General features: G+C 67.0%; 454 protein-coding genes, 2 pseudogenes and 1 riboswitch (1 of these 457 only partly in view). Of the genes and pseudogenes, 178 read left to right on the forward strand and 278 right to left on the reverse strand.

Annotated elements, in window-relative coordinates; translation table 11 throughout:
* Positions 1-276 precede the first annotated feature (276 nt).
* The 4 genes from ACAG24_RS06500 to ACAG24_RS06515 form a co-directional block, all read right to left on the reverse strand.
* Complete coding sequence (locus tag ACAG24_RS06500) at positions 277-894, reverse strand: hypothetical protein (RefSeq protein ID WP_370472607.1); 618 nt, start codon at positions 892-894, stop codon at positions 277-279.
* 183 nt (positions 895-1077) lie between these two features.
* On the reverse strand, positions 1078-4509 hold the full coding sequence (locus ACAG24_RS06505) for an ATP-binding protein (protein WP_370472606.1): 3432 nt from the start codon (positions 4507-4509) through the stop codon (positions 1078-1080).
* A 12-nt stretch (positions 4510-4521) separates the two neighbouring features.
* Positions 4522-7536 (reverse strand): UPF0182 family protein, encoded by a 3015-nt coding sequence (locus ACAG24_RS06510; protein WP_370472605.1) that lies wholly within the window; start codon positions 7534-7536, stop codon positions 4522-4524.
* An 88-nt stretch (positions 7537-7624) separates the two neighbouring features.
* Complete coding sequence (locus tag ACAG24_RS06515; protein ID WP_370472604.1) at positions 7625-8647, reverse strand: YlbL family protein; 1023 nt, start codon at positions 8645-8647, stop codon at positions 7625-7627.
* Between the two features lie 89 nt (positions 8648-8736).
* Between ACAG24_RS06515 and ACAG24_RS06520 the strand changes: the two genes are divergently transcribed.
* From ACAG24_RS06520 to ACAG24_RS06530, 3 genes are read left to right on the forward strand one after another with little or no spacing between them, the layout of a single operon-like run.
* Positions 8737-10095: a zinc-dependent metalloprotease gene (locus ACAG24_RS06520; protein ID WP_370472603.1), complete on the forward strand. Its 1359-nt coding sequence runs from the start codon at positions 8737-8739 to the stop codon at positions 10093-10095.
* Between the two features lie 59 nt (positions 10096-10154).
* Positions 10155-10988 carry a bacteriocin biosynthesis cyclodehydratase domain-containing protein gene (locus tag ACAG24_RS06525; RefSeq protein WP_370472602.1) on the forward strand — a complete coding sequence of 278 codons (834 nt, stop codon included), beginning with the start codon at positions 10155-10157 and terminating at the stop codon, positions 10986-10988.
* Between the two features lie 42 nt (positions 10989-11030).
* Positions 11031-12368: a macrolide-binding ATPase MABP-1 gene (locus tag ACAG24_RS06530; protein ID WP_370472601.1), complete on the forward strand. Its 1338-nt coding sequence runs from the start codon at positions 11031-11033 to the stop codon at positions 12366-12368.
* A gap of 26 nt (positions 12369-12394) precedes the next feature.
* Here ACAG24_RS06530 and ACAG24_RS06535 read toward each other — a convergent pair whose 3' ends face one another.
* Positions 12395-12679 carry a WhiB family transcriptional regulator gene (locus tag ACAG24_RS06535; RefSeq protein ID WP_370472600.1) on the reverse strand — a complete coding sequence of 95 codons (285 nt, stop codon included), beginning with the start codon at positions 12677-12679 and terminating at the stop codon, positions 12395-12397.
* 424 nt (positions 12680-13103) lie between these two features.
* Positions 13104-15227 carry an ATP-dependent DNA helicase UvrD2 gene (locus ACAG24_RS06540; protein WP_445206181.1) on the reverse strand — a complete coding sequence of 708 codons (2124 nt, stop codon included), beginning with the start codon at positions 15225-15227 and terminating at the stop codon, positions 13104-13106.
* 70 nt (positions 15228-15297) lie between these two features.
* Here ACAG24_RS06540 and mrx1 point away from each other — a divergent pair, with 70 nt between their 5' ends.
* Positions 15298-15549, forward strand: coding sequence for a mycoredoxin Mrx1 (mrx1, locus tag ACAG24_RS06545; RefSeq protein WP_370472598.1), 252 nt, complete (start codon positions 15298-15300; stop codon positions 15547-15549).
* Here mrx1 and ACAG24_RS06550 read toward each other — a convergent pair.
* Positions 15546-15812, reverse strand: a complete 267-nt coding sequence (locus tag ACAG24_RS06550; protein WP_370472597.1) for a helix-turn-helix domain-containing protein — start codon at positions 15810-15812, stop codon at positions 15546-15548. The two genes, mrx1 and ACAG24_RS06550, sit on opposite strands and share 4 nt — an antisense overlap.
* A 101-nt stretch (positions 15813-15913) precedes the next feature.
* On the opposite strand from ACAG24_RS06550, the gene map (ACAG24_RS06555) reads away from it, so the two are divergent.
* Complete coding sequence (gene map, locus ACAG24_RS06555; RefSeq protein ID WP_370472596.1) at positions 15914-16687, forward strand: type I methionyl aminopeptidase; 774 nt, start codon at positions 15914-15916, stop codon at positions 16685-16687.
* Here map (ACAG24_RS06555) and nudC read toward each other — a convergent pair.
* Entirely contained in the window at positions 16684-17610 is a 927-nt protein-coding gene (gene nudC, locus ACAG24_RS06560) for an NAD(+) diphosphatase (RefSeq protein WP_370472595.1), read from the reverse strand. The genes map (ACAG24_RS06555) and nudC overlap by 4 nt on opposite strands.
* Positions 17611-17652: 42 nt before the next feature.
* Entirely contained in the window at positions 17653-18732 is a 1080-nt protein-coding gene (locus tag ACAG24_RS06565; protein WP_370472594.1) for a potassium channel family protein, read from the reverse strand.
* A 46-nt stretch (positions 18733-18778) separates the two neighbouring features.
* Here ACAG24_RS06565 and ACAG24_RS06570 point away from each other — a divergent pair, with 46 nt between their 5' ends.
* Complete coding sequence (locus ACAG24_RS06570; protein WP_370472593.1) at positions 18779-19183, forward strand: DoxX family protein; 405 nt, start codon at positions 18779-18781, stop codon at positions 19181-19183.
* On the opposite strand, the gene ACAG24_RS06575 is transcribed toward ACAG24_RS06570, so the two are convergent.
* Together ACAG24_RS06575 and ACAG24_RS06580 are read right to left on the reverse strand one after the other, a co-directional pair.
* Positions 19180-22452 (reverse strand): ATP-dependent helicase, encoded by a 3273-nt coding sequence (locus ACAG24_RS06575; protein ID WP_370472592.1) that lies wholly within the window; start codon positions 22450-22452, stop codon positions 19180-19182. The genes ACAG24_RS06570 and ACAG24_RS06575 overlap by 4 nt on opposite strands.
* On the reverse strand, positions 22449-25565 hold the full coding sequence (locus tag ACAG24_RS06580; RefSeq protein WP_370472591.1) for an ATP-dependent helicase: 3117 nt from the start codon (positions 25563-25565) through the stop codon (positions 22449-22451). The genes ACAG24_RS06575 and ACAG24_RS06580 overlap by 4 nt, the downstream gene beginning before the upstream one ends.
* Before the next feature lie 77 nt (positions 25566-25642).
* Between ACAG24_RS06580 and ACAG24_RS06585 the strand changes: the two genes are divergently transcribed.
* Positions 25643-26425: an alpha/beta fold hydrolase gene (locus ACAG24_RS06585; RefSeq protein WP_370472590.1), complete on the forward strand. Its 783-nt coding sequence runs from the start codon at positions 25643-25645 to the stop codon at positions 26423-26425.
* 2 nt (positions 26426-26427) lie between these two features.
* Entirely contained in the window at positions 26428-26724 is a 297-nt protein-coding gene (locus ACAG24_RS06590) for an MGMT family protein (protein ID WP_370472589.1), read from the forward strand.
* Between the two features lie 82 nt (positions 26725-26806).
* On the opposite strand, the gene ACAG24_RS06595 is transcribed toward ACAG24_RS06590, so the two are convergent.
* From ACAG24_RS06595 to ACAG24_RS06605, 3 genes are all read right to left on the reverse strand, one after another.
* Positions 26807-27661, reverse strand: coding sequence for a TIGR02569 family protein (locus tag ACAG24_RS06595; protein WP_370472588.1), 855 nt, complete (start codon positions 27659-27661; stop codon positions 26807-26809).
* 36 nt (positions 27662-27697) lie between these two features.
* Complete coding sequence (gene moeZ, locus ACAG24_RS06600) at positions 27698-28876, reverse strand: adenylyltransferase/sulfurtransferase MoeZ (protein ID WP_370472587.1); 1179 nt, start codon at positions 28874-28876, stop codon at positions 27698-27700.
* Positions 28877-28989: 113 nt separating this feature from the next.
* Positions 28990-30021, reverse strand: coding sequence for a DUF3152 domain-containing protein (locus ACAG24_RS06605; protein ID WP_370472586.1), 1032 nt, complete (start codon positions 30019-30021; stop codon positions 28990-28992).
* 191 nt (positions 30022-30212) lie between these two features.
* Here ACAG24_RS06605 and fasR point away from each other — a divergent pair, with 191 nt between their 5' ends.
* Complete coding sequence (fasR, locus tag ACAG24_RS06610; RefSeq protein WP_370472585.1) at positions 30213-30887, forward strand: HTH-type transcriptional activator FasR; 675 nt, start codon at positions 30213-30215, stop codon at positions 30885-30887.
* 79 nt (positions 30888-30966) lie between these two features.
* Here the strand turns inward: fasR and ACAG24_RS06615 are convergent, their stop codons facing one another.
* Entirely contained in the window at positions 30967-31224 is a 258-nt protein-coding gene (locus tag ACAG24_RS06615; protein ID WP_370472584.1) for a DUF3107 domain-containing protein, read from the reverse strand.
* A gap of 257 nt (positions 31225-31481) precedes the next feature.
* Here ACAG24_RS06615 and ACAG24_RS06620 point away from each other — a divergent pair, with 257 nt between their 5' ends.
* Entirely contained in the window at positions 31482-32327 is an 846-nt protein-coding gene (locus tag ACAG24_RS06620; protein ID WP_370472583.1) for an MmpS family transport accessory protein, read from the forward strand.
* Between the two features lie 8 nt (positions 32328-32335).
* On the opposite strand, the gene ACAG24_RS06625 is transcribed toward ACAG24_RS06620, so the two are convergent.
* A complete protein-coding gene (locus ACAG24_RS06625; protein ID WP_370472582.1) occupies positions 32336-33049 on the reverse strand; it encodes a ferritin-like fold-containing protein in 714 nt (237 codons plus the stop codon).
* A gap of 256 nt (positions 33050-33305) precedes the next feature.
* Here ACAG24_RS06625 and ACAG24_RS06630 point away from each other — a divergent pair, with 256 nt between their 5' ends.
* Positions 33306-34805, forward strand: a complete 1500-nt coding sequence (locus ACAG24_RS06630) for a DEAD/DEAH box helicase (protein WP_370472581.1) — start codon at positions 33306-33308, stop codon at positions 34803-34805.
* 9 nt (positions 34806-34814) lie between these two features.
* The gene (locus ACAG24_RS06635) at positions 34815-36026 is read left to right on the forward strand and encodes an Rv3212 family protein (RefSeq protein ID WP_370472580.1); all 1212 of its coding nucleotides are present in this window, start codon (positions 34815-34817) and stop codon (positions 36024-36026) included.
* Here ACAG24_RS06635 and ACAG24_RS06640 read toward each other — a convergent pair.
* Positions 36023-36817 (reverse strand): ParA family protein, encoded by a 795-nt coding sequence (locus ACAG24_RS06640; RefSeq protein WP_445206172.1) that lies wholly within the window; start codon positions 36815-36817, stop codon positions 36023-36025. The genes ACAG24_RS06635 and ACAG24_RS06640 overlap by 4 nt on opposite strands.
* A gap of 102 nt (positions 36818-36919) precedes the next feature.
* Between ACAG24_RS06640 and ACAG24_RS06645 the strand changes: the two genes are divergently transcribed.
* The 3 genes from ACAG24_RS06645 to ACAG24_RS06655 are packed head-to-tail and all read left to right on the forward strand — an operon-like array spanning position 36920 to position 39122.
* Complete coding sequence (locus tag ACAG24_RS06645) at positions 36920-37531, forward strand: acid phosphatase (RefSeq protein WP_370472578.1); 612 nt, start codon at positions 36920-36922, stop codon at positions 37529-37531.
* Positions 37528-38625, forward strand: a complete 1098-nt coding sequence (locus tag ACAG24_RS06650; protein WP_370472577.1) for an isochorismate synthase — start codon at positions 37528-37530, stop codon at positions 38623-38625. Before ACAG24_RS06645 ends, ACAG24_RS06650 begins: the two co-directional genes overlap by 4 nt.
* Positions 38622-39122 carry a GNAT family N-acetyltransferase gene (locus ACAG24_RS06655; RefSeq protein ID WP_370472576.1) on the forward strand — a complete coding sequence of 167 codons (501 nt, stop codon included), beginning with the start codon at positions 38622-38624 and terminating at the stop codon, positions 39120-39122. The genes ACAG24_RS06650 and ACAG24_RS06655 overlap by 4 nt, the downstream gene beginning before the upstream one ends.
* Here ACAG24_RS06655 and ACAG24_RS06660 read toward each other — a convergent pair.
* Both ACAG24_RS06660 and aroQ read right to left on the reverse strand, forming a co-directional pair.
* Positions 39056-39499, reverse strand: coding sequence for a hypothetical protein (locus tag ACAG24_RS06660; protein WP_370472575.1), 444 nt, complete (start codon positions 39497-39499; stop codon positions 39056-39058). The genes ACAG24_RS06655 and ACAG24_RS06660 overlap by 67 nt on opposite strands.
* Positions 39496-39939 (reverse strand): type II 3-dehydroquinate dehydratase, encoded by a 444-nt coding sequence (gene aroQ / locus ACAG24_RS06665; RefSeq protein WP_370472574.1) that lies wholly within the window; start codon positions 39937-39939, stop codon positions 39496-39498. The genes ACAG24_RS06660 and aroQ overlap by 4 nt, the downstream gene beginning before the upstream one ends.
* Before the next feature lie 67 nt (positions 39940-40006).
* Here aroQ and ACAG24_RS06670 point away from each other — a divergent pair, with 67 nt between their 5' ends.
* Entirely contained in the window at positions 40007-40963 is a 957-nt protein-coding gene (locus ACAG24_RS06670) for a diacylglycerol/lipid kinase family protein (RefSeq protein ID WP_370472573.1), read from the forward strand.
* A gap of 277 nt (positions 40964-41240) precedes the next feature.
* Positions 41241-41495, forward strand: coding sequence for a transcriptional regulator WhiB1 (gene whiB1 / locus ACAG24_RS06675; RefSeq protein WP_003929142.1), 255 nt, complete (start codon positions 41241-41243; stop codon positions 41493-41495).
* 106 nt (positions 41496-41601) lie between these two features.
* On the opposite strand, the gene ACAG24_RS06680 is transcribed toward whiB1, so the two are convergent.
* Entirely contained in the window at positions 41602-43092 is a 1491-nt protein-coding gene (locus tag ACAG24_RS06680) for a two-component system sensor histidine kinase PdtaS (RefSeq protein ID WP_370472572.1), read from the reverse strand.
* Positions 43093-43130: 38 nt separating this feature from the next.
* On the reverse strand, positions 43131-43346 hold the full coding sequence (locus ACAG24_RS06685; RefSeq protein ID WP_024448589.1) for a biotin/lipoyl-binding carrier protein: 216 nt from the start codon (positions 43344-43346) through the stop codon (positions 43131-43133).
* A gap of 173 nt (positions 43347-43519) precedes the next feature.
* Between ACAG24_RS06685 and ACAG24_RS06690 the strand changes: the two genes are divergently transcribed.
* Positions 43520-43615 carry a 50S ribosomal protein bL37 gene (locus ACAG24_RS06690; protein WP_006245863.1) on the forward strand — a complete coding sequence of 32 codons (96 nt, stop codon included), beginning with the start codon at positions 43520-43522 and terminating at the stop codon, positions 43613-43615.
* A gap of 69 nt (positions 43616-43684) precedes the next feature.
* Here the strand turns inward: ACAG24_RS06690 and rsrA are convergent, their stop codons facing one another.
* The gene (gene rsrA / locus ACAG24_RS06695) at positions 43685-43996 is read right to left on the reverse strand and encodes a mycothiol system anti-sigma-R factor (protein WP_370472571.1); all 312 of its coding nucleotides are present in this window, start codon (positions 43994-43996) and stop codon (positions 43685-43687) included.
* A complete protein-coding gene (locus tag ACAG24_RS06700) occupies positions 43993-44658 on the reverse strand; it encodes a sigma-70 family RNA polymerase sigma factor (RefSeq protein WP_370472665.1) in 666 nt (221 codons plus the stop codon). Before ACAG24_RS06700 ends, rsrA begins: the two co-directional genes overlap by 4 nt.
* 196 nt (positions 44659-44854) lie before the next feature.
* Between ACAG24_RS06700 and ACAG24_RS06705 the strand changes: the two genes are divergently transcribed.
* Together ACAG24_RS06705 and ACAG24_RS06710 are read left to right on the forward strand one after the other, a co-directional pair.
* Positions 44855-45376, forward strand: coding sequence for a YbaK/EbsC family protein (locus ACAG24_RS06705; protein WP_370472570.1), 522 nt, complete (start codon positions 44855-44857; stop codon positions 45374-45376).
* A gap of 9 nt (positions 45377-45385) precedes the next feature.
* Positions 45386-46231, forward strand: a complete 846-nt coding sequence (locus ACAG24_RS06710) for an SDR family oxidoreductase (RefSeq protein ID WP_370472569.1) — start codon at positions 45386-45388, stop codon at positions 46229-46231.
* Between the two features lie 71 nt (positions 46232-46302).
* On the opposite strand, the gene ACAG24_RS06715 is transcribed toward ACAG24_RS06710, so the two are convergent.
* Entirely contained in the window at positions 46303-47841 is a 1539-nt protein-coding gene (locus ACAG24_RS06715) for an aldehyde dehydrogenase family protein (RefSeq protein WP_370472568.1), read from the reverse strand.
* Positions 47842-48049: 208 nt separating this feature from the next.
* Here ACAG24_RS06715 and ACAG24_RS06720 point away from each other — a divergent pair, with 208 nt between their 5' ends.
* Positions 48050-48832: a class I SAM-dependent methyltransferase gene (locus ACAG24_RS06720; RefSeq protein WP_370472567.1), complete on the forward strand. Its 783-nt coding sequence runs from the start codon at positions 48050-48052 to the stop codon at positions 48830-48832.
* Here the strand turns inward: ACAG24_RS06720 and ACAG24_RS06725 are convergent.
* The gene (locus tag ACAG24_RS06725) at positions 48820-50328 is read right to left on the reverse strand and encodes a DUF7782 domain-containing protein (protein WP_370472566.1); all 1509 of its coding nucleotides are present in this window, start codon (positions 50326-50328) and stop codon (positions 48820-48822) included. The genes ACAG24_RS06720 and ACAG24_RS06725 overlap by 13 nt on opposite strands.
* Positions 50325-51080, reverse strand: a complete 756-nt coding sequence (locus ACAG24_RS06730) for an SOS response-associated peptidase (RefSeq protein ID WP_370472565.1) — start codon at positions 51078-51080, stop codon at positions 50325-50327. The genes ACAG24_RS06725 and ACAG24_RS06730 overlap by 4 nt, the downstream gene beginning before the upstream one ends.
* 36 nt (positions 51081-51116) lie before the next feature.
* On the opposite strand from ACAG24_RS06730, the gene aroA reads away from it, so the two are divergent.
* The 4 genes from aroA to ACAG24_RS06750 all read left to right on the forward strand — a co-directional run bounded on the left by aroA (position 51117) and on the right by ACAG24_RS06750 (position 55762).
* Positions 51117-52421 carry a 3-phosphoshikimate 1-carboxyvinyltransferase gene (gene aroA, locus ACAG24_RS06735; RefSeq protein WP_370472564.1) on the forward strand — a complete coding sequence of 435 codons (1305 nt, stop codon included), beginning with the start codon at positions 51117-51119 and terminating at the stop codon, positions 52419-52421.
* On the forward strand, positions 52418-53398 hold the full coding sequence (gene rsgA, locus ACAG24_RS06740; RefSeq protein WP_370472563.1) for a ribosome small subunit-dependent GTPase A: 981 nt from the start codon (positions 52418-52420) through the stop codon (positions 53396-53398). The genes aroA and rsgA overlap by 4 nt, the downstream gene beginning before the upstream one ends.
* A gap of 94 nt (positions 53399-53492) precedes the next feature.
* Complete coding sequence (locus ACAG24_RS06745) at positions 53493-54353, forward strand: aldo/keto reductase (protein ID WP_370472562.1); 861 nt, start codon at positions 53493-53495, stop codon at positions 54351-54353.
* Positions 54354-54496: 143 nt separating this feature from the next.
* Positions 54497-55762: an oxidoreductase gene (locus tag ACAG24_RS06750; protein ID WP_370472561.1), complete on the forward strand. Its 1266-nt coding sequence runs from the start codon at positions 54497-54499 to the stop codon at positions 55760-55762.
* Between the two features lie 54 nt (positions 55763-55816).
* Here ACAG24_RS06750 and ACAG24_RS06755 read toward each other — a convergent pair whose 3' ends face one another.
* The 6 genes from ACAG24_RS06755 to ACAG24_RS06780 all read right to left on the reverse strand — a co-directional run bounded on the left by ACAG24_RS06755 (position 55817) and on the right by ACAG24_RS06780 (position 62952).
* Positions 55817-57073, reverse strand: a complete 1257-nt coding sequence (locus tag ACAG24_RS06755) for a fatty acid desaturase family protein (protein WP_370472560.1) — start codon at positions 57071-57073, stop codon at positions 55817-55819.
* A 70-nt stretch (positions 57074-57143) separates the two neighbouring features.
* Entirely contained in the window at positions 57144-58295 is a 1152-nt protein-coding gene (locus tag ACAG24_RS06760; RefSeq protein WP_370472559.1) for a ferredoxin reductase, read from the reverse strand.
* Positions 58296-58392: 97 nt separating this feature from the next.
* Positions 58393-58890 (reverse strand): DUF6912 family protein, encoded by a 498-nt coding sequence (locus ACAG24_RS06765; protein WP_374150765.1) that lies wholly within the window; start codon positions 58888-58890, stop codon positions 58393-58395.
* Positions 58891-58919: 29 nt separating this feature from the next.
* Positions 58920-59753 carry a polyphosphate kinase 2 gene (ppk2, locus tag ACAG24_RS06770; RefSeq protein WP_370472558.1) on the reverse strand — a complete coding sequence of 278 codons (834 nt, stop codon included), beginning with the start codon at positions 59751-59753 and terminating at the stop codon, positions 58920-58922.
* Positions 59754-61484: a BCCT family transporter gene (locus ACAG24_RS06775; protein WP_370472557.1), complete on the reverse strand. Its 1731-nt coding sequence runs from the start codon at positions 61482-61484 to the stop codon at positions 59754-59756. It abuts the gene before it with no gap.
* A 58-nt stretch (positions 61485-61542) separates the two neighbouring features.
* The gene (locus tag ACAG24_RS06780) at positions 61543-62952 is read right to left on the reverse strand and encodes a WS/DGAT/MGAT family O-acyltransferase (RefSeq protein WP_370472556.1); all 1410 of its coding nucleotides are present in this window, start codon (positions 62950-62952) and stop codon (positions 61543-61545) included.
* A gap of 161 nt (positions 62953-63113) precedes the next feature.
* Between ACAG24_RS06780 and ACAG24_RS06785 the strand changes: the two genes are divergently transcribed.
* Positions 63114-63671: an Rv3235 family protein gene (locus ACAG24_RS06785; RefSeq protein WP_370472555.1), complete on the forward strand. Its 558-nt coding sequence runs from the start codon at positions 63114-63116 to the stop codon at positions 63669-63671.
* Position 63672: 1 nt separating this feature from the next.
* Here ACAG24_RS06785 and secA read toward each other — a convergent pair whose 3' ends face one another.
* The 10 genes from secA to ACAG24_RS06835 all read right to left on the reverse strand — a co-directional run bounded on the left by secA (position 63673) and on the right by ACAG24_RS06835 (position 75300).
* Entirely contained in the window at positions 63673-66468 is a 2796-nt protein-coding gene (gene secA, locus ACAG24_RS06790; protein WP_370472554.1) for a preprotein translocase subunit SecA, read from the reverse strand.
* Positions 66469-66629: 161 nt separating this feature from the next.
* On the reverse strand, positions 66630-67313 hold the full coding sequence (gene hpf / locus ACAG24_RS06795; RefSeq protein WP_445206173.1) for a ribosome hibernation-promoting factor, HPF/YfiA family: 684 nt from the start codon (positions 67311-67313) through the stop codon (positions 66630-66632).
* A 289-nt stretch (positions 67314-67602) separates the two neighbouring features.
* Positions 67603-68226: a ComF family protein gene (locus ACAG24_RS06800; RefSeq protein WP_370472552.1), complete on the reverse strand. Its 624-nt coding sequence runs from the start codon at positions 68224-68226 to the stop codon at positions 67603-67605.
* A 2-nt stretch (positions 68227-68228) separates the two neighbouring features.
* Positions 68229-69131: a type IV toxin-antitoxin system AbiEi family antitoxin gene (locus ACAG24_RS06805; RefSeq protein ID WP_370472551.1), complete on the reverse strand. Its 903-nt coding sequence runs from the start codon at positions 69129-69131 to the stop codon at positions 68229-68231.
* Between the two features lie 120 nt (positions 69132-69251).
* Positions 69252-69677 carry a QcrA and Rieske domain-containing protein gene (locus ACAG24_RS06810; protein ID WP_370472550.1) on the reverse strand — a complete coding sequence of 142 codons (426 nt, stop codon included), beginning with the start codon at positions 69675-69677 and terminating at the stop codon, positions 69252-69254.
* Between the two features lie 59 nt (positions 69678-69736).
* On the reverse strand, positions 69737-71494 hold the full coding sequence (gene lpqB / locus ACAG24_RS06815) for an MtrAB system accessory lipoprotein LpqB (protein ID WP_445206174.1): 1758 nt from the start codon (positions 71492-71494) through the stop codon (positions 69737-69739).
* Positions 71491-73137: an MtrAB system histidine kinase MtrB gene (gene mtrB, locus ACAG24_RS06820; RefSeq protein WP_370472549.1), complete on the reverse strand. Its 1647-nt coding sequence runs from the start codon at positions 73135-73137 to the stop codon at positions 71491-71493. The genes lpqB and mtrB overlap by 4 nt, the downstream gene beginning before the upstream one ends.
* A gap of 10 nt (positions 73138-73147) precedes the next feature.
* On the reverse strand, positions 73148-73834 hold the full coding sequence (gene mtrA / locus ACAG24_RS06825; RefSeq protein ID WP_024448556.1) for a two-component system response regulator MtrA: 687 nt from the start codon (positions 73832-73834) through the stop codon (positions 73148-73150).
* Between the two features lie 87 nt (positions 73835-73921).
* Positions 73922-74584 (reverse strand): hypothetical protein, encoded by a 663-nt coding sequence (locus ACAG24_RS06830; protein ID WP_370472548.1) that lies wholly within the window; start codon positions 74582-74584, stop codon positions 73922-73924.
* An 83-nt stretch (positions 74585-74667) separates the two neighbouring features.
* A complete protein-coding gene (locus ACAG24_RS06835) occupies positions 74668-75300 on the reverse strand; it encodes a dTMP kinase (protein WP_370472547.1) in 633 nt (210 codons plus the stop codon).
* A 121-nt stretch (positions 75301-75421) separates the two neighbouring features.
* On the opposite strand from ACAG24_RS06835, the gene ACAG24_RS06840 reads away from it, so the two are divergent.
* Entirely contained in the window at positions 75422-77782 is a 2361-nt protein-coding gene (locus tag ACAG24_RS06840) for an alpha/beta hydrolase fold domain-containing protein (protein WP_370472546.1), read from the forward strand.
* Here ACAG24_RS06840 and ACAG24_RS06845 read toward each other — a convergent pair.
* From ACAG24_RS06845 to ACAG24_RS06880, 8 genes are all read right to left on the reverse strand, one after another.
* On the reverse strand, positions 77779-78234 hold the full coding sequence (locus ACAG24_RS06845) for a hypothetical protein (protein WP_374150772.1): 456 nt from the start codon (positions 78232-78234) through the stop codon (positions 77779-77781). The genes ACAG24_RS06840 and ACAG24_RS06845 overlap by 4 nt on opposite strands.
* On the reverse strand, positions 78206-78688 hold the full coding sequence (locus ACAG24_RS06850) for a hypothetical protein (protein WP_370472544.1): 483 nt from the start codon (positions 78686-78688) through the stop codon (positions 78206-78208). The genes ACAG24_RS06845 and ACAG24_RS06850 overlap by 29 nt, the downstream gene beginning before the upstream one ends.
* A gap of 1 nt (position 78689) precedes the next feature.
* The gene (gene ahcY, locus ACAG24_RS06855; RefSeq protein WP_370472543.1) at positions 78690-80150 is read right to left on the reverse strand and encodes an adenosylhomocysteinase; all 1461 of its coding nucleotides are present in this window, start codon (positions 80148-80150) and stop codon (positions 78690-78692) included.
* A gap of 179 nt (positions 80151-80329) precedes the next feature.
* On the reverse strand, positions 80330-80998 hold the full coding sequence (alkX, locus tag ACAG24_RS06860) for a TetR family transcriptional regulator AlkX (protein ID WP_370472542.1): 669 nt from the start codon (positions 80996-80998) through the stop codon (positions 80330-80332).
* Positions 80999-81095: 97 nt separating this feature from the next.
* Positions 81096-81278 carry a rubredoxin gene (locus ACAG24_RS06865; protein ID WP_370472541.1) on the reverse strand — a complete coding sequence of 61 codons (183 nt, stop codon included), beginning with the start codon at positions 81276-81278 and terminating at the stop codon, positions 81096-81098.
* Positions 81275-81448: a rubredoxin gene (locus ACAG24_RS06870; protein ID WP_370472540.1), complete on the reverse strand. Its 174-nt coding sequence runs from the start codon at positions 81446-81448 to the stop codon at positions 81275-81277. The genes ACAG24_RS06865 and ACAG24_RS06870 overlap by 4 nt, the downstream gene beginning before the upstream one ends.
* Complete coding sequence (locus ACAG24_RS06875) at positions 81445-82650, reverse strand: alkane 1-monooxygenase (RefSeq protein WP_370472662.1); 1206 nt, start codon at positions 82648-82650, stop codon at positions 81445-81447. The genes ACAG24_RS06870 and ACAG24_RS06875 overlap by 4 nt, the downstream gene beginning before the upstream one ends.
* 268 nt (positions 82651-82918) lie before the next feature.
* Positions 82919-84400, reverse strand: coding sequence for an APC family permease (locus ACAG24_RS06880; RefSeq protein ID WP_370472661.1), 1482 nt, complete (start codon positions 84398-84400; stop codon positions 82919-82921).
* 67 nt (positions 84401-84467) lie between these two features.
* Between ACAG24_RS06880 and ACAG24_RS06885 the strand changes: the two genes are divergently transcribed.
* Positions 84468-85823 carry an FAD-dependent oxidoreductase gene (locus ACAG24_RS06885; RefSeq protein WP_370472539.1) on the forward strand — a complete coding sequence of 452 codons (1356 nt, stop codon included), beginning with the start codon at positions 84468-84470 and terminating at the stop codon, positions 85821-85823.
* Here ACAG24_RS06885 and manA read toward each other — a convergent pair.
* The 4 genes from manA to ACAG24_RS06905 all read right to left on the reverse strand — a co-directional run bounded on the left by manA (position 85768) and on the right by ACAG24_RS06905 (position 90081).
* A complete protein-coding gene (manA, locus tag ACAG24_RS06890; protein WP_370472538.1) occupies positions 85768-86994 on the reverse strand; it encodes a mannose-6-phosphate isomerase, class I in 1227 nt (408 codons plus the stop codon). The two genes, ACAG24_RS06885 and manA, sit on opposite strands and share 56 nt — an antisense overlap.
* A 5-nt stretch (positions 86995-86999) precedes the next feature.
* Positions 87000-88124 carry a TobH protein gene (locus tag ACAG24_RS06895; RefSeq protein ID WP_370472537.1) on the reverse strand — a complete coding sequence of 375 codons (1125 nt, stop codon included), beginning with the start codon at positions 88122-88124 and terminating at the stop codon, positions 87000-87002.
* Complete coding sequence (locus ACAG24_RS06900; RefSeq protein ID WP_370472536.1) at positions 88121-89506, reverse strand: phosphomannomutase/phosphoglucomutase; 1386 nt, start codon at positions 89504-89506, stop codon at positions 88121-88123. Before ACAG24_RS06900 ends, ACAG24_RS06895 begins: the two co-directional genes overlap by 4 nt.
* Before the next feature lie 146 nt (positions 89507-89652).
* Complete coding sequence (locus tag ACAG24_RS06905) at positions 89653-90081, reverse strand: DUF3499 domain-containing protein (protein ID WP_370472535.1); 429 nt, start codon at positions 90079-90081, stop codon at positions 89653-89655.
* 129 nt (positions 90082-90210) lie between these two features.
* On the opposite strand from ACAG24_RS06905, the gene ACAG24_RS06910 reads away from it, so the two are divergent.
* Positions 90211-90633 (forward strand): metallopeptidase family protein, encoded by a 423-nt coding sequence (locus tag ACAG24_RS06910; protein WP_370472660.1) that lies wholly within the window; start codon positions 90211-90213, stop codon positions 90631-90633.
* 18 nt (positions 90634-90651) lie between these two features.
* Here the strand turns inward: ACAG24_RS06910 and ACAG24_RS06915 are convergent, their stop codons facing one another.
* Positions 90652-91053 (reverse strand): WhiB family transcriptional regulator, encoded by a 402-nt coding sequence (locus ACAG24_RS06915; protein ID WP_370472534.1) that lies wholly within the window; start codon positions 91051-91053, stop codon positions 90652-90654.
* A 335-nt stretch (positions 91054-91388) separates the two neighbouring features.
* Between ACAG24_RS06915 and cofD the strand changes: the two genes are divergently transcribed.
* The 4 genes and pseudogenes from cofD to ACAG24_RS06935 all read left to right on the forward strand — a co-directional run bounded on the left by cofD (position 91389) and on the right by ACAG24_RS06935 (position 95194).
* On the forward strand, positions 91389-92342 hold the full coding sequence (gene cofD, locus ACAG24_RS06920) for a 2-phospho-L-lactate transferase (RefSeq protein WP_370472659.1): 954 nt from the start codon (positions 91389-91391) through the stop codon (positions 92340-92342).
* Positions 92339-93679, forward strand: coding sequence for a coenzyme F420-0:L-glutamate ligase (locus ACAG24_RS06925; RefSeq protein ID WP_370472533.1), 1341 nt, complete (start codon positions 92339-92341; stop codon positions 93677-93679). The genes cofD and ACAG24_RS06925 overlap by 4 nt, the downstream gene beginning before the upstream one ends.
* A complete protein-coding gene (locus tag ACAG24_RS06930) occupies positions 93676-94215 on the forward strand; it encodes an NUDIX hydrolase (protein WP_370472532.1) in 540 nt (179 codons plus the stop codon). Before ACAG24_RS06925 ends, ACAG24_RS06930 begins: the two co-directional genes overlap by 4 nt.
* Before the next feature lie 110 nt (positions 94216-94325).
* A pseudogene (locus ACAG24_RS06935) lies at positions 94326-95194 on the forward strand (endonuclease domain-containing protein).
* Between the two features lie 55 nt (positions 95195-95249).
* Here the strand turns inward: ACAG24_RS06935 and manB are convergent.
* Genes manB through rfbD form a run of 3 tightly spaced genes read right to left on the reverse strand, consistent with a single transcriptional unit; the run spans position 95250 to position 98105 of the window.
* A complete protein-coding gene (gene manB / locus ACAG24_RS06940) occupies positions 95250-96329 on the reverse strand; it encodes a mannose-1-phosphate guanylyltransferase ManB (protein WP_370472531.1) in 1080 nt (359 codons plus the stop codon).
* Complete coding sequence (locus ACAG24_RS06945) at positions 96329-97210, reverse strand: glycosyltransferase family 2 protein (RefSeq protein ID WP_370472530.1); 882 nt, start codon at positions 97208-97210, stop codon at positions 96329-96331. The genes manB and ACAG24_RS06945 overlap by 1 nt, the downstream gene beginning before the upstream one ends.
* 31 nt (positions 97211-97241) lie before the next feature.
* A complete protein-coding gene (gene rfbD / locus ACAG24_RS06950; RefSeq protein WP_370472529.1) occupies positions 97242-98105 on the reverse strand; it encodes a dTDP-4-dehydrorhamnose reductase in 864 nt (287 codons plus the stop codon).
* Positions 98106-98171: 66 nt separating this feature from the next.
* On the opposite strand from rfbD, the gene ACAG24_RS06955 reads away from it, so the two are divergent.
* The 5 genes from ACAG24_RS06955 (at position 98172) to ACAG24_RS06975 (ending at position 102186) form a co-directional block, all read left to right on the forward strand.
* Positions 98172-99653 carry an LCP family protein gene (locus ACAG24_RS06955; protein WP_370472528.1) on the forward strand — a complete coding sequence of 494 codons (1482 nt, stop codon included), beginning with the start codon at positions 98172-98174 and terminating at the stop codon, positions 99651-99653.
* A gap of 1 nt (position 99654) precedes the next feature.
* On the forward strand, positions 99655-100368 hold the full coding sequence (locus ACAG24_RS06960; protein ID WP_370472527.1) for a TIGR03089 family protein: 714 nt from the start codon (positions 99655-99657) through the stop codon (positions 100366-100368).
* Between the two features lie 109 nt (positions 100369-100477).
* Positions 100478-100804, forward strand: coding sequence for a hypothetical protein (locus ACAG24_RS06965; RefSeq protein WP_370472526.1), 327 nt, complete (start codon positions 100478-100480; stop codon positions 100802-100804).
* 246 nt (positions 100805-101050) lie between these two features.
* Complete coding sequence (locus ACAG24_RS06970) at positions 101051-101380, forward strand: hypothetical protein (RefSeq protein ID WP_370472525.1); 330 nt, start codon at positions 101051-101053, stop codon at positions 101378-101380.
* A gap of 14 nt (positions 101381-101394) precedes the next feature.
* Entirely contained in the window at positions 101395-102186 is a 792-nt protein-coding gene (locus tag ACAG24_RS06975) for a biotin--[acetyl-CoA-carboxylase] ligase (RefSeq protein ID WP_370472524.1), read from the forward strand.
* Here the strand turns inward: ACAG24_RS06975 and ACAG24_RS06980 are convergent.
* Positions 102183-102518 (reverse strand): hypothetical protein, encoded by a 336-nt coding sequence (locus ACAG24_RS06980; RefSeq protein ID WP_370472523.1) that lies wholly within the window; start codon positions 102516-102518, stop codon positions 102183-102185. The two genes, ACAG24_RS06975 and ACAG24_RS06980, sit on opposite strands and share 4 nt — an antisense overlap.
* 127 nt (positions 102519-102645) lie before the next feature.
* Positions 102646-103815, reverse strand: a complete 1170-nt coding sequence (locus ACAG24_RS06985; protein ID WP_370472522.1) for an acyl-CoA dehydrogenase — start codon at positions 103813-103815, stop codon at positions 102646-102648.
* A gap of 135 nt (positions 103816-103950) precedes the next feature.
* Here ACAG24_RS06985 and ACAG24_RS06990 point away from each other — a divergent pair, with 135 nt between their 5' ends.
* The 3 genes from ACAG24_RS06990 (at position 103951) to ACAG24_RS07000 (ending at position 106055) form a co-directional block, all read left to right on the forward strand.
* A complete protein-coding gene (locus ACAG24_RS06990) occupies positions 103951-104142 on the forward strand; it encodes a hypothetical protein (protein ID WP_370472521.1) in 192 nt (63 codons plus the stop codon).
* Positions 104143-104447: 305 nt separating this feature from the next.
* Positions 104448-105548 (forward strand): type III polyketide synthase, encoded by a 1101-nt coding sequence (locus tag ACAG24_RS06995; RefSeq protein ID WP_370472520.1) that lies wholly within the window; start codon positions 104448-104450, stop codon positions 105546-105548.
* A gap of 9 nt (positions 105549-105557) precedes the next feature.
* Positions 105558-106055, forward strand: coding sequence for an isoprenylcysteine carboxyl methyltransferase family protein (locus ACAG24_RS07000; protein ID WP_370472519.1), 498 nt, complete (start codon positions 105558-105560; stop codon positions 106053-106055).
* 28 nt (positions 106056-106083) lie between these two features.
* On the opposite strand, the gene ACAG24_RS07005 is transcribed toward ACAG24_RS07000, so the two are convergent.
* From ACAG24_RS07005 to ACAG24_RS07020, 4 genes are all read right to left on the reverse strand, one after another.
* Entirely contained in the window at positions 106084-106785 is a 702-nt protein-coding gene (locus ACAG24_RS07005; protein WP_370472518.1) for a GAF domain-containing protein, read from the reverse strand.
* 114 nt (positions 106786-106899) lie between these two features.
* Complete coding sequence (locus tag ACAG24_RS07010) at positions 106900-108228, reverse strand: UDP-glucose dehydrogenase family protein (protein WP_370472517.1); 1329 nt, start codon at positions 108226-108228, stop codon at positions 106900-106902.
* A gap of 85 nt (positions 108229-108313) precedes the next feature.
* The gene (gene purE, locus ACAG24_RS07015; RefSeq protein ID WP_370472516.1) at positions 108314-108814 is read right to left on the reverse strand and encodes a 5-(carboxyamino)imidazole ribonucleotide mutase; all 501 of its coding nucleotides are present in this window, start codon (positions 108812-108814) and stop codon (positions 108314-108316) included.
* Entirely contained in the window at positions 108811-110019 is a 1209-nt protein-coding gene (locus tag ACAG24_RS07020; protein WP_370472515.1) for a 5-(carboxyamino)imidazole ribonucleotide synthase, read from the reverse strand. The genes purE and ACAG24_RS07020 overlap by 4 nt, the downstream gene beginning before the upstream one ends.
* 85 nt (positions 110020-110104) lie before the next feature.
* Between ACAG24_RS07020 and ACAG24_RS07025 the strand changes: the two genes are divergently transcribed.
* Both ACAG24_RS07025 and ACAG24_RS07030 read left to right on the forward strand, forming a co-directional pair.
* Complete coding sequence (locus ACAG24_RS07025; protein ID WP_370472514.1) at positions 110105-110797, forward strand: GtrA family protein; 693 nt, start codon at positions 110105-110107, stop codon at positions 110795-110797.
* Between the two features lie 78 nt (positions 110798-110875).
* The gene (locus ACAG24_RS07030; protein ID WP_370472513.1) at positions 110876-111208 is read left to right on the forward strand and encodes a chromosome condensation protein CrcB; all 333 of its coding nucleotides are present in this window, start codon (positions 110876-110878) and stop codon (positions 111206-111208) included.
* A gap of 375 nt (positions 111209-111583) precedes the next feature.
* Here the strand turns inward: ACAG24_RS07030 and ACAG24_RS07035 are convergent, their stop codons facing one another.
* The 6 genes from ACAG24_RS07035 to ACAG24_RS07060 form a co-directional block, all read right to left on the reverse strand.
* Positions 111584-112153: a YdcF family protein gene (locus ACAG24_RS07035; protein ID WP_370472512.1), complete on the reverse strand. Its 570-nt coding sequence runs from the start codon at positions 112151-112153 to the stop codon at positions 111584-111586.
* A gap of 38 nt (positions 112154-112191) precedes the next feature.
* Positions 112192-112710, reverse strand: a complete 519-nt coding sequence (locus ACAG24_RS07040) for a PH domain-containing protein (protein ID WP_370472511.1) — start codon at positions 112708-112710, stop codon at positions 112192-112194.
* Positions 112711-113002: 292 nt separating this feature from the next.
* On the reverse strand, positions 113003-114397 hold the full coding sequence (locus tag ACAG24_RS07045) for an NAD(P)/FAD-dependent oxidoreductase (protein ID WP_370472510.1): 1395 nt from the start codon (positions 114395-114397) through the stop codon (positions 113003-113005).
* A gap of 7 nt (positions 114398-114404) precedes the next feature.
* A complete protein-coding gene (locus tag ACAG24_RS07050; protein WP_370472509.1) occupies positions 114405-115052 on the reverse strand; it encodes an undecaprenyl diphosphate synthase family protein in 648 nt (215 codons plus the stop codon).
* Between the two features lie 388 nt (positions 115053-115440).
* Positions 115441-116943 (reverse strand): sugar transferase, encoded by a 1503-nt coding sequence (locus tag ACAG24_RS07055; RefSeq protein ID WP_370472508.1) that lies wholly within the window; start codon positions 116941-116943, stop codon positions 115441-115443.
* A 664-nt stretch (positions 116944-117607) separates the two neighbouring features.
* Positions 117608-118714 carry a glycosyltransferase family 4 protein gene (locus ACAG24_RS07060; RefSeq protein ID WP_370472507.1) on the reverse strand — a complete coding sequence of 369 codons (1107 nt, stop codon included), beginning with the start codon at positions 118712-118714 and terminating at the stop codon, positions 117608-117610.
* A 398-nt stretch (positions 118715-119112) separates the two neighbouring features.
* On the opposite strand from ACAG24_RS07060, the gene ACAG24_RS07065 reads away from it, so the two are divergent.
* The gene (locus tag ACAG24_RS07065; RefSeq protein WP_370472506.1) at positions 119113-119766 is read left to right on the forward strand and encodes a class I SAM-dependent methyltransferase; all 654 of its coding nucleotides are present in this window, start codon (positions 119113-119115) and stop codon (positions 119764-119766) included.
* A 116-nt stretch (positions 119767-119882) separates the two neighbouring features.
* Here the strand turns inward: ACAG24_RS07065 and ACAG24_RS07070 are convergent, their stop codons facing one another.
* Positions 119883-120704 (reverse strand): FkbM family methyltransferase, encoded by an 822-nt coding sequence (locus tag ACAG24_RS07070; RefSeq protein ID WP_370472505.1) that lies wholly within the window; start codon positions 120702-120704, stop codon positions 119883-119885.
* A 140-nt stretch (positions 120705-120844) separates the two neighbouring features.
* The gene (locus ACAG24_RS07075) at positions 120845-121582 is read right to left on the reverse strand and encodes a class I SAM-dependent methyltransferase (protein WP_370472504.1); all 738 of its coding nucleotides are present in this window, start codon (positions 121580-121582) and stop codon (positions 120845-120847) included.
* A 165-nt stretch (positions 121583-121747) separates the two neighbouring features.
* Here ACAG24_RS07075 and ACAG24_RS07080 point away from each other — a divergent pair, with 165 nt between their 5' ends.
* Both ACAG24_RS07080 and ACAG24_RS07085 read left to right on the forward strand, forming a co-directional pair.
* Positions 121748-122290, forward strand: coding sequence for an arsenate reductase/protein-tyrosine-phosphatase family protein (locus ACAG24_RS07080; protein ID WP_370472658.1), 543 nt, complete (start codon positions 121748-121750; stop codon positions 122288-122290).
* 139 nt (positions 122291-122429) lie between these two features.
* On the forward strand, positions 122430-123257 hold the full coding sequence (locus ACAG24_RS07085) for a class I SAM-dependent methyltransferase (protein WP_370472503.1): 828 nt from the start codon (positions 122430-122432) through the stop codon (positions 123255-123257).
* Between the two features lie 48 nt (positions 123258-123305).
* Here the strand turns inward: ACAG24_RS07085 and ACAG24_RS07090 are convergent, their stop codons facing one another.
* Together ACAG24_RS07090 and ACAG24_RS07095 are read right to left on the reverse strand one after the other, a co-directional pair.
* Entirely contained in the window at positions 123306-124127 is an 822-nt protein-coding gene (locus ACAG24_RS07090; protein ID WP_370472502.1) for a glycosyltransferase, read from the reverse strand.
* A gap of 290 nt (positions 124128-124417) precedes the next feature.
* Positions 124418-125434, reverse strand: a complete 1017-nt coding sequence (locus tag ACAG24_RS07095; RefSeq protein ID WP_370472501.1) for an NAD-dependent epimerase/dehydratase family protein — start codon at positions 125432-125434, stop codon at positions 124418-124420.
* A gap of 424 nt (positions 125435-125858) precedes the next feature.
* On the opposite strand from ACAG24_RS07095, the gene ACAG24_RS07100 reads away from it, so the two are divergent.
* Positions 125859-126989: a glycosyltransferase family 4 protein gene (locus ACAG24_RS07100; protein WP_370472500.1), complete on the forward strand. Its 1131-nt coding sequence runs from the start codon at positions 125859-125861 to the stop codon at positions 126987-126989.
* A 22-nt stretch (positions 126990-127011) separates the two neighbouring features.
* Here ACAG24_RS07100 and ACAG24_RS07105 read toward each other — a convergent pair whose 3' ends face one another.
* From ACAG24_RS07105 to ACAG24_RS07130, 6 genes are all read right to left on the reverse strand, one after another.
* The gene (locus tag ACAG24_RS07105) at positions 127012-128511 is read right to left on the reverse strand and encodes a lipopolysaccharide biosynthesis protein (protein WP_370472499.1); all 1500 of its coding nucleotides are present in this window, start codon (positions 128509-128511) and stop codon (positions 127012-127014) included.
* Positions 128512-128546: 35 nt separating this feature from the next.
* Positions 128547-129656 carry a glycosyltransferase gene (locus ACAG24_RS07110; protein WP_370472498.1) on the reverse strand — a complete coding sequence of 370 codons (1110 nt, stop codon included), beginning with the start codon at positions 129654-129656 and terminating at the stop codon, positions 128547-128549.
* Positions 129656-130969, reverse strand: coding sequence for an O-antigen ligase family protein (locus ACAG24_RS07115; RefSeq protein ID WP_370472497.1), 1314 nt, complete (start codon positions 130967-130969; stop codon positions 129656-129658). The genes ACAG24_RS07110 and ACAG24_RS07115 overlap by 1 nt, the downstream gene beginning before the upstream one ends.
* Positions 130970-131152: 183 nt before the next feature.
* The gene (locus tag ACAG24_RS07120; protein WP_445206175.1) at positions 131153-132664 is read right to left on the reverse strand and encodes a polysaccharide biosynthesis tyrosine autokinase; all 1512 of its coding nucleotides are present in this window, start codon (positions 132662-132664) and stop codon (positions 131153-131155) included.
* Positions 132665-133005: 341 nt separating this feature from the next.
* Positions 133006-134838 (reverse strand): DUF4012 domain-containing protein, encoded by a 1833-nt coding sequence (locus ACAG24_RS07125; RefSeq protein ID WP_370472496.1) that lies wholly within the window; start codon positions 134836-134838, stop codon positions 133006-133008.
* Positions 134839-134922: 84 nt separating this feature from the next.
* On the reverse strand, positions 134923-135351 hold the full coding sequence (locus ACAG24_RS07130) for a hypothetical protein (protein ID WP_370472495.1): 429 nt from the start codon (positions 135349-135351) through the stop codon (positions 134923-134925).
* Between the two features lie 472 nt (positions 135352-135823).
* Between ACAG24_RS07130 and ACAG24_RS07135 the strand changes: the two genes are divergently transcribed.
* The 6 genes from ACAG24_RS07135 to ACAG24_RS07160 all read left to right on the forward strand — a co-directional run bounded on the left by ACAG24_RS07135 (position 135824) and on the right by ACAG24_RS07160 (position 141606).
* Positions 135824-137464, forward strand: a complete 1641-nt coding sequence (locus tag ACAG24_RS07135; protein WP_370472494.1) for an acyl-CoA carboxylase subunit beta — start codon at positions 135824-135826, stop codon at positions 137462-137464.
* Positions 137465-137490: 26 nt separating this feature from the next.
* The gene (locus ACAG24_RS07140) at positions 137491-137772 is read left to right on the forward strand and encodes an acyl-CoA carboxylase epsilon subunit (protein WP_370472493.1); all 282 of its coding nucleotides are present in this window, start codon (positions 137491-137493) and stop codon (positions 137770-137772) included.
* A 247-nt stretch (positions 137773-138019) separates the two neighbouring features.
* The gene (locus tag ACAG24_RS07145) at positions 138020-139333 is read left to right on the forward strand and encodes a DUF1800 domain-containing protein (protein WP_370472492.1); all 1314 of its coding nucleotides are present in this window, start codon (positions 138020-138022) and stop codon (positions 139331-139333) included.
* An 11-nt stretch (positions 139334-139344) separates the two neighbouring features.
* Positions 139345-140559 carry a DUF1501 domain-containing protein gene (locus ACAG24_RS07150; protein WP_370472656.1) on the forward strand — a complete coding sequence of 405 codons (1215 nt, stop codon included), beginning with the start codon at positions 139345-139347 and terminating at the stop codon, positions 140557-140559.
* Between the two features lie 91 nt (positions 140560-140650).
* A complete protein-coding gene (locus ACAG24_RS07155; protein ID WP_370472491.1) occupies positions 140651-140971 on the forward strand; it encodes a carboxyl transferase domain-containing protein in 321 nt (106 codons plus the stop codon).
* Positions 140968-141606 (forward strand): Maf family protein, encoded by a 639-nt coding sequence (locus ACAG24_RS07160; protein ID WP_370472490.1) that lies wholly within the window; start codon positions 140968-140970, stop codon positions 141604-141606. Before ACAG24_RS07155 ends, ACAG24_RS07160 begins: the two co-directional genes overlap by 4 nt.
* Here ACAG24_RS07160 and ACAG24_RS07165 read toward each other — a convergent pair.
* Together ACAG24_RS07165 and ACAG24_RS07170 are read right to left on the reverse strand one after the other, a co-directional pair.
* Positions 141603-141959 carry a hypothetical protein gene (locus ACAG24_RS07165; RefSeq protein ID WP_370472489.1) on the reverse strand — a complete coding sequence of 119 codons (357 nt, stop codon included), beginning with the start codon at positions 141957-141959 and terminating at the stop codon, positions 141603-141605. The genes ACAG24_RS07160 and ACAG24_RS07165 overlap by 4 nt on opposite strands.
* A gap of 82 nt (positions 141960-142041) precedes the next feature.
* Positions 142042-142398 (reverse strand): hypothetical protein, encoded by a 357-nt coding sequence (locus tag ACAG24_RS07170; RefSeq protein WP_370472655.1) that lies wholly within the window; start codon positions 142396-142398, stop codon positions 142042-142044.
* Between the two features lie 335 nt (positions 142399-142733).
* Here ACAG24_RS07170 and ACAG24_RS07175 point away from each other — a divergent pair, with 335 nt between their 5' ends.
* The 7 genes from ACAG24_RS07175 (at position 142734) to ACAG24_RS07205 (ending at position 149184) form a co-directional block, all read left to right on the forward strand.
* Positions 142734-143981, forward strand: coding sequence for an acyltransferase family protein (locus ACAG24_RS07175; RefSeq protein WP_374150766.1), 1248 nt, complete (start codon positions 142734-142736; stop codon positions 143979-143981).
* Positions 143982-144003: 22 nt separating this feature from the next.
* A complete protein-coding gene (locus ACAG24_RS07180) occupies positions 144004-144891 on the forward strand; it encodes a sulfurtransferase (protein ID WP_370472487.1) in 888 nt (295 codons plus the stop codon).
* A 2-nt stretch (positions 144892-144893) separates the two neighbouring features.
* Positions 144894-145298 (forward strand): SufE family protein, encoded by a 405-nt coding sequence (locus ACAG24_RS07185; RefSeq protein WP_370472654.1) that lies wholly within the window; start codon positions 144894-144896, stop codon positions 145296-145298.
* Between the two features lie 194 nt (positions 145299-145492).
* A complete protein-coding gene (locus tag ACAG24_RS07190; protein WP_370472486.1) occupies positions 145493-145681 on the forward strand; it encodes a hypothetical protein in 189 nt (62 codons plus the stop codon).
* Between the two features lie 66 nt (positions 145682-145747).
* Positions 145748-146845, forward strand: a complete 1098-nt coding sequence (locus ACAG24_RS07195) for a GGDEF domain-containing protein (protein ID WP_370472485.1) — start codon at positions 145748-145750, stop codon at positions 146843-146845.
* Between the two features lie 115 nt (positions 146846-146960).
* Positions 146961-148763 carry an acetyl/propionyl/methylcrotonyl-CoA carboxylase subunit alpha gene (locus tag ACAG24_RS07200; RefSeq protein ID WP_370472484.1) on the forward strand — a complete coding sequence of 601 codons (1803 nt, stop codon included), beginning with the start codon at positions 146961-146963 and terminating at the stop codon, positions 148761-148763.
* Between the two features lie 103 nt (positions 148764-148866).
* A complete protein-coding gene (locus ACAG24_RS07205) occupies positions 148867-149184 on the forward strand; it encodes a GNAT family N-acetyltransferase (RefSeq protein ID WP_370472483.1) in 318 nt (105 codons plus the stop codon).
* Here ACAG24_RS07205 and ACAG24_RS07210 read toward each other — a convergent pair.
* Complete coding sequence (locus tag ACAG24_RS07210) at positions 149181-149729, reverse strand: nucleotidyltransferase family protein (protein WP_370472482.1); 549 nt, start codon at positions 149727-149729, stop codon at positions 149181-149183. The genes ACAG24_RS07205 and ACAG24_RS07210 overlap by 4 nt on opposite strands.
* Positions 149730-149972: 243 nt before the next feature.
* On the opposite strand from ACAG24_RS07210, the gene ACAG24_RS07215 reads away from it, so the two are divergent.
* Positions 149973-150410: an STAS domain-containing protein gene (locus tag ACAG24_RS07215; RefSeq protein WP_370472481.1), complete on the forward strand. Its 438-nt coding sequence runs from the start codon at positions 149973-149975 to the stop codon at positions 150408-150410.
* Here ACAG24_RS07215 and ACAG24_RS07220 read toward each other — a convergent pair.
* Both ACAG24_RS07220 and ACAG24_RS07225 read right to left on the reverse strand, forming a co-directional pair.
* A complete protein-coding gene (locus ACAG24_RS07220; protein WP_370472480.1) occupies positions 150381-151106 on the reverse strand; it encodes an RNA polymerase sigma factor SigF in 726 nt (241 codons plus the stop codon). The two genes, ACAG24_RS07215 and ACAG24_RS07220, sit on opposite strands and share 30 nt — an antisense overlap.
* A 62-nt stretch (positions 151107-151168) precedes the next feature.
* Complete coding sequence (locus ACAG24_RS07225; RefSeq protein ID WP_370472479.1) at positions 151169-151603, reverse strand: ATP-binding protein; 435 nt, start codon at positions 151601-151603, stop codon at positions 151169-151171.
* Positions 151604-151724: 121 nt separating this feature from the next.
* On the opposite strand from ACAG24_RS07225, the gene ACAG24_RS07230 reads away from it, so the two are divergent.
* Both ACAG24_RS07230 and mbp1 read left to right on the forward strand, forming a co-directional pair.
* Positions 151725-151853, forward strand: a complete 129-nt coding sequence (locus ACAG24_RS07230; RefSeq protein WP_370472478.1) for a hypothetical protein — start codon at positions 151725-151727, stop codon at positions 151851-151853.
* Between the two features lie 249 nt (positions 151854-152102).
* The gene (mbp1, locus tag ACAG24_RS07235; RefSeq protein WP_370472477.1) at positions 152103-152339 is read left to right on the forward strand and encodes a microaggregate-binding protein 1; all 237 of its coding nucleotides are present in this window, start codon (positions 152103-152105) and stop codon (positions 152337-152339) included.
* Between the two features lie 77 nt (positions 152340-152416).
* Here mbp1 and usfY read toward each other — a convergent pair whose 3' ends face one another.
* Both usfY and ACAG24_RS07245 read right to left on the reverse strand, forming a co-directional pair.
* Positions 152417-152725: a protein UsfY gene (usfY, locus tag ACAG24_RS07240; protein WP_370472476.1), complete on the reverse strand. Its 309-nt coding sequence runs from the start codon at positions 152723-152725 to the stop codon at positions 152417-152419.
* A 33-nt stretch (positions 152726-152758) separates the two neighbouring features.
* Positions 152759-153136, reverse strand: coding sequence for a hypothetical protein (locus tag ACAG24_RS07245; protein WP_370472475.1), 378 nt, complete (start codon positions 153134-153136; stop codon positions 152759-152761).
* A 111-nt stretch (positions 153137-153247) separates the two neighbouring features.
* On the opposite strand from ACAG24_RS07245, the gene ACAG24_RS07250 reads away from it, so the two are divergent.
* Positions 153248-153811 carry a restriction endonuclease gene (locus ACAG24_RS07250; RefSeq protein WP_370472474.1) on the forward strand — a complete coding sequence of 188 codons (564 nt, stop codon included), beginning with the start codon at positions 153248-153250 and terminating at the stop codon, positions 153809-153811.
* On the opposite strand, the gene lat is transcribed toward ACAG24_RS07250, so the two are convergent.
* The gene (gene lat, locus ACAG24_RS07255; protein WP_370472473.1) at positions 153789-155138 is read right to left on the reverse strand and encodes an L-lysine 6-transaminase; all 1350 of its coding nucleotides are present in this window, start codon (positions 155136-155138) and stop codon (positions 153789-153791) included. The genes ACAG24_RS07250 and lat overlap by 23 nt on opposite strands.
* A 49-nt stretch (positions 155139-155187) precedes the next feature.
* Positions 155188-155667 carry an Lrp/AsnC family transcriptional regulator gene (locus ACAG24_RS07260; RefSeq protein ID WP_370472472.1) on the reverse strand — a complete coding sequence of 160 codons (480 nt, stop codon included), beginning with the start codon at positions 155665-155667 and terminating at the stop codon, positions 155188-155190.
* A gap of 172 nt (positions 155668-155839) precedes the next feature.
* Between ACAG24_RS07260 and amaB the strand changes: the two genes are divergently transcribed.
* Positions 155840-157393: an L-piperidine-6-carboxylate dehydrogenase gene (gene amaB, locus ACAG24_RS07265; RefSeq protein ID WP_370472471.1), complete on the forward strand. Its 1554-nt coding sequence runs from the start codon at positions 155840-155842 to the stop codon at positions 157391-157393.
* A gap of 108 nt (positions 157394-157501) precedes the next feature.
* The gene (locus ACAG24_RS07270; protein ID WP_370472470.1) at positions 157502-158311 is read left to right on the forward strand and encodes an SDR family NAD(P)-dependent oxidoreductase; all 810 of its coding nucleotides are present in this window, start codon (positions 157502-157504) and stop codon (positions 158309-158311) included.
* Between the two features lie 113 nt (positions 158312-158424).
* On the opposite strand, the gene ACAG24_RS07275 is transcribed toward ACAG24_RS07270, so the two are convergent.
* Complete coding sequence (locus tag ACAG24_RS07275) at positions 158425-159801, reverse strand: cytochrome P450 (RefSeq protein WP_370472469.1); 1377 nt, start codon at positions 159799-159801, stop codon at positions 158425-158427.
* 48 nt (positions 159802-159849) lie between these two features.
* Between ACAG24_RS07275 and ACAG24_RS07280 the strand changes: the two genes are divergently transcribed.
* Positions 159850-160497 (forward strand): TetR/AcrR family transcriptional regulator, encoded by a 648-nt coding sequence (locus ACAG24_RS07280; RefSeq protein ID WP_370472468.1) that lies wholly within the window; start codon positions 159850-159852, stop codon positions 160495-160497.
* 1 nt (position 160498) lies between these two features.
* Here ACAG24_RS07280 and ACAG24_RS07285 read toward each other — a convergent pair whose 3' ends face one another.
* The gene (locus tag ACAG24_RS07285) at positions 160499-160807 is read right to left on the reverse strand and encodes a heme-binding protein (protein ID WP_370472467.1); all 309 of its coding nucleotides are present in this window, start codon (positions 160805-160807) and stop codon (positions 160499-160501) included.
* Positions 160808-161193: 386 nt separating this feature from the next.
* Between ACAG24_RS07285 and ACAG24_RS07290 the strand changes: the two genes are divergently transcribed.
* Together ACAG24_RS07290 and nei2 are read left to right on the forward strand one after the other, a co-directional pair.
* Positions 161194-165738 (forward strand): ATP-dependent helicase, encoded by a 4545-nt coding sequence (locus tag ACAG24_RS07290; RefSeq protein WP_370472466.1) that lies wholly within the window; start codon positions 161194-161196, stop codon positions 165736-165738.
* On the forward strand, positions 165738-166490 hold the full coding sequence (nei2, locus tag ACAG24_RS07295) for an endonuclease VIII Nei2 (RefSeq protein ID WP_370472465.1): 753 nt from the start codon (positions 165738-165740) through the stop codon (positions 166488-166490). The genes ACAG24_RS07290 and nei2 overlap by 1 nt, the downstream gene beginning before the upstream one ends.
* 187 nt (positions 166491-166677) lie before the next feature.
* Here nei2 and ACAG24_RS07300 read toward each other — a convergent pair whose 3' ends face one another.
* The 3 genes from ACAG24_RS07300 to ACAG24_RS07310 form a co-directional block, all read right to left on the reverse strand.
* A complete protein-coding gene (locus ACAG24_RS07300) occupies positions 166678-167103 on the reverse strand; it encodes an MTB12 C-terminal domain-containing protein (protein ID WP_370472464.1) in 426 nt (141 codons plus the stop codon).
* 139 nt (positions 167104-167242) lie between these two features.
* Positions 167243-168373 (reverse strand): fatty acid desaturase family protein, encoded by a 1131-nt coding sequence (locus tag ACAG24_RS07305; protein ID WP_370472463.1) that lies wholly within the window; start codon positions 168371-168373, stop codon positions 167243-167245.
* Between the two features lie 28 nt (positions 168374-168401).
* Positions 168402-169460 (reverse strand): ferredoxin reductase, encoded by a 1059-nt coding sequence (locus ACAG24_RS07310; RefSeq protein WP_370472462.1) that lies wholly within the window; start codon positions 169458-169460, stop codon positions 168402-168404.
* A gap of 69 nt (positions 169461-169529) precedes the next feature.
* On the opposite strand from ACAG24_RS07310, the gene ACAG24_RS07315 reads away from it, so the two are divergent.
* Complete coding sequence (locus ACAG24_RS07315) at positions 169530-170213, forward strand: TetR family transcriptional regulator (protein ID WP_370472461.1); 684 nt, start codon at positions 169530-169532, stop codon at positions 170211-170213.
* A 9-nt stretch (positions 170214-170222) separates the two neighbouring features.
* Entirely contained in the window at positions 170223-171002 is a 780-nt protein-coding gene (locus ACAG24_RS07320) for an enoyl-CoA hydratase/isomerase family protein (protein ID WP_370472460.1), read from the forward strand.
* On the opposite strand, the gene ACAG24_RS07325 is transcribed toward ACAG24_RS07320, so the two are convergent.
* The 6 genes from ACAG24_RS07325 to ACAG24_RS07350 all read right to left on the reverse strand — a co-directional run bounded on the left by ACAG24_RS07325 (position 170999) and on the right by ACAG24_RS07350 (position 177959).
* A complete protein-coding gene (locus ACAG24_RS07325) occupies positions 170999-172144 on the reverse strand; it encodes an aromatic ring-hydroxylating oxygenase subunit alpha (protein WP_370472459.1) in 1146 nt (381 codons plus the stop codon). The two genes, ACAG24_RS07320 and ACAG24_RS07325, sit on opposite strands and share 4 nt — an antisense overlap.
* Before the next feature lie 41 nt (positions 172145-172185).
* Positions 172186-172956, reverse strand: a complete 771-nt coding sequence (locus ACAG24_RS07330; RefSeq protein WP_370472458.1) for an SDR family NAD(P)-dependent oxidoreductase — start codon at positions 172954-172956, stop codon at positions 172186-172188.
* Positions 172956-173282, reverse strand: coding sequence for an RNA-binding protein (locus tag ACAG24_RS07335; protein ID WP_370472457.1), 327 nt, complete (start codon positions 173280-173282; stop codon positions 172956-172958). Before ACAG24_RS07335 ends, ACAG24_RS07330 begins: the two co-directional genes overlap by 1 nt.
* A 476-nt stretch (positions 173283-173758) precedes the next feature.
* A complete protein-coding gene (locus ACAG24_RS07340) occupies positions 173759-174625 on the reverse strand; it encodes a pseudouridine synthase (RefSeq protein ID WP_370472456.1) in 867 nt (288 codons plus the stop codon).
* On the reverse strand, positions 174622-176397 hold the full coding sequence (gene glpD, locus ACAG24_RS07345) for a glycerol-3-phosphate dehydrogenase (protein WP_445206176.1): 1776 nt from the start codon (positions 176395-176397) through the stop codon (positions 174622-174624). The genes ACAG24_RS07340 and glpD overlap by 4 nt, the downstream gene beginning before the upstream one ends.
* A 146-nt stretch (positions 176398-176543) precedes the next feature.
* Positions 176544-177959: an NAD(P)H-quinone dehydrogenase gene (locus ACAG24_RS07350; protein WP_370472455.1), complete on the reverse strand. Its 1416-nt coding sequence runs from the start codon at positions 177957-177959 to the stop codon at positions 176544-176546.
* 71 nt (positions 177960-178030) lie between these two features.
* Here ACAG24_RS07350 and ACAG24_RS07355 point away from each other — a divergent pair, with 71 nt between their 5' ends.
* Complete coding sequence (locus ACAG24_RS07355; RefSeq protein ID WP_024448930.1) at positions 178031-178504, forward strand: gamma-glutamylcyclotransferase family protein; 474 nt, start codon at positions 178031-178033, stop codon at positions 178502-178504.
* Between the two features lie 72 nt (positions 178505-178576).
* Here the strand turns inward: ACAG24_RS07355 and ACAG24_RS07360 are convergent, their stop codons facing one another.
* Together ACAG24_RS07360 and ACAG24_RS07365 are read right to left on the reverse strand one after the other, a co-directional pair.
* On the reverse strand, positions 178577-179464 hold the full coding sequence (locus tag ACAG24_RS07360; RefSeq protein ID WP_370472454.1) for a type IV toxin-antitoxin system AbiEi family antitoxin: 888 nt from the start codon (positions 179462-179464) through the stop codon (positions 178577-178579).
* A 125-nt stretch (positions 179465-179589) separates the two neighbouring features.
* Positions 179590-182472, reverse strand: a complete 2883-nt coding sequence (locus ACAG24_RS07365) for an MMPL/RND family transporter (protein WP_370472652.1) — start codon at positions 182470-182472, stop codon at positions 179590-179592.
* Positions 182473-182709: 237 nt separating this feature from the next.
* Between ACAG24_RS07365 and ACAG24_RS07370 the strand changes: the two genes are divergently transcribed.
* A complete protein-coding gene (locus tag ACAG24_RS07370; RefSeq protein WP_370472453.1) occupies positions 182710-183282 on the forward strand; it encodes a TetR/AcrR family transcriptional regulator in 573 nt (190 codons plus the stop codon).
* 81 nt (positions 183283-183363) lie between these two features.
* Here the strand turns inward: ACAG24_RS07370 and ACAG24_RS07375 are convergent, their stop codons facing one another.
* Positions 183364-184539 carry a M20 family metallopeptidase gene (locus ACAG24_RS07375; protein ID WP_370472452.1) on the reverse strand — a complete coding sequence of 392 codons (1176 nt, stop codon included), beginning with the start codon at positions 184537-184539 and terminating at the stop codon, positions 183364-183366.
* Entirely contained in the window at positions 184536-185714 is a 1179-nt protein-coding gene (locus ACAG24_RS07380) for a M20 family metallopeptidase (protein ID WP_370472451.1), read from the reverse strand. Before ACAG24_RS07380 ends, ACAG24_RS07375 begins: the two co-directional genes overlap by 4 nt.
* A 45-nt stretch (positions 185715-185759) precedes the next feature.
* Here ACAG24_RS07380 and ACAG24_RS07385 point away from each other — a divergent pair, with 45 nt between their 5' ends.
* The gene (locus tag ACAG24_RS07385) at positions 185760-186554 is read left to right on the forward strand and encodes a purine-nucleoside phosphorylase (RefSeq protein WP_370472450.1); all 795 of its coding nucleotides are present in this window, start codon (positions 185760-185762) and stop codon (positions 186552-186554) included.
* Here the strand turns inward: ACAG24_RS07385 and ACAG24_RS07390 are convergent.
* Positions 186500-187624, reverse strand: coding sequence for an AbrB family protein (locus tag ACAG24_RS07390; protein WP_370472449.1), 1125 nt, complete (start codon positions 187622-187624; stop codon positions 186500-186502). The genes ACAG24_RS07385 and ACAG24_RS07390 overlap by 55 nt on opposite strands.
* A gap of 90 nt (positions 187625-187714) precedes the next feature.
* On the opposite strand from ACAG24_RS07390, the gene ACAG24_RS07395 reads away from it, so the two are divergent.
* Entirely contained in the window at positions 187715-188164 is a 450-nt protein-coding gene (locus ACAG24_RS07395; protein WP_370472651.1) for a MarR family winged helix-turn-helix transcriptional regulator, read from the forward strand.
* Positions 188165-188168: 4 nt separating this feature from the next.
* Positions 188169-189823 (forward strand): annotated as a pseudogene (locus ACAG24_RS07400) (phospho-sugar mutase).
* Here ACAG24_RS07400 and upp read toward each other — a convergent pair.
* On the reverse strand, positions 189722-190345 hold the full coding sequence (gene upp, locus ACAG24_RS07405; RefSeq protein ID WP_370472448.1) for a uracil phosphoribosyltransferase: 624 nt from the start codon (positions 190343-190345) through the stop codon (positions 189722-189724). The pseudogene ACAG24_RS07400 and the gene upp overlap by 102 nt on opposite strands.
* Positions 190346-190395: 50 nt before the next feature.
* Here upp and ACAG24_RS07410 point away from each other — a divergent pair, with 50 nt between their 5' ends.
* Both ACAG24_RS07410 and ACAG24_RS07415 read left to right on the forward strand, forming a co-directional pair.
* Positions 190396-190698 carry an ESX-1 secretion-associated protein gene (locus ACAG24_RS07410; protein WP_370472447.1) on the forward strand — a complete coding sequence of 101 codons (303 nt, stop codon included), beginning with the start codon at positions 190396-190398 and terminating at the stop codon, positions 190696-190698.
* On the forward strand, positions 190698-191786 hold the full coding sequence (locus ACAG24_RS07415) for a C40 family peptidase (RefSeq protein ID WP_370472446.1): 1089 nt from the start codon (positions 190698-190700) through the stop codon (positions 191784-191786). Before ACAG24_RS07410 ends, ACAG24_RS07415 begins: the two co-directional genes overlap by 1 nt.
* 4 nt (positions 191787-191790) lie before the next feature.
* Here ACAG24_RS07415 and ACAG24_RS07420 read toward each other — a convergent pair whose 3' ends face one another.
* Positions 191791-192660 (reverse strand): LLM class F420-dependent oxidoreductase, encoded by an 870-nt coding sequence (locus ACAG24_RS07420; protein ID WP_370472650.1) that lies wholly within the window; start codon positions 192658-192660, stop codon positions 191791-191793.
* Positions 192661-192795: 135 nt separating this feature from the next.
* Here ACAG24_RS07420 and satS point away from each other — a divergent pair, with 135 nt between their 5' ends.
* On the forward strand, positions 192796-194046 hold the full coding sequence (satS, locus tag ACAG24_RS07425) for a protein export chaperone SatS (protein ID WP_370472445.1): 1251 nt from the start codon (positions 192796-192798) through the stop codon (positions 194044-194046).
* A 109-nt stretch (positions 194047-194155) separates the two neighbouring features.
* Here satS and ACAG24_RS07430 read toward each other — a convergent pair whose 3' ends face one another.
* From ACAG24_RS07430 to ACAG24_RS07440, 3 genes are read right to left on the reverse strand one after another with little or no spacing between them, the layout of a single operon-like run.
* Positions 194156-195244: an adenosine deaminase gene (locus ACAG24_RS07430; RefSeq protein ID WP_370472444.1), complete on the reverse strand. Its 1089-nt coding sequence runs from the start codon at positions 195242-195244 to the stop codon at positions 194156-194158.
* 10 nt (positions 195245-195254) lie between these two features.
* The gene (locus ACAG24_RS07435; protein ID WP_370472443.1) at positions 195255-196547 is read right to left on the reverse strand and encodes a thymidine phosphorylase; all 1293 of its coding nucleotides are present in this window, start codon (positions 196545-196547) and stop codon (positions 195255-195257) included.
* Complete coding sequence (locus ACAG24_RS07440) at positions 196544-196963, reverse strand: cytidine deaminase (RefSeq protein WP_370472442.1); 420 nt, start codon at positions 196961-196963, stop codon at positions 196544-196546. Before ACAG24_RS07440 ends, ACAG24_RS07435 begins: the two co-directional genes overlap by 4 nt.
* Positions 196964-197180: 217 nt before the next feature.
* On the opposite strand from ACAG24_RS07440, the gene sdhC reads away from it, so the two are divergent.
* From sdhC to ACAG24_RS07465, 5 genes are all read left to right on the forward strand, one after another.
* Positions 197181-197609, forward strand: coding sequence for a succinate dehydrogenase, cytochrome b556 subunit (gene sdhC / locus ACAG24_RS07445; protein WP_370472441.1), 429 nt, complete (start codon positions 197181-197183; stop codon positions 197607-197609).
* The gene (locus ACAG24_RS07450; RefSeq protein WP_370472440.1) at positions 197609-198082 is read left to right on the forward strand and encodes a succinate dehydrogenase hydrophobic membrane anchor subunit; all 474 of its coding nucleotides are present in this window, start codon (positions 197609-197611) and stop codon (positions 198080-198082) included. Before sdhC ends, ACAG24_RS07450 begins: the two co-directional genes overlap by 1 nt.
* A gap of 14 nt (positions 198083-198096) precedes the next feature.
* On the forward strand, positions 198097-199851 hold the full coding sequence (sdhA, locus tag ACAG24_RS07455) for a succinate dehydrogenase flavoprotein subunit (protein WP_370472439.1): 1755 nt from the start codon (positions 198097-198099) through the stop codon (positions 199849-199851).
* A 36-nt stretch (positions 199852-199887) separates the two neighbouring features.
* Positions 199888-200670 carry a succinate dehydrogenase iron-sulfur subunit gene (locus tag ACAG24_RS07460; RefSeq protein WP_370472438.1) on the forward strand — a complete coding sequence of 261 codons (783 nt, stop codon included), beginning with the start codon at positions 199888-199890 and terminating at the stop codon, positions 200668-200670.
* Positions 200671-200742: 72 nt separating this feature from the next.
* Entirely contained in the window at positions 200743-201648 is a 906-nt protein-coding gene (locus tag ACAG24_RS07465) for an alpha/beta hydrolase (protein ID WP_370472437.1), read from the forward strand.
* On the opposite strand, the gene ACAG24_RS07470 is transcribed toward ACAG24_RS07465, so the two are convergent.
* Positions 201645-202511 (reverse strand): alpha/beta fold hydrolase, encoded by an 867-nt coding sequence (locus ACAG24_RS07470; protein ID WP_370472436.1) that lies wholly within the window; start codon positions 202509-202511, stop codon positions 201645-201647. The two genes, ACAG24_RS07465 and ACAG24_RS07470, sit on opposite strands and share 4 nt — an antisense overlap.
* Positions 202512-202596: 85 nt before the next feature.
* Here ACAG24_RS07470 and ACAG24_RS07475 point away from each other — a divergent pair, with 85 nt between their 5' ends.
* On the forward strand, positions 202597-203085 hold the full coding sequence (locus ACAG24_RS07475) for a CGNR zinc finger domain-containing protein (RefSeq protein ID WP_370472435.1): 489 nt from the start codon (positions 202597-202599) through the stop codon (positions 203083-203085).
* On the opposite strand, the gene ACAG24_RS07480 is transcribed toward ACAG24_RS07475, so the two are convergent.
* Positions 203074-204210 carry an AI-2E family transporter gene (locus ACAG24_RS07480; protein WP_370472434.1) on the reverse strand — a complete coding sequence of 379 codons (1137 nt, stop codon included), beginning with the start codon at positions 204208-204210 and terminating at the stop codon, positions 203074-203076. The genes ACAG24_RS07475 and ACAG24_RS07480 overlap by 12 nt on opposite strands.
* A 74-nt stretch (positions 204211-204284) precedes the next feature.
* Here ACAG24_RS07480 and ACAG24_RS07485 point away from each other — a divergent pair, with 74 nt between their 5' ends.
* Genes ACAG24_RS07485 through ACAG24_RS07495 form a run of 3 tightly spaced genes read left to right on the forward strand, consistent with a single transcriptional unit; the run spans position 204285 to position 206498 of the window.
* Positions 204285-204860, forward strand: coding sequence for a carboxymuconolactone decarboxylase family protein (locus tag ACAG24_RS07485; RefSeq protein WP_370472433.1), 576 nt, complete (start codon positions 204285-204287; stop codon positions 204858-204860).
* Between the two features lie 40 nt (positions 204861-204900).
* Complete coding sequence (locus tag ACAG24_RS07490; RefSeq protein ID WP_370472432.1) at positions 204901-205866, forward strand: LLM class flavin-dependent oxidoreductase; 966 nt, start codon at positions 204901-204903, stop codon at positions 205864-205866.
* A gap of 35 nt (positions 205867-205901) precedes the next feature.
* Positions 205902-206498 carry a TetR/AcrR family transcriptional regulator gene (locus ACAG24_RS07495; protein WP_370472431.1) on the forward strand — a complete coding sequence of 199 codons (597 nt, stop codon included), beginning with the start codon at positions 205902-205904 and terminating at the stop codon, positions 206496-206498.
* Here ACAG24_RS07495 and ACAG24_RS07500 read toward each other — a convergent pair.
* Complete coding sequence (locus tag ACAG24_RS07500) at positions 206448-207455, reverse strand: NAD-dependent epimerase/dehydratase family protein (protein WP_370472430.1); 1008 nt, start codon at positions 207453-207455, stop codon at positions 206448-206450. The two genes, ACAG24_RS07495 and ACAG24_RS07500, sit on opposite strands and share 51 nt — an antisense overlap.
* A 39-nt stretch (positions 207456-207494) precedes the next feature.
* On the opposite strand from ACAG24_RS07500, the gene ACAG24_RS07505 reads away from it, so the two are divergent.
* Positions 207495-208682 (forward strand): NADH:flavin oxidoreductase, encoded by a 1188-nt coding sequence (locus ACAG24_RS07505; RefSeq protein WP_370472429.1) that lies wholly within the window; start codon positions 207495-207497, stop codon positions 208680-208682.
* Here the strand turns inward: ACAG24_RS07505 and ACAG24_RS07510 are convergent.
* Positions 208660-209556 carry a sigma-70 family RNA polymerase sigma factor gene (locus ACAG24_RS07510; RefSeq protein WP_370472428.1) on the reverse strand — a complete coding sequence of 299 codons (897 nt, stop codon included), beginning with the start codon at positions 209554-209556 and terminating at the stop codon, positions 208660-208662. The two genes, ACAG24_RS07505 and ACAG24_RS07510, sit on opposite strands and share 23 nt — an antisense overlap.
* A gap of 124 nt (positions 209557-209680) precedes the next feature.
* Between ACAG24_RS07510 and ACAG24_RS07515 the strand changes: the two genes are divergently transcribed.
* Positions 209681-211192, forward strand: coding sequence for an APC family permease (locus tag ACAG24_RS07515; protein ID WP_370472427.1), 1512 nt, complete (start codon positions 209681-209683; stop codon positions 211190-211192).
* 15 nt (positions 211193-211207) lie between these two features.
* Positions 211208-212071 carry a universal stress protein gene (locus tag ACAG24_RS07520; protein WP_370472426.1) on the forward strand — a complete coding sequence of 288 codons (864 nt, stop codon included), beginning with the start codon at positions 211208-211210 and terminating at the stop codon, positions 212069-212071.
* A 79-nt stretch (positions 212072-212150) separates the two neighbouring features.
* Here ACAG24_RS07520 and ACAG24_RS07525 read toward each other — a convergent pair whose 3' ends face one another.
* Positions 212151-213644 (reverse strand): gamma-aminobutyraldehyde dehydrogenase, encoded by a 1494-nt coding sequence (locus tag ACAG24_RS07525; RefSeq protein WP_370472425.1) that lies wholly within the window; start codon positions 213642-213644, stop codon positions 212151-212153.
* Positions 213645-213766: 122 nt separating this feature from the next.
* Here ACAG24_RS07525 and ACAG24_RS07530 point away from each other — a divergent pair, with 122 nt between their 5' ends.
* Complete coding sequence (locus ACAG24_RS07530; RefSeq protein ID WP_024448966.1) at positions 213767-214288, forward strand: Lrp/AsnC family transcriptional regulator; 522 nt, start codon at positions 213767-213769, stop codon at positions 214286-214288.
* Positions 214285-215673: an aspartate aminotransferase family protein gene (locus ACAG24_RS07535; RefSeq protein ID WP_370472424.1), complete on the forward strand. Its 1389-nt coding sequence runs from the start codon at positions 214285-214287 to the stop codon at positions 215671-215673. Before ACAG24_RS07530 ends, ACAG24_RS07535 begins: the two co-directional genes overlap by 4 nt.
* Positions 215674-215676: 3 nt before the next feature.
* Here ACAG24_RS07535 and ACAG24_RS07540 read toward each other — a convergent pair whose 3' ends face one another.
* Entirely contained in the window at positions 215677-216423 is a 747-nt protein-coding gene (locus tag ACAG24_RS07540) for an SDR family oxidoreductase (protein WP_370472423.1), read from the reverse strand.
* 118 nt (positions 216424-216541) lie between these two features.
* Here ACAG24_RS07540 and ACAG24_RS07545 point away from each other — a divergent pair, with 118 nt between their 5' ends.
* Positions 216542-217564 carry an SMP-30/gluconolactonase/LRE family protein gene (locus tag ACAG24_RS07545; protein WP_370472422.1) on the forward strand — a complete coding sequence of 341 codons (1023 nt, stop codon included), beginning with the start codon at positions 216542-216544 and terminating at the stop codon, positions 217562-217564.
* Between the two features lie 72 nt (positions 217565-217636).
* Here ACAG24_RS07545 and ACAG24_RS07550 read toward each other — a convergent pair whose 3' ends face one another.
* Positions 217637-218461 (reverse strand): alpha/beta fold hydrolase, encoded by an 825-nt coding sequence (locus ACAG24_RS07550; protein ID WP_370472421.1) that lies wholly within the window; start codon positions 218459-218461, stop codon positions 217637-217639.
* A gap of 179 nt (positions 218462-218640) precedes the next feature.
* Here ACAG24_RS07550 and ACAG24_RS07555 point away from each other — a divergent pair, with 179 nt between their 5' ends.
* Positions 218641-218940 (forward strand): hypothetical protein, encoded by a 300-nt coding sequence (locus ACAG24_RS07555; protein ID WP_370472420.1) that lies wholly within the window; start codon positions 218641-218643, stop codon positions 218938-218940.
* A gap of 59 nt (positions 218941-218999) precedes the next feature.
* On the opposite strand, the gene ACAG24_RS07560 is transcribed toward ACAG24_RS07555, so the two are convergent.
* Positions 219000-219827 carry a helix-turn-helix transcriptional regulator gene (locus ACAG24_RS07560; RefSeq protein WP_370472419.1) on the reverse strand — a complete coding sequence of 276 codons (828 nt, stop codon included), beginning with the start codon at positions 219825-219827 and terminating at the stop codon, positions 219000-219002.
* Between the two features lie 61 nt (positions 219828-219888).
* Here ACAG24_RS07560 and ACAG24_RS07565 point away from each other — a divergent pair, with 61 nt between their 5' ends.
* Together ACAG24_RS07565 and ACAG24_RS07570 are read left to right on the forward strand one after the other, a co-directional pair.
* Entirely contained in the window at positions 219889-221586 is a 1698-nt protein-coding gene (locus ACAG24_RS07565; RefSeq protein ID WP_370472418.1) for an AMP-binding protein, read from the forward strand.
* Complete coding sequence (locus ACAG24_RS07570; RefSeq protein ID WP_370472417.1) at positions 221586-223223, forward strand: AMP-binding protein; 1638 nt, start codon at positions 221586-221588, stop codon at positions 223221-223223. The genes ACAG24_RS07565 and ACAG24_RS07570 overlap by 1 nt, the downstream gene beginning before the upstream one ends.
* 333 nt (positions 223224-223556) lie before the next feature.
* On the opposite strand, the gene ACAG24_RS07575 is transcribed toward ACAG24_RS07570, so the two are convergent.
* The gene (locus ACAG24_RS07575; protein WP_370472416.1) at positions 223557-224741 is read right to left on the reverse strand and encodes a metallophosphoesterase; all 1185 of its coding nucleotides are present in this window, start codon (positions 224739-224741) and stop codon (positions 223557-223559) included.
* 221 nt (positions 224742-224962) lie between these two features.
* Between ACAG24_RS07575 and ACAG24_RS07580 the strand changes: the two genes are divergently transcribed.
* Positions 224963-226186, forward strand: coding sequence for a D-alanyl-D-alanine carboxypeptidase family protein (locus tag ACAG24_RS07580; protein ID WP_370472415.1), 1224 nt, complete (start codon positions 224963-224965; stop codon positions 226184-226186).
* Here ACAG24_RS07580 and yhjD read toward each other — a convergent pair.
* The 3 genes from yhjD to ACAG24_RS07595 are packed head-to-tail and all read right to left on the reverse strand — an operon-like array spanning position 226183 to position 228730.
* Complete coding sequence (yhjD, locus tag ACAG24_RS07585) at positions 226183-227223, reverse strand: inner membrane protein YhjD (protein WP_370472414.1); 1041 nt, start codon at positions 227221-227223, stop codon at positions 226183-226185. The genes ACAG24_RS07580 and yhjD overlap by 4 nt on opposite strands.
* A gap of 30 nt (positions 227224-227253) precedes the next feature.
* Entirely contained in the window at positions 227254-228276 is a 1023-nt protein-coding gene (trpS, locus tag ACAG24_RS07590; RefSeq protein ID WP_370472413.1) for a tryptophan--tRNA ligase, read from the reverse strand.
* 34 nt (positions 228277-228310) lie between these two features.
* Positions 228311-228730 carry a MarR family winged helix-turn-helix transcriptional regulator gene (locus ACAG24_RS07595; RefSeq protein WP_370472412.1) on the reverse strand — a complete coding sequence of 140 codons (420 nt, stop codon included), beginning with the start codon at positions 228728-228730 and terminating at the stop codon, positions 228311-228313.
* A 45-nt stretch (positions 228731-228775) separates the two neighbouring features.
* Between ACAG24_RS07595 and ACAG24_RS07600 the strand changes: the two genes are divergently transcribed.
* Positions 228776-229384, forward strand: a complete 609-nt coding sequence (locus tag ACAG24_RS07600) for a TIGR03086 family metal-binding protein (protein ID WP_370472411.1) — start codon at positions 228776-228778, stop codon at positions 229382-229384.
* Positions 229385-229472: 88 nt separating this feature from the next.
* Here the strand turns inward: ACAG24_RS07600 and ACAG24_RS07605 are convergent, their stop codons facing one another.
* On the reverse strand, positions 229473-230285 hold the full coding sequence (locus ACAG24_RS07605; RefSeq protein WP_370472410.1) for an exodeoxyribonuclease III: 813 nt from the start codon (positions 230283-230285) through the stop codon (positions 229473-229475).
* A 70-nt stretch (positions 230286-230355) separates the two neighbouring features.
* Between ACAG24_RS07605 and ephH the strand changes: the two genes are divergently transcribed.
* The 5 genes from ephH (at position 230356) to ACAG24_RS07630 (ending at position 234947) form a co-directional block, all read left to right on the forward strand.
* Entirely contained in the window at positions 230356-231189 is an 834-nt protein-coding gene (gene ephH / locus ACAG24_RS07610) for an epoxide hydrolase EphH (RefSeq protein WP_370472409.1), read from the forward strand.
* Between the two features lie 52 nt (positions 231190-231241).
* A riboswitch (SAM riboswitch) is annotated at positions 231242-231361 on the forward strand.
* A 42-nt stretch (positions 231362-231403) separates the two neighbouring features.
* Positions 231404-232744 (forward strand): bifunctional o-acetylhomoserine/o-acetylserine sulfhydrylase, encoded by a 1341-nt coding sequence (locus ACAG24_RS07615; protein WP_370472408.1) that lies wholly within the window; start codon positions 231404-231406, stop codon positions 232742-232744.
* Positions 232745-232755: 11 nt separating this feature from the next.
* The gene (metX, locus tag ACAG24_RS07620) at positions 232756-233883 is read left to right on the forward strand and encodes a homoserine O-acetyltransferase MetX (protein WP_445206177.1); all 1128 of its coding nucleotides are present in this window, start codon (positions 232756-232758) and stop codon (positions 233881-233883) included.
* The gene (locus ACAG24_RS07625; RefSeq protein ID WP_370472407.1) at positions 233880-234611 is read left to right on the forward strand and encodes a class I SAM-dependent methyltransferase; all 732 of its coding nucleotides are present in this window, start codon (positions 233880-233882) and stop codon (positions 234609-234611) included. Before metX ends, ACAG24_RS07625 begins: the two co-directional genes overlap by 4 nt.
* 48 nt (positions 234612-234659) lie before the next feature.
* Complete coding sequence (locus tag ACAG24_RS07630; protein WP_370472406.1) at positions 234660-234947, forward strand: YiaA/YiaB family inner membrane protein; 288 nt, start codon at positions 234660-234662, stop codon at positions 234945-234947.
* On the opposite strand, the gene ACAG24_RS07635 is transcribed toward ACAG24_RS07630, so the two are convergent.
* On the reverse strand, positions 234944-235231 hold the full coding sequence (locus ACAG24_RS07635) for a DUF3017 domain-containing protein (protein ID WP_370472405.1): 288 nt from the start codon (positions 235229-235231) through the stop codon (positions 234944-234946). The genes ACAG24_RS07630 and ACAG24_RS07635 overlap by 4 nt on opposite strands.
* Complete coding sequence (locus ACAG24_RS07640) at positions 235228-236082, reverse strand: bifunctional methylenetetrahydrofolate dehydrogenase/methenyltetrahydrofolate cyclohydrolase (protein ID WP_370472404.1); 855 nt, start codon at positions 236080-236082, stop codon at positions 235228-235230. Before ACAG24_RS07640 ends, ACAG24_RS07635 begins: the two co-directional genes overlap by 4 nt.
* 27 nt (positions 236083-236109) lie before the next feature.
* Between ACAG24_RS07640 and ACAG24_RS07645 the strand changes: the two genes are divergently transcribed.
* Positions 236110-237315, forward strand: a complete 1206-nt coding sequence (locus ACAG24_RS07645) for an NADH:flavin oxidoreductase (protein WP_370472403.1) — start codon at positions 236110-236112, stop codon at positions 237313-237315.
* On the opposite strand, the gene ACAG24_RS07650 is transcribed toward ACAG24_RS07645, so the two are convergent.
* Entirely contained in the window at positions 237299-237862 is a 564-nt protein-coding gene (locus ACAG24_RS07650; RefSeq protein ID WP_370472402.1) for a TetR/AcrR family transcriptional regulator, read from the reverse strand. The two genes, ACAG24_RS07645 and ACAG24_RS07650, sit on opposite strands and share 17 nt — an antisense overlap.
* 48 nt (positions 237863-237910) lie before the next feature.
* Between ACAG24_RS07650 and ACAG24_RS07655 the strand changes: the two genes are divergently transcribed.
* Both ACAG24_RS07655 and ACAG24_RS07660 read left to right on the forward strand, forming a co-directional pair.
* Positions 237911-238306 carry a nuclear transport factor 2 family protein gene (locus tag ACAG24_RS07655; RefSeq protein ID WP_370472401.1) on the forward strand — a complete coding sequence of 132 codons (396 nt, stop codon included), beginning with the start codon at positions 237911-237913 and terminating at the stop codon, positions 238304-238306.
* A gap of 54 nt (positions 238307-238360) precedes the next feature.
* The gene (locus ACAG24_RS07660) at positions 238361-240964 is read left to right on the forward strand and encodes an FHA domain-containing protein (protein WP_370472400.1); all 2604 of its coding nucleotides are present in this window, start codon (positions 238361-238363) and stop codon (positions 240962-240964) included.
* Here ACAG24_RS07660 and ACAG24_RS07665 read toward each other — a convergent pair.
* A complete protein-coding gene (locus ACAG24_RS07665; RefSeq protein WP_370472399.1) occupies positions 240961-241194 on the reverse strand; it encodes a hypothetical protein in 234 nt (77 codons plus the stop codon). The genes ACAG24_RS07660 and ACAG24_RS07665 overlap by 4 nt on opposite strands.
* Positions 241195-241296: 102 nt before the next feature.
* Between ACAG24_RS07665 and ACAG24_RS07670 the strand changes: the two genes are divergently transcribed.
* Complete coding sequence (locus tag ACAG24_RS07670; RefSeq protein ID WP_370472398.1) at positions 241297-241860, forward strand: TetR-like C-terminal domain-containing protein; 564 nt, start codon at positions 241297-241299, stop codon at positions 241858-241860.
* Positions 241861-241863: 3 nt separating this feature from the next.
* Here ACAG24_RS07670 and ACAG24_RS07675 read toward each other — a convergent pair whose 3' ends face one another.
* The 5 genes from ACAG24_RS07675 to ACAG24_RS07695 are packed head-to-tail and all read right to left on the reverse strand — an operon-like array spanning position 241864 to position 246284.
* Positions 241864-242415 (reverse strand): pentapeptide repeat-containing protein, encoded by a 552-nt coding sequence (locus ACAG24_RS07675; protein WP_370472397.1) that lies wholly within the window; start codon positions 242413-242415, stop codon positions 241864-241866.
* 4 nt (positions 242416-242419) lie between these two features.
* Positions 242420-242989 (reverse strand): GTP-binding protein, encoded by a 570-nt coding sequence (locus ACAG24_RS07680; protein ID WP_370472396.1) that lies wholly within the window; start codon positions 242987-242989, stop codon positions 242420-242422.
* Positions 242970-243347: a DUF742 domain-containing protein gene (locus ACAG24_RS07685; RefSeq protein ID WP_370472395.1), complete on the reverse strand. Its 378-nt coding sequence runs from the start codon at positions 243345-243347 to the stop codon at positions 242970-242972. The genes ACAG24_RS07680 and ACAG24_RS07685 overlap by 20 nt, the downstream gene beginning before the upstream one ends.
* Positions 243348-243354: 7 nt before the next feature.
* On the reverse strand, positions 243355-243774 hold the full coding sequence (locus tag ACAG24_RS07690) for a roadblock/LC7 domain-containing protein (protein ID WP_370472394.1): 420 nt from the start codon (positions 243772-243774) through the stop codon (positions 243355-243357).
* The gene (locus tag ACAG24_RS07695) at positions 243771-246284 is read right to left on the reverse strand and encodes an ATP-binding protein (protein ID WP_370472393.1); all 2514 of its coding nucleotides are present in this window, start codon (positions 246282-246284) and stop codon (positions 243771-243773) included. The genes ACAG24_RS07690 and ACAG24_RS07695 overlap by 4 nt, the downstream gene beginning before the upstream one ends.
* A gap of 327 nt (positions 246285-246611) precedes the next feature.
* Between ACAG24_RS07695 and ACAG24_RS07700 the strand changes: the two genes are divergently transcribed.
* On the forward strand, positions 246612-246767 hold the full coding sequence (locus ACAG24_RS07700; protein ID WP_370472392.1) for a hypothetical protein: 156 nt from the start codon (positions 246612-246614) through the stop codon (positions 246765-246767).
* A 31-nt stretch (positions 246768-246798) separates the two neighbouring features.
* On the forward strand, positions 246799-247263 hold the full coding sequence (locus ACAG24_RS07705; RefSeq protein ID WP_370472391.1) for a tRNA (cytidine(34)-2'-O)-methyltransferase: 465 nt from the start codon (positions 246799-246801) through the stop codon (positions 247261-247263).
* Here ACAG24_RS07705 and ACAG24_RS07710 read toward each other — a convergent pair whose 3' ends face one another.
* The 4 genes from ACAG24_RS07710 to ACAG24_RS07725 all read right to left on the reverse strand — a co-directional run bounded on the left by ACAG24_RS07710 (position 247264) and on the right by ACAG24_RS07725 (position 253592).
* Positions 247264-247923 (reverse strand): nitroreductase family protein, encoded by a 660-nt coding sequence (locus ACAG24_RS07710; protein WP_370472390.1) that lies wholly within the window; start codon positions 247921-247923, stop codon positions 247264-247266.
* A 204-nt stretch (positions 247924-248127) separates the two neighbouring features.
* A complete protein-coding gene (locus ACAG24_RS07715; RefSeq protein WP_370472389.1) occupies positions 248128-251424 on the reverse strand; it encodes an error-prone DNA polymerase in 3297 nt (1098 codons plus the stop codon).
* A gap of 31 nt (positions 251425-251455) precedes the next feature.
* Complete coding sequence (locus tag ACAG24_RS07720) at positions 251456-252466, reverse strand: GGDEF domain-containing protein (protein ID WP_374150767.1); 1011 nt, start codon at positions 252464-252466, stop codon at positions 251456-251458.
* Positions 252467-252722: 256 nt separating this feature from the next.
* Positions 252723-253592 (reverse strand): MaoC family dehydratase, encoded by an 870-nt coding sequence (locus ACAG24_RS07725; protein ID WP_370472387.1) that lies wholly within the window; start codon positions 253590-253592, stop codon positions 252723-252725.
* A gap of 69 nt (positions 253593-253661) precedes the next feature.
* Here ACAG24_RS07725 and ACAG24_RS07730 point away from each other — a divergent pair, with 69 nt between their 5' ends.
* Entirely contained in the window at positions 253662-255659 is a 1998-nt protein-coding gene (locus ACAG24_RS07730) for an SDR family oxidoreductase (RefSeq protein ID WP_370472386.1), read from the forward strand.
* Complete coding sequence (locus ACAG24_RS07735) at positions 255656-256690, forward strand: nucleoside hydrolase (protein WP_370472385.1); 1035 nt, start codon at positions 255656-255658, stop codon at positions 256688-256690. The genes ACAG24_RS07730 and ACAG24_RS07735 overlap by 4 nt, the downstream gene beginning before the upstream one ends.
* On the opposite strand, the gene ACAG24_RS07740 is transcribed toward ACAG24_RS07735, so the two are convergent.
* Positions 256681-258246, reverse strand: coding sequence for a DNA polymerase Y family protein (locus ACAG24_RS07740; RefSeq protein WP_370472384.1), 1566 nt, complete (start codon positions 258244-258246; stop codon positions 256681-256683). The two genes, ACAG24_RS07735 and ACAG24_RS07740, sit on opposite strands and share 10 nt — an antisense overlap.
* Position 258247: 1 nt before the next feature.
* Positions 258248-258946, reverse strand: coding sequence for a DnaE2-dependent mutagenesis accessory factor ImuA' (gene imuA' / locus ACAG24_RS07745; protein WP_370472383.1), 699 nt, complete (start codon positions 258944-258946; stop codon positions 258248-258250).
* Between the two features lie 168 nt (positions 258947-259114).
* On the opposite strand from imuA', the gene ACAG24_RS07750 reads away from it, so the two are divergent.
* The 6 genes from ACAG24_RS07750 to ACAG24_RS07775 are packed head-to-tail and all read left to right on the forward strand — an operon-like array spanning position 259115 to position 264848.
* Positions 259115-260107 (forward strand): alpha/beta hydrolase, encoded by a 993-nt coding sequence (locus ACAG24_RS07750; RefSeq protein ID WP_370472382.1) that lies wholly within the window; start codon positions 259115-259117, stop codon positions 260105-260107.
* Positions 260108-260109: 2 nt separating this feature from the next.
* On the forward strand, positions 260110-260928 hold the full coding sequence (locus ACAG24_RS07755; protein WP_370472648.1) for an SDR family NAD(P)-dependent oxidoreductase: 819 nt from the start codon (positions 260110-260112) through the stop codon (positions 260926-260928).
* Positions 260929-260937: 9 nt separating this feature from the next.
* Positions 260938-261858 carry a ferritin-like domain-containing protein gene (locus tag ACAG24_RS07760; protein ID WP_370472381.1) on the forward strand — a complete coding sequence of 307 codons (921 nt, stop codon included), beginning with the start codon at positions 260938-260940 and terminating at the stop codon, positions 261856-261858.
* Between the two features lie 3 nt (positions 261859-261861).
* Positions 261862-263364 (forward strand): flavin-containing monooxygenase, encoded by a 1503-nt coding sequence (locus tag ACAG24_RS07765; RefSeq protein ID WP_370472380.1) that lies wholly within the window; start codon positions 261862-261864, stop codon positions 263362-263364.
* A gap of 11 nt (positions 263365-263375) precedes the next feature.
* Entirely contained in the window at positions 263376-264275 is a 900-nt protein-coding gene (locus ACAG24_RS07770; RefSeq protein ID WP_370472379.1) for a MerR family transcriptional regulator, read from the forward strand.
* A 9-nt stretch (positions 264276-264284) separates the two neighbouring features.
* A complete protein-coding gene (locus tag ACAG24_RS07775) occupies positions 264285-264848 on the forward strand; it encodes a TenA family protein (protein ID WP_370472378.1) in 564 nt (187 codons plus the stop codon).
* A 10-nt stretch (positions 264849-264858) separates the two neighbouring features.
* Here the strand turns inward: ACAG24_RS07775 and ACAG24_RS07780 are convergent, their stop codons facing one another.
* The 3 genes from ACAG24_RS07780 to ACAG24_RS07790 all read right to left on the reverse strand — a co-directional run bounded on the left by ACAG24_RS07780 (position 264859) and on the right by ACAG24_RS07790 (position 268334).
* The gene (locus ACAG24_RS07780; RefSeq protein WP_370472377.1) at positions 264859-265782 is read right to left on the reverse strand and encodes an alpha/beta hydrolase; all 924 of its coding nucleotides are present in this window, start codon (positions 265780-265782) and stop codon (positions 264859-264861) included.
* A gap of 128 nt (positions 265783-265910) precedes the next feature.
* A complete protein-coding gene (gene guaA / locus ACAG24_RS07785; RefSeq protein WP_370472376.1) occupies positions 265911-267470 on the reverse strand; it encodes a glutamine-hydrolyzing GMP synthase in 1560 nt (519 codons plus the stop codon).
* A 180-nt stretch (positions 267471-267650) separates the two neighbouring features.
* The gene (locus ACAG24_RS07790; protein WP_370472375.1) at positions 267651-268334 is read right to left on the reverse strand and encodes a DNA-binding response regulator; all 684 of its coding nucleotides are present in this window, start codon (positions 268332-268334) and stop codon (positions 267651-267653) included.
* Between the two features lie 302 nt (positions 268335-268636).
* On the opposite strand from ACAG24_RS07790, the gene ACAG24_RS07795 reads away from it, so the two are divergent.
* Positions 268637-270823, forward strand: coding sequence for a sensor histidine kinase (locus tag ACAG24_RS07795; protein WP_370472374.1), 2187 nt, complete (start codon positions 268637-268639; stop codon positions 270821-270823).
* Here the strand turns inward: ACAG24_RS07795 and ACAG24_RS07800 are convergent.
* Complete coding sequence (locus ACAG24_RS07800) at positions 270789-271424, reverse strand: hypothetical protein (RefSeq protein WP_370472373.1); 636 nt, start codon at positions 271422-271424, stop codon at positions 270789-270791. The two genes, ACAG24_RS07795 and ACAG24_RS07800, sit on opposite strands and share 35 nt — an antisense overlap.
* Entirely contained in the window at positions 271424-273160 is a 1737-nt protein-coding gene (locus ACAG24_RS07805; protein WP_370472372.1) for a GMC oxidoreductase, read from the reverse strand. Before ACAG24_RS07805 ends, ACAG24_RS07800 begins: the two co-directional genes overlap by 1 nt.
* 85 nt (positions 273161-273245) lie before the next feature.
* Between ACAG24_RS07805 and ACAG24_RS07810 the strand changes: the two genes are divergently transcribed.
* Entirely contained in the window at positions 273246-273848 is a 603-nt protein-coding gene (locus ACAG24_RS07810; protein WP_370472371.1) for a TetR/AcrR family transcriptional regulator, read from the forward strand.
* Between the two features lie 13 nt (positions 273849-273861).
* On the opposite strand, the gene ACAG24_RS07815 is transcribed toward ACAG24_RS07810, so the two are convergent.
* Positions 273862-275010, reverse strand: coding sequence for a GuaB3 family IMP dehydrogenase-related protein (locus ACAG24_RS07815; protein WP_445206178.1), 1149 nt, complete (start codon positions 275008-275010; stop codon positions 273862-273864).
* Between the two features lie 30 nt (positions 275011-275040).
* Complete coding sequence (gene guaB / locus ACAG24_RS07820; RefSeq protein ID WP_370472370.1) at positions 275041-276594, reverse strand: IMP dehydrogenase; 1554 nt, start codon at positions 276592-276594, stop codon at positions 275041-275043.
* Positions 276595-276718: 124 nt separating this feature from the next.
* Here guaB and ACAG24_RS07825 point away from each other — a divergent pair, with 124 nt between their 5' ends.
* Positions 276719-277123 (forward strand): DUF5319 domain-containing protein, encoded by a 405-nt coding sequence (locus tag ACAG24_RS07825; RefSeq protein WP_014814404.1) that lies wholly within the window; start codon positions 276719-276721, stop codon positions 277121-277123.
* Between the two features lie 22 nt (positions 277124-277145).
* Here ACAG24_RS07825 and ACAG24_RS07830 read toward each other — a convergent pair whose 3' ends face one another.
* The 3 genes from ACAG24_RS07830 to ACAG24_RS07840 all read right to left on the reverse strand — a co-directional run bounded on the left by ACAG24_RS07830 (position 277146) and on the right by ACAG24_RS07840 (position 279832).
* Complete coding sequence (locus ACAG24_RS07830) at positions 277146-278321, reverse strand: anti-sigma-D factor RsdA (protein ID WP_370472369.1); 1176 nt, start codon at positions 278319-278321, stop codon at positions 277146-277148.
* A complete protein-coding gene (locus tag ACAG24_RS07835; protein ID WP_370472368.1) occupies positions 278314-278898 on the reverse strand; it encodes a sigma-70 family RNA polymerase sigma factor in 585 nt (194 codons plus the stop codon). Before ACAG24_RS07835 ends, ACAG24_RS07830 begins: the two co-directional genes overlap by 8 nt.
* 133 nt (positions 278899-279031) lie before the next feature.
* A complete protein-coding gene (locus ACAG24_RS07840; protein WP_370472367.1) occupies positions 279032-279832 on the reverse strand; it encodes a serine/threonine-protein kinase in 801 nt (266 codons plus the stop codon).
* A 391-nt stretch (positions 279833-280223) separates the two neighbouring features.
* Between ACAG24_RS07840 and ACAG24_RS07845 the strand changes: the two genes are divergently transcribed.
* Positions 280224-280514 carry a WhiB family transcriptional regulator gene (locus tag ACAG24_RS07845; RefSeq protein WP_270720040.1) on the forward strand — a complete coding sequence of 97 codons (291 nt, stop codon included), beginning with the start codon at positions 280224-280226 and terminating at the stop codon, positions 280512-280514.
* A 22-nt stretch (positions 280515-280536) separates the two neighbouring features.
* Here ACAG24_RS07845 and ACAG24_RS07850 read toward each other — a convergent pair whose 3' ends face one another.
* Positions 280537-281469, reverse strand: a complete 933-nt coding sequence (locus ACAG24_RS07850) for a DUF4349 domain-containing protein (protein ID WP_370472366.1) — start codon at positions 281467-281469, stop codon at positions 280537-280539.
* Between the two features lie 198 nt (positions 281470-281667).
* On the opposite strand from ACAG24_RS07850, the gene ACAG24_RS07855 reads away from it, so the two are divergent.
* The 3 genes from ACAG24_RS07855 to ACAG24_RS07865 are packed head-to-tail and all read left to right on the forward strand — an operon-like array spanning position 281668 to position 283547.
* On the forward strand, positions 281668-282501 hold the full coding sequence (locus ACAG24_RS07855; RefSeq protein ID WP_370472365.1) for a nitrile hydratase subunit beta: 834 nt from the start codon (positions 281668-281670) through the stop codon (positions 282499-282501).
* 51 nt (positions 282502-282552) lie between these two features.
* Entirely contained in the window at positions 282553-283206 is a 654-nt protein-coding gene (gene scnC / locus ACAG24_RS07860; RefSeq protein WP_370472646.1) for a thiocyanate hydrolase subunit gamma, read from the forward strand.
* A 59-nt stretch (positions 283207-283265) separates the two neighbouring features.
* The gene (locus ACAG24_RS07865) at positions 283266-283547 is read left to right on the forward strand and encodes a thiocyanate hydrolase (RefSeq protein WP_370472645.1); all 282 of its coding nucleotides are present in this window, start codon (positions 283266-283268) and stop codon (positions 283545-283547) included.
* On the opposite strand, the gene ACAG24_RS07870 is transcribed toward ACAG24_RS07865, so the two are convergent.
* Positions 283515-284585, reverse strand: a complete 1071-nt coding sequence (locus tag ACAG24_RS07870) for a 3-deoxy-7-phosphoheptulonate synthase (RefSeq protein WP_370472364.1) — start codon at positions 284583-284585, stop codon at positions 283515-283517. The genes ACAG24_RS07865 and ACAG24_RS07870 overlap by 33 nt on opposite strands.
* Positions 284586-284847: 262 nt before the next feature.
* On the opposite strand from ACAG24_RS07870, the gene ACAG24_RS07875 reads away from it, so the two are divergent.
* The gene (locus ACAG24_RS07875) at positions 284848-285342 is read left to right on the forward strand and encodes a hypothetical protein (protein ID WP_370472363.1); all 495 of its coding nucleotides are present in this window, start codon (positions 284848-284850) and stop codon (positions 285340-285342) included.
* 74 nt (positions 285343-285416) lie between these two features.
* Here the strand turns inward: ACAG24_RS07875 and groL are convergent, their stop codons facing one another.
* Positions 285417-287048 (reverse strand): chaperonin GroEL, encoded by a 1632-nt coding sequence (gene groL, locus ACAG24_RS07880; RefSeq protein WP_370472362.1) that lies wholly within the window; start codon positions 287046-287048, stop codon positions 285417-285419.
* Between the two features lie 91 nt (positions 287049-287139).
* The gene (groES, locus tag ACAG24_RS07885) at positions 287140-287442 is read right to left on the reverse strand and encodes a co-chaperone GroES (RefSeq protein ID WP_003929249.1); all 303 of its coding nucleotides are present in this window, start codon (positions 287440-287442) and stop codon (positions 287140-287142) included.
* 224 nt (positions 287443-287666) lie between these two features.
* Here groES and ACAG24_RS07890 point away from each other — a divergent pair, with 224 nt between their 5' ends.
* A complete protein-coding gene (locus tag ACAG24_RS07890; RefSeq protein ID WP_370472361.1) occupies positions 287667-289193 on the forward strand; it encodes an HNH endonuclease signature motif containing protein in 1527 nt (508 codons plus the stop codon).
* Here the strand turns inward: ACAG24_RS07890 and tsaD are convergent.
* Genes tsaD through ACAG24_RS07930 form a run of 8 tightly spaced genes read right to left on the reverse strand, consistent with a single transcriptional unit; the run spans position 289190 to position 296834 of the window.
* Positions 289190-290212 carry a tRNA (adenosine(37)-N6)-threonylcarbamoyltransferase complex transferase subunit TsaD gene (gene tsaD / locus ACAG24_RS07895; protein WP_370472360.1) on the reverse strand — a complete coding sequence of 341 codons (1023 nt, stop codon included), beginning with the start codon at positions 290210-290212 and terminating at the stop codon, positions 289190-289192. The genes ACAG24_RS07890 and tsaD overlap by 4 nt on opposite strands.
* Positions 290209-290670, reverse strand: a complete 462-nt coding sequence (gene rimI, locus ACAG24_RS07900; RefSeq protein WP_370472359.1) for a ribosomal protein S18-alanine N-acetyltransferase — start codon at positions 290668-290670, stop codon at positions 290209-290211. Before rimI ends, tsaD begins: the two co-directional genes overlap by 4 nt.
* Positions 290667-291302 carry a tRNA (adenosine(37)-N6)-threonylcarbamoyltransferase complex dimerization subunit type 1 TsaB gene (gene tsaB, locus ACAG24_RS07905; protein WP_370472358.1) on the reverse strand — a complete coding sequence of 212 codons (636 nt, stop codon included), beginning with the start codon at positions 291300-291302 and terminating at the stop codon, positions 290667-290669. The genes rimI and tsaB overlap by 4 nt, the downstream gene beginning before the upstream one ends.
* Positions 291299-291772 (reverse strand): tRNA (adenosine(37)-N6)-threonylcarbamoyltransferase complex ATPase subunit type 1 TsaE, encoded by a 474-nt coding sequence (gene tsaE / locus ACAG24_RS07910; protein WP_370472357.1) that lies wholly within the window; start codon positions 291770-291772, stop codon positions 291299-291301. Before tsaE ends, tsaB begins: the two co-directional genes overlap by 4 nt.
* The gene (locus ACAG24_RS07915; protein WP_370472356.1) at positions 291765-292856 is read right to left on the reverse strand and encodes an alpha/beta fold hydrolase; all 1092 of its coding nucleotides are present in this window, start codon (positions 292854-292856) and stop codon (positions 291765-291767) included. The genes tsaE and ACAG24_RS07915 overlap by 8 nt, the downstream gene beginning before the upstream one ends.
* Entirely contained in the window at positions 292853-293974 is a 1122-nt protein-coding gene (gene alr, locus ACAG24_RS07920) for an alanine racemase (protein WP_370472355.1), read from the reverse strand. Before alr ends, ACAG24_RS07915 begins: the two co-directional genes overlap by 4 nt.
* A 36-nt stretch (positions 293975-294010) precedes the next feature.
* Positions 294011-295417 (reverse strand): glutamate decarboxylase, encoded by a 1407-nt coding sequence (gene gad, locus ACAG24_RS07925; protein ID WP_370472354.1) that lies wholly within the window; start codon positions 295415-295417, stop codon positions 294011-294013.
* Between the two features lie 10 nt (positions 295418-295427).
* Positions 295428-296834, reverse strand: a complete 1407-nt coding sequence (locus ACAG24_RS07930) for an NAD(P)H-hydrate dehydratase (RefSeq protein WP_370472353.1) — start codon at positions 296832-296834, stop codon at positions 295428-295430.
* A 31-nt stretch (positions 296835-296865) separates the two neighbouring features.
* Between ACAG24_RS07930 and ACAG24_RS07935 the strand changes: the two genes are divergently transcribed.
* A complete protein-coding gene (locus ACAG24_RS07935) occupies positions 296866-297228 on the forward strand; it encodes a nuclear transport factor 2 family protein (RefSeq protein WP_370472352.1) in 363 nt (120 codons plus the stop codon).
* On the opposite strand, the gene ACAG24_RS07940 is transcribed toward ACAG24_RS07935, so the two are convergent.
* From ACAG24_RS07940 to glmS, 3 genes are all read right to left on the reverse strand, one after another.
* Positions 297229-297606 (reverse strand): STAS domain-containing protein, encoded by a 378-nt coding sequence (locus ACAG24_RS07940; RefSeq protein WP_374150768.1) that lies wholly within the window; start codon positions 297604-297606, stop codon positions 297229-297231. It abuts the gene before it with no gap.
* Between the two features lie 146 nt (positions 297607-297752).
* Positions 297753-298568, reverse strand: a complete 816-nt coding sequence (locus ACAG24_RS07945) for an alpha/beta fold hydrolase (protein ID WP_370472350.1) — start codon at positions 298566-298568, stop codon at positions 297753-297755.
* 67 nt (positions 298569-298635) lie between these two features.
* Positions 298636-300501, reverse strand: coding sequence for a glutamine--fructose-6-phosphate transaminase (isomerizing) (gene glmS, locus ACAG24_RS07950; protein WP_370472644.1), 1866 nt, complete (start codon positions 300499-300501; stop codon positions 298636-298638).
* Positions 300502-300557: 56 nt separating this feature from the next.
* Here glmS and ACAG24_RS07955 point away from each other — a divergent pair, with 56 nt between their 5' ends.
* The 3 genes from ACAG24_RS07955 (at position 300558) to ACAG24_RS07965 (ending at position 302921) form a co-directional block, all read left to right on the forward strand.
* Positions 300558-301403, forward strand: coding sequence for a dienelactone hydrolase family protein (locus ACAG24_RS07955; RefSeq protein WP_370472349.1), 846 nt, complete (start codon positions 300558-300560; stop codon positions 301401-301403).
* 61 nt (positions 301404-301464) lie between these two features.
* Positions 301465-302502, forward strand: a complete 1038-nt coding sequence (locus tag ACAG24_RS07960; RefSeq protein ID WP_370472348.1) for an LLM class F420-dependent oxidoreductase — start codon at positions 301465-301467, stop codon at positions 302500-302502.
* Positions 302499-302921: a PPOX class F420-dependent oxidoreductase gene (locus tag ACAG24_RS07965; protein WP_370472347.1), complete on the forward strand. Its 423-nt coding sequence runs from the start codon at positions 302499-302501 to the stop codon at positions 302919-302921. The genes ACAG24_RS07960 and ACAG24_RS07965 overlap by 4 nt, the downstream gene beginning before the upstream one ends.
* Positions 302922-302925: 4 nt before the next feature.
* Here ACAG24_RS07965 and ACAG24_RS07970 read toward each other — a convergent pair whose 3' ends face one another.
* Positions 302926-304101, reverse strand: a complete 1176-nt coding sequence (locus ACAG24_RS07970; RefSeq protein WP_370472346.1) for an NAD(P)/FAD-dependent oxidoreductase — start codon at positions 304099-304101, stop codon at positions 302926-302928.
* Positions 304102-304163: 62 nt separating this feature from the next.
* Positions 304164-304739, reverse strand: coding sequence for a TetR/AcrR family transcriptional regulator (locus ACAG24_RS07975; protein ID WP_370472345.1), 576 nt, complete (start codon positions 304737-304739; stop codon positions 304164-304166).
* A 43-nt stretch (positions 304740-304782) separates the two neighbouring features.
* Between ACAG24_RS07975 and ACAG24_RS07980 the strand changes: the two genes are divergently transcribed.
* Positions 304783-305925 (forward strand): acyl-CoA dehydrogenase family protein, encoded by a 1143-nt coding sequence (locus tag ACAG24_RS07980; RefSeq protein ID WP_370472344.1) that lies wholly within the window; start codon positions 304783-304785, stop codon positions 305923-305925.
* Here the strand turns inward: ACAG24_RS07980 and ACAG24_RS07985 are convergent.
* The 13 genes from ACAG24_RS07985 to ACAG24_RS08045 form a co-directional block, all read right to left on the reverse strand.
* Complete coding sequence (locus tag ACAG24_RS07985) at positions 305900-306514, reverse strand: diacylglycerol-binding protein (RefSeq protein ID WP_370472343.1); 615 nt, start codon at positions 306512-306514, stop codon at positions 305900-305902. The genes ACAG24_RS07980 and ACAG24_RS07985 overlap by 26 nt on opposite strands.
* A gap of 11 nt (positions 306515-306525) precedes the next feature.
* Positions 306526-307917, reverse strand: a complete 1392-nt coding sequence (locus ACAG24_RS07990; protein ID WP_370472342.1) for a hypothetical protein — start codon at positions 307915-307917, stop codon at positions 306526-306528.
* A 5-nt stretch (positions 307918-307922) separates the two neighbouring features.
* On the reverse strand, positions 307923-308213 hold the full coding sequence (locus tag ACAG24_RS07995; RefSeq protein WP_370472341.1) for a DUF7162 family protein: 291 nt from the start codon (positions 308211-308213) through the stop codon (positions 307923-307925).
* A gap of 53 nt (positions 308214-308266) precedes the next feature.
* Positions 308267-309604, reverse strand: coding sequence for a phosphoglucosamine mutase (gene glmM, locus ACAG24_RS08000; protein ID WP_370472340.1), 1338 nt, complete (start codon positions 309602-309604; stop codon positions 308267-308269).
* A 132-nt stretch (positions 309605-309736) separates the two neighbouring features.
* Positions 309737-310207: a hypothetical protein gene (locus ACAG24_RS08005; RefSeq protein ID WP_370472339.1), complete on the reverse strand. Its 471-nt coding sequence runs from the start codon at positions 310205-310207 to the stop codon at positions 309737-309739.
* A 303-nt stretch (positions 310208-310510) separates the two neighbouring features.
* A complete protein-coding gene (gene rpsI / locus ACAG24_RS08010) occupies positions 310511-311011 on the reverse strand; it encodes a 30S ribosomal protein S9 (RefSeq protein ID WP_370472338.1) in 501 nt (166 codons plus the stop codon).
* Positions 311008-311451: a 50S ribosomal protein L13 gene (gene rplM, locus ACAG24_RS08015; RefSeq protein WP_370472337.1), complete on the reverse strand. Its 444-nt coding sequence runs from the start codon at positions 311449-311451 to the stop codon at positions 311008-311010. Before rplM ends, rpsI begins: the two co-directional genes overlap by 4 nt.
* Before the next feature lie 170 nt (positions 311452-311621).
* Positions 311622-312758: a GAF domain-containing protein gene (locus ACAG24_RS08020; protein WP_370472336.1), complete on the reverse strand. Its 1137-nt coding sequence runs from the start codon at positions 312756-312758 to the stop codon at positions 311622-311624.
* Between the two features lie 139 nt (positions 312759-312897).
* Complete coding sequence (locus tag ACAG24_RS08025; RefSeq protein WP_370472335.1) at positions 312898-313257, reverse strand: glycerol dehydratase reactivase beta/small subunit family protein; 360 nt, start codon at positions 313255-313257, stop codon at positions 312898-312900.
* Positions 313241-315130, reverse strand: a complete 1890-nt coding sequence (locus ACAG24_RS08030; protein ID WP_370472334.1) for a diol dehydratase reactivase subunit alpha — start codon at positions 315128-315130, stop codon at positions 313241-313243. Before ACAG24_RS08030 ends, ACAG24_RS08025 begins: the two co-directional genes overlap by 17 nt.
* 2 nt (positions 315131-315132) lie before the next feature.
* Complete coding sequence (locus tag ACAG24_RS08035) at positions 315133-315705, reverse strand: propanediol/glycerol family dehydratase medium subunit (protein WP_370472333.1); 573 nt, start codon at positions 315703-315705, stop codon at positions 315133-315135.
* Positions 315706-315707: 2 nt separating this feature from the next.
* The gene (locus tag ACAG24_RS08040) at positions 315708-317429 is read right to left on the reverse strand and encodes a propanediol/glycerol family dehydratase large subunit (protein WP_370472332.1); all 1722 of its coding nucleotides are present in this window, start codon (positions 317427-317429) and stop codon (positions 315708-315710) included.
* Between the two features lie 14 nt (positions 317430-317443).
* A complete protein-coding gene (locus ACAG24_RS08045; protein WP_370472331.1) occupies positions 317444-317887 on the reverse strand; it encodes a diol dehydratase small subunit in 444 nt (147 codons plus the stop codon).
* 64 nt (positions 317888-317951) lie between these two features.
* Between ACAG24_RS08045 and ACAG24_RS08050 the strand changes: the two genes are divergently transcribed.
* From ACAG24_RS08050 to cobA, 3 genes are all read left to right on the forward strand, one after another.
* Positions 317952-318665: a (2Fe-2S)-binding protein gene (locus ACAG24_RS08050; protein ID WP_370472330.1), complete on the forward strand. Its 714-nt coding sequence runs from the start codon at positions 317952-317954 to the stop codon at positions 318663-318665.
* 91 nt (positions 318666-318756) lie between these two features.
* A complete protein-coding gene (locus ACAG24_RS08055) occupies positions 318757-319506 on the forward strand; it encodes a LuxR C-terminal-related transcriptional regulator (protein ID WP_370472329.1) in 750 nt (249 codons plus the stop codon).
* On the forward strand, positions 319506-320654 hold the full coding sequence (cobA, locus tag ACAG24_RS08060; RefSeq protein ID WP_370472328.1) for a uroporphyrinogen-III C-methyltransferase: 1149 nt from the start codon (positions 319506-319508) through the stop codon (positions 320652-320654). The genes ACAG24_RS08055 and cobA overlap by 1 nt, the downstream gene beginning before the upstream one ends.
* On the opposite strand, the gene ACAG24_RS08065 is transcribed toward cobA, so the two are convergent.
* Entirely contained in the window at positions 320579-321289 is a 711-nt protein-coding gene (locus ACAG24_RS08065; RefSeq protein WP_370472327.1) for an MIP/aquaporin family protein, read from the reverse strand. The genes cobA and ACAG24_RS08065 overlap by 76 nt on opposite strands.
* A gap of 153 nt (positions 321290-321442) precedes the next feature.
* Between ACAG24_RS08065 and ACAG24_RS08070 the strand changes: the two genes are divergently transcribed.
* A complete protein-coding gene (locus ACAG24_RS08070) occupies positions 321443-321844 on the forward strand; it encodes a GlcG/HbpS family heme-binding protein (RefSeq protein WP_370472326.1) in 402 nt (133 codons plus the stop codon).
* Here the strand turns inward: ACAG24_RS08070 and glpK are convergent.
* Positions 321841-323358: a glycerol kinase GlpK gene (gene glpK, locus ACAG24_RS08075; RefSeq protein WP_370472325.1), complete on the reverse strand. Its 1518-nt coding sequence runs from the start codon at positions 323356-323358 to the stop codon at positions 321841-321843. The genes ACAG24_RS08070 and glpK overlap by 4 nt on opposite strands.
* Positions 323359-323504: 146 nt before the next feature.
* Complete coding sequence (gene adh / locus ACAG24_RS08080; RefSeq protein ID WP_370472324.1) at positions 323505-325028, reverse strand: aldehyde dehydrogenase; 1524 nt, start codon at positions 325026-325028, stop codon at positions 323505-323507.
* Positions 325029-325165: 137 nt separating this feature from the next.
* Between adh and ACAG24_RS08085 the strand changes: the two genes are divergently transcribed.
* A complete protein-coding gene (locus tag ACAG24_RS08085) occupies positions 325166-325705 on the forward strand; it encodes a TetR/AcrR family transcriptional regulator (protein ID WP_370472323.1) in 540 nt (179 codons plus the stop codon).
* Here the strand turns inward: ACAG24_RS08085 and ACAG24_RS08090 are convergent.
* Together ACAG24_RS08090 and ACAG24_RS08095 are read right to left on the reverse strand one after the other, a co-directional pair.
* Entirely contained in the window at positions 325677-326594 is a 918-nt protein-coding gene (locus ACAG24_RS08090; RefSeq protein WP_370472322.1) for an alpha/beta hydrolase, read from the reverse strand. The two genes, ACAG24_RS08085 and ACAG24_RS08090, sit on opposite strands and share 29 nt — an antisense overlap.
* Before the next feature lie 78 nt (positions 326595-326672).
* Positions 326673-327260 carry a TetR/AcrR family transcriptional regulator gene (locus ACAG24_RS08095; RefSeq protein WP_370472321.1) on the reverse strand — a complete coding sequence of 196 codons (588 nt, stop codon included), beginning with the start codon at positions 327258-327260 and terminating at the stop codon, positions 326673-326675.
* A 76-nt stretch (positions 327261-327336) separates the two neighbouring features.
* On the opposite strand from ACAG24_RS08095, the gene ACAG24_RS08100 reads away from it, so the two are divergent.
* Positions 327337-327555, forward strand: coding sequence for a hypothetical protein (locus tag ACAG24_RS08100; RefSeq protein ID WP_370472320.1), 219 nt, complete (start codon positions 327337-327339; stop codon positions 327553-327555).
* Here ACAG24_RS08100 and ACAG24_RS08105 read toward each other — a convergent pair.
* The 5 genes from ACAG24_RS08105 to eccCa all read right to left on the reverse strand — a co-directional run bounded on the left by ACAG24_RS08105 (position 327540) and on the right by eccCa (position 334268).
* Entirely contained in the window at positions 327540-328844 is a 1305-nt protein-coding gene (locus tag ACAG24_RS08105; RefSeq protein WP_370472319.1) for a helix-turn-helix domain-containing protein, read from the reverse strand. The two genes, ACAG24_RS08100 and ACAG24_RS08105, sit on opposite strands and share 16 nt — an antisense overlap.
* Before the next feature lie 171 nt (positions 328845-329015).
* Positions 329016-329312, reverse strand: a complete 297-nt coding sequence (locus ACAG24_RS08110; RefSeq protein ID WP_370472318.1) for a WXG100 family type VII secretion target — start codon at positions 329310-329312, stop codon at positions 329016-329018.
* Between the two features lie 9 nt (positions 329313-329321).
* Entirely contained in the window at positions 329322-329654 is a 333-nt protein-coding gene (locus ACAG24_RS08115) for a WXG100 family type VII secretion target (protein WP_370472317.1), read from the reverse strand.
* Between the two features lie 79 nt (positions 329655-329733).
* On the reverse strand, positions 329734-330855 hold the full coding sequence (locus ACAG24_RS08120; RefSeq protein WP_370472316.1) for a type VII secretion-associated protein: 1122 nt from the start codon (positions 330853-330855) through the stop codon (positions 329734-329736).
* Positions 330852-334268, reverse strand: coding sequence for a type VII secretion protein EccCa (eccCa, locus tag ACAG24_RS08125; protein ID WP_370472315.1), 3417 nt, complete (start codon positions 334266-334268; stop codon positions 330852-330854). Before eccCa ends, ACAG24_RS08120 begins: the two co-directional genes overlap by 4 nt.
* Positions 334269-334362: 94 nt before the next feature.
* Between eccCa and eccD the strand changes: the two genes are divergently transcribed.
* A complete protein-coding gene (eccD, locus tag ACAG24_RS08130) occupies positions 334363-335673 on the forward strand; it encodes a type VII secretion integral membrane protein EccD (RefSeq protein WP_370472314.1) in 1311 nt (436 codons plus the stop codon).
* On the forward strand, positions 335670-337016 hold the full coding sequence (mycP, locus tag ACAG24_RS08135) for a type VII secretion-associated serine protease mycosin (RefSeq protein WP_370472313.1): 1347 nt from the start codon (positions 335670-335672) through the stop codon (positions 337014-337016). Before eccD ends, mycP begins: the two co-directional genes overlap by 4 nt.
* On the opposite strand, the gene eccB is transcribed toward mycP, so the two are convergent.
* Positions 336952-338259: a type VII secretion protein EccB gene (eccB, locus tag ACAG24_RS08140; protein ID WP_370472312.1), complete on the reverse strand. Its 1308-nt coding sequence runs from the start codon at positions 338257-338259 to the stop codon at positions 336952-336954. The genes mycP and eccB overlap by 65 nt on opposite strands.
* 57 nt (positions 338260-338316) lie before the next feature.
* Positions 338317-338868, reverse strand: coding sequence for a CGNR zinc finger domain-containing protein (locus ACAG24_RS08145; protein ID WP_370472643.1), 552 nt, complete (start codon positions 338866-338868; stop codon positions 338317-338319).
* Between the two features lie 89 nt (positions 338869-338957).
* Between ACAG24_RS08145 and ACAG24_RS08150 the strand changes: the two genes are divergently transcribed.
* From ACAG24_RS08150 to ACAG24_RS08165, 4 genes are all read left to right on the forward strand, one after another.
* Positions 338958-339983, forward strand: a complete 1026-nt coding sequence (locus ACAG24_RS08150; protein ID WP_370472642.1) for an EamA family transporter — start codon at positions 338958-338960, stop codon at positions 339981-339983.
* A 19-nt stretch (positions 339984-340002) separates the two neighbouring features.
* Positions 340003-340665 carry a cutinase family protein gene (locus ACAG24_RS08155; protein WP_370472311.1) on the forward strand — a complete coding sequence of 221 codons (663 nt, stop codon included), beginning with the start codon at positions 340003-340005 and terminating at the stop codon, positions 340663-340665.
* Positions 340666-340749: 84 nt separating this feature from the next.
* Positions 340750-341358 (forward strand): cutinase family protein, encoded by a 609-nt coding sequence (locus ACAG24_RS08160; RefSeq protein WP_370472641.1) that lies wholly within the window; start codon positions 340750-340752, stop codon positions 341356-341358.
* Positions 341359-341386: 28 nt separating this feature from the next.
* On the forward strand, positions 341387-342046 hold the full coding sequence (locus ACAG24_RS08165) for a cutinase family protein (protein WP_370472310.1): 660 nt from the start codon (positions 341387-341389) through the stop codon (positions 342044-342046).
* On the opposite strand, the gene truA is transcribed toward ACAG24_RS08165, so the two are convergent.
* From truA to infA, 8 genes are all read right to left on the reverse strand, one after another.
* Positions 342043-342954 (reverse strand): tRNA pseudouridine(38-40) synthase TruA, encoded by a 912-nt coding sequence (truA, locus tag ACAG24_RS08170; RefSeq protein WP_370472309.1) that lies wholly within the window; start codon positions 342952-342954, stop codon positions 342043-342045. The genes ACAG24_RS08165 and truA overlap by 4 nt on opposite strands.
* Positions 342955-342961: 7 nt before the next feature.
* Positions 342962-343600, reverse strand: a complete 639-nt coding sequence (gene rplQ, locus ACAG24_RS08175; RefSeq protein WP_370472308.1) for a 50S ribosomal protein L17 — start codon at positions 343598-343600, stop codon at positions 342962-342964.
* Positions 343601-343684: 84 nt separating this feature from the next.
* Complete coding sequence (locus tag ACAG24_RS08180; RefSeq protein WP_370472640.1) at positions 343685-344767, reverse strand: DNA-directed RNA polymerase subunit alpha; 1083 nt, start codon at positions 344765-344767, stop codon at positions 343685-343687.
* 43 nt (positions 344768-344810) lie between these two features.
* Positions 344811-345416, reverse strand: coding sequence for a 30S ribosomal protein S4 (gene rpsD, locus ACAG24_RS08185; protein WP_370472307.1), 606 nt, complete (start codon positions 345414-345416; stop codon positions 344811-344813).
* Between the two features lie 14 nt (positions 345417-345430).
* Complete coding sequence (gene rpsK / locus ACAG24_RS08190; RefSeq protein ID WP_260757419.1) at positions 345431-345841, reverse strand: 30S ribosomal protein S11; 411 nt, start codon at positions 345839-345841, stop codon at positions 345431-345433.
* Between the two features lie 6 nt (positions 345842-345847).
* Positions 345848-346222, reverse strand: coding sequence for a 30S ribosomal protein S13 (gene rpsM, locus ACAG24_RS08195; protein WP_024446246.1), 375 nt, complete (start codon positions 346220-346222; stop codon positions 345848-345850).
* Positions 346223-346378: 156 nt separating this feature from the next.
* Positions 346379-346492, reverse strand: a complete 114-nt coding sequence (gene rpmJ, locus ACAG24_RS08200; RefSeq protein ID WP_003879483.1) for a 50S ribosomal protein L36 — start codon at positions 346490-346492, stop codon at positions 346379-346381.
* A gap of 47 nt (positions 346493-346539) precedes the next feature.
* On the reverse strand, positions 346540-346761 hold the full coding sequence (infA, locus tag ACAG24_RS08205; RefSeq protein ID WP_003418601.1) for a translation initiation factor IF-1: 222 nt from the start codon (positions 346759-346761) through the stop codon (positions 346540-346542).
* A gap of 428 nt (positions 346762-347189) precedes the next feature.
* On the opposite strand from infA, the gene ACAG24_RS08210 reads away from it, so the two are divergent.
* From ACAG24_RS08210 to mmsB, 10 genes are all read left to right on the forward strand, one after another.
* Positions 347190-348854 carry an NAD(P)/FAD-dependent oxidoreductase gene (locus ACAG24_RS08210; RefSeq protein WP_370472306.1) on the forward strand — a complete coding sequence of 555 codons (1665 nt, stop codon included), beginning with the start codon at positions 347190-347192 and terminating at the stop codon, positions 348852-348854.
* 3 nt (positions 348855-348857) lie between these two features.
* Complete coding sequence (locus tag ACAG24_RS08215) at positions 348858-350309, forward strand: ATP-binding protein (RefSeq protein WP_370472639.1); 1452 nt, start codon at positions 348858-348860, stop codon at positions 350307-350309.
* A gap of 12 nt (positions 350310-350321) precedes the next feature.
* Entirely contained in the window at positions 350322-351785 is a 1464-nt protein-coding gene (locus tag ACAG24_RS08220; protein WP_370472305.1) for an ATP-binding protein, read from the forward strand.
* Complete coding sequence (locus tag ACAG24_RS08225) at positions 351778-352626, forward strand: LLM class F420-dependent oxidoreductase (protein WP_370472304.1); 849 nt, start codon at positions 351778-351780, stop codon at positions 352624-352626. Before ACAG24_RS08220 ends, ACAG24_RS08225 begins: the two co-directional genes overlap by 8 nt.
* Positions 352627-352639: 13 nt before the next feature.
* Positions 352640-353503, forward strand: a complete 864-nt coding sequence (locus ACAG24_RS08230; RefSeq protein WP_370472303.1) for an LLM class F420-dependent oxidoreductase — start codon at positions 352640-352642, stop codon at positions 353501-353503.
* 51 nt (positions 353504-353554) lie between these two features.
* Positions 353555-354562, forward strand: a complete 1008-nt coding sequence (gene rfbB, locus ACAG24_RS08235; protein WP_370472302.1) for a dTDP-glucose 4,6-dehydratase — start codon at positions 353555-353557, stop codon at positions 354560-354562.
* Complete coding sequence (locus ACAG24_RS08240) at positions 354559-355170, forward strand: dTDP-4-dehydrorhamnose 3,5-epimerase family protein (RefSeq protein ID WP_370472301.1); 612 nt, start codon at positions 354559-354561, stop codon at positions 355168-355170. Before rfbB ends, ACAG24_RS08240 begins: the two co-directional genes overlap by 4 nt.
* Positions 355171-355268: 98 nt before the next feature.
* Entirely contained in the window at positions 355269-356789 is a 1521-nt protein-coding gene (locus tag ACAG24_RS08245; RefSeq protein WP_370472300.1) for a CoA-acylating methylmalonate-semialdehyde dehydrogenase, read from the forward strand.
* Positions 356790-356793: 4 nt separating this feature from the next.
* Positions 356794-357951: an acyl-CoA dehydrogenase family protein gene (locus ACAG24_RS08250; protein ID WP_370472299.1), complete on the forward strand. Its 1158-nt coding sequence runs from the start codon at positions 356794-356796 to the stop codon at positions 357949-357951.
* A complete protein-coding gene (gene mmsB / locus ACAG24_RS08255) occupies positions 357893-358840 on the forward strand; it encodes a 3-hydroxyisobutyrate dehydrogenase (RefSeq protein ID WP_508506426.1) in 948 nt (315 codons plus the stop codon). Before ACAG24_RS08250 ends, mmsB begins: the two co-directional genes overlap by 59 nt.
* Positions 358841-358861: 21 nt before the next feature.
* Here mmsB and ACAG24_RS08260 read toward each other — a convergent pair whose 3' ends face one another.
* The 7 genes from ACAG24_RS08260 to ACAG24_RS08290 all read right to left on the reverse strand — a co-directional run bounded on the left by ACAG24_RS08260 (position 358862) and on the right by ACAG24_RS08290 (position 366288).
* Entirely contained in the window at positions 358862-360073 is a 1212-nt protein-coding gene (locus ACAG24_RS08260; RefSeq protein ID WP_370472297.1) for a hypothetical protein, read from the reverse strand.
* A 19-nt stretch (positions 360074-360092) separates the two neighbouring features.
* Positions 360093-361109: an NAD(P)/FAD-dependent oxidoreductase gene (locus tag ACAG24_RS08265; protein WP_370472296.1), complete on the reverse strand. Its 1017-nt coding sequence runs from the start codon at positions 361107-361109 to the stop codon at positions 360093-360095.
* Positions 361106-361615: an isoprenylcysteine carboxyl methyltransferase family protein gene (locus ACAG24_RS08270; RefSeq protein ID WP_370472295.1), complete on the reverse strand. Its 510-nt coding sequence runs from the start codon at positions 361613-361615 to the stop codon at positions 361106-361108. The genes ACAG24_RS08265 and ACAG24_RS08270 overlap by 4 nt, the downstream gene beginning before the upstream one ends.
* Positions 361616-361617: 2 nt before the next feature.
* A complete protein-coding gene (locus tag ACAG24_RS08275) occupies positions 361618-362670 on the reverse strand; it encodes a type III polyketide synthase (protein ID WP_370472294.1) in 1053 nt (350 codons plus the stop codon).
* Positions 362667-364790 carry an MMPL family transporter gene (locus ACAG24_RS08280; RefSeq protein WP_370472638.1) on the reverse strand — a complete coding sequence of 708 codons (2124 nt, stop codon included), beginning with the start codon at positions 364788-364790 and terminating at the stop codon, positions 362667-362669. The genes ACAG24_RS08275 and ACAG24_RS08280 overlap by 4 nt, the downstream gene beginning before the upstream one ends.
* A gap of 136 nt (positions 364791-364926) precedes the next feature.
* Complete coding sequence (locus ACAG24_RS08285; protein ID WP_370472293.1) at positions 364927-365490, reverse strand: TetR/AcrR family transcriptional regulator; 564 nt, start codon at positions 365488-365490, stop codon at positions 364927-364929.
* A gap of 36 nt (positions 365491-365526) precedes the next feature.
* Entirely contained in the window at positions 365527-366288 is a 762-nt protein-coding gene (locus ACAG24_RS08290) for an HAD family hydrolase (protein WP_370472292.1), read from the reverse strand.
* Positions 366289-366357: 69 nt separating this feature from the next.
* Here ACAG24_RS08290 and ACAG24_RS08295 point away from each other — a divergent pair, with 69 nt between their 5' ends.
* Both ACAG24_RS08295 and ACAG24_RS08300 read left to right on the forward strand, forming a co-directional pair.
* A complete protein-coding gene (locus ACAG24_RS08295) occupies positions 366358-366990 on the forward strand; it encodes a response regulator (RefSeq protein WP_370472291.1) in 633 nt (210 codons plus the stop codon).
* A complete protein-coding gene (locus ACAG24_RS08300; RefSeq protein WP_370472290.1) occupies positions 366987-368201 on the forward strand; it encodes a GAF domain-containing sensor histidine kinase in 1215 nt (404 codons plus the stop codon). The genes ACAG24_RS08295 and ACAG24_RS08300 overlap by 4 nt, the downstream gene beginning before the upstream one ends.
* On the opposite strand, the gene ACAG24_RS08305 is transcribed toward ACAG24_RS08300, so the two are convergent.
* The 6 genes from ACAG24_RS08305 to secY form a co-directional block, all read right to left on the reverse strand.
* Complete coding sequence (locus tag ACAG24_RS08305) at positions 368198-368695, reverse strand: MarR family transcriptional regulator (RefSeq protein ID WP_370472289.1); 498 nt, start codon at positions 368693-368695, stop codon at positions 368198-368200. The two genes, ACAG24_RS08300 and ACAG24_RS08305, sit on opposite strands and share 4 nt — an antisense overlap.
* A 6-nt stretch (positions 368696-368701) precedes the next feature.
* Positions 368702-369412, reverse strand: a complete 711-nt coding sequence (locus ACAG24_RS08310) for an anti-sigma factor family protein (RefSeq protein ID WP_370472288.1) — start codon at positions 369410-369412, stop codon at positions 368702-368704.
* Positions 369409-369900, reverse strand: coding sequence for a sigma-70 family RNA polymerase sigma factor (locus ACAG24_RS08315; RefSeq protein ID WP_445206182.1), 492 nt, complete (start codon positions 369898-369900; stop codon positions 369409-369411). The genes ACAG24_RS08310 and ACAG24_RS08315 overlap by 4 nt, the downstream gene beginning before the upstream one ends.
* Before the next feature lie 78 nt (positions 369901-369978).
* A complete protein-coding gene (gene map / locus ACAG24_RS08320; protein ID WP_370472286.1) occupies positions 369979-370779 on the reverse strand; it encodes a type I methionyl aminopeptidase in 801 nt (266 codons plus the stop codon).
* Entirely contained in the window at positions 370780-371325 is a 546-nt protein-coding gene (locus tag ACAG24_RS08325; RefSeq protein WP_370472285.1) for an adenylate kinase, read from the reverse strand.
* 16 nt (positions 371326-371341) lie between these two features.
* Positions 371342-372679: a preprotein translocase subunit SecY gene (gene secY / locus ACAG24_RS08330; RefSeq protein WP_370472284.1), complete on the reverse strand. Its 1338-nt coding sequence runs from the start codon at positions 372677-372679 to the stop codon at positions 371342-371344.
* A gap of 248 nt (positions 372680-372927) precedes the next feature.
* Here secY and ACAG24_RS08335 point away from each other — a divergent pair, with 248 nt between their 5' ends.
* From ACAG24_RS08335 to ACAG24_RS08365, 7 genes are all read left to right on the forward strand, one after another.
* Entirely contained in the window at positions 372928-373854 is a 927-nt protein-coding gene (locus ACAG24_RS08335; RefSeq protein WP_370472283.1) for a class I SAM-dependent methyltransferase, read from the forward strand.
* A gap of 10 nt (positions 373855-373864) precedes the next feature.
* Positions 373865-374794 carry an SAM-dependent methyltransferase gene (locus tag ACAG24_RS08340; protein WP_370472282.1) on the forward strand — a complete coding sequence of 310 codons (930 nt, stop codon included), beginning with the start codon at positions 373865-373867 and terminating at the stop codon, positions 374792-374794.
* The gene (locus tag ACAG24_RS08345) at positions 374781-375680 is read left to right on the forward strand and encodes a class I SAM-dependent methyltransferase (protein WP_370472281.1); all 900 of its coding nucleotides are present in this window, start codon (positions 374781-374783) and stop codon (positions 375678-375680) included. Before ACAG24_RS08340 ends, ACAG24_RS08345 begins: the two co-directional genes overlap by 14 nt.
* A gap of 21 nt (positions 375681-375701) precedes the next feature.
* Positions 375702-376619 (forward strand): class I SAM-dependent methyltransferase, encoded by a 918-nt coding sequence (locus ACAG24_RS08350; RefSeq protein WP_370472280.1) that lies wholly within the window; start codon positions 375702-375704, stop codon positions 376617-376619.
* A 120-nt stretch (positions 376620-376739) separates the two neighbouring features.
* Complete coding sequence (locus ACAG24_RS08355; protein WP_370472279.1) at positions 376740-378344, forward strand: SLC13 family permease; 1605 nt, start codon at positions 376740-376742, stop codon at positions 378342-378344.
* A complete protein-coding gene (locus tag ACAG24_RS08360) occupies positions 378341-379393 on the forward strand; it encodes a tartrate dehydrogenase (RefSeq protein WP_370472278.1) in 1053 nt (350 codons plus the stop codon). Before ACAG24_RS08355 ends, ACAG24_RS08360 begins: the two co-directional genes overlap by 4 nt.
* Before the next feature lie 39 nt (positions 379394-379432).
* On the forward strand, positions 379433-380275 hold the full coding sequence (locus ACAG24_RS08365; protein WP_370472277.1) for an alpha/beta fold hydrolase: 843 nt from the start codon (positions 379433-379435) through the stop codon (positions 380273-380275).
* Here the strand turns inward: ACAG24_RS08365 and sppA are convergent.
* The 25 genes from sppA to ACAG24_RS08490 all read right to left on the reverse strand — a co-directional run bounded on the left by sppA (position 380241) and on the right by ACAG24_RS08490 (position 396708).
* The gene (sppA, locus tag ACAG24_RS08370; RefSeq protein ID WP_370472276.1) at positions 380241-382013 is read right to left on the reverse strand and encodes a signal peptide peptidase SppA; all 1773 of its coding nucleotides are present in this window, start codon (positions 382011-382013) and stop codon (positions 380241-380243) included. The genes ACAG24_RS08365 and sppA overlap by 35 nt on opposite strands.
* A gap of 31 nt (positions 382014-382044) precedes the next feature.
* A complete protein-coding gene (locus ACAG24_RS08375) occupies positions 382045-382272 on the reverse strand; it encodes a DUF732 domain-containing protein (RefSeq protein ID WP_370472275.1) in 228 nt (75 codons plus the stop codon).
* Between the two features lie 239 nt (positions 382273-382511).
* Positions 382512-382955 carry a 50S ribosomal protein L15 gene (rplO, locus tag ACAG24_RS08380; protein ID WP_370472274.1) on the reverse strand — a complete coding sequence of 148 codons (444 nt, stop codon included), beginning with the start codon at positions 382953-382955 and terminating at the stop codon, positions 382512-382514.
* A gap of 2 nt (positions 382956-382957) precedes the next feature.
* Positions 382958-383137 (reverse strand): 50S ribosomal protein L30, encoded by a 180-nt coding sequence (gene rpmD, locus ACAG24_RS08385; protein ID WP_003929541.1) that lies wholly within the window; start codon positions 383135-383137, stop codon positions 382958-382960.
* A gap of 3 nt (positions 383138-383140) precedes the next feature.
* Positions 383141-383809: a 30S ribosomal protein S5 gene (gene rpsE, locus ACAG24_RS08390; RefSeq protein ID WP_024446213.1), complete on the reverse strand. Its 669-nt coding sequence runs from the start codon at positions 383807-383809 to the stop codon at positions 383141-383143.
* Positions 383810-383834: 25 nt separating this feature from the next.
* On the reverse strand, positions 383835-384242 hold the full coding sequence (rplR, locus tag ACAG24_RS08395) for a 50S ribosomal protein L18 (protein WP_370472273.1): 408 nt from the start codon (positions 384240-384242) through the stop codon (positions 383835-383837).
* A gap of 3 nt (positions 384243-384245) precedes the next feature.
* Positions 384246-384785: a 50S ribosomal protein L6 gene (gene rplF / locus ACAG24_RS08400; protein ID WP_370472272.1), complete on the reverse strand. Its 540-nt coding sequence runs from the start codon at positions 384783-384785 to the stop codon at positions 384246-384248.
* 14 nt (positions 384786-384799) lie between these two features.
* Complete coding sequence (rpsH, locus tag ACAG24_RS08405) at positions 384800-385198, reverse strand: 30S ribosomal protein S8 (protein ID WP_024446210.1); 399 nt, start codon at positions 385196-385198, stop codon at positions 384800-384802.
* Positions 385199-385282: 84 nt separating this feature from the next.
* Positions 385283-385468: a type Z 30S ribosomal protein S14 gene (locus tag ACAG24_RS08410; RefSeq protein WP_011778599.1), complete on the reverse strand. Its 186-nt coding sequence runs from the start codon at positions 385466-385468 to the stop codon at positions 385283-385285.
* Between the two features lie 4 nt (positions 385469-385472).
* The gene (gene rplE / locus ACAG24_RS08415) at positions 385473-386036 is read right to left on the reverse strand and encodes a 50S ribosomal protein L5 (RefSeq protein ID WP_370472271.1); all 564 of its coding nucleotides are present in this window, start codon (positions 386034-386036) and stop codon (positions 385473-385475) included.
* Positions 386036-386356: a 50S ribosomal protein L24 gene (gene rplX, locus ACAG24_RS08420; RefSeq protein WP_370472270.1), complete on the reverse strand. Its 321-nt coding sequence runs from the start codon at positions 386354-386356 to the stop codon at positions 386036-386038. The genes rplE and rplX overlap by 1 nt, the downstream gene beginning before the upstream one ends.
* Positions 386357-386725, reverse strand: coding sequence for a 50S ribosomal protein L14 (rplN, locus tag ACAG24_RS08425; protein WP_003892852.1), 369 nt, complete (start codon positions 386723-386725; stop codon positions 386357-386359).
* A gap of 224 nt (positions 386726-386949) precedes the next feature.
* Positions 386950-389301 carry an arylsulfatase gene (locus tag ACAG24_RS08430; RefSeq protein ID WP_370472269.1) on the reverse strand — a complete coding sequence of 784 codons (2352 nt, stop codon included), beginning with the start codon at positions 389299-389301 and terminating at the stop codon, positions 386950-386952.
* A gap of 228 nt (positions 389302-389529) precedes the next feature.
* On the reverse strand, positions 389530-389835 hold the full coding sequence (gene rpsQ, locus ACAG24_RS08435; protein WP_370472268.1) for a 30S ribosomal protein S17: 306 nt from the start codon (positions 389833-389835) through the stop codon (positions 389530-389532).
* Positions 389835-390068, reverse strand: a complete 234-nt coding sequence (gene rpmC, locus ACAG24_RS08440; RefSeq protein ID WP_270720646.1) for a 50S ribosomal protein L29 — start codon at positions 390066-390068, stop codon at positions 389835-389837. Before rpmC ends, rpsQ begins: the two co-directional genes overlap by 1 nt.
* Complete coding sequence (gene rplP / locus ACAG24_RS08445; RefSeq protein WP_024446200.1) at positions 390068-390484, reverse strand: 50S ribosomal protein L16; 417 nt, start codon at positions 390482-390484, stop codon at positions 390068-390070. The genes rpmC and rplP overlap by 1 nt, the downstream gene beginning before the upstream one ends.
* 3 nt (positions 390485-390487) lie before the next feature.
* The gene (gene rpsC / locus ACAG24_RS08450; RefSeq protein WP_370472267.1) at positions 390488-391333 is read right to left on the reverse strand and encodes a 30S ribosomal protein S3; all 846 of its coding nucleotides are present in this window, start codon (positions 391331-391333) and stop codon (positions 390488-390490) included.
* Positions 391333-391779, reverse strand: coding sequence for a 50S ribosomal protein L22 (gene rplV / locus ACAG24_RS08455; RefSeq protein WP_370472266.1), 447 nt, complete (start codon positions 391777-391779; stop codon positions 391333-391335). Before rplV ends, rpsC begins: the two co-directional genes overlap by 1 nt.
* A complete protein-coding gene (gene rpsS / locus ACAG24_RS08460; protein ID WP_010908582.1) occupies positions 391779-392060 on the reverse strand; it encodes a 30S ribosomal protein S19 in 282 nt (93 codons plus the stop codon). Before rpsS ends, rplV begins: the two co-directional genes overlap by 1 nt.
* Before the next feature lie 11 nt (positions 392061-392071).
* Positions 392072-392908: a 50S ribosomal protein L2 gene (gene rplB / locus ACAG24_RS08465; RefSeq protein WP_370472265.1), complete on the reverse strand. Its 837-nt coding sequence runs from the start codon at positions 392906-392908 to the stop codon at positions 392072-392074.
* 35 nt (positions 392909-392943) lie between these two features.
* Entirely contained in the window at positions 392944-393246 is a 303-nt protein-coding gene (gene rplW / locus ACAG24_RS08470; RefSeq protein WP_370472264.1) for a 50S ribosomal protein L23, read from the reverse strand.
* Positions 393246-393893 carry a 50S ribosomal protein L4 gene (rplD, locus tag ACAG24_RS08475; protein WP_370472263.1) on the reverse strand — a complete coding sequence of 216 codons (648 nt, stop codon included), beginning with the start codon at positions 393891-393893 and terminating at the stop codon, positions 393246-393248. The genes rplW and rplD overlap by 1 nt, the downstream gene beginning before the upstream one ends.
* Positions 393893-394546, reverse strand: coding sequence for a 50S ribosomal protein L3 (gene rplC / locus ACAG24_RS08480; protein ID WP_370472262.1), 654 nt, complete (start codon positions 394544-394546; stop codon positions 393893-393895). Before rplC ends, rplD begins: the two co-directional genes overlap by 1 nt.
* A 23-nt stretch (positions 394547-394569) precedes the next feature.
* Complete coding sequence (gene rpsJ, locus ACAG24_RS08485) at positions 394570-394875, reverse strand: 30S ribosomal protein S10 (protein ID WP_003883485.1); 306 nt, start codon at positions 394873-394875, stop codon at positions 394570-394572.
* Between the two features lie 270 nt (positions 394876-395145).
* The gene (locus ACAG24_RS08490; protein ID WP_370472261.1) at positions 395146-396708 is read right to left on the reverse strand and encodes a carboxylesterase/lipase family protein; all 1563 of its coding nucleotides are present in this window, start codon (positions 396706-396708) and stop codon (positions 395146-395148) included.
* A 117-nt stretch (positions 396709-396825) separates the two neighbouring features.
* Here ACAG24_RS08490 and ACAG24_RS08495 point away from each other — a divergent pair, with 117 nt between their 5' ends.
* The gene (locus ACAG24_RS08495) at positions 396826-398076 is read left to right on the forward strand and encodes a cytochrome P450 (RefSeq protein ID WP_370472260.1); all 1251 of its coding nucleotides are present in this window, start codon (positions 396826-396828) and stop codon (positions 398074-398076) included.
* Here the strand turns inward: ACAG24_RS08495 and ACAG24_RS08500 are convergent.
* Positions 398042-398683 (reverse strand): TetR/AcrR family transcriptional regulator, encoded by a 642-nt coding sequence (locus tag ACAG24_RS08500; RefSeq protein ID WP_370472259.1) that lies wholly within the window; start codon positions 398681-398683, stop codon positions 398042-398044. The two genes, ACAG24_RS08495 and ACAG24_RS08500, sit on opposite strands and share 35 nt — an antisense overlap.
* Before the next feature lie 89 nt (positions 398684-398772).
* Here ACAG24_RS08500 and ACAG24_RS08505 point away from each other — a divergent pair, with 89 nt between their 5' ends.
* The gene (locus tag ACAG24_RS08505) at positions 398773-400341 is read left to right on the forward strand and encodes an MFS transporter (RefSeq protein WP_370472258.1); all 1569 of its coding nucleotides are present in this window, start codon (positions 398773-398775) and stop codon (positions 400339-400341) included.
* On the opposite strand, the gene mftG is transcribed toward ACAG24_RS08505, so the two are convergent.
* The 7 genes from mftG to mftA all read right to left on the reverse strand — a co-directional run bounded on the left by mftG (position 400338) and on the right by mftA (position 406801).
* Positions 400338-401744 (reverse strand): mycofactocin dehydrogenase MftG, encoded by a 1407-nt coding sequence (mftG, locus tag ACAG24_RS08510; protein WP_370472257.1) that lies wholly within the window; start codon positions 401742-401744, stop codon positions 400338-400340. The two genes, ACAG24_RS08505 and mftG, sit on opposite strands and share 4 nt — an antisense overlap.
* Positions 401745-403157 (reverse strand): mycofactocin biosynthesis glycosyltransferase MftF, encoded by a 1413-nt coding sequence (mftF, locus tag ACAG24_RS08515; protein WP_370472256.1) that lies wholly within the window; start codon positions 403155-403157, stop codon positions 401745-401747.
* Positions 403154-403897, reverse strand: coding sequence for a mycofactocin biosynthesis peptidyl-dipeptidase MftE (gene mftE / locus ACAG24_RS08520; RefSeq protein WP_370472255.1), 744 nt, complete (start codon positions 403895-403897; stop codon positions 403154-403156). Before mftE ends, mftF begins: the two co-directional genes overlap by 4 nt.
* Positions 403898-404020: 123 nt before the next feature.
* The gene (mftD, locus tag ACAG24_RS08525) at positions 404021-405196 is read right to left on the reverse strand and encodes a pre-mycofactocin synthase MftD (RefSeq protein ID WP_370472254.1); all 1176 of its coding nucleotides are present in this window, start codon (positions 405194-405196) and stop codon (positions 404021-404023) included.
* A 2-nt stretch (positions 405197-405198) separates the two neighbouring features.
* Positions 405199-406419: a mycofactocin radical SAM maturase gene (mftC, locus tag ACAG24_RS08530; protein ID WP_445206179.1), complete on the reverse strand. Its 1221-nt coding sequence runs from the start codon at positions 406417-406419 to the stop codon at positions 405199-405201.
* Entirely contained in the window at positions 406416-406709 is a 294-nt protein-coding gene (mftB, locus tag ACAG24_RS08535; RefSeq protein ID WP_370472253.1) for a mycofactocin biosynthesis chaperone MftB, read from the reverse strand. Before mftB ends, mftC begins: the two co-directional genes overlap by 4 nt.
* 2 nt (positions 406710-406711) lie before the next feature.
* Complete coding sequence (mftA, locus tag ACAG24_RS08540) at positions 406712-406801, reverse strand: mycofactocin precursor MftA (RefSeq protein WP_370472252.1); 90 nt, start codon at positions 406799-406801, stop codon at positions 406712-406714.
* 76 nt (positions 406802-406877) lie between these two features.
* Between mftA and mftR the strand changes: the two genes are divergently transcribed.
* Genes mftR through ACAG24_RS08555 form a run of 3 tightly spaced genes read left to right on the forward strand, consistent with a single transcriptional unit; the run spans position 406878 to position 409268 of the window.
* A complete protein-coding gene (gene mftR, locus ACAG24_RS08545; RefSeq protein ID WP_370472251.1) occupies positions 406878-407507 on the forward strand; it encodes a mycofactocin system transcriptional regulator MftR in 630 nt (209 codons plus the stop codon).
* A gap of 4 nt (positions 407508-407511) precedes the next feature.
* The gene (locus ACAG24_RS08550) at positions 407512-408027 is read left to right on the forward strand and encodes an RNA polymerase sigma factor (protein ID WP_370472250.1); all 516 of its coding nucleotides are present in this window, start codon (positions 407512-407514) and stop codon (positions 408025-408027) included.
* Entirely contained in the window at positions 408024-409268 is a 1245-nt protein-coding gene (locus tag ACAG24_RS08555) for a VOC family protein (RefSeq protein ID WP_370472249.1), read from the forward strand. The genes ACAG24_RS08550 and ACAG24_RS08555 overlap by 4 nt, the downstream gene beginning before the upstream one ends.
* Here the strand turns inward: ACAG24_RS08555 and ACAG24_RS08560 are convergent.
* Both ACAG24_RS08560 and ACAG24_RS08565 read right to left on the reverse strand, forming a co-directional pair.
* A complete protein-coding gene (locus ACAG24_RS08560) occupies positions 409250-410413 on the reverse strand; it encodes a cytochrome P450 (protein ID WP_370472248.1) in 1164 nt (387 codons plus the stop codon). The two genes, ACAG24_RS08555 and ACAG24_RS08560, sit on opposite strands and share 19 nt — an antisense overlap.
* The gene (locus tag ACAG24_RS08565; RefSeq protein WP_370472636.1) at positions 410400-411812 is read right to left on the reverse strand and encodes an ABC1 kinase family protein; all 1413 of its coding nucleotides are present in this window, start codon (positions 411810-411812) and stop codon (positions 410400-410402) included. Before ACAG24_RS08565 ends, ACAG24_RS08560 begins: the two co-directional genes overlap by 14 nt.
* Before the next feature lie 74 nt (positions 411813-411886).
* Here ACAG24_RS08565 and ACAG24_RS08570 point away from each other — a divergent pair, with 74 nt between their 5' ends.
* A complete protein-coding gene (locus ACAG24_RS08570) occupies positions 411887-412486 on the forward strand; it encodes a TetR/AcrR family transcriptional regulator (protein ID WP_370472247.1) in 600 nt (199 codons plus the stop codon).
* On the opposite strand, the gene ACAG24_RS08575 is transcribed toward ACAG24_RS08570, so the two are convergent.
* Positions 412483-413979, reverse strand: a complete 1497-nt coding sequence (locus ACAG24_RS08575) for an HNH endonuclease signature motif containing protein (RefSeq protein WP_370472246.1) — start codon at positions 413977-413979, stop codon at positions 412483-412485. The two genes, ACAG24_RS08570 and ACAG24_RS08575, sit on opposite strands and share 4 nt — an antisense overlap.
* A 149-nt stretch (positions 413980-414128) precedes the next feature.
* Between ACAG24_RS08575 and ACAG24_RS08580 the strand changes: the two genes are divergently transcribed.
* A complete protein-coding gene (locus ACAG24_RS08580) occupies positions 414129-414431 on the forward strand; it encodes a hypothetical protein (protein WP_370472245.1) in 303 nt (100 codons plus the stop codon).
* On the opposite strand, the gene ACAG24_RS08585 is transcribed toward ACAG24_RS08580, so the two are convergent.
* Entirely contained in the window at positions 414432-415634 is a 1203-nt protein-coding gene (locus ACAG24_RS08585; protein ID WP_370472244.1) for an NAD(P)/FAD-dependent oxidoreductase, read from the reverse strand.
* Positions 415635-415690: 56 nt separating this feature from the next.
* Entirely contained in the window at positions 415691-416137 is a 447-nt protein-coding gene (locus ACAG24_RS08590; protein ID WP_370472635.1) for an Rv2324 family transcriptional regulator, read from the reverse strand.
* Positions 416138-416257: 120 nt separating this feature from the next.
* Here ACAG24_RS08590 and ddaH point away from each other — a divergent pair, with 120 nt between their 5' ends.
* Positions 416258-417103 (forward strand): dimethylargininase, encoded by an 846-nt coding sequence (ddaH, locus tag ACAG24_RS08595; protein ID WP_370472634.1) that lies wholly within the window; start codon positions 416258-416260, stop codon positions 417101-417103.
* A 5-nt stretch (positions 417104-417108) separates the two neighbouring features.
* Positions 417109-418308 (forward strand): ornithine--oxo-acid transaminase, encoded by a 1200-nt coding sequence (gene rocD, locus ACAG24_RS08600; protein WP_370472243.1) that lies wholly within the window; start codon positions 417109-417111, stop codon positions 418306-418308.
* On the opposite strand, the gene ACAG24_RS08605 is transcribed toward rocD, so the two are convergent.
* The 11 genes from ACAG24_RS08605 to ACAG24_RS08655 all read right to left on the reverse strand — a co-directional run bounded on the left by ACAG24_RS08605 (position 418305) and on the right by ACAG24_RS08655 (position 428126).
* Positions 418305-419162, reverse strand: coding sequence for a mycofactocin-coupled SDR family oxidoreductase (locus ACAG24_RS08605; protein ID WP_370472242.1), 858 nt, complete (start codon positions 419160-419162; stop codon positions 418305-418307). The genes rocD and ACAG24_RS08605 overlap by 4 nt on opposite strands.
* Positions 419163-419204: 42 nt before the next feature.
* Entirely contained in the window at positions 419205-420032 is an 828-nt protein-coding gene (locus ACAG24_RS08610) for an SHOCT domain-containing protein (protein ID WP_370472241.1), read from the reverse strand.
* A gap of 27 nt (positions 420033-420059) precedes the next feature.
* Positions 420060-420905: a cutinase family protein gene (locus ACAG24_RS08615; RefSeq protein ID WP_374150771.1), complete on the reverse strand. Its 846-nt coding sequence runs from the start codon at positions 420903-420905 to the stop codon at positions 420060-420062.
* Between the two features lie 94 nt (positions 420906-420999).
* The gene (locus tag ACAG24_RS08620; protein ID WP_370472239.1) at positions 421000-421686 is read right to left on the reverse strand and encodes a hypothetical protein; all 687 of its coding nucleotides are present in this window, start codon (positions 421684-421686) and stop codon (positions 421000-421002) included.
* Positions 421687-421817: 131 nt separating this feature from the next.
* On the reverse strand, positions 421818-423008 hold the full coding sequence (gene tuf / locus ACAG24_RS08625) for an elongation factor Tu (protein ID WP_370472238.1): 1191 nt from the start codon (positions 423006-423008) through the stop codon (positions 421818-421820).
* An 88-nt stretch (positions 423009-423096) separates the two neighbouring features.
* Positions 423097-425148: an elongation factor G gene (gene fusA, locus ACAG24_RS08630; protein ID WP_370472633.1), complete on the reverse strand. Its 2052-nt coding sequence runs from the start codon at positions 425146-425148 to the stop codon at positions 423097-423099.
* A 129-nt stretch (positions 425149-425277) separates the two neighbouring features.
* Positions 425278-425748, reverse strand: coding sequence for a 30S ribosomal protein S7 (gene rpsG / locus ACAG24_RS08635; RefSeq protein ID WP_011558402.1), 471 nt, complete (start codon positions 425746-425748; stop codon positions 425278-425280).
* A complete protein-coding gene (gene rpsL / locus ACAG24_RS08640; protein ID WP_003929602.1) occupies positions 425748-426122 on the reverse strand; it encodes a 30S ribosomal protein S12 in 375 nt (124 codons plus the stop codon). Before rpsL ends, rpsG begins: the two co-directional genes overlap by 1 nt.
* A 273-nt stretch (positions 426123-426395) precedes the next feature.
* Positions 426396-426974, reverse strand: coding sequence for a TetR/AcrR family transcriptional regulator (locus ACAG24_RS08645; RefSeq protein WP_370472237.1), 579 nt, complete (start codon positions 426972-426974; stop codon positions 426396-426398).
* A 59-nt stretch (positions 426975-427033) separates the two neighbouring features.
* Positions 427034-427570, reverse strand: coding sequence for a DUF3558 domain-containing protein (locus tag ACAG24_RS08650; protein ID WP_370472236.1), 537 nt, complete (start codon positions 427568-427570; stop codon positions 427034-427036).
* A 1-nt stretch (position 427571) separates the two neighbouring features.
* Positions 427572-428126 carry a DUF3558 domain-containing protein gene (locus tag ACAG24_RS08655; RefSeq protein ID WP_370472235.1) on the reverse strand — a complete coding sequence of 185 codons (555 nt, stop codon included), beginning with the start codon at positions 428124-428126 and terminating at the stop codon, positions 427572-427574.
* A gap of 130 nt (positions 428127-428256) precedes the next feature.
* Between ACAG24_RS08655 and ACAG24_RS08660 the strand changes: the two genes are divergently transcribed.
* Together ACAG24_RS08660 and ACAG24_RS08665 are read left to right on the forward strand one after the other, a co-directional pair.
* Positions 428257-428571, forward strand: coding sequence for a DUF3060 domain-containing protein (locus tag ACAG24_RS08660; protein ID WP_370472632.1), 315 nt, complete (start codon positions 428257-428259; stop codon positions 428569-428571).
* A gap of 2 nt (positions 428572-428573) precedes the next feature.
* Positions 428574-428972 (forward strand): DUF3060 domain-containing protein, encoded by a 399-nt coding sequence (locus ACAG24_RS08665; RefSeq protein WP_370472234.1) that lies wholly within the window; start codon positions 428574-428576, stop codon positions 428970-428972.
* Here ACAG24_RS08665 and ACAG24_RS08670 read toward each other — a convergent pair.
* Genes ACAG24_RS08670 through ACAG24_RS08690 form a run of 5 tightly spaced genes read right to left on the reverse strand, consistent with a single transcriptional unit; the run spans position 428969 to position 433626 of the window.
* A complete protein-coding gene (locus ACAG24_RS08670; RefSeq protein WP_370472233.1) occupies positions 428969-429745 on the reverse strand; it encodes a crotonase/enoyl-CoA hydratase family protein in 777 nt (258 codons plus the stop codon). The genes ACAG24_RS08665 and ACAG24_RS08670 overlap by 4 nt on opposite strands.
* Positions 429742-430455 carry a PaaX family transcriptional regulator C-terminal domain-containing protein gene (locus ACAG24_RS08675; RefSeq protein ID WP_370472232.1) on the reverse strand — a complete coding sequence of 238 codons (714 nt, stop codon included), beginning with the start codon at positions 430453-430455 and terminating at the stop codon, positions 429742-429744. The genes ACAG24_RS08670 and ACAG24_RS08675 overlap by 4 nt, the downstream gene beginning before the upstream one ends.
* Positions 430456-430466: 11 nt before the next feature.
* Entirely contained in the window at positions 430467-431405 is a 939-nt protein-coding gene (locus ACAG24_RS08680; RefSeq protein WP_370472231.1) for a crotonase/enoyl-CoA hydratase family protein, read from the reverse strand.
* Positions 431405-433033: an acyl-CoA dehydrogenase family protein gene (locus ACAG24_RS08685; protein ID WP_370472230.1), complete on the reverse strand. Its 1629-nt coding sequence runs from the start codon at positions 433031-433033 to the stop codon at positions 431405-431407. The genes ACAG24_RS08680 and ACAG24_RS08685 overlap by 1 nt, the downstream gene beginning before the upstream one ends.
* A 50-nt stretch (positions 433034-433083) precedes the next feature.
* A complete protein-coding gene (locus ACAG24_RS08690) occupies positions 433084-433626 on the reverse strand; it encodes a hypothetical protein (RefSeq protein WP_370472229.1) in 543 nt (180 codons plus the stop codon).
* Positions 433627-433782: 156 nt separating this feature from the next.
* On the opposite strand from ACAG24_RS08690, the gene ACAG24_RS08695 reads away from it, so the two are divergent.
* Genes ACAG24_RS08695 through purU form a run of 3 tightly spaced genes read left to right on the forward strand, consistent with a single transcriptional unit; the run spans position 433783 to position 437409 of the window.
* Positions 433783-434829, forward strand: coding sequence for a class I SAM-dependent methyltransferase (locus ACAG24_RS08695; protein ID WP_370472228.1), 1047 nt, complete (start codon positions 433783-433785; stop codon positions 434827-434829).
* Positions 434802-436517, forward strand: coding sequence for a glycosyltransferase (locus ACAG24_RS08700; RefSeq protein ID WP_370472227.1), 1716 nt, complete (start codon positions 434802-434804; stop codon positions 436515-436517). The genes ACAG24_RS08695 and ACAG24_RS08700 overlap by 28 nt, the downstream gene beginning before the upstream one ends.
* Before the next feature lie 4 nt (positions 436518-436521).
* On the forward strand, positions 436522-437409 hold the full coding sequence (purU, locus tag ACAG24_RS08705) for a formyltetrahydrofolate deformylase (protein ID WP_370472226.1): 888 nt from the start codon (positions 436522-436524) through the stop codon (positions 437407-437409).
* Positions 437410-437507: 98 nt separating this feature from the next.
* Here purU and ACAG24_RS08710 read toward each other — a convergent pair whose 3' ends face one another.
* Positions 437508-439772, reverse strand: a complete 2265-nt coding sequence (locus tag ACAG24_RS08710) for a PGRS repeat-containing protein (RefSeq protein WP_370472631.1) — start codon at positions 439770-439772, stop codon at positions 437508-437510.
* A 757-nt stretch (positions 439773-440529) separates the two neighbouring features.
* Here ACAG24_RS08710 and ACAG24_RS08715 point away from each other — a divergent pair.
* Complete coding sequence (locus tag ACAG24_RS08715) at positions 440530-441372, forward strand: FkbM family methyltransferase (protein WP_370472225.1); 843 nt, start codon at positions 440530-440532, stop codon at positions 441370-441372.
* A 1-nt stretch (position 441373) separates the two neighbouring features.
* Here ACAG24_RS08715 and ACAG24_RS08720 read toward each other — a convergent pair whose 3' ends face one another.
* The 12 genes from ACAG24_RS08720 to ACAG24_RS08775 form a co-directional block, all read right to left on the reverse strand.
* A complete protein-coding gene (locus ACAG24_RS08720; protein WP_370472224.1) occupies positions 441374-442126 on the reverse strand; it encodes a deoxyribonuclease IV in 753 nt (250 codons plus the stop codon).
* 38 nt (positions 442127-442164) lie between these two features.
* Positions 442165-443064 (reverse strand): phytanoyl-CoA dioxygenase family protein, encoded by a 900-nt coding sequence (locus ACAG24_RS08725; protein ID WP_370472223.1) that lies wholly within the window; start codon positions 443062-443064, stop codon positions 442165-442167.
* A 133-nt stretch (positions 443065-443197) separates the two neighbouring features.
* Positions 443198-447148, reverse strand: a complete 3951-nt coding sequence (locus ACAG24_RS08730) for a DNA-directed RNA polymerase subunit beta' (RefSeq protein WP_370472222.1) — start codon at positions 447146-447148, stop codon at positions 443198-443200.
* Between the two features lie 39 nt (positions 447149-447187).
* Positions 447188-450688, reverse strand: coding sequence for a DNA-directed RNA polymerase subunit beta (gene rpoB / locus ACAG24_RS08735; protein ID WP_370472221.1), 3501 nt, complete (start codon positions 450686-450688; stop codon positions 447188-447190).
* Positions 450689-450959: 271 nt separating this feature from the next.
* Positions 450960-452708, reverse strand: coding sequence for a hypothetical protein (locus ACAG24_RS08740; protein ID WP_370472220.1), 1749 nt, complete (start codon positions 452706-452708; stop codon positions 450960-450962).
* An 86-nt stretch (positions 452709-452794) separates the two neighbouring features.
* Complete coding sequence (locus tag ACAG24_RS08745) at positions 452795-454453, reverse strand: alpha/beta hydrolase (protein WP_370472219.1); 1659 nt, start codon at positions 454451-454453, stop codon at positions 452795-452797.
* A 380-nt stretch (positions 454454-454833) separates the two neighbouring features.
* The gene (locus ACAG24_RS08750; RefSeq protein WP_370472218.1) at positions 454834-455907 is read right to left on the reverse strand and encodes an ABC transporter ATP-binding protein; all 1074 of its coding nucleotides are present in this window, start codon (positions 455905-455907) and stop codon (positions 454834-454836) included.
* 215 nt (positions 455908-456122) lie between these two features.
* The gene (rplL, locus tag ACAG24_RS08755) at positions 456123-456515 is read right to left on the reverse strand and encodes a 50S ribosomal protein L7/L12 (protein ID WP_024444677.1); all 393 of its coding nucleotides are present in this window, start codon (positions 456513-456515) and stop codon (positions 456123-456125) included.
* Between the two features lie 37 nt (positions 456516-456552).
* Positions 456553-457083 carry a 50S ribosomal protein L10 gene (gene rplJ / locus ACAG24_RS08760; protein WP_370472217.1) on the reverse strand — a complete coding sequence of 177 codons (531 nt, stop codon included), beginning with the start codon at positions 457081-457083 and terminating at the stop codon, positions 456553-456555.
* A gap of 324 nt (positions 457084-457407) precedes the next feature.
* Complete coding sequence (locus ACAG24_RS08765; RefSeq protein WP_370472216.1) at positions 457408-458313, reverse strand: ROK family protein; 906 nt, start codon at positions 458311-458313, stop codon at positions 457408-457410.
* Positions 458313-458912: a DUF7158 domain-containing protein gene (locus ACAG24_RS08770; RefSeq protein WP_370472215.1), complete on the reverse strand. Its 600-nt coding sequence runs from the start codon at positions 458910-458912 to the stop codon at positions 458313-458315. Before ACAG24_RS08770 ends, ACAG24_RS08765 begins: the two co-directional genes overlap by 1 nt.
* A protein-coding gene (locus tag ACAG24_RS08775) for a glycoside hydrolase family 38 N-terminal domain-containing protein (protein ID WP_370472214.1) crosses the window boundary here: on the reverse strand, positions 458909-461373 show its 3' portion. It continues 1645 nt past the right edge of the window; 2465 of the gene's 4110 nt are visible here — the last part of the coding sequence; its start codon lies off the right edge, out of view; its stop codon occupies positions 458909-458911. The genes ACAG24_RS08770 and ACAG24_RS08775 overlap by 4 nt, the downstream gene beginning before the upstream one ends.

Consider the following 461373-nt stretch of genomic DNA (forward strand, 5'->3'; position numbering starts at 1 on the left):
GAAAGCGGCCGATCCCCGCCACCATCTGCCTGGCGCGACGGCGCACCAACGTTCTCTACGCCCTCATCCGTGACAACCGGACCTGGCAACCTGATTCACCCCCGGTCACCGCCGCGGCTTGACTTCTTCATTGAGAGTCCTTTCTCGGATTCCTGGTGTCGGCGTGAAGCATCGCCGCTCAGGCTTGGCGGCGCCTTGTGTGGGCGACCCAAGAAAAATCCAAGCGGACGCTACCGCGTGATGATCGGTAACGCGCGGCAGGTCAGGACATGTCGGTCACACCAGTTCAGGCACCCGCAGATGCGCCAGCACCAGGTCGAAATGACACCTGTCGAGCACCTGAACACCATCACGCACCGAGGCCGCCTCCAGGTCGTCCATCGCTTGACGGTTTCCCCGCATCGCATCAGCGCTGTCGAAAGTCACCGACACCACACCGAAGCCCGAGTCACGATCGGCCAGCAGGCTGGCGCTGCTGAACCCGTCCAGCTCTGCCAGCGTCGGGAGGGTGGCCAGCCGGAAGCCGTCGATCGCGCGGTCGGCTTCGTTGACGTCGACGCGGGCCCAGGTGACCCGCACGCAGGCACCTGGCGCCGAGCGGTGGTCGCGGTGCAGCGCGGCGATTTCCCACTCGTCGACAGTGGGGCTGCCGCCGAGAATCTGCGCCGCGTGGTCGCGGTAGGTATTGGTGTCGGGGCGGCTCGCAGTCATCGCCTCCTCGGACTCCCATGCCGTGGTGGTGATGCACCGGCCACTGAGCCTGTCGACCAAGAGTGACAGGCCGATGTAGCCATCCAGACCCGTCAGTGCGGGCCAGACCGTGTCGTGGATGTAGGCGATACCTGCGTCTATCGCCGAGGACCGTGCATGGATGGTGGAACTGCGCGCATACATATCTGCCTCCGTCGAACGCGGCAGCGTCCCAGCGGCGCCGCCGGACCTCTCGATCGTCCTCCTGCGACTGGGCCGGGGCAATGGCCGATATGGCGCACTCGATTGCGACGAGCGCGCGCCGAATGCCAGCGATCGCGGCGTGTCGGCGCGCAGACCCGCGCGCTCGCGGTGCGAGGGGGCCGGTCAAATCAGGGTGCGCGCCGCCGCGGCCACGCCCATCATTTCGACCTCGGCGGCTCCGGCCGCCAGCGCCGAAGCCGCCGCGGCCCGTTCGGCGGTGGGTTCGGCCAGCTGCAGCTCGAGGAGCCGGCAGCGCAACAGCGCCGGCACTCCCGCTGTCCGCTCGGCGAGGCTGCGCGCCGTCGCCAGATCGTCGAGTGCGCGTGTGCGGTCACCCCGCAGCGCATGCAGCCGCGCCGTCGCCAACGCGACGGGCCCTGCCAACCCGACCTGACCGATCACGGCGATCCGGTCGCGGAACGGAGCCAGAACCTCCAGCAGCGGGTCGACGAAGTCGGGCAGATCATGGTCGGCGGCGAGGTGAGCCAGCAGCGTGTGATGACCCAGCGTCGTCCAGATGTGGGCACGATCGGGGTTGCCCGCCCAATTACGCAGCGTGGCAAGCGCCTCAGCTCGCGCCGCCGAACCCTCCAGCAGAGTCAGCACGGCGGTCCGCACGACGCCGACCATGCCCATGCCGCCGGTTTCCTCGTTGGCGCGCAGGCTGTTCCAGCTCGCATCGACGGGGCCGCCCCTCTCCCGCAGCAGCGTCGCCGTGGCCAGCAGCCCACTTCCGGCCTCGTAGAGTTCGGTCTGCTCGTGCACATGGGCGGCGATTCCGTGGTGGCGTTCGGCCTCGGCGAAGTCGCCCACCCAGACCGCCAGCACCGCCTCCATCCACCGCAGCTGCGCACGCAGCACCGGCAGCTGCAGCTCCTCGCTGCCGGCGATCCCGGCCTGAACATGCCGGCGCGCGCCGTCGACGTCCCCGAGATTCATCGCCGCCATCGTCGCGACGGAATTCGCGATCACAGCATCCTCCCGAGACCTGCTGTGTCGCAACGAATCCAGGCGCTGCACCCACGACAGCGTCGCCGCACTCAGCGTGGAGACGCCCGAGAACGTGATGAGGCGGCCGATCAAGACATCCGCGATTACGTCGGGGTCACCCGTCCCGTCCGCGAGACGTTCGGCCCGGTCCAACAACTGGGGCGCGATCGCCGGGTCGGGGTGGTAGCAGTGCCCCACCGCGAGTGCAGGCAGGACCCGCGCCGCCGACGCCGGGTCCCTGTCCGATTGTGCAGCAGCCCTTTCGAGCAACCCCAGCAGCTCGCCGGGGTCGTGACCCGGCGCCAGCCAGGGCCATCCTCCGCTGGCACGCAGCAGCGCGCTCGCCACCCGGCCCGCCGACGCGACACGACCCGTACGCAGGGCCTCCCCCAGATAGCGCTGGACACTGTCGAGGACCAACTGTCCACGGCCCGCGCGCGAGTGGGCTTCCAGCAATTCCACGGTGAGCGCGTCGCGCTCCCCATCGTCGCGTGCCGATGCGGGCTGGCTGTCGTAGGCGTCCAACGCGGCCTGCCACCATCGCGCAGCGATGTCCGAACTCCACTGCGCCGTAGCATGTTCGGCCGCGAGACGGCAGGCCTGCACCACGTGTGCCGATTCGACGAGGGGTTGGGCCGCCACAAGGTGTTGCGCTCGCCGCGTCGGCGCGTCCTGCGCCGTGCTGTCGACCAGCACTTCGGCGACCTTGGCGTGAATCCGCTGACGACGCAACGCAGGCATGCTCGCCAGCAGCTGCTCCCGGAGCAGCCCGTGGGCGAACTCGTAACCGCCACCCGCGTGCGCCGCGATGATAATGCGCTCGTCGGCGGCTTCGTCCAGATAATCGGCGAGCGTGTCGAGGTCCAGTCTCGTGGCAGCAGCAAGCACCGGGACCGCGCCCGCGTCGATCTCGTCGCCGATGACCGCCGCGGCGCGCAGCACCTGCACCACCGCCGGGTCCAGCGCGGCCAGCCGACGATCGAGCACGGAGCGCACGGCGTGGGGAATCTCGTTGCACCTGCGCTCTTCTCGTGGCAGCCGAGCGTATTCGGAGACGAAGAACGGGTTACCGCCGGTCCGGTGGGCCAGTTCTGCGGCCTCGGCCGGGGTGACGGACTCTTCGGCGACCTCGTTGGCCAGGGTGGCGACGTCGTCGGACGACAGCGCGGGAACCTCGATGTGCCGGTTGTCCTCGCCACGGGCGACCGTGCTCAGCAGCCGCGCGACTTCGGGCGTGTACTCGCCGTCGCGGACGGTGACGATCACCAGCACGCGATGGTCTCGCAGCGAGCCGCAGATGTAGGACAGGCAACTCGCCGACGCGGTGTCCGACCACTGGACGTCGTCGACTACCACCGCCAGCAGCTTCGGCGACGCTTCGAGCAACGCTTGAATGCGTTCGTAGACAAGGAATCTCGCGGTATCGGGGTCGGCGTGCGGTGGAACCTCCAGCACCTGGTCGGCATCGGCACCGAGAGCCCTCACGAGATGCCGCATCGGCCACCACGGCGGGGTGCCGCGTTCATCAGGGCAGTTCACCCACACGACGTCCCCGTCGTTCTCGGCGACCAGGGCGGCGATCTCCTCGGCGAGCCGGGTCTTGCCGATCCCCGGCGGGCCGGACAGGACCAACCAGCGGGCGGCGCCTGCCGTCACACGGGTGAGAAGGTCTGCCGCTCTTGCCAGTTCGCGTTGCCTGCCGACGAGCGGTGCTCGATGCGGTGCTGCGTCGACGGCCACCGCCGGTGTGGGCACGGGGTTCGGCTCGGGCACCGTGGCTGCGCCCGTCCATTCCGGTGACCGCGGCCATCCCGCGAGCTCGGGAGCCTGCCGAAGGACAGCGGTCTGCAGATCGCGCAGCTCGGCGCCCGGCGTGAGCCCCAACTCTTCGTCCAGCATCCGCGCGTGACGGGTGTAGGTGTCCAACGCTTCGGCGGCCCGGCCCGACTGGTAGAGCGCCAGCATGTGCAGCCGGCACCCCCGATCAGCCAGCGGATCGAGCTCACGCAGGCGGGAGACCTCGGGTAGCGCAGCCGCCGCCTTCCCGAGAGCCAGCAGCGAGATCACCTTGTTGGCAAGACATTCGGTGCGCATCTCGGCCAGCCGCGCGGCATCCTCTCGTGCCCAGTCGACGTCCCCCATGTCCTCCAGCAGGCCGCCCCGCACCAGGCTCAAGGCAGCGTCTGCCTCGCGGAGCGCCTCGTCCCACCTCTCGCCGTCCACGGCTGCGGCCGCACGGGCACAACCGGCAACGAACACCGCGACATCCACGTCGTCGGGGGTGACGTCGAGGTAGTAGCCGGGCGGTTGACGCACGATCGGCGACGCCATCTGAGATTGACCACGCAGGGCGCGACGCAGGTTCGAGATGTAGACCTGCAGGCTCGCTGTCGCACTGGCCGGGACGTCGTCACCCCACACCGCATCGATCAGCCGATCGGTGGACACCACCCGACCCTGCGCCAGCAGCAGGGCGGCCAATACCGCTCGCTGCTTGCGCGGGCCGATGTCGACCGGCACCTGCCCGTGGACCACCTGCAGCGGTCCGAGCAACCGATAACGCATCGGCGTCGGTGACTAGCCGGTGGACTGGTACTTGGTCACTGCGTCGTCGAGGCGTTGCAGCGCTTCACCGTACTCCGCGAAATTGCCGCTCTCCTGGGCACCCTGGAGTGCATCCAACGCCGCGTTGACATCCTGCAGCGCAGCGGCCTTCGCCGCCGACAGCTGCGTCGGACCGGTCGGTGGAACCGCCGCCGGGACCTCCGGCTGCGCAGGTGGCGCCTGCCCCGGCCGGTTCGGCGGCTGCGCCGCCTGCGGCTGGTTGGCGGGCGGGCGCTGCTGCGGGGCCTGACCCGCCGGCGCGTCCGTAGCCGCCGGACCGGTCGCCGTCGCATCCGCACCCGGACCGAACAAATCCGTCAGCGCGTCGCGCACCGTCGGACCGTAACCGATCTGGTCGTTGTACATCATCGCCACGCGGATAAGGCGGGGATAGGTGGATGCGGCATCGGTGTTGCCCGGCGACGCATAGATCGGTGCGACGTACAGCAATCCGCCGTCGCCCATCGGAAGCGTCAGCAGGTTGCCCCACCGGATTCGGTTCTGGCCGTCGCGACCGATCTGACCCAGCTCGGTCGAGATCGCAGTGTCGGTGCTGATCGCGTTGAACGCCAGCTTCGGACCGTTGACCTGTCCCGGAACGGTCAGAACGGTGATTCGACCGTACGTTTCGGGATCCGAGCTGGCGCTGATGTAGGCCGCCAGGAAGTCGCGCCGGAACCTGTTCATCGCACTCGTCAGCTGGAACGAGGTCGAGTCGTTGTTCTCCGCCAGGTCCTTGGCGACGATGTAGTAGGGCGGCTGGAAGCTGCTGGCCGTCGGGTTCGGATCCAGCGGCACGTCCCAGAAGTCCGACGTCGAGAAGAACGTCACCGGGTCGTCGACGTGGTACTTGGCCAGCAGAGCGCGCTGCACTTTGAACAGGTCCTCGGGGTAGCGCAGATGGTCCTGCAGTTCCGGCGTGATGTCGCTCTTGGGCTTGACGGTGTCCGGAAAGACCTTCATCCACGCCTGCAACACCGGGTCCTGCTCGTCCTGGGCGTACAGCGTCACGGTGCCGTCATACGCGTCGACCGTGGCTTTGACCGAGTTGCGGATGTAGGAGACCTGCTTGTCGAGTTGCAGCCGGTTCTGCGCGACCTCGTTGGAGTCGGTGGTGACCGAGGACAACACCGACAACTCCGAATACGGATAGTTGTCCAGCGTGGTGTAACCGTCGACGATCCAGACGATGCGCTCGTTGACGATGGCCGGATACACCGTCGTGTCGGTAGTCAGCCATGGCGCCACCGCCTCGACGCGCTCGGCTGGGTCACGGTTGAACAGGATCTTGCTGCTGTCACCGATCACGTTGGAGAAGAGGAAGTTCCGCTCGGCGTACTTGGCGGCGAAAACGCTGCGGGTCAGCAGATTGCCGATCGGCACCCCACCGCTACCGGTGTAGGTGTAGTTGCGGGTGTCGGTGTTGGTCTCGTAGTCGTACTCGCGCGGGGCGCCGTTCTCGCCCACGATCGCGTAGTCGTCGGCGGCGCCGGCGATCACAGGCCCGTAATAGATGCGCGGCTGCGCCAGCGGCGCAGGCCCGGGTGAGACCACCTCACCGTTGGCGCCCACCACGCTCGCGAGGAACTCGGGGTATCCGCCGTTCTGGTTGGGGTCGTTGGCGATCCCGCGCACCGTGTTGGCTGGCGAGGCGATGAACCCGTTGCCGTGGGTGAACACGGTGTGCCGGTTGATCCAGTCGCGCTGGTTGTCGATCAGGCGGTCCGGGTTGAGCTCACGGGCGGCGACCACGTAGTCGCGCAGGTTGCCCTGCGCGTCGCGGTAGCGGTCCATGTTGAGCCGCTCGGGGAAGAAGTAGAAGTTCTTGCCCTGCTGGAACTGCGTGAACGCCGGGCTGACGATGTTGGGGTCCAGCACGCGGATGTTCGACGTCGTCGCCCGATCCGCTGCGACCTGCTGTGCGGTAGCCGTGGCATTGCCTGGATAGTCGCGGTAGGTGACCGCCTCCTCGGTGAGCCCGTAGGCCTGCCGGGTAGCCGCGATACTGCGGCTGATGTATTCGCTTTCCTTCTGCGCAGCGTTCGGACGCACGCTGATCTGCTCGACCACCAGCGGCCAGCCCGCGCCGATCACCAGCGACGACAACAGCAGCAGCACAACGCCGATCGCCGGGATCCGCAGGTCGCGCAGCACGATCGCCGAGAACACGGCAACCGCGCAGATCACCGCGATCGCCATCAGGATCAGCTTGGCGGGTAGCACCGCGTTGATGTCGGTGTAGCCGGCACCGGTGAAGGGCTTACCGCCGCGGGTGTGGCTGAGCAGCTCGTAACGGTCCAGCCAGTACGCAACGGCCTTGAGCAGCATCAGAATTCCGACGAGCGTGATCAGCTGGATGCGGGCGGCACGGCTCAGCGCGCCACTGCGACCGGCGAGTCGAATGCCGCCGAACAGGTAGTGGCCCAACAGGTTCGCGATGAACGCCAGGAATGTGGCGGCGAACAGATACGACAGGATGAGCCGGTAGAACGGCAGGTCGAACGCATAGAAGCCGAGGTCGATACCGAACTGCGGGTCCGTCACCCCGAAACTGCTGCCGTTGAGGAACAGCTGCACCTGCTGCCAGTAGCTCTGCGCGACGAACCCGGCGAGCACGCCGATGAATGCCGGCACCCCGATGCCCACGAGACGCAGCCGCGCCATGACCGCCGTGCGGTACCGCGCGATCGGGTCGTTCGGACCCGCCGTCGGGACGAACACCGGCCGGGTGCGATAGGCCAGCGCCAGCGCGGCGAAGACCACCGCACCGAGCAGGATCGCGACGACGAAGAAGATCACCGTCCGCGTGACGATCTGCGTCGTGAACACCGACCGGTAGCCGAGCTCGCCGAACCACAGCCAGTCGACATAGGTGTCGATCAACCGTGGTCCCAACAGCAGCAGCACCACGGCGGTCAAGGCGACCGCGATCAGAACCCGGCTTCGTTGCGTCAGCTTCGGCATTCTCGCCGCGGGCCGCATACCCACTCGACTACTCCACTCTCAGAAATTCCCAGCAGATTTACAGGTGCGATGACTCAGCCATAACTTTACGCATCCGACCAGCGCCGCCCACTCAGCAGCGGGGCGGTTCGCCACCAGCGGAAAGCGTCCTCAGCCCGTCGATCGCGTGTTCCAGCGTGTCGACCTTGAGCAGCTCGATCCCGTCAGCATCGGCGGTCGTGGCCTCCGCGCAGTTCTCCGCGGGCACCAGGAACACCGTCGCACCGGCTTCCCGGGCCGCCACGATCTTGTGGGTGATGCCGCCGATCGAGCCGACGACACCGTCTCCGGTGATCGTGCCGGTGCCCGCGACGAACTTGCCACCGTTGATATCGCCGGTGGTCAGCTTGTCGACGACGGCCAGGCTGAACATCAGGCCCGCCGACGGGCCGCCGATGTTGGCGAGGTTGAACTCGATGGTGAACGGAGCCCAGGGCGCGTCGAGGACGTTGACCCCGAGCAGGCCTTGATCCTTGTCGGGATGCTTGCCGAGCGTGATCTCGGTGGTGCCCGCCGGCTCGTTCTTGCGGCGGTAGTCGACGATGATCTTCTCGCCGGGTTTGGTCGGCTTGAGCAACTCCTGGAATTCCTCCAGGGTCGCGACCGGCTTGTTGTTGACCGCGTCGATCGCATCGCCGGCCTGCAGCTTGCCCTTCGAGGCACCGTCCTCGTCGATGCTCTCCACCGTGACGGCCATCGGATACTCCAGATAGTGCAGGGCGGCGTACTCGGCGCTGTCCTCGGACTGGCGGAAGTCGGCGGTGTTGGCCTCGTCGATCTCTTCTCGCGTCTTGTCCGGCGGGTACACCAGCTCTCGCGGGATCAGCTGGTCGCGGCCCGAGGCCCAGAAGATCAACGCCTGCCCCAAGGTCAGCCCGTCACGCTGGGACACCGTCGTCATGTTCAGATGCCCGGACGTCTTGTGCAGGTCGGCGCCTTCGATGTCGACGACCTCTTTGCCTTGGACCTCACCCAGCGTGTCGAACGTCGGCCCGGGCCCCAGAGCCACGTACGGCACGGTCACCGCGGACAGCAGCAGCCCGAAGATCAGGATCGGCGCCAGCGCGACGATCAGGGTCGACATCCGCCTGTTCACGCCGCCCACAGTAGAGGTCAATATCGGGTTCACTCTCAGCGTGACCCGCGCAGGCGCACGCCGCGCCCATGGTGAGTACGGTTGTGGGCATGGCTGACCTGCCCTTCGGCTTCTCCGCCGGGGACGACCCCGACCGTGACAAGCCCAAGAAAGACCAGGATCCGTTCGGTATGGGCATGCCGGGCGGTGAGTTCGACATGTCGCAGCTCGGCCAGATCTTCTCCAGGCTCGGCGAGATGTTCAGCGGGGCAGGCACGTCGATGGCCGGAGGCTCGTCCGGTGGTCCGGTCAACTACGACCTGGCGCGCCAACTCGCCTCGAGTTCGATCGGCTTTGTCGCCCCAATCCCGCAGCAGACCGCGGCGGCGATCTCCGACGCCGTGCGCCTGGCCGAGACGTGGCTCGACGGTGTGACCCCGCTTCCGGCGGGCACCTCTCGGACGGCGGCCTGGACGCCCTCGGACTGGATCGACAACACCATGGACACGTGGAAGCGGCTCTGCGATCCGGTGGCCGAGCAGATCTCGAACGTGTGGGCGCAGGCCCTGCCCGAGGAGGCCAAAGCCATGGCCGGACCGCTGCTGGCGATGATGTCCCAGATGGGCGGCATGGCGTTCGGCTCCCAGCTCGGCCAGGCGCTCGGCACGCTGTCCAAGGAGGTGCTCACCTCTACCGACATCGGACTTCCTCTGGGCCCCAAGGGCGTTGCGGCGCTCATGCCCGAAGCCGTGGAATCCCTCGCCGAGGGACTCGAGCAGCCGCGCAGTGAGATCGTCACATTCCTGGCGGCCCGCGAAGCCGCCCACCACCGCCTGTTCAGCCATGTGCCGTGGCTGTCGAGCCAGCTGCTCAGCGCTGTGGAAGCGTTCGCCAAAGGCACCAAGATCGACATGTCGGGCATCGAAGAGTTCGCCCGCGGCTTCAACCCCGCGTCGCTGACCGATCCGTCCGAGATGGAGCAGTTGCTCAACCAGGGCATCTTCGAGCCCAAGGCCACCCCGGAGCAGACCGCGGCGTTGGAGCGGCTCGAGACGATGCTGGCGCTGATCGAAGGCTGGGTGCACACCGTCGTCTCCGACGCGCTCGGCGAGCGCATCCCCGGCACCGCGGCGCTGAGCGAGATGCTGCGCAGGCGGCGCGCCACCGGTGGACCCGCGGAGCAGACCTTCGCGACGCTGGTGGGGCTCGAACTGCGTCCCCGCAAGATGCGCGAAGCCGCCGACCTGTGGGCGAAGCTGACCGAGGCGGTCGGCGCCGACGCCCGTGACGGAGTCTGGCAGCACCCCGACCTGCTGCCGAGCGCGGCAGACCTCGACGAACCGGCAGGTTTCATCGACAGGATGATCGGCGGCGACACCAGCGGTATCGAGGAAGCGCTCGCCGACTTGGAGCGCGACATCCAGCGCGGCAGCGACAGCGAAGACGGGGACGACAAGCCCACGGCATAGCCGCCTGGGCCCTGTGGATAACTCACTGCGGCGTCGGTGCGTCGTGACAGGGTCGACCCATGACGCGATACGCGCTCAGCCCCAGCACCCCGGTGCTGTCACGGCCCGACGGCACCGTCCAGGTCGGGTGGGATCCGCGACGTGCCGTCGTCGTCCGTCCGCCTGAAGGACTGTCCCGCAGCGTCCTCGTCGAACTCCTTCGCACCCTCCAAACCGCCGCGACCACCTCGGAACTGCAGACGTTGGCCGCCGGCCACGGCGTCGACGCCACCGTCGTCGACGGCCTCGTCACTCACCTGGTCGGCAACGGCGTCCTCACGTCCGCCCCGCGCGGCCACGTCCCGTCGATCTCGGTGCGTGTGCACGGCGACGGCCCACTGACCGATCTGCTGATCGCGTCACTGCGCTGCACCAACATGCGGATCAGCCACAGCACGCGGACGAACGCGTCCACCGGACGCGCCGATCTTGTGGTGCTCACCGACTACCTGGTGGCCGATCCGCGACTCGTTCGCGACCTGCACGACGCCGGAGTGCCTCACCTTCCCGTCCGCGTGCGCGACGGCACCGGCCTGGTCGGTCCGCTCGTCATTCCGGGTGTGACCAGTTGCCTGCGGTGCGGCGATCTGCACCGCAGCGATCGGGATGCGGCATGGCCCGCGGTCGCGGCGCAGCTGTGCCGCACCATCGGCAGCGCGGACCGGGCCACGTTGCTGGCCACCGCGGCGCTCTCACTCCGCGAGATCGAACTGATCGGCCGCGGAGTTCGTGCCGACGCCACCGGATCCGCGGCACGATCCCCGTCGACGCTGGACACCACACTCGAATTCGACGTGGCCAACGGTTCGATCGAGGCCCGCCGCTGGTCCCGCCACCCCGACTGCACATGTTGAGAACGCGGGTTCCCAACTGGTTGGTGGAAGTTCATCGAAGTCATGGATGATGGACCCGTGAGTGAGATCAAGCGGGGGCGGGCAGCGAGGAACGCGAAGTTGGCGTCGCTGCCCGTCGGCATGGCGGGTCGTGCCGCGCTCGGCTTCGGAAAGCGGCTGACCGGCAAGTCGAAAGACGAGGTCAACGCCGAACTGCTGGACAAGGCTGCCCAACAGTTGTTCACCGTCCTCGGCGAACTCAAAGGCGGCGCGATGAAGGTCGGCCAGGCCCTGTCGGTCATGGAAGCCGCGATCCCAGAGCAGTACGGCAAGCCCTATCGCGAGGCGCTGACCAAGCTACAGCGCGAGGCTCCCCCGCTGCCCGCTCCGAGGGTGCATCGCGTCCTCGACCAGCAGCTCGGCACGAAGTGGCGAGAACGGTTCCAATCCTTCGACGACAAGTCGGTGGCATCGGCGAGCATCGGCCAGGTCCACAAGGCTGTGTGGGCCGACGGCCGAGAGGTCGCCGTCAAGATCCAGTACCCCGGCGCTGACGAGGCGCTGCGCGCAGACCTCAAGACGATGCAGCGCATGGTCAGCGTGCTCAAGCAGCTTTCCCCGGGCGCCGACGTCCAGGGCGTCGTGGACGAACTCATCGAGCGCACCGAGATGGAGCTCGACTACCGGCTCGAAGCCGACAACCAGCGGGCGTTCGCCAAGGCCTACGAGGGCGACCCGCACTTCGTCGTTCCCCACGTGGTTGCCAGTGCCCCGAAGGTCGTCATCCAGGAATGGATCGAAGGCATCCCGCTGTCGCAGATCATCCGCGAGGGTGACCAGGCCACGCGCGACCTGATGGCCACCAGGCTGTTCGAATTCTGCGACGACGCACCGACCCGGCTCGAAATGGTGCACGGCGACGCGCATCCCGGGAACTTCATGCTGCTGCCCGGCGACAAGATGGGTGTCATCGACTTCGGCGCCGTGGCACCTATGCCCGGCGGCTGGCCCATCGAGCTCGGCCAGATCCTGCGCTACGCCGTCGACAAGGATTACGACAAGCTGCTGCCCACCATGGAAAAGGTCGGCTTCATCCAGAAGGGCCAGAAGGTCTCAGTGCGCGAGATCGACGACATGCTCAAGCAGTACGTCGAACCGCTGGAGGTGCCGGTGTTCCACTACACCCGCAGGTGGCTGCAGAAGATGACCGCGCTCGAACTCGACAAGGCACCCGGACAGATCAAGACCGCCAGGCAGATGGACATCCCGCCAAAGCTGGTCATCCCGATGCGGGTCCTCGCGTCGATCGTTGCGATCTCGTGCCAGCTCGACGCCCACGTCGACACCCGGCGCATCGCGATGGAGAAGGTGCCGGGGTTCGCCAACCCCGACCAGGCCTAGCGGCAGACCCCGCCGCTGCGTGAAAGTCACGCAGCGACAGGGTCTTTCGCGTCCTTACGCGGCCGACCACGCGGCCGCTTCCTGGCGATGACCGTGCCTCGGTCGAGGATCTCGCCGCCCCACACGCCCCACGGCTCTTGACGCTCCAGCGCGGCGTTCAGGCATTCCCGCCGGAGGGGGCAGTCCGCACACAGCGCCTTGGCGCGTTCGAGATCACGCGGATCCTCGGCGAACCACAGGTCGGGTTCCTCGACATGACACGGCACCATCACCTTCGTCGGCGTCGTCATCTCGCATGTCGGCGAAGACATGTCCGGTCCTCTGCTTCCTGGTCGTTGAATCTTCTGGGTTGGTTTCTGAACTCTTTTCGGTGGACCTGCGACCTGGAAAAACAGAAAGGCCACGGATCCGTGATCGCGGGTCCGTGGCCTTGGTGGCGGTTGGGGAAGTACCTAGATGTATCCCCTCACGGACGCGGCAACCGTGCCGGCGGCGGCACGACGCTTGCGCGGCGCGGCGGCGGCAGCTGCTTCGGCAGTGGGATGTGCGGGATGCCCATGGATCTGGGCATGGAGGGTCCTCACGCCGGCAGCGGTTACGCCGGAGATCATTTCGTTGCTGTTCATGTCGGACACCCTCCTTTCGAGACATGGCATTCGTCTGTGTGTCTTCGAGGCTAGACGCTAGCAGCCAGAAGCCACAACATATTTTTGACCAGCACTTTTGGCGTAATCTTTACGATTTTTGGCGGCCTTTGACGAGCGCGAGGACGTCGGGGCCGTACTGCTCGAGCTTGCGAGCGCCGATTCCCGGGATCGCGACGAGCGCGGCATCGTCGGCCGGCATCGACTCGGCAATCGCGATCAGGGTGTTGTCGGAGAACACCACGAAGGCGGGCACGCTCATCTCCTTCGAGACGCGCAACCGCCAGTCCTTCAGCTCGGCGAGCAGTTCCTCGTCGATGTCGGACGGGCAGGTCTCACAGCGGCGCAACATGATCGACGGCGGCGAGTTCAACGCCGCGTTGCAGACACGACACCGCGGCTGAGGCCCGCGCTGTCTGCGCGGCTTGCTCGGGCCGTCATCCCGCTGAGACTGCGGTGCGATGCCGTTGAGGAACCGCGACGGGCGCCTGCCCTGACGGCCCCCCGGATTGCGGGCCAGCGCCCAGCTCAGTGTCAGATGCACGCGCGCCCTGGTGACTCCGACATAGAGCAGCCGGCGCTCCTCCTCGACCGGCTCGCTGTCAGGGCCGTGCGAGAGGGCGTGGGAGATCGGGAGGGTGCCGTCGGCCAGCCCGACGAGATACACCGCGTCCCACTCCAATCCCTTCGCCGCGTGCAGCGATGCCAACGTGACGCCCTGCACGACGGGTGGGTGACGGGCGTCGGCGCGCTGGCGCAACTCGGTGAGCAGGGCGCGCAGATCCAGGTGCGGACGCTGCGCGACTTCGTCGTCGACGAGTTCGGCGAGTGCGACGAGCGCCTCCCAGCGGTCCCTGGCGCGGGTGCCCGGGGGCGGCTCGGCCGTCAGCCCGAGCGGTTCGAGGGTGGTGCGCACGATCTCGAGCAGCGAGCCCACTGTGTCCCCCTCCGCGCGCTCGGCGACGCGCTGCAGCGCCAGCAGCGCCTGACGGACCTCCTGGCGACTGAAGAACCCTTCGCCACCGCGCACCTGGAACGGGATGCCGGCCTCGGTCAGCGCCTCTTCGTAAACCTCCGACTGCGCGTTGATGCGATAGAGCACCGCGACTTCCGAAGCAGCAGTACCGGATTCGATGAGTTTCTGGATGCTCTTGGCGACGGCCGCGGCCTCGGCGACCTCGTCGGGGTACTCCTTGAACACCGGATTGGGCCCCGGCGGGCGCTGCCCCACCAGATGCAGCTTGCTGCCCGCCATGCGGCCGCGCGCCGCGGCGATGACGCGGTTGGCCAATGACACCACCTGCGGCGTGGATCGGTAATCGCGCTCCAGCCGGACCACCGCGGCATCGGGGAACCGGCGAGAGAAGTCCAGCAGGTAGCGCGGCGAGGCACCGGTGAACGAGTAGATGGTCTGGTTCGCGTCACCGACGACGGTCAAGTCGTCACGGCCGCCGAGCCAGGCGTCGAGGACGCGCTGCTGCAACGGTGTGACGTCCTGGTACTCGTCGACGACGAAGCAGCGGTACCGATCGCGGAACTCCTGGGCGACCGCAGCGTCGTTCTCGATCGCCGCGGCCGTGTGCAGGAGCAGGTCGTCGAAATCGAGCAGCGTCAGTCCCTCGCGGCGGGTTTTGAGCGCCTCGTAGTTGGCGTAGACGGTGGCGATCTTGGCGGCGTCGAACGGAATGTCGCGGCCGACGTCGGCGACTGTCGCGGCGTACTGCTCGGGACTGATCAACGAGGCCTTTGCCCATTCGATTTCGCCGGCGAGGTCGCGGACGTTGTCGGTGCCGGTGGGTAGCCCTCCGCGGTTGGCGGCTTGCGCGACGACGGCGAACTTGCTGTCCATGAGCTGCCAATCGGTGCTGCCGACCACTCGCGGCCAGAAGTAGGCCAGCTGACGTCGTGCAGCGGCATGGAATGTCTGAGCCTGCACCGAGCCGGTGCCCGCACCCTCGTCGAGCGCGCGCAGCCGGCCCCGCATCTCACCCGCCGCGCGCTGGGTGAAGGTGACCGCGAGCACCTGGCTCGGGGCCACGTGCCCCGCCGCGACCAGATGCGCGATGCGGCGGGTGATGGTGCGCGTTTTTCCGGTGCCGGCACCGGCGAGCACACAGACCGGGCCGCGGGGTGCGAGCACCGCGTCGCGCTGCTCCTCGTCGAGGTCGCCCAGCAGCCGGTCGCGGGAGGCCGTGGGGGACATGGCGACCATCATGTCAGCGGGCCCTGACACGCGCGGACCTCCGGCCGGGCATGTCGGGGACGTCGGCTACGTTGAAAGTCCTATGAGCACTGACAGCGCTGCCCTGACCATGTACACCACGACGTGGTGCGGCTACTGTTCGCGCCTCAAGATGGCCCTCAAGTCCGAGGGCATCGCCTGGACCGAGGTCGACATCGAGGCCGATCCCGCTGCGGCGGAGTTCGTCGGCTCGGTCAACAACGGCAACCATGTGGTGCCGACGGTGAAGTTCGCCGACGGATCGACGCTGACCAACCCGAGCATCAAGCAGGTCAAGGCGAAGCTCGCGAGCTAGATCGCGATCTGCTCGTCGGCCTCGCCGCGCCACACCTCGACGGCCTGTTGCAGCGGAAGTCCCAGCGCGTCGCACAGCCCGACGACCGTCCCGAAGCCGGGGCTCGGCAGCCTGCCCACCTCGATCTTGCGCAACGTCTCCGGTGAGATGCCCGCCGCGCGGGCGATGTCGTCGGCGGGGCGGCCGGCCCGGGCCGTCCGAATCAATGCTCCGAGGCGCTGTCCGGCCCGGATCTGCTCGGGACTCAACGGGACGCGGACCATGGGCACAGCCTAACCGAGACCGGTATTAATGTACCGGAGCTGGTATTGTCGGCGCGGTATAAAAATACCGAGATGACTGGACCTGATGAGGCTGCCCCGACATGATCGAACTCAAGACCGCCAAGGAAATCGACAGCATGGCCGTCACGGGTGAGTTCGTGGCGCGGACGCTGGCCACCGTGGCGAGCGAAGCCGAGCCCGGCGTGAACCTCATGGAGCTCGAGCACCGCGCCAGGGGGCTGATCGCCGAACGCGGCGCGGTGTCGTGCTATTGGGACTACTCACCGTCGTTCGGCCGTGGCCCCTTCCAGAACGTCATCTGCCTGTCGGTCAACGACGGTGTGCTGCACGGACTTCCGCGCTCATATGTACTCCGCGACGGCGATGTGCTCACGATGGACTTCGCGGTGACAATCGACGGCTGGGCTGCCGATTCGGCCGTCACGGTGGTTGTCGGTGACAGAAAGGATCCCGCCGACACCGCCCTGGTCGAGTCCACCCGACGGGCCCTGGCGGCAGGCATCGCTGCCGCGCTTCCCGGCAATCACCTCGGCGACATCTCCGCGGCTATCGGCGCTGTCGCCGCCGCCGACGGCTACGCCGTCAACACCGACTTCGGCGGGCACGGCATCGGCAGGACCATGCACGAAGATCCCCACGTCCCCAACCGCGGAAAACCGGGACGCGGACTGCTGTTGCAGCCGGGGATGACCCTGGCTCTGGAGCCTTGGTGGGGGCGCGGGACGAACAAGTTGGTCGTCGACGAGGACGGCTGGACCCTACGCTCAGCGGACGGCTCCAACACCGCGCACTCGGAGCACACCATCGCGGTGACCGAGGACGGTCCGCGGGTGCTCACCGCCCTCCCTGCCTAGTCCAGGGCCGCCCACGACTCGATGATCTCCCGCGCGATCGAGATTGAGCCGGGGAGAAGCAGCCGGGAGTCGCTCGACGAACCCCAGTCACCCACCTCGAGTGCCTCGCGGATCTCGGCGCGGGTGAACCAGTGCGCCTCCTCGATCTCGCCGTCGTTGAACGCGAACGGCTGCTCGGGGTCACCGAGCGCATGGAAGCCCACCATCAGCGAGCGCGGGAACGGCCATGGCTGAGATCCGAGGTACTCGACATCGGTGACCGTCAGCCCGATCTCCTCGGCGATCTCACGCACCACGCACGACTCGAACGACTCCCCTGCCTCGACGAATCCGGCCAGGATCGAGAACCGCCGCTGCGGCCACACCGCCTGGCGGGCCAGCACCGCCCGGTCGTGGCCGTCGTGCACCAGGCAGATGACTGCCGGGTCGATGCGAGGAAACTCCTCGCGGCCGGTGACGGGGTTGATGCGCGCCCAACCGCTCTTGACGGGTTTGGTCGGCGCGCCGTCGACGGGGCTGAACCGGGCGCTGGCGTGCCAGTTCAGCAGCGCGGTCGCCGTCGCGACGAGCTGGGCGCTGACGTCGTCGAAGATGTCACCGGTGCCGCGCAGATCGAGCACTTCGGTTTTGACGGTGGGGTCCTCAGGCGGCTCGAGGTCCGAACGTAGGCCCCATACGTGGCGACCGTCGTCGAGCTTGCCGAGGAACACGGCGTCCTCGGGTGGGCTGTCTCCGGCGGAGCCTGCTTTGTTGAGCACCACGCTGCCGTCGGCGATCAACACCTGGTTGCGCCGGTCCACCCTCAGCAACAGCGCATCGCCCCAGCCGGCGACGGCTGCGTCGATGTCGGTGCGCAGCGTGTCAGCGCGGTCGGCGCCGACGCGGGACAACAGCGGGATGTTGCGCAGCCGAAACGGCGTCATCGCTGTTCTCTGCTCTTCATCCATGGCTCTTCGCGCATGCGCTCATCGCTCCTCATCCGCGCTACGGATGAACAGCAGCCGGTCCCCCAGCTCGAGCGCGTCGACCTCAGGATCGTCCACCCTGATCAGCTTGTCGTTACGCACCACACCGAGGACGATGTCGCTCTGATGCCGCGGCGAACCGCCCGCCTCCTTGGGCGTGACCTCCCGTTCGGCGATCGCAAATCCTCGATCGGGGGTCAGCAGGTCCTCCATCATCTCAACCACGCTCGGTGTCTGCACGGCGATACCGAGCAGCCGACCCGCGGTCTCGGAGGTGACGACGGTGGAGTCCGCACCGGATTGCTCGAGCAGGTGCTGGTTTTCGGCCTCGCGGACGGCGGCGATGATCTTGGCCTTGGGAGCGAGTTCTCGCGCGGTGAGCGTGACAAGCACGGCGGTGTCGTCGCGGTTGGTGGCCACGATGATCGACTTGGCGTGCTGCGCGCCGGCGAGCCGGAGCACCTCGGAATCGGTCGCGCTGCCGCGGACCGTGACCAGCCCGGCGCTCTTGGCCCGCTCAAGGGAAGCGGCGTCCTCGTCCACCACGACGATGTCGGCGGGGGCGACCTCGTCGCCGACCATCGCCGCCGCGGCAGTCCGGCCCTTGGTGCCGTAGCCCACGATGATGATGTGGTTGCGCAATCTGTTCCTCCAGCGCTGGATTTGATAGACCTGCCGCGATTGCGTGGTGAGGGTTTCGACGGTCGTCCCGATGAGCACGATCAGGAACGCCACCCGCAGCGGCGTGATCACCAGGACATTGACGAGCCTGGCCGTGGGCGTGATCGGCGTGATATCGCCATAACCCGTCGTCGACAACGAAACCGTCGCGTAGTACAGGCAGTCGAGGAACGACAGCTGGTTTTCCTGCGAGTCGCGATAGCCGTCCCGGTCGATGTAGACGATCAGCACCGCCGCGAACAATGCCGCCAGCGCGTAAATGACGCGCACCGTGATGCGACGCGCCGGGCTGACGGTCTCGGTGGGGATCTGGACGCGATCGGTGATCGCGTGGACCGGCATGTCGGTGAGAGACTGGTCGAATCGGCGCAACCGGCGGCGCAGGCGTCCTTTAGCCATGAGGCCCGGTCAGGTTGTGAGGCAGCCGCACCAGCACAATGTACTCATGTCCTCCTCCTCATCTGCACTGCAGCAGATTTCCAAGTCCTCGCGTGGCGCCAAGATGGGCGCCTGGCTCGTCGGGATGGGGGTGTTGCATTTCGCCGCCCCCAAGCCGTTCGACACCATCGTTCCGGAGGAGTTGCCAGGCACCCAGCGCTTCTACACCTACGCCTCCGGTGTCGCCGAGATCGGTGTCGGGGCCCTGCTGATCGCGCCGCAGACTCGCCGCGTCGGAGCACTGTCGGCCATTGCGCTGTTCGTGGGTGTGCTGCCGGGGAACGTGAACATGGTGCGGCTGTGGTCCAGGGATCCCGTGAAACCGCTGCCCATGCGGATCGCCGCCTATGCCCGCCTTCCGTTGCAGATCCCGATGATCACGCAGGCCTGGAAGGTCTACAAGGAGAGCTAGGCGGCCTCCCCCCGCGCGTGATCGTTCAGCAGCGCGATCAGGTCGTCCTCGTCGGGCAGCAGGTGCGGCACCACGGTCTCGCCGGAACGCACATAGTGGAACACCGCCCGCACCGACGACACCGGGCACTGGTGTAGCCGGGCCCACGCCAGCCTGTACACGGCCAGCTGAACAGCGTTGTGCTGCAATTCTTCTGGAGTGGACGGCGCGTCGCCCGTCTTCCAGTCCACCACCGTGACCGTGCCGTCCTCGCCGGCGAAGACCGCATCGATGCGACCTCGCACCACGCGGCCCGCGATCACCATGTCGAAGGGCACCTCGACATCGACCGGGGTGCGAGCGGCCCACTGCGACACCGCGAATGCGGCCTGCAGCTCCTCCAGCTCTCCCCGGTCCTGCCGATCGGCGTCGACTGCACCGGGCAGATCGTCGAGATCGAAGAGCTTCTCCGCCTGGAAATACCGCTGCACCCAATCGTGAAAAGCTGTTCCCAGCAACGCCTGTGAGTCCGGCCGGCGAGGGAGCCGCCGCTGCAGGCGCTGCGCGACCCCCTCCGGGTCCTTACCCAATTCGACCATCGCGCTCACGGACAGCTGCACGGGCAGCGACGGAGCGGGCCGCTGGGCGGCCAGTTCGCGTTCCGCAAGTAAGGCGTCGACGTCCTCGGCCCAGCCGTGCACATCGGCCCGCGGTACCGGCGGGACCTCCCCGGCCATCGCGGTGGCGACGAGTTGCGCGCCGCGGTCGGTGGGTGCGCGGCGTCCGCCCATCGGGTCCACCGGCCAGACGGCCTCGATCTCACGGTCCCGCAGTGGATTGGGTTCACCGTCGGCGGGTGCGTCGGCCCAGACGTCTACCATTCCGCAGGGAGTGCCCGCGGCCGTCGACGCGGCGATGACGTCCTTCAGCTCGCACAGGAAGTCGGACGGGCCGCGAGGCTTGGACTCCGTGGCACCCCAGTGATGTCCCGACACGAGCAGCGTGTGCTCAGCGCGGGTGATCGCCACATACAGCAACCGCCGCTCCTCGTCGGTGCGCCGCTGCTCGAGGCTTCGCTTGTGATCGGAGATCTTGTCGGACAGCCCTTTCCGATCACTGACGTCCGAGGTGTCGAGAACGGGGACACCGTGTGCGGACACCGTGGCGCAGTCGCCGCGCAGCAACGGCGGCAGGTCGGCGGCATCGGTGAGCCATGTTCGCGGCGAGGCCGTGGACGGGAACACCCGCCCCGACAGGTGCGGCACGGCGACGATCTGCCACTCCAGCCCCTTCGCCGCATGCACGGTCAGGATCTGGACGCGGTCGGCGGACACGGTGACTTCGGCAGGCGCAAGGCCGTTCTCCACCTGCTCCGCAATGTCCAGGTAGGCCAACAGGCCCGATACTGTCGCCGACCCACGCGATGAGAAGTCGGCGACCACGTCACCGAAGGTATCGAGGTGCTCGGTGCCCGACCATCCCGCCGAAATATGTTGAGCGGCACGAACTTCGGCGTCGACACCGAGGACGCGTCGTATCTCGGCGATGAGGTCGGGCAGCGGGCTGTCGAGGTGGGCGCGCAGTGCGGTCAGCTCCCGCCCCAGCGCGACGATCCTGGCGTGACCGGTGGCGGAGTACGCCGCCGCCTCTCCGGGGTCACAGATCGCGTCGGCCAGGCACGCGGTGTCGGCGTCGGGGCTTAGCGCGGCCACGATGTCCGCCGTCGCCGACGATGCATCCGCTGGCCCCGCGTCGACCAGCGCTGCGGCCCGTCGCCACAACGCGGCGACATCGCGGGCGCCGAGCCTCCAGCGTGGGCCGGTCAGCACCCGTACGGCGGCCGCACCGGCAGTCGGGTCGGCCGACAGCCGCAACATCGCCACCACGTCGGCGACCTCGGGAACGGCGAGCAGACCCGCGAGCCCGACCACCTCGACAGGGACACCGCGCCGGTTCAAGGCTTCGGCCATCGGCGCGGCGTCGGCGTTGCGTCGCACCAGGACCGCCGCAGTGGGTGCCCCACCCGGCGCGCTGCCGCCCGCGTGCCACCGGCGCGCGACCTGGTCGGCGACCCAGTCACGCTCGGCCTCGACGTCGGAGAGCAGCGCGCAGTGCACAGCACCCGGTTCGGCGCCGGGCCGCGACTGCAGCGACCGCACCGACACCGAACGCCGTCGGGCATCGACGGAGACCTCGTTCGCCAGATGCAGCACCTCCGGCGGATTACGCCAGCTGGTGCGCAGTTCCAGCGTCGGCGCCGGCGTCCCGTCCGAACGCGGGAAGTCGGTGGTGAATCGCGGCAGGTTGGTCGCGGACGCGCCGCGCCAGCCGTAGATCGACTGGATGGGGTCACCGACCGCGGTCAGCGCCAGTTCGTCGTCGGCCCCGCCGCCGAACAGAGCCGAGAGAGCCACACGTTGTGCATGCCCGGTGTCCTGGTACTCGTCAAGGAGGACGACCCGGTAGCGCTGCCGCAATTGCTCACCGACAGAGGGGAATTGCGACGCAAGTCGCGCGGCCGAGGCCATCTGCATGCCGAAATCCATCACGCGTTCCTCGCGCATCCTGCGGTGCAGCTCGTCGATCAGCGGGACCAGCATCGTGCGCTCGGTCTGGGTGGCCAGCATGCGCAACAGCCACTGGCTGGGGCCGCGATCTCGCTGATATCTGCCCGCGGGCAGGTGATGAACCAGCCGGTCGAGTTCGACATGGGTGTCGTTCAGTTGCGCCGTGTCGACGAGATGCTCGGAGAGCTGTCCGGCCAGACGCAACACCATCCCGGTGATAGAGGCAGGCGACTTGTCGGTGTCCAGCGCCGCCGGGTGCTCGCAGACCACACGGAAGGCCAACTGCCACAGCTCAGTTTCGGTGAGCAGCCGGGTGTCGGGTTCGACGGGAAGCATCAGCCCGTACTCGCGCAGCAGGTTCCCCGCGAAGGCGTGATAGGTGCCGACGGTGACAGGGTCTTCGGTGAAACCGGCGCCGGCGGCGGCGGGCACCAGCAACCCCGTGCCGGCGAGCCGCGCCAGCCGCGCCCGCACCCGCCGCAAAAGCTGCCCCGCGGCCTTACGGGTGAACGTCAAACCCAGCACCTCTCCGGGGGACGCGTAGCCGTTGGCGACCAGCCATACCACGCGTGCGGCCATCGTCTCGGTCTTGCCTGCGCCGGCACCGGCGATGACGACGAGCGGTCCCGGCGGCGCGGCGATCACGGCCGCCTGCTCGTCGGTCGGCTCGAAAAGCCCGAGGGCCCGGGACAACTCCGCGGGACTGTAACGGGGTGCGGTCACGCTTTACTCCTGGAATTCTGGGCCGGGCACATCGGGCGTACAGGGCAGTGAGCACATCCGTCGTTGACCCGTGCGACGAAATCGGGGCCCTGCGTCGCGCAGGCTGCCTGCTTCACCCGCGATTGCCAATCGGAACGACCATCCGGTGTCAGTGCGTCCTGATGGCGTTCGGCGGCGCCGCCACCGGTGGATTTGCCGAGGTAGACGAGCCGCCCACCGCCCGGCTGGTCGCCCTCGGCGATCAAACCTGCGGCGACCGCCAGCTGATACATCGCCAGCTGCGCGTGGTTCTGGGCGTCGTCCTTGGTGACAGGACTCTTGCCGGTCTTGATGTCCACGACGACGAGCCGGCCCTCGTTGTCGCGCTCGAGCCGGTCGAGCCGCCCCCGGATCCGCACAGCGGGACCCTCGGCGTCGGCGTCGCCGATCTCGCCGTCGACGTCGACCTCGGTGCCGACCTCGGTCAACTCGGACCGGGTGTCGGTACGCCATCTCAGGAACGTCGACAGCATGTCAAGGTGCCGGATCAGCTCGTTGTCCGAATACCACTGAGCATCGAAAGGCAATTCCTCCCAGACCTTCTCGAGCTCATTGACGAGCTGGGACTCGGACTTGCCCGACTCCGACACGAGCGCGTGCACCAGCGATCCCAGCGCCGAACGGACGTCGCGGCCCCGCGCGCCCCCGTGCCGCTCCAGCAGCCAGCGCAGCGGGCAGTCCGACAGCATCTGCAACGTCGACGGAGACAAGCTGACCACATGGTCGTCGCCCTCCCACAGGGGCTCCTCGGTCGACAGTTCCCGCGAGGCGTACCACGATCCGGGATCCGCCCCGTGTACACCCGCAGCGGCCAACCTCGCCAACTGAGTTGCCGCACATGATTTTTCGATGTCGTCGACGGTGCCGGGTTCCGCGCACACAACGGCGCGCAGCCGTCCGACCAGCGCTGCCGGCGCCAGCAGCCGCGGGGCCCTGATCGGTGCGGCGGATTCAGACATCGGCTCGGTGGAGAGCGCGGCAAGCTCATGGCAGAACGACGACGGCAGCATCGCGTCGTCACCGGAATCGCTGTCGACCGCCGTCACGAGCAACCGGCTGCGCGCCCGGCCCATCGCCGCGATCAGGAGGCGCCGCTCCTCGGCGAGCAGCGGCGCCCGGCTCGACACTCGTTGGCCCGCTTGGACGACACCGTCGATGACATCGACGAGATGCTGGGTGCCCAGTACGCCTCCGCGCGGGGAAACATTGGGCCACAGCCCTTCCTGGAGTCCGGCGATCACGACGAACTCCCATTCCCGGTTCAGGGCCGAATGCGCGCTCACCAGCGAGACACCGGTACGGGCCCGGTCGTCGCCGCGGGCGGGAGGCAGGGACAGCGATCCGATGTGGTCGACGAGGCCGCGTATGGACGTTCCCGCCGTGCGGGCGACGTACTGCTCTGCGACGTCGAACAGGGCGGTGACGGCATCGAGGTCCCGTTCTGCCTGTGCCGCCGCGGGGCCACTGCGCTCGCTGGCCGAAAGCCACCGCCGCTGCAATCCCGAACGGTGCCATGCCTGCCACAGCGTGTGCCGCGGGTCGCTGCCCTGGTCGGCGCTGCGACGGGCGGCGGTCAGCACCGAGCGGACCCGTCGCAGCGCGCGAGCCTGCTCGTCGGGCAGGGTCACGGGTTCCCCGTTCAACGCGTTCACCAGGAGCTCGCCGAAGCAATCGGATGCCCCGGGAGCCGCCCGGCGCAGCGCGCGACGCAGTTGACGCAGCGACACCGGGTCGATCCGCCCGATCGGACCCGTCACCAGGGCCAGCGCGCGGTCGTTGTCGAGGCCGTCGGCCGTGGCTTCCAGGACCGTGAGCAGCGCCCGCACGGCCGGTTGATCGGCCAGCGGCGCCTCGGTGTGCGGCTGGTCCACGGGGACACCAGCGGTGGCCAGCGCACGCGCCAGCGTCGCGCCCATGCGGGGAACTGAGCGGACGATCACGGCCATCTGGTCCCAGGGCACGCCGTCGACGAGGCGCGCACGGCGCAGCGCGTCGGCGATCAGAGCCGACTCCGCGTGTGGCGACGCGGCGATGTGCACCGTCAGCGCGCCCGAAGCTTCGGTGCCGGCGAACTCACGCACTGCGTCAGTACCAGGAAGCCGCCGCGTGACGGCGGTGATCGCGTCGGCCAGCGGCGCCGCGCAACGATGGGATCGGGTGAGCGTCAACGTGTGGCCGTCACCGCGCAGCAACGCCGGGTCGGCGCCACGGTAACCGAACACCGTCTGGTGCGGATCTCCTGCGATGACGGTGAGTTCGGTACCGGCGGAAAGGATCTCGACCAGCCGCGCGGTTTGCGGATCGAGGTGCTGGGCGTCGTCGACGAGCAGCAGCTGGATACGTGCCCGTTCGGCGGCCAGCAGGTCGGTGTCCATGGCAAAGGCCTCCAGGGCCGCGCCGACCAGCTCCGCGGCGCCGAGCGCCGGAACGGTGGCTTGCGGGGCGGCCATGCCGACGGCGGAACGGAGGAGCATGACCTGCTCGTAGGCTTGGGCGAACCGGCCGGCCGCCTGCCACTCCGGGCGGCCGCTGAGGCGCCCGATGCGTTGCAGCGCAAGCGGATCGACACCGCGCTCACTGCAGCGGGCCATCAGGTCACGCAGTTCGGTGGCGAACCCGACGGTGCTCAGCGCCGGTCGCAGCCGCTCGGGCCACCGGACAGGCGACGCGTCGCCGTCCTCGAGGTCGCCGGCGAGCAGCTCCCGGATGATCCCGTCCTGTTCTGCGCTGGTGATCAACCGTGGTTGGGGACTTTCGTTACGCTGCGCGGCGAGCCGCAACACCGCGAATGCATACGAGTGCACGGTGCGCACGAGAGGTTCACGCACCGCGTCACGCCCACCCGCACCCAACAGCCTCGACGTGATGGATGCCCGGGCGTGAGCGCTCAGCCGCGCCGAACCCGTCAGCAGCAGAATCGATTCCGGATCGCAACCGGCCGCGATGTGAGCCACCGCGGTGTCCACGAGCAGGGTGCTCTTGCCCGTGCCCGGCCCGCCCAGCACCCGGACGGTGCCACGCGTGCCCCGGCGACCCAAGGCGTCGAGTGTCAGTTCGGTATGCGGCGCGGACATGCAGGCATACCATCACGAGGGTCCGACAAATCCCCCTCGCATGGTCTGCGCCGTGCGCGCCTGGCACGATCGGCAAGGTGACCGACCCGTTGTGCACCTATCGATTCGGACCGACCGGACCCGCCGAGGTTCTGGCCGTCCATGGACTGACCGGACACGGCAATCGCTGGGAGACACTGTTCACCCAGCATCTGCCCGACGTCACGGCCATCGCCCCCGATCTCCTCGGGCACGGGCGATCCTCGTGGGATGCCCCGTGGACGATCGAGGCCAACGTCGCGGCGCTGACCGCACTCCTCGAGGCCGAAGGCGGCGACCCCGTGGTCGTGGTGGGCCACTCCTTCGGCGGTGCGATCGCGCTGAACCTCGCTGCGGCGCGGCCGGATCTGATCACGGGCCTGGTGCTGCTCGATCCGGCCGTGGCCCTGGACGGGCGGTGGATGCGCGAGGTGGCCGACGACATGTACAGCTCTCCCGACTACACCGACCGCGCCGAAGCCCGCCAGGAGAAGATCGGCGGTTCGTGGGGCGAAGTGGCCGACGACGAGCTCGAACGCGAACTCGACGAGCACCTCGTCGACACTGCGGGCGGCCGCGTCGGGTGGCGCATCAGCATTCCGGCCATGCTGTCCTATTGGAGCGAGCTGACCCGCCCCGTCCCCGTGCCGCGCGACGGAACCCCCACCACGCTGGTGCGGGCCGCGCGCACCGACCCGCCTTACGCGAGCGACGAGCTGATCGCCGCTCTGGATGCCGGCCTTGGACCGAATTTCACGCTGCTGGAGTGGGATTGCGACCACATGGTCCCGCTGGCGAAACCGGCCGAGACCGCGGCGGTGATCCGGGACCGGCTGGCCTGACGATGGCGGCGATCACCGAGGAGCAGGTGGAGACGGTGCGAGCCCTGGTAAGGGCCATCCCGTCCGGCCGCGTGTCCACCTACGGTGACATCGCAGACGCCGCAGGGCTTCCCAGTCCGCGAATCGTCGCGTGGATCATGCGGACCGACTCGTCGGATCTGGCCTGGCATCGGGTGATCCGGGCGTCGGGGCGGCCCGCACCGCACCTGGAGACCCGTCAGCTGGAGCGGTTGCGCGCCGAAGGAGTATTGGCCGATGACGGCCGAGTGTCGCTGAAGCAGTACCGCCACACGTTCTGAGTTCGCCGACCGTGAAGCCAGGGCTGTGGCAGCAGGCCAAACCACAGCCCGGAATGATATTTCGCGGGCGAAGCCGCGGGAATCACAACGCGAGCCGCACCAGTGCCGCCGTGCGCGCCAGGCCGGGGAACGCGGCGGCCGTCGACCTCGGGTGTAGTGCATGCACACTGAGACGGAACATCAACGCCCGCAACAGCATCTGCGGCCATTCCGGCAACGCCGACCAACGCTCGATCAACGCGTCGTCGGCCTCACCCCAGGCCAGAGCATCCACCACGACGACGCCGGCCGCCCACGCGGGCGGACGCCAGTACGGCGTGATGTCGGTGATCCCCGGTGCCGCGGTGCCCGCGAAAAGCGCTGTGCCGTAGAGGTCGCCGTGCACCAGCTGGCTGGGGCTCTTGGTCGGACGACGCAGGGCGGCGAGCTGGTTGATCAGCTCGATCGACTTCTGGCCGTCCGACGTGCCCGGCCCCACTCTCGCGCCGGGCGGCAGGGAATGCAGCGGGCGCTCCTCCCACGCCGCCCGGTCGGCGGCGATGAACACGTCGACGTCGCCCCACGGTGCGATCGGCGGCTGAGTCAGGAAACGGGGACGTTCCAGCTTCGCCGTCGCCTCGTGCAACCGCACTGCCGCGGAGACGACTTCGTCATGCCGCGGTTCCGGCGTTCCCGCGACGTAGGTGTCGGCCCGCCAACCGGCCACGACGTAGCGCCCGTCGGTCGAACGGACGGGGCGGGCCAGCCGCACGCCGTCGACGAACAACGTCTCCCGGATCTTCGCCGACCATGCCGCGCGGGCATGATCGGCGACCATCGACAACACGACCTCGCCGCAGCGCCAGCCGCCCTCCCAGCTGGAACCCAGTGGCGCCGGCTGCACCCCGGACAGCCCGAAAGCTGCAAGTACATGCTCTGGCGGGCGCTCTGCGGTCACCGCAACAGCGTAAGCGCCGCGACGGCCAACCCAGCGTTAGTACATGACCATGTCGGGTTCGAGTTGCTTGCCCCAGGCCACGATTCCGCCCTGCACGTGCAGCGCGTCGGAGAATCCGGCCTTCTTCACGATGGCGAGCACCTCGGCCGAGCGGACACCGGTCTTGCAGTAGAACACCGGCGTCTGGTCCACCTTCAGCTTGGACAGCGCCTCGCCCGTCTCGAACGAACCCTTCGGGATCAGCTCGGCACCCTGAATGTGGTTGATGTCCCACTCGACCGGCTCGCGAACATCGATCAGCGCCAGCGACTTACCGGAGTCCAGCAGCTCCCGCAGCTCGCGCGGCGTGATCGTGGATTCGGCGGCCGCCTCCGCGGCCTCGTCGGAGACGACGCCACAGAATTCCTCGTAGTCGATGAGCTCGGTGATCTTCGGCGTCGACGGATCCTTGCGGATCTTGATCGTCCGGTAGGTCATGTCGAGCGCGTCGTAGACCATGAGACGGCCCAGCAGCGGCTCGCCGATTCCGGTGAGCAGTTTGATGGCCTCGGTGCCCATCACCGATGCGATGGACGCGCACAGGATGCCCAACACGCCGCCCTCGGCGCATGAGGGCACCATCCCGGGCGGCGGCGGCTCCGGGTAGAGATCGCGGTAGTTCAGGCCCAGTCCGTCGGGGGCGTCCTCCCAGAACACCGAAACCTGGCCCTCGAAGCGGTAGATCGAGCCCCACACGTACGGTTTGCCCGCCAGCACGGCCGCATCGTTGACGAGGTAGCGCGTCGCGAAGTTGTCCGTGCCGTCCAGGATGAGGTCGTACTGCGCGAACAGGTCGACCGCGTTGTCCGGTTCGAGGCGGAACTCGTGGAGGTTGACCGTGACGAGAGGATTGACCTCCAGGATGGAGTCCTTGGCGCTCTGCGCCTTGGACCGACCGATGTCGGACTGGCCGTGGATGATCTGGCGCTGCAGGTTGGACTCATCGACGACGTCGAACTCGACGATGCCGATGGTGCCGACACCTGCGGCCGCCAGGTAGAGCAGCGTGGGCGATCCCAGACCGCCGGCCCCGATGACGAGGACCCTGGCGTTCTTCAGCCGTTTCTGCCCGTCCAGGCCGAGGTCGGGAATGATGAGGTGGCGGCTGTAGCGCGCGACCTCCTCGCGAGTCAGTTCAGCCGCTGGCTCTACCAGCGGCGGCAACGGTGAGGACACCGACTTCTCCTTGGTTGGCTGTACGACCCATCTCAGCAGGTACGGGATTCAACAGCAACGAGGCCCCATCGCTTCCCGCCCGCTCGGGCGAGAACTCGCTTGCGGCGCCGACGTCACGCGATCGGATACGGCCAGGGGTTGAACCGGCAGGTCAGACCATCGGCGGTCACCGTGCCGGGGTCGAACTTCGCCGCATCGTTGTTGCTGGTGGAGAAGGTCTGCTGCATCATGATCGGCGCCAGCGCACCGTTTTCGGCGCATTGCTCGTGGCGCGCGTAGCCCATCGCGTGGCCGACCTCGTGGTTGATCACATATTGCCGGTAGGACCCGATGTCGCCCTGGAACGGCACCGCTCCGCGCACCCACCGCGCCTCGTTGATGAATACCCGCGGCTGCCCCTGGAAGGCGGGGTTGTAGCAGGACGCTTCCAGTGGGATGTCGTACCCGCACCCGTCGCGAATGGTCATCGGCGAGGTGAGCGACACCCGGAAGTCCGGCACCACCCCTGACGCGGCGTCGACCCGAGTGAACGCGAACTCGGGGTTGTGCGTCCAGCTCTTCGGGTTGGCCAGCGTCTCGCTGACCATCCGCGCGAAACCTTCGTCACCGCCGAAAGTCGTGGTGTCGACGCCGTCTTCGACCTCCACGGTGTAGGTGAAGACCTTGGTGGTGCCCTGGCCGACCTGGGGTGTCGCGCCGGGGACGACGTGCCAGGTGCGGGCGCCCGCCTCGGTGAAGGGCCCGCCCTGCGGCAGGATCCCCGTGGGCAGGCTGGCGTCGAATTCGGTCAGCCCCTTGGGTGGGGCGCCGACGATGGCGGTGCTCGCCATGCCGATCGTCGGCGGCCCCTGAACGGGCCCTTCCTCTTCCACGGCCTGGGGAGCGCTCGTGCCGGTGACAGTCTGGTAGACGACGACCGCGGTGAGAACGACCAGCAGCGGCAGCGCATAGGCGCGCCACCCGTATGTCGAGATGAAACGGCCGATCCAGGACTGCTTGCGCAAGCGCGCATGCTCGTCGCGGTTGGCCCGCGGCCTACCCGGCTGCTCGGCCAGCGGGTCGCGCTGCGCGCGAAGCGGCTCCCGCCACTCGTCGCGCAACACCGGCACGCGACCGCCCCCGCGACGCCCTGGGTCGTAGGTCACCGAAACAGAATGACACAGGTCAACGGACTTGCTGGTCCGGCGCGCCACCGAGGGCGCGTGCCCATCCGCCCCTCCCGGACGCAGAGGCGACCGACCCGCTGTCCTGAGGCGTAGGGTCGGCCAACGGTAGTACTGTCATTCGCAGCCATTTCAGGACGCCGGTCGCGCCGGCTGGATATTTCGAGGTTTTGATGAGCGAACTCGCCAGGTCGGCGCAGCGACGAGGAGGCCAGCCGGCCAACGGCACCGGCGCCCCCGTCGCGGTGCGGCGCGGCAACCGCCTGCCGCGCGATGAGCGCCGTGGGCAACTGCTTGTCGCAGCCAGCGAGGTGTTCGTCGACCGCGGCTACCACGCCGCGGGCATGGACGAGATCGCCGACCGCGCAGGAGTCAGCAAACCGGTTCTGTACCAACACTTCTCGTCGAAGGTCGAGCTGTACCTGGCAGTGCTGCAGCGCCACGTGGACAACCTGGTCTCCGGCGTGCGCCAGGCGTTGCGGACCACCACCGACAACCGCCAGCGCGTGCGCGCCGCGGTGCAGGCCTTCTTCGACTTCATCGAGCACGACAGCCAGGGCTACCGGCTGATCTTCGAGAACGATTACGTGACCGAACCCCAGGTGGCTGCGCAGGTCAAGGTCGCCACCGAATCGTGCACCGACGCGGTGTTCGATCTCATCAGCCACGACTCCGGTCTTGAGCCGCACCGGGCCCGGATGATCGCTGTCGGGTTGGTCAGCATCAGCGTCGACTCCGCGCGGTACTGGCTCAACAACGAGCGTCCGATCGAGAAAGACGACGCCGTCGAAGGCACCGTCCAGTTCATCTGGGGCGGGCTGTCACACGTCCCCATGACGCGCTCCTAAAGCATCAGACCGTAAGCGGCGCTCCCGCAAGGGTTTTCGCATCAAGCGTTTCCCGCGGGAAGCGCGCTCCCGGCAGGCCCTACTGGCTCTTGGTGACTTCCGCGCCGACGGCATTGACACCGAAGCCGACGCGGCGCGAGTCTGCGGCCCCGATCTCGACATAGGCGATGCGTGCGGACTGGACGAGGAAACGCCTGCCCTTCTCGTCGGTGAGACCGAGCACGGCCGGATCGCCGCTCAACGCATCGGTGACCAACTTCTCCACCTCGGCCGGGGTCTGCGCGCTGGCGAAGTTCAGCTCGCGCGGGCTGTCGGTGACACCGATCTTGACCTCCACGGTGAGAACCCTTCTGTTCGTGTGCTCGTCTACCTCAAGGAGGCTAGTGGACGTCGGCCGGCTGAGGGGCCGCTGGGCAGCCCCGTACGCGAGGAGCGAAACCGCGCCGCCGCGGCACGTCGGCCCCGGCCCATAACAACAGGGCGATCGAACCGAGTCCCGACCGTGACCGCGAGGCAGGCGCGTCAGCCCCATACGTCACTTCTGCCTCAGTAGCATCGGCCACGAAAACGGATAGAGCTGACTGGGAAAGTGGCATGAACAGGCCTTACACCGCACAATCGCCGTATTCTCTGACCCCGACAGAGCGCATCCGCAGCCCACACGGCAGCGGACGCCGCAGCGGCAGATACGGCAGCTACGGAACTGCGACCGACGATTCGGACCGCTACGACGACCTGGACACCGACGCGCTGCCGCCGTACCACTCCGACGGCTACAACGACTACAACGACGACCACGACGACGACTACGACGACGCCGAGAGTTACGACGAGTACCTCGACGAGGCCCGGCTCGACCGGCGGTGGATGTGGATCGCCGGCGTCGCGGGGGCGATCCTGTTCGTCGCGGTGATCACCGCGAGCATGATCCTCGGCGGCGGCGACAGCGGATCGGTGTCGGCGACCGTCGCGTCACCCCTGCCGACGTCGAGTGCGCCGGAACCATCGGCCGCGCCGTCCCCGCGCGCGGCGGCACCCGCAGCTCCGTCGCTTCCGGCCGAGACCGTCACCACCGTCAGCCCAACGGCCGAGACCCCGGCGCCTGCACCCGCCGCGCCGTCACCGCTGCTGCCCGCGCCCCAGGCAGCGCCGCCGCCCGTGGCCGCCGCGCCCGGCACCGTCACCTACCGGATCACCGGCAACCGCGCGCTGCTCGACCTCGTAACCGTGATCTACACCGATGCCCAAGGCGCGCTGCAAACCGATGTGAACGCGGCGCTGCCGTGGTCGAAGACGATTGTGTTGAACCCGGGCGTCACCTTGAGCTCGGTGACCGCGACCAGCGTGTCAGGTCAGCTCAACTGCGCCATCGTCGACGCCAACGGCTCGCTGATCGCCGCGCAGAACAACAACTCGATCATCACCAACTGCACGCGCTAGACCCGCCGTCACGCCAGACCGAGCTCCTGCATGCGGGTGCTGTGGGTGTGCTGGAGCCGGTCGAAGAAGCCCGTCATCTGCGACAGGCCGCCGCCTGCCATCACCAGGTCGACGAGTTCGTCGTGGTCGGCCATGACGAACTGGGCCTGCGTGATCGCCTCGCCGAGCAACCGCCGAGACCACAGCGCCAACCGGTGGCGCTGGCGGTCGCTGGCCGTCACAGCGGCCCGGACCTCGGCGACGACGAACTGGGAATGCCCCGTCTCCGAGAGCACCGCCCGCACCACATCGGCGACCTCGTCGGGCATCACGTCGGCGATCTCCAGATAGAAGTCGGCGGCCAGGGCGTCCCCGACATACGTCTTGACCAGCGCTTCGAGCCAGGTGCTCGGGGTGGTCAGCCGGTGGTAGTTCTCGAGCGCGGACGCATACTTGGTCATCGCGGGGACGACATCGACGCCACGGCGCTCCAGGGCGTCGCGCAGCACCTCGTAGTGGTTCATCTCCGCGGCGGCCATGCTCGCCATGTTGATCCGGCCACTGAGGTTCGGCGCCATCCTGGCCTCTTCGGTGAGCCGGTAAAAGGCGGCCACCTCGCCGTAGGCGAGCAGTGCGAAGAGCTCGTTGATGCCGGAATGTTCGAGAGACACACGCGGCGAATCCGAGCCGTTCGGCTCGCCCGCAGAAGCAGAGGTGGCGGCCGCGCGCGGCGTCGAAGTCATGCCCCAACTCTAAACGCCGCATGCGTCAATGCCGCTTCTGAGCAGTCGACCGGCTACCATGGGGATGGTGTCGGCGCACGTGCCGACGGATCTACCCAGGTCACGCCGGCATTTACTGCCGCAGACACCTTGGAAATGTGCGTGCATGCAGGCGGCCCGCCCCCTCAGCGCAGGGCCCGGCGAAGGTTCACTTCACAACTCATGTGCGCGTGACAACACATGAGGATTGACACGTGAAAGGCTTCGTCTACCAAGCATGACTCCCGTAACCCCGCATCCCACACCGACATTCGCCGAACTCGGCGTCCGCGACGAGATCGTCCGAGCCCTCGCCGAGAACGGCATCGAACACGCCTTCGCGATCCAGGAGTTGACGCTGCCTCTGGCGCTGGCCGGCGACGACCTCATCGGGCAGGCCCGCACCGGTATGGGAAAGACCTTCGCGTTCGGCGTCCCGCTGCTGCACCGCATCAGCACCGACACCGATCGTCCCCTGACCGGCATTCCGCGCGCTCTGGTCGTCGTTCCGACCCGCGAGCTGTGCATCCAGGTGCACGGTGACCTCATCGCGGCGTCGAAGTACCTCCAGGCTGACGACTCCCGCAAGCTGACCGTCACCGCCATCTACGGCGGCCGCCCCTACGAGCCCCAGATCGAGGCGCTGCAGAAGGGCGTCGACGTCGTCGTCGGCACCCCCGGCCGTCTCCTCGACCTCGCGCAACAGGGCCACCTCCAGCTCGGCGGTCTGTCGACGCTCGTGCTCGACGAAGCCGACGAGATGCTCGACCTGGGCTTCCTGCCCGACATCGAGCGCATCCTCAAGCAGATCCCCGACAAGCGGCAGGCCATGCTGTTCTCGGCGACCATGCCGGACCCGATCATCACGCTGGCGCGCACGTTCATGACGCAGCCGACCCACATCCGCGCCGAGGCCCCGCATTCGGCGGCCACCCACGACACCACCGAACAGTTCGCCTACCGCGCCCACGCGCTCGACAAGGTCGAGATGGTCAGCCGCATCCTGCAGGCCGAAGGCCGCGGCGCGACCATGATCTTCACGCGCACCAAGCGCACCGCACAGAAGGTCGCCGACGAGCTCGGTGAGCGCGGCTTCAAGGTGGGTGCCGTTCACGGTGACCTCGGGCAGGGCGCACGCGAGAAGGCGCTCAAGGCGTTCCGTACCGGACAGGTCGACGTCCTGGTCGCGACCGACGTCGCCGCGCGCGGCATCGACATCGACGACATCACCCACGTGATCAACTTCCAGATCCCCGAGGACGAGCAGTCCTACGTGCACCGCATCGGCCGCACCGGCCGCGCAGGCAAGACGGGCATTGCCGTCACCCTCGTGGACTGGGACGAGCTGCCCCGCTGGGCGATGATCGACAAGGCGCTCGGCCTCGAGACCCCCGAGCCTGCCGAAACGTACTCCAGCTCGCCGCACCTCTACGAAGAGCTCAACATCCCGACCGATGCCGGCGGCTCGATCGGCAGGCCCAAGCGCACCGCGGACAAGGAGCCGCCCGAACCGCGGGAGCCGCGCGAACGTCCCGCGCGCAATCGCAACCGGCGCCGCACGCGCGGCGGCAAGGCGGTCACCGGGCATCCCGAAGGATCTCCTGAAGCCTCGGCGTCCGACGACACCGGCGCAGCTGCCCCCGACGCCGGCGACGGCGAGGCCCGACCGGCACGCAGGCGCCGCCGCCGTCGGCCCAGCAAGGCGCCGGCCGCGGGTACGGCCGCAGGCACCAACTAACCGACTGCATTGGTCAAACCCGAACGCCGCACTCGGGCGGACCTCATCGCGGCGGCAGCGATCGCGGGTGTCGTCATCCTCGTCGCGGCCGCCGTGTGGTGGACCAGCGACGCCAGAGCGACGATCAGCAAGCCGGCCGCCGAACCGGTGCCGAGCCTCAAACCTGCTGTCGCCGTTCCGGATTCGCTGACGCAGCGGTGGACTGCACCCAGCGGGAAAACCACGCAGCCGCTGGTTGTCTCCGGCGCCGTCGTCACCGGGGACGGCAGGGGCATGGAGGGTCGCGACCCCGCTACCGGCACCACGCTGTGGAGCTACGCCCGCGATCTCGAGCTGTGCGGCGTCACCTGGGTCTACAACTACGCCGTCGCCGTCTATCCCGACGTGCGCGGCTGCGGTCAGGTCAGCACGGTCGACGCGAAAACCGGAATGCGCGGGCCGTCGCGCACCAGCTATTCCGACCGTGACGTCACGCTCTCCGGGGACGGCTCGACCGTGCTGTCGGCCGGGGAGACGCGGCTGGAGATGTGGCGTTCGGACATGGTGCGGATGCTGAGCTACGGCGCACTCGATGCGCCGATCAAACCCGGTGTTCCGGCAACGCCGCTGTGCCGTTTCGTCTCTGCGGGTGCGAGCTCCAGCTCGGTGTCGGTTCTGGAGGCGTGCAACAACCAGGATCTGCGCCTGACGCTGTTGCGCCCGTCCGACGAAGAAGACACTCCGGAGGTCAAGTACGCCCAGCAGAAGGGCGTCGCCGACGGCTCAGGCGCCCGCGTCGTGGCGGTCACCGATTCCTACACCGCGCTGTATGTGCCCACCCCGAGGCCGCGCCTCGACGTCATCGACGACACGGGCGCGACCATCGACACCACGATCGTCGACGGTGCGCCCTCCCCCGATGCCACGGCGTCACGGGCCGGTGACCTCATCACGTGGTGGACAGGGAAGGTGCTGATGGTGTTCTCCGCCGACAACCTCCAGTACAAGTACACCGTCGCGCCCTCAGGCGACGACGCCCCGATCGGACCGGCGACCGTGATGGCGGGCAAGTTGCTCGTGCCCGTCACCACCGGCTACGACGTCTTCGATCCGCAGACCGGCGCGGGCGACAAACACATCCCGCTGCAACGCCCAGCCGCCGACGGCCCCGTCGTACCCGCGGTGGCCGGGGAAACGCTGCTGGAGCAGCGGGGCGACGAACTGGTCGCGCTGGGGCCTTAGACCTCGGGCGTGAACGTCGCCAGCGCTTTGCCGGTCTTCCAGTGCTTCAGCAGCGCCGAAGCGAACTCCCGGTAGGCCACCGCGCCCTTGTTCTTGCGGCCGGTGAGCACCGATGCACCTGAGGCGCTGGCCTCGGCAAAGCGCACGGTGCGAGGGATCGGCGGGGCCAGCACGGGGAGGTTGTAGCGGTCGACCACGTCGAACAGCACGTCCCTGCTGTGGGTGGTGCGGGAGTCGTACAGCGTCGGCAGCGCACCGAGCATCGTCAGATTCGGGTTGGTGATTGCCTGCACGTCCGACACCGTGCGAAGGAACTGGCCCACGCCCCGGTGTGCCAGCGTCTCGCATTGCAGCGGTACGACGACCTCGTCGGCAGCGGTCAGCCCGTTGAGCGTCAGCACCCCGAGCGAGGGCGGACAGTCGATGATCACGACGTCGAAGTCGGCGCTCACCTTGTCCAGCGCCCGCTTGAGCGCATGTTCGCGACCGGCTCGCATCAACAGCATCGCCTCGGCCCCGGCAAGGTCGATGTTGGCCGGCAGCAACGTCATACCCTCGGGCGTCTGCACCAGGGCGGCGTCGGGTTCCACATCGCCGAGGAGGACCTCGTGTACCGAGACCGGCAGCTTGTCGGGATCGTGCCCCAACGAGAAGGTCAGCGAGCCCTGCGGGTCGAGGTCGACGAGCAACACCTTCTTGCCCTGCTCGGTCATCGCCGCACCCAACGACGCCACCGTCGTCGTCTTGGCGACCCCGCCTTTCTGATTGGCGACCGCCAATACCCGCGTCACATTTCCCATTCTGAAGCCCGTTCTGCCATCGTGTTGTCCTCCCCTGTCCATCTTCGCCCGCGGACGCCGCCGAAACCGGGGCGTACGGCAGAATCGAACGTTGTGGGCCTCCTGCAGCACCGACTGATCCTGCTCCGCCACGGCGAAACCGAGTGGTCGAAATCGGGCAAGCATACGAGCCGTACCGAACTCGAGCTCACCGAGCATGGCCGTGTTCAGGCCGAAGCCGCCGCAGACACGCTGAAGCAGATGGAACTGGTCGACCCGTACGTGATCAGCAGCCCGCGCATGCGCGCCGCCACCACCGCCGAGCTGGCGGGCCTGACCGTCGACGAGGTCAGCCCGTTGATCAGCGAGTGGGATTACGGCGACTACGAAGGCACCACTACCGAGGAGATCCGCAAAGCCGTGCCCAACTGGCTGGTGTGGACCCACGGCTGCCCCGGCGGTGAGACGTCCGCGCAGGTCTGCGAGCGCGCCGATCGCGCCATCGACGTGGCACTGGAGCACATGCAGTCCCGCGACGTGGTGTTCGTCGGGCACGGTCACTTCTCCCGGGCGGTGATAACCCGGTGGATCGAGCAGCCGGTCTACGAGGGAATCCGCTTCGCGATGCCTGCCGCGTCAGTCGCGGTCTGCGGCTTCGAACACGGCGTGCGTCAACTCAGTGCGCTGGCACAGACCGGCCATCCCAACCCAGCGGTATCGACGTGACCCGCGAACCGACGTTCGTAGTGGACGGCCCCGACGGCGTGATCGTCGGCGAGGGTGTGCACACGGCCTTCCCCCATATCGCCGATGCTCGCGCCGCACTCGCGTCGCACAGCACACCAATCATCGTGGGCGCGTTGCCTTTCGATCTCACCCAACCCGCCGCCCTGATCCGGCCGCAGTCGGTGCGGTTCACCGGCAAGCTGCCGGAATGGCCGCAGCGCGACTTGCCCGCCGTCGAGATCACCGCGACGACACCGGACGCCGACGAGCACCGGCGCCGCATCGAGACAGCACTGGCGCGGCTGCGCGATCCGGACGACGCGCTGCACAAAGTCGTCCTGGCCCGTGCGCTGCGGCTGACCGCCGACGGGCGACTGGACGCGCGGACCCTGCTGCGCAGGCTCGCGGCCAAGGACACCCAGGCCACCAAATACCTGGTGGATCTGTCGGCCGCCGGCGACGGCAACTCCGGCACCGTCCTGGTCGGTGCGAGCCCGGAGCTTCTGGTGGCCCGGCAGGGTCAGCAGGTGCTCTGCCGCCCGTTCGCGGGGTCGGCTCCGCGCCTGGCGGACCCCGACGCCGACGCGGCCAACGGCGCCGCCCTTGCCGCGTCGCAGAAGAACCGGCACGAGCATCAGCTTGTCGTCGACGCGTTGCGTGCCGCGCTCGAACCTCTGTGTACAGATCTGCAGGTTGCCGACCGCCCGCAGCTCACCAAGACCGCTGCCGTCTGGCATCTCTACACCCCGATCTCCGGGAATCTTCGCGAAAAGTCAACCAGCGCATTGGATCTGGCGGTCGCACTGCATCCGACACCGGCGGTGGGCGGCTCGCCGACCGACCAGGCCGTCGCGCTGATCGACGACATCGAAGGCGATCGCGGGTTCTACGCGGGCACCGTGGGCTGGTGCGATCAGCGGGGCGACGGCCGCTGGGTGGTGTCGATCCGGTGTGCGCAGCTCTCCGCGGACCGCCGCACCGCCACGGCCCATTCCGGTGGCGGCATCGTGGCCGAGTCCGATCCGTGCGAGGAAGTCGACGAGACGACGACGAAGTTCCGGACCATCCTGTCGGCGCTGGGAGTCCAGGCGTGAGCGAACTCATTCGCCCCGTTCGACGCGGCGACGAAGCCGAACTGACGGCCATGATCCACGAGCTCGCAGCCTTCGAACACGCCTCCGACGAATGCACTGTCACCGAAAGTCACATGGGCGAAGCACTTTTCGGGCCGGCACCCACCGTGTACGGCCACCTCGTCGAAGTCGACGGACAGGCCGCCGCGGCGGCGCTGTGGTTCCGCAACTTCTCGACGTGGGACGGGGTGGCGGGCATCTACCTGGAAGATCTGTTCGTACGCCCGCAGTTCCGCAGACGGGGCCTGGCACGCAAGCTGCTCGCGACGCTGGCCCGTGAGTGCGTCGAGCGTGGCTACTCGCGTCTGAGCTGGGCCGTCCTGGACTGGAACGTCAACGCGATCGCCCTGTACGACGCCGTCGGCGGAAAACAGCAGGACGAATGGATCACCTATCGGGTGTCGGGGCCAGACCTGTCTGACCTGGCGTCCGAACTCGCACCGGAATCGGGCGCCTGAGTCAGCCAGTGCAGCCCTGACGGGCTGAACAGCAGGGCGAGCACCGCAATCGCCGTCGCGGCCACCACCAGGGCGATGCCCAGCCAACCCGAGCCGTAGACGTACCACGCGACGCCGAGCAGCACCAGATTCGCGAACACCGTGATACCGCGGCCCCATCGGCGCCCGGTCCACAGCGCCCAGCCCGCGGCGGCCACACCCGAACCCATGATCGCGAACCAACCCGCGGTGCCGTAGCCGCTGATCGCGATCTCGTGATGGCCTGCCGCTTCCCGCACGACGAGCGCGACAGCCATCGCGATCAACAGGAGCCCCTCCAGCCCGGCGATCCCGCCCGCGATGCGCACCGGGCGGGGCGGCAGCGGATATGAGGTCACTGTGCAAGCCTGTCGGCCAGGTATCGCACCGCCATCTCATAGCCCAGGGGGCCCGCGCCGGCCACCACCATGTCCGCGACCGCCGACACATACGAGTGATGCCGAAACTGTTCGCGGGCGTGGATATTGCTCAGATGCACCTCGGCGACCGGAAGGCTCACCGACCGCAGCGCGTCGGCGATCGCGACCGAGGTGTGGCTGTAGGCGGCGGGATTGATCACGATGCCCGCGCAGTCGGTGCGCGCCGCCTGGATCGCGTCGACGAGTTCGCCCTCGTGATTGCTCTGCACCGCGCGAACCTTCAAGCCCAGTTCCGCCGCGACCTCGGCCACCCGCGCATCGATCTCGGCAAGGGTCGTGGAGCCGTACACCTCGGGCTGCCGAGTGCCGAGCAGGTTCAGGTTCGGCCCGTTGACGATGAGCAGTCGGCGTTCGGTCACCGTTGTACGGTACCGATGCCTGCGCCTCGAAGCGGGCAAGCCGCAGGGCCGGTTAGGCTCAGGCCCCGTGCGCGCCGTGCTGATCGTCAACCCGAATGCGACCTCGACGACGCCGGCAGGGCGTGACCTCCTGGCCCACGCGCTGGAGAGTCGGGTGCAGCTGAGCGTGGTCCACACCGATCACCGCGGCCACGCCATCGAGATCGCCCAGGAGGCCACGCGCAGCGGCGTCGACGTGCTGATCGTGCACGGCGGCGACGGCACGGTGAACGAGGTCGTCAACGGCGTGCTCGGCGAAGGCGGACCCGGCGGCGGCGGACCGGCGGTCGGGGTGGTGCCCGGCGGGTCGGCCAACGTGTTCGCCCGTGCGCTCGGAATCAGTCCGGACCCGATCGAGGCGACCAATCAGCTCGTGGATCTGCTCAGCGACTACCGGCGGGGCCGGACGTGGCGGCGGATCGGCCTGATGAACTGCGGGGAGCGCTGGGGTGTCTTCACCGCCGGCATGGGGGTCGACGGGGACGTCGTGGCCGCGGTGGAGGAGCAGCGCGCCAGAGGACGCAAGGTCACCGCGTCGCGCTATGTGCGGGTGGCGATCCGGGAGGTGCTGGCCAGTGCACGCCGGGAGCCGCGGTTGACGCTGCATCTGCCCGGCCAGGAGCCCGTCACCGGCGTGCATTTCGCCTTCGTGTCGAATTCCAGCCCGTGGACCTACGCCAACTCGCGGCCAGTGTGGACCAACCCCGACACCACGTTCGAGACCGGGCTGGGCGTCTTCGCGACCACGAGCATGAACGTGTGGGCCAATCTGCGTCTGGTGCGGCAGATGAACTCGCGGAAACCGCGACTGGAGGCCCGGCACCTGATCCGCGACGATGACCTTCCTTGGCTCAAGGTGACCAGCGACAGCCCGGTTGCCTGCCAGATCGACGGTGATTACGTCGGATTGCGCGAATCGATGGAATTCACGTCGGTGCCCGACGCGCTCGGGGTCGTGGCTCCTCCGCCGAGGATGGGGAAATAGAGGGTTTGATCTGCGGGGACACCGGCAATCAGAGAGTTGCCGAGCCCGAATAAGGGCGCAGGTGGATTGAGTGTAGTACAACGGAGTTAGGGCTTCGGTAACGGTCCTGGGTAGTGACATTGACCACGTGTTAACGGACTTCTATTGACATCTGTTCAGCCTGTGAAAGCATCGGATGCAACAGCGCAGAAACATTTGGTGCGCTTGCGTTAACAGCCGAAGCAAAGTTCGTGCGCCTTTGTTGCGCGCACACCCGATGAATACGAGGAGTTAAAGCATGGATTGGCGCCATAAGGCGGTCTGTCGTGACGAGGATCCGGAACTGTTCTTCCCGGTGGGAAACAGCGGCCCGGCCCTCGCCCAGATCGCTGACGCGAAGCTCGTGTGCAACCGCTGTCCGGTGACTGCGGAGTGCCTGAGCTGGGCCTTGGAGTCCGGTCAGGATGCGGGCGTGTGGGGCGGCATGAGCGAGGACGAGCGCCGCGCACTCAAGCGTCGCAACGCGCGGACGAAGGCCCGCACCGGCGTCTAAGCGCACACCGACTTAAACAGTGACGGCCCCGACGAAAGTCGGGGCCGTCGCTTTGTGAATTCAATTACGTGACGTTTCGTCCCATTAACGAAATTCGCCGGAGCGGTCAGTATTGGCTGACGCGGACACGCCTTCCGATCGGTACTCGAAGAATGACGTCGGTACCGCCCGAAGGCCCGTTGTGCATCCCCAGCGACCCGTCCAGTTCCGCGGACACCAGCGTCCGCACGATCTGCAGCCCCAAGCGGTCTGACTTCTCCAGGCTGAATCCGTCGGGAAGACCACGCCCGTCGTCGTGAACGACGACGTCGAGCCACCGCGCCGAGCGCTGCGCGCGGATCGTGACGCAACCCTCCGGCGCCGTGACGTCGAAGGCGTGCTCGATGGCGTTCTGCACCAACTCGGTGATGACCATGATCAACGCGGTCGCCCGGTCGGCGTCGAGGACACCGAGGTCACCGACCCGGTTGATCCGGATGGGAGAGTCGACGGTCGCGACGTCGTTCATGATCGGCAGGATCCGGTCGATGACCTCATCGAGGTTGACCTCCTCATCGACCGACATCGACAGCGCATCGTGCACCAGCGCGATCGACGACACCCGCCGCACGGATTCCATCAGCGCTTCGCGCCCCTCCGGATTCGTCGTCCTACGGGCCTGCAGCCGCAGCAGCGCAGCGACGGTCTGCAGGTTGTTCTTCACCCGGTGATGGATCTCGCGGATTGTCGCGTCCTTCGAGAGCAGGGCGCGGTCGCGCCGCTTCACCTCGGTGACGTCACGAATCAGGACCGCGGCACCCACGGCCACCCCGTGCACCCCCAACGGCAGCGTGCGCAGCAGAACGGTAGCTCCGCCTGCGTCGACCTCCATGCGCATGCTCGAACCGCCGGCGAGCGAATCGCGGATGTGGTTGGCCATCTCCTGCGCCTCGAAGGTGTCGGCGATCAGAGGCCGGGTGACGCTGACGAGATTGTGGCCTTCCAGTTCGGCGGACAAACCCATCCGGTGATAGGCGGAGATCGCGTTGGGGCTGGCGAAGGTCACGACGCCGGCCTCGTTGAGCCGGATGAAGCCGTCCCCGACACGGGGACTCGACCGCGACATCGCCAGATCCCCGACATTGGGAAAGGTGCCCTCGGACAGCATGTGGAGTAGGTCTCCTGCGCAGTCGACATAGGCTGCCTCCAGCGGGCTGGCCTGCCGAGGCGCCAGGGACGTCTGGTGGGTGAGCACGGCGACGACGTCGCTCTTGTACCGCACAGGAACGGCTTCGACGTTGAGTCCGGGCGCTCCCCGCTCCCCCTCGACGGTCGCCCGGCCGATGTCGCCGGACCTGAACGCCGCGGCCACGATCGGGAGGTCGTCGGATTCGGCCAGAGTGCCCACGGCGTCTGCGAGCAGCACGGTCGGTGCGGTATTGGGCCGGACCTGCGCGACACAGACGACCTTTCCGTCGTCGCGCTGCACCCACATCAGGTAGTCCGCGAACGACAGATCGGCGAGCAGCTGCCACTCCCCGACCACGGCATGGAGATGGTCGACGGCATTGCCGGGCAGGACGGTGTGCTCGGCGAGCAGATCACCGAGAGTCGACATGGCCTACTGCGATGACACGCGCGAAGGGAGCAAGGGCGCTAGCTGATGACGGCGATGAGGTCGCCGGCCTGGATCACGTCGCCGACGGACACGCTGACCTGGCTGACCGTCCCCGCGACCTCGGCGAGGACCGGGATCTCCATCTTCATCGATTCGAGCAGCACCAGGGTGTCGCCTTCACCGATCTGATCGCCCTCGTGGACCACGACCTCGAGCACACTGGCCACGATTTCCGCGCGAACGTCCTCGGCCATCTTCACCCCACTCACTTACCACTGGTGCCTGACGCGTCTATCGAACCACACCGCTGCTGCCGATGTCGCCGGTCACAGGCCGCGGCGAATTCGGCGTCGGCAAAGCATGCGACAATGGGGGCAACTCACCCCGCTCGACGGGGAGTCACCCGATCACCATCTGGAGGTACACCATGGCCAAGCGTGGCCGTAAGAAGCGCGACCGCAAGCACTCGAAGGCCAACCACGGCAAGCGGCCCAACGCCGGTTCGAAGTCCGTCGGTCGCTGACCGTCTGATCGAAACACAACCGCCCGGCACTCCTGAGGAGGCCGGGCGGATTTGTGCCTACGATCGGGTTCAGCCGCCGCGGATGATGGTGGTCTGACTGATCTGGATGCGCAGCCGCTCGCGCAGACCCTCGGGGGCCCGCTCACCGCTGCACTTGGTGGCTATCAAGCGCTTGATCTTCTCCTCGATGCCGTAATGACGCAGGCAGGTCGGGCATTCCTCGAGGTGCTGCTTGAGCTTGTCGCGGGTCTCGACTGTGCATTCACCGTCGAGCAGGGTCCAGACCTCGGCGATCACCGCGGCACACTCGGGGTGCTCGGGGTCGACTGGCCCGATCGGGGGGCTCCAGCGATCCTCGTCGGGGGTGTGCGCGCCGCTCATGACGTGACCCCCTCCGGTGCGTCGAGCTTCTCCCCGCGGACGAAGCCGCGGTCGCGGGCCACATCGGCCAACAATTCACGCAGCTGGCGTCGGCCGCGATGTAGTCGCGACATCACCGTTCCGATCGGCGTCTCCATGATTTCGGCGATCTCCTTGTAAGGGAAGCCCTCGACGTCGGCGTAGTACACCGCCATCCGGAACTCTTCCGGCAGCGCCTGCAGAGCTTCCTTGATCTCACTGTCGGGTAGCAGCTCCAACGCCTCGACCTCGGCCGACCGCAACCCCGTCGAGGAGTGCTCGGCGTTGGCGGCCAGCTGCCAATCGGTGATCTCGTCGGTCGGATACTCCGACGGCTGGCGCTGCTTCTTGCGGTAGCTGTTGATGTAGGTGTTGGTCAGGATGCGGTACAGCCACGCCTTGAGGTTGGTGCCCTCGCGGAACGACCGGAACCCCGAATAGGCCTTGACCATCGTCTCCTGCAGCAGATCCTCGGCGTCGGCCGGATTGCGCGTCATCCGCAACGCGCCGCCGTAGAGCTGGTCGAGCAGCGGGATTGCGTCCCGCTCGAAGCGCGCGGTCAGCTCGGCGTCGGTTTCTTCCCGGGCCGGACCCGCTTCGCCATCCAGGGTGGCCTCGGCAGCCGACCCGCTGGTGTCGGTCATCGTGGGGAACACCGTCCCTTCTGTAGCGGCGCCACGGATCACGTCCAGCAACTGCACCGGACGCGACGGGGCCTCCATGGCCATGACTGGCGCCATCAATACCCCTTCTGTTGATCCTAAAGGCTGACACCGACTACATGCTTTGACCGGCCACGAGGCCCATCACAGCTGCTGTGAACAACAGCGGCGGCCGGGGATGTTGTTCCCTGCCCTCTACGCTGTGCCGGTGGCCCGCGCAGCAACCCCCGCGATCGCGGCCCTGGTCGCGGCTGGCGTCCCGCACGAGGTGGTGCAGTACAGGCACGATCCGCGCAGCGGGTCGTTCGGCGACGAGGCCGTCTCCGAGCTGACCCAGGCGGGCGGCCTTGCGCCCGAACAGATCTTCAAGACGCTAGTCGTCGCGCTGCCCAGAGGACTGGGTGTCGCGGTGCTGCCGGTGCCGTCGAAGCTGTCGCTGAAAGCCGCGGCCGCGGCGCTCGGCGCAGCGAAGGCCACGATGGCCGACCCCGCCGACGCGCAACGCTCGTCGGGCTATGTCGTCGGCGGCATCTCCCCACTGGGACAGCGCAGGGCGTTGCCGACGGTCGTCGACGTATCAGCCCTGCGGTGGGACCGCGTGCTGTGCAGCGCAGGTAAGCGCGGTTGGGACATCGCGGTGGATCCGCGGGATCTGGTGAGGCTGACCGATGCCGTCACCGCCGACATCTGCGCTGTCTAGTGTTGGGCCATGTCACTTGCGGGAAAGACCATGTTCATCTCCGGCGCCAGCCGCGGTATCGGGTTGGCGATCGCCAAACGCGCCGCCGCCGATGGGGCCAACATCGCGCTCGTCGCCAAGACCGCCGAACCTCACCCGAAGCTTCCCGGCACCGTCTATACGGCGGCCAAGGAGATCGAGGAGGCGGGCGGTCAGGCGCTGCCCATCGTCGGCGATGTTCGCGACGGTGATTCGGTGGCTGCGGCGGTCGCCGCGGCAGTCGACCAGTTCGGCGCCATCGACATCTGCGTGAACAATGCGTCGGCCATCAACCTCGGCTCCATCGAGGATGTGCCGCTCAAGCGGTTCGACCTGATGAACGGGATCCAGGTGCGCGGCACCTACGCGGTGTCGCAGGCGTGCATTCCGCACATGAAAGGCCGCGAGAACCCGCACATCCTGACGCTGTCACCGCCGATCCTGCTGGAGTCGAAGTGGCTCAAGCCGACGCCGTACATGATGGCGAAGTTCGGTATGACGTTGTGCGCGTTGGGTATTGCCGAAGAGCTGCGCGGTGCGGGCATCGCGTCGAACACGCTGTGGCCGCGCACGATGGTCGCCACCGCCGCGGTGCAGAACCTGCTGGGCGGCGACGAGTCGATGGCGCGCTCCCGCAAGCCCGAGGTGTACTCCGACGCGGCTTACGCGATCCTCACCAAGCCGTCGAGCTACACGGGCCACACGCTGCTGTGCGAGGACGTGCTGCTGGAGGCCGGCGTCACCGACCTGTCGGCCTACGACTGCGTGCCGGGATCGGATCTCGGCGTCGACTTCTGGGTCGAGTCGGCCAATCCCCCGGGCTACTCCGGGCCCTAGGTTTCGCCGAAATATTATTCCGGGTCGTGGAAATGGCGTAATCCGCAACCCGGAATGATATTTCGCGGCGATCAGCGGCGGGGCCTCAGCCCCAGGCGGCGCACACCTTTCGCCGCGGCCAGCCGGATGACGCCCGAGAAGACCTTGGTCTTGGCACGCGAGTACGGGTACCAGTTGATCTCCCGTTTCTGCGTCGGGATGCGGGGTGCCGTGATCGCCTGCGGGCGACAGTATTTCAGGATCCCGTCGGCCCCGCCGTGTCGTGATCCGATGCCGGAGTCCTTCCATCCCGGCATCGGCAGCGCGAAACTGAAACCGTTGGACAGCACGTCGTTGATGTTGACGGCACCGGCGTCCAGCCGACGGGCGATCCGCTGGGCCCGCGCCAGGTCCGCCGTCCAGACCGACGCCGACAGCCCGTAGCTGGAGTCGTTGGCCAGCCGGATCGCCTCCTCCTCGTCGGCGACCTTGACCACCGGGAGGGTCGGTCCGAACGTCTCCTCGCTGATGCACGTCATCGACTGGTCGACGTCGGCGAGGACCGTGGGCTCGAAGAATGTCCCGACGCCGGTTGGTTTGCCGCCGGTCGTCACGCGCGCGCCCGCGGCGACGGCGGCGTCGACGTGGCGAGCCACGATGTCGCGCTGAGCGGGTGTAGCCATCGCACCGACGTCGAAGCGGTAGTGGGCGTCGTCTTTGCCTTGCCGCAGACGCCCCACTTCGTCGGTCAGCTTGGCGACGAACGCGTCGTAGACCGGGGCCTCGACATAGACCCGTTCGACCGACACACACACCTGGCCGGAGTTGAACATGCCGCCCCACGCGATGCCCGCCGCAGCACGGTCGAGGTCGGCGTCGGCGAGCACGATCGCCGGATCCTTGCCGCCAAGTTCCAGCGTGCACGGGATGAGCCGCCCGGCGCACGCCACCGCGACCTTGCGGCCCGTCGCCGTCGACCCGGTGAAGTGCACGCAATCGGAGTTCGCGATCACGGCAGCACCGGTGTCGGCGTAGCCGGTGGTCAGTGAAAGGACCGGCGGTGCACCGATTTCAGCCCAGCCGCGCGCGAATTCGACCGAACTCAGCGGCGTCACCTCCGACGGCTTGAGCAATACCGCCGCGCCTGCGGCCAACGGGGCGATGCCGTCCAGCGCGACATTCAAGAGCGGGAAGTTCCACGGAATGATCAATCCGACGACCGGGAAGGGGCGGTGCACGGTGGTCAACCTCTTGACCTTCATCAGCGGGCTGTGCGCCGCGGGATGGCGGTCGGCGAGGAACTTCTGCGCATGACCCGCCCAGTACTTGAGCAGATCCGCGCACAGGGGAGCTTCGATGCTCGCTTCGGTGCGCGGCTTGCCCGTTTCGGACTGCAACACCTCTGCCAGATGCTCGGCGTGGTCGAGGATCCAGTCCTGCATGGCCAGCAGCCAGGGCTTGCGGTCCTCGGGGCCGAGGGCCTCCCATTCGGGTTGCGCCGCCCGCAGCGCACGGGCCTTCGCGGCCACGGTGTCGGCATCGTCGATCGGCACGGAGCCGACGACCGAGCCGTCGGCGGGGTTGCGCACGGTGATGGTCGTGAGAGCAGGCGCCGCCTGCACGTCGGTCATGTCCGCAGTATCGACCCCATGAAGGCACCCGGCACGGTTTTCACCGGATGCGACGGGACCGGCCGAAGCCGGCCGGGACTCCCGGCCGACACCGTGGGCTCAGTAAGCGCCACGGCCGGAAACGCTTGCTGCGGCAACGAGTTCGTCGCCACCGGTGAAGACCGGACCGAGTCCACCGTTGCCGCCCTCACCGTGGCAAGCTGTGGTCATGGGCTCGCCGACGATCTGGTCTTCAGGACGCTACGACGCCGTCGGGGAGCGCATCGCGCCGATCGCTTCTCAGGTGGTGGGCGCGGCCGAACGGCGGCACACGCTGGCCGGGGCCGTCGTCGTCGACTTGGCATGCGGGACCGGTAGCGCCGCGCTCGCCGCTGCCGCCCGCGGCGCCAAGGTGACCGGGGTCGACTACACGGCGGAGCTGGTCGGCATCGCCGCGGGCCGTGACGGGGCGGAGGCCGTGACATGGCGTACCGGGGACGCGTCGGACACCGGATTACCGGCAGACACGTTCGACGCGGCGATCTCGAACATGGGCATCATCTTCGTCGACCCCGACCGGCAAGTCGCCGAGATCATCCGCCTGCTCAAACCAGCTGGCACACTTGCTTTTTCGGCGTGGGTACGCAATGTCACCAATCCGTTGTTCGACCCGGTGGTCGCTGTGCTCGGGGCACCCGCGACGGCCGCCTTTTCGCCCGACCAATGGGGTGACACCGCGATCCTGACCGAACGGTTGGGCCCGCACTTCGATGACATCGACATCCAGCGCGGCGAACACCGCTGGGAATTCGAGTCGATGGCCGCGGCCATGCAGTTCCTGCGGGCGGAATCCCCGATGCACGTCGCCACGTTCCAGCGCGCAGGGGCACACGAAGAGGAGCTGGCGGCCGCTTTCCAGACGGCTTTGCAGGCCCACGCCGAACCCTCCGGTGCGATCGCCTTCAACGCCCCTTACATCGTGGTGAGCGCGCGACTGTCTCACTCGGCCTGATAGAGGATTCCGCGCCCGATGGCCTCCCGGACCACCGGCATGGCTGCGGCGGCCAGCGCGTCGGCGTCGACGCCGTGATGCGCGGCGAGCAGTTCGACGAGCGTGCCCAGGGGCACCTCGCCACGACAGCCCGCGAACAGCGCACGGGACACCTCGTCGACACCGATGACGGCGGCCGGCCCGCCGGGGCGTCGCACAGCGGCACCGACGACCTGCCATCCCTGCTCCCCGGGAAGTGACTGCTCCTCCAGGAACACCGGCGCCGTGGAAAGTTTGGCGGCCAGCAACTCGCTGTCGCTGGTGTCGTGCAGATATTCGCGTCGGGCGAAGAACGCCTCGACCTCCGGTCCGGTCAGCGCCTCGTCGGACCCGGTGATCGCCTCGAGAACGTGCTCAGGTGGCCGCATTTCGCCGGTCCGCGGAGCGCGCAGCGTGACCATGCCCATGCCGACGCCGGCGATGCCTTCGGCGTCGAACCAGTCCAACCACCGTCCGCCGCGCTGCGCTGCCTGCTCCGGCGACTCCCCCGCGTCCGAGGTCCACAGCGAGACGTAGCTGACCGGATCGGCGAACTCGCGCTGCACCACCCAGGCGTGCAGGCCGGTACCGGACACCCAGCCGCCGACGCGCTCCTGCCAGTTCTCGGGGTCGCGGACAATCCAGTTGGCCATGATCTGCGCGGTGCCGCCCGGTGCGAGATATTCGGCGGCCTGTTCGATCAGCCTCTGGCACAACGCATCCCCGGCCATCCCAGAATCGCGATAGATGTAGTCCAAAGCGCCGGTGCCCACCACGAACGGCGGATTGGACACGATGAGGTCGAACCGCTCACCGGCGACAGGCTCGAACAGGCTGCCGCGCCGCAGATCCCACGTCATCCCGTTGAGTCGCGCGGTCGCGGCGGCAAGGGCCAGCGCGCGTTCATTGGTGTCGGTCGCGACGATCTCGTCGCAGTGTGCGTTCAGGTGCAGAGCCTGGATGCCGCATCCGGTGCCGAGGTCCAGCGCGCGCCCGACTCGCCTGCGCACCACGGCGTGGGCCAGCGAGACCGAGGCGCCGCCGATGCCCAGAACGTGGTCGTGCCGTACCGGCCCGGCGCGCAGCGCGGCGTCCTGATCGGAGACCACGAGAAAGTCGTCGGCGCCGTCGCTGGTCGGGCGGATGTCGAGCACAGCCCGCACCGTGCCCCCCTGGCCGTGTTCGAGGACGCCGTTGTCCGCGAGGACGTCGACGTCGGCACCCGGCAACGCCAGTTCGACCCGGTCACGCGGCTCGTCGGTGCCGAGCAGGAACAGCCGCACCAGGACGGCGAGGCGCTGCTGCCGGGGTGACACGCGCTCGGTGACGCGCAGCGCCGACCACCACAGCCCTCGGCTGAACGCCGCGCCCGCGTCGGCGCCGAGAAGTTCGGCCACCCCGTCGGTGGTGTAACCCGCTGACCGCAGATCGGAGCCCAGGGAGTCGACGACAGCGCCCGAGTGCAGCGGTCCCGTCAAAGCAGGGTGCCTTGCTCGGCTTCAGGTGCGGCCGGTTCGATCAGCTCGGGCCCGTTGTTGCGGATGCTGTTCACCAGCGTGGACACCTCACGGATCTCGATGCGGTCCAGATCCCCGTGACCGCGCAGCAGACCCTCGTCGATCGGAGCGTCCGGATCCAGCCAGCGATCCCAGTCGGGGGCGCTGATCGTCAGTGGCATCCGGTCATGGATGTCGGCGAGTTGGGCGGCCGCATCCGTGGTGATGATGGTGCAGCTCAGCAGTGGCTTGGCGTCTTTCGGTCCGTCCTTGGGGCGCCACGTGGTCCACAGGCCGGCCATGAAGAGCTGCTCGCCGTCGCCGGCGTACATGTAGTACGGCGTCTTGGCGCCTTTGGCGCCCTTCCATTCGTACCAGCCGTCCATCGGCACCAGGCACCGCTTCGCCTTCGCCGAACTCCGGAACGCCGGTGACGACGTCACCTTGTCCGAGCGGGCATTGATCAGCAGCGGCCCGCTCTTGGTGTCGGGCCCACCGTCCTCGGCAGTCTTCGCCCACGGCGGCACCAGGCCCCAGCGCATCAGCCGCACCCGCCGGGTCGACTCGTCGTCGGGATCGGTGTGCCGCTTGACGACGGTCGCGACCGTCGTCGTCGGAGCCACGTTGAAGTTGGCCGACGGCGGGTCCTTCTTCTCGGATGTTGCTTCGTCGATCGCCTTGATCTTTTCGGCCAGCAGCGCCGGATCGGTCGTCACCGCGAATCGTCCGCACATGGTCCCCATGGTGGCAGAAACTCCCGACAGGCCAGAATGGGTGCTGTGAGCAATTGGCCGGCCCCGTCGACCGCGACCCCCGTCCACGCGACCGTCACCGTGCCCGGCTCGAAATCCCAGACCAACCGGGCGCTCATCCTCGCCGCCCTTGGCGCGCGCGCAACCGTCTCGGGTGCGCTTCGCAGCCGCGACACCGACCTCATGATCGCGGCGCTGCAGGCGCTCGGCATCACCATCGAGGCCTCCGACACCGACGACACCGAACTGACCGTCAGCGGCACCCTGGCCCCGCAGGCCGACACCCGCATCGACTGCGGTCTCGCCGGCACCGTGTTGCGCTTCGTGCCGCCGCTGGCCGCACTGAGCACAGAGACCGTGGTCTTCGACGGCGACGAGCAGGCCCGGTCGCGGCCGATCGCTCCGCTGCTCGACGGACTGCGCGGCCTCGGTGTGCCCGTCGACGGTGACAGCCTGCCGTTCACCGTGCGCGGCGACGGTGCGGTGCGCGGCGGCACCGTCGAGATCGACGCGTCGGGCTCGTCACAGTTCGTGTCGGGGCTGCTGCTGTCCGGTGCCGCGTTCACCGAAGGTCTCACGATCGTGCACACCGGCGAGTCCGTGCCGTCGGCCCCGCACATCGCGATGACCGTCTCGATGCTCCGCGACGCCGGCGTCGATGTCGACGACTCCGAGGCCGACGTCTGGCGGGTGGCACCGGGCCCCATCGCGGCTCGGCACTGGACCATCGAGCCGGACCTGTCGAATTCCGTGCCGTTCCTTGCGGCCGCCGTCGTCAGCGGCGGCGCCGTACGCATCACCGGCTGGCCCAGCGTCAGCACGCAACCCGCAGACACCATCCTGTCGATTCTGGAAAGCCTGGGATCGGACGTGCGGCGCGGAACTTCGTACCTGGAAATCCAGGGTGCGACGACCTACGACGGCATCGACGTCGACCTGCGCGACGTCGGCGAGCTCGCTCCCTCGGTCGCCGCGATGGCCGCGCTGGCCGCCCCGGGCTCGGTGTCGCGACTGCGCGGCATCGCGCACCTGCGCGGACACGAGACCGACAGGTTGGCTGCGCTGAGCACCGAGATCAACCGCATCGGCGGCCAGTGCGAGGAGACCGAGGACGGCCTGGTCATCACCGCGCGGCAGATGCACGGAGGCACGTGGTCGTCCTACGCCGACCACCGGATGGCGACCGCGGGGGCGATCATCGGCCTGCGGGTTCCGGGCATCGACGTCGAGGACATCGGCACCACCGCGAAGACACTTCCCGAGTTTCCGCAGTTGTGGGCCGACATGCTGGACGGCCAGACGGACCTGCGGGTCAACGCTTGAGCAAACGCGAGTACGACGAGTCCGATGTCCGGGTGCGCCCCGGGCGGGGCTCGCGCCCGCGCACGAAGACCCGGCCCGAACACGCCGACGCCCAGCAGGCGATGGTGGTGACGGTCGACCGGGGTCGGTGGGGTTGCGTGCTCGGCGACGACCCGGATCGCCGCGTGACGGCGATGCGCGCGCGCGAACTGGGGCGCACGCCGATCGTCGTCGGTGACGACGTCGACGTCGTCGGCGATCTGTCGGGTCGCACCGACACGCTTGCGCGCATCGTGCGCCGCGGGGAACGGCGAACAGTGTTGCGCCGCACCGCCGATGACACCGACCCGACCGAACGCGTCGTCGTCGCCAACGCCGACCAGTTGCTCATCGTGGTCGCGCTGGCCGACCCGCCGCCGCGTACCGGCCTCGTCGAGCGCGCACTGATCGCGGCCTATGCCGGTGGACTGATCCCGATCCTGTGCCTGACGAAAACCGATCTGGCGCCGGCGGAACCGTTCGCCGCGCAGTTCCGCGACCTCGACCTGACCATCACCACCGCCGGTCGCCACGACCCCCTCGAGGCCGTCGGAACGCTGCTCGCCGACAAGGTCACCGCACTGCTCGGCCATTCCGGCGTCGGCAAGTCGACACTGGTGAATCGCCTTGTCCCCGAGGCAGAACGGGCCACCGGTGCGGTCACCGACGTCGGCAAGGGCCGGCACACCTCGACCCAGTCGGTGGCCTTGCCGCTGGCGCTCGGCGGCTGGGTGGTCGACACCCCGGGCATCCGGTCGTTCGGGCTGGCACACATCGAACCCGACGACGTGGTCCTGGCGTTCTCCGATCTCGCGGACGCGATCGACGACTGCCCCCGCGGGTGCGGGCACATGGGCCCGCCCGCGGATCCCGAGTGCGCGCTGGACGGGCTGACCGGAGCTGCCGAAGGTCGCGTCCTGGCCGCCCGGAGGCTGCTGGCGGCGCTGCGGGAAGGCTGAGTGCCCCGCCCCGCGTTGTGACGGAGGAATTACCGGCTGACCGATGCGTTTGCGGCAGGGGTCCGTGGGGCACGCTGCCGGCGAAGGAGGATTTATGACTGAAGTACCGACGATCGAACTCAACGACGGCGCGCGCATCCCGCAGCTCGGATTCGGCGTGTTCCAGATCGAGCCCGACGAGACCGCCGATGCCGTCAAGCAGGCCCTCGAGGTCGGCTACCGCCACATCGACACCGCGGAGATGTACCAGAACGAGAAGGGCGTCGGCGAGGGCGTCCGCAACTCGGGGCTCAGCCGCGGCGACGTCTTCATCACGAGCAAGCTCAACAACGGCTTCCACACGCCTGAGGATGCGCGTCGGGCGTTCGACGAGACGCTGAAGGCGCTGGCCTTCGACGGCGACGACAACTACGTCGACCTGTTCCTGATCCACTGGCCGCTGCCGACGCTGTATGACGGCGATTTCGTCTCGACGTGGAAAACGTTGGAGGAGTTCAAGAAAGACGGCCGCGCCCGCAGCATCGGGGTGTCCAACTTCCAGGTGGCGCACCTGCAGCGGCTGGCCGACGAGTCAGACACCGTGCCCGCGGTCAACCAGATCGAGGTGCATCCGTACTTCGCCAACAACGAGGTCCGCGCCTACGGCAAGGAGCACGGCATCGCGACCGAAGCCTGGTCACCGATTGCGCAGGGCAAGGTGCTCGACGATCCCGTCATCACCCGCATCGCCGAGTCCACAGGCAAGTCACCGGCGCAGGTCGTACTGCGCTGGCACATTCAGCGCGGTGACATCGTTTTCCCGAAATCGGTGACGCTGCAACGGATCAAGGACAATTTCGCACTGTTCGACTTCGAGCTCGGCGCCGACGATTTCGACGCGATCTCCGGCCTGGACAAGGGTGAGGACGGTCGGATCGGCCCGAACCCGGACACGTTCGACTACATCCCGAGCTAGCTCTGACACCCCGCGAGTGGCGCGCCCCGGAGGCACGCCACTCGCGGCGTGCGTTCTGCGGACCCCACCTTCCCTCCCCGCATCTTAGTGTGGTTGAATTCCATTCAAGATAGCTTAACCGCGCTCGGGGAGGTGCCTGCCCGGTGGATCCGCACGACAACCCCGACGCTCTGCCCCGCAGCGTTTTTCAACCCGCGACTCTCGGCCCCGTCCTCCTCAGGAACCGGCTGATCCGCGCCGGAACCGGCGAATCGATGGCCGATCCCGACGGCCGAATCGGTCAGGACTACGCCGCCCTGCACGACAATCTGGCACGCGGCGGCGTCGGCCTGGCCTTCACCGGGCACATCTACAGCCACCGCCGCGGACGGTACGGCGAATTGCAGGCCGGACTGGACACAGACGACGCGATTCCCGGCTTCCGCCGCGTGACCGACGCCGTCCACCGGCACGGTGGCCGCATCTTCGCCCAGATCGCCCACGCCGGTAGCCAATCCATGTCGTTCGCGACGCGGCCGCTCGCGCCCTCCCCCGTCGACAACGTGATGACCGGTCGCAAGGTCTGCGCCGCATCCGACGACGAGATCCACGAGGCGATCGACGCGTTCCGCTCCGCGGCACGCCGCGCGGTCGAGGCGGGCTTCGACGGCGTCCACCTGCACGGCGCGAACGGTTACCTGATCAGCCAGTTCCGCTCGCCGCTGACAAACCGGCGCGACGACCATTGGGGCGGTTCACAAGAAAACCGGGACCGGTTCCCAACGGAGGTCATCCGCGCGATCCGCTCCGAACTCCCGCCCGACCGCGGATTGACGATGAAGGTCGGCATCGCCGACCTCGTCGACGAACCCGGTGGCCTGTCCGTCGACGAAGCGGTCCAAGGGGTAGCACGATTCGTCGCGGCGGGACTGCACGGGGTGGAGATCTCCTCGAACCTGATGAGCGATTACGTCAGCGCATCGATCCGCGGCTACGTCGCCGTCGGCCCGAAAGAGGCCGCGCGCGACCTGCTGTTGCACCGCCTGCATCGAACCGCAGAACCGGAGGCCTACTTCCTGCCGTTCGCGGATGCGGTGCGCACCGAGGTCGACACGAGCATCATCCTGGTCGGCGGCATCCGCAGAGTCGCAACGATGGAGACGCTGATCCGCGATGGTCGTGCCGATTTCCTTTCGATGGCAAGGCCGTTCATCCGGGAGCCCGACTTGGCACGTCGGCTGTCGACGGGGGGTCAGACGTCGCCGGCGTGCGTATCGTGCAACATCTGCCTGATGCACGACGAACATCATCCGTTGCAGTGCTGGCGAATTCCACGAACCAACCTGCTGCGGCATGCCGCCTACCGGTTCTCCGGCGGGTTCAAGGGCAAGGGATCGGGGCGCAAACCCACGGCCCATGAGGATGAGTGAAAGTCGTGTCGAGGGCGGCAGAGCGGAAGCCACCCTCGACACGCTTTGAGGCCGTCAGGCCGCCAGGCTCTGGCGCTTGACCGCAGCCTTCTCCGCACGCTTGGCGCGGCGTCGAGTCCGCACGGCCGCGATCGCCGACTTCAGGCCGCTGCGTTCCGTGTCGTCCAACCCGTCGAACATCCGCTCGCTGCGCGTCTCCGGTGCATCGTCGCGGGTGTCGCTCAGGAAGCGGTCCGGTAGCGACAGTTTGGCGATGGTGCGCCAAGACTTTCCGTACTGCACGGCGAAATTGCCTGTGGTGTAGGGCAGGTCGTACTTGTCGCAGATTTCCCGCACCCGAAGCGAGATCTCGTAGTAACGGTTGCTCGGAAGATCCGGGAACAGATGGTGCTCGATCTGATGGCACAGGTTGCCGCTCATGAAGCGCAGCACCGGGCCGTTCTCGAAGTTGGCGCTGCCGAGCATCTGACGCAGGTACCACTCGCCACGGGACTCGCCGACCATGTCGGTCTTCGTGAACTTTTCGGCCCCGTCCGGGAAGTGGCCGCAGAAGATCACGGCGTTGGCCCACACGTTGCGGATGATGTTCGCGACGACGTTGGCCTTCAACGTCGACTTGAACGTTGCCTTCGGCGACAGCGAGGTCAGCGCGGGATAAGCAACGTAGTCCTTCGCCACCTGATGGCCGGCCTTGATGCCGAACTCCTTGACGCGCACCATGGTCGCTTTGCGATCGTCGCGGCCTTTGAAGATCTTGCCGAGCTCCAGGTGCTGGAGGCCGACGCCCCATTCGAAGCCCGCTGCCAGCAGTGTGTTGAAGAACAGATTCAGCAGGTTCATCGGGGTCCACCGCTGATCGCGGGTGACCCGGATGACGCCGTAGCCCACGTCGTCGTCCATGCCGAGGATGTTCGTGTACTTGTGATGCATGAAGTTGTGGGTGAAGCGCCAGTGCTTGGACGCACCGCTCATGTCCCACTCCCACGAGGAGGAGTGGATCTCGGGGTCGTTCATCCAGTCCCACTGGCCGTGCATGACGTTGTGGCCGATCTCCATGTTCTCGATGATCTTGGCCACGCCCAGCGTCGTGGTGCCCGCCCACCAGAACTTTCGGCTGGAGCTTCCCGCCAGCATGAGCCGGCCGGCCACCTCCAGAGCGCGTTGGAACGCGATGGTGCGGCGGATGTAGCGTGCGTCGCTCGCCCCGCGGGAGTCCTCGACGTCCTGGCGGATCGCATCGAGTTCGCGTGCCAGGTTCTCGATGTCCGCATCCATCAGATGCGCGAATTCGGGAACGTCTGTGATCGCCATGGTTCAGCCTCCTCTCTCCGTACCTACGCTACCGTAACCTACGTATTCGTAGGTTACTACCCAGTAAAGCTTAAACGTCGAGCACGCAGTCGCCCGACGCCGCCGAAACGCACGTCTGTACCCGGGTACCCGGTTCGTGCTCGACGCCCGTTCGCAGATCGCGCACGTGCCCTTCGACCAGCCCTACGACGCAGGACTGGCAGATGCCCATGCGGCAGCCGAACGGCATCCGGACACCGGCGTCCTCCCCGGCGTCCATCAGTGACGTCGCCGCATCGACCGTGGCAGACCGCCCCGAGCGCCTGAACTCCACCGTGCCGCCGCTGCCGTGCACCGGCGCCCGAGACACCGCGAACCGCTCCAAATGGAGCCGCTCGGCGGCGCCGGCGGCTTTCCACGTCCGCTCGGCGGCCTCGAGCATCGCCTCGGGGCCGCAGGCCCACGTCTGACGTTTACGCCAGTCGGGCACGACCTCGTCGAGCCGGTCGAAGTCGAGCCTGCCCTCGGTTCGCGTCGCGCGCAGCTGCAGCCGATATCCCTCGTTGCGGGACGCCAGCTGCGACAGCTCGGAGGCGAACATCACGTCCGACTCGGCGGGGGCCGAATGCAGATGCACGATGTGGCCGGGACCGCCGATCTGCGAGCGCCGCGACAGGGTCCGCAGCATCGACATCACCGGGGTGATGCCCGAGCCTGCGGTCAGGAACAGCACCGACGCCGGCGCGGGGTCCGGCATCACGAAATTGCCTTGCGGCGCAGCAAGTCTCACGATGGTGCCCGGTTCGACACCGCCGACGAGGTGGGTCGACAGGAAACCCTCGGGCATCGCCTTGACGGTGATGGTGATGGTGCGCGAACCCTTGCTCGCTACCGGACTCGAGGTCAGCGAGTACGAGCGCCAGCGCCAGCGTCCCTCGACGAGCAGGCCGATGCCGATGTACTGGCCGGCTTCGTAGTCGAACGAGAAGCCCCACCCGGGCTTGATGACGAGCGTGGCGGAGTCCTCGGTCTCCCTGCGCACCTCGATGACGCGGCCCCGAAGCTCGCGCGCCGACCACAGCGGGTTGGCGAGCTTGAGGTAGTCATCGGGCAGCAGCGGGGTGGTGATCCGGCCTGCGATCGTGCGCAGGACATGCCAGCCCGGGCGCTGCTTGGCACCGGCAACGGTGGGCCGCACGGTGTCGGCCACCTTCGCGGTGGTCTTGATTGTCGTCTTGGCCATGACGGCTCCTGCCCGGGATTGCACGTGATCGCGACGCAGTCCCAGCGTAGTGGGACGCCTACCTACGGTAGCGTAACTTACGGTACCGTATCCACTCTCACAGCAGGTCAAGCAGGAATGGCAGCTCTTGTGGCGCATACCACGCGAGGTCGTGGTCCTGGGCGTCGCCGACCGTGAGCTCGGCGTCCTCATCGCCCAAATCGGCCGTGTCGATCACCTCGACGGCGGCGATGACAGCCGCCTCGGCGGCGGCGTTGTCGACGTACGCGGCGATCACCCGAGCAAGAGCCAGCTCCCCCGCCACCCGCACGACGGCGTCGTCGAGGTCGGGCCGAAGCGTCACGTCGTCGGCGTCGGCTTCGACGACCACCCGCCGTGCAGGCAGCCCGTCGGACTTCTCGTCACCGAGCAGACGAAGCGACGCCATCGCCGCCTCCCGCAACGCGACATCGGCGAGTTCGTCCTCGTCTCCCTCGGCGTAAGCCTCGCGCAGCGTCGGGGTCACGGCGAACGCCGTCCCATTGAGCGGACGAAGCGACCCGTCGGCGACCAGCTTCTGCAGCATGGCCAGGGTTGCGGGGACGTAGACGCGCACGAAAAGAGCCTAGTCGCCCTACACAGGACCTATTCGCGGTCGCCCGTCAGCGTGGCGACGTGATCGTCGACATAGGTCGACAATTCGCGGGGCGGGCGCTGGTAGTCGCCGCTGAGCACAGGACGCTTGGGCAACTTCACCTTCGGCGGGTCGACATCGTAGTAGTCGATGGTCGACAACAGGTGGGAGATCATGTTGAGCCGGGCATGCTTCTTGACGTCCGACTCGACGACGTACCAGGGACTCAGCGGGGTGTCCGTGTGCACCATCATCTGGTCCTTGGCGCGTGAGTAGTCCTCCCACCGATACACCGATTCCAGATCCATCGGCGACAGCTTCCACCGCCGCACCGGATCGTTGAGACGCGACTTGAACCTGCGCAGCTGTTCGTCGTCGGAGACGGAGAACCAGTACTTGCGAAGAATGATGCCGTCCTCGATGAGCATCTGCTCGAAAATCGGTGTCTGGCGCAGGAACAACGCGTGCTCGGCCGGGGTGCAGAACCCCATCACCTTCTCCACGCCCGCACGGTTGTACCAGGACCTGTCGAACAGCACGATCTCGCCTTTGGCGGGTAGGTGGGCGATGTAGCGCTGGAAATACCATTGCCCGCGTTCACGATCCGACGGCGCGGGTAAGGCGGCGATGCGCGCGATGCGGGCGCTCAGATATTCGGTGATGCGTTTGATCGTGCCGCCCTTGCCCGCGGCATCGCGGCCCTCGAACACGATCACCACGCGCGCACCGGTGGCTCGGACCCATTCCTGGAGCTTCACCAATTCCGTTTGGAGACGGAATAACTCGGCCTCATAGACGTCGTCGGGCAGCTTGTTTTTCTTGCTCGGCTTCTTGTTCGTACCCACCTAGGGAGCCTTGCCGTTTTCGCAGTTGGGGTCTTTCTCCACCGAGATGATGAAGTCGTCGCCGTGTTGGGTGACGCCGGAGATCACCGCGCTGTTGACGGCCTCGGCGGCGTACTCGCGACGCACGATCTTGGGATCGTGGCGTAGGTCTTTGACCAACGAGACGGCGAGTCCGACCATCACGAGCAGGAACGGCAGCGCCGCGATGATCGTGATGGTCTGCAAACCTGTCAGTGCGTCCTCGCCGCCGACAAGCAGCATCACTGCGGCGACCGCACCGGTGGCCACACCCCAGAACACCACCGTTCCGCGGCTGGGGTGGATGGTGCCCTTCTGCGACAGCGAGCCCATGACGATCGACGCCGCATCCGCGCCGGACACGAAGAAGATCGCCACCAGAACCATGACGATGATGCTGGCGATGGTCGCGATCGGATATTGGTCGAGCAGCGTGAAGAGCTGCTCCTCGACGCCGCCTTCCCCGGCGAGGTCGGTGCCGTTCTGTTGCTGGTTGATCGCCGCGCCGCCGAAGATGGCGAACCAGATGAGCGACACGATGCTCGGAACCAGCAGCACGCCGCCGACGAACTGACGGATGGTGCGTCCCCGCGAGATCCGGGCGATGAACATGCCCACGAACGGGGTCCACGACACCCACCACGCCCAGTAGAAGATCGTCCAGGACTGCAGCCAGGCGTTGACGTCGGCGCCCTCGGCGCCGGTGCGCGCCGACATCATGTTCAGGTCGGCGAAATAGCTACCCAGCGATGTCGGCAGCAGGTTGAGAATGAAAACCGTTGGGCCGACCACGAACACGAACATCGCGAGCACGAGGGCCAGCACCATGTTGATGTTGGACAGCCACTGGATGCCGCGAGCGATGCCCGACACCGCCGACAGGACGAAGCACACGGTCAGTACCGCGATGATCATGACCAAGATGGCGTTGCCGGTCTCACCGATGCCGGCCACGATTTGCAGGCCGCTGCGGATCTGGAGTGCGCCCAGGCCGAGGGAGGCAGCCGAGCCGAACAGAGTGGCGAAGATCGCCAGCATGTCGATGACTTTGCCCCAGGGGCCGTTGGCCCGTGATCCCAGCAGCGGCTCGAAGGCCGCGCTGATCAGCTGCAGCCGGCCTTTGCGGTAGACGCCGTAGGCGATGGCCAGGCCGACGACGGCGTAGATGGCCCACGGATGCAGGGTCCAATGGAACAGCGTGGTGGCCATCGCATTCTGAACGGCCTCGGAGTTGCCTTCTGGCCCGGTGCCCGGCGGCGGCGTCGCGAAATGCGACAACGGCTCGGCGACACCGAAGAACATCAATCCGATGCCCATGCCTGCGCTGAACATCATCGCGACCCACGAGACACCGTTGAACTCGGGCTCTTCGCCGTCTCGCCCGAGTGGAATCGTTCCGTACCGACCGAGCGCGAGGTAGAGGACGAAGACGACGAACCCGGTACTGGTCAGCGCGAACAGCCAGCCGGTGTTGTCCATGACCCATGTCAGCGCGGTGCTCGATGCGCTGGCCAAGGTGTCGGTGCTCAAGAACCCCCACACCAAGAACGCCGCAGCGAGAACCGAGGTGACTCCGAACACGACCCAGTCGATGCCGCGCGACCGCGAGATCTCGTGCTCCACGACGGGAACATCCAGCACAGGATGCAATGGCAGATCGTCGGCGTCGGACTTGGGCACCGCGGTGATTTCGCGGTCGGAAATGTCGGCCATTCGAGTCATTCGACGCCTGTTGGGGGCACCCGTCAAATCCCGTAGCGTCACAAACCGGTCACTGTGCGGCTTCCACCAGTTCATCGAGCGCTTCGCGCAACAGGCTGGGCAGCATCTCCACATCGCTCATCGCGTCGCGGTCGGCGTTGATCCCGAAGTACAGCATGCCGTTGTAGGACGTGACGCCGATGGCCAGCGTCTGGTTGTGCAGCAGCGGCGGCACGGCGTAGGTCTCCAGCAGTTTGGTGCCCGCGATGTACATCTGACTCTGCGCGCCGGGCACATTGGTGATGAGCAGGTTGAACTGGCGGGCCGAGAAGCTGGTGGCGACACGAATACCCATGGCGTGCAGGGTCGGTGGCGCGAAACCCGACAGGGTGACGATGGTGCGGGCGTCGACCAGGCTGGGCGCCGTCGGATGGGTCTCGGTGGCGTGCGAGATCTGGGACAACCGGACGACGGCGTTGGACTCCCCGACGGGCAGGTCGACCAGGAACGGCGTCACCTCGCTGATGGCCTGCCCCGGACCCGACGAGTCGATCTCGGCGTCCGGATACACCGACATCGGCGCCATCGCGCGCACCGTGGCCGTGGAAGTCACCGGTTCCCCACGGGAGAGCAGCCAGTTGCGCAGCGCGCCGGCCACCATCGCGAGCACGACGTCGTTGATATCGCAGTCGTAGCGGGCGCGCACGACGCGGAACTCGTCGAGGCTGCCCGAGGCGACGGAGAACCGCCGGTTGCGCGACACGGTGGTGTTCAGCGGACTGCTCGGAGCCGTGCCACGGGCGACGGTGCGGGCCACGTCGGCGACGCGACGGCCCAGGTCGATGATCTGTGCGGTGCTGGTCACGGTCTCGGTGACGGCATTGCGGACCGCTGCCGCCTGCGCGGTCGGCCGCATGATCCATTCGCCGAGCGCGCCCATCAGCAGCTGCCGGTCGCTGGGCTCGCGGCCGGGAATCCAGATGTCCTCCCCGAATTCGGGCGGCTTCTGCGTGCGGTCGGCGATGACGTGGCCGATCTCGAGGGCGGTCATACCGTTGACGAGCGCCTGATGCGACTTGGTGTAGATCGCGACCCGATTCTTGGCGAGTCCCTCGACGAGGTACATCTCCCACAGCGGGCGGGTCTTGTCGAGCGGACGCGATCCGAGCCGGGCGATGAGGTCGTGCAGCTGGACGTCGCTGCCCGGAGACGGCAGCGCAGAGCGCCTGACGTGATAGGTGATGTCGAAGTCACGGTCGTCGACCCAGACGGGCCGGGCGAGGCCCAGGGTGACTTCGCGGACCTTCTGCCGGTAGCGCGGGATCTGCGGCAGGCGCCGTTCGACGGTGGCCAGCAGCGTCTCGTAACTGAGTCCGCTGCGGGGTTTGCGCAGGATCTGCAGCGAGCCGACATACATCGGCGTCGACGAGTTCTCCAGCCGGTAGAAGGATGCGTCCGACGCCGACAACCTGGTCACCATGCGCGGCGCAGCCTCCCTATCGACAAACGTCAGACCCCGACACGTTATCCGTCTTTTGCAAGCCTCCGCAGAACGGGTGCTCTCCGGCCTCTGACATGCATGCGATCATTGGGGAGCTGCCACTCTCCAGCAGCTGTCCCGTCGAACGCTGGAGAACACGCATGCCCTCATCCCCCGCTTCCTCTGTTCCGTCGCAGGCCGCGCCCGCTGCGCAGATCTGGCTGACCTCGCCGGTCATCGACTACGAACCGGTTCCGCAACCGTTCCCGTCGTCAGCGCCGACACCGGCGTGCCCTACGCCGTCCGGCGCGGCCCTGCATCGGACTTCGTCACGGTCCCTGCCCTCACCCCGGCCCGTCCACCGCGAGATCCCGCCGCCCCGATCGGCAGTCACCTTCGCCGAGACTGCGCTGCGCCGCGTGATCGAAGTGATCGACAGGCGACGGCCGATCGCCCAGCTCCGTCCGCTGATGACGCCGTTCCTCATCGACTGCGTCGTCGCACGCTCCGGGGCACCGCGCGCAGGCAGCGCCACCTTGCGCCGGGTCCGCGTCCGCACCGTCGACAACGCGATGGACAACCCCGTCGGCAGCGCCGACGAGGTCAGCGCTGCGGAGGTGTTCGCGTCGTTCACCCGCAGCGGCCGCGTGCACGCCATCGCCGGGCGCATCGAACGCCACCAGAACAGCTGGCGGTTGGTCGCCTTGCAGATCGGCTGAATCAGCCGCGCTTGGAGTGCCTGCCGGCCTTCTGCTGCTGGCGGGCGGCCTCGCGGCGCTCCTTGCGGGTGGTCCCGGTCGTCGGTGACGGACCGGTGCGCTTGACCTCCACCCCGCCGTCCTCGGACGGTCCGGAGTAGGTCAGCCGCTGCTGCTGATCGTCGATTCCCTTGGCGCGCAAGCCCGCCGCCGGGCGTTCCTTGGTCGCCACTGCGCCCTGCTGCGCCGCGGCGGCGGCGAACTCGGCCAGCCCGGCCGGGGTCGCCTGCGCCGAGACCGCCGGCGCGGGCGCGCGCTCGACCTGGACGTTGAACAGGAACCCGACGGACTCTTCCTTCATGCCGTCGAGCATGCCGATGAACATGTCGTATCCCTCGCGGGCGTACTCGACCTCGGGGCGCTGCTGGGCCAGCCCGCGCAGGCCGATGCCCTCACGCAGGTAGTCCATCTCGTAGAGGTGCTCGCGCCACTTGCGGTCGAGCACGTTGAGCAGGACGTTGCGTTCGAGCTGGCGCATCGCACCCTCGCCGGCGATCTCCTCGATCTCGGCCTCGCGTGCCGCGTACGCGCGCTTGGCGTCGTTGACGAGTGCGTCGAGCAGTTCTTCGCGGGTGAGTTCGCCCGGCTCCCCGACGGCGTCGGAGTCGATCAGGTCGTGGTGGTCGATGCTGATCGGGTAGAGCTGCTTGAGGCCCTCCCACAGCTTCTCCAGATCCCAGTCCTCGGAGTAACCCTCGGCGGTCGCGCCGTCGACGTAGGCGGTGACGACGTCGACGAGCATCTTCTCGGCCTGTTCGGCGAGGTTCTCGCCTTCGAGGATGCGGCGGCGCTCGGCGTAGATGACCTTGCGCTGCTGGTTCATCACCTCGTCGTACTTCAGCACTTCCTTGCGGATGTCGAAGTTCTGCTGCTCGACCTGGGTCTGCGCACTCTTGATGGCGCGCGAGACCATCTTCGCCTCGATCGGCACGTCGTCGGGCAGGTTCAGGCGGGTCAGCAGCGTCTCCAGCGTGGCACCGTTGAACCGACGCATCAGCTCGTCGGCCAGCGACAGGTAGAAGCGGGACTCGCCGGGGTCGCCCTGACGACCGGAGCGGCCGCGCAGCTGGTTGTCGATGCGGCGCGATTCGTGGCGCTCGGTGCCCAGCACGTACAGCCCGCCCGCGGCGATGACGTCCTTGGCCTCGGCCGCCACCTGCTCCTTGACGTGCGGCAACTCTTCGTGCCAGCCCTGCTCGTATTCGTCGGCGGTCTCGATCGGGTCGAGTCCGCGCTGGCGCAGTCGGCGGTCCAGCAGGTAGTCGACGTTGCCGCCGAGCACGATGTCGGTGCCGCGGCCGGCCATGTTGGTGGCGACGGTGATCGCGCCGAGCCGGCCGGCCTCGGCGATGATGCCGGCCTCCTGCTCGTGGTACTTGGCGTTGAGGACGTTGTGCGGGATGCGGCGCTTCTCGAATTGGCGCGACAGGAACTCCGAGCGCTCGACGCTCGTCGTGCCGATCAGCACCGGCTGGCCCTTCTCGTAGCGCTCGGACACGTCGTCGACGACCGCGATGAACTTGGCTTCCTCGGTCTTGTAGATGAGGTCGGACTGGTCGGTGCGGACCATCGGCCGATTCGTCGGGATCGGGACAACGCCCAGCTTGTAGATCTCGTGCAGCTCGGCGGCCTCGGTCTCGGCGGTACCGGTCATGCCTGCGAGCTTGTCGTAGAGACGGAAGTAGTTCTGCAGCGTGATCGTCGCGACCGTCTGGTTCTCGGCCTTGATCTCGACGTGCTCTTTGGCCTCGATGGCCTGATGCAGACCCTCGTTGTAGCGGCGGCCGATCAGTACGCGACCGGTGAAGTCGTCGACGATGAGAACTTCACCGTTGCGGACGATGTAGTGCTTGTCGCGCTCGAAGAGTTCCTTGGCCTTGATCGAATTGTTCAGGTAGCTGATCAGCGGCGAGTTGGCGGCCTCGTAGAGGTTCTCGATGCCCAGCTGGTCCTCGACGAATTCGACGCCGACCTCGTTGATACCGACGACGCGCTTCTTGATGTCGACCTCGTAGTGGACGTCCTTCTCCATCAGCGGAGCGAGACGGGCGAACTCGGTGTACCAGTTGGAGCCGCCGTCGGCGGGACCGGAGATGATCAGCGGCGTCCTGGCCTCGTCGATCAGGATCGAGTCGACCTCGTCGACGATGGCGAAGTTGTGGCCGCGCTGCACGCAGTCTTCGAGCCGCAGCGCCATGTTGTCGCGCAGGTAGTCGAAGCCGAACTCGTTGTTGGTGCCGTAGGTGATGTCCGCGGCATAGGCGGTCCGGCGCTGCTCGGGCGTCAGCTGCGACAGGATGACGCCGACCTCGAGGCCGAGGAACCGGTGCACGCGGCCCATCTGTTCGGCGTCGCGCTTGGCCAGGTAGTCGTTGACGGTGACGATGTGCATGCCCTTGCCTGCCAGCGCGTTCAGATAGGCGGGCAGCACGGCGGTCAGGGTCTTGCCCTCACCGGTCTTCATCTCGGCGACGTTGCCGAAGTGCAGCGCGGCACCGCCCATCACCTGAACGTCGAAGTGGCGCTGGTTGAGCACCCGCCAGGCCGCCTCGCGGGCGACGGCGAACGCCTCGGGCATCAGGTCGTCGAGGTCCTCTTTGCCGTTCTCGAGGCGGCCCCGGAACTCCGCGGTCTTGGCGCGCAGTTCGGCGTCGGAGAGCTTCTCCATGTCGTCGGACAGGGTGTTGACGTAGTCAGCCACCCCCTTGAGGCGCTTGACCATGCGGCCCTCGCCGATACGGAGCAACTTCCCAAGCACGCTGATAACCCTTTTTCGTCGTCTGAACTCCGTCGGATACGGCATCGCGACAGACCGACACCATCGTAGGCGACGCGCCGAAATCCCAGCCTGTGCATCGCGCCGCGCAGCAAGAATCCCCCGGAACCGAGTTCACGGGGGATTCCTGCCCGATCAGGCCGTCAGGCGAGCTTGATCAATCCGTAGTCGTAGGCGTGCCTGCGATAGACCACGCAGGGCCGGTCGCTCTCCTTGTCGTGGAACAGGAAGAAGTCGTGGCCCACCAGCTCCATCTCGTAGAGCGCGTCGTCGACGGTCATCGGCTCGGCGGGGTGCTCCTTGACGCGCACGATGCGGCCCGGTTCGTGGAAGTCGACCGGCGCTTCGGCGGGTGCGGCATCGGCGGCCGTCCGCGCGAAAGCGGCGTCGAGTCGGTCCAGCGCCGTCGCCTCGTGCAGCGAGACCGGCGTCTTGTCGCCGTAGTGGATCTTGCGACGGTCCTTGCTCTTACGCAGCCGAGCCTCGAGTTTGCTCACCGCCGCTTCGAAGGCCGCGTAGAAGCTGTCGGCGCAGGCCTCACCGCGCACCACCGGTCCGCGGCCCTTGGCCGTGATCTCGACGTGCTGACAGTTCTTGCGCTGGCGGCGGTTCTTCTCGTGGTCGAGCTCGACGTCGAAGAGATAGATGGTGCGGTCGAATCGTTCCAGGCGGGCCAGCTTTTCGGCGACGTAGACGCGGAAGTGGTCGGGAACTTCGACGTTGCGGCCCTTGACCACGACTTCGGCGTTGGGTTGGTCTGAAACGTCGCTCGTGCTTTCGGAATCCATGACCATCGTGCTGTCGGACCTGACGGAATGACTTGACATACTTGGCAACTCGATTCTCTCGCATTCGCACGCTGACGCGTGCCGGCCGGGAAGACATCGCGCCGACGGGGCATAGATGATCGCGCCGCTCGCCGGTGCAAGGTGTCGACTGATCACCTCCTACCGCTGACGCGATACCGGCGCCCACATCCTGAGCGCCGCCGTGAATTGTTCACGGATGATTGGTGCCGACGGTAGTCGCTGTTCACCCAGTCGTGCCACCTATTCGGCAGACCTGTTTTCAGTTCTTCACGCGCGATTGATCTCGGGGTAATGGGGCGCCGCGTGCTCAGGCGTTCGCCAGCGCCAGCGCAGCAACGACGTCGACCCCTGCGGTTTGCAGAACGCGGACGGACTCGCTGAGGGTGGCGCCGGTGGTCACAACGTCGTCGACCACGACGACCGGACCGCCGACCGGTTTGAGGAGGCGCACGCGGCCGTCGACGTTGCGCTGCCGCGCCGCGCTCGACAATCCGACTGAGTCGCGGGTGAAAGCTTTGTAGCGCAGGGCCGGCGCGACGGTGACGCGGGGCCCGGCGGCTGCGGTCGCGATCTTGGTGACGGGATCACCGCCGCGGCGACGGGCCGCCGAACGCCGGGTCGGCGCGGGCACCAAGGTCAGCGGCAGTGGCAGGACACCCCACGCCAGCAAGTGCTCGATCGCCTCGTGCAGGGCTGCGGCGAACGGGCGGTGCAGGTCGGTGCGGCCGTGCTCCTTCAGCGCGACGATGGCCCGGCGGCGCGCGCCTGCGTATCGCCCGAGCGACAGCACGGGCACGCCGGGATCGAGCCGCGCCGTGATGACGTGCGGCTCGTCGTCTCGGACGGCGAGGTCATTCGCGCAGTCGGGACACCACGCAGTTCCCGGGGCCTCACAGCCGCCGCACTGCAGAGGCAGGACCAGATCGAGCATGGTTACTTCGTCCTCCGCCGAGCGTGCGTCCACGGCGGCCCAGACGCCGGATCCTCACCTTGAGCGCACAGTCGCTGACGCCACGCCGACGCCAACGTGGCGATGATCCCGCCGTCGGTATCGCTGCTCGTCACACGGATATCCGTCCAGCCGAGGCCCGTCACCGCGTCATGCCGGCGAATGCTTTTGTTGAAGGCGTACCGCGTCTGGCGGTGATGGTCGCCTTCGTAGTCGAGCCCGATCATCATGTCTTCCCAGCCCATGTCGAGTTCGGCGACGAGCACGCCGCATTCGTCGTAGACGGGGATCTGGGTCTGCGGTGGCGGGAAGTCATGATCCATGACGAGCAGCCGCAGGTAGGTCTCCTGCGGCGACTCCGCCCCCGGGTCGACGAGGTTCACGATCTCGCGAGCCTGCCGGATGCCGCGTCGGCCCTTGTACCGATCGGCGAGCAGTTCGACATCCGCGATCTTCATCCGCGTCGCCCGGGCCAGAGCATCGATCGCGGCGACCGCCCGCTTCCTGGGGTATCGACGGGCGATGTCGAGCGCGGTCCGTTCCGGCGTGGTGACGCGTATCCCGCCGATGGTCTGCACTTCGTCCGCCCCGACGGAATCGGACCACACATGCAGTCCGCGCGGCGCTCTCCGGTTGTCCCACAACACTTCTGCAGGCGCATTGGCGCTCACCCACTTCGAGCCGTGGAGCGCTCCCGCGGAACGGCCGGCAACGATCCCTTCGCCCCCGGTCCACAACGCCGCGGCTCTGGCTTTCGAGACTGCTGTCGGCTCCGTTCCCGCTGCCAGGTAGACGTCCGGATAGAGCGCAGCGAATCGCGTCCTCAACACGTGTCGCGTCAGCCGGCGTTCGCGCAACGCCTCGCTGCCGATGAATGGTTCCCCCATGGGCGAAGTCTGCTTAGGGATACCGACACGTTCCGCAAGCCGCTCACCGAGCGTGCGCTCGGGGCGGAGAAAGGCTCGATGTACCGCCCTCACCGCACGCTCGGCGCAGAACCCCGCCGGCTACTCCGCGACGATCGAATCCCCCTGCACGCGGATCGCCACCGGCTCGAGCGGCCTGCTTGCCGGACCATTGGCGACGGCGCCGTCGAGGCTGAACTTGCTGCCGTGGCAGGGGCAGTTGATCGTCCCGTCGGCGACCTCGTTGAGCAGGCATCCGGTGTGCGTACACACCGCCGAGAACCCCTTGTAGTCCCCTGCGACGGGCTGAGTCAGGACCACCTCGCCGACGATCACTCCTGAGCCGACCGGCACCTCGGCCGTGGTCGCCAACGCCTCCCCCGCCGGCTTCGACGACTCCGGCGCAGAGGACTCGGGAGGAGCCGAGGACCCACCAGACTCCGAGCCACCGGAGCACGCCGCGACCGCGGCCGCCGCCAAGCCGACCCCCGCTCCGGCGAGCACCGTCTTCCTCGGAACCATCACCATGCCGATCACCTTTCCGTCGAGCCCGCTGCCGGAGGGCTGTTCCGGCAGCACGTTCCGTGTCAGCCGGGCAGGACCGGCAGCGCACCGGCAACCATCAGCGGGCGCACTTCGACCCATCCCGGGTCTTCGGCTGCCGAGCCGGACAGCTGCACCACGCCTCGTCCATCGGCGACGTACACCGCTGACGGGTTGGCGGCGACCGTCTTGACGGGCATCAGCAGGTTGCGGCTGGGCCCGTCGGAGTTGACCCCGTCGAGGTTGACGTAGGACACCGGGTTCTGCGGATCTGTTCGCGTGACGACGATGTCGTCGCCCGTCCGCCACGACAGCGAGACCGCCGTCTGGCCGAGGCCGTAACCGAGACGGCGCGGATAGGTCAGCGCGAAGCCGCCGTTCGGCGTCTGCTCGATCCCGGCGAGGATGACCTTCCCGTCGATCACCATCGCCGCGCGCGTTCCGTCGCGGGACAGCTGCAGCTCGGCGATCGCGCCCGGGAAGCGTGTCAGCACCGCGGTGGCGTCGACGGGGATGCGGGCGGGCTGCCCGGACGCATCCTGGATGACGCGCACGACGTTGTTGGCGTCCACGACGACCCAGATGGCGTCGTCGAGAGACCAGCTCGGGCGGCTGAGCATGCGACCGTCCAGCGCCTGAGAAGCGTTGCCGCCCAACGGCCCTACCCACAACGACGACGCCATGTCGGGCGCACCGGGCCGCAGCGTGACGATCGAGGCGACCTCCTGGCCCGACCGCGACAGCGACGCCGCGATCTGGCTCGGCATCTGCCCGAACGGCCCCGTCACCCGCGGTGCACGCTGACCGTCGAGCCGCACCAGCGATCCCCCGACCAACGCGTGCAGTCCTGCGGCCGCACCGTCGAGGGCGCCCGGGTCGGTGGCGGCCACATCGCCGGTGTCCCAGCCCTCGGCGAAGCGATCGTCGAGTGCGGCACCGTCGGCGTTGATCACGTACGGGCCATTGATTCCCGACCGCGACAGTGTCCAGATCAATTGCGCAGCAAGCAGTTGCCTGCTGTGCGGATCGGTCGTCGACAGATTCTCCAGGTCGATCCGCGCGCCGCCGTACCCGCGACCGATGCCGGTCTTGCCGCCGTCGGCCCGCGTGACCGGGCCGCGTAGCCGCAGCGGCGGACCGAGCAGGTTGCGCACCGTCTTATCCATCTCCGGTCGCGGTCCGGCAATCAGCTTGCTGACCAGTTCGGTGGCCAGCTGGTCGGGTTCGGACACCGCGACGTAGCGAGGATCTGGGACCACCGTCTTGCCCGTCGGGTCGGCGAAGTACAACGTGTGCCGCTTGTAGGTGGCCTGAAACTGCTGCCAGTCCAGGAACACTCCGTTGGGCAGGCGGTCGATGCGCCAGCCGCCTGTCGTCTTGACCAGTTCGATCGGGCCGGGGTCGGGCAGCGCGCCGTCGCCCGTCTCGAACACACCCATGTCCGACAGCGACCCCAGGATGTCGGCCCGCATCGTCACCGAAACCCGTTCGGGTGTCCGGGTTTCGACGAACACCACATTGTCGATCAGTAGTGCGCTACCGGCGTCGTCCCATGCGCTGGACGCGGATTCGGTCAAGAACTGGCGCGCGGCGAGATGCCGGTTCGCGGGATCGGCGGTGGCCTTGAGGAATTCGCGCAGCAGCACGTCGGGGTCCATGCCGGGTGTCGGCTTGGGCAGGCTCGGCGGAGCGGGCCGATCGACGGTGCCGATCGCCTGGGGTGACGACGAGCTGGGGACACCCGCGCAGCCGGCCAGGACGAGCGCGAGCGCGCACAACACGGCGGCGAGCGTACGTGTCACACGCTCTCCCCGGCCGGTTCGCGAACCCGGCGGCTCGCCGGCGGGCCTGAGCGCTCGATGGGTTTGACCGGCAGCGGGCTGCTGGTCACCTTGTGCCCACGCACCAGCGGGAGCGTCAACCGGAAGCAGGCACCCTTACCCGGTTCGCCCCAGGCCTCCAGCCGGCCCTGGTGCAGCCTCGCGTCCTCGATGCTGATTGCCAGACCCAGACCCGTCCCGCCGGAACGCCGCACGCGCGACGGGTCGGCGCGCCAGAACCTGCTGAACACCAACTTCTCCTCGCCGGGGCGCAGGCCGACGCCGTAGTCGCGGACGGTGACGGCGACCGTGTCCACGTCGGCGGCCATCCGGATCCGCACCGGCTTGCGCTCGGCGTGGTCGATGGCGTTGGCGATGAGGTTGCGCAGGATCCGCTCGACGCGGCGCGGATCCACCTCGGCGATGACATCCTCGGCGGGCACGTCGACGATCATCTCGACGCCGGCGGCATCCGCGAGGTGCCCGACGTTGTCCAGCGCGCTCTGCACGATGGATCGCAGATCGACTGCCTCGACGGCCAATTCGGCGACGCCGGCGTCGTGGCGGGAGATCTCGAGCAGGTCGTTGAGCAGCGACTCGAAGCGGTCGAGCTCGTTGACCATCAGCTCGGTGGAGCGCCGCAGCGCCGGGTCGAGGTCTTCTGCGTGGTCGTGGATCAGGTCCGCCGCCATGCGCACGGTCGTCAGCGGGGTCCGCAGCTCGTGGCTGACGTCGGAGGTGAAGCGCCGCTGCAGGTTTCCGAACTCTTCGAGCTGGGTGATCTGGCGCTGCAGGCTCTCGGCCATGTCGTTGAACGACACGGCCAGGCGCGCCATGTCGTCCTCGCCGCGTACCGGCATGCGTTCGGACAGATGACCTTCGGCGAACCGCTCGGCGATCCGCGACGCCGAGCGCACCGGCAGCACGATCTGGCGCGCCACCAGAAGGGCGATGGCCGCGAGCAATCCGAGCAGCACGACACCGCCGGTGGCCATCGTCCCGCGCACCAGCGCAATCGTGGAGTCCTCGTTGTTCAACGGGAAGATCAGATAGAGCTCAAGATTCGTGACCGGAGACGATGTCGGGCTGCCGATGATGAGGGCCGGCCCGGAGAAACCGTCGGTGTGCACGGTGGCGTACTGGTAGCTGACCTGGCCGGCTTTGACGAATTCGCGCAACGTGTTCGGGACCTGGTCGATCGGACCGGCCGCGGTGGCCGCGCGGGGGCCGTCACCGGGGACGACGAGCACCGCGTCGAACGTCCCCGCGAGCACCGGCCCGGTGTCGGCCTTGCGGTCGATCAGCGTGTTGCGTGCCAGCTGCAGGCTGCTGTCGAGCGAGCGGGTCTCCTCACCGCCGACGATGCCGCTGACGGTGGTGCGGGCACGCTCGATCTCCTCGGTGGCGGCGCCGACCTTCACCTCGAGGATGCGGTCGGTGATCTGGCTGGTCAGCACGAAGCCGAGCACCATGATGACGGCCAGCGACAGCCCCAGCGTCAGGGTGACCACGCGTAGCTGTAGCGAACGTCGCCACGCAAGGCTCAATGCACGGCCGAGCGCACCCAGGCCGCGGATCAGCGGAGCTGACCGACGGTGGATGCGCCGCCTAGAGCCGAAGATCATCGAGCCAGTCCTACGGCGGTCCGGCTTTGTATCCCACTCCTCGAACGGTCAGCACCACCTGCGGGTTCTCCGGGTCCTTCTCGACTTTGGCCCGCAGACGCTGGACATGCACGTTCACCAAACGGGTGTCGGCGGGGTGACGGTAACCCCACACCTGTTCGAGCAGCACATCACGAGTAAACACCTGGCGTGGTTTCCGTGCCAGCGCCACCAGCAGGTCGAACTCTAGCGGTGTCAGCGAGATCTGCTCGCCCTGCCGGGTGACCTTGTGTGCCGGGACGTCGATGTCGACATCAGCGATCGAGAGCAGTTCGGCGGGCTCGTCCTCGTTGCGCCGCAGCCGGGCGCGCACACGGGCGACGAGCTCCTTGGGCTTGAACGGCTTCATGACGTAGTCGTCGGCACCGGACTCCAGGCCGAGCACCACGTCGACGGTGTCGGTCTTGGCGGTCAGCATGACGATCGGCACGCCGGAGTCCGCGCGCAGCACGCGGCACACGTCGATGCCGTTCATGCCGGGCAGCATGAGGTCCAACAGCACCAGATCGGGTCGGAGTTCGCGCACGGCGGTCAGCGCCTGGGTGCCGTCACCGATGACCGCGGTGTCGAAACCCTCCCCCCGCAACACGATGGTGAGCATCTCGGCGAGCGAAGGGTCGTCGTCGACTACCAGGATCCTTTGCCTCATGGTGTCCATGGTGTCACCAGATGGCGATAAACCCCCGCTACCACACTGGGCGTTTTGCGTCTTTACCGGATTCGTCTCGGAATTAGCCCGAGAGATCTAGCTGACAGCCTCGATGACGTCGCGCTGCTCGCTGATCGACCGCATCACCTCGTAGCCGATCTGGCGGACGCTGGCGATGACGGGGCTGCCGCACAGTGATTTGTCCGCGCACCCCGCGACCACCCAGCCCAGCGACGGGCTGCTCTCCAGCGCATCGCGCGCGGCTGCGGATTCCGGGTCGTGGGCGTGCCCGAGGGCGAGCACGAGTTGCTTGCGGGAGTACTCGGCGCCGTCGGCGTCCTTGACGACGGGGTTGGTCCACCAGTCGCCGAACGGAATCCGCGTGCCGCTGAAGATCTGGTCGCCTCCGCGGGTGCGGATCGGGACCGGCGGATACATGGCGAGCTTGGGCACGAACTCCCCCGCGCCGTGGTGGCGGCTGCGGATCCGCATGAGCGTCAGGCCGGCCGTCGAGCACGTCGTCTTCGGGTTGGGCACCCCGGCGGTGTCGACCCATGTCAGCGTGTCGCGCAGACCCAGCCGGTCGATCACCGCGTCGGAGTCATCACAGTGATGCAGCAACGCGCCGAGGTGGCCCGCCAGGGACTTGGCCTCGATGTGCCTGCCCTGGTCGAACCGCTCGCTGGCCGACCTGATGGCCGACAGCAGGTCCTCCAGTGCCTGCAGCGACTCCGCCTGTGTACGCAGTGGAACGAGCAACGAATCCCCCTCGTCGTGACCCGTCGCCGAAGCGACTTCCCCCTTGGGCCGGAGCTTAACTGCCGATTCGTCAATTCGCTCGGCTACGGAACTTTCAGCTGACCGGCAAGCTCGGCTGCGTCGACGTCGGGGGGGACGACCGCCCATCGGCCACCCCACTGCGCGGCGGCCAACTCGGCGTAGACCGCCCCGGTGCGCCGCTGCAGTCCGTCGTCGCGTTCGTAGGCGTCGCGAGCGCGGTCCGCCTCTTCGGCGGCGCGGTTGACCGCGCGCTGCGCCGCGAGTTCGGTCGGAACATCCAGCAGCACCTGCCAATCGGGGACCGGAAGCTGCAGGCGCCCGTATTCGAGATCGCGCACCCATTCGACGACCTCACCGTCGGCGCCCTGGTGCAGGCGCGCCGCGCTGTAGGCGGCGTTGGAGGCGACGTAGCGGTCGAGGAGGACGGCGGTGTGCGTCGATGTCAGCTGCTCGATCTCCTCCCGCGCGCCCGCGCGGTCGAGAGCGAACATCACGGCCATCGCATAGACGGAGCCGGCGAGGTCGCCGTGCTTGCCGTGCAGGGCTTCGGCGGCGAGGTCGGCGTGCACCGAGACGCCGTAGCGCGGGAAGGCGAGAGTCGCGACGGAGCCGCCGTCGGCCTCGAACGCGGCACGAAGGCCGTTGGTCAGCGTGCGCTTACCCGCGCCGTCTACACCCTCGATGACGATGAGCACTGGGCGAGCCTAATCCAGTGACATTTTCGGGCGGTAAGCAAACATTGACTGGCGTTACAGCACGCCTCATAGTTTTCGAATGCGGGGATCTCAAAGGTTGGGCAAAGGTGCCGATTTTGCGGTGGCGGCGGGAGTGGGCGCCGCGGTCTTCATGGGGTGGGGCTGCGCGGTCGCGTCGGCCGACGAGCCCGCGGACTCCGGCCAGAGCGATTCCTCGGAGCAGCGCGACGCCGGTCCGGCGCGGGCGAAGCACTCTGTGGAGCGCGCCGATCGAAGCGTCGATGAAACCGACGCAGACGTGGACTCCGGGGCCGACGACGCGCCCGACGAGGACGTCACCGACCACGAGGTGACCGACCAGGACGACGACGACGACCGTGACGACGACACCACCGTCGTCGATATCGACGACGCCGATGAGCAGGTGACGCCGGACGAGGAAGCACCCGAGCCGCTGCCCGAGCCCGTCGCCGCCGCGCAGCTGATGACCGCGACGGCCGTCACCCGGCGAGAAGCCGTCACCCATCTCGCGGCGCCGCAAAACGAAGTCGTGTACACCGATGGGCCGAGCTTCTTCGATCAGGTCATCGTCACGAGCCTGTACGTGATGCGCGGGATCTCCAGCTTCATCGGGGTGGACTTCTACGGGCTCATCGGCAAGGTGTTGGAGAACGACGACCCGCCGTGGTTCGTGCGGGGCGGCCTCGACGTCCGCCGCACCGAGTTCGAGGCGTCCGAAGACAGCACGTGGGACGGCTGGGAGTTCCGCCCGCCCAACCCGACCGGCAAGACCGTGATCGCCGTGCACGGCGGCGGGTTCATCGTCGAACCGCTTGTCACCCACTGGCTCGACTACGCACAGATGGCCCGGGAGACCGGTGCGACGGTGATCGTGCCGATGTATCCGCTCGGGACGACCGAGGCGGGAACGGCGGTCAAGGTCGTGCCCGCGATGGCTGAATTCATCTCCGCCCAGATCGACACGTACGGCGCGCAGAACGTGAGCATCTACGCCGACTCGGCGGGTCCGTCGTTGGCGATGGCGGCGGTGCGTGAGCTGATCCTGGCCGGCAAGCCGGTGCCCGCCGGCATGGTGCTGCTGTCGTTCACCCCCGACGGTTCACTGTCCAACCCGGACATCTACGAGGTCGACGACCCGATCATCGACCTCGACAATCTCGACTTCTACATACGCGAAAACCATTGGGGCGACGGCCTGGATCCTCGCGACCCGTTGCTGAGCCCCCTGTTCTTCGAAGACGAGGTGTTCGCCGCGCTCCCGCCGACGACGATCTATGTGGGCGAACTGGAGTACGCCCTGCCCGACACCCTTCTGCTGCACGACAAGTGGTCGGCCGCGGGCGGCGTGGTGTCGACCGTCGTCGGCGTCGGGCAGTTCCACGACTGGGCGCTGGGCGGCTTGCCCGTCAACTCGCAGGCTCCCAAGGTGCGGCCCGACATCTACCGGCAACTGGGTCTCAATGATGTTGCGCCAGGGCCGAAGACGATCACGACGGGTCCGCCCACCTACAGCGACCGGCTGGTTGCGGACATTCTGCGCACCCTGCGATGGCTCAACGAGGAGACGGGCATCAAGATCCTCACCGGCTTCGCCTCGGGGGCTACCTACGACTCGCCGCCGCGGCTGCTGACGCTCGGCTTGGATGTCACCGAACGCGAGTACAACGGCTGGACGGTGTGGGAGCTGGCTTCGCCGGAGCCGACGGGTGAGATCGTCGTCGCGCTGCATGGCGGAGGCTTCGCCACCGAAGCCAATGTGCTGCAGTGGTCGGACTATGCGCAGATGGTGCGCGACACGGGGGCGACGGTCCTTGTCCCGATCTATCCGCTGGCACCGCCGAAGGGCACCGGCACGGTCACCACGTTGGTGCCGCCGATGGCCGACTATCTGTCGCTGTTGATCGACGAGCACGGCGTCGACAATGTCAGCCTGTACGGGGACTCGTCCGGTGGCTCATACGCCGTGCTGGTGGTGCAAGAGATGCTGCGCCGCTGCCGATCTGATGTGCAGTGCGTCATCTCGCAAGCTCAGCCGTCCCGAATGGTCCTCGTCTCCCCCGCCCTTCACATCACGCTGACGGGACCGGACATCGACGCAATCGACGATCCGATCCTGCCCCGCAACAAACCTGGCGAGGGCCCGCGCTACAACGGCGATCTCGACCTGAATCATCCACTGGTGAACCCGTTTTCGAGCGAGGACTTGACCGGCATGCCGCCGACGGCGATCTACATCGGGACCCAGGAGAAGCTCTATCCCGGCGCTCTCGCGTTCCGCGACAAACTGCTGTCCCAGGATCCGGCCGCAGACCTGACGGTTGTCATCGGAGACGGGCAGTTGCACGGCTGGGCGCTGGGCGGCATCGTGGTCAACTCCCAGGCGCAGCTCTGGCGGCCCAACGTGTACCGGCAGCTGGGGCTTTTACCGACCGACCGGTATGTGACGCTGCAGGTCGCCTAGTCGCCGGTTGCGTTGACCACCAACTGGTTTCGCGCGGAGTCGAGGTAGCCGGTCGCCGCCCACCCCGGCGTGCTCAACGCGTCGTTCAGCGCGGGGCCGGTCGCGAACGGGCCGTCCGACACCTCGACGCGGATTTCCGGGGCGACCTCGGGGGGCGGCACCTGCGCCGGGTTCGTCAGGTCAGCCAGCGCACGTGCCGTCTGCGGTTGCAGTGTGATGACGGCGTCGATCCGATACGTCGTCGGCCCCGGCACGCGTGGGTCGGCGTTGTTCCATGTCACCCAGGTGGCGCCGACCGGCGTGCCTATCGCGGGGAAACGGCTCGTCAAAGGCGCGGTGTCGGTGCGGGTTTCGCGGACGATGTCCGCGGGCGGCGATGAGCATGCTGCCGCCACCCCGCACAGCACCAGCGCCGCGAACCGCTTAGCCGGCGACGCTGGATTGCAGGACAACGGTATTGACCGGCGGATCCAGGAACACCCGGGTGCTCCTGCGTGGACCGCCGAAGAAGATGTTGAGCTCGACGCCGGTCAGGAACGGCCCCGGCGGCAGCTCGGGTTCGAGAACCTTCTGGACCGCGGGGCGATGGCCGAGGTCCTCGGCGCCGTACTTGTCGACCAGGCCGGCCATCGTCTCCGGGGTGACCTCGACGACCGCGTCGATCCACTGCAGGCTCAACTTGGTCGTCTGATCTTCGGAGTTGTCCCACGCGATCCACGATGCCGCCACAGGTGGCCCCAGCGCGGGGAATGTCGTCGCGAGTTCGTCGGTGTCGTGCCGCACCTCGGCGACGGGCCCGGAGGAGGCGACCTCGGACTGGCCGCCAACCTCCTCGGACGCCGGCTGGCCCTGACATGCCGTCAGGGCCAGCGCGACGCCGAGAAGTAGTGCTACGGAGCGGGACACGTCAGTAGCGGTAGTGCTCCGGCTTGTACGGACCCTCGACGTCGACGCCGATGTACTCGGCCTGATCCTTCGTCAGCTTGGTCAGCGTGCCGCCGAGTGCCTCGACGTGGATCTTGGCGACCTTCTCGTCGAGGTGCTTGGCGAGGCGGTAGACCTCGTTGTCGTACTCGTCGTTCTTGGTCCACAGCTCGATCTGCGCGATGACCTGGTTGGAGAAGCTGTTGCTCATCACGAACGACGGGTGACCGGTCGCATTGCCCAGGTTCAGCAGGCGGCCCTCGCTCAGCACGATGATCGACTTGCCCGACTCACCGAAGGTCCACTCGTCGACCTGCGGCTTGATGTTGATGCGGGTGGCGCCGGAGCGCTCCAGTGCCGCCATGTCGATCTCGTTGTCGAAGTGGCCGATGTTGCCCAGGATCGAGTGGTCCTTCATCGCCTTCATGTGGTCGAGGGTGATGATGTCCTTGTTACCGGTCGAGGTGATGACGATGTCGGCATCGCCGATCGCCTGCTCGACGGTCACCACGTCGTAGCCGTCCATCAGCGCCTGCAGGGCGTTGATCGGATCGATCTCGGTGACCTGGACGCGGGCGCCCTGGCCGGCCAGCGACTCCGCGCAGCCCTTGCCCACATCGCCGTACCCACAGATCAGCACCTTCTTGCCGCCGATGAGGGCGTCGGTGCCGCGGTTGATGCCGTCCACCAGCGAGTGGCGGGTGCCGTATTTGTTGTCGAACTTGCTCTTGGTGACGGAGTCGTTGACGTTGATGGCCGGGAACGCCAGCTCACCGGCGGCGGCGAACTGGTACAGGCGCAGCACGCCGGTGGTGGTCTCCTCGGTGACACCCTGGACCGACTCGGCGATCTTGGTCCACTTGTCCTTCTCGGTCTCGAAGCGCTCACGCAGCACTCCCAGGAAGACCTTCCACTCGGCCGAGTCGTCCTCTTCGGCGGGCGGGACGACGCCGGCCTTCTCGTACTGCGCGCCGCGCAGCACCATCATGGTGGCGTCGCCACCGTCGTCGAGGATCATGTTGGCGGGCTCATTCGGCCAGGTGAGCATCTGCTCGGCGGCCCACCAGTACTCCTCCAAGGTCTCGCCCTTCCAGGCGAAGACGGGAGTGCCCTTGGGCTCCTCGACCGTGCCGTTCGGGCCGACGACGATCGCGGCGGCGGCGTGGTCCTGGGTGGAGAAGATGTTGCAGGAGGCCCAGCGGACTTCGGCGCCGAGTGCGGTCAGCGTCTCGATCAGCACGGCGGTCTGCACGGTCATGTGCAGCGAGCCGGAGATGCGCGCGCCCTTGAGCGGCTGGACGTCGTGGTACTCGCGGCGGAGTTCCATCAGGCCGGGCATCTCGTGCTCGGCCAGGCGGATCTCCTTGCGGCCGAATTCGGCCAGCGAAAGGTCGGCGACCTTGTAATCGATGCCGTTGCGGACATCGGCGGTCAACGCAGTCATGTAGAGCCCCTCTTGTGGTTCGTCAATTGCCTATGAGCGCACGGATGTGCAGCGACAACATCCGCGCAGACGCCCATGGGCCTGCGGGCTCGCGGGACAGGCGCTCAGCGCTCTGCCGGCCAGGGACGTCTATGACACCGTAGCGCCTCCGGCTGAACACCAGCACGTCGCCGTCCCGCTCAGGACTCGATGACGCCGTAGCGTTCGGCGAACGGCGTCATCAAACGGGCCAGGTCGCGGGCCACATCGTGATCGGCCTCCGGCGGCATCGAGATGTAGCTCATGGCCAGCCGCACGATCGCCCTGGCCAGCACTCCGGCGTCCTCGTCGCTGCAGCGCACCCAGCTGCTCATGAACGACTCGGTCAGCCGCGACGAGCAGTGGTTGATGATCGGCGCGCTGTCGGTGGTGATCAGCTGCAGCAGGTCGGGCTTGGATGTGCCGGTCAACAGTGAGATGACCAGCGGGTCGGCCGCGGACTCGACGAAGAAGTCGCGGAAGCCCTGCAGGAACGCGGCGTAGACGTCGCCGACGTTGTTGTTGATCGCGGTATGGATCTGGTCGACCAGACGATCGGCGAGCCGCATCGCGTAGCCCTGCGCGAGGCCTTGGCGCGACCCGAACTCGTTGTAGATGGTCTGGCGGCTGATGCCGGCGGCCTTGGCGACGTCGGACAGCGTGATCTGCGACCAGTCTCGGGTGACCAGCATCTCGCGCATGCCGTCGAGGATCGAGTCGCGCAGCAGCACCCGCGACGCCTCGGCGTAGCTGATGCGTTTGTCGTTGACCCCACCCACAGGCGCGACAATAACGGTTGCGCGCAGCGCCCCGCTTGCGGCGAGGGTCATGAGCGCACCCCCGTCGCCCCGCGAGCGCGCGTGTCTGCACGGCGCTGGTCGGCGTGTCGCGTGCATTCGCGCCCGCTCGCCACGATCGAGTGTGCGTTCACGGCCGGGCGACCTCGACCATCTCGAAGTCCGACTTGGCCGCGCCGCAGTCGGGGCAGCTCCAGTCCTCGGGGATGTCCTCCCAGCGGGTGCCCGGCGCGATGCCGTCTTCCGGCCACCCCTTGGCTTCGTCGTATTCGAATCCGCATTGCACGCAGACGAACAGCTTGTAGTCGGTCATTTCTTCACTCCTGTTTCTTCGAAGTCGACTTTCTCGCGGACCGCACAGTCGGGGCAGCACCAGTCGTCCGGTATGTCGCTCCAGGCCGTCCCGGCCGGAAAGCCTTCTCGCGGTTCGCCTTTGGTTTCGTCGTAGACGTAGTCACAACCGGGGCAGCGGTAGACCGTCATGCCGGCTGCCCGTACTGCGCCAGCACCTTGTCACGCATGCGCGGGTGGATGTTGACCCTCGTGATGTCGCCGTCGTAATGAGCGAGGACGCGATGGTCCATCACCTTGCGCCACAGGGGCGGAAAGTAGGTGAGGCCGATCATCGACGCGTAGCCGCTGGGCAGGTTCGGCGCGCCGTCCATACTGCGCAGCGTCTGGTAGCGACGAGTCGGGTTCGCGTGGTGGTCACTGTGGCGCTGCAGGTGGTAGAGGAACAGGTTCGTGACGATGTGATCGGAGTTCCAGCTGTGCACCGGGGCACACCGTTCGTAGCGGCCGTTGTCGAGTTTCTGCCTCAGAAGTCCGTAATGCTCAAGGTAGTTCACGGTTTCCAGCAGTGTGAAGCCGAAGATCGCCGAGATCAGGACGTACGGGATCAGCTGTAGACCGAAGATGGCCAGCAGTGCGCCGTAGAGGACCGCCGACATCGCCCACGCGTTGAGCACGTCGTTGGACCAGTGCCACGTGCTCTTGCCGCTACGCTCGAGCCGCTTGGCCTCCAGTTCCCACGAGGACTTCAGGCTTCCGAACACGCTGCGCGGCAAGAACTCCCAGAACGTCTCGCCGAAGCGTGCCGAAGCGGGGTCCTCCGGGGTGGCGACCCGAACGTGATGGCCGCGATTGTGCTCGATGTAGAAGTGGCCGTAAAGCGTCTGCGCGAGCGTGATTTTCGCCAACCAGCGCTCCAGCGAGTCCTTTTTGTGGCCCATCTCGTGCGCGGTGTTGATCCCGACGCCGCCGAGGAGGCCGACCGAGAGCGCCAGCCCGATCTTGGCCGGCCACGGCAACGCCCCGTCGAAGCCCAGCCAGCTCAGATCGGACGCGGTGAACAGATACGCGCCGAAAATCACGCTGGCGTACTGGAACGGGATGTAGATGTAGGTGCAGTAGCGGTAGTACTTGTCGTTCTCCAGCTGCTCCATCACCTCTTCCGGCGGGTTCTGGCCGTCGGGGCCGAAGAACCGGTCGAGCGCAGGCAGCAGGACGTAGAGAAGGATCGGCCCGATCCACAGCGGCACCTGGGCGGCCGCGTGCCAGCCGATCTGGTTGAAAGCCCACACCAGCGGCAGCATCACGAACAGCGCCGTGGGGGCGATCAGGCCCATGAGCCAGAGGTAGCGCTTCTTGTCGCGCCACTGCTCGACGTTCGGAGCCTCGGACATTTCCTGCGTGGTCACCTCGATGCCTCCTTGCTGTGAGTACGATCACCTGTTGCAGTTGACTATAGACGCACTTTTGTCACTGGTCTAGACACAAGGGCTTATTTTGTAAAAACAGCAGCGCCGCGAGGGCGCTTGTCTGCACACCGAAGCCCCGCGTGTCGTGCGCTTTCGCGCACGCTCGATCACGACGAGCGCGCGTACGACACCGCGAACCGCGGCGTGTCTGCGTGCAGACACGCGCCCTCGCGGGGCGAGAGAGGGAACGAGGTCAGACCTGGGAACGCTTGCCCACCAGCGAGTGCCTGCGGCCGTAGAGGAAGTACACGACCACGCCGATCGCCATCCAAATCGAGAAGCGGATCCACGTCAGGCCGGTCAGGTTCAGCATCAGCCACACACACGCGATGATCGACAGGATCGGCAGCACCGGAACCCACGGCGTGCGGAAGCCGCGCTTCAGATCGGGCCGGGTGCGCCGCAGCACGATGACACCCGCCGACACCAGCACGAATGCGAACAGCGTGCCGATGTTCACCATCTCTTCGAGCTTGTCGATCGGGAACACCGTGGCCGTCACCGCCACCACGAATCCGACGATCAGGGTGATCCGCACCGGCGTGCCGTGCTCGTTGGTCTTCGCCAGCTGGCGCGGCAGCAGCCCGTCCCGCGACATCGCGAACAGCACCCGCGTCTGCCCCAAGACGAGCACGATGACGACGGTCGTCAGCCCGGCCAGCGCGCCGATCGAGATGACCTTCGCGGCCCAGTCGACCCCGTTCAGTGCGAACGCCGTAGCGAGGTTTGCGGTCTCGGCCTCGCGCAGTTCCTTGTAGCTGACCATGCCTGTCAGCACCACCGCCACCGCGACGTAGAGCACGGTGACGATGCCCAGCGAGGCGAGGATGCCACGCGGCACGTTGCGCTGCGGATCCTTGGTCTCCTCGGCCGTGGTCGCGACGATGTCGAACCCGATGAACGCGAAGAACACGATCGACGCGCCTGCCAGCACGCCGTACCAGCCGTATGCGCTGCCCTCGGCGCCGGTGATCAACGAGAACAGCGACTGCTCGGTGCCCGATCCGCCCTCACCGGGTTCCGGTGACGGAACAAACGGCGAGAAATTGGCGGCCTTGATGTAGAACGCGCCGACGATGACGACGAGCAGCACGACCGCGACCTTCAGCGCGGTGATGGCCAGGCTGACCCCTGCCGACAGCTTGGTGCCCATCGCCAGGATGGCCGTCACGAACGCGATGATGATCAGTGCGCCCCAATCCACTTGCAGACCAGCCACTTCCGCAGTGCCACCGGCAAACCCGAAAACGGTGCCGAGATAGCTGGACCAGCCCTTGGCGACGACGGCGGCTGCGACGGCGAACTCGAGTATCAGGTCCCAGCCGATGATCCACGCGACGAACTCCCCGAACGTGGCATACGAGAACGTGTAGGCGCTGCCCGCCACCGGAACGGTCGAGGCGAATTCGGCGTAACAGAGCGCCGCGAGCCCGCATGCGATCGCGGCGATGATGAACGACACGGAGATCGCGGGTCCGGTCAGGTTCGCCGCGGTCGAGGCGGTGATCGTGAAGATGCCGGCGCCGATCACCACCGACACACCGAAAACGGTCAGATCCCACCAGTTCAGGTCCCTGCGCAGTTTGGTGTCGGGCTCGTCGGTGTCGGCGATCGACTGCTCTACAGACTTCAAGCGCAACTTGCCAGCCGTCTGCGCACCGGGCTCCTGGGCCATCAACCGTCCTCGTTTCGTCATCGTCTGAGCGGAATGTACCCACTACCCACCGTTACCGTGGTGGCCAATGGGTCAAAAACACGCGATCGTGATCGGTGCGAGTCTCGGCGGGCTGTGCGCCGCCCGAGTCCTGTCGAACTTCTACCGTCAGGTAACGCTGTACGAGCGCGACCCATTGCCCTCCGAGCCGGCCCACCGGACGGCGACCCCCCAGAGCAGGCACGTGCACCTGTTGATGGCGCGCGGCGCGATGACGTTCGAGGAGCTCTTCCCCGGGCTGCTCGACGACATGGTGGCCGCGGGTGTGCCGATCCTGGAGAACCGGCCCGACTGCATCCATTTCGGGGCGGCCGGCCACGTATTGGGCACCCAGCACAGGTTGCAAGACGAGTTCACCGCCTACGTGCCGAGCCGAAAGCATCTGGAATGGCAGATCCGGCGCCGGGTCGCCGACATCGACAATGTGACGCTGCTGCACGGCGACGTCGACGAGCCGGTGTTCGACGGCCGGCGGGTCACGGGCGTGCGGACCTCCGACGGGGCGACGGTCGAGGCCGATCTCGTGATCGACGCGACCGGACGCGGCACCCGGTTGCCGACGTGGTTGGCGCAGTGGGGTTTTGACAAGCCCCGCGAGGACACCGTCGATGTCGGTATCAGCTATGCCACCCACCAGTTGCGAATTCCGGACGGCCTGATCGCCGAGAAGGTGGTCGTGGCCGGTGCGTCGCACGATCAGCCAGTCGGTATCGGCATGCTCTATTACGAGGACGGCACCTGGGGCATGACCACGTTCGGCGTCGGAAAGGTTCCGGCCCCGTCCGACTTCGACGAGATGTGCGCGGTCGCCGACGAGATTCTGCCTGCGCATGTGGCCGCAGCGGTGCGCCAGGCCGAGGTACTGGGCGACATTGCGCTGCACAAGTATCCGACGAGCAGGTGGCGCCGCTTCGACAAGTTGGACCGCTTCCCGGAAGGAATCCTGCCGTTCGGCGACGCGGTGGTCAGCTTCAACCCGACGTTCGGGCAGGGCATGACGATGACGTCGCTGCAGGCCGGCCACCTGCGCCGGGCACTGCTGGCCCCCGACGTGGAGTCGACGTTCCTCAGGGCCACGGCCAAAACCACCTGGCCGGTGTGGACGATGAACGCGATCGGCGACCTGACCCTGCACCGCGCGGAGGGCCACTCGCCGTGGTGGTATCGCCCCGTGGGGTCGCTGTTCGATCAGTTCCTCGGTGCTGCCGAAACGGATCCTGTTCTCGCGGAATGGTTTCTGCGTCGCTTCAGCCTGCTCGACAGCCTCTACATGGTGCCGTCGGCACGACTGGTCGGCCGCACGATCCGGCACAACATGACGTTGTGGGCTAAATCCCGACGGTCACCCGAAAGAGCTTTGTCGGTTCCTGCGCGACCAACCTGATCGGGCCGTCGTCGGCGGCCACCCACGCGGCGCCGCCTCGATCGAGGACCACCGCGCTGGATTTGGCGTGCACCGTGGCACTGCCCTGGGTGCAGAGCAGCATCTGCGGACCTTCGTGCAGGCTCGGGGCATCGATCTCGTGTCCGAGCTGGTCGCCGTCGATACCTAGTACCGACACTGCGAATTCGGGCGCCGGTGTGGGATAGACCATTTCGCCGCCGTCACGGATCACCTCGGGAACGACGAGGACGTCCTCGGCGGGGGTGAAGTCCAGTACCCGCAACAGCTCGGGGACGTCGACGTGCTTGGGTGTCAGACCGCCGCGAAGGACGTTGTCCGAGTTGGCCATCACCTCGACGCCGACGCCTTCCAGGTAGGCGTGCAGATTGCCGGCGGGCAGGTACAGCGCCTCCCCCGGAGCCAGGGACAACCGGTTCAGCAGCATGGAGGCCAGCACGCCCGCATCGCCGGGGTAGCGCTCCCCCAGCTCGAGCACCGTCTTGGCTTCGCGGGCGAATTCCCGCTCCCCCGACCGCACATAGTTGATCGCACCGTCGATGACGGCGGGGACCAGCATGTCGAGATCGGGCTGCGGGCAGGTGATCCACGTCGTGAACAACGCCCGCAGGCCGTCCTCATCGCGTTGCCCCGACAGCAGGCTGATGTAGGGATCCAGGCCCGCGACCCCGAGTGCCTGCATGAGCTCGACGGTGCGTGCGGCGGGCCGGAAGCCGGCCAGCGCCTCGAACTGGCTGAGCGCGACGATGATCTCGGGCTTGTGGCTGCGGTCGCGATAGTTGCGGTCGGGGGCTGTGATCGGGATGCCCATGCGATCTTCGCGGGCGAAACCCTCCCGCGCCTGCTCGGAGCTGGGGTGGGCCTGCAGCGACAACGGTTCGTCTGCGGCAAGCACTTTCAGCAAGAAAGGCAGAGTGTCGCCGAAGCGTCCGCGCACCGCGGGACCGAGTTCCCCCTCGGGGTCCGCGCGCAGCGCGTCGAGCAGGGACACCTCGCCGTCGTCGGTCTGCAGCCACGCCGGATCCCCCGGATGAGCTCCGAACCAGAGTTCGGCCTCCGGGTGTGCCGTAGGGCTGGGCGCTCCAACGAAATCGGCAATCGCGGTTCTCGAACCCCACGCATAGGTCCGCACCGCACCTCTGAGCAGATGCACTCGTCTCAACCTCGAACCAGCCGCCGGTAGACCGCCGCCATCTCGAGGCGGACCGCCAGCAGCGCCAATTGTTCTTCGGGACGCGAGGATCCGGGCATCGGTGCTGAGCCCGGTTCGCTGTTCCCCCCTTGTTCCCGGACATCCAGCGCGTCCGGTATGTCTTTGGCATTGACGACGTGAATGTCGTCGAACCCTCGCAACCGGGCAGACACGGCCGGCCGGTCGGCGTCGGTGGTCAACACGATGGTGCGCGTGCGCGGTGGCAGCGGGCCGTCGATCTCCTCGTCGTGGAAGATCGACGCCGCACGTGTCCCGGTGTCTCGCCCCCACCCCGATCCGATGGCGACCAGCGCGTCGGTCAGTCCGACGGCGGCGACCGCCTGGTGGGCGATGCGCAGCATCACGGTGCACGCGTGCCGGGCCAGGGCGAGCGTCGCGGCGGAGTCGCCGGCGAAAACCACCTCCCGGTCCTGCATCCGCTCCGCGAGACCCTTGGCCGGATTGGTGAAAAGGTCACGGCCGGCACTGTTTCGGAATGCCTCGGCGTCGAGTTCGTCGGCCAGCGCCGACAGGTCCGCCGAGAAACCTGGCGAGATCGCCTGCAGCACAGCCAGCCCGGCAGCCAGGTAGCGGGCCAGCCCGAAATCGTCGGGGACGGGCAGCCGCGGCGGCAGCGCCACCGACCGTCCCGCGGTGGCGTCGCGCAACGGTCCCTCGTACGGAGCCACCACCACGACGCGGGCGCCACGGCGGACCGCGGTGGCCGCGGCGGTCACCAGCGCGGGATGTCCGGGGTCGTCGCCGGCGACGACCAGCACGTCCAGCGCCCCGATCCAGGCGGGGGCCTCGGAGGCGACGACGATCGGTGCTCCGATGGACCGGCCGAGCTGGACCGCGAGCATCGTCCCGGCCGTCTCGGCGGTGCCGTGACCGGCGACCCACACGATGGTGCGAGGCGGGGTGTCCGAGCGAATCGCGTCGAGGTCACCCTCGTCGAGCGCCGCGGAGGTGGCACGCACCTGCGCGCCCGCCATCGACGCGGCACGGAGCAAACCCAGACGGTCGGCGGCAAGCAGGCCGTCGGCATCGTCGAGGTCGACTTCGGTGGCCGACAGCGGGCTGGCGCTCACGTCGATTCCTTTGTCCCCGAGGTGATGTACCCGCCGATCTCGTCGACAAGCTCCTTGACCTCTTCAGCACTGCGTGCCTCCACGTTCAGGCGCAGCAAAGGTTCGGTGTTGGACATCCGCAGGTTGAACCAGCGGCCGTCGCCGAGGTCGACCGTCACCCCGTCGAGGTGGTCGATCGCATGGACCCGGGACCCGAACGCCTGCAGTACGGCATCGACGATCGCCGGCGCGTCGGTCACGGTGTAGTTGATCTCACCGGAGGCTTCGTAACGCTGGTAGTCCGCCATCATCTCCGACAGCGGCCGGTCCTGTTCGGCGAGCGCGGCAAGCACATGGAGGGCGGCCAGCATTCCGGAGTCGGCGCCCCAGAAATCGCGGAAATAGTAGTGCGCCGAGTGCTCGCCGCCGAAGATCGCGCCCGTCTCGGCCATCAGGCCTTTGATGTAGGAGTGGCCGACGCGCGAACGTACCGGTGTGCCACCGCGTTCGGCGACGAGCTCGGGCACGGCCCGGGAGGTGATCAGGTTGTGGATGACCGTCGCGCCGATCTCGCGCTGCAGTTCGCGCGCGGCCACCAGTGCGGTGACGGCCGACGGGGAGACCGCCTGTCCCCTCTCGTCGACGACGAAGCAGCGATCGGCGTCACCGTCGAAGGCCAGCCCGATGTCGGCCCCGGTCTCCAGGACGTAGGCCTGCAGGTCGACGAGGTTCGCCGGGTCGAGCGGGTTGGCCTCGTGATTGGGGAAGTTCCCGTCGAGTTCGAAGAACAGCGGCGACAGTTTGATCGACGAGATCGGCCCCAGCACACCGGGTGTGGTGTGGCCGGCCATGCCGTTGCCGGCGTCGACGGCGACGTGCAGTGGCCGCACCCCACCGATGTCGACGAGGGAGCGCAGGAAATCGCCGTAATCGGAGAGCACGTCGCGATCGCTGCTGGTGCCCCGCGGACCGTCGTGGCCCGGGACACCGGCGATGACCTCGTCGCTGATGACGGACAGGCCGGTGTCTTTTCCGACCGGCTTGGCACCCGCGCGGCACAGTTTGATGCCGTTGTAGGCCGCGGGGTTGTGGCTCGCGGTGAACATCGCGCCAGGGCAGTCGAGCAGGCCGGAGGCGAAGTACAGCTGATCGGTCGATGCGAGCCCGATCCGCACGACGTCGAGTCCCTGCTCGAGCACACCATCGGCGAACGCCTCGGACAGAGCCGGCGAACTCTCGCGCATGTCGTGGCCGATGACGACCTGCGTTGCGCCATCGCGCACCAGACGCGCGAAGGCCGCGCCGACGTCGCGCACGAAGGCCTCGTCGATCTCCTCGCCGACAAGTCCGCGCACGTCATACGCCTTGATGACACGCTGTACCGCCTCGGCGGGACGAGACATGAGACTCCTTGGACGAAGAGACTGTTCTACAGAATCAGCCTAGCCGTCGCGCACCGTCTCCACGGCGACTCACGTTGCCTGTTATCCCGTCGACATCGCAAACCTGCGAAAAGCGCCGGCAACGACGGAGATGTCGCCGCTCCGAGCTATTCGGCGGGGTCGGGCAGCACGCGCAGATGTCCCCGGCGGCGCCCGTTGGTCTCCGGCCTGCGGGTCGGCGGAGCCATCAGCGCCCCGCCGTGCGCCCCGGTGACGGGATCGGAGAATCCCGTCGTGAACCCTGCGGTCACCCCCGGGGGGACGGCGCCCTCACGACCTTCTCGGACTGCATCGGCAAGCGCCACCAAATCGTCGTCGTCGGGATGCGTGGGCAGCGGGCCGGCATGCCGGACGAGCTCCCAGCCGCGCGGAGCGGTGATGCGGCCGGCGTGCATGACACACAGATCCCACGAGTGCGGCTCGGACACGGTGGCCAGCGGGCCGACGACAGCCGTCGAGTCTGAGTAGACGAAGGTGAGCGTCGCGACCGCATAGTGCGGGCACCCAGGCCGGCAGCAGCGACGGGGAACATTCACAGCGGAAGGTTATCGTGCACAATCCCCCGCGAGGGCGCGGACACGCAGCCGCAAGCGGCCCGAAGCCCAACCGTTACGATCTTTTTCGTGACACGGCGCCAGCATCGCGGTTCGCGGCGCGGCCGGGAGATGCGCGGCCCGTTGCTTCCGCCCACCGTTCCGGGCTGGCGCAGCCGCGCCGAACGCTTCGACATGGCGGTGCTGGAAGCCTATGAACCCATCGAGCGGCGCTGGCACGAGCGAGTGGCCACCTTGGATGTGGCGGTCGATGAGATTCCCCGGTTGTCCCCGAAGGATCCCGAGAGTGTGCAGTGGCCGCCGGAGGTGGTGGCCGACGGTCCGATCGCATTGGCCCGTCTGATCCCCGCAGGGGTTGATGTCCGCGGTAATTCGACGCGGGCGCGAATTGTGTTGTTCCGCAAGCCGATCGAGCGCCGGGCCAAAGACACCGAAGAGCTGACCGACCTCTTACACGAATTGTTGGTGGCTCAGGTAGCCACGTATCTGGGCGTTGAGCCGTCGGTCATCGACCCGACCCTGGACGATGACTAGCGGCTCGATACTGCTTGGTTAGATGATGCCGCGCTTGAGGCGCCGGCGCTCGCGCTCGGACAGGCCGCCCCAGATGCCGAAGCGCTCGTCGTTGGCGAGTGCGTATTCGAGGCACATGTCCTTCACCTCGCACCCCTGGCAGATCCGCTTCGCCTCGCGGGTGGAGCCGCCCTTCTCGGGGAAGAACGCTTCGGGGTCGGTCTGAGCGCACAGGGCACGCTCCTGCCACTGATCCTCGTCGGCGACGTCGGAACCGTCACCGAACGGATCGATGTGCTCGGGCACCAAACTCAATTGCGGGCGTCCGTTCGCGCCACTCGGTGCTGGTCCGGTCTGGATGTGCGGCGCACTTCCTACCGAGCCTAGGAGCCTGCTGTCGAACCGTACTGCGTCGCCGAAATCGGCCTGTTCAAATGCCATTTCCCCTCCTCCATGGGTCTCGTAGTTCCGTATATGCCAGCCCCACTGTCGAACGTGAAGCCATCCCAATTCGAACAAGTGATCGAATCTTGGTCTGCGACACCGAAACCGGCCGGAGAACCGCGAAATGACACTGCTGTGATTACACACGCGTTAGCTGTCACGGTCAAGCGGTAGAACAGGAATTCATATCATTCCGTGACGGGATTTCGGCGCGTCGCGCTGTGGCGTGTCTGTCACGCTCCCCTCGGCGTCCGGTCGGGCCTCGCCAACGCCTACTCTCGTTCGTTGTGAAGGTCACGGTTCTGGTCGGCGGCGTCGGTGGTGCTCGCTTCCTGCTCGGTGTCCAACATCTGTTGGGCTTGGGGCAGTTCAAGACTCACGATACCAATGAGCATGAAGTGACTGCTGTGGTCAATGTTGGCGATGACGCATGGATGTTCGGCGTGCGCATCTGCCCCGATCTCGACACCTGCATGTACACCCTCGGCGGCGGGATCGACCCCGAGCGCGGCTGGGGCCACCGCAACGAAACCTGGAATGCCAAAGAGGAACTCGCGGCCTACGGGGTTCAGCCGGACTGGTTCGGGCTCGGCGACCGCGACCTGGCCACCCATCTGGTGCGCAGCCAGATGCTGCGGGCGGGCTATCCCCTCTCGGAGGTCACCGAGGCGCTGTGTAAGAGGTGGTCCCCCGGCGCGCGGCTGCTCCCCGTCACCGACGACCGCAGTGAAACGCACGTCGTCATCACCGATCCCGGCCCCGGCGAGTCGGCCGGCGAGAAGCGTGCCGTGCACTTTCAGGAATGGTGGGTGAAGCACCGCGCGCAGGTCCCCACGCACAGCTTCGCTTTCGTCGGCGCCGACAAGGCCACTGCCGCACCCGGTGTCACCGACGCGATCGAGAACGCCGACGTCGTGCTGATCGCGCCGTCCAATCCGGTCGTGAGCGTCGGCGCGATCCTCAACGTCGGCGGTGTCCGGGGCGCTCTGCGTTCGACCAAAGCACCCGTGATCGGCTACTCCCCGATCGTCGCCGGAAAACCGTTGCGCGGCATGGCCGACGCGTGCCTGAGCGTCATCGGGCTGCCCAGCACGTCCGAAGCCGTGGGCAATTACTACGGCGCCCGGTCGGCGACCGGCATCCTCGACGGTTGGCTGGTGCACGAAGGGGACGCCGCTGAGATCGACGGTGTGACCGTACGGTCGGTGCCGCTACTGATGACGGACCCCGCCACCACCGCCGAGATGGTGCGCGCAGGAATGGAACTGGCCGGGGTGTCACCGTGAGCGATCACGGGACATCGGCGCGCATCGAGTTGCTGCCCGTGTCCGGCCTTCCGGAGTTCCGTCCCGGTGACGATCTCGCCGCGGCCATCGCAGCGGCCGCCCCGTGGCTGCAGGACAACGACGTCCTCGTCGTCACGAGCAAGGTGCTGTCCAAGACCGAGGGCCGGATGGTCGCTGCACCGTCGGATCCCGACGAACGGGACGCGCTGCGGCGCAGACTGATCGACGGGGAGGCGGTACGCGTGCTGGCGCGCAAGGGCCGCACGCTGATCACCGAGAACGCGTTGGGGTTGGTGCAGGCCGCTGCGGGCGTCGACGGCTCCAATGTCGACACGCACGAATTGGCGCTGCTGCCCGTCGATCCCGACGGGAGCGCGGCCCGTCTGGTCGCAGCGCTGCGAGACCGACTCGGTGTGACGGTCGGCGTCGTGGTGACCGACACCATGGGGCGGGCGTGGCGGACGGGGCAGACCGATGTCGCGATCGGCGCCGCAGGACTTCAGGTACTCCATGCCTACGCGGGTGAACACGATCAGCACGGCAACGAACTGATCGTCACCGAGATCGCCGTCGCCGACGAGATCGCCGCGGCGGCCGATCTGGTCAAGGGCAAGCTGACCGCCGTGCCCGTCGCGGTCGTGCGCGGTCTCGATCTCCGCGACGACGGGTCGTCCGCGCGGAATCTGGTGCGAGCCGGCGAGGAGGACCTGTTCTGGCTCGGTACCGAAGAGGCCATCGCGCTCGGCCGTTCGCAGGCGCAGCTGTTGCGGCGCTCGGTGCGCCGATTCGCCGCCGAACCTGTTGACGGTGCGCTCATCGAAGCCGCGGTCGGCGAGGCGCTGACGGCGCCCGCACCGCACCACACCCGGCCGGTGCGGTTCGTCTGGGTGCAGGATTCGGCGCTGCGGGTTCGATTGCTCGACGCGATGAAGGAGCAGTGGCGCGCCGACCTCAGCGGCGACGGCCGCGACGCCGAATCCGTGGAGCGCAGGGTCGGCCGCGGGCAGATCCTCTACGACGCACCGGAATTGATCATCCCGTTCATGGTTCCCGATGGCGCGCACAGCTATCCCGACGAGAAGCGCACCGCGGCCGAGCACACGATGTTCACAGTCGCCGTCGGCGCCGCGGTGCAAGGTCTGCTCGTCGCCCTCGCCGTACGCGGTGTGGGCAGCTGCTGGATCGGCTCGACGATCTTCGCGCCGGACCTGGTGCGCACGCAGCTCGACCTGCCGCAGGACTGGGAGCCGTTGGGGGCCATCGCCATTGGGTACCCCGAGGAGCCCCTGGGCCCGAAGGACCCGGTCCCCACCGATGGTCTGCTGGTCCGCAAGTGAGCCTGCACCAGTCGGCGGTGGAGGTGCTCACCGCGTGGGATGCGCCCGACCCTGAACAGGATTCGCTGCGGCATGCCTACCTGGCATTCCTGGCTGCGCGCGAGGACGCGTGTCTGCGCAAGTGCGTTTCTGGCCACCTCACCGGCTCGGCGTTGGTGCTCGATCACACCGGCACGCAGGCGTTGCTGACATTGCATCCGCGGTTCGGGCGTTGGCTGCAGCTCGGCGGCCACTGCGAACCCGAGGACGAGACGATCGTCGCGGCGGCGCTGCGGGAGGCGACCGAGGAGTCGGGCATCGAAGGGCTGGCCATCACCTCGGAACCTGCTGCGCTGCATGTGCATCCGGTGACCTGCTCGCTGGGCGTGCCGACCCGTCACCTCGACGTGCAGTTCGTAGTGCGCGCGCCCGAGGGTGCGCAGATCGTCCGCAGTGACGAGTCCCTGGAACTGCGGTGGTGGTCGCTGGACCGTCTGCCCGACGATGTCGACTTCGGCCTGGCCCAGCTGGCAGCCGCCGCCCGCCGCCTCGCGTGAGACCGCCACCTTTCGCCGCGAAATATCATTCCGGGCTGCTGAAATAGGGTTATCCACAGCCCTGGCTTAACGCTCGCCGTGGACGCGGCCGATGACTGCATGCTCTTCGTATGGGGAGAGTCGTTGTGGGGTCGGATGCCATTTTGTCCGGTGCGTTGACTCGCGGGCAGCTCCGATGGAACTACCGCGTGATCTATCCGGACATCTACCTTCCGAAGGGCGTGGAACCGACGCTCGCGGTGCGTACCGAGGGCGCCTTTCTGTGGTCGCACCGCAGAGGCGTTATCACGGGGCGGGCCGCGGCCGCCCTGCACGGTGCGCGATGGGTCGACGACCGGGCTCCCGTTGAGATTCTGTGGTTGAACAGCAATCCGCCGGACGGCATTCTCTCCAGGCGCGAGCGCATTCCGCCGGGCGAATCACGCGCATCAACGGCATGTTCGTCACGACCCCAGCGCGGACGGGGCTCGACCTCGGCAGGCGACTCAAACGCGGTGAAGCGGTCGCCCATCTGGATGCACTGGCTCGGGCCACCGGTGTCCAGGCGGCCGAGGTTCTCGAACTCACCTATCGATACAAGGGCACCAAAGGAGTACGACGATGCCGCGAGGCGGTCGGTCTAATGGACGCGGGTGCTGAATCGCCGCAGGAAACGAGGTGGCGCCTCATCCTCATCGACCAGGGGTTCCCGCGGCCGGCAACCCAGATTCCCGTAGTCGATGACGCGGCTCATCCATTCGCGAGGCTGGACATGGGTTGGCCAGACCTCAGGATCGCCGTCGAGTACGACGGTGAGCAACATCGCACGGACGACAGCCAATATCGCTGGGATGCCATTCGATTACGGCGGTTGGAAGCACTGGACTGGATAGTCATCCGTGTGATGAAGGGCGATCACCCGCTCGAAGTCGGAGCTCGGATCAGGCGAGCCTTCGAACTCCGCGAGAGTGAAGCCATGGCTGCGAAAAGGATCGCATGAGCGACCCGGAATGATATTTCGCGGCCCAGCGCGGCCGAGACTCCGCGGGAAAAGCTCAGAGGTCCGTCGAGAACCGGATGCCGCCGTCCGGAATCGAGATGCCCGGCCACACGCGCGCACCGCGGAGCAGCTCGCAGCGCGCGCCGATGTCGGCGCCATCGCCGATCACGCCGTCGCGGATCAGCGCCCGCGGGCCGATGTGGGCACCGAAGCCGATGATCGATCGCTCGATCACCGCGCCCGCACCGATTTTCACGCCGTCGAAGATCACCGCGCCGTCGAGACGGGCGCCGCCCGCGACCTCGGCGCCGCGGCCGACCACCGTGCCACCGATCAGAAGCGCGCCGGGAGCGACGGAGGCGCCGTCGTGCACCAGCTTCTCGCCGCGTTGATGCGTCAGCGCCGGCGACGGTGCGATGCCGCGCACCAGATCCGCAGACCCGCGCACGAAGTCCTCGGGGGTTCCCATGTCCCGCCAGTACGTGGCGTCGACGTAGCCGCACACGCGTTTTCCGTCGGACAGCAGACCCGGGAAGATCTCGCGTTCCACCGACAGCGCCCGGCCTGTCGGGATCGCGTCGATCACCTCGCGTTTGAAGACGTAGCAGCCGGCGTTGATCTGGTCGGTCGGCGGGTCTTGCGTCTTCTCCAGGAAGGCCGTCACCACTCCGTCGGAATCCGTTGGCACACAACCGAAGGCGCGAGGGTCGCCGACGCGCACCAGGTGCAGCGTGACGTCGGCGTCACGCTCGCCGTGCGAGTCGAGCAGTGCACCGAGGTCGCATCCGGACAGCACGTCGCCGTTGAAAACGACTGCGGTGTCGTGCCGTAACTTCGAGGCCACGTTGGCGATGCCGCCGCCGGTGCCCAGCGGTTCGTCCTCGACGACGTAGTCGATCTGCAGACCGAGCTTGGATCCGTCACCGAACTCCTGCTCGAACACCGCCGCCTTGTACGACGTGCCCATGACGACGTGCTCGATGCCCGCCGCGGCGATGCGCGACAGCAGGTGCGTCAGGAACGGCAGCCCGGCGGTGGGCAGCATGGGTTTGGGTGCAGACAGAGTCAAGGGGCGTAGGCGTGTGCCCATCCCGCCGACCAGAACGACAGCATCGACCTCGGCTGGATTGACCATCAGCCCTGCCCTTTCGCCCGCTTCCGACGTGAATTCCGGACGACGAGGTTGGCCCGTGCCCCCAGTGCCCCCCGGAACGCCCAGCGTAGCGGCGCCTGCCACCGCTTCGGGTACCGATCGGCGAGAAAAGTGTAGGTGCTCACATGATGGGCAGCGAGGTTGCGGGCCGGATCCCGACCCGTGGCATGCCCTTTGGCGTGCAAAACCTCCGCCGAGGGCACGTACACGTTCTGCCAGCCGGCTTTAGTGAGACGATCTCCCAGGTCGACGTCTTCCATGTACATGAAGTAGCGTTCGTCGAATCCCGTGATCGCGGCGTAAGCAGATCCGCGCAGCAACAGGCACGATCCGGACAACCAACCGACAGCGCGTTCGCTGGGATCGGTGCGCTCCTGGCGGTAGGCCGCGGTCCACGGATTGGACTTCCAGACCGGTCCGACGACGGCGTGCATGCCGCCGCGCACGATCGACGGCAGGTGGCGCGCGGACGGGTAGACCGTGCCGTCGGGGTCGCGGATCAACGGCCCCAATGACCCCGCACGCGGCCATCGCGCCGCAGCCTCCAGGAGTTGGTCGATGCTGTGGGGCCCCCACTGCACGTCGGGGTTGGCGACGATGAAGAAGTCCGAGCAGGAGGTCAGTCCATATTCGGCGACGGCCCGGTTGACCGCGGTGCCGTATCCGAGGTTGCCACCGGTGCGGAACAGTCGGGCATTGGAATAGCGCTCGACAGCTTCTTCGGGTGCGCCGTCGGTGGAACCGTTGTCGGCCATGATGACGGTCACCGGCCGGTCGGTCGCGTGCGCCAGGGTGGCCAGGAACCGATCCAGGTGCGCGCCGGGCGAGTACGTCACCGTCACGACAAACAGTTCGTCGCTCACGTAGGCATCACCGTCACGGCGTAGAGAGTAACTACCCGCCTGCTGTGGCGAGCGCCTCAGCCAACGCTTCGCGCCATGGGCGCAACGGGGTCAGGCCCGCGGCCGCCGATTTGACCGACGACAGCACGGAATAGGGCGGGCGCGGCGCGGGGCGCGGATGCTTGTCGCTGCCGACGGGGCGTACCCGGTCGGGGTCTTCACCGAGTTCGGCGAAGATCGCCTGGGCCTGCTCGAAGCGGCTGGCGCCTCCGTCGTTGGCGGCGTGCAGCACCGGCGCCTGGATCGACCCGTCGGCGATCTGCAGCAGTGCCGCGCACAGGTCGCCGACGTAGGTCGGGGTGCCGATCTGGTCGGCCACGACCTCGACGGTGCCGCCGTCTGCGGCGGCGCGACGCATCACCGCGGCGAAGTCGGAGCCGTCGGCCCCTTCGTAGATCCACGCGGTGCGCACGACGTGCGCATCGGGCATCGCGTCGAGCACCGCCAGTTCGCCGGCGAGCTTGGTGCGTCCGTACACCGACAGCGGCCCCGTCGGGTCGTCGATCTCGTACGGACGGGGCTCGCCGTCGAAGACGCCGTTGAAGACGTAGTCGGTGGAGAGGTGGATCAGCGAGGCGCCGGCCCGGACGCAGGCCCGCGCGACGTTCTCGGCGCCGACGACGTTGACGGCGCGGGCCCGTTCGGGTTCGGCTTCGGCGGCGTCCACCTTGGTGAAGGCGGCGCAGTTCACGACGACGTCGCCGTCGGCGACGAAACGCTCGGCGGACGACGGGTCGGTGATGTCCCATTCGGAAGATGTGAGCGCCACCACGTCCCGTCCGGCGGCACGCGCCTGACCTGCCAACACGCGCCCGACCAGCCCGCCGGCGCCGGAAATCACGATTCGGCCGCTCACATCACGAGTTTGGCACGCCGGTCTGCGCTCCGCGGATTGCGGGCCGGTCGCAAGTAGCCTGGGCAAATGCCTGCCGCTCATGTGATCCGCGCTGTCTCCGTGGCGTTGGCAGTGGCCGTCGTCATCGGCACCGGCGTCGCGTGGGGCAAGATCCGCTCGTTCGAGGCCGGCATCAACCACATCAACCCGATCGCCCTGGGTGGCGGCGGGGAGGACGGCGCGATCGACATCCTGCTCGTCGGCGCCGACAGCCGCACCGACGCGCACGGCAATCCGCTGACCGACGAGGAGCGCGCGATGCTGCGCGCCGGCGACGAGGTCTCCACCAACACCGACACGATCATCCTGATCCGTATCCCCAACAACGGGAGGTCGGCGACGGCCATCTCGATTCCCCGTGACTCCTACGTCGAGGCGCCAGGGATCGGGAAGATGAAGATCAACGGCGTGTACGGATCGGTGCATCTCGAGGAGATGAAAGAACTCGTCGAGCAGCAGGGAGTGGACCCGACAGAGGCCGAACCGGAGGCGCAGGCGGCTGGGCGCGAAGAGCTGATCAAGACCGTCGCCAACCTGACGGGTGTCACCGTCGACCATTACGCCGAGATCGGGTTACTGGGGTTCGCACTGATCACCGACGCATTGGGCGGCGTCAACGTCTGCCTCAACAACGCTGTCTACGAACCCCTTTCGGGCGCGGACTTCCCGGCCGGCTGGCAGAAGCTCAACGGCGCGCAGGCTTTGAGCTTCGTGCGTCAGCGTCACGACCTCCCCCGCGGCGACCTGGATCGCGTCACCCGCCAGCAGGCGGTGATGGCGTCGATGGCGCACGAGGTGATCTCCAGCAAGACGCTGTCGAGCCCCTCCACGCTGGGCAATCTCGAAGCGGCGGTGCAGCGTTCGGTGGTGCTCTCCGAGGGCTGGGACATCATGGATTTCGTCGAGCAGCTGCAGAAGCTGGCGGCGGGCAACGTCGCGTTCGCGACCATCCCGATCCTGGAGGAGGCGGGCTGGAGCGACGACGGGATGCAGAGTGTGGTCCGCGTCGACCCGACCGAGGTCAAGGATTGGGTGACCAGCCTGCTGCACGACCAGGACGAGGGCAAGACCGAGGAGCTCGCCTACAGCAACGACAAGACCACCGTCGAGGTCGTCAACGACAGCGACGTCAACGGTTTGGCCGCCGCGGTGGCACATGTGTTGGCAGGCAAGGGCTTTACCCAGGGCAACGTGGGCAACAACGAGGGCACCAAGGTGGACAACAGCCAGGTGCAGGCCGCGAAGTCCGACGACATGGGCGCCCAGGCCGTCGCACTGGAGCTGGGCGGCCTTCCGGTTGTCGAAGATGGGTCGATCCCCGAGGGTTCGGTGCGTGTGGTGCTCTCGGCCGATTACACCGGGCCCGGTTCGGGATTGGACGGTTCGGATGTGACGCTGATGGGCGCGGACCCGAGCGCCTCGGGTGTGGTTTCCGGCGACGGCGAGATGGTGCCCCCGCCCTCCCCAATCATCACGGCCGGGTCGAACGACCCCGAGTGCGTCAACTGACGTGACGAACGTCAGCTCCGCGATCCTCGATCCGCTGATGGCCGCCAACCCGGCCGGGCCGCGCATCACCTACTACGACGACGCCACCGGCGAGCGCATCGAGTTGTCGACGGCGACGCTCGCGAACTGGGCGGCCAAGACCGGCAATTTGCTGCGCGACGAGCTCGGCGCGACGCCCGGCAGCCGCGTGGCGGTGCTGCTGCCCGCGCATTGGCAGACCGCCGCGGTGCTGTTCGGCATCTGGTGGATCGGGGCCGAGGTCGTCTACAGCGGGGAGGGCGACATCGCCTTGTGCACCGCCAACCGCATCGACGACGCGGCCGATGCGGCGGTGGGCATGGGCGAGATTGCGGTGCTCTCGTTGGATCCGTTCGGCAAGCCCGTCCCCGACCTTGCCGTCGGCCTGACGGACTATGCGACGGCGGTGCGCGTGCACGGCGATCAGATCGTGCCGGAACGGCACCCTGGCCCGGCACTGGACGGCAGGTCGGCCGACGACGTCCTGGCCGCGGCGCGGGAATCGGCGGAGGCTCAGGGGATCACCGGGGCGGACCGGGTGATGTCGCTGGCGCCGTGGGAGAGCGCGGGAGATGTCATCGACCGACTGCTGGCGCTCTATGCGGTCGGCGCGTCTTTGGTTCAGGTGGCAAATCCTGATCCCACCCTGCAGGACCGCAGGCGCGAGATGGAGAAATTAACGCGAACGGCACTGTGACCATATCGTTTCCGTGGCCACACGCTGTTCTAAGGATTATCGAGCACACTGCTAACTACGGCTGACTGTCCGTATGGCGAAGTCGGGTCCGGTGCTAGGAGGTCCGCGAATGTCGTCGTTCATCGCGATCGCACTCATGGCCAGTTTGGGTGTGCTGCACCTGCGGGTCCGTCGCCACGCCGGCTGGACGGCCAGTGCCGTCGGTCGGACCTACATTCTGCTGGGATACCCGACGGCCGCCTTCGCGGCGTACTGGTTGACCTCGGCACCAACCATCACGGCGTGGGAATGGGCTGTCGGCTGTGCGTGGTCCCTGGTTGCGGCCGCGTCGTTCGCTGCGGGGCTGAGCGCCCTCAAGCGGGTGGCGGCCGACCACGCCGAGGTGGCGGCTCAGATCGAATCGATCGAACCGGCCACCGGCACCCTCCGGTACTAGCCACCAATCGTCACATCAGCCCCGCAAGCCAAAAAACGACACATATGCGCCGGTCTGGCGAATGTCATTGAGCAATGCAGCGCAACGCGCCATCATGTCTTTGTTGACGGAAATGCCGCGATGACCTTATCGTTTAGCCACCAGGCCGTTCTTGTCGTCACCGTACGCTTTCGTTTTCGCGTCAGTTGACTCCAGTTCTGGCAAAACTCAGCCTCGAAAAGAGGGGCTAGCACCAAGGGGCCGTCAATGGAGTCGACCTTCGTCGCCGTGGCGATCGTCGCGGCGCTTCTCCTGTGGCATCGACACCACCGTCGTCACCCGGGATGGCAAGCCAGCGACATCGGCCGCTTCTACGTTCTTTGCGGATATTCACTGGTTGCGGTCGCTGCGTATTGGCTGTACACCGCCCCGCACGCCACCACGTGGGAGTGGGCGTTCGGAAACATGTGGGCCCTCCTGGCGATGGTGTCGCTGGTCCGGGGGGTCGAACACCTCAACCGTGCGGTGGCTCGCCACGCCGAAGCGGCGCAGCAGATCGAGTCGATCGCCCCGGCCGAGGCCTCCGCACAGACCTGACTAGCCTCGGCGACGTGACCACACCCACTCGCCCAGCCCTCGACGTCGAGGCCCTGCGCACGGCGACCGCCGGAACCGACTGGCGTCGCGTCGACGTCGTCGAGGAAACCGGGTCGACGAATGCCGACCTCATCGCGCGGGCGGCCAACGGCGACGACATCGCCGGAGCCGTCCTGCTCGCCGAGTTTCAGAGCGCAGGACGGGGCCGTCACGGCCGGTCGTGGTCGGCCCCGCCGAGGTCTCAGATCTCGATGTCCGTCGGCGTCGACACGAGCGGCGTCCCGCCGGCCGGGTGGGGTTGGTTACCGCTGCTGACCGGTCTCGCCGTCGCGAGCACTGTGCGCGAGCAATTCGGAGTCGATGCGGGGGTGAAATGGCCCAACGACGTTCTCGTCGGAACGGGAAAACTGGCGGGCATTCTCGCCGAGGTTTCCGCGCCGGTCATCGTCGTCGGCCTCGGTCTCAACGTGAGCCTGCGCGACGACGAACTCCCCGACCCGAAGGCGGTGTCCCTGTTGATGCTGGGGCATGACGCAGACCGGACGGAGCTGGCCGGTTCGCTCCTTCACGCCTTGCACGACCGCCTCGGGCGGTGGCGCGCAGGGGATCCCGGACTGGCCGCCGACTACCGCAGCATCAGCACGACGATCGGCACGCGCGTCCGCGCGTCACTGCCCGGGGACTCCGAAATCATCGGTGTCGCAACGGGTATCGACGACTCAGGCCGCCTGCTGATCGACGACGCGGGGACGACGGTGACGGTCTCGGCGGGCGACATCACCCATCTGCGGCCGGCGGAGGCTTAGCTCGTCGGCTTGTCGATGACCGTGTAGATAAGGTCGACAATTTGTTGTTGTCCCGCCGCGGCGGCGTCCAGCTTGCCGCGTATTTCGGCGAAGCCACGGTCTAGTTGATCACGCAGATCGACGAAGTCCTGCCGCGTCGCATTGAAACTCGTCGCCGTCGCCTGTCGAAAATCGCGAAGCTCGCCCCGAATCTCGCCGACGTCGCGATCGGCGCCACCGGCAAGGACTCGGGCCGCTGCCGCATCATGCTCCGTTGCCCGTACCCGCGCGGTCAGATCTCGCACCTGCTCCTCGAGGGCCTCAACCCGCGGTTCGAGATCGTCGGACGCCATGCGCCCTAGCCTATCGGCGGCGATTCGACAGTAGGCCGGCAGTCATTTGTCGCCCTGTTCGCCAGCGTTAAGCCACGGCTGTGCTCACCCCCGCGACCACAGCCCGGAATGATATTTCGCGGCAGGCCTACTTCAGCAGGGCGCGGCTCATCACCACGCGCTGAATCTGGTTGGTGCCCTCGTAGATCTGAGTGATCTTGGCATCGCGCATCATTCGCTCGACCGGGAAGTCGATGGTGTAGCCGGCGCCGCCGAACAGCTGCACCGCGTCGGTGGTGACCTCCATCGCGACATCGGACGCCAGACACTTCGAGGCTGCCGAGATGAACCCGAGGTTGCCCTCGCCGCGCTCGGCGCGCGCCGCTGCCGAGTACACCATCAGGCGAGCGGCCTCGACCTTCATCGCCATGTCGGCAAGCATGAACTGCACGGCCTGGAAGTCGCTGATCGACTTACCGAATTGCTTGCGGTCCTTGGTGTATTCGATCGCGGCGTCCAGCGCGCCCTGCGCGATACCGACAGCCTGGGCGCCGATGGTGGGGCGGGTGTGGTCCAGCGTGGCGAGCGCGGTCTTGAACCCGGTACCCGGCTCACCGATGATCCGGTCGCCGGGGATGCGGCAGTTCTCGAAGTAGAGCTCCGTCGTGGGTGAACCCTTGATGCCGAGCTTGCGTTCCTTGGGTCCGATCGTGAATCCCTCGTCGTCGAGGTGGACCATGAATGCCGAGATGCCGTTGGCGCCCTTGTCGGGATCGGTGACGGCCATGACGGTGTACCACGCCGACTTGCCGCCGTTGGTGATCCAGCATTTGGCGCCGTTGAGGATCCAGTCGTCGCCGTCGGCCTTGGCCCGGGTGCGCATGGAGGCGGCGTCGCTGCCCGCCTCGCGCTCAGAAAGCGCGTAGGACGCCATTGCCTCGCCCGAGGCCAGCGACGGAAGCACCTTCTTCTTCAGTTCGTCGGAACCGCGCAGGATCAGTCCCATCGTCCCCAGCTTGTTGACCGCGGGAATCAAGGAGGCCGAGGCGTCGACGCGGGCGACCTCTTCGATCACGATGCACGCCGCAACCGAATCGGCGCCCTGGCCGTCGTACTCCTCGGGCACGTGGACGGCGTTGAAGCCGTTGGCCACCAGCGCGTCCAACGCTTCCTGCGGGAAGCGCGCGTTCTCGTCGACGTCGGCGGCGTGCGGCGCGATCTCTTTCTCGGCGAGCGCGCGGATCGCTGCGCGCAGCTCCTGATGCTCCTCCGGCAACTGGAAGAGATCGAACGAGGGGTCTCCGGCCCAACTAGCCATCTTCATCTCCTTGCTACTCGTCGGTAACTTTAGCGCGATCGGGGCCCGACGCGAAGTCCGGGGTCGGGCATATCTCAGCCAAACCTCAGCCCAGGGAGTGGTTCGCGCTCAGGGTCTCTGGGTACGTTCACACACATGCAGGTGTACATCGAGGGCAAGGCCTTCCGCCGTACCGCGCATTGCGAATGTGGCTGGCACGCTACTCCGCGCATCGCACGCGGATCAGCGGTTGTCGACGCAGGCATCCATGCGGCACAAACAGGCCACATCCAAGCTGCGGCGCCCGTTCAGAACACGGCTCCGGTCATCGTGCTCAAGGCGTCCTGACCCTCGGTCGCGACCGCGTCGTCGCGATCGGTGTGATCGATCGCACACACATTATTTTCCAGCGCAATCACATCGAATTGTCATGTGCGTCACTGCGTTTGCCAAGCAACGTCGCCCGGGTGGCGCCGGGCACAGCCACGAGCCCTAGCCAACCTTCACGCATTTCCGTTTCTCGGCGGGCTCACAGAAACAGCTGTTGATCTGCCCTTATACGCCGCGAGGACGCCTCTGCACCTGTCTGTGGAGAAATTCACGAAGGCACGAACACTCGCATAGAACGTCGGTGCCGCGCCGTTTATCCGGGCATGACTGACACCTCATTTCTCGCACCCGATTACCGGCCTCCTCTGCGCTCTCCGGGCGCCCCGCACATCGCGGGAACAGCGGTGGCCTTCACCGACCACGAGTACAGCCAGGACGAAGTGGCGCGGGCCCTGACCGAGTTCACCGGACCGTCCTTTGCGCGGTTCGCGCGCACCAGCGGCGTCGAGCACCGCAATCTCGCGCTGCCGATGGACCGCTATCCCGAGCTCACGGGGTTCACCGACGCCAATGCGGCGTACCTCCGGGTGGCCGCCGAGCTGGGCGAGCGGGCCGTGCGCTCCGCGCTGGCGGCGGCGCATCTCGAGGCAGCCGACGTCGACGCGATCTTCACCGTGTCCAGCACCGGGGTGGCAGTGCCGACCCTCGACGCCAGGATCTCCGGCAGGCTCGGGCTTCGGCCGGACGTCAAGCGCGTCCCCATCTTCGGCCTCGGATGTGTGGCCGGAGCCGCGGGCCTGGCGCGCGCGCACGACTATCTTCGTGGATTCCCTGACCACGTCGCCGTGCTTCTGTCGGTCGAACTGTGTTCCTTGACGATGCAGCGGCAGGACACGTCGATACCGGCGCTGATCGGGTTGTGTCTGTTCGGCGACGGCGCGGCGGCAGTGGCGGTGGTCGGCGACGAACGCCGTCCGGCGACCCCGCATCGGGCGCCTCGCATCGTCGCCACCCGGAGCACGCTGTTCCCTGACACCGTCGATGTCATGGGATGGAACGTCGGCTCGAACGGCTTCCAATTGGTCATGTCCCGAGACGTCCCTCGCATGGCGCAGGAGCACCTCGCCGACGCTGTCGATGGGTTCCTTGCCGACCATGGTCTGGGCACGCAGGACATTTCGACGTGGGTGTGTCACCCGGGCGGACCGAAGGTGCTCGACGCCGTCGGCGACGCCCTGCGTCTGCCCCACGAAGCGCTGCGGCACAGTCGGGAGTCGATGAGTGCGCACGGCAACCTCTCGTCGGCGTCGGTCCTCGATGTCCTCGCCAGGACGACGGCGGAACCGCCGCCGGCAGGCTCGCTCGGTGTAATGCTGGCGATGGGGCCCGGTTTCAGCTTCGAGCTGCTTCTGTTGAGTTGGTAGGCCGGCCGGGTGTACTTCGTGTTCGTCCTCTCCATCGGCCTCCAGCGGGTGGCAGAACTGGTCATCGCACGACGGAACTCGTCCTGGGCGCTCACTCGCGGGGGCCGGGAGTACGGTCGCGGCCATTACCCGGTGATGGTGAGTATGCATGCGCTGCTGCTGGTTTCGTGCGCGGCCGAGGTCGCTTTGCTCCGTCGCCCGTTCATAGCGTGGCTGGGCTGGCCGATGGTGGCCATGGTGGGTGCAAGCACCGGAGTCCGGTGGTGGTGTGCGGCGGCGCTGGGAAAACAGTGGAATTCGCGAGTTATCGTGGTCCCGGACGCGCCTCTGGTGACCAGAGGCCCGTATCGGTGGTTGCACCATCCGAACTATGCGGCGGTGGCGGTCGAGGTCCCGGCGGTCGCGCTCGTCCACTCAGCGTGGCTGACGGCGATCGCGTTCAGCATTGCCGATGCGGTGCTTCTCGGTGTCAGGATTCGAACCGAGAACCGGGCATTGGGTTACTAGGCGTGAAAGTCGTTGCGGTCGAACAGCTTCAGGCGGCGAATATCCGTAATGTGGCCACCCCTGCGAGATCTTCCAGAACCTGGATGTGGCCGGGGCTCCATTGCCGTGGCGCGCTGTCCGACACGCTCAGCGCGCCGACGGCATTGCCTGCCCGGTCGATGAGCGGCACACCAAGGTAAGCGGTGACGTGCCCCTCGGTGACGACCGAGTACCGCTTGAAAAGGGGATGCTGCCGGGCGTCGTCGACCCGGACCAGCGAACCGTTCGCGACGACATACTTGTCGAACGACTCTTCGAGACCGTCGAGATGGGTCGGGAGCGAAGTCGAATCGAATCCGTGAATGCCTTTGACGAACTGACGGTCGGCACCGACCAAGACGACGGCCGCAGCGGGCGCGCCGAGCGCATCCGCTGCGGTGAATGCGAGCCGCGAGTAGGCGGGTTCCGGAGACATGTCCGCCAGGCCGGTGGACTGCAGGGCCTGCAAACGGCGCAGGTCGCTGAGTACCGACGAGATTCCGTCGGCGACGGTCTCGCCGGACAGTCCCGACTGGGACAGACGTGCCTTCAATTTTCCGGCCGAGGCGCCGTGGGTGCGCTCGCAGTCGCTGATCATCTGCGCGGCGACCGCGCGAGCTACATAGATGTCGACGCGTTCACCCGAGTCGTCGGCGCACTCTTCCAGCCGCTCGGTGAGCCAGTTGTCGAAGCCTGGCAGCGAAATGGACACCAATACACGGTAGCCAATATTCGCCAGATGTACACATCTCTAACTGAAACAGCAGTTCAAACGCACTATTGACGCGGCCGCGACCTACGCCAGAACTGCATCCGGGCCCTAGTACTAGGGCCTTCCGATTCCCCGATACGTCCAGCCGGCGTTGCGCCACGCCTTCGGCATCAGGCAATTTCTTCCGTCGATGATCGTCGGCTGCCGAACGCACTTGGCAAGCTCAATGGGGTCCAGCCCCGTGAACTGCTTCCACTCAGTCAAGATCATCACCACGTCCGCACCGGCACAGGCGGTGGGCACATCAGAGGCATACTCCAACGTGGGAAAGAGTTGGCGCGCATTTTCCATGGCTTCGGGGTCATACACGCTGACCGCCGCGCCCTGAAGCTGGATCTGTCCGGCGATGTTCAGCGCAGGAGAGTCGCGGACATCGTCGGAGTCCGGCTTGAATGCGGCGCCAAGCACGGCCACCCTTGCGCCGACTAGAGACCCCCCGGCAGCCTCCCGCGCTAGTTCCACCATTTTGTTGCGACGACGCATGTTGATGCTGTCGACTTCGCGCAACAGCGAAAAGGCTTGGCTCGCCCCGAGCTCCCCCGCCCGGGCGATGAACGCGCGAATGTCTTTCGGCAGGCATCCGCCACCAAAACCGATGCCCGCGTTGAGAAATCGTCGACCGATGCGCGCATCGTGTCCGATCGCGTCGGCCAAGACGGAGACATCGGCTCCTGTCGCCTCGCAGATTTCGGCGATGGCATTGATGAACGAGATCTTGGTTGCCAGAAACGCGTTCGCCGACGTCTTGACAAGCTCAGCGGTCGGAAGATCGGTGACGAGGAAGGGGATCTCCTCTTCCAGCAGCGCCGCGTAGACCTCACGCGCGACGACTTCTGCATTCCCTTTGCGGGTGGAATCGACTCCGAGCACGATGCGGTCGGGGTGGAGCGTGTCCTTGACTGCGTAACCCTCGCGCAGAAATTCCGGGTTCCAGGCAAGCTCGGCGAACGCGTCGTCGGGTGCCAATTCGCGAGCCCGGGTGCTCAACCGCGCCGCGGTGCCAGCCGGCACTGTCGACTTACCGAAGATGACCGAAGGACGGCGAAGCAACGGCGCCAACGATTCGACCACCGCGTCGACGTAGCGCAGATCGGCAGCCAGCTCGCCGTGCTTCTGGGGCGTCCCGACGGCGATGAAATGCACATCGGCGAAATCAGCCGCCTCTTGATAGGACGTCGTGAAGCGCAGCCGCCCGGCTTCGATGTTGCGTTGCAACACTTCTGGCAGCCCTGGTTCAAAGAACGGCAATTCCCCGGCGGCGAGTTTCGCCAGCTTCGCTTCGTCGACGTCGACACCGAGAACGTCATGTCCCAGCTCGGCCATGCATGCGGCATGCGTAGCCCCGAGGTATCCCGTACCAAACACCGCAATTTGACGACCCATAATTCCCCTCCTGATTAACCCCGCGTCATCCTAAATGCGGACAGTCACTTGCGTCGCAGTTAGCGGCCGCCAAGCCGCCGCGCGCCTACTCCCCCAGGAGTCGTTGTCGCAGCGCCTCGTCTTTCTGCAACACCATCTGCTCGAGCGATGCCTGAAACGACACCATCCGGTCCCGCAGAGCTTTGTCCGACGCGCCCAGGATGCGGACAGCCAGCAGTCCTGCGTTGCGTGCGCCACCGATCGACACCGTCGCCACGGGCACGCCCGCGGGCATCTGGACGATCGAGAGCAGCGAATCCATCCCGTCCAGTCGTGCCAGCGGCACCGGCACGCCGATGACGGGCAGCGGTGTCGCCGAGGCGACCATGCCCGGCAGGTGGGCGGCGCCGCCGGCGCCGGCGATGATCACGTCGATGCCGCGTCCGGCAGCCTCCTGGGCGTAAGCGAGCATGCGGCCCGGGGTGCGGTGGGCCGACACCACGCCGACTTCGAATGGAACCTCGAACTCCGCCATCGCTTCGGCGGCCTCTGACATCACCGGCCAGTCGCTGTCGCTGCCCATGATCAAGCCCACCCGAGCGCTCATGCGTGAGGATCCCATCCGTCGGTCCACTGTGCGTGCGACAACCAGTGTGCCGCCCGCTCCGCCCGCTCACGCAGGGACTCCACCGACTCCGATGTGCCGCCGAGGATGTTGACGTGCCCGATCTTTCGGCCCGGCCGCTCCTCTTTGCCGTAGAGGTGCACCTTGGCGTCGGGCATGCGTGCGAAGAGGTGGTGCACCCGCTCGTCCATCGACATCGACGGCGTTTCGGGGGCGCCGAGCACGTTGCCCATCACAGTCGGCGCCAGCGCCGACGTGTCACCGAGCGGGTAGTCCAGCACCGCACGCAGGTGCTGCTCGAACTGACTCGTGCGCGCGCCGTCCATGGTCCAGTGCCCGGAGTTGTGTGGCCGCATTGCCAGTTCGTTGACGATGAGGCCGCCGTCGACCGTCTCGAACAGTTCGACGGCGAGGACGCCGACGACACCTAGCGCCGAGGCCACTCGAAGCGCCAACTCTGATGCCGCAGAACCGAGTTCTTCGGACAGATCCTGCGCGGGGGCGATCACGGTGACGCAGATGCCGTCGCGTTGCACCGTCTCGACCACGGGCCATGCCGCGCCTTGGCCGAACGGCGAGCGGGCGACCAGCGCGGCCAACTCGCGACGCATCGCGACCCGCTCCTCGATCATCACGGGCACGCCGTCGCCCAGGTATCGCTCGACGATTTCCCTCGTCTCATCGACGGTGTCGGCCATGATCACGCCGCGGCCGTCGTAGCCACCACGGACCGTCTTGATGACCACCGGTCCGCCAATGTCACGGGCGAACGCGACGGCGTCCCCGACTGACTTCACTTCCGCGAAGCGCGGCATGGGCGCGCCGAGCTCGGACAGGCGGCGGCGCATGACGAGCTTGTCCTGGGCGTGCACCAGCGCCTTGGGGGGCGGTGCAACGTTGACGCCGTCAGCGACCAGTTTCGCGAGCAGGTCGGTGGGGACGTGTTCGTGATCGAAGGTGAACGCGGTGGCACCGTCGGCGACGCGGCGCAGAGCGTCCAGGTCAGTGTGCGAGCCGAGGACGACGTCGGGGGTTACCTGGGCTGCCGATTCATCGCTACGGATGGCCAGGACACGCAGCGTCTGACCGAGGGCGATAGCGGCCTGGGCTGTCATGCGGGCGAGTTGACCGCCGCCGATCATGGCGACGACGGGTGGCGAGGCAGAGCGTCTTGACACGGCATACATCGTGTCATGACCTACACCACATCGTTGACCTGCGGTTACTGGCGGATGCGGCATCGAGGACAACCGTTACGTAGACTCGCTTCTTGTGTCCTTTGCCGATGCGACGATCCGCCGCCTGCCGGGCCCGGTCCGTCCGTATGCCGAGCGGCACCACGAGCTCATCAAGTTTGCGATCGTCGGTGCCACGACGTTCGTCATCGACTCGGCGATCTTTTTCACGCTCAAGCTGACAATTCTCGAACCCAAGCCGGTGACGGCCAAGATCATTGCCGGCATCGTCGCGGTGATCGCGTCGTACATCCTGAACCGGGAATGGAGCTTCCGCGACCGCGGCGGGCGCGAGCGCCATCACGAAGCGCTGTTGTTCTTCGGTGTCAGTGCGGTCGGCGTGCTGTTGAGCATGGCTCCGCTGTGGATCTCAAGCTACGTGCTCATGCTGCGCGTTCCGATGGTGTCGCTGACCACCGAGAACATCGCCGACTTCATCTCGGCCTACGTCATCGGCAACCTGCTGCAGATGGCGTTCCGCTTTTGGGCGTTCCGGCGGTTCGTGTTCCCTGACGAGTTCGCACGCAATCCCGAGAAGGCGCTGGAGTCCACGCTGACCGGCGGCGGCATCGCCGAAGCGCTGGAAGACGAATACGAACTCCGGCACCCGCACGGCCCGATCGAGGGCAAGCGAGGCGACAACGTCACTCCGATGCGGATGACGCGTCGCCGACGTACGCGGCGGCCGTTGCGCGACGCGGACGAGCCGAGAGTGTCGAAGACCTCGTAGTCCGGCGCTGCCGGCGTGATGGTCTTTGCATAGCCTGACTTGGTGCCGGGTCGACACCGCCGAAATCAAGCGCGGCCGTTGGCTCTCATCGTTGGGGGGACGGCCGGTGCGCTGCTGCGCTATGCGCTGGCCACGACGTGGCCGCATCCGCACCAGGTCTTTGTATCGACGGTCCTGACGGTGGGAGTTGCGTTTACGATCGCGGTGTATCTACTGGCGGCGAATTCGACGTCCCTTTTTGCAAGTTTGGTCCTCGGTGTTTGCGCGAGTGCGGCCAGCCTGAGTGCGTGGGCGGTTCTGACGATCAGCGCGCCAATGAAGCTGTCGCTGGCGTTTCTGATCCTGACGCCGACTGCCGCGGTCGGTGGGGTTCTGTGCGGGTTGGCGGTGGCGCGTGCAGTGGCTCGGTGAGCCTTGGGCGATATGGGTGCTGGTCGGCGCCGGGGGCGCAGCGGGAAGCGCACTCGGTGTGCTGTCGATGCGCAGGCCCTCGCCACGGCGTCTGCTGCTCGGGATTGGCGCGCTTTGCGGGCTCTGGGGAGTTTTCAGCGCCTATCCCTACTGGCCGGCAGTCACAGCGCCTTTGACCGTCGGGGTGCTTGGCTCTGCCGCAAGCATGGTCGCTGTCAGCACGGCTCCTCCCCTATGGCTCAACAGCCGCGCCATCCGAAGCACCATGCTGTCGGTAACCAAGCGGCTAGCGGTGTACTGCGCGGTAGGTATCGCGTGCGCGCTGTCCGGCTACCTCGCGGTGCGTGCCGGCACAACGCTCTATGTGAAACTTCGCTAGCTGCAGGGGCCTTGGATCTCCGCCTTCACCCAGCCGCCATATTGGTACAGGTAGGTGTACTGCCATTGCGCGACCGAGAACGGGTAGCGGCGCGGGACGTCTCGCATGATCACGCTGCGGCCGGGGGTCACGAAGCACTCATCAAAGATCCTGCGGGCGCGCGGCAGGTGGTAGCGCCAGCTCACGACAATCACGGATTGCCAGCCGCGCTCGTCAGCGAGCTTGCGTGTGAAGATCGCTTCTCCACGCGTGGTGCCTGGCACGGGTGGTACGCAGATCACTTCGATATCGGTCCGCGGGGCGCACGCCTTCTGCATCACCTTGTCTCTTGTGGAGTAGGGATTAGAGAGCAATACGGCTGGCGCATAGCCCCGCTCGGCGAGACTGAGGCCGTATGCCTCTCGGCCATCGTGTTCGCCGCCCAGCACCACGATGGCGTCTGCACTCTTCAGGGGATCCGCCTTTGCGCGTGCGAAGAGGACCGTCCCACTGGCACCGTTGAGGAAAAGCAGCATCACCAGGGCCGCCATCGAGGTGTAGACGAGGTGGCGTTGTCGGCGCCGCATCTACTGCACGCTAGGCCACCTGGCGCCGACTCGCAGAATCAACTGGGCGACTCCTCCGACCCGAGCGTGTCGAACACCTCGTGGTACAGCAGCGCGTGCACACGTTCGACGCGCGGAATGTCCTGGAACTCCAAAGGGTCCTGCGATGCCGACTCGATAATGAGCGTTCCGGTGCGGAAGATGCGGTCGATGAGGCCGTGCCGGAATTCCACGCTGTTGATACGCGCCAGCGGGATGTCGATGCCCGATCGGGCAATCAGACCGTGGCGGTACATCACGCGGCGGTCAGTGATGACGAAATGAGTGGTCCACCAATTCAGGAAAGGCCAGATTGCCAGCCAGCCGACGAGGACAAGCCAGATCGCTGCGATGACGCCAAAGACAATGTTCTTCGCATTCTGTTCCCAGGCGAGCCTGTTGACGTAGCCGGCAACGAAAGCGGCCGCAGCCGACGCAATGATCAGGATCAACGCCGGGAGAGCGAGTCGCCCCCAATGCGGGTGGCGATGCAAGACCACATGTTCGTCGCTGGCCAGCACGTTCTCGGGGTAGCCCACGGCAGCACTGTACTGAGGAATTGACGCGTCGGCGGCTTCTTCGCAAGCTGGCCGGGAGTCTTCGCATCCGACCTGTGAGCCAGCGCGCGATTTGCTGCGGCAATCGCACAGCCAGCGCGTAGATTCATAGCCGTGCAGACGGGGGCATGTAGGTGCGGCCATGACCGCTCAGCGCACGAGCACTATCGTGCCGGCACAGACTGTTCGACGTGCGAATGTCCGCGCTTTCATCCGGGCAATAGCAACTTTCGCTCCTGGCTGCTGCGGCTACTCGTTCGCTGACGGCAGGAGATCAGCTTCGCAGGATCCCGGATTCGTGATAGCCGAGGTCAGTGTTGACCTGCCACGGATCGGCGTTCTCACCGAAGTAGCGGGCCACGCTATGGAGGGCACTCAGCATCGCGTGGTCCTGGTTGTCGTATCGGTGCATGCCGTTCCGACCGATCGGGTGCAGGGTCGGGTGATTCAGACGCAGGAAGTCCCTGATGCGGACGACGTTACGTTCCCGGCCGGGGTCGTAGATCGGGTACGCATGCTGGGATCGGACGATCATGACGTGTTCGAGTTCCGAGTTGTCGAAACCGAGCGCCTGGAGATCGCTCTCGACGATGCTTCCCAGCCCCTCGTCCCCCGCCACCCACAGGTCATCGTGTGGCAACGTGAAGTACTCGAACCCCAAATGGGTTCCAGTAAAGCCCTCGGGTGCAAGAGCTTCCGACCAGTTGCCGTAATTCTGGATTCGCCCGACCCGAAATTCGGGGCCGGGCGTGTACACCCAGTTGAACGGAATGTCGTAGTGCTTCTTCAAAGCGACAGCAACGGTGATCACGGCGCGGTGCCGCAGCGTCGCCGCGATCGCCCGGATGTGTTTTGGCGGTGTGGGTTCCAGCATGTGCACCAGCAACTGCAACGGCATGCTGGAGAACAGGGCATCCCCGCTAGCGGTGTTTCCGTCCTGAAGCTGAATTGTCCAGTTTTGGCCGTCGTGTCGTATGGCTTCAATCCTCGAGTTCAACGAGAGCGGAACGCCGCTGTTCGTCAATGCCGCGGCAGCGGCATCCCACAACTGTCCCGGCCCACAGCGCGGGTATCGAAATACGTCTTGGTCCGCAGGATGGCCTCTCGACGGTCGGCGCCAATCGATCGGTTTGATCCGCTGGTTCGCCCAGTCGCTGGAGAGGTGGTCGGGGTCGGCCAGCCACGTCTTGCGGACGTATCCGTCGAAGAACATCTGATACCAATGCCGCCCGAATTCTTCGATTCCCCATTGGCGGAACGTCTGCGGCCGGTCGATGGCGCGTAGCCCCCGACGAAAGCGCGACCACATGAAGTTGCTCGCGCCGCGCAAGCCGGTACCAAAGCCTAACTGCATCAGCAGGTCTCGCCCCTTCAAGGGATAGGGTACGAAGTGCCTGTCGACCAGCATGGCCGAGCGTCGTGGCACGACGATCCACTCATCGTGAGGTAGCAACGACTTCCACAAGTCCATGATTTCTTCGTGGCGCGTGAAAAAGCGGTGTCCACCCGGGTCGACGCGCCAAGCACCGTCGCTCGGGGTGCGCGCGAGACCTCCGACGTGTGCTGACGCTTCGTAGATGCGGGGCATCACTCCCCTGCTGACCAATTCCAGCCCGGCCGTGAGCCCGGCGGGTCCGGCACCGATGATCAGCGGGTTCCTAGGCGTCATCGACGCGCTACCTCCCGCGTCTCTGCGGGAACTGGCGATGCTTGGCGATCAGTTCGTCGATGTAGTCGGCATGGAGGTCATTGAGCGGCGTCGTCAGGAACACGAGTTCGGCGTACTGGCTCTGCAGCGGCAGGAACCCACTGAGCAGGGGTTCCGGGGTGGTCCGGATGACGAGGTCGACGTCAGGGATATCGAACGCCGCGGCGATGTCGCACTCCTCCCGCTGCGCGCGGGCATGAGCTGCGCGCAGTTCGTCGACTGCGTCATATGCGGCGAGAATGTTGATGCGGAACGCACCATCGTTCGTGGCCGCCTCTAACGCCTCTGCGGCACTGACGTATTCGCGCGGGAGCAGGCTGCGGTCACCGTGGAGGCGCACGGTGCAGTCGTCCAGATCGAAGTGGTCCGGGATCAACTTGGTAAAGAACTCAATCGACGCTCCGTAGACGGCGTCGAGCTCTGCGTCTGGGCGCGCCAGATTGGCACGGCTCAGGTTGTAGACCGACACCGTCTGCACGTCGTTGCGCCGAAGCGCAAGAAGGAGCGCTACGACCTTCTGGGCACCTCGCAGGTAAGACTCCGCCAAAGTGGCGTTATGCGCGTCAGCCCAGCGGCGCATGCCATCGGGAATCAAGCCAACGTGAGTTGGTTTCATGACACCCCCAGCTTGTGACCGCCCATAGCAAATGTAACTCACTAGGTGGTTTCTCCGGCAAGCAACGTAGAAATGTACTGCGATCTATGCTTTTGGATAACAGTCTTGTGATTCGCGAGCGCCATCCGCTAATGGCGTTCTTGAATCCGCTTGTCCTGGGACAGGGAAAGGAGAATATCGCCAGCGGTTGCGAATCGAAGTTGCGACTCCCACGGGAACGGCCAAGATCAAAGGGAAATCAGAGTCACCACACGCTGTAAATGCCTACGGCCCCCACGAATTAGTGGCGCGAATGCCCTCGTAAGTACCGCTCGCGATTACCCTGCCACCAACGCCCCAGCCGGAAAGCCGAGTTCTGTTCTATCGGAGTGCGAAAGGCGTGGACCGCTCAGTAAGCGCCCGAATGCCCGAAGACCGCCTTGATCGTCTTCACCGAGATCAAGAGGTCCGCGATCATCGACCAGTTCTCGACATAGAAAAGATCGAGACGAACGGAATCTTCCCAGGACAAATCCGATCGTCCGCTGACCTGCCACAGGCCCGTGATACCGGGACGGACCAGCAGGCGGCGCTTGGCGTAGTCGTCGTACGACTTAACCTCGTTGGCCAGAGGAGGCCGCGGACCCACCACACTCATGTCCCGCTTCAGGACGTTAATGAACTGCGGCAACTCGTCGATGCTGTACTTACGCAACAACTTCCCAAGAGGTGTGACGCGCGGATCTTCACGGATCTTGAAGAGCACTCCCCCCTCGCTCTCGTTGTTCGCGGCGAGTTTCTCGACCATCTTGTCGGCGCCGTCGACCATCGTGCGGAACTTGATCATCTCGAACGGACTACCGTCCAGACCGATGCGCTCCGACCGGTAGAAGACGGGACCTCGACTGGTGAGCTTGATCGCGGTGGCCACGGGGATGAGAAGGGGAAGGCCGCAGAGCAGGACCGCACTCGAGAACGCGATGTCGAAAAATCGCTTCTGAAAACGCTTCGCACCGTGATATTGCGGCTTCTCCACATGGATCAGCGGCAGTCCAGCGACCGGACGCATCTGCAGGCGGGGTCCGGCGATGTCGACCACACCGGGTGCAACCAGCAGATCGATGTCGAGTTTCTCCAGCTCCCAGGACAGGTCGCGGATTCCTCGGCCGTCGAGTCGTTCGGTTGCGGTGACGGCGACGGCGTGGCTGTTGGTGGCCGTCACCGCTCCAACGACGTTCGACTCATCCCCGAAATTTGGAATGGTTCCGACGCCAGGAACGTCAACCTTCGTACGCGGATTCGGCCCCGGAATGCAGGCGCCGACGACCTCATACTCGGACCCCGACTCGCGGGCGAGTGACGTCGTGAGATCGCGCACAGCCGATGGGCTGCCGACCACCAACACGCGGGTGATGCACCGTCCATATTTCCGGCGAGCCCTGACAACCGCCTGTCGCGCAAACCACCGAAACAGACCGAGGAAGATGAGACCGGCCGGCAGCGCGATAACTAGATACCCACGGGCGACTTCCAGCTTGAACAGCATCGACACGATGGCCACACCGCCAAATACAGAGAGCGTGGCCAGCCAGACGCGTCGATACTCCTCCGCCCCGGAACCTATGATCCGCGTGGAACGAGAATGGTTGATCGACAGTGCGGCCAGCCAGATCGCGATCAGCGCAATAGAAACCAGGCCGTATTGTTTGTCGCGATTCACCTCGCCCGCGTTCGCGGTGACGTCCGCGAACCCACCAAAGCGGACCCACTGCGCGAGGCCGACAGCCAATACGACCCCGAGAACGTCGACAAGAACAAGCCTGCGTGAATACCCCCGCTGCCACGCCGGGATCTTGGTCGTAATCGGCACAATATTTGCTGCGACGTCTAGCCGGTCGTTGACGGCCGTCATTTGTCCCCCCACATTTCCGCCCCGTTGTGCTGCAACTTTACCCACAGCCCGCAGTCTTCTCAACACGAATGAAGCAGTTCGCTCGGCAACCTACGGTCACGCCCCGTTCCATTTGACGGATCGAAGGATCCCTTACCGCATCCTTGAGGACGACTTGGTCCGCTATTGCCGCTGCGGACGCCTAGGGCTGAGCGGAAGGGGGAGAACAATACGGCGAGCCCGCCCGCGAGGCCGGCGGCGTTTCTTTCGTCGGAACCCACATCACTGTCCTGCGCGACGCGTCTTCACATGAATTTCGACGACGTGCGCGACTCGCTAGCGTTAAGCATCCAGGCGCGATCCAGTTGCGGCGCGCGGAGGTGAGCGGTCAAGTCCGGAAGCTGTGCGGAACGCGCAGAGTACACTCTCCGCACTGCCGAATGTCTTGGATGTCTTGACGGGCGTGCGCCGACGCCGACTTGGGCAGACTGACGTAGCGGAGTAGTTTGCGACGCTGGAACCGCACGCACCCTCCATCGGTTCGACAGCGCACCCCCCGACGGCCGGAACTGTCTGAAATCCGCTGTTGTGGCGCGACGGCGCTTTCGAAGCAGTAGGGGCGTCGGGCGGTCCTGAATCGACGGCATACCGCGGCCGCTCCAGCGACGCCGCGGAAACTGACTGCTTACTCCGCCAGCACAGCTCGGGCTCGCGCCGACCACGAGTACTTCTCCATGAAGTCCCGCCGAGCATTGGCGCCGAGCGTAGCGCGCAACTCCGGCTCCGAGCTCAAACGGAGAATTGCCTGCTGCCACTGTTCGACCTGTCCCGGATCGCAGAGCAACGCGTTGACGCCGTCTGCGAACACCTCTCGCAATACCGGCAAATTTGAGCTAACAATCGCGCTACCTGCCGCCATGTATTCGAATGCCTTCAGCGGCGAAGTCCATTCGCTGATATTGAGCAGCGGATTTCCGGCCACGCCGACGACCCGTTGATTAGGCAATAACACAGCATCGAAGCCAATTATATGAATGTGCACCTCGCTATGTGGCACAAATCCGACGAAGTGAAGATTCACAATGTCTTTACATTGGAGTTTCCATTCGGCGATGATGTGTTCGTCACCGCCGACGACTGAGAAGTCCGCCCACGGGCAGAGTTCAGCCAAGCGCGCGATGATCTCCATTCCTTTGCCTTTGTGCAATTGTCCGACATAGCCCACCTTGAATCGGGCGTCCGCGCGTGGAGGGGGCACATACTCCTCAGCTATCGGGTCGGCACCGTCGGGCGCAACAAGGGTTGCGCAGGAGATCTCGGGATATGCGCTCGTAAAGTACTCTTCCAGCGCTTTGGTGATAAAGATCAGTTTTTTCAGGTACGGCGACGCGACCAGCTCACGAAACGCCGATTCCAGATTGTCAAAACCCTCCAACGGGTGGTGCGCCTCGAAATAAACCGGCAGTCTCAGCCGCGCAGCGAACCTCGCGCTCTGGATGCAACGGCAATAAACAATGTCCGGGTTCCAGACCCGCGCACCGATCACGGCACCCAGCACGTAAAACCGGTAGATACCGCGAAAATGAAGAAGCCGAAACAGGGAGAAATTGCGCCTCACGCCGTAGGAAAGGAAGATGGAAGACTTACGAGAAAATGCCTCCGCGACGGGGCGCAATCCCCAAAGCGCCACCGAGTGACCGTGCGAGGCGATGGCCTGGCACATCTTCATCACGTGGACGCTATTTGCCGCACGAGAAGGAAGCTTTGACTGCGAAATATAGGCGATTTTCACTCGGCTCTTTCCTCATTGGCTCATTGAGATTCGCTCGGTACTGCGCATCTGACAGTCGCGTATTGACTCGAACGACGGGTCCGCAGCGCGACGGAGAGCCGGTAGTAGCGCCCGTCGAGATTCACCACACCGCGCCTGACGAACGGGATCCGGCAACCCGGACACGACCTCAGGTGCGGGTTGTCCTCCATCCGGGTAACCGCTTTGAAATGCACAAGTGGTCCGCCAGGGACGCGCCACGGCACATCCGAGGGTACTCGATGGCGCCGAATCCGGTAGCCACAGCGCAGCTAGATTTCTCGTCGCCAAGCGGTAATTTCGCGTCATTCCGAGCTGTGGTCAACATCGACCAATGCTGGCATATGCGGGTGATGTAAAGAACAGCTACTCTCTTGTTCGTGGCCAAATTGACTAGCCGTTTCGCCGAGCCCACGAACCCGACATCCATTTCAGCCCGTGCGCGCCGGGGACGGTGGAATAAACTTCTCGAGACGTTCCCCTCAATCGGCGACATGCATGTGCTCGACTTGGGCGGTACTCCAGGTTTCTGGGAGTCCGTTCCGGTGAAGCCACAACACGTCACGCTGGTGAACTTGTCCTCTTTCCCGAATTCGGAATCCATAACCGCGATCCAAGGGGATGCATGCGCGCCGCCGCCCGGCGTTGCGGGCACCCAGTTCGATCTCGTCGTGTCAAATAGCTTAATCGAACACGTCGGCGGGCATGCGCAGCGTGCACGCCTGGCCCAGCTGATTCGCGGCAGCGCCCCCCGCCACTGGGTGCAGACGCCTTATCGCTACTTTCCCGTCGAACCACATTGGTTGTTCCCGGGAATGCAGTTTTTGCCCTTTGCCGCTCGTGTGGAGATCACGACACGGTGGAAACTCGGCCACCGGCACACGATCGATCGACAGAGGGCCGTCGATTCAGTTCACGAGGTGGACCTACTGGGTCTAACACAGATGGCCGATTACTTCCCCGACTCCGTCATCTGGCGCGAGAAGTTCGCGGGACTTATCAAGTCGATCGTGGCGATACGTCAACGAGACTAGAAGCGCCGCAGGTGCATTAAACTTGTTGCGGCGCAAAATAACTAATACCCAAGACGGTATCGGCGGCGGACGACAGACGCCGCCCGGAGGACAAGAGAGCGCCGCATCGCATGCGGTCAAAGAAACTTCTGATTCCTAAACAGGCAGACCAGCCGCCCCGAACGGACATCGACCACCTGGAAATTGCGCGATAGAAGCAAGTTGATCGCCGCTGCCGCCGTCGTGTCGTCGTTAATGCCGCGTTCGGGACCGAGATCCGCAGCGATGTACTCGATCCGGTCCAGGCAGTCCTCGGCCCCTGCCAAGATTTCGGGCTCGGCACCCTCGGCTTCCAGCTTCAACAGTTTCAGCGTCGAGACACTCCGCTCGTCGAGCAACGACGAAAGTGTCGTTGTCGGTACCGTGCGGGTGAAGTCGTAGTGGGTTGTCTCGAACACGGAACTGTCGCCGCTGTCGTTCTTCAGGTAGAAGGTCAGCTCGCCTTCCTCGTGCCAGAGCGCCTTCCGGATGGTTTTTTCCTCTCCACCGTAAACATTTAGATCGCAGCACTCGGCTTCTAATGCCTCGGGTTCGATGGAGATCACGTCAAGGCTAGCGTTTGCCCGCGTGAGCCACGTGCCTACTTCGCCGACGTTGGCTCCACAGTCGACGATAGTATCGCCGTCGCGGAAGTCGATGTGGCCAAGTAGGTACTCGTTCGCCAGGATGTCCAACTTCGCGCCGATGCCGTGCTTGTAACGGCGGACCCGCTTAGGCCGTGCGATAAAAATTCGGTCGCGACCATCGGTGACCACGATCTTCTCGCGCACAGAATCCCATTCGACCGCAATGGGGAGTTTCCAGTAGACCTTGTTGACCGCGTTAAAATAAGAACAAAACTGATCTCCGGTCCGCGAAAACAGCCATTCATTCAGCTGTCGTTTCAGTTTTGAGGCCATCATTGCCTGCCTATTCCGATCAATGCACAAACACCGCACGCCATAGTCACGTCCGACCCGGTGCAGACCTATGCGGCTGAAGTGATCCACGACCGACCGGCCTGCCGATCGCCAACTTAATAACGAGTCGAAAGTCGGGCTCACTCAGTCCGTTTTTGCGCTACGTACCAGATGAACTGATGCGAGGTGCCCTTGTCCTCGGTAGTCCGAACAACATCGGCGCCGGCATCTGCCAGTACGCCGGCAACCCATGCCCTCGGGATGAACAGTATGCGCATGCCCGTAAAACCCTTGGCGTATAGGAACTTTGCGGTGAAACCGACACGACGCAGGACGCGGTACGCCCAGTATCCAGGCTGCACCTTGGCCCGTGTGGAATGCGCGGACTCCGGGATCTCGACGATCATCCATCCGCCGGGCTTCAGGCCGGCCACCATTGCCTCGAGCGCCTCCTTGACTGCTTCGCGATTGGAGAAATGCATCATCGTGATCAGCGAAAGACCGAAGTCATGAGAAGCATCTGGATTAAAGTCCGGAACGTGCACGATGTCGAGGTTCGAGATTCCGCGCTCGGCGGCCCGACTACGTAAAGTCGCCTGCATGGATTTGGATATGTCCACGCACGTCACTCGCTCGAACTTCTCCGCGAGCGTGAATGCGAGCCGCCCGGTACCCGAACCCCAGTCGATGGCTTTGCCGTATTCGACGTCGGGGACTAGCGCAAGCGCCTGCTCGACCCTGTGCCTGCCCGTCGCGTAGAAGGCCTCTAGGTCGTTAGCCCAGCCTCCGTACCGTCGACCGGGCTTCGACTCGACGGCCCAGTCCGCATCTTGCTCCCCTAGCGACTGCCAAACTTCACTGTCGACGTTTTTCCCCACCGGCCGAACAATATAGGGATCGCTGCGTGGCGACAACTCCAAATAACTGTCGGTCAAAGCTGCAAGGGGCTTCCCTCGAGCCATCCGCCGTCGGACCGTATGGTTTCTTGCGAGCACACGCACCAGTCGAGTATCGATACCGTATCGCAAGAGTGAGGAAAACTTCTGCACCTTCTATTCGTCTGTACCGGCAATATTTGCCGGTCACCCACGGCAGAGCGGCTGGCGAGAGCTTACGGCGAGCAGCTGCAACTGCAGGGGTGGGAAGCATCGAGTGCAGGGACTCGCGCCGTCGTCTCCCACCCGGTCCACGCAGATGCGGCGCGCGTGCTTGAGCAGTTGGGCGGCAGCGCGGACGGCTTCGCAGCACGCCAACTGACCGGGAGGGTCGCCGCCAGCGCAGATCTCATCTTGACAATGACGCGCGCCCACCGCGACGCCGTGCTGGAACTGGCGCCGAGCAAGCTGAACCGCACTTTCACGTTGGTGGAGGCCGCGTATATCGCTTCGAATGCCGATCTTGAAACGATTGCGGACTTCGCCCCGCTGCGCGCCGGCGCGGCGGCACTCGGCGCCGACTTGGACGTTCCCGACCCCATCGGGGGAAGCCCGGACCTCTTCGAATCCATCGGCGAACAGATTGCTGCTTTACTGCCCGACGTGCTCGACGTCTGCGTCCGGACCCGGAGACAACGGTACGCGACGTAGTTCCAAACTCTTTTAGACCCTGCCTAGTTCATTGGGTTGCCGACACATTTCGGTGGGACAGCTGGGCACGTGGTTCTCTTTCCACTTCCCCGTCGATGGTCCAAGGTGCGGGCCCACCCAACTGCTATAGCATTGCTTCGTGGCATCACTTCCACCCTCGGCCGCGCCATTCGCGCTCTACTTCGACCGCGATCTCAGCCGCCCGACTCCTTACGACGGCAGTGGCAACTACCTGCGCATGGCAAAGCCGCGACTGGACCACACATACCGCCTGATCGCGCCGTACGTGGCGAACGCACACATCGTAGATATCGGTGCCTCGCCCTTTTATCTGCTCGACCGCGCGCTCGAAGGAGGGGCGAGCCGCGCCTCAGCAGTCTATTTCGCCTACGACCAGCATCCTTTGAAGGATTCGGAGCGCATCTACTCCTGCCACGGCGAAATTGAGTTGTCACACTTCAACATAGAGGACCAAGACTGGCCTTTCGGCAACGACAGCGTCGATGTCATCACCGCCTGCGAAATATTGGAGCACTGCGAGTACTTTCCGCTGCGATTCGCCAACGAAGTACGGCGCGTGCTGCGACCCGGCGGCGTGCTGCTCATCACGGTTCCTAACGTCGCGTCTGTCGCGAACATCGCTAAGCTGGTGCTCGGCAAGAACATCTTCATGAAGTACCGCGCGGACGCGACGGGCCGGCACAAGCACGAGTACACGATGTCGCAATTGTGTGCGCTCGTGAACTTCATGGGGTTGGAGACCGTCGGGACCGGATACATGCCGTTCGTGACCTCTCACAAGACATGGCCACGCGCCGCTTACCGCACCGTGGCCAGAACGCCCGGGCTGCGCCGTTACTCCCCCAAGCTTTACATCTTGGCGCGGCAGCGCCAGCAGAAGCTCCGCGAACCTCTGACCGTGCCGCCAGCGGCGCTCTACGACAGCGATATGTCTATCGAGGATTGACCTTCAGCCTGACGGTTGTTGTGGATCCGCTATCGGGCGGAACGGGTGTCAAGACTTGGTGATAGCCGAAGCGCAAGCACGCAGGATGGCTTCCCGGTCGAGGTCCTCGACTTCGCTCACCAGCGATATCCCCCGGGCTTTGAGGACGCCGGCAACCTGAAGCTGGTGATCGTCCACATGTTCGGCACGCTTCGCACGTCGTGGGACGACGATCGGGTAAATACCCATGTCGAGAAGCTCCATCAGAGTGCCAACCCCCGAATGCGTGATGACGACATCGGCCTCGCGCGCGCAATGCTCGAACTCGTCGCGGCTCAATTGGGTAACCGCTTTTCCCGGAAGATCGGCTCGATCTGTTACGCCCAGTTGCCACACGGTTCGGTCGTCGGCCAGCCCGGTGCGAACGATCGCGTTGACGAGCGCATCGAAACGGTACGGTCGGATCGTTCCTAGGGTGACGAAGAGTCGAGGGCGGGACACAGGTTGCTTCGGTATCGCCGCATAGTTGTCGAAAAGCGATCCTCGATACGACCAGCGTCCACTGGCCCAGTGCTCGTACTGGCAGGACGTGGCGATCCACGGGTCTAGGGTCACCAGTCGGCCGGTAAGCGACGGTCCGCTGACCCTGGAGACACTCTCGAAGTAGAAGGACGGGATGCGGTGCAGACGCGCCGCTCCCAGACCGGCCAGCCCGACGGCAGCGCCGGTAGTGATCGCTGACGTGAAGCGTTCGGTACGCCAATCGATTTCGCGCATCAATGTCGCGAAGGCCTTTGCGGTCCGCAGGAAATCGCGGGGGGCGACGTAGGGCACATAAAGGACGCGCCGCCCACGGAGCAGCGACTCACTCTGGGGCGATTCGAACGTCACGAACAGCGAGTCCGAGGCGGCACCGACCTTAGGCGCCCACTTAACGAGCTGCGCTAAGTGTCCGCCCGTCGATGCCACCAACAGCTGACGTCCCGGTAGTGGTTCGTTCACCAGCGAGCACTCCCCCCCTGAATTCGTTGCATCACGTCTACGTTGCCGGTGGGCGCACGAGTTGTCGCGACGCCGTCGGCGCGTAACCCGGTCAACAGCGGTGCATCAGTGTCGCCAGACGGTCGGCGTCGATATCATCACCACAGTCTTGACAGCGGCGGTGTTGGGACGCGGCGAAGCTACTGTCCGACGTCGCGCCATTGGCGGTACCAGTCAACAAAGGCTTTCACGCCGTCGTCGATCGAGCCCGCCGGCGCGGCCCCGGTGAGCGCCGTGAGCAGGCTCGCGTCGGCGAATGTCGCACGTACGTCCCCCTTCTGCATTGGCATCAAAACCTTCTCCGCGTCCCGTCCCAGTTCCTTCTCGATGGTCTCGATGAACTCCAGGAGACCCACAGGCTGTCCGCCGGCGATGTTCACCGCTCGCCACGGAGCCACTGGGGATACCGAGTCGATCACCCCGCCATCGATCCCAATTGACTTCCCCTCCTCGGGCGGGCAGTCGATGAGGCGAACAATGCCGTCCACGAGATCGTCAATATAGGTGAAGTCGCGTCGCATCTTGCCTTCCCCGTACACCTCGATCGGCGTGTCCGTGAGAATTCGCTCGACGAACTTAAACAGCGCCATGTCCGGCCTGCCCCACGGCCCGTACACCGTGAAGAAACGGAAGCATGTGGTCGGAATCTTGAAAAGGTGCGAATATGAGTGACACATGGCCTCGCCCGACTTTTTCGTTGCCGCATAAAGCGACACCGGAAAGTCCGTGCGGTCCGACTCGGAAAAGGGCATCCGCTGGTTACCGCCGTAGACCGACGAGGTCGAGGCAAAAAGGAAATGGCGCGGAGCCAAGGCTCGCGCGACCTCGAGCAGATTATAGGTCCCTACCACGTTCGCACTAATATAAGCGCCTGGATTCTCCAGGCTGTACCGCACTCCTGCCTGCGCCGCTAGATGGACGATCACGCTCGGCGTGAAGTCACCAACAGCGCTCTCCAGCGCCTCTTGGTCCTCGAGCATTGCCTCCACGGCAGTGAAGTTGTAGTTGTGGAGAATCTTCAGTCGCGCCCGCTTCAGGTTGATGTCGTAGTACGGCGTCATCCCGTCATAACCCATGACCTCGTGGCCGTCGCGCAGGAGTCGCTGCGCCAGGTGGAAACCGATGAATCCGGCCGTTCCGGTCACGAAGATACGCATTTCACATCATCCGTCGATCGCCATGAGCTACTAGAAGTTTTCTTTCCATGTGACATCGTTGACTGGCGGTCGGTGGAGCAGCCACAGGCCGCTGCGCTCAGTGCGCGCAACCAGCTGCGCGACGTACATCGGCTCCAATAGTAGCGCCAGCTCGCCGCTTCGGCGCAGCCGACGCACGCGTCGTTTACTTCGTCACCGCAGGCGCGTCGACCCCGGCAGCGCGCCGACCACCCCGGCTTTGGCCCCGCTCCTCGTCACCCGCCCGGCGGGGCGGATAAACTGAGCAGGCACGTCCGAGTTCACTGTCGTCAATGGCTCGGTTCTTGGTCGTCGTGTGGGGAGCGAAGCCGCAGAATGGATTCAGATCAACCGAGGTCCGGTGCGCGGTTACCGGCCACGGCCTCTCCTCAAGGAATGGCTCTGCATGACTGACCGCGATCGCGTCGACGTGATTTGCCTGTGCAATTGGCATGGCGTAGGAGGGGCCCAGCTCAACGCTGGGTTGCTCGCGGAGGAATTCCAGTGCCGCGGTTACACCGCGGAAGTGGGCTTCCTGTTCGAGCGCGAGCCTGAGGGGCGGCACGGTACGGCCCCATTCTTCGTCGTCGCCCCGCGCAGGCCGAAGTCACCGGCCGAATGGCGGCGCTTTCTCACCGGTTGCGCCCGGGAAATCGGGGATCGCCGGCCCCGCGTCATCATTGGATTCCAGCCCGGGGCCAACATCGTGGGCGCCCTCGCCGGCCGTGGCATCAAAGACTGTCGGATGATCGGGAGCCAACAGAATCCCTCGGACCGGCAATCCATCGCGACGCGTCGACTTGAGGCACTCTTCGGAACAACAAGTCTTTACACCGCCAATGTCGCCGTGAGCGAGACAGTACGGGCCTCGTTCGACCGCTATCCGGCCGCGTACCGCAAGAGGCTACGAACCGTTTACAACGCCACCCCGAGTCTGCCCGCCGCCGAAGAGGACCGCGCCGAGTGCCGCAAACTGTTCAGCATGCCTGAGGACCGGCTGATACTGGGGTGCCTCGGGCGCCTTCATCCGCAGAAGAACGTGCCCTTCGCGATCGACGTCCTCGCCGACCTTCCCGATGCAACCCTTTTTTTGGCCGGAGAGGGGCCGCTGGAAGACGAGCTGCGTGCAAAGGCCGACGCGCTAGGCGTCACCGAGAGGTTGAAGTTCCTCGGTTCCCTGCAGGGCGCCGACGTCACGCGTTTTTACCGCGCCCTCGACGTCCTGCTGTTCCCGTCGATCTACGAGGGCTTCGGCCGGGTGCTAGTGGAAGCCATGTCGCAGGGCGTGCCGGTGGTGGCAAACGATATCCCGATCGTCCAGGAGGTCGGGGGTGACGCGGTGCTGTCTCGACCCCTCCAGATACCGGCGTGGGTCGAGGCGATCGCACTGATTGAGAAGGATCCAGGCCTGGTCGCGACGCTCGGAACTCTCGGCCGAGACCGATCGTCGCAGTTCGGCCTCACATCGATGGTCGATGGCTATCTTTCGGCGGCCGGGCTTCCCTTGCGTCGACGAGCAGACGCAACGGACTGCTGATCGCCCAAGCGAGCCGGCCCGTTCAGCGACGCAGGATCGGAAAGGCGCTCAATCTTTGCGGCAGTTTCGACAGGAGCAGAGAGAATAGCCACTGTCCGTCCTCCTGAAGGAACAATCGCGGCGCGAACCTTATCGCGACTAGCGCCAGCACCACCGCCAACAGCACGGAGATGGCGAGCCCGACGAGCGAAGGAACGAACTCCGCAACGACCAGCGAGTTACCCGCCGCCACACCGATCGCGGCGAGGACGGAGAGCGGCAGCCCTGTCAAATAGCGGACCATCAGCCTGCTGACACTGAGGGATAGCAGTAGTGCGCTGACCACCGTGCCCGCGATGTAACAAACGGTGTAGGCGATCGTGACGCCGATCACCGCGCCCACCAGACCGAATCGGATCCCGACAAGAGCTCCGCCAGTTGTTGTGACGAATAGGACGACTTGCCAGGTCGCGATCAACCAGGAACGCCCGATTGCGAACATCAACGCGTTGCTGATTCGCTGAACCAAGCGGAAAGTGAGCGAAACGCTGAGAACCATCATCAGCGGAACGACCCCGTCCCACTGCGGACCCAGAAGTAAATCGGCGATCGGGCCGGCGGATAAACAGAAGAACACCGACACCGGCATCATGACCACGCATATCGCGCCAACAGACCTGCAGTAGGCGTTCTTGAGACGTTCTCGATCAGCCTGCACATTGGCGAACGAAGGAAAGAGGACGTCCTCAATGACCTTGCCGACGAGCATGTTGGGATATCGCGTGACCTGCACAGCTTTTGTGTAGAGGCCGACGGACGCGGGACTGGTATTGATCGACACGATTACCCGGTCCATCTGGTTCGCGAACGAGGTGGCGATGCGAGCCACGGAGACACCGGAGCCGTAGGTGAAGATCTCGCGATAAGCCGACCACGTTGCCGTTGGTCGCCAGTCGAACCGCACGGCCATAATCAACAGAAGCGTGGCGAGGACGGTCTGCGTAATCTGCGCGTAGATCAGTGCCCACGCACCTGCCCCCAGCACCGCGCTCCCGATACCAACGACACCGTAGCCGAGCACATACGCGACGAACTGCCGCACGGCGAGGAGGCGGAAGTCCCGGTTCCGAGTCGCCAATCCCTCGGGGACAACGCCTAAGGCCTGGATGACAAACACTCCCGAGAGAGCCGCGATCAGCGGCGCTGCCTCGGGGCCACGAAGCAGTTGGGCCAGCCAGCCTGACGTAAAATAGAGCAAAGCCGTCATCGCAACGCCCGTGACCAGGGCGATCCAGAATGCCGCGCGAATATGATGGCCCATCAGGTCACGCTGCTGCACGAGAGCCTGACTAACCCCCATCGCGGCGATTCCCGCGGCCACATCGATGAAGATGCCGGCAATTGCGACGAGTCCAAACTCCGTCGGGGTAAGCAAGCGCGCCAATACGGCCACGACGACGATCTTGAGCAGCGCTTGCGCCAGCGCCGAAATCCCCAGCCACTTGCCGCCGTGCAATGCCGTTGCCGAGAGTGATTTCTCCACAGATTCGGACCCGGCAGCCCTGTACTCGGGCGGGTTCACAGTACCGCGACGTCAGGGCTCAACGCCTCAAGGTAGAGCGCGACGCTCTTTTCCAACGTGTAGTCGCTGCCTCGCGCCTTTGAAAGGCTGCGGTCCACCGGCGCATCGAGAGTCGCGGAGATCGCCTCCGCCATAGCAATGACGTCGCCCACCGGACACAGACGACCGTAGCGGCCGCCGTCGAGGATGTCCCGAGGTCCGCTGGGGCAGTCGGTTGCGACGACCGGCGCACCGCTGGCCAACGCCTCGATCAGTACGTTGGGCTGCCCTTCGTAGCGGGACGACAGCACGAAAACGTCACAGTTGGCCATGTACGGGAACGGGCGCGGACTAAAACCGGCCAGATCGATGTCGTCCGCGTAAGGGGAAGCGGCGCGCGCGTCGTCGAGTTCCCCACGCATCGGACCATCCCCGATTATCAGTAGTCGGCAGGGCCTAGTTGCCCGAACGCGCTCGAACGCCCGCAGCAACGTCGGGAAGTCCTTCTGACGGTGCAGCCGGCCTACACCCAGCACCACGGGGATGTCGGTGTCCTCGAACCAATGGTGATCTGGGGCCTCCTTCGCCGCCGCCTGCAGTGTCGGGGTGACTACGGGGTTGACCGGAATGGTCGTGATCCGCGAAGGGTTGATTCGTGCCCAACGCGCGAGATCCGACGTCATGTCGCTGGCGATGGAGACAATGACATCGGCATATCTGTATAAGATGGGCGCGAGGCGATACGCGATTCGCGTCGACCTATGCGGGTCTTCCTTGACCGCTGTGGACGGGAACATGCTCTCCCGAATCAATACCCGCGCGGACGTGCCCGAAAGAATCTTCGCCAGAATGACCGAAATGTTGCAAGCAGGCTCGGTGACCAACAGTGCATCGGGACGCCGCCGACGTAGATAACGAACCAGCGCCGGGACGGCAGCGATGATGCGCTTGGGCCGAAGAGCGATAACGGTGCAATCAGGCGAAAGTTCAGTATGGAAACTGCCTCCGGTATGCAAGGTCACCACTTCGACGTTGTGACCGGCTTGGACGAACCCGGTGGCTAATCGCAGCATCGCCCGTTGTGCGCCACCCGCATTCATGGAACGGACGAAGACAGCGACGTCCATCATCGACTCTCTTCCAGGGGCCCGCGGCCTTCGGGTGATCTGGCTCGACAATGCGACGCGTAGCACGCGAAAGCTACGACCATCACCCAAAGACCGGCGTTGGCGCGGAACAATGCACCGGTATCCACGATACCGACAAACAGCAGCGTCAGCAGGACGACCAACATGGTCATCGCGACGTTGTCGTTCCGCGCCGCACCCGCGAAAAGCCTGCCGCATACGATGAACAAGAATATGAGCTGAATGATTAGGCCGATAATGCCCACGTTGAGCAACATGTCGATATACGCATTGTGCGCGTAGTTCATATCGGCCATCCAGCGGGTGCTACCGATGAAGCCGGTATAGCTTGAGGGGTCGTACCAGAAGGCCCCATAGCCCGACCCCAACCAGAAGCGATCGTTGATCATCGGCGCGAGAGCCTGCCACATTGCGGTGCGGCCCGTCAGCGTTGCGTCCCGGTCCAGCATTTGGAGGGATTGTTGAAAGATCGCCGAATAGTTCAACGCGGCAAAGAGACAAACGGTGGCCGCGGCGACGACGACGAGCGGTCGGAGCAGCCGCCGTCTCCGATACACGGCCAGCATTCCGAAGACACCAACACCGAATACGAAACTCGCGAAGCCCGTTGCGGATCCGGCGCGGAAGAGCAGCAGTATCCCAAAGGCCAGCCAAAGAATGTTCCACGTGGCCATCCAGCCGCGTTTACGGAGGCCTAACCAGACGAGCAGGAAAACGACGGCGATAGGCGCGACACCATTCTTGTCGTCGACCAGCCCTCGCCAATTACCAGCAAAGACGCCGCTGGGATGGGTTCCAAGCTCCGGAATGGCCAACGCGACGATGACCGAACCGGCCACGAACAACGCCAGATTAACGGCAAAGAACCGCAGGAGGTTGGCGCGGCCCACTTCGATATAAATCAGAAGCCCCAGCGCGGTCGTCCCTAGGAGCGCGAACGCGCGCCGCAACGTGATGGCCGGATCGAGAGACCAAATAGTGCTCATCATGATCAAGGCCAATGCCACGGTCAGGATCCCGTTGCGGCGAAGAAGGTCGAGCGTACCGCCGACGCGTTTGGGCCGAAAGAGCAGGACGAGAGTCGTCAGCTGAATGGCCGAGGCCACCGGGACGAACAGGCCCCTCAGCACTCCGACGCGACCGCCACCCTCACCAAAGACATGGGCTAGCAGGCCGAGGAAGAACAAGAAGGCGCCTGCGCAAAAGGCCATCATCCATCTCGACGAGACGCCACTATCGCGCGTCCCGGCCCCTACGTCCGCATCCTTATTGAAGCCGATATCGCTGCTCATCCGAGACCTGTTGTGCACTTAGCTACGCGTGGCCGCGGGGCCGCAAACAGACCCAACGCGCGGAAGCGTGCCGACATTGGCACTTCACGCGAACGTCGCGCACCGTATCTCGAAGTCATATCTACAGGCGGTGGGGCGAAGGCCACATGACGGACCGGCAGCTCCGGCTCGTATCTCGCTTCATCACTCCCCCCGCCGCCGTCGTCCACTGACGGGCTCCCCTGCTTCCGCTGGTGCCTGCCGCGAATTGCCGCCGCGCCTCGGGGCCGGGCCGGGGGTGGCATCGGTCTGGGCAGCGACCTCCCTGCGCGGACCGCGCTGCGGAGTATCGGGACCGTAGTAACCATAGCCGTATCCGTAGCTCGCACGTCCTCGCATCGGCATCATAGAGAAGACGGCACCGCGCAGGGGGGCGCCCACCCGTTCGAGGCTGCCCACTGCATGCGCCAGCTGCTCGCGTTTGACCTGCCCAAAATGCGCCATGATCAGCACCGCGTCGGCGCCGGCGGCCAGGACGGCCGCGTCGGTGACTGCGAGTAGAGGTGTCGAATCGACAACGACGTAGTCGAACCGCTCACGCAGTTCGGCGAGCAACCTCCGCGCGGATTGCGAACCGAGCAACTCACTGGGGTTAGGCGGTATGCTCCCTGCGGTTAGCACGGACAGCCCCGGGAACCGAGTCGTCTGCAGCGCTTCAGAGAGCTCGGCCCCTCCGCTGAGTACAGTGCTGAAACCGACAGGCCCGACGAGATCGAGATATTTCGCCAGAGTGGGGCGTCGCATGTCGCCGTCGATAAGCACTACGTTGTGATCGGCCTCCGCCAACGCGAGTGCAGTATTTATCGCTGTAGTCGACTTTCCCTCGCTGGGGTTTGAACTCGTAAACACAATCACTCGAGGAGGGCTGTCAACGGCGAGGAATTTCAAATTCGTTCTCAATTTCCGAAACGCCTCGGCCGTCGGCGAATTGTCGCTTTCGAACGCAATTGAAACTTGCTTTCTGCGTTCTTTATCTAGAGGAATCGAACCGACGAGTCCGACACCGGTTATCTCTTCGAGCACTTCGCGACTCTTGACCGTGTTGTCAAGGAGATCACGCAACGTGGCGATGCCGACTCCGGCCAACAGGCCGAACGCGAGACCAATCGCCAGGTTGCGCATTGTCGCTGGCACCACCGGCTGGCTGGGAATCGACGCCCTTTGTTCAACGACTACCCGCGCATCCGGAGTCACACCGTTCTCTGGCGTCTCCAATTTGCGCACCATTGCGACGAACTCGTCCGACATAGTGTTTGCGATGTCGCGTGCCCGAACCGGGGATGGATCGCGGACCTGGACGTTAATCAAGACCGTGTCGGGAATCGCGTTTGCCTGCACGTTTGCCTGCAATTCCGCGGCGTCCATATCAAGACCGAGCTTATCGATAGTGTGTTGTGCCAGTGTTTCGCCCATGAGCAACTCTGCATAAGAGATAACCCGCTCCTGTGAGAGGCGGTTGCCCTGGTACCGGTCAGCCAAGGACGAACCGGATGTTGTCGAGACGAACAGCCTGGTCGAGGCTTGATAAAGGGGCGTCGTTAATAACGTCACCGCGACGGCGCCAAGCACGCCAAGTATTGTTGCGATTATTATGACGACCCATCCGCCACGCAGCAGTTTTATAAAATCTTGCACTTCAACGCCACCCCTCCACACCCGAATTGACGGCCACCCCGACGCGCTTCGAAGCCGGGATGATAAATGTGCAGCCTAAGCTGATCATTCAGCAACTGGTCCTCCCCGATACGCGTTGTTCGCCGCAGCGCAAAGATAGAGCGTATTCACTCCGACCCTTGCGCGATTAAACTGTGTCTTGGTGAGGCACACTGTTCTCGCCAGGCCGAGTTTAGAAAGCCACTCGAACCATTTGACGACAAACCCCCCCGCCAAACCACTCGCATAAATACCATCTGACGCAAAACCCCGGAACGCGCTAGCTGGCCGATGAGTGCACTTCCCGGCTCGTACGCACACGAGCTCGGCGCGGGCCTTCGGGCTTACCCCGCGCACGCGGGAACCTTTACCGATGGCACGACGGTCTGCACGAGCGGCTGACTCGGCGCGCTCGGCGTTCCCGGCACGGTCGGCTCTGAAAGCTGGAACATGATATCGGCAGTTTGCCCAGCCGTCATGATCACCTGCACCTCGAACACCGGGTGGCCTCGTTCCGTGTAGTGGATCGCCGGTACGCGTTCGCCGTTTAGGACTACGCCCGACAATTCCGAATCCTTGGTGGCGAACAGACGTACCGATGTCACGCTCGTACCATCCGGAAGGGTCAAACCCAGTTCGGGAGATAGGCCTGACGCACCCGCTACATAATCGGGTAGTGGCTCGTCTGGAAGGCCGTTTGTCAATTTCACCGTGACAGTCGATGCACGGGTTGCGCCATGGCAGTCATCCGCCGCGTACTCGATCTGCGTCCTTAGGTAGTAATCAAGCTTATTGCCACCGAGATTGTTGAGCACAACCCCCGCGTAGGGTTCCGCATCGTCAGGGAGAATGTGGGCGAGTGGCGTCTCTTCTAGAAGCCGCTGCTCCTCCGCATCTGCGCTCCAGATCGCAATGCGACGTTCGCCGACTGCCTTGCCAAGCGCGTCCAAGAGCCTACGGGGCGAGTCTACTGATCCGGTCATCTTGGTCACGACCGCGTTAGCGATGTCTTGCAGATACTGCTTCCGTGCGGCCTGATCCGTCGGATATCGAATATAGGCAGTCGATTCGGTCAGTTCGACCACGTTGTCCTTCGTAACAACTTCGCCATCCGGCGTTGTTACCGGTCCGACAGCCCCCAGAATGTAGCTCAACGCGACAGGGTCGATGGCAATAGCGCCGTCGACTTTCATGCCAGTTCGCTCCAGCCACATGCCTTGCCAGATCTGGGCGGCGTATGGAAAGTGCGGGCTAATATTGCTGTTGCGATAATCGAAGAACGGCTGCTGGAATCCATACTGCTGGTCATACTCAGGCCCCAGATCGACAGGCGCCACCGCGCCGGTCAGGTCTGTGTTTGGTGCCAGCGTGTCGACGGTTGGCACCCCGTTGTCGAAGCGGAGAATTCCGTACCCGCCGAGAAGACCTCCGGTTCCACGCACTTCGGCGTTGGTTTGGAAACCCATGAAATAGGTCCGCGGACCATCAACGCCCATCATCGATGGTGCCAGTCGGGCAGCCAACGCGACATTCTCGATAACGGACGTGATGCCGGCGATCTGGCTCTGCAGTTCGGTACGTGCTTCGCTCATTAGCGACACATATCGGGGATCCGTGATCGCGGCTGCTTCTCCGTTCAGGCGCGTAGCACTAGTAGACAATTCGCGGAGATCGGGTTCCTGACTACGCAGAAGTGCGACATCCACCCGTCCGTCCTGATACAGCCGCTCTGGCGAAATTGTCAGACCGACGTCAGCCGCGGGCCGCAGCACATCGGACGCGAGGCCCAGCACGACGTCGGCGACCTGTTGGCCGGTCTTGAAGGGGCTTCCAAGCCAGGGCACTGCCGAGACGATGTTCCACGCTATTGAGTGCGTGGCGTCGCGGGCTTCCTGAGCGCGGTATAGCGCCTCGTCGGCCGATAGCGAGGCGGCATCAGTGTCGCCGTCTAGCAGTGCGTTTTTCGCGTCTTGGGCGCTGGCGCGTGCCCGTTCGAGGTTTGACTTGGCCTGGAAAGCGCCGGCCGCTACCCAACAACCCAGGCCGACTAGGAGCAGCACTAGCAGAGCGGTACCCCAGAGGAGGCCGCGTCGTCGCAGACCGTCGCCCACTTCCGTATCGTCGCCGTCGTCGGCACTTGAATTCTTCTCAGTTTGGCGTCGCGGGAAAAATCGCACTCAGCAATTCCTGTACATGATTGAAGCCTGCACGCCGGACGACGTACAGGCTTCAATGCTTAGCATTTATAAGGCGTGTCCGTACTAGGAAGTGCAGGAGCCCCGCGTGACGCCACCATAGGATCCGGCAACGATCGTGTAGGAAGTGCCGCCGGCGCACGCTGACGCGGTGACCTCACCGTAGCGAGCCAACTGCTCGTTCAGACGCTCGATCCTCGCCTCCCAGAATGGCGCGAAGATCGAATCGGGCCGAGCCTCCAGCAGCGACTCGTAGTTCAGGATAGTGAAGCGAGTCCAGTAGGTCGAGGTCCGAGTCACGGCGCCGGTGAACTGCACGACGAAGACGCCAATAAGGCCGTTCGGCTGGGCCGCGATGTCACCCATAACCTGAACCGGTGCGGCCGGAAGCTCCACAGCGGGAGCAGCATTCGCGGCGACCGGAACCAAGGCAGTCCCCGCGGCGATCGCCGCGGCTGCGGCCGTCACCTGAAACTTGGTTGCGATGGCATTCATTGTTTATTCCCCCCAAAAGGTTCGAGTCCTTTGTGTGTTGCTGGAAGCATCCCAGACCCCGCCCACGCTGTCAACCGAAACGGAAGAACTGCTCGGATTCACGCCGCAATCTTGAAAAACGACCTTTACCTGCGCGTTGCCGTGTCTGGCAACCCTCTGAAAGCTCCGTGACACGCCCTCGTAACGGGCGGCGCGCACAGATGTCATTAATGCCTGCGACCCGTTCATATTGTTTGCAGCACCGATTACCCACGGGCAACGGACGGACCTTTTTCTTATTCAAATGACGCACCGTGTTGATTCAGCAACGCAATCGAAGACCCCGTTCAGGCCGACAAGCTGTACAGGATTCGAGTCGTGGCGGTGTCCGCGAAGTCGTGACACTGAGCGTCAGACTTCGCCATTGAGTTTCTAAGGGACTACTAAGACCTACCCGCGACACCACGGAAAGACGCCGTTAGCATCAGGAACCATGACCAGCGTGACTGAATCTTCTTCGACGCCAGCTGCCGCTCCCGAAATCGACATTCACACCACCGCGGGCAAGCTCGCCGATCTGCGCAAGCGCGCCGATGAAGCGCTGCATCCCGTCGGTGAGACCGCCATCGAGAAGGTTCACGCCAAGGGCAAGTTGACCGCCCGTGAGCGCATCCTCGCACTGCTGGACGAAGGGTCGTTCGTCGAGCTCGACGCCCTCGCCAAACACCGCTCCAAGAACTTCGGGTTGGAGAAGAATCGTCCCACCGGCGACGGCGTGGTCACCGGCTACGGCACCATCGACGGTCGCGACGTCTGCATCTTCAGCCAGGACGCCACCGTGTTCGGCGGCAGCCTCGGCGAGGTCTACGGCGAGAAGATCGTCAAGGTCCAAGAGCTGGCCATTAAGACCGGACGCCCGCTGATCGGCATCAACGACGGTGCCGGCGCCCGCATCCAAGAAGGTGTGGTCTCCCTCGGCCTCTACAGCCGCATCTTCCACAACAACATCAAAGCCTCCGGCGTCATCCCACAGATCTCGCTGATCATGGGCGCCGCAGCCGGCGGGCACGTCTACTCCCCCGCCCTGACCGACTTCGTCATCATGGTCGACCAGACCAGCCAGATGTTCATCACCGGTCCCGACGTCATCAAGACCGTCACCGGCGAAGACGTCACCATGGAAGAACTCGGCGGCGCCCACACCCACATGTCCAAGTCGGGCACCGTGCACTACGTCGCATCCGGCGAGCAGGACGCGCTCGACTACGTCCGCGACCTGCTAGGCTACCTGCCCCCCAACAATTACGCCGAGCCCCCGCGCTACCCGGCCGTGCATTCGGACGCCGCGATCGAGGACAGCCTCACCGACGAGGACCTCGAGCTCGACACGCTGATTCCAGACTCCCCGAACCAGCCCTACGACATGCACGAAGTCATCACCCGCATCCTCGATGACGACGAATTCCTCGAAGTTCAAGCAGGTTACGCCGGCAACATCGTCGTCGGATTCGGCCGCGTCGACGGCCGGCCGGTGGGCATCGTGGCCAATCAGCCCACCCAGTTCGCCGGCTGCCTGGACATCAACGCGTCCGAGAAGGCCGCGCGCTTCATCCGGACGTGCGACTGCTACAACATCCCGATCGTGCTGCTCGTTGACGTTCCCGGATTCCTGCCCGGCACCGACCAGGAATACAACGGCATCATCCGCCGCGGCGCCAAGCTGCTCTACGCCTACGGCGAGGCCACCGTCGCGAAAGTCACTGTCATCACCCGTAAGTCCTACGGCGGTGCGTACTGCGTCATGGGATCCAAGGACATGGGCGCCGACGTCGTGGTGGCCTGGCCGACCGCTCAGATCGCCGTCATGGGCGCCTCCGGCGCGGTGGGCTTCGTGTACCGCCAGCAGATCAAGGAAGCGGCGGCCAACGGTGAGGACGTCGACGCGCTGCGCCTTAAACTGCAGCAGGAGTACGAGGACACCCTTGTCAACCCCTACATTGCCGCCGAACGCGGATACGTCGACGCGGTCATCCCGCCGTCACACACCCGCGGTTACGTGGCGACAGCGCTGAAACTGTTGGAGCGCAAAGTGGTTCAAACGCCGCCGAAGAAGCACGGCAACATCCCGCTCTGATCCGCTTCGCAGACAAGGACATTCGCATGGACCACAACGCCGACATCGTCGAGGTTTCCGACCCTCGGGACATGACGATCGACGATCCGCCGGCGGCCGCGCCGCACTTCAACGTTGTCAAAGGCGAACCCTCGGTTGAAGAGCTCGCCGCGCTTGTTGCCGTACTCGCCAGTGCCGGCGGCGGCCCCCAGGGGGAGCCTGGTCCTCAGGAACTCAACCCGTGGGGCCATCCGGTCGACAAGCTGCGATACGACGTGACGAGCTGGCAGCGGGTGACGCTGCTGGAGCGGATGCACATGCGGCGATGACCGCAACGTCGCTGGACTAGACGGTTCGCGCCTGCGACCCTAGAGGCCATCCGTACGTGGCTCTCCGTGTCGCCGATATTCCGACCGCGGACATCGTCCGAGCTCAGGACCGCCGCGTCTGACCCGGCTCGCATCACGGTCGCTCCTGGGTTATTTTGTGTGGGGTTCATTCGTGAGTTGAGAATGGCGCGCAGGGTGCGTGTGGCATCCCGTCTCGCTTGGCTCAATGTTCTGGAGGTCGCTGGCCATGTCCACCCAATCGGCCAAGTGGATCAAGGCGGCAAGGGTGCTCCGCCGGAGTGGATTCGGGGCCCGCGGAGAAGATATCGACGCGGCACTGGAGAACGCCGACGAAACTTCGTACGTGAGCGACCTTCTGGACGTTGACTTCGCGAAAGATGCCGGCGTGCTCGCGACCCCGATGCCGGAACTGAAGATTCCGGATCACCCCGAAGACCCCGACGCCGCGGAACGCACCCGATACATCGAGAAAACCGAGAGGCTACGTCGCGAGCTGACGCACTGGTGGATCCAACGCATGGTGGCGGCCGAGAATCCTGTCAACGAAAAGCTAACGTTTCTGTGGCACAACCACTTTGCGACATCCATGCGAAAAATCCGCGTCGCCCGATCCATGGCCAATCAGAATCAGAAGTTGCGGAAACTGTGTCTAGGCGACTTCCGGGATTTGGCTCGTGCGATGCTGACCGACGCCGCGATGGTCGAATGGCTCGACGGGCATCAGAACATTGCTAAGTCGCCCAACGAGAACCTTTCGAGGGAATTCCTTGAGTTGTTCGCGTTGGGTCACGGCAGCGGCTACTCAGAGAAGGATGTGCGCGAAGGCGCGCGCGCCCTCACGGGCTGGACTATCCGCGAGGGAGTAAAAGCCGAATTGCGGAAGAAGAACTACGACGATTCCACCAAGACGATTCTTGGCACGACGGGGAAGCTCGGCCTCGACGAGTTCTGCGACATCGTCCTGTCAGACCCTCGATCGGCGAAATTTATCGCCAGCAGAATGTGGCAACAGCTGGCGTCCGACAAGACGCCGTCCGATGCCACGCTGCACCGCTTGGTCGAGGCGTACGGGCCCAATCGTGACCTGCGCGGACTGACGTCGGCAATCCTCATAGACCCCGACTTCGCGCAGAGCTCGGCCACGGTGGTGACCGGTCCTGTGGACTGGATGATCGGCGTGCTGAGGGCGGTAAAAGTGCCGATGGACGACACTCGGGTCAAGAACGCAGCGAGGGCGCTGAAAATGCTTGGGCAGCTTCCGTTCTACCCGCCCGATGTAGGCGGATGGCCGAGCGGTCAGGCCTGGCTGTCGTCGGCCGCAGTGAACCTTCGACTACGCGAAGCGGGGATGGCTGTCGGCCACGGGGACATCAGCCTGGTTGATGACACCCCGGTCGACGATCGCCTCGATGCCGCGGGATATCTAATCGGTGTTGGCGCGTGGACAGATCGCAGCGCGAAGGCGCTGAAGCCATTTCTAAAGGATCCGACCGCACTGGTCACGGCCGCCGTAAACACCCCCGAATATCTAACGTCATAGAGGGGATGAGCATGCCAAAAGTAAGCCGACGCCAATTCCTGGGAGCGTGCATCGGGTTTGGCGCGGCCGGTGCCGTATCGTCTATACCCGCGCTGACATGGACCGACGTGCTGATGGCCGCCGAAGACCGCCCGCTGCAGAACGGCACTGCGATACTTGTGATCATAACGATGTACGGCGGCAACGACGGTCTAAATACCGTGATCCCATTGACCGACGATGCGTATCAGGATGCAAGGCCAGGACTGGCCTACTCAGCGGATAAGGTCGTCAAACTAGACAAACAGTACGGCTTCAATCCCGGCATGACGGGCATGGGAGAGATGTTCAGTAACGGTTCATTGGCGATCGTCCGCGGCGTCGGTTATCCAAAACCGGATCGAAGCCACTTCAAATCGATCGATATCTGGCAGTCCGCGTCACTGGACAACGCAGGGACCACCGGTTGGATCGGCAGATGGCTAGACTCAACGGGTGAAGATCCGCTCCGTGCACTGCATTTCGGCCGCGCAGTACCTCCCCTAGCGGTCGGCGAAAGGACAGTCGGTGCACTGTTTTCCAGGGAAGCGAAGCCGTCCGAGGACGTGAACGGGCTAATTGCCGCACTCTCCAAATCCGACCCGAGCGACAACGCCGCAATGCGCTTGGTTTGCGACTCGTATCGGTCGGCAGTGAGGGTGAACAGCGGGCTCAAAAGGGTGCTCGCCGAGCACACCCCCCTGGCGGATGATCTAGATGCAGACGACAACGGTCTCGCCGTCCAACTCGACGCTGTCGCCGCCTGCATCGCCGCCGACGTTCCCACTCAGGTCTACAGCGTCGAGTTAGGCGGGTTTGACACTCACGCAGACGAACTGGGGACTCAACGAGACTTGCTCAACAATCTGGACACGGCCGTCACCGCGTTCATGAAACAGATCTCGGGCGGGAAGCACGGCAAGAACGTCATGATCATGGCTTATTCGGAATTTGGCCGACGGGTAGCTGCCAATGCGTCCGAAGGCACCGACCACGGCACCGCGGGCCCAGTGTTCATCGCAGGAGACCGAGTTCGCGGTGGTTTCTACGGCGATGACCCGAGCCTTACCGATCTCGTCGACGACGACCTGAAAGTGACCACCGATTTCCGCGACGTCTACCACGAGGTTCTCGTCAGTGGTCTCGGGTCGGATTCCGAACCCGTTCTCGGAAAGGGGAGGAAAGAAATCGGATTCCTCAGGGCTTGAGCCGGTGCGGGCCCATCGGCAAACGTTTGATAAGGAATAGCAATGTGCCCACTTGCTCCTTTCTGGCACAGCGCCGTTGGCATCAGGTCCCATGACCAGCGCGACTGAGCCTGACGCCGCACATGAGGTCGGCTACGGCACCATCGCCCGAGGAGACGTGTGCATATTCAGCCAGGACACCACCGTGGTCGGCGGCAGCGTCCGCGAGGTCTACGGTGAGGAGATCGTCACGGTCCAGGACCTGGCCATCAAGACCGGCGCCCAAGGTAAGCCCGGCCCACGTGAGCTCAACCCATGGGCCAGCCAGTCGACAAGCCTGCGGTATGACGTGACGAGTTGGCAGAGTGTTTCGCTCCTGGAGCGAACACATATGCGGCAAACCGACGCCTGCGCGGAGAAACAGGACTCATGACGACTGTCGTCCTCGCATCAGCATCGCAAAGTCGCCTTCGCGTACTGCGTCAAGCGGGTATCGATCCTCAGGTGACTGTGTCCCACCTCGACGAGCACGCATTGGTTGCCTCGCTCGATCGGGATGCGCCACCAGAGTCGGTAGTTGCGAAGCTGGCAAATGCAAAAGCGCTAACCGTCGCGGCGCTACTGCCAGAGGAGTTGATTTCCGACTGCGTCGTTATCGGCTGCGACTCGATGCTGTATCTCGACGGACGGATGCACGGCAAGCCCCGAACGGCCGAGGCCGCGCGCCGCCAGTGGGAAAAGATGGCGGGCGCCACCGGCCATCTCCTCACCGGGCACGCGATCTTACGCCTGACCGCAGGTGTCATTACTCATACCGAGAGCGACACCGGAAGCACGGTAGTCCAATTTGCCCAGCCGTCCCCGATAGACTTAAACCGCTATCTGGCAAGTGATGAACCACTCAACGTTGCGGGGGCCTTCACCCTAGACGGTATCGGCGGATGGTTCGTCAAACGGATCGAGGGCGATCCTTCGAACGTAATCGGTTTAAGCCTGCCGCTAGTTCAGAAACTGATACGCCGCACTGGGCTGTCAATCTCGGATCTCTGGGCCACTACAATTGACTAGCAGCCAGCTGCGGGCCTGCTAAGTGCAAGCGTCACAGTTTGGCGTTTCTCCGGATTGACGGTTACTTCTTTCGCCGCTGCTGGGTACTGTGCGCAAACGATCCAGTTGGTGTAATTGTAAATTACCTGGTTCATGTCGCGGTCGTACAAGTTGAATCTGATGTTCTCTTCGCCCGCAGTGGAAATGACGCTGTCCACAGCGTCCTGTAGGAGCTCTTCCTTCAGCGCCGGCATTTCCCACGTCTCGCCCTCTTGTGCCGCCGCCACCGGAGAGGTTATCCCCAGCGCCATCCCGCACGCTGCCATCGCCACGGCGACGTTCCGCCCCTGCTTCGCCAACCCCTTGAGCTCCATGGCAAGAACCCTAATGCGGCCTGCCGGTTTCCTGCCAGCCGTTCGATAACAATTTGCTCACGGACGCCAGTGACCTGGCGGTTCACGCCCCGCAGTGCTCCGCGCCCGGGCGCTCCAACAGCAGCGTCACAGACTTCGTCTTCTGGGTGAGCGCCGTGCCGGCTTTGGGCGATTCCCCGCACACCACCCAGTCCTCCAGGTTGTACACCGGTGCATGATTCGGGGCCTGGGTCTTGAACGTCAGCGGCATCTGTTCGACCACGGTCTCGACGTCGGCTTCAGCCCGGAACAAGATTTCGTCCTTCAGATCCGGCATCACCCACATCGCGTTGGGTTCCTTGTACTGAATCAGCCCGTCGTCAGCATGGGCACCGGCGGGCCCCGTCCCTGCGATCGCTCCCCCGACCACGACCCCCGCAGCCGTTGCTATCAAGATCATCTTCTTCACTGTCTGTCCTTTGCGTAGAGGTAATCGGCTCGCAAGAGCCGGGATTTCACGAAGAGACCCACGGCCGCATCCGATCCGGAGGCTTTGCCAGGCGTCGGATGTCGCGTCCAGATAACTGTAAGTCGGCGCACATCGCAGCGCTTACCACCACAGCACATCCACAGGGACGGCTCAGTCAGCACGCAGCGAACCGTCAGCCGGGGCAGAGATCGACAATGCGCCGGATACCGGTGATCTGACCCACGTCGCGGTTGCATTCGACGCGCAGTGCGGGTATAGCGAAGAACTAACGTTGCAAACTATTCACCGCCGGGGGGCACAAAGTGGTGACAAAGCTCGAACAATGGCGCGAATCCTCAGCGCGTCGACGTCGGCGTGCAAAACGAGCAAATTATCGGCTCGACATTCAGGGATTGCGCATGGTCGCCGTCCTCGCCGTCCTCGCCTTCAACCTGACGGGCTGGCCGCGCGGCGGATTCGTCGGCATCGACGTCTTTTTCGTCGTTGCCGGATACCTCGTGACTGAAAGTTTGCTGCGAACAGCGTCGGAATCCGGAACGCTGTCGCTGGGCCGGTTCTACCGAGATCGCTTTCGTCGCATCGTCCCGGCCGCGACCGCGGTCCTCATCCTGACCGTTGCCGCCTCCGCCGTCGTGCTGCCGTCACGCCTCCACGACACGGGAATCGACGCGCTGTTCGCGTTCTTCTTCGTGGCCAACTGGCACTTCGCCACAGACGGGGGCGGCCTGCAGACCGCGACCGAATCCGCGCCGCCGCTGCTGCACTATTGGCCGCTGTCCGTCGAAGAGCAGTTCCTCGTGGTGTGGCCGCTGCTCATCCTCGGCATCACCGCGATGGCCGCGCGCAGCGCCTGGGGTGATGCCCGCTGGCGAAAACTCACATCCACCACGATCGTCGTCCTCGCAACCCTGTCCCTCGCGTGGGCGATCTACGAGAGCTCGTCGTCACCGACCTGGGCCTACTTCAGCACCGCCTCACGCCTGTGGGAGCTCGGCGTCGGCGCGCTTCTGGCGACCGCAACAAGCGTCTTCGCGCGCATTCCCATCCCGATTCGACCGATCCTGTCCTGGGGCGGCCTCACGCTCATCGGCGTCTCACTCGTCTACATCGACGGATCCGCCGGCTTCCCCGCGCCGTGGGCGCTTCTCCCGGTGGCCGGCGCCGCGCTCGTCATCGCCGCGGGTGTGGGGCACGAGCCTGATCTCCAAGGATTCCTGCGCAACCGCGTCAGCACCTACCTCGGCGACATCTCCTACTCGCTGTATCTGGTGCACTGGCCGGTATATGTCCTCCTCGCAGCCGTGATGGAGCCGACCGTCCACTACTACGCCAGCGCTCTCACCCTCACCTTCGGGCTGGCGCTCCTGACCTACCACCTCGTCGAGAGCCCACTTCGCTACGCCAGCCTGGGAGCCTTCCGCCAGGCCCGGCAGGACATGAAACACGGTCTGTTTCACGCCGACTTCTCGACCAAGCTGGGCGCGGTCGGCGGGCTGATCCTGATCACGGTGAGCATCATCAGTTTCGCGATGAGCCCCGGCGCCATCACCTAGACACCCCGGTAGGCTCGAACACGTGCCGCTACCTGCTGATCCCAGCCCCGCCCTGCAGTCCTACGCCCACCCTGAGCGGCTGGTCACGGCCGATTGGTTGTCCGGCAATCTCGGCAGGCCGGGCCTCGCGATCGTCGAGTCCGACGAGGACGTCCTGCTCTACGACACCGGCCATATCCCCGGCGCGGTCAAGATCGACTGGCACACCGACCTCAACGACGCCAATGTCCGCGACTACATCACCGGCGAGCAGTTCGCGGACCTGATGAACCGCAAGGGCATCTCCCGGGACGACACCGTCGTCATCTACGGCGACAAGAGCAACTGGTGGGCCGCCTACGCGCTGTGGGTCTTCACGCTTTTCGGCCACCCGGACGTGCGACTGCTCGACGGCGGCCGCACCCTCTGGATCTCCGATGGCCGCGACACCACCTTGGACGTGCCGACGAAGCAGACCACCGGCTACCCCGTCGTCGAGCGTGACGACGCCCCGATCCGCGCCTTCAAGGACGACGTCCTCGCCGCGTTGGGCTCCCAGCCGTTGATCGATGTGCGCTCCCCGCAGGAATACACCGGAGAGCGCACCCACATGCCCGACTACCCCGAAGAGGGCGCGCTGCGCGGTGGCCACATCCCGACTGCGGTCTCGATTCCGTGGGGCAAGGCCGCCAACGAGAGTGGACGCTTCCGTAGCCGCGCCGAGCTCGACGAGCTGTACGGCTTCCTCGCCGACGAGCCGCAGACGATTGCGTACTGCCGCATCGGCGAGCGCTCCAGCCACACCTGGTTCGTGCTCACCCATCTGCTCGGCCTGCCCGGGGTCCGTAATTACGACGGGTCGTGGACCGAGTGGGGCAACGCTGTGCGCGTACCGGTCGCGGTCGGAGACGAGCCCGGCGAGGCCCCGTGAGCATGCCGGCCGCGCTGGCCGAAGTGGTGTCCGACTTCAAAGAGGTTGAGGGACAAGACAAGCTGGCCTTGCTCCTCGAGTTCGCCGACGAACTTCCGCCGCTGCCCGCGGATCTCGAAGAGGCGGCGATGGAACCCGTGCCGGAGTGTCAGTCACCGCTGTTCCTGCATGTCGACGCCGCCGACCGCGACCAGGTGCGGCTGTTCTTCAGCGCACCCGCTGAGGCGCCGACCACCCGCGGGTTCGCGGCCATCCTCGCGACGGGCCTCGACGGCCTGCCGGCCGACGACATCCTCGCCGTGCCCGACGACTTCTATACCGAACTGGGGCTGGCCAAGCTGATCAGTCCCCTTCGCCTTCGTGGCATGTCGGCGATGCTGACGCGCATCAAGAAGCGCCTCAAATAGACACAACCCTCCGTAACACCACTGGTCGGCCCGCGATAAGCAGGTGACCGCGCGAACCTGCACAGAGGAGAACCATGCCCAAACCCAGCACGCGCAGGATTGCCGCGTGGAGTGCCCTTGTAGCGGCACCCGTTGCCCTCCTTGCGATCTCGAGCGCGACGGCCTCCGCGGATGAACTTCGTCCTGACCGGACGGTGACTAGCCGTCAAGGCACGGTGTCCGGCGACGCCACCTTCGGGGAAGTCCGCGGCGCCGACGAGGACCTCCACGCCCAGGGCGAGATCAGGAATTCGCAGAAGGCAGTTCCCGACCGCTTGCGCGGCACCCGAGCCCAGCCGTTCCTCCCCCGGTGGTCGGGTGGCCCCGGCATCGGCGGCTGGTGACCTGCCCCTCGCGGGTCCCCTCATTTCTCAACGTCCGTCAAGAAAGTCGCCGTACGCTCTGATTCGGTGAATGCGGTACTGCGGTGGTGGCGACTGCCCGACCACTACGACTGGCTGTCGAGCTACCTGCACGCGCGCAACTTCACCCGCCCGGTCCAGATCGGCATGGCGACGATCTCGGGGGCCGCCATCCTGTTCCCCGCCAACGCCGCCCTCTCCCCGGACACCCCGTACCGCGCCGCGTTCCTCGGTGTCGGAATCGTGTTCGCCGCGATCCATTGCGGGTGGGCCGCCCTGTGGCTGACGCGATGGCCGAGTCGTGCCCAGTCAGTCGCTTACGGCATGTGCTTCTCGGCCAGCATCGCCTCCACGACATGGCTGTCCGGTGATCCCTCGGTCGGGGTGGTCGGTTGTACGGCGTTGGCCCTCTCCGGGGCCTATCTCGCGTTCTTCCACACCAGCCGATTGGTGACGGCCAACTTCGTGCTCGCCTTGGCCGTTGCCGCTGTGCACGCCGCATCACTTCCCACCCAGGACGCCGTCCTCACGGGGTCGATGATCTTCCTCGTCATCGAACTCAACGCAGGCGTCCCGTTGGCAGTGCAGCTCGTCGTCCACGCGCTGGGATTCGACCTCGTGCAATCCGATCGGGATCCGTTGACCGGCCTCTTCAACCGCCGCTCCTTCGAACGCGAGGTCATCAAGGCCGTGCTCGAGGGTCAGCGCCGCGGCAGCCACCTTCTCTTCACGATGATCGACCTCGATCGCTTCAAAGCCCTCAACGACCTGCACGGCCACCACACCGGCGATGCAGCGCTGGTATCGACGAGCGACGCGCTCACCGCGCACCTCCCGGAGACGACGATCCTCGGTCGCGTCGGCGGCGAAGAGTTCCTCGCCGCCGACATCGTCAACGCCACCGACATCGCCGAGTTCGGCGAACGGGCGCGCCACGCGATCACCACGACCGGCTACCGGCTCACCGCCAGCGTCGGCACCGCGTGCGTCGACGTGTCCGCGGTCGAGAGCACCGACATCGCGAACTCGCTGCGTTGGCTGACCGCACAGGCCGACGTCGCGATGTACCGCGCCAAACGCGCAGGCGGAAATCGGGTGTGCCACCTCGCGCTCGAACCCGGCGCACGAGAACCTACCGAGGAGTAACCGATACCGCCTTGGCGTGGGCGTCAGGCTGCCGCTTAAACTGCCCGATAGATTCTTAAAGACGTTTCTTAGAGATGGCCCGCAGCGGCCAACAAACTTGCCATCAGGAGGCGCAGTGGCCAGTCACGCCAGCTCAAAGATCTCCAAGGTGCTCGTCGCCAATCGTGGGGAAATTGCCGTCCGAGTGATCCGCGCAGCCAAGGACGCCGGACTGCAGAGCGTGGCCGTCTATGCCGAACCCGACGCCGACGCTCCGCACGTCCGTCTCGCCGACGAGGCCTTCGCCCTCGGCGGCCAGACCTCCGCCGAGTCGTACCTGGTGTTCGAGAAGCTGCTCGACGCCGCCGAGAAGTCCGGCGCCAACGCCGTCCACCCCGGGTACGGCTTCCTCTCCGAGAACGCCGACTTCGCCCAGGCCGTCCTCGACGCCGGCCTGATCTGGATCGGCCCCAGCCCGCAGTCCATCCGCGACCTCGGCGACAAGGTGACCGCCCGCCACATCGCCGCGCGTGCCGACGCGCCGCTGGTGCCCGGCACCCCGGACCCGGTCAAGGACGCCAACGAGGTCGTCGAATTCGCCAAGGAATACGGCGTCCCCGTCGCCATCAAGGCCGCCTTCGGCGGTGGCGGACGCGGCATGAAGGTCGCCCGCACCATCGAGGAGATCCCCGAGCTCTTCGACTCGGCCACCCGCGAGGCCGTCGCCGCCTTCGGCCGCGGTGAGTGCTTCGTCGAGCGCTACCTCGACAAGCCGCGCCACGTCGAGGCCCAGGTCATCGCCGACACCCACGGCAACGTCGTCGTCGCGGGCACGCGCGACTGCTCGCTGCAGCGCCGCTTCCAGAAGCTCGTCGAGGAGGCGCCCGCGCCGTTCCTGACCGACGCGCAGCGCAAGGAGATCCACGAGTCCGCCAAGCGCATCTGCAAGGAAGCGGGCTACTACGGCGCAGGCACCGTCGAATACCTCGTCGGCCAGGACGGCCTCATCTCCTTCCTCGAGGTCAACACCCGCCTGCAGGTGGAACATCCAGTCACCGAAGAGACCTCGGGCATCGATCTGGTGCAGCAGCAGTTCAAGATCGCCAACGGCGAGGCCCTCGACATCACCGAGGACCCGACGCCGCGCGGCCACTCCTTCGAGTTCCGCATCAACGGCGAGGACGCCGGCCGCGGCTTCCTGCCCGCCCCCGGACCCGTCACCCGCTACGACATCCCCACCGGCCCCGGCGTGCGCCTGGATTCCGGCGTGGAGGCCGGCTCGGTCATCGGCGGCCAGTTCGACTCGATGCTGTCGAAGCTGATCGTCACCGGAGCCACCCGCGAAGAGGCACTGGCCCGCAGTCGTCGAGCCCTCGCTGAATTCAATGTCGAAGGGCTCGCCACCGTCATCCCGTTCCACCGCGCCGTCGTCGCGGACCCCGCCTTCATCGGCGATGGCGAGAAGTTCGACGTGCACACCCGATGGATCGAGACCGAGTGGAACAACACCGTCGAACCGTTCACCGGTGGCGACCCGATCGACGAGGAAGACACCATCCCCCGCCAGACGGTCGTGGTCGAGGTCGGCGGCCGCCGCCTCGAGGTGTCGCTGCCCGGTGACCTTGCGCTCGGTGGCGGCGGTGCGCCGGCTCACGGCGCGATCCGCAAGAAGCCCAAGCCGCGCAAGCGTGGTGGCGGTGGCGGAGCCGCGGCCTCCGGCGATGCCGTGACGGCCCCCATGCAGGGCACCGTGGTCAAGGTCGCGGTCGAAGAAGGACAGACCGTGGCGGCCGGCGACCTGGTCGTGGTGCTCGAAGCCATGAAGATGGAGAACCCGGTGACCGCCCACAAGGACGGTGTTGTCACCGGCCTGGCCGTCGAGCCGGGTGCGGCGATCACCCAGGGCACGGTGATCGCGGAGCTCAAGAGCGCCGAGTAGATCTCGAACACGAACGCGGGGTGTCACCAGACGGTGGCACCCCGCGTTCGTTCCTCGGCTGGCCGAGGGGTTACCTTGCGTAACCGCGTGGCAAGCTGAGCGCGTGCAGCCCATCGAGATCAACGCAGGCGCCTGGTACCTCCGGGCGCTGCGCGCCGACGACCGGGTCGACGACCGCCCGGCCCTGGCCGAACTGGGCGAGACCCGCGCCGACTATGTCGAAAGCGCTGCCACGCAGTGGGATTCGGACACGCTGTACACGTGGGCGGTCTGTGAACCGACGACCGGCGAACTGCTGGGCGAAGTCACCCTGGACCCGCACACCCGCGCGATCGAGACCCGCAACCGTCCCGGCTTTCAGGACGCCACCCGGACGGGCGCGGACGCGGTCGAACGCTTCGCCGCAGCCATGCTCGGCTAGCGTCGGTCGATGTCACGTCCGGTGCTGAGATCCGCGCATTCGACCGCGACGACGTCGGACCGCCCCCGCAGGAACGGCCCTGCGCCGTCGTCGCCGCCCAACACTTCCAGTAGTTGCGGCCAATGTTTCCGCGCCAGCGCCACGGGGTGGCCTGGCCGTCCGTCGTAGACGGCGCGGGCCAATCCCGATCCGGACTCCCACGCCGCCGACAGGACCCGTTGCACGGCCGCGGCCCCGACGTCCGGAGTGTCCACTGTTGTCAGCGCCACGACGTTCGCGCGCTCATCCGCGGCAAGGACGCCGGCGCGCACCGACGCGCTGAGCCCGTCGGCCCAGTCGTCGGCCACGACGGCGCGAGCAGGCTCCGGCACGGCGACGACGGCCGCACCCAGCACCACCACCACGTCCCGGCAGCCTCCGTCGCGCAACGCCGCGACGCTGCGGCGCAGCCATTCACCCTCGGCGGCGAGGACCTTCGGCATCCCGAACCGGGTGCCCGCACCCGCGGCAAGAACCACTCCGGTAACCCAAAGTTCTTGTGCCACAGTGCTTCCGCAGCCCCTTCTCAGTCGACCCGGAGCAAATGCCGACCATTTGTGACAACATTTCGTATTCATTGTCCATTAGCGCTTGCAGAGCGTATGGTCAAGTCAAGGTTGAATTCACAGCCTTCTGAATACGTCATCGTCACGTGGAACAGAAGGTCGGTTCCGCGCAGGCTTTGAGAATTAGGGCCCCGCCTTGACGTGAAACAGAGCACGAATATCGAACTCTCGAACGGAGTCACCGTGCCTCACGTCCCAGGCCAACCACCGGACCCGCCCGATCCAGACCGCATCGTCTGCCGGACGGCGCTCTTCGACACCACGTGGCCCAAGCCCGCCACCGCCATCGTCGCGGGGCACGGCGAACTCGACGCCGCCAACGGCATCAAATTCGTCGACTACGCGCTGCGCCACGCCGCCACGACGCAGTGGCTGGTCATCGACTTCTCCGGGCTGACGTTCTTCTCCACCGCAGGCTTCTCGGCGCTGCACACCCTGAACGTGCAGTGCGTCGGGAAGGACATCCGCTGGGCGCTGGTTCCGGGACGCGCCGTCAAACGCGTGCTGGGCATCTGCGATCCGGATTCGGCGCTGCCGATCAGCCTCGACATCCCTGCTGCGCTCAACGATGTACAGCAGGACCCGCCGCACTCATTCCAGCTGATCCCGCAGACGCGCTAGCGACTTCGCGAGCAACCGCGAGACGTGCATCTGTGAGATGCCGACCCGCTCGGCGATCTGAGTTTGCGTCATCGACTCGAAGAACCTCAGCACCAGCACCGTGCGCTCGCGCTCCGGCAGCGCCGACAACAGCGGCCGAAGCGCTTCGCGGTTCTCGATCTGATCCAGCGTGAGGTCGACGTCGCCGAGCGTGTCGGCGATTGCGGGGGCGTCCTCGTTACCGCTGCCACCACCGCTGTCGATCGACAGCGTGTTGTAGGAGCTGCCGGCGACAAGACCCTCGACGACCTCGTCGCGGTCCATCTCCAGTTCGGCGGCCAATTCGGTGGCAGTCGGGGCGCGCCCCAGCCGCTGCGAGAGTTCAGCGGTCGCCGCGCCGAGCCGCAGATGCAACTCCTTCAGCCGTCGGGGAACCTTCACCGACCAACTGTTGTCGCGGAAATGGCGACGAACCTCGCCCATGATCGTGGGCACCGCGAACGACACGAAATCCGACCCGGCCTCGACGTCGAACCTGATGACCGCGTTGACCAAGCCGACACGCGCAACCTGGACCAAGTCGTCACGGGGCTCGCCGCGACCGTCGAAACGACGCGCGATGTGGTCGGCCAGAGGTAGGCAGCGCTCCACGATGCGGTCGCGTTGCCGCTGGAACCGTGCCGACCCTTCCTCGAGTTGAGCCAACTCTCGGAACATATCGGCAACGTCGGAATATTCAGAGCTCGATCGCGACGACGAACCCTGCGACGACCCCCGGGTCACTGCAACGAACTCGCTCGCCTTGTCGTCATCGTGATGCCGAAGACCTCGCCGTCACCGGCCGACTGACCGTCCGAGAACGTCGTGACCTCGTCGGTCAGCGAACTCAACACGTGCCAGCTGAAACTGCCGGGCGCGAGAATGTCGGTGCTGTCGCAGGTCGTCGACGCGTGCACGAGCAGAGCCTCGGGCTGCGGGTCGACAACGACAAGGAGCGTGGACTCCGGAACAGCCGACCGGATGAGCCGCGTACACGCCTCGTCCACAGCCAGTCTCAGGTCGGCGACCGCGTCGAAATCAAGATCTTCGAACGTACCGATCGCGGCCACCAGGGTGCGCAGCACCGCCAAGTTCTCCAGCGTCGCCGCAACTCGGAGTTCTACCGACTGCGGGCTGTGACGCTGTCCATTGATGTGGCTCGCAACATCGGCCATTTGACCTCCCGGAAACTTCGAAGCGAGATTACCCCAGGCGCCATCGCCGCTATCCATGGGCGCTCCGGGCGTTCACTAGTGCATTTGTTAATGGCCAACCTGTGCCGGGTAACCCGACAGGATGGACCAGAACACCAAGCCCCTGCGCCGCCTCCTGGTCATCGCCGCGATTGCGCTGGCAGTGCTCGCCTTGATCGGTGTGGCCATCTACGCCGGTGCGTTCTTGCTGCTTGCGCCGATGATGCAGTGAGACGGCGCCCGGCGACGGTGTATTCATGGTGCCGGTTCCATACCCCGCGGCAGGCGACGGCCAAACCCCGTTAGCTGCGTAAGGCATGGGCGCCCGCGTACCCCCGGTCCTACCGGGCAAACCCCGCCAGCCGGGACAGCCCGATGAGACCACCGTCACCCGTTTAGCCCCACGGGGTCTCGGGAAGCCTTGCAGTGGCTCAGAAATGGGCGTCGAAGACTCCCATCCATTACCGAGCAGGAGGCGGATATGACCGAGAAGAACAGTGGTCCCGAAGAAGGCATCAAGGGCGTCGTCGAGGACGTGAAGGGTAAGGCCAAGGAAACGATTGGCACTGTCGCTGGTCGCGACGACATGGTCCGCGAGGGCAAGGCTCAGCAAGACAAGGCCGACGCGCAGCGTGACGCAGCGCAGAAGGAAGCCGAAGCCGAGTCCGCTCGGGCTGGAGCCAAGGCCGCCGAGAAGCGCCAGGAATCCAACCAGTAGCAGCGCTTCCTGCGATGGGCTCAACCGGGAAACCGGTTGGGCCCATTGTTATTTGAGTTGTTATGTGTGCCGTCAGCTCAGCTGTTCGGCCACTGTCGCACCGAGCCAGGATGATCGGCGTACCAACGCTGTTCGAGCCGCCGCACGCGCTGATGTTCGACGATCAACCACCCTCCGCCCAGCACGAAGCCTGCCAGCGCGCTTGCGCCGAGCATCAGGCCCACGTCGTGGTGGGAGGTGGCGAACGCCGACAGCGCGGCGACGAAACTGACCAGCGACAGGCCGATCACCACAAGCCCCGGCATGATCTTGTTGTCCTTCATCGACTCACCTGCGTGCGGCCGCGTCGTGCGCACATGGTCGACAGGATCGTGGGGACCCTTCATCGGTAACTCCTTAGAACTACCTGTCCCAGTCTGCTACCGCCCGGGCAGAGAAGGAAGACTCAAAACGGCGCACAGCACCGTCAGAGCCAACAGCGCCCATCCGGCGCCCTGCCAGGCCCACCAAGCCGCCTGCCCATGCCTGACCCGAAAGCTGCGCGCCAGTGACCACACCCCGCCCACCAGAAGAATGGCCGGTGATCCGAGCGCCAGCATGGCTTTCTGGGGCACACCGCAACCCGCCGCCTGCGTCAACGATCCGGTGCAGGTGCCGATCCACACGTCGGCGACGAATAGGAACAACAGACCTGCCACAGCGAAACCGAGCCCGGTGCGGATGGCGTCCCGTGCGTCGCCTTCGCCGAATGCGGCACCGCGACGCACATCGCGAGTGTGGTGGGACAGGTCGGCCATCGTGAGGTCTCCGGTTTCGCGAGAACGAGCCTTAGGTTCGGTTTGCGAGGAATTCCCGATCGGCGATCGTGATAAACCTGTGATGTCCGCGCCCGCAGCTACGATGCGGCCGTGAGAACCCTCAGGTGGAAGCTCTATGCGGCGCTCGGGGCGGCCGCGGGGACGACCGCCTACCTCGCCGGCGCCGGCTTGCCGGTCGGTGTGCTCACAGCGTTGCTGGTGCCGGCCGCCGTGCTTACGGCGCCGAGGTTCCTCCGCGCGGCGGTGGTCGGCGCGACGACACCGGGCGCTCGGGAGCGAGCACCGCAGGCGGACATGTCGGGCACCGAGTTCGAGGATTACGTGGCCGCGATCGCCCGCACCTGCGGCGTGCCGGTGATCATGACGTCGATCACCGGAGACTGGGGCGTCGACCTCATCATCGGGCATCGCCCGCACCGGCTCGCCGTGCAGTGCAAGCGCCGGTCACGTCCCGTCGGCGCCGGTGCCGTGCAGGAAGTTGTCGCCGGCGCGCCCATGCAGGATTGCACCAGAACGATGGTCGTCACCAATCACCAATTTACCCCCGCAGCAAGGAAACTCGCCGAACTGCACGGCTGCGAGCTGGTCGGGGGCGCCGACCTTCCGCGGCTACGGTCGACGATCCGCCGGCTCACCCAGCCGACATCGTCCTGAGCACCGCCCGCACCGCGTCGAGCGCGGTGTCGAGTTCCTCGCGCGACACCGTCAGCGCCGGCCGGAATCGCACGCTGTCAGGACCGCACCCCAGCATGATCACGCCGCAATCCCACAGCCCGGCCACCAGTTCGTCGCGCTGCGCCCCCGACGGCATGCTGAACGCGCACATCAGGCCGCGGCCGCGCACATCGCGCACCAGACCGGGAAAGTCGGCCGCCAACGCCGCAAGACCGTCGAGAAGGTGGCGCCCGCTGTCGGCCGCGCGGTCGAAGAGCCCGTCCCGTTCGATGACCTCCAGGATCCGTCGGGAGCGGACCATGTCCACCAGGTTGCCGCCCCAGGTCGAGTTGATGCGTGAGCTGACCGCGAAGACGTTGTCGGCAACCTCGTCGACTCGGCCGCCGGCCATGACACCACACACCTGGGTCTTCTTGCCGAACGCGACGACGTCGGGCTGAACGCCCAATTGCTGGTATGCCCAGGCAGTTCCGGTGATTCCGCAGCCGGTCTGCACCTCGTCGAAGATCATCAGCGCGTCGAATTCGTCGCAGAGTGTGCGCATCGCGGCGAAGAACTGCGGACGGAGGTGGCGGTCCCCGCCCTCCCCCTGGATGGGCTCGGCGATGAAGCAGGCGATGTCGTCTCGGCTGGCCTCGAAAGCCGCGCGCGCATGGCGCAGCGACTCGGCTTCCAGCGCCTCGATGTTCGCCCCCTGCCGTACGTACGGCGCGACGATGCGGGGCCAGTCGAACTTCGGGAAGCGCGCAACCTTGTTGGGGTCGGTGTTGGTCAGCGACATCGTGTAGCCGCTCCGGCCGTGGAAAGCACCTTGCAGATGCAGGACTTTGGTGCCCAGCGCCGCATCGAGCCCTTTGGACTCGTTGAGGCGGCTTTTCCAGTCGAACGCCACCTTGAGAGCGTTCTCGACGGCCAACGCTCCCCCGTCGACGAAGAACAGATGCGGAAGTTTCGGATCGCCGAGCACCCGCGCGAACGTCGCGACGAATCGGGCCATCGGAACGCTGTACACGTCGGAATTGCTCGGCTTGTTCAGCGCAGCCGCGGCTAGTTCGGCGCGAAAGTCGTCATCGTCGGCGAGCCCCGGGTGATTCATCCCGAGCGCCGACGACGCGAAGAACGTGAACATGTCGAGATAGCCACGACCCGAGCGGGCATCGACCAGGTACGAGCCGCGTGAACGGTCGATGTCGAGTACGAGGTCGAGCCCGTCGGCCAGGATGCTGCGCGCCAGAACCGAACGGACGTCATGCGGGGTCACGGTCTCGGCCGAGAACGCGATCGATTCCGGAAGAACTGCGGTCATGGCCGCCATCCTAACGGATTATTTACGCCGTAAGGGCTATAGGACGCATTTAATCCGGCACATAGCGCCTATCGCTGTAAAATTTATGTAGGATGATCGTGCTTCGCGTCTTCACGTCGGCTGCGGTGCGGATCCTCTGCAAGAGCCCTTCCAGCGCCCGCGCCGACTCGACGTGGACGAGCAGGACGTAGCTGTCCTCACCGGCGACGGAATAGCACGCCTCGATTTCGGGGATGTGCTCCAGCCTCGCGGGTGCGTCATCGGGTTGAGAGGGGTCGAGAGGAGTGATGGCGACGAACGCCGACAGCATGCTGCCGACGGCCTCGGGGTCGATGCGCGCGGTGTATCCGCCGACGACTCCTCGCGACTCCAGCCGACGCACCCTCGACTGCACCGCCGAGACCGACAGGCCCGCGGTGGCCGCCAGATGCGCCAGCGTCGCGCGCCCGTCGGCGACGAGTTCGCGCGCCAGCACGCGGTCGACCTCGTCGAGCGGCGCGTGCGGCGGTGATTCGACGGGATCGCTCATGGCCGCACTGTATCCGAGGGCCAGATGGTCAACATCGAAACACGGCAACTGCAGGCACAATTGGCGCGGGGCATGAGCACATTCCCGCCACCGACCACAGCCGGGAGTAGATGACCGGCCAGATCGGACACCACATCCACGACCCGTATGACCGCTACGAGAAAGTCGCCTCATGAGCATCGCACTGACCGCCCCACTCCCCACGTCCGACGCGTTGCGCACCCGCGTCCGTGAATCGCTCGCTGCCGTCGGCGCCTCTGTCGAACTCGGCGAACCGGGTGCACACGGTCTGCCCGCGAGCACCCCGATCACCGGGGATGTGCTGTTCTCGATCCCGTCGTCCACGGTTGCGCAGACCGATGAAGCGATTGCTGCTGCAGCACATGCTTTTTCGGCGTGGCGGACGACGCCCGCCCCGGTGCGCGGCGCGTTGGTGGCCCGGCTCGGTCAGCTGCTCGTCGAGCACAAGGCCGATCTCGCCGCCCTCGTGACCGTCGAGGCGGGCAAGATCACCTCCGAGGCGCTCGGCGAAGTGCAGGAGATGATCGACATCTGCGAGTTCGCCGTCGGTTTGTCGCGGCAGCTCTACGGGCGAACGATCGCGTCGGAGCGGCCCGGCCATCGGCTGATGGAGACGTGGCACCCGCTGGGCGTCGTCGGTGTCATCACCGCCTTCAATTTCCCGGTCGCGGTATGGGCGTGGAACACCGCCGTGGCTCTGGTGTGTGGGGACACGGTGGTGTGGAAGCCGTCGGAGCTGACACCGCTGACCGCCGTGGCCTGCCAGGCGCTGATCGAACGAGCCTGCGCCGATGTCGGTGCGCCGGTGGACGTCTCGCAGCTGGTGCTCGGTGAGCGTGAAGTCGGCGAGAAGCTGGTCGACGATCCGCGGGTGGCGCTGGTCTCGGCGACAGGGTCCGTACGGATGGGACGCGAAGTGGGGCCGCGGGTGGCTGCCCGTTTCGGCCGGTCGCTGCTGGAGCTCGGCGGCAACAACGGCGCGATCGTGACGCCCGCGGCCGACCTCGACCTCGCGGTGCGGGGCATCGTGTTCTCCGCAGCCGGGACAGCCGGTCAGCGCTGCACCACGCTGCGTCGACTGCTCGTGCATTCCTCGGTGGCCGACGAGGTGGTGTCGCGGATCGAGGCGGCATACCGCCAGCTGCCGGTCGGCGATCCTTTCGCCGAGGGCACCCTGGTGGGTCCGCTGATCCATGAGCGGTCATACCGGGACATGGTCGGGGCGCTGCAGCAAGCCGAAGCCGAAGGTGGTTCCGTGACGGGCGGCCAGCGTGTCGATGTCGGGGACGACGCCGGTGCGGATGCGTTCTACGTGACGCCTGCCGTGGTGCGGATGCCTGCGCAGACAGCGGTAGTGCACGAGGAGACGTTCGCGCCCATTCTCTACGTGATGACGTACGAGACATTGGACGAGGCCATCGCTCTCAACAATGCAGTGCCTCAGGGTCTTTCGTCGTCAATCTTCACTCTCGACGTCCGCGAGGCCGAACGGTTCCTGGCTGCCGACGGGTCGGACTGCGGTATCGCCAACGTCAACATCGGCACGTCGGGCGCCGAGATCGGCGGGGCCTTCGGCGGCGAGAAGGAAACCGGCGGCGGCCGCGAGTCGGGGTCGGATGCGTGGAAGGCCTACATGCGGCGCGCGACCAACACGGTGAACTACAGTTCCGAGCTGCCGCTGGCCCAGGGCGTGCACTTCGGCTGACGTGCGAGCGCCTTGCCCCGTGCCCTTGCACCGCGAGCGCGCGTGTCTGCCCGCCGACACACCGCACCCCGCGTACATTTGCGCGCGCTCACGGCTCAGAATCAGGGCATGGAGTTAGCAGGTAAGACAGCCGTCGTCACCGGTGGAGCCTCAGGGATCGGAGCGGCACTGGCCGCCGAGCTCGCGGCCAACGATGTCAGCGTCGTGGTGGGCGATCTCGACGAGGCGGGTGCCCATGCCACGGCCGCCTCGATCCGCGACTCGGGTGGGGCCGCCGCGGCTCTCCGCGCCGATGCGTCCGACAGCGCCGACATCGAAGCCCTGATCTCCCTCGCCGGGCAGGAATTCTCCCCCGTCGACATCTACATAGCCAACGCGGGCGTCATCGGAAAGCCCGGTCTGGGAACCGAATCCGACTGGGACGTGATCCTCGACGTCAATCTGCGCGCCCACATCCGGGCGGCGCGGCTACTGGTGCCGCAATGGCAGGCGCTGGGCTCTGGGTACTTCGTGTCGGTCGCCTCGGCGGCCGGGTTGCTGACTCAACTGGGAGCCGCGGGGTACGCGGTGAGCAAGCACGCGGCGGTCGGCTTCGCCGAGTGGCTCGCGATCACCTACGGCGACGATGGCATCGGGGTCAGTTGCGTGTGTCCGCTCGGGGTCGAAACGCCGCTGCTGCAGACGATTCGCGATATTGACGACCCGGATGTGAAGCTCGGAGCGTCGTCCATCGAGCATTCTGCGGGTGTGATCAGCGCAGCCGACGTGGCGACGGTGACTGTCGACGCGATACGGGCGGACCGATTCATGGTGTTGCCGCATGCAGAGCTGCTCGAGATGTACCGGCACAAGGGCGGTGACTACGACCGCTGGGTCAGCGGGATGCGCCGGTATCAGCGGACATTGCGGGCTCCGTGAGCGCCGACGAACGTGCGCTCTTGTACGGGTAGGGCGGCGTGTCCACGTGCAGACACGCGCGCTCGCGGTGCGATGCGAGACGGGCGCGCTCGCGGTGCGGTGCGAGACGGGCGCTAGCGCTGGACCAGCGTGAGGTAAAAGTCCTTGGGCAGCAGGGTCAATCGCTGCGCGACCTGTAGTCGGTAGTCTGGATCGGCGACCAGCTCGTAGCGCCGCAGCAAAACGGCAAGCAGCAGCACGGCCTCGTGCAGCGCGAACTGCCGACCGATGCATGAGCGCGGACCGGTGCCGAAGGGCCTGTACAGATCAGCGGGCCGGGCCCTGACCCGCTCGGGTTCGAAGCGGTCCGGATCGAACGCGTCGGGATCGTCGCCCCATCGCGGGTCGCGGTGCAGCGCGCTCAACAGCGTCAGCACCCAGTCCCCCTTGCGCATCGGGTGCACGCCTGCGAGCACGGTGTCCTCGCGCGCCGCCCGGTAGTAACCCGGCACCGTCGGCTGCAGGCGCAACGCTTCGTCGAACACCCGCCGCACGTACCGCAGTTTGGCGATCAGCTCGAAGTCCGGACGCGCATCGTGACCCCAAACCTCGGCAACCTCGGCGCGCACCTTCTCGGCGGCATCAGGATGCTGGGAAAGAAAATAGAGAGCGAAAGACAGTGCACCCGAGGTTGTTTCATGACCGGCGACCAGAAAGTTGATCAACTGGAAGCGAATGTTGGCCCGGTCCAGGTCGGATGCCAACATCAGCTCCAGAAGGTCGTCGTGGCGGCCCAGACCCTCCCGCACCCGTTCGGCGATGATCTCGTCGGCGAGGGCATGCATCTGCGCGGCGTGATCGCGGACCGGCCGTTCGGCACGGCGCGCGAAGTACTTCGGCAGGAACGTCTCTCGCAGCACTCCTACTTTGTCCGACCCTTTCAACCCCGCGACCATGTGTTCGACGAATGGATGCACCTCTTCAGACGCAAAGCAGCCGAACGGGTAACCGGCGGCACACCGCCCGATCGTCTCCAGCGTCACCCGGGTGGTGTCGGCCGAGACGTCGACGACCTCGCCGGTGGCGGCCCGCTCGTCCCACCGCGCAACCAGTTCGTCGGCGACGTCGAACATGATCGAGTGATAGCGCCGCATGGCTTGCCGGCTGAACGCCGGCATCAGCACGTCATGTGCCCGTTGCCAATTGGGTTCCTCGTTGTAAGCGGTGAAGAGTCCGTCGCCGCCCAACAACCGAAGTGCGTCGATGTCGGGACCGACGTGCTTGCAGAAGCGACTTTCATCGTTGACCTCAGCCACCGCGTCGGCACCTGCGGCGACCACGTATCGTGCTCCCAGGAAACGAAATTCGAAGACGGAGCCGAGGACGGCGAGATCTTCCGACCCCTGGGTGAGGATGTCGGGGCTGATGCCTAGGACGTCGCCGATGACAGGGACGCGGCGCGGCGGGTGCGGTAGGTCAGGGAACGACCGCCGGTCGTCGACGATGGCCATGTGCCCAGCCTCCGCCGCTGTTATACATGTGTCAAGTAGTATCGGAGCATGGCTGAATCACGGCGCAGGCTCTCGCCCGACGATCGCCGCAACGAATTGCTGGCCCTCGGCGCCGAGGTGTTCGGGCAGCGGCCGTACGACGAGGTGCGGATCGACGAGATCGCCGAGCGCGCAGGGGTGTCCCGCGCTCTGATGTACCACTACTTCCCCGACAAGCGGGCCTTCTTCGCCGCTGTCGTGCGCGCCGAAGGTGAGCGCCTGTTCGAGGCGACCAACACCCCGCCCCAGCCCGGACAGACACTGTTCGGTCAGGTGCGCGCCGGCGTGCTGGCCTACCTGCAGTACGACGAACACCATCCGCACGGGGCGTGGGCGGCCTACATGGGGATGGGGCGGGCTGATCCGGTCTTGCGCGGCATCGAAGACATCGACAACGACCGTCAGGCCAACCGCATCATCGACCGGATCATCGGTGCGGTCGGCGGCATCGACCACAAAGTGGAACGCGACCTACGCGCGACCGTCTACGGCTGGCTGGCGTTCACCTTCGAGATGTGCCGCCAGCGGCTGATCGACTCGTCTCTGGATGCCGACTTCATCGCCGACCTGTGTGCGCACGGCCTGATGGACGCGGTCGGACGGGTGCAAGGAATCCCCTCGGCGCTCGCCGAGGCCGTCACCCCGGAAGCGCGCTGAGTCACTCCTGCAGGTGGCCGCAGCGGTGCCGGAGCTCGACAAGCGGCTGCCGAATGCCACGCAATTCGGCCGCCACCGCCGGGTTGGCGTCTATGTACGCCGAAACCGCGGCCTTTTTCTCGTCCGGATTCTTGTCGAACAGCGAGCTGAAGAACGCGTTGACCGGCGGATGGGTGAACAGATAGGCCGACGTGGCGGCGCTGACACCAGTCGCGATGCCCGCCAGGTCGGCCGCCGTGCAATTCGGCACAGGCTGCGCCTGCGCGGGAGCGGCGAGTAGAACTCCGGCAGCACCAAGGGTTGCGGCCACGAGGCATCGAGGACGGAGGGAACGCACAACAAGATCGTAGGCGCCTCCGGCGGCAGGGGTTCCGGAAATCGATCGTGGGCCTGGTGACAGATTTGCTGAAAGCAGTAACCGATAATCGATGCCGGGGTAGCGTCCGATTCGCCTGGGGTCAGGCCACTTCGGCTGTCCCTAGCAGCCACGCCGCCGGCGTGACCCCAGGCCTTGGCGTCTGCGGCGGGCGATCGACACATCGCCGGCACGTACCCGGTTGCCGCACTGGTCGCATAGACGACGATCGGCGGGACCGCATCGCAGGTCGTCAGATCGCCGCCTTTACAGAGTGGCTGATTTCGGCCCGGTGACTCACACGGAGCCGATTTGTCGGTGGCGGAGGGCACCATGGACCCATGCCCACCGCCACGGATCCGTTGTCGCGGTTCAGCGCGTTGACGCGCGAGTGGTTCGCAGGCACCTTCGTCGAGCCGACCCCGGCACAAGCCCAGGCATGGAAAGCCATCGCCGATGGCGAGAACACACTGGTCATCGCCCCGACGGGATCCGGGAAGACGCTGGCGGCCTTCCTATGGGCTATCGACGGGCTGGCTCGCGAGCCGCAAGGCAAGCGGGGTACGCGCGTCCTCTACGTCTCCCCGCTCAAGGCGCTCGCCGTCGACGTCGAACGAAATCTCCGCACCCCGCTGACAGGCATCTCGCGTATCGCCGAGCGCACCGGAGAGAGCCCGCCGGCGATCAGCGTCGGCGTTCGCTCGGGCGATACCACCGCCAGCAAGCGCCGCGAGCTCATCACCAAACCGCCCGACATCTTGATCACCACGCCCGAGTCGCTGTTCCTGATGCTGACGTCCGCGGCTCGCGAGACGTTGGCCGATGTCGAGACCGTGATCGTCGACGAGGTGCACGCCGTCGCAGGCACCAAGCGGGGCGCGCACCTGGCGGTGTCGCTGGAACGGCTCGACGCGATGCTCGACAAGCCCGCGCAGCGCATCGGCCTGTCGGCGACCGTGCGCCCTGCCGAAGAGGTGGCGCGGTTTCTGTCGGGCGCCTCGCCGACGACGATCGTGGCGCCGCCCGCGGCGAAGACGTTCGACCTTACGGTCCAGGTTCCGGTGCCAGACATGGCAAATCTCGAAGACAACTCGATCTGGCCGGACGTCGAGGAACGCATCGTCGATCTGGTCGAGGCCCACAATTCGTCGATCGTGTTCACGAACTCGCGTCGCCTCGCAGAACGCCTGACCTCGCGGCTCAACGAGATCCACGCCGAACGCGCCGGTATCGAACTCGGCGCCCACAACCCGGGCGTGGCCGGCGGGGCGCCGGCCCACATCATGGGCAGCGGCCAGACCTACGGCGCCGAACCGGTGCTCGCGCGAGCCCACCACGGTTCGGTCAGCAAGGAGGCCCGTGCCGACGTCGAGGATGCCCTCAAGAGCGGACGCCTCAAAGCCGTGGTCGCCACGTCGAGCCTCGAGCTCGGCATCGACATGGGCTCTGTCGATCTGGTGATCCAGGTCGAGACTCCGCCGTCGGTCGCCAGCGGGTTGCAGCGCGTCGGCCGCGCCGGGCACCAGGTCGGTGAGATCAGCCAAGGTGTGCTGTTCCCGAAACACCGGACCGACCTGATCGGGTGCGCCGTCAGCGTGCAGCGCATGCTGGCCGGGCAGATCGAGACGATGCGGGTGCCCACCAATCCGCTCGACGTGCTCGCCCAGCACACCGTGGCGGCGGCCGCTCTCGAGCCGATCAGCGCCGACGCATGGTTCGACACCGTGCGGCGCAGCGCACCCTTCGCGACGCTGCCGCGCAGCGCCTATGAGGCGACGCTGGACCTACTGTCGGGGAAGTATCCGTCGACGGAGTTCGCCGAGTTGCGGCCTCGCATCGTCTACGACCGCGACACCGGGACCCTGACGTCACGGCCCGGTGCGCAGCGGCTGGCGGTCACCTCCGGCGGCGCGATCCCCGACCGCGGCCTGTTCACCGTGTTCCTGGCCTCCAGCGCCGACTCCGAGAAGCCTTCTCGGGTGGGCGAACTCGACGAGGAAATGGTCTACGAGTCCCGCCCGGGCGACGTCATCTCCCTGGGTGCGACGAGCTGGCGCATCACCGAGATCACCCACGACCGGGTGCTGGTCATCCCTGCGCCCGGGGAGCCGGCGAGGCTTCCGTTCTGGCGCGGCGACGGGGTCGGCCGGCCCGCCGAACTGGGTGCGGCCATCGGCGCCTTCAACGGGGAGCTGGCCCGGCTGGACCGTCCGGCATTCGAATCCCGCTGCAAGGATGTCGGATTCGATGATTTCGCGACCGATAACCTGTGGCAGCTGATCGACGAACAACGCGCCGCGACGTCGGCAGTGCCGTCGGACACGACGCTGATCGTCGAACGCTTCCGCGATGAACTGGGTGACTGGCGGGTGATTCTGCACTCCCCCTACGGGTTACGGGTGCATGGGCCACTGGCGCTGGCCGTCGGCAAGCGGCTCTACGAGCGCTACGGCATCGACGAGAAACCGACGGCGTCCGACGACGGGATCATCGTGCGGCTGCCCGACACCGACGACGCGGCGCCGGGCGCTGACATCTTCGTGTTCGACGCCGACGAGATCGAGCCGCTGGTCACCACGGAGGTCAGCAGCTCGTCGCTCTTCGCATCCCGATTCCGCGAATGTGCTGCGCGGGCGCTCCTGCTGCCGCGCCGCCACCCCGGCAAGCGGTCACCTCTGTGGCATCAGCGTCAGCGGGCAGCACAGCTCCTCGACGTCGCGCGCAATTACCCCGACTTCCCCATCGTTTTGGAAGCCGTCCGCGAGTGTCTGCAGGACGTCTACGACGTGCCGACGTTGACAGCGCTGATGGGCCGCATCGCGCAGCGGCGTGTCCGCATTCTGGAAGTGGAGACCCAGACGCCGTCTCCGTTCGCGGCGTCGCTGCTGTTCGGCTACGTCGGCGCGTTCATGTACGAGGGCGACAGTCCACTCGCCGAACGGCGGGCTGCGGCACTGGCCTTGGACCCGACCCTGTTGGCGGAGTTGCTCGGTCGCGTCGAACTGCGGGAGCTTCTCGACGCCGACGTCATCGCGACCACGACGCGCCAGCTCCAGCACCTCACGCCGGAACGATTGGTTCGCGACGCCGAGGGCACCGCTGACCTGCTGCGGTTGCTCGGGCCGTTGACCGTCGAGGAGATCGCCGAACGCTGTGTCCAGCCGGAGATCGGCGGCTGGCTCGAAGGTCTGCTGACCGCCAAGCGCGTCGTCACCGTCTCCTATGCGGGCAAGACGTGGTGGGCGGCCGTCGAGGACATCGGACGTCTTCGCGACGGCGTCGGCGTGGCTGTTCCCGTCGGCGTCCCGATGGCGTTCCTTGAGCCCATCGTGGATCCGCTGGGCGAGCTGCTGTCGCGGTACGCGAGGACGCGCGGTCCGTTCACGACCGCAGACGCGGCATCCCGCTTCGGACTGGGATTGCGGGTGGCGGGCGACGTGTTGGGCCGGTTGGCCGCGGATCGGAAGCTGGTCCGCGGCGAATTCAGCGACGTGCCGGCAGATTCCGGTGGAGTCGAGCAGTGGTGTGACGCCGAGGTGCTGCGCATCCTGCGACGACGCTCGCTGGCCGCTCTGCGTGCACAGATCGAACCCGTCAGCACCGCCGCGTTCGGGCGGTTCCTCCCCGCGTGGCAGATGCTCGGCACCGATTCGGTGTCCGGTGTGGACGGGCTGGCCGCGGTGATCGACCAACTGGCGGGCGTGCCCATGCCGGCGTCGGCGATCGAGCCGCTGATCTTCGGACAACGCGTCCGCGACTACCAACCGGGCATGCTCGACGAACTGCTGGCCTCCGGCGAGGTGCTGTGGTCCGGATCGGGCGCGCTGTCGGCGGCCGACGGATGGGTGTCCTTCCATCCCGCCGACACCGCGCCGCTGTCGCTGGCCGAGCCGGGCGAGCTGGAGATGACCGATGTCCACCATCAGATCCTGGCAGCACTGTCGGGCGGCGGCGCGTACTTCTTCCGGCAGTTGACTGTCGACGGAGTATCCGCAGAATCTCTGAAAGAGGCTCTGTGGCAGTTGATCTGGGCCGGCCATGTCGGGGGCGACACGTTCGCTCCGGTGAGGGCGTTACTGGCCGGCACGAAGGGTCCGGGCTCCAGGCGTGCCGCGGCGCCGTCGCATCGGCATCGGCGGGCTCCGCGATTGAGCCGCTACAGCCTCAGCACGTCGAGTCTCAGCGCGCATCGCGATTCCGACCCCACCGTGGCGGGACGGTGGTCGGCACTGCCCGTCGCGGACGTCGATTCCACCGTGCGGGCGCACTACCAGGCCGACCAACTTTTGGCGCGCCACGGCGTGCTGACCAAAGGTGCGGTGGCCAGTGAAAACATCGCGGGCGGGTTCGCATCGATGTACAAGGTGCTGACGACCATGGAGGACGCCGGACGCTGCCAGCGAGGCTATTTCGTCGAGTCCCTCGGCGGTGCGCAGTTCGCGACGGCCAGTACGGTCGATCGGCTTCGCAGCCACGCGGACAGCATCGACGACAAGCAGCAGAGCCTGCGCGCGGTCGCACTCGCGGCCACCGATCCCGCCAACCCGTACGGCGCGGCACTGCCCTGGCCGAGCCGGGAAACCGAGGGCGACACCGCGCATCGCCCGGGCCGCAAAGCGGGAGCGCTCGTCGTTCTCGTCGACGGCGAGCTGGCGTGGTTCGTCGAAAGGGGAGGTCGGTCGCTGCTGAGCTTCGGCACCGGCCAGGAGACGGCGAACGCCGCAGCCGCGGCATTGGCCGAATTGGTCACTCGGCGGCGGGTCCCGGCGTTGCTGGTGGAACGTGTCGACGGCGTTCCGGTGCTGGAGGCGCGGGACTCTCCCGTAGTTGAGGCGCTGACGACGGCGGGCTTCTCCCGCACACCGCGCGGGCTGCGGCTGCGCTGATGCCCGAAGGTGACACCGTCTTCCGCGCCGCAGCCAAATTGCGGGAAGCCCTGGAGGGCAAGGAACTGACCCGGTGCGACGTCCGGGTGCCCCGCTACGCAGCAGTGGACCTGTCCGGTCAGGTCGTCGACGAAGTGCTCAGCCGCGGTAAACACCTCTTCATCCGGGTGGGTGCGGCCAGCATCCACTCACACCTGAAAATGGACGGCGCGTGGGTGATCGGCCGGGTTCGACAGCCGGCATACAAGATCCGAATCGTGTTGGAAACGGCTGATTCTCGGGCTTCGGGTATCGATCTTGGGGTGTTGGAGGTTCTGGACCGCACGACCGACATGGACGCCGTCGCGCACCTGGGTCCGGACCTGCTCGGACCCGACTGGTCGGCAGAAACCGCCGCGGCCAACCTGGTCGCCGACCCCGATCGTCCTCTGGCCGAGGCGCTGCTCGATCAACGGGTGATGGCAGGCGTCGGCAATGTCTTCGCCAACGAGATCTGTTTCGTGTTCGGGCTGCTGCCCGGCACCGCGGTCAAAGAGGTCGCAGACCCGGTGCGGCTCGCGAGCCGGGCGCAGCAGATGGTGTGGCTCAACCGGTTACGTATCAACCGCACCACCACCGGAAACACCCGACCCGGCCAGGACGTGTGGGTGTACGGCAGAGACGGCCGGCCCTGCCGCCGATGCGGCACCTCGATCAAGACCGACAAGGACACCGAGCGGGTCACCTACTGGTGCCCCAACTGCCAGCGCTGAACTCGTCCCGCCGGAATTGCCAAGCGTTACAGCGGTCGGCACGGAGTCGCTCGCCTAAAAAACCTTACGTTCGTCGACGGCCGCGCTGAATCGCCGCGTGAGTCATGGTGGCTGGGCCGAAATTGCATCAGAGCAGGAAATGTGCGACTGATGACCTGCTGGAATGCAATTCCGGCGGGAGCGACCGCTAGACGGTGCAGTCGACGCCCGCCACATCGCGGGCGATCACGCACGCCGACGGGTTCGACAGCTTCCAGGTCCCGTCCTGGTCGACCCAGTAGATGTTGTGGGTCTTGGTGCCGAAAATCGGGATGGTGACGGCGATCTGCGCGTCCAGCTGGTCACCGTTGAGCACTGGGTTCTGCACCTGCCAGTTGACCATGCCACCGTAGGTGTTCAACCGGTTCGCGATGTTGTCTGCGGTCGGCACGGCGGCATCTCCGCCTGCCAGCTTCGACGCGCGGACCTCGGTCGGCGTTCCGGTGTTCAGCACCTGCCGCAGTTCAGATGTCAGCTCCCCCGCAGACGGCACCGCGGGCTGCGCCCACGCGACACCCATTCCACTCAGGGCTCCCGCCGCCAACACCGACACCGCCGCAATCGCAGCACGCATGAACGCTTCCTTCCGCAAAGATGACCCGACCCTCGCACACCTCACCACGGTAGAAGCAGGTCCACAAGACCTACGTCCTTCGCCCGTAGCTGTCGAAACGGTGTTCACGCCTGCGCGTGAACACCGTTTCGACAACGGATCAGAACGGCAGCGCGTACTTGACGATCTTGCGGACCACCGTCGCAAACTGCCGCGGCAGCGGGCCGGTGTTGTAGGGCACTCCGTAGCGTTCGCAGATCTCGCGGACCTTCGGCGCAATCTCCGCGTGCCGGAACGCCGGGATGTCCGGGAACAGGTGATGCTCGATCTGGAACGACAGGTTGCCGCTGAGGATGTGGAACAGCTTCCCGCCGGTCAGGTTGGCCGAGCCGAGAATCTGGCGGAAGTACCACTGCCCGCGCGTCTCGGCCTTCGTCTCTTCGATCGAGAATTCCTGAACGTCCTCGGGGAAGTGACCGCAGAAGATGATCATGTACGACCACACGTTGCGCATCAGGTTCGCGGTCAGGTTCCCCGCGAACACCCACGGCGCGAAAGGACCGGCCAGCAGCGGAAACGCCACGTAGTCCTTGAGCGTCTGACGCTTGGTCTTCGCCCAGATCTCGCTCAGAATCTCCCGCTTGTCGGTCAGCGTGATCTCGCCGGCGGCGATCTTCTCACTCTCCAGCTCGTGCAGCGCCACCCCGTACTGGAACAACACCATCAGCAGGAACGCGTACACCGGGTTGCCGAGATAGTACGGCCGCCACTTCTGATCCGAGCTCATCCGGAGGATGCCGTAGCCGATATCCCGGTCCAGCCCGACGATGTTGGTGTACGTGTGGTGCATGTAGTTGTGCGAGTGCCGCCACTGGTCGGCCGGGCACGCGGTGTCCCATTCGAAGCCGCGGCTGGAGATCGCCGGGTCGCCCATCCAGTCGTACTGGCCGTGCATAACGTTGTGGCCGATCTCCATGTTGTCGATGATCTTCGACAGACCGAGCATCGCGGTGCCCGCAAGCCAGAACGGCGGGAAGATGCCGCCGAACAACAACGCCCGGCCGCCGATCTCAAGTCCGCGCTGCGCCTTGATCATTCGCCGGATGTAGGTGGCGTCGCGCTCACCCAGGTCGGCGATGACGCTTTCCTTGAGTTCGTCGAGCTCCCGACCGAACGCCTCGGCCTGCTCGGGAGTCAGGGTGACGGTTTTGCCCGCCACCGTCTTGGTGATGAACCGCGCCTGCGCGGACGTATCGGAAATGGTGGTGTCGGTGTCCAGAACTTCAGTCATGATTCCTACCTCTAGGTGACAGTTCGGCTTACAGGTCGATGACGACGTCGCCGACGGGGGCGGAGACGCAGATCTGCACGTCTTCCTCCTCCGTCGACGAGACCGCACCGGTGATGACATTGCGCACGGCGCCGCTGGTCTTGCGTCGAGTGCACGAGAAGCAGATCCCCATGCGGCATCCGCTCTCCGGGGTCAGACCCGCGTTCTCGGCCTGGTTGAGAATGGGCTGGCCGTCGTCGACGACGTCGATGCCGGCCCCGGTGAAACTCACGTTCCCACCGGAAGATTCGGTGATCGTGAACTCCGGCGGCACGAAGCTCTCGGATTCGGTGTGGGGAAACACCTCGCGCACCGCGTCGACGAGCGCAGGCGGTCCGCACGCGTACACCGCGTCGGGCTCGGCCATGGCGGTGGGCGCTGCGACGAACCGGCCGTCGAGATCGGAGCCGGCCGTATCCCGCGTGTATCCGTGCAGCACCGTGACGTTCGGCATCGCGTCGGCGATCTCGGTCAGTTCTGCGCGATAGCACGCCTCGTCCGCGGACCGGGCGTAGTGGATGAACACCACCTCGCCCGCATGCCGCCTGGACCGAAGGGTGCGCAACATCGACATGACCGGGGTGATGCCACTTCCACCGGAGACGAACAGGATCTTGCCGTCCGGACGGTCGGGAAGCGTGAAGTCACCGCCTACCGAGTCGAGGCCGACAACCATGCCACGGCGCGCGTGCTCGTACAGGTAGTTCGAGACCAGTCCGCCGTCGTGCCGACCGACGGTCAGCTCGATGTAGCGGTCATCTTCGCCGTTGGCCGGCGAATACGGACGGGTCCGACGGCGACCGTCGATGTCGACGGAGACGTTGATGTGCTGACCCGCGCGAAAGCCGGTGAAGGCCCGGTTGGGTGCCAGCGTCAGGGTCACGCTTCGCGGCGTCGAGCGCCGCACCCCGACAACCCGGGCGCGGCCCTGTCCGCGCGTCCAGGTGGGGTCGACCAGCTCGGTGTAGCGGTCGACACCGTGCGGACCGGTCAGGAGGTCCAGCAGGGCGGACCGCTTAACCCGCTTGGTCAAAGTTTCGGTGAACATGTGTACACCGTGCGCGCCCGCCGCTGGTCACGTCAAGGGATCGCTGCAGCTTGTGGTAGGTTTCACATAGTGAACAGTCGTACGCCCAGCTCACGATCGGAGCATTCCAGCCGCTCCCGGTCGAGAGAGAAGAGCAGGGACACCCTGTCGCGGGAGGAACGCAAAGAGGCCACCCGCCGCGCGATCGTCGCCGCCGCGCTGCACCTTCTCGCCGAGCGAAGCTTCAGTGCGCTGAGCCTGCGCGAGGTCACGCGGGAGGCCGGGATCGTCCCGGCCGCCTTCTACCGCCACTTCGAGTCGATGGAGGCACTCGGCCTCGTCCTCATCGACGAATCCTTTCGCGCATTGCGCGACATGCTGCGCGGCGCCCGCGCGGGCAAGCTCGATCCGAACCGCGTCATCGAGTCATCGGTCGACATCCTCATCGACGGGGTGCAGCAGCGTCGCGAGCACTGGCGGTTCATCGGCCGGGAACGCTCGACCGGAGTCACAGTGCTGCGATACGCCATCCGCACCGAAATCCGTTTGATCACTTCTGAGTTGGCGATCGACCTGGCGCGCTTCCCGAATCTGAACACGTGGACCAGCGAAGACCTCAACATCCTGGCCAGCGTCTTCGTCAACTCGATGATCGTGATCGCCGAGTCACTGGAAGATGCCACCGACCCGGCCAGTATCGAGGAGATCCGACGTGTCGCGGTCAAACAACTCCGGATGATCACCGTCGGCGTGGCGGGATGGCGCAGCAGTTAACGTGACGGGATGTCGTCCACACTCGAAGTGACACTTCCCCGGCCAGAAATCGCCGTCCTCACTCTGAACAGGCCCGACAAGCTCAACGCGCTGTCCTACGAACTGGTCGAAGAATTGCACGATGCGCTCGACGCGGCCGGAAACGACAACACCGTGCGCGTTGTGGTTCTGACCGGCGCGGGACGAGGCTTCTGCTCGGGTCTGGACCTGAGCGCCCCGAATCCCGATGAGGCCGGCGGCGGAACCGAGTTCCCGCGGTCGGGAATGCGCTGGCAGGAGCGCATCGCCGATCTCACCGCGAAGATCCACCGGTTACGTCAGCCGGTGATCGCCGCCGTCAACGGTGTCGCTTACGGCGGCGGTCTCGGTATCGCCGCGGCATGCGATATCCGCGTCGCATCGCCGTCTGCGCGATTCTGCACCCAGTTCATCAAGCTCGGACTGGGCGGGTGCGACATCGGCGTCAGCTATACGCTGCCGCGAATCGTGGGCGCGGGAACCGCATTCGACCTCATCCTGACAGCGCGTGCGATCGACGCCGACGAGGCGTTACGGCTCGGACTGGTTTCGCGCGTAACGGATGCACCCGTCGACGAAGCGCTGTCGATTGCCGAAACACTGTGCGGCTACGGCAAGTTCGGAGTCGAGTCGACGAAGCAGGTGCTGTGGGCCAACCTCGAAGCATCGAGTCTCGAAGCGGCACTACACCTGGAGAACCGCAGCCAGATCCTGGCCTCGACGAGCGGCGAGATGCGCGAAGCGGCCTCGAAGGTGCTGCGCAAGGCCTAATCCAGCGCAACACCCAGTTCGCCCGCGAGCACGCGGATCATATGCTGGACGCCGATTTCGTTGCGGCCGATCAGCATATGGTCGTGCTGGCCATGTCGCACGCCTTCACCGCACTGCGGGAGCATGACGAAATCTTCGTCACGCACCGCGGCGTGCACCTGGTCGTAGATCTGATCGTAGAAATTCCGCTGCGCGTCGTCGGTCGCCAGGTAGCGAGCCATCCAGCTGTGCCGCACCGTACATCGCGTCGGCTCCCCCGCAGGCAGGATGTCGATGATCTCCACGCCCACCGGACTGTTGGCCAGGATCAGGTTCGGATAGATCCAGTAGATGACCCCCATCCGCAGAACCGGGTCCCAGTCCCCGGTCGGACAGTCGTTGAGATCGGCAATGTTGTTGAACGGGAATCCGATTCGGTGGTGGCGTCCCCACTCGTCGTAGACGTGGGTGTTGGCCACGGTGTTCTGACCGATAACGCTCTGGCCGTGCACGAACGGAAAGTGATAGCCCTCTGCGAACGCTTCGAGTGCCCCTTTCCAGCTGGTCTGCGATTCGAATTCCCGCTGATCGTGGTACCCGAACTCGGCGTAGTTCCACTGCTCCAGCTCCGGGGCGAAATCACCCAGATGCGTGTCCAGGTCGATGCCGACTCCCGCTGTCAACACCGCCCAGACGAAGCCGAAGCGCTCCTCGTTGGGGAGCTCGACCAGCCCGTAGGAGTCGCGATCCAGACCGGTGAATCCTGCCTGCCCGGGTACCCGCACCAGCTTGCCCGCGGTGTCGTAATTCCATGCGTGATAGGGACATACGAAGCGGCGCGTGTTGCCGCTGCCGCAGGCGGGCATGGCGCCGCGGTGCCGGCAGTAGTTGAGGAACACGTGCGCCCGGCCAGACGCGTCACGGGTTACCAGCAGCGAATCACCGAGAACCGATCGGACCACATAGTCGTGATTGTTCGGGATCTGCGCGCTCGGCACGATCGCGAGCGGCGTGCGGCGCAGGATCGACGACTCCTCGATCTCGGTGATCTTGGGATCGCGGTAGTAGTGCAGCGGCACCCGAAGCACCGCCTCCGCCATGTCGGTGGTCTTTCCGTTGACCAGAGCAAGGCCACGCTCGGTCAACGTCCGGTCGATCGCCATGACGCCACCATACACATGTAGTAAGTCGTATGGTCAAAATGTCAGCGCGGCGTGCCTCCGCCGTCGACCATGATGACCTGCCCGGTCATGTAGCTGCCGGCATCGGAGGTCAACAGCAGTGCGGCACCGACCATTTCGTCTGCCGACGCCAACCGGCCGAGCAGGGTGCCGCCCACCATGCCGTCGATGGCCTCCTTGGGGTTCTTCCGCATCATGTCGGTGTCGACGGGTCCGGGCGCCAGGGCGTTGACGCGGATGCCGTGGTGTACGAACTCGGCAGCCATCGACCGGGTGAATGACATCATCGCCGCCTTCATGGAGGCGTAGATCGACAGGGCCGGGGCGAAGATGAACGCCCCGATCGAGACCATGTTCAAGACGGCAGCATGCTCGCTGGCCTTCAGATGCGGAAGCGCTTCCTGAACCAGGATGACGGGCCCGCGCAGGTTGACCTCGAAAGACTTGGTCAACGCGTCGACGGTGATGTCTCCCAACGGCATCGCGAGCGGATTCGCCGCGTTGTTGACGACGACGTCCACACCACCGAATTCGGAGACGGTGGTCTCCACGAGCGCGCCAAGGTCCTCGACCTCGCCCAGGTGCGTCGGCACCCCGATGGCCTGGCCGCCCAGCCCTCGTAGATGTTGCGCGGCCTGTTCGCAGGCGTCTGCCTTGCGGCTCGCGACCACGACGCGGGCGCCGGCCAGGACGTACCCCTCCGCCAGCGCCAGTCCGATCCCGCGAGTGCCCCCGGTGACGATGACGGTGCGGTCCGTCATGTCGAAAAGCTTGTCGAACGAGGAACGGTCCATCAGATGCACCCGCTGACGTTGATTCGGCGCCCGACGTCAGCACAGACACTCACATTGGGCGCGGGCGGGACGTACACCGGCGGAGGTGGCGGTGGCGGAGGCGGCGGCGGCGCGCTGGTCGGGGAGCCCGGCGGTGGCGGCGGCGGTGGCGGTGGCGGCGGGTAGTCGAGGACATCGTTGAGCTCGGACAGCGGATCCGCGCACCCGGTGACGTCGACATGCACGCCGCCCACCGACCCGCAGACCGCCGCTGAACCAACCGGGACGACGGTCAGGGATGCCCCTGCGAACGCCATCACCGCCACACCGAGCCAGCTCTTGTGCACGGCCACTCCTCTGGTTTCCGACGACCGGCGCCGCCGACATCATCGTGATTGTGGCAGTCGTTGTGTTTTTCCGAGGTTCAACGCGCACAACGCGGCGGCACGGCCACCTTCGGCCCTCTGCATGTTTCCTATGCGTCCGAGCTTTGCCGCGCCTGCTCTGGCGCGACCGGAATTCGAGCGTTTGCACAGCAAAAGTGGGATTTCGCAATGCGGCCTGGGCGCATTCGATCCGTAGCCGATTCTGCATTTGCGCGCAAATGCTCCATACGACCGACTTGCGGACGCTTGCCCTAGTCAGGGCAAGATTGACGACTGTGATGAATTAGCCAGCGAACTATTTGCGGATGCAGTAGATTTCCCTCTGTGCGGTGTCGGGGCCGCGCAGGCACGGAAACGGAATGTCGCTGAACTTCCGGCGTGCGCTCAGATCGCGATCATGCGCGATCGACCGAGGGGAGTCGCGATCTGAGCGCACACTACGTGCCGGCCAAGGTTCGCTCGCTGCTGAACCTGCGGTGCACGCCGGTCAGGGGATCGTAAAATTCCAGCGACTGCGCCAGAAGCTCCAACGGCGCCGAGAAGTCCGCGGGATCGACTTCGACAACGCGGGGATACAGCGGGTCTCCGGTGATCGGCACGCCGAGTCGCGACATGTGCAGACGCAGTTGGTGAGTGCGACCGGTGCGCGGGGACAACCGGTATCGGCCGCCACCCAGATACTCGACGAACGTTTCGGCGTTCGGCTCGCCTGGCTCCTCGACTGCTTGTAAACAGCCTCGCCGCTTGACTATTCGGCTCTGAACGGTGATCGGGAATTCCTGCTCGCTGGCTGACGAGGAGTGGGCGAGATACGTCTTCGCCACTTCTCCGCGGGCAAACATGGTCTGATACGCGCCCCGGACCTCGCGGCGGGTGGTGAACAACAAGACGCCCGCGGTGAGCCGGTCGAGGCGGTGAGCCGGGCTCAGCTCAGGCAACTCCAGCTCGCGACGCAGCCGAACGAGCGCCGTCTCGGCGACGTGACGGCCGCGGGGCATGGTGGCGAGGAAATGCGGCTTGTCCACGACGACGACGTCATCGTCGCGGAACAGGATCGGTATGTCGAATGGCACCGGGACTTCGTCGGGCAGGTCACGGTAGAGGTACACCAGCGAATTCGGTTGCAGCACAGTAGCTGCGGTCACGACGCTACCGTCGGCGGTCACCACTTCTCCGTTGAGCACCTTCTCGGCGGCGTCCGCACCGAAACGATCCGCCAACTCGACGAGCACGGCTCCCCCGCGCAACCTCACCCGCGCCGGCCCGAGTCCGTCGCGCACGGGAAGCGGCGCGGGACGCCTCATGTCAGGGGCACTGGCTCAAGAATTTCCGCCCGGGCCTCAGGGGCCGCGGCACGCAAGGCATCGGCGGACGCGTCGTCGGGCTGGGTCTGCGATCGGACCTCGGCCTCGACTCGGGCCTGATACGTCTTAACTTCGCGGTCGACGTCCTCAGCACTCCAACCCAAAATGGGCGCAACGACTTCGGCGACCTCGCGGGCACAGTCGACACCGCGATGCGGGTACTCGATGGAGATCCGCATACGCCTGGCGAGGATGTCTTCGAGGTGCAGCGCGCCCTCGGCGGCGGCAGCGTAGGCGGCTTCGACCTTCAGATACACCGGCGCGTCGGTGATGGGCCCGAGCAGTTCGGGCTTGTCGTCGGCAAGCTTGAGCACCTCGCCGATCAGAGACCCGTACCGGTCCAGCAGGTGGCGCACCCGATACGGATGCAATCCGTAATGCGAACCGACACTGCCGGTTTGATTCACCAGCGCGAAGTATCCGTCGGCGCCCATCAGAGGGACCTTCTCGGTGATCGACGGTGCCACGCGCGTCGGGATGAACTCGGCAGCAGCATCGATGGCGTCCTCGGCCATCACGCGGTAGGTGGTGTACTTGCCGCCTGCGATGGCGACCAGGCCGGGCGAGGGCACCGCCACCGCATGTTCCCGCGACAGCTTCGAGGTCTCTTCGCTTTCTCCGGCCAGCAGCGGCCGCAACCCGGCGTAGACCCCGTCGATGTCGTCGTGGGTCAGCGGGGTGGCCAGCACTTTGTTGACGTGGCCGAGGATGTAGTCGATGTCGGCCTTCGTCGCGGCCGGGTGCGCGAGGTCGAGGTTCCAGTCGGTGTCGGTGGTCCCGATGATCCAGTGCGTGCCCCACGGAATGACGAACAGCACCGACTTCTCGGTGCGCAGGATGATGGCGACCTCGCTGACGACGCGGTCGCGGGGCACCACGATGTGCACACCCTTGGACGCTCGGACACGGAAACGGCCGCGCTGCTTGGACAACGCCTGGATCTCGTCGGTCCAGACTCCGGTGGCGTTGACGACCACGTGGCCGGACACCTCGGTGACCTCGCCGTCCTCGGAGTCACGCACCCGTACGCCGGTGACGCGATCCCCCTCGCGGAGCAGGGCGACGACCTGCGTCGAGGTGCGCACGACGGCGCCGTAGTGCGCCGCCGTCCGCGCGACCGTCATCGTGTGACGAGCGTCGTCGACGACGGTGTCGTAGTAGCGGATTCCACCGACAAGGGAAGAACGCTTCAGGCCGGGTGAGAGCCGCAGAGCCCCGGAACGCGTCAGATGTTTCTGCGCCGGAACCGATTTGGCGCCGCCCAGCTGGTCGTAGAGAAAGATGCCGGCCGCGATGTAGGGCCGCTCCCACCAGCGGTTGGTGAGCGGGAACAGGAACGGCAGCGGTTTGACCAGATGCGGCGCGAGCGTCGTCAACGACAGTTCACGCTCGTGCAGTGCTTCACGCACCAGACCGAACTCCAGCTGCTCCAGATAGCGCAGACCGCCGTGGAACATCTTGCTGCTGCGGCTCGACGTGCCCGACGCGAAGTCCCGCGCCTCGACCAGCGCCACTTTCAGGCCGCGGGTCGCAGCGTCGAGCGCAGCGCCGGCGCCGACGATCCCGCCGCCGATGACGATGACGTCGAATTGTTCGTTGCCGAGCCGCTGCCACGCATCTCGTCGCTGGTCGGGGCTCAGGAATGTCTGCCCGTTGCCCGGAGCATTCCCCGTCGGTTCGCTCGCCGCAGCTGCTGGGATCGGGTCACTCACGCTGGACGACTCCTCGGTTACTCGTCAGTACGCGTTGTCGAACCCCAGGCTAGTCGGATGACGATCAAGCGGCGAGGAACGAGCCGCGTTGAGGAGTCCGACCATGGATTCAGTCGGATGACGATCAAGCGGCGAGGAACGAGGGTCTAGTCGAGATCGTCGTGCGCCATCAGGCGGCGCGCGGCCTCCACGATCGAACCCGACAGCGACGGATACACCGACAGAGTCTGCGCCAGATCGGTCACCGACAGATTGTTCTGCACCGCCAACGCGATCGGCAGGATCAGCTCGGAGGCGATCGGCGCCACCACGACACCGCCGATCACCACCCCCGTCGCAGGCCGGCAGAAGATCTTGACGAAGCCGTGCTGCAACAAGGACATCTTCGCGCGGGCGTTGGTACTCAGCGGCAACATCAGGGTGCGGGCGGGCACGCTCCCGTCGTCGATCGCGGACTGCGGGATCCCGACCGCGCCGATCTCGGGTCGCGTGAACGTGGCCGCCGCGACGGTGCGCAGCCGGATCGGCGACACCCCTTCGCCGAGCGCGTGATACATCGCGATGCGGCCCTGCATGGCGGCCACCGAGGCCAGCGGAAGCAGACCCGTGCAGTCGCCGGCGGCGTAGATGCCGGGGGCCGGGGTCCGCGAGACCCGGTCGACGGGGATGTAGCCGCCGGACTTGAGTTCGATGCCGACGCGTTCCAGACCCAGACCCGAGGTGTTGGGCACTGAACCGACCGTCATCAGGGCGTGGCTGCCTTCGATGACGCGCCCGTCGGCGATGGCGACCTTGACGCCTGTGTCGGTGCGGGTCACCGAATCTGCGCGCGCGTTCTTGACCAGCGTCACGCCGCGCTGTTCGAAGACCTGTTCAAGGACCGCGGCGGCGTCGGAGTCTTCGTGCGGCAGGATCTGGTCGCGGCTGGCCACGACCGTCACCGTCACGCCCAGCTCGGTGTAGGCGTTGCAGAACTCGGCGCCGGTCACGCCGGATCCCACGATGATGAGGTGCGTGGGCAGTTCGCCGAGTTCGTAGAGCTGACGCCAGGTGAGGATGCGCTCCCCGTCGGGTACCGCGTTGGGCAGCACGCGAGGCTGCGCGCCGGTGGCGATGAGCACGACGTCGGCCTTGAGCACACCGACCTTGCCGTCGGAGGTGGTGACCTTCACGCGGTGGTGAGCCATGCCTGCGACGTCGTCGACCAGTTCGCCCCGACCGCCGATGATCGTCACGCCCTGGTTGAGCAGCTGGCTGCCAATGTCGGCCGACTGCGACGCCGCCAGCGTCTTGGCGCGGTTGTTGATCTTCGGCAGCTCGATCTTGGCGGCTTCGATGTCGATGTCGAAGCCCATGCCCCCGGCGCGGCGCAGCTCGGTGCGCACACCCGTCGAGGCGATCAGCGTCTTCGACGGCACGCAGTCGTAGAGGACGCAGGCACCCCCGAGCCCGTCTTCGTCGATGACGGTCACTTGCGTGACATCGCGACCCCGAGCGGCGGCCACCAACGCCGCTTCGTAGCCCGCCGGTCCTCCGCCGATGATCACGATGCGCGTTACCACGGTTCCAACCTAGGCCACCGAGGTAACGATGGTTGGCAGCCGTCGCTACACAATGCGTTTAAGCTTCTCGCGTGCCGATCTACGCCGCCTACGGATCGAATATGCATCCCGAGCAGATGCTTGAACGGGCTCCGCATTCTCCGATGGCCGGGACGGGCTGGCTCCACGGGTGGCGCCTGACGTTCGGTGGTGCCGACATCGCGTGGGAAGGTGCGCTCGCCACGATTGTCGAGGACCCGACGTCGAAAGTGTTCGTCGTGCTCTATGACGTGACGAAGGAAGACGAGGAGAACCTCGACCGCTGGGAGGGCTCCGAGCTCGGGTTCCACAAGAAGATCCGCTGCCGGGTGGAGCGGACGTCGTCGGACACCGACACCGATCCGGTGTTGGCGTGGCTGTACGTGCTCGACGCGTGGGAGGGCGGGATTCCGTCAGCGCGGTATCTCGGCGTGATGGCCGATGCCGCCGAAATCGCCGGGGCTCCAGCAGAATACGTGCACGACCTGCGCACGCGCCCGGCCGGAAACGTCGGCCCCGGATCCTAGGGGTCGCCTCGGCACCGCGAGCGCGCGTGTCTGCACAGCGGCGCGCCGCAACTTCTGGCATTTCGCGCGCGTTCACGCTGCGCGAGCGCGACGTAATTGCTCACCGATGCGCGCGGCCATCGCCCATCCGCCATCCCTGAGGTCCTCGGACACGATCGGGACCACCGTCAGACCCACCGCCATCAGCGCGGCCTGACGCCGCCGATCGCGCTGCAGCGCCTCCGGTTCGGAGTGCCAATCGACGCCGTCGTACTCAGCGGCGACGCCCGCGTCGGGCCACACGAAGTCGAGCCGTCGCAGATCGCCGTTGCCGTCGACGACCTCGTACTGGAGTTCCGGGAGGGGCAGACCGCCGTCGATCATGGCCATCCGTGCCGCGCTCTCCCCCGGCGATTCCGCACGGGCATCGGCCAACGGCAACAGGTTGCGCACCGCGACGATGCCGCGGCGACCTTTCTGTTCGAGGGCCGCACGCCACAGGTCGGGACGCGTACACGTGCCACTGCGCAGCGCCGCATCGAGTGTCGCCAGCGCGCGGGGGCGGCGCAGGCTGCGCGCCACCTCCACGGCGGTCCACGCCGGTGAGGTTGCGCGTCGGCCGTCGACCGTCACCAGTGGCGCGCCGTCGCGACGGTGGACGACGAGCCCGTCCGCATCGCGCAGCGCGCATCCCGGCGGATTGAGCACGTGCAATTCCGGCGGTTGCTCCGTGTCGAATCCGTACAGCGCGGCCGCCGTGCCGAGACACACTGCGACGCGCCTGCCCGTCGACAAATCCAGCCCGCGCAACCGCACGTCGCGGTCTGGCTCGCCCGCGCAGTAGATGCCATGCCAGATACGGTCCAGCACACCCGTTTCCACGAGTTTCTCGAATCGCCGCCGGGGCAGGTGGTCGAGGATCTGCCCGCACGTCGCCACGCCGTCCTGGGCGTCGAAAAGGGCCTGCAGTTCGTCGTTCATGACGCCGATGCTCCGGCGCCAATGGTTCGACTAGCTAGGCGTGCGTGCGGATCTGGGGATGAACGAGCGGTTGTGCATAACTCGATCGAGGCGACGGCGCGCGAAATGCCAGCCGCCGCGGTGTGTCACTGTGCAGACACGCGCGCTCGCGGTGCGGGGCCGCCGCCACTGCCGCTGCCGCTGCCCCACGGAACCGGACGTGGGCGGGTGCGGACCTTCTGCGGCCACCAGAACCACCGGCCCAGCAGAGCCGCGATCGACGGCGTCATGAACGACCGGATCACCAGGGTGTCGAAGATCAGGCCCATACCGATCGTCGTGCCGACCTGTCCCACGATCGTCAGGTCGCTGATCGCCATCGTCATCATCGTCAGGGCGAACACCATGCCCGCCGCGGTGACCACCGATCCGCTGCCGCCCATCGTGCGGATCAGGCCAGTGTGCAGACCGGCGTGCACCTCTTCCTTGAGTCGCGACACGACCAGCAGATTGTAGTCCGCGCCGACGGCCAGCAGGATGATCACCGCCATCGGCAACACCATCCAGTGCAGCTCGATACCGATGAGGTGCTGCCAGACGAGCACCGACAGTCCGAACGACGCACCCAGCGACAGCACCACGGTGCCGACGATCACCGCGGCCGCCACGATCGCTCGGGTGAGGATCAGCATGATGATGAAAATCAACCCGATGGCGGCGATTCCGGCGATCAGCAGGTCGTACTGCGTGCCATCGGCCATGTCCTTGAACGTGGCCGCCGTGCCGCCGAGGTAGATCTTCGAACCCTCCAGCGGCGTGCCCTTGATCGCTTCCTTGGCCGCGTTCTTGAGGGCGTCGATCTTCTCGATGCCGTCGGGGCTGAGCGGATCACCCTCGTGGGCGATGATGAACCGCACGGCATGCCCGTTGGGCGAGATGAATTGCTCCATGCCGCTTTGGAAGTCCTTGTTCTGGAAGGCTTCCGGCGGCAAGTAGAAGGTATCGGCGTTCATGGCGTCGTTGAAGGCGTCGCCCATGTCGGTGGCGTCGCCGCCCATTTCGGCCGCCGCCTTGAGCTGCCCGCCCTGGGTCTGCTGCATCGTCAGCATCATGTCGCGCTGCGATTTCATCGATTCGATCTGGGACGGCATGAGTTTGATCAGCTCGGGCATGAGCGCTGCGAGCCGCTCCAGTTCGGGAACGAGGTCCTGGACGTTGTCGGTCAGCAGGTTCGTGCCGTCGATCAGGTCGAAGATCGACCGCATCGACCAGCAGACCGGGATGTTGTAGCAGTGCGGTTCCCAGTAGAAGTAGTTCCGGACGGGCCGCAGGAAATCGTCGAGATCGGCGATGTGGTCCCGCAATTCGGTGATGTCGGCGGCCATGGTCTTCGTCTTGGCCACCATGCTCGTGGTGATGTCCGACATCTGCCCCATCAGCGACATCATCTTGGTCATCGTCGCGATGGTGTTGTCCAACGATGCGGCCTGCACGGACATGTCGTCCATCCGGTCCAACATGTACTTCTCGTTGAGCTGCTGCGTACCGCTTTGGCGGCTCATGATGTACGGGATCGTGGTGCCCTCGATCGGCGTGCCGTCGGGACGGGTGATGGTCTGGACGCGGCCGATCCCCTCGACAGCGAACAGCGCCTTGGCGATCTTGTCGATGACGATGAAGTCGGCCGAATTGCGAAGATCCCGATCGGTTTCCACCATCAGCATCTCGGGATTCAGGCGCGCCGGCGAGAAGTGCCGCTCAGCGGCGGCATACCCGACATTGGACTGGATGTCGGCGGGCAGATAGTTGCGGTCGTTGTAGCTGGTCTGGTAGCCGGGCAGGGCGAGAAGGCCGATCAATGACACCGCCACGCTGGCCACCAGGATCGCGCCGGGCCAGCGCACCGTGGCCGCACCGATCTTGCGCCAGCCGCGAACACGCATGGCGCGCTTGGGTTCCAGCAACCCGAACCGGCTCGCCACGACCACCACTGCCGGTCCGAACGTCATCGCCACGCAGATCAGCACCAGCATGCCGAGCGCCAGCGGAACACCGAGGGTCTGGAAGTACGGCAGCCGGGTGAAGCTCAGGCAGAACGTGGCCCCGGCGATGGTCAGGCCGGACCCCACGATCACGTGCGCGTTGCCGCCGAACATCGTGTAGTACGCGTCTTCTCGCGACTGCCCGCTGCCCCTGGCCTCCTGATAGCGGCCAATCAGGAAGATGGCGTAGTCCACGGCGATCGCGATGGCCAGTGTGACGAGCAGGCTCGTCGCGAAGGTGGACAGGCCGATGATGTCGTGAAAACCGAGGAACGCCACCGCTCCACGAACCGTCATCAAGCTCAGCCCCACCATCACCAGGATCAGCAGCGTCGTGACGATGGAGCGGAAGAACAGCACCAGCATGATCGTGATGACGAGGAACGTCAGCGCCTCGACCATCCGCAGGCTCTCGGTGCCCGCGGTCTCCTGTTCGGCCGCCAGGACCGACGCGCCCGTGACATAGGCCTGCACCCCGGCGGGCGGCTGGCTGTCGGCCACCAACTGCTGGACGGCGGCCACGGATTCGTTGGCGAGCGCCTCCCCCTGGTTGCCCGCGAGATTGACCTGGAAATACATCGACCTGCCGTCGCCGCTCTGCGCACCGGCGGCGGTCAGCGGATCGCTCCACAGGTCTTGGACGTGCTCGACATGGACGGGGTCGGATTCGAGCGCTTCGATCAGCTTGGCGTAGTAGGCGCGTGCATCGTCGCCGAGCGGCTGCTCCCCTTCGAGGACGATCATCGCCGAGCTGCTCGACTCGTACTCTTCGAAGACCTCGCCGATGCGTTCCATCGAGATGACGGCCGGTGCCTCGTCGGGGCTCATCGACACCGACCGCAGCTTGCCGACGGCCTCCAGCTGCGGCACGGAGACGTTGAGGAATGCGGCGACGGCAACCCAGATCAGGATGATGGGCACCGAGGCCCGGCGGATGAAGCGGGCGATGCCGTAGAAGTGCGGCGTGGCCCGATTCTCTTCGCGCAGGCGGCTCGTCGGCGGTGGTTGTTCTGTCGCCGAAGCCCCGTTCACCGTCGCGACTCCTCCGCTCGAAAGTCGTTACGGCCCGGCCGCGTTCGACAGGAATTATCCGGTTAGCAGGGCTAACCTATCCAATCGGCTAAGTTCACACAAGCCGGACGACTAAGTAGTGATCTGCGTCCACCTCAACACCGGGCGTGACCTGGGATACAGTTCCGCCGACCGCAGCGCGAGGGGGTGACCATGGCCAAGCCCGTGGCGATGCGCGGCTTCGCGCGCGAGCGCGTGCTCGAAGCCGCCCTCGAGCTGTTCTCGGATCACGGCGTCAGCGGTACGTCGCTCCAGATGATCGCCGACCGGCTCGGCGTGACGAAGGCCGCCGTCTACTACCAGTTCCATTCCAAAGACGACATCGCGCTGGCGGTCGTCAAACCGGTGTTCGACGACATCGAGCACCTGCTGCGCATCGCCGACACGTTGCCGACGACCGAGACACGCCGCAGCGTGACGATGGGCGGCATGGTCGAGCTGATCATCCGGCACCGCCGCATCTCCAGCGTGTTCTACGGCGACCCGACGGTGCACCACCTTCTCGAAGGGACCGACGAGTTCCGCGTCGTCGGCGAACGGCTCGCCGGTGTGCTCCTCGGTCCGGACCCCGACAATGCGACGCGGGTGGCGATCTCGATGTTCAGCGCGGGCGTTCACGGCTGCGTCACAGATCCGATGATCAGCGAGCTCGACGACGCCGAACTTCAGGAGATCCTGCTGGATCTGACAAAGAAGTTCCTCGAAGTCTGTGTGCCGTCGTGCTGACTCGCGGGTCGGTGAGCGAGCGCGAAATGCCAACTATCGCGGCGCGTACCTGTGCAGACACGCGCGCTCGCGGTGCGAATCTCAGGGCACTGCGGCGCTGTTCTCGACCAGGTTGACCAGCAGTCGCACGCCCACACCGAGCGCGCGCTCGTCGAGATCGAAGGTCGGCTGGTGCAGATCCAACTGCTTGCCGCGACCGCTCCAGACACCGAGGCGGGCCATCGCGCCGGGCACCTCTTCGAGATACCAGGAGAAGTCCTCGCCGCCACCGGACTGTTGGGTGTCGGCGAGCACGTCGGGCCCGATCGCCTCGATTGCATGGGTCATGATGCGCGTGGCGACCTCCTCGTTGACCACCGGCGGCACCCCGCGCCGATACTGCACCACATATTCGATGCCCAACGGAGCGAGCAGCGATGCAATCGCTTCCTGCACAACGTCTTCCAGTGTCAACCAGGTCTCGCGGCTGGCCGTGCGGATGGTGCCCGCCATCGAGCCCGTCTGCGGGATCGCGTTGGCAGCGACGCCGGCATGCACCGCGCCCCACACCATCACCGTGCTGTGGCGTGGATCGATGCGGCGCGACAGGATGCCCGGCACCCCGGTGATCAGCGTGCCGAGCCCGTAGACGAGATCGCCGGTCAGATGCGGACGCGATGTGTGCCCGCCCGGCGAATGAAGCGTCACCTCGATGTGGTCGGCCGCCGACGTGATCGGGCCCGGCTTCACCGCGACGCGGCCCACCGCCAGGTGCGGATCGCAGTGCAACGCATAGATCCGCGACACCCCGGTCAGCGCCCCGGCCGCGATCGCGTCGATCGCGCCGCCGGGCATCAACTCCTCGGCGGCCTGGAAGATCAACCGCACGCCGACCGGTAGTTCGGCCTCCGACGCCATCGCCAGCGCCGCACCGAGCAGCACTGCGGTGTGCGCATCATGGCCGCACGCATGCGCGACGTTCGGCACCTCCGACGAGAACGACAACCCGGTCCGCTCGGCCATCGGCAGCGCGTCCATGTCGGCGCGCAGCGCGACCCGCGGACCGTCCTCGGGCCCGAAGTCGCACATCAGACCTGTTCCGCCCGGCAGCACCTTCGGGTTCAGCCCGGCGTCGGCGAGCAGCGACGCGACGAACTGTGTCGTCGCGAACTCCTGCCGCCCCAGCTCGGGATGCCGGTGGATCTGCCTGCGCCACCCGACGAGCTCGTCGTAGTGCTCGCTCAGCCAGCGCGCCGCGGCATGTTTCAACACGCTCATGAGGCCCGCCTCTGCCACTGCTCCAGCACCCGGCTCCTCTCGACGTCGGACTCGGCCAGAGCCACGACGGTACGGGCCAGCATGATCGCCCCCTCTGCCACGGCGAGGTCCGCGCTGGCGTTCACCGCGGCCGCGGTGAACTCCGGCTGGTGAATGGACGCACCCCCGGCGTCGATGCCGACGACCGGATGGATGCCTGGCATCACCTGCGTCACATTGCCCATGTCCGTGCTGCCCAGCGGCAGCGACGCCTCCAGCTCGGCCGGCACCGGCGCCCGTCCGACGCGCACCATCTCGCCGCGAATCGTGTCCGCCAGCCACGGGTCGGGCCTCAGCTCGGCGTAGGCAGGTGCCGTCTCGGTCACCACATGCTCGCAGCCCGTCGCGACCGCGCCTGCGGCGAAACACCCCGCCATCCGAGACTCCAACTCCCGCAACGACTCCGAGTGCGTCGCGCGCATCGTGTACCGCAACTCGGCGTGGCCGGGAATGACGTTGGAGGCCTGGCCGCCGTCGGTGACGATGCCGTGCACCATCTGCCCGGGCGCCAGTTGCTGCCGCAGCAGACCGATGGCCACCTGAGTCACGGTGACGGCATCGGCCGCGTTGATACCGAGGTACGGCGCGACCGCCGCGTGCGATTCGCGACCCGTGTAGCCGATGGTCACCTCCGACAACGCGAGTGAACGCGCCGCGGCGATGTCGACCGGGCCGGGGTGCAGCATCACGGTTGCCGCGATGTCGTCGAACGCGCCTGCGTCGAGCATCAGCGCTTTGCCGCCGCCCAGTTCCTCGGCGGGGGTGCCGAGCAGCACGACCGTCAGCCCGAGTTCGTCGGCGACCTCGGCCAGGGCCAGTGCCGTGCCGACCGCCGACGCGGCAATGATGTTGTGGCCGCACGCGTGGCCGATACCGGGCAGCGCATCGTATTCGGCGCAGATTCCGACGACGAGCGGGCCGCTGCCGAAGACCGCCCGGAACGCGGTGTCCAGATCCGCCACGGCGGAGATCTCGAAACCCCGCTCCGCGACCAACGCCGTGGTCTTGGCGCAGCTGCGGTGTTCGGCGAACGCGAGTTCGGGTTCGGCATGGATCGCGTGGGACAACGCAACCAGGTCACCGCGGCGAGCGTTGACCGCGTCTTCGACGCTCGTCGACGCGGTGGCAATAGGCATGCAGGCCAGTATCTCACTGCGCAAAGCCCCACTAAGCTGCCGCCTGTGGACGATCCGGCAGCAGCCGCCCAACAGGCAGCGAATGCACTGAGGGAGCGGACCGGCGTCGACGCGCACGACGTGGCCGTCGTCCTGGGATCGGGCTGGGCGCCCGCCGCCGCGCAGATCGGCGAGCCCGCCGCCGTCGTTCCGATGGCCGACCTTCCCGGCTTCAGCCCGCCGAGCGCACAGGGGCACAGCGGTGAGGTGCAGTCGCTACGTGTCGGGCCGCGTCGTGTCCTGGTCCTGGTGGGCCGCATCCACCCGTACGAAGGCCACGATCTGCGTCACGTCGTGCACCCCGTGCGGACGGCATGCGCGGCCGGTGTCCATACCGTCGTCCTGACGAACGCGGCGGGCGGTCTGCGGTCGGACTTCTCTGTCGGCCAGCCGGTGCTGATCAGCGACCACCTCAACCTGACGGCACGCTCGCCACTGCAGGGTCCGCAGTTCGTCGACATGGTGGATGCGTACTCGCCACGCCTGCGCGACATCGCGCGCGAGATCGAACCGTCGCTGGCCGAGGGCGTGTATGCAGGGCTGCCGGGACCGCACTACGAGACGCCCGCCGAGATCCGGATGCTGCGCACGCTAGGCGCCGACCTGGTGGGCATGTCAACGGTGCACGAGACGATCGCGGCCCGCGCGGCCGGCGCCGACGTGTTCGGAGTGTCGCTGGTGACGAATCTTGCGGCGGGGATGACGGGCCAGCCGTTGAGCCACGACGAGGTTCTGGAGGCGGGCCGTCAGTCGGCGACGCGGATGGGTTCTCTGCTGTCGGCGGTCATCTCGCGGCTCTGATCCCTGGTGAATTTGCGACTGGCCCACACCACGCCGCGAGCCATCAGCGGCGCCGCGAACAGCATCAGCAAGATCCGCACCACCTGCGCGGCGATGATGAAGGTGACATTCGAGCCGGTCTCCACCGCCGTCGCAAGGACCGCGTACACGCCGCCGGGACTGGTCGCCAGGTAGCCCTCTAACGGGGTCAGGCCGGCGACATGGGCCAGCACGATGCCGAGACCGGCGGTCGCAACGCCGATGAACACGATCAAGGCGAGCGCGGCGGGCAGCAGTTTGCCCACGCTGCGCAGCGACTCCCGCGTGAACGCCAGACCCGCCTGCCAGCCGATCAGCATGTAGCCGGCCTGGACCAGCAGCATCGGTACCGACAGCCCGAACGACCACCCGCTGACTTCGAGAGCGACCGTCAGAGCGAGCGGACCGAGCAGCCCTGCGCCGGGCAATCGGATCATCCGGCCGCCCACCGATCCGACCACGATCAGCACGGCCATGATGCCGACGCTGAGATACCAAGGCGCTGAAGCGGTTTCAGCCACCCGAGCCGCACTGTGCGACCGGTCGGCGTGATAGATCAGCGTGACGACGACGGGCATGGACGCGGTCACCAGCGCGACCCGCAGATATTGCACCACCGCGACGACGCGGTCATCCCCGCCGAGTTCTCGCGCGATGGCCACCAGCCCCGAAGCCCCGCCCGCGACCAGGGCGAGCGATCCGGTCAGAGGTGTGACGTCGCGCCGCAGACCGAGCAGGGCGCCCGCGACGATGCTCAAAAGCAGGGTTCCGACGGCGACTGCGACGACGATCAGCCAGTCTCCCTGCAGCGTCGAGAGGGCGTCCTGTTGGACCATCGTGCCGATGTAGACGCCGAGAACACCCTGAGCGGCGATCCCCAACTTCCGGGGAACCCGTTCGGGGCCCGCTGCCATGAGTGCCAGCACCACGCCGACAGCGAGCGCCGCGAACAGGGCCGCCGACGGAACGCCGGCTTTCGTCAGCGGAACGGTGACCGCGACGGTCACCGCGAGGAGAATCGTCCACCGGAGTATCTGCTGCCACCACTTCATACTGATGGCAAGTATGCTCTTAACAATTCAAGATCTCAATGACGGGCGATGTTCGATGAAGCACAAAATATGCCAAGGGATAACTTGGTAATGGTTACCGGTTCCAGCCTTTCGGCCGCCACCGAGCTGCGCGAATCGATGATGGCGGTGACGCGCCAGCTGCGACGGCACCGCCCGGACAACGGCCTCACGGTCAGCCAGCTGCAACTCCTCGGCGAGATCAGCCGTGCCGGCGTGACGACACCCGCCGAGCTCGGCGTCCGACTACAGGTCCGCGTTCAGTCGCTGACGGATTCGTTCAACGAACTCGAGGCGCGGGGACTCATCGCGCGTCGCCCGGACGAGACAGACCGGCGTCGCCAGCTCGTGGAGATCACGCCCGAGGGCACGACGTTGCTGGAGGCCGACCGCGGCGAGCGCGACGCGTGGCTGCACCAGACCATGCGCGACAGCCTGTCCGACCTCGAGTTCGACCTGCTGATGCTGGTGGCTCCGATTCTGCGCAAGCTGGCGTCCGCGGACGCGAATCCGGCGAGCTGACGCGGTGACGACGTCAGCCGAGGTGCGGAAGTGGATCGCTCACGACCCCGACCCGGACGCAGCGGCCGAACTGGCGGCCTGCAGTGCGGCCGAGATCGCAGATCGGTTCTCCCGGCCGCTGACTTTCGGCACCGCCGGCCTTCGCGGCCCCATGCGGGCAGGGCCCAACGGGATGAACCTTGCAGTGGTCCTGCGCGCGACATGGGCCGTGGCCCAGGTACTGACCGACCGAGGAATGAGCGGGTCACAGATCGTGGTGGGCTACGACGCCCGGCACCGCTCTGCCGAATTCGGGTCCGCTGCCGCCGAAGCATTTGCGGCTCAGGGATTTACCGTAACCTTGATGCCCACCCATGTGCCGACGCCGGCCGTGGCGTACGCCGTCAGAAGCATGAACGCGGCCGCCGGTGTACAGATCACGGCATCGCACAACCCGCCAACCGACAACGGGTACAAGGTGTACTTCCCCGGCGGCATGCAGATCGTCTCCCCCACCGACCGCGACATCGAAACCGCCATCGCCGCAGCGCCGTACGCCGACGAGGTTCCCCGCGCGCCCGTCGCAGCCTCGGGTTCTGAGCAGCTGCGCGCGTATCTGGAGCGGGCCGCGTCGGTCCGTCGTACCACCGGTTCTGCGCGCGTCGCGTTGACGCCGATGCACGGAGTCGGCGGCGAATTCGCACTGGACGCCCTGGCGTTGGCGGGTTTCGGCGACGTGCACGTCGTCGAGCGACAGTTCGCACCCGACGCCGACTTCCCGACCGTCGCGTTCCCCAACCCCGAGGAACCCGGAGCGTCCGACAACTACTCGCGCTGGCCGCCGAGGTCGATGCCGAGATCGCCATCGCGCTCGACCCAGACGCCGACCGGTGCGCGATCGGGGTGCCGACACCGGCGGGTTGGCGGATGCTCAGCGGTGACGAAACCGGTTGGCTGCTGGGCGAATACATACTGTCGCACACGCCTGGGCCGGCCCTGGTGGCCAGCACGGTGGTGTCGTCGCGGATGCTGGCCAGCATTGCCGCCGCCCACGGCGCCCGCCATGTCGAGACGCTGACTGGTTTCAAGTGGCTGGCCCGCGCCGACGAGGGACTCGATGCACCCCTTGTCTACGCCTACGAGGAGGCCATCGGGCACTGCGTGGATCCTGCTGCGGTGCGCGACAAGGATGGCATCAGCGCCGCGGTGCTGGCGTGCGATCTCGTCGTCGCGCTGCGGCGGCAGGGTCACACCATCCTCGATGCGCTCGACGACCTCGCCTCTCGTCACGGGGTGCACAGGACGGTCGCTGTCACGCGGCGTGTCGACTCGCCCGAGGATGCGGCTGCCCTGATGACCCGGCTGCGCACCGCACCGCCCGGTGAAATGGCCGGGTACGCCGTGGTTGCGACCGATCTCGCGCCGCGCACGGACGCGCTGATCCTCACCGGAGGTGACGACACCACATCCCTGCGGGTCGTCACCCGACCGTCCGGAACCGAGCCGAAGTTGAAGTCCTACATCGAGATTCGCTGTGCCGGCGAAGTGGGCCAGGCGCGCTCGCGAGCGGAGGAGCTGTTAGCGAGGACCGAACTGGCGGTCGCCGGCATCGCCCAATCCGGGGACGATATAGGCGATGTCGTTGAGGCCCGAGTCGATCGAGGCGGTGAACAGTCGTAGCCTCGGAGCGGCCTTCTCCACCGCCGCAAGCCCTTCCGGGGCGGTGACCACGCAGATGACCGTGACGTCTACGGCATCGCGTTGGAAGAGAAGTTCCAGGGTGTGGACCATCGACCCACCGGTGGCGAGCATCGGGTCGAGCACGATCACCGGCTGGCGGCTGAGGTCGTCGGGTAGGGACTCCAGGTAGGGCGTCGGCTGGTGGGTCTCCTCGTTGCGAGCCACCCCCACGAAGCCCACCCGCGCCTCGGGAATCAGTTCGTGCGCCTGGTCGACCATGCCGAGCCCGGCCCGCAGCACCGGAACAAGAAGCGGCGGCACGGCGATTTTGGCGCCGGCGGTCTCTGCGAGTGGGGTGCGCACGGAGATGGTCTCGGTCGTCAGGTCGCGGGTGGCTTCGTAGACGAGCATCAGGGTGAGATCGCGCAGCGCGGCGCGGAAACCGGCGTTGTCGGTGCGCTCGTCGCGCAGAGTGGTCAATCGAGCGGCAGCAAGAGGGTGATCGACGACGCGCACATCCATGGGTCACGACCTTATGGGAACCGACGGGCGATGTGCGGCGTCATATCCATATGTACGCGCGCCTGTCCGCAGATATCGGCCTGATCCATGACTACGCTGCCGCCTGCGCCGCCCACGCTGCCGAACTGAAACAGGCGGCCGTCTCGCTGTCGTCGGCGGGCGAGGGATCACGCGCGGTGTTCGGTTCTGTTGGCGCACAGTTTCTCGCGTCGTTGTCGAGGGCTGCGCGAGACGACGCCGACGGCGTCGCCGAGCTCAGCCGGGTGGTCGCGGCGGGAACCACGGCGGCGGCCGGAACCGCGCACGGATATACCGTCGCCGATGACGCCGCCGCTGTCCGGATCGCCGTCTGATGACGGTGGAGGCATTGGCGGCGCCACTCCGGCATGTGCAGGCTCTCGTGGGCCCGGGATGGAGCGCAGATCCGTCGGCTGATCCTGCCGCGACGCTCGACAGAGTGCGGGATGTGCTGGAGAGCGTGGCGGGTGAAGCCGGCCAGGCGTGGCGCCGGACCGGCGACGGATGGTCGGGTGCCGGGGCCGACGCCGCCGCGGAGTTCGCGACGACCACTGCCGCGGCGATCGACGGCGCCGCCGACCGCGCACGCCGCTTAGGTGGGGTCGCGAACGACGCCGCACAGGCCGTGGCCAGTGCCCACCGGCGCCTGCAGGACCTCGTCGACGACTTCGAGGCGAAGGCCGCTGCGCTGGAGCCACACCTGAATTCGCCGGGGGTGGCACGCGAGCTTCTCACCGCGGCGCGGGATGCGCTCGCGCAGGCCATCAGGATCGTCGAAGACCTGCAGGCCGAGCTCGACGGGCATGTGGCGGTGCTGGATTCCCGTGCTCCCGCGGCGGCACCGACCACACCCTCGGGCTACTCGGGCGGCGCGGCGGGGCTGCCCGTCGGATCGCCGGCGGGCGGTTTCGGCTCGGGCGGCGGTCCAGGTCTCGGAAGTTCTGTTGGCGGTTCGGGATTGCCGGCCGAGCTTGCTTCGTTCACCCGTCCCGATGTGAGCGAGACGCCGGAAGCGGCGGAGTTCGGCGACGGCGTGGCGATCCACCTCCCCGACGGGAGCGTCGTCATGGCGCCGAACGCGGTGGCGGCCAACGCAGTTCGGCACGCGCTGACGCAGCTGGGCGTGCCCTACCAGTGGGGCGGGACCACCCCCGGCGTGGGCTTGGATTGCAGCGGCTTGACGCAGTGGGCGTATCAAGAGGCGGGGCTGAACCTTCCGCGATTGGCTCAGGAGCAGGACGTCGGCGCTTCGGTAGCCGCCGGCGCGCTGCTGCCGGGCGATCTCGCCGTGTGGGACGGCCACGTCGCGATGGTCGTCGGCGATGGCCTCATGGTCGAGGCAGGCGACCCGGTGAAACTGTCACCGATCAGGACCGCGAATGCGGGCCAGGGCTTCCAGGGGTTCTGGAGGCCCACGGGCTGACGGGCTAGGCGCGGACCCGCATCCACTTGCTTGCGAGATCGGAGATCCACGCTTCGGCGGCGATCGGATCGGCGGGCGGGCCGGCGACGAGCACCAGTTCGTCGATCCCCGCGTCGGCCAATCTCACGGCGTCGGTGGGCACAGGGTCCTGCAGTGACACCGCCAGGCGCAGGTCTGTCGGATCGCGGCCGACCTCTCGGCACAGAGACCGCAGCTTCGAGGCCCGGAAGGCTGCTTCCTCGACGTCGGCGAGGTTGAAGCCGTACCAGCCGTCGCCCCATTCGGCGGCCCGGCGCAGCGCGGCGTCGGAATTGCCTCCCAGCACGATCGGTATCGAACGGCCGTGCGGCTTGGGGTTGAGCCGCACCCGGTCGAACGAGACGAACTCACCGGAAAACGATGCGACGTCCTCATGCCAGAGGGTCCGCATCGCGGCGACATACTCGGTCAGGCGACGCCCGCGTCCCTCGAACGGAACCCCGAGTGCGTCGTACTCCTCCCTTGACCATCCGACGCCGACGCCGAGCGACAGCCGGCCGCCCGTCATCCGGTCCAGAGACGCGGCCTGCTTGGCGGTGATCACAGGATTGTGTTCGGGAAGCAGCAGCACACCCGTCGCCAAGTCGATGCGGTTGGTCGCCGCAGCGGCGAAACTCAGCGTGACCAGCGGATCCAACCAATCGGCGTCGGCGGAGATGGCGATCCGTCCATCGTCGCTGTAGGGGTAGTGCGAATCCGATTCGTCGACCATCACGACGTGCTCGCCGACCCACAGCGTCGCGAAACCCGAGCGCTCGGCGGTGGCGGCCACGGCATCGATCACGGTGCGTTGCGCACCCGCGGCGATGCCGAGTCCGTGGAGGCCGAGTCTGATCATCCGGCGATCATGGCAGGCTTGACGAACACTCCGAGCGACGAACGGGTTGCGGTACGGCAACAGTGCGCCGACCGTCCCCTTACCGCAACCATGCCCTCATCACGGCCGGGACCGGTGGTTAGGCTGTGCCGCATGGCTGCTGACATCGTGCCGATCGGGCTGAAGCTGACCAAGGGCGACGTGTACACCCTGTGGGCGCCGCGGTGGCGGGCCGACGGCGACGAGTGGGAGGCCTTCCTCGGCAAGGACGAGGACCTCTACGTGCTCGACTCCGTCGCCGACCTGGTGGCATTCGTGCGGACGAACAACGACAACGACCTGGTCGATCATCCGGCGTGGGAGAAGCTGACCCAGGCCAACGCCCACCGGCTCGACCCCACCGACGAGCACACCCACGACCTGGTCGTTCTCGAAGAACTCCTGTCGCAGAAGCCCACCGAGGACAGCGTCCGCGCGCTCCACGGCGCGCTGGCGGTGGTGTCGTCCATGGGATCGGTGTGCGAGCTGCCCGCGGTCACCAAGTTCTTCAACGGCAACCCGGTGCTCGGCACCGTGGGCGGCGGCGCCGAGGCGTTCTCCGGCCGCGCCGGTCGCAAGCGCTGGGCCGAGATCGAGAAGATCATCGCCAAAGGCTGGGACGCCGTGATCGAGGCGCTCGACGCAATCATCACCACGCCCGAGGTGGACAGTGCCGCCGCGGAGAAGGCGCAGGCCGAACTCGACGAAGACGCGCCCGAGCCCGACGAGGACGATCTGGTGATCGATGACGTCGTCGACACCGAGGAGGAATCCGACGAACTCGCCGCCGTGGCCGAAACCAAGGTGCTCGGCAGCGACAAGGACTTCTGGGAGCGGGTGGGCATCGACCCGATCCGCGTGATGATGACCGGCGGTACCTATTTCACGCTGCGCTGCTACTTCGACGACCGCCCGATCTTCCTGGGCCGCAATGGCCGGATCAGCGTGTTCCCGTCGGAGCGGGCGCTGGCGCGCTACCTCGCCGACGAGCACGACCACGACCTCGCAGACCTGGCCACCTACGACGACATCCGGACCGCCGCGACCGACGGTTCGCTGCGCGTCGACGTGACCGACGACAACGTCTACGTGCTCACCGACATCGTCGACGACCTTGCCGAGGGCCCCGATGCGCTGGACCGCGACCAGATCGAGTTGGCGGTCGAACTGCTGCGCGACATCGGCGACTATTCGGAGGAGACGACAGTCGACACGAAGCTGGACCCGAACACCGCGCTGGGCCGAGTGATCGGACACGTGCTCAACCCGAAGAAGATCAGCCGCCCGAGCGCGCCGTATGCCGACGCGGTGACGCAGTGGGAGTCGCTGGAGCGCTTCGTGGAGTCCCGCCTGCGCAGCGAGTAGCCGGCCGCGAGCATTGGGGCGCGCTCGTCGCGGGTGAGGGCGCGTTGATTGACACCCTTCGCGGCGTGTCTGTGTGCAGACACGCGCGCTCGCGGTGCGACCGCGACCGCTACCCGACCAGGACGGCGTAGCGGGGCTTGATGACCTCGTCGATGATCGCCAGCCGCTCGTCGAAGGAGATGAACGCCGACTTCATCGCGTTGATCGTGAAGCGCTGCAGGTCACTCCACCCGTAACCGAACGCCTCGACCAGGCGCAGCATCTCCTGGCTCATGGTGGTGTCGCTCATCAACCGGTTGTCGGTGTTCACCGTCACGCGGAACCGCAGACTCGCGAGCAGCGCGAACGGATGCTCGGCGATGCTCGCCACAGCTCCGGTCTGCACGTTGCTGCTCGGACAGAGCTCCAGCGGAATGCGCTTGTCCCGCAACAGGGACGCCAACCGGCCGAGCGTCGCGTCGCCGTCATCGTTGACGACGATGTCGTCGACGATGCGTACCCCGTGGCCGAGCCGGTCGGCGCCGCAGAATGCGATCGCCTCGTGGATCGACGGCAGACCGAACGCCTCGCCCGCGTGAATCGTGAAGCGCGCGTTGTTGCTTCGCATGTATTCGAAGGCATCGAGATGACGGGTGGGCGGGTAGCCTGCCTCGGCGCCTGCGATGTCGAATCCGACAACACCCTTGTCCCGGAACCGGATCGCCAGCGCAGCGATCTCCCGCGACCGCGCTGCGTGCCTCATGGCCGTGACCAGACAGCGCACCGTGATGCTGCGTCCCTCGGCGGCTGCGGCTTTCTCGCCGTCGGCGAAGCCGGCCAGCACCGCGTCGATGACGGAGTCGAGCGACAGCCCGCCGTCGATGTGCAGTTCCGGCGCGAAGCGGACCTCGGCGTAGACGACATTGTCGGCGGCCAGGTCTTCGACGCACTCCCGGGCGACGCGGTGCAGCGCGTCCGGGGTCTGCATGACGCCGACGGTGTGCGCGAACGGCTCCAGATAACGCACCAGCGACCCGCTGTGCGCGGCGGTGCGGAAGAAGGTTGCCAGAGCGTCCACGTCGGACTCGGGCAACTCGCGGTAGCCGTACTGCTCGGCCAGGTCGAGGACCGTCGACGGCCGCAAACCCCCGTCCAGATGATCATGGAGCAACGCCTTCGGCGCCCGCATGATGTTGTCGAGAGTGAGCGGTGTCTTCACTGATCCCCCCTCAGATGGTGATCCGGTCGATGATGAGCGGCCGCACCGGCGGCGCGGACGGGCCGACGCTCCATGCGCCGTCGAGTTCACGCGCCGCGGGCACGAGACGTTCCGGCGCATCGGTGTACAGCGTGAACAGCGGCTCTCCCGCAGCGACGGGTTCGCCGGGCCTGCGGTGAATGCGGATCCCTGCGCCGAACTGGACCTGTTCGCCAGGGACCGAGCGGCCTGCTCCCAGCCGCCATACCGCCAGTCCCACCGCCATCGCATCGATGTCTCCCATCGTGCCACCGTGGGCGGCGTTGACGGTCTCGGTGTGCGAACCGAGGGGCAGTGGGGCGGCGGCGTCGCCGCCCTGAGCGGCTACCAGCTCCCGGAAGCTGTCCATCGCCGTCCCGTCGCGCAACGTCTGCGCGGGGTCGACCCCATCGAGACCGGCGGCGTCACACATTTCCCTCGCCAGCGCCACGGTCAGCTCCACCACGTCGTCGGGTCCGCCACCGGCCAGCACTTCCAGCGATTCGACGACCTCGATGGCGTTGCCCGCGGTGCGTCCCAGCGGGGCCTGCATGTCGGTGAGCAGCGCGCGCGTGTCGACACCGTGCTCGGTGCCCAGTTCGACCATGGTGCGGGCCAGCTCCCGCGATTCGGCCTCGGTGTCGAGGAACGCCCCCGAACCGACCTTGGAGTCGAGCACCAGAGCGCGCGTGCCCTCGGCGATCTTCTTGCTCATCACCGAGCTTGCGATCAGCGGTAACGACTCCGTCGTCGCGGTGACGTCGCGCAGCGCGTAGATCTTGCGGTCGGCGGGGGCAAGCTCACCGGCGGCGAAGATCGCTGCGCCGAGATCGCAGAGTTGTTGGCGTATCTGCGTTTTCGTGATCTCGGCGGTGAAGCCGGGGATGGACTCCAGCTTGTCGAGCGTGCCGCCGGTATGACCGAGCCCACGCCCCGCCGCCTGCGGCACCGCCCCTCCGCAGGCCATCACGATCGGCACCAGCGGGATGGTGATCTTGTCACCGACCCCACCGGTGGAGTGCTTGTCGACGAGCGCGAGCGGCTTGCCGTTCCGACGCAGGTCGCTGAAGTCGAGCCGCTCCCCCGATGCGATCATCGCCACCGTCCAGCGGGCGATCTCGCCGTTGGTCATGCCGCGCAAAAAGATCGCCATCAGCAACGCCGACATCTGGGCGTCGGCCACCCGGCCGCGGGTGTAGGCGTCGATGACCCAGTCGATGGCTTCGTCGGAGAGGACGCCGCCGTCGCGTTTGGTCCGGATCACGGTGGGTGCGTCGAAGTTCACAGAGTCCCCTCGACCGGACGGGTCCGCGCGAGATCGTCGGGCCCGAACGCATCCGGCAGCAGCTCGCCCAGCGGCTTGGGACCCTGCGGGTGGTCGATCAGCAGGCCCGCCCCGCCGTGCTCGAGAAGGACCTGTCTGCATCGTCCGCACGGCATCAGAACCTCGCCGTCGGGGCCCACGCAGGACAGTGCGACCAGGCGTCCGCCACCGCCGGAATGTAGGGCGCAGACCACTGCGCACTCGGCACAGAGACCTAGGCCATATGAGACATTTTCCACATTGCATCCGGTGACGATTCGGTCATCATCGACCAGCGCCGCCGCCCCGACCCGAAAGCGCGAATACGGTGCGTATGCATCGGACGATACGGCAATCGCCTTGCGGCGCAATACTTTCCAGTCGATGTCAGCCGTCATGCCACGCCGTCCGACGCAATTCTGAATCCATTCCGAACCCCCTGTCACATGACCAGAAGTCGCAGATAGGGCACCCTAACTCGGGCTCCGATCGGCGGCATAACGCCACACGCTAGTTCGTTCAAGAGTACGAAGGGGATTAGAGTCGCCCCGAGGTTTGGGGGCCGGTAAGCAACACCGAGTTCGCAAGCCTCCACCGATGGCGTTGGAGGGTCCTATGAGTACGGCGACACCAGCCGATACCGATTTGGCGGCACCGCGATCGAAGCCGATGCGACGCCGCACGTTCTACCGCGGCGACCCCGGCATGTGGTCCTGGGTGCTGCACCGCATCTCCGGTGCGACGATCTTCTTCTTCTTGTTCGTCCACGTGCTCGACACCGCGCTGGTGCGCGTGAGCCCGCAGGCCTACAACGAAATCATCGAGACCTACAAGACGCCGATCATCGGACTCATGGAGATCGGCCTCGTCGCGGCCGTTCTCTATCACGCTCTCAACGGCATCCGGGTCATCCTCATCGACTTCTGGTCCGAGGGTCCGCGACACCAACGCAAGATGCTGTGGATCATCGCCGGCATCTTCATCGTGGTGTTCGTCGCCTCTCTCGGTGTCATTGGGATGCACATGGCGGAGAGGTTCCTGTAATGCCCGAGAACCCTTACGACCACATCAGCGACCGCGGCGGGCCGGCGCCCGTCATGCAGCGCAGCTTCGACCGCCCGGCGGGCCTGGACAATCCGCGCGCGCCGCGCCGCGCCGGTGGGATGCCGAACTTCGAGAAATACACCTGGCTGTTCATGCGCTTCTCGGGCATCGTGCTCGTGTTTCTGGCGCTCGGCCACCTCTTCATCATGCTGATGTGGGAGGACGGGGTGTATCGCATCGACTTCAACTACGTGGCCGAGCGCTGGTCCTCGCCGTTCTGGCAGACGTGGGACCTGCTTCTGCTCTGGCTGGCGCAACTACACGGCGGTAACGGGATGCGCACGATCATCGCCGACTACACGCGCAAGGACTCGACCAAGTTCTGGCTCAACACGCTGCTCGCGCTGTCGATGGTCTTCACGCTGGTGCTGGGCACCTACGTGCTGGTGACGTTCGACGCGTCGATTTCCTGAAACGGAGAAGCCCCATGATTGTTGAACACCGCTACGACGTCGTGATCGTCGGCGCCGGTGGCGCGGGCATGCGAGCGGCCGTCGAGTCCGGGCCGCGCGCCCGCACCGCGGTGCTGACCAAGCTCTACCCGACGCGGTCGCACACCGGCGCCGCCCAGGGCGGGATGTGCGCCGCGCTGGCCAACGTCGAGGAAGACAACTGGGAGTGGCACACCTTCGACACCGTCAAGGGCGGTGACTACCTGGCCGACCAGGACGCGGTCGAGATCATGGCCAAGGAGGCCATCGACGCGGTGCTCGACCTCGAGAAGATGGGGATGCCGTTCAACCGCACCCCGGAAGGTCGCATCGACCAGCGCCGCTTCGGCGGCCACACCCGCGACCACGGCAAGGCTCCTGTGCGCCGCGCCTGCTACGCCGCCGACCGCACCGGCCACATGATCCTGCAGACGCTGTACCAGAACTGCGTCAAGCACGACGTCGAATTCTTCAATGAGTACTACGCCCTCGACATCGCACTGACCGAAACCCCGTCGGGTCCTGTGGCCACCGGCGTCATCGCCTATGAGCTGGCCACCGGCGACATCCACGTCTTCCATGCCAAGGCGATCGTCTTCGCCACCGGCGGCTCGGGCCGGATGTACAAGACGACATCGAACGCCCACACGCTGACCGGGGACGGGCTGGGCATCATCTTCCGCAAGGGACTTCCCCTGGAGGACATGGAGTTTCACCAGTTCCACCCGACCGGCCTCGCGGGTCTCGGCATTTTGATCTCCGAGGCGGTGCGCGGTGAGGGTGGCCGCCTGCTCAACGGCGACGGCGAGCGCTTCATGGAGCGCTACGCACCGACCATCGTCGACCTCGCTCCGCGCGACATCGTCGCCCGCTCAATGGTTCTCGAGGTTCTCGAAGGCCGCGGCGCCGGGCCCAACAAGGACTACGTCTACATCGACGTGCGCCACCTCGGCGAGGACGTGCTGGAAGCCAAACTCCCCGACATCACCGAGTTCGCCCGCACCTATCTCGGCGTGGACCCGGTCAAGGAGCTGGTGCCCGTCTATCCGACGTGCCACTACGTCATGGGCGGCATCCCGACGACCATCAACGGCCAGGTGCTCCGCGACAACACCACGGTCATCCCTGGTCTGTACGCCGCAGGCGAATGCGCCTGCGTGTCGGTGCACGGGGCGAACCGGTTGGGCACCAACTCGCTGCTGGACATCAACGTCTTCGGCCGCCGCGCCGGTATCGCCGCCGCGAACTACGCGCTGGGACATGACTTCGTGGACCTGCCGGAGAGTCCCGCCGAGATGGTGGTCGGCTGGGTCGGCGACATCCTCTCCGAGCACGGCAACGAACGCGTCGCCGACATCCGGGGCGCGCTGCAGCAGTCGATGGACAACAATGCCGCGGTGTTCCGCACCGAGGAGACGCTCAAGCAGGCGCTGACCGACATCCACGCCCTCAAGGAACGGTACTCGCGGATCACGGTGCAGGACAAGGGAAAGCGCTACAACAGCGACCTGCTGGAGGCAATCGAGCTCGGCTTCCTGCTCGAGCTCGCCGAGGTCACCGTCGTCGGCGCGTTGAACCGCAAGGAGTCTCGCGGCGGCCACGCCCGCGAGGACTACCCCAACCGCGACGACACCAACTACATGCGCCACACGATGGCGTACAAGGAAGGGTCCGACCTTCTCAGTGACATCCGTTTGGACTACAAGCCTGTGGTCCAGACGCGGTACGAGCCGATGGAACGGAAGTACTGATCTCATGACGGCTGACAAGCGCTTGCGCGAGGAATCATGACTGGAGTTCTGGAGAAGCCCAACACTGGCGATTCCGAGCTGCCCCCTGTGCCCGAGGGCGCGGTGATGGTGACTCTGAAGATCGCCCGGTTCAATCCGGAGTCACCCGATGACGCGGGGTGGCAGAGCTTTCGCGTGCCCTGCCTGCCGTCGGACCGCCTGCTGAACCTGCTGCACTACGTGAAGTGGTACCTGGACGGGACGTTGACGTTCCGCCGGTCCTGCGCGCACGGCGTGTGCGGCTCGGATGCGATGCGGATCAACGGCGTGAACCGCTTGGCGTGCAAGGTGCTGATGCGCGACATGCTGCCGAAGAAGGCGTCCAAGCAGCTGACGATCACGATCGAGCCGATCCGCGGCCTGCCCGTGGAGAAGGACCTCGTCGTCGACATGGAGCCGTTCTTCGACGCGTTCCGCGCCATCAAGCCGTATCTCATCACGTCGGGCAATCAGCCGACGCGCGAACGCATTCAGAGCCAGACCGACCGCGCGCGCTACGACGACACCACCAAGTGCATCCTGTGCGCCTGCTGCACGACGTCGTGTCCCGTCTACTGGAGCGAAGGGTCGTATTTCGGACCGGCCGCGATCGTCAACGCGCACCGGTTCATCTTCGATTCGCGTGACGAGGGCGCCGCGGAGCGGCTCGACATCCTCAACGAGGTCGACGGAGTTTGGCGCTGCCGCACGACGTTCAACTGCACCGAAGCCTGCCCGCGCGGGATCCAGGTGACCAAGGCGATTCAGGAAGTCAAGCGCGCGTTGATGTTCGCGCGCTAGGTCGTTGGTGATTCGGGTGTAGTTTGTCACGCTGACGTTGACGAGTTACGCCCGAATCCCCGAGGAGGACGCGTGTCCCTACTGTCCTGGCAGCCCGTCGCCGACACGGTGTCCCGGCTCTTCGCCATGACGGTCAATCCCGCACCGCGCAAGGCTGTCCGCTTCCCCGAGGTCGCAGGGAACGCCGACGGCGATACCGTCCCGACGCGGCACGGACCCACCCGCGTCACGATCTATCGCCCACCCGCAGCCACCGATCGTCCCGCGGTGTACGTCAACGTCCACGGCGGCGGTTTCGTCGTCGGTCGCCCCGAACAGGACGACCCGTGGTGCCGCTACCTCGCTGCCCACGCCGGCGTCGTCGTCGTGAACGTCGACTATCTCCTTGCTCCCGGGCACCGCTTTCCCAGCGCCGCCGAGCAGGTGCTCGATGTGGTCCGGTGGGCCGCCGCTGCCGAACGCGACTGGGATGGCAGCCGGCTCTGCATCGGCGGCCAGAGCGCCGGCGGCAACCTCTCCGCGGCCGTCTCGCGGATGGCGCTGGAGGACAACGGCCCGCACATCTGTCTTCAGGTATTGCACTATGCGCCTTTGGATCTGGTGACGCCCACGTCGGAGAAGAAGTCGCCGCTCGGCTCGCGTGCCATTCTGACGCCGTGGATGGGTGAGGTATTCGACACCGCATACATCCCACGACGCCGCGACCGCGAGCACCGGTTCGCCTCTCCCGCATGGGGTTCCAATGCCGACGACCTCCGGGGTATCGCTCCCGCGGTCGTCATCACCACCGAGTACGACCGCTTGCGCGACGAAGGTGTGCGGTATGCGGCGAAGTTGGCCGAGGCTGGTTCGCTGGTGCGCCATCACGACGTCGCGGGTGTCGATCACGGCTACAACATCATGAGTGACGACGTCGAGGTGACACGACGCATGTACGACCTCATCGTGGCCGACGTCCGGGACGCCACAGCGCGCTAGGCCCACCGCCTCTGCAAAAAGTCACGGATCAGGGCCGTCACCGCTGCGAAGTCGCTCTCCAGCAGGAAGTGGCCGCCGTCGCGCAGATGGATCTCGGCGTCGACCGCGTCCTCGGCGAACGCCCGCGCGCCGTCCGGGCCGAAGAACGGATCCTTGTCGCCCCACACCGCGAGCAACGGAACACCGCTGGCGCGCAAGTAGTCGTGCAGGGCGGGATAAAGCTTGGGATTGGTGGCGTAGTCGAGGAACAACTTCAGCTGGATCTTGTCGTTGCCCGGGCGTGAGAGCAGCGCGAAGTCGTGGTGCCACGTGTCAGGGCTGACCACCGACTCGTCGGGAACGCCCGCCACGTACTGATGCCGCGTCGTCTCGAACGTCAGGATCTGGCGTAGCGCCGCCTCCGTCTCGGGCGTCTGCTCGCGCTGGTAATCCCACGCCGGGGCCCAGCCGTCGGCGACGAAGCCCGCGTCGTAGCCGTTGCCGTTCTGCGTGATGATCGCGGTGATCGCGTCCGGGTCGCGCAGCGCCAGCCGCCAGCCGACGGGCGCGCCGTAATCCTGGACATAGATCGCGTAGCGCGCGACGCCGAGCTGTTCGAGCAGCCCCGCAACGTGTTCGGCGAGCGCATCGAAGGTGTAGTCGAATTCGTCGACCGACGGCATATCCGAATAGCCGAAGCCGAGGTAGTCGGGGGCGATGACCCGGTAGCGGTCGGCGAGCGCGGGGATGAGGTTGCGGAACATGAACGAGCTGGTCGGGAACCCGTGCAGCAGCACGACGACAGGGGCGTCGGCGGCACCGGCTTCCCGATAGAAGACCCGGCGGCCGCCGACAGTCGCGTAGCGGTGATGGACTTCGTGCACAACTAACTCCTATAACTAGTTTTGATGGTTATAGCCATTGAACCCACGATTGTGTAACCTGTCAATAGGTTTTTGGAGGTTAGACATGGAGTTAAGCGCAAGCACGCCCGAGGACGAGGCGTTCCTGCTCGACCTGCTCAACACCACGCCCGTGATCGACGGCGTACCGACCGATCACCTGGACGGCGACTGGATGACCGCGCACAACCTCCGAGCCACCGCCGACGAACGCGCCGCGCTGGCCGAGGCTCGCTCCGCGATACAGGGGGTGATCCGCGGCGACCTGAAACCCACTGCGCTACAGCCGCTTCTGGCCGGAGTTCGCCTGAGCCCCACGACAGCCGATGACGGCGTCGACTGGCAGCTCGCAGGCGTCGACGCGGCGGCGCGCGCAGTCCTGGCCTGGGACGGGCTACGCGTCAACAGCCCGGGGCGGCTCCGGCCCTGCGCCAACACCGAATGCCAGCTGTTCCTGATCGATCGCAGCAAGCCGAACACGGCACGCTGGTGCTCGATGGCGATCTGCGGCAATCGCATGAAGGCGCGCCGCCACTATCAGCGGTCACGCAGTTGAGGGTTCGTCCTCGTCCGCGCCGGCCTCGGACTCCTCGGGGGCGTCCTTCTCCCCGGCCTGCTCGGCCACCTGTTCGAGGTAGTACCGGACCATCACCGCGACCGCCGCAGCCACCGGGACCGCAAGGAACGCGCCGATCACACCGAACGTCGAGGCACCCAACGTCACCGCCAGCAGCACGATGACGGCATGCAGCTTCATCGACTTCGACTGCAGCCAGGGCTGAAGCACGTTCCCCTCAAGTTGCTGCACCGCGAGAATGATCCCCAGCACGATCAGCGCGGTGACCGGACCGTTGGCAACCAACGCGATCAGCACCGCGAGGCCACCGGCCACGAACGCACCGACGATCGGGATGAAGCCGCCGATGAACGTGATGACCGCCAGGGCGTACGCGAGCGGAACCCCGAGGATCACCAGGCCGATCCCGATCAGCACCGCGTCGACCAGACTCACGAGAGCCTGGGTGCGGATGAATCCTCCGAGCGTGGCCCACACCCTCGCGAAGACCTCGGCGAGATGCGGACCGGCCGGCCTGCCGACGGTACGGCGCAGCCACGGGATGAATCGCGGCCCGTCCTTGAGGAAGAAGAACGTCACGACGACCGCCGTGAATACCGTGACGAGCGCCGAGGTCGCAGCGCCGACGCCGGTGAAGACGCCCGACGCGATCTGCGCACTGCTCGAGTTCAACCGGTCGGTGATGGCGGCGACCGCCGAATTGAGTTGCTCCTCACTGATGTTCAGTGGCGGGCCGCCGAGCCAGTCCCGCACCTTGACGACGCCGGCTGTCGCCTGCTCAGCGAGTTCCGCGGACTGCTCGACGATCGCCGGGGCCACCGCGGCGACCACGCCGGCGATGACCGCGACGGCGACCAGCAGCACCAGCAGCACCGCCGCCGCGGGCGGTACTCCCTTGTCCCGCAGCCAGCGCACCGGCGGCCACAACACCGTGCACACGATCAAGGCCAGCGCCACCGGCAGCAGGATCACCCAGGTCTTGCCGACAACCCAGGCCAGCACCCATAGCGCGGCCGCCACGGCAACGAACTCGATTGCGACCACCGCGCTCGACCGGAGATGGGCGCCATAGACCGAACCGCGGGGTGAGAGTTTCTCCTGCACGCCCCATTCTTTACCCGCCCACGGCAATTTGAAGTACCGAGTCACACTCCGGCGGGCTGTGTCGTCTGGAAGGTATGACGACCACACGCCTCGAACCCGTGCCAACGCAACGCGCATCGCTGCTCACCCGGCTGATGTGGCGCTACGCCAAACGCCGCTTCGGCGAGGTACCGGAACCTTTCGCGATCTACGCCCACCACCCCGGCCTGATGATCGCGGGTGCCGTGCACGAGGGGATGCTGGAACGGGCGTCCACCGAGTTGCCCGCCGGCGTGCGTGAGCTGGCCGTCTACTGGGTGGCCCGGCAGATCGGCTGCTCGTGGTGCGTGGACTTCGGCGCAATGCTGATGCGCCTCGACGGCCTGGACATGGCCCGGCTCGCAGACATCGACGACTATGCGACGTCACCGAGCTTCTCCGATGACGAGCGTGCCGCCATCGCCTACGCCGCGGCCATGACGACGGACCCGCACGCCGTGACCGACGAGCAGGTCGACGACCTGCGGCGCCGATTCGGCGACAAGGGCGTCATGGAGCTGACCTATCAGATCGGCGTGGAGAACATGCGGGCCCGGATGAATGCCGCGCTGGGAATCACCGAACAGGGCTTCGGTTCGGGCGACGCCTGCCGGGTGCCCTGGGCGAGGTGACAACCCGTCACCGTCGCAGGTTAGGGTACCCTAACCGCCCATGCGATTCGGTGTACTTCTCAACATGGGCGCTCCGGTGGGTGCCACGGCCGACGAGGTCGTCGGGCTCGCGCTCACGCAGGCTGAGCTCGCCGAGGAGGCGGGCTATGACGAACTGTGGGTCACCGAGCACCACTTCATCCGGTTCGGGATCAACCCCAGCGCCCTGACGACCGCCGGATTCCTGCTCGGACGCACCCGCACCATCGGCGTCGGCACATCGGTCGTCCTGTCTCCCCTGTGCCACCCGGTGGAACTCGCGGAGCGGGCGGCGCTGCTCGACCACCTCAGCGGCGGCCGATTCGAACTCGGCCTTGGCCGCGGCGGCTACCGGCGCGACTACGAGATGCTCGACGTCGACTTCGCGCGATGGAACGACGAACCGCACGGCACCGTGGACCGGCTGATCGACCTGTGGTCGTCCTCCGAGCTGCAGCCGTCGTCCCGCACCCGGCCCCATCCTCCGCTACTGATGGCCACGTCCAGCGAAGTAGGCCTGAAGTGCGCTGCCGCCAACGGTTTTGCGCTTCAGCATTACTTCGCAACCCCCGCGTCAGCGCGGGTGTCGCTGGAGCAGCGCTACCGCGACATCGGCGGCAGCGACCCCGACCATCTCCACACCGTCATCGCCGTCGTCGACGACGCACCCGATGCCCGCGAACGGTTGGCTGCGGCGCTGCGCGAGTCCTTCCGCCACGGTGACCACCCGCACGTCCCTCAGGCGCCCGACCGTCACGTTGGCCCGGACGGCACGCGACTGGACCCCGACGCGATGGCCGGGATGGTCGCCGCCGGCGCGATCATCGGCCCGGTCGGTCAGGTTGTCGACGAGCTCGGGGACTTCGTCCTGGAGACCGGTGCGCGTCGCGTCGCCGTGTATCACGAGGCGATCGGAGACGCGGAACGCACGCTGGAGTCGCTGCGGACCTTCGCCGACCACGTCATTCCGCAGCTGTCCGGGATGTGACCACGTGCGCTGAGCGTGCGGTTGAATCGACGGTGATGACCGACGAAGAACAGCGCGCGGTTTCGGGTGGGCGGCCGCGCGACGCATCGATCGACCAGCGAGTGCTCGCCGCCACGCGGGAACTGCTGATGGAGGTCGGCTGGGACAATCTGAGCGTCCGAATGGTCGCCGTGCGCGCCGGCGTGGGACGGTCCAGCCTGAACCGCAGGTGGGGCTCGAAAGCCGAACTGGTTCTCTACGCAATCCTCGGCGAGACGCCCGACCTGTCCCCCTTCTCGGGCACCGACCTGCCGGGCTGGATCGAATGGGTGGTGCGCGGCAGCCACGAGCTGTTCTCCACCCCTGAGGTCAGCGAAGCCGTGCCGGGGCTCATGCTGGCACTGCGGGAAAATGACGAACTGCGAAAAGCATTGTGGGCCAACTTCAGTGGACCGGCTGTCCAGTTGTTCATCGATCACCGGCACGCTACGACAGCGGCCCAGCGGCGGCGCGCGGACCGCGATGCCCGAGCGATCCTGGTGATGGCGGCAGGAGCCGCGCTGTTCATGTCGACGATCGCCTCGGACGAGGATTCCGATGCGCTACGTGGGAGAATCACCGAACTGCTGCAGCGCAGCGCCGGCGCCGAATGACGCGACGATGGCATCGCTCGGTGAGCGCCACGTCATCGCCAGCTCCCGCAGCGTGACGCTGTCATCGGTCGGAGTGCCTGCGGTGAGCAGCGTCGCCGCCTCATAGCTCAGCCCTGCGGGCACCGGCATTACCCGCGCTGCGGCGTCGGCGGCGCGGGCCGCCGCGAGCAGCGCCGCGGCCGGAAGCGGGACCCTACGGATCCGCCGCCCCAACCCCTGCTCGAGCGCGTCGATCATGTCGTCGAATGTCAAAAGGACTCCGCCGCACAGATAGCGGCGCGGTCCCCGTCCCGGATGCATGAGCCGCGCATGGACCTCTGCGACGTCGAGCACGTCGATCATCTGCATGCCGCCCTTGAGCTTCGGGGCCACAGCCCACCGCACGATCGGCGACCAGCCCTGCTGAGTCACCCCCGGCGCAGTGCAGAACGCGGGACCCACGACGCTCGACGGGTACGTCACCACGACCGGCGCGCCGGTGCGCTGCAGCTCCCGAGCGACCCTGTCGGCGTATCCCTTCGTCTTGGCATACGCACTTCGACCGGCCGCCGTGGGCGTGGCCAACGAGATAATCCCGTCTGAAGGCGGGAACAGCGCGCTGTAACTGCTCACCGACACCACGGGGTCCAAGCCGCGCTCGACAGCGGCACGCAGAATCGCTTCTGTGGCACAGGCGTTGACATCCCACATGAGTTGGACGCGACGTTCGTCGGTGCCGACGACACCCGCGGCGCTCACCATCGCGTCGGCACCGGTCAGCAGCCCACGCACATCGGCGTCCCGACGGATGTCCCCGACGGCGATACTGACCGGGCCCAACTCACGCAACCGGCCGAGCACGGGCGCCGAGACCTCGCCAGGTAGCACAAGCAGTTTCACGTGATGTCCCGCCACCAGCAGTGCGCGCGCCACGTGCGCACCCAGGTATCCCGTTGCCCCCGTGATCGCGACGCGCACTGGTTCACTCCCCACTCTCTCGTGTACGTTACGATGCCAATGGTATCGATACAGGTATTCGAATCCGCGCGGCTGGGTCCGCTGACGCTGAAGAACCGCATCGTGAAGGCGGCGACGTTCGAAGGGGTCATGCCGCGCGGTCAGGTGAGCGACGAACTCGTCGACTTCCATGCCGAGGTCGCGCGCGGTGGAGCCGCGATGACGACCGTCGCCTACTGCGCCGTCTCCCCCGACGGACGGGTCCACCGGGACACGATCGTCCTCGACCGTGAACGCGCGCAACAGCTTCGACGGCTGACGACCGCCGTGCACGACGCCGGTGCCTTGGCGTGCGCACAGATCGGTCATGCCGGACTGGTGGCGAACACCCTGTCGAACCGCATGCCGACGCTCGCCCCGTCGACCCGATTCAGCGCCCCCGCCATGGGTTTGGTGCGGGGCGCGACCGGCGAACAGCTCGAGGCTGTCGTCGACAACTTCGGTGTCGCTGCGGCGAATGCGGTGGACGCGGGCTTCGACGCCATCGAGATACACATGGGCCACGGCTATCTGCTCAGTTCGTTCTTCAGCCCGAATCTGAACAGGCGAACCGACCGCTACGGCGGAGACACCCGACGGCGTGCCGAGCTGGCCCGCCGAGTGGCTGAACGCGTTCGGCTCCGTGCCGGCGAAAGCGTGGCTGTGACAGCTAAATTCAACATGGACGACGGAGTCCGGCGCGGTTTTTGGCTGACAGACAGCCTGCCGACCGCACGGCTACTCGAAGCTGACGGGCACTTGGACGCGCTACAGCTGACCGGCGGCAGCTCACTGTCGAATCCGATGTACTACTTCCGCGGCGAGGTGCCCCTGGACGAGTTCATTGCCTTACAGCCACCCGCTGTCGGCCTCGGCTTGCGGGTGATCGGCCGCCGCCTGTTCCGCCGTTACCCGTTCGAGGAGGCGTTCTTTCTGCCGCAGGCGCGGCAATTCCGGGCGGCGCTCTCGATGCCGCTGATGCTCCTCGGAGGCATCAACCGCCTCGAGACGGTCGAGGGAGCCCTCGACGAGGGTTTCGATTTCGTCGCGATGGCGCGAGCGCTGCTGCGCGAACCCGATCTGGTCGACCGCTTCCGGACCGGAAGGACCGCGGAAAGCTTGTGTGTGCATTGCATGAAATGCATGCCGACGGTGTACAGCGGTACGCACTGCGTGTTGCGCTCGCCTACCTCAACGGTGAGCCGGTGAACTTGTCCGGGTTCGAGACGTCGTAGATCGCGACCACCTGCCCGTCGCGCACCGTGAGCGCCTGGATGCGCGGCGCGATCGCCGGGGCGGTGTCGGTGGCCTCCGCGCCCGGCGAGTAGAGACCCAGTTCGCCGTTGACCAGACCGAGCACCCCGCTGTCGGACAGCCGCTGCGCGCCGTAGCGCTGCGCGAGCCCGAACAGGAACCGCGCGACCTTGTCCCGCCCGTGAATGACGCGCGCCGCGGTCGGTGCGCGGCGGTTCGAATCGCCGGTGAACGTCACGTCCGGGTGCAGCAGCGACACCACGACGTCCAAGTCCCCCGACGCCATCGCCGCCAGCAGCTTGCCGACCACCTCGGCGTGCTCGGCCGCGGGCGGCGGCGCCGACGACACCGCGCGTCGTGCCCGCGATGCCAGCTGACGGGCCGACTCGGGCGTCGACCCGAGAATGTCGGCGATCTCGGTGAACGGCACCGCGAAACCGTCGTGTAGGACGAACGCGACCCGCTGGTCTGGCGTCAGGTTCTCGAGCACCACCATCGCGGCGAACCGCGCGTCCTCACCGGCGACGACCAACGCCAGCGGGTCGTCTCCGTCGAGGCCCGTCACCACGGGCTCAGGCAACCACTCACCGACATACTTTTCGCGGCGGTGCGCCGCCGACCGCAGCCGGTCCAGCGCGAGTCGGCTCACGACCGTCGTCAGCCACGCCTTCAGATCGTTGACGGACGTGCCGCGGTTGGCCGCCCACCGAAGCCACGCATCCTGGACGATGTCCTCGGCATCGGCGACGGTTCCGGTGAGTCGGTACGCGACGGACAGCAGGTGCGGTCGCAGCTGCTCGAACTCGGCGACGCGCGCGGTCGCGGTCATCTGTCGAGTCTAGAACGGACGATCGGACGTCGTTTTATCTCGGATTCCGTCGCCTGAAGGCATCCTCACAACGATTTCCGCGTACGAGGCGCGGGGACACTACCGGAACCGTATTGTTCGCCCCATGGCAATCACGGAGGATCCGTCGACTCCCGCTGTCGGCGGCAAGGGTCTGCAGGCGGGGGCCCTCGGCCTCGTCGGCAACGTCGTCATCGGCCTCGGGGCCGTCGCGCCCGCGTACAGCCTTGCTGCGACGCTCGGCTACGTCGTCCTCAACGTCCAGGAGAAGGCGCCGGCGATGTTTGTGCTGGCGTTCATCCCCATGCTGCTCGTCGCGTTCGCCTACAAAGAGCTGTCCCAGGACACCCCGGACTGCGGCACGACGTTCACTTGGGGCACCAAAGCATTCGGTCCGTGGATCGGCTGGATCGGCGGCTGGGGCCTTGCCGTGTCGGCGATCATCGTGCTGGCCAACGTCTCCGAGATCGCCGCGATCTATCTCTACAGTTTCCTCGGCCTGGACAACCTCGCCGAGAGCGTGCCCGCGACTGTCGGTCTCGGCTGCTTCTTCATCGTCGCGATGACGCTCGTCTCGGCGCGCGGCATCGTCGTCAGCGAGCGGGTGCAGAACGTTCTGATCGCCATCCAGTTCGGGGTGCTGATCACCGTCAGCGTCATCGCGTTGATCCGGGTGTTCTCCGACACCGCCGGAGAACAGGCCATCACCCCGGAGCTGTCGTGGCTGTGGCCGAGCGGCCTCGACGTGTCGTCGATCGCCGCCGCGGTGATCCTGTGCATCTTCATCTACTGGGGCTGGGATGCGTGCCTGGCCGTCGGCGAAGAAACCAAGGATCCAGGAAAGACACCTGGCATCGCCGCGCTCGTCACGACCGTCATCCTGGTGTGTACCTACGTGCTCGTCGCCTACGCACTCCAGTCCTTCGCGGGCTTCAGCGAGGTCGGCATCGGCTTGAACAACCCGAACAACACCGACGACGTCCTCACCGTCCTCGGCGAGCCGGTGGCCGGCCAGATCGCGGCATCGGCTCTCCTGCTGACGGTTTCGGTGTCGGCACTGTCGTCAACTCAGACGACCATCCTGCCGACCGCGCGCGGGACGCTGTCGATGGCGGTCTACGAAGCCATCCCGAAGCGGTTCTCGAATGTCCACCCGCGCTACATGACTCCGGCATTCGGCACCATCGTGATGGGCATCGCGGCGCTGTTCTTCTACCTGGTGCTCAAGCTGCTGTCGGAGAACGCGCTGCTCGACTCGGTCGCATCGCTGGGCCTCGCCGTGGCGTTCTACTACGGCATCACCGCGTTCGCCTGCGTATGGTACTTCCGCAGGACGCTGTTCCAGTCGGCGCGAAACCTGTTCTTCCGCGGCGTCTTCCCGCTCCTGGGCGGGCTCGCGATGCTGGCCGCATTCGTGATCAGCGCCAAGGACATGATCCAGCCCGACTACGGCTACACCGCCTTCGGCCCGATCGGCGGGGTCTTCGTGCTCGGCGTGGGCATGCTCGTGCTGGGCATCCCGCTGATGCTGGCATGCTTCGCCTTCGGCACCAAGCGCTTCTTCCGCGGAGAGACGCTCAATGCCGACACCGCAGTCAAGGTCCCGGACACCTTCTAAAGAGAGAGTCCCGCAATGCATTTGACAGTCGGCTATCTCGCAACCCCGACGGGCGACGACGGCGTGGCGCTGGCCAGTGCGCTCGCCAAGACCTTCGACGCGACGGTGGACGTCGTCATCGTGGTCCGCGAAGAACTCCCCGACGGCCATCCCGGCCGCGCGGAGTATCAGCAGATGCTGGTCACCCGCGGCGAGCAGTGGGTCGCCAAAGCCGTTGCATCGCTGGAGGCCGATGGTGTGACGGTCGGCTCGGAGGTGATCGTCGGAGAGTCGTTCGCGCAGGAACTTGTCGAATTCGCCGAGAGCAAGTCCTCCGACCTGATCGTGGTCGGCGGGGCGCGCGACGGCTTCTTCGGCAGGCACACCATCGGCCCGGTCACCGGTGCGCTGCTGCATGTTTCGTCGATCCCGGTGGCGCTGGCCCCGCGTGGCTACGCCGAGGATCCGGACGAGTCGATCACCGCGGTCACGGCAGCGGTGCCGACGCGGGCGGGCGACGACAATCCACTTCCCTTCACCATCACGCTCGCCAGCGCTGCGGGCCTCCGAGTCCGGATGCTGTCGCTGGTGTCGGCGGAGAACCTCGCCGAGGCGGGCAGCGCGAAAGAGGTTCGGGCACTGCAGGTTGCCGCCGCCGAAGAGAACCTCGCCGTTGCCGCCCGCGCCCTGCCCGATTCGCCGGAGATCGAGTCACTGGTCGCCGACGGCATGACGCTGGAGTCGGCGCTCAAGAAGCTCAAGTGGGACGACGGCGACCTGCTCGTGGTGGGCTCGTCGAGGTTCGCTGCGCCGAGCCGGATTTTCCTGGGATCGACCGCCGCGCGGATCCTCGCCGGCGTTGACGTTCCGGTGATTGTGGTGCCACGCGACGACGAATAGCGTCTTATCGCGAAATATTATTCCGGGCTGTGATCAGCGGCCAGATCGCAACCCGGAATGATATTTCGCGAGAGGCAGGCTAGCGCTTGGTGAAGATCGTTCGGTGCCAGTCCTTGTCGACCGCGCCGGTGATGTCGCTCATCACGTGCTTGATCGACAGGTATTCCTCAAGCGAGTACTGGCTCATGTCCTTGCCGAAGCCCGACGCGCCGAAGCCACCGTGCGGCATCTCGGAGATGATCGGAATGTGGTCGTTGATCCACACGCACCCGGCGTGGATCTCGCGCGAAGCACGTTGTGCGCGATACACATCCCGCGTCCACGCCGACGCCGCCAACCCGTACTTCGTGTCGTTGGCCTGCCGCAGCGCGTCGTCGTCATCGGTAAACGACCGTGCGACGAGCACCGGCCCGAAGATCTCGTCCCGCCACACCTCAGACTGTTCGGACACGTCGGCGATCAACGTCGGCCGGTAGAACGACCCCGGCCCGTCGGGCGCGACGCCGCCGGTGACGATCCGTCCGCCTTCCCCCGGCGCCCGCTCGACCATGCCCGCCACCTTCGCGCGGTGCGCCGACGAGATCAGCGGCCCCAGATCAGTGTCCGGATCCGCGGGATCCCCGACGACGACACCGGACATCACCTCCGCGACACCGGCCACGAAGTCGTCGTACAGATCGCGGGCCACGATCGCCCGCGTCGCCGCCGTGCAGTCCTGCCCGGTGTTGATCAGCGCCCCGGCCACCGCACCCTGAATCGCCGCATCCAGATCGGCATCGTCGAAGACCACGAACGGCGCCTTGCCGCCCAGTTCGAGCTGCGTCCGGTGCCCGTGCGCCGCCGCCGCCAACATGACGCGACGTCCCACCGGCGTCGACCCGGTGAACGTCACCATGTCCACGTCGGCATGCCCGGCCAATGCCGAACCGACGTCCACCCCGGCACCGGTCACCACGTTGAACACGCCGTCCGGCAAGCCGGCCTCCGACGCCAGCCGCGCCAGCGTCACCGTGGTCAGCGGAGTGATCTCCGCCGGCTTGATCACCACCGAGCATCCCGCCGCCAGCGCGGGCAGCACCTTCCACACCGCCATCTGCAGCGGGTAGTTCCACGGCGTGATGGTTGCGACGACGCCGACGGCCTCGCGCCGGATCGACGAGGTGTGATCGCCCGAGTACTCCGCAGACGCCTTGCCTTCGAGGTGGCGTGCCGCGCCGGCGAAGAAGTCGATGTTGTCGACACTGCCGGGCACGTCGAACTCGGTGGCCAGCCGCACCGGCTTGCCGGTCTGCCGCACCTCCTCGTCCACCAGAGCCGACGACGCCTCGTTGGCCAGTTTCGCGAGCTTGGCCAGTACTGCCGACCGCTCGGCCGGGGTCGCCCCTGCCCAACCGGCCAGCGCCGCCCGCGCCGACGCGACCGCGGTGTCGACGTCGCCGGGTTGCGCCAACGCGTACTCGGCGACGGCATCCCCGGTCGCCGGGTTGATCACCTGATGAATCGGACCCGCAGTCGCAACGGGCGCCCCGTCGATCCAGCTTCCGGCCAGCGTGGCGGTTTGAGCGGCAGTCATAGGTCAACGCTAGCGCGCCGGAGCCAGCCGAGCTACGCATTACCGCATTGACAGCTGGTTTGAACGATTGATTTCGCCGTCATGGTTGCTTGTCACGACGGATTCCGTGCACAATCACAGGCATGGCCAACCCCGGGTTACCCCATGCCGTCGGCCCCGTCTCGTTCCGTGTGAACCAGTCTCGCCCGGGCGCCGCTTTTCAGCTCGACGAACTGTCCAAGGCGATCATCGAGAAGCTGCAGCAGGACGGTCGACGCTCCTACGCGGGTATCGGCAAGGCCGTCGGCCTCTCGGAGGCCGCGGTGCGTCAGCGCGTTCAGCGCATGGTCGACGCCGGAGTCATGCAGATCGTCGCGGTCACCGATCCCCTGCAGCTCGGCTTCGCCCGCCAGGCCATGATCGGCATCAAGTGCACCGGCGACACCACCAAGATCGCCCAAAAGCTCGCCGAGATCGAATCGGTCGACTACGTCGTGCTGACCGCGGGCTCGTTCGACGCCATCGTCGAGGTCGTCTGCGAAGACGACGACAGCCTGCTCGAACTTCTCAACACCCAGATCCGCGCATTGCCGGGAGTGATATCCACCGAAACCCTTGTTTATCTGAAACTTGTTAAGCAGCAATACAATTGGGGCACACGATGACCATCATCTCCGAAACCGAACAGTCCACGAATTCCGCCATGGGCGCCAAGGCGAACCGCCACCTGTGGGGCCACTTCGCCCGCCATGGCGCGGGCATCACCCCGACGATCATCACCCGCGGTGAGGGCGTCCACATCTGGGACAGCGAGGGTAACCGGTACATCGACGGACTCTCGGGCCTGTTCGTCGTCCAGGTCGGCCACGGCCGGGCCGAGCTGGCCGAGGTCGCTGCCAAGCAGGCCGAGACCTTGTCGTTCTTCCCGCTGTGGTCCTTCGCGACCCCGCCCGCCATCGAACTCGCCGAGCGGATCGCCAATTACGCTCCCGGCGATCTCAACCGGGTCTTCTTCACCACCGGCGGCGGCGAAGCCGTCGAGAGCGCCTGGAAACTGGCAAAGCAGTACTTCAAGCTGACCGGCAAGCCCGGCAAGTACAAGGTGTTGTCGCGGTCCATCGCCTATCACGGCACACCGCAGGGCGCGCTGGCCATCACCGGCATCCCGGCCTTCAAGGCGCCGTTCGATCCGCCGACCCCCGGCGGCTTCCGCGTCCCCAACACCAACTTCTACCGGGCACCGGAACAATTCAGCACCGACCCGAAGGCGTTCGGCCGGTACTGCGCCGACCGGATCGCCGAGGCGATCGAGTTCGAAGGCCCCGACACCGTGGCCGCGGTATTCCTCGAGCCGGTGCAGAACGCGGGCGGCTGCTTCCCGCCCCCGCCCGGATACTTCGAGCGGGTCCGCGAGATCTGCGACGAGTACGACGTGCTGCTGGTCTCCGACGAGGTGATCTGCGCCTACGGCCGCATCGGATCGATGTTCGCGTGCAACGACTTCGGCTACGTACCCGACATCATCACCTGCGCCAAGGGTCTGACATCGGGCTACTCGCCGATCGGCGCGATGATCGCGAGCGACCGGCTGTTCGAGCCGTTCGACGACGGGCAGACGGTGTTCGGGCACGGTTACACGTTCGGCGGGCATCCGGTCTCGGCCGCGGTGGCGCTGGCCAACCTCGACATCTTCGAGCGCGAAAGCATCAACGACCACGTGAAGGAGAACGCTCCGGCGTTCAGATCCACGCTGGAGAAGCTCTACGATCTGCCGATCGTCGGCGACGTCCGCGGCGAAGGCTTCTTCTACGGCATCGAACTCGTCAAGGACAAGGCCACCAAGGAGACCTTCGACGACGACGAGTGCGAACGACTGCTGCGCGGCTTCCTGACACCGGCGCTGTTCGAAGCGGGCCTCTACTGCCGTGCCGACGACCGCGGCGACCCAGTCGTGCAGCTCGCCCCGCCGCTCATCAGCGGGCAGGCCGAGTTCGACGCCATCTACGACATCCTGCGCAACGTGCTCACCGAGGCGTCTGCGCGGATGTAGGTGTCAGGCGGTGAAGCCGCCGTCGACGTTCCAGTTCGCACCGGTCACGAATCCCGACTCGGTGCCGGCCAGGAAGCTGACGACGGCGGCGACATCGCGACTGTGGCCGTAGCGCCCCAAGGCAACCACCTGCGTCTTGAGTTCTTCGGCGAATTCACTGTCGGCGGGGTTCATCTCGGTGTCGATCGGACCCGGCTGGACATTGTTCACGGTGATCCCGCGCGGACCCAGCTCGCGCGCGAGCCCGCGGGTCAGCGATGACACCGCGCCCTTGGTCATCGCGTAGGCGGTGATGCCGGGTCCGGGTACCCGGTCGGCGTTGATGCTGCCGATGTTGATGATTCGCGATCCCTCCCCCAGGTGGTCGAGCGCGCTGCGGGACGCCCAGTAGACGCCGTTGATGTTGACCGCCACGAGGCGTTCGTACTGCTCGGGCGTGGTGTCCTCGAAGCGTGAAAGGTGGCCGATGCCTGCGTTGTTGACCAGCACGTCCAATCCGCCGAGCTCGGCGACCGCCTGTTCGACGGCGGCCGCGATCTGCGCCGGATCGGCAGCGTCGGCCTTGATCGGCACGGCGGTACCCCCGTTGTCCGCGACCTCCCCGCTGAGCGCTTTCGCCTCGACCTCCGCGGCCGAGTAGGTGAACGCGACGGCGGCCCCGTCGGCAGCCAGTCGCCGGACGATCTCGGCGCCGATCCCGCGTGAGCCGCCGGTCACGAGCGCCCGCCGCCCGGTCAGTGGTGTGGTCATCTCGTGGCCTCTCGTGAAAGAACGGATGTGTTTCTCAGTACGCTGAGGTCAAGGCCATGTTCGGCCGATTCATTCCCGAGCGCGCCATGGCCGGGTGGCCGGGTCTAACGTCGTCGACGTGAGTTCCCCGAAACCACCGATCGATCCGGTCCGCTGGCACGCGCCCCCGGTTGAACCGCTGCCAGAGTTCCCCGGCGCCGACCTCACCCTCGTGGAGGTGCCCGGCGGAGACCCCGAGGATGTCGTCGTCGACACCCACGGCTACCTGTGGGTCGGCGCCCGCAACGGCAACATCGTGCGGTTCGCGCCCGACGGCACCAGGCCCGAAGTGGTCGCCAACGCCGGGGGCCGCCCACTGGGCCTCTGCGTCGCCCGCGACGGGCACCTGCTGATCTGCGACAGTCCGCAAGGGCTCCTGGCACTTGACCCGACGACGCGAAGCATCGAGGCGCTGGTGACGTCGATCGGGGGACGCCGGCTGACTTTCTGCTCGAATGTCGCCCAAACAGCGGACGGCACAGTCTATTTCACCGAGTCGACGAGCGCGTTCACCATCGACCGCTACATGGGAGCGATCTTCGAAGCGCGAGGGCGCGGCGCACTGCACCGCCTCGATCCCGATGGCAATGTCACCACGCTCGTGGACGGCTTGTACTTCGCCAACGGCGTCACGCCCACGGCGGACGGTTCTGCGCTCGTCTTCGCGGAGACGCAGGGTCGCCGGTTGTCGAAGTACTGGTTGACCGGACCGCAGGCCGGATCGGTGACACCGTTGGCCGTGCACCTGCCTGCGATGCCCGACAACCTGTCGACGGGCGCCGACGGCCGAATCTGGTGCGCGATGGTCACCCCCGCCAATCCGCTGGCCGACCGACTCGCCGCGGGACCACCCCTGGTGCGCAAGCTGCTCTGGCGCCTACCTGACCGGCTGCAGCCCAAGCCGGAGGCCGTCGTATGGGCCGTCGCGTTCGACCCCGACAGCGGTCAGGCCGTTGCCGGCATCAGGATGACCCACCCCGGCTTCAGCATGGCGACGGGATTGGTCGAGGCGGGCGGCCGACTCTGGCTCGGCAGCATCGGCGGACCGCACCTGGCAAGCGTGCCGCTTCCTCAGAGCCCGAGTTCGCTGAGCCCGGGATGATCGGCATGTCCGGCACGGACTTTGGCAACTGCGGTGTCCAGGGTGAACGGCGGAACCAAGGCGCTCACGTCCTCATCCTTTCAGGAACGCGAGCAGATCGGCATTGACGACATCGGCATGCGTGGTGGGCATTCCGTGGGGAAAGTCCTTGTATGTCTTCAGAATTCCATTCTTGAGCAGTTCTTCCGCTTTCGGTCCGGCCGCCACGTACGGAACGATCTGGTCGTCTTCGCTGTGCATCACCAGCACCGGCACGGTGATCTTCTTGAGGTCCTCGGTGAAATCCGTCTGCGAGAAGGCGACAATGCCGTCGTAGTGCGAATACGCATCGCCCATCATCCCCTGGCGCCACCAGTTCTCGATGACGGCCGGCTCTGGCTGCACTCCGGGTCGGTTGAACCCGTAGAACGGGCCCGCGGCCAAGTTGCGGTAGAACACCGACCGATTGGCGGCGAGCTGCGCCTGCAGATCGTCGAAGACCGCCTTGGGCTGGCCCTCCGGGTTGGCGTCGGTAGCCACCATCAGCGGCGGCACCGCGCTGATGAGTGCGGCCTTGGCGACCCGCTCTTCGCCGTGCCGCGCCAGGTAGCGGACCACCTCACCGCCGCCGGTCGAGTGGCCGATGTGGATGGCGTCGCGCAGGTCGAGATGCGCGACGAGGGCTGCGAGGTCGTCGGCGTAGTGGTCGAGGTCGTGGCCGTCGGGCGTCTGGGTGGACCTGCCGTGGCCGCGCCGGTCGTGGGCGACCACGCGGTAGCCGCGCTGGAGGAAGAACAGCATCTGGTTGTCCCAGTCGTCGGACGAGAGCGGCCAACCGTGACTGAACACGATGGGCTGCCCGGAACCCCAATCCTTGTAGAAGATGTCCGTGCCGTCGGCGGTGGTGAAGATGCTCATGCGAACACCTTGGTCGCGACACGGTCCGGCGGCATCGACGCTGGCCGCCATCACATCTACCGGATAACCCCCAGAACGATTCCTGCCAACCGGCATTCAATTCCTGCCACGTGAAATGAACCTGGGAGGCCACGGGTTTACCAGAGCAGAACCGACAAAAGGGAAGCGCAGGAACCGAAATGAAGAACTTCGCGATCGCCACCGCCGCCGGAGCCACCCTCACCGCGGCGCTCTTCGCCCTCGCCGCACCCGCCGCGGCGGCCCCCTCGGGCGGAGACGTCCAGGACACCATCAGCCGGCTGGAGGCCGAAGGTAACCGCGTCATCGTCAACCGGCTGTCCGACACCCCGTTGTCGCAGGCCACCGTGGTCGGCGTGAACCCGGGCGCCGACATCCGCTCGACCGTCCAGGGCACCAGCGACAGCAGTGCCCAGCAGCAGACGATCACGGGCAAGGTCTACTACGTGAACGTCAAGTAGACCCCAGACTCAAAGGGGCGCCTCCTACTCCCCCCGCTGGAGGCGCCCCTTTGCCATGTCTAGGGGATCAACCGCAGCCTTCTGGCTTTCGACACCGACTCGTAACGCGTGCGGGCCCCGAGTTTGGTTGCCGCGCTGCGCAGATAGCTCTTGACGGTCTCCGGCTTCAACGAAAGTCGCCGGGCCGCTTCGGAGTTGGTGCAACCGAGCGCCACCTGGGCCAGGACATCGAGCTCTCGCGGCGTCAGCGGCGGACCGTCCGGGGCGGCGCCGTCACTTCCCGACAGCGTGTCGGCAAGCGCGCGCAGGCGGTCCTGCAGCGCGGCGGGCGCCGACACGGCCAGCAGCCGCAGTTCGGCGTGAACCTCGCGGATCTGCTCGGCACTGACCTCGCCGCTGGTCGTCAGATGCGCCTCCCGTAACCGGAGCCGACGGTCGACCTCGTCGCGAATACGCAGCTCGTCGCCGAGCCGTTGCGCCGCCTCCACCACCAGGTCGGCCACCCGGCCGCCGAACGGGGCCCCGGTTCGGTACGCGCCGTAGAGCATTGCGCGAGCCCGCCCCTCGACCAGAACCGGAACGGCCAGGACCGACTGGATGCCTTCGGAGAGCACCGGACCGTCGTAGTCGTGGGTGATCGACGACGCGTTGCGATAGTCGGCCACCGCCAGCGGACGGCCGGCAACCATGCTGGCCCCACCGAGGCCCGAGTTCGACCGCACCGCCAGTCCGCGCAGGCCACCGGTGCGCACCCCGTGGTACTCGGTGATGAGCAGCGTGTCGCCGTGCACCTCACCGCCGAACATCACCGGGACGTCGCCGAGGACCGCAACCCGCCGCAGCTCGGCACGCAACGCGTCACCGTCGCGAGGCCGGAGAAGGGGCATGGCGCCGGTACCCACTTTCGGGGGTGGTGGACGGACGAGTGTGACCTGGATCCTATTAGGCATGGCGACCAACACCGACCTGTTCCGATCCGCCCGCGACCACCTGGTCGACGTCATGACCGACTACGACAGGGCCATGGCCACGTTCTCGTGGCCCCGGTTGTCGGGCGCGTTCAACTGGGCGACGGACTGGTTCGACGCGATCGCGCGCGGCAACGACCGGATCGCGCTGTGGATCGTCGAAGAGGACGGCAGCGAGACGCAGGTGACCTTCGACGAGATGGCCCGGCGCTCCGACCAGGTGGCGACGTGGCTGGCCGGACTCGGAGTCGGGAAGGGCGACCGCGTCATCCTGATGCTCGGCAACCAGACCGAACTGTGGGAGTCGATGCTGGCCGTCTCGAAACTCGGCGCGGTCATCATGCCGACCACCGGCGCGCTCGGGCCCGCCGACCTGGCCGACCGGATCACGCGGGGCGGCGCCGGCTTCGTCATCGCCAACGCCGCGGACGCCCCGAAGTTCGGCGAGCTACCGCGCGACCCCGATGATTTTGTCCGCGTCGCCGTCGGTGACGCGGTGCCCGGCTGGCACTCCTACGCCGACGCAGCCGCGGTCGAGGCCACGGCGCACGACCCGGGTACGACGGTCGACGATCCGCTGCTCGTGTACTTCACCTCCGGCACCACCAGCAGGCCGAAGCTGGTCGAACACTCCCAGATCAGCTACCCCGTCGGGCATCTCACGACGATGGCGTGGATCGGTGTGAAACCCGGCGACGTACATCTCGCGATCAGCTCCCCCGGCTGGGCCAAGCACGCGTGGAGCTGCTTCTTCGCGCCGTGGATCGCGGAGGCGACGATCTTCGTCTACAACTACGGACGCTTCCAGGCTCGGGAGTTGCTCGAACAGATCCGTCGAGCAGGGGTCAGCACGTTCTGCGCGCCGCCGACGGTGTGGCGCATGCTCATCCAGTCCGACCTCGGCGAGCGTCCCGAGGGCCTTCGGGAGGCGCTGGGCGCCGGGGAGCCACTCAACCCCGAGGTGATCGGCGCGGTCGAGCGGGCGTGGGGGCTGACGATCCGTGACGGGTTCGGCCAGACCGAGACCACGCTGCAGGTCGGCAACACCCCGGGCCAGCGGGTAAAGGCCGGATCGATGGGCCGGCCGATGCCGGGCGTACCCGTGGTACTGGTGGATCCGCTGACCGGGGAGCTCTCCGACGAGGGCGAGATCTGCCTCGACCTCGCGCAGAAGCCGCTGAACCTGATGACCGGATATCTCGGGGATGACGAGCGCAACGCACTGGTGATGCGCGACGGCTACTACCACACCGGCGACGTCGCCAGCCGCGATGCGGACGGCTACATCACCTACATCGGTCGCACCGACGACGTCTTCAAGTCCTCGGACTACAAGGTGTCCCCGTTCGAACTCGAGAGCGTGCTCATCGAGCATCCCGCCGTGGTCGAAGCCGCCGTCGTGCCGCAGCCCGACGCCACTCGGCTGGCCGTACCCAAGGCCTACATCGCGCTGGCCGAGGGATGGGAGGCGGACGTCGAGACCGCCCGGTCGATCTTCGAACATTCGCGAGATCATCTCGCGCCGTACCTCAAGGTGCGGCGTGTGGAGTTTTCCGAGTTACCCAAGACGATTTCGGGCAAGATCCGCAGAGTGGAACTACGCCGTCGGGAAGAGGATGCGCACCGCGGTGGTCAGCCGATCGACACGGAATACCGATACGAGGATCTGGTGCAGTGATGGAGGGAACGACCAAGTCCTACGACGCAGGCCCGACCGACACCCCGATTCTGGAAGAGACGATCGGCGCCAATTTCGAGCGGATCGCCGCCACCTACCCCGACCACGAGGCACTGGTCGACGTCCCGAGCGGCCGCCGCTGGACCTACGCCCAACTCGACGCCGAGATCGACACGGTGGCACGGGGTTTGATGTCGCAGGGGGTCGAACGTGGCGACCGGGTGGGGATCTGGGCGCCGAACTGTCCGGAGTGGACGATCGTGCAGTACGCGACCGCGAAGATCGGCGCGATCCTGGTCAACATCAACCCGGCCTACCGGACGCACGAACTGCGCTACGTGCTCGACCAATCCGGGGTCTCGACCCTCATCTCGGCCACTCGATTCAAGACGTCGGACTACGTCGCCATGGTCGACGAGGTCCGACCCGATGTCGTTGCGCTGCAACGCGTCCTGTTCGTCGGCACCGAGGACTGGGACAGTTTGCGCGCCGGGGCCGTCGACGTCGACGACAGCGCCCTGCGCGCGCGCGGCATCGAACTGTCCAACACCGATCCCATCAACATCCAATACACCTCGGGCACTACGGGATTCCCCAAGGGCGCGACTCTGTCACACCGCAACATTCTCAACAACGGCTTCTTCGTCACCGAACAGATACGCTTCGGGCCCGGGGACCGCCTGTGCATCCCGGTGCCCTTCTACCACTGCTTCGGCATGGTGATGGGCAACCTGGGTTGCACGACGCACGGTGCGGCCATGGTGATCCCGGCGCAGGCCTTCGACCCCGGGCAGACCTTGGCCGCGATCGAAAAGGAACGGTGCACAGGGGTTTACGGGGTTCCGACGATGTTCATCGCGATGCAGAACCACGCCGATTTCCCGAACCGAGACTTGTCCTCGTTGCGCACCGGCATCATGGCGGGCGCCGTGTGCCCCGTTGAAGTGATGAAGCGTTGCATCGAGGAGATGCACCTGACCGAGATGTCGATCGCCTACGGGATGACCGAGACGTCTCCCGTGTCGTGTCAGACCCTGTTCGACGACGACCTGGAACGGCGGACATCGTCGATCGGCCGCGTCCACCCGCACGTCGAGATCAAAATCGTCGACCCGGACACCGGAGAAATCGTCAAGCGGGGTGAACCCGGCGAGTTCTGTACGCGCGGCTACTCGGTGATGCTGGGGTATTGGCGGGATGAGGAGAAGACTGCAGAAGCCATAGACGCCCACGGCTGGATGCACACCGGCGATCTGGCGGTGATGCGGCCCGACGGGTATTGCAACATCGTCGGCCGCATCAAGGACCTGGTGATCCGCGGCGGGGAGAACATCTACCCCCGGGAGATCGAAGAATTCCTCTACACCCATCCCGACATCGAGGACGCTCAGGTGATCGGCGTGCCCGACGAGAAGTACGGCGAAGAGCTGTGCGCATGGATCCGGATGCGGCCGGGGCGCGATGCGCTCGACGCCGCCGCGCTTCGCGAGTTCGCGGACGGGAAGCTCGCCCACTACAAGATTCCCCGCTACGTCCACGTGGTCGACGAATTTCCGATGACGGTCACGGGCAAAATCCGCAAGGTCGAGATGCGGGAGGTGAGCGCCCGCCTACTCGGCCTGGACACCCGCACATAGTCGCGAAGAGGGGCGCCCCCACCACCAGGGGCACCCCTTCCGCGCGGCTAAACCACCTTCAGCGGGGGGTTCAGCGCGCGGGACTGATAAGCCGGATGCCTGCGCATGGCCTCTTCGATTTCGCGGGAACGCCGATCCGCGGCTTTCCACGCAGGATGGGTGTCGAGTCGAACAACAACGGCGCCTGTTTCCGTCATCATCCAAGCCCCTCTCATTGAAACGCTGTGGTTGAGCAACGCGTGTTCTTTAAGGGTGCTGGCCGCACCTGAGCGTGATGATCAGGATTGACCGTGAAGTTGCTTAGAAGTGCCCCCTCGGATGCACATCTAAACTTCAGCCACCGACAAGTTCGATCACGCTGATGTCGGGTGGGGCCCCCACCCGCACGGGCGGCCCCCAGAAGCCGGCTCCGCGAGAGACGTACAGCTGGGTGTCGCGGACCGTCGACAATCCGGCCAGCGACGGCTGGGCCAGCTCGACGGCGTAGTGGAACGGCCACATCTGGCCCCCGTGGGTGTGGCCGGACAGCTGCAGGTCGACACCTCGGGCTGCGGCTTCCTCGACCAGGATCGGTTGGTGTGCCAGCAGGACGGTCGGGCCGTTCGAGTTCACGCCGGACAGCGCCCGGTCGAAATCCGGTCCGTCGCCTCGTTCCTCACCCGCGACGTCGTTGACGCCGGCGAGGTCGAACGCGGCACGTCCCCGCGAGATCCGCGTGTTCTCGTTGCCCAGCACGTCGAGGCCGAACCGTTCGAGCTCGCGCATCCACGCCGCGGTGTCGTCGACGAAGTACTCGTGATTGCCGGTGACGAAGAACGCGCCGTCGCGGGTCACCAGATCCTGCAGCGGCTCGGCCGCGGCGCCCAGCTGCTCGACCGTGCCGTCGACCAGGTCGCCGACCACGGCCACCAGATCCGGCTCGGTCTCGTTGATCATCCGGACGATCCGTTCGGTGTGTGCGCGTCCCAGCAGCGGACCGAGGTGAATGTCGGACACCACCGCGATGCGGAAACCGTTGAATGCCGGATCGAGGCTGGGCAGCCGCACCGGGATGCGCAGCACGTCGGGCGGCCCGAGGGCGCGGGCGACACCGAACCCTGTCACCCCGACCGCGGCCACGCCGGCGGTCACCGCGGCGGTGCGGGCAAGGAACATCCGCCGGTCGACGGCCGGCTGCTGTGGTGTCTCGAAGTCGTCGGGCTCGTCGGGTTCTTGGGGTCTGCCGCGCCTGACCCATCGGCGCAGTACCAGTCGAACGGGTTCGAGAGCGAGTGCCGCGAGGAACAGGTAGGCCAGCAACCCGAACCACAGGTAGCCCGGCCACGCGAACCACCCCGCCTCCTCGACCCCGAAAAAGCGAGGCACGAACAGCGTGGCGACCAGCAGCAGCATCAGCGCCCCGACGAGCGCGGACAGCAGCCACCGGGTGCGACCGGGACGCGTGGTGTCCCGCACCAGTCGTTTCCAGACGTACAGATGCATCAGCGCAAGGACCGAACCGAGAACAAGAATGAACATGCACGCCCTTCACGCGGCTCACAGGAAACCACCAGCCTAGTGGGGCTAACCACCTGCGCCCGCGTTACATTCCGGCAGGACATCCGCGTGACGGGGCCTGCAGGAATGCGATTCGACGAGGGGTGGCGCTACCCCGGCGAGTCACATTTGAAACTCTGACCCCATCCGTCACCGCGTGGCTCCCGGATCCGGGCCCGCCGATCGCCTAATCTGCGCACACAATGGGCACCTTACGGACTGTCGTGTTGCGGGCATCCGCGCTGGTCACCGCGTCGATGCTGACGCTGGCGCCGGTCGCCGCCGCCCAACCAGACCCAGCGATCGACGCGAACACCTGCCCGTACCGCGTGGCGACGCCGCCCGCGGTGGACGCGTCCGAGGTCCCGAAGCCGGGCGACCCGACTCCCGGGCCGCTGCCGGTCCCCGCCACACCGATGGGCGGCGACGCTCTGGCGGGCTGCGGCATCATCACCGCGCCCGGGGCACCGCCGGTGCCCGGCGACGTCTCCGCCGAGGCCTGGCTGGTCGCCGACCTCGACACCGGCGACGTCATCGCCGCCCGCGACCCGCATGGCAGGCACCGCCCCGCCAGCATCATCAAGGTGCTCACGGCGATGCAGGCGATCACCGACCTGCCGCTGATGAAGACGGTCCCCGGCACCGAGGACGACGCCGCGCAGGAAGGCACGAAGGTCGGCGTCGGCGAAGGCGGTATGTACACCGTCAACGACCTCCTGCACGGCCTGCTGATGTACTCCGGCAACGACGCCGCACACGCACTCGCCATGCAGATGGGCGGCATGGCGACCACGCTGAACAAGCTCAACGTGCTGGCCGGCAAGCTGGGCGCCCGCGACACCAGGGTCGCCACCCCGTCCGGCCTCGATGGCCCCGGCATGAGTACGTCGGCCTACGACATCGGCCTGTTCTACCGGTACGCGTGGCAGAACCCGGTCTTCACCGACATCGTGGCCACGCGGGCCTCGGAGTTCCCCGGCCGCGACGGCGCAGGCTATCCGATCGAGAACGACAACAAGCTGCTCGCCAACTATCCCGGTGCGATGGGCGGCAAGACGGGCTACACCGACGATGCCGGCCAGACGTTCGTCGGCGCCGCGAACCGCGACGGTCGACGCCTCGTCGCGGTCCTGATGCGCGGTACGCGGCAACCGATCGCTCCGTGGGAGCAGGCCGCGCGTCTGCTCGACTACGGCTTCGCGTCGCCTCCCGGAACCAAGGTGGGCACGCTGGTCGAGCCCGATCCGTCGCTGCGCGGCACCGATGCGGACGCCACCTCTGCCACCATGACCAAGACCAACGCCAATGCCGTCCTGCCCGCTGTCGACGCGATGCCCGTCCGGATCGGGGTCGGCGTGATCGGTGCCGTCATCGTGTTCAGCCTCATCATGGGCGCCCGGGCGCTCAACCGACGCCCGGCTCGCTAGCGTTTACGCCGCGTAAAGCTCAGCGCACCAAGCGCTCCCACCGCAGCGGCCGTCGCGGCCTGCCAGATCTGCAGGCCCGGGCGCGCGATGACGCGGTTGTTGATGACCGCGGGCGGTGGCGCCGGAATCTCGTTCTCCCGCATGTTCTCCGGCGTCGTCGCCGCCCAGCACGTCGAGAACAGGATGAGCCGAGACGTGATGTAGGCGAACACCATCAGGCCCAGCACCGGGCCGAAGGTCGCACCAGCCGGTCCGGTGAGCACCGACCGCAGGTAGATCGACGCGACCAGCTTGAACACCTCGAACGCGACCGCGGCGAGCAATCCCGCACGCACGCTGCTGCGAAAGCTGATCGATTCCCTCGGCAGCCGGGCGATGATCCATGTGAACAGCAGCCAGGAAACCAGGATCGACACCGTGATGGACGCCATCCGCAGGACCACCGAGAGCACCGGCGAGTCGGGAAAACCCAACCAGTTCAACACGTTTTCCGTCACCGAGGAATTGCCCAGCGCCGACAGCGCGAGCGTGACGACGATGGCGAGGAACGTCGACACGAGCGCGCCGAGATCCGACAACTTCGTGCGGAGGAAGCCGGGAGCCTCGTCGCGGAAACTGCCCCACATCTGGCTCAGCGCCTCGCGGAGATTGGCCATCCAACCGAGGCCGGCCCACGCCGCGGTCGCGAGCCCGATGATGCCGACGGTGCCTCGTGACTCGATGGCCGAATCCATCAGCGTGATGATCTGCTGGCCCAGATCACCGCTGAACGTGGTGCGGATCCGCCCTTCCACCTGGTCGAGCAGTTCGGGCTGGTTGGCCAGCACGAAACCGCCGATCGCGAATCCGACCATCAGCAAAGGGAACAGCGCGAAGATCGTGTAGTACGTGATGCCGGCGGCGTAGAAGTCGCCCTTGCAGTCGTTGTAGCGCCCCTGAGCCCGCATGACGTGGTCGAACCACGGCATCCGCCCCCGCAACCTGTCGAGAAAGCCCGGTTTCTCGTCGGGGTCGGCCGTCGCGGGTTGCGCTGTCATCCGACCCCCTGTGTGGCTATCCCTGTATGACTATTGAGCCGCTAGAAACCCTAGCCGCTCATATACCCGGCGCAGCGTTTCCCCAGACACCTCGCGGGCCCGCTGCGCTCCGTGCGCCAGCACGCCCTCGAGTTCTGCCGGGTCACTGAGCAACTCGTCGACCCTGGCCTTGATCGGCGTGACGAACTCGACGACGGCCTCTGCCGTCTCCTTTTTCAGGTCTCCGTATCCGCGACCGTCGTATCCGTCGACCAGCTTGTCGATCTCGGTGCCCGTGACCGCCGACTGAATGGTGAGCAGATTGGACACACCGGGCTTGGCGTCGCGGTCGAACCGGATCTCGCGCTCGCTGTCGGTGACGGCGGAGCGAATCTTCTTGGCGGTCTTGGCCGGATCATCGAGCAGGCTGATCAGGCCCGCGTCGGATTCCGCGGACTTGCTCATCTTCGCCGTGGGGTCCTGCAGGTCGTAGATCTTGGCGGTGGCTTTCGGGATCATCGCCTCGGGCACGACGAAGGTGTCCGGGAAACGTGCGTTGATGCGCTGCGCGACATCGCGGGCCAGCTCGAGATGCTGCCTCTGGTCCTCGCCGACGGGCACGAGCTCGGTGTCGTAGAGCAGAACGTCGGCAGCCATCAGCACCGGGTAGGTGAACAGCCCGACAGTGGTGGCCTCGGCGCCCTGCTTCTGCGACTTGTCCTTGAACTGCGTCATCCGCGACGCCTGCCCGAAACCGGTGAAACAACCCAACACCCAAGCCAATTCAGAGTGGCTGGGCACGTGGCTCTGCACGAAGACCGTCGCCCGTGACGGGTCGATGCCGAGTGCGAGGTACTGGGCAGCCGTGACGAGGGTGCGCTTACGCAGCGTTGCCGGGTCCTGCGGGACCGTGATCGCGTGCAGGTCGACGACGCAGAAGTAGGCGTCATAGCCGTCCTGCAGGCTCACCCACTGGCTGACCGCGCCCAGCGCATTGCCCAGATGCAGGGAGTCGGACGTCGGTTGTGCGCCCGAGAAGACGACGGGCCTGGCTGTGTCGCTGGCGGTGCTCATGGTGAGCGCCATCTTTCCACTCGCGTCCGATACGTCATCCCGGGGCCAGACGGCGCAGCGCCCGGAGAAACACCTTTCGCTCCTCGGGACTGAGCTCACCCAGCCACCGTTCCTCGCCGCGCTGGATTTCGGCCTGGATCGCATCCTTGACCGTGCGTCCCTGATCGGTGATCGCGAGCAGGCGAACCCGCCGGTCGTCGGGGTCTGGGTAGCGCTCGATGTAGCCGTCATCCTGCAGTTCGTCGAGCGTGCGAATGATGCGCGTCTTGTCGGCGTTGATGGCGTCGGCCAGGGCGGCCTGGGTGCGGAACGCGCCGCGGTCCAGCGTCGACAGCACCGCGTAACCCCACATCGAGACGCCATGCCTGGCGAGGATCGGTTCCTCGGCGGCGAGGAGCTCCCTCACCAGCGGCGCCAGCATCGCCGCCAGGTCGGCACGGGGTGAGGACGCCATCGTGGAAGCGTAAGCATTGCCTATTCATAGGCGTACGCTTATCATATGCGGATGCCTACGTTTTTAGCCCAGCATCGCGCCGCCGTCCATGCCTCGGTGGACGCCGTCGCCGCCGTCCGCCCCGAACACCTCACCCTCGCTACCCCGTGCGCCGAATGGAATCTGGCGGACCTCCTCGTCCACATGACCGCCCAGCATCACGGCTTCGCCGCGGCCGCGCGCGGGAACGGCGCCGACGTGAGCGCGTGGAGCGGAGCGCCGTTTCGCCAGGCCATCGCCACCGATCCCGCAGCCACCTACGCTGCCGCCGCTCGGGACGTCCTCGAGGCTTTCGCCGCCGACGGCATCGACGAAGCACCGTTTGCGCTGCCGGAGTTCGGGGTCGATGTCACCGTCCCCGGCGCGACCGCGATGGGATTCCATTTCGTCGACTACGTAGTGCACGGCTGGGACGTGGCGGCCGCACTCGGACAACCGTTCTCGCTACCGGCCGACGTCGTCGCCGCTGCACTGCCGGTGGCGATGAGCGTGCCCGACGGGGACCTGCGCGACGCCGACGACTCACCGTTCGCCCGCGCCGTTCCGGCCGACGACTCGGACGACGACTTCGCGCGTCTCTTACGCCACCTCGGCAGGAATCCCGAATACCGCTGAGGGCTGCGATCGATGCCGCGTGAGCGCGCGCACAGTGCCGAAAACGACGGCGCGCCGGCGAGCAGACACGCACGCTCGCGGTGCGGGGTCAGCCGTAGTGGACCGTGACGGGGCAGTGGTCGGACCAGCGCAGCGCATAGGCCGCCGGCCGTTCGGTGGTCACCGACACGACGCGATCCGCCAACGCAGGAGTGGCCAGGTGGTAGTCGATGCGCCAGCCCGCGTCGTTGTCGAACGCCTTGCCGCGCCATGACCACCATGCGTACGGACCCGGGACGCCGGGATGCGCCGCCCGCACCACGTCCACCCAACCGGTGCCGAGCAGGTCGGTGAGCCACTGCCGCTCCTGCGGCAGGAAGCCGGCCTTCTTGAGGTTGCCCTTCCAGTTCTTGATGTCGTTCTCGGTGTGGGCGATGTTCCAGTCGCCGCACAGCACCGCGTCGTGTCCAGATGCCAGCAAGACGGCCATCCGCGCCGCCACCGCGGCCATGAACCGCTCCTTCTCGAGCTGACGCTCGGTCTCGGCCTCACCGGTCGGGAAGTACACGCTACCCACCGTCACCCCGGCCGTGTCGGCCTCGACATAACGCCCGTGTGGGGCGAATTCCTCTGCACCACAGCCGATTCGGATGTCGTCGATCGGATGGCGGGAGAGCACCGCGACGCCGTTGCGGCCCTTGACCGACGGTTCGGCCGAGGCCAGATGCCAACCGTCGGCGAGCACCGGCGAAAGAGCCTCTGCCAGTTGGTCGTTGTCGGCACGGGTCTCCTGCAGGCACACGACGTCGGCCGCCGTCTCCTTGAACCAGGGCAACATCCCGAGGTTCTCCGCCGAACGCTCCCTGACCGCGGCACGGATGCCGTTGACGTTGATCGTGCTGACCGTTACGGGACGCGTCACGTCCGCAGACCCTAACCGAACCGCACCACTGGTTCTTGCGGTACCAGCGGTATCACCTTATGGTCGCCCCATGGCACCACGAGAGCCGATCCACGTAGGGGCGGGCGAACCGATTCTCCTGCTACACCCGTTCCTCTGCTCCCAGAACGTCTGGCGCACGGTAGCCGAACAGCTCGCCGAGACCGGCCGCTTCGAGGTGTACGCACCGACGATGGTCGGCCACCACGGCGGCGCGAAGTCCCCGACCTGGCTGCTCGACACGGCGGTCCTGGTCGACGACATCGAGCGGCGCCTCGACCAGCTGGGGTGGGAAACCGCCCACATCGTCGGGAACTCACTGGGTGGCTGGGTCGGCTTCGAGCTGGAGCGCCGCGGCCGTGCCCGCACCCTGACCGGGATCGCCCCGGCCGGCGGCTGGTCACAACACTCGGCGACCAAGTACGAGACCGTGCTGAAGTTCATCGCCGGCGGCCCCGCGCTGATCGCCGCCCGCTTGCTGGGCCCCAGGATCCTCAAGGTGCCCGGCGCGCGCAGGCTCGCGACCCTTCCGGTCAGCGGACCGGCCGACGGACCCTCTGAGGCCGACCTGCTGTTGCTGATGGAGGACGCCACCCACTGCAGCGCCTACCTACAACTGCTGGTCAAGACCCTGCGGCTGCCCGGCCTGCTCGAGCTGGCCAGCCTCGGCGCACCTACCCAGCTGGTGCTCTGCGAGAAGGACCGGGTGTTCCCGACGCCCCGCGGCAACCGCTACTTCCTCGACAACCTTCCGAAGGACACCCGCGTCGTGCGGCTCGACGGGGTCGGACACATCCCGATGCTGGAAGCGCCCGGCATCGTCACCGAGCTGATCGCCGGCTTCGTCGACGAGCACACCACCCCGGACTCCAAAGCCATCAGCTGAGGCAACGCCACCTAGTGGCACGCTCCGCGCTGCGTGCGCTACAGTTCGTCTCGGTCATGAGTGCCAGCGAAAAGCCCCGGCTTGCTGGCCGGCAACCCTCCAACCGCGGTGGGGTGCCCCGGGAGACGACCAGGTTGAGTAGCCGATCCCGGCTATAAGGCAAGCGCGGGTCCGCCGTGAAACGGGCCCCCCGGTTTCATGGAGGAGCACGTCGATGACCGAACCCGATCCCACTCAGCATTGGGCGTTCGAGACCAAGCAGGTACACGCGGGGCAGACCCCCGACATCGCGACCAACGCGCGGGCCCTGCCGATCTACCAGACCACGAGCTACACCTTCAACAGCACCGAGCACGCCGCGGCGCTGTTCGGGCTCGCCGAGCCCGGCAACATCTACACCCGCATCATGAATCCGACGCAGGACACCGTCGAGCAGCGCATTGCCGCGCTGGAAGGCGGAGTCGCAGCACTGTTCCTGGCGTCCGGTCAGGCTGCCGAGACGTTCGCGATCCTCAACATCGCCAACAACGGCGACCGCATCGTCTCCAGCCCGCGGCTCTACGGCGGCACCTACAACCTGTTCCACTACACGCTGCCGAAGCTGGGCATCGAGGTCACGTTCGTGGAGAACCCCGACGACCTGGAGTCCTGGCGGGCCGCAGCACAGCCGAACACGAAGGCCTTCTTCGCCGAGACGATCTCCAATCCTCAGATCGATGTGCTGGACATTCCCGGGGTTTCCGGTGTGGCCCACGAGGTCGGCGTCCCGCTGATCGTCGACAACACGATCGCGACGCCGTACCTGATCCAACCGCTGAGCCACGGCGCCGACATCGTCGTGCACTCGGCGACGAAGTATCTGGGTGGGCACGGTTCGGCGATCGCCGGCGTGATCGTCGACGGCGGCACGTTCGACTGGACGGCCGGTGGCCGCTTCCCCGGTTTCACCGAACCCGATCCGAGCTATCACGGCGTCGTGTTCGCCGAACTCGGCCCGCCCGCATACGCTTTGAAGGCGCGCGTGCAACTCCTGCGCGATCTGGGCTCGGCCGCGTCCCCGTTCAACGCCTTCCTCATCGCGCAGGGTCTGGAGACTTTGAGCCTGCGCATCGAGCGGCACGTGGCGAACGCGCAGAGAGTCGCCGAGTTCCTGGAGGCACACCCCGACGTGACGTCGGTGAACTACGCCGGTCTGCCGTCGTCGCCGTGGCATGAGCTCGGGAAGAAGCTGGCGCCCAAGGGAACCGGAGCCGTGCTGGCCTTCGAGCTGGCCGGCGGCATCGAGGCGGGCAAGGCGTTCGTGAACGCGTTGACGCTTCACAGCCATGTCGCCAACATCGGCGATGTGCGGTCGCTGGTGATCCATCCGGCGTCGACGACCCACCAGCAGCTGACCCCCGAGGAGCAGCTCGCCACCGGCGTCACGCCGGGCCTGGTGCGCCTTGCGGTGGGCATCGAAGGCATCGACGACATCCTCGCCGACCTCGAGCAGGGTTTCGCGGCCGCCAAGCCGTTCGCCGCGAAGACGGACCCGCACACGGTCGCGTCGTTCTAGGGAATGCGGCCGTGACGATAGTGGATACGACAACAGATTTGGTGACGCTTCCGCCGGAAGGCGAAATCGGCATCGTCGAAATCGGCAACCTGACGCTGGAGAACGGCGAGGTCATCGAGGACGCCTTCATCGCCGTCCAGCGGTGGGGTGAGCTGTCAGCCGACCGCGACAACGTCGTCGTCGTGCTGCACGCGCTGACCGGAGATTCGCACATCACCGGCCCTGCCGGACCGGATCATCCGACGCCGGGCTGGTGGGATGGCGTCGCGGGCCCCGGGGCACCGATCGACACCGACAAGTGGTGCGCGATCTCGACCAACGTCCTGGGTGGCTGCCGCGGGTCGATCGGTCCCAGCTCCGTCGCACCCGACGGGAAGGCATGGGGCTCAAGGTTTCCGGTGATATCCATCCGCGATCAGGTAGCCGCCGACGTGGCCGCGCTTGAGCGTTTCGGCATCACCGAGGTCGCCGCGGTGATCGGCGGATCGATGGGCGGTGCGCGTGCGCTGGAGTGGGCCGTCGGCTATCCCGAAAGTGTCCGCGCGGCACTGGTGCTGGCGGTCGGCGCACGCGCAACGGCCGACCAGATCGGTACGCAGAGCACACAGGTGGCGGCCATCACGTCGGACCCGAACTGGCAGGGCGGTGACTACCACGACACCGGACGGTCCCCCGATGCCGGCCTCGAGATCGCCCGCCGATTCGCACATCTGACGTATCGCGGGGAGACCGAACTCGACGAGCGCTTCGGCAACGACGCCCAGCCCGGGGAGGATCCGGGGTGCGGTGGGCGCTACTGCGTGCAGAGCTATCTGGAGTACCAGGGCCGAAAGCTGTTGGCGCGCTTCGACGCGGGCACCTACGTCACTCTCACCGACGCCCTGTCGAGTCACGACGTGGGACGCGACCGGGGCGGGGTCGACGCGGCGCTGCGCGGCTGCCCGGTACCGACCGTCGTCGGCGGCATCACCTCGGATCGGTTGTACCCGTTGCGGTTGCAGGCCGAGATCGCCGAGCTGCTGCCGGGTTGCGACGGGCTCGACGTGGTCGATTCGATCTACGGACACGACGGATTCCTCGTGGAGACCGAGGCCGTCTACGCGTTGATCCGGCGGACGCTGGAGCTGGCATCGCGGTGAGTCGCCCACCTGACCCCCGCCCGCTGTCGTTCGGTGCGGAGGCGGCGGCCTATGAGCGGGGCCGTCCGTCCTACCCGCCGGAGGCAATCGACTGGCTGCTGCCCGACGGGGCCCGAGACGTACTCGACCTCGGTGCCGGCACCGGCAAGCTGACCACGCGACTCGTCGAGCGCGGCCTCAATGTCTTTGCGGTGGATCCGATCCCGGAGATGCTCGACCTGCTGACGTCGTCGCTGCCGCAGACCCCTGCGCTGCTGGGCACCGCCGAGGAGATCCCGCTGCCCGACGACAGCGTCGACGCGGTGCTGGTCGCCCAGGCTTGGCACTGGTTCGACGAGGAACGGGCAGTCAAGGAGATCGCGCGCGTGCTCCGTCCCGGCGGGCGTCTCGGCCTGGTGTGGAACAACAGGGACGAACGGCTCGGCTGGGTCAAGGATCTCGGCAAGGTGATCGGCCACGAGGTCGACCCGTTCAGCCAGATGGTCGAGTTCACCGCGCCGTTCGCGGAATCGCAGCGCCACCTCGTCGAGTGGACGAGCTACCTGACACCGCAGGCGCTCATCGACCTGGTGGCCTCGCGCAGCTACTGCATCACCTCGCCCGAGCAGGTGCGCACCCGCACCTTGGACCGGGTGCGCGATCTGCTCGCCACCCATCCGGCGCTGGCCAACAGCAGCGGGTTGGCGCTGCCCTACGTCACGGTGTGCATCCGCGCGACGCTCACCTGAGCGACTTTGAGTAGAACTACCCTCCGGTCGCGGGGCCAGACTTTGAACATGAACGCAATCAACGGGATTTCGAAAAGCACCTCGGCCTTCTTCGTCCAGGCAGCCATCTCGTTCGGCGTGAGCTTCGTGGGCGCCGTCGGCGGCATCCTGTTCCTGCCCCTGGACCCCTGGCAGCGGCTGTTCCTCGCGATGACGGTGCTGTTCCTCGTCGCCAGCTCATTCACGCTGGCGAAGGTGATCCGAGATCAGCAGGAGGCCGCGAGCATCCGCGTCCGCCTCGACGAGGCCCGCATGGACAAGCTCATCTCCGAGCACAATCCGTTCACGACCGGCTAGCTGGTGCCGAGCGGGTCGATCGTCCAGGCGATGTAGAGCATCGCGGCGCTGACCGATGCGGTGGTGACGATGTCGACCGTGCGCGAACGCACTGCGAGCAGACCCACACGGTCTTCGGGCAGTGTGAGGCGCAGCGCTGCGGCCGCCGCGACCCCGATCGCCATCACGAGGGCGCCACGGCGCCAGTAGCCGGCCGCGACCAGGGCAAACGCGGCGATCAGGAACAGGGCGACCACCAGGATGGGCCACTGAGCCGCGAGGACCTTGCGCGCGAAGTCCCTCACCGGGCGGCTTTTTCGGCCCGTTCCACAACGTTGGTCAGCAGGAAGGCCCGGGTCAGCGGGCCGACGCCACCCGGGTTCGGCGACACGTGACCCGCCACGTCCCACACGCCGGGGTGGACGTCGCCGACGAGCTTGCCCGCGTCGTCGCGGCTCACCCCGACGTCGACGACGGCGGCGCCGGGACGCACCATCTCGGCGGTCACCATGTGGGGCACCCCCGCCGCGGCGATGATGATGTCGGCCTCCCTGGCGATCTCGGGCAGGTGCCGGGTTGCGGTGTGGCACAACGTGACCGTCGCGTTCTCCGAACGACGGGTCAGCAGCAGGCCGAGCGGCCGGCCGACGGTGACGCCACGGCCGATCACGACGACGTGCGCCCCGGCGATCTCCACCTCGTAGCGGCGCAAGAGATGCACGATGCCGCGCGGCGTACAGGGCAGCGGCGTGGGCTCGTTGAGCACCAGCCTGCCCAGGTTGGTCGGGTGCAGGCCGTCGGCGTCCTTCGACGGGTCGATGCGCTCCAGCGCGGCGTTCTCGTTCAGGTGCTTGGGCAGCGGCAGCTGCACGATGTACCCAGTGCACTCCGGGTTGGCGTTGAGCTCGTCGATGGTCTCTTCGAGCGTGGCCTGGCTGATGTCGGCCGGCAGATCCCGGCGGATCGAGTTGATGCCGACCTTGGCGCAGTCGGCGTGCTTGCCCCGCACATAGGCCTGCGACCCGGGATCGTCTCCCACCAGCACGGTGCCCAGCCCCGGCGTCTTCCCCGCGGCGGTCAGCGCCGCCACACGCTGCTTGAGGTCGACGAAAATCTCGTCGCGCGTGGCCTTGCCGTCCAAAGTGATCGCACCCACGGCGATCATTGTGACAGGCTCGACGACATGACAGTCCGCCGTGATGTGTTCACCCAGGCCAAACTCGGCCCGGTTACGCTGCGTAACCGCATCATCAAAGCCGCCACGTTCGAGGCGTCGACACCGAACGCGCTGGTCACCGATGACCTGATCACCTATCACCGGCTGCCGGCGGCGGGCGGCGTCGGCATGACGACGGTCGCCTACCTCGCCGTGTCGCCGGGCGGCCGGACCGAGGGCAAGCAGATCTATTGGCGGCCGGAGGCAATGCCGGGCCTGCGCAGGCTCACCGACGCGATCCACGCCGAGGGCGCCGCGGTCTCCGCGCAGATCGGCCATGCGGGGCCGGTGGCCAATGCGAAATCGAACAAGGCGAAGGCCTACGCACCGGTGCGGTTCTTCAATCCGCTGTCGATGCGTTTCGCCAGGCATGCCACCCGTGACGACATCGACGACATCGTCGAAGCCCACGCCAACGCCGCGCGAATGGCCATCGAAGCCGGTTTCGACGCCGTCGAGGTACACCTGGGGCACAACTACTTCGCGAGCTCGTTCCTGTCCCCGTTGATCAACCGGCGCACCGACGAATTCGGCGGGTCGCTGGAGAATCGCGCGAAGGTGGCACGCGGGACAGTGCTCGCGGTGCGGCGCGCGGTCGAGAAGGCGGGCACGCCGATCGCGGTCACGGCGAAGCTGAACATGTCCGACGGGGTGCGCGGCGGGATCTCGACCGAGGAGTCGCTGCAGACCGCCAAGTGGCTGGAGGAAGACGGCGGCCTCGACGCGATCGAGCTCACCGCGGGCAGCTCGCTGGTCAATCCGATGTACCTGTTCCGCGGCGATGCGCCGGTCAAGCAGTTCGCAGGCGCGTTCAAGCCGCCGTTGCGGTGGGGCATCCGGATGACGGGCAAGAAGTTCCTGCGGGAGTATCCGTACCGCGAGGCGTACCTGCTGCGCGACGCCAAGCTCTTCCGCGCCGAACTGACGATGCCGCTGATCCTGCTCGGTGGCATCACCAACCGCGAGACCATGGACCTCGCCATGGACGAAGGCTTCGACTTCGTCGCGATGGGTCGTGCGCTGCTCGCCGAGCCGGACCTGGTCAAGCGCATTCAGGCCGACGGCGCCCAGCGTTCGATCTGCAATCACTGCAACCAGTGCATGGCGACGATCTACAGCCACACCCACTGCGTGGTGACGGGCTCGCCGGCCCCGGTCAGCCAGCGGGTATGAGCGCGCGGGCGCACGTCGCGACGATCTCGTCCGCGCTCGCCGGAATGGCCTGACGCGCACGTAGGTGGCGCCGCACGATCGCTGCGGGAACGTCCATGATCGCGGCACTCACGCGGCCTCCCTCGTCGGGAAGCTCGGCGAGGACCTTGCGCAGCTTGCGCTGCAAGCGTTTCCGCCGACCAGCCAGTGTTTCGGGCCACTCACCCATGCCCAGATCGTTCGGGCCTGCGAGCAGGACCTGGGCTTCGACGGGATGCTCGCGGCACCACTGGACGATGCGCAGTGCGCCGGCCACGCACCGTTGCTGAGGGTCGTCGTCGACGGCGAGCGCTTCGAGCAGCCCCTCCTGGAAGCGCTCTTCGGTGCGGACCCACAGTTCGCCGCACAACGCCGCTCGGGTCGGGAATCGGTGGTAGACGGATCCGCTCGGCGCACCCGTGCTGCGGGCGACGGCCGACATCGTCACTGCCGCAGGCCCTTCGGCGGCGAGGAGTTCCGCGGCTGCGTCGAGAAGGCTGTCGACGGTGTATCTGGCGGGCCGCGGCATTGCTCCACCCTAAAATAGAGGTTAATCTCTAAAAAGAGAGGAGAAGCCGTGGACACTGCTCACATCGTCGCGCAGCGCTTCTACCGTGCGCTGTCCGACGGCGATGGGAACGCGTTATTCGCCTTGCTCACAGAGGATTTCGAGGGGGTGGTCAGCGCAGGTATGCCGCACGGCGTAGGTGGCGAACATCATGGGCGTGTCGCGATGATCACCGACGTGTGGGGACGCATCGATGCGGCATACGACATCGAGGTGGTGCCGCGCGAATATCTGACGACGTCGGGGCGGCACCAGGTCGTCGTCCTCGGCACCTATCGCGGACGGGCGCGTGCAACAGCCGAGCGCGTCGACGCCGCCTTCGCACATGTCATCACTGTGAAGAACGGCCAGATAACAGCGCTGCAACAGATCACCGACACCGCAAGGTGGCACATCCCCGCATAGGCCCATACCGATACAGTTGGTCGCGATGTCTACTGTCGCCGCCGGAGCGGCTCTGTGAGCCGACCAGCATCCTCTGCGCTGACCGTTCGGTACGACGGATCCACACGCACCTTCGCCGCGGGCAACGACGTCGTCGTCGGCCGAGACCTGCGGGCCGACGTCCGGATCGCCCACCCTCTGATCTCCCGTGCCCACCTGGTTCTGCGGTTTGACCAGGGCCGGTGGGTCGCCATCGACAACGGCAGCCTCAACGGCATGTTCGTCAACGGCAGGCGCGTTCCGGCCGCCGACATCGCCGACGGCGGCCAGATCCACGTCGGCAATCCCGACGGCCCGCTGCTGACGTTCGAAGTGGGCAGGCATCTTGGGTCGGCAGGCACCCCGCCGCCGACGGCCGCTGTGCCGGTCGCCTCACCGGCACGGCCGAGCACCACGTGGCCGTCCCATCAACCGCCGCCGACGGGACGTCCACCGGCATACCGGCCGCCGACGCAGGGCACGTATCCGCCCAGCCAGCCGCACCACGTACCGCCCCCGCCGCCGCGAAGCCAACCCCATCCGGTGGCGCATTCCGCTCCGGTCCAGCAACCCATCTCCGCACCCGCGATGGATCCGGTGACCGTGATGGGACCCGCCGCGGCGCCGCGGTCCGGCGGCGACGGCAACCTCGCGACCAGCATGCTGAAGATCCTGCGGCCCGGCAGCCCGCCGAAGGCGCCGCCGGGATCGGTCAAGATCGGCCGCTCGAGCGACAACGACATCGTCATCCCCGACGTGCTGGCCTCACGCCACCACGCGACGTTGGTGCCGGTCCCCGGCGGCGCCGAGATCCGCGACAACCGCAGCATCAACGGCACCTTCGTCAACGGCGCCCGCGTCGACAGCGCCCGGCTCAACGAAGGTGACACGGTCACCATCGGCAACGTCGACCTGCTGTTCCGCGACGGCACCCTGGTCCGCCGCACCGAGACGGCGGCGGCCACCGCCACCGGCGGTCTCGAGGTCCACGGTGTCACCTGGACGATCGAGAACAACAAAACGCTGCTCGACAACATCTCGATCTCCGCGCGACCCGGCACGCTGACGGCGGTGATCGGCCCGTCAGGTGCGGGTAAGTCGACTTTCGCGCGACTGGTCGCGGGTTACACCAGCCCCACCACGGGACAGGTGTCGTTCGAGGGCCACGACGTGCACGCCGAATACGCCTCGCTGCGCTCCCGAATCGGCATGGTGCCGCAGGACGACGTCGTGCACGGCCAGCTCACCGTTCGCCAGGCGCTGATGTACGCCGCGGAGCTGCGGCTGCCACCCGACACCACCAAGGCCGACCGCGAGCAGGTGGTCAGCGAGGTGCTCGAAGAGCTCGAGATGACTAAGCATCTCGACACCCGTGTCGACAAGCTGTCAGGCGGCCAGCGCAAGCGCGCATCCGTCGCGCTCGAGCTGCTCACCGGACCGTCGCTGCTGATCCTCGACGAGCCGACCTCGGGTCTGGACCCGGCGTTGGACCGCCAGGTCATGACGATGCTGCGCCAGCTGGCCGACGCAGGCCGCGTCGTGCTCGTCGTCACCCATTCGCTGACTTACCTCGACGTCTGCGATCAGGTACTCCTGCTCGCCCCCGGCGGCAAGACCGCCTTCTACGGACCGCCCAGCCAGATCGGCCCGTCCATGGGCACGACCAACTGGGCCGACATCTTCAGCTCCGTCGCCGGCGATCCCGACGCCGCGGCCCAGCGCTACCTCGCCCAGCACGGGCCACCGCCACCCCAGCCACCGGCGCTCACACCATCGGAACTGGGCAACCCGACGCGCACGAGCCTGCGGCGCCAGCTCTCGACGATCGCGCGCCGCCAGATCCGGCTGGTCGTGTCCGACCGCGGCTACTTCCTGTTCCTGATGCTGCTGCCGTTCATCATGGGCGTGTTGTCGCTGTCGGTGCCCGGGGACGTCGGGTTCGGCGTCCCGAAGACCGCGCTGGAGGGCGGCGAAGCGCCCAACGAACCGGGGCAGATCCTGGTGATGCTCAACGTCGGCGCGATCTTCATGGGCACCGCGCTGACAATCCGCGCCCTGATCGGTGAACGGGCCATCTTCAAACGCGAGCAGGCGGTCGGGCTGTCCACGTCGGCCTACCTGATGGCCAAAGTCGTCGTGTTCACGGCGTTCGCGATCATCCAGGCTGCGATCGTCACGTCGATTGCGATCATCGGAAAGGGTTGGGGGCCAGGCGCGGTCGACAGCGGTGCCGTGATCGGTAACCGCAGCATCGAGCTGTTCACCGACATCGCGGTGACCTGTGTCGCGGCGGCGATGGTCGGCCTCGCCCTGTCGGCGTTGGCCAAGTCCGCGGAGCAGATCATGCCGCTGCTCGTGGTCGCGATCATGTCCCAGCTGGTGTTCTCCGGCGGCATGATCCCGGTCACCGATCGCATCGTCCTGGATCAGATGTCGTGGTTCACCCCGGCGCGTTGGGGATTCGCAGCGTCGGCGTCGACCGTCGACCTCATCCGGCTGGTGCCCGGTCCACTGACGCCGCAGGACCGCCATTGGGAGCACACGTCGGGCGCCTGGCTGTTCGACATGGGCATGCTCGTCGCGATCAGCGTCGGCTACCTCGCGCTGGTGCGGTGGCGGATCCGCCTCAAAGCCTCTTAGGGCTTGTCGTACACCGACGCGTCGACGGGCAGGCCGGCACCGTCCATCGACGCGAAACCCGGCGGGGTCTCGACGCGCGGCCGGGCGATCATCACCCAGTCCATGATTCCGGTGCGAGCGATCTGTTCAGGTCCCGCCGTCCGGGCGAGGCCCACCACCTCGTCGTAGTGCGCCAGAGTCCACTTCGACCCCTGCTCGGCTGCCACGGTCGCCCGGGACCTGGCGCTCACCCTAGTACGTCGCTGTGAATCTGCTGTGTCCACGAAAATGCTTGAAAAGCAGAGCAAATCGCGTCGATCTCCGTAGGCTTCCCCTGGGGTGAGGGGGATGGTGTGTCGGACACTGAGGCCGTACAGCGCGCGGCGGTACTCGAGGCTGCCCTCGCCGAGGTGCAGCAGTGGGGCGTAGACCGATTTCGGCTCGAAGGCGTAGCACACCGTGCCCGGCTCGATCCCGACTACGTTCGCCAAACGTGGGCCACCGAGCAGGAACTCATCGCCGAGGCGTTGCTGAGCTACAGCCAGACGATGATCGAACTGCCCGATACCGGTTCACTGCACAGCGACCTGACCGAGCTCGCACTGGCCCTCGCGGGCTACCTCAACGAGCCGGTCGGACGCAGAATCTCCCGCATGCTGGTCATCGACAGCAAGTCCGAGGCCGTGGACCCCAACACCCGGGGCCACTTCTGGACGATCAGGCGGGAAAGGGTCGAAGGCATCTTCCGCCGCGCCGCCGAACGAGGCGAGCTACGCAGTGACGTCAAACCGATTGTTGCGCTGCAACTGCTGACGTCGCCGCTGCACGCCTTCGCCCTCTATTCGAACGATCCCATCGGGCAGGATTACTGCCGCACGATCGCGACGCTGGTGACCCGGGCGATCAGCGAGGCCTAGCCGTCAGCCCCCGATGTCGAGGCCGTGCGCCGCGGCGAACGCGATCGCCTGCTCGATGTCCACCTTGGCGCCACGCAGTTTCGCTGTGGTCCAGAACGTCGGGTCGACGCGGGCGCCGCGCAGGTCCGCCTGTTCCAGCCGGGTGCCCTGAACGCGGGCGCCCGTCAGGTCGGCGCGCGCCAGCGTGGCTTCGCGCAGATCGGTTCCCACCAGGCTGGCTTCGCGCAGCCTGCAGTCGGACAGATCAGCCTTGCGCAAATCGACGCCTGCGAGCACGGCGAGCGTGAAGTCGGACTCCACGACCGTCAGCGGCCGCAGACGGCATTCGGTGAACGTCGAGCCCAGGAAGCTGCAGTGCCGGAATACGCTGTGCCACAACGAGGTACGCCGGAATGTGCAGTTGCGGAAAGCCGATCCGGTGTGTTCGGAATCCGACAGGTCCGTGCCGGAGAAGTCGCATTCGGTGAAGATGACCCGCTCCGTGCGCAGCCGGCTGAAATCTTCGTCCCGGAAACTCTGCCCCTCGAATTCGCGGTCGGCTTCGTGCGCTTCCACGGGCTCAGCCGGTGGGCGCCAGCCGGCTCAACGCGTACTCGGCGACGGCGATCAATGCCGCCTTGGCCGATTCGCGGGAGCGAGCGTCGACGGAGATCACCGGGATGTGTTCGGCGAGCGCAAGGGCCTCACGCACCGCGGACAACGTATGGCGGGGTGCGCCCTCGAACTCGTTGACAGCAACGAGGAACGGCAGCTTGCGCGCCTCGAAGAAATCCACCGCCGCGAAGCTGTCCTCAAGGCGGCGGACGTCGACCAGGATGATGGCGCCGATCGCACCCCGCACAAGGTCGTCCCACATGAACCAGAATCTGCGCTGCCCCGGCGTGCCGAACAGATACAGCACCAGGTCGTCGCCGAGGCTGATACGTCCGAAGTCCATCGCAACCGTCGTCGTCGACTTGTCCGGTGTCGCGTCGAGACCGTCGAACCCCTCCGACGCGTTGGTCACCAACGCCTCGGTACGCAACGGGACGATCTCGGAGACAGCCCCGACGAACGTCGTCTTCCCGGCGCCGAATCCGCCAGAGACGACGATCTTCGTCGACGCCGCTCTAGATTGCCCTGAGGCCACGCAGTGTCCTTCCGATCAGTTCTCGTCGTTCGTCGGCCGTCGCGGCCTCACCCAGGGTGGCATGTACCCGCAGATAACCCTGCACCACCAGATCCCCGACCAGCACCCGCGCCACGCCGAGTGGCAGTGAGAGATGCGCGGCGATTTCGGCGACGGACGGGCGCTCTGCGCACAGCGCCAGGATCTGCGCCCGGACGTCGTTGCCCGGCCAGTGGGCGGGCCGGGCCGGGGTCACGATCCCGACCGGTGCCTCCGGCGGAAGCGGCACGCCGGAATGGGTGCGGCCCGCCGTCAACGTGTACGGGCGTACCAGGTTGGGCGCTGCGTGCGCCTCCTCCGGTCTGTCGTGCACACCCATCGGCCGCTCACGAATGCTGCGAACTGCGCCGTGGCGACTGCACGACCGCGCCGACGCGTTCCACGAGAATCGCCATCTCGTAACCGATCTGGCCGATGTCGCAGGTGCGTGTCGCCAGCGTCGCGAGGTTGGAGCCGTCGCCGACCCTCATCAGCAACAGGTAGCCGTTGTCCATCTCCACCACCGACTGCAGGACGCGTCCGCCGTCGAACAGTTGAGCGGCACCGGTCGACAGGCTGGCCAGCCCCGAGGCGACTGCGGCGAGCTGGTCGGCCCGCTCTCCGGGGATGTGCTCGCTGGCGGCGACCAACAGACCGTCGGCCGACACCAGGATCGCGTGCGTCACGCCCGATACCTCGCGGGCGAATTTGGCGACGAGCCAGTCCAGCGAGGATCCCGAATTCGGCGGCGCAGGCTGAGCGTTCACTGGTGGTCGGTTCCTCCCGCTTCCTGGGCCCGACGGCGGCCGGCGTGCACGCCACCGAAGTGACCGCCGATGCTGGCCCGCACCGCGTCCGGATCGCGGACGGGCCCCGCGTGCCCGTTCTCGGGCTCGTCGGCCGATGCTACCGGCCGCTCCTCGGCGTGACCGGGGACCAGACGGGCGCCCGGCTGCCGCACGGGCAGGCCTTCGGCGGTGCGGTCGCGCACCGGAGCGGCCTCGGCGGCCGCAGCGGCCGACCAGCCGTTGTCCCACACCGATTTCCAATTGAGATCGGAGCTCTGGGAGAGCTCATGCGGGTCGACCAGCCACTCCGACAGCATCTTCTGATAGATCGCGTCCTCGTCGTCGTCGAGGGCGGCGTGTCCGGCGCGCCGCGGTTCGGGCTGCGGCGGGGCCTGAGGTTGCGGCCGCGCCGTGAAGAACGAGGCGACGCTCGGCCGCGGCTCGGCCTCGACCGGTTCGGGTGCCGGAGGCGGCTCGACGATGCCGTTGGCACCGGGGCGTCGCTGGGGCAGCACGTCGTCGGCGCGTGCTGCGGGCTCGGGCGGCAGGGCGGGCTCGGAGGGACGGGCACCCTCCAGCGCGAGCGCGGTGACCAGGCCCGCATGCGCGTCGGCCGGGGTCTGCGCGTCGGTACCGCCGTGCGCGACGGGACGGGTGTGGACCAGCAGGCGGCTCGGGATGTACACCCCGGCGGTGGTGCCGGAATCCGCCTGCGCGGCGACGGTGCTGCGCAGTCGGGCGACGAGACCGTGCTGGGCGGCCAGTCGCCCCACCACGAACAGGCCCATGTGGCGTGCCGTGTAGGGGTTGACCTCGCCGCCGGACTCCAGCCGGGTGTTGGCGACACGCAGATCGGCCTCGGTCATACCCAGACCGGTGTCGCTGACCTCGATCACCAGGCCGTTGTTGCCGGTGGGCACCGCCGACACCTGCACCTGCGTGCTCGGCGGCGAATAGCGCAGCGCGTTGTCGAGCAGTTCGGCCAGCAGGTGCACGAGGTCACCGGCGACCGCGCCGTCGATCTCGCTGTCGGGCAGGCTCACGGTGACGACCCTGGTGTACTCCTCGACCTCCGACGCCGCCGCGTTGACAAGCGCGGCGACGGGCACCGAGGCGGCCTGCTCACGCGACATCTGCGCACCGGCCAGCACCATCAGGTTCGCGCCGTTGCGCCGCATGCGCGCCGCGAGGTGGTCGAGCCGGAAGAGGCTCTCCAACCGGCCGGGGTCCTCTTCGTCGCGTTCGAGCTGATCGATGAGCGAAAGCTGCTGGTCGACCAGCGACCGGTTGCGGCGCGACAGCGTCTCGAACATGTCGGTGACCTGGAGCTGAAGGCGGGCCTGCTCACCGGCGAGCATGATCGCCTGCTGGTGCAGCTCGTCGACGGCGTGGGCGACCTGGCCGACCTCCTCGGTGGTGTGCACCGGGATGGGCTGCACCGGGAACTCCTTGCCGTCTGCGCGCACGTGCTCGACCTCGCGGGCCAGATCCTCGTGTGCCACCTTGAGCGCACTGTCGCGCAGCGTCCGCAGCGGACGCACCAGTGAGCGGGCAACCAGGCCGACGAGGATGAGCGCGACAAGGATCCCGGCGCCGACGAGTGCGGCGTCCCGGATCGCGGCGGCGCGGGCATCGTCGGCCTGCTGGGTGACCGTCGCAGGGATCGCGTCGGCAGTCCGGGCGATGACGTCGTCGGCGATGTCGGCGGTGACCTGTTGAGAAGCCAGCAGCTCAGCGTTGCCGACGAGAACCGAGGCGGGGTCGGAGATGACGGACAGCCGCTTGACCATCTCCGAGCGCAGCGACGCCGCCTGGTCGCTGGCACCTCCGAGGAATGCGCCGATCGCCGAGACCGTCGCGGGCTCGGTGCCTGCGATCGTCACGATGGCCGAACGGAGCACAGGTTCGGGCAGCTCGCCTCCCTTGTCGACGAGCATGCGCTGCATGGCCATCTGCCCTCGGGCACCGACGGCGCGCGACAATGCGGCGCCTTCGGCACGCACCGCGGCGTCGTCGCCGACGAGGCCGGTGATCGCCGTCTCGGCTGTGATCAGCAGCGGGGCGTACGCCATCACCCGCGCCCGGAGGTCCACAGAATCTGCGGCGATCTTGTCGACCAGGCTCTGTCCGAGATCGATGAGGGTGTTCGTGGCGAGGCGCACGCTGTCGTCGACCTCGGTCACGCCGAGGAGGTGCTGCAGCTCGGACTTGTCGGAGTCGAACTGCGTCATCGCCGCGCCCGCGTCGCCCCCGTCGGTGGCCGTCTGCATCGCGGCTTCGAGACCTGCCATGTAGTCGACGACCGCGGGCACCATGTCGGCGCGGTCGGCGGCGCGGCGAAGGTCGAGTGCTTCGGAGGTGCTGGTGGAAATCCGCAGGCCGCCGAAAATGCAGGCCAGGATCAGCGGCACGGCCACGATCGCCAGCACCTTCGCTCGGACGGGCCAGTTGGACGGCGACCACCGCGAGGGTCGTTTGTCGGGATTCATTGTGTGCTCGCGCCGTGGGTCAGGCGCGCGCAGATCGTTGATCGAGCGTCGTTCATAAGACTTTCCTGCGGATGGGCCGACGAAAGGGCCTGGCAATTCGACGAGTATGCCAGCCCTCCGAGGGGCTTTCCACAGCTGGCGCGGTGCAGCAGTGCCGCGCAAACAGGTTGACGGGGCTTGGCTTTCGCTCGCCAGCAAACACCCGAACCGGTAGGGGATCGTTACCGCTTTGACGTTGAGGCTGCCGAAGAGTAAGGAAGAATTAAGAGCGACACGCCGGTTTTGGCGGGGTTGCTGAGGGTAACCAAGCCGCACAATGGAGGTGCGATGATGGTCCGAAATGGTATTGAGGTGGCCATGCTGGCCGATGCCTCGGAGATCGGCGACTCGCCCATGATGCGGGCGATGAGCAGCGAAGTGGTCGACATGGACACTCTCGACAGTCTGGTCGCGATCGCCAGCTACGAAACCTGCCTCGACTGAACCTGAGGCAGTCAGCGCGTACCCTGCCTGAGTGTTCAGGGTGCTGTTCTTCTCGCCGCGCATCGCGCCGAACACAGGCAATGCGATCCGCATGGTGGCAGGCACCGGCTGCGAATTGCACCTTGTGGAACCGCTCGGCTTCGATCTCTCCGAACCCAAGCTGCGTCGCGCCGGGCTCGACTATCACGACCTCGCCTCGGTGACCGTGCACCCCGATCTGGACTCGGCATGGTCCGCCCTGATGCCCGCCCGGGTGTTCGCGTTCACCGCGCATGCGACCGCATCGTACGGCGACGTCGCCTACCGACCCGGCGACGTGTTGATGTTCGGACCGGAACCGACCGGCCTGGACGCGGCCACGCTCGCCGACCCGCACATCACCTCACGGGTCCGCATCCCGATGCTGCGCGGCCGCCGCTCGCTGAACCTGTCGAACGCGGCCGCCGTCGCCGTCTACGAGGCGTGGCGCCAACACGGGTTTGACGGGGCTGTGTGACTACCACGCATTCCAGTGAGTCAGCTGCTCGGCGGGCAGTCGTTTGGCCTTCTTGAAGTCGGTGCCCTTGGTGTAGGCGATGGGGAACAGCCCGCCCTGTGAGTACTTCTCGAACGGGATGCCGAGGACTTCGGCGGCCTGCTTCTCCCCGTCGCCCATCAGGTGCAGCGTGGTCCACGCCGAGCCGAGGCCGCGTGAGCGCAGCGCGAGCATGAAGCTCCACGCAGCAGGCAGTAGTGAGCCCCAGAATCCCGCGCTCATACCGGCAGGTGCGCCGTCGGGCCGGCCCTCCAGGCACGGGATCAACATCACGGGAACCTCGTGCAGACGGTCGTTGAGGTACTTGGCGGAGTCGACCACCAAAGGCGTGCGCTCGTCCCGGACGTCGCCGTAGGTGGGCTTCTCCTGCTCCAGATACGGGGTCGCGTTGGTCCGGTAGATGTCGGCGAGCGCCTTCTTCTTCTCGGGGTCGTCGACGAACATGAACTGCCAGCCCTGGGTGTTCGATCCGGTCGGCGCCTGCAGCGCGATGTCGAGGCACTCCATCAGCACCTCGCGCGGTACCGGCTTGTCGAAATCGAGGCGCTTACGCACCGAGCGGGTGGTGGTCAGCACTTCGTCGGCAGACAGGTTCAGCGTCTCGCTCTTTTTCGATGTCATTGTGCCGAGACTACATTCGGCTGATGGCCGGTCGCCGAGCGTGCGTGTCTGCGGCCGACACGCCGTCGGCAGGCCGGATTTCGTGCACGCTCGCCGAACCCGGCCGGGTCAGCCCCCCGCTGTATGGACGGACGAGGGTGCGCGAGATCGGCTAGTTATGTGGCGTGTTGCCCGCAGACACGCACGCTCGCGGGGCGAAGGGGCTCAGCGGAAATCCCGGGACTTCGACGTCATCTGCAAGTTGATCGGCCCCATCCGATCGGCCACCACGGTGACTGCACCGGTGGCGTTCTGCACGATGCCACGGACCACCAGCGCCGAGGCGGTCTGCGCCAGCTTGCGGTGCCGACCCCACACCCCTTGGGAACACAGCACATTGACCATGCCTGTCTCGTCCTCCAGGTTCATGAACGTCACTCCCTGCGCGGTGGCGGGACGCTGCCGGTGCGTCACCGCCCCCGCCACCAGCACCCGGGTTCCGTCGCGCACCGACAACAGCTGATCGGCGGGCACCACCCCCATCGCGTCGAGATCGGCGCGGAGGAATTCCGTCGGATAGCGTTCCGGCGACACCCCGGTGGCCCACACGTCGGCGGCGGTCAACTCGAGTTCGGTCATGCCGGGCAGCGAGGGCACATGTGAGGCCGACCCGACACCGGGCAGCCGGTCGGGCCGCTCCGTTGCCGCCGCCCCTGCCGCCCACAGGCCCTCGCGTCTGGTGATCCCGAAACACCCCAGCGCACCCGCCGTGGCCAGCGCCTCGGTCTGCGGCACCGACAACTGCACCCTTCTGGTCAGGTCGGTGAGGGTTGCGAAGGGACCGTGAGCTTTTCGCTCCTCGACCATGAGCTCGGCGAGGTCGGTGCCGATGTGGCGGACGTCGCCCAGCCCGAGCCGCACCTCCAGGCCCGCGTTTTCCAGCGTTGCGTGCGGGAGGCTGGCATTGACGTCGGGGCCGTGCACGACGACACCGTGCCTACGGGCATCGGCGACCAGCGTCTGCGGTGAGTAGAAGCCCATCGGCTGGGCCCGCAGCAGCGCCGCGCAGAACGCCGCGGGGTGGTGCAGCTTGAACCACGACGAATAGAACACCAGCGACGCGAAGCTCAGCGAATGACTTTCCGGGAAACCGAAGTTGGCGAACGCCTCCAGTTTCTCGTAGATCCGCGTGGCCACGTCTCCGGTGATGCCGTGGAGGTCGGCCATGCCCTCGAAAAACCTGCTGCGCAGCCGTCGCATCTTCTCGGTCGAGCGTTTCGAGCCCATGGCGCGGCGTAGCTGGTCGGCCTCCGACGCGGAGAATCCGGCGCAGTCGACGGCCAGCTGCATCAGCTGCTCCTGGAAGAGCGGCACTCCCAACGTCTTACGCAGTGCCGACTCCATCGACGGGTGGTCGTAGGTGACCTCCTCCTGCCCGTTGCGCCGCTTGATGTACGGATGCACCGACCCGCCCTGGATGGGCCCGGGACGGATCAGCGCGACCTCGACCACCAGGTCGTAGAACTGCCGCGGCTTGAGCCGGGGAAGCGTGGCCATCTGCGCGCGCGACTCCACCTGGAACACCCCGACGGAGTCAGCGCGCTGCAGCATCTCGTAGACCGCGGGCTCGGAGAGGTCAAGCCGGGACAGATCCACCTCGAGCCCCTTGTGCTCGGCGACCAGGTCGATGCAGTAGTGCAGCGCCGAGAGCATCCCGAGGCCGAGCAGGTCGAATTTCACCAAACCGATTGCCGCACAATCGTCTTTGTCCCACTGCAGCACGCTTCGGTTCTCCATCCGCGCCCATTCGACAGGGCATACGTCGGCGATCGGACGGTCGCAGATGACCATGCCCCCGGAGTGGATGCCCATGTGCCGCGGCAGGTTCGAGATCTGCATGGCCAGGTCGACCACCTGCTCGGGAATGTCCTCCACATGCGTGGCGTCGGCGAGGTTGCCCCACTGGCTGATCTGCTTGCTCCAGGCGTCCTGCTGCCCCTGCGAGAACCCCAGCGCACGGGCCATGTCCCGCACAGCACTGCGGCCCCGATAGGTGATCACGTTGGCCACCTGCGCGGCGTACTCCCGCCCGTATCGCTGATAGACGTACTGAATCGCTTCCTCACGCAGGTCGGATTCGATGTCGATGTCGATGTCGGGCGGCCCGTCGCGGGCAGGTGACAGGAAGCGTTCGAACAGCAACTCGTTGGCGATCGGGTCGACGTTGGTGACCTTGAGCGCATAGCAGACCGCCGAGTTGGCCGCCGATCCCCTGCCCTGGGACAGGATGCCGTTGTCCCGGCAGAACCGGGTGATGTCGTGCACCACCAGGAAGTAGCCGGGAAAGTTCAGCTGTTCGATGACCCGGAGTTCGTGCTCGATCTGGATGTACGCGCGCGAGGCATGCTCCGGCGGCCCGTACCGCTCGCGGGCGCCCTGCATCACCAGGTGCCGCAGCCAGCTGTTCTCGGTGTGCCCCTCGGGGACGTCGAACGGCGGCAGCTGCGGAGCGATCAGGGCCAGCCCGAACGCGCACTGCTCCCCCAGTTCCGCGGCGGCGGTGACCACCTCGGGACAGTGGGCGAACACCCGTGCCATCTCCTCCCCCGATCTCAGATGCGAACCACCGAGCGGCGCAAGGTAACCCGCGGCCTCGTCGACGGAGTTCCTGGCACGGATAGCTCCCATTGCCATCGCGAGCCTGCCCCGCCCCGGCTCGGCGAAGTGCGCCGCGGTGGTGGCGACGACACCGAGACCGAACCGCGGCGCCAGTGCCGCCAGTGCGGCGTTGCGTTCGCTGTCGAGGGGATGCCCGTGGTGGGTGAGCTCGACGGTGACGCGGTCGCGGCCGAACCGGTCGACGAGGTCGGCAAGCGCCGCCTCGGCGGCCTCGGGCCCGCCGTGCGACAGCGCTCGACGGACATGCCCTTTGCGGCACCCGGTCAAAATCTGCCAGTGCCCGCCCGCCGCTTCGGTCAGCGCGTCGTAGTCATAGCGCAGCACCCCTTTCTCACCACCGGCCAGATGCGCCGCGGCCAGCTGCCGCGACAGCCGCCGGTAGCCTTCCGGGCCGCGGGCGAGCACCAGCAGGTGCGGTCCGGGAGGATCGGGAACGTCGGTACGGGTACCCCCACCCAGCGACAGTTCGGCGCCGAACACCGTGGCCATGTCGAGCTCCCTGGCCGCCTCGGCGAACCGCACCACCCCGTAGAGCCCGTCGTGGTCGGTGAGTGCGATGGCCCTCAAGTTCAGCCGGGCCGCCTCCTCCACCAGTTCCTCGGGTGTGCTGGCCCCGTCGAGGAAGCTGTAGGCCGAGTGGGCGTGCAGTTCGGCATACGGCACCAATCGGGATGCGCCCCGGCGCATCTCCGGAGCCTCGTACTCCCCCCGCTTGCTCGACCAGGCCGGGCTGTCCCCGCCGTCACCGACCTGTGCGTCGATGGGCCAGCCGGCGCGGCGCGGCTTGCCCTCCAGCACGCGCCGCATCTCGCCCCAACTCGGGGGGCCGGTATGCCAACCCACCCCCGCAGTGTATCGAACAAGCGTTCGATAGTCAGGCGGTCTTGCCGTTGTTGTCGAAGCCGGCGTCGTCCGGGTCTTCGAGATTGGGCCGCAGTACGTAGCGGACCTGGTTGCCGCCTGTCATCCGGGCCTGCTCGATGGCCTGCTGGGCGATGCCGATCAGTTTGTCGAGAACCTCGTCGGGCGGCTCGGCGGCCAACGGAGGCAGCGGGGTGACCACCACTCCGATGCTGGCGGTGAGGCGCTGGGGCGTCGCGGCGATCGATCCTCGGATCCGCTCCACCAGGGGTGACGCGTCAGCGGTGGTGAAGGTGTCGGCGATCAGGAAATCGTCGTCGGCGACGTGCGCGACGATCGCGTTGTGCCGCACCGTCTCCCGCAGCGCCTGTCCGACCGTGACGCGGGCCCGGTTGCCGCCACCCGACCCGGACAGTCCGAGGAGCAGCGAGAAGCTGTCGATGTTGACCGCCAGAACGACCAGATACTTGTCGTCGCTTCGGCTACGTGACGCCAGCAGCGTCGCAACCGAGCTGTAGAAGGCACCGCGGTGCAGCAGCCCGGTCAGCTGTTCGATGTCGCCGTGATGAGCATTGGGCTGCAGCAGCTTGATCACCGCACGGCACGAGATCGCCACGAACACGTTGAGCAACACCACGATGACCAGCGCGCAGATCGCGACCACTGCGTCGGTCGCCGCCAGCCGCACGAACAGGATGCCCAGCGCCACCGAGGCGACCGCCCACGTCAGGGTGAGCAGGCGGACAGCGTGGAAGCACACGACGAACACCGTCAGCACCACGTAGGTCGCGGTGCCGAGGAAACCGATGACCGGGTTGTCGAGAATCAGCGAGGAAACCGCGACGCCGAGGGAGACGGCGACCACCGACAGCAGGGACTGCAGCCGGCTGGGCCAGCTGTCGCGCAACCACATTGCAGACAGTGCCAGCGAACCGACGGCGATGACTGACGCGACGATCCACGAGGTGCCGGACTCGGGGCCGAACGTACTGGCCATCAGCCCTACCGGCAACAGGCCGAGCACCGCAATACATGTTGCTACCAGGCGACATGTCGCCGTCTGCAAACCTCGAGCGGCGAGAATCGCAGTGAGCCAGTAGTACTGGTCGAACCGCCACAATGCAGGGCCGAGTGCGGCAGCGGGCGAATTCCGCAAACCCTCGAACATCGGCCTACCCCTGTCGCACGTGTCCCAGGTCCAGATCAAAACCCCCGCGCATCGCGAAGGCTACCAGCCCAGCAAACAATTTCCCAGCGCTAATGTTGGCTGACCGGCTGCTTTACTTTGCGGAGAATTCCACTTCGCCGTCTTCGAGCACCACCCGGGCGTTCGATCCGTCTTCGCCGGCCGCCTCGGTACGGAATACAGCCCGGCCGGATTCGAGCCGCCAGATGGATGTCGTCAAGGTGTCGCCGGGGAAGACCGGCGAGGTGAAGCGCGCCGAGATCGCGGTCACCTTCGAGGCGTCGCCGCCGCCGAGTTCGGCAACCAGAGCCCGGCCGGCGACGCCGTAGGTGCACAGTCCGTGCAGGATTGGCTTCGGGAAGCCGGCGAGCTGGGCGAACCACGGGTCGCTGTGCAGCGGGTTGCGGTCGCCGGACAGGCGGTAGATCAGGGCCTGATCTTCGCGGGTGGGCAGCGCGACGTGGCCATCGGGTTCCCGCTCCGGAATCTCGGGGGCGGGCGGACGCCGGCCCGGCTGGCCTCCGAAGCCTCCCTCGCCACGGATCACCAGAGTCGTCAGCGTCTCGGCGACAGCCTGCCCGGATTCGGGATCACTACCTGTCGCCTTGAGCATCACGACCGCGTTCTTGCCTTCTCCCTTGTCCTGGATGTCGGCCACCTCGCAGACCACACTGAGTTTCCCAGCGGGGGGCAGCGGTGCGAAGACACGGATGCTCTGCGAGCCGTGCAGCAGCTTGCTGAAGTTGAAGGATCCGATCTTGGTGGCAGCTGCGAAGGGCGAGCAGGCGATGACGGCGTAGGTCGGGAGGACTTGCTGAGTGACCTCGTGGCTGTTCTCGGTCGTGAACGCGAGATCGCCGGTGCCCGCGCCGACGCCGAGCGCATAGAGCAGCGTGTCGCGGTCGGTCCAGCTGAACTGTTGCGCCTGCGTGGTCTCGCCAATGGCGTTCGGATCGATCGGCATGCCCAGACAGTAGCCGCATTGCCAGACGACTCGTTGACACCCGACCGGGTGCGGGCGACCATGTCTCGCATGCGCTATGTCGTTACCGGCGGTACCGGGTTTATCGGCCGCCGTCTGGTCACCCGGTTGCTCGATCTTCCCGACACCGCAGCAGTGCATGTTCTGGTGCGCCGCCAGTCACTCGGCCGGTTCGAACGGCTCGCGCAGCAGTGGGACGAGCGGGTCTGCCCGCTCGTCGGCGACCTCACCGAACCCGCTCTCGGGCTCTCCGATGCCGACGCGGCCGACCTCGGCGACATCGACCACGTCGTGCACTGCGGGGCGATCTACGACATCACCGCTGCCGAGGATCGCCAGCGCGCCGCCAACGTCGAGGGCACCGCATCGGTCATCGGCCTCGCCGCGCGCCTCGATGCGACGTTGCACCATCTCTCCTCCATCGCGGTGGCAGGCACGTACCGCGGCGTGTTCAGCGAGGACGACTTCGACGTCGCGCAGAACCTGCCCACCCCGTATCACCGCACAAAGTTCGAGGCAGAGCTGCTGGTGCGCTCCGCGGAGCGTCTCCGGTTCCGGATCTACCGGCCCGGGGTGGTCGTCGGGGACTCGCGCACCGGCGAGATCGACAAGATCGACGGCCCCTATTACTTCTTCGGGGTCCTGTCGAGCCTGGCAAGTCTGCCCAGGTTCACCCCGATGGTGCTGCCCGACACCGGGCGAACCAACGTCGTGCCGGTGGATTTCGTGGTCGACGCCCTGGTGGCCCTCATGCACCTCGACGGACGCGACGGGCAGACGTTCCATCTGACCGCACCGAAGACCGTCGGCCTTCGGGGTATCTACCGCGGCGTGGGACCTGCGGCAGGGCTGCCACCGCTGGTCGGGTCGCTGCCCCGGGCCGCCGCTGCGCCGCTGCTCCAGGTGAGCGGTCGCGCCAAGGTGCTGCGCAACATGGCCGCCACCCAGCTCGGTGTGCCGGGCGAGATCCTCGACGTCGTCGAACTGGCGCCGACGTTCGCCTGCGAGCGCACCGAGGAGGCGCTGCGTGGTACCGGGATCAGCGTGCCGGAGTTCGCCTCCTACGCACCACAGCTGTGGCGGTACTGGGCCGAGCATCTCGATCCGCACCGGGCCCGTCGTGACGACCCGGCAGGTCCGCTGGTCGGCAAGCACGTCATCATCACCGGCGCATCCAGCGGGATCGGCCGCGCGTCGGCGGTCGCCGTAGCCGCCCGCGGCGCGACGGTGTTCGCCCTGGCCCGCAACGCCGAAGCCCTTGACGGCCTCGTCGACGAGATCCGCGAGGCCGGGGGTGAGGCGCATGCCTTCACCTGTGACGTCACCGATTCTGCAGCCGTCGAACACACGATCAAGGACATCCTCGGCCGCTTCGGGCACGTCGACTATCTGGTCAACAATGCGGGCCGGTCGATTCGCCGTTCGGTCACCGCATCCACCGACCGGCTGCACGACTATGAGCGGGTGATGGCGGTCAACTACTTCGGCCCCGTGCGCATGGTGCTGGCGCTGTTGCCCCACTGGCGGGAGCGCCGGTTCGGGCACGTCGTCAACGTGTCCAGCGCGGGGGTGCAGGCCGCCAGTCCGAAGTACAGCGCCTACGTCCCCAGCAAGGCGGCACTGGACGCCTTCTCCGAAGTCGTTGGCACCGAGACACTCTCGGACCACATCACGTTCACCAACATCCACATGCCGCTGGTCGAGACGCCGATGATCGCGCCGTCGCGTAGGCTCAACCCGATGCCACCGATCACCGCCGAGCACGCCGCCGCGATGGTGGTCCGCGGGCTTGTCGAGAAGCCCGCCCGTATCGACACCCCGGTCGGGACGCTGGCCGACATCGGGATGTACTTCACTCCGCGGCTGTCCCGGCGTGTACTGCATCAGGTGTACCTGGGTTATCCGGATTCCGCTGCGGCGCGGGGGATTACCGAGACTGTCACCCGGACGCCGCGCCGGCCCCGACGTCAGGGCCGGCCCGCGCCGTCGCTGCGCGTTCCCGGCCCCGTCAAGCGTGCGGTGCGGCTGGTACCCGGCGTGCACTGGTGAGCCCGGTTCCGGTCTTCATCGACGTCGACACCGGCGTCGACGACGCGATGGCGCTGGCCTATCTGTTCGCCAGCCCGGAGGCGAACCTGGTCGGCATCGCGTCCACCGCGGGAAACGTTGGTGTGCATGATGTCTGCCGCAACAATCTGGCGCTTCTGGAGCTGTGTGGGATCACGGGTGTTCCGGTTTCGAAGGGGTCGGAGACGCCGCTGGCGGCGCCGTTGCGCACCGCCGAGGACACGCACGGGCCGCAGGGTCTCGGCTATGCGCAATTGCCGGAGCCGACCACCGAGCTCACCGACTACGACGCCGCCGAAGCGTGGGTGCGTGCCGCCCGCGCTCACCCCGGAGAGCTGATCGGTATCGCGACCGGTCCGCTGACCAACCTGGCGCTGGCGGTGCGCGCCGAGCCCGACTTACCCGGCTTGCTGAAGCGGCTCGTGATCATGGGTGGCGCGTTCGACTATCGGGGCAACACGACGCCGGTGGCGGAGTGGAACACCCATGTCGACCCCGAATCGGCTGCCGAGGTGTTCGCGGCGTGGAGCGGTAGGGATTCCGATCACATCCCGATCGTGTTGGGGCTCAACCTCACCGAGCACGCCGCGATGACCCCGGAGCTACTGGGCAAATTGGCCGCTGCCGCCGGCGCGACGTCGGTTCCGATGTCGGTCGACGATGCGCGCGGCACCGCGTCGACGGCGTCGAATGCGCTGATCCGGACGCTCGAGGATGCGATGCGGTTCTACTTCGAGTTCCATCACGACCAGGGCGAGGGCTACCTCGCACATCTGCACGACCCGCTGGCCGCCGCGGTCGCTCTCGACCCGGAGCTGGTGCGGTATCGCGCCGCGGCGGTGGACGTCGAGCTGACCGGGACGTTGACCCGGGGCATGACGATCGCCGACTGGAGCAGGCTGTGGGGCCGAGAACCCAACGCGCTCATCGGTGTCGAAGTCGACCCGACGATGTTCTTCGACCGCTTCATCGAACGCGTCGGCGCGTTCGCGCGGCAGCTCGATCACTCATAGACGCCTTCCAGATACCACCTCCTCTGCCGGTAGCACAGCAGCAGTGCGTGCGTCGCGTCGAGCAGCACCTGCACCCGTGCCGTGATCGTTTTGCTGCTCGCCTGCACGGGATCCCACCACCGTTCGTCGACGGGCCACGGCCCCGCCCACCACGACAACCGGCCGGACCGACCGGGCGCGTGCAACTGGAACGGATCGGCGGAGAACAGCCCGCGGCTGGTGACCCGCACCGGGGCGCCGTCGGCGTCGAGCAGTTCGACCGGATCGTCGAGGAGCACCGTGGGTGACGGCTGCGGCAGCCGTCCCGGCCACGGTTGATCTGGATTCGCCTGTGGCACAAGCTCATCGCCCAGCGGAATGAAGGAGATGCGTTCAGCGGGACCACGACCACCACTGAGCACCGGGACCTTCACAGCGTCGGGACCCAGTAACCCCTGGATGCGCACCAGCGCCCGGCGCGCCCGCAACCGGTCCTCCTCGCCAACCCCACCCCACAGCGGCAACTGCAGCGCCTCGGCGGAGACCACCTCGACCGGGCGCAGGCGCAGCACCGTGATCGGCGCGGAGGGCCGCTGAGCGGAGTTGCGCCGGTTCAGCCAACCGTCCAGCTGCCAACGCACCCGGTCTGCCGTGGCATCCTCGGTCAGCGGCTCCGCGCACCGCCAGACACGTTCCAGCTCCTGACCGTTGGCCGTCACAGCGTGGATGGCCAGCCTGGTGCAGCCCACCCCCGCAGCTTCGAGGCTGCGGTGCAGTGCGCCGGCCAGCGACCGTCCCGCGAAGGCGGCGGCGTCGACCCGGTCGACGGGCGGATCGCAGTTCATCACCGCGTCGAGCTCGGCTTCGGGCTCCCGCCCCGACGGACCGCGGGCGAGTTCCCCGCGGGCCACCTGGTGCGCGGTGACGGCGTCGGCCCCGAACCGGGAGGCCACGTCACTGCGGGACAGTTCGGCGAACTGGCCGACTCTGCGAATCCCCATGCGCCACAACAGGTCGACCAGATCAGTGCGGGTGGCAGGTGCGAGGCTGGGTTCGGTGGCCAGCTGCTTGATGGACAGCCCCGACAGGAAGGACGCGTCGTCGCCGGGATCGATGATTTTTCCTGCCCTGGCGGCGAAGACGGCCGTCGGCAGTTGGTCGGCGACCCCGACCTGGCATTCTGCGCCCGCCGCGGCCACCGCGTCGACCAGCCGTTCCGCCGCGGCCTGCTCGGAACCGAAGTACCGGGCGGGACCGCGGACCGACAACGCCAGCAGTCCCGGCCGCAGCACCTCGGCGCGGGGTACGAGTTCGTCGACGGCGAGCGTGATGTTCTCGAAGTGCCGGGCGTCGCGGGCAGGATCGGCGGCAGCGACATGCAACTCCGGGCAGCGGGCCTGCGACTCCCGACGCCTCAGCCCCCGCCGCACCCCGACAGCCCTGGCTGCCGCCGAGCATGCAATGACCCGATTGGCCAGTGTGACCGCGACCGGCATCGTCGGCGGCAGGTCCGCTGCCGAGGCGGCGGCGACCGCCGGCCAGTCCATGCACCAGAGCGCCAAAACTCTGCCCGCCATCTCATCCGCCCACGGCACGCGCCGGATACCCGACGGAACGACCCCTTGCGCGCATGGCCAACCGCACCCTGCTGATCCGCCCGCACCCGGGGGTGGGCACTCCGTCCCGTCCGCCCGCGATCTCATAACCGCTGACGTGAGCGGTCAGCCGCGCGGAGGCCCCCTGCCAGTCACCGTCGGTGACGAGAAGAGTGCATCCCCGCTGCCGGGCGCGGGCCACCACCGCCCTGGCCCGGGTGGCGGGCACCGTACGGCCGCCCAGACCGAGCACCACCAGGTCCATCCCGTCCATCAGGACCGCCGCCACCTCGACCGGATCGGCACCCGGTTCGGGGATCACCGCGATCCTGCTCAGATCGGCGCCCATCTCTGCCGCGGCCAACAACCCCACATCGGGCTGGCCGATGATGGCCACGTGGCCGCCTGCCGCCGTCACCGCCGCCACCATGTTCAACTGCAGCGAACGAGCCCCGGAAACCACCGCCACAGTTCCGCGCGGCAACGAATCCGGAAGCACTTCAGACAGCGAATCCGGGACCGGCAGCAAAGAATCCGGGGTGTTCGACAGCTCGGGAACAGGGGCCACAGCCCGTCGGCTGCCGCCCACCTTGCTGGAGACCGATGCCATCTGCTTGCGCAGCTGTTCTACCTGCTCAGCGCGCGTGACAGGACACCGGTTCAGGCTTTTGGGCGTCGTCACAGCAGTACCTTTCACACCATCTGACACTTCCATTTTTCGAAACTTTGTTCGATGCCGTCAGTAAACACCCACCCACCGACAGCGTCAACCAGACCCCGCGGCAGCCGACCATGACACTGCCAAATAGTGACATTGACAAATGTCATCATTCGGAGTTGTATCCATCGCGTGCTCAACGAAGACACATGCGGGCATCTCCCCCGCGGTTCGTTCCGTTCCCGCAGCGCCGCATTCGTCAGCAGCCTGACCCTGCGCCAGATCAGCAGCGTCCTCCCACCCCACCAGGCCTGGGGTCTGTGGGCCTCCCGCCAGATCGTCGCCCGCATCATGGACACCTTCGGACCGTCCCTCACCCACACCACGGCCGTGCGGGTCGACACCACCACCCCGGACCGCCGACGCATCGTCGGCGAGTGGGTGTACGGCGCAGGAGTGCCACGCAGGAACTCGGCCCAGGCGATCTACTTCGTCCACGGCAGCGGTTACGCCCTGTGCTCACCCCGCACGCACCGGCGACTCACGGCGTGGCTGTCGCAGTTGACCGGGCTGCCTGTCTTCAGCGTCGACTACCGATTGGCACCGCGTCATCGATTCCCCACTGCCGCAGAGGATGTCCGTAACGGCTGGGACTGGCTCACCGGCAGGTGCGGCATCGCACCGGAGCAGATCGTCGTCGCCGGCGACTCGGCAGGAGGGCATCTCACCGTCGACCTGCTGCTGCAGCCCGACGTCAGTCACCCGGCAGGCCTGGTTCTGCTGTCACCGCTGGTGGATCTGACCTTCGGTCTTGCCCGCACCCGCGAGCTGGATCGACCCGATCCCGCCATCCGGTCCCGCGACGCGATTCGGCTCGTCGAGTTGTACTGCACCGGAATCGAATCCGGCCATCCCAGGCTCCGGCTCGACGTGGCAGGCGGGCGCCGGCTGCCACCAACCCTGATCCAGGCAGGTGGGGCCGAGATGCTCGCCGCCGACGCCATAGCGCTCGCACAGGATCTCCGCCGGGCCGGAACTCGGTGCGAACTGCAGATCTGGCCGGACCAGGTGCACGTCTTCCAAGCATTGCCGCGACTCACCCCTGAGGCGGTGCCTGCGATGCACACCATCGCCGCCTTCGTCGCCGAGGCGTTGGGCGGCACCGACATCGAACAGGCGGGTTGACCATGTGGCCGTTCGGGACGAAACGCACCCACCGGGCCGACGCCGTGATCACCGGCGCAGGCAGCGGGATCGGCGCCGCATTCGCCAGGGAACTCGCCCACCGCGGCGGACGGGTGGTGTGCAGCGACATCGACCTCGGCGCGGCCCAGGCCATCGCCGAGGAGATCGGAACGTCAGCGCTGCCCGTGCAATGCGACGTCGCCGACGTCGACGCGGTGTACCGCCTTGCCGAGGAAGCACAGTCGTGGTTCGGCGGTGCACCGACACTGGTGATCAACAACGCAGGCGTCGGCGCCGGCGGGGCGGTCATCGGCGACTCTGCACTCTCCGACTGGGAGTGGGTGCTCAACATCAACCTGTGGGGGCCGATTCACGGTTGCCACGTGTTCGCGCCGATCCTGCGCGAGGCCCGCCGCCCGGCGGGCATCATCAACGTAGCCTCCGCCGCCGCGTTCGGCGCCGCACCCGGGATGGCCGCCTACAACGTCAGCAAAGCGGGGACGCTGTCGTTGTCGGAGACACTGGCCGCCGAACTGGCCGGCACCGGCATCAACGTCACGGTGCTGTGTCCCACGTTCGTCAAGACCAACATCGTCAGCTCCGGTCGCATCCCCGAGGAGACGACACAGCTGGCCGATCGGCTGATGCGGCTCACGGGCTTCTCGCCCGAGCGCGTCGCCCGCACCTGCCTGGACACTCTCGACCGTGGCGGCCTCTACTGCATGCCGAATCCGGAGGCCCGGATCGGCTGGGGCATCAAACGTTTCACCCCGACGGTGTACACCCGCGCCGCCGGACTGGCCACCCGCGTGACGACCTGAGGAGGATCAATGGCGATCGATATGGATGCGATGCTGGCGAAGATCAAGGACCGCCAGTGGGCGCTCGCCGACATCGACTGGGCGGCACCGGGAGCCGAGAAGATCACCGATGAGCAGCGACCCAAACTTAAGGCGTTCATGGCGGACCTGTGCTGGATCGAGAACATCGGGGCCCGCGGCTTCGCGGCGCTGGCCAAAAAGGCGCCCACCCCGACGATCGCCGAGATATACCGCTACTTTCACGCCGAGGAGCAGCGGCACGCCAATGCCGAACTGGCGCTGATGAAGCGGTGGGGCATGCTCGACGACGGCGAGATGCCCGAGCCCAACGTCAACATCCGGATGGCGATGGACTGGCTGGACACCTACGCCGACGACATGGCGCTGTCCATCCTGGGCACCGTCATCCCGATGCTGGAGGTGGCACTCGACGGTGCGCTGCTGAAGTTCCTGCTCGAAGAAGTCGACGACCCTGTCTGCCACCAGGTGTTCGAGAAGATCAACAACGACGAATCCCGCCATATCGCCGTCGATTTCGAGGTGCTGAACATGATCGGCCACGCCGACCTGCGGCGGCTGGCCATCGAGTTCGTCGGTAACGTCGCCACCCCTGGCCTGATCCTGGGGGCCATCATGTACATCCCGCTGCTCAACCGGATCCGCAACGAGATCGTCGGCATGGGACTCGAACCCGAGCGACTGTACAACGCGGTCAAGCGGTTCCAGACCCTCGGCGAGCGCGGCGAGTTCACCCACCGCGTGCCCACCTACCGCGTGCTGCGGCGCCATGCGTCGATGGTCGTCAAACCACGTCACCCCTACCATCTGCTGGCCAACTCCATGGTGTGGGCGTCCAATCTCTACCCCAGGGCGCTGCTGAAGCCGATTCCGAGTTGGTTCAAGGAACTGACCCACGAGCCGGCGGCCTGACACATGCCTACTGCCAGAACAATTCACGACACCCTCATCGTCGGCGCGGGTTTCACCGGGCTCGGGACCGCGATCAAACTCAGACAGGCCGGTGTGGAGGACATCGTCATCGCCGAACGCGGTGACAGCGTCGGCGGCACCTGGCGTGACAACACCTACCCCGGCGTGGCGTGCGACATCCCGTCGCTGCTGTATTCGTTCTCGTTCGTCAAGAATCCGTCGTGGTCGCGGGCCTACCCGTCGGGCGCGGAGATCTGTGAGCACATCGAGGCGATGACCGACCAGCACGACCTCCGCCGGCTGATCAGATTCAACACCGAGATCACCGGCCTGCGTTTCGATGAGAAGACCGGGGTGTGGACCGCAACGACCAATGGCCGCAAGGATTTCCGGGCTCGTACAGTCGTGCTCGCACCCGGTCCGCTGGCCGACCACAAGTTCCCCGCGATCCGCGGCATCGACTCCTACGAGGGTCACAAGATCCACAGCGCCTCCTGGGACCACGACTACGACTTCACCGGAAAGCGCATCGCCGTGATCGGGACCGGCGCCACCGCGGTCCAGATCGTCCCGGAACTCGTCAAGACCGCCGAGTTCGTCAAGGTCTTCCAGCGCACCCCCGGCTGGGTGCTCCCACGCATGGACGTTTCAATGCCGACGGCGATCCAATCGTTGTTCGCCAAACTGCCTGTGACACAGGAGATCGCGCGCCAGGCGCTGTACTGGGGACACGAGGCCGCGGCGACTGCGCTGGTGTGGAACACACCGATGAGTCGTCTCGTCGCGCAGCTCGGTAAGGCGCACCTGCGCCAGCAGGTCAAGGACCCGTGGATGCGCCGCCAGCTCACCCCGGAGTTCACGCCCGGCTGCAAGCGCATGCTGATGTCCAGTGACTACTACCCCGCGCTGCAGCGCGAGAACTGCAAGCTGATCGATTGGCCCATCGCCACACTCAGCCCGGTGGGGATCCGCACCAGCGACGGCGTCGAACACCATCTTGATGCGATCGTGTTCGCCACCGGATATGACGTGCACCTGTCCGGTCCCCCGTTCCCGGTCACCGGGCTGGGAGGCAGGTCGCTGCAAGAGGAATGGGCCGCCCACGCCGAGGCCTACAAGAGCGCCAGCGCGCACGGCTACCCGAACCTGTTCTTCATGACGGGACCGAATTCGGGGCCGGGCCACAATTCCCTGCTGGTGTATGTCGAAGCGCAGATCGACTACGCGGTCACCGGGATCACGACGATCCTGAACCAGAATCTGCGCTATCTCGACGTACGCGCCGACGTCCAGCGCCGCTACAACGAGCGCATGCAGCGGCGGCTCACGAAAACCACGTGGATGTCGGGGTGCAACAGCTGGTATCTGACGGCCGACGGTTTCAACGCCTCGATGTACCCGGGTTTCGCCACGCAGTATCTTCGACAGATGCGGACGATCCAGTTCGAGGACTACGAAGCGGTGGCGCACGACGCGTCCCCGCATGTCGCGGCCCCGACGGCCTGAGATCCGACGCGATGTCCCAGGCGAAACCGCAGCGGTCGACAGGGCCGATCCCGAGCATCCTGCGTCGGATCCGCCGTGGTTCGCGTGATGTCATCGAGAACGCGGTCTCGCAATTGTTCGATGCCGCGGTGCAGCCCCTCGGCGTCGCCGAATCCGGTGAGTACCGCATCGACGAATTGGCACAGCTGGCCGGCACCACGACGCGCAACATCCGGGTCTATCGCGACCGCGGCCTGCTGCATCCGCCGCTGAGGGTGGGCCGCATAGCGCTGTTCAACGACACGCATCTGACCCGGCTGCGCCTCATCACGTCCATGCTCGACAAGGGTTACAACATCGCCCACGTCAACGAGATGCTGTCGGCATGGGAGCAGGGCAAGGATCTCGGGGACATGCTCGGCCTGGAGTCGGCGATCGCGGGCAGCTGGGCGACCGAGAAGCCCCAGCGGATGTCGTTGACCGAGGCCCGCGCACTGATCGACGATGCGGCGGGCTTCGACCGGATGGTGAGCCTCGGCATCATCCGCGTCGACGACGACACCGACCACGGGTACGCCACCATCGTGCGGCCCACCCTCGTCGAGGCGTTCACCGAGATCCGCAAGCACGGCGTCGCGCTCGACAAACTCATCGACGTCCACGTGCAGGTGAGCCCACTTCTGGATCAGATCAGCCAGATCCTCGTGCAGGCCGGTCTCGACGAAGTCGTCGACAAGATCAATCCCGGCGCGGCCATGCCCGACGACGTCGAAGTCGCCGAGCTCATCACGACTTTGGTGCGATTCCGCACCCACGCGGTGTCGGCGGTCGGCGCGACGCTGGCCTTCTCCATCGAATCAGCGGTCGAGTCGGTGGTGGCACAGTTGCTCGGCGACCTGATCACCAAGAGTGCCGAAGCCTCAGGCGAGTAGTCTCACCCGGTGCTCGACAATCTCTGGGCTGCGGCCACCCGACATCACTTCCTGAATTCGGTTCGCGACGGCACCATCGCACCGCCGGACTTCAACCGCTGGCTGGCGCAGGACGCCATCTTCGTCACCGACCTCCTCGCGTTTCAGGCGCGGTTGCTGGCCCGTGCCCCCCGCGAGGCCCAATCCACGCTTGCCGCAGGATGTGTCGCCCTCGTCGCCGAACTCGACTGGTTCGACGAGCAGGCCACCCTCCGCGGCATCGACATGACCCAGCCGGCACTGCCGGCGACGCTCGCCTACCGCGACCTGCTCGCGCGACTCGACACCGACGACTACGACACCGCGATCACCGCGCTGTGGGTCATCGAGGAGGTCTACCTGCGCGCGTGGACCACGGCCGCGTCGGACTCGTCGCCGTACCGCGAATTCGTGGAGCACTGGACGGATCCCGGCTTTGCCGCCTATGTCGCGGCCCTACGCGACCTAGCCGTCCCCGCAGTCGGCGCGCACGTGATCGCCGAGGTCCTGTCTCAGGAGATCGCGTTCTGGGACATGGCTTCGACGAATACCTGACCGACGTCGGCTAGCTTGCGAGAGCCGGCCCGATCGTCGTGTTCCACGACTCCTGCATCTCCGATTCGAACAGGCCCCAGGTGTGCGACCCGTCCGGCCGGACCACATAGGTGATCGGCACCCCGGCGGCGTTGGCGCGGTCGGCAAAGACCCTCGTGCTGTCGGCGACGACGCGCTCGATGAAACCACCGGTGATGTTGGGCCCGAAGCCCGGGGGCAGACGGTCGACCGCACCCACGTTGCCCGAGCCCGATGCCGCGACGTAGACCGCGACGCCGCGCAGCTTCTCGACGTTCTTCGACGGGTCGTGGGCCACCCACAGCGGCCCGCCGGGCGGACCCCACATCGCGCCGGCGCTCGCCCCACCGCTGCTCAGCGTCAGCTCGACGTTCTGGACGTTGTCCGACGGGTTCAGGATCCCGCTGTACGAGCCGACACCCTGGTAGAGCCCGGGCATCTGAACGGCGTAGTCCAGCGCTGTGCCGCCGGTGCTCGACAGACCGCCGACACCGTTGCGGCCGCTGGTGTCGTACTCGGCGTCGATCAGCGGAGGCAGTTCTTGGGTCATGTAGGTCTGGTACTGCTTGCTCGGGTCGGCGACCCAGTTTGTGTACCAACTGAATTGACCACCCAACGGGGACACCACGTTGACGTTCTTGTCGGCGAAGAATCCCTGGATGTCGGTCATCCCGAACCAGCTCTTCATGCCGGGGGCGATGCCGCCGCCGGCCATGTCGTCGCCGCCGTCGATGCCGGGCAGCAGGTAGAACGTGGGCGCACCCGACTTACCCGCCTTGAACACGTCGTTGACGACGACCTTGTTCATCGACGGCGAAAACACCGACACCTTGTCCCAGCGATCGTTGACGTGCTCGATACCGGTGATGTGGGCGCCCTGCGGCTGCGCCGACGCGGCCGGAAGTGTGGGAACCATCAGAAAACTCAATACAGAAGCCAACACAATAGCTAGCGCGCGTTTTCGGCGCGTCGGGCTGATCATCGGCTGATTATGTAATCACCCTCTAATTCCAGCAAGCCTTTGCGCCTGAATGCCACTTCGTGTCATTCCCATTCGATCGTGCCAGGCGGCTTGCTGGTGACGTCGAGGACCACGCGGTTGACCTCACGCACCTCGTTGGTGATCCGCGTCGAGATACGTTCCAGCACTTCGTAAGGCACCCGCGTCCAGTCGGCCGTCATGGCGTCCTCACTCGACACCGGACGGAGCACGATCGGATGCCCGTAGGTGCGGCCGTCGCCCTGTACCCCCACCGACCGGACGTCGGCGAGCAGCACGACGGGGCACTGCCAGATCTGGTGATCCAGTCCGGCTGATGTGAGTTCCTCTCGGGCGATCGCATCGGCGCGCCGCAGCGTGTCCAGGCGGTCGGCGGTGACTTCACCGACAATCCGGATGCCCAGGCCGGGGCCCGGAAAAGGTTGACGGGCAACGATTTCCTCGGGCAGTCCCAGTTCTCGGCCGACCGCGCGGACCTCGTCTTTGAACAGCAGCCGCAGCGGCTCGACGAGCGTGAACTTCAGATCGTCGGGCAGTCCGCCGACGTTGTGGTGGCTCTTGATGTTGGCGGTGCCCGACCCGCCCCCGGATTCCACGACGTCGGGGTAGAGCGTTCCCTGCACCAGGAAGTCCACCTCGCCGCCGGAGACGTCGACCGCGTCGCGCACCGCTCCCTCGAACGCGCGGATGAACTCGCGGCCGATGATCTTGCGCTTGCCTTCGGGATTGGTCACCCCCGACAGCGCCTCGAGGAACCGGTCGGCCACGTCGACGGTCACGAGATTGGCTCCGGTCGCGGCGACGAAATCACGCTGCACCTGGGCGCGTTCGCCGGATCGAAGCAGGCCGTGGTCGACGAACACGCAGGTGAGCCGGTCGCCGATGGCGCGCTGGACCAGCGCGGCGGCCACCGCGGAGTCCACCCCGCCGGACAGTCCGCAGATCGCCCGCCCGTCGCCGATCTGGCTGCGCACCTGCTCGACGAGGGCATCTGCGATGTTGGCCGGTGTCCACGCGGCGTCGATTCCGGCGAACTCGTGCAGGAAGCGGCTCAGCACCTGCTGTCCGTGGGGGCTGTGCATCACTTCGGGGTGATACTGCACGCCGGCCAGCCTGCGCCCCCGATTCTCGAACGCCGCGACCGGCGCTCCGGAGCTGCTGGCCACCACCTCGAAGCCCTCAGGGGCTTCGGTGACGGCGTCGCCGTGGCTCATCCAGACGGGCTGGGTGCCGGGCAGGTCGGAATGCAGTTCTCCGCCACTGACTTTCAGCTCTGTGCGACCGTACTCGCTGGTGCCCGTGTGGGCGACGGTGCCGCCGAGGGCCTGGGCCATCGCCTGGAAGCCGTAGCAGATACCGAACACCGGCACGTCGATGTCGAACAGCGCGGGGTCGAGTTGTGGCGCCCCTTCGGCGTAGACGCTCGCGGGCCCGCCGGACAGCACGACCGCCCGCGGGTTGCGGGCCTTGATCTCCTCGACGCTCGCGGTGTGCGGGATGACCTCCGAGAACACCCGCGCCTCGCGGACCCGCCGGGCGATCAGCTGTGCGTACTGCGCACCGAAGTCGACGACCAACACGGGACGGGGAGCTGCTGATTCCACCGGGACAGTCTAGTTTGACCGTTCGGGGATCGTGATCGCCGGAGCGCCTGGCGATTCGGCGCACCCCCTGCCACCGATTCGAGCCGATACTGCGCTGCCGGCGACCACGTCCGCTCCCCCGCATCGCAAACGGTAGTTGCCCACGGAACAGCTGTCAGTCCACCGAACGGATGATCCCGTCTAGTACAGGTCTTTCAAGCTGAGGATTCCGTCCTCGACGGCTCTCGCCAGCAGCGCGGACTTCGTCGAGGCCGGCCTTCCGACACCGGCGTACTTTGCGCGTGCTCGCTGCAGGTGGGTCCGCACCGTGGTCGGGGCGATGAAAAGACGTTTGGCCACGAGATCCTTGCTCTCGGTCTGGAACCAGGCGATGAGCACCTGCTTTTCGCGGTGGTCGGTCAGTTTGATGCGGCCCATCGTGCCGTCGTTGAGCATGGCCTTGCCCATGCGCGGACCGACGTACGGCGTCACGGTGTGCGCGGAGTGGATCGCCTCGATCAGGTGGCGCTTGCCCTCCGATTTGACCAGGTAGGTCACCGCGCCGAGCTCCAGGCACTTCAGGATGACTTCGTCGGCGGTGATGTGCGAGTAGACGATCACGCGCTGCCCCCGGTCGCTGAGTTTCGACAGGGTCTCGAAGTCGGGGCGGTTCCCCTCGATCTGCAGGTCGAGCAGCACGACGTCGGCACCGCCGGAGGCTTCCGGGTGGTGGGCGAAGTATTCGGCGGGATGCGCGAAGCTGCCGGCCAGTTCGATCGGTGGATCGGCATCCGCGCACCACGCCTGGATCCCCGCGTGCACGACATCGTGATCGTCGATGATCGCGATGCGCACCGGAGTCCGCGAATCCCCCTCGCGGGACATCCCCCTATACCTCCCACCTGGTAGACACTTCGCGACAGATGTCTGCCTGCCGATATTCAATCCCAGCCCCGCACCCGCCGCGATGGGAAAACTCCGAGGAGTTGCCGGCGGCGTCGGTCTGTGACCATGAGTGCCTTGTCGAGATTAGGAAGCTCGCGGCTCGGGAGGAAAGCCGTCCTCGCCGAATCGCGCTGAATTGATACGTTCGACCGACACCCCGGCGCCGCGGGGGTCGGCCCGCTGCGCCGGGTCAGGCGGGCTAACGTATCGCTTCATTCGGGGTGGGTTCGCTGGGGAGGACCGTGGCGACGTTCGGGGAACCTGCCGCCCGGCTTCAACTGATGAACCGGGCGGCCATGGTCGGGCTGCTGATGCGCAGCTCGATCAATCTCGGGGTCTCGTTGATCGCGCTGGCGGACCCCGACTCCCTCGCCCTGCCCCTCGGCAGATGGCTTCTCGGAGCGCTGGCCGGATGGTCGCTCTATCGTCTGGTGACGCGCGCGCAGGGCGCCGGGTGGCTGACCGTCGACTACCTGGCCGCGCTCGCGGTGTGCCTATCCCTTCCGATACTCGTGCCCACCACCGATTTCTACGCCTCGAACACCGCGCCGCAGGCGATCGCCGGGACCGCCGTCATCAGCATTTCCGTCTCGGTGTCGGTGTTCGCCGCCGTGCCGCTGACCGTGGGAATCGCCGCCGCCTACGCCGTAGGAGCGGGCTTGGTCATCGGCTGGGAGGATCTGACCTCCGTCACGGCGCTCTACTACTTCGCCGTCCAGTGTGCGACATCCTCCATCATCCGTCTGATGCTGCTGCGCGTCGCCGGGGCGATCGACCGGGCGCGCAGCGACCGCGCGGAGGCCGAGGTCGCCCGACGTGTCACCGACGCGGTACGCGACTACGAGCACGAACAACTCGCGCTGCTTCACGACACCGCTGCGTCGACCCTGCTCATGGTGGGGCAGGGCACCGACCTTCCTCCCCAGCGGCTGGCCGCGCAGGCCCGGCGCGATCTGCACCTTCTCGATGTGAGCAGCTGGGCGGCGCCTCCGCCCCGCGTCGAACTGGTTGCCGCACTGCGCGACTGCGCCACCCATCTCACGACGCCGGCGAAGTTCGAGGGCCGCGACGAGTTGTGGCTGCCCGGCGCGAGCGCGCAACCGGTCATCGCCGCCGCCCGGGAAGCGATGAACAATGTCGAAAGGCACGCCGGTGCGTCGCTGTTGCGCGTTGCCGTCTCCGACACGTCGGTCCGTCTGTCCGACGACGGCACCGGGTTCGATCCGGAGGTGCGCCGCGACGGGCACGGCGTCGAGGACTCCATCATCGGGCGGATGCAACGGGCCGGCGGCGAGGCCCGGCTCAGCTCCGAACCAGGTTCAGGCACAGTCGTCGAATTGCGCTGGAGCACCGCCCACGTCGAGCCCGACACACCGCACGTCGACCCCGACCGGCTTATCGACCGGACCAGGGCCCGCTACGGTCTCGCGTTGACCGTGTACGCGCTGGTGAACCTTGTCATCACGGTGCGGCCCGCCGACACGGTGCTCGGACTGCTCGCCGCGGCGGCGTCGCTGGCGGCCGTCCCCGGAATCCTTTGGCACCGTTACACTTTCGCCGGGCCCGCGGCCGCGGCCGTGTTGATCGTCGCGGTCGCCCAGCCCGCGCTGCTGCCCCACCACGCGCTCCTCGGCTACGAACACTGGGCGCAGGGAGCGATCGGATGGTGCCTGGTCCCGCTGATGCTGGCAGTGCCGACGCGTATCGGCGCCGCCGTCATCATCGGCTACTGGGTGCTCAACAGCGCCGTGATCCTCATTCGCGACCCGTCGCCGCCGATCCTCGTCAACATCGGCCTCGGCAGCGCGAGCATCCTCGGCGTGCAATTGTTCGCCCTGATGTTCAACGGACTCATGCGGGAAGCCGCCGACGTGGTGGCCTCAGAGAACGCGGTCCGTCAGCAACTACTCACGCGCGAACGAATCGCTCAGGCGCTGCGCGGCGAGCACCAGCGGCGCTACGCCACCATCGTCGCCAACGTCGTTCCGCTGCTGGACGAACTGACCCGCGGGGAACGCGTCGACCCCGCAATGCAGCGTCGGGCGTGGGCTGAATGCCGAAGACTACGAACACTGTTCGACCAGGCGAGCACATTTGACCATCTGCTGATGCAGCGGATCCGGCCACTGATCGACGCGGCGGAGGCCAGACACGTCGACGTGGTCATCGACGTCGACGGTGCGCTCCCCGACGTCGCCGACACCGAGATCTCCCGCCTCGCGGCAACCCTGTCCGGCGTACTGGACCTCTGTGCGACGTCGGCGCGCATCGTGGTCACATCCGGCGACGACAGGGTGGAGATCAGCGTGGTCGTCGACACCCGCGACGACGCCGCCTCCGCGAAGTGGGACGGTGCAGAGGTCATCGCCGCCGGTCGCGAACTCTGGTGCGTGATCAGCGCCGCCACAGCACCGTTGCCGCGCGGGTGACATGCTCCGCGCGCGAGCGCTCGTCGGTCACATGCTCCATGGCCTCGATGAACGCCTCGTTGTCGAAACCCGGCAATGCCTGCAACCGCGGCAGCAGTCCCTCCGACTCGTCGAGCCCGACGAATCTCGTGGTCTCGTCGTCGTAGGTCAGTGCGAAAAAGACATCCTCGTCGACCGGTCCGTCCGGCGAGGTGGACAGCGCGACCTGTGTCAACGCCTCCCAGCGGACGCCGTACTGCGCCACCTCCCAGGACTCCAGAAGCAGGTCCACCTCTTTCCCGAACGGCTGCAGCACCATGTGCTCGCGGTCGGGCAGCTCGAATCGGATTGTTCGCGTTGACCCCAGCGAGATCGGCCCGGCGCGGCGGGCAAGCCGCTCCTCCGCGAGACGGACGTCGACCAACGGCCAAGAGCCGATCAGGGAAGCCCCGCTGTCGGGATGCTTTCGATGGGCCTCGATGATCCACAGCCGGGTCGCCCCGGCTCCGATCAGAAACCACTGCGACTGTCGCCACGTGAAGTTCGCGGCGACCAGCAGTGGCTCGGCGGCGAACGGCTGCGCTCGGTCGATGAGCTTGTGCGTCCGCCGCCGGTGTGCCACTAGCCCGCCGAGCTGACCGGTTCGATCGGGATCCTGCGCAGCGCCGCAGGGGCGTCCGCGGGAACGACGGGGTTGCGGGGCTCGATCGGCGAAAGCCGCCGGTAGGGCTCGCCCTGGGCGGGCCGCAGGTCCTCTTCGCCCTTGTTGGGCCACAGGGACGCCGCCCGCTCCGCCTGCGCGGTGATCGAAAGCGACGGGTTGACACCAAGATTCGCCGAGATCGCGGCCCCGTCCACCACCGACAGCGTCGGATAGTTCCACACCCGTTGATAGGGATCGATGACGCCGTTGTCAGGGCTGTCCCCGATCGCGGCACCGCCGAGGAAGTGCGCGGTCAGCGGGATGTTGAACAGCTCGCCCCACGTGCCGCCCGCCACGCCGTCGATCTTCTCGGCGATGCGGCGGGTCACCTCGTTGCCCGCGGGAATCCAGCTCGGGTTCGGCTCGCCGTGGCCCTGCTTGCTGTCGAGCATGCGGAAGCCGAGTTTGGTCTTGCGCGTGAACGTCGTGATCGAGTTGTCCAGGTTCTGCATGACCAGCGCGATCATCGTGCGCTCGCTCCAGCGTCGGGGATTGAGCAGCCGCATCGTGCCCCGGCGATCCGCGCGTGCCGTGTCGACCAGCTGCCTCCAGCGCGGGACGTCGGTGCCCTCGGGGCCGGTGCCGTCGGTCATCAGCGTCTGCAGCAGCCCCATCGCGTTGGAGCCCTTGCCGTAGCGGCAGGGCTCGACATGAGTGTCCGACGTCGGGTGGATCGACGACGTGATCGCGACGCCGTGGGTCAGGTCGAGGTCGTCACCGACCGTCAAACGGCCTGCGCCGACGATGGATTCGGAGTTCGTCCGCGTCAGCACACCCAGTTTGTCCGACAGCTTCGGCAGCTTGCCGCGGTCGCGCATCTTGAACAGCAGCTTCTGCGTGCCGTAGGTGCCGGCCGCCAGGATCACGTGGTTGGCGGTGAAGGTCTTGCGACGGCGGCGCAGCTTGCTGCCGGTACGCGCGGTCCGCACCTCCCACACTCCGTCGGGACGCTGCTCGAAGCTCGTCACCATGGTCAGCGGATGAACCTGCGCTCCGGCCTTCTCCGCCAGCCCGAGATAGTTCTTCAGCAACGTGTTCTTGGCGCCGTACCGGCATCCCGTCATGCAGGACCCGCACTCGATGCACCCGGTACGCGCGGGGCCCGCCCCGCCGAAGTAAGGGTCGGGAACGGTCTTGCCGGGCGTCTTCTCGCCGTCGGGGCCGAAGAAGACGCCCACGGGCGTCGGGACGAACGTGTCGCCGACACCCATGTCCTCGGCGACTTCCTTCATGATGCGGTCGGCGTCGGTGAACGTCGGGTTCGTGACGACGCCGAGCATCCGCTGCGCCTGGTCGTAATGGGACATCAGCTCGGCACGCCAGTCGGTGATGTCGCGCCATTGCGGGTCGTTGAAGAAGGGCTCCGGCGGGACGTACAACGTGTTGGCGTAATTGAGGGAGCCGCCGCCGACGCCGGCGCCGGCGAGGATCATGACGTTGCGCAGCAGGTGGATGCGCTGGATCCCGTACATACCGAACTGGGGCGCCCAGAGAAATTTGCGCAGGTTCCACGAAGTCTTGGCGAACTCGTCGTCGGCGTAGCGCCGGCCCGCTTCGAGCACGCCGACGCGGTAACCCTTCTCGGTCAGTCGCAGCGCGCTGACGCTGCCGCCGAACCCCGAGCCGATGATCAGCACGTCGTAGTCAGGCTTCATCGCAACATTATGAACTTACCCACCGGTAACCGGCCAGACAGGCGACCCTAAGTTCCCAAATTCGTCAGCGTCTAATGTCGGGGTTGTGGCAACCCGGTCGTCGGACGGCATCTCAGCTCGCGAGGCGAAGCGCCTGCAAACCAGGGAACGGCTGCTCGGCGCCGCGATCGCCGAGTTCAAACGAGCCGGCATGGCTGAGGCCGACGTCGGCGCGATCGTCGGCGCCGCCGGTGTCGCGCACGGCACCTTCTTCTTCCACTTCCCCACCAAGGAACACGTTCTTCTCGAGCTGGAACGTCGCGAGGAGGACCGCATCGCCAAACGCTTCGCCACGTACGCCAAGACCCACCACGACCTGCCGTCACAACTGCGCGAGGCGGCCGACCTCGCGCTGGGCTTGGAACGCCGGCTGGGCGTGGTCCTGTTCAAAGACTTTCTGGCGCTGCACTTTTCGCCGTCGCGCCCGCCGGCAGAACACGGCGACGACCACCCGCTGATCGTCTTGGTCGCCGATCAGATGGAGAACGCCAGACAGCGGGGCGACATCGCCGCCGACGTGACGCCGATGAACAGCGCCATCTACTTCCTGCTGGGCCTCTACGCACTGCTCATCACCACCGACGAATCGACCGGCCGCTCCGCGCTGGTCGACGACTATCTGACCCGAACGCTGCGCAGCTTGCGGTGAGCCCGGGCCGGCTTCAGCTTCCTACGGTGAGCCCGACCTTCTGGAACTCCTTGAGGTCGCAGTAGCCCGCCTTGGCCATCGACCGGGCCAGGCCGCCGACGAGGTTCAGCGAGCCGAACGGATCATCCGACGGCCCGTCGAGCACCTGCGCCAGCGAGGGCCGCTCTTCGTCGGCCACCTGGAGCAGGGAGCCGCGCGGCAGCGACGGGTGAGCCGCTGCGGCAGGCCAGAACCAGCCGCCGCCAAGGGCTTCCGCCGAGATGGCCAGCGGCGTGCCGAGCACGACGGCGTCGGCACCGCAGGCGATGGCCTTGGCCAGGTCTCCCGAGGTGTGGATGTCGCCGTCGGCGAGCACGTGGACGTAGCGGCCGCCGGTCTCGTCGAGGTATTCGCGGCGTGCTGCGGCCGCGTCGGCGATCGCGGTGGCCATCGGCACGCTGATGCCGAGCACCTCGTCGGACGTCGTCACCCCGGACGTCGAGCCGTATCCGACGATCACGCCCGCGGCCCCGGTCCGCATCAGGTGCAGCGCGGTGCGGTGGTCGAGCACACCGCCCGCGACCACCGGGACGTCGAGCTCAGAGATGAAGGTCTTGAGGTTGAGCGGCTCGCCGGCCCCGTCATGATCCTTGGCGACGCGCTCGGCCGAGATGATCGTTCCCTGGATGACCAGCAGGTCGATGCCCGCCGCCACCAGTGTGGGCGTCAGTGCCTGCGCGTTCTGTGGGCTGACGCGCACCGCCGTCGTGACCCCGGCCTCCCGGATGCGCGCGACGGCCGAGCCGAGCAGTTCGGGATCCAAAGGCGCGGAATGCAATTGCTGCAGCAGCCGGGTTGCCGCCGAGGGGTCGGGATCTTTCTCCGCGATGTCGACGACCTGGGCGATCTTGTCGGCGACATCGGCGTGCCGTCCGATCAGGCCCTCGCCGTTGAGCACTCCGAGCCCGCCGAGGCGGCCGAGCTCGATCGCGAACTCCACCGACACCAGGGCGTCGGTCGGGTGCGCCAGCACCGGGATCTCGAACCGGTACGCATCGAGCTGCCATGCGGTCGAGACGTCCTTCGACGACCGGGTGCGCCGCGACGGCACGATGTTGATGTCACTGAGTTCGTAGGTGCGACGGGCGGTCCGGCCCATGCCGATCTCCACCATGTCTCGCATGTTCACTCCCCTGTTCGGCCCCAGCAGACCCTATCGGGTGGTGTAGTTCGGGGCCTCGACGGTCATCGTGATGTCGTGAGGGTGGCTCTCCTTGAGGCCGGCCGCCGTGATCTGGACGAACTGGGCCTGCTGGAGCGCCTCGATGGTCGGCGAGCCGGTGTATCCCATCGCGGCCCGCAACCCGCCGGTGAGCTGGTGGATGACGGTCGAAAGCGGGCCGCGGAACGGCACCCGGCCCTCGATGCCCTCGGGCACCAGCTTGTCCTCGGACAGCACATCGTCCTGGAAGTACCGGTCCTTCGAGTAGGAGCCGCGCAGGTTGCCGGTCGCGCCGCGGCCCTGCATGGCCCCCAGCGAGCCCATGCCGCGGTAGCTCTTGAACTGCTTGCCGTTGACGAAGATCAGGTCACCAGGAGATTCCGCGGTGCCCGCGAGAAGCGAACCCAGCATGGCCGTCGACGCACCTGCCGCCAGCGCCTTGGCGATGTCACCGGAGTACTGCAGGCCGCCGTCGGCGATCACCGGGACGCCGTGCGGCGCGCACGCGGCCACGGCTTCCAGGATCGCGGTGATCTGCGGGGCGCCGACGCCGGCCACCACCCGCGTCGTGCAGATCGAGCCGGGCCCCACACCGACCTTGACGGCGTCGGCACCTGCATCGACCAGCGCGGCGGCCGCGGCGCGGGTCGCCACGTTGCCGCCGACGACGTCGACGCGCTCTCCCACGGCCATCTTCAGCCGGTGCACCATGTCGAGCACGCCGCGGTTGTGGGCGTGGGCGGTGTCGACGATGAGCACGTCAGCCCCGGCGTCGGCGAGGGTCATTGCCCGTGTCCAGGCGTCGTCGCCGACACCCACGGCGGCACCGACGAGCAGGCGCCCGTCACTGTCCTTGGTGGAGAGCGGAAACTGCTCGGTCTTGACGAAGTCCTTGACGGTGATGAGACCCGTCAGCTTGCCGTGGCCATCGACGATCGGGAGCTTCTCGATCTTGTTGCGCCGCAGCAGCCCCAGCGCGGCCTCGGCCGACACGCCCTCCTGCGCGGTGATCAGCGGGGCCTTGGTCATCACCTCGGAGACCGGTTTGGACTGGTCCACCTCGAACCGCATGTCGCGGTTGGTGATGATTCCGACAAGGGAGCCGAGGGAGTCCACGACAGGAAGGCCGGAGATGCGGAACCGCGCGCACATCGCGTCGACCTCGGCAAGGGTGTTGTCCGGCGAGCACGTGACCGGGTCGGTGACCATGCCGGCCTCGGACCGTTTGACGGTCTCGACCTGGCCGGCCTGTTCGGCGACGGGCAGGTTGCGGTGCAGCACACCCATGCCGCCCGCGCGGGCCATCGCGATGGCCATCCGCGATTCGGTCACGGTGTCCATCGCCGAGCTCACCAGCGGCACCTTCAACCGGATCCTGCGCGTTAGCTGACTGGACGTGTCCGCTGTGGCCGGAATCACATCCGAAGCGGCAGGCAGCAGCAGCACGTCGTCGAAGGTGAGCCCCAGCATCGCGATCTTGGTGGGGTCGTCGCCGCCGGTAGGGACCGGAACGGCGAGAGGGATGCTGGTTTCGGTGATCGACATGTATGTAGCCTCCCGGGACGCCTGAAAGGAACATCTTATCGGCTCTGGACTCGTCGTTTATGTTCCCCACGACGTGCCGGGTGAGCGCTGGCGCGATACCTGGGAGGCTGCGTAGTCTGGGGGCGTGCGAGACCACCTGCCACCAGGATTGCCGCCCGACCCGTTCGCCGACGACCCCAGCGATCCGTCGGCGGCGCTCGATGCCCTGGAGCCGGGCCAGCCTCTGGATCCGCAGGAACGCACCGCTGTCGAAGCCGACCTCGCGGACCTCGCTGTCTACGAAGCACTGTTGGCGCACAAGGGAATTCGCGGACTCGTGGTCTGCTGTGACGAATGCCAGCAGGACCATTACCACGACTGGGACATGTTGCGCGCCAACCTGCTGCAGCTTCTCGTCGACGGCACGGTACGCCCGCACGAGCCGGCCTACGATCCCGAGCCTGACTCCTACGTCACATGGGACTACTGCCGGGGCTACGCCGACGCCTCGTTGAACGAAGCGACGTCGGAGTCCGACGGCTATCGCTGACAGCGCAATTCCGCGCGACTGATCAGTTCGCCTGACCCGGTGCCTGCTGCGCGGGCGCAGGCAGATTGGGCCTTGCAGGAGCTGCAGGTACCGCCACCGCGGGCGCCTCGACAGCCGGAAGCGCAGGGACCGGCAGTAGCACGACCGGCGTCGTCGTCGTCGGAAGAGTCAGCGTGGGTAGCGGCTCTTCCTCCTCGACGGTCGGCTGCGGCGTCGTCCTGGGCGCCTGTGTCGTGGTCGGCGAGGGCGCTGGTGCTGTCGACGATGTGGGCAGCGGCGCGCGCGTCGTCGTCGATTGCCTCACCACGGTCGTCGACGTCGGGGACGGCGCGTTTGGTGTCGTGGTCGACGGCGGAAGTGTCGTCGGCGACGGGGTCGGCGTCGTGGACGGGACGGCGGAGGACTGCGTCGTGATGGGCGCCGAGGTCGACGGGGTCGGCGACGGGGCGGTGGTCTCGGGCGACGACGACGGGGTCGTCGCGTCGCTGGTGCCCGACGGTGTCGACGAGCCCGGCGTCTCGGCGGACGTCGTGGCGGAGTCGACGGGCAGCGGCGCGACATCTGGGAACGTGGGCAGCGGTGCGTCAGACGGCACGGTGGCCACGGGGTCCTGAGCCTCCACCTTGACGGTCAGCTCCTGCCACTGGGCGATCAGTTCCTGCTTCTCCTCGACGTCGTCGACAGTCGCGACCGTCGTGGTGACCGCCTGGAGCTTTTGTTGCGCGCCCTGCCAGTCACCCTGCTCGATGAGCTGCTGTACCTGCTGCATCTCCGTCTGGGCGGCCAGGATCACGGCGTCGTCGCGGGTCTGGGTCTGCTCGCCGAACAGCATGGTGCGCAGTCCGTAGAGCGCGTCGCCGGGGCCGGAGCCCGCGATCACGGCGCCGAAACCACCGATCGCCAGCATCGCCGCGGCAGCCGAACCGACCACCGCCAGAGAGAATCGCCGCTTGGGGGCCGGCCGGGTCACCCGGTCGAGTGCGGCCACCGCGTCCTGCTGGGTCAGCACGTGACCCATCGGGGTCTCGCGCACATCGTCGCGCCAACCGGCCAGCAACTGCGCGAGGTCGGCCTCGTCGCGGTCGGTCACGTACGGCTGCTGCTGCGCGGCGAGCGCGTCGAGGAACTGATCGGTGCGGTTGATCTCGTTCAGCGAAGGATCACCGCCATTGGCATTCCAGCGTCCAAAATCAGGCATAGTCGCGCCCCTGCCCCGCCGATGTGATCTCCGCCTTCAGCCGCGACAGCGCACGATGCTGCGCCACGCGCACCGCCCCCGCAGTGCTTCCCACGGCCTCCGCGGTTTCTTCGGCGCTCATACCGACGACGACACGCAGAATGATGATCTCGCGCTGCTTTTCGGGCAGTACCTGCAGCAGGGCGGCCATCCGCGCCGACGATTCCGAATCGATCGCCATCTGCTCGGGCCCGGCCTCGCCGGAGAAACGCTCCGGGACCACATCCATCGGATCGGCCCGGTTGCGACCAGCTGCCCGGTGCGCGTCAGCAACCTTATGCGCTGCAATCCCGTACACGAAGGCCAGGAATGGTCGTCCCTGGTCTTTGTAACGCGGCAGCGCCGTGATGGCGGCCAAGCACACCTCCTGAGCTACGTCATCAGCTGAGAGACCACTGCGTTCCGCAGTGCCCACCCGTGCCCGGCAGTACCTGACGACGAGGGGGCGGATGATCTCCAGCACCTCCCGGAGTGCGTTCCGATCGCCGGCTATTGCTTCAGCAACGACAGCATCGAGACGTTCTCCCGAAATTGTCATCGTGAACAGGCTCTCCAGCGTTACGTCGGGACACACTCCCGGAGGGGCAAGTGGCAGCTTCAGTCGGGACCGGGTCGGTATGGAATGGGTGTGGTTCAGCTAAACAATAACGACCTGGAGGGGTACAACCCGGTTACCGCGGGCGCCACACGCCGCCCCATCTGATCACCTTTTGGGCACACTCATCCCGCAGGAGCTGATATCGAGTCGCCGAACGCGGGTCCTCGGCGATGTCGGCGAGCAGGCTCGCGACTGCCCACTGCAGAGGGACGAGGCCCGACCGGAGGGCCTGATCCAGCGCCGCGTCGCCCTCCCGGCGCGCGGCCTCGAACGCGCCTGTACTGCACAGTGCGGCCGCCAAGACTACACGCGACTTGACTGCGTGCCGCACCGATCCGTAGCCCGACGACAGCCGCACACCCGTTTCGGCGGGAGCGACGGCGGCGGCGCCGTCGCCGCGGAACATCGCCAGTTCGGCCGTCACCCAGGACAATCGGATGGGCAGCCGTCCGTTGCGGGCACTTTTCACCGGCTCGGCGGCGAGTTCGAGCGCCCGCGCCGAGGCCGCGAACCGGCCGACGCCGAGCGCGTCGGCGGCCAGGCCGATCAGCGCGTCGGCCCGCGCTTCGTCGGTGTGTGCCAGCGCGGCGGCCCGCCCGTCCCACCCGCGCGCAACGTCGTGCCAACCGAGTTGCCGGAAAAACGAGGCCCTGGTGCTGGACACCAGCGAGGCCATCGCGGCTGCGCCCGGGACGTGACGGATGCGCTCGAGGTCGGCGAGTGCGCTGGCGTAGCGACCCTGCGCGCCGGCGGCAACGGCGCGTAGCCACAGTTCGCGTGCGCAACCGGCGGACGGCAGCGGCCACGCGGCGGGGTTGCTACCGAACGCGGCGGCCTCGAAGTCGTTTGCGGTATCAGCAGGCGCCGTGCTCATTGATCCGCGACCGTATCAATCGCGACGTGTTTTGAAAATCACGTTAGTTAACAGTTGATGGACCGCCTGTTACAACGAGATCAACGGGCGACCGAACAAAGATCCGAGATTGTCAGTTCACATTTATCGCGAAGTGCCGAAACCACGGTGTTCGCGTTGGTGGACAAAGCCGTGTATCACCAGTTCCGTTGGCAAAACGCTACTTCGATGAACGTGATGTAAATTTTCTGCCAGCGCATATGTGGTTCGGCACACCGAAGGGCTATTGACGGCAATTCGCAAGCCCTTCTACGTTGTGTGCACGAGTGGTCATCGGCGACTGTGCTCGGATTTGTTCCACGACTCACGCATCGTTTGCGACGCGTATCGGGTCTGAGGGAGAGGTTTTCCATTGCCACAGCCGCAACAGCTTCCGGGACCGAATGCTGATATCTGGGATTGGCAGATGCAGGGAGTTTGCCGAGGCGTCGATTCGTCGATGTTCTTCCATCCCGATGGCGAGCGCGGCCGCGCCCGCGCGCAGCGCGAGATGCGAGCCAAAGAGATGTGCCGCCGTTGCCCCGTGATCGCTCAGTGCCGTTCACATGCGCTCGCCGTCGGCGAGCCCTACGGAATCTGGGGAGGGCTCAGCGAGTCCGAGCGTGAGCTTCTGCTCAAGCGCGGCATCCGCCGTACCGCCTGATCACGGTCTCACCGAACTTGGTTCACGCATCAGTCGTGGCGTCAGCGTTGACCTCCGGCGCTTGCGTCGCGGCCGGGAGTGATCGTCGCTGCGCCCACCGCACGATGGCGTAGATGACCGCACCCACGATGGCCAGCACGCCGAGCCACGGCAGCATCAATCCCAGTAGCAGCACCGCACCGCTGGCCACCGCGACCAGCGCATCCCAGCCGCGCTCGATCTGACCGACGAAGCCCTCGTACTCCTTCGGAGCGGGGCCGCCCACGGTCTCGGCGTAGAAGCTGACGTCGACCGTGCTGTAGGCGACCCGATCGCCGAGCGCCTCACGCTGCGCCCGCAGGCTGTCGAGTTCGGCCTGCCGCTGCGACAGCGCGTTCTCGGCGGTGATCAGCGCCTCGGGGTCTCTGGCGTCGCGCATGATCGCGAGCAGGCGGTCCACCGAGGTCTGCAGAGCTCTTATCCTGGCGTCGAGATCCACCCTCTGGGCCGTGACATCCTCGGCTATGGTCGACGCAGTCTCCACGGTGCCGAGCGTCTTCAACTCGCGCACGACCTCGTCGAGTTCGGCCGCGGGCACCCGCAGCACCACCGACGTGACCGCCCGGCCACTCCCCGATCCCGCATCCTCGGAACGGCTGTCGACCCGGCCGTCGGCATTCTCGACCATGACGGCCGCCTCGTCGGCAGCCTTGGACGGATCGGACACCGTCATCGTCACCGACGCCGTCCTGACGACGTCGCGCTTCTCTTCCGGCGGCGACTGCGGAGGCCCGAACTCCGGGGCGGTTCCGGCGACCGAATCCGCACCAGAGTTCGCGGAGCCGCCATTCGTCGGCATCACCGGGGCGGCAGGCGCCTCGTTCGAGGGTGCGCCAGACCCCGCGCAGCCGGTCACGATTCCCAACGCCGCCACACCTGCGATCACAAGCGCCGACGGGCGCGATACCTGGTTCATGATCAAAATGTACTGAACCCGTTTGCTGCTCACGTCAATTATGCGCGCGACCTCGGCGTGCGAATCTGCCGCAATTCGTTGATGACCACTGCGTTCGGGTGTTAATCTGACGACCTCCCGGACAGTGCGCGACGCCAGGTGTGCGCATCAAAAACATTGCTGCGCAAGTGGTTTCACGCCGCCCCCAGAAGGAGCGCCATGAGCACAGCCGCCGAGCGGGCAGCGCAGCTCGACCTCGTGGCACGACTCAAGTCCGCCTATCCCGAGCTTCCCGACGCTCCGACCCCGGACCTGCTCGACCATGCGCGGATCAAGGCGTACCTCAAGCCCGTTCACGATGTCGGCGGCGAACCCGACGCCCCCATGAAGTACGAGAACAAGCAGTACGAGCAGTGGGAAGAGTTGACGTACGTCATGTGTGAGGTGCTCGCATGGCGCGGCATCTGGCTTTCCGAGGAACGACGCCGGATCGGCAACGTCGACGTGGGACGGGCGGAGTACCTCGGGCTGCCCTACTACGGCCGTTGGCTCCTTGCCGTCGCACGGGTTCTGGTCGAGAAGCACCACATCGCGCTCGGCGAGCTCAGTGAACGCATGGCCGAGGTCCAGGCGCGGTATGCGGGCGGGTTGGACGGCAGAATGCCTGAGGCACAGCCGAAGTCAGAGGGCGACGGCTCCGGAGTCACACGCAACGCTCACCACCGGCACGCCGTCGGCAAGGGCGACCCGCAGGTCTACGCCGGGCAGGCCGGCGACCCGAAGTTCAACGTGGGAGACACGGTGACGGTGCGGGATCTACCCGTCGTCTTCTACACCCGCACCCCTGAGTACGTGCGGGGGGCGACGGGCAGGATCGCCACCGTCGCCTACGAGAGTCCCGCCGCGGAGGACGAGACGTGGGATCGTCCCGACGCCAAGCCGGAGTGGTTCTACGTCGTCGAGTTCACCATGTCGGATCTCTGGCACGGCTACACCGGAACCCCCACCGACACGTTGCGTACCGAACTGCCCGAGCGTTGGCTCGAATCCTGAGAGGACTCGCCCGTGTCACACGACCACGACCACGACCGGACGGTCAAGCCGATGGTGGACGAGATCACTGACTTCGAGGTGCTGGAGATCGCGCTGCGGGAATTGTGCATCGAGAAGGGCATCTTCACCGCGGAGGACCACCGCCACTTCACCGAGTTCGCCGAACAGATCGGGCCCACTCCCGCTGCGACCCTGGTCGCGAAGGCGTGGCTGGATCCGGAGTTCAAGGAGCTGGCGCTGGCCGAGCCGATGACCGCCAGCAAGGAGGTCGGCGTCGACTGGATGGAACCCACCGGATTCGGCACACCCAGCGATTTCACGGCCTTCGAGATCCTCGCGGACACCCCGACGGTGCACCACGTCATCGTCTGCGCGCTGTGCTCCTGCTATCCGCGGCCCATCCTCGGCAATTCGCCGGAGTGGTACCGCACGCCGAACTACCGGCGGCGGCTGGTCCGCTGGCCCCGGCAGGTGCTCGCCGAGTTCGGGCTGTACCTGCCCGACGACGTCGAGGTCCGGGTGCAGGACTCCAATCAGAAGCACCGCTTCATGGTGATGCCGATGCGGCCGGACGGAACCGACGACTGGACCGAGCCGCAGCTGGCCGAGATCGTCACGCGGGACTGCCTGATCGGCGTCGCGCTGCCCAGGGCAGGGGTGACGACCAACGTCATCGTCGACACCCGGCCGGCGGTGCACCCGTGACGCCGCGCAGAATCGCCGTCCTCGACGAGATCGTCGAGCGGGACCAGGTCTGGCATCGGATGGCCGCCAAGTACGGCGTCGAGAACCCCATCCCTCCGTGGAAGACCAGTCTCGACGGGATCTGCGACGCGCTCGACCGCGCCGCCTGCGCGGACAATCTGCCGGATTTCAAACAGCGCCGCGACGAAGAGGACGAGCTCTCGGCCACGCTGTACGCCGAATTGCCCTACCCGGAAAGTCAACTCGTGGCACTCGCGCACTCGCTGCTGGCACGCGGGGTGATCGACGAGGCGGCGTTGCAGGAGCGGTTACAAAGCGTCCGGGCCCGCCTGGAGGCTTAGCTCGCGTAGCACGAGATCCGTTGCGCCCCAATCCATGCACTTGTCGGTGACGGACTGCCCGTAGACGAGCGGACGAGCTTCCGGCGCCTGCGCCCCGGCCACCAGGAAGCTTTCCAGCATCACGCCGCTGATCGGCAGGCCGTCCCGCACCAGCTGTGCGACGTCCAGCGCGACCTGCGCCTGGCGGATGTGGTCCTTGCCGGAATTGGCATGGCTGCAGTCGATCACGACGCGGCCGGGAAGACCGGCTTTCGCCAGCTTCGCCGCTGCCGCGGTGACCGACTCGGCGTCACAGTTGGGACCGTCGGTGCCGCCGCGCAGGATCACATGGCAGTCCTCGTTGCCGGTGGTGCTCACGAGTGCACCCCGTCCGAGGTCGTTCATGCCGAAGAAGACGTGCGGCGCCGCAGCCGCGTTGACCCCGTCGACGGCCACCTGGATGTTGCCGTCGGTGCCGTTCTTGAACCCCACGGGCATCGACAGACCCGACGCCAACTGCCGGTGCACCTGCGACTCGGTGGTACGGGCGCCGATCGCGCCCCACGCCACCGCGTCGGCGATGTACTGCGGGCTGGTGGGTTCCAGGAACTCGCACCCGACCGGCAGGCCGATGTCGATGATGTCGAGCAGCAATTGGCGGGCGATGCGCAGGCCGCGGGCGACATCGAAGGTTCCGTCCATGCCCGGATCGTTAATCAGACCCTTCCAGCCGATCGTGGTGCGCGGCTTCTCGAAGTAGACCCGCATGACCACCTTGAGGCGGTCGCTGAGCTCGTCGGCGACCTCGACCAAGCGGCTCGCGTACTCCAGCGCTGCCGCCGGATCATGCACCGAGCACGGTCCGACGACAACCAGCAGCCGGTCGTCGCGGCCGGCGAGGATGTCGGCGATCTCCTCGCGGTCCCGCGCGACGCGCTCGGCGCGGCGGGCGCCCAGCGGGAACTCGGCGAGGACCGCGTGCGGGCTCGGGATGTCGCTGAAGCTGCGGACACGCCGGTCGGACGTGGTTTCCGGGGTGGCGATCTGCGCCATGTTCACAAGGGTGCCTTCCTGGTTCGGGCACCTGCCCTTCGCTTCCGGTGCCCTTGAATGACGAAAGGCAGCGACCTGATGGTCACTGCCTGGGCTCCGGGTGGATGCGTCGCTTAGCGCTGCGCTTTATCGGCTCCGCCCGGAGCCTCGATAAAGCGCCAATAGCCGGCGCGCACGCGGGTGTTCACGCGGTCGAGGGTATACCGGCCTCGGCTGCGAAGCCAAATGGGGCCGTAACTCTTGCGCGGTGTGCGCCGATGAGCTGTTCATGAGGCTCACTCGTGTGCGCGTGCTCGCCGTCCTGGCGGTCCCCGCCGCCCTGACCGCGTCGCCGGCGCATGCCGCGCCGCTGCCCGAGGTCTGCGCGCCCGCCGCGGTCGTCGACGGCGTGTGCACGTCACGTCTGGTGTCGGTGACCGCCGACACCGTCAACGGAACGATCACCGGTACGCCGGTCGGCGGCGGTCCGGCGATCACGCTGGCCGGGCCGGCGGATGCGTATCGAAAGTCCGAGGGCTTCGGCCCCACGCCGCCCGAGCCCATCAGGAACTGGGACACCTCGATCGAGCAGACGGCGGGGCTGTCCACCGATCCGTCAGATCCCAACTGGTACGGCAACGCGAAGGCCAAGGTGTTTTTGTCTCGGACGTTGAACGGCCTGGCCACGCAGTTCCCGCCGGACAGTCTGGTCGTCGGATTCGCGTCCGACGAGGCGCAGCCCGGCGTGTTCCGCCTTGTCTCGATTCAGCCGGTGGCGCAATAGGTCTGACGAAAACACCCCCGGCCCAACAGGACCGGGGGTGTTTCTCGTGCGCCGACTAGCGGGGGCTAGCGGAATCAGTGGTGGTGATGGCCGTGGCCATGCCCATGGCCGTGGCCGTCGTCCTCCGGTTCGGCCGGCTTGTCGACGACCGCGGTCTCGGTGGTGAGCACCATGCGCGCCACCGACGCCGCATTGACCACCGCGGAACGGGTGACCTTGACGGGATCGATGACGCCGTCGGCGATCAGGTCGCCGTACTCCAGCGTGGCGGCGTTGAAGCCCTGTCCCGCAGGCAGTTCCGCGACCTTGTTCACCACGACGGCGCCGTCGAGGCCCGCATTGGTGGCGATCCAGAACAGCGGCGACGACAGCCCGGCGGCGAACACGTCGACTCCGAGGAGCTCGTCACCCTTGAGCTCCGAGCGGAGCTTGTCGAGTGCGCTGCGTGCCTGCACGAGTGCGGCGCCGCCGCCGACGACGATGCCCTCTTCGACAGCCGCTTTCGCCGCTGCCACAGCATCCTCGACGGCTTCCTTGCGCTTCTTCAGGTCCGTCTCGGTGGCCGCGCCGACCTTGATGACCGCGACGCCGCCGGCGAGCTTCGCCAGCCGCTCTTCGAGCTTCTCGCGATCCCAGTCGGAGTCGGATGCCTCGATCTCGGAACGCAACTGCGCCTTGCGGCCGTCGATCGCGTCCTGGGTGCCGCCACCGTCGACGATCACGGTGCTGTCCTTGTCGACGACGACGCGACGCGCGGTGCCGAGCACCTCGAGGCCGACCTCGCGCAGGACCAGGCCCACGTCGGGGTTGACGACCTGACCGCCGGTGACGACGGCGAGGTCGTCGAGGAATGCCTTGCGGCGGTCACCGAAGAACGGCGCCTTGACCGCGACGGCCTTGAGCGTCTTGCGGATGGCGTTGACCACCAGCGTCGAAAGCGCCTCGCCCTCGACGTCTTCGGCGACGATCAGCAGCGGCTTGCCGGCCTCGGCGACCTTCTCCAGCAGCGGCAGCAGGTCGGGCAGCGAGCTGATCTTCTCGCGGTGCAGCAGCACCAGCGCGTCTTCGAGAACGGCTTCCTGCGAGTCGAAGTCGGTGACGAAGTAGGCCGAGATGAAGCCCTTGTCGAAGCCGACGCCCTCGGTGACCTCGAGCTCGGTGTTCAGCGTCGAGGACTCCTCGACCGTGACGACACCGTCGGTGCCGACCTTGGTCATCGCCTCACCGACGAGCTCACCGACCAGCTCGTCACGCGACGAGACGGTGGCGACCTGGCCGATGGACTTCGCGTCCTTGACGGGGGTGGCGGCAGCCAGCAGCGCTTCGGAGACAGCCTCCGCGGCCTTCGAGATGCCCGCGCCGAGGGCGATGGGGTTGGCACCGGCTGCGACGTTGCGCAGACCGGCCTTCACCAGCGCCTGGGCCAGCACGGTGGCGGTGGTGGTGCCGTCACCGGCGATGTCGTTGGTCTTGGTGGCCACCGACTTGACCAGCTGAGCGCCGAGGTTCTCGAACGGATCCTCGAGGTCGATGTCGCGGGCGATGGTCACACCGTCGTTGGTGACGGTCGGTCCGCCCCAGGCCTTGGCAAGCACCACGTGGCGGCCGCGCGGACCCAGCGTCACCTTGACCGCGTCGGCGAGCTTGTCGACGCCGACCTCCATGGCGCGACGCGCGGTTTCGTTGAACTCAATCTGCTTACTCATGAATGTCTTTCCCTTGGGGACGGGTGGAACGCGTACCGCCCCGGACATCACCCGTCAAAAGCGGGACGTCCGGGGCGGATACACGATTCGCTTACTTGGAGACGACAGCCAGCACGTCGCGAGCCGACAGGATCAGGTACTCCTCGCCGTTGTACTTGATCTCGGTGCCGCCGTACTTGCTGTAGATGACCACGTCGCCCTCCGACACGTCCAGAGGAATCCGCTTCTCGCCATCCTCATCCCAGCGGCCGGGGCCAACTGCGACGACGGTGCCTTCCTGCGGCTTCTCCTTGGCGGTGTCGGGGATGACCAGACCGGAAGCGGTCGTGGTCTCGGCCTCGTTGGCCTGTACGAGGATCTTGTCCTCGAGTGGCTTGATGTTCACGCTCGCCACGATGGAGCCCCTTCACTTCTGTTGTTATGTGGGTGTCTGCTTCTCCGGTGGCCGGTGCCTACCCTCGCGCCGTCGTCGCGGGTGCCGACACAGGGGTGAACCGACCTGCCGCCTAGCACTCTATACACGAGAGTGCTAGCGCTCAAGATCGGGGGCGCACTCTTCCCCCCCGGGCGAACATTCAATGCGGCAGGGTGTCCGACCCGGCTGGCATAATCGAACACATGTTCGATGACGTAGTGGCGGAGCCCGGCCAGTTGGCCGAGTTGTCGGACGCGGAGCTCGTCGACGCCGCTGCTGCCATCACCCGGGCCGAGAACGCCGCCTGTGCCCGCAAGCTCGCCGGCATGGCTGAACTCTTCCTCCGTCGCACCGGTCTACCTGCGCGGGATCGCCTGGACTGGTGGGTCGATCCCGAAGCCGCCGTCACCGCCGAGATCGCCGCCGCCTACAACATCACCCAGGGCCTGGCCCTGCATCAGGTCTATCGCGGCGTGGTTCTGCGCGACCGCCTCCCCAAGATCGGGGCGCTGTTCCTCCAAGGCCTCCTGAGTGACCTGCTGGTACGCGCCATCATCAATCGCACCGCCATGATCGTCGACACGGATCTGATCGCTGCCGTCGACGCCGACCTGGCCGACGAGATCGTGGGCTGGGGTCCACTGTCGATCAAGAAGACCGAGGCCGAGATCGACAGCATCGTCGAACGCCACGATTGCGACGCCCTCCGCAAGTCACGCGAGGGCGAAACCTCCCGCACCGTCGATTTCGGCCACCCCAAAGACGCCCCCGGGTTCACCAGCGTGCAGGCGCGCATGTTCGCCTGTGACGCCGCCGCCGGCGAGCGCACCCTGCTGACCATGGCCTACAGCGTGTGCGAAGCCGATCCACGCAGCCTCGACGACCGCCGCAACGACGCCTTCACTGCACTCTTGTCAGGCGTCACCACCCTGGCCTGCCAATGCGGCAACCCCGACTGCGAAGCCGCCGCCAACCCCAAGCCGCTGCGCGACATCACCGTCTTCGTCGTCACGGACCAGACGACGCCGACACCCGTCGCGGAATCCACCGGTGCATCTGAGCCCGCTGCGGCGCGCCCGAAGTCGCGCACCACACCCAAGCTGACCCACAAACGTCCGGGCTACCTGTTCGGCTCAGGATTCATGCCCGCACCGCTGTTCGAGGCGATCGCCGACGCCGCGACACTGCGGACGGTGGTCCACCCCGGCCAGTCCTCGAGCGAAACCGGCCGGTTTCCTTCGCGTGCCCTGGCCGAGTTCGTTCGGTGCCGCGATCTGACCTGCCGCTTCCCTGGCTGCGACAAGCCCGCGACCGACGCCGACATCGACCACACCGTGCCCCACCCCGTTGGCCCCACACATGCCTCGAACCTGAAGTGCCTGTGCCGTTTTCATCATCTTCTGAAGACTTTCTGGGGCGGGCCCACCGGGTGGCGCGACCGTCAGCACCCCGATGGCTCCGTCGTATGGACCGCACCTACAGGCCACACCTACACCACTCGTCCCGGCAGCCGACTGCTGTTCCCGATGCTCTGTGCGCCGACCGCGACGCTGTGGAACGGTGACCCACCTCAGGCGCCTCCCAAAGAAAAGGGTGACGCCAAGATGCCCCGCCGCCGACGCACCAGAGCCCAGTCACGCGCTGCGTACATCGCTGCCGAGCGACGCCGCAATCGCGAGGCGCGCGAAGCCGGGGGTGACACCGCCCGCGGCAACGACCCGCCGTTCTAAGCCACCTGCCCCTGCACAACGGGCAGTCCCGGATCACTGGCGGCATCCAACGGCGACGGCTCGGCGCCCGCGGCGATCAAATGCGCCGCGAACGACGCGATCATCGCGCCGTTGTCCGTGCACAACCTCGGCCGTGGGATTCGCAACGTCATACCGGCCTTCTCGCACCTCTGCGCCGCCAGTTCCCGCAGCCGCGAGTTCGCCGCCACTCCCCCGGCGATCAACAGCGTGGACACGCCGAGCTCCTTCGCTGCCCGCACCGCCTTCGCGGTCAATACGTCGGCGACCGCCTCCTGGAAGCCCGCCGCCACATCAGCCTGAGACGCCTCCGGATGACTTTCGACGTAGCGCGCCACGGCCGTCTTCAGACCCGAGAAGCTGAACGCGTACGGATCGTCGCGCGGCCCCGTCATCCCGCGCGGGAACACGATCGCTGTCGAATCCCCTTCGCGCGCAAGCTCGTCGAGCACCCTGCCGCCGGGATAACCGAGCCCGAGCAGCCTTGCGATCTTGTCGTACGCCTCCCCCGCGGCGTCGTCGACCGTCGACCCGAGTTCCACGATCGGCTCACCCAGCGACCGCACGTGCAGCAGGTTGGTGTGGCCGCCCGAGACCAACAGTCCGATGCTCTCCGGCAGCGGCCCATGGTCGAAGACATCTGCGGCCAGATGCCCACCGAGGTGGTTGACGGCATAAAAGGGCACCTGCCACGCCGCCGAATACGCCTTCGCTGCAGCAACTCCCACCAGGAGCGCGCCCGCCAGGCCCGGCCCGATCGTGGCCGCCACCACGTCGGGCTTGACGACGCCCGCAGCCGCCAATGCCCTGCGCATCGTCGGCCCGAGCGCCTCCAGATGCGCCCGGGACGCGATCTCGGGTACGACGCCGCCGAACCTCGCATGCTCGTCGACGCTGGAGGCGACCTCGTCGGCCAGCAGCGTCACCGATCCGTCGTCGCCGAGTTCGGCGATACCCACCCCGGTTTCGTCGCACGAACTCTCGATGGCCAGGATGATCACGGCAGCTCTCGTTTCTCGCGCTTCATGGTGTAGGCGTCCGCTCCGCTCACGCGGTAGTACCGCTTGCGCACACCGATCTTCACAAACCCTTCGCTCTCGTACAGCCCGATCGCGGCAACGTTGTCGGTCCGAACCTCAAGGAAAATCGTTGCCCCGTCCGCGAAGTCGAACAAGCGATGCAGCATCTGGCGTCCGATCCCGTGCCCCTGGAATGCGGGGTCGACGCCGATCGTGTGGATCTCGTATTCGAACGGCTTGAACCTGCCCAGCCGGGCGATCCCGGCATAGCCGACGAGTTTGTCCTCGATGCGCGCGCCCACGTAGAAGTTGTGCTTGGCCGCCAACTCGGCCAGGAACGCGCGTTCGGGCCACGGGTCGTCCCCGTCGAACAGCTGCGACTCCAGCTCGGCGCACCGAAGTGCGTCGCTCGGCGTGAGCGAACCGTACTGCGCGGTCACCGTGCTCTTCCAGCGGTCGGCGGCTTGGCATCGGGCCTACGCAGGTACAGCGGAATCAAAGGCTCCGGCTCGGCATCCCAATCGGCAACAGCTGCCACCAGTCCCACCGCCGTCGGATATACCGGCCCCAGCCGTGGGAGTTCGAACAGCGATACGTGATCGGGAGATCCGGCGACAGCATCGGCGCCCGCCGGCACATCAGCCGCGGCGTTCACCGCAGGGCCGTCGAACCGGACACCGTCGCGGTAGCGCGCCCAGTACACCTCGCGGCGTCGCGCATCGGTCACCACGAGCACGTCGCCGGAGGTGCCCACCGCGATCGCGTCCAGACTGCACACGCCGTACACAGGGCGGCCGAGCGCGTGTCCGAATGCGGCCGCCGTCGCCATCCCGACCCGCAGCCCGGTGAACGGGCCCGGGCCACAACCCACGACGATCGCGTCGAGCTGACCCATCGACACCTCGGCGTCTCGGAGCGCGCCGACGATGTTGGGCGTCAACTGTTCTGCGTGCGCGCGGGGATCGACGGTCACCTGTTCGGCAAGGACCTCCGACGACCGGCCGTCGATGCGGACCACACCTGCGGTCACGGCGGGCGTCGCGGTGTCCATTGCCAGCACCAGCTTGCTCATGGCCGGCTCCACGTCCACATGGCGGTGCGCGCCTCGCTGTCCACCGCTCGCTCCAGTCGGATGTCGAGATGGCTGTCGGACAGCCGTTCGGCGAGACCTTCGCCCCACTCCACCACCACGACGGCATCGTCGAGATCGGTGTCCAGGTCGAGCGAATCCAGTTCTGCCAGAAGGTCTACCGAGGCCTGGTCGAGCAACCGATACAGATCGACGTGCACCATCGCCGGTGCACCGTCCACCCGTGGGCGGTGCACCCGGGCCAGCACGAACGTCGGCGAGATCACCGGACCCTCGACGTCCATCGCCTGCGCAATCCCCTTCGCCAGTACCGTCTTACCGGCCCCCAGCGGCCCGGACAGCACCACGACGTCACCGGCACGAAGCTCGCTGCCCAGAGACGCGCCGAACGCAATCGTGTCTTCGGCCGTCAGCAGCTCCGCGGTGCCCCGACTCTCCCGGGATTCAGCCATGGGACCGCACCCGATCCTTGACCCGCCGAGTCAGCGCGACCAGCTTCGACGGCGTCGCCCGCTCGACGAGCCGCACCAGAGCATCGTCGATCACCTCGGGCTGCTCCAACTGGACGAGATGCCCTGCACCGTCGACGATCACGAGCTCGGACTTCGCCAGCACATCCGCCATCTCCTGCGAGTACTCCATCGGCGTGAGCAGATCGCTGTCACCGCACGCCACCAGGGTCGGGATCTTGTTCAGCGTCTCGAGCGCGGCCGTCTCGTCGTGCACCTCGAGGGCGTGCAGGAACTCGACGAGCGTGGTGATCGACGTGTCGTGCATCATCCGCTCCGAGAACGCGACCACGCTCGGGCTGATCTTCTCGTCACCGTAGGACGCCGCGCGCAGGATCGGGCCGATGATCGAGCGCGCCGCGCCACGGCCCCTGTGCACCGTCTTGGGCGCGTATCGAGCCGCGAACCGCACCGCCTCCAGCGCCGGATTCTTCAGGATCTCGCCCAGTGGCGACCGCGAAACACCCTCTGCCGCTGAAGAAATGAGCGCAGCACCGACGATCCGGGTCGGATAGCGCTGCGGATACTGCCGCGCGTGGGACAGCACCGTCATGCCGCCCATGGAATGACCCACCAATACCACGGGGCCCCGCGGCGCCATCACCGCGAGAACGCTCTCCAGGTCCCGGCCGAGTTGTTCCACCGTGTACGTCTCGGGCGGCGCCTCCCCGGATTGACCGTGGCCGCGCTGGTCGTAGAAGACCATGCGCACCTGATCGCCCCACTGCTCCGTGAGCCGGGCCCGCTGGAAGTGGAACGAGCCCATCCGCAGGCAGAAGCCGTGCGCGAACACGACGGTCAGCGGCGCGCTGGCCGGACCCACCTCACGCGCCACGAGCGGGATGCCGTCGGGGGTGGTCACCACGCAGCCGCGGTCGGCATCGAGGAGCTCGAAATCCTCGTCGCGGTGCGGATCTTCGTCGGTGACGCGCCGTCGCAGCGACCGCGCGAACGTCACCCCCGCGGCCGAGCCGACCGCCGCGATACCCGCCGCGCCGGCCAGCCAGCCCGCGCCTGCGCGGCTCACCGTGGACCCCCGATGTACGTCCGCCCGATTCGCCTGCGCGGACTGGTCACCACTTCGTAGTTGATGGTGTCCAACAGTTCCGCCCAGTCCTGGGCCGTCGGCTCTCCGTCATCGCCCGGCCCGAACAGAATCGCGTCGTCCCCTTCGGTGACGTCCACCGGCCCCGGGCCCAGGTCCACGACGAACTGGTCCATGCACACCCGTCCCACGCTGGGATATCGCCGGCCGTTGATCGACACCTCGAAGCGGTTGCTCAACGTACGGAAGACGCCGTCTGCGTACCCGGCGGGCACCAGCGCCAACGTGGTGTCGCGTGCGGCCGTCCACGTGTGGCCGTAGGACACTCCGGCACCGGCAGCCACCGGACGTACAAGCGCGACAGGACATTTCACCGTCATCGCGGCGCGTAGGCCGAAGTCACCGCGCTCCGGGATCGGCGTCTGCCCGTACACCGCGATGCCTGGACGCACCATGTCGAAGGCCAGATCGGGCCGTGTCAGCGCCGCCGGCGAATTGCTCAGGTGCACAACGTCATACGTGATGCCCGCCGTGCGGGCCTGATCGACGAACGACCTCAACCTGCGGGCCTGCTCGTCGTTGAACGGGTGGTCCGGGTCGTCGCCGTGCGCGAGATGGGACATCAGGCCGCGAACCCGGATCGCGTCGCCGGCCTTCTGCAACGCCGCCAGGACGGCGGGATAGTCCTGCGGGCTGACGCCGTTGCGGCTGAGCCCGGTGTCGACTTTGACCGTCACCGTGGCCGCCTGCCCGGTGCGCGTCGCCGCCGAGAGCACCTCGGCCACCTGCCGCGGCGAGGACACCGCGACTCCCACGTCACACTGCAGCGCGGGCGCGAAGTCGGTGCCGGGGGCGTGCAGCCAGGCCAGCACCGGTGCGGTGACACCGTCGCGGCGCAGCGCGAGCGCCTCGTCGACCGTCGCGACACCCAGCTCGGCCGCACCGGCGGCCAGGGCGGCCCGCGCCACCGGCGTGGCGCCGTGCCCGTAACCGTCTGCCTTGACGACGACCATCACCGCGGCCGAGCCGGCATGTTCGCGCAGGACACCCACGTTATGGGCGATGGCGTCGAGGTCGATCACCGCGCTGGGCGTGTTCATCGACCCCGATTCTCCCAGGTTCTCCCAGGCCGGGCTTCAGTGGGCGAAATGCTCCTCCTCGGCGAAGCCGCCGATGCCCGCCTTGTCCAGCTTGGCCAGCACCTCGACCAGGTCGTCGCGCAGGGCGCGGGCCAGGTTCGCCGAGAAGCCCTCCCGCACCACGATGCGCAGCACAGCGACGTCGGTCGCGTTGTCGGGCATGGTGTACGCGGGCACCTGCCAGCCGTAGCTGCGCAGCAGCGCCGAGACGTCGAAGACGGTGTAGTTGGCCCCCTCGACCAGCTTGAACGCCACCACAGGGATGGCCGAGCCGTCGGTGATGACCTCGAACACCGGCTTGTTGTCAGCCCCCGTCATCCCTGACAGCTCACGCGCGAGCCACGTCGCGGTCTCCGACAGGCACTTCATCACCTGCGTGTAGCCGTCGCGGCCCAGCCGCAGGAAGTTGTAGTACTGCCCCACTACCTGATTGCCGGGGCGGGAGAAGTTCAGCGTGAACGTCGGCATGTCGCCGCCCAGATAGTTCACCCGGAACACCAGGTCCTCGGGCAGGTGCTCGGCATTGCGCCAGACGACGAACCCGATGCCGGGGTAGGTCAGGCCGTACTTGTGCCCGCTGACGTTGATCGACACCACCCTCGGCAGTCGGAAGTCCCACACCAGCATCGGGTGCAGGAACGGCACCACGAAGCCGCCGCTGGCCGCGTCGACGTGCACTGGAATGTCGAGTCCCTTGTCCTTGGCAAGCGTGTCGAGCACGGCGCAGATATCGCCGACAGGTTCGAGCTCGCCCGTGAACGTGGTACCCAGGATCGCCACAACGCCGATGGTGTCCTCGTCGACAGCGTCGCGCACCTGCTCGGGGGTGATGACGTAGCGCCCCTCCTCCATCGGCAGGTAGCGCGCCTCGACGTCGAAGTAGCGGCAGAACTTCTCCCACACCACCTGCACGTTGGACCCCATCACCAGGTTCGGCGTGCGGCCCTTCCAGGCGGCGTCGTTCCCGGAGCCGATTCTTTCCCGCCACCGCCACTTCATCGCAAGACCCGCCAGCATCACCGCCTCGCTGGATCCCACGGTGGACACGCCGATCGCGGTCGACGGGTCGTCGTCACGCAGATCCTCGGCGTGGAACAGGTCGGCCACCATGCACACGCACCGCTGCTCGATCGCCGCGGTGACCGGGTACTCGTCCTTGTCGATCATGTTCTTGTCGAACGTCTCCGACATCAGCTGGCCCGCCTCTGGGTCCATCCACGTCGTGACGAACGTCGCCAGGTTCAGCCGGGAGCTGCCGTCGAGCATCAACTCGTCGTGGATGAACCGGTAAGTCTGTTCGGGTTCCATCGACTCGTCGGGCAGCCGCAGGGCCGGGACGGGCGACGTCGACAGCCGGCCGCAGTAAGCAGGGGTCAGCGACGAGTGGTGCGAAATGTTCGGCATGGCCTCATTTCTAGAGGATCGAAGCCAGTGCCGTCCGTAGATGCGCGAGGATCCGGGAGGCGGATGTCGGCGCAGGCGCCGGCCCCGGGTCCCCGGCGGACAGATCGGCGGCGCGCGCGTGGACATAGGCGGCCGCCGCGGCGGCCTCGCCGGGCGGAAGGCCCGCAGCCAGCAGGGCGCCGATGACGCCGGAGAGCACGTCTCCAGAACCCGCGGTGGCTGCCCAGGAGTTGCCCGCCACGTTGAGATGGACCGGACCTGCGCCGGGTTCGGCGACGACGGTGACATTGCCCTTCAACAGCACCGTGACACCGAGCCGGTCGGCGAGCCTGCGGGTGTCCGCGATGCGGTCGTCGCCCGGCGAAGCGCCCGCCAGACGCGTGAATTCTCCCGCGTGCGGTGTCAGCACCGTGGGTGCCTGGCGTCCTGCGACGAGCTCGGGGTGCGCGGCCAGGATCGTCAGGCCATCAGCGTCGACGATGACCGGAAGGTCGGTCTCGAGCGCGAACACCAGGGCCGCCGCGGCGCTCTCGTCGGTGCCGAGCCCCGGACCGATGACCCACGCCTGCACCCGCCCCGCCGTCGCGTAACCGGATGTGGCGATGACCTCGGGCCAGTGCGAAACCACCTCGGCCGCCGCGGTTCCCGCGTAACGCACCATGCCGGACGTGGCGGCGACGGCCGCGCCCGTGCAGAGGATGGCGGCACCCGGGTAGGTCGCAGAACCGGCCATCACGCCGGTGACACCCTGGGTGTATTTGTCGTCCTTGGGTCCCGGTACCGGCCAGCGCTGCGCCACATCAACGGCGTCGAGCGACCTGATGTCGCTGGGCGCCAGGTCGAGGCCGATGTCGACGAGTTCGACGCGGCCGCACTCCCCCAGCGCGTGGACGGGTTTGTAGCCGCCGAACGTCACGGTGAGGGCGGGTGTGACATGGGGGCCGTCGGTGGCTCCGGTTCCTGCGTCGACACCGCTGGGCAGATCGACGGCGACGACGGGAGCCGTGTTGGCCTCGAAGATCGCGGCGGCATCGGGACGCAGCGGTCCGGAGCCGGAGATGCCGACGACCCCGTCGATCACCAGATCTGTTGCCGACGGCACGGTTTCGACGATGCGACCACCGGCGCGCAGGAACGCCTGAAGGCCTGCACGATGGGTCTTTTCGGGCTTCAGCAGGATCGCGACGGCACGGGCGCCGCGCCTGCGCAGGAAGGTTGCCGCCCACAACGCGTCACCGCCGTTGTCACCGGAGCCGACGACCGCGCAGACCGTCTTGCCGGGAACCGAACCCAGCTCCTCGGCGATCGCGGTGGCCAGCCCGAACGCCGCGCGCCGCATCAGTTTTCCTTCGGGCAGCGACGCGAGCAGCGGGGCTTCCGCATCGCGGATCGCGTCGGCGCTGTAGAAGTACCGCATCAGACCCACGGTACGTGGGTACCTGGTTCTCATGATCGCCGACGACCTGCTGGAACTCGAACACGCCGGATGGCGGTCACTGTGCGACGGCAGCGGTGACGCGTTCTACGGCGCCCTGATGACCGACGATGCGGTGATGGTGCTGGCGAACGGGATGGTGATGGACCGGGCGACGGTCGTCGCGGCGCTCGGTCAATCACCGCCGTGGGCGCGCTACGAGATCACCGACGTCCGGCTGATCGAGCTCAGCGGCGACACGGCTGCGCTCGTCCACACCGGGACAGGCTGGCGTGACGGCGAAGGCGAACCGTTCGTCGGCGCGATGTCGTCGGTCTACTGCCGCACACCCGACGGGTGGAAGCTCGCGCTGTATCAGCAGTCCGCGAAGAGCTGACTACGGCTGCCGTCCGTCTCTGGCCTCCGACAACGTCGGGTACAGGTCGATCACCTCGTCGATGCGCATCATGCGCAGGGGACGGCTGGTCGCGGGGCCATCGGCCACGACGCGCAGGGAGATCCCCCCGCGCTCGGTCAGCCGATGTGTTTCCACGAGCAAAGAGATCCCGGCTGATGACAGGAAGCTCACGTCGGTGATGTCGACGATCAACACCGGCGGTGAACTGGCGAAAGCCACATCGAGGTGGGTCCCCAAAGTGGGGGCGGTCAGAACGTCCAGGTCGCCGGAAACGTGCAGCACCAGGACGTCCTCATCGCGGCGCGGCGTGACAGTGAATCTGCCACTTCGCGCCTGTCCAGTCGAAATCATCGCCATCCCCCGGGGTGGTCTTTGGGCAGCACGGCACAATTCGTGCGAAAACCTGGTCCACGCTGCTGGAACCGGCATCTACAGCCGCTCGGCGGCCGCTGCTGCACAGCGGTTCGTTTCCTTATTTATCGCTTACGAAACCGAAAGCGTTATCAACCCGGCGAAAATTCCGACCAGAACGTGCTCGCACCCGCGGCGATCTCGGTGGGATACTCCCCGCTGATCGCATGTGACGCCTCCGGCCACACTTCGACCCGCCCGCGCGGCAACAACTTCCGCGCAGTCTCAGCTGCCCGTCGCGCATCATGAATGACACTGCGTCCCGCCAGCAACGCCAGTACCGGCACGTCGAGCGAGCGCAACTGATCGTCGGTGAATCGCGCAGGCACAGGCTGACGCAGCACGTAGTCGCGGGTGCCCGAATCGATCAGCGCCGCAACCGGATCGTATTCATCGAGCTCGGCGCCGCCGGAAATCCAGCGCAGCACCCATCGCCGGTAGCGCTCCGGTGCGCCGGGCACGCCCATCGGTATCGATGCCAGCAGCATTCGAAAAGCGATGGGCGCAAAGGTCATCGCGGGATCCAGCAGGGTCAGCGACGACGCCCTTCCCGGCCTGCGCACGGCGAAGTTCGCGGCCGCCCAACCCCCGAACGACACCCCCATCAGATGCGGCCCGCCCAGGGCGAGCCCGTCGAGCATCTCGCCGAACCACTGCGCCTGGTCCTCGGCCCCTGCGATGGGACGCTGCTGCACCGACAGACCCGGTTCCCCCAGGAGATCCGCGGCGAACACGGTGCGATGCGCGAGCAGACCCGGAAGGTTGTCGGCCCACATCGGCGTCGAGGCGTTGCGGCCGGGGAGCAGCACCACCGGCCGCCCACCGGGCCCGTCGAAACGGTAGACCCGCACCGTACCGAAACTTGTTGGCACGTCGTATGTCTCGTCGACAGCCGGAAGCGCCTCCATGGCCGCGCGATACGCCGCGACGAAGCGGGTGCGAGCCGCGTCGCTACGGAAGCGGCCGACCCGTGCGCTATTCGACAGTGACCGACTTCGCCAGGTTGCGCGGCTTGTCGACGTCGTAGCCCCGCGCCTGGGCCACGCCCGCGGAGAACAGCTGCATCGGGATCGTCGACAGCAGGGGCTGGAAAAGCGTTGACACCGCCGGGATCTCGATCAGGTGATCGGCGTAGGGCCGCACCGTCTCGTCACCCTCCTCGGCGATCACGATGGTCACCGCACCGCGAGCCTGGATCTCGCGGATGTTCGACAGCAGCTTCGAATGCAGCGTGGCCGAGTTTTTCGGCGACGGCATCACGACGATGACCGGCAGATCGTCCTCGATCAGCGCGATCGGTCCGTGCTTGAGCTCACCGGCTGCGAAACCCTCGGCGTGCATGTACGCCAATTCCTTGAGTTTCAGCGCCCCTTCGAGCGCCACCGGATAGCCCACGTGGCGGCCGAGGAACAGCACCGTCTGCGACGCCGCGAACTGCTTGGCCAGTTGCACGACGGGTTCGGACGTCGCCAGCACACGGGAGATCAGATCCGGCATGGCCTCCAGATCGTGGTACTCGCGGGCGACCTCGTCCGGATACTTGGTGCCGCGCGCCTGCGCGAGGGCAAGGCCGACAAGGTAATTCGCCGCCACCTGGGCCAGGAACGTCTTGGTCGAGGCGACGCCGATCTCCGGCCCGGCGCGCGTGTAGAGCACCGCATCGCATTCGCGCGGGATCTGGCTGCCGTTGGTGTTGCAGATGGCCAGCACCTTGGCCTTCTGCTCCTTCGCGTGTCGCACCGCCTCCAGGGTGTCGGCGGTCTCTCCTGACTGCGAGATCGCGACGACGAGCGTATGACTGTCGAGAACCGGGTCGCGATAACGGAACTCGCTGGCCAGCTCGACCTCGACAGGCAGCCGCGTCCAGTGTTCGATCGCGTATTTGGCCAGCAGCCCGGAGTGGTAGGCGGTGCCACAGGCGACCACGAAGACCTTGTCGATGTCGCGCAGCTCCTGGTCGGACAGGCGCTGCTCGTCGAGCACGATGCGCTCGCCGTCGAAATGGCCCAGCAGAGTGTCGGAGACGGCTGCGGGCTGCTCGGCGATCTCCTTGAGCATGAAGTACTCGTAGCCACCCTTTTCGGCGGCGGACAGATCCCAGTCGATGTGGAAAGGCCGGTAGTCGCGAGTGTCGGCACCGCGGAAGTCCGTCACCCGGTAGCCGTTCGCGGTGACGACCACGGCCTGGTCCTGCCCCAGTTCGACGGCGTCGCGGGTGTGCTCGATGAATGCGGCGACGTCGGAGCCGATGAACATCTCCCCGTCGCCGACGCCGAGCACGAGCGGGGTGGACCGGCGGGCCGCGACGATCGTCCCTGGATCGTCGGCATGGGCGAAGACCAGCGTGAAGTGCCCTTCCAAGCGAGGCAGCACGGCGAACACCGACGCCGCGAAGTCGCCCGCGGTCGGGCCTTCGGCATAGGCGAGGGCGACCATGTGCACGGCCACCTCGGTGTCGGTGTCGCTCGCGAATTCGACGCCGGCGGCCTCCAGTTCGGCACGCAGGGCCGCGAAGTTCTCGATGATGCCGTTGTGGACGACGGCGACCTTGCCGGACGCGTCGCGGTGCGGATGGGCATTGCGGTCGGTGGGCCTGCCATGGGTCGCCCACCGGGTGTGCCCGAGGCCGGTGGCGCCTGCGGGGCTCTCCGCGCCCGCCTCGGCCAGAGCCGCTTCCAGGTTGGCCAGCCTGCCTGCTTTGCGGCGGACGGTCAGCCCGCCATGTCCGTCGAGCAGCGCGACGCCGGAGGAGTCGTAACCTCGGTACTCCATGCGACGTAGCGCGTCGACGACGATGTCGCAGGCAGGACGCTGCCCGACATAGCCGACGATTCCACACATAGCCATCCAGGGTACGGCAGAAGACGCCCCGGACCCGGTTGGGCTACGGTCATCAGGTGGCCAGCACGAAGAAGCTCTTTGCGGCGTTGACCCGTCGCGGACCGCACCGAGTTCTGCGCGGTGACCTGGCCTTTGCCGGCCAACCGGGCGTCGTCTACACACCCGCGGAGGGCAAGAATCTGCCCGGCGTGGCGTTCGCCCACGATTGGATCACATCGGCGGACCGCTATCACGGAACGCTGGAGCACCTCGCATCCTGGGGCATCGTCGCCGCGGCGCCCAACACCGAGACCGGTCTCGCGCCGTCGGTGCTCAATTTCGCCTACGACCTGGGCACCACGCTCGACATCATCACCGGGGTACGGCTCGGCCAGGGGGACATCAGCGTGCACCCCGACAAGCTGGGCATCGCCGGCCACGGGTTCGGCGGGTCGGCCGCGGTGTTCGCCGCGGCCGGGCTGCCGGTCAAGCCGAAAGCAGTGGTTGCGGCGTATCCGACGATCTCCAGCCCGCCCGCCGAGGCTCCCGCGGCGGGGCTGACGGTTCCCGGCCTCATCCTGACCGATCCCGGCGATCCCATGACCCTGCGCTCCAATGCCGTGGAACTGGCCCGAGCGTGGAAATCCGCAACGCTGCGCGCAACGTCGGGGACCAAGTCGGGCGGTCTGGTCGAGGGACGCAGCCTCGCCAAGGTCGTCGGCCTGCCCGGCGCCGACAAGGGCACGCAGAAGATCGTGCGCGCGCTGATGACGGGCTATCTGCTGCACCTGCTGACCGCCGACAAGACGTATGGCGACTTCACCGATGCCGACGCCGAACTGCCGAAGGCGCCGCGCGTCGATCCGTTCGCCGACGACCCCGTCTCGCTGGAGAACAAAGTCGTCGCTCTGCTGAAGCCCTGACGCTGCGGGAGCCCTGGCTCGAAACTTCCCAACCAACCGGTTGGGCGTGTATACCTGACGCATGCGGACCGGGATTTTCCTCAGTTATGCGGGCGGGTTCCTCGAAGCGGTCGACGAAGTCGTCGAGTGCGAGAAACTCGGCGTCGACGTCGCCCTGGTGGCCGAGGCGTACTCCTACGACGCGGTGAGCCAACTGGGATTCCTGGCCGCCAGGACCTCGCGCATCGAACTCGGCACCGGCGTCGTGCCGATCTACACCCGCACCCCCGCGTTGATGGCGATGACCGCCGCGGGCATCGACTATGTGTCCGACGGCCGGTTCCGGCTGGGCCTGGGCACCTCCGGTCCGCAGGTCGTGGAGGGTTTCCACGGGGTCCCGTTCGACGCGCCGCTGGGCCGTACCCGCGAAGTGGTGGAGATCTGCAGGCAGGTGTGGCGGCGCGAACGTCTGAGCTACGAGGGCAAGCACTACCAGCTGCCGTTGCCGGCAGACCGCGGCACGGGCCTCGGGAAGCCGCTGAAGCTCATCAACCACCCTGTGCGCGAACAGATCCCGATCACCATTGCCGCGCTGGGCCCGAAGAACGTGGAGCTGACCGCCGAGATCGCCGAGGGCTGGCAGCCGGTGTTCTTCTACCCGGAGAAGGCCGACGACGTCTGGGGCGACGCCCTGCGCGCCGGCGCCTCCCGTCGCGACCCGAAGCTGGGTCCGCTCGACGTGATGGTCAGCGCGAGCCTCGCGATCGGCGACGATGTCGATGACCGATTGGCTTGGGCCAAGCCGCAATTGGCGCTCTACATCGGCGGCATGGGCGCCCGGGGCAAGAACTTCTATCACAACCTCGCCACCCGGTACGGGTTCGGTGAGGTAGCCGACCACATCCAGGACCTCTACCTCGCCGGCAAGAAGGCCGAGGCCGTCGAGGCCGTGCCCGACGAGCTGGTGCGGCAGGTGTCCCTGGTCGGCCCGGCCGGATTCGTCAAGGAACGCCTGGCCGCGTACGCCGAGGCCGGCGTCACGACGATGCTGGTGCACCCGCTGGCCACCGATCGTCGCGAAACGGTGAAATTCGTGGAGCAACTACAGTCGCTGGTATGACGGAGCTGACCGAAGACGTCATCGCCTTCCTCTCGCACGGGACACGTACCGCGAAGCTGGGGTACTTGGCCAAAGACGGCAGACCGCTCATCGCACCCGTGTGGTTCGTCGTCGACGGCGGGCAACTGGTGTTCAATACCGGTGCCGATACGGCCAAAGGCCGTGCGCTGTCGCGTGATCCGCGCGTGGCGATCTGCGTCGACGACGAGCAGCCGCCCTTCTCGTTCGTCCAGATCCAGGGCACGGTTTCGTTCAGCGAGGACCCCGCCGAACTGCTGGACACCGCGACCCGGATCGGCGGTCGCTACATGGGCGCCGACCGCGCCGACGAGTTCGGCCGCCGTAACGGCGTCCCGGGCGAGCTGGTGGTCCGCGTGACCCCGACGAAGGTGATCGCGGCGTTCGACATCACCCACTGACCGGTCAACTACCGGACAGCGTGTCCTCCCAGAACAACAGGCGCGCACGGACTTTCGGATTGCTGAGGTTGTCGAGCACCTTCAGGCCCGCCGTCGTCAGCGCTGGGACGCCGACGAGGCGGTGGAACATCCGGCCGCGCCGGTACTCCCTGCCCCAGATCCCGTCGACCTGCTGCTGGTAGTTCGTGAAGTCGTCGGGCCCGCCATTGGTCAGCGCGGCGACCGCGCACTCCCCCGCCGCCAGCCCCGACTGCAGGGCCTTCGAGATGCCCGCACCCGAGACCGGCCGGGCGGCGCCCATCGCATCGCCCGCGAACAACACTCCGGGCCGCCACGGCGGCCACGCCGTGAAGCCCATCGGCAACCGCCATGCCTGCAGCGCCTTGGAGCTCTGCAGTTCGGAGACCGCGGGCAGATTCCAGTCGCGGGGCAGTCCGTCCATGAAGTCACCGAGCAGTCGGGCGGCGTTGATGTCGTGCCAGCGCTTGTAGCTGTTGACATAGCCGACGCCGATGTTGACCCGGCCGTCCCCGAGCGGGAAGACCCAGCCGTAACCGGGGAGCTGCTGACCCTGGTGAGAGATCTTGAGGTGGATGTCCAGCGAATCGGAATCGGGCCTGTTTGCCGACATCTCGGCACGGATCGCGATCGCCGAGTAGCCGTTGTATTTCGACGTCAACTTCAGCGAACGCCGCACCGGTGAGTACGTCCCGTCCGCAGCGATCACCGCGTCCGCGCGGATGACCTCGCCGCTCTTGAGCGTCAGGCCGTTCACCCGACCGCTGTCGTCGACCGAGGCCCCGGTGACCTCGGCGCCCTGCCGGACCTCGGCACCAGCGGCCTCGGCATGCTTGAGAAGCATGGTGTCCAGCTGCGTGCGGCGGATTCCGTGCCCGTGATCCGGCATGCCCGGGCGCCGCGGGAAGGACAGCTCCCACTCCGTGGGGCTGTAGATCGTCGCCCGGTTGAGCCGGTGGAACTTCGCGACCTCGTCGGCCAGGCCCATCTTCTGCATGAAGCTGACCGCACGCGGGGTCAGGCCGTCCCCGCAGGGCTTGTCGCGCGGGAATTCGGCCTTGTCCAGCAAAATCACCCGCGCCCCCGTCCGCACCGCCTTCCATGCGGCCGCCGAGCCCGCGGGCCCTCCCCCGGAAATTGCCACGTCATAGTGTTCCGCCATGGGTCCTATTCGGCGCCGCCTCCGCGACGGACGGGTGCGATCGGGATTTTCGTCACAGTTCGTCACACTTCTATGCCGCCGGTGAGGATCGCGGCCAGCTCGCGATAGGCGGCGGCGTCGTCCAAACCGGTGTTGTCGCGCACCGCGCGCTGCTGGATGCGCACCATCACCGTCGCCACCAGCTCGGCGGCGAATGCCGCGTGCACGTCGCGAAACTCTCCCGCCGCGACGCCGTCGGCGATCAGTTCCCGGACGCGTCGCGCGGCGATGCGGGTGTTCTTCTCGTAGATCGCGCGCGCAGGGGCGAAGGCGTCCAGGTCGGCCATGAACTGGTCCGACGCCGGATCCAGGGCCGCGCCGACAGCTTCGAGGTAGGCGGCGATACGGGCCCGGGCGCCCACGACGGCATCGACGCGCGCCTCGACGGTCTCGGTCGCGCTGCGGAAGAAGTGCACCGTCGCCGCCTGGACCAGCTGTTCTTTGCTGCCAGCCAGCGTGTAAAGCGTCGACTTCGAGCAGCGCAGGCGCGCGGCGATCTCGTCCAGGGTCAGATGCGCGAAGCCCTCGGCCAGGAAGAGAGCAACGAGCGCGTCGAACAGCTCTGTCTGCCGCGCGGTCGCGAAAGCGGGCTTGGTCACCGCCTTAGAGTACTGTCAGATGTCCTGTAGTACTGTCCTGCGTATGGCTGTGGATCGACTCCTTCCGACCGACGAGGCCCGCGAATTGGTCGACCTGGCCCGCCAGATCGCAGACAAGGCGCTGGCGCCGATCGTCGATCAGCACGAGAAAGACGAGACCTATCCCGAGGGCGTGTTCGCCACGCTGGGCGAAGCCGGGCTGCTGAGCCTGCCGTATCCCGAGGAGTGGGGCGGCGGCGGTCAGCCCTACGAGGTGTATCTGCAGGTGCTCGAAGAGCTCGCAGCGCGCTGGGCGGCTGTGGCCGTGGCGGTCAGCGTGCACAGCCTGTCGTGCCATCCGCTCTTCAGCTTCGGAACCGACGAGCAGCGGCGGCGCTGGCTTCCCGACATGCTGGGCGGATCGACCGTCGGCGCCTACAGCTTGTCCGAGCCGCAGGCGGGATCAGACGCCGCGGCGCTGGCCTGCAGGGCAAGGGCCGTCGACGGCGGCTACCGCGTCACCGGGTCCAAGGCGTGGATCACCCACGGCGGGGTCGCCGACTTCTACAACCTGTTCGCCCGCACCGGCGAAGGCTCACAGGGCATTTCGTGCTTCCTGGTGGCCGGCGACACCCCTGGGCTGACATTCGGCAAGCCCGAGGAGAAGATGGGCCTGCACGCGGTGCCGACGACCGCCGCACACTACGACGACGCCTTCCTCGACGCCGAGCGGCTGATCGGAGCGGAGGGGCAGGGCCTCCAGATCGCATTCAGTGCGCTGGATTCCGGACGGCTGGGGATTGCGGCTGTCGCCGTAGGGCTGGCGCAGGCCGCCCTGGATGACGCCGTGAACTACAGCCAGGAGCGAACCACGTTCGGCCGCAGGATCATCGATCATCAAGGCCTGGCGTTCCTCCTCGCCGACATGGCTGCCGCCGTGGATTCGGCCCGGGCGACCTACCTCGACGCGGCACGCCGCCGCGATGCGGGGCTGCCCTATTCACGGCAGGCGTCAGTCGCCAAGCTCGTCGCCACCGATGCGGCGATGAAGGTCACCACCGACGCCGTCCAGGTGTTCGGCGGCGCGGGCTACACGCGCGACTATCGCGTCGAGCGGTACATGCGCGAAGCGAAGATCACCCAGATCTTCGAAGGCACCAACCAGATTCAGCGACTGGTGATCAGCCGGCACCTGGCACGCGGCTGATCGTGTCGCAGACCGGCGTCGCGACCGCGGGCCGCCGTGCGACCGCGAGTTCGCCGAGCAGCGCCACGACGACACCGAACGCGAAGTACAACGGGACCAGGAACGGCCCGACGCCGAACAGTCCGTCCGAGCCGGCGTTGTAAGCGAAGACCCCGACCTCGACAAGCCCGATCTCGACGGCGGGGCCGACGACGGCGATGGCCGCCCCGCAGAGGACGCCGGGGCCGTCCCCGAGCACACACCAGGTGATGACAGCGGTGACGACGATCAGCGCGGTCGCGGGCACGACGGGCGCGCCGTGCAGCAGCGCCGTCGTCACGTACATGCCGACGACGGTCGCCACCCCCGCCAGAGCCTGCCTGGCCGTGACGTCGGCGCGGATCGCGGGCAGGTGCAGCCGCAATTCGGCCAGCGACACGGTGGCCGCGCCGACGAGCAACGGGAACCAGAACGGACTGCTCCAGACGAACGGCACCGCGTCGGTGTAGTAGACGGTGGTGCCCGTGGCGACGTGGCTGTGATCGCCGATCAGCGCGGCGATGCCGCCCAGCACGAACAGCACCACCGCTTCCGGGATTCGCAGCCTCACGTCGCGTGACGCTACTCCGGACTGGTGCTGGGCTCCCCGATCTGCGGCACTTCGTCAGCCGCGATCTCGCACGGCGTCTGCTCGGCGACGGCAGGTTCGGCGGGCGGCAGCGGTTCCGCCGGGGGCGGCGCGGGCTCGGGAGCCGGCGCCGCGACCGGTTCGACGGGGGGTTCGCAAGCCTCCTCGACCGGCTCTGCCTCGCCTGCCACGACCGGCTCGTCGACGGGCTGGGGTGGCTCGAATTCGGGCTCCTCGTCCCCTTCGTCGGCCTCGTCCTCTTCGTCGGCCTCGTACTCGTCGTCGGCGTCCTCCGGCTCGGGTTCGTCGAGCTCGGGTTCGTCGAGCTCAAGCTCCGGCGGTTCGGGAACGTCTCCTCCGATGCCCCCGCCGAGCAGTCCACTCAGCGAATCCGCGAACTGCTGACCGAGGCCCGAGAGGCCGCCGCCGAGGTCGGGCATCCCCGAGCCCATCGAGCCCAACGCCGGCACGGGAGGCGCGGCGGGGGCTGGAGGCGCGACAGGTTCGGTAGCCGGAAATGTCGCTGGCGTCGGGGCGACCGGCGCCCAGGAGGCCGGCGCCGTGGCGGCCGGGGCTGCGGCAGCCGGCGCCGGGGCTGGGGCAGCCGGCGCAGGAGCCGCGGCGGTGGCCGGTGGGCAGCGGGGCTCGTCGTCGCACTCCGGCTCTGACGCGGGGGGCGGCGCCCACCCGGGTCCGAAATCACCGGGTACCTCGAACACACGCGACGGCTCCGCCTCGATCTCGGTGATCGCCCGGTCGTAGGCGGCGGTCACCGATGCGACAGCCGTCTGCATCGCCGTCAGCCACTCCGACCCGATGGCTTTGTGCACGAACGGTTTCACGGCTTGGTCGACCAGTTCGCTGGCCGCGGCCCGATCTCCCACTCCCGTCGTCACAGTGCGTGCAGCCGCCGTCCATTCATCGCGCGCTCCTGCGGCGCGGCCCTCGATCGCGACGACCGCGTCGACCTTCGCGCAAACGGCGCGCCACAACTCCTCGCGCAGCGAGCCCAAGGCCTCCGCCGCTGTCTGGACCGCCGCAGCAACACCGACCGAGGCATCACCGTGTCGCCTCAGGAAATCGCGCGCGGCCTGCCCGCCGACGCCCTGCCACACCGCAGGCAGCCGGGCGAGCTGACGCTCCTGCAGGGCGAGCGCATCCTGCGACGACCTGACCGCAGCCTCGAGGGCAAGACAACCCCGCTGCAACGCAGCCAGATCCATCCCCTCTTCGGTGCCATACCAGTCGCCCACCTGAGACGGGTTGAGCGTCAGGTCCTGATGCGCGAAGCCAAGCTGATGGCAGGCCCACACGTAGCCCTGCACCGTGTCCACCGCGGGACGCCCCTGCGCCAATCGTGAAGCGACATCGTAGATTTCGGCCATCCGAGCTACCCCAACCGACCCGAGGCCGCGGCGTCGGCGTCCTCGTAACGATCGGCGGAGACGGTGAGCACCGCGGCGATCTCAGCCGCCGCGCGCGACCACTGCCGCAGCGACGATGCCACCTCGAACAGCGAGGCCCGCAGGGCATCTCCGCGGCCGGCATACGCACGACCTGCGGAGGCGCCGCCGAAGTCGAAGGCGGACAGATGTTCACGCTCGGACTCGGCGACGGTGGCTGCTGCCGCCGCGTATTCCTGCGCCATCGCGCGCATTGCGGACGTATCGACGCGAGCCACTGCGGTTCCCATATGAGATAGGACGCAGGCGAAGGGTGCCCGGTTCCCTCGAATCAGCTTTCGGCGCTGACCGACTCTGCGACGCGCACCGCCATCTGCCGGGCCGTGTCCTCGTCGGCCGCCTCGACCATGACGCGGACCACCTGCTCGGTTCCCGATGGCCGCAACAGGATTCGGCCGGTGTCGCCGAGCTCTTCCTCGACCTGGGCGACCGCGTCGCGCACCGACGGCGCATCGGCGACCGTCGCCTTGTCGGCGACCTGGACGTTGATGAGTACCTGCGGAAGTGTGTGCATGGGTTCCGCCAGGTTCGCCAGGCTGCGACCGGTCTGTGCCATGCGCGCCATCAGCCGCAGACCGGTCACGATGCCGTCGCCGGTGGTCCCGAAATTCGGCAGCACGATGTGGCCGGATTGCTCGCCGCCGAGCGCGAAGTCGCCCGCTCGGAGTTCCTCGAGCACGTAGCGGTCACCGACGCCGGTGGTGCGGATGTCGATGCCGGCTGACCGCATCGCCAGATGCAGGCCCATGTTGCTCATCACCGTGGTGACCAGGGTGTCGGACGACAGTTCGCCGGATTCCTTCATCGCCAGCGCGAGGACGACCATGATCGCGTCGCCGTCGATGACGCGTCCCTGCGCGTCCACGGCGAGGCAGCGGTCGGCGTCGCCGTCGTGGGCGAGTCCCAGGTCGGCACCGTAGGAGACGACCGCGGCGCGCAGTTTCTCCATGTGCGTCGACCCGCAGCCGTCGTTGATGTTGAGGCCGTCGGGGTCGGCATGGATGGGGATGACGTTGGCGCCGGCGGCGCGGTAGGCCAGCGGACCAGCGACCGAGGCGGCGCCGTGCGCGCAATCGACGACGACGGTCAATGCGTCGAGCCGCGTGGTGGCTGCTTTCCCGACATGGCGGAGATAGCGTTCGAGCGCGTCGTCGGCGCTGACGACGCGGCCGATGCCCGCGCCGGTCGGACGGTGTCCGGGGCCCTGCTGGACCAGCTCCTCGATGCGGTCCTCGGTGTCGTCGTCGAGCTTGTGCCCACCGGGCCCGAAGATCTTGATGCCGTTGTCGGGCATCGGGTTGTGCGAGGCGGAGATCATGACGCCGAAGTCGGCGTCGTACGCCCCGGTCAGGTACGCCACCGCGGGTGTCGGCAGAATCCCGACCCGCAGCGTGTCCACGCCTTCGCTGGCTATCCCGGCGATGACGGCGGCTTCGAGCATTTCACCGCTGGCCCGAGGGTCACGTCCCACCACCGCGACACGGCGACGGGTCTCGCCCGGTCTGCCGAGCCGACGGGCCGCCGCCGAACCCAGAGCCATCGCCAATTCGGCGGATAGTTCCTGGTTGGCGACACCGCGTACTCCGTCGGTGCCGAACAGTCGAGCCATCGTGACAACCTCTCACACGTGGGGGCTCGCGGGCGAATTGCTCGCCCCCGCGTGAATTATCGCCCCTGTCGCCCGGAAAACGGCTCACCGCCCGCACCCGGGCGTGGATGCGGGCGGTGAGTGCGGCCTTGACTATCCGGCGTCGCTGGGCAGCGGCACGGTGCCGCCATCTGCTTCACCGGTGCCCTCGGGAGCCCCGAGGCCCTCGCCGCTACCGGTTTCGAGCTCGGCGCCACCGGCGGGCGCTTCCGCCACAGGGGCCGGGGCGGGCGCGGCCGGAGCGGGCGCCGTCATCGCGGCGTTCTGGGCGACCACCAGGTCACCGCCGGGCAGACCCGAGCACAGCGTCTGCGGCGTGCCCTCGCCGTCAACCTGCGTCACGAGCGCATCCACGTCTGCCGGCACCTGGGTGCACAGCGCGCTCGCCGCGGTCGCGGCGGTGTCGGCGGTCACGCCCTCCAGCAGCGTCACATCACCGACCGAAAGATTCACGAGACCATCCGGAGCGTCCACAGGCTGCGCCTGCGCCATTCCGAGTCCGGCGGTGAAAAGCAGCGATCCACCGAGGACAGCACCCGCTGCGGCGTTCTTGACGAAGCTCATCAATCACTCCTTTGCAGTCACGAAGCCATGAGGCAGGAACGGCCTGCCGACACCCGGAGGCGTCCTGGCTTCGGATCGAGCGTTGCCCAGCCCGACGGCGTAATTCAAATCGGCTGCCGCCGGGAAAGCGGGAAGGCACCTACGGCTAATTAACTATTTCGTTGTCCGCCCAGAGCAGGCGGCCACACGATTTTCCTGAGATGGCGTTGTGGGACAGGCCACATGTGCCGGCCCGCGCACCGGGACAGACAGACGCCCGGCCGCTCGCAGTGCGAGCAGACCGGGCGTCTGCGATAGGTCGTATCAGCGCTTGCTGTACTGAGGCGCCTTGCGCGCCTTCTTGAGGCCGTACTTCTTGCGCTCGATGGCACGCGGGTCACGCGTGAGGAACCCGGCGCGCTTGAGTGCGGGCCGGTCCTCCGGCTGCACCAGGATCAGCGCACGGGCGATCGCCAGACGCAGTGCGCCGGCCTGGCCCGACGGGCCGCCACCGTCGAGGTGGGCGTAGATGTCGAACTGCTCGAGGCGGTCCACGGTCACCAGCGGAGCCTTGATGAGCTGCTGGTGCACCTTGTTGGGGAAGTAGTTCTCCAACGTGCGGCCGTCGAGGTGGAATTGGCCGGTGCCGGGCACCAGGCGCACGCGCACGACGGCTTCCTTGCGGCGGCCGACGGTCTGGATCGGGCGGTCGATGATGACCGGCTCGCGCGAGGCCTCGGCCTCGGCGTAGGTGTCGGCCTCGACGGTCTCGACGGCTTCGGGCGCCTCGGTGCCCTCGACGTCGGTGATGTCAGTTTCGCTCATTGCGCCACCTGCTTGATCTCGAACGGAACCGGCTGCTGCGCGGTGTGCGGATGCTCGGGGCCGGCGTAGACCTTGAGCTTCTTCTGCACCTGGCGCGACAGCTTGGTGTGCGGGAGCATGCCGACGATCGCATTCTCGACGACGCGCGTCGGATGCTTCTGCAGCAGCTCACCGATGGTGCGCTTGCGCAGACCGCCGGGATATCCCGAGTGGCTGTAAGCAAATTTGGTGGTGAGCTTGTCGCCGCTGACGGCGACCTTCTCGGCGTTGATGATGATGACGAAATCGCCACCGTCGACATTCGGCGTGAACGTCGGCTTGTGCTTGCCGCGCAGCAACTTGGCTGCTTCGACGGCGAGCCGGCCGAGCACCACGTCGGTGGCGTCGATGACGTACCACGAGCGTGTGGTGTCACCCGCCTTCGGCGTGTACGTAGACACAGCGCTACCTATCTTTTCGGAGGTTTGACCCTCGGTGTTGGATCCCGGGTTGACCCGGGGGCCGGTCCGGCGTGTGCTGAAGGAACTGCCTCGGCGACCGGCAGGGACCCCAGGTTCCGGCAAGCCAGCGCACGCCAAAGACGCAGCTTACGCGCGGATATCTGCGCGGGTCAAAACGCGGACACTCGGGCCAGCCGCGCCAGCAGTTCCGGGTCTGCGGCGGCGACAGCGGCCCCGTGCACGGTGGATCTCGACTCGACGCGCAACCGGACGATTCCCGGAGCCGTCGAATGGGGCAGCAGAGGGCCGGCGTAGTGATCCAGCGCCGTACCGACATCTCCCTTTTCGAGGAACCGCAGCACGACGTCGAGATCGCTGGTGACGGGTTCGAGCAGGCGATACGGCTTGGAACCCACGTAGCGGGCGCCGATCGCTCGCCGCAGTCGGGTCACCTCGGCACGCACCGTCACCACGTCGAGGTCCTCGCTGTCGAGCAGGACGGCGAGATGGTCGGCGGACAGCCCTTCGGGATGCCGGGTCAGCAGCACAAGAATGTCGGCGTGACGCGGCGCCAACGTACGGGTTCGCATCACTCCGGCCGCGTCACGGGCCGTCCAGGTGGCACGCTCGGCCCCCAGCACGGTCAGCCGCGCACCCACGTCGTCAATCACGGGGTCGGTGGGCGCCTCGGTCAGCCTCTGCAACGCGATGTACTTGCCCACCGCGTCCGCGGTGGCGCGGACGAGGGCCAAGGTCTGCGGCGTCGCCGCCGACGAATGACCCGTCAGATCGATAGCGCCGAGCACCACGCCCGTGGTCGGGTCGAGTACCGGCGCAGCCGTGCAACTCCACGGCTGCGCCACCCGGGAGAAGTGTTCCCACCTGCGGATCTGTACTTCGCGTCCGAGGACCAGCGCGGTCCCGGGCGCATTGGTGCCTGCGCTGCGTTCGCTCCAGTCGGCGCCGGGCAGAAAGTTCATGTCTTCGGCCTTGCGGATGGCCCGGCGGTGGCCTTCGACCCACAGCAGCGTTCCGCGGGCATCGGTGACGGCAACCATGAAGCCGGAATCGGTGGCATCGTCGACCAGCAGCCGCCGGATCATCGGCATCGCGGCGGTCAGCGGGTTGTCCCGGCGCAGGATCTCCAGCACGTCGTCGGTTGCCGACCGCGGGCCTTGCCGGTCCGGGTCGACTCCCCTGCCGAGGCTGCGCCGCCAGCTGTCCGCGATGACACCGGGCAGTGGAGTCTTGACGAGTTCGGTCGGATCCACCTGGCCGGCCACGACAAGGTCATGCAACGCACGCACCTGCTTCTGAGGCAGGCGGTGACGAGAGACTGCGTTGAACACCGGTCGAGGCAGCGGTGACTCCTTACGACGCGCACACTCACAGGAAACGGTAGTGGATGTCTGCGCTGTAGGGCGTGTGCGCACGTCAGAGCCCCGATCAGAGCCGCAGCGGGATACCGCACACGATTCGCGCCGCGTTGTGCCCCGCGCTGCGGGCAAACGACGTCGTCGCCGCGCCGTTCGACACCAGCCCCGCCACCGGCTCGCGCAGCAACTCGTGGGCGACGCTGACCCGGCCTTGGGCATCGATACCGACCCCGACGTCGAGGCTCGACCGCTGGGCTGCTTCGCGAGCCAGGTCGTCGGCGGAACCGGCGGTGCGGGGACGCGTGACGACGTACGGCACACCTTCTTCCTCGATGCCTGCGAGGACTTCCCGCTCGATGTCGGAGCCGACCGCGCTGCGCACCTGGATCGCGGGCCGCTCCGGCTGGCCGCCCTCAAGCACGGTGCTCATCGGGCCGGGGCCCACCCGAGGCGAACGACTCGACCAGGCCGGATGCGACGGCGTTGCGAGGTCCCTCGGTGCCCCGCACGTTGCCGGTTCCGCAGACGATTCCGTAGGGCGCCACGGCGTCGGCGATGAGTTGCGGGATCTCGAAGTCCAACGCGCACCCTCCCAACAGCACGACGAAACCGATCCGGCGCAGATCTGCCGCCGGGGCGATGCTGCGCAGCGCGCGCAGGGCGTTGACGACGAACACCCGTTCCTTGGCGGTGCGGCGCACGTCGCGGATCTGATCGAGCGAGTGCCGGGTGGGGATCGGATTCATCGATGCGTCGCCGGCCCCGCGATCGGACAGAGTCACGACCCGCGCGAACGCGGTGGGCGGCAGCGGCGTCTCGAAAAACTGCGCTGTCCCGTTCTCCAGCCGGATGTGGAAGAAGCTCTCAGCCTTCCCCAGTGGACACCGCTTGATCTCCTCGGCGAGTTCACGGTTCTCCAGCCCGAGTTCGGTGTCGATGAGCTTCGTGACGAGGTCTCCCGCACCTGCCAGGTGGATGGCGTCGATCGCGCCGTCGGTGCCGATCACCGCGGCGTCGGTGGAGCCGCCGCCCATGTCGAGCACCACCAGCGGACGGTCGGTGCCGGGCGTGGTGAGCGCGCCGCGCACCGCCATCTCGGCCTCCACCCCGCCGACGACGGCGCTCACGCGCTCGGCGCCGGCGATCCGCAGGCGTTCGGCGATGGCGTCGGCGACCGCCTGCATGCCGCTCTCCCTGGTCCGCACCATCGCCGCGAGCGCCACCGCGTTCTCCAGCGCGACCTCGCCCGCCACGCCGCCGCGCACCTCTTGCGGCACCCGCGTGTCGATGGCGAGCAGGTCGGTGATCTTGACGTCGCGGATCTCGTGTTTGGACAGGTCGGCCATGTTCTGGCGGACGTTCGCGATCATCCCGCCTGCGTTGGTCCCGGACTCGCCGATGACGTCGATCAACGGCCCGACGCGCTCGACCTCGGCCATGATGTCGCCCGCGCCTCGCGAGACATCCACCGAGACAGCACGATTCGGACCGGTGAGCTCCAGTGAACCCGCCGGGATCGCGCGATCGGCGACGTCGCCGGACGGCGTGCGCACGACGACCGCCGACCGGTTGCCCGTCAGGGCCCGCGCCACGGGAGACACCACTCTGGTCTGGTCGGCGTCGAGTCCGAAGATCGTGGCAAGCCCATAGGCGTTCGACAGCGTGCGGATGGACTGCCCAGGAGCAGCCACTTCGACGGCGGCGAGCATGCCCCTCGGGACGGCGTCGATGCGCGAGACCTCGTCGATGATCGGGATCCGCGTACTCAGACGGTTCGACACCAGGACGGCGTCGTCGTTGCCGAGGATCGCGGCCGCCACCTCCACACCGCGACCTACCGCGGCCTCGATTCCGGCGGCGGCGTCCTCGAAGTCGATGCCCTTGGGCACCAGGACGATCACGGGTTCCGCGGCAGCCGGTTCGGGCAGCGACGCGAAGTCGACGATCACGCCGACACCGAGGCCGCGCCCGCCCGGCGTCCTGGGGTCGTGCCCGATCATCGTCGACTCGGTGATGATGGTCTCGGTGATCGTCTCCATGGCCAGGCCGCTGATGACCGGGGTCGCCTCGTTCAGCAGGACGACGTCCAAGTCCGAGAGTGCGACGCGGGCGTCCTCGAGCGCCCGCGTAACCGCTTTGAGGACCCCATCGACGTTCTTGACGGTCCCTTTGATGCCCGTCGTGTGGGTCAGCGCGACACCGATGTAGTGGACCGATCCGTCCGAATCGACCCGCGCGACACTGGCTTCCGTCGTCGAGTTGCCGATGTCGACCCCGACGACGATCCGTTGCCCGGTCGGCACCGTCAGGAGAACACGGCTTTCACTTCAAGCGGCTTCGCGCCCTTGACGATCTGCTCGGTCTCCTTGAGGTGCAGCAGCGCCGCCTTCGCCTGCCACCGCGGACGGGCCATCTGGTCGTTGAGTGTCGGAACCGGTTGCGGCGAATCGCCTTTCGCATACTGCGCGGCATTGGAGCCGATGCTGCGGTAGGTCTCCAACGTGAGCAGGGGGCACTGCGGGAACAATTCCAAGCTCGACAGCCGGGGCAGGTCGCGCTGATGGATCATCGACGTGCCGCGGGACAGGATGCCGATACCGATCCCCGACCCGGACAGTTTTGCCGCCGTGTGGGCCACCACCGCGAGGTCCGAACTGTGCCGCACCCGCACGATGCGCGTCGCCACCTCCTGCTCTTCGATGCCCGCCAGAATCTGCCGCAACACCTCGCCGTGCGACACGTTGACAATCGTCTGGCTGAAGAAGTCGGCGAACGCGGGCGACACCCCGATCACGACCTCGTCGGACCGCGATCCCCGCTCGGCGGGTCCGACTTCGTCGAACGTGACCGTCCGCTGCTCGGTCTCTGTCGTCGCCACGCTCATTCCACCTCTTCTTCCGGATTCGACGCACTGGTCACGTGCCGCAGCCGCTTCATCTCTTCCCAGCGCTTGCCCGACGGGCGATAGCCGGTGCCTGGCCCGAGATAATCGTTGTCGTCGTTGACCGCCGACAGCGGCGTAAAGTCGGGTGTCATGATCGCCGAGGTCTGCAGCATGTCACCGGAAACACGTTGCCGCAGCACCGACAACAGATTCGACGCCATGTCCGAGAAGCCCGTCGCATCCAGCGCCTTGACCAGGTCCAGACCCGTGATGCCGCGGTCCATGACCTGCTGGGCGCCCTTGAGATCTTCCAGCACGTCGCGCGGGATCAGATCGCGGGATCCGTTGGCGTACACCGCCGCATCGATCTCGGCATCGGTGATCGCGGGCAGATCCAGATACTCGAAGACCGCCTGCAGCGCCTTGGCCGCCTTCGTGCGCACTTCGAGGATCTCAGCCTCCCTGACATGCCGCAGGCCGCCGTCGATCTGCAAGTCACGCTGGATCGTGTTGAAGTCGTCGAAGTCGTCACTGTCGACATTGGATCCGGCGAACATGTTGTCGTAGTTCGGTGTTGCCGAATAGCCGGAACAGACGAAGTCCGTCCCCGGCATCATCTGGGGCATCAGGCGCGCCGTCCGGCGCATCGGCGAGTGCGAGAACGACTGGTCGTTACCCGAAGCGCATTCCAGATCCAGTGCGGACGCGATCATGTTCTCGGCCGCTACGGCCCTGATGCCTGCAGGCACCGCTCCGGGCACCCCGATGCAGGAGATGGAGCCGTTCTGCAGCCCTTGGACGCCGGCCCCCTTCGTCACCATGATGCAGCGAATCTCCAGATAAAGCATGGACTTTCCCTGCGCATTGCCCATCTGCACCTCGGATCCGGTACCGGAGGTGAACCGCATCTTGATGCCCCGCGACGCGTACGCCGCGGCCAGGAACGCCTTCGACCAGGGCGTGTCGTCACCGTCGACGAAGACGGGTTCGGTGCCGTACACCGAGATCGTCTCCGCATACCCGGTGATGCCGCGCATGCCGAGCTCCAGCTCGGTGGCCTCTTCCAGCGCGCATTGCGTCATCGGTCCGCCGGGGTTGACCTGGCCGCCGATCTGCAGCGCCATCGCGACCAGGGGCGCGTACCGCACCACGCCGAGGGTCGTCTCCACCTCCGCGAACCCGCGGATCGCAGCCTCGGCCGCCTCGCAGACGACCTGCAACGGATTGTCGCGGGCGCTGGTGCAGTGCGCCTGGTTGGCGGGCGTGCGCCGGGCGCGCATCTTCTGCATGCCCATCATGATCTCGACGATGTTCATCGTCTTGGCGACCTCGAGCAGCTTGGCTGCGGTGAGCCCGCGGGTGATGTCGATGACCTCGGCCCGAGAGACGTTGGGGTCGACCAGCATCCGGGCGATCTGGACGGCCGGGATGGCCATCGACGACTCGGTGGTCTCGATGTCGATGGCCTTGTCGGCGATGAATTGGTCGATGAAGTCGAAGTCGGCGCGGGCAATCCCGTCCATCTCGACGATCACGCCGTTCTCGACGCGGACGCTCGGCTTCGGATCGAACGCGCTGTCGAGGGCCACCATCCCGACTTCGGGCCACTCCTCGACGAACCCGTCGAGATTGACCGGTCGGCTCTCCAGCGCCTCGGTGCGAAGGGACCGGCGGGTGCCCTCGGTCGAAGACCGCTGGGGCGCTTCTGCGGCAGTCATTACCTCTGTCTCTCCTATTCGCTCGTGGCCAGGATGTCGCGGCGCTCATAGACGTCGGCCGCCTCGCGTACCAGCTCGGCCAGAAGTTCGGCCCCATACTGCGAGGAGAGCTCGTCGGCGATCGCCTCGAGCTCCTCCTTCGTCGACGCGTTCGGCCGCAATGCGTTGTAGATCTGCAGGACCCGCTCGTCCGAGATCGCCGTCATCTCGGCCGCCCGGCGCAAGTTGGACCCGAGCTGCACTCGCCCGGACTTCTCCGAGATCTGAGCCTGCAGCCGGAGCGTCTCCGGCGAGATCCGAAGGTCCGCGGCCTCGATCTCGCCTGCGACGACAGCGGACATCGTGATCGCGTCGATCGGCTTTCCGGTCGGGGTGCGCAGCAGATCGCCGCGATTGACGCTCAACGGATAGTCCACGGCAGGATCGAGGTCGGGTTCGTGCATGGCAGATTCGTCCATTGACCCAGTGTGGCTCCCGTCACGTTGCACCGACGTTGCAGTTTTCGTCTACCGTGATCGACCCATGGGCCGCCGACCGTTCCCGCCGCGAGTCCAGCGGCTGGGCGAGTACTTCACGCTCACCGAACCGCACGGTGCGGCGTGGCGGCCGATGGCCGAGCTCGATGACGACGCCGTGTGGCGCGGCCTGGTGGCCGAAACCCGCCGAGCCATCGCCATCTATGCGGATGTCGAACCCGCGGCGGTGCCGGCGCGGGTCGCCGCATCCTCGTTGCACCTGTCGACGGCATCGCGGCTCCTCTCGCCGGTCATCGGCGCGTTCGCCGTCGGCGCAGGCGTCCCGTCGCTGACCGCGGACGTGCTGCGTTGGCGCACCGCCGGTCACGCGGTGCACTTCGGGGCAGCCGCCCCGCAGTGGCACGACACCCTCGACTCTCGGGCCGCCGCCGAGTTCATCGACGCGTCGCTGGTGACGTCGGTGCTGGCCCCGATCGTCGACCGGTTGCAGGCAGTGACGGCACTGTCAACCACTGTGATGTGGGGAAATCTGATGTCGGCCGCCAACGGCGCTGTCACCGTGATGGGCCTGTCCGATTCCGAATTGGTCTGTACTGGACGGACTTTGGTGCGTTCGATGCTGAAACTGCCTCGCTTCGAAGGCGCCGCGACGGTGACCGGGTCCACGTTCCGGCGCCGCAGCTGCTGCCTGTTCTACCTCTCGCCCGGCGCAGGCCTGTGCGGCGACTGCGTGTTGCGCGACCCGGAGGCGTCACACTGACCCGAGAAAGTGGATCTCGTCCCATTGCAACGTCGTTGCAACGCGACGCTGGCTAGCATTCACCCCCGCCGACCGACCGACGGAGTCACAGATGAGCCTGTCCCACCCGGGATGTGCAGCACCGCTGGACATCGATCGCCATCCGCGTCCTCGGGTGAGCGCCAAGATCGGTTCCGCGAGAACCGGTTTCGGCGATGCCCGCCGACGTCGCACCGCGGTGGTGATGGATGACGAATTGCTGCGCCACGGCGTGGTCCACATGATGGCGCGCACGGATGCGGTGCAACTGGTCGCCGACATGCGTCCGGGTCCCGACGCGGTGTCGCGGTTGCGCGATCTTCGGCCCGAGCTTCTGGTGCTCGGCGCCGACAGCGGGGCGCGCCTGACCGAACTTCTCGACGGACTGGCGCCGAGGCCCAACGTGATCGTCATCGTCGACACCCACGACCCGCACTGCGATCCTGTGGCGCTGATCCGTTCCGGTGCTGACGGTCTCATCGACCGCCGCTCACCGTCGGGAGAACTGCTCGTCACGTTGATGCGGGTGGTCAATGGGCACCCGGCGCTGGACTCGGCGAGCACGGACGCCGTCATCACCCGGCTACGCGCCAGCGACCCTTCGATCGAGGCGGCGGACATGCCGGCTCTGACGCGGCGCGAGCGCGAAGTCCTGGACCTGGTCACCGACGGCCACGACAACCGCACGATCGCGCGCCACCTCTTCATCAGCGAGGCTACGGTCAAGTTCCACCTGCACAACATCATGGCCAAGTTCGGTGTGCACAAACGCGCAGCGCTCGTCGCGACGGCACTGCGGGGCAGCTGGAGCAGCGCGCCCTGATGTCGTCCGCCGTCCCCGTCGACCTGCCGGTCCGCGGCCATCCGGTGACAGTCGCGGGGAGCTCACCTCGGGCCGCCGCCGTGACTGGCTCGCTGGTGAATGCCGGCGCGGCCGTCACGGTGGCCACCGCCGACCCGACGCCCTACCTCGACGACCTCGCCGCACGGGGGCTGGTGACACTGCATCGCCGCGACCTCATCGAGAGCGACATCGACTCGGCCGCAATCGTCTTCGCCTACACCGGCGACCCTTCCCACGACCGGCTGATCCGCAAGCTGGCGATGTTCCACAAACGACTCTGCATCCTCGACCCGCACGACGGGGCGAGCACGCCGCAGACCGAGGGCATCGGCAGGGTCATCCTCGTCGGCGGCGGCCCCGGCGACCCCGGCCTGTTGACCGTCGCGGGCCGCGACGCGCTGGCACGCGCCCACGTCATCGTCACCGACCGGCTCGCCCCGGTCGGTGTACTGGCCGGGATCGCCCCGCACGCCACGATCATCGACGTCTCCAAGATCCCGGGTGGCAGGCGTCCCGAACAGGCCGCGATCAACGAGCTGCTGGTCGAACACGCCGCCATGGGGCGCACCGTTGTGCGCTTCAAAGGCGGTGACGGCTTCGTCTTCGGCCGGGGTGGCGAGGAACGCGACCACTGTGAGCGGGCAGGCATTCCGGTCGAGGTGATCCCCGGCGTGAGCTCGTCGATCGCGGCGCCCGCCTCGGCACGGATCCCGGTCACCCATCGGGGCCTCACGCAGGGTTTCACGGTGATCACGGGCCACGTCCCGCCGGGACATCCGGAATCCACCATCGACTACGCCGCCCTGGCCCGGTCCAACACCACGCTGATCCTGATGATGGCGGTGGCCAACCTGGGTGCCATCGCCGATGAGTTGATTTCTGCCGGAATGGATCCCGATACCCCGGCCGCGGTCGTCGCCGACGGCTGCCTGCCGTCGCAGCGCGTGGTGCGTGCGACCGTGAGCACCATCTGCGCGGCCGCCTCCGCCGCGGAGATCCGCCCGCCTGCCACGACGATCGTCGGCCAGGTGGCCGCGTTCGCCGGCGAGCGTCAGGCCAGCGCCCCGGCGAGTAATGCCGCCAATGCCGCACCGACGAGCGGACCGAAGACCGGCACCCACGAGTAAGACCACACCGCGTCACCTTTGCCCTTGATCGGCAACAGCGCGTAGGCGATTCGCGGGCCGAGGTCACGCGCCGGATTGATGGCGTAACCGGTGGGACCACCCAGGCCGAAACCGATGGCCATGATCACGAAGGTCACGCCGGCGTAGCCCAGCGTGTTGTTGATCTCGGGAGTGGTCAGCACCCACAGGATCAAGACGAAGGTCGCGATCACCTCGGTGGCGAAGTTCCACCCGATGCCCCTGATCGCCGGCGCCGTGCAGAAGATGCCCCGGGTGCCGGAGTTGTCGTCGTTGGCGTCGAACTGAAGCTTGAACACCACCCAGGCCAACGTGGCGCCCACGATGGCGCCGAGCACCTGCCCGGCCCAATAGAACGGCACGGCCCCCCACGACAGATCGCCGCTGATCGCGACGGCGAGGGTGACGGCCGGATTGATATGCGCACCAGAAGGGCTGGCGATGCTGGCGGCGGTGAACACACCGAATCCCCAACCCAACACGATCACCAGCCAGTTGCCACCGCCGCCGTGTGAAAACGAGTTCGGCAGCACCACCGCAGCCACGGACCCGCTGCCGATGAGGACGAGAACCGCGGTGCCGATGAACTCCCAGATGAAGAAGTCGGTGTAGGACACAGGCCAACCTTCCTGAAGGTGCGATGTCGTCCAGTGTTCGCGCCTCCGAGGCGAAAATGGTTGTACTGAGCTATCTCCCAACCCCTAACTGTCCGGCAGCCTGAGCATTTGTATAGGTTGTGGCCGTAATCACCCAAGGAATACCATGGGCGCATGACTTCCCTGCCGTTGGCCAAGGCCCAGAACATCATTGACGCCGCGATCGTCAAGGCGAACGAGATCGGGCAGCCGATGAACATCGCTGTGGTCGACGACGGCGGTCACCTGATCGCGTTCGCCCGCATGGACGGAGCCATCAAGGCGAGCATCGACATCTCCACCCGAAAGGCGCGCACTTCGATCCTGATGAACGCCCCCACTGCCGCACTGTCCGATCTGGTGCAACCCGGCGCTGAACTTTATGGGCTGGAACAGCTTTCGGGCGGCCTCGTGATCTTCGGCGGCGGGATCCTCCTCGAGATCGACGGCACGGTCGTCGGCGCCATCGGTGTCAGCGCCGGTAGCGTCTCACAGGACGTCGCCGTCGCCGAGGCCGGAGTGGCAGCCCTCTCCTAGTCGACGTCGACCCAGTCCAGGGTCCGTTGGACTGCCTTCTGCCAGCCGGCGTAACCCTGCGTCCGCTGGTCCTCGTTCCACTGCGGCGACCACCGCTTGTCCTCCTGCCAGTTGGCACGAAGCTCGTCTTCGTCCTTCCAGAAGCCGACCGCCAGACCCGCGGCGTAGGCTGCCCCCAGCGCTGTCGTCTCGGCCACAACGGGTTTCACGACGTCGGTCCCGATGACGTCGGCCTGGATCTGCATGCACAGTTCGTTGGCGGTGATGCCCCCGTCCACCTTGAGCACCTCGAGGTGCACACCACTGTCGGCCTCCATGGCGTCGACGACGTCGCGCGTCTGGTAGCAGATGGATTCAAGCGTGGCGCGCGCGAGATGTGCGTTGGTGTTGAACCGGGACAGCCCGACGATCGCACCGCGTGCGTCGGAACGCCAGTAGGGAGCGAACAGTCCCGAGAACGAAGGCACGAAGTACACGCCGCCGTTGTCGTCGACCTGGCGCGCCAGCGATTCACTCTGCGACGCGCCGCTGATGATGCCCAACTGATCGCGCAGCCACTGCACTGCCGAACCGGTCACGGCGATCGAACCCTCAAGGGCATAAACGGGTTTGGCCTCGCCGAAGCGATAGCAGACCGTCGTGAGAAGGCCGTGTTCGGAGCGTACGATCTTCTCACCGGTGTTGAGGAGCAGAAAGTTTCCGGTTCCGTAGGTGTTCTTGGCCTCACCCGCCGACAGACACACCTGCCCCACCATGGCCGCCTGCTGATCGCCGAGGATTCCCGTCAGCGGGATCTCCGCACCCAGTGGGCCGTCCTGGCGTGTCACGCCGTAGGCGTCTGGTACCGACGACGACGCGATTTCCGGGAGCATCTGGCGCGGAATCCCGAAGAATCCCAACAATTCGTCATCCCAGTCGAGGGTCTCCAGGTTCATCAGCATCGTTCGACTGGCGTTGGTGACGTCGGTGACGTGCACACCGCCGCGCGGGCCGCCGGTGAGGTTCCACAGCACCCAGGTGTCGCAGGTCCCGAAGATCGCGTCGCCGCGCTCGGCGGCCTCGCGAACCCCGTCGACGTTCTCCAGGATCCACTGCACCTTGCCACCGGAGAAGTACGTGGCCGGCGGCAGTCCCGCTTTCGTCCTGATGACGTCGCCGCGGCCGTCACGCTCCAGCGCCGACGCGATGCGGTCGGTCCTGGTGTCCTGCCACACGATGGCGTTGTAGTACGGCCTGCCGGTGCGGCGATCCCACACCAGCGCGGTCTCCCGCTGATTCGTGATGCCCAGGGAGACGATGTCCTCGGCGGCCAGCTTGGCCTTGTTCAGCGCGGTCTGGAGCACCGACGCCGTGCGCTCCCAGATCTCCACCGGATTGTGCTCCACCCAGCCGGCTTTCGGCAGGATCTGCTCGTGCTCGAGCTGGTGACGGGCGACCTCCCGACCGGCATGGTCGAACACCATCGCCCTGGTGCTGGTCGTTCCCTGGTCGATAGCCGCGACGAAATCGCCCATTTACCAACTCCTTTGATGAGAACTTTGTCGATCTGCGTCGAACGCCGACCCTACCGAGCACCGGACGGGGCCACCGCCCAGCCACAAACTCGCACGGAACAAGGGGCGTCCGTGCGAGTCTGCGGCCGGCGCGCGGAGGCTTAGGATCAGAAAAAGCCCAGCGCCTGGTCGCTGTAGCTCACCAGCAGGTTCTTGGTCTGCTGGTAGTGGTCGAGCATCATCTTGTGGTTCTCGCGGCCGATGCCGGACTGCTTGTAGCCGCCGAACGCCGCGTGCGCCGGGTACTGGTGGTAGCAGTTCGTCCACACCCGGCCTGCCTTGATGTCGCGACCCGCGCGGTAGGCGGTGTTGCCGTTGCGGCTCCAGACGCCGGCACCCAGGCCGTACAGGGTGTCGTTGGCGATGTTGATGGCGTCGTCGTAGTCGGTGAACGACGTGACGGCCACGACCGGCCCGAAGATCTCCTCTTGGAAGACGCGCATCTTGTTGTTGCCCGTGAAGATCGTCGGGGCGACGTAGTAGCCGCCGTTGAGGTCGCCGCCGAGCTGCGCCCGCTCTCCACCGGTGACGACCTGGGCACCCTCGCTCTTGCCGATCTCGATGTAGGACAGGATCTTCTCGAGCTGATCGTTGGACGCCTGCGCGCCGATCATCGTCTCGGTGTCGAGCGGATCCCCCTGCCGGACCGCCTTGGTGCGGATCGCCGCCAACGCCAGGAACTCGTCGTAGATGTCGGCCTGGATCAGCGACCGCGACGGACAGGTGCAGACCTCACCCTGGTTGAGGGCGAACATCGTGAAGCCCTCGAGCGCCTTGTCCTGGTAGTTGTCGTTGGCCGCCAGCACGTCGTTGAAGAAGATGTTGGGGCTCTTGCCGCCGAGCTCCAGCGTGACCGGGATCAGGTTCTGCGAGGCGTACTGCATGATCAGGCGGCCGGTGGTGGTCTCGCCGGTGAACGCGATCTTGGCGATCCGGTTCGACGATGCCAGCGGCTTGCCCGCCTCCACGCCGAAGCCGTTCACGATGTTGACCACACCGGCGGGCAGCAGGTCACCGATGATCTCGAACAGGTACAGAATCGAGGCGGGGGTCTGCTCGGCGGGCTTGAGCACGATCGCATTGCCTGCGGCCAGAGCGGGCGCCAGCTTCCAGACCGCCATCAGGATCGGGAAGTTCCACGGGATGATCTGCCCGACCACTCCGAGCGGCTCGTGGAAGTGGTAGGCGACGGTGTCGGCGTCGACCTCCGACAGCGAACCCTCTTGTGCGCGAATGCATCCGGCGAAATAGCGGAAGTGATCGATCGCCAGCGGGATATCGGCGTTGAGCGTCTCGCGGATCGGCTTGCCGTTGTCCCACGATTCAGCGAGCGCGATCGACTCGAGGTTCTCCTCGATGCGGTCGGCGATCTTGTTGAGGATCACGGCGCGCTCGGCGGCCGAGGTCTTACCCCAGGCGGGCGCGGCAGCGTGGGCGGCGTCGAGGGCCTTCTCGATGTCGCTCTCGTCGGAACGGGCCACCTCGGTGAAGGGCTGGCCGGTGACGGGCGTCGGGTTCTCGAAGTAGCGGCCGGCGTTCGGCGCGACCCACTCGCCGCCGATGAAGTTGTCGTAGCGAGGCTTGAATGACATCAGGGAGCCGTCGGACCCTGGGCGGGCGTACACAGTCATGGTGAGTCTCCTGCTCGTGTGGTGTGCGTCACTGAAACTACGCGCGCGACCGTTGCACCACGGTTGCATCGCACGACAGAATCGGAGGTATCTCCGAACCACGTCGTAAGCCCCGCCAGCAGCGCGCCCGCGAGACCGTGAACACGCTGGTGGAGGCGGCCGCGCAGGTGTTCTCGCGCGAAGGCATCGACGCGACCACCAATCGGATCGCCGAACGGGCGGGTCTGTCGATCGGCACGCTCTACCAGTACTTCCCCGACAAGCTCTCACTCCTGCGGGCAGTCGCCGAGCGGCACGTGCGCGACGCCGACCGGCAGCTGAGCGCGGTGTTCGCCAGGTTGCGCGACGAGGCGCCGCCGTTCGACTCGACGATGCGGGTGCTGCTCGAGGCGCTTGTCGAGCTACACGCTGACCGCCCGCGTCTGCACGCACTGCTGCACCGGATGGCCGCCCCCACTCTTGAGCAACTCGACGAGATGCGCGGTTTCGAGGACCGGATCTGCGACGAGGTCGCGTTTCACCTGAAGCGTTGCGACCGCGGCGGCGACGACGTCGAGCTGACGGCCCGGACGCTCGTGCACACCATCGACGCGCAGCTGCACCGCGTGATGGAGTTCGACACCCGGGAAGCCACAGACGCGCTGATGCTCACGGTCGAACGGCTCGCACCCGGTTGAGGACCCTCTGCATCGCATCGCGCAGCTGGGTCAGGCCGGGCTCCTCGATCGGGTAGTGGCCGCAGTTGTCCAGCATCACCAGCTCGGTGGGCCCTGAAATACGTTGCAGGAAGTCGATACTCAGTTCGGGCGGGGTCCACCTGTCGGCGGCGGGGGCCACGAGTGTGACGGGTGCGCCGCCGTAGCCTTCGGGTGCCGTGTGCCGGTAGGTCATCCAGCTGGCGAGGAAACCGAGCGGAACGGAGGCACCGCCACCGCGTGGATCTGAGGCGCACAGCTGTGACAGGTCGGGGTCGGTGCTCATGTTGCTCATGTCGGCAAGCCAGCGGATCGGCACCCGGACACGGCCGAGGACGGGTTCGACGGCACCGAGGATGGCGGGCGCGGGGCGGCCCATCCACGCGAAGCGGGTGGCGGCGGCCCGCGCGTCCGGGTCGGCCATGTCGAGCAGACACGTCGCGACGACGGCGGCGACCTGTCCAGTGCGCGCGGCGACCTCGTAGGCCAGCATGCCGCCCATGCTTGCGCCGAGCAGCACCAGCGGGCGGGGATCTTCGGCCCGTTCCACGTTCACGAGATCGCAGAGCAGGTCGACCCAGTCGTCGTAGCGGACGCGGGACGGCCGGGGGTCGACGGTGTCGCCGTAGAGCGGGAGGTCGGGGGCGAGCACGTCGACGCCTTCGCCGGCGGCGACGGCCGCGGCGGGCCAGAGCGCGCCACTGTAGCCGCCGCCGCCGTGGATGACCATGACGCGCACGTCTGCGGCAGGTGCTTCGGTGCGGGCGATGTGCACAGTCCGGCCCCGCCACGGCCACCAGGTGCTCGCCGGCGGGGTCAGCGCGGCGGTGTAGGTGGCAGGGACGAAGCGGGCGTACGAGCGGAAGTCCATGCCCTCAGCGTGGGAGCCATTGCCGCGCTTGACAACTCGCGTTTGTTGAGGGCGTGACCTGGGAGTTCGCCGGCGTGCTCAGGTTTTGGTGCCGTAGATGCGATCAAGTTGATGATCGATCAGCGCGATCGCCCGTTCGCCGTCGACGTGGCCGAGCAGCATCTGCCCCTGGAGGCCCTGAGCGAACGCGACGAGGATCTCCGCCTCGGCCGTGGCGTCGACACCCACGTCCGCCGATCCCCCGATCACCATGGCAAGCAGATCCTGCAAGGACGGAGATCCCACTCCGGCGGCTGCCGCGAGGTCGTCGTCGGCGAGGAACCGCACGAAATACGCGGCGTACACCAGGTGACGAAGGCGACGGTCTTCGTCCAGCGGAAGCAGCTCCAACAGGACGTGCCGCACCAGCCCTCTGGGGTCACGGCCGACATCGTCGCCGGCGCTTCCGCGAGCGACGGCTTCGGCATCGTCGTTGAGCATCGCCAGGGCCCCGATTAGGAGCTCCGCCCTGGTTCCGAAGTAGTACTGCACCAAACGCATTGACACGCCGGCCTTTTGGGCAACCTGGCGCAGGGTCACGTCTTCCAAGCCCTGGCCCGCCGCAAGCTCCCACACCGCCTGCGCGATCTGTCGACGGCGTTGCTCATGGTCTGCCTGACGAGGCACGTTGTCCGTCCTACCACATTTTGATACGTTCGCATCAGTTCATTTTGATGCGATCGCACCAACAAAGGAGGAAGTCGTGAACAAGTTCGTCGTCGTGCAGGTCGTGGGCATGGTGCTTCTCGTCGGAGGCGGCCAGGGTCTGGTCCGGATCGTCGTCGATCACTCCGACCGCGGGTTCCTCGGCTGGCTTCCGGGCGGCTTCGCGGGCTGCGTTGTGGCGTACGCCGTCGCGGTGGTGATCGGTGTCGCCATGGCGGCGGTGGGCGAATTCCGCCGCCGTCAGCCGAGTTCGTAGTCGAGGCCGGCGAGGTGGCCGCGCGCCTGCGCGCGGGCGACCGGGGTGAGGGCACTGTCGCGCAGCGCCTGCCAGCCGTCGCGGTCGTCGCGCCCCTCGGGCAGGTCCAGCCAGCGGCGCAGCAGATCTGTGCGCCCCTGGGCGTTCTCGGCGAGCACGGCGTCGCGCAGCGTCGTCGACAATTGGGTGCGCAGCCGGGCGATGGCCGGTGACACCGATTGGGTCAGCAGCGGCCCCGAGTACCGGTTCAGCGCGGTTTCGACGTCCCCGGCGTCGAGCGCTTCGAACACCTCACCGATGTCGCTGGTGATCGGGGTCAGCAGCCGGTACGGACGCGAGCCGAGGTTCTCCGGACCGATCACCTTGCGCAGCCGCGACATCTCGGCGCGCACCGTGACGACGTCGAGGTCTTTGTCGTCGAGCAGCACAGCGAGGTGGTCGGCGGAAAGGCCCTCGGGATGCCGGCTGAGCAGTACCAGGATGTCGGCGTGCCTCCCGGTGAGGTGGGTGGCCTGCAGGTGGCCGTAGCTGTCGGTGGTCATCCATCGCGGCCGGTCGCCCCCGAGTACGACGAGGTGCGGCTTCCGTGCGGCAGGTTCGGCGTTGATGCCGGCGAGCCGAAGCAGCGCAAGATGGTTCTCGACGGCGACCGCGGTGGCCCGCACCAAGGCGAGCGTCTGCGACGTCGCAACGGGGGCGCCGCCGGTCAGGTCGATGGCGCCGAGCAGCGCCCCGGTGGTCGGATCGTGCACCGGTGCCGCGGTGCAGCTCCACGTCTGGACGATGCGGGAGAAGTGCTCGGAGCCGTGGATCTGCAGCTCACGGTCCAGCGCCAGCGCGGTGCCGGGCGCGTTCGTGCCGGTGCCACGTTCGCTCCAGTCGGCGCCCGGTACGAAGTTCATCGCCTCGGCCTTGCGGCACGCGGCCGGATCGCCCTCGACCCACAGCAGGGTGCCGTCGGCGGCGCTGACCGCGACGACGACACCTGAGTCGATCGCGTCGTCGACGAGGAGCCGGCGGATCACCGGGAGCGCGGGCGCGAGCGGGTGAGACTCCCGCAACCGCTCGATCGCCGAGACGGCAGTGGTCGCGCGGGCCGCGTCCTGGTCCGGATCGACCCCGCCGGCGAGGCTGCGCTCCCAGCTCTGCGCGACGACGGGACGGACGGCATTCGAGTTCAGGTAGGTGGCATCCACCTCACCGGCGATGAACAACTCGTGGACCGCGCGTAGCCGCGACGGCGACGGGCGGGCCGAGGCCCGTCCGGTTGAGCTGTTCGTTGCTGCCACCCGGCGCTGTCCCTTGCGTCTGACACCCACTGTGTCCACGTGGTGTCCGCCATCACATGTGTTGCCAGACTATCGCGATTGTCGCTGCGCGTGGCCCGCGTGCCGTGAGTACTGTGCGACCCCCGCTCGGCTCCCCTCCTCCCGGGGGCCGCACAGACTCGGGGCGGGGCTTCAGAAGCCCCAGGCGTTGGCGGCCCTCCGGTCGGTGTCGGCCACGTCGTCGGAGCCGTCGCGCACGGCGTTGCCGAGGCTGACGAGGATCTCGTTGAGCGCGCCGGCGGACTGCTCCCAGCGGGCCTGCTCGACGCGGTAGGCATCGGCGGCGTCACGAGTCCACGTCGCCTGCAGCGGCGCGATCTGTGCGCGCAGATCCTCCAGCGCGGCGTTGAACCGCGCCGAGGTCGAATGGATCTCCTGACGGACCGTGTACTCGATCTCGCCGAAGTCGTAGGACAGCGTTTCGGTCACCCGTGACTCCTACAGGCTCGCCGCGACGGATGCGATGCGATGCGAGTGCCCGTCGGCCACCTCACGCAGCACGCGTTCGTTGTCGCGGATCGTCTCCGCGATGCGCTGCAGAGCGGAGTGCAGTTTGAGCGACTCCGCATTCCAGCGTTCCACCACTTCCCGAAAGCGCACGGTCGCGACGCCTCCCCACACCGACGGGGGCACGTTGCTCATGGCACCGATGAACGACTGCAGCATCGCGCGAAGCTCCTCGTTGCGGGTGTCGGTCTTGCTCGCCACCGACACCATGAGGTCGAAGTCGGTGGCCAGCGCGGGCCCGGGCGGACCTGACGGTGTCGACATGTGAATCCTTTCGTCGGACGTTCAAGCGATCTATAGGTAGGACGCGCCGGAACCGAATTCGGTTCCACCGATTCATCTTTCATTTCGCGGCGCGTGCTGAGCGCACGGCCTCCCTGCACACGTCCTCGATGTGCTCGGGGTGCCCGTTCGGGTGCTGGCAACCGATCGCGATACGGGTCGCGCCGTCGACCAGAACCGCCCAGCGTGTCTCCGTATCGCCGCGACGCTCCACATAGGTCACCGCGGGCCTTCCGCCGCGCTCTCCCGCCGGGCGGAATTCGACGAACACCCCGCCGGGCTCGAAGGTCATCGCCGACCGGAGTGCTTCGGCCACCTGCTCCAGCGATGTCTGCGCACCGACGGACTGTGTGATGTGCAGCGCGGGCATGCCTGCCTGCGGAGCCACCCGCACCCTGTCCGACCCCGTGCCGGCGGTGACACGCTCAGCAGTCCACGCCGCTGGCACCGCGACGGTGACGCGGCCCTCGGTGAGCATTCGGGTCGACCCGCCGGGATTCGGATGCGCGGTGAAAGCCTGGGCCGCCCAAATTCCGCCGGCCGCGCCGACCGACAGCGCGATGCCCGCCATCACCGCTCCCGTCCGCCGGCCCGGACGGTGACGGGCGCGACGGGAACGTTCTGCACCCAGCGCCTCGGCGGCCGCACCCATCCGCTGTGGGCTGCTGTGAGCGAACGGGACGGCCAGGCGGCGCAGGCCGACGATCGCATCGGTCGAGAGCGGCCGGACGCCGAGCGGTGTGTCGAGCAGAACCGAACTCGACGCCGCGAGAAGGGCTTCGACGTCACGCGAGCCCCGGGCGAGAACGACCGACTCTGCCGACGGCGAGGTCACGACGGCCCACTCGGCGGACAGCTCGACGACCGTCGCGTCGCCGTTGGCGGCAAGTATCGACCGCTGCACGACGGCGACCTCGGCGAAGACAGCCCTGGCGGCCACCGTGACCACCTCGACGCGGCCCGCCGGCCACCAGGTCGGCACGACGACCACCACGGGTCCGCCGCAGCCATCCGCAGAGGTGTGGAGCACGTCGCACCACAGTTCGGCGACGGCGACAACGCCGCCCTCCAGGATTGCGAACTGATCGTCGATGGACTCCAGTGCCGCTGAGATCTGTTGCTGCGGAACAGGAGCGCGACCGCGGATCGACTCGGGACCCACCTCGACGACGCACAGGGTCATGGTGGCGGCTCGACCCAGCCGACCTGGATCAGCTCGTCGGGCCTGCCTCGCATCACCAGAGTCCCGCGCCCGGCGGGCAGCGGGGTCGGCCTGACGGAGCCCAGCAGCACACCGTCATCGGGCGTGGCGCTCATCATCAGGCCTGCGCAGCCCATGTCCCTCATCCTCGACAGCATCGGATCGAACATCGCGCGGGCCGCGCCGCCGGACCGCCGCGCCACGACGACGTGCAGCCCGAGATCCTTGGCGTGGGGCAGGAAGTCGACCAGCGGTGCCAGCGGGTTCCCGGTGGCTCCCGCGACCAGGTCGTAGTCGTCGACGATGACGTAGATGTCGGGACCCGTCCACCAGGAGCGGTCCCGCAGCTGACGCTGGGTGACGTCCTCGCCGGGCATCCTGGCGGTCAGCGTCTCGGCGATGGCCGCGACCCGGGACGTCACGGCGGGCGCCGACACCGAATACCGGCTGCGGCTGTCGGTTTCGAGGACACCGAGCAACGTGCGGCGATAGTCGACGATCTCCAGCCGCAGGTCGTCGACTATCTCGGCGAGCGCGGTGCACAGCAGGCGCAGGACCGCGGTCTTCCCACACTCGTTGTCGCCGAGCACCAACAGGTGGGAATGCTCGGTGAAATCCACGGTGACGGGCTTGAGGTCCCGCTCCCCCAGCCCGAGGACGATCCTGCCGCGACCACTCACGGCCGCCAGTGCGTGGCGCTGTATGCGCCCGGGTAACAGTTCGACCGGCGGCGCAGCGCCACCCGTGCGGACGGTGTCGATGCCGGGCAGCGCGATCGCGGTCTCCCGACCCTCTCTGGTGAGGCCTCGCCCGGGCGGGCGATCGGCGAGCTCGCGGGCACGCCTGCGATCCATCTCGGAGTCCGCGGGGTCTCCGAGCCTCAACTCGATGCGTGTGCCGATCTGATCTTTCAGGGCGGGCCGCAGATCGGCCCAGCGGGATGCGGCGATCATGACGTGGATCCTGTACGAAAGGCCCTGTGCCGCAATTGCGGTGATCTTCGGCTCCAGTCCGTCGAAGTCCTGCCGCAGGGTCGCCCACCCGTCGACCACGAGGAAGACCTCACCGTAGGAATCGGGCGTGCGGGCTTCCCGGCCCCGCAGCAGCGATTCGAGCTGGGCGATGGTGCGACGGCACAGGTCTGCGTCGCGACGGCCGGCCACCGAGCCCACATGGGGCAGCTCCCGCAGAGCCGCGAGCCCGCCGCCGCCGAAGTCCAGACAGTAGAACTGCACCGCCGTGGCGTCATGCATGGTGGCAAGGGAGCAGATGATGGTCTGCAGCGCAGTGGATTTACCCGACCGGGGTGCGCCGACGACCGCGACATTGCCCGCCGCGCCGGACAGGTCGACGACATGCGGATCCCGCCGCTGCTCGTAGGGACGGTCGACCACACCGATCGGCACCCGCAGCCGGTGTGTGGGCTCCGCGGGCAGGAGGTCTCCCAGATGAGGCGGCGTGCTCAGCGGCGGCAACCAGACGCGATGAGCGGGGATGCCCCGTCCCGCCAGCTGCGCCAGCACCGTGTCGAGCAATGGTCGGCGCGGTACTCCTTCGATGGCCGGCGCCTGCGGTGGGGTGCGCGTGAAACGCCGTACCACGGGCGACTGTTCGGGTGCCCGGGGGCGTGGCGGGTATCCGCCGGAGACGAATGCCGTCTGGAACCGGGTCAGGACGCCGGTGGCGGTCTTGAGGTAGGCGGCCCCGGGCTGCGACGGCAGGTGATAGGCGTCGGGAACACCGAGCACAGCCCGGGATTCGCTCGCCGAGAACGTCTTGAGACAGATCCGGTACGACAGGTGCGTCTCCAGCCCGCGGAGCCTGCCCTCGTCGAGACGCTGGGTCGCCAGCAGCAGGTGCATACCCAGAGACCGGCCGAGCCGTCCGATCGCCACGAAGAGCTCGGCGAAATCAGGATGCTGGCTCAGCATCTCGGAGAACTCGTCGACGATGACGAGCAGCGCGGGCAGCGGCGCGAGCGCGCCACCCCATGTGCGTGCCCGCGCGTACTCGGCGATGTTCGTGAGATTGCCCGCCGCCCGCAGCAGTTCCTGGCGCCGATTGATCTCTCCGGAGAGTGCCTCGCGCATGCGGGACACGAGCGGAGCCTCGTCGGCGAGGTTGGTGATCACTGCCGACACATGGTGAAGGTCCTCCATGCCGAGGAACGTGGCCCCGCCCTTGAAATCCACGAGTACGAGATTGAGGGCCTCCGGGGAGTGCGCCGCCACCATCCCGAGAACCAAGGTGCGGAGGAACTCCGACTTGCCCGATCCCGTTGCTCCCACGCACAATCCGTGCGGGCCCATGCCGTCCGCCGCGGCCTCTTTGATGTCGAGCTCGACGACGGATCCGTCCTCGGCCAGCCCGATCGGCACCCGCAGCGACGTCGAGCCCGCAGGGCGCGACCACAGCTGGTCGACATCGACAGCCTCGGGGTCGTCGATACCTGCCAGTGACGGCCAGTCTCGCGGAACGTGTGAGGCCGAGGTCCGCTGCGGCCGATACCGCGCGATCCGGCGGGCACACGCCGCGGCGTCGGGCAGAGAAAGTTCGTCGTACCGCTCGTCGCAGTCGGGGCTCACGGCGACGACCGTCGTCGCATCCCGCGCCGTCACCCCGTCCTCGCTGATCTCGAGTGTGTGCATCGCACGCGAGCTGCTCACGTGCGGTAGCCATTTCGTCCAGTCCCAGTCGGCGGTGGGTGGCGCCGAGATCGCGACGAGTTCGGGAGGATGCAGCATCGCCACCTGGCACACCAGCGCCCGCGCGGCAGCCGGCGGGAGTGTGAGGAGCGGCGTCGACCGCAACGGCACCGTCAGCGGCACATCGTCGACGACCGCGCGATGCGTCATCAACCGCCGGACCGCTCCGACGGTCACCGGGTCGGCGTCGGTGTCGGAGCCGAGATCCGGTGCGATGACCTCGATGGCCGATGGGCGCGATCCCACTCCGACACGCGCGACGAGGAAATCGGGGTGGGCCGCACCCCGTTCCCACATGCGGTCGCGCCCCGCGAGCAGCCACAGCGACGCGGGGTCCGGATGAGCGGTGTGCAGAACGTCATGCTGGTGTTCGGCCGAGGCAGCGAGCGCGCCGTCGAGGGTGTCGAGGTACCGCAGATATTCGGAGCGTTGCGTGGTGAGCTCACCGGTGCGCCCGGCACCGCCCCGGCTCCCGTAGGCCAGTGTGCCGATCAGCGATACCAGCATCATGGCGGGGAAGAAGACGAACATCGGGCTGCGCGTTGCCGTGTCCGTCGAGGTGAGATACAGCACCGTCATCCCACCCATCGCGACGATCATTGCCACAGGCATCAAGCGGGCCAGCGGGCTCACCGGCGTCGGGACGGGCGGATCGGGTGGCGCCTCGACGACGATCCGACCGATCTCCATGTGTGAGTAGACGCACGGGACGCCTCTGGCGTTCCATCCACAGCCGCACAAAATGGTGCGCGCTGCGCCTGTGCGACCGAGTTAGGTTGAGACGGTGCCGGATACGTTGTGCCGTGTGATCGTCGAGGTGACGGGCGCAGATCAGGCAGGCAGCGTCGATCTGGTTCTGCCGTCTCGGTGTCCACTCGGTGAGCTGATGCCGTCGCTCGTCTGCACCATCTTCGGCGACACCGCCGATGTGGCGCAGCGCTGGTACCTCGCTCGCGCCGCGGGCACACCGCTGGATACATCTTTATCGCTGTGCGGCAATGATATTCGTGACGGCGACATCGTCGTGCTGTCGTCGGCCCCGGTGCCGCGGCCTCGGCTGAAGCCGACCGACCCATGCGGTGTCGTCGCCTCTGCCGCGGACTTCGCACCGTTGCAGCGCCGCGTGGTGGTGGCCGCAGCAGCGGTGGGGACGATACTGGCCGCCGCCGCGCTAGTGTGGGCGGGCCTGCAGACCGCGACACCGTGGCACGCGGTTTCGGCTGCGACGCTCTCGGTGGTCGCGGCAGCCGCAGCTGCGGCGATCGGTCGCGCCGACCGCGGATCGTCACTGCTGTCGAGCCTTGGGTCTGTCGTATTCGCCGGCGCAGCAGGTGTTCTCGCGGTTCCCGGGGCAGGATGGGAGGCGGCCTCGTTGCTCGCGGCATCTTCGGCGCTGGCGATGTCCACGGTGCTGATGAGGCTCACCGGCGACCACGGGATCGTGACGGCGTTCGCGGCGGCAGCCGGTGCGGTGTCCGCCGCCGCCGGGCTGGGGATCGCCGTCGGACCGCGCCTCGACGTGACGGGCGTTGCACTGGCAATCATCTCGATCGCAGCGCTGTCGGCGGCACCGAGAATCGCCGCACTCGCCGCGGGCCTCGGACCGTCGCGCGTTGACATCGACGCGGATCGCGCCGATGGGGCGCACCGGATCCTGTCCGGACTGGTCGCGGGATGGTCGGCATCGGCGCTGCTCGGCGTCGGCGCAGTCGCGGCGGGCACGGTGCATCAGGGCTCATCGGCAAGTCTTGCCGCCTGCTTCGCCGCTGATGTCGGGGCGCTGCTGATACTCCGACAGCGCTCTCACGTCGACCCGTGCAGGCGGGCGTGGTTGTCGACGGCGGGAAGCGGTGCGCTGCTGTCGGCCTTCGGTGTCGCCGTCGCCGCGGCCCCCGCTCAGGCCCACTGGACGTGCATGGCCGCGGCCATCGGCTGCGCCGTCTGCGTATGGTGCACCCACCGCCCGATCGAGCTGAACCCGTTGCTGCGCCGCGGTGTTCACGTGGTCGAGTATGCGGCTCTGGTGGCGGTGGTTCCGCTTGCGTTCTGGATGACCGGCGTCTACGGGTTCGTCCGCGAATCGAGCCTGTCGTGACCTGCCGCGCGCTGCGAGTTCTCGCGGTGTCGGCCCTCACTCTCGCGCAGTCTGCCCCGGTGGCCCTCGCCGTGAGCCCGCCGGCCGTCGACGAACGGCGACTTCCCGCCGCAGGCCCGCCCGCCCCGGTGCACCCGACCGCCCAGCACGACGAGTGCGCCATCGCACCGCGGGCGGCCACCGCCGAACCCGCCCAGCTCAGTCAGATGGACCTGCCCAGCGTGTGGGCCCTGACGCGCGGGGCGGGCCAGACGGTCGCGGTGATCGACACCGGGGTCTCCCGCCACCGGCGGCTGCCGCACCTCGTTCCCGGCGGCGACTACGTCTCGCGACAGGACGGGACGAACGATTGCGACGGTCACGGCACGATCGTGGCAGGGATTATCGGTGCGACACCCGATACCGCCGATCCCGACGGCTTCACCGGCATCGCGCCGGACGTTTCGCTTCTGTCGATCAGGCAGTCCAGCAACAAGTTCCATGCGATCGACGATGCCGGCGGCACCGGCGTCGGTGACGTGGGAACGCTGGCGGCGGCCGTCCGCACCGCAGCCGATCTGGGAGCGACGGTCATCAACATCTCGACGGTCGCCTGCGTGCCCGTCGGCATCGACCCCGGTGACGAAGCGCTGGGCGCCGCGCTGTCGTATGCCGTCGACGTGAAGAACGTGGTGGTGGTGACGGCGGCGGGCAACGTCGGCGGGCCGGGCCAGTGCCGGGACCACAATCCGCGTGACGCCGCGAGCGCCGATCGGGTGGGCACCGTCGCGAGTCCGGCGTGGTACGACGACCTGGTGTTGACCGTCGGTTCGGTCACCCCCGACGGCACCGCGTCGGACTTCAGCCTCGCCGGCCCGTGGGTGGACGTCGCCGCGCCTGGCGAGGGCGTCGTGTCGCTGGCCTCCGCAGGTGACGGTCTCGTGGATGTATCCCCCTCCAACGCAGCCCTTTCCGGCACCAGTTACGCCGTGCCCGTCGTCAGCGCGATCGCGGCGCTGGTGCGCGCCAGAGCACCCGAGCTGACCGCCCGCCAGGTCATGCGGCGCATCGAAGACACCGCGCACTCCCCGTCCTCCGGATGGAACCCGGTGGTGGGACACGGCCCGGTCGACGCGCTCGCCGCGGTCAGCGGACCGGGCACCGACCCGCCGACCCCCCGGGCCGCGGCACCGATCGATGCAGTCGAGTCCGCCGCCGGGCCCGCGCCGACGCGAACGGCCCTGCGTGGCGCGGCGGTCTGTTTCGCGCTCACCGCGTCTGTCGCCGCACTGTCGGGGGCTATCGGACGACTGACGCGGCGTCGCGGCTCAGCTCGGGCCCCCGAGGCAGCGTCGCGAGGATAGGCCACGGCGCCGGCGCGGCAGGCCCTGCCAGGCCGAGCGCGCCGGCTGCCACGTCGTCGCGCACACCGTGGAGCACACCCGAGTCGGTCAGCAGGAACAGCGATCCCGCGCTCCCCCCGTGGCCCGTCAACCCGACCGACCGTACGAACACACTCCGCCCAGGGGGAACCGACACCCCGCCGATCGGCGATGCGGCCTGTGGGAGATCGCGTCCGACGAGAACCTCTGTGTGCGAACCTGTTTCGTCGGCGGTCGGCCTCCACACCGCGCACACGACGGGATCTGACACGACGCCGCCGCGCCGCGGGTAGGTGGTCACCGGAAGCGACGTCGAGACGGGCAGGGTACCGACGACTGCGCTGGACACGCTCGGGATCTCGGCGCCTGCGCGAGCGTCGGTGTAGCGGATCAGATCCGCGGCGACCTCACCGATCCGCTGCAGACCGTCGGCGAGGACGACGAAGAGGTCCTGGCCCGCGGCCACCACGGTGCCCACCGGATGGTCCGGCACGATGCCGGGGCCGCCCGCGCCGTCGATGCGGGGCGGCTGGATCGCAGGAGCCTCCGGGATCGCGGCCAGCACCTCGCGCGACACTGGCTGCGGGACGACACCGTCGATGCGCAGCGCGCGGACCACGGCCGCGTGCCGCAGGTCGACCCGCGACCGCCACCCGCCGTGCAGCAGGTAGGTGACGGCGGCACTCCCACCTCGCGGAGTCACCAGGACGTGGCGACCCGGTGCGCCGCTCGCGGACACCGGTCCGGCGAAGACAGTCGTGGCGTGCTGGTCGTCGCACACCGTCCAGCGGGACTCGTGGACGCCCAACGGCGGCGAGATCTGCGCGGGGGCCTCGGGTATCCCCAGGCGCGGTCCGCGGTCGGCTCGGTCGACGGCCCGTTGCGACACCACGCGGGGCTCGGCGGCGTTCCCGACGATCAGGCGGGCCGAGGCCAGGTTGAACACCGGATGCAGGACGTCGTCGATGCGCACGTACATCGCACCGGACTCCCGCACCACGACTACGGGCGCGTCGCCCAGGCTCGCGCCGGGCCGGATGAACGCGAGCACCGCACAGACCGCGACCCCGATGACCGCCAGCACCGCCCCGGCACTCAGCGAAAGCGCCTGTGCACGAAGCGGATCGTCGATCATGCGTGAATCGCCGCGCACGAGCGCGTGTTCCATCCGGCGCGCCATGAACCGGTGGCCGCTGACCTGCAGCCGCGTCGTCGGTTGACCCATCACTCCCCCGCGCCATTCCCCCGTGGCCAGCGTAGCGACGCAGCCGGAGGGGTCAGATCACTTGTTGGAGCGGCGTTCCCGGTAGGCGGCGACGTGCTGACGGTTGCCGCAGTTGCCCGTGTCGCAGAATTTGCCCGACCGGTTGCGTGACAGGTCGACCAGCGTCGCCTCACAGTCGGGTGCCGCGCAGATCTTGAGCCGCCGTAGATCGCCGCCACGGATCAGGTCGGCCAACGCCATCGCCATCTCCGCGCCCATCCGCTGCCACAGCGGGTCGTCGGTCGACGCGAGGTGGAGATGCCAGTCGGGCATCTCGGGGTGGCGGGTCAGCCACGGCGACGCCTTGGTGTCCGAGAGCAGGGCGTTGACCTCCTCGACCGTGCGGACCTCGTCGTCGGCGGTCGCCCAGATCCGGCCGAGCCGGTCGCGAAGCTGCAGCACCGATGCCAACTCGGCGTCGTCGTGGTCGCGGCGGCCCGTCCAACCGAACCCGTCCAGATACCGGTCCAGCGCCGCGAGGTCGGGTAGCTGCTCCCCGTCCACCCGGTTGCTGTTGATCAGCACACTGGCGGCCCGCAGTGTGAGCTCAGTGTCATGGGTGAAAAGCATTTGACTCATGACTCCTCCCTCGGCTAGCGTCATGACCAACAAGCATTTTACTCATGACATCCCTTGTCTGTACTCCGGAGGTGTTCCCGATGGCTGCGCTCGAGACGACCAGGCCGCAGGTCGACCACTTTCGTTCCGGTCTACTCTTCGCGATCGGATCCGCTTTTGCGTTCGGATCGTCGGGTCCGTTCGCGAAATCTCTGATGGAGGCGGGCTGGAGTCCGACGGCGGCCGTCACCGCGAGACTCGCGGCCGGCGCGCTGGCGATGGCGCTCTTTGCATTCGTGGTCCGTCCCGGCTGGCTCCGGGAGGCCAGGACGCACGCCAAGACCGTCGTTCTCTACGGCCTGGTGCCGATCGCCGGAGCGCAACTCTTCTACTACAACGCTGTCTCACATCTGTCGGTCGGCGTCGCGCTGCTGCTGGAGTACACCGCCCCGATCCTCGTCGTGGGCTGGCTGTGGGCGACCACCCGCAAGCGCCCCACCAACCTGACGCTGGCGGGAGTGGCACTCGCGGTGGCCGGAATCATGTTGGTGCTCGGCATCTTCGGACCCGACGGACTGGCAGGCGCCCACATCAACCTGGTCGGGGTGGGCTTCGGACTGGCCGCCGCCGTCTGCGCGGCCTGCTATTTCCTGATGTCGGACAAGGCCAATGCCGAGGGACCCGACGGGCAGGCGCCCGTCCACCCGATCACCCTGGCCGCGGCCGGGCTCGTCGTCGGCGCCGTCACGGTGGCCGCACTGGGCGCCTCGGGCGTCATGCCGCTGACATTCACCTCCGGCGACACCGTGATCGCCGGCTGGACGACCTCGTGGATCGTTCCGGTGGTCGCGCTGGCGCTGATCCCCACCGCCATCGCCTACACCCTCGGCATCGTCGGTGTCGCGCGACTGCGTCCGCGCTTCGCCTCGCTCGTGGGGTTGTCCGAGGTGATGTTCGCCGTGCTCGCCGCCTGGGTGTTGGTCGGCGAGGCCGTGACCGCGATGCAGGCCGTCGGCGGGGCGATCGTGCTTGCCGGACTCGCGCTCGCCCGCCAGGGCGACCGCAGTGAACTCGACGAGAACGAGACGGTGACGTGGCCGGACAATGCACCGGCGACCACCCGATAGCCCAGCTAACATCGGTCGCGTGAAGATCGATCTTGAAGCCGGACGCAGATTGCCGGCGTTCGTCGCCGCCGTGATCACCGCCGCCGCCCTGCTCATCGCTCCCACGGTCGCGGCTCCGGCCGCCAACGCCCAGGGGTGCCCTGACATCGAGGTCGTCTTCGCCCGGGGCACCGACGAACCGCCCGGCCTGGGCCGGGTGGGGTCGGCATTCGTGAATTCGCTGCAGAGCCGCGTCGGCGGCCGGTCCGTCGGCTCCTACGCCGTCGTCTACCCGGCGACCTTCGACTTCCTGGCGGCCGCCGGCGGAGCCAACGACGCCAGTGCCCACGTCCAGTACATGATGGCCAACTGCCCCGGCACCCGCCTCGTGCTCGGCGGCTACTCGCAGGGCGCCGCGGTCATCGACGTCATCGCCGCGGTGCCGTTCCCGGCGGTCGGTTTCACCAACCCGCTGCCGCCGAACGCCCCCGACTTCGTCGCCGCCATCGCCCTGTTCGGCAACCCGACGACCAAGGTCGGTCTGCCGATCACGGCCAGCCCGGTCTGGGGTTCGCGCTCCATCGACCTCTGCAACGGCGCAGACCCGGTCTGCTCGAGTGGTGACGACATCGCCGCCCACAGCAACTACGGACCCGCAGGGTTCACCGACCAGGCGGCGGCCTTCGTCGCCGGTCTCGTCTAGCACAGCTATGCGTTACGGTGTCTTGTGCCTTGTGATCGCCTGAGCCGCCGAATCCTCGCGGCCGCAGCTGCCGCGGTGGCGCCGATGGCCGCCGTCGCCGTGATGCCCGCCGCCCCGGTGTCTGCCCAGCCCTGCCCGGACGTGGAGGTCGTGTTCGCCCGGGGAACCAGCGAGCCGCCCGGCGTCGGTCGCGTCGGGCTCGCTTTGGCCGATCAGCTCAGGAACCAACTGGGCGGTCGCACCGTCACCACCTACGGAGTGAACTACCCCGCCAGTTACGACTTCTTCACCTCCGCCGACGGCGCGAACGACGCCTCCGCACGGATCGCGGCCATGGCCTCGCAGTGCCCCAACACCCGCATCGTGCTCGGCGGTTACTCGCAGGGGGCCGCCGTGGTCGACATGCTCGCCGGGGTTCCGCCGCTGGGCAACCGCATCGGCGACATCGGCTCGGCGCCTCCGCTGCCCGCGGGCCTCAACGGAAACGTGGCCGCGGTGGCCGTCTTCGGCAATCCGGCCACCAAGTTCGGCAACCCGATCTCGGCACGCGGTTCGTTCGCCGGCAAGGCGCTCGACCTGTGCGCCGACGGTGACCCGATTTGCTCGGACGGCCGAAATCCGTTTGCCCATACCAGCTACGAACGTTCTCCTTTCATCGGTCAGGCGGCCGGCTTTGCCGCAGGACGAGTCTGAACGCTCACAGACAGTTAAGATCGGCACGGTGATTCGTCAGCTGCGAAAATTTCGCCTTCCGACGCTGGTGGCCGCACTCGTGCTGGGCGCGGCTTCCTTGATCCTGCCGCCGGCTGCGTCGGCGCAGTCGTGTCCCGAGGCCGAGCTGATCTTCGCCCGCGGCCGTGTCGAGTCCCCCGGCGCGGGCCAGATCGGTAATGCCCTGATCAGCGCTCTGCGGTCGAAGACCGGCCAGAACGTCGGCCTGTACGCGGTGAAGTACCCCGCCGACACCGAGATCGACATCGGCGCCAACGACATGAGCAACCGCGTCCAGTGGAACATGGCCAACTGCCCCGACACCCGGTTGGTGCTCGGCGGCTACTCCCTGGGTGCTGCCGTGACCGATGTGGTGCTCGCGGTTCCGTTCGCCGCCTTCGGGTTCAAGAGGCCGCTGCCGCCGGGCGCGGATCGGCACATCGCGGCGGTAGCGCTGTTCGGCAACGGCATCGCGTGGGTCGCACCCATCGCCAACTTCAACCCGGTGTACCGGGAGCGGACCATCGAGCTCTGCCACGGCGACGATCCGATCTGCGCCCCCACCGATCCGGAGAACTGGCAGGACTACTGGCCCGACCACCTGGCGCCGGCGTACATCAACGCAGGGATGGTCAACCAGGCCGCCGACTTCGTCGCCCCCCGCATCTAGCCGAGCTCGTCAGCCGACCGCAGATCACGGGTGACGACTGTGCGCGCGGCGAGGTCCTCGTCCGCCGGATAGTCGACGCCGACGAGCGTCAGCCCACGGGCCGGGGCGGCGGCGAAATCGCTGGAGCGTTGCGTCGCCTCGAGCAGCGCGGCACACCATGCCGGGTCGCGGCGGTGCTCACCGACGGCGAGCAGCGCCCCCACCAGCGAGCGCACCATGTTCCAGCAGAACGCGTCGGCACTGACGTGCACCGAGATGCGGTCGCCGTCGCGCACACAGTCCAGTCGCTGCAGCTCGCGGATCGTCGTCGCGCCGTCCCGGTGCCGGCAGAACGCCGCGAAGTCCTTCAGCCCCACCAGGTTGTGCGCGGCGTCGGCCATCGCGTCCACATCGAGAGGCCGGGGCCACGCCGTGACGTAGCGGGCCTCCGCAGGTTCGGCGCCGTACGGCGCCGTCGTCAACCGGTACACGTAATGGCGTCGCAGCGCGGAGAAGCGGGCATCGAATCCCGGTGCCGCACGCCTGATCTCGCGGACGCGGACATCCTCGGTGAGCATCCTCCCGAGCCGCCGGACCAGCGGGCCGAACTCCGCCTCCCCCGCGCGCACCGTGCGCGGATAAGCATGCGGCACCGCGTCGGCCGGAACGTCGACGTGAGCGACCTGACCCGTGGCATGCACCCCGGAGTCCGTGCGACCCGCCGCCCGGGTCAGCACCGGCGTCCGGAACACCGTCGACAGTGCGTCGTCGACGGTCCCGGCCACCGTGCGCTGCCCGGCCTGGGTGGCCCAGCCCGCGAAATGTGTTCCGTCATAGGCAATGTCGAGCCGCAGACGAATCACCGGGCGAGCGGAGCGACGGGACAATGAAACATGCCCGCCACCGGAATCGGTGGCGGGCATGTTCATCGAACTGCTACTTGTCGTCGTCGGCCTTCGCGTCGGCCGCCTCGGCCTGCTCCTCGGCCGGAACGGACTCGGTGCCCTCGACCTCGACCTGTGCCTCGTCGGCGATCGGGGTCTCGGTGACAGCCTCGGCCTCTGTGGTCGTCGGCTCCTCGGCCGAGGCCTCGTCGGCCTCGTCGGCGGTCGGGCCTTCGGCGGCCTCGGGCTCGACGGCGGCCTGCGGCGCGGCGGCAGCGGCGACCTTCTGAGAGCTGGCCGCGCGACGCGCACGGTTGGCCTCAGACGTCACGGTCTTCTCCCGCACCAGCTCGATGACCGCCATGGGGGCGTTGTCGCCCTTGCGGTTCTCGACCTTGATGATGCGGGTGTAGCCGCCCTCGCGATCGGCGAAGAACGGTCCGATCTCCGCGAAAAGGACGTGGACGATGTCCTTGTCGCGGATCTTCTTCATCACCTCACGCCGGTTGTGCAACGTGCCTTTCTTGGCGTGGGTGATGAGCTTCTCCGCGTACGGACGCAGCGCCCGTGCCTTCGGCTCGGTGGTCTTGATGCGGCCGTGCTCGAACAACGACGTGGCCAGGTTGGCCAGCAGCGCCTTCTGGTGCGAGGACGACCCGCCGAGGCGAGGACCCTTGGTGGGTTTGGGCATTGCGACTGTCTCCTAGGTGGGGCCGACCCCCGTATCAGGTAGGGCCGGGACGGTGAATCTGATTAGAGCTGTTCGGTCTCGCGCCTAGAGCTGTTCAGTCTCGGCATAGTCCTGGTTGTCGTCCAGGTCATAGCTGGCATCGCTGTTCCAGGTGCCGGTGGCCACGTCATAGCCGGCGACCTCGGACGGATCGAAGCTCGCCGGGCTGTCCTTGAGCGAGAGACCGAGCTGATGCAGCTTGATCTTCACCTCGTCGATCGACTTCTGGCCGAAGTTACGGATGTCCAGCAGATCGGACTCCGTGCGGGCCACCAGCTCGCCCACGGTGTGCACACCCTCGCGCTTGAGGCAGTTGTAGGAGCGCACCGTCAGGTCCAGGTCGTCGATCGGCAGCGCGAAGTGCGCGGCCTGATCGGCCTCGGCCGGCGACGGGCCGATCTCGATGCCCTCGGCCTCGACATTGAGTTCCCTTGCCAGACCGAACAATTCGACCAGGGTCTTACCGGCAGACGCCAGGGCGTCGCGCGGGGTGATCGAGTTCTTGGTCTCGACGTCGAGGATCAGCTTGTCGAAGTCGGTGCGCTGCTCGACGCGCGTGGCCTCCACCTTGTAGGTGACCTTGAGGACCGGCGAGTAGATGGAATCGACCGGGATACGGCCGATCTCGGCGCCGGAGGCCTTGTTCTGCACCGCGGGCACGTAGCCGCGACCGCGCTCGACGACGAGCTCGACCTCGAGCTTGCCCTTGTCGTTCAGCGTGGCGATGTGCATGTCGGGGTTGTGCACCGTGACGTTGGCCGGCGGGACGATGTCGCCCGCGGTGACCGCACCCGGGCCCTGCTTGCGCAGGTACATGGTGACGGGCTCGTCCTCCTCGGAGGACACGACCAGGGCCTTGAGGTTCAGGATGATGTCGGTGACGTCTTCCTTCACCCCGGGGACAGTGGTGAACTCGTGCAGCACACCGTCGATGCGGATGCTCGTCACGGCCGCGCCGGGGATCGACGACAGCAACGTGCGACGAAGCGAGTTACCGAGGGTGTAACCGAATCCGGGCTCCAGCGGTTCGATGACGAACTGCGACCGGTTCTCGGCGAGGACCTCTTCGCTCAGGGTGGGGCGCTGAGAAATCAGCATTGTTTTCTTCTCCTTCTCGGCAACCGCTATTTGATGCCGTTAGGTGACCCGAGGCCCGGATGGGCCACGAGCATTACTTCGAGTAGAGCTCGACGATCAGCTGTTCGGTCAGCGGCACGTCGATCTGCGCGCGCTCGGGCAGCTGGTGCACGAGGATGCGCTGACGCTCGCCGACGACCTGCAGCCAACCCGGGATCGGACGCTCGCCGGCGGTCTGCCGGGAGATCTCGAAGGGCAGGGTGTTGATCGACTTGTCCTTGATGTCGATGATGTCGTACTGCGACACCCGGTAGCTCGGGACGTCGACCTTCACACCGTTGACGGTGAAGTGGCCGTGGCTGACCAGCTGCCGCGCCATGCGGCGGGTGCGGGCCAGGCCTGCGCGGTACACGACGTTGTCGAGGCGGCTCTCCAGGATGCGGAGCAGGTTGTCACCGGTCTTGCCGGGGAGGCGGTTGGCCTCCTCGTAGTAACGGCGGAACTGCTTCTCCATGACGCCGTAGGTGAAGCGGGCCTTCTGCTTCTCCTGCAGCTGGGTGCGGTACTCGCTCTCCTTGATCCGCGCGCGACCGTGCTGGCCGGGCGGGTAGGGGCGCTTCTCGAAGGACTGATCTCCACCGACGAGGTCGACGCCGAGACGACGCGACTTGCGGGTGACGGGTCCGGTATAACGAGCCATTTTCTAGATCCTCCCTAGACCCGGCGCCGCTTGGGCGGACGGCAACCGTTGTGCGGCTGCGGCGTGACGTCGGAAATCGCGCCCACCTCGAGGCCTGCGGCCTGCAGCGAGCGGATGGCGGTCTCACGACCCGAACCCGGGCCCTTCACGAAGACGTCGACCTTCTTGACGCCGTGCTCCTGCGCCTTGCGGGCAGCGTTCTCGGCGGCCAGCTGCGCGGCGAACGGAGTGGACTTACGCGACCCCTTGAAGCCGACGTGTCCCGAGGATGCCCAGGCGATGACGTTGCCCTGGGGATCGGTGATCGACACGATCGTGTTGTTGAACGTGCTCTTGATGTGGGCGGCGCCGTGCGGGACGTTCTTCTTTTCCCTGCGACGGGTCTTCTGCCCCTTCTTGGGGGCGCCCTTCTTTGCCTGTGCCATCCGGGGTTACCTGGCCTTCTTCTTGCCGGCGATGGTGCGCTTCGGCCCCTTGCGGGTGCGCGCGTTGGTCTTGGTCCGCTGGCCACGCACCGGCAATCCGCGACGGTGCCGCAGGCCCTGGTAGCAGCCGATCTCGATCTTGCGGCGGATGTCGGCCTGCACCTCGCGGCGCAGATCGCCTTCCACCTTGAGGTTGCCCTCGATGTAGTCGCGCAGCTGGGTCACCTGATCGTCGGTGAGGTCCTTGGTGCGCAGTTCCCGGCTGATGCCGGTGGCTTCCAGGATCTCCTGGGAGCGGGTACGGCCGATGCCGTAGATGTAGGTCAGTGCGATCTCCATGCGCTTGTCGCGCGGGAGGTCCACACCCATGAGACGGGCCACGTGTGCCATTCCTTCTTTTCTGCGGAGGTCTGATCCCAGCCCGTTCCCGAAACTCTTGTCGGGGCCCGGCCTCCGTGCCGGGCGTGTTAGAGGGCCCTGTGCCCTCAGTGGTGCTGGGAGTTCATCATTCAGTTGTCGGTACTGCTGGCTGGGCTTTTAGCCTTGCCGCTGCTTGTGGCGGGGGTCGGAGCAGATGACCATGACCCGCCCGTGCCGGCGAATCACCCTGCACTTGTCGCAGATCGGCTTGACGCTCGGGTTCACCTTCACGGCTGGTCGATCCTTCTTCTCGGTCTTGTTCTCGGGTCTTCGGGGGACTACTTGTAGCGGTAGACGATGCGGCCGCGGGACAGGTCGTAGGGCGAGAGCTCCACCACGACCCGGTCCTCGGGGAGGATGCGGATGTAGTGCTGCCGCATCTTGCCGCTGATGTGGGCGAGGACCTTGTGTCCGTTCTCCAGCTCAATGCGGAACATCGCATTGGGCAGGGGTTCGACGACACGACCCTCGACCTCTATGGCACCGTCTTTTTTGGCCATACTCTGTAACGATCCTTGCTTTCGTTTCGTACCCGGCTTGCTGGCCTGCTCGGAGCAGCCTTCGATCCGACTTGACAACGTGGGCCGGATCCGGGGAATTCCCCTGAAACGGGGCTCGGAGATGGGGCACGCAAAAAGTCGGCGCGGAAGCCGCACCGTTGATCGATCATACTCTTTCGGCGGGCAGCCCCAAAATCGCCGAAGACGCTGGTCGTTCGCCCCCGCACAGGTGGTGCCGCCGCGACGGAGTTGACGGCCGCGCCGCCTCGATCTCCCCGATCTCTCCCCGGCCCCTCCCCGGACGGTGCAGCGCGGCCGTCAATCCGACACCCGCGACGCTACGGAGCGCCGACACGGCCGAATAGGGGCGAAAGTCCTTACTCGTCCTCACCGCTTTTCCGCTGGACAACGTGCGCATACTTGTGGTGATGACTGGACCTGAGCACCAGCCCCGCAAACCCGTGATCTTGACCGTCGACGACGATCCCGCGGTGTCGCGCGCCGTGGCCCGCGACCTGCGCCGCCACTACGGCGACAAGCACCGCATCGTCCGCGCGGAATCGGGCCCCGACGCGCTGGAGACGTTGACCGAACTGAAGCTGCGCGGCGAGACGGTCGCGGTGTTCGTCGCCGACTACCGGATGCCGCAGATGAGCGGCATCGAGTTCCTCGAAGCCGCGATGGACATCTTCCCGATGGCCCGCCGCGTGCTGCTCACCGCCTACGCCGACACGCACGCCGCGATCGACGCGATCAACGTCGTCGACCTCGACCACTACCTGCTCAAGCCGTGGGACCCGCCGGAGGAGAAGCTCTACCCCGTCATCGACGCGCTACTGGATGCGTGGCGCTCCACCGGCGACCGGGCGATTCCGCACACCAAGATCATCGGGCACCCATGGAATGCCCGTTCGTCAGAGGTGCGTGAGTTCCTGGCGCGAAACCGGCTGTACTACACGTGGTTCCGCTCCGACGAGACCAAGGGCGCCCAACTGCTGGAGGCCGCGGGCCAGGACGGCCTGACGCTGCCGGTCATCATCACCGAGCAGGGCGAGACGCTCGTCGACCCGACCGACGCCGAACTCGGCGCCACCCTTGGTCTGACGACGACGCCGTCGGAGAACTTCTACGACCTGGTCGTCATCGGCGGCGGGCCCGCCGGCCTGGCCGCCGCGGTGTACGGCGCTTCCGAAGGCCTCAAGACCGTGCTCATCGAGCGCACCGCAACCGGCGGTCAGGCGGGGCAGAGCTCCCGCATCGAGAACTACCTGGGCTTCCCGGACGGACTGTCGGGGGCCCAGTTGGCCGAGCGCGCTCGTAGGCAGGCCGAGAAGTTCGAGGCCGAACTGATCACGGCGGCCGAGGTGACCAAGCTCGAGGTCGACGGCAACGCCCGCACCATCCATCTGTCCGACGGCCGCACCATCGGCACCCGCGCGGTGATCCTGGCGATGGGCGTCGAATACCGGCAACTGGAAGCCGAAGGGTGCGACGGGCTCACCGGCGCCGGGGTCTACTACGGCGCCACCGCATCGGTGGCGTCGGACTGCGACGACGACGAGGTCTACGTCATCGGCGGCGCGAACTCGGCAGGACAGGCCGCGATGTACCTGTCGCGGACCGCCAAGACGGTCAACATCGTCATCCGGCGCACGCTCGAAGATTCGATGTCGCACTACCTGATCCAGCAGATCCGGGCCCAGGACAACATCAGGGAGCTCCCGAACACCGTCGTGCACGCGGTCAAGGGCGACGGCCACCTGGAGGGCATCTGCCTGGAGAACACACAGACGGGTGAGCGCGAGGAGCACAACTGCGGACGGATGTTCATCTTCATCGGCGCCGAGCCGCGCACGGACTGGCTCGACGGCGTCGTCGTCCGCGACGACCACGGGTTCATCCTGTCCGGGCCGGACCTGCGGGATGTCAGCGGATGGACGCTCGAGCGGCCGCCGCACCATCTGGAGTCCAGCGTTCCCGGGGTCTTCGTCGCCGGGGACGTCCGGGCGGAGTCGGCCAAGCGGGTCGCCGCCGCGGTCGGCGAAGGTTCGATGGCGGTGATGCTCGTGCACAGGTACCTGGCCGAGACGTAGAACATCGTGTCGACGTGTGATCTCGACGAACTACGCGGGCTCTTCATCTTCGAGGGCCTGACCGACGCGCAGCTGATGACGCTGTGCGCCGACGGTTGGGTCGAGACCTACCCCGCGGGCGAGCTGTGCCGGGAAGGCGAGCCGGCCGAATACTTCTACGTGTTGCTCGACGGCGAGGTGGCCTTGTCGAAGCGGTCCGGCACCAGGGACATCGACATCTGGCGGGCGGCCACGCCCGGCTCGTACTTCGGCGCGTGGTCGGCATTCCTGCTCGACGAGGAGACCACCTACGAGAACACCGCCACCCTGACCCGGCCGTCGCGCGTGCTCGCGATACCGGCGACCACGCTCGGGAACCTTCTGGTCCGCGATTTCACGATGGCCACCCACCTGCTCGTCGGGCATTCGCACGGCCGGTTCCATCAGCGCCGGATCCTGGGCCCCCACGACCGACTGGTGCAGCTGGGTCAGATGACCGCGGGGCTCACCCACGAGCTGAACAACCCCGCGGCCGCCGCGGTGAGGGCCGCCAACGGGCTGCGCACCCAGATCGCCGGTATGCGGCACCGTCGCGCGGAACTGCCGTCGGCGGTGGCGCCTGACGCGATGGACTCGCTCGTCGAACTTCAGGACCGGGTTGCCGAACTCGCGGGCAAGCCCGGAGACCTCACCTCGGTGGAGAAGTCCGACCTGGAGGAGGCGCTCGGCCGATGGCTGGAGGACCACGGTGTCGAGGGCGCCTGGGATCACGCCGCGATCTTCGCCGAGGCGGGCCTGGACATCGACTGGATGGAGCGGATCTCGACCTCGCCGTGCTGCGGGCCTGATCGGAACGGATTGACGCCCGTGATCCGCTGGCTCGCGAGCACCGCCGAGACCGAGCTGCTGCTCACCGAGATCACCGACGCCACGAAACGCATCTCGACACTCGTCGGTCAGGCCAAGCAGTACACCCAGCTCGACCGCGCACCGTTCGACGTCGCCGATGTCCACGAGCTGCTGGAGGCGACGCTGGCGATGCTCTCGCACCGGCTCGGCCCGAACGTGTCGGTGGTCCGCGAGTTCGACCTCGGGTTGCCCCAGCTGCCGTGCTATCCGGCCGAGCTCAATCAGGTCTGGACAAATCTGATCAACAACGCGCTTGACGCTCTGGGCACCGACGAGGGCGTGCTCACGTTGCGCACCCGCCGTGAACGCGACATGGTGCGCGTCGAGGTGTGCGACACCGGCGCAGGAATTCCCGACGACGTGCTGGCGCGCGTCTTCGACCCGTTCTTCACCACCAAGCCGTTCGGGGACGGCACCGGGCTCGGCCTCGACATCGCCGCCCGGATCGTCGACCAGCACCTCGGCAGCCTGTGGGTGGAATCAATCCCCGGCGACACGCGTTTCATTACTGCACTGCCGTTACTGGCTGCCCAGAACCCGCGAGCGTCCGCCGACGACAGGCCATAGGAAGGATCCGCCATGGGCGAAAAGTGCCTGCCCTCCGAGCTTCGGACGTTGTTCCTGTTCGAGAAGCTGACCGATGAGCAGTTGGAGACGCTCTGCGACAACGGCCACATCGCCACCTACGAGCCGGGTCCGATCTGCACCGAGGGCGATCCGGCGACGTGCTTCTACGTCCTGATCGACGGTGAGCTGGTGATGTCGAAACGCTCCGGCGGGGTCGACCTCGAGACCAACCGGACGTCGCAGCGCGGCGTGTACTGCGGTGCATGGTCGGCCTACGTGCCCGGCGAGGAGAAGACGTACCAGGCCTCTGTACGCGTCACCCGCCCGTCGCGGTTCTTCGTGCTCGACGCGGCGGCGTTCGCCGCATTCATGCAGAAAGAGTTCCCGATGGCGGTGCACCTGCTGGAGGGGCACATGGTCGGCGGTATGCGGCAGCGCCAGATCATCGACACCCGCGAGAAGCTGCTGGCCCTCGGCCAGCTGTCGGCGGGCTTGACCCACCAGCTCAACAACCCGGCGGGTGCCACCGCCCGCGCCGTGGCCGACCTGCGGGAGGGCGTCGGCAAGATGCGGCACAAGCTCGCGATGCTCGCCGACGGCAAGTTCACCCCCGAAGCGCTGCGCGTGCTGGTGAGCATCCAGGACGAAGTCGCCGAGCAGGTGGCCAAGTCCAAAGGCCAGGAGTTGACCGCGTTGGAGACCTCCGACCGCGAGGACCAGATCGGCGACTGGCTCGAAGACCACGGCATCTCGTCCGCATGGGACTACGCACCGACGTTCGTGGAGGCGGGTCTCGACGTCGACTGGCTGGAGCGCGTCGAGGCCTCGGTGGACGACGTCGACTGCTCGGCGACACTGCCGGGCGCGATCGGCTGGCTGAAGTACACGATCGACAACGAGCTGCTGATGAACCAGATCGCCGAAGCCTCCAAGCGCATCTCGGCGCTGCTGGCCGGCGCCAAGCAGTACTCGCAGATGGACCGTGCGCCCTACCAGAGCGCCGACGTGCATGAGCTGCTGCACAGCACGCTGATGATGTTCGGCGACAAGATCGGCAAGAACAACCCGATCAAACTCGTCAAGGACTGCGACAAGACCCTGCCCCAATTGCTCTGCTACCCAGGCGATCTCAATCAGGTGTGGACGAACATCATCGACAACGCCATCCAGGCCATGGGCGGCGAGGGCACGCTGACGCTGCGGACCATGCGCGAGAACGAGGACACCATCCGGGTCGAGATCGAAGACGACGGGCCGGGCATCCCCGAAGACATCATCGAACGCATCTTCACGCCGTTTTTCACGACCAAACCGTTCGGTGAGGGCACCGGCCTGGGCCTGGACCTCGCCTGGCGGATCATCGTCGAAAAGCACCACGGCAACCTGTCGGTGCAGTCGCAGCCCGGCCGCACCACGTTCAGCGTCTGCCTACCACTCGAAGCGCCCGCCCCGGAGAACTACGTCGTCGGTGAGTGACGTCAAGCCCGATCTGGGCACGTTCGGATCGTTCGGCCTCGGGGTCACCCCGCAGCAGGCCAGAGAGATCGAGGCGCTGGGCTACGGCGCGGTGTGGGTCGGCGGCTCGCCGCCCGCGGAACTCGACTGGGTCGAGCCCCTCCTCGACGCGACCACCACGCTCACGGTCGCGACCGGCATCGTGAACATCTGGACCGCCGCGGCGGGACCGGTCGCCGAATCGTTCCATCGGATCGAGACCGCGCACCCCGGCCGATTCCTGCTCGGCATCGGCGTCGGCCATCCCGAGGCCCATCAGGAATACCGCAAGCCCATCGACGCACTGCGCGACTACCTCGACAAGCTCGACGAATACGGCGTCCCCCGCGGACGCCGCGTCGTGGCCGCGCTCGGCCCGCAGGTTCTCACGCTGTCGGCCAAGCGCTCGGCAGGCGCACACCCGTACCTGACGACGCCCGAGCACACCGCCATGGCCCGCGAACTGCTCGGGCCCGAGGCGTTCCTCGCGCCCGAACACAAGGTGGTGCTGACCACCGATCCCGACAGGGCACGCGAGGTCGGGCGCAAAGCCCTCGACGTCTATCTCAACCTGGCCAACTACCTGAACTCCTGGAAACGCCTCGGCTTCAGTGATCAAGACCTGGCAAAACCGGGTAGTGACCGTCTGGTGGACGCCGTCGTGGCCTACGGCACCGTCGACGCCATCGCGGCCCGGCTCCGAGAGCACCTCGACGCCGGCGCCGACCACGTGCCCGTGCAGGTGCTCACCGGAAGCGACAAGCTGGTGCCCGCGCTGGCCGAGCTCGCAGAGCCGCTGGGACTGACCGGATCGACGAACTGAAGGGATCGACACGATGACCGAGGGTGAGATCAACTCCGAGGGGCCGTCGCTCAAGCCCGCGCAGGGCCGATTCGGGGTGTGGACGGGGAAGCCGGTCTCGCCCGAGCAGGCCGTCGAGATCGAGAAGCTGGGGTACGGGACGGTGTGGGTCGGCGCCTCACCCGCCGCTGATCTCGCGTTCGTCGAGCCGATTCTGGAGAAGACCGAGACGCTGCAGGTGGCCACCGGCATCGTCAACATCTGGACGGCGGACGCCGACGAGGTGGCGGAGTCCTACCACCGCATCGAGAAGGCGTTCCCCGGCCGATTCCTTCTGGGCGTCGGCGTCGGACATCCAGAGCACACCCAGGAGTACACGAAGCCCTATCAGGCGCTGGTCGACTACCTCGACAAACTCGACGCGAAGAAGGTGCCGACCAGCAGGCGGGTCGTGGCGGCGCTGGGCCCCCAGGTGCTGCAGTTGTCTGCCCAGCGCAGCGCCGGTGCGCACCCATACCTGACGACACCGGTGCACACCGGCCAGGCGCGCGAACAGCTGGGGCCGACTGTGTTCATCGCGCCCGAGCACAAGGTGGTGCTGACCAACGACGCGGAAAAGGCCCGCGAGATCGGCCGCGAGACCGTCGACTTCTATTTGGGCCTGTCGAACTACGTGAACAGCTGGAAGCGGCTCGGATTCACCGAAGAGGACCTGGTGCGGCCCGGCAGCGACCGGTTCATCGACGCGGTCGTCGCGTACGGCTCACCGGAGCAGATCGCGGCGCGCCTGTCCGAACACCTGGCCGCGGGTGCGGACCACGTCGCGATCCAGGTGCTCGGCGGAGATGACGAACTGCTGTCGACGCTGGAGGAGCTGGCGGGGCCGCTCAAGGTGTGATCACAGGGCGTGCGGTTCCAGACCCACCTGCACTCGATAGGGTCTGTCCTCATGCGGTTGCTGGTCACCGGCGGTGCCGGCTTCATCGGCGCCAACTTCGTCCGGAACGCGGTGCGAGAACGTCCCGATGTCCGCGTCACCGTGCTGGATTCGCTGACCTACGCGGGTAGCCGCGAAGCGCTCGCCGATGTCGATTCTGCGATACGGCTGGTCGAAGGCGACATCACCGACGGCGCCGTGGTCGGCAAGCTCGTCGCCGACTCGGACGCAGTGGTGCACTTCGCCGCCGAGACCCACGTCGACAACGCGCTGGCCGACCCCGAACCGTTCGTCCACTCCAACGTGCTGGGAACGTTCACGATCCTGGAGGCGGTCCGGCACGCATCCTCCTCCAAAGCGGTTCGCCTGCACCATATTTCGACGGACGAGGTGTACGGCGACCTGGCCCTCGGCGATCCCGGGCGGTTCACCGAGTCGACGCCCTACAACCCGTCGAGTCCGTATTCGTCGACCAAGGCCGCCGCCGACCTGCTGGTGCGGGCGTGGGTGCGCTCCTATGGGGTCGCGGCGACGCTGTCGAACTGCTCGAACAACTACGGCCCGTTCCAGCACGTGGAGAAGTTCATCCCGCGCCAGATCACCAACGTGCTGACCGGACGGCGGCCCAAGCTGTACGGCACCGGCGCCAACGTCCGCGACTGGATCCACGTCGACGACCACAACAGCGCGGTGTGGCGGATCCTGTCGCACGGGGCGATCGGTCGCACGTACCTGATCGGCGCCGACGGTGAACGGGACAATTTGTCCGTGATGCGGATGATCCTGCGGTTGATGGACCGCTCCCCCGACGACTTCGATCACGTCGTCGACCGGGCGGGCCACGATCTGCGCTACGCCATCGACGCGACTCCCCTGCGCGACGAGCTCGGCTGGCAGCCGGCGCGCACCGATTTCGAAACCGGGCTGCGCGACACGATCGCGTGGTATCGCGAGAACCAATCCTGGTGGGGGCCGCTCAAAGACGCGGTGGAGACGACATATGAGGAGCGCCGACAGTGAAGACGCGTGAGCTCGGCGTCGCGGGTGCGTGGGAGATCACCCCTGTGGTGCACGCGGATTCGCGCGGCGCCTTCTTCGAGTGGTTCACCGACGCGTCGTTCACCGCGGCGACCGGGCACCGGCTGGACCTGCGGCAGGCCAACTGCTCGGTGTCGAAGGCCGGGGTGCTGCGCGGCGTGCACTTCGCCCAGCTGCCGCCCAGCCAGGCCAAATACGTGACGTGCGTGCGTGGTTCGGTCGTCGACGTCGTCGTCGACATCCGGGTGGGGTCCCCGACGTTCGGCGCCTGGGATGCCGTCACGCTCGACGACAGCTCGCATCGTGCGGTGTATCTCTCCGAAGGGCTCGGCCACGCCTTCCTCGCGCTGCGCGACGATTCGACGGTCGCCTACCTGTGTTCGGCCGGCTACGACCCGACCCGCGAACACACCGTCAGCCCGCTCGATCCGGCGCTCGGCATCGAATGGCGATCGTGGCTTCCAGGCCGGGAGCTGATCCTGTCCGACCGCGACCGTGACGCCCTCACCCTCGAGCAGGCACGCGCCGGCGGCCTGCTTCCCACCTGGGAGCAGACGCAGGCGTTCGTCGACGCACTCCGGCAGCGCTGAAAGCCCTTCTGTCCAGGAAAATCGACCTTGCGGAGCCGCGAGGCGCATTACTAGGATATCCAAGTATCTTCACTCAGTACCTTCTGGAAGGCCGGCTCATGTCCACACGGATCCCCCACTTCATCGACGGCAAGCGCAGCGAGCTGGCATCCACCCGCACCGCCGGCGTGCTGAATCCCAGCACCGGCGAGGTGCAGGCCGAGGTCGTGCTCGCCTCGAAAGCCGACGTCGACACCGCCGTCGCCTCCGCGGTCGAGGCGCAGAAGGAGTGGGCCGCGTGGAACCCGCAGCGCCGCGCCCGCGTGATGATGAAGTTCATCGACCTGGTCAACCAGAACGTCGACGAGCTGGCCGAGCTGCTGTCCCTCGAACACGGCAAGACCGTCCCCGACTCCAAGGGCGACATCCAGCGCGGCGTCGAGGTCATCGAGTTCGCCATCGGCATCCCGCACCTGCTCAAGGGGGAGTTCACCGAGGGCGCCGGCGGCGGCATCGACGTCTACTCGATCCGCCAGCCCCTCGGCGTCGTGGCAGGCATCACCCCGTTCAACTTCCCCGCGATGATCCCGCTGTGGAAGGCGGGTCCGGCGCTCGCGTGCGGAAACGCGTTCATCCTCAAGCCCTCGGAGCGCGACCCGTCGGTGCCGGTGCGCCTGGCCGAGCTGTTCCTCGAGGCCGGCCTGCCCGCGGGCGTCTTCCAGGTCGTGCAGGGCGACAAAGAGGCCGTCGACGCGATCCTCACCCACCCCGACATCCAGGCCATCGGCTTCGTCGGGTCCTCGGACATCGCGCAGTACATCTACTCCACCGCCGCGGCCAACGGGAAGCGCAGCCAGTGCTTCGGCGGCGCGAAGAACCACATGATCGTGATGCCCGACGCCGACCTCGACCAGGCCGTCGACGCGCTGATCGGGGCGGGCTACGGCAGCGCCGGTGAGCGCTGCATGGCGATCAGCGTCGCGGTACCGGTGGGCGAAGAGACCGCCAACCGCCTGCGCAACCGGCTGGTGGAGAGGGTCAACCAGCTTCGCGTCGGCCACAGCCTCGACCCGAAAGCCGACTACGGTCCGCTGGTCACCGGCGCCGCGCTGGATCGGGTGCGCGACTACATCGGCCAGGGCGTGGAATCCGGCGCCGATCTGGTGGTCGACGGCCGCGAACGCGCCACCGACGAACTCACCTTCGACGACCAGGACCTCTCGAAGGGCTTCTTCATCGGCCCCACGCTCTTCGACCACGTCACCACCGACATGTCGATCTACACCGACGAAATCTTCGGCCCGGTGCTGTGCATCGTCCGGGCCGCCGATTACGAAGAGGCACTGAGCCTTCCGACCAAGCACGAGTACGGCAACGGCGTCGCGATCTTCACCCGCGACGGCGACGCCGCCCGCGATTTCGTCTCGCGCGTACAGGTCGGCATGGTCGGCGTCAACGTGCCGATTCCGGTTCCGGTGGCCTACCACACCTTCGGTGGCTGGAAGCGCTCCGGCTTCGGCGATCTCAACCAGCACGGACCGGCGTCGATCCAGTTCTACACCAAGGTCAAGACCGTCACCGAGCGGTGGCCGTCGGGCATCAAGGATGGCGCGGAGTTCGTCATTCCCACCATGAAGTAATCGCATGGACTACTTCGGGTTGGACGACGACGAGCGCGTCATCGCCGAGACAGCGGCGGCGTTCGCCGAAAAGCGGTTGGCACCCAACGCTCTTGAGTGGGACGCCACGCACCATTTCCCCACCGACGTGCTGCGGGAGGCCGCCGAACTCGGGATGGCCGCCATCTACTGCCGCGACGATGTCGGCGGCAGCGAGCTGCGGCGCATCGACGCGGTACGCATCTTCGAGAAGTTGTCGTACGCCGATCCGACGGTGGCGGCGTTCCTGTCGATCCACAACATGTGCGCATGGATGGTCGACAGCTTCGGCACCGACGAGCAGCGCAAGGCATGGGTGCCGAAGCTGGCGTCGATGGATGCCATCGCGAGCTACTGCCTGACCGAGCCGGGCGCGGGATCCGACGCGTCGGCGCTGCGCACCAGGGCGGTGCGCTCCGGCGACGAGTGGGTGCTCGACGGTGTCAAGCAATTCATCTCGGGCGCAGGCGAATCCGACGTGTACGTGGTGATGGCGCGCACGGGTGGCGAAGGCCCGAAGGGCATCTCGGCATTCGTGGTCCCCAAGGACACGCCGGGGCTGAGCTTCGGCGCGAACGAGGAGAAGATGGGCTGGAACGCCCAGCCCACCGCGCAGGTCGTCTTCGACGGTGCCCGACTGCCCGCCGATGCGCTGCTCGGCGGTGTTGAGGGTGCCGGCTTCGGGATCGCGATGAAAGGCCTCAACGGCGGCCGCATCAACATCGCGGCGTGCTCACTCGGTGGCGCGCAGGCCGCCTACGACAAGGCGGTCTCCTACCTGGCCGACCGGCAGGCGTTCGGCGGCGCGCTGCTCGACGAGCCGACGATCCGGTTCACACTGGCCGACATGGCCACCGCGCTACAGACGTCGCGGGCGCTGTTGTGGCGTGCCGCAACGGCTCTGGACAACGACCACCCCGACCGGGTCGAGTTGTGCGCGATGGCGAAGCGCTACGTCACCGACGCGTGCTTCGAGGTTGCCGACCAGGCGCTGCAATTGCACGGCGGCTACGGGTACCTGCGCGAGTACGGCCTCGAGAAGATCGTGCGCGATCTGCGAGTGCACCGGATTCTCGAGGGCAGCAATGAGATCATGCGCGTGGTCATCGGTCGCTCGGCGGCGGCCCGGGCCCGCGCATCATGACGAGGAAGGACCGAGGATGACGACGATCGCATTCCTGGGGCTGGGCAACATGGGCGGCCCGATGGCCGCGAACCTGGTGTCGGCCGGTCACACGGTGAACGGTTTCGACCCGGTGGCTGCGCTGCAGGAGACCGCGAAAGCCAACGGCGCCATCGTGTTCGACAGTGGCGCGGCAGCCGTCGCCGACGCCGATGTGGTGATCACGTCGCTGCCGAACGGCGCGATCGTCAAGGCCGCCTACGCCGAGATCCTGCCCGCCGTCAAAGATGGTGCGCTGCTGATCGACACGTCGACCATCTCCGTCGACGACGCCCGCGACATTCACGCCCAGGCGACCGGACGCGGTCTCGCCCAGCTCGACGCGCCTGTCTCCGGCGGTATCAAAGGTGCTGCCGCGGGCACGCTGGCCTTCATGGTGGGAGGCGAGGACGACGCATTCGAGCGCGCCAAGCCGGTGCTGGAACCCATGGCGGGCAAGATCATCCACTGCGGAGCCTCGGGCGCAGGGCAGGCCGCCAAGCTGTGCAACAACATGGTGCTGGCGGTGCAGCAGATCGCGATCGGTGAGGCGTTCGTGCTCGCCGAGAAGCTCGAACTGCCCGCGCAGTCGCTGTTCGACGTGATCACCGGCGCGACGGGCAACTGCTGGTCGGTACACACCAATTGCCCTGTGCCGGGCCCTGTCCCGACGTCGCCGGCCAACAACGACTTCAAGCCCGGATTCGCGACGGCGCTGATGAACAAAGACCTCGGACTGGCGATGGATGCGGTGACCTCGACCGGATCCAACGCGCCGCTGGGCACCCACGCCGCCGAGATCTACCGCCAATTCAATGAAGACCACGCCGACAAGGACTTCAGCGCCGTCATCGAGGCGCTGCGCGGCTGACAGACCTCGCCGAATCTGAACTTATGTCCCGGATTTCGATCGATGATCGTGCCCATCTTCAGGTTCGGCACCGGCGGTGTCATCGTCGGTAGGTTCATTTCGGGTGGGCGCTTCCCTCTCGATTTGCTCCACACTCTCCTCGGCAGAGTCCTCTTCGGATTTCTCGGTGGCTTCCTCAGCGGCCAACTCCTGCTCCGACGCTTCTGCCACGGGAGTGTCCTCATCGGGGATGTCCTCTTCGGGAATGTCCCCTTTGGCGGGGTCCTCCTCGGGGGCGCTCAAGGTGGCGACCGGCACCGCCGCGCCCCGGTCGCCCATCTCGGACGGCTCCGAATCCACCGGGTCGACCGCGTTGATGGCGACGTCGAGCACCACATCGAATCCAGCGTTGGCGGTCATCAGGACGGTTTGGATCACACCCGACCCCAGGTTCACCACCGCACGCACAGGAGCCAGCGCGAGGTCACGCACCGCGCCCAGGACCGCCTCGATGAGTGGGCTGTCGGACGACTCGCCGAGCTGGGTGAAAAGTGCGCTTGCCCCGCCTAGCAGATTGGTGAGCTGAAAGGTCAACTCGCGCACAGCAATACCCGCGACATCGAATGCGGCGCCGCCAACCGTCTGGATCACCCGCAGACCGTTACCGATCACCAACTGTCCGCTGGCAAGTCCGGCCGAGAGCACTCCCGCGTAGGCGGGAACCGACAGCGGGGTGGTGAGCACGTTGGCACCGGCGATGAGCAGGTTGCGGCCAGAGCCGGTGAAAGCACCGCTGATCAACCTTCCCACCTGCTCGGTGGCCTCGGTGATGACGGCGTTGCCCAGGCCCAGGTTCTCCTCCAGCTTCGCCCATGCATCCACTGCCAAAGTGCGCACGATGGACAGCGACGCAGCGGCAGTCGGATCCGACATCGCATCGATCCAGCCCGTCAACGCCACGTCGAACAGCGTCTCGATACCCCCGGCAACGCCGATGAGGTCCCGGCCCGGTAGTCCGACGACGTCGGCGACGGTGACGGCCGCGGCGTCCAGGAACGCCTGCAGATTCGCGATGCCCACCTCGATCTCATCGGAAACTGCGCTGAGCCGGACGTCGGATACCACGGCGGGCGGGGCATCAGGCTTGGTGACGGTCAGGGCCGACGGGTTCGCTGCCACCGGCGCCAGGGCGATGGCCGAGGCGGCGCTCAGCGAGACGCCTACGGTGAGCAACGATCGGGCCGAGATGTCCATGGTGTTCTCCTGTCGGTATTCATGCGGCGAGTTGGTTGACGATTCCGTTGAACACCGCGGGCATCGCCCGCGCCGCCGGCACGATGCGGGAGCGGATCATCGGCATCGATCCGGCACGCACCAGACCTGCGGTGAGCAGTCGGTAGCGCCTCGTCAACGTGCGCCACTGACGGTCGTAGTCGCCGGGACTCTCGGCGACAACGCAATTCACCAGGGCCTGCGCTCCGCCGAAAGCCAGCCCCATCCCCTCACCCGTCAGCGCGTCGATGTAGCCGGCAGCGTCCCCGACGAGCAACACCCGGCCCGCCGACCTACGACGCGCCCCCTGCCGCAGCGGACCCGCCGCACGGTCCGGGCCGTGTGCAACGCCCGCGAACCGATCCGTGAGTTCCGGAAAGTCAGCAAGCTGCCGGTCGAAACCTCCACGAGTCGAACTGAGCACGGCGATGCCGACACAATCGGGGGCCACCGGTGTCACGTAGGCCTCGCTACCCGCCGCCCAGTGCACTTCGACGCGATCGCTCCACGGCGCAATCTGCACGTGCCGGCGGATGCCCCACCGGCGGTGATCCGTGCACGGTCGGGCGAGGCCGAGCGCGCTGCGGATCGGTGAGTGCAGACCGTCTGCAGCAGCGAGATATCTGGCACGAAACCCGCCGGCGCACACCGAATACGGATCCTGGGCGACCCGCTCGATCCGACCGTGGACACGCCGCACACCGGCCTCGTCGGCCGCGCGCAGCATCGCGGCATGCAGCACGGTGCGGCGTACGCCGCGGCCGGGTCCGGTTCGGAACGCCGCGTCGATCCGGTCGGCACCGTCGACGTACGCGATCCCCCGCAGCGGCATGCCCTGCGCAGACACGCCGAGCCGCTCCAGGTGCCGCAGGGTGTGCGGCAACATCCCCTCACCGCACGCCTTGTCCACCGCCCCGCAGCGCTTTTCGACGACGACGACTTCCAAACCAGCCTTGGCACCGTAGATCGCGGTCGCCAGCCCCGCGGGTCCGCCACCCGCGACCAGAAGGTCGATCATCGCAACCCCGCGAGCGCCGAGTTCTCGACCGCGATCCTGGTCCTCAGCAGCGCCGCATTGAGGATCGTGAACGTGACCGCGGTGATCCAGGCTCCGTGAACCAGCGGCAGCGCGAAACCTTCGACGACGACGGCGACGTAGTTGGGGTGCGGAATCAGCCGGTACGGGCCGCTGGTGACGCGTGCCGTACCGGGAACGACGATGACGCGGGTGTTCCATTGCGGGCCCAGCGTGTTGATGCACCACCACCGCAGTACCTGGGCAGCCACCACGAGCGCGAGCATCGGCAATCCCACAGCGGGGTCAAATGACCGGTGCAGAACGGCGGTCTCCAGCAGGCAGCCGGCCAGCAGCGCCGCATGCAACACCACCATCACCGGGTAGTGGCGGGCTCCGACCTCGATTCCGCCCCGCGACATACTCCACCGCCGATTCTTCTCGGCGACAGCCACTTCGACCAGCCGCTCAACGGCTACCGCTGCGACCAGCAGGACATACCAGGTCATGATCAACGCCAGCGCAGCAGCACGAGCTCAGAGCAGAAACCGGGGCCCATCGCGAGCATCAGCCCCCGAGTCCCCGCCGGCGGGCACTTCGCCATAGTGTCTCGCAGTACGTGCAGCACCGACGCCGACGACAGGTTGCCCACCTCGGCCAAGGATCGCCACGTCAATTCCAGTGCGTCGTCAGCCAGTCCGAGCGTCGACGTGATCGCCTCGATAACCTTCGGACCGCCGGGATGGCTGACCCATGTGCCGATGTCGTCGAAGTCGAGGCCGTGACCGTGCAGAAAGCCGGTGACGTCGGTGCCGAGATAGCGCTCGACGACCCGCGGCACATCTGGCGAGAGGATAAGGCGGAACCCGCTGTCGTCGACGTCCCAACCCATGGTGCGCAACGACTCTGGGTAGAGATGGCTTCGCGAGTCGATGACCTCTGGACCTGCGACGTGGTCGGCGCGCCGGTCTCCGACCGCCACGACTGCTGCCGCACCGTCGCCGAACAGACTGCTGCCCACCACGGTGGCCATCGACGGGTCGGTCTTGGACACCAGCGAACACAGCTCGACCGCGAGCAGAACCGCAACACCGTCGGGATTGCCGCGTAGATAATCGTGCAACCGGGCCACTCCCGCCGCGCCTGCGACGCAACCCAATCCGAACATCGGCACCCGCCGGACGTCGGGCCGCAAGCCCACCCTCGCCGCGATCCGGGCATCCAGCGAAGGCACCGCGATCCCGGTCACCGTGGTTGTCATGATCATGTCGACATCCGACGCACTCACGCCGGCGTCGTCGAGTGCACCCGCCAGCGCGGCGCTGCCGAGTTCCACCGCGTGCTCGATGAACACATCGTTCGCTCTGCCGAACCCGCTCAATCCGGCGTACTCGTCCAGCGGCAACACGAAGTGTCGGGTGTCCACCTTGGCGCTCCTGTGCAACGCGCGGATGCTGTTCCCGTACTCCTGGTAGCCCGGCATCGCGATGAGGGCCTCGGTGATCTCCGCCTGGGTGTAGCGATTCGGCGGCACTTCCCCCCGCACAGCAGCTACAACAGTCATGACGCTCTCCCTTCACTGAGGACGCGACCCGGTGTCACGTCGGCTCCTTCGTGCAGCCCGATACGGTTGTGCAACTGCGCCATCCATTTGGGCGCCCACCAGTTCCACTCACCGAGCGCATGCATGAACGCAGGCATCAAAGCCATCCGGACGAGTGTCGCGTCGGCCAGCACGGCCAGGGTCAGGCCGAGACCGAACATCCGCATGAACGACACCTCGGCGGCGATCAGTGCTGCGAACGAGATCGACATGACAAGCGCCGCGGCGGTGACGACCCTCCCGGTGCGCGCGATGCCGAGGGCGACGGCCTCGTCGTTCGGATGACCGTCGAGCCGGAACTCGCGGATGCGGGAGACGAGGAAGACTTCGTAGTCCATCGACAAGCCAAAGGCGATGCAGAACAGCAGCACAGGGATGTTGGCGACCAGCGTTCCCGTAGCTGTGGTGCCCAGGCCGCCCAGATGGCCATCCTGAAAGACCCACACCATCGCACCGAACGCGGCTGTGAGTGAAAGAATGTTGAGGACAAGCGCTTTGATGGGGATCGCGACGCTCCCGGTGAGCAGAAACAACAGCACGAACATGATCGCCGCGATAGCCCCGAGCACGATCGGGAGCCGTGACGTGATGGCCTCGACGCTGTCGCGGTTGGTTTGCGCGGTTCCGGTGAACATCACTTCGCGCCCCCCGGGTCCCTCGACGGCGTGCAGTGCGTCGAGCTGCCTTTCAGATGCCTGCGAGAACAACGGGGCCGTGCTCTGAACGGTCAGGAAGCCGCGGTCATCGGTGAATGTGAACGGCGACACCGCGGATACGTCGGCGACCCGGTCCAGCCGGCTCCGGTACGCCTCGGCATCAGCGGTGGACAGGCCGGCCGTGTCGGGGACGACGACGGTGACAGCTGTTGCGATACCGGCGAATTCGGCGCGCAACTGGTCACCGACCTGATGGGCGGACGCGTCGGCCGGCAGGACCCGATCGTCGGGGAATCCCCACGTGACCCCACCGAAGGGCGCTCCGAGAAGTACGAGCAGCGCGACGACCCCCAGCCCGAATGGCAGTGCGCGGCGCATGACGCGCTTCGTCCAGCGATACAGGAACTGTCCCTGCACCAGCCGCGATGGCGACTTCGGCCCCAAGGCGAAGCGGTCGAGGCGGTCTCCGAGCAGAGCGAGGGCGGCGGGAGTCACCAACAGCGCGGCGAGGGCGGCGAAACCGACCGTTGCCACTCCGGCGTAGGCGAACGATTTGAGGAAGTGCATCGGGAACAGCACCATGGCTGCCATCGACAACGCGACGATCGTGGCAGAGAAGACCACGGTCCGGCCGGCGGTCGCCATCATCGTCATCACGGCGTCGTGACGGTCCGCGCCGGCGGCCAGCTCGTCGCGGTACCGACTGATCATCAACAGCGTGTAGTCGATGGCCAGGGCGAGTCCCATTGCAGCGCTGAGGTTCAGCGCGAAGATCGACACATCGGTGAACAGCGTGACCGCGCGCAGTACCGCCAGGGCACCGACAACGGCCATGACGCCGACTGCGACGGGGATGGCCGCGGCCAGTAGACCGCCGAATACCCATACCAGCACCAGAAAGCTCAACGGGATTGCCAGCGACTCCATCAGCAGCAGATCGCGCTGGGACTGCTCGGTGATCTGGACGTCGACCATCGCAGCCCCGCCGGCAAGCACGGTGACGCCCTCGCGGTCGTAGGCCAGCCGGTCCGCCAGCTCCGTGCTGCGTCGCTGGATCTCACCGTCCTCGCCGTCGATGCCAGCGGCGATCAGACCGACCGTAGGCTTCCATGTCGACGACACCGTCGCGACGTACGGCGAACGTTCTAGCTCGGCCGCGATCTCTGCGCCGACTTGGCGCATCCGGTCGCCGTCCCGCCCGTCCTGCGCTGTGACGGCGATCAGCAGCTGCGATTCACCCTGCCCGAAGACGTCGGTCAGCATTTCGGATGCCCGCGCCGACTCCGCCGATGGATCTTCGAAACCGCACGCGCACAACGACTTCGCGACCGGAATTCCGAACAACCCTGCCGCGACCGTGGCGAGCAGCGCCACCACGAGGAAGTGCCGGGGAGCGGCGAGGGCCGCACCGGCCACGCGGGTCATTACCGTGCGTGTCCCGACTGGCTGAGCCACGGCGCCTCCTCGACTCAAGTCAACAATTGGTGACTTGCTGACAGTAAGCCGGTGTCCACCCGTTGTCAACGGTTGATGACTTAGGATGGTGCAGTGGTTCGCGGGGCTACGGCGCGGTGGACCCGAACAACAGATGGAGGATCACCGGACGGGCGAAGCGAATCAGCTCGTCATGGCTGAGGTTCGCGACCCCCGGGTTGGCCAGCACATAACGCGTGGTGGCCAAACCGATGACGAAAGCGCCCAGCATTCCTGCGCGCTGGGCAGGATGGTCCGGCGCCACAGAAGCCAGCGCCGGTGCCACCTGGGTGGCGAACACTCGACGCATGGTGTCGGCGGCCGATTCACTGGTCATCGCCGCGCGCAGCAGTGCAAGGAACGTGGTGTCCTGTTCCCACACCGCGAAGAAGCGTGAGAGAAGGACATCGGGCACGTCGTCTCTGCCGACCTCAGTCAGGTCAGGCAGCTCGATTCTGAACTCTGCGGCCTCGGCGAACAGGTTCTGCTTGTTTCCGAAGTAGCGGATGATCAACGCCGGATCGACACCGACGTCCGACGCGACGCCACGCAGAGTGGTCGCCTGGTAGCCCTCGGACCCGAATCGCCGCCGAGCGGCCTCGAGGATGTCGGCACGCGTCTGGAGCGCATTGCGCGATCGCCCCGGGCTCATTCGGGCAAGGATAGGCGCTAGGCGCGTGATCGCCGCTCAGGCGGCCGTCGGCCTCGGATGCGTCTGCCACCACACGTCGTGGGCACGTTGACAGTCGACCACCCGCAGTGGTGCCGAACCGTCATCGACCAGGACCGTCGCCAGCCCGGCCGCGGTGGCCGTGCGCTGGCTCACCTGCGACCCCGCGAACGCAAGTGAGTCGTGGGCCGGCGCACCGAGTTCGGCCAGCGCGGCCGCGTAGAGCTCGCCGCGCGGTGCGTCGTCGGTGGTCACCACCGCGCCGGCGATGCCCGTTCCGATCAGCTGCCGTACTAGCGGCTCCACCCAGGTGTGGCTGCCCGTGCTGACGATGCCGACCGCGACGCCGGCACCGTAGGCCTCGGTGATCAGGTCGACCATCCCGGGCCGGGCGGCGATGTCGGCATCGAGGATCGTCTCGTCGAGGATCATCGCCTTGGTCATGCAGATTTCGTCGACGAGCAGCTCGGCGAGCACGTCGCACTCGGTGCTCACGCCGCGTTTGCGCAGCTCGGCCGCGACCCGACGGCGTTCGTCGGTCAGGGCCTGCAGCTGGCGGTACCGCGCGACCGACCATTCGATGTCGAGTCCGAGCGACGCGAAGGCGGCGTTGAACGCGGGCCGGTGGCCCGCGCCCTCCACGTCGGCGAGCGCGTCGAGGTCGAAGAGGACCGCGCTGAGCGTCTTCAGGGGCTGCGGCGGCGTGGGCTCGGCCTCTCCGGAGGACCAGTCCCACCAGAACCGACCGGCACGCCATGCTTTCTGCTGTGAGGGCTGCACGAGGTAAATGGTGGCCCACGTCACACCCCGGGCACCTCCCCCACACGGGGGATTCCTTACAGTGGGGCGATGCAGGGCGCCCATCCGGTGCGAATAGTGCTGGTCGACGACCACGAGATGGTCATCGAAGGCCTCAAGGCGATGTTGGCCGCGTTCGGTAGTCGCGTCACCGTCGTCGGCCAGGCAGTGGGCGCGGACCGGGTGATGAGCGTGGTGGCCGACCTGGACCCCGACATCGTTCTCTGTGACGTCCGCATGCAGGGCTCCAGCGGCCTGGACGTGTGCCGGCACCTGCGATCCCGCGAGCCCGACCGCAAGGTGGTGATGCTGTCGGTCTACGACGACGAGCAGTACCTGTTCCAGGCCCTTCGGGTGGGTGCGTCCGGATATCTGCTGAAGAGCATCAGCAGCGAGGAGCTGGTCCGCCAGCTCGAACTGGTGCACGGCGGCCAGACCGCGATCGATCCGAGCATGGCGTCCCGCGTTGTGGAGTGGCCGGGCGCCCGGCAGGGACTCACCCAGCGCGAGAGCGAGATCTTGGAACTGGTGGTCAACGGCCTGTCCAACCGCGCGATCGCGGCGAAGCTCGTGATCGGCGACGAGACCGTCAAGACGCACCTGAGCTCGATCTACCGCAAGCTCAGCGTCAGCGACCGCACCGGCGCGGTGGCGACCGCCCTGCGTGAGGGGATCTTCCAGTGACGCGGCCGTTGCTGACCGCCGACCGCGAGTTGGCATTGCTGCGCGAGCTGATCCAGGCCGCCTCCAGCGGGCCGGGCGTCGAACCGCTGGCGGCCGCGGCGGCCAGGATGATCACCGCGGCCACCGACAGTGACGTCTGCTTCGTGCACGTGCTCGACGACACGGAACGGTCGCTGACGCTCGCCGGCGCGACACCGCCGTTCGACTCCGAGGTCGGCAAGATCAGACTGCCTCTGGGACAGGGTATTTCGGGATGGGTGGCCAGCCACCGGGAGCCGGTGGTGATCAGGACGGACAAGGAGTCCGACCCGCGCTACCTGCCGTTCCGCTCGCTGCGCGGCCGGGACTTCACGTCGATGGTGTCGGTCCCGATGGAGACCGATCCAGGCGGACTCGTCGGCGTCCTGAACGTGCACACCGTCGCCGAGCGTGAATTCCGCGACCGCGACGTGGAGATGCTGCTGGTGATCGGCAGGCTGATCGCCGGCGCCATGCACCAGGCCCGGTTGCATCGGCAGTTGGTCGCGCGCGAACGCGCGCACGAGAATTTCGTGGAACAGGTCATCGAGGCCCAGGAGCTGGAGCGCCGCAGGCTCGCCGGCGACATCCACGACGGCATTTCGCAGCGGCTCGTGACACTGTCCTATCGCCTCGACGCGGCCGCGCAGGCCGCGAAGTCGCCCGACGACCGCGCCGCGCTGACCGAGCAGCTCGACCGCGCACGGGAACTCGCCGACCTGACGCTGCAGGAGGCGCGGGCCGCGATCAGCGGGCTCCGTCCGCCGGTGCTCGACGACCTGGGGCTCTCCGGCGGGCTGGCCAGCCTGGCCCGGTCGATCCCGCAGATCGGCATCGAGGTCACCCTTGCCGAGGACCGGGTGCCCGACCACATCGAGCTGGCGCTGTACCGCATCGCGCAGGAGTGTCTGCAGAACGTCGTCAAGCACGCCCGCGCCGACCATGCCCGGCTCACGTTCGCCGTGGACAGGACCGAGAACGGTGAGGTCGCGCGGCTGGAGATCGTCGACGACGGCGTTGGCTTCGACACCTTGGAGCGCCCGCTGGGCGGCGACGAGATGGGCGGCTACGGGCTGCTGTCGATGGCCGAGCGCGCCGAGATCGTCGGCGGAAGGCTCCACATCCGCTCGCGCCCCGGCAACGGCACCGCGGTGACGGCGACGATCCCGGTTCCCTCCAGCGCCGACCGCTAGAAGTCGCCTGCGCTGCGTCGGAGCGTCTCGATCGACGCCGCGAGTGTGCGGGACTGCTCGTCGGAGATGCCGATGTCACCGAAGACGTCCTTGTTGAGCGTGACCGTCGCGTCCTCGACGGTGGAGCGGCCGAGGTCGGTGATCCGCACCAGCGTGGTGCGTCCGTCGGTCGGGTGCGGAAGCCGTTCGACGAGGCCGTCGGACTCCAGCCGCCGTATCGCGTGCGTGACGCTGGTGACATGCACTTGCAGCCGGTCGGAAGCTTTGGTGATCGGAAGCGCCCCGGTGCGGCTGAATGCCAAGAGGCGCAGCAGCTCGTAGCGCGAGAAGCTCAGGTCGTAGGGACGCAGCGCGGTCTCGACGCGGGCCAGCAGGATCTGGTGGGCGCGCATCACCGACGTCACCGCCACCATCCCGTCGGCGACATCGCTCCAGCCCGAGCGCTCCCAGTTGTCGCGCGCGATGGCGATCGGGTCCCGCCGCTCGGATGCCACGCCTCTTTATATCTGCTTCTCGAGCAGCACAGTGCCGTCGGTGGTCGAAACCAGTTGCACAGCAGCGATTTCGTCCCTGCCCATCGGGGTGGTGCCGCTCGGCAGAGCCGTGGCGCCGGACAGGCCCAGCCAGGTGGCGATCTGCTGCCGGCTGCCGTCGTCGCCGATCACCACCATGCCGAGGTCCTGCGGCGTGACGCCGTGAGGACTCTGACCCCAGTCGCCGTACGAACACTCCATGTCGATGCGGGTGCCCCAGCCGTAGCCGGTCAGCGCAACGCTCGCGTTGATCGGGGTCTCGGAGACCTTGCTCATGCCGAGCATCTGCGCGGTCGGCTGTTGTGTTGGCGCCCTGTGAAATCCGAAGACCTCCGGCCGGACGGCGACCACCAGTGCGAGGGCCGTCAACACCGCGGCCACCCCGACAGCCGACATCGTCGCCCGGCGGGCCCGGCGCCTGCGCACACCGGCGCGGTCGATGACCGAGGTGAGTACCCCGGGCCGCAGCGGCGGGTCGGGTGCTTCGTCGTCGAGTGCACCGACCTCATCGAGGTCGAGCATCGACAGCAGAGCCGGCATGCCGCCGAGTTCGGCGACCGCCGTGCGGCAACGGGTGCACGATTGCAGGTGCGCCTCGTACTCCCGCCGTTCGTCACCGGACAGCGCACCCAGCACGTAGGCGGCGTCCCACGTCAGGTAGGTGTCATCACTCATCATCGAGTCACCCCCATCTCCTGTAGGCCGAGCCGCAGCGCGCGGACGGCGTAGTGCAGCCGGGACTTCACGGTTCCCTCCGGGATCTGCAGATCGGCTGCGATCTGCCCGGTCGTCCAGCCCTGGTAGTAGGCCCGCCGAATCACCGCGCGGTGTTCGTCGGAGAGCTGGCGCAGCGCTGTGCCCACCAGGATGCGGTCCAGCGCCGTGTCCACTTCATCGGGCGAGGCCACGTCTGCGGCGAGCTCGGGGTCGGGCACGCCCGTCTCGTGCCGGAACCGGGCACTGCGACGTTCGTCGATGATCATGTTGCGCGCGACGGTGAACAGCCACGCCCTGGCAGAACGGTCCACGTCGGCGGTGACATCGGGGTGTCGCCACGCGCGCAGCAGCGTCTCCTGAACCACGTCCTCGGCCCGCGACCGGTCCCCGGTGAGCCGCAGCGCATAGCGCCACAGGGCGGCGGCGTGCTCGGTGTAGAGCGCGCGCATCACCGCGGCTTCGGGGTCGTTCCGGTGGTTCACTGCAGCCATCCTCCGCCGATGACACGACGGCGACGGCCGCTCGGTTCAGCGCGCTGTCAGGATGCGGGGTCCGTCGTCAGTGACCGCGACGGTGTGCTCCCAGTGTGCGGCGCGGGACCCGTCGGTGGTGACGACCGTCCAGTTGTCGTCCAGCACAGCCGTTTTGCGGGTGCCGAGGGTGAGCATCGGCTCGATGGCCAACACGGAGCCGACGGCCAGATACGGTCCGCGCCCGGGTGAGCCCTCGTTGGGCAGGAACGGATCCATGTGCATCTCGCGGCCGATGCCGTGCCCGCCGTAGCCGGCGACGATGCCGAATGTGCGGCCGTAGCGGGCCTCGGCGGCTTTGGTGCCCTGCTCGATGGCGTGGGAGACATCGGTCAGGCGGTTGCCGGGGATCATGGCGGCGATGCCGGCCTCCATCGAATCCCGTGTCGCGGCCGACAGCACCTCGTCGGCGGGGATCAGCTCGCCGACGCCGAAGGTGAACGCCGAGTCGCCGTGCCAGCCGTCCAGGATCGCGCCGCAGTCGATCGACACCAGATCGCCCGCGGCCAGCTTTTCGGCGTCGTTCGGGATGCCGTGCACGACGCGGTCGTTGACCGACGAACAGATGGTGGCGGGAAAGCCGTGGTAGCCGAGGAACGACGGGGTGCCTCCCCCGTCGCGGATCACCGACTCGGCGACGGCGTCGAGCTCAAGGGTCGACACACCCGGCGCGGCGGCCGCCTGCACGGCTTTCAATGCGGCGGCAACGAGTGCGCCCGCCGCGGCCATCGCATCGAGTTCGCCGGCGGTGCGCTGCGGAACAACCTTGCGGCTGCGCAGTCCGGGCAGAGAAACCATCTAGCGGCCGAGGGCCTTCAGCGCGCGGGCGAACACCTCGTCGAGCTCACCGACGGCGTCGACCGTCTTGAGGTCGTCGGAGTAGAAGTCGAGCAGCGGTGCGGTCTCGTCGCGGTAGACCTTGAACCGGTTGCGGATGACGTCCTCGGTGTCGTCGGCGCGGCCGCGACCCTGCAGGCGGGACACGAGCTCTTCCTCGGGCACCCGGAACTCCAGCACCGCATCCAGCGCCAGACCGCGCTTCTGGAGCATCTGGGCGAGCGCTTCGGCCTGCTCGACCGAGCGCGGGAAGCCGTCGAGGATGAAGCCCTGCTTGGCGTCGTCGTCGTCCAGCCGGTCGTCGACCAGCGCGTTGGTGAGCGTGGCCGGAACCAGGTCGCCGGCGTCGAGGTACTTCTTCGCCTCGACGCCCAGCTCGGTGTTGTTGCTGATGTTGTACCGGAACAGGTCGCCGGTGGAGACGTGCGGGACGCCCAGCTTGTCGGCCAGCTTCTCCGCCTGAGTTCCCTTGCCCGCACCCGGCGGTCCCAACAACACGATTCTCAACGTAGGAAACCCTCTCTCACTTCAGAAAACCTTCGTAGTTGCGCTGCATCAGCTGGCTTTCGATCTGCTTCACGGTGTCCAGGCCGACGCCCACGGCGATGAGGACAGCCGTACCGCCGAACGGCAGGTTCTGCACCGAGCCGGTGTTGCCGATCTCCAGGAAGAGGTTCGGCAGGACGGCGATGACGCCCAGGTAGATCGAGCCCGGAAGGGTGATCCTCGACAGGACGAAGCTCAGGTATTCGGCGGTCGGCTTGCCCGGGCGGATGCCGGGGATGAAGCCGCCGTACTTCTTCATCTCGTCGGCACGTTCCTCGGGGTTGAACGTGATGGACACATAGAAGTAGGTGAAGAAGATGATCAGGCCGAAGTAGATCGCGATGTAGACCGGGCTGCTCGGGTCGGTCAGGTAGTCGGCCACGAAGGTCTGCCACCACCCCGTGCTCGGGTTGGAGCTGCCGCTGGTGATCAGCTGCGTGATCAGGTGCGGGATGTAGATCAGCGACGACGCGAAGATGACCGGGATGACGCCTGCCTGGTTCACCTTCAGCGGCAGGTAGGTCGACGTGCCGCCGTACATCTTGCGGCCGACCATGCGCTTGGCGTACTGCACGGGGATACGGCGCTGGCCCTGCTCGACGAAGACCACGCCGATGACGATCACCAGGGCCGCCACGCAGACCAGCGTGAAGACCATGCCGCCGCGGCTGTCCAGGATGTTCTTGCCTTCGCCGGGGATCGCCGAGGCGATGCTGGCGAAGATGATCAGCGACATGCCGTTGCCGACGCCGCGCTCGGTGACGAGCTCACCCATCCACATGACCAGCGCGGCACCGGCGGTCATGACGATGACGATGACCGCCAGCGTCCAGATGTTGAGGCCTTCGCTCTGCCCCTGGATGATGTCGAGGGAGCAGCCCTGCAGCAGGCCGCCGTTGGCGGCGAGCGCGACGATGCTGGTCGCCTGCAGGATCGCCAGCGCGATCGCGAGGTAACGCGTGTACTGCGTCAGTTTCGTCTGGCCCGCCTGGCCCTCCTTGCGGAGCTGTTCGAAGCGGGGGATGACGACACCGAGCAGCTGCACGATGATGCTGGCGGTGATGTAGGGCATGATGCCCACCGCGAACACCGAAAGCTGTAGGAGCGCGCCGCCGGAGAACAGGTTGATCAGCGAGTAGATCTGACCCGACTCCCCGCCGCTGACCTGCGCGATGCACTGCTGCACGTTGGGGTAGTTCACACCGGGGGACGGGATGGAGGCACCGACCCGGTAAAGGATCACGATGCCCAGCGTGAACAGGATCTTTCGTCTCAGATCGACTGTCCGCAAGGACGAGATGAAGGCCGAGAGCACTCTTTCCTCCTGCACGGCCGTGCTGTCGATCGCGGCGTGCTCGTGTAGCTGGCGTCACCAGTCGTGGTCAAGTCGTATAGCGCGACCGTATGAGCAGGCGAAATAACCTGCCCGAGTCGCGCGTTCAAACAGTCTACGAGACTAACAGTTGCAGGTTCTCCCGCCCGAATCCCGCCGCTCAGTCGATGCTCAGCTTCGGCGCGTACCGTGGCGACAGTTGTTAATTCATCTAATTAAAAGGACGTGACATGCCCCGTACCGCAGACGACACCTGGGACCTCGCCTCCAGCGTGGGGGCCACCGCCACCATGGTCGCCGCGGCCCGCGCAGTGGCCACCCGGGCCGAGCAGCCCGTGATCAACGATCCGTTCGCCGAACCGCTCGTGCGCGCCGTCGGTGTCGACTTCTTCAGCCGCCTCGCCAGCGGTGAACTGACCCCGGCGGATCTGGACACCGGCGAGGCCGGCGAGTCGCCCGTCGGGATGAGCCGTTTCGCCGACGGCATGGCCGCCCGCACCCGGTTCTTCGACGACTTCTTCGCCGACGCGGTCGCCTCCGGTGTCCGACAGGCCGTGATCCTCGCCTCGGGGCTCGACGCCCGCGGGTACCGCCTCACCTGGCCCGAGGACATGACGCTGTTCGAGATCGACCAGCCCGACGTCATCGAGTTCAAGGCCACCACGCTCGCCGGACTCGGCGCCCAGCCGTCGACGAACCTCAAGACGGTCGCGGTGGATCTGCGCAACGACTGGCCTGCCGCCCTCGCAGAGGCCGGTTTCGACGCGAGTGCTCCGACGGCGTGGATTGCCGAGGGCCTGCTCGGCTACCTGCCGCCCGACGCGCAGGACCGCCTCCTGGACACCATCGGGGAGCTCAGCGCGCCCGGCAGCAGGCTCGCGGTGGAGGCCGTGCCGTCCCACCACGACGCCGACCAGGAGGAGATGCGCGAGAAGATGCAGCAGTCGACCGACCGCTGGCGCGATCACGGCTTCGATCTGGACTTCTCCGAGTTGGTTTTCCTGGGTGACCGCAACGAGGTCACCGGATATCTGCGCGCGCAGGGCTGGACGGTCGAGGGCACACCGACCAACGATCTTCTGGTGCGCTACGGACTGGCCCCGCTCGACAGCGACGAAGGTTTCGCCGACGTCGTCTACGTCAGCGCGAGCAAGTAGGGAACCGGGGGTGGCGCGCACGGAGGGCGACACCTGGGACCTGGCCTCCAGCGTCGGGGCCACGGCGACGATGGTCGCGGCCGCGCGTGCCGTCGCCAGCCGGGAAGCCGACCCGCTGATCGACGACCCGTATGCGGCGCCCTTGGTGCGCGCGGTCGGGATCGGATTCTTCACCAAGGTCGTCGACGGCGAGATCGACTACGCCGCCGGGGACGACTCCGGGACCGCCGCGCTCATGACGGATGTGATGGCGGTCCGCACCCGGTTCTTCGACGACTTCTTCGCCGACGCCGGCCGGGCAGGCATCCGGCAGGCCGTCATCCTCGCGTCGGGTCTCGATTCGCGTGCCTATCGGCTCGATTGGCCGGCGGGCGCCACGGTCTTCGAGATCGACCAGCCCGCCGTCATCGAGTTCAAGACGGCGACGCTGGCCGCGCTCGGCGCGACTCCGTCGGCGCAGCTTCACACCGTCGCGGAGGACCTGCGCAACGACTGGCCGGCCGCATTGCGCCGAGCCGGGTTCGACACGACGGTGCCGACGGCGTGGATCGCCGAGGGGCTGCTGGTCTATCTGCCGCCCGACGCGCAGGACCGGTTGTTCGACGCGATCACCGCGCTGAGCGCACCGGGGAGCAGGCTGGCGACCGAGTACCACCCCGACGCCGGAGCCAGCATCGGTGAGCGCAGCCGGGCGTTGCGCGACCAGTGGCAGGACCAGGGCCTGGATCTCGACGTGGCGAGCCTGTTCCACACCGGGGAGCGCACTCCCCCGGCCGACTACCTGGCCGCGCTGGGTTGGCAGGTCAGCGGCCAGTCGCGGCCCGATGTCTTCGCGCAGTACGGTCGCGAGTTCCGTGTTCCTGAAACCCTTGCCGCACTGCGTGATTCGAAAGCACTGACCGCAGTCCTACCTGAGAGGAGCGCAGATGCCGCGCGCTGAAGGCGACACCTGGGACCTGGCAACCAGCGTCGGTGCCACCGCGACGTCGGTGGCCGCCACGCGGGCACTGGCCAGCCGCGGTCCCGACCCACTGATCGACGACCCCTACGCCGCGGCGCTCGTCGAAGCCGTCGGCCTGCCGCACTTCATCAAGGTGGCCAACGGCGAGCTCGGCGACGAGGCCGATCCGCTGTTCGGCGCGCAGCAGATGCGCGAACACATCGCCGTGCGAACCCGGTTCTTCGACGACTTCTTCACCGCCGCGGGACGACAGGGCATCCGGCAGGCGGTGATCCTGGCATCGGGACTCGACACCCGCGCCTACCGGCTCCCCTGGGCCGACGGCTCCGTGGTGTTCGAGATCGACCAGCCCGCGGTGATCGAATTCAAGACCACCGTGCTGGCCGACGCGGGCGCAACGCCGGCAGCCGACCGCAGAACGGTGTCCATCGATCTGCGCGAGGACTGGCCGGCCGCACTGCGCGAGGCCGGTTTCGATGCCTCTCGACCGACGGCGTGGATCGCCGAAGGGCTGCTGATCTACCTGCCGCCAGACGCGCAGGACCGGCTGCTGGACAACATCACGGCGTTGAGCGCACCGGGCAGCATGCTGGCGACCGAGCACATGGACGCGAAAGCCCTCACCGGCGACTGGGCCAAACAGCTCAGCGACCGCGGCCGCCGCTACGGCAGCGACATCGACCTGACCCAGCTGTTCTACAGCGGGCCGAGGACACCGGCGGGCGACCACCTTCGCGGGCAGGGCTGGGAGGTCACCGTCCTGCCGAACGCAGAGGCCTACGCCGCCAACGGTTTCGAACCACCCAATGATCAGCTTGCCGCAATGGTGGGCGACTCCGGCTACTTGTCGGCGCAGCTCGGATGACGGCGCGTCTAGGCTGATTCGATGGCACGCACCGCGGACGATTCCTGGGACCCGGCCTCCAGTGTGGGTGCGACGGCGACGATGGTGGCCGCGGGCCGCGCGGTGGCCAGTGCCGGTCCCGACCCCCTGATCAACGATCCGTACGCCGAACCGCTGGTGCGGGCGGTCGGTCTCGATTTCTTCGTCAAGCTGCTCGACGGCGAACTCGACCTGACCCGGTTCCCCGACAGCTCCGCTGAGCGAGCGCAGGCGATGATCGACGGAATGGCCGTGCGCACCAAGTTCTTCGACGACTGTTGCGCCGCGGCGACCACGGCCGGCGTCGCTCAGGTGGTGATCCTGGCATCCGGACTGGACGCCAGGGCCTATCGCCTTCCCTGGCCGCCGGGAACGGTGGTCTATGAACTGGATCAGCCCGACGTCATCGAATTCAAGACCCGGACGCTGCGTGACATCGGCGCCGAGCCGACGGCAACCCATCGGCCGGTGGCGGTCGACCTGCGCGGCGACTGGCCCACCGCCCTACGGGAGGCCGGGTTCTCTCCGGCGCAACCCACCGCGTGGCTGGCCGAGGGCCTGCTGATCTATCTGCCCCCAGAGGCCCAGGACGGGTTGTTCGACCAGATCACCGAACTGTCGGCGCCGGGGAGCACCATCGCGACCGAATACGCGCCGGGCATCGTGGACTTCGACGCGGGCAAGGCCACCGCACTGTCGGAGCCGCTGCGCGAGCACGGGTTCGACATCGACATGTCGTCGCTGGTGTACGCCGGAGCCCGCAACCAGGTGATGGGCTATCTCGGCGACAAGGGTTGGCAGGTCAGCGGAGCGCCACGCGAAGAGCTGTTCACGCGTTACGGCCGCGCGCTACCGGTGATGTCTGACGACACCGATCCCCTCGGGGAGATCATCTACGTCAGCGCGACGCTGGCTCGCTGACCGGCACCGGCACAAATTCGCCGGCCGCGGATTAACTTCTGTGACCGCAGGGCACTCCCGTCCCGGAAGGGTCGAGTGACGCATGCCACACCGGCGGCGTTTACGGGTCAGGAGATGCTGATGACTGCGGACAACCCGCTGAAACCCACCGACGTCGACAAGTCACTGCTGGGTGGCGCCACCTATCGCAGCCTGGGCGAGCAGCGTCTGAGCCCAGCCGAGGAGCGCTTCGAGAAGGGGCGCCGGACGGTCGGTCTTTTCCTGGCTCCCGTCGTGGCCATCGCGTTCCTTCTACTCCCGCTCGACATTCCGCCACAGCAGCAGACCTTGGCCGGGGTACTTCTCGGCGTCATCGTGTTGTGGGTCACCGAGCCCGTGCCCATACCGATCGGGGGCCTGCTCGGGGTAGCCCTGATCGTCTTCCTGGGCGTAGCCCCGGCCGACGATGTTCTGGGCCCCTTCGGCTCATCGACGGTTTTCACGTTCATCGGAGCCTTCATCCTTGCCCAGGCGATGCTCAAGCACGGGTTGGCGCGGCGCTTCGCGTTCCGCATCCTCGCGCTGCCCCGCGCCGGCCAATCGACCACCGGGGTCATCCTGGCCTTCGGCGCCATCACGGCTCTGCTGTCGGCCTTCGTCTCCAACACCGCCACCGTGGCCATGCTGCTGCCCACGGCGCTCGGCATTCTCGGGGTGATCGCGAAGTTGCTGCAGAAGCAGGGCAAGGTCGCCGAGGACTTCGATCCGCTGCGGCTGAAAGTGGGCGCGGCCCTGATGCTGATGCTGGCGTACTCGGCCAGCGTCGGCGGCTTGCTCACCCCGGTCGGCAGCCCCCCGAATCTGATCGGACGAGGGCTGATCGAGGAAGCGACCGGAGAGCGAATCAGCTTCGGACAGTGGATGGTTGTGGCCGCGCCCATCTGCCTGCTGATGTTCGCCGTCCTGGCATTCCTCCTCATCAAGCTCAACAAACCGGAGCTCAAGAAGATCGAGGGCGTGTCTGAGTACGTCGCCGAGCAGCGCGCCGAGATGGGCGCGCTGTCACGTGCGGAAAAGAACACGCTGATCGCGTTCGGCGTCACCGTGTCGCTGTGGATCCTGCCCGGCATCCTCGCGCTCGTCTTCGGCAACGATTCCGACATCTACACCACGATCAGCGACCGACTCGACGAGGGAACCGTCGCGGTGTTCGGGGCCGCCCTGCTGTTCCTGCTGCCCACGGACTGGCCGCAGCGTGAGTTCACGCTGCGGTGGAAGGACGCCGCGGCCATCGACTGGGGAACGGTCGTCTTGTTCGGCACCGGCATCATCTTCGGCTCTCTGCTGGCCGACACGGGATTGGCCGAGACCATCGGCACCTCGGTCGCAGACGCGTTGGGGCTCACCAGCGTCGTGGCCATCACCATCTTCGCCGTGCTGCTGGCCATCGTCGTGTCCGAGACGACGAGCAACACCGCGTCTGCTGCGGTCGTCGTACCGATCATCATCCCGATCGCCGTCGCCGCCGGTGTGAATCCGTTCGTGCCCGCGCTCGCGGCGACGTTCGCAGCGTCGTTCGGGTTCATGTTGCCGGTCTCGACCCCGCAGAACGCGATCGTCTACGGATCGGGCGCAGTGCCCATCACCACGATGATCCGCTCGGGCATCTCGTTCGACATCGCCGGTGCAATCCTGATCGTAGTGTGCCTGCCACTGTTGATCGCGTTGTTGGGCCTGGGTGCATGAGCACGCAGCGCATCGCCGTCATCCCGGGTGACGGCATCGGCGTGGACGTGATCGAGTCCGCGCGAGCCGTCGTCGACGCGGTGTGCGCCAAACACCGAATCACGTTGGAATACCAGGAATTCGACTGGTCATGTCAACGCTATGAGCGTGAGGGCGCCATGATGCCCGCCGACGGACTCGACACCCTGCGCGACTTCGACGCGATCCTTCTGGGCGCCGTCGGATGGCCGGGAGTGCCGGACCACGTGTCACTGTGGGGCCTTCTCATCCCGATCCGGCGCGCCTTCCGTCAGTACGTGAACCTGCGGCCCATCAAGGTGTTTCGCGGTGTGCAAAGCCCCCTCCGAGATGCCGATGATGTCGATTTCGTCGTGGTCAGGGAGAACATCGAGGGCGAGTACAGCGAGATCGGAGGACGGCTCAACCGAGGGTTCCCCGAGGAGACGGCGATCCAGGAATCGGTGTTCACGCGCGCCGGTGTGTCGCGGATCGCCGACTTCGCGCTCGACCTCGCACAGACCCGCCGCGGGTACGTGACGTCGGCGACGAAGTCCAACGGCATCGTGCACACCTTGCCGTTCTGGGACGAGGTCGTCGCCGAACGTGCCGCCCGCTATCCGGATGTCAGGATCGACAGCGAGCACATCGATGCCCTGGCGGCGAAGTTCGTGCTCCAACCGTCCCGCTTCGATGTGGTGGTGGCCTCCAACCTTTTCGGTGACATCCTGTCCGACCTCGCGGCCGCGGTGGCCGGTTCCATCGGGATCGCGCCCTCGGCGAACCTGGATCCGACCAAGCAGTACCCGTCGATGTTCGAGCCCGTCCACGGTTCGGCACCGGACATCGCCGGCCGCGGCGTTGCCAATCCCGTCGGCGCGATCTGGTCGGCGGCGATGATGCTCACCCACCTCGGACACGACGCGGCAGCCGATGACGTCCTGGCCGCCATGACTGCCACCCTGGCCGAACCCGGCACGCGTACTGCCGATCTCGGCGGTACGGCCTCCACAGCGCAGGTCACCGACGCACTGATCGCGGCACTCGCCTGACAACTGCCGACAAGAACACTGATCGGTACCATCGTGTCGATGTGGAAGCTCGAACGCTCGGTGGAGCTGTCTGACGGAGTGGTGCGCTGGGATTCGTTCGGTGACGGGCCGCCGATCGTGCTCGTACACGGCACGCCGTACTCGTCGTTCCTGTGGCGCGATGTCGCTCCCGCCCTGGCTCGCGCCGGCCGGCGCGTCTACGTCTTCGACCATCTCGGTTATGGACAATCCGACAAGCGTGCCGGTCAGGACCTGACCGTCGCCGCTCAGGGACGGAACTTCGCCGAACTGCTCCGTCAATGGGGGCTCGAACGTCCCAGCGTCGTCGCCTGCGACATCGGCGGTGCCATCGTGTTGCGCGCGCTGTTGATCGAGAATGCCTCCTATGCGGACCTTTTCCTGTTCGACGCCGTCACCGGCGGAACGTGGGAACACGGACTGTTCGGTCTCATCCGGCAACACCACGAGGTCTTCGAACAACTCCCTGCCTACGCACACGAAGCCCTCGTCACCGCGCATCTGCGTAACGGCACCCACACCGATTACCGCCCCGGCGTGCTCGATCACTACCTGGCTCCGTGGCTCGGCGAAGAAGGACAGGCCGCCTTCTATCGGCAATACCGACAGCTCAGCCAGCGCGAGACCGCCGCGTACGAGGACCTGCTCGGCTCCGTCGACATCCCGGTGACGCTGGCGTGGGGCCGTGAGGATCGCATTCTGCCTGCGCCACACGGTGAATGGATCGCGGCGCGAATCCCCAACGGCGGCCTCACGTGGATCGACGACGCGGGCCACCTACTGCCCGAGGACGCTCCCGGCCAACTGGTGGAACGACTGATCGCCCATCTCAGTAGCGGGTCTCCCCCAGCCACAGCACGTTGACCCCGGTGAGCGATCGCCGAGTCTGATCCACGACGCCCATCACCGACCGCAACGCCACGTCACTCAGCAGGTCCGGCAGCGATGACGCCGCCGGCTGCGAGGAAGGCTTGGGCCGCAACACATCCCGCAGCGAAGACCCCGGGAGGTATTGGAGTTCGACCTTGTCGTCCTCGTCGATGCCGGCCAGCGCCTTGGCCCGCTGGATGGCGGTGCGCAGCCCGCCGAGTTCGTCGACGAGGCCGCGCTCGAGGGCGTCGGCACCCGTCCACACCCGTCCGCGCGCCACCTGCTCGACAGCCTCGGCCGTCATGTTGCGCCCCGCCGCGACCCGTTCGACGAAGTCGGTGTAGATCTCGTCGGCACCGGCCACCACGTGCGCGTGCTGCTCCTCGGTGAACGGCGCGTCGATCGACCAGGCATCGGCATTGGCGTTGGTGCGCACCGAATCCGAGCCGACACCGATCTTGTCCTTGAGCCCGCGGGCGATGAACTTGCCTGTGACGACGCCGATCGACCCGGTGATGGTGCCCGGATTGGCAACGATCGCGTCCGCTGCCATCGAGACGTAGTAGCCGCCCGAAGCCGCCACGGAGCCCATCGACGCGACGATCGGTTTGCCGCGCTCGCGAGCACGGACCACCTCCCGCCAGATCGTCTCCGAGGCCGAGACCGCACCGCCGGGGCTGTCGACGCGCAGCACGATCGCCGCGATGTCGTCGTCGGACACCGCCTGGCGCAGCGCGGCGGCGATGGTGTCACCGCCGGAGCTGGAGCCGCCGATGGGCGTCCGCCGCCCACCCTTGCCGCCGACGATCGGCCCGGCCACCGTCACCACAGCGAACCGCGGACGACTCTTCAGCGTCGGGACGGCGGGCTTCTTGGCCCGCGCATACCGCGCCAGATACAGCCTTGGCGGCGCGTCCTCGCCGTCGGCGTCCCCTTCTTCCGGCGAAATACCCTCCGCACCAACCTTTTCCGCGATCCGCGCGTACGCCTCGTCACGGAAGCCGATGCGATCCACCAGCTTCGCCGTCACGGCGTCGTCGCGCAGCAGCGGAGCCCGGTCGGCCAGCGCATCGAGTGCCGACGCGTCGATGCCCCGGGAGGCCGCCACGCCCGCCCACACCTGCGCACGCAGCCCGTTGACCAGTGCGCTGTCGGCCTCGCGATGGGCTTCGGTGTAGCGGTCCTGGGTGAAAAGGTTGGCCGCCGACTTGTATTCACCTCGGGCCACGAACTGGGCCTCGACGCCGAGCTTGTCGAGCGCATCGCGCAGGAACAGCGCGCTGGTGGCGAAGCCGACGAGGCCGACGGAGCCGGACGGTTGCATCCACACCTCGCCGAACGCGGAGGCCAGGTAGTAGGACAACGTGCCCGGGTACGTCTCGGCCCATGCCAGCGACGGCTTCTTCGCGGTGAACGCCACGATCGCCTCGCGCAGCTCCTGCACGGGGCCCGGCGGGGCGGCATCGATCTGTACGCGGGCGATCAGGCCCGCCACCCGGGGATCGTCGGCGGCCCGGTGCAACGCGGAGACCGCCTCCCGCAACAGGAGTGGCCGTCCTGCGCCGTTGATGAGGGCCATCGGATCGAAGCCGGCCGATTCCGGCGGAGCGCTCTGCAGGTCCAGCTCGAGGATGCACCCGTCGGGCACACCCTGGTGACGGGCGGTGTCGACCTTGCGAGCGAACTGACGGACTTCGTCGAACCCGGGGACACCGGACAGCAGAGAGAACATGAAAACGAGCGTACCGACGCTCAGGAAAGGGTCAGCGGCCGATGAGGCGCGCCCACTGAGGGCAGTAGATGTAGGTCGAGGCCTGCATCACGCCGACCGCCTGCTGCTTGGTGAGGTCGGCGTTGCTCTCGAGGGTCTGCACCACTCCGCGCACCGCGGGCACCGGGTTGGGATTACCAGTGAGCGCACCGGTGAGCATGTCGCACACCTTGTGCCCGACCAGGGACACGTCCTCGTCAGGTGCGGTCGGAATGCCCATGGAGGCAATCGCGTTGGCGAACCGCTCGTCGGGCGTCTCGGCCTGCGCGGTCGCTGCGCTCCTAACATGGCGAGACCGGCGGCGACCATCGCAACGGCGACGGTTCGGCGGCGGCGAATCATGGCGTGCTCCTCAAGTGTCGACATGCAGATTCTAGATCGTCTTACGACGTCGCGCCGTTACGGACGGCCCAACGAAAGAACCCCCGCCGTGGCGGGGGTTCTCGTCGTCCGAGGCGATCAGAGTTCGGTGGCGGAGCCGCCGGCGGAGGTGATCGCCTCGCGGGCGCTGCCGCTGAACTTGTGAGCGGTCACGTCGACCTTGGCAGTCAGCTTGCCGTCGCCGAGCACCTTGACCAACACGTTCTTGCGAACGAGGCCCTTGGCCACCAACTCGTCCACACCGACCGTGCCGCCCTCGGGGAAGGCCTTGTTCAGGTCCCCGATGTTGACGACGCCGTATTCGGTACGGAAGCGGTTGCGGAAGCCCTTCAGCTTCGGCAGCCGCATGTGGATCGGCATCTGGCCACCCTCGAACATCGCGGGGACGTTCTTGCGGGCCTTGGTGCCCTTCGTGCCGCGACCGGCGGTCTTGCCCTTGGAGCCTTCACCGCGACCCACGCGGGTCTTGGCGGTCTTCTCGCCGGGGGCGGGACGCAGGTCGTGAAGCTTGATGGGAGCCATGGTTAGACCTCCTCAACCGTGACGAGGTGGTGCACGGTCTTGATCAGACCGCGCGTCTGGGCGTTGTCCTCGCGGACGACGGACTGGCGGATCTTGCGCAGCCCGAGCGTACGAAGCGACTCGCGCTGCTTCCAGCGCGCACCGATGGTGCTGCGCACCTGGGTGATCTTGAGCTCTGCCATTGATTAAGCCGTTCCCTCACGCGCAGCGCTGGCGGCCAGAGCCTCGGCCTCACGGCGAGCCCTGAGCATGCCTGCGGGCGCTACATCTTCGATCGGCAGGCCACGGCGCGCCGCGACCTCTTCGGGACGCTGCAGCAGCTTCAGCGCGGCAACGGTGGCGTGCACCACGTTGATCGCGTTGTCGCTACCCAGCGACTTGGCCAGGACGTCGTGCACGCCGGCGCATTCCAGCACTGCACGGCAGGCGCCACCGGCGATGACACCGGTACCGGGGCTTGCCGGACGCAGCATCACGACGCCGGCCGCGGCTTCACCCTGAACCGGGTGGGTCACGGTGCCGCCGATGAGAGGCACACGGAAGAAGTTCTTGCGCGCCTCCTCCACGCCCTTGGCGATGGCCGCGGGAACTTCCTTGGCCTTGCCGTAGCCGACACCGACCATGCCCTTGCCGTCACCGACGATCACCAGCGCGGTGAAGCTGAACCGGCGTCCGCCCTTGACCACCTTGGAGACGCGGTTGATCGTGACGACCCGCTCCAGGTAATTGCTCTTCTCACGGTCGTCGCGTCCGCCGCGGCCACCGCGGTCGTCCCGGCGACCCCGTCCTCCGCGATCGTCGCGTCCACCGCCGCGATTGTCCTGCGCCGAACCGGCGCCAGCCTGCTCGGCCACTATGCAGTCCTCTCGTTAACAGTCATCAGAATTTCAGCCCGCCTTCGCGCGCCGCATCGGCCAGTGCCGCGATCCGTCCGCCGTAGGTGTACCCACCGCGGTCGAACACGACCTCCTCGATGCCTGCGGCCTTGGCGCGCTCCGCGATCAGCTGACCGACCCGCGCGCTGGCGGCCTTCTTGTCGCCGTCGACCGCACGCACGTCGCCCTCGATCGAGGAGGCGGCGGCCAGGGTGACGCCCTGAAGGTCGTCGACCAGCTGCACGTGGATGTGCCGCGAGGAGCGGTTGACCACCAGGCGGGGACGCTCGGCGGTGCCGGAGACCTTCTTGCGCAGGCGTGCGTGCCTACGCAGCCGCGAGGTGCGGCGGGTCTGGGAGATGTTCTTGCCGACCGGGGTGTGCCCGGCGGCCTCTGCGCTCTTGGTAGCCATGTGTTACTTACCCGTCTTTCCGACCTTGCGACGGATCTGCTCGCCCTCGTAGCGGATGCCCTTGCCCTTGTAGGGATCGCTCTTACGGAGGCGGCGGATGTTCGCCGCGATCTGGCCGACAGCTTGCTTGTCGATACCGGAGATCGAGAACTTGGTGGGGGTCTCGACCGCGAAGGTGACACCTTCGGGCGCGGTGATCAGGACCGGGTGGCTGTAGCCGAGAGCGAACTCCAGGTTGCTGCCCTTGGCCACGACGCGGTAACCGACGCCGAAGATCTCCATCTTGGTGGTGTAGCCCTGGGTCACACCCTCCACCAGGTTGGCGATCAGCGTGCGCGACAGCCCGTGCAGCGAGCGGTTGCGGCGCTCGTCGTTGGGCCGGGCCACCACGATGGCGCCGTCTTCGTCGCGCGAGACCTCGATGGGCTCGGCGACATCGAGGGTCAGCGTGCCCTTGGGTCCCTTGACCGAGACGTTCTGTCCGGTGATCGTGACGTCGACCCCGGCGGGAACCGGGACCGGCTGCTTTCCAATGCGAGACATGTTCTAAACCTCCCTCACCACACGTAAGCGAGAACCTCGCCGCCGACACCCTCGCGGGATGCCTGGCGGTCGGTCCTCAAACCGGACGACGTGGAAATGATGGCCACACCGAGCCCGCCGAGCACCTTCGGCAGGTTGGTGGACTTGGCGTACACCCGCAGACCGGGCTTGCTCACGCGGCGCAGGCCGGCGATGCTTCGCTCCCGGCTCGGGCCGTACTTGAGCTGCACCACGAGGGACTTGCCCACGCGGGCGTCCTCGGTGCGGTAGTCGGAGATGTAACCCTCGGACTTCAGGATCTCGGCGATGTTCGCCTTGATCTTGCTGTGCGGCAAGGTCACTTCGTCGTGGTACGCCGAGTTGGCGTTGCGCAGACGCGTCAAGAAGTCTGCGATCGGATCCGTCATGGTCATGACAGCCGGCTCACCTTTCTCGCGGCGGTTCCCAGGCTGGGCCTACCGCAACTGTTTTGGAGTGTTGTCTGTGGTTTCCGGCTGCTACCAGCTGGACTTCTGCACACCGGGCAGTTCGCCCGCGTGCGCCATTTCGCGCAGGCAGATCCGGCAGAGGCCGAACTTGCGGAACACCGCGTGCGGACGACCGCAGCGGTTGCAGCGCGTGTAGCCCCGCACCTTGAACTTGGGCTTCTTGTTGGCCTTGTTGACCAGAGCCTTCTTTGCCATCTGCTCAGTTCTCCTTGAACGGGAAGCCGAGCGCCCGCAGAAGCGCACGTCCCTCGTCGTCGTTCGTCGCCGAGGTGACGACGGTGATGTCCATGCCGCGGGGGCGGTCGATGCTGTCCACGTCGATCTCGTGGAACACCGACTGCTCGGTCAGGCCGAAGGTGTAGTTGCCGGTGCCGTCGAACTGCTTGGCGCTCAGACCGCGGAAGTCGCGGATACGCGGCAGCGAGATCGAGATCAGGCGGTCCAGGAATTCCCACATGCGGTCGCCGCGCAGCGTGACGCGGGCGCCGATGGGCATGCCCTCGCGGAGCTTGAACTGCGCGATGGACTTGCGGGCCTTGCGGATCTCGGGCTTCTGGCCGGTGATCAGGGCGAGGTCGTTGACCGCGCCGTTGATCAGCTTCGCGTCACGGGCGGCGTCGCCGACACCCATGTTGACGACGACCTTCACCACGCCGGGGATCTGCATGACGTTGGCGTAGCCGAAGTCCTTGAGCAGCTGGTCGCGGATCTCTTCGCGGTAGCGCTGCTTCAGTCGGGGGAGGGTCTTCTCAGTGGTGGTCATTAGACGATGTCCTTGCCGTTGCTCTTGGCGATGCGGACCTTCTTGCCGGTCTCGTCGTCGACGCGGAATCCGACGCGCGTCGGCTTGCCGTCGGAGTCGAGCAGCATCACGTTGGACACCGGGATCGGCGCCTCCTGCGTGACGATGCCGCCCGAGGCCGCACCGCGTTCGGTGCGCGACTCGGGGGTGTGCTTCTTGATTCGGTTGACGCCCTCGACCAGGACCTTGTCGCGGTCGGGGTAGGCCACCAGGACCTTGCCCTTGGCGCCCTTGTCCTTGCCCGAGATGACGAGCACCGTGTCGCCCTTGCGGACCTTCATCTACAACACCTCCGGGGCGAGCGAGACGATCTTCATGAACTTCTTCTCGCGCAGCTCGCGGCCGACGGGCCCGAAGATGCGGGTGCCACGCGGATCGTTGTCGTTCTTGATGATGACGGCGGCGTTCTCGTCGAACTTGATGTAGCTGCCGTCGGCGCGGCGGCGCTCCTTGACGGTGCGCACCACGACGGCCTTGACGACGTCGCCGCGCTTGACGTTGCCGCCGGGGATGGCGTCCTTGACCGTCGCCACGATGACATCGCCGATGCCCGCGTAGCGCCGCGACGAGCCGCCGAGCACGCGGATGCACAAGATCTCCTTGGCACCCGTGTTGTCGGCGACCTTGAGCCGCGATTCCTGCTGAATCACTAGATCTCCTCGACCTGGGTTTTTATGCACGCCAGGCGGGAACGTCCTGGAGGCAAGCCTCCAGAGACCTGGGCGTGCGCGGTCTTTGCCACCCAAGAGCACGCAGGGTTTTCTCATCGAGATAACCGAGGTCTGCCCTAGGCAACCCCTACATACTAGGTGAGCTCGGGGAATGCTCCAAATCGCAGGTCAGCCGACGCCAAGGGCCCTGGCGCGTCGCGATGTCAGTCCCTGGCGAACGCCCGGGCGAAGTCGCGCTCCAGATCGGTGTACGGGGCGCCCGAGACGTCGACGGTGACGCGCGCGATGGTGCCCCCGACGAACGGGAACGGCGCCCGGAATGCGCGGGACGTCGCCGACCCGGTGTTGCGCCCGACGCTCAGACTCGCCCCGGCGAGCCCGAACGTGCCCGGATGCGCCCGCATCTCGGCCAAGCTTGCCACCTGCGTGTCGTCGATGTAGAGCGCGGCGTCGCCGACGGGCGTGTGACTTCCCTCGGCGGTTCCGGTTCGGGTGAACGTGAAACCGAGGGTGTGCCGGCCCGGGGTGACGGGATCGGCGGAGGCCACCGTCTGGTCGTACTCGCCGAGGAAGTTGTAGCAGAAGAACAGCCGGCCGCCCTGCAGGTACATCACGTAGCCACCGTGTGCGCCGCCCTGTTTGACCACCACGCCGTCGGCGCCGCCGTCGTCGATCGTGACCTCGGCCAGCACCGCGAACGACCGGCCCCTGATCTCGACGCCTGCGCCCATCCCGACGTCGGCGGTTCCCGGGTAGTACCCGTAGGACTGCCGCTCACCGGCCAGATACGGCCGCCACCGCGACATCGTCTCCAGCATGTTGAGGTCCGCGAGCGGGAGCCCGTTGTATTTGTCGGCCTCGCTGAACCACAGCGCCTTGAGTTCCTCGAGCTTCTCCGGATGTTCGGCTGCAAGGTCGTGGCACTGACTGCGGTCGGTTTCGATGTGGAACAGCTCCCACCGATCGTCGTCGAAATGCGACCATCCCGCCGGCGACGCCGCGTGCACGGCGCTGGCGAACCAGCCCCTGTGCCAGATGCCACGGGTGCCGAGCATCGTGTAGAACTGGGTTTCCTTGCCGGTGGGAGCCGTCGGATTCTCCAGTGCCACTTTGAAACTCACGCCGTCGAGCGGCTTCTGCGCCACCCCCCGCACAGTGGCGGGCGGGGTGATGTCGAGCAGGTCGTACACCGTCGGCGTGATGTCGGCGACGTTGACGTAGTTGTCGCGCACCTCACCGTGCGCGGCAATTCCGTTGGGCCAGGAGATGATTGCGTTGTCGGCGATGCCACCTTCGTGAGAGGCGTACCGCTTGAACAACTTGTACGGGGTGTTGAACGCCATTGCCCAGCCGATCGGGTAATGGTTGTAGGTCGATGTGCCGCCGAGTTCGTCGAAGACCTTCAGGCTCTCTTCGGCCGAATCGATGTATCCGTTGAAGAACTTGACCTCGTTGACCGACCCGTTGGGTCCGCCCTCACCGCTGGCCCCGTTGTCGGAGATGACGACGATGATCGTGTTGTCGAGTTGTCCCGATTCTTCGAGATAGTCGAGCACGCGGCCGATCTGGGCGTCGGTGTAGGACAGGAACCCGGCGAACACCTCGGCCATCCGCGAGAACAGCCGCTTCTCGTCGTCGCTCAGCGACTCCCACGGACGGACCGTGTCCTGCAGCGGCCACTCTTCGCCGTTGGGCCCCCTGACATCCAGATACGGGTTGATCGGCGACAGTTCGGTGTCGGCCGGGACGATGCCGAGGCGTTTCTGGTTCTCGAGCACGATTTCCCGGTAGACCTCGTACCCCATGTCGAAGCGGCCCGCGTAGTGATCGGCCCACTCCTTGAAGACGTGGTGTGGCGCGTGCCCCGCGCCGGGACAGACGTAGGAGAACCACGGCTTGTCGGGCGCGATCACCTTGGCGTCTCGAATGAACTCGATCGTCTTGTCCGCCAGGTCCTTCGAGAGGTGGTACCCCTCCTCCGGAGTGCCGGGCGGAACGACCGGATGGTTGTCGTAGACGAGATCGGGATACCACTGGTCGGTTTCGCCGCCCATGAACCCGTAGAACCGCTCGAAGCCGCGCGACAGCGGCCAATGCCGCTTCGTCGACGCGAGATTCGACTCCTCCAGCGGCGTCAGGTGCCACTTGCCGACACAGTAGGTGTTGTAGCCGTTTTCGGCGAGCACCTCCGACAGCAGGGCGGTGTCGAAGGGAATTCGCCCATTGCTGTTGGGGAAACCGTCGGTGAATTCTTCGATGGTGGCCATGCCGACGGTCGTGGGGTTGCGGCCCGTCAGCAGCGACGCGCGGGTGGGTGAGCACAGCGCGGTGGTGTGGAACTGCGAAAGCCGAACTCCTCGTTCGGCGATGCGACTCATCGCGGGCATGTCCACGAGGCCGCCGAAACAATCCCATGTGGCGATGCCGATGTCGTCCCACACGAGATAGAGGACGTTGGGCGCATCGGGCTGCGCTGTCGGCGCCGCGAACGGGCCCCAGTCCGGTTCGGAATCCCGGATGTCGAGTTCGATCTTGCCGTTGAATTCCGTGGCCACGCCCGGAGATTACACCCGCTACGCACCGTGAGCCCGCAAAACTGCCGGTGGCCCATCGTGTGGCGGGGCGGTGTGACAAGCCGATTCGACAAGGGCCGCAACGTGATGACATACAATGCCAACACTGCGTGGCGCCTGCCGCGGCCAGGCGCTGTCAGCGTACCGACCCCGCCGACGAGAAAACCCCCGCCGCCACGAAGGGCGCGCGGGGGTTTCGTCGGAAATGTCTTACTTGGCTCGCTCGAGCACCTCGACGAGGCGCCAGCGCTTGGTGGCCGACGTGGGCCGGGTCTCCATCAACGAGACGCGGTCGCCGATGCCGGCGTCCTCGTTCTCGTCGTGGGCCTTGACCTTCTTCGTCGTCCGAATGATCTTGCCGTACAACGGATGCATCTTGCGGTCCTCGAGCTCGACCACGATGGTCTTCTGCATCTTGTCCGACACGACATAGCCGATGGCGGTCTTGCGACGCCCGCGCGGCTTCTCAGTGCGCGGAGTGTGCTTGGGGCCCTTGTCCGTCTGTGTGTCTGCCATTACGAATCCTCACCTCCGGGTCCGGCGGCCAGACCCAACTCACGTTCACGCAGCACGGTGTAGACGCGTGCGATCTCCTGCCGGACTGTGCGCAGCCGGCGGTTGTTGGCAAGCTGGCCGGTCGCCATCTGGAAGCGCAGGTTGAACAGCTCTTCCTTCGACTCGCGGAGCTTGTCGGTCAGTTCGTCGTCGGTGAGCTCGCGCAGTTCGCCGGTGGAAACTCCGACTGCCATCAGAACTGCTCCTCTCTTGTGACGATGCGTGCCTTGATGGGCAGCTTGTGGATAGCGCGGGTCAGGGCTTCCCTGGCGACCTTCTCGTCGGGGTAGCTCAGCTCGAACAGCACGCGTCCGGGCTTGACGTTGGCGACCCACCACTCCGGCGAACCCTTACCGGAACCCATGCGGGTCTCGGCGGGCTTCTTGGTCAGCGGGCGGTCCGGGAAGATGTTGATCCACACCTTGCCGCCGCGCTTGATGTGCCGGTTGATGGCGATACGAGCGGACTCGATCTGCCGGTTGGTGATGTAGGCATGACCCAGAGCCTGGATGCCGTAGTCACCGAAGCTGACCGACGTGCCGCCGCTGGCGATGCCGCGCTGGCGGGGGTGGTGCTGCTTGCGGTGCTTGACCTTGCGGGGAATCAGCATGATTTAACTCTCCGTGCTCTCGCCCGCTGCAGCTTCCGTTCCCACGGTGGCTTCGGCTGCGGCGGGTGCCTCTGCGGTGCCTTCACTGGCGGCGCGGCCGGCGTCGGTGCTCGTCGCGGTGGTACCCGAGGCGCCGCTGCGGCGCGGACGGGTGCCGGACGGACGCTCACGACGGGGACGGTCGGCTCCGGCGGGAGCGGCAGCGCTCAGCTCGCGCTTGCCACCGACGATGTCGCCCTTGTAGATCCACACCTTCACGCCGATGCGGCCGAAGGTCGTCTTCGCCTCGTACAGCCCGTAGTCGATGTCGGCGCGCAGCGTGTGCAGCGGCACCCGGCCCTCGCGGTAGAACTCCGAGCGGCTCATCTCGGCGCCGCCGAGACGGCCCGAGCACTGGACACGGATGCCCTTAACGTTCGGCTGACGCATCGCCGACTGGATCGCCTTGCGCATCGCGCGGCGGAAGGCCACGCGGTTGCTCAGCTGCTCGGCGACGCCCTGGGCGACGAGCTGCGCCTGGCTCTCGGGGTTCTTCACCTCGAGAATGTTCAGCTGCACCTGCTTGCCGGTCAGCTTCTCCAGGTCGGCGCGGATGCGATCGGCCTCGGTGCCGCGGCGGCCGATCACGATGCCGGGACGCGCGGTGTGGATGTCGACCCGCACGCGGTCACGGGTGCGCTCGATCTCGACGTCGGCGATGCCGGCGCGCTCCAGGCCGGTGGCCAGCAGCTTGCGGATCGCGACATCTTCCTTGATGTAGTCCGCGTACTGCTTGTCGGCGTACCAGCGGGACTTCCAGTCGGTGGTGATGCCGAGACGGAAGCCGTGCGGGTTGATCTTCTGGCCCACTACTCCGAGCCTCCCTTCTTGGTGGCGGCCTTGCTGCCCTGAGCACGACGCGCCCTGGCGTTAGCCGCGGAGCCCTGCCCCGCGTTCTTGGGAGGCCGGCTTTCGACGATCACCGTGATGTGGCTGGTGCGCTTGCGGATCCGGTAGGCGCGGCCCTGCGCGCGGGGGCGGATGCGCTTGGCGGTCGGACCTTCGTCGGCAAAGACGGTGGCGACCACGAGGGTCGTCGGGTCCAGGCCTTCGTTGTTCTGTGCGTTGGCCGCGGCGCTGGCGATCACCTTGGCGACCGGCTCGCTGGCCGACTGCGGCGCCCAGCGGAGGATGTCGAGAGCTTCCTCGACGCTCTTACCGCGGACCAGGTCGATCACACGACGCGCCTTCGTGGCGGAGATGCGCACGAAGCGCGCCTTCGCCTGCGCGGACGGGTACTCAATCGCTGTAGTCATTACCGGCGCTTCGCCTTCCGGTCATCCTTGATGTGACCCTTGAACGTGCGGGTGGGGGCGAACTCGCCCAGCTTGTGACCGACCATCGCCTCGGTGACGAACACCGGGACATGCTTGCGACCGTCGTGGACGGCGAAGGTGTGCCCGATGAAGTCGGGGATGATGGTGGACCGACGGGACCAGGTCTTGATGACCTGCTTGGTGTTCTTCTCGTTCTGGACGTCGACCTTCTTGAGCAGATGGTCGTCGACGAACGGGCCCTTCTTCAGGCTGCGTGGCATCGATTGACTCCCTAGCGCTTCTTGCCGGTGCGCCGGCGACGGACGATGAGCTTGTCGCTGGCCTTGTTGGGCTTGCGAGTGCGGCCCTCGGGCTTACCCCACGGGCTGACGGGGTGACGGCCACCGGAGGTCTTACCCTCACCACCGCCGTGCGGGTGGTCGACCGGGTTCATCACGACACCACGGACGGTGGGGCGCTTGCCCTTCCACCGCATACGGCCGGCCTTGCCCCAGTTGATGTTGGCCTGCTCGGCGTTGCCGACCTCGCCGACGGTGGCGCGGCAGCGCACGTCGACGCGGCGGATCTCACCGCTGGGCATACGCAGGGAGGCATAGGTGCCCTCCTTGCCCAGCAGCTGGATCGACGCACCGGCCGACCGCGCCAGCTTCGCTCCACCACCGGGACGCAGCTCCACGGCGTGAACCAGTGTGCCCGCGGGGATGTTGCGCAGCGGCAGGTTGTTACCCGGCTTGATGTCGGCGTTGGCGCCCGACTCCACGATCGCGCCCTGCTTGAGCCCCTGCGGCGCGATGATGTAGCGCTTCTCGCCGTCCAGGAAGTGCAGCAGCGCGATGTTCGCGGTGCGGTTGGGGTCGTACTCGATGTGGGCGACCTTGGCGTTGACGCCGTCCTTGTCGTTGCGACGGAAGTCGATGACGCGGTAGGCGCGCTTGTGGCCGCCGCCCTTGTGCCGAGTGGTGATGCGGCCGTGAGCGTTGCGCCCGCCCTTGCCGTGCAGCGGGCGGATCAGCGACTTCTCCGGATGATCACGGGTGATTTCGGCGAAGTCGGACACGCTCGAGCCGCGGCGGCCCGGAGTGGTCGGCTTGTACTTGCGAATAGCCATCTTCTACTCAGTCCTGTTCTTGTCCTGTCCGGCGATCAGGCCGGCGCTCCGAACAGATCGATGGGCTTGCTTCCGGCGGCCAGCGTCACGATCGCGCGCTTGGTGGCCTTGCGCTGGCCGTAGCCGGTGCGGGTGCGCTTGCGCTTGCCCTGGCGGTTGGCCGTGTTCACCGAATCGACCTTGACCTTGAAGATCTTCTCGATCGCGATCTTGATCTGGGTCTTGTTCGAGTCCGGGTGGACGATGAACGTGTACACGTTGTCCTCGATGAGTCCGTAGGACTTCTCGGAGATCACCGGGGACAGGATGATGTCGCGGGGATCGGTCACGGTTGCCATCAGGCCGACACCTCCTTGGTGTTCGCTTCGATGTACGCGTTGAGCGCCTCGACGCTGAACACCACGTCGTCGGCCTTGAGCACGTCGTAGGTGTTCAACTGGTCGGGCGAGATCACGTGCACGCCAGGCAGATTGCGCACGCTCAGCGCGCTGGTCTCGTCGGCGCGGCCGATCACGACCAGCACCTGCCTGCGATCGGTCAGCGTGGCCAGGAACGACTTGGCGCTCTTGGTCGACGGGGCCTGACCCTCGACGATCTCGGTGACGGCGTGGATGCGGTCGTTGCGGGCCCGATCGGACAGGGCGCTGCGCAGTGCGGCGCGGATCATCTTCTTCGGGGTCCGCTCGCTGTAGTCGCGCGGCTGCGGGCCGTGCACGATCCCACCGCCGGTGAACTGCGGTGCGCGGGTCGAGCCCTGGCGGGCGCGGCCGGTGCCCTTCTGCCGGTACGGCTTCTTGCCACCGCCGGACACCTCGCCGCGAGTCTTCGTGGAGTGGGTGCCCTGACGCTTGGCGGCCAGCTGCGCGTTGACGACCTGGTGCATCAGCGCGATGTTGGGTTCCTGATCGAACAGCGCGGCGGGCAGCTCGACCGAGCCGTCCTTCTTGCCTGCCGGCGTCAATACGTCAATAGTCTTGTCAGCCATTACTTCTCGCCTCGCTTGATTGCGCTGCGGACAACCACCAGTCCACCGTTGCGTCCGGGGATGGCGCCCTTGATCAACAACACGCCGTTCTCGGCGTCGACCTTGTGCACCTTCAGGTTCTGGGTCGTGACGCGGTCGTTGCCCATGCGGCCCGACATGCGCGTGCCCTTGAACACGCGGCCCGGGGTGGCACAGCCACCGATCGAGCCGGGGCGGCGGTGCACGGCCTGCGCACCGTGGGACGCCCCCTGGCCGCGGAAGCCGTGGCGCTTCATGGTTCCCGCGAAGCCCTTGCCCTTGCTGGTGCCGGTGACGTCGACGTAGGCGCCGTCGGCGAAGATCTCCGCCGTCAGCTCCTGGCCGACCTCGTACTCCGCGGCAGCGCCCTCGTCATCGAGCCTCAGCTCGGCGAGGTGGCGGCGCGGGTTCACACCGGCGGCCGCGAACTGGCCCGTCACGGGCTTGTTCACCTTGCGGGGGCTGATCTCGCCGTAGGCGAGCTGGACGGCGCTGTAGCCGTCGCGCTCCGTGGTGCGGATGCGCGTCACGACGTTGGGCCCGGCCTTGACGACCGTCACCGGCACGACCTTGTTGTTCTCGTCGAACACCTGCGTCATGCCCAGCTTGGTGCCCAGAATGCCTTTTCTAGCCATTTCTTTCCGGATCTCCTACCGAGCTATTGGATGTTGACGTCGACGCTCGCCGGCAGATCGATGCGCATGAGTGCGTCAACCGTCTTCGGCGTGGGGTCGAGGATGTCGATCAGCCGCTTGTGCGTGCGCATCTCGAAGTGTTCCCGCGAATCCTTGTACTTGTGCGGGGACCGGATGACGCAGTACACGTTCTTCTCGGTCGGCAGCGGCACCGGGCCGACCACGCTGGCGCCCGTCCGGGTGACCGTCTCGACGATCTTGCGCGCAGAGGCGTCAATCGCCTCATGGTCGTAGGCCTTGAGCCTGATGCGGATCTTTTGTCCCGCCACGCCTTCTCCTACCTCACTACTAACGGGCCCGAATCGCTCTCGGGCCTGGCTGTGCCGCCGCTGTTTACCTGTCTGTGGTTCACCGGTCCCCGGGGTCGGGCGTGTCGCCCGAGAAAGTGGTGGGGACCGGATGCGCCCCGCGAGGGGCGCCAGTCGCATGCCCAGCCAAGCGGACCCGGCTGAAGGCAACCCGAACAGTATGCCTCAGATCGCGGCGTGCTCCAAATCCCTGGTGAAGGGCTCCACCGTGGGCTTTCTGCACGCGAACGCCTACTGCAACCCGTCCCAGAAACCGCACTGGTGGGTCGCGCCGAAGTCGTCGATCATGCGGCTGCCGTCGGGCTGCAGCGACATCACGCCGTCGCCGACGACGGACCACCCGCCGCCGGGCTTTCCCGTCTTCACGAAGGCCGACCAATAGTCGACCATCTGCTCCCCCAGCTCGACCTGCGCTGGGTCCGGCGGTGATGCGCCCCCGACGTCGAACAGGTAGCGCAGCTCGAGGGAGTGGCTGGCGCCCACCGGGAACGGCAACGCCTTCAACGGGTCGGGGGCGGGGGCGTTGCGATCGTTGAACTCGTAGAAATAGACGCTCTCTTCGCGGGCCAACTCGCGCGCCCAGCGCTCCCCCGCGCAGGCGAGCACCCCGTCGGTGACGGTGGCCGCGTAGGCCAGCGCCACGTCCGGGAAGGCAGAGAGCGGATAGCGCTCGGCGACCGCGGCCGCGTCGGGGCCGAAGGTGCCGGTCAGCAGCTGTGGATATTCCTCGGGCGTGTAGTCCCTGCCGTCGCGGATGCGCTGCAGCGCGACGAACAGCGTCCACTCGTCGCGCGTCGTTCCCATCAGGACCGGGACCCGCGCCGCCGTGCCGTCGCCGAACGCCGCGACCGGATCGGTCGGCAGGGCGGCTGTGCCGGTCACCGGTCCGCTGAGCTGATCCTCGCCGATGCCGTAGTACCAGACGGGTGTGCGCAGCCGGTTGGCCGGCAGCCCGCGCAGGCACTCGGCCGCGGAAGCCGGATCGGCGCAGCCCACGTCGGCGGCGTAGGCGATGCTGCGTTCCTGGGCGGCAGGCAGAGCGAGTTGCGCCTGGCACGGCCCGCTCATCACGACGGCTGCGCCGAACAAGCCCTCCGAGCCCGGCGCCACCAGGTGATCGCATACCGACATCCCGCCGGCCGATTCCCCCGCGATCGTCACCTTGGCGGGGTCGCCGCCGAAGTCCGCGATGTTGTCGCGAACCCAGCGCAGGGCGGCCTGCTGGTCGGCGAGCCCGTAATTGCCCACGGCACCGGGCGGGCCGAGTGCGGGGTGGGCCAGGAATCCGAGCGCGCCGAGGCGGTAGTTGACGGTGACGACGACGATGTCGCCGCGGGACGCGAGCCGCCGCGAGTCGTAGATCCCGCCGCTGCCCGCCACGAACGAGCCGCCATGGATCCACACCATGACGGGCTTGGGGGCGTCGTCCCCGTCCTCGGGCACCGGCGGTGTCCACACGTTGAGGCTCAGGCAGTCCTCGTCGGTCTGCCTGCCGAGCTCGATGTCGCCGTTGAGGTCCTGCATGCAGCGCGGCCCGAACGCGGTGGCTTCGCGTACCCCCTCCCACGGCGGGGCGGGCTCGGGATCCTGCCAGCGCAGTGGGCCGACAGGCGGTGCGGCGTAGGGAATTCCGGCGAAAAGGCGGTGGTCGTCGGCGACGGTGCCGCGGAGGGCGCCGGCTGCGGTCTGGACCACCGCGGGGTCGGCGGGGGCGGCCGCCGATGCCGTGTCTCGGGGCTCGCCGCCGCATCCGGCGACGAGGAAGAGCGCCAGCAGGGCGGACAGGACGCGCACCAGGCCGAGCTTAACGGTGACGAACCGGCAGTCCCCTTTCGCGAAGTGGCGGCGGTCACATACACTGGCGGGAGTTGACACCCGTCAAGTTTCCTTCAGCCCCGACGAGGAGATGGCATGACCACACCCACCATGGACGAGCACGCCAAAGTACTGGCCGACCCGACGGCATATGCCGACAACGACCGGCTTCACACGGCGCTCGCCCATCTTCGGGCCAACGAGCCTGTGGCGTGGGTCGACCTCAAGCCGTACCGCCCGTTCTGGGCGATCACCAAGCACGCCGACATCATGGCCATCGAGCGGGCGAACGACCTGTGGCTGTCCGCGCCGCGCTCGCTGCTGGCCACCGCACAGGCCGACGACTACATGAACGCCCAGCTCGAAGCCGGTACGGGCCTGCGCACACTGATCCACATGGACGATCCGCACCACCGCAAGGTGCGGGCCATCGGCGCCGACTGGTTCCGGCCGAAAGCCATGCGCGACTTGAAGATTCGCGTCGACGAGCTCGCCAAGCGCTACGTGGACCGGATGCGTGACATCGGGCCGGAGTGCGACTTCGTCACCGACATCGCGGTGCAGTTCCCGCTGTACGTGATCATGTCGCTGCTCGGCCTGCCCGAGGAGGACTACGGCCGCATGCACTCGCTCACCCAGGAGATGTTCGGCGGCGACGACGACGAGTACAAGCGCGGCGTCAGCCCCGAGGAGCAGATGGCGGTTCTGCTCGACTTCTTCGCCTACTTCGCCAAGCTGACGGCCTCGCGGCGGGAGAATCCGACCAGCGACCTCGCGTCGGCGATCGCGAACGGGAAGATCGACGGCGAGCCGATGTCGGACGTCGACACCGCGTCCTACTACGTCATCGTCGCCAGCGCAGGCCACGACACCACCAAGGATGCGATCTCCGGCGGCCTGCACGCCCTCATCGAGAACCCCGGCGAGCTGGCGCGACTGCGCGACAACCTCGACCTGATGCCGACGGCGGTCGAGGAGATGATCCGCTGGACGACGCCGGTCAAGGAGTTCATGCGCACCGCCGCCGAGGACACCGAGGTGCGCGGCGTGCCGATCGCCAAGGGCGAGTCGGTCTACCTCGCCTACGTCTCGGGCAACCGCGACGAGGAGATCTTCGACGAGCCGTTCCGCTTCGATGTCGGACGCGAGCCGAACAAGCACCTGTCGTTCGGCTACGGCGTGCACTTCTGTCTCGGCGCCGCGCTGGCGCGCATGGAGATGAACAGCCTGTTCACCGAGCTGATCCCGCGGCTGGAGTCGATCGAGCTCGCCGGCGAGGCCGAGCTCGCGGCGACGACCTTCGTCGGCGGTCTCAAGCACCTTCCGGTTCGGTACTCGCTGCGTTGAGCGGCCGCCGCGAGTATGTGGTGAGGAACGCATCGACCGCGGCGGCAGCCACGGCGCGGTAGTCGAAATCGGCCAGCGTGCTGACGCGACCGAATGCCAGCGGTCCGATCAGCAGCGCGAGAGCGGTGTTGAGGTCCACCGGCTTGAGTTCGGCGACCGCCTGCGGGCTCTCGAGCAGCCGGGTGAACGGCGCCGAGTACTCCTCGGCGATGCGCTGTCGCAGCGTCTGCACCCCGGGACTGGACCCGGGGTCGGGGATGCGCGGCATCTCGGGCCCGAACGACACCCAGGCCATCGCGGTGAGCGTGATCGGAGCTTCGGCGATCGCGTCGGCCCAACCGACGACGACGGCGAGCAGGCGATCTCGCAGGCTGCCCTCGTCAGGTGGCATCGGCGGCGGGGAGATGAGGCCGGCGAAGGACGCCGCGACGAGGTCGTTGGCGCTGGGAAAGTGCCGGTAGAGCGTCGCGCGGGCGACGTTGGCGTGCCGCGTCACGGCGTCCACGGTGACCGCTCCGGGGCCGCCCGCCCGCAGCAGGGCGGTGGCCGCCTCGAGCAGACGGGCGCGCGAGCGCGCGGGCCTCGGGTCACCGCTGGAGGCGGCCATGCGTTTCCCTCACCTCCGGACGGGGAACAGAGAGTCATCTACTTTTGAGACTGACAGTCTCAAAACTTCCCGCGGCAGAGAGAGACGACATGGTCGACGCGCCTCCGCAGTCAGACCAGGATATCCGCGGCGAAGTGGCGACACTTTCGCCTCGTGCGCGGATCTGGTTGCTCGCCGTCGCCAGCGTGGCGGTCCTGATGGTGATCGCGTCCATGGTCGCGTTGAACGCGGCGCTCCCGGACATCGCCCTGGAGACGTCGGCCACCCAGGCCCAGCTGACATGGGTCGTCGACGGATACACCCTCGCGCTGGCGTGCCTGCTGCTCCCAGCGGGGGCCCTCGGGGATCGCTACGGCAGGCGGGGGGCGCTGCTGGTGGGCCTCGCCATCTTCGCCGTGGCGTCGCTGGCCCCGGTATGGCTCGACAGTCCGATGCAGATCATCATCGCCCGCGCCGTCGCGGGCATCGGGGCAGCCTTCGTGATGCCTGCGACGCTGTCGCTATTGACCGCGGCCTTCCCGAAGTCCGAACGCAACAAGGCCGTCGGCATCTGGGCCGGCGTCGCAGGATCCGGTGCCATCTTCGGCTTCCTGGGCACCGGTGTCCTGCTGCACTTCTTCTCGTGGCAGTCCATCTTCTACGGATTCGCCGCGGGCGCCTTCGTGATGTTCGTACTGACGTGCACCATCGGCTCGTCGCGAGACGAGGCCTCGACGCCGATCGACTGGGTGGGCGGGGCGCTGATAGCGCTGTCGATCGCGGTCTTCGTCCTCGGCATCGTCGAGGCGCCGGTGCGCGGATGGACCGACCTGTGGGTGCTGGGTTGCATCGCCGGCGGTGTGGCGCTGGCGGTGGTGTTCGCACTCGTCGAGTCGCGCAGGAACCACCCCCTGCTCGACGTCCGCCTCTTCCGCAGGCCGGACTTCGCCACCGGCGCCATCGGCATCACCTTTCTGTTCCTGGCCAACTTCGGCTTCTTCTTCATCGAGATGCAGTTCATGCAGCTGGTGATGGGATACAGCGCCCTACAGACGGCTTTTGCGTTGTCGCCTCTGGCATTACCCGTACTTGCCTTCAGCGCCACGATGCATCTCTATCTGCCCAAGGTCGGATTGCGCGTCGCGGTCAGCGTCGGCCTGCTCTTCATGGCAGTCGGACTGTTCAGCATGCGGTTCCTGGAGGTCGACGCGACGTTCCTCGATCTGATGTGGCCACTGTTGCTCACCGCCACAGGCATCGGATTGTGCACGGCGCCAACGACGTCGGCGATCATGGGAGCAGTACCCGACGAGAAACAGGGTGTGGCGTCGGCAGTCAACGATGCCACGCGCGAGGTCGGTGCTGCCATCGGCATCGCGGTGGCCGGCTCGATTCTGGCGGCCGCCTACCACAGCGCGCTGGCTCCGAAGCTCACCGCGTTCCCCGAGCAGATCCGCGATGCGGCCACCGACTCGTTGGCGCACGCACTGTCGCTGTCCGAACAGTTGGGCCCGCAGGGCGAACAACTCGCGACGCTGGCACAGTCGGCGTTCCTGGAAGCCGCCGACCGCGCGCTGCTGGTACTGGCCGGAGTGCTTCTCGCGTCCGCTGCATTCGTCGCGATCTGGGCGCCGGGCCGCGACGGCAGGCAGTGGCCGTTCCTCCGCCGCGAGGCTTAGCTGACGAACTCGGCGGCCCGGTGCCCCGCCATGGCGATCGTCGCGTGCGGGCCGCGGCCCGGGATGTTCGGCAGGATCGAACCGTCCACCACCCACAGGTTCTGCACCCCGTACACGCGGCAGCGCCCGTCGACCACCGCGCCCATCTTCGCCGTTCCGCACAGATGCTGCGACGTCGACCAGACTTCCTCGGATTGCAGTGTTGCACCGGCCAATTCGCTTGCCAAACGAGCGCCCTCGCGCAGCAGCTCGACGTCGGCGGGGGCACTGTCGTACCGATGCTCGATCAGGGGGTCAGTGTCAGGGTCGGGCGAAACGATACGGATGCGGCCCCGCGACCGGGGTCGCATCAGCGCCACCCCGAGATGCGGGCGATCGGTGGGGTCGTCACGCCGGCCGGTCGTCATCGCGCCGAAACCAGCCGTGTAGGGCCGCATCTCCATCCCGTCTGCGGTCGTGAGCACGGCTTCCAACGGGGGCACCCCGTCGGTCGCCTGCCACGTCACCGGCAGCACCCATTCGGGATGGTCGACGGTGTCGACACCGACGGGAAGATTCCGTGTGACGGGCACCCCGGCGGCGCGCAGCACGGGTTCAGGGCCGACCCCGGACACCATCAGCAGCTGCGCCGTCGCGATGGCCCCTGCACATACGACGACCCGGTCGGCGCTCAGCGACACCGCGCCGGCCGGACCGACACAGTCCACGGCGATGACCCGCTCACCCGCGAGCCGCAACCGCACCACCCGGGTGTCTGTCCGCACCGTCAGGTTCGGGCGCCCGAGGGCCGGTTGCAGGAATGCCCCGCCCGGGCCGACGCGGGTACCGCGATCGATGTTGAGCGGTACGGCGCCGACACCGGGCAGCAGCGGATGCTCCGGTGTCGAACCGTTGAGGTCGTCGATCCAGTCGAAGCCGGCGTGGCGGGCAGCCTCGACGAAAGACGCTGTGCAGCCGTTGAATTCAGCGACCCGCCGGACACTGATCGGGCCGTCGGACCCGTGTAGCGGACCAGCGAAGTCCAGGTCGGTCTCGATGGCTCTGAAGTGCGGAAGGACCTCGTCCCACGTCCAGCCGTCGATGCCCCAGGCGTCGACGTCGGACGGGAGGGCCCGACAGAAGTAACCGCCGTTGACGGCGCCGGAGCCGCCGACGACCTGGCCGCGCATGAGCTGGGTGTAGCGCCGAGGCGCGTCGGTCAGCGCGCTCGGGTAGCGGCGGACCAGCTCGCTGGCCACGCCGATCGGCAGTCGCAGCGCGTCGCGGATCTGGCTGGCGACCCGCGGGTCGGAGGGGCCGGGGCCCGCCTCCACAACTGTGACCTGGCAGCTGCCGTCGGCGGAAAGACGTTCCGCCAGGACCGAACCCGCGCTGCCGGCCCCGACGATCAGTACATCGGCCACTCAGGTCCGGATCTGCGGCTTGAGGGCTCCGGCGTGACGTTCGCGGACCACGCCGGTCCACAGCCCGAGGCCGTAGGCGATGTCGTCGATCCGCTTGAGCAGGACGTAGGTGAGCAACCCCACGCGTTTGGTGTCCTCGTCGGCATTGCCGTTGCGGGTGGCCCAATCGAAGACGCCGTCGAGCACGGCGGCCACCACCACGACGCGGCGACAGCGCTTCGACAGCACCGCGGCCACCAGAGCGATGGGCCAGTAGTGCCGGCAGATCGCCGACGCCAGCTGCAGCGCGGCAGACCACAGCCCGTGCGCCGCCACGACGGCGACCTCCATGGGCTCGGTCTGCACGGTGGACAGCGACTTCGCGATGCGGCGTCCGGTGATCGCGGCGACGGCGACCGAGGCGAGGTAGCCGATGCCGGAGCCGATGGCGACGAGCATCCAGACCACCAGGGTCCAGCCCGAGATCACCAGCGGCGCCGTCTTCCCGGGATGGCGGATGGTCAGCGGCGCCGCCGAACCGCCGTAGAAAGACTTGCGGGCGAACCACTTTCGCAGCTCGGTGCGGTGATCGTGAGCGACCAGGGCGATCGGTTCATAGCGCAGCCGGGCCCCCGCCTCGTTGAGGCGCCAGCACAGGTCGACATCCTCGCCGGAGGCCAGGCTCTCGTCGAAGCCGCCCACGTCGAGCAGCGCGCTGCGCCGGCAGATGATCGCCGCGCTGGGCACGTAGGACACCGTCCCGAACGGAATCACCGGCGCTTCGCGCAGTCCGAGATCCAGCGACGAGCGCACCGCCTCGTAGCGGGCGACCACGCTGTCGGAGTGCTCCAGAGCGATGATGCGGGGGGCCACCAGGGCCACCGCAGGATCGCAGAAGTGGCCGAGCAGGGCTTCCAGCCACCCGCGGCGGGGCACCACGTCGGAGTCCAGGAACGCGACGAAGTCGGTGTTGCAGACGGCCAGGCCGGCGTTACGGGCCGCCGCGGGCCCCTTGCTCCTGCCATTTCGCAGGATGCGCACGTCGCAGTGCATCGTCGCGAAGTCGGCTTCCCGCACCGGCCGTGACGAACCGTCGTCCACGATGACGACCTTCAGGCCGCGGAGGGCAGCCACCAGCCGGATGATGCCAGAATGGTTGTCGCGCACCGGAATAACGACGGTGACGTCGCGGTGCGAGGGACCGCTCAGCGGCCGGGGGTGCGCGACGGTGGCGTCGAGCAGGGTTCGTGCCAGTTGCGCGCTGACCGCGTCGTGCACCTCGAGCCTGCCGCCGTTGAGCATCGTCTGGGCGGCGGGGGCCAGTCGGAGCAGCCGGGTGGGCGATCCGCCGAGCAGTGCCGCGCCCTCGCCGAGGACGCGCACGCGCCGGTCCACCTGGACGGCGAACCCGTCAGGGAGTCGCGGCCCCGTCATGTCAACATCCCCTCGCGATCAGGTGCCCACCGAGCGACGCGGCCTGCGCACGCATCCACCATTTCGGCAAAGATCTTCCTCCCCTCGTCCGCTGTCGCCGTGGTGGGGTCCCCCAAGACCCCCAGCGAACTCACGGCCGCAACACCCCCGCGACGCATCTCTGGCAGCAGCTCCGACAGCGGAGCCCGGTTTCCCGCTACCCGTTCATCTTGCCTCACCACGTCGGGTGAAATATGTAGCAATACAGATGTTTCGGTATGCCCGGCATGGGCATCGGCGTTGCTGGCGACGCAGGGGCACCATGCCGCGTCGCGCCCCTCGTACCGCAGCAGCGCGACCGCACGCCGCAGTGCCTCGACGTTTCCACCGTGCCCGTTGACGAAGACCAGCCGCGACGACCACCGACAGGCAGATCGGGCGAATTCGACCAGAAGTTCCGCCAGTGCCTGTGTGCCGATCGACACTGTGCCGGCAAAGCCTTCGTGCTCGCCACTCGCGCCGTAGGCGATGGCCGGGGCGAGGAGCCACGTGGCTTCCTCACGGGTCCGCAGCAGCGTGACGAGCGACTCTGCGACGGCCGTGGCGATGCGTGTATCCGTGTCCAGCGGGAGGTGGGGTCCGTGCTGCTCGGTGGAACCAACGGGAACGATCAGCGCCGCAGATGCGTCATTGAGCTGCCTCGACGTCGAGTTCCCGAGCTCACGGGGGAAGACCACGCGACGATGGTAGGCCGAATTCACCTGGCGTGCGCCAAATGTTGGCGCATGCGTGGCAATTGATTTCCCGTCGCCCGGCGGGTCCGGGAGCCGCACGTTCACGGCAGCCCCCGCAGCCACGCCAGCACCAGGGCGTCCGTGCCTGCGTCAGGCTCCGAGGGTGCGCGTGAACCCGTCGGGAACGAGGATGTCCTCACGGGTCAGCTCGTGGATCGAGGATTTGCCGAGGCCCCTCAGCGCCGAGTCGATACCACCGCTGAGAATGTCCAGAACGTTCTCCACACCCGCCTGGCCGTTGGCCGCCAGGCCCCAGAGGTACGCCCGGCCGATCATGACCGCGCGAGCACCCAGAGCTACCGCCTTGACGACGTCGCTCCCACGCCGGATCCCGCCGTCCAGCAAAACCTCGACCTGGTCGCCGACCGCGTCGGCGATCGCGGGCAGGCAACGGATCGCGGCAGGGGTGCCGTCGAGGTTGTTGCCACCGTGGTTGGACACGGTGATCGCTGAAACCCCCGCGTCCACAGCACGTTTCGCGTCATCCACCCGGACCATGCCCTTGAGCAGGAAAGGCCCACCCCACTGCTCCCGCAGCCAGGCCACGTCTTCCCAGGTCGGAGGTGGTGTCCCCATCCATTCGCCGTAGGCCTCGAAGAAGGTGGGCCCCGGCTCGCCCAGCCTGCCCTGGTTGGGAACCCGCAGGTCCGGCGGGCGCAGGCCCTTACCGAAGCTCCACAGCCAGCGAGGCCTCGTCAACACCTCGGGCGCCATGCGGATCATGGTCTTCAGATCCATCTGCTCCGGGATCTTCGGACTCCCCCAGTCGCGACCGTGGCTGAAGCTCCAGTCGGTGGTCAGGATCAGACCCTTGGCGCCCGCGGCCCTGGCGCGCTCCATGCGCGCGGCGATGGCGTCGCGGCTGCCCAGCCAGTAGATCTGGAAGAAGATCTTGTCGTTGACCGCGGTCACTTCCTCCATCGGCTTGCTCGCGAACGACGACAGGCCCATCGCGGTGCCGCGCGCCGCGGCGGCCCGCGCCACGGCGACCTCACCGTCGGGATGAACAGCCTGCACGCCCGTGGGCGAGATGATGACGGGGAACGGAATGTCCTGTCCCATCACGGTTGTCGCCATCTCACGCTTCTCGGTGGCGCCCACGACGTGCGGGGCGAAGCCTAGTTCGGCGAACGCCTCGACGTTGTCGGAGACCGACACGCCTTTTTCGCTGGCGGAGATCAGCGACGAGTAGGCGGATTTCGGGAGCCGCTTCTTCGCCCGTTGCTGGGCGATCGCGACGGTTTCGAACCATGCATCTCGTGCCATTGTCAGACTGGACTTTCGTTGCAGAACTTCTTCGGAGGCGCTCCGGCACCGACCGGGCGCCGGGGAGGAGCGCTCAGCAGGGTGAGCGGAATCGGGCCTTTCGGCGTGTTGCGTCCGCCGGCGCGGGAGTGATCCACGCTCGACTTCGGCTTGTCACGTTCGAGCGCCAACGCAGGCTCGCCGTAGCCCTGCACGCACTCGGGGTCGGGGCCGTCCATCGGCAGGCCCGTGAAGAACTTGGCGGCCATGCATCCGCCGCGGCACGCGTCGTAGTGGTCGCAACCGCCGCAGGCGCCTGCGGATTGCGGTTCGCGGAGCTCACGGAAGAGCTCGGAATTTCGCCACACGTCCTGGAAACCATTGCTGGACAGGATGTTTCCTGCCAGGAACTTGTCGTGGATGGCGAACGGGCAGGCGTACACATCGCCGACCGGGTCGATCAGGCAGACCACGCGGCCCGCGCCGCACAGGTTGAGGCCGGCCAGCGCGCCGGGCTCACCAAGACCCGACAGGTGGAAGAACGAATCGCCGGTGAGCACGCGCTCCCCATGGGCGACGAGCCAGTCGTAGAGCTGGACCTGCTGGGCGGATGTCGGGTGCAGGTCGTCCCACACGTCGGCGCCGCGGCCGGACGGGCGCAGCCGGGTGATGCGCAGCGTGGCGCCGTAGTTGTCGGCGAGCGCCTTGAAATCGTCGAGTTGGTCGATGTTGTGGCGGGTGACGACGACCGAGATCTTGGCGTCTTTGAAGCCGGCCTCTTTGAGGTTTTCCAACGCGCGCACGGCCATCGCGAACGAACCGGGGCCGCGCACGGCGTCGTTGACCTCCGCCGTGGCTCCGTCCAGGGAGATCTGGACGTCGACGTAGTCGCTGGCGGCGAGCTTGGCGGCCACCTCTTTGTCGATCCGCACGCCGTTGGTGGAGAACTTCACGCCGACGTGGTGCTCGGTGGCGTAGTCCACGAGCTCCCAGAAGTCGCTGCGTACCGTCGGCTCGCCACCGCCGATGTTCACGTAGAACACCTGCATCCGCTCGAGCTCGTCGATGATCGCCTTGCACTGCTCGGTCGACAGCTCGCGCGGATCGCGCTTGCCCGACGACGAGAGGCAGTGCACACACGACAGATTGCACGCGTACGTCAGCTCCCAGGTCAGACAGATCGGCGCGTCGAGGCCGCGCTCGAACTGGTCGACCAGACGGGGCACCGGGGCTGCCAGTGTCATGAATTCTCTCCTGGATCGGCGATCAGCATCTTGGACTGGACGAGCACGCCCAGCGCGTGCAAGTAGGGCGCCTGATCGTTGTCGTCGATTCCTGCGGCGCGGCAGGCGGATCGAGCGTCGGGGTGATCGGACAGCGAGTTGATCACCTCGACGATCGTCCGGTTCTTCAGGAACGACAGCTTGCGGGTTCCGAAGTGGTAGAGCAGCGCGCCGAACGGTTCGGGCCGCACCGCCACCTGCGGGTGCAACCGCCAGTGCCGGTCGGCATCGAAAGTCGTCGGCGCGGTCATGCTCAGTAGACCCCGCACATCCCGTCGATCGAGACCTCTTCGACGAGGCTCTCGGTGACCAGTTCCTCGGTCTCGTGCTGATTTGGCTCCATACTGACCTCACTCTCGACATTTGTGACGTAGGTCGCTAACAATAAGACACCGAGTGCCGAAACGGAAGGCCGGATCGTGACGGGCGCCACCAAGCCGCGCGTGGGTCGTCGTCGCACGACGAGCTGGGAACACATCAGCGACGTCGCGATCGACCTGTTCGTGGCGCGCGGATTCGACGACGTCAGCGTCGACGACGTCGCCGCCGCGGCCGGAATCGCCCGCAGGACGCTGTTCCGCTACTACCCCTCCAAGAGCGCGCTGCCCTGGGGCGACTTCGACGCCCACCTCGACATGATGCGCGGGATGCTGGCCGAGCTCGACCCCAGCGTGCCGATCCGCGATGCGCTGCGCACCGCGCTGCTGGCGTTCAACGACTTCGACGACGGCGACAGGCACCGGCAACGTATGCGCCTGATCCTGGAAACCGAAGCACTGCAAGCCTATTCGATGACAATGTATGCAGGCTGGCGGGCGGTGGTCGCCGCATTCGTAGCCGGCCGCCTGCAGGTGTCCGAGTCCGATCTCGTGCCGCAGACGGTGGCCTGGACGATGCTCGCGGTGTCCCTGTCGGCCTACGAGTACTGGCTGGCCGATGAGTCCGCGTCGTTGGCGCAGTCGCTCGGCGATGCGTTCGACCTGCTCGCGTCAGGTCTCGCCGATCTCGAAATCGGGGTGTCGGAGTTCGGGCGCCGGCGGCGACGATAGAGATGTGAGCACCAGATCGGAGGGCGGCACCGCTCCCCGGACCCTGCTCGAGCTGTACGACGACGCCCTGCCCGCGGTCTACGGGTATTTCGTCAGGCGGTGCGGTGACCGGGGGACGGCCGAGGACCTCACGTCGGAGACTTTTCTGGCGGCGATGGATGCCGCCAGAAAACCGTCGCCGCCGCAGATCAGCGTGCCGTGGCTGATCGGAGTGGCGCGCCACAAACTGGCCGACCATTACCGCCGGCGCCATTCGGTGCCGGTGGCCGAGATACCCGAGCCGACCGACCCCGCAGACGAATGGGACGCCGAGCTCGACCGCATTGTCGCCGAGCACGTTCTGGCCGGCCTGCCCGAGCAGCACCGCACCGTGCTGACGCTGCGCTATCTCGACGACTGCTCGGTGCCCGAGTGCGCCGAGCTGATCGGACGCACCGTGCACGCGACAGAAGCACTGCTGGTGCGGGCACGACGGGCGTTCCGAGCGCACTACCCGCAACCGGAGGGAGGCCACCCGTGACAGACCCATTGGACGTGCTTCACACCGGCGACCTCCCTGTCGCACCGGACCCGCTGTTCGCGGCGCGGCTGCGGTCACGTCTCGAAGCGGTGGTGAATCTTGTTGAGCAGCAACCCGATCGAACGCAAGGAGTGACCATGAGTGGTACCGACACGGCCCTGGCCGGTGCGGCGGTCCCCTATCTGACGGTCAACGACGCCCGAGCCGCCCTCACCTGGTACGTCGACGTCCTCGGCGCCCGGCTGATCGCAGACCCGGTCGAAATGGACGACGGCCGCATCGGCCACGCCGAACTGGCGGTTGGGACCGGCGTGCTCTACCTGGCTGACGAATACCCGGAGATCGGGCTGAAAGCCCCGTCGCCACAGGCTGTTTCGGTGAGCCTGATGCTCACGGTCGACTCAGCCGACCGTGTGCTGGAGCTCGCCCGCGCCCGGGGCGCGCAGGTGCAGCGCGAACCCTACGAGAACTACGGATCGCGCACCGCGACGATTGTCGACCCGTTCGGGCATCGGTGGATGCTGACCGGCCCGACCACCGGCGCCGCCGTGCCCATCCAGCACGGCGATGTCGGGTACGTCTCGGTGTGGACGCCGGATGCGGAGCGGGCCGCTGCCTTCTACGGTCACGTGCTCGGATGGGTGTACGACCCCGGGTCACACAGGGTGACCAACACCGGGCAGCGCATCGGCATCTTCTCGGTCCCGGGAAAGAACACCCTGTTCTGCTGCTACGCGGTCACGGACCTCGACGGCGCGCGCGCCGCCATCGTGGCCGGCGGCGGCAGCGTCGACGATGTGACGGAATTCGATTTCGGGTCCGTTCTCGGCGCAACCGACCCGCAGGGCGGTGAATTCGCCGTGTACGAGCCGACTTCCGGCCAACCGCGGCCGTTGCTGAACGGCGGGGGCCCCGGCGAGCTGTCCTACATCACCTACGAAGTGCCGGATTCGGCGGCCTTCAAGGCGTTCTACAGCCGACTGCTGTTCTGGACTTTCGAACCGGGTCACATCGACGACGGCTGGCAGGTCACGTCGACGCATCCGATGGCAGGGGCGGCGGGAGGCAGCGCCGCACCGGTGACCGTGCCGATGTGGACGGTTGCAGATATCGAGTCCGCCGTCCGTCGAGTCCGGGAGGCGGGTGGCACGGTGATCGAGGACCCGTCGCGGCAGCCGTACGGGATATCGGCGCTGTGCACCGACGACCAGGACACCCGCTTCTACCTCGGGGAGTTCTGACCGAAGGCGACCGCCAGCGACTGCGGGCCGCGGATCGCAGGCGTGTCGCGCCAGACCGGGGCGCCCACCAGAGCCGGGGTACGCCCCAGGACTCGACGCAGCGCTGTGGTCAGTTCCGACCGGGCCAGCGCGGAGCCCAGGCAGTAGTGCGCTCCGTAGCCGAAAGACAACGGGGCGGGGCCTTTCCGGTCGGGACGCAAGCTGTCGGCATCGTCGAAGATCAGCGGATCACGATTGGCGGATGCGAGGACCACCAGCGCTGGCTCGCCGGCGCGGATCGTCACGTCGCCCATCGTCTGGTCCCGGGTTGCGGTTCTCGCAACCGCCTGCACGGGCCCGTCCAGGCGGAGCAGTTCGGTGATCAGGTCCGCGTCCACGGCAGGCTGCTCTTCGAGTGCGAGCAACCGCACCAGGCCTGCGCCCAACAGGTTGGCCGTCGTCTCGTGCCCGGCGACGGCGATGATCACCGCGGTGACCACGACGTCGTCGAGCTCGAGGTCTGCGCCGGTCGCGATGAAGCTGAGCAGGTCGTCGCCCGGGTGAGCGCGTCGGTCCGCGGCCAGGGGCAGAAACTCCGTCAGCAGCGTGGCCAACGCGGCAGCGCCATGCTGGATTGCCTCGGGATCCCCGATGTCGCTGAGCATCCGCGCGACGGCGTGAGACTCTTCGCGGAGCAGTCGGGCGGAGTCGATCTCGAGGCCCAGCCAGGCGGCCGCGACCGCGATAGGCAGGGGCAGCGCGATGTCTGACATGAAATCGAAGGCCGCGCCGGTGGGGATGGTGTCGATGGCCGCCGCGGCGATCGCGTCGATGCCCTCTTGGAGGCCAGCGATGAATGACCGGGTGAACACGTCGCGGACGGCGCCGCGCAGCCGCTGATGGTTGGCGCCGTCGGTGGCCAACATGTTGCGGTGCAGTAGTTCTGGGTCTGTGACGCGCAGGAACGGTGCCGCGATGGGGTTCGCCGCGAGATCGCTGGTCCAGCCTGCGCCGGCCAGGGCGTGCTGCGCGGCGCGATAGCCGAGGATCAGCCAGCTTCGGGTGGCGTCGTCCCAGACCACGTCGCCCTCTCGCCGACGTCGCTCGTAATACGGGTACGGGTCGGCAGCGTCCCAGGGCAACCGCGTGGTGTCAGGGGCGGTCATGGTGGTCCAATCCGAGCGGGAGGCCGCGCTCGCGGACCCACGCGTGATGCAGCTTGCCGAGTTCGGTCACGGGCTCGGCAACCCCGTCGATGTCCTCTCCGATCGCGCGGATCGGCAACGTGGCATTCAATCCGACGGCCACCGCGGTGAAAGCCATTGTGATCCGTGAGGTGAACGCAAACTCTGCGGACAGGGTCAGCTGCGAAATCACATTGCGGTCGTCGTGCACGGCGAAGAAGCCACTGATCACACTGCCGAAAGCGTCAGAGGTGTAGGTCGCCGGTTGCGGACCCGAGATCTCGCGCGTGGCAGTGCTCAGCCAGGGGCGCAGGTCCTCGGCGTCCAGAGACGAGCCGGGCTCGATGAAGCCCAACTGCGCCATGTACTTTCGACAGTCCTCCATCCGCCCGTCGATCGCTGCGCGCAGGTTCGCCACCCACACCCACCGAAGGTCTTCGGGCAGCGTGGAGACACAACCGAAGTCGAGGAAACCCACCGTCCCGTCAGGGTGGAAGCGGTAGTTGCCCGGATGCGGATCGGCATGGACCAGATTCGAATGCCGGTAGTTACCCTCGATGAACCGACTGATCACCTCGGTCCAGGTGTTTTTCAGATCCTGCTCGGCGCGCTGCGCCGCGCCCCAGCCCATTCCGTCGAGATGCGTCATCGTCACGACCCGATCATTCGATGCGCTCCGAATCACCTCGGGGACACAGATGAACGGATGACCGCGATACAACTCACTGAAGGCCGTGATCATGTTCGCTTCATGCCGATAGTCGACCTCATCGGCGATCCGCGCCGCCGCTTCGCGGGCGACGGCGCGCAGATCGAGCTTCATGCCCGACGCTGCCATCGCGAAGCGGAGGAAGCTCACCACCAGTTCGGTATTCGCGAGATCGTCTCGGATCGCCCGCGCTACGCCGGGATACTGGATCTTCACGACGACGTCACGCCCGTCGCGCAGTACTGCCCGGTGCACCTGGCCGATCGATGCGGCGGCCAAAGGCTCGTCGTCGAAGTCGACGAAATGTTCAGCAGTGGACCCGATTTCCGATGCGAGAACCTCGTGGACCAGGTCGCGATGCATGGGCGGTGCGTCGGCCTGCAGCCGGGCCAAAGCCTTCTGATACGGGTCGAAGCCGCCCGTCCCCATCGAACCGGCGTCGATCATGGACAGAATCTGGCCGGCCTTCATCAGCACGCCCCGCGAGTGCCCGAGGAGTTCCGCGTAGCGCTCCGCGGTGCGTTCGTGGAACCGGTCGACAGCGCCGCCGTCGCCCGCCCGCTCGCGCAGTCCGGCCACGACGCGCCCGCCCGCCGCCCTGGCGGTGAAGCCGGCCAGCGGCATCGTCCGCCGGACGCGCCCACGGGGAACGGCACGACCACTGTCCGCCATGCTCACCTCCAGAGACTGCTTACCGTAGTAAAGTGACTACTGTTTCAAGTTAAGTGATCACTTGGGAGAGGTCAATGGCAGCAGCCGCACCGACGCGAGAACGGCTGGTCATCGAAGCGATGCGGCTGTTCAGCGCCAAAGGATTCGAGGCGACCAGCGTGGCCCAAATTGAATCGGCCGCCGGTCTTGCCGCCGGATCAGGGGCCCTCTATCACCACTTCAAGTCCAAGGAAGCGCTGCTTGACGCCGGCATCGACCGTCAGCTGGATCGTCGCAGCGCCATGTCGGATATCCGCGCGCTGTTCGCCGGATTGGGCGACCTCGATGCCGAGCTCACCGCACTGGGTCGCTATCTGCTGACAGTGGTCGACGAGGAGATCGAGCTATTGCAGATCGCGGCGCGCACCCCCAGTGGACGATCCGCCCGCCTCGACACCGCGTATGCCGCACTGGTCAACGGTCTCAATGCCGAACTCGGCGAATGGGTCTCGGCGTGGGCACCGCAATTGCCGGCGCAGCAGGTCACCGTTCTCGCCTCGCTGGGCATCAACAGCATTCTCGGTGCACGGTTCTCGACGAGCCTCTTCCGCCAGCCGGAGGCACGCGTCAGCGATGAGGAGTATCTCGCTGAATGGACGGCAATGCTCGCCGCCAGAGTCAAAGCCCAGCGTTAGAAGGGCGGCGGGTCGTCGCCGCAGTCGGGTGGCGGCTGCGGGCGCTGTGCCTGTAGCTCAAGGGCGCGTTGGGCAGCGTTGTCCTCACGTTCGGCTTTGATGCGTGCCGCCCTGTCGGCGGCGCGAGTGCGCTGCCGCTTGGGCATCTGATCGATCTTGTCGAAATCCGGTGGCGGCTGGGTCATCGGCGGCAGTTCGGCCGTCGTCGTGTTCCACGCGGGAAAAAACAGCCGACTGCCGGGTGTCGTTGTGTAGGCCTGGCCGGAAGGAGTCGTCCAGATGACCGTGCCGTCGGGCAACTGCCTATCGCGCCAGCCGTCGGGACCACCCCAGAAGGTCTTCATGAGGTGATGAGTTCGGCACTTGCAGTGCAGGTTTGACGCATGAGTGGGACCGTAGGGGTAGGGCACGACGTGGTCGACATCGCAGCGGTCCGCGGGAACGTCGCACCCCGGGAAGCGACAGAACATGTCGCGGGCGCGAACGAATGCGGCCAGCTTGGCCGACGGCTGATAGTGCGGCTCGGGATCGGGGCCGGGCTGCCACAGCGGCTTGATCGTCGCTCCGCCGCGGATCGTCTCTGCCAATACTGCAACAGGCAGGACCTGCGCCCCGGGTAGCAACGCCACGCCGGAATCCTTCGCATGGGAATCGGACTCGGACTTGCCTTCGGACGCGACCAACTGCTGCGCGGAATCGACCGCGGCCTGATCGGCGATCACATGAATGACCACGTTCGATTTCACCGGGCCTCTGGTGGCGCACTTCGGCGATCCACATCGGCAGGGCAGGTGGTCTTCGCCGCGGCCGATCGCACCCATCGCGTCCGACCGCCGCTCCCCCATCGACCGCGGATCCGAGTCACAGAGACCCTTCACGAGTCTGGCGATCCGAGTCCGGTACGCCGCGGCGTCGGGAGGCAGCAGAAGTCCCCACATCGACGTGACGTCGGTGGGGTCGTCATGAGCGCCGATGTGGATGTCCCGCTTCTTGAGGACTTCCTTCGTGCGACGCACCGCGTCGGGGTCGTAGCGCTCGATCTCGGCGTTGATCTCCTTGACCAGCTTCTCGTCCGACAGCGGCCCCCACGTCTCGGTCTTCGCCGCCAGTGCCGCGTCAACGACGGCGATGACCTGGTCGGTGACCAGACGGGTGCGCCAGGTGATCTCGGAGATCAGCCGAGCGCTCAGCCGCCCTCGCACATAGAGCGCTGCGACCTTGGGCAGCCGGTAGCGCAGCGCCGTCGCGATGCACATCTGAGCCGAGGCGCGGTGCTGACTCATCGTCAGCGCGGCTCCGACATGGCATGCCGCATTCCTCCATGGATCGAAGGCCCACAGGCCGCGTTCGTCGTCCTCCTCGACAGTCAGATCCACCAATTCGGCGATCGCGGCCAACTTCCGCGCACCGGCCTGGGCCTCCTCGCGCGCAGCCTGTTCGATGGCGGCCAAAAGGGCCGACTCATCTCGCCCCTCATAAAGATCATCGAACATGTGTTCTATTATGCCCGGCCCCACCGACGGATCAACGCACCGATTTCTGCCAGCCGCCCGTCAATCCCTGCCAACCGAAATGGACGCGATGAGCTGGGGGTTCAACCAATCAGATCACCAAGATCGACAACCGAGAAAGAAGCAACACCATGAAGAACCTGACCACCGCCACCGCCGCAGCCGCCACCCTGTCCGCCGCGTTCCTGGGTCTGGCCGCCCCCGCACTGGCCGCCCCGTCCGGCGCCGGCGACGCTCAAGCCACCATCGCGCAGCTCGAAGCCGACGGCAACCGCGTCATCGTCCAGAAGCAGTCCGATGCCTCGCTGGCCGACGCCGACGTGGTCAGCGTCAACCGCGGCGCCCCCATCCGCGGCACCGTGATGGACAACTTCGGCGACCGCACCTACCAGCAGACCATCACCGGCTACGTCTACTACGTCAACGTGAAGTGACTAACCGATCAAGTCTGAAATCGGCGCTCCCGCAGCAATTTTCGCCCGCACCTTCATGACCTTACCCGGGAATCCGCCGCCGACCACGCCGACGACCACCCCGTCACGCTCGTAGTAGGCGAGGAACTTGCGACCGTCGTCCTCGACGATGTGCACGGTGTCGGTGGCCTCGGGCTCGCCGAGGGCCTGAATCTTTACGTCGTACTGGTCGCTCCAGAAGTACGGCACCGACACCGCGGCCGGTGGTTCCTGGCCGAGCATCGACGGCACCAGCACTCGCGCCTGGTCGGCCACGTTGCTCCAATGCTCCACGCGCACTTGGCCTCCGACGGTGTCGCGCCAAGAGGCGACATCACCGATCGCCCATACGTTCGGTGCGCTGGTGCGCCCGGCCTCGTCACAGACCACGCCGTTGTCGATCTCAAGGCCACTGTCCTCCAGCCACGCCGTCGCCGGATGGGACCCGATCCCGACGATCACGATGTCGGCGTCGAGTTCCGTCCCGTCACTCAGCGTCACCTTCCGCACCCGGTCGTCGCCGCTCACATCGGAAACCCCGACACCACAACGCACATCGACACCTTCGGCACGATGCAGCCGGGTCACCAGATCGCCGATCTGCTGGCCGAGCACAGAGGCCAGCGGCGCGGCCTGTGGCTCGACCAGAACGACGTCGACACCCATCTTGCGCAGGCTCGCCGCGACCTCGCAGCCAATGAACCCCGCGCCGACGACGACCGCGCGGCTGGCCGTGTCCGCTTCCTTGCGCAGAGCCAGGCTCTCGTCGAAGTTGCGCAGCACATGGATGCCCGGCAGGTCGGGGAACGACTTGATGCGCTTGGGCACCAGTCCCGTCGCGATGACGAGCTCGTCGTAGCCCAACTGCGAGCCGTCGGCCAGCGTCAACGTCCTGGCAGCGGTGTCGACCGATTTCGCGCCGTTGCCGAGCAGCACGGTGATGTTGTTCTCGGCGTAGAACTCGGCCGGCTTCAGCGTGACGTCATCGGTCTCGGCACGTAGCACTTCCTTCGACAACGGCGGCCGGTCATACGGAAGGTGATCCTCGTCGGAGACGATCGTGACCGCGCCGGAGTACTCGGAGCGGCGCAGCTGCTCGGCGGTACGAGCGGCGGCAAGCCCTCCACCGACGATCACGACGCCGCCTGAACCGAGGGAGCCGCCGGAAACCTCTGATGTGCCCACTTGGGTGTTTTACACGATGGACCAGATCTGATGCGCGCCACCCCACGCGCAGGTGCTCAGCTCGGAGCGCGCTCGATGATGTTGGACAACACGACGATGCTCTCGCTGCGCTCGATGTCCGCGCTCGAGCGGATCCGCTCCAACGCCTCCTCCAGGTGCCGCATGTCGCGTGCCAGCACGTGCAGCATCGCATCGGCCGTGCCCGTCACCGTTGCCGCGCCGACAACCTCGGGTATGTCCTTCCACGCCGCGCGCAGCTCGGCGGGGGCGATGGTGCCGTGGCAGAACACCTGGACGAACGCCTCCGTCGTCCACCCGAGCGCGTTGCGATCGATCACCGTGGTGAAGCCCTTGATCACACCGTGGTCCAGCATGCGGTCGACTCGTCGCTTGACCGCCGGCGCCGACAGGTTCACCCGCTGTCCGATGTCGGCGAACGTGGCCCGCGCGTTGTCGGCGAGTTCAGCCAGAATTTGTTCGTCTGTTTCGTCCAGACGGTCCACATTCACCCCTACGCAATAAAACGCCGTTTCGCTACCTAACGCGTAACGAATCTTAACCAGACACGCAATGACCGTCGATTGATTGCGCGAATTGCCGGTCATATCGTTGCTCGTATGACGATGGACATCGCCGCTGCACCAGTCGCCGAACCCGCCGCCGACCGCCGCGCCGCCCGCACCCGTCGCTACCTCATGACCACCCCGACGTTCTTCGCAGTCGAGTACGTCATCAATCCGTGGATGGATGCGTCCACCCCCGTCGACACAAACCTCGCGCTGGCCCAGTGGGACGCGCTGCGCAGGACATACCTCGACCTCGGTCACCGCGTGGAGATCATCGAGCCCATCACCGGGCTTCCCGACATGGTCTACGCGGCCAACGGCGGCACCATCATCAACGGACGCGCCGTCGTCGCCCGTTTTGCCCACGCGGAGCGGGCAGGCGAGGCAATCGCTTACGCGAGGTGGATGGCGGACAACGGATACCAACCGTTCGAGACGCGCCATGTCAACGAGGGGCAGGGCGACTTCCTGGCCGTCGGCGCCCGCATCCTGGCCGGCTTCGGCTTCCGCACCGACAGTCGCGCTCACGACGAGGTCGCCGACCACGTCGGAATGGACGTCGTCAGCCTGGAACTGGTCGACCCTCGCTTCTATCACCTCGACACCGCGCTCGCGGTCCTCGACGACTCGACCGTTGCGTACTACCCGCCGGCGTTCTCTGACGAGTCCCGCGTCGTACTGGAGCGGATGTTCCCCGACGCCATCGAGGTCACCAGCGCCGACGCCTACGTCCTCGGCCTCAACGTCGTCTCCGACGGCCGCAACGTCGTGCTGCCCGCCGCGGCCACCGGGTTCGCCGAACAACTCCGACTCGCCGGTTTTCGCCCCGTCGGGGTGGACCTCTCCGAACTGCTCAAGGGCGGCGGTTCGGTGAAATGTTGCACGCTGGAGGTACATTCGTGACGGCCATGAAATCCGTGACCGAGGCTATCGTCGAGCTCGACAACCGCCACGTCGCTCACAACTACTCTCCGCTGCCGGTCGTCGCGGCCAGCGCCGAGGGTGTCTGGATCACCGACGTCGAAGGCCGTCGCTACCTGGACTGCCTCGCCGCGTATTCCGCCGTTAACTTCGGACATCGCAACCCCGAGGTGACCGCCGCCGCGCATGCGCAGCTCGACGCCGTGACACTCGTCAGCCGCGCCTTTCACTCCGACCGGCTCGCCCCGTTCTGCGCCGCGTTGGCCGACCTGTGCGGCAAGGACATGGTGCTGCCGATGAACAGCGGCGCCGAGGCTGTCGAAAGCGGCATCAAGGTCGCACGCAAGTGGGGCACCGACGTCAAGGGAGTCGACAACTCGAACATCGTGGTGGCGCAGAACAACTTCCACGGCCGAACCACCACGATCATCAGCTTTTCCGACGACGAGACGGCGCGCCGCGGCTTCGGCCCCTACACCCCTGGATTCCGGTCGGTGCCGTTCGGCGACGCCGACGCCATGGCCCGCGCGATCGACGGGAACACGGTCGCCGTCCTGCTCGAACCCATCCAGGGCGAGGCCGGGATCATCGTGCCTGCCGACGACTACCTGCCGCGGGTGCGCGCCCTGTGCACCGAACGCAACGTGCTGATGATCGCCGACGAAATCCAATCCGGCCTCGCGCGGACCGGACGCACCTTCGCCTGCGACCACTGGGGCGTCGTTCCCGACATCTATCTGCTGGGTAAGGCTCTTGGCGGCGGGGTGATGCCGCTGTCGGCGGTCGTCGCCGACCGCCACGTTCTGGAGGTCCTGCATCCGGGTGAGCACGGCTCCACCTTCGGCGGCAATCCGCTGGCTGCGGCAATCGGCTCCACCGTCGTCGCCATGCTGGCGCGAGGTGAATTCCAGCAGCGCTCAACCGAACTCGGCGAGCATCTGCACCGCCGGCTACGAGACCTGATCGGGCACGGTGTGCTCGCGGTGCGCGGCAAGGGCCTCTGGGCCGGCGTGGAGATCGACCCGGTGCACGGCACCGGCAAGGAGGTCAGCCTGCGACTCGCCGAAGGCGGCGTGCTCGTCAAGGACACTCACGGCTCGACGCTGCGATTCGCACCGCCGCTGGTGATCACTGCGGACGAAATCGATTGGGCCGTAGGCCAATTCGCCGACGTCCTGCGGGGCTAGTACTTCGCGGTGCCGCGGTCTACGGCGATCTGGGATCCCGAGATCGTCGCCGACCCGTCGCCGGCCAGCCACGCCACCACGTCGGACACCTCTTCGGGCGTCATGAACTCCTGCAGACCCGGCTTGCCGTCGTGCGCAACGGGTTTGTACGGCATCGGAGAGAAGCTGTGGAGGAAGGCCGGGTACTTGCCGAAGATCTTCATCATCTCTTCGGGCTCGACCATCGGGGTGTCGATCGAGTAGGGGTGAATCGAGTTGACCCGGATGCCGAATTCCCCCGCCTCGATCGCGAGCGCATTCGTCAGCGCGACCAGACCGTGCTTCGACGCCGCATAGTGCGCGTTGCCAGGAGTGGCCTTGGTGCCGGCCGACGAACTGACGATGACGATCGAACCGCCGTTGCCCGCCTCGATCATCGCGGGCACCGTCGCCTTGATGGTGCGCCACGTGCCGTTCAGGTTGACGTCGATGACGCTGTCCCACTGCTCCTCTGACATCTCCCAGATGCGACCCCAGCTCAAGATGCCCGCGTTCGCGACGACGATGTCGAGGCGGCCGAACTGCTCGATTGCATCTGCGACAAGCTGCTGTTGGGCGGCCAGGTCGCGGATGTCGACCTCGCGGGAAAGCACCTTCCGGCCCGTCGCCTCGACGAGGCGCACGGTCTCGGCCAGGTCCTCGGTCGTCGGCATCGGATAGGTGACCGCCTCCGAAACCGGCTTGCAGACATCGATCGCGACGATGTCGGCGCCGTCGTTGGCCAGGCGGACCGCATGGGCCCGGCCCTGACCGCGCGCCGCTCCGGTGATCAGCGCGACACGGCCTTCCAAGGGTGCACCTGAGGACATGGGCATCAGGCTAACAGCAGAACTAGAACGCGTTCTAGAGTCTGGCGATCAGATGTCGGCGATGATCTGCTGGCGCTTGGCGGTGTATTCGGCTTCGGTGATCGATCCGGTCGCCCGCAGCGTCTCGAGCTCCTGAAGACGTTGCGCGATGGTCGGTTCGGCCGACGGTGCGACGTACGGCGCCCCGGCGGGCACCGGGGGCGCCGCGGCCTGCGCAGCGGCGGCGTGCCGGACGATGGCCTGCACCTGCTGGCGGGCAGCCGGGTTGGAACGAAGGTCGATCATATTGTTCATGCTGATGCCGTGGGACTTGAGCACCTGAAGAATCTCCATCAGCGGCTCGGTCTGCCCCGTCAAGTCATAGGTCCGGTTGTCCTCGGCCACGCTGAACGTGGCCGGCATCAGGCCGGCTACCAGAGCGCTGCGCTCCCAATCGATTTGGTAGTCCTTCGTCACCGGGTCCACGAGGGCGACAAGCTTGCGGCTGGTGATCATCGGCAGCCGGCCCACCGATGCGACCACCTGATCCTGCGTCGAGAACGGCGTGATTCCCGGCCCCGAGACCTGCAGGTCGAGCTTCACCAGCGGCTGCTCGTTGATGCGGGTGTTGGTTTCGTGAATTCCGACGATCTGCGCCAGCGCCAGGACCCCGGATGCCTCAAGAGCCTTGGTCTTCGCCGCTGATCTCGCTCCGAAGCCTGTCATGACCACGGCGATCAGGACGTCGAGGGCGGTGACCAGCAGGCCCGTCCACAGCATCCACTGCAGCATCGGATCGGCGCCGGCCGCGAAGTAGATGACGAGGAATATCGGCCCGACGATGCCGCACAGCAGCACGAAGAGCTGGATCTTCACGTATCGCCAGAAGGTGGACACCGCGACAGATTAGCGCCATGGCGGCGGTCAGGGAGCGGGAGTCTCCGCGTTCAACGGGGAGAGCGGAGCGGGCACGGGCGGGTGCGCTGCCGCCAGCTGATACAGCGGCATGGTCCACGGATCCATCGCCGCCGAGCTGCGCGCGTAGCTGGTGTGCACCGCGACCGCCGCCGGGCTCATCTCTTCCTCGGACTCCGGGTCGTAGTCGCAGACCGCGTCGCCGAGATTGCAGACACTGATCGTCCTGGCACCCATCGTCGGAGGCAGCGGAGCAGGGGCGTGGGCCAGAATGGGCCAGTCCTGCGCGACGCCCTTGCCCGCGCCGGGAACCGACACCACCGAACCGATGTTGATCGTCGGGTCCTGCGGCAGGCGGTCACCGTCGGCGACGAGCAGCGCGGCCGCCAGGTTGGGGCTCGCGTCGAGAGCATGCAGATTGCGGTGCACCACCATCGCACCCTGGGAGTAGCCGGCGAGCACAACCTGCGACGTCGGGCACTGCGCGACGAAGGCCTGATACTGCTGGCCCAGCGCGGCGGCGCCGGTGTCGACGCTGCCCATGAAGCCCAGCCAGTCCAGCGCGCCGCCGTCCTCGGGCACGGCCGTGGCCGGGTAGTTGACCGCCTCGGCGGTGATCGTGCGGCCGCTCTGCTGCACCATGGCGGCGAAGTCGCGGTAGGACTTGTACACCACTCGGCCCATGCCGGCGTCGGCGACGAGATCCCCCGGCGCGCGCTCACCCGAACCGGCGGCGCCGATCCAGTGGACGTCAGGGCACGCCAGTTGCGCGGATGCGACACCGGCGGTCAGACCGACCGTGGCAGCGCCGCCCACGACGACCGAGGCCGCGAAGGCGGCGACGCCTGCAGAAATGCTTTTCAACACGTGAACCTTTACCTCAAACCCCGGCCGACCCCTCGACAGCCGTCGCCCCATACATCGGTCGGTGATGGGGAGGTGTTACACGTCAGAACCGGGGCAGGATGCGGTCCCAGTGCACGTGAGGGGGTGGGATCTTCGTGATGTCCAGCTCTCGCGGCCACTGGGGCGGTGGCGGTAGCTGCGGCGGCGGGATCCTGGTGAGAGCGGCGAGGGGATCGGGTGGTCGCTGGTTGTTCATGGCCGACGCGACGAGCGCATCGCCGATCAGGTTCAGCGTGCCGCCGCCGACCCAGCCTGCCGTCCCGGACACCGCGCCGATGATGGCATCGATGCTGAAGCCGGGGTTCACCATGATGTTCGGCGTGAGGTTGACGGGAGGAAGCGCGGGTGCTCCAGCTCCCGGCGGCGGTGGCGTCCACTCCGGACCGCGGGCCGGTGCGGTCGCTGCCATCGGGAAGAACTGGTTCAGCGACCGGTCCCAGTTCGTCGAATTCGACGTTCGCGCAACCGGTTCCGGCTGCGGGGCCGGTGCGGCCGGCTCGACCGTCTCGGTGACGGTGATCGGTGCTGCCGGCGGTGCGGCTGCAGGGGTGACTCCGGCCGCCACACTCATGCGCTCGGCTGCGGTCGGCTCGTCGTCGGACACCTTGTTGACCGTCCACACGAGTGTCGCGATCGTGGCCACCGACACCGCCGTGGACACGCCGGCCAGGATCTTCCAGGGATCGACCTTGCGTCGCGCCTCGGCCGAGATCGGTTCCGTCTCATCCATGTCGCGCGCCACGCTATCAATGCGGGCTCTGCTTGTGGGGGCTACGTCTTTCGCGGCCCGCGAAGGGCCTGAAAACAAAAGTGGCGCCCACCCTTTCGGGTGAGCGCCACTCTCGTTGGCTGGAACCTAGATCACTTGTGGATCTTGGTCACGCGGCCGGCGCCGACGGTGCGGCCGCCCTCGCGGATCGCGAAGCGCAGGCCCTCGTCCATGGCGACGGGCTGGATCAGCTTGACGGAGATGTCGGTGTTGTCACCGGGCATCACCATCTCGGTGCCCTCGGGCAGGGTCACCACGCCGGTCACGTCCGTGGTACGGAAGTAGAACTGCGGACGGTAGTTGTTGAAGAACGGCGTGTGGCGGCCACCCTCGTCCTTGGACAGGATGTAGACGCTGCCGTCGAACTCGGTGTGCGGGGTGGTGGTGCCGGGCTTGACCACGACCTGGCCGCGCTCGACGTCCTCACGCTTGATACCGCGAACCAGCAGACCGACGTTGTCGCCCGCCATACCCTGGTCGAGCAGCTTGCGGAACATCTCGACACCGGTGACGGTGGTCTTGGTGACGGTCGGGCGGATGCCGACGATCTCGACTTCCTCGTTCACGTTGATCACGCCGCGCTCGACACGACCGGTGACCACGGTGCCGCGGCCGGTGATCGTGAAGACGTCCTCGACGGGCATCAGGAACGGCTTGTCGGTCTCGCGAACCGGATCCGGGATCGACTCGTCGACGGCCTCCATCAGATCCTCGACCGACTTGACCCACTCCGGGTCGCCCTCGAGGGCCTTCAGCGCGGACACCTTGATGACCGGCGCTTCCTCGTCGAAGTCCTGGGCGGCCAGCAGTTCGCGGACCTCCATCTCGACGAGCTCGATGAGCTCTTCGTCGTCGACCATGTCGGCCTTGTTCAGGGCGACCAGGATGTAGGGCACACCGACCTGGCGGGCCAGCAGCACGTGCTCGCGGGTCTGCGGCATCGGGCCGTCCGTGGCGGCGACCACCAGGATCGCGCCGTCCATCTGGGCGGCACCGGTGATCATGTTCTTGATGTAGTCAGCGTGACCGGGGGCGTCCACGTGGGCGTAGTGACGCTTGTCGGTCTGGTACTCCACGTGGGAGATGTTGATCGTGATACCGCGCTGACGCTCCTCGGGCGCATTGTCGATCTGGTCGAATGCGCGCGACTCGTTCAAATCGGGGTACTTGTCGTGCAGAACCTTGGTGATTGCTGCAGTGAGAGTGGTCTTGCCGTGGTCAACGTGACCGATGGTCCCGATGTTGACGTGCGGCTTCGTCCGCTCGAACTTCGCCTTCGCCACTTCTGTGTCCTCCTGGACTTGTTGGTGCTCTTACTTAAGCAGTGATGATTTTTGCAGTTGTGGTTCGCCGCGGCGGCGGCAGGTCAGATTACTGACCCGTCGCCTTCGCGATGATCTCCTTCGCCACGTTCGCCGGCACTTCGGCGTACGAGTCGAACACCATGGAGTAGTTGGCTCGGCCCTGGGTCTTCGACCGAAGGTCTCCGACGTAGCCGAACATCTCCGACAGCGGAACCTGCGCCTTGACGACACGGGCACCACTGCGCTCTTCCATGGCCTGGATCTGACCACGGCGGGAGTTCAGGTCGCCGATCACGTCACCCATGTAGTCCTCGGGTGTGGTGACCTCGACGGCCATGATGGGCTCGAGGATGACAGGCTGCGCGGCCTGCGCGGCCTTCTTGAGCACCTGCGAGCCGGCCACCTTGAACGCCATTTCCGACGAGTCGACCTCGTGGAAAGCACCGTCGAGCAGGGTGACCTTCAGGTTCACCAGCGGGTAGCCGGCGAGCACGCCGTACTGCATCGCGTCCTGCGCACCGGCATCCACCGAAGGGATGTACTCGCGCGGGATGCGGCCACCGGTGACCTTGTTCTCGAACTCGTAGGTCGCACCGTCCTCGCCGCTGAACGGCTCGAGGTCGATGAGGACCTTCGCGAACTGGCCGGAGCCACCCGTCTGCTTCTTGTGGGTGTACTCGACCTTCTCGACCTTGCGGCGGATCGTCTCGCGGTAGGCCACCTGCGGCTTACCGACATTGGCCTCGACCTTGAACTCGCGACGCATGCGGTCCACCAGGATGTCCAGGTGGAGCTCGCCCATACCGCCGATGACGGTCTGGCCGGTCTCCTGGTCCAGATGCACCTTGAACGTCGGATCCTCTTCCGCGAGCTTCTGGATCGCGGTGCCCAGCTTCTCCTGGTCGCTCTTGGTCTTAGGCTCGATGGCCACCTCGATGACCGGATCCGGGAACGTCATCGACTCGAGGACGATCTGCTCGTTCGGATCGCTCAGGGTGTCACCGGTGGTGGTGTCCTTGAGGCCGATCACCGCGTAGATGTGGCCGGCAGACGCCGTCTCGACCGGGTTCTCCTTGTTGGAGTGCATCTGGAACAGCTTGCCGAGCCGCTCCTTCTTGCCCTTGGTGGAGTTGACGACCTGCGAACCGGAGTCGACCTTGCCCGAGTAGACGCGGACGTAGGTGAGCTTGCCGAAGAACGGGTGCGTCGCGACCTTGAACGCCAGGCCGGAGAACGGCTCGTCGGCGGACGGCTTACGCGAGATGACCTCGTCTTCCTTGCCCGGGACGTGACCTTCGGCGGCCGGGACGTCCAGCGGGTTCGGCAGGTAATCGATGACCGCGTCGAGCATGGGCTGCACGCCCTTGTTCTTGAACGCGGAGCCGCACAGCACCGGGTAGCCCTGGCTGGAGATGGTCAGCTTGCGCAGACCCGACTTGATCTCGTCGTTCGTGAGCTCTTCGCCGCCCAGGTACTTCTCCATGAGATCGTCGTCCGTCTCGGCGATGGCCTCGATCATCGCGGTGCGGTACTCCTCGGCCTTCTCCTGCAGGTCGGCCGGGATGTCGACGGTGTCGTACTTCTCGCCGAGCTTGGTCTCGCCGCGCCACACCTTGGCCTTCATCTCGACCAGGTCGACGATGCCCTCGAAGTCACCTTCGGAACCGATCGGCAGCTGGATCGGGACGACGTTGGCGCCGAGGCGATCCTTCATGGTCTGCACCGAGAAGTAGAAGTCGGCGCCCAGCTTGTCCATCTTGTTGACGAAGCAGATGCGCGGAACGTCGTACTTGTCGGCCTGCCGCCAGACCTGCTCGGACTGGGGCTCGACACCCTCTTTGCCGTCGAACACGGCCACGGCACCGTCGAGCACGCGCAGCGAGCGCTCCACCTCGACGGTGAAGTCGACGTGTCCGGGGGTGTCGATGATATTGATCTGGTTGTCGTTCCAGAAGCAGGTGGTGGCAGCCGAGGTGATCGTGATACCCCGCTCCTGCTCCTGCTCCATCCAGTCCATCGTCGCGGCGCCGTCGTGCACCTCACCGATCTTGTAGCTGATACCGGTGTAGAAGAGGATGCGCTCGGTCGTCGTCGTCTTGCCGGCATCGATGTGCGCCATGATGCCGATGTTGCGGACCTTCGTGAGGTCTGTCAGCACGTCCTGTGCCACGGCTAAATTCCCACTCTTTCGCTTGCTCGGTTGCTGTCGTCTTGCACCACCCTCGGCAACACTGCCGGGGGTGCTAAATCACCAGCGGTAGTGCGCGAAGGCGCGGTTGGCCTCGGCCATTTTGTGGGTGTCTTCGCGTCGCTTGACGGCGGCACCCAGGCCGTTGCTGGCATCGAGGATCTCGTTGGCCAGGCGCTCGACCATGGTCTTCTCGCGGCGGGCCTTGGAGAAGCTGACCAACCAGCGCAGGGCCAGCGTGACCGAACGATCGGGGCGGACCTCGACCGGAACCTGGTACGTCGCGCCACCGACGCGGCGGCTGCGGACCTCAAGGGCCGGCTTGACGTTGTCGAGAGCGCGCTTGAGAGTCACCACCGGATCGGTGCCGGTCTTGTCGCGGGCCTGCTCGAGCGCACCATAAACAATGCGCTCAGCCAGCGATTTCTTCCCGTCGAGCAGGACTTTGTTGACCAGTTGGGTGACCAGCTGGGACCCGTAGACCGGATCGTTGACCAGCGGACGCTTGGGTGCGGGGCCCTTGCGCGGCATCAGCTCTTCTCCTTCTTGGCGCCGTAGCGGCTGCGGGCTTGCTTGCGGTTCTTGACGCCCTGGGTGTCCAGCGAGCCGCGGATGATCTTGTAGCGCACACCGGGGAGGTCCTTCACACGGCCGCCGCGCACCAGCACCATCGAGTGCTCCTGCAGGTTGTGACCCTCACCCGGGATGTAGGCGGTGACCTCGACCGCGCTGGTCAGGCGCACGCGCGCGACCTTGCGAAGCGCCGAGTTCGGCTTCTTCGGGGTCGTCGTGTACACGCGAGTGCACACGCCGCGACGCTGCGGGCTGCCCTTGAGGGCCGCGGTCTTCACCTTGGCGATCTTGTCGCGGCGACCCTTACGGACCAGCTGGTTGATGGTTGGCATGTACCGGCTTTCTGTATTCCTCGTCGTGCTTGCTTGTCTAAGTTCTCTGTACTGCTGTTATGCCCGCGCTGGTTCCCCCGCGGCCGGGCGTGTCGCACGCGTGCGCCGCGGTTTCTCGGATAATTTCCAAGGCACTCCACGAGGCGGGACATGCGAAGTGGCCCGGCGTGCAGGCATGCTTGAGCCCCTCAGGAACGCAAGCGCCTTTATCTGCCAGGCACGAACGTCCACAATACCAGGGCGGGATACCTCGACAAAACCCGCTGACCTGCGTTATCTCGACTGCATCCCCGTGGCCAGGCGCATCACCATGTCGGTGAACACCGCATCGGTGTCGATGCCGCTCATGACCCCGGTCATCTCCAGCAGCACGAACCCGTGCATCGCCGACCAGAATTCCAGCGCCGCGTAGAAGCCCGCTTCGTCATCGAGTCCATAGGACGCCAGCACCGCGATGACCGGCGCGGCAGCGGCACGGGTGACCTCGGTGAACTCCGGATCGTCACCGCCGCCCAGCGGCATCCGGGTGAACGCCGAGTACCTACCGGGGTGATGGTGGGCGTAGCTGCGGTAGGCGCTGGCCATCACGACGACCGCGTCGTCGGGGCTACGGCCCTGGCCGACGGTGTTCAGCATGTCGATGATGTCGCCGACCACGCGCATCCGCACGGTGCGACGCAGGTCGTCGAGGCTGTGCACGTGGTTGTACAGCGAGGGACCCTTGGTGCCGAGCTGGTTGGCCAGCGCGTTGATCGTCAAGGCATCCCAACCTTCGCGGTCCAGGAATGTCAGCGCGGCGTTGACGATGGAGTCACGGCTCAGCTTCGCCGAACGCGGCGGCCGAGTTGCCATGTCCCATCCCCCTCGGATCAGTCAGTTCACCCAGGGTTGAGCCGGGTCAGCAGGCAACTCTAGTTCACCCGTTGTTGGCTGAGCTCCGCCAGTTGTTCGATGATCGAGCAGAGATCGGGCATGGTCTGGGAGTTCATCGTCTGGATGGACCACGTGATCACATCGCCGCCCTTGGCCACGTAGATGCTGCACGCGGTGTCGTCGAACGCCTTGAACCCCTTGTTGTCGTCGATGGACAGCTCGGTCAGTGTCCGGCCCGCGAGTTGCTCCAATTCACGTTCGGTGTCCATGTCACTGCCCCGGTACCACCACGTCGAGATGCCCATGCCCGCACCGAAGTTGTCGATCATGGAGTCTTCCTGCCAGAAGCAGCCCGCGTCGCTGACGACCGCCGGTGAGAACAGTTCGGAGCCCGCGGCCTCGGCGACGTCAGCATCGGTGATGCCGTTGCAGTCCACGCTCTGAAACCCCTCCCCCGAGTCCTGTGTACCGGGGGCGGCCGTCGGCTCGTCGGGTTGCTCCGATCCGCCGCAGCCTGCCAGCAGCGCGCTGAGAGTCAGCGCCGCGCAGAGGCGGGCAGTGATCGTCGCGCCCATGTCACAGGTCCGAGCGCAGAGTCGCCGAGAGCAGCGTTTCGGCGTCGCGACAAGGATCCCCGGTGGACTGCCCGCGGTACTGGACCCACCAGCTCAGCACTCCGCTGCCGGCGGCGGCGGTGGCCGAGCAGGCCGCTCCCGTGGTGTCGCGGCGCGCGAAGAAACCCTTGTGCCGCTCGACCACGACGTCGGTGATCGCGGCGCCGCGCGCAGCGGCGACGGCGCGCTCGCGTTCCAGGCTGCCCGCGTCGAACCACGAGAAGACGACGTCGATGGTCGCGGCGTCACCACCCGAGCCGCGGAAAAGGATGTACTGGCAGACGGCGCCGCTGAACGGGCGCGTCACCTCGTCGGCACCGAGGGTGGCCTGCACCGTGCTGTCGTCGAGGAGGCCGCACCGGTCGTCGACGTATCCATAGCTGCGGTCCGGGTCGGGGACGCCGGGGTCGGAGCGCTGCGCCGTCCCCGAGACCGTGTGCGAACAGCCCACCGCGGTCGCCGTCGTCGTGACCGCCACCGTCAAGAAAAGTGCCACACGGCCTGCACGCTGGAGCATCGCCGCTCACGCTACTCGTCTCGGCGAACCCCGACAGTCCGAGCGGACGACGTCGTAGGCTGCCCCTGTGACTGCAACGGCTGTTGGACGAGTGGTGGCTGTCGGTGTGCTGGCCGCGTCGGCGACGCTGATGTCGATTTCCCCCGTGGCGCACGCGGAGAACGGCGACACCCACATCACCGGTCAGGGCGTCGTGAGGACCCTGGACTGCGGTGGGGCGACGCTGTTCGTGATGGGCACGGGCAACCAGATCTTCGCGCTCGGCAACTGCTATGCGGTGACTGTGCAGGGCTCCTCGAACGTGGTCGTCGCCGACAACGTCGTGAACGACATCACCGTGTACGGGTTCGACCAGACCGTCTTCTACAAGAACGGCACGCCGTTCGTGTGGGACCGCGGCCGCGAACTGGGGATGACGAACCGCATCGATCGGGTACCCGCCTGAGCATGTCTTCTCGCCGCATCGGTGTCCTCGGCAGTCTCGGCGTCGTTGCGGTTGCACTTGCCGGGTGCGGATCCGGTGCAGACGGCGATCCGACGGTCACGGCGGGCACCTCCGGCGCCCAGGTCGAGATCGGCAACACGATCAACTACGGCTCGTTCGGCACGACCGCCGAGATCGACTGCGCGGACGGCAAAGCGCTCAACGTCGGCGGGTCGAACAACACGCTGACCGTCGTGGGCACATGCACCAACGTCAACGTCGGCGGCGCCGACAACAGGATCAGCTTTCAACGCGTCGACACCGAGCTGTCCGTCGTCGGCATCAACAACACCGTCACCTACCGCGACGGCGATCCGACGGTCAACGACACCGGGTCCAACAACACGGTCAGTAGGGGCTAAGCCTTGGCCTGTTCCGTCGCTGGCGCGCCGTGCCTACCCGCGCCCTTCGCGAACCGCGACGCGCCTTCCAGTGATTCCGCGGCGACCCGGGACAGACTGCCGAACTCGACATCCATGGCCTCGGCCTCCGACATCCCCCACTGGTTGAGCACCGACATCCGGTCCGACCTCATGCACTGCTGCGGCAGCGCGGCCAACTCGGCGGCGAGCTCCTCGGCTTTGGCGCGCGCCTGTCCCGTCGGGACCACGCGGTTGGCCAACCCAATCGCCAACGCCTCGTCGGCCCGGACAGCACGACCGGTGAGGATCAGGTCCATCGCACGGCTGTGCCCGATCAGCCGGGGCAGCCGCACCGTGCCACCGTCGATCAGCGGCACACCCCACCGCCTGCAGAAGACCCCCATCACCGCGTCCTGCTCGACCACGCGCATGTCGCACCACAGCCCCAGCTCGAGACCGCCTGCGACGGCATAGCCGCTGACCGCGGCGATCACCGGTTTGGACAGCACCATCCGGCTCGGACCCATCGGACCGGGACCCGTCCGATGGACCGGGTTGGAATCCGCGGTGCCCATCGCCTTGAGATCGGCTCCAGCACAGAAGGTTCCGTTGTCACCCCACAACACCGCGACGGATGCGTCATCGTCTTTGTCGAAGTCGTCGAACGCCGCATGCAGCGCTAGCGCCGTGGGGCCGTCGACGGCGTTGCGGGCGTGGGGGCGGTCCATGATGACGGTTGTCACCGGACCGTTCTTCTCGACCCTGATGCTCACTGCGCCTCCATCAGTTCTACGTCGTCGCGCCGCGCGACCAGTTCGGCGGCGAAATCTTGATAGGCGCTCCGTAGTTCGGCGCCGGGCCAACCCGCTGGTAGCAGCTCGTCGGGCAGCACCGGATCGGTCAGCAGGTGACGCACCATCGCGGCGGCGACGACGAAGCGACCGGGTACGTCGTCGGCTCGCTGCATGTCGGTCAGCAGGTCGGTGCCTGTCTTCGCCCAGCCGTCGAGGTCCCAGAGTTCGGCGGCGAGTTCGGCGGGTCTCTCGTCATGAGCCCGCAGAATTCGCACCCTGCTGCGGATGTCCTCGCCCAGGTCGACTCTCACGTTGTCCGGGCGCATCCATACGCCTTCACGGAGCTCTCCGAAACGTTTGTCCTGCAGCTGGTTTCGTAGCTGGGCGCGGGTCTTGGCATCGTTGCCCGTGCTCGTGACGACGAGCGTCAGCCAGCTGCCGTCCCACGCATGGCCCGCCGGGCTGATCGCGTCGTCCTGGCGGCGCTGCCGGGCGAGCAGCCGGTCGGCGAGCCGGTAGCCGTCCTCGGACCGGACGAGGTCGCCCGCGCTGACCATGCGTGTCAGCGCGACCCGGACGGTCGACTCCCTGATGCCGAAATCGCCGGTGAGACGGACCAGCTCGGCGGCGGTTGCCCAGGCAGGATGCGCACCGAGCAACACGCTCAGCACCACCGAGCGCGCCGTCATCCGTGTCAACGTCAGACCCCCGACGTCTTCCGTCCGTAATCGCCGAACGGCTCGTCGCGCTGTCGCACCGCTTCGCGGAAGCCGTGTTCGCGCGACTGCGCGACGAACGCGTGGCCCTCGGGTGTGTGCCGGGCGATGCCGTCGAACACCGTGGAGATCATCGCGCTGTTGGCCACACCCTGGTTGTACAGCGCGCTGTTCATCGCAAGCTTGACCATGATCAGCTGGTTGACGGGCACAGCGGCGATCCGTTCGACGAGCCGCTCGACCCGGTCATCCAAGTCGGCCGGCTCGGGTGCCTCGACCGCGAGACCCCATTCGGCCGCCTGCGCGCCGGTGATCGTATCTCCGGTCAGCAGAAGACGTTTCGCCCGCTGATCACCGAGCCGGTGCGCCCACATGCCTGCGGCGGGGACGCCCCACACGCGGGTCGGCGGGTACCCGATCTTCGCGTCGGACGCGGCGATCACCTGGTCGGCATGCAGGGCGATGTCGGTGCCGCCCGCCACGCAGTAACCGTGGATCTTGACCACCGTCGGCTTGTCGCAGCGCATCAGGCTGGAGAAGCCGCGTACGAAGCGGCTCATCATCTGGTAGTCGATCATCGGATCCCACGGCTGATCGGGAAGGTGGTTGATCGCCTGGGTTTTTCCCGACAGGACGGTGTCCTTGTACGGACTCCCGCCGCCCGCCGACGACGACCCTTCGGCATAGGCCGACAGGTCGAAGCCCGCACAGAAGCCCTCACCGCGACCCGACACCAGGATGACGTGTACATCGGGGTCGAGGTCGGCCCGTTCGACGAGTGCCGACAGTTCCAACGGGGTGTCGGCGATGATCGCGTTGCCCTTGTCCGGGCGGTTGAACGTGATACGGGCGACGCGGCCGGTGACCTCGTAGGTCATCGTCCTGAGATTGTCGAAGTCGACGGGCCTGATCGCGTGCGTCATCAGGCTTTCACCAGCGCGCGCTCGATGATCGGCGAAAGGTTCAGTCCGGTGGGCAGCGTGCCGAACGCGCCGCCCCACTGCCCGCCGAGCCTGCTGGCCAGGAACGCCTCGGCGACGGCCGGATGGCCATGGCGAACGAGCAGCGAACCCTGCAGCGCCAGCGAGATGTCCTCGGCAACTTGTCTGCCCCGGTACTGGATCGTCTCGACCTCGTCGAGCTGCGGCCTCAGCGTGGCCACGTGCGCGTCCAGACGCGGGTCGTGGCCGGTCGTGAGGGCCAGCTCGTCGAACAGCACGTCGATGCACTCAGGTCGAGTTGCCATGGCGCGCAGCGTATCCAGCGCGCTCACATTGCCCGAGCCCTCCCAGATGCCCATCAGCGGCGCCTCCCGGTAGAGGCGCGCCACACCGAAGTCCTCGACGTAGCCGTTGCCGCCGAGGCACTCCATCGCCTCCGCGGCATGCGGGGTGGCGCGCTTGCACACCCAGTATTTGGCGGCGGCCAATCCGATTCGGCGCAAGAGTGTTTCGCGTTCGTCGCCGCGCACGGCCCGGTCGGTCGCCCCTGCCATGCGCATCGCGAGCATGGTCGCGGCCTCGGCCTCGACGGCGAGGTCGGCGAGCACATTGCGCATCAGCGGTTGATCGATCAGGTAGGCGCCGAACGCCATCCGGTGCTGCGCGTGGTGGGTGGCACGCATCAGCCCGTTGCGCATGCTCGTCGCGCTGCCGAGCGTGCAGTCCAGCCGGGTCAGGTTCACCATCTCGATGATGGTCGGAACCCCGCGCCCCTCCTCCCCCACCAGCCATGCCGTCGCGCCGTCGTACTCCACCTCGCTCGAGGCGTTGGCGTGGTTGCCCAGCTTGTCCTTGAGGCGCTGCAGAAACATCCGATTGCGCGTGCCGTCGGGCAGGACGCGCGGGAGGAAGAAACAACTCAGTCCGCCCGGGGCCTGGGCAAGGACCAGGAAGATGTCGCACATCGGCGCCGAGGTGAACCACTTGTGACCCCGAAGCGAGTAGGTGCCGTCACCGTTCGGGGTCGCCTGCGTGGTGCCGGCGCGGACGTCGGAGCCACCCTGCTTCTCGGTCATCGACATGCCCGCGGTGATTCCCGGCTTCGTGGTGGGCACCGCCAGTTCGGGATCGTAGACGCGGCTGGTCAGCAGCGGTTCGTACACCGCAGCGAGCTCAGGGTTGTGGCGCAGCGCGGGCACGACGGCGTACGTCATCGAGATCGGACACACGTGGCCGGGCTCGGGAGTCCACACCGACGTCTTGGCCGCGCGCACCACATGGGCACCGTCACGCTCGTCGGCCCAGGGGGCGGCGTGCAGGCCGTGGCCCACGGCGACGGTCATCAGCTCGTGATAGGCCGGATCGAACTCGATCTCGTCGACGCGGTGACCGTAGCGGTCGTGGGTGTGCAGCACGGGGCGGTGACGATCGGCGAGCTCGCCCCATCGCTGCGCCTGAGCCGAGCCGGCCAGCGCTCCGAGAGTCCAGACCTCGTCGACGCCCCACTCGCCGCCTTCGCGGATCAGCGCCTCGGCGAGCACCGGTGACGTGGCGGGGTTGTAGTTCTCCAGCGGCGGCGCCTGATTGGTGACGACATGCGTGTCCTGCATGCGACCACTGTTACATCATTCAGACGATCGCACAAGAACTGTAATATGGCCTAGTTGCTGCAGAGGCGGCTGAGTTTGTCCCTGGCCGTCTCGGCGTCGCGATAGCGCCCGGCCTGAAGCGGTTCGTCGTTGGCGACACCTGCCAGCGCATTGATGCCGAGCTGCTGCAGCGTGTTTCCGAAGGTTCGTGCGGTTTCTGCGAGTTCCTGCGGTGTGTCATCGCTGATCTGGCTAAGCAGATAGTCACCGCCGCCGAGCATCGCCAGTCGCGCGTTGCTCGCCACCGCCTCAATGGCGGCGCGGTCTTCGCCGACGTTGGCGTTCGTCTGAAGCTGAACGGCCATCGCGACCACATGTGCGGTCGTGCAGACCCGCTCCTTGGAATCGCCGGACAGCGGCGCCCCGGTGGTGGATGCGACCGGCGTGGGCTCGGGGACGCTGACAAGCGCCCACACCGAGAGTCCGACCGCAATCAGCGCAAGCAGCAAAGCGATTGGCGTGAGCGGCGAGCTCGTGACCGTCACCTTCTGCGGGACACGCGACACACGGTGGTCGCGATGCGTGGAAGTTGCGTTTTCTGCAGGATCGGTCACGACGCGATGGTAGAGCGATTCGTTGTCACGACGTGTCGAGAATGTCCAAATAGCTATATTTTGGCGACCCGATCGTCACCTCCGACTTACGTTCCCCCGCTATCGATGTGATGTGTATTGTCAGCCGTCGGGGGAGAGAATCTGAGGGGTGCACTGATGTCGATCGACACCAATTACATGCGCGAGGCAATGGCGCGCCGCCTACTGAGGCGAGGCGTATCCAGCGGGCAGATCACGCTTCCCGCAGTTCCAGCCATGCTCGAAGAGTATGTTGCGTTGTGCAGTAAGACGTTTGCGGCCCTGGGGAGAAAATTCTCGACGGGCGAGATCGACCACCTGAGGTCTTTGCTTGCGAAAGAATTGGATAACGCATTCGCGGCGTCGAACCGGTCCAACATCGTCATTTCCTACGACGCGCCCATCGGGTCGGTGTTGAACTATCACATCCTCCCGCAGGCGACATCGCTCGCCGATACCTACGACAACTGGGTGGCCACCCGCAAACCACCCCTGTTCGGCACTCACCCCGACGCCCGGGTGTCCGCCTTGGCATCTGAGATCAACGATCCGACGACAGCTCGGGTGCTCGACATCGGCGCAGGCACCGGCCGCAACGCGCTCGCGCTCGCGCGCGGCGGGCATCCCGTCGACGCGGTCGAACTCACGCCGAAGTTCGCCGAAATTCTGCGCGCCGAGTCGTACAAGCACCTGCTGACTTTGCAGGTGATCGATCGCGACATCTTCGACACCCTCGACGATCTGCAGAAGGACTACCAGCTGATCCTCCTGTCCGAGGTCACCCCGGACTTCAGGAACGTCCAGCAATTGCGGGCGGTGTTCGAGCTCGCAGCCGAATGCCTGGCTCCGGGCGGCTGTTTGGTGTTCAACGTGTTCATGCCTCGTCCCGGTTACATGTCCGACGATGCCGTGAATCAGCTGGCGCAGGCAGCACGAGAGCTGGCACAGCAGGTGTACTCCGGGATCTTCACCGGCGAGGAGATCGACATCGCCGCAGCGGGATTGCCGTTGCGGTTGCAGACGAACGACTCGGTGTACGAGTACGAGAAGGCCAACCTGCCCGCGGGCGTATGGCCGCCGACTGGCTGGTATGCCGAATGGGTCAGCGGGCAGGACATCTTCGACGTTCCCCGGGAGCAATCACCCGTCGAGATGCGGTGGCTGGTCTACCAGAAGACTGGATAGCCTCGATGTCCGGCGGCAGGCCCGCGATCTGCCTGAACATGATCGTGCGCAACGAGGCGCACGTCGTCCACGAGGTCCTCGACTCGGTCGCCCCGTACATCAGCTCGTGGGTGATCGTGGATACCGGCTCGGACGACGGGACGCAGGACAAGATCCGCGACCACATGGCCAGGCTTGGCATACCGGGGAAGCTGCATGAACGGCCGTGGCGCAACTTCGGACACAACAGGTCCGAGGCCATCACCCTCGCCCGCGGCAACGGCGATTACATCTGGGTGATGGATGCCGACGACTTGCTGGTCGGCACACCGGATTTCAGCGGGCTCACCGCCGATGTCTATCAGCTGCACTACGGGCCCGACGTCTCCTACTGGCGACGCCAACTCTTTCGGGACGGCCTGCCGTGGCGCTATATCGGTGTACTCCACGAGTACGCCGAGTGCGACCAGCCATGCGTCGAGGACCGTCTGGACGGCAACTACTACATCGAGTCCCGGCGTCTTGGCGGCCGCAATCTCGATCCGCAGAAGTACGCCCGCGATGCCGAGATTCTGCTCGCCGAAGTCGAGCGCGACCCCGACGACCCGCGGTCGGTCTTCTACCTCGCTCAGAGTTATTACGACTACGGCGATTGGGCGAACGCGCACCGGTGGTACACGCGCCGCACCGAGATGGGCGGCTTCGACGAGGAGATCTACTACTCGCTGGTGCGCGTCGGGGACACGCTGCTGCAGCTTGGTGAGTCGTGGCCGTTGGTGCAGGACGCCTACCTACACGCCTGGGAGTTCCGGCCGACCCGGGCAGAAGCGCTGCACGCCATCGCACGTTGGTATCGAGACCAGCAGCGCTACCAACTCGCGTATCTGTTCGCCGAACGCGCCGCCGCCATTCCGCTGCCCGAACAGGACCTACTGTTCGTCAACGCGGAGGTGTACAACTGGCGCGCTCTCGACGAGCAGGCCGTCTGCGCGTCGTGGATCGGCAAGCAGGACGAATCTTTTCGCATCTGCCGGCAACTGCTGCACCGTGCCGACATCCCCGAAGAGGACCGGCAGCGCATTGCCTCGAACCGCGACGTCTGCGTGCCGACGGTCCTGGCACAGGCTCGCGAATACGACGGCGACCTCTCCGTGAACCCGAGTGGCGGCGATATCACGATCACCGTCGTCGGCGGCCCCGACCGGTCCGCCACCGAGCGCACGCTGAACTCGCTGCTGCACAGCCGTTCTGACCTTTCACGGGTACGGCGCGTGCTGATCCTCGATATCGGCATGTGGCCCGAGGACCGGGCTGCGCTGACCCAGCGGTATCCCGCTGTGCAGTTCGAGACCGCACCACCCGGAGTGCAGCCCTCTGGAGTCAGGGAGTTCATCACCACGCGGTATTGGTTGCACCTCGGCATGGGCTGGCAGTTCTTCAGCTCAGACGACGTCCTCGGCAGACTCACGTCGATCCTGGACGCCGAGCCCGGCATCTACCAGGTCGGTATCAACTACGGCGACGCAGACCAGCTGACGGGACGGGTCGCCCCGCTGAGCTCCACCCGCAGCGGCCAGGGCACTGGGCGCTACGTAATGACCGGCGCCGCGGCCGAGGGTCCCGCGATGGTCGATTGTTCGCGCGGGGGCTGCGAAACCGATCTGGGCACAGCGACTCTCGACGAAGTGCTGTGCATCCGTCAGGTGTGATCCGATGACCGAACACACGGGCTCCGACGTTCACGCACCCACAGACATCGGTCGACTGCTGCTGCGATGCGAAGACCGACCCGGCCTGGTTGCCGCGGTGAGCACATTCCTTGCCGAGACAGGCGCCAACATCATCTCGCTCGACCAGCACTCGACGGAGCGCACCGGCGGAACGTTCATGCAGCGCACCATCTTTCATCTACCCGGGCTGGCCGCGGCCCGAGACGGCCTGGAGCGCGACTTCTCCGAGAAGGTGGCGAATCAGTTCGGCATGGATTTCCGGCTCACCGAAGCCGCCAAGCCAAAACGTGTGGCGATCATGGCCTCGAAGGAAGACCACTGCCTCCTTGATCTGTTATGGCGGAACCGGCGCGGCGAGCTCGACATGTCCGTCGTGATGGTGGTGGCCAACCACCCTGATCTCGCCGACGCGGTCCGGCCTTTCGGCGTGCCGTTCCTCTATGTGCCTGCGCGCAGGGACATTCGCGACGAGGCCGAACAACGCCAGCTCGACCTGCTCCGAGGCAACGTCGACTTGGTGGTGTTGGCGCGCTACATGCAGATCCTCACGCCGTCGTTCATCGAACAGGTCGGGTGTCCGATGATCAACATCCACCACTCGTTCCTTCCTGCCTTCATCGGCGCTTCACCGTACCGGCGCGCGAAGGAGCGGGGCGTCAAACTCGTTGGCGCGACGGCACATTACGTCACGGATGACCTGGACGAGGGACCGATCATCGAACAGGACGTGGTGCGGGTGGACCATCGCCACAGCGTGGACGATCTCGTCCGCTTAGGCGCCGATGTCGAGCGTGCTGTGTTGTCGCGCGCGGTGCTATGGCATTGCGAAGACCGCGTCATCCGCTTCGGCAACCAGACCATCTGCCTCTGAACGTCGCCCGATCGCGACAACGTAGCCCGAAACCTGGCTTCGAAAATGGGGAAGGCCCCCCTCCCGAAGGAGGGGGGCCAACCCGATCGGTTGTCGGGCTATCCTGCGGCACCACCGGATCCACCGGATCCACCGGAGCCACCCGACCCACCGGAGCCACCGGCACCGCCCGAGCCACCCGAGCCACCGGCACCGCCGGCACCCGAGCCACCACCCGAGCCGCCCGAGCCACCGGCGCCGCCGTCACCGCCCGAGCCACCCTTGCCGCCGGCGCCGCCGTCACCACCGGTGCCGTCAGCCTTGCCGGCGGAACCGGGCGTGCCGTTGGAGCCGCCCGTGCCGGCCTTGCCGGACGAACCAGCGGCACCCTTGCCACCGGCAGCACCGGTCTGACCCGCCGAACCGGCCGAGCCGGCCGAGCCCTCGGTACCGGCCGAGCCGGCCGAGCCGGCCGCACCCGTGGCACCGGTTGCGCCCGCGGCGCCACTGGAGCCAGTGGCACCAGTCATGCCGGGTGCACCCTGCGCACCGGTCGCGCCGGTGGCACCCTGTGCGCCCGTAGCGCCGCTGGCACCCTGTGCACCGGTCACGCCGCCCTTACCGGCCGCACCGGAGCTCCCGAAAATGCCGCCCTTACCGGCCGTACCTGCGGTTCCAGCCTGGCCGCCGGCGCCGCCGGTCGCCCCACCGAGGCCGCCCTTGCCGCCGACACCGCCCGCACCGCCGAGGCCACCTGCGCCGCCGGCACCGCCGTCACCGCCGTCGCCGCCGGCACCGCCGACACCTCCGACGCCACCCGTGCCGCCAACGCCACCGGTGCCACCCTGGCCGCCGGCGCCGCCGACGCCACCCGTGCCACCGGTACCGCCAATGCCGCCGGTGCCGCCTTCACCACCGACGCCACCCGTGCCACCGAAGCCGCCGAGGCCACCCTGGCCGCCGGTTCCGCCGCCTGCGCCGGTGCCACCGGCACCCTGGCCGCCCTTGCCGCCGGTTCCACCGGTGCCACCCGTGCCACCAACGCCGCCGGTGCCACCCGTGCCGCCGATACCGCCAACGCCGCCGGCGCCACCGGTACCACCCGTGCCGCCGGTTCCACCGGTGCCACCCTTGCCGCCGATGCCGCCCGTGCCGCCCGTGCCGCCAACGCCGCCGGTGGCGCCTGCGCCACCCTTGCCGCCCGCGGCGCCGGCACCACCGGTGCCACCCGTGCCGCCTGCACCGCCGGTGCCACCCGCTCCGCCGGCACCACCGGTGCCGCCGTTACCGGCATTACCTGCGTTGCCGCCCTTGCCGAACAGGCCGCCGCTGCCGCCGTTACCGCCGTTGCCACCCTTTCCGCCGACGCCGCCGACGCCGCCGGTCACCTGCGGTGCGTCACTGCCGGTGCCACCCGTGCCACCGTTGCCGCCTGCCTGTCCGGTGCCGCCCGTGCCGCCCTTCTCGCCCTTGCCGCCGACGCCGCCCTGGCCGCCCTGGCCGCCGACGCCGCCCGTGACGCCGACACCGCCGGTGCCACCCGCTCCGCCGGCTTCACCGACCCCGCCGGCTCCGCCTGCCGCACCGGCGCCACCGGTGCCACCGGTGCCACCCGTGCCGCCGGTCCCACCGGCAGCGCCTGTTCCGCCAGCGCCCGTTCCGCCGGCAGCACCTGTCGCGCCGACCGCTCCGGCCGTGCCCTCAGTACCTGGGGTTCCCGTTGCTCCGGCTGCGCCTGTGCTGCCGGTCGACCCGGCCTTGCCTGCGGCGCCCGCCGTGCCCGCGGTACCGGCGGCGCCGGTGCTGCCCGTGGCACCCACCGTGCCGACCGTGCCGGCCTTTCCGACTCCGGTCGCACCTGCGCCCGTCGCTCCCACGACGGTTCCGGTAGTACCGGCGAGGCCGGATACACCTGCGTTGCCTGACGGGCCGATGGCTCCGGTCGCGCCGGTCTGTCCACTTCCGCCGTTGCCGCCGTCGCCGCCCCGCCCGAAGAAGGAGAAGCCACCGGCGTTGCCGCCGTTGCCGCCGTTGGCGCCGAACCCGCCATCACCGCCGCGGCCTCCATTGCCGCTGAACAGGCCGCCGTTGCCGCCGTTACCGCCGGCCACGCCGGCGATGGTGCTGTTCCAGCCGTTGCCGCCATTGCCGAAGAGGATGCCGCCGGCCTGGCCGTTCGGGTTCTCTTCGGTGCCGTTGGCACCGTTGCAGATCAGGCCGCAGGGGGAGTTGTAGTTGATGGTCGCCTGGAGAAGTGCGTTCGGGTTGGCAGAGTTGCCGAAGTGCACCGTGTACCACGGCTCGGTCGCTTCCGACCCTGTAGACGTCAATTGAATGGCGGCGCTGACCGGTCCCGGCCCCCCTGGAGGCGCCAGGAACATCATTCCCGCGGCGACCATTCCGGCGCCGGCGAGGCCGGTGGTGATTACAGGGCGGACCACACTCTTGGTACCGCCAGACTTTTGCTTACGTCGATTGGACAAGGCGAACAACCCCCTACTGAGAACCCGATCGGTGCCTGCAGGAGCGCAGACCGTCGGAAATTAGCACCCGGAAATCCCAGTTCGAATGTTTTCCGCAGGCAAAATTTCGTAAATGTTCTGTTTGCAACTAGCTATTCGCGAGAATTTGTGCATAAGCAACTTTTTGCGCTGACGTAAGTTTGCTGCAAATCGCTGCAGGTGTAGTGAACAGGCTGGTAGACCGCTATGGACAAGACGTCTTCCACGTGCATTGCCTGTGAGGTGCGACACACCGCAGGTCCTTAGTTGACACCCCGTCAACAAAGATCTACAGGCAAATTGGTTCGGCGTTGCGCTCGACCATGTTGGGCGGCTCATCGCAAAACCTGCCGACGTGGGACCCGACGGCCTTCCCCACAGCCCGGTCCGAGGCCCAAATGAACTCGCTGGCAACGACGCCCGGCTTCCGCGGACAAATTGATACGTTCGGATGACGCCGCCAATCAGCAAACCCAGATACAGAGTGCTAAGCGTTGCTTGCCAGCCCTCAAGTCACTTTTGATTGTCCAATAAACGAAAAGGGGGCCGTGCCGCGAAGCGCCCACTGCGCCACTGCCGGCACGCTAGATTCGTCTCACCCATTGCCACCCGGTTGGTACACCGCACGGAGGCGGCCCACATGAACACGGCTTTTCGAGATTTTCTCGCTCCGCAGCGGCTCATTGACGTCGTCGACGTCGGCGCCAATCCCATCGACGGCGAGCCTCCCTATCTTCCGATACTGGACGCTGGCCTCTGCCGCGTCACCGGGTTCGAGCCACAAGCCGAAGCATTGCAGGAACTTCAGCTCAGAAAGGGACCGTACGAAAGATACCTTCCATACGCGGTGGGCGACGGCGGCGCACACACCCTCAACATCTGCCGCGGCTCGGGCATGTCGAGCCTCTTCCCACTGGATATGGACACGCTGCGCATGTTCGAAGTCCTAGAGCCGTACGCGGAGGTCATCGACCGCATCAAGGTCACGACCCGACGCCTCGACGACATCGACGACATCACCTACCTCGACTACCTAAAGATCGACATACAGGGCGGTGAACTGGCGGTCTTTCAGAACGGCCGCACCAAGCTCGCCGATGCGGTCGCCATCCAGACCGAGGTCTCGTTCGTCACACTGTACGAAGATCAGCCCGCCATGGGCGAGATCGATCGGGAACTCCGCGGTCAAGGCTTCATTCCGCACTGCTTCGCCGCCGTCAAGAGGTGGCCGATCGCGCCGTACGTTGCGGCCGAAGACCCTCGCCTACCGCTGAACCAACTACTGGAAGCCGACATCGTCTACGTCCGCGACTTCTCGAAGCCGGACCTGATGAGCGACGAACAGCTCAAGCATCTCGCGCTGATCGCCCATCACTGCTACGGCTCGACCGATCTCGCGCTTCGCTGCGTGATGTTGCTCGAACACCGTGGATCACTCGATGCCGGAGCGCAGAAACGCTGTCTACAACTGCTGGGCGCCTGACTCAGGCCAGGTGCTCGCGCAGGAAAGCGATGTCGTCCTTGCGACCGTCGTCGGACGTCTCGCAGATTACCGGCGCGCCGGCAGCGTTCACGACCGCGACCAGCAGCTGCGGATCGATCTGCCCGGTACCGAAGTTCGCATGACGGTCGGCGCCCGAACCCGCCGCGTCGCGCGAATCGTTGCAGTGGACGAGGTCGATGCGGCCCGTGATGCCTTTGATGCGCTCCACCGCATCGATGAGCGCTTCGCCCGCCGCCCACGCGTGGCAGGTGTCGAGGCAGAACCCGATGCCCGTGTCGCCGATGTGGTCCCACAGCCGCGCGATGGTGTCGAAGTGCCGCGCCATGGCGTGGTCACCGCCTGCCGTGTTCTCCAGGTAGACGGGCACGTCGGTCTTCAGATAGGACAGCGCCTTCGCCCAGCGCTCGAAACCGGCATCCATGTCGTTGTCGTCGGCGTGCCCGCCGTGGACGATGACAGCGGTGGCATCGATGGCCGACGCCGCATCGCAGGTGTCCTGCAGGATCTTTCGCGACGGGATCCGCACCCGATTGTTCGCCGACGCGACGTTGATGAGGTAGGGCGCATGCACGTAGATCGGCATCGGCGAGGCTTTGAGCACTTCGGCGTCGTCGCGTGGGGGCGGTTTCTTCCAGCTCTGGGGATTGCCGAGGAAGAACTGAACGACGTCGGCGCCGTCGGCCTCCGCCGCCGCCAGGGGATCGTCACCGTGGACATGCGAACCAATGAGCACGACGCCCACTCTAGGCGCGCCCGGTGACACCGAGCGTGTCAGCCTCGGAGGGTGACTGCCGTCCTCGGCATGTAGCTGTCGTACAACGCCGCGGCCACCGCCGCCACGTCGTCGCCGAGCGGATACATGTGCCGGTACTGCAGCACCTGCTTACCGATCAGTCCGAGGCGCTCGTCGAAGGTGGGCACCCGGCCGGGGTCGAGCAGAGGGCTGTTGAACGGGGCGTGATCGCCTCGCTGGAATTCGAGCGCGGCGCTGATGCGCGCCGCCTTTCCGAGCCGGCTCCCCCTACTCCCCCAGTGCAGCACGGCCTGGTTCCAGGCCAGAAGACTGCCCGCGGTCGCAGGCAGCGCGCGGATGTCCTGCGGGTTGTGTACGACGTTGTTGCCCTCGCCGTCCCAGCGACGCTCCACGAATCGCGGATCGTGGTGTGCCGGAAGGACATACATGCAGCCGTTGAGTGGCGTGGCGTCGGTGAACGGAAGCCAGACCGTCAGTGTGTGCGGTGAGTTGTCGGCGTCGAGCGTCGGTTGCACGCGGTCGCGGTGCGGCCCCCACCCCGCCGCGTTCTCGTTCGGCTGCACGTACCACACCCAGAAGTCCGGCAGTGCACGGTAATCCTGGCCGAGTGCTGTCGACAGGAACGCCGACAGGCCCTGGAACGCGAGCCACAGCTCGTCGTACACGAAGGCGAAGGGCAGCGGAATCCCCCGCTGCCACAGCGTGGTCACGGCATCGCGGATCGGGCCTGTGCACCGTTCGCCGAACGCGTCGGCGACCTGAATGTAGCCCTCGCGCTTGAGGTCTGACATCAGCAGCGTCGTGTCACCGACCGCGGCCGGTGACGATATCCCCGCGCCCTCGATCGTCATGTGCGGGCACAGGTCGCGCCAGAACTCCTGACGCTCGACCTCGCTGGCGACAAGCGTGCTCGACATGCCGTCACGGTAGCGCACACGCTTTGCTGCACACGGTGTTTTGGATCGACGGATCCGCCGGTGATTGCGTGCGCAACAAGGCCCGTCCCACGAAAAAGCCCCCGCCGAAGCGGGGGCTCTTCCGTTGCTCGACTTACCGGTAGTCGCTGTACCCGTAATCGTCCAGCGGCACCGCAGCACCGGTGGCCTGACCGAAGTCCGGGCTGTAGTACTGATCCTCGTAGGACGGGATCGTGTACGCGGCAGCGCGGGCTTCTTCGGTCGGCTGAACCTGGATGTTGCGGTACCGGTTGATGCCGGTACCGGCCGGGATCAGCTTGCCGATGATCACGTTCTCCTTCAGACCCTGCAGCTTGTCGCTGCGGCAGTTGATCGCCGCATCGGTGAGCACACGCGTGGTCTCCTGGAACGACGCCGCAGACAGCCACGAATCGGTGGCCAGCGACGCCTTCGTGATACCCATCAGCACCGGGCGGCCGGCGGCGGGCTCGCCACCCTCGGCCACGACGCGACGGTTCTCGGTCTCGAACTCGCCGCGCTCGGTCAGCGAGCCGGGCAGGAACTCCGTCGAGCCCGAATCGATGATCGTGACGCGACGCAGCATCTGCCGGACGATGACCTCGATGTGCTTGTCGTGGATCGACACACCCTGGGCGCGGTACACCTCCTGGACCTCCTTGACGAGGTGGATCTGCACCTCGCGGGGGCCTTGGACGCGCAGCACCTCGTGCGGGTCGGCCGAGCCTTCCAGCAGCTGCTGTCCGACCTCGACATGGTCGCCGTCGGTCAGCAGACGCTCGGAGCCGTCGTCGTGCTTGAACACCTTCAGGCGCTGACGACGCGAGAGCTTGTCGTACACGACCTCCTCGCCCCCGTCATCGGGAACGATGGTGATCTTGTAGAACTTCTCGCTCTCCTCCAGGCGGACCCGCCCGGAGACGTCGGCGATCGGGGCGCGGTTACGCGGAACGCGCGCCTCGAACAGCTCCTGGACACGCGGCAGACCACCGACGATGTCGGCGCCACCGGTGACACCACCCTGGTGGAAGGTACGCATCGTCAGCTGCGTGCCGGGCTCACCGATGGACTGCGCGGCCACGATGCCGACGGCCTCGCCGATGTCGACCAGCTTGCCGGTCGCCATCGAACGGCCGTAGCACATCGCACACACGCCGGTGCCCGTGGCGCAGGTCAGCACGGAGCGGACCTTCACCTCGGTGATGCCGGCAGCCAGCAGAGCGTCGATCGCCGGGTCACCGAGATCGTGACCGCGCTCGACGACAACACGGCCGTCCGAGTCGACCGCGTCGGTGGCCAGTGTCCGGGCGTAGGCCGACGTCTCGATGTGCTGATCGCGCACCAGGGCTTCGCCCTGCAGCTCGGCCAGCGTGACGTTGATACCGCGCTCGGTCTCGCAGTCGGTCTCGCGCACGATGACGTCCTGCGACACATCGACCAGACGACGGGTCAGGTAGCCCGAGTCGGCGGTACGAAGCGCCGTGTCGGCCAGACCCTTACGCGCACCGTGGGTGTTGATGAAGTACTCCAACACCGTCAGGCCCTCGCGGAACGAGGACTTGATGGGACGCGGGATGAATTCACCCTTCGGGTTGGTCACCAGACCCTTCATGCCGGCCAGGGTCCGCGTCTGGGTGAAGTTACCCGTGGCGCCCGAGTCCACGATCGTGATGATCGGGTTGTCCTTCGGGTAGTGCGTCCGCAGCGCCTGACCGACCTCTTCGGTCGCGTCCTGCCAGATCTTCACCAACGCTTCGTTGCGCTCGTCCTTGTTGAGCTTGCCGCGCTGGTACTGCTTCTCGATGCCGTCGGCTTCCGCCTCGTAGCGCTCGAGGATCTCGGTCTTCTCCGGCGGAACCAGCACGTCGGCCATGGACACCGTCACACCCGAGCGGGTGGCCCAGTGGAAGCCGGCGTCCTTGAGCTTGTCGACGGTCTGCGCGACGACGATCATCGGGTAGCGCTCGGCCAGATCGTTGATGATCGCGGCCTGCACCTTCTTGTGCATCTGCTTGTTGACGAACGGATAGCCCCGCGGCAGCAGCTCGTTGAAGAGCACGCGACCCAGGGTGGTCTCCGCCGTCCACGCATCGCCGATCGACCAGCCGTCCGGGAACAACTCGCCCTCGACCTCGGCGGGCGGACGCACCTGCGTCAGCCGCACCCGGATCTTGGCCCGCACGCTCAGCGCGCCGCGGTCCATCGCCATGATGGCCTCGGCCGGTGAGCTGTAGACACCCGTCTCCGGCTGATCTTTGGACGCCGGCGTGTACTCGCCGAGGTCGCCCTCGATCTCGGTGGTCAGGAAGAACAGACCGGTCACCATGTCCAGACGCGGCATGGCCAGCGGGCGGCCCGACGCCGGCGACAGGATGTTGTTCGACGACAGCATCAGAATGCGCGCCTCGGCCTGCGCCTCCGCCGACAGCGGAAGGTGCACGGCCATCTGGTCACCGTCGAAGTCGGCGTTGAACGCCTCACAGACCAGCGGGTGCAGCTGGATGGCCTTGCCTTCGACCAGCTGCGGCTCGAAGGCCTGGATACCGAGACGGTGCAGCGTGGGTGCGCGGTTCAGCAACACCGGATGCTCGGCGATGACCTCTTCGAGGACATCCCACACCTGGGGACGCTGACGCTCCACCATGCGCTTGGCGCTCTTGATGTTCTGCGCATGGTTCAAGTCGACCAGACGCTTCATCACGAACGGCTTGAACAGCTCGAGAGCCATCAGCTTCGGCAGACCGCACTGGTGCAGCTTCAGCTGCGGGCCGACCACGATGACCGAACGGCCCGAGTAGTCGACGCGCTTGCCGAGCAGGTTCTGACGGAAGCGGCCCTGCTTGCCCTTGAGCAGATCGGACAGCGACTTGAGCGGACGGTTGCCCGGCCCGGTGACCGGACGGCCGCGGCGGCCGTTGTCGAACAGCGCGTCGACCGACTCCTGAAGCATGCGCTTCTCGTTGTTCACGATGATCTCGGGCGCGCCCAGATCGATCAGTCGCTTGAGCCGGTTGTTGCGGTTGATGACGCGGCGGTACAGGTCGTTGAGGTCGGAGGTCGCGAAGCGGCCACCGTCGAGCTGAACCATCGGGCGCAGTTCCGGCGGGATCACCGGAACGGCATCGAGCACCATGCCCATCGGCGAGTTGGCGTTGCTCTGGAACGCCGCGACGACCTTGAGCCGCTTGAGCGCACGCAGCTTCTTCTGGCCCTTGCCGTTCTTGATGGTGTCGCGCAGCGACTCGGCCTCGGCGTCGATGTCGAAGTTCTCGATGAGCTTCTTGATCGACTCGGCACCCATGGCGCCCTCGAAGTACTCGCCGTAGCGGTCCTGCAGCTCGCGGTAGAGGAGCTCGTCGACGATCAGCTGCTTGGGAGCCAGCTTGGTGAACGTCGTCCAGATCTCCTCGAGGCGGTCCAGCTCACGCTGGGCCCGGTCACGGAGCTGGCGCATCTCGCGCTCGCCGCCGTCGCGCACCTTGCGGCGCACGTCGGACTTGGCGCCCTCCTCCTCGAGCTCCTTCATGTCGGCTTCGAGCTTCTGGGCGCGCGCTTCGAGGTCGGCGTCGCGCTGATCCTCGATCGCCTTGCGCTCGACGGCCATCTCCGCCTCGAGCGTGGAGAGCTCGTTGTGGCGCATCTCGTCGTCGACGGCGGTGATCACGTAGGCCGCGAAGTAGATGATCTTCTCGAGATCCTTCGGGGCCAGGTCGAGCAGGTAGCCCAGACGTGACGGGACGCCCTTGAAGTACCAGATGTGCGTGACGGGTGCGGCCAGTTCGATGTGGCCCATCCGCTCACGGCGCACCTTGGCGCGGGTCACCTCGACGCCGCAGCGCTCACAGATGATGCCCTTGAACCGGACGCGCTTGTACTTGCCGCAGTAGCACTCCCAGTCGCGAGTAGGTCCGAAGATCTTCTCGCAGAACAGGCCGTCCTTTTCCGGCTTGAGCGTGCGGTAGTTGATGGTCTCCGGCTTCTTGACCTCACCGAAGGACCAGTTGCGGATGTCGTCCGCGGTCGCCAGACCGATGCGGAGTTCATCGAAGAAGTTGACGTCGAGCACGTAACTTCCTTTCCCCTTGCGGGCGTTGAGATTTAGTGACTAGGCCAGATCTTCGACTGATGCGGATTCGTTGCGCGACAGGTTGATGCCGAGGTTGGCAGCGGCGCGCTCCAGGTCCTCGTCGTCTCCGTCACGCATTTCGATCGCCGCGCCGTCCGAAGACAGCACCTCAACATTCAGGCAGAGCGACTGCAGCTCCTTGAGAAGCACCTTGAACGACTCCGGGATGCCCGGCTCGGGGATGTTCTCGCCCTTGACGATGGCCTCGTAGACCTTCACGCGGCCGACGGTGTCGTCGGACTTGATCGTCAGCAGCTCCTGCAGCGTGTAGGCCGCGCCGTAGGCCTGCATGGCCCAGCACTCCATCTCGCCGAAACGCTGACCACCGAACTGCGCCTTACCACCCAGCGGCTGCTGCGTGATCATCGAGTACGGACCCGTCGAACGCGCGTGGATCTTGTCGTCGACGAGGTGGTGCAGCTTCAGGATGTACATGTAGCCGACCGTCACCGGGTACGGGAACGGCTCGCCACTGCGTCCGTCGAACAGCACCGCCTTGCCGTCGGCGTTGACCATCGTCTCGCCGTCGCGGTTCGGCAGCGTCGCACCGAGCAGACCCTGCAGTTCGCCTTCCTGCGCACCGTCGAACACCGGGGTCGCGACGATGCTGTCGGGCGGAGCCGAGAGCATCTGCTCGGGCAGGTTCGCCGCCCATTCCGGCGTCGCTGCCACATCGATGTTCCAGCCGGCCTTGGCGACCCAGCCGAGGTGGGTCTCCAAGATCTGACCGATGTTCATACGACGCGGCACACCGTGGGTGTTCAGGATGATGTCCACCGGGGTGCCGTCCGGAAGGAACGGCATGTCCTCGACGGGCAGGATCTTGCCGATGACGCCCTTGTTGCCGTGGCGTCCGGCGAGCTTGTCGCCGTCGGAGATCTTGCGCTTCTGGGCCACGTAGACGCGGACCAGCTCGTTGACGCCGGCGGGCAGCTCGTCGTCGTCCTCGCGCGAGAACACGCGGATGCCGATGACCTTGCCGGACTCACCGTGGGGCACCTTCAGCGACGTGTCGCGGACCTCGCGGGCCTTCTCACCGAAGATGGCGCGCAGCAGGCGCTCCTCGGGGGTCAGCTCCGTCTCACCCTTCGGGGTGACCTTGCCGACCAGGATGTCGCCGTCGCGGACCTCGGCGCCGATGCGGATGATGCCGCGCTCGTCGAGGTCGGCCAGCACCTCATCGGAGACGTTCGGGATGTCCCGGGTGATCTCCTCGGCGCCCAGCTTGGTGTCGCGGGCATCGATCTCGTGCTCTTCGATGTGGATCGAGGTGAGCACGTCCTCTTCGACCAGACGGTTCGAGAGGATGATCGCGTCCTCGTAGTTGTGGCCCTCCCACGGCATGATCGCCACGAGCAGGTTCTTGCCCAGTGCCATCTCACCGTTCTCGGTGCACGGCCCGTCGGCCAGAACCTGACCCACCTCGACGCGCTGCCCGGCGTCCACGATCGGGCGCTGGTTGGCGCACGTGCCGTGGTTGGAGCGGGCGAACTTGCGCATCCGGTAGGTGTGCCGGGTGCCGTCGTCGGCCATCACGGTGATGTAGTCGGCGGAGACCTCCTCGACCACACCGGCCTTGTCGGTGACGACCACGTCGCCGGCGTCGATCGCGGCGCGCAGCTCCATACCGGTGCCGACCAGCGGGGCCTCGCTGCGCACCAGCGGAACCGCCTGGCGCTGCATGTTGGCACCCATCAGGGCACGGTTGGCGTCATCGTGTTCGAGGAACGGGATCATCGCCGTCGCGACCGACACCATCTGGCGCGGCGAGACGTCCATGTAGTCGACCTCGGTCGCCGAGACGAACTCGACCTCGCCGCCCTTACGACGGACCAGGACGCGCTCCTCGGCGAAGCGGCCTTCACCGTCGAGTGGCGAGTTGGCCTGCGCCACGACGTGGCGGTCCTCCTCGTCGGCGGTCAGGTAGTCGATCTGGTCGCTGACCTTGCCGTCGATGACCTTGCGGTACGGGGTCTCGATGAAGCCGAACGGGTTGACCCGCGCGTACACCGACAGCGAACCGATCAGACCGATGTTCGGACCCTCGGGGGTCTCGATCGGGCACATGCGGCCGTAGTGCGACGAGTGGACGTCGCGGACCTCGAGGCCGGCGCGCTCACGGGACAGACCGCCGGGGCCCAACGCCGACAGGCGGCGCTTGTGGGTGAGCCCGGAGAGCGGGTTGTTCTGGTCCATGAACTGCGACAGCTGGCTCGTGCCGAAGAACTCCTTGATCGCCGCCACGACGGGACGGATGTTGATCAGGGTCTGCGGCGTGATCGCCTCGACGTCCTGGGTGGTCATGCGCTCACGCACGACGCGCTCCATACGCGAGAGGCCGACGCGGATCTGGTTCTGGATCAGCTCGCCCACGGTGCGCAGACGACGGTTGCCGAAGTGGTCGATGTCGTCGACCTCGACGGGCACCTCGGAGCCACCGGGCGCGGTCATCGTCTGGTCACCCTGATGCAGACGGACCAGGTACTCGATGGTCGCGACGACGTCCTCTTCGGTCAGCGTCGAGCTGGTGATCGGCTCACCGACGTTCAGCCCGAGCTTCTTGTTGACCTTGTAGCGGCCGACGCGGGCCAGGTCGTAGCGCTTCTCCTTGAAGAACAGGTTCTCCAGCAGGGTCTGCGCGGACTCCTTGGTCGGCGGCTCGCCCGGACGCAGCTTGCGGTAGATGTCCAACAGGGCCTCGTCGGTGCCTGCGGTGTTGTCCTTCTCCAGCGTGCTCATCATGATCTCGGAGAAGCCGAAGCGCTCCACGATCTGCTCGTTGGTCCAGCCGAGCGCCTTGAGCAGCACGGTGACGGGCTGACGACGCTTGCGGTCGATGCGGACGCCGACCGTGTCGCGCTTGTCGACATCGAACTCCAGCCATGCGCCACGGCCGGGGATCACCTTGACGCTGTGCAGTGTCTTCTCGGTGGACTTGTCGATGCTCTCGTCGAAGTACACACCGGGCGAACGGACGAGCTGCGACACGACGACGCGCTCGGTGCCGTTGATGATGAAGGTGCCCTTCTCGGTCATCATCGGGAAGTCGCCCATGAAGACCGTCTGGCTCTTGATCTCACCGGTGTTGTTGTTGATGAACTCGGCCGTGACGAACAGCGGAGCCGCGTACGTCATGTCCTTGTCTTTGCACTCGTCGACCGGCGCCTTGACCTCGTCGAAGCGCGGGTCCGAGAAGCTCAGCGACATCGAGCCGGAGAAGTCCTCGATCGGGGAGAGCTCTTCGAGAACCTCTTGCAGACCGCCCTTGGGGTCTACGTCGCCGCGGTCGACAGCACGCTGGAACCAATCCTCGGCGCCGATCAGCCATTCGAATGACTCGGTCTGCACGTCGAGAAGCCCCGGAACCTCAAGAGGCTCACGGAGCTTTGCAAAAGAAATTCGGTTTGGTGCTCCGGGAACGGAGTTATTAGTGGTTGACTCGATCTGGCGGGACCCTGCCAAGATGCATCCTTCCAGCACCTCACGCGGCTGTTGGAGTGCCGGGGGAGCCGGTTCCGCTGCCGCTTATCTGCGTCGGTTCGGCCGGCTCCACCAGACCTCCCGGACGCACGGCACGCGTCTAGATCGCTGAGCAGAGCTCAGGCTGAGAACGACGTCGAGTGCGAATGAGGGTGGGCAGGATGCAGCCAGCGCAACGTCCAACGATAGCGCAGGACGGCCTATTCCTCAACCCTCGAGGCAGCACCGTGTGCTACGGAACTTGGGCGCTGGCTGGCGCACTGATCCTTAGTCATCCGTGTACACATTGCTGGCCAATAGATTGGCCCGCTTTCGTCCTTCCGTCAAGAGATAACGCGGTGTTTGGCACAACCATTTCGGCGACGAGTTCGTCGGGGTCGGCGGCGCATGTGGCGAAGTCGATGCCGAAAAGGATCCTCGCGCCGAACGTGAAGAGCCAGTCGATCAGCGTCGGCGTCTGCGTCCAGCCCGGCAAGACGTCCGCGGTGGCGGTGCCGCTGCTCGTCTCGATCGCGATGGTCTCGTCGGGCGCGCCGTAGAAGCCGGAGTCCCTGGTACCCGCGAACATGTCGTTCAACCACCCGGCGCTGATCATCTCGGCGGCTTTCACATTGGCCGGCTTCGGCCATCCGGTCACGAGGTTCATCGCGACCTGGACGAACAGGTTTCCGCCGGTCATCGCGTCGCCGTGGGAGCTGTTCGTGAGCATCACCCCGTTGAACTCGCCGGGCCGCCAGGTCTCCATCGCGGTGTTGGTGATCCCGGACATGTTCCAGTAGTAGGCCCTCGCCGCGAGGTTGTAGATCGGGAAGTCGTGCGGCAGCTTGGCCAGCGCCTCGGGTGTGACGTCACCGAAGCCCACACCGTCGAGCATCACGACCCCGGCGAGCTTGTCGAGCGTGCCGTTGCGCGCCATGTACCCGGCGGCGCCCGCGGACAGCCCGCCACCCGCGGAGTGCCCGATCAGCGCGACCTTGTCGACGCCGCTCAGCAGGGTGGCTCCGTAACCGGCCGCCAGCGCGCTCTCGGCGAGTGCGGTGTTGCCGTCGGCGAAGAGGTCGGCGACGGCCTTGTGCATCGGCGAGCCGCCGACCCAGCAGCCGTCGCAGGACAGGAAGTTCGACGTCAGCGAGGTCGCGACGACGATGCTGTGGGTCGCCTCGGCGAGGCGGGCCGCGGTGTAGCTGTAGAAAGGTCCGGCGGCCATGAAACCGTGCTGGAAGTAGATCAGCCGGGTGGGTGTCACGCCCTCGGGGACGTACCAGTCGGCGGGAACCTCGTAGCCGTCGCCGCAGTCGATCAGAAGTTTCGAACTCTTCACCGTGACGGTGCTGTTCGGGGGCAGGATCGGCGGGCCGCCGAGGACCCGGATCGCGACCGAATAGATGTTGAAGATGACGGTGCCGACGAGGCTGAGCAACGTCTGCCGCGGCGGGGTGGCAGCCGCTTCCGAGGCTGTGTCGAGCGCGCGCAGGGCGGCGACGGGTTTGACCGTCGTCGACGTTCCGGTCGCCTCCCCCGGCGCAGCCGTTCGAGGCTCGGGCTCCTGCGCGACGAGTTCGACCGTCTCTGCGGTGGCGACTTCCTCCGGCGCCTCGACGGGAGCCTCGGTGATGACGTCGTCGACGACGGCGGGCACGTCTGCGGGCAGTTCTGCGGACGGCTCCTCGGCCACCGGGGCTGCGGCGTCGCCGTCTGCACCCTCGGTGTCGGCGCTGCCGTCCACGTCTTCGTCGACGTCGGGGGCCGATTCGTCCGACGGGTCGGCCTGGTCGGTGTCTTCGGACGGGTCGGTGTCCTCGGCCGTGTCGCGGCCATCGCCCTTGGTGGCGTGATCGTGCAGACCCGCCTCGATGTCACTCGATTCCGAGGGCTCCGAGGATTCCGCGGTCGTCGTGGCGCTGCCGCTTTGGGTCGCGTCCGGCGACGCGACGGCCACCCCGGCCCCCGCCAGCATCGCCGCCGACACTCCGGCGGTGATCACGCCCGCCCCAACGAGAGCGGATAGCCGATCGACCATGCCACAGCCCCTCTGTTCGAAACCTGGCAAACAGTACCGCGGGGATCAGGGGCGGGAAGCGGATTGCCCGAATCGGCCGACGGCGTTCAGGCGTGCCACAACCCGGCCGGCACCGACGAGCATGCCGACCCCGGCCGGTCGGCCACGCAAACATCCGTCGCGGCGCTTCCCACTGTCGGCGCCACGGTGACCGACACCCTTCGGGCACCGATGAGCATCCCCGCCGCGACGGTCGCCGCCGAACCCGAGGAACCGTAGAGCCGGGGGGTGTGGGTGCCGTTCAGCATGTCGCCGATCCATCCCGACGCCAGGATCTGATTGATCGCGATGTTGAACGGCGACGAGAAGCCGGTGGCGACGTACGCGGCGATCTGCACCAGCAAGCTGCTGCTCTGCATGGAGTCGGAGTGACGTCCGCCGGCGATGACGATGCCGGTGAAGGCGTCGGGACGCGCCTGTTCGAGCCTTCGGGTGGCATCGCCGAAGTTGTTCCAGGTGTCCGGTTCGGCCGCCAGGTTGTAGACGGGGATGGACCGGGGGACCTTCGCCAGATCCGTACTGAGGCTCGCGAAGCCGGCGCCGTCGAGCATCACCACGCCGGCCAGGTCGGCCTCAAGACCCCGTTCGACCAGGTAGCGCGCGGTCCCGACGACCAGCCCGCCGCCCGCCGAATGCCCGGCGAGCACGATCTTGGTCGGCAGGGCTTCGGTGTACCCGGCGATCCGTGCGCTGGCGGTCAGCGCGGCCCGATCCCCGATGAACAGGTCGGCGATGGCTTTGTGGGTGTGCGACAGCATCAGCGGCAGGTTCTCGACGTCGAAAATGTTCCACGTGAGCGTGGGGGCGACGACGATGCTGTGCGTCTTCTCCGCCAGATAGGCGGCGGTGGCGCCATAGAAGGCCGATGTCGCGAGCATGCCGTGCTGCAGATAGATGAGGCCTTTGGGTTCGGCATTGCCCGGCGGGAAGTACCAGTCGACAGGGACGACGACCTCGTCCCCTGAGCCGTGGCCGATCGTCAGCGATGAGCTCTCCACGCGCACCCGGCTGCCGAACGGCGCGCGAGCGGGGCCGGCGAGGAACTGCATCGCCCCGGTGTAGAAGTTGTAGAACGCGGTGCCGATGTCGTTGAGCGTGTCGAGCAGGTTCAGCAGTCCGGTGACTATTCCCGGGGACTGCACCGCCATCGTCTGCATCACCGCGGCGCCCTCGCTAGAGGAGAGGTCGGTTTCGATGCTTCTGACGAATGGGGACGTGAGCCCGGCGTAGTGGTCGTCGCTCTCGGCGGGCTGTGTCGGCTCCTCGGGCTGCTGGACCGGCTCCTCGTCGGCGGCCTTAACGTCCTCGACGTCCACGTCCTCGCCGATTTCGACGTTCTCGACGTCCTCGGAATCTTCTGTGTCCTCGACGTCCTCGGAATCTTCTGCGTCCTCGCCGCCCTCGGAATCTTCTGCGTCCTCGGCCTTCTCGGCGTCCTCCACGTCCTCGTCGGCCGGGTCCGACTCCTCAGGCTCTTCGTCGGTCTCCTCGACGTCCGTCTCGGCGGCCTCGGACTCGTCCGCGTCAACCTGGGTGTCGACGGCGCCGGAACTGCCGTCGTCGTCGGATCCTCCGGTCGCTTGACTGCCTGTGCTCGATGTCGTGCCGTCCTCGGCCGCGGCCACACCCGCGCCCGTCAGCATCGCTGCTGACATTCCCCCCGCCAGTACGCCTGCCCCCAACCAGACCCGATAGCGGTCGACCATGTCTCTCCTGGTGTAGTGATCGCGAGGATCCACCGAGCAGAGGACTGCTGACTGGGCTTTTCCGCACGGACGCGCGATCCTGGCAAACTGTATAGCCAGTCAGACCAACATTCAAGATGTAGCAGGCAGAAATTGACGTCAACGACGGGTATCTCGGAAACCAACTGTTCGGGCGCGGCTCAGCAACCTCGGGATGGAACACGTTCCAACTTTGCCGGACCGGGCGGCAGCCAGTCTGTCAACGATCGTTCCACTACAGCAACGGCAGTCGCACCTTACCCACTGATCGCAGGAACGGCGCGGGTGCGCTGGCGCAGGGCAGAGACGACAAACACCGCCCGGCAGCGCCAGGCGGTGTCAGCGTCGAGAAAGCGAGGAGGTCAGCGCTCCCCGGAGACCGGAATGCGTCCGGTCGGCGCGTCGTCCTCGTGGTGGCGCGTTCCGGCGTGGCCCGGCTCGTGGCTCGAGTACTTGTGGGTGCCTTCGAGGTCGTCGCGGATGGCTTCCTGCGCGGCAGGCGGCAGGGTGTGCATGATCTCGCGCACGCGCGCCTGGCGGCGGGCGACGGCCTTACGCTCCGGCATACCCGGCGTCGCGGAGACCTGCGGCGGCACACCTTCGATCTCCTCGACACCACCGTCGTGGTGGCCGGCATCGATCAGGGCCTGCTCCTCGGCCATGGTCGACTCGTCCTTTTCCTCGGACATGCCGATCGGGCCGATACGCCGGCCGTTGAGGAACTGCTTCACCACCGGCTCGTCGCTGGTGAGCAGAACCTCGCGGGGACCGAACATCACCAAGTGCTTGCGGAACAACATGCCCATGTTGTCGGGCACCGTACGCGCGATGTTGATGTTGTGCGTGACGATGAGGATCGTGCAGTCGATCTGAGCGTTGATGTCGATCAACAGCTGCGACAGGTAGGCCGTACGCACCGGATCGAGACCCGAGTCGGGCTCGTCACAAAGGATGATCTGGGGGTCGAGGACCAGCGAGCGCGCGAGGCCGGCGCGCTTGCGCATACCACCGGAGATCTCACCGGGGAACTTGTTCTCGTCGCCGCCCAGACCGACCAGGTCGAGCTTCTCCATCACGATCTGACGGATCTCGGATTCCTTCTTCTTCGTGTGCTCACGAAGCGGGAACGCGGTGTTGTCGTACAGGCTCATCGAGCCGAACAGCGCGCCGTCCTGGAACATCACGCCGAACAGCGTGCGGATCTCGTAGAGCTCCTTGGCGGAGCACTCGATGATGTTGGTGCCGTCGACGATGATCTTGCCGCGCTCGGGACGCAGCAGACCGATCAGGGACTTCAGGAAGACGGACTTACCGGTACCCGACGGGCCCAGCAGAACGCTGACTTCACCAGCGGGAAGGTCGAAGGTGACGTCTTCCCAGATTCGCTGTGAGCCGAAGGACTTGGTCAGTCCCTCAACCTGAATTCCGATGCCCACGCGAATTCCTCTCGCCAGTGCCAAACTTGCACGCCACAGGCTCCCCGCCTGTGGCTTGAGTCACTGTAACCTACCCGCCCTCACCGCCACACACGGTCTGCGAACACTCGCTCGCAGACTAGCGGAAACGACTGTGGGGCCGGCCTGTTTGCCAGGCCAGCCCCACAGCTGACGTCGAACGTCACACCGGCGTCAATATGCCGACGTGATTCTTCTTACTTGACGGACACCGAAGCGCCGGCGGCCTCGAGCTTGGCCTTGGCGTCGTCGGCGGCTTCCTTGTTGACCTTCTCCAGCAGCGGCTTGGGGGCGCTGTCGACGAGGTCCTTGGCTTCCTTGAGGCCCAGACCGGAGACGATCTCGCGAACGACCTTGATGACGCCGATCTTCTTGTCGCCGGCGGCTTCGAGGATGACGTCGAACTCGCTCTGCTCTTCGGCGGCCTCGGCGGGGGCACCACCGGCGGCGGGGCCGGCAGCGGCAACCGCGACCGGAGCGGCGGCGGTGACGTCGAAGGTCTCCTCGAACTGCTTCACGAACTCGGAGAGCTCCAGCAGGGTCATTTCCTTGAACGCGTCGAGCAGTTCATCGGTGGACAGCTTGGCCATGGTGATTCCTTATCTCTATGTATGGGTTTGGTTGGTCTCAGGCGGCCGACTCGTCGGCGCCCTTCTTTTCTTGCAGAGCTGCGGCCAGGCGGGCGATCTGGGACGCGGGCGCCACGAACAGCGCCGCGGCCTGGGACTGCTTCGCCTTCATCGCGCCGGCCAGCTTCGACAGCAGCACCTCGCGCGATTCGAGGTCGGCGATCTTCTCGACCTCGGCGACGGACAGCGCTTTGCCGTCCATGTAGCCGCCCTTGACGATCAGCGCCTTGTTGTCCTTGGCGAACTTCTTGATCGCCTTGGCGGCGTCGACCGGCTCACCCTCGATGAACGCGATGGCGGTCGGGCCTGCGAAGAGCTCGTCGAGCCCCTCGATTCCCGCTTCCGCCGCGGCACGCTTCACCAGGGTGTTCTTGGCGACGGTGTAGGTCGCGGACGAACCCAGCGACCTGCGCAGCTCGGCAAGGTGGGACACCGTCAGGCCGCGGTACTCGGTGACGACGGTGGCCGTCGACTCCTTGAACTTCTCGGCGATGTCGGCGACCGCGGTGGCCTTGTCAGCCTTGGCCATGCTTGCCTCCTCGTGATGGTTGGACGTCCACCAACCGACGGACACGAGGGGCCGGAAATGACGAACGCCCCGACGCAACAGGTCGGGGCGCACTTTTTCTGCAAGTGCAGCGCGTCGATGACGCGCCAGCCTCGTCCTCCTGCGTGGGCCGCCGGGAAATCCCGGACCTTCAACCGATTGCTCGGTGACCGACGGTCTTCGGTGGAACCCGGCAAGGATAGCGTGCCGCGCCCCGATCAGCCAAAACGCCCTCCCTTGCACCGCGAGCGCGCGCGTCTGCACGCCGACGCGCCGCGTTCTCCGGCTTTTCGCCGCGCTCGCCGCTCACGACCGCGCCAACACCGCCGCCCCGACCAAACCCGCATCGCCACCGAGTTCGGCAGGCAGCACACGCACGTCCCGGATGAAGTCCAGACCCGCGTAGACCGAAAGCGCATCGCGGAGCGGATCGAACAGCAGCGCGCCAGACTTCGCGACGCCGCCTCCCACGACGACGAGATCGAGGTCGCACACCGCGGCCACCGACGCGATCATCCGCGCGACCGCGTCAGCGCCTCGGCGGAAAGCCCGCACCGCGAGCTCGTCACCGCGCCCCGCGGCCTCGGCGAGCTCTTTGGCATCGGCCTCCGGCGGCGCGGACCAGCCGTGTGCGCGCGCCCACTGCGCCAGATGCGGCCCCGACGCGACGGTCTCGACGCATCCCCGCCCGCCACAGGTGCACAGCGCACCGCCTGGTTCGACGACGACGTGACCGACGTGGCCCGCATTGCCGGTACGGCCGTGGAATGGCGACCCGTCAAGCACCAGCCCTCCCCCGATGCCCGTCGACACGACCATCCCGAGCATGAAGCGGGCACCGCGGCCCGCGCCCCGCCATTGCTCCCCCAACGCCATGCACAGACCGTCGCCGCCGAGGCGCGCCGGCAATCCTGTTGCCGCGGAGACCCGGTCGACGATCGGGAAGTGCATCCACTCGGTGATGTTGATCGGGCTGACGGTGCCGCCCGGGACGTCGATGGGGCCTGCCGAGGCGACGCCGACGGCGCCCACGGGCCGGTCTGCGGCGGCCAGGGTTTCGGTCAGCAGTCCGGCCACCGCGTCCCAGACGGTCTCGGCATCACCGTCGGGCGTGGGTCGTTGCACGCGGTGCACCAGGGTTCCGTCGGCGTCGACCAGCCCGGCGGCGATCTTGGTGCCGCCGACGTCGAGCGCCAGAGTCAACTCGCTCATCAGTGCCTGTGGGTGTTGTCGGGCTGGCGCGGGTCGCCGGGATGCTCGAATCCGTTGGCCAGCGTGACGAGTTCGGCGCAGCGGGCGTCCAGCCACCGGCGGTACTGCCGCCGCCGGGCGGCCGCCAGAAGGTGGGCGGCGATGTCCGATCGGGCCAGCTCGAACTCGGCGCGTGGTGCGGCCCGCCGCCAACCGCCCCGCACCCCGTCGGCCCTCGCGAACCTCCCAGGGTTGCGGGCGTGATAATCGGCCACCTCGCGATCGGTGATCGCGACGTCCGCCGTGACCGCCGCGAACACCGCCCGGCCGTGCGGGTCGGCCAGCGTGGCGGCGGCGACGCTGCCGATCTCCATGCGCGCGACGGCATCCGGGAGCAGCTCCGCCTCCGTCGGGACCGGGCCGTCGCCCGCCTCGGTCGCAGCTGTCACCCGATCGGCCACCAGAACCTGTGTGAGCCAACGGCGTAACTGCCTGGCCTCGCTGGTGCCCGGCCGGGGCAGAGCATGCTCTCGCCCCCCGGACCTGATCTCGCGCTCCCGGGCATCGACATCCGCGACGGTGACCACCTCGGACCCGACGTACGCCGCGACGGCGCTCACCTCACCACCACGCTGACCGCAGGCGAATACACAAGCTCGCCCGAGCACGCCACCCTGATCAGCGCCCACCACTGCCCCGGCTCGAGCCACATCGGCGGGGTCACGTCGAACGCCAGCTCCACCGTTCCCCTCGCGGGAACGATATCGCCGATGATATTGGGGTTCAACCACTCCCATGTTCCCCACGGCGAGATCAGGTGGGCTTCGACGGTGAGGTCGGCGTACGCGTCGGTCCCCACCTCGATGCTGAGCCGGGCGGTCTCCCCCGCGGTGACCTCGATCGCAGCCGGCTCCCGCACGAGTTTGAGCAGTCGGTCATCGTGGCTCCCCACTGAGACGACCGCAACGTCCTCGACCGTCTGGTGCCAGGCGGCCGGTATCGCACCACCGGTGGCAGCCAGTTCGGCGCGCACCGGGTACAGCCCGGGCTGCGTGGTCGCGGGGACGGCAACGTCGACCGTCGATTCCAGGTACTCGCCCGGAGGAAGGACGAAGGGCAGTTCGGCGACGCTGAGCTCCCAGCCTGCCGGCGCAACGACCCGCACCCTGCCGTGCAGTGCGGTGTCGGTGGCGTCGCTGGTGGCAGTGAGCCGCAGTGCGATCACCTCGTCGCCCACGCTCTCCAGCCGATGCGGATGCAGGTGCGCGACGGCGGGCAGGCCGCCCAGCGGGGCGGGGCCGCGGTTGTGCAGCCAGTACCTCGCATAGAGGGGCTGCACGGGTTCGGCCTCGGCCCCGAGCGCGACGTGTTCGGCGTTGAGCACCCGGGGTAGGTTGAGTTCTGTTCGGAGCGTGGCGATTTCGTAGCCAGCGAGGCGAATGTCCGGTGGGCCCGCGTCGAGTGGGTTCTCGATGAGATCGAGCCGCCGCGGCGCGGAGAGGTGCCGCAGACCAGACTGAACGGAGACGTCTGCGGCACGGCCCAGCGTCTCCACGACGCGGACGGTCACGCCCCCGGCTGGGCCGTCGTGCAGTGCGCTGCCCCGCGCGGTGGGATTGCCGAATGCTTTGAGTGCGCCCACCCGCACGGCGCGTTCCGGTTGCACTTCGAGCAGCGAGCCCCACTGCGGCAGTCCGCCGCCTGCGTTGTCGTGGTCGGCCACGGCGGCGATCAGCGGCTGATTGAATTCGGCACTGCGCGAGGGGATCTGGTTGTCGCGCCAGTCGCCCGCGCCAGAGACGACGGCGTAGTCGAAGGTGTGGGTCCAGTGCTGCAGCTGAAAATTGGACCCGTCGGGGTGGGTGCGCCGTGGCGGATCGATCCACGTGCCCGACGGCCAGCCGGTGCACGACCGCATCAGCGAGGCGTGGAGCGTGCCGTCGGCTTCGACGGCGAACCCGGGCACGCCTCGGTTGATCATCGCGACCGTGTGCGATTCGAACGGCTCGACAATGTCCTGGTCGACGTCGATCTCCGCGTCGGCCAGGTCGTCGATCAGCGCGGCCACCGCGTCGAAGCCGACCACAAGCACGGGAAGGGCCGCCGGGTCGCGAAGGTCGGCGCCGGGAAGCCACACCTCCCGCAGCGGCCGCGCCGCCGGGATCCACGTCCGTTCCGACGGGCCAACGTCTCCGTGCACCGTTGCGGTGAAGGAGTTTTGACCGACACTGATGCGCATGTCCGGCAGGTTGGAGTCGACGGACAGGTCGCCGTAGCGTGGTGCCGCAGCCGCGGTGCAGGTGGCCGTGACACCAATTCGGGCGAGTGCGGTGACGAGGTCGCGAACCTCCGGTTCGGCCCCGCTGGGCGAGATGACCTCGGCGACCGAGACGGCTCGCGCGGCGCCCGCGCGGAAGCGCACCCGCAGCGCCGACGACAGACCGAACCAGCCGTACGCGGGGTTGTCCAGCGTGTACGGAAAGGTAGCTGTGTCAACAGAATTCGTTGTGCCGGGTTCGTGCAGCAGTGCGAAGCCGCGTCCGATCACCGCGTCGCCGACCTCACTGACGGGCATCGCGCCGGTCACCGGACACGGCCACCGCAGGCGCATCAGCCGGTCGGCTCCGGTGAAGTCGTCGATGGTGGTGCGGCAGTCAACGCGGTCGACATCGCGCCACAGCGTCACCGTCTGCGTGTAGCGCAGGAGGCCGAGGATCTCACCGGTGACGACGAGCCGTTCTCCGAGCGCGCAGCGATAGGCGCGCACCGATGTCGCGGGGCTCTCGGCGGACGTGACCACGGGCCCCTTGGGCAGCAGGTGCCACGGCCCCTCGCCCGCGGTGGGGTGCGCCGGATGCTCGTCGTAGACGGCGAGTTCGTTGCCGACCCTGCCGTCGGCGATCAGTTCGCGGCCTCCCACCGACAGCGAGCTCACCGCGCCGCCGCGCGCCGGATCGACCCGCAGGCGGTAGTGCTCGTTGCCGATCTCGTGACCGCCCAACGGTTCCCAGGTCGACGCCGAACCGTCGGGCATCAGCCGGTAGGACTGCCATCCCATCGACGGCACGCTTCTCGCCAGCC

It is taken from the genome of Mycobacterium bulgaricum (assembly GCF_041287165.2).
In the GTDB taxonomy this organism is placed as follows: domain Bacteria; phylum Actinomycetota; class Actinomycetes; order Mycobacteriales; family Mycobacteriaceae; genus Mycobacterium; species Mycobacterium bulgaricum.

Coding starts and splice junctions, on each gene's coding strand:
- ACAG24_RS08680 (WP_370472231.1), bottom strand. CDS start 431,405: ATGACGCACGCGATCAGGCCCGTCGACTTCGACAATCTCAGGACGATG.
- ACAG24_RS08745 (WP_370472219.1), bottom strand. CDS start 454,453: ATGGTCGACCGCTATCGGGTCTGGTTGGGGGCAGGCGTACTGGCGGGG.
- eccCa (WP_370472315.1), bottom strand. CDS start 334,268: ATGGAGATCGGTCGGATCGTCGTCGAGGCGCCACCCGATCCGCCCGTC.
- ACAG24_RS08410 (WP_011778599.1), bottom strand. CDS start 385,468: ATGGCAAAGAAGGCTCTGGTCAACAAGGCCAACAAGAAGCCCAAGTTC.
- ACAG24_RS07510 (WP_370472428.1), bottom strand. CDS start 209,556: ATGACCGCGACCGCGCGCGTCGCCGAGTTCGAGCAGCTGCGACCGCAC.
- mftB (WP_370472253.1), bottom strand. CDS start 406,709: ATGACCGCGCCGACGACTTTCGATGCCGACCGGCACTGGCGGTTGCAC.
- rpsH (WP_024446210.1), bottom strand. CDS start 385,198: ATGACCATGACGGATCCGATCGCAGACTTCTTGACGCGTCTGCGCAAC.
- ACAG24_RS07560 (WP_370472419.1), bottom strand. CDS start 219,827: ATGCCCCTTCTCCGGCCTCGCGACGGTGACGCGTTGCGTGCCGAGCTG.
- ACAG24_RS07110 (WP_370472498.1), bottom strand. CDS start 129,656: ATGGACGTCGCTGTCTTCGTCCGTTCCATGAATGCGGGTGGCGCACAA.
- usfY (WP_370472476.1), bottom strand. CDS start 152,725: ATGAAGGGTCCCCACGATCCTGTCGACCATGTGCGCACGACGCGGCCG.
- rsrA (WP_370472571.1), bottom strand. CDS start 43,996: ATGAGCGGCGCGCACACCCCCGACGAGGATCGCTGGAGCCCCCCGATC.
- ACAG24_RS06685 (WP_024448589.1), bottom strand. CDS start 43,346: ATGGCCGAGGACGTTCGCGCGGAAATCGTGGCCAGTGTGCTCGAGGTC.
- ACAG24_RS07930 (WP_370472353.1), bottom strand. CDS start 296,834: ATGCGGTACTTCTACAGCGCCGACGCGATCCGCGATGCGGAAGCCCCG.
- ACAG24_RS07095 (WP_370472501.1), bottom strand. CDS start 125,434: ATGCGTATCTTCGTGACCGGAACGGCCGGATTCATCGGTTTCCACCTG.
- gad (WP_370472354.1), bottom strand. CDS start 295,417: ATGCCGAACATTTCGCACCACTCGTCGCTGACCCCTGCTTACTGCGGC.
- ACAG24_RS07990 (WP_370472342.1), bottom strand. CDS start 307,917: ATGGCCGAAATCTACGATGTCGCTTCACGATTGGCGCAGGGGCGTCCC.
- ACAG24_RS08005 (WP_370472339.1), bottom strand. CDS start 310,207: ATGAGCTTCGTCAAGAACGCCGCAGCGGGTGCTGTCCTCGGTGGATCG.
- ACAG24_RS06715 (WP_370472568.1), bottom strand. CDS start 47,841: ATGACCGACGTGCAGGCGGCGCCTGCTCTCACGACCATCACCGTGCGC.
- ACAG24_RS08605 (WP_370472242.1), bottom strand. CDS start 419,162: ATGCCCATGTCCTCAGGTGCACCCTTGGAAGGCCGTGTCGCGCTGATC.
- rplC (WP_370472262.1), bottom strand. CDS start 394,546: ATGGCTAGAAAAGGCATTCTGGGCACCAAGCTGGGCATGACGCAGGTG.
- ACAG24_RS06995 (WP_370472520.1), top strand. CDS start 104,448: ATGACTGACACCTCATTTCTCGCACCCGATTACCGGCCTCCTCTGCGC.
- ACAG24_RS08695 (WP_370472228.1), top strand. CDS start 433,783: ATGTCGATCGACACCAATTACATGCGCGAGGCAATGGCGCGCCGCCTA.
- ACAG24_RS06985 (WP_370472522.1), bottom strand. CDS start 103,815: ATGGCTAGTTGGGCCGGAGACCCCTCGTTCGATCTCTTCCAGTTGCCG.
- ACAG24_RS08620 (WP_370472239.1), bottom strand. CDS start 421,686: ATGGATGAGACGGAACCGATCTCGGCCGAGGCGCGACGCAAGGTCGAT.
- ACAG24_RS07290 (WP_370472466.1), top strand. CDS start 161,194: ATGCCCACCGCCACGGATCCGTTGTCGCGGTTCAGCGCGTTGACGCGC.
- ACAG24_RS08050 (WP_370472330.1), top strand. CDS start 317,952: ATGGGCCGCCGACCGTTCCCGCCGCGAGTCCAGCGGCTGGGCGAGTAC.
- ACAG24_RS07305 (WP_370472463.1), bottom strand. CDS start 168,373: ATGACTGAAGTTCTGGACACCGACACCACCATTTCCGATACGTCCGCG.
- nei2 (WP_370472465.1), top strand. CDS start 165,738: ATGCCCGAAGGTGACACCGTCTTCCGCGCCGCAGCCAAATTGCGGGAA.
- ACAG24_RS08285 (WP_370472293.1), bottom strand. CDS start 365,490: ATGAGCCCGGGGCGATCGCGCAATGCGCTCCAGACGCGTGCCGACATC.
- ACAG24_RS06680 (WP_370472572.1), bottom strand. CDS start 43,092: ATGTCGACTCTCGGTGATCTGCTCGCCGAGCACACCGTCCTGCCCGGC.
- ACAG24_RS08230 (WP_370472303.1), top strand. CDS start 352,640: ATGACCGAGGGTGAGATCAACTCCGAGGGGCCGTCGCTCAAGCCCGCG.
- glmM (WP_370472340.1), bottom strand. CDS start 309,604: ATGGCTCGACTGTTCGGCACCGACGGAGTACGCGGTGTCGCCAACCAG.
- ACAG24_RS08040 (WP_370472332.1), bottom strand. CDS start 317,429: ATGACTGCCGCAGAAGCGCCCCAGCGGTCTTCGACCGAGGGCACCCGC.
- rpmD (WP_003929541.1), bottom strand. CDS start 383,137: ATGGCAGAGCTCAAGATCACCCAGGTGCGCAGCACCATCGGTGCGCGC.
- ACAG24_RS08270 (WP_370472295.1), bottom strand. CDS start 361,615: ATGACCTGGTATGTCCTGCTGGTCGCAGCGGTAGCCGTTGAGCGGCTG.
- ACAG24_RS08650 (WP_370472236.1), bottom strand. CDS start 427,570: ATGGGCGCGACGATCACTGCCCGCCTCTGCGCGGCGCTGACTCTCAGC.
- ACAG24_RS07965 (WP_370472347.1), top strand. CDS start 302,499: ATGACGGAGCTGACCGAAGACGTCATCGCCTTCCTCTCGCACGGGACA.
- ACAG24_RS06800 (WP_370472552.1), bottom strand. CDS start 68,226: ATGCTCGATCTGGTCCTGCCTCTGCAGTGCGGCGGCTGTGAGGCCCCG.
- ACAG24_RS08090 (WP_370472322.1), bottom strand. CDS start 326,594: ATGGACTTCCGCTCGTACGCCCGCTTCGTCCCTGCCACCTACACCGCC.
- eccB (WP_370472312.1), bottom strand. CDS start 338,259: ATGGGTCAACCGACGACGCGGCTGCAGGTCAGCGGCCACCGGTTCATG.
- ACAG24_RS08575 (WP_370472246.1), bottom strand. CDS start 413,979: ATGTTCGATGATCTTTATGAGGGGCGAGATGAGTCGGCCCTTTTGGCC.
- ACAG24_RS07550 (WP_370472421.1), bottom strand. CDS start 218,461: ATGAGCATCTTCACCACCGCCGACGGCACGGACATCTTCTACAAGGAT.
- ACAG24_RS08250 (WP_370472299.1), top strand. CDS start 356,794: ATGGACTACTTCGGGTTGGACGACGACGAGCGCGTCATCGCCGAGACA.
- ACAG24_RS08115 (WP_370472317.1), bottom strand. CDS start 329,654: ATGTCGACACCGTCAGGTCCGCCCGGGCCCGCGCTGGCCACCGACTTC.
- scnC (WP_370472646.1), top strand. CDS start 282,553: ATGGTGGACGAGATCACTGACTTCGAGGTGCTGGAGATCGCGCTGCGG.
- ACAG24_RS07475 (WP_370472435.1), top strand. CDS start 202,597: ATGGAGTTAAGCGCAAGCACGCCCGAGGACGAGGCGTTCCTGCTCGAC.
- ACAG24_RS08160 (WP_370472641.1), top strand. CDS start 340,750: ATGGCCGCCGTCGCCGTGATGCCCGCCGCCCCGGTGTCTGCCCAGCCC.
- ACAG24_RS08655 (WP_370472235.1), bottom strand. CDS start 428,126: ATGCTCCAGCGTGCAGGCCGTGTGGCACTTTTCTTGACGGTGGCGGTC.
- ACAG24_RS07460 (WP_370472438.1), top strand. CDS start 199,888: ATGACTGGAGTTCTGGAGAAGCCCAACACTGGCGATTCCGAGCTGCCC.
- ACAG24_RS06745 (WP_370472562.1), top strand. CDS start 53,493: ATGACTGAAGTACCGACGATCGAACTCAACGACGGCGCGCGCATCCCG.
- ACAG24_RS08045 (WP_370472331.1), bottom strand. CDS start 317,887: ATGGACGAATCTGCCATGCACGAACCCGACCTCGATCCTGCCGTGGAC.
- ACAG24_RS07380 (WP_370472451.1), bottom strand. CDS start 185,714: ATGCCTATTGCCACCGCGTCGACGAGCGTCGAAGACGCGGTCAACGCT.
- ACAG24_RS07055 (WP_370472508.1), bottom strand. CDS start 116,943: ATGACGGCCGTCAACGACCGGCTAGACGTCGCAGCAAATATTGTGCCG.
- rpsL (WP_003929602.1), bottom strand. CDS start 426,122: ATGCCAACCATCAACCAGCTGGTCCGTAAGGGTCGCCGCGACAAGATC.
- ACAG24_RS08335 (WP_370472283.1), top strand. CDS start 372,928: ATGCCCCGTACCGCAGACGACACCTGGGACCTCGCCTCCAGCGTGGGG.
- mtrA (WP_024448556.1), bottom strand. CDS start 73,834: ATGGACACCATGAGGCAAAGGATCCTGGTAGTCGACGACGACCCTTCG.
- ACAG24_RS07815 (WP_445206178.1), bottom strand. CDS start 275,010: ATGCGAGACATGGTGGAGATCGGCATGGGCCGGACCGCCCGTCGCACC.
- ACAG24_RS07600 (WP_370472411.1), top strand. CDS start 228,776: ATGCGGATGCCTACGTTTTTAGCCCAGCATCGCGCCGCCGTCCATGCC.
- ACAG24_RS06620 (WP_370472583.1), top strand. CDS start 31,482: ATGAACAGGCCTTACACCGCACAATCGCCGTATTCTCTGACCCCGACA.
- ACAG24_RS07115 (WP_370472497.1), bottom strand. CDS start 130,969: ATGAGCAGCGATATCGGCTTCAATAAGGATGCGGACGTAGGGGCCGGG.
- aroA (WP_370472564.1), top strand. CDS start 51,117: ATGGGTGCTGTGAGCAATTGGCCGGCCCCGTCGACCGCGACCCCCGTC.
- ACAG24_RS07765 (WP_370472380.1), top strand. CDS start 261,862: ATGCCTACTGCCAGAACAATTCACGACACCCTCATCGTCGGCGCGGGT.
- ACAG24_RS07050 (WP_370472509.1), bottom strand. CDS start 115,052: ATGAAACCAACTCACGTTGGCTTGATTCCCGATGGCATGCGCCGCTGG.
- ACAG24_RS07395 (WP_370472651.1), top strand. CDS start 187,715: ATGGTTACCGGTTCCAGCCTTTCGGCCGCCACCGAGCTGCGCGAATCG.
- ACAG24_RS08645 (WP_370472237.1), bottom strand. CDS start 426,974: ATGGCAACTCGGCCGCCGCGTTCGGCGAAGCTGAGCCGTGACTCCATC.
- rplV (WP_370472266.1), bottom strand. CDS start 391,779: ATGACTACAGCGATTGAGTACCCGTCCGCGCAGGCGAAGGCGCGCTTC.
- rplQ (WP_370472308.1), bottom strand. CDS start 343,600: ATGCCCAAACCCACCAAGGGTCCTCGCCTCGGCGGGTCGTCCTCGCAC.
- ACAG24_RS07330 (WP_370472458.1), bottom strand. CDS start 172,956: ATGGACCGTTCCTCGTTCGACAAGCTTTTCGACATGACGGACCGCACC.
- rplD (WP_370472263.1), bottom strand. CDS start 393,893: ATGGCTGACAAGACTATTGACGTATTGACGCCGGCAGGCAAGAAGGAC.
- ACAG24_RS07580 (WP_370472415.1), top strand. CDS start 224,963: ATGGGCACCTTACGGACTGTCGTGTTGCGGGCATCCGCGCTGGTCACC.
- ACAG24_RS08580 (WP_370472245.1), top strand. CDS start 414,129: ATGAAGAACCTGACCACCGCCACCGCCGCAGCCGCCACCCTGTCCGCC.
- guaB (WP_370472370.1), bottom strand. CDS start 276,594: ATGTCGATCACCGAAACCAGCATCCCTCTCGCCGTTCCGGTCCCTACC.
- ACAG24_RS08710 (WP_370472631.1), bottom strand. CDS start 439,772: ATGATGTTCCTGGCGCCTCCAGGGGGGCCGGGACCGGTCAGCGCCGCC.
- ACAG24_RS07515 (WP_370472427.1), top strand. CDS start 209,681: ATGGCAATCACGGAGGATCCGTCGACTCCCGCTGTCGGCGGCAAGGGT.
- ACAG24_RS06805 (WP_370472551.1), bottom strand. CDS start 69,131: ATGGGGGAACCATTCATCGGCAGCGAGGCGTTGCGCGAACGCCGGCTG.
- ACAG24_RS07225 (WP_370472479.1), bottom strand. CDS start 151,603: ATGGCCGATGTTGCGAGCCACATCAATGGACAGCGTCACAGCCCGCAG.
- ACAG24_RS07575 (WP_370472416.1), bottom strand. CDS start 224,741: ATGTTCATTCTTGTTCTCGGTTCGGTCCTTGCGCTGATGCATCTGTAC.
- ACAG24_RS07165 (WP_370472489.1), bottom strand. CDS start 141,959: ATGGAGCTCAAGGGGTTGGCGAAGCAGGGGCGGAACGTCGCCGTGGCG.
- mftC (WP_445206179.1), bottom strand. CDS start 406,419: ATGACACTGGCAGCCCCGGTGCCCCGTCTGGTCGACCAGTTCGAGCGC.
- ACAG24_RS06965 (WP_370472526.1), top strand. CDS start 100,478: ATGTCGTCGTTCATCGCGATCGCACTCATGGCCAGTTTGGGTGTGCTG.
- ACAG24_RS06580 (WP_370472591.1), bottom strand. CDS start 25,565: ATGTCCGCGCCGCATACCGAACTGACACTCGACGCCTTGGGTCGCCGG.
- tsaE (WP_370472357.1), bottom strand. CDS start 291,772: ATGGCTGAATCCCGGGAGAGTCGGGGCACCGCGGAGCTGCTGACGGCC.
- ACAG24_RS08315 (WP_445206182.1), bottom strand. CDS start 369,900: ATGCGCGCGCTCTACACCGAGCACGCCGCCGCCCTGTGGCGCTATGCG.
- ACAG24_RS08145 (WP_370472643.1), bottom strand. CDS start 338,868: ATGCTTTTCACCCATGACACTGAGCTCACACTGCGGGCCGCCAGTGTG.
- ACAG24_RS06780 (WP_370472556.1), bottom strand. CDS start 62,952: ATGGTGACCAGGTTGTCGGCGTCGGACGCATCCTTCTACCGGCTGGAG.
- ACAG24_RS07140 (WP_370472493.1), top strand. CDS start 137,491: ATGGACCACAACGCCGACATCGTCGAGGTTTCCGACCCTCGGGACATG.
- infA (WP_003418601.1), bottom strand. CDS start 346,761: ATGGCCAAAAAAGACGGTGCCATAGAGGTCGAGGGTCGTGTCGTCGAA.
- ACAG24_RS07440 (WP_370472442.1), bottom strand. CDS start 196,963: ATGACGGCTGACATCGACTGGAAAGTATTGCGCCGCAAGGCGATTGCC.
- ACAG24_RS06565 (WP_370472594.1), bottom strand. CDS start 18,732: ATGGCTAAAGGACGCCTGCGCCGCCGGTTGCGCCGATTCGACCAGTCT.
- ACAG24_RS07490 (WP_370472432.1), top strand. CDS start 204,901: ATGCGATTCGGTGTACTTCTCAACATGGGCGCTCCGGTGGGTGCCACG.
- lat (WP_370472473.1), bottom strand. CDS start 155,138: ATGACCGCAGTTCTTCCGGAATCGATCGCGTTCTCGGCCGAGACCGTG.
- ACAG24_RS07850 (WP_370472366.1), bottom strand. CDS start 281,469: ATGAACCAGGTATCGCGCCCGTCGGCGCTTGTGATCGCAGGTGTGGCG.
- ACAG24_RS06910 (WP_370472660.1), top strand. CDS start 90,211: ATGCGCGGCCCGTTGCTTCCGCCCACCGTTCCGGGCTGGCGCAGCCGC.
- rplX (WP_370472270.1), bottom strand. CDS start 386,356: ATGAAGGTCCGCAAGGGCGACACGGTGCTCGTCATCTCGGGCAAGGAC.
- ACAG24_RS07035 (WP_370472512.1), bottom strand. CDS start 112,153: ATGCGGCGCCGACAACGCCACCTCGTCTACACCTCGATGGCGGCCCTG.
- ACAG24_RS06690 (WP_006245863.1), top strand. CDS start 43,520: ATGGCCAAGCGTGGCCGTAAGAAGCGCGACCGCAAGCACTCGAAGGCC.
- ACAG24_RS07485 (WP_370472433.1), top strand. CDS start 204,285: ATGACGACCACACGCCTCGAACCCGTGCCAACGCAACGCGCATCGCTG.
- truA (WP_370472309.1), bottom strand. CDS start 342,954: ATGAACATGCCCGCCACCGATTCCGGTGGCGGGCATGTTTCATTGTCC.
- ACAG24_RS06775 (WP_370472557.1), bottom strand. CDS start 61,484: ATGGCCGACATTTCCGACCGCGAAATCACCGCGGTGCCCAAGTCCGAC.
- ACAG24_RS08685 (WP_370472230.1), bottom strand. CDS start 433,033: ATGCAGGACACGCATGTCGTCACCAATCAGGCGCCGCCGCTGGAGAAC.
- ddaH (WP_370472634.1), top strand. CDS start 416,258: ATGGACATCGCCGCTGCACCAGTCGCCGAACCCGCCGCCGACCGCCGC.
- ACAG24_RS07495 (WP_370472431.1), top strand. CDS start 205,902: ATGACCGACGAAGAACAGCGCGCGGTTTCGGGTGGGCGGCCGCGCGAC.
- manB (WP_370472531.1), bottom strand. CDS start 96,329: ATGGTCAATCCAGCCGAGGTCGATGCTGTCGTTCTGGTCGGCGGGATG.
- ACAG24_RS06530 (WP_370472601.1), top strand. CDS start 11,031: ATGGATGATGGACCCGTGAGTGAGATCAAGCGGGGGCGGGCAGCGAGG.
- ACAG24_RS07980 (WP_370472344.1), top strand. CDS start 304,783: ATGGCTGTGGATCGACTCCTTCCGACCGACGAGGCCCGCGAATTGGTC.
- ACAG24_RS07135 (WP_370472494.1), top strand. CDS start 135,824: ATGACCAGCGTGACTGAATCTTCTTCGACGCCAGCTGCCGCTCCCGAA.
- rfbB (WP_370472302.1), top strand. CDS start 353,555: ATGCGGTTGCTGGTCACCGGCGGTGCCGGCTTCATCGGCGCCAACTTC.
- ACAG24_RS06500 (WP_370472607.1), bottom strand. CDS start 894: ATGTATGCGCGCAGTTCCACCATCCATGCACGGTCCTCGGCGATAGAC.
- satS (WP_370472445.1), top strand. CDS start 192,796: ATGGCTGCTGACATCGTGCCGATCGGGCTGAAGCTGACCAAGGGCGAC.
- ACAG24_RS07260 (WP_370472472.1), bottom strand. CDS start 155,667: ATGAGCGATCCCGTCGAATCACCGCCGCACGCGCCGCTCGACGAGGTC.
- rplW (WP_370472264.1), bottom strand. CDS start 393,246: ATGGCAACCGTGACCGATCCCCGCGACATCATCCTGTCCCCGGTGATC.
- ACAG24_RS07700 (WP_370472392.1), top strand. CDS start 246,612: ATGATGGTCCGAAATGGTATTGAGGTGGCCATGCTGGCCGATGCCTCG.
- rplP (WP_024446200.1), bottom strand. CDS start 390,484: ATGCTGATTCCCCGCAAGGTCAAGCACCGCAAGCAGCACCACCCCCGC.
- mbp1 (WP_370472477.1), top strand. CDS start 152,103: ATGACCGAGAAGAACAGTGGTCCCGAAGAAGGCATCAAGGGCGTCGTC.
- ACAG24_RS07535 (WP_370472424.1), top strand. CDS start 214,285: ATGACCATCATCTCCGAAACCGAACAGTCCACGAATTCCGCCATGGGC.
- map (WP_370472286.1), bottom strand. CDS start 370,779: ATGGTTTCTCTGCCCGGACTGCGCAGCCGCAAGGTTGTTCCGCAGCGC.
- ACAG24_RS08275 (WP_370472294.1), bottom strand. CDS start 362,670: ATGACTGTTGTAGCTGCTGTGCGGGGGGAAGTGCCGCCGAATCGCTAC.
- ACAG24_RS07725 (WP_370472387.1), bottom strand. CDS start 253,592: ATGCCGATCGATCCGAACGCCATTGGCGAGACCACGCAGGCGCAACAG.
- ACAG24_RS07100 (WP_370472500.1), top strand. CDS start 125,859: ATGACTGACCGCGATCGCGTCGACGTGATTTGCCTGTGCAATTGGCAT.
- ACAG24_RS07370 (WP_370472453.1), top strand. CDS start 182,710: ATGGCCAAGCCCGTGGCGATGCGCGGCTTCGCGCGCGAGCGCGTGCTC.
- glmS (WP_370472644.1), bottom strand. CDS start 300,501: ATGTGTGGAATCGTCGGCTATGTCGGGCAGCGTCCTGCCTGCGACATC.
- ACAG24_RS07890 (WP_370472361.1), top strand. CDS start 287,667: ATGTTCGATGACGTAGTGGCGGAGCCCGGCCAGTTGGCCGAGTTGTCG.
- ACAG24_RS07010 (WP_370472517.1), bottom strand. CDS start 108,228: ATGGGTCGTCAAATTGCGGTGTTTGGTACGGGATACCTCGGGGCTACG.
- sdhC (WP_370472441.1), top strand. CDS start 197,181: ATGAGTACGGCGACACCAGCCGATACCGATTTGGCGGCACCGCGATCG.
- ACAG24_RS07940 (WP_374150768.1), bottom strand. CDS start 297,606: ATGGCGATGATTTCGACTGGACAGGCGCGAAGTGGCAGATTCACTGTC.
- ACAG24_RS07340 (WP_370472456.1), bottom strand. CDS start 174,625: ATGAGGCGTCCCGCGCCGCTTCCCGTGCGCGACGGACTCGGGCCGGCG.
- ACAG24_RS06880 (WP_370472661.1), bottom strand. CDS start 84,400: ATGGCCCAGGAGCCCGGTGCGCAGACGGCTGGCAAGTTGCGCTTGAAG.
- ACAG24_RS07170 (WP_370472655.1), bottom strand. CDS start 142,398: ATGATCTTGATAGCAACGGCTGCGGGGGTCGTGGTCGGGGGAGCGATC.
- map (WP_370472596.1), top strand. CDS start 15,914: ATGATCGAACTCAAGACCGCCAAGGAAATCGACAGCATGGCCGTCACG.
- ACAG24_RS06535 (WP_370472600.1), bottom strand. CDS start 12,679: ATGTCTTCGCCGACATGCGAGATGACGACGCCGACGAAGGTGATGGTG.
- rplO (WP_370472274.1), bottom strand. CDS start 382,955: ATGGCTCCCATCAAGCTTCACGACCTGCGTCCCGCCCCCGGCGAGAAG.
- nudC (WP_370472595.1), bottom strand. CDS start 17,610: ATGACGCCGTTTCGGCTGCGCAACATCCCGCTGTTGTCCCGCGTCGGC.
- ACAG24_RS06630 (WP_370472581.1), top strand. CDS start 33,306: ATGACTCCCGTAACCCCGCATCCCACACCGACATTCGCCGAACTCGGC.
- ACAG24_RS07875 (WP_370472363.1), top strand. CDS start 284,848: ATGAGGCTCACTCGTGTGCGCGTGCTCGCCGTCCTGGCGGTCCCCGCC.
- ACAG24_RS06865 (WP_370472541.1), bottom strand. CDS start 81,278: ATGACCGACTACAAGCTGTTCGTCTGCGTGCAATGCGGATTCGAATAC.
- alr (WP_370472355.1), bottom strand. CDS start 293,974: ATGAACACGCCCAGCGCGGTGATCGACCTCGACGCCATCGCCCATAAC.
- purU (WP_370472226.1), top strand. CDS start 436,522: ATGACCGAACACACGGGCTCCGACGTTCACGCACCCACAGACATCGGT.
- ACAG24_RS07760 (WP_370472381.1), top strand. CDS start 260,938: ATGGCGATCGATATGGATGCGATGCTGGCGAAGATCAAGGACCGCCAG.
- ACAG24_RS07375 (WP_370472452.1), bottom strand. CDS start 184,539: ATGAGCGTGTTGAAACATGCCGCGGCGCGCTGGCTGAGCGAGCACTAC.
- ACAG24_RS06705 (WP_370472570.1), top strand. CDS start 44,855: ATGTTGTTCCCTGCCCTCTACGCTGTGCCGGTGGCCCGCGCAGCAACC.
- ACAG24_RS07630 (WP_370472406.1), top strand. CDS start 234,660: ATGAACGCAATCAACGGGATTTCGAAAAGCACCTCGGCCTTCTTCGTC.
- ephH (WP_370472409.1), top strand. CDS start 230,356: ATGGCACCACGAGAGCCGATCCACGTAGGGGCGGGCGAACCGATTCTC.
- rpsG (WP_011558402.1), bottom strand. CDS start 425,748: ATGCCGCGCAAGGGCCCCGCACCCAAGCGTCCGCTGGTCAACGATCCG.
- fasR (WP_370472585.1), top strand. CDS start 30,213: ATGAGCGAACTCGCCAGGTCGGCGCAGCGACGAGGAGGCCAGCCGGCC.
- ACAG24_RS07130 (WP_370472495.1), bottom strand. CDS start 135,351: ATGAATGCCATCGCAACCAAGTTTCAGGTGACGGCCGCAGCCGCGGCG.
- ACAG24_RS07730 (WP_370472386.1), top strand. CDS start 253,662: ATGCGCTATGTCGTTACCGGCGGTACCGGGTTTATCGGCCGCCGTCTG.
- rpsI (WP_370472338.1), bottom strand. CDS start 311,011: ATGAGCGAAACTGACATCACCGACGTCGAGGGCACCGAGGCGCCCGAA.
- ACAG24_RS06955 (WP_370472528.1), top strand. CDS start 98,172: ATGCCTGCCGCTCATGTGATCCGCGCTGTCTCCGTGGCGTTGGCAGTG.
- ACAG24_RS06785 (WP_370472555.1), top strand. CDS start 63,114: ATGCCCTCATCCCCCGCTTCCTCTGTTCCGTCGCAGGCCGCGCCCGCT.
- ACAG24_RS07520 (WP_370472426.1), top strand. CDS start 211,208: ATGCATTTGACAGTCGGCTATCTCGCAACCCCGACGGGCGACGACGGC.
- sdhA (WP_370472439.1), top strand. CDS start 198,097: ATGATTGTTGAACACCGCTACGACGTCGTGATCGTCGGCGCCGGTGGC.
- yhjD (WP_370472414.1), bottom strand. CDS start 227,223: ATGACAGCGCAACCCGCGACGGCCGACCCCGACGAGAAACCGGGCTTT.
- rpmC (WP_270720646.1), bottom strand. CDS start 390,068: ATGGCAGTCGGAGTTTCCACCGGCGAACTGCGCGAGCTCACCGACGAC.
- ACAG24_RS08150 (WP_370472642.1), top strand. CDS start 338,958: ATGGCTGCGCTCGAGACGACCAGGCCGCAGGTCGACCACTTTCGTTCC.
- ACAG24_RS06980 (WP_370472523.1), bottom strand. CDS start 102,518: ATGGCGTCCGACGATCTCGAACCGCGGGTTGAGGCCCTCGAGGAGCAG.
- ACAG24_RS06885 (WP_370472539.1), top strand. CDS start 84,468: ATGGGTCAAAAACACGCGATCGTGATCGGTGCGAGTCTCGGCGGGCTG.
- ACAG24_RS07245 (WP_370472475.1), bottom strand. CDS start 153,136: ATGGCCGACCTGTCCCACCACACTCGCGATGTGCGTCGCGGTGCCGCA.
- ACAG24_RS08070 (WP_370472326.1), top strand. CDS start 321,443: ATGACTTCCCTGCCGTTGGCCAAGGCCCAGAACATCATTGACGCCGCG.
- alkX (WP_370472542.1), bottom strand. CDS start 80,998: ATGACCCTCGCCGCAAGCGGGGCGCTGCGCGCAACCGTTATTGTCGCG.
- ACAG24_RS07525 (WP_370472425.1), bottom strand. CDS start 213,644: ATGACTGCCGCTCAAACCGCCACGCTGGCCGGAAGCTGGATCGACGGG.
- ACAG24_RS06720 (WP_370472567.1), top strand. CDS start 48,050: ATGGGCTCGCCGACGATCTGGTCTTCAGGACGCTACGACGCCGTCGGG.
- ACAG24_RS08120 (WP_370472316.1), bottom strand. CDS start 330,855: ATGACCCTGTGCGTCGTCGAGGTGGGTCCCGAGTCGATCCGCGGTCGC.
- ACAG24_RS07555 (WP_370472420.1), top strand. CDS start 218,641: ATGAAGAACTTCGCGATCGCCACCGCCGCCGGAGCCACCCTCACCGCG.
- ACAG24_RS08565 (WP_370472636.1), bottom strand. CDS start 411,812: ATGGCGGACAGTGGTCGTGCCGTTCCCCGTGGGCGCGTCCGGCGGACG.
- ACAG24_RS07320 (WP_370472460.1), top strand. CDS start 170,223: ATGTCGTCCACACTCGAAGTGACACTTCCCCGGCCAGAAATCGCCGTC.
- ACAG24_RS07945 (WP_370472350.1), bottom strand. CDS start 298,568: ATGGAGGCGCTTCCGGCTGTCGACGAGACATACGACGTGCCAACAAGT.
- mftA (WP_370472252.1), bottom strand. CDS start 406,801: ATGGAGCCAAATCAGCACGAGACCGAGGAACTGGTCACCGAGAGCCTC.
- ACAG24_RS08505 (WP_370472258.1), top strand. CDS start 398,773: ATGGTCGACGCGCCTCCGCAGTCAGACCAGGATATCCGCGGCGAAGTG.
- rocD (WP_370472243.1), top strand. CDS start 417,109: ATGAAATCCGTGACCGAGGCTATCGTCGAGCTCGACAACCGCCACGTC.
- cobA (WP_370472328.1), top strand. CDS start 319,506: ATGTCGTCCGCCGTCCCCGTCGACCTGCCGGTCCGCGGCCATCCGGTG.
- ACAG24_RS08260 (WP_370472297.1), bottom strand. CDS start 360,073: ATGGACATCTCGGCCCGATCGTTGCTCACCGTAGGCGTCTCGCTGAGC.
- ACAG24_RS07325 (WP_370472459.1), bottom strand. CDS start 172,144: ATGGCGATCGACCGGACGTTGACCGAGCGTGGCCTTGCTCTGGTCAAC.
- ACAG24_RS07230 (WP_370472478.1), top strand. CDS start 151,725: ATGGACCAGAACACCAAGCCCCTGCGCCGCCTCCTGGTCATCGCCGCG.
- ACAG24_RS06990 (WP_370472521.1), top strand. CDS start 103,951: ATGCAGGTGTACATCGAGGGCAAGGCCTTCCGCCGTACCGCGCATTGC.
- ahcY (WP_370472543.1), bottom strand. CDS start 80,150: ATGACTGCGTTGACCGCCGATGTCCGCAACGGCATCGATTACAAGGTC.
- ACAG24_RS07150 (WP_370472656.1), top strand. CDS start 139,345: ATGCCAAAAGTAAGCCGACGCCAATTCCTGGGAGCGTGCATCGGGTTT.
- ACAG24_RS06520 (WP_370472603.1), top strand. CDS start 8,737: ATGGCTGACCTGCCCTTCGGCTTCTCCGCCGGGGACGACCCCGACCGT.
- ACAG24_RS07070 (WP_370472505.1), bottom strand. CDS start 120,704: ATGGCCTCAAAACTGAAACGACAGCTGAATGAATGGCTGTTTTCGCGG.
- rpsS (WP_010908582.1), bottom strand. CDS start 392,060: ATGCCACGCAGCCTGAAGAAGGGCCCGTTCGTCGACGACCATCTGCTC.
- ACAG24_RS06625 (WP_370472582.1), bottom strand. CDS start 33,049: ATGACTTCGACGCCGCGCGCGGCCGCCACCTCTGCTTCTGCGGGCGAG.
- rplE (WP_370472271.1), bottom strand. CDS start 386,036: ATGACCACCACTGAGAAGACCCTCCCCCGACTGAAGCAGCGCTACCGC.
- ACAG24_RS08665 (WP_370472234.1), top strand. CDS start 428,574: ATGTCTTCTCGCCGCATCGGTGTCCTCGGCAGTCTCGGCGTCGTTGCG.
- ACAG24_RS08345 (WP_370472281.1), top strand. CDS start 374,781: ATGCCGCGCGCTGAAGGCGACACCTGGGACCTGGCAACCAGCGTCGGT.
- ACAG24_RS08375 (WP_370472275.1), bottom strand. CDS start 382,272: ATGGGCATTCCGACCGCACCTGACGAGGACGTGTCCCTGGTCGGGCAC.
- ACAG24_RS07415 (WP_370472446.1), top strand. CDS start 190,698: ATGACGGTGGAGGCATTGGCGGCGCCACTCCGGCATGTGCAGGCTCTC.
- ACAG24_RS07685 (WP_370472395.1), bottom strand. CDS start 243,347: ATGGGTGTGCACGACAGACCGGAGGAGGCGCACGCAGCGCCCAACCTG.
- ACAG24_RS06730 (WP_370472565.1), bottom strand. CDS start 51,080: ATGTGCGGACGATTCGCGGTGACGACCGATCCGGCGCTGCTGGCCGAA.
- ACAG24_RS08280 (WP_370472638.1), bottom strand. CDS start 364,790: ATGACCCGCGTGGCCGGTGCGGCCCTCGCCGCTCCCCGGCACTTCCTC.
- ACAG24_RS07830 (WP_370472369.1), bottom strand. CDS start 278,321: ATGCCTGATTTTGGACGCTGGAATGCCAATGGCGGTGATCCTTCGCTG.
- ACAG24_RS08295 (WP_370472291.1), top strand. CDS start 366,358: ATGCAGGGCGCCCATCCGGTGCGAATAGTGCTGGTCGACGACCACGAG.
- rplR (WP_370472273.1), bottom strand. CDS start 384,242: ATGGCTACCAAGAGCGCAGAGGCCGCCGGGCACACCCCGGTCGGCAAG.
- ACAG24_RS06755 (WP_370472560.1), bottom strand. CDS start 57,073: ATGGCGATCACAGACGTTCCCGAATTCGCGCATCTGATGGATGCGGAC.
- ACAG24_RS06810 (WP_370472550.1), bottom strand. CDS start 69,677: ATGGTGATGGTTCCGAGGAAGACGGTGCTCGCCGGAGCGGGGGTCGGC.
- ACAG24_RS08570 (WP_370472247.1), top strand. CDS start 411,887: ATGGCAGCAGCCGCACCGACGCGAGAACGGCTGGTCATCGAAGCGATG.
- ACAG24_RS07145 (WP_370472492.1), top strand. CDS start 138,020: ATGTCCACCCAATCGGCCAAGTGGATCAAGGCGGCAAGGGTGCTCCGC.
- ACAG24_RS06540 (WP_445206181.1), bottom strand. CDS start 15,227: ATGATGGTCGCCATGTCCCCCACGGCCTCCCGCGACCGGCTGCTGGGC.
- ACAG24_RS07410 (WP_370472447.1), top strand. CDS start 190,396: ATGTACGCGCGCCTGTCCGCAGATATCGGCCTGATCCATGACTACGCT.
- ACAG24_RS07840 (WP_370472367.1), bottom strand. CDS start 279,832: ATGAGCACGGCGCCTGCTGATACCGCAAACGACTTCGAGGCCGCCGCG.
- ACAG24_RS08350 (WP_370472280.1), top strand. CDS start 375,702: ATGGCACGCACCGCGGACGATTCCTGGGACCCGGCCTCCAGTGTGGGT.
- ACAG24_RS07970 (WP_370472346.1), bottom strand. CDS start 304,101: ATGGCGGAACACTATGACGTGGCAATTTCCGGGGGAGGGCCCGCGGGC.
- ACAG24_RS06970 (WP_370472525.1), top strand. CDS start 101,051: ATGGAGTCGACCTTCGTCGCCGTGGCGATCGTCGCGGCGCTTCTCCTG.
- ACAG24_RS06710 (WP_370472569.1), top strand. CDS start 45,386: ATGTCACTTGCGGGAAAGACCATGTTCATCTCCGGCGCCAGCCGCGGT.
- ACAG24_RS08740 (WP_370472220.1), bottom strand. CDS start 452,708: ATGGTCGATCGGCTATCCGCTCTCGTTGGGGCGGGCGTGATCACCGCC.
- ACAG24_RS07505 (WP_370472429.1), top strand. CDS start 207,495: ATGGTATCGATACAGGTATTCGAATCCGCGCGGCTGGGTCCGCTGACG.
- ACAG24_RS08660 (WP_370472632.1), top strand. CDS start 428,257: ATGTCGATTTCCCCCGTGGCGCACGCGGAGAACGGCGACACCCACATC.
- ACAG24_RS07300 (WP_370472464.1), bottom strand. CDS start 167,103: ATGCGTGCTGCGATTGCGGCGGTGTCGGTGTTGGCGGCGGGAGCCCTG.
- ACAG24_RS08360 (WP_370472278.1), top strand. CDS start 378,341: ATGAGCACGCAGCGCATCGCCGTCATCCCGGGTGACGGCATCGGCGTG.
- ACAG24_RS07835 (WP_370472368.1), bottom strand. CDS start 278,898: ATGACAATTTCGGGAGAACGTCTCGATGCTGTCGTTGCTGAAGCAATA.
- ACAG24_RS07450 (WP_370472440.1), top strand. CDS start 197,609: ATGCCCGAGAACCCTTACGACCACATCAGCGACCGCGGCGGGCCGGCG.
- ACAG24_RS07565 (WP_370472418.1), top strand. CDS start 219,889: ATGGCGACCAACACCGACCTGTTCCGATCCGCCCGCGACCACCTGGTC.
- ACAG24_RS08675 (WP_370472232.1), bottom strand. CDS start 430,455: ATGACGGCGCGCTCGGTGGTGCTGAGCGTGTTGCTCGGTGCGCATCCT.
- ACAG24_RS07280 (WP_370472468.1), top strand. CDS start 159,850: ATGGCTGAATCACGGCGCAGGCTCTCGCCCGACGATCGCCGCAACGAA.
- ACAG24_RS08355 (WP_370472279.1), top strand. CDS start 376,740: ATGACTGCGGACAACCCGCTGAAACCCACCGACGTCGACAAGTCACTG.
- ACAG24_RS08765 (WP_370472216.1), bottom strand. CDS start 458,313: ATGAGCGAGTTGACTCTGGCGCTCGACGTCGGCGGCACCAAGATCGCC.
- ACAG24_RS08210 (WP_370472306.1), top strand. CDS start 347,190: ATGACTGGACCTGAGCACCAGCCCCGCAAACCCGTGATCTTGACCGTC.
- ACAG24_RS07155 (WP_370472491.1), top strand. CDS start 140,651: ATGACCAGCGCGACTGAGCCTGACGCCGCACATGAGGTCGGCTACGGC.
- ACAG24_RS07390 (WP_370472449.1), bottom strand. CDS start 187,624: ATGAAGTGGTGGCAGCAGATACTCCGGTGGACGATTCTCCTCGCGGTG.
- ACAG24_RS07855 (WP_370472365.1), top strand. CDS start 281,668: ATGAGCACAGCCGCCGAGCGGGCAGCGCAGCTCGACCTCGTGGCACGA.
- adh (WP_370472324.1), bottom strand. CDS start 325,028: ATGACTGTGTACGCCCGCCCAGGGTCCGACGGCTCCCTGATGTCATTC.
- trpS (WP_370472413.1), bottom strand. CDS start 228,276: ATGAGCACCGCCAGCGACACAGCCAGGCCCGTCGTCTTCTCGGGCGCA.
- ACAG24_RS07740 (WP_370472384.1), bottom strand. CDS start 258,246: ATGGCGGGCAGAGTTTTGGCGCTCTGGTGCATGGACTGGCCGGCGGTC.
- ACAG24_RS06525 (WP_370472602.1), top strand. CDS start 10,155: ATGACGCGATACGCGCTCAGCCCCAGCACCCCGGTGCTGTCACGGCCC.
- rplF (WP_370472272.1), bottom strand. CDS start 384,785: ATGTCTCGCATTGGAAAGCAGCCGGTCCCGGTTCCCGCCGGGGTCGAC.
- tsaB (WP_370472358.1), bottom strand. CDS start 291,302: ATGAGCAAGCTGGTGCTGGCAATGGACACCGCGACGCCCGCCGTGACC.
- hpf (WP_445206173.1), bottom strand. CDS start 67,313: ATGTCAAGTCATTCCGTCAGGTCCGACAGCACGATGGTCATGGATTCC.
- mrx1 (WP_370472598.1), top strand. CDS start 15,298: ATGAGCACTGACAGCGCTGCCCTGACCATGTACACCACGACGTGGTGC.
- mtrB (WP_370472549.1), bottom strand. CDS start 73,137: ATGATCTTCGGCTCTAGGCGGCGCATCCACCGTCGGTCAGCTCCGCTG.
- ACAG24_RS08725 (WP_370472223.1), bottom strand. CDS start 443,064: ATGTCGAGCACGCTTGTCGCCAGCGAGGTCGAGCGTCAGGAGTTCTGG.
- mftF (WP_370472256.1), bottom strand. CDS start 403,157: ATGACGGGGCCGCGACTCCCTGACGGGTTCGCCGTCCAGGTGGACCGG.
- ACAG24_RS07595 (WP_370472412.1), bottom strand. CDS start 228,730: ATGGCGTCCTCACCCCGTGCCGACCTGGCGGCGATGCTGGCGCCGCTG.
- ACAG24_RS07755 (WP_370472648.1), top strand. CDS start 260,110: ATGTGGCCGTTCGGGACGAAACGCACCCACCGGGCCGACGCCGTGATC.
- rplJ (WP_370472217.1), bottom strand. CDS start 457,083: ATGGCCAAGGCTGACAAGGCCACCGCGGTCGCCGACATCGCCGAGAAG.
- ACAG24_RS07310 (WP_370472462.1), bottom strand. CDS start 169,460: ATGTTCACCGAAACTTTGACCAAGCGGGTTAAGCGGTCCGCCCTGCTG.
- ACAG24_RS07805 (WP_370472372.1), bottom strand. CDS start 273,160: ATGAAGCCTGACTACGACGTGCTGATCATCGGCTCGGGGTTCGGCGGC.
- ACAG24_RS07710 (WP_370472390.1), bottom strand. CDS start 247,923: ATGACATCGAAAAAGAGCGAGACGCTGAACCTGTCTGCCGACGAAGTG.
- ACAG24_RS06550 (WP_370472597.1), bottom strand. CDS start 15,812: ATGGTCCGCGTCCCGTTGAGTCCCGAGCAGATCCGGGCCGGACAGCGC.
- ACAG24_RS08025 (WP_370472335.1), bottom strand. CDS start 313,257: ATGAGCACCGTGCTTGAGGGCGGCCAGCCGGAGCGGCCCGCGATCCAG.
- ACAG24_RS07160 (WP_370472490.1), top strand. CDS start 140,968: ATGACGACTGTCGTCCTCGCATCAGCATCGCAAAGTCGCCTTCGCGTA.
- ACAG24_RS08500 (WP_370472259.1), bottom strand. CDS start 398,683: ATGGCCGCCTCCAGCGGTGACCCGAGGCCCGCGCGCTCGCGCGCCCGT.
- ACAG24_RS08365 (WP_370472277.1), top strand. CDS start 379,433: ATGTGGAAGCTCGAACGCTCGGTGGAGCTGTCTGACGGAGTGGTGCGC.
- ACAG24_RS07645 (WP_370472403.1), top strand. CDS start 236,110: ATGACAGTCCGCCGTGATGTGTTCACCCAGGCCAAACTCGGCCCGGTT.
- purE (WP_370472516.1), bottom strand. CDS start 108,814: ATGAGCGCTCGGGTGGGCTTGATCATGGGCAGCGACAGCGACTGGCCG.
- ACAG24_RS08495 (WP_370472260.1), top strand. CDS start 396,826: ATGACCACACCCACCATGGACGAGCACGCCAAAGTACTGGCCGACCCG.
- ACAG24_RS06915 (WP_370472534.1), bottom strand. CDS start 91,053: ATGGCATTTGAACAGGCCGATTTCGGCGACGCAGTACGGTTCGACAGC.
- whiB1 (WP_003929142.1), top strand. CDS start 41,241: ATGGATTGGCGCCATAAGGCGGTCTGTCGTGACGAGGATCCGGAACTG.
- ACAG24_RS08055 (WP_370472329.1), top strand. CDS start 318,757: ATGAGCCTGTCCCACCCGGGATGTGCAGCACCGCTGGACATCGATCGC.
- ACAG24_RS08245 (WP_370472300.1), top strand. CDS start 355,269: ATGTCCACACGGATCCCCCACTTCATCGACGGCAAGCGCAGCGAGCTG.
- upp (WP_370472448.1), bottom strand. CDS start 190,345: ATGGATGTGCGCGTCGTCGATCACCCTCTTGCTGCCGCTCGATTGACC.
- ACAG24_RS07530 (WP_024448966.1), top strand. CDS start 213,767: ATGGCCAACCCCGGGTTACCCCATGCCGTCGGCCCCGTCTCGTTCCGT.
- rpsQ (WP_370472268.1), bottom strand. CDS start 389,835: ATGGCAGACACACAGACGGACAAGGGCCCCAAGCACACTCCGCGCACT.
- sppA (WP_370472276.1), bottom strand. CDS start 382,013: ATGTTCTCTCTGCTGTCCGGTGTCCCCGGGTTCGACGAAGTCCGTCAG.
- fusA (WP_370472633.1), bottom strand. CDS start 425,148: ATGGCGCACATCGATGCCGGCAAGACGACGACGACCGAGCGCATCCTC.
- ACAG24_RS07790 (WP_370472375.1), bottom strand. CDS start 268,334: ATGTCCCGCGAGGGGGATTCGCGGACTCCGGTGCGCATCGCGATCATC.
- ACAG24_RS07865 (WP_370472645.1), top strand. CDS start 283,266: ATGGCCGCCAAGTACGGCGTCGAGAACCCCATCCCTCCGTGGAAGACC.
- ACAG24_RS08265 (WP_370472296.1), bottom strand. CDS start 361,109: ATGATCGACCTTCTGGTCGCGGGTGGCGGACCCGCGGGGCTGGCGACC.
- ACAG24_RS07185 (WP_370472654.1), top strand. CDS start 144,894: ATGCCGGCCGCGCTGGCCGAAGTGGTGTCCGACTTCAAAGAGGTTGAG.
- ACAG24_RS07045 (WP_370472510.1), bottom strand. CDS start 114,397: ATGACGCCTAGGAACCCGCTGATCATCGGTGCCGGACCCGCCGGGCTC.
- ACAG24_RS07960 (WP_370472348.1), top strand. CDS start 301,465: ATGCGGACCGGGATTTTCCTCAGTTATGCGGGCGGGTTCCTCGAAGCG.
- ACAG24_RS08560 (WP_370472248.1), bottom strand. CDS start 410,413: ATGACCGCCCCTGACACCACGCGGTTGCCCTGGGACGCTGCCGACCCG.
- glpK (WP_370472325.1), bottom strand. CDS start 323,358: ATGGGCGATTTCGTCGCGGCTATCGACCAGGGAACGACCAGCACCAGG.
- rplL (WP_024444677.1), bottom strand. CDS start 456,515: ATGGCCAAGCTGTCCACCGATGAACTGCTCGACGCGTTCAAGGAAATG.
- ACAG24_RS06700 (WP_370472665.1), bottom strand. CDS start 44,658: ATGACCGACACCAGCGGGTCGGCTGCCGAGGCCACCCTGGATGGCGAA.
- ACAG24_RS07270 (WP_370472470.1), top strand. CDS start 157,502: ATGGAGTTAGCAGGTAAGACAGCCGTCGTCACCGGTGGAGCCTCAGGG.
- mftD (WP_370472254.1), bottom strand. CDS start 405,196: ATGGCACGAGATGCATGGTTCGAAACCGTCGCGATCGCCCAGCAACGG.
- ACAG24_RS07220 (WP_370472480.1), bottom strand. CDS start 151,106: ATGTTCCGAGAGTTGGCTCAACTCGAGGAAGGGTCGGCACGGTTCCAG.
- ACAG24_RS07275 (WP_370472469.1), bottom strand. CDS start 159,801: ATGGCCATCGTCGACGACCGGCGGTCGTTCCCTGACCTACCGCACCCG.
- rpsK (WP_260757419.1), bottom strand. CDS start 345,841: ATGGCACAGGCAAAGAAGGGCGCCCCCAAGAAGGGGCAGAAGACCCGT.
- ACAG24_RS06870 (WP_370472540.1), bottom strand. CDS start 81,448: ATGACGGTCTACCGCTGCCCCGGTTGTGACTACGTCTACGACGAAACC.
- ACAG24_RS07020 (WP_370472515.1), bottom strand. CDS start 110,019: ATGTATGCCGTGTCAAGACGCTCTGCCTCGCCACCCGTCGTCGCCATG.
- ACAG24_RS06590 (WP_370472589.1), top strand. CDS start 26,428: ATGGCGGCGATCACCGAGGAGCAGGTGGAGACGGTGCGAGCCCTGGTA.
- ACAG24_RS07770 (WP_370472379.1), top strand. CDS start 263,376: ATGTCCCAGGCGAAACCGCAGCGGTCGACAGGGCCGATCCCGAGCATC.
- ACAG24_RS08220 (WP_370472305.1), top strand. CDS start 350,322: ATGGGCGAAAAGTGCCTGCCCTCCGAGCTTCGGACGTTGTTCCTGTTC.
- amaB (WP_370472471.1), top strand. CDS start 155,840: ATGAGCATCGCACTGACCGCCCCACTCCCCACGTCCGACGCGTTGCGC.
- mmsB (WP_508506426.1), top strand. CDS start 357,893: ATGAGATCATGCGCGTGGTCATCGGTCGCTCGGCGGCGGCCCGGGCCC.
- ACAG24_RS08310 (WP_370472288.1), bottom strand. CDS start 369,412: ATGATGAGTGATGACACCTACCTGACGTGGGACGCCGCCTACGTGCTG.
- ACAG24_RS07570 (WP_370472417.1), top strand. CDS start 221,586: ATGGAGGGAACGACCAAGTCCTACGACGCAGGCCCGACCGACACCCCG.
- ACAG24_RS06505 (WP_370472606.1), bottom strand. CDS start 4,509: ATGCGTTATCGGTTGCTCGGACCGCTGCAGGTGGTCCACGGGCAGGTG.
- ACAG24_RS06760 (WP_370472559.1), bottom strand. CDS start 58,295: ATGGCCAAGACGACAATCAAGACCACCGCGAAGGTGGCCGACACCGTG.
- ACAG24_RS06875 (WP_370472662.1), bottom strand. CDS start 82,650: ATGTCCGAGGCTCCGAACGTCGAGCAGTGGCGCGACAAGAAGCGCTAC.
- ACAG24_RS07695 (WP_370472393.1), bottom strand. CDS start 246,284: ATGAATCCCGACAAACGACCCTCGCGGTGGTCGCCGTCCAACTGGCCC.
- ACAG24_RS07780 (WP_370472377.1), bottom strand. CDS start 265,782: ATGGTTCCCACACTTCCGGCCGCGTCGGCGCAGCCGCAGGGCGCCCAC.
- rplB (WP_370472265.1), bottom strand. CDS start 392,908: ATGGCTATTCGCAAGTACAAGCCGACCACTCCGGGCCGCCGCGGCTCG.
- ACAG24_RS07935 (WP_370472352.1), top strand. CDS start 296,866: ATGATCGCCGACGACCTGCTGGAACTCGAACACGCCGGATGGCGGTCA.
- ACAG24_RS06570 (WP_370472593.1), top strand. CDS start 18,779: ATGTCCTCCTCCTCATCTGCACTGCAGCAGATTTCCAAGTCCTCGCGT.
- rpsD (WP_370472307.1), bottom strand. CDS start 345,416: ATGGCTCGTTATACCGGACCCGTCACCCGCAAGTCGCGTCGTCTCGGC.
- ACAG24_RS07615 (WP_370472408.1), top strand. CDS start 231,404: ATGACCGAACCCGATCCCACTCAGCATTGGGCGTTCGAGACCAAGCAG.
- ACAG24_RS07650 (WP_370472402.1), bottom strand. CDS start 237,862: ATGCCGCGGCCCGCCAGATACACCGTCGACAGCCTTCTCGACGCAGCC.
- ACAG24_RS06900 (WP_370472536.1), bottom strand. CDS start 89,506: ATGTCTCGTCCCGCCGAGGCGGTACAGCGTGTCATCAAGGCGTATGAC.
- ACAG24_RS07540 (WP_370472423.1), bottom strand. CDS start 216,423: ATGACCACACCACTGACCGGGCGGCGGGCGCTCGTGACCGGCGGCTCA.
- ACAG24_RS07360 (WP_370472454.1), bottom strand. CDS start 179,464: ATGAACGACGAACTGCAGGCCCTTTTCGACGCCCAGGACGGCGTGGCG.
- ACAG24_RS08715 (WP_370472225.1), top strand. CDS start 440,530: ATGAACACGGCTTTTCGAGATTTTCTCGCTCCGCAGCGGCTCATTGAC.
- groL (WP_370472362.1), bottom strand. CDS start 287,048: ATGAGTAAGCAGATTGAGTTCAACGAAACCGCGCGTCGCGCCATGGAG.